This window comes from Rhizobium sp. CB3090, from assembly GCF_029714285.1.
Taxonomy (GTDB): Bacteria; Pseudomonadota; Alphaproteobacteria; order Rhizobiales; family Rhizobiaceae; genus Rhizobium.
Window position 1 is genome coordinate 1,642,698 of the sequence record NZ_CP121662.1, and the last position, 459,101, is coordinate 2,101,798.

Consider the following 459,101-nt stretch of genomic DNA (forward strand, 5'->3'; position numbering starts at 1 on the left):
AACCGATAACGACACCGGGCCCGCCATCGGCGGTATCGGCCGCAAGGCTTTCCACAGCTTTCCGGCAAGCGCGGATAAAGGCCGGTTTCAGCACCAGATCCTCCGGCGGATAGCCGGAGATGAACAACTCCGTCAGCAACACAAGCTGCGCGCCCTCGCGCGCCGCCTCGGCCCGCGCTTCCCGAGCCTTGGCAAGATTGCCGGAGACATCGCCCACCGTCGGGTTGAGCTGGGCGACAGCGATGCGGATGGTCTGGGTGATGGGGCTTTGTTCTGTCATGCCATATATCTAGCGAGCGCAATCCCGTCCCGCAACAGCCTTCGGCCCTCTTCCTGCGCCAAAGAATACGGCACCCGTATGGGAGGTATTTTGCCACCGAAAAATCGTAAGTAAGCCTTGCGGTTCACCCGCCGTTCATGACAGAGAGATGACAATTATATGAAGGTTTTGTAATAATTGGAGAGGCCTTTGGTCGCGCTGGTCCCCAGTTCTGTATTGGCAGGCAGATTTGCCATTCTACAAAAGCTTGGTGCCGCGAGCCGACTACAGACGGCTTTACGTCAGCTTCTCAGCCTTGTTCTAACCTTCTTGCTTGCGCTCTTCACCGTCGTCGCGGTCGAATGGGTCGCACGCGGCGAGTTGACAGATCTCCCCGGCTATTTCATTTCGCCGATCCATCCGGGCTTCACCACGGTCGGCATAGTCATGTTGCTGATGTTGGTGCTTGACGCCTTGTTCAGTCGCGCGCACCAATCGATCCTGTTGATTGTGCCGTTGGCCTTGGTCCCGGCCTTCATCTCCAATCAGAAGCAGCATTATCTTTCCGATCCGCTCTATCCTTCGGACTTCCTTTTTGCACATCAGATCCTGGAACTCATGCCGGTGATCGTGCGTGAGCGTCCGTGGACTGCGGTTGCGGTCGCTGTCGGCATTGTTGCCTCGGTCATCGCTGTCGCCCTTCTCTGGCGCTATACTTGGCGACACGCGGCAGCGCTTTCGCGCAATGCAAGGATCGCGCGGCTATCCATCTGCTTGCCGCTCATGATCGTCTTTGTCTCGCAGATGGATCCGACGCAAAATTCGCTCATCAGGGAAAAGCTGCGCATCATCCCCATCGTCTGGGATCAGAAGGAAAATTACGGTTACAACGGCTTCATCATCGCATTCTCGCTGAACCTGCCGATGGCCGATGTCAAAGCACCTGCGGGGTATGGGCAAAATGCGATCGACGCCATACCTGCCCGCAACTATGGCTATCTTTCCGGCCCACGCGAAAAACCCGACGTCATCATGCTGATGAGCGAGTCTTTCTGGGACCCGACCCGGCTTACCAATCTCACCTTCACGCCCGATCCCATGCCGAACATCCGCGCGGCGCAGTCGGGCTATGTCTTCTCTCCCGAATTCGGCGGCATGACTGCCAATGTCGAGTTCGAGGCGCTGACCGGCTTCTCCAATGCATTCCTGCCCTATGGCAGCATTCCCTATCAGCAATATGTTCGCCGGCCGATGCCTTCGCTTGCCACCTTCTTCCGCGGCGAAGGCTATGCGGCGCGCTCCATCCATCCGTTCAGCGGCTGGTTCTGGAACCGCAACGAAGTCTACAAGGCTTTCGGCTTCGAGGAATTCCGCACCGAAGAGACCATGCCGCCAATGGAGAAGCGCGGCCTTTTTGCCTCCGATGACTCACTGATGAAGGAGATCATGCGCGAGGGCGACGCCATGGAGCGGCCATTTTTCTTCTTCGCCGTGACGCTGCAGGGCCACGGTCCCTATGAACCGCATCGCTATGCGGAGAATACGGTTGATATCAAAGGCGATCTGAGTGACGCCGATCGCGACACGCTTGCGACTTATACGCAAGGCGTTCGGGAAGCCGACCAGAGCTTGAAAATGCTGATGGATTGGGCTTCGAAGCGCGACCGTGAGACGATCATCGCTCTCTGGGGCGATCATCTGCCACCGCTTGGCACGGTCTATCCGGATACCGGTTACATGCCCGAACAGGTGGCGACCCGAAAAGCGCCGCTCGATGTGATGAAGCGGGAGCACCAAACGCCGCTGGTCATCTGGTCGAGCAGAAAGGGCGTGCGCAAAGATGTCGGAACGATCAGCCCCTCGCAACTGCCCTACCACATCCTCAAGACCGCCGGCTACGAGCACCCTTTCTACACCGGCTTTCTCGGCCGCCTGCAGAAGAAATACACCATCATTGATCGCTACCAATTGGCGACGCGCGACAATCAGGCTTTTCCGGATTGGGCTCGCAAGGAGCAAAACCTCGATCCGCTGATGCGCGACTATCGCTATTTACAATATGACGCGATGTTCGGACGCGAATATGGACTCGACCGCTTCTTTCCCTCGCATGCCTGGCTGGTTAGCCAGGGCAGCTAAAACACGTCGCGCAATGGTGCGCAGCGGTTTTGCGATAACGACATGCGCAAAATCAAAGACCTAAGCGCAAGGAGCGAATCCTGGAGATCGCGATGCGCTTTAGGCAGCAACGCTTTTTGCATTGCATTTGCATCGGGCAGTCGAATACTTGCCTCCAAAGCGACCGGATCTTTGGAGTATTCCCATGTATAGTCTACCCAATTTCGTTCATCAGCATTTCGACAAGACAGCCGAGGAGCTGGGCGAGATCGAGAAACGCGTGTTGAAAAAGGCGCATGAGCGCAAGATCATTTCAACCGATATCAACGCCGCTTTCTCAGCCGAGGCATCCACCGGCGAACGCCTCGCGGACAGCATTGCCCGCATCGGCGGCTCCTGGTCTTTCATACTTGCCTTCCTGGCCTTCCTCGTCGTCTGGTGCGTCATTAACACCGTCGTGCTCATGACCCGCGCCTTCGACCCCTACCCATTCATCTTCCTCAACCTCGTCCTCTCCATGCTCGCCGCGATCCAGGCCCCGATCATCATGATGTCACAGAACCGCCAGGCCGAACGCGACCGCTTCGAGGCCGCCAAGGATTACGAAGTCAATCTCAAGGCGGAATTGGAAGTTCTCTCCCTGCATCAGAAGATCGACCTGCAGGTTCTGACGGAGCTGTCGGCGGTACGGGGGGAAATAGAGAAACTGAACAGGCTCATGGCACAGAAGAACGGGATTTGATGTGCCATACTCTCATGATCGGAAATTGACTCTTAGCGATCCTCGTCTATTTTTGTAATACAAACGGAGGTGAAATAGATGAAAAATCAAAAAGGGCTTTCCGATCCCATTACCTTGCGGGTTCCCGCTGACATTCTTGCAGAGATTGAGGAGATCGCCGAAGTTTGCGAGCGGACGCGCAGTTGGGTTTTTGTACGAGCGCTTAAATCTTACCTCGCCTCAGAAGGCAGAGAAGTATTGGATATCGCAAAGGCCCGTCGGGACATGGCAAATGGCGAAGCATACGATCTCGACGATGTCATCAGTGAAGTTGCGAAGGTCGTCAAAGGGGCCGCTGCTTAAAGAGGGTTCGCCTTTCGGCTGACGCCAGAGCATATATCAGGTCGGAAGCGCAATATCTGAAGGACAGAAGTCCGGCCGCAGCTCTTCGTTTTCTTGACGATTTGAATCGGCTCAAAACCAATCTGCTTCTTTTCCCGCAGATGGGCTTTCGGAGCGACGAATTACCAATCCCCGGCGTTCTGAGATTCACGATGGGAGATTATTTGGTCGACTACGAAGTCGCTGGTGATCTGATAGAAATCAGAGCTATTCGCCACGCTCACCAAAGACCTCCGGGTCTCGGGATCGATGATGATTTCGATTTCGAGGGATAAAGAATCTCATCGGACTAAAACTTGAGAGCCCACCCTCGTCAATCCGAAGGCCCTGCCGTCAGCAATCCCGGCCGCCCTTGCTTGTATTGCGGCAATCCATCGCTGATCTCGTAAAAATCGCCCTTGTCGGCGCAATAGATATGGTAGGCCAATTTCAGGTCGCTTGGCCTATCGAAGAGGCCGGCCATGATCGAGATTTCTCCGGCGTCGTCGGCCACCCAGAAAAGTGCCGAACCGCAGGTTCGGCAGAAGCCGCGACGGGCAAAGGAGCTGGCGCGGTACCAGGTGATCGCGTCTTCACCTTCGATCGTGATATTGTCGAGGGGAACATTGGTCGCGGCGTAATAGAGCCCCGTCTGCTTGCGGCATTGCGAGCAGTGACAGGCGACCACCTCCCGCAATGGGCCATGTGTCTTGAAACGTACGCTGCCGCAAAGGCAAGCGCCGGTGTGATCGTCATTCATGCTGATCCTCTCTCATTTCGCGACAACTTTTACGATGATGCCGTTCGCGTCAAATGCAAAGAAATGAAGCAGGCTTCAACGAGATTGATTGCACAAAAAAAACGGGCCGGTATGAGCCGGCCCGTCCATGGATGATAATGATAGCTTTCGATCAGCCGTGCGCACGCAGACGCTTCTCGTCGCGACCGCCCTTCATGCGTTCGGCGAGCAGGAAGGCCAACTCCAGCGCCTGGTCGGCATTCAAACGCGGATCGCAATGAGTGTGGTAGCGATCCTGCAGGTCATCGGCCGTCACGGCGCGGGCGCCGCCCGTGCATTCGGTCACGTCCTTGCCGGTCATCTCGATATGGATGCCGCCCGGATGCGTGCCCTCGGCACGGTGAATCTGGAAGAAGCTTTCGACTTCCGACAAAATCCGCTCGAAGGGCCGGGTCTTGTAGCTGTTGAGCGTGATCGTATTGCCGTGCATCGGATCGCAGGACCACACGACCTTGCGGCCTTCGCGCTCGACGGCGCGGATGAGACGCGGCAGATTTTCGGCGACCTTGTCGTGGCCGAAGCGGCAGATCAGCGTCAGGCGGCCGGCTTCGTTCTGCGGGTTCAAAATATCGATGAGGTTGAGCAGGTCGTCCGCCTGCAGCGAAGGACCGCACTTCAGGCCGATCGGGTTCTTGATGCCGCGGAAATATTCCACATGGGCGTGATCGGCCTGGCGCGTGCGGTCGCCGATCCAGAGCATGTGGCCAGACGTGGCGTACCAGTCGCCCGACGTGGAATCGACGCGAGTGAAGGCTTCTTCATAGCCGAGCAGCAACGCCTCGTGACTGGTGAAGAAATCGGTCTCGCGCAGGCTCGCATTGCTCTCGGCGGTGATGCCGATCGCTCTCATGAAATCCATGGTCTCGCCGATACGATCGGCAAGCTTGCGGTAGCGCTCGCCCTGCGGGCTGTCCTTGACGAAGCCGAGCATCCACTTCTGCACGTTTTCCAGGTTGGCGTAACCGCCCATGGCGAAGGCGCGCAGAAGATTGAGCGTTGCGGCAGACTGACGGTAAGCCATCATCTGACGGTCCGGATTGGGAATGCGCGCTTCTTCGGTGAACTCGATGCCGTTGATGATGTCGCCGCGATAGCTCGGCAGCGATATGCCATTCTGCGTTTCGATGTTCGAAGACCGGGGCTTGGCGAACTGACCGGCGATACGGCCGACCTTCACGACGGGCAGTTGCGCACCAAAGGTCAGCACGACGGCCATCTGCAGGAAGGCGCGGAAGAAATCGCGGATCGTGTCGGCGCCATGCTCAGCGAAGCTTTCGGCGCAATCGCCACCCTGCAGCAGAAAACCGTTGCCTTCTGCGACATTGGCAAGATGTGCCTTCAGACGACGAGCTTCACCGGCAAAAACGAGCGGAGGATAGCTTGCAAGCTGCGCTTCGGTAGCCGCCAGCGCTGCCTGATCCGGATATTCCGGCACCTGCTGGATCGGTTTTTGCCGCCAACTATTCGGTGTCCAATTCTGTGCCATCTCACTCACCTGTTTCCGCACCCGGTCTTCGCCAAGTGTCTCGCCGTCATAAATAACGCGCGCTTATAAACCTTTGCCGGCTGCTTGCAAAGGCGAACCATCTATTCAAGAGGTCTTTTATGCGCGGTTGGAAGTGCTGTTCTATTCTTTATACGCGCTCACCGTTGCGGATGCGATAGCTCGGCGTGTACATCGTCACCAGTTCTTCCGACGCGGTCGGATGAACGGCCATGGTACGATCGAAATCTTCCTTGGTGCAGCCAGCCTTCAGGGGAATGCCGAGCAACTGCGCCATCTCGCCGGCGTCATGGCCGAGAATATGCGCACCGATCACCCTGCGGTCGGCAGAATTGACAATCAGCTTCATGATCATCTTTTCGCTGCGGCCGGACAAGGTTGCCTTCATCGGCCTGAACTGGGCGCGATAAATTTCAAGTTCCGGATAACGCTTGGCGGCGTCCTCTTCGGTCAGGCCTACGGTGCCGATCTCCGGCTGCGAGAAGACGGCGGTCGGGATCAGTTCGTGATCCGGGCGGGTCGGATTGTTCTTATAGACGGTTTCGATGAAGCACATGGCCTCATGGATCGCGACCGGCGTCAACTGTACCCGATCGGTGACATCGCCAAGCGCATAGATGTTCGGCACCGATGTCCGCGAATATTCGTCGACGACGATGGCACCAAATTCGTTGATCGCCACGCCGGCAGCTTCCAGCCCGATATTCTTCGTATTCGGCGTGCGGCCAAGCGCCAGCATCACCGTGTCCACCTTCAACTGCTTGTCATTCTTCGTCAGAGCGCTCAGGCCATCTTCCGTCTTCGTCACTTGTTCGATGATGTCATGGCAGAGAATGCGGATGCCCTTGGCCTCCATCGCCTCATGCAGGCCCTTGCGAAGGTCATGGTCGAAGCGCGACAGGATCTCCGCGCCGCGATAGATCAATGTGGTCTCGACCCCGAGCCCGTGAAAGATGTTGGCGAATTCCACGGCAATATAGCCGCCGCCGGCAATGAGGATCGATTTCGGCAGTTCTTCCAGGTGGAAAGCCTCGTTGGAAGAGATGCAGAGCTCATGGCCGGGCAGCGCCGTATGCAGGTTCGGCGTACCGCCGGTGGCGACGACGATCGTTTCTGCAGTGACGGTTCTGCCTGTCTTCAGCAGGCGGATCGTGTGGGCGTCGACCAGCTCGGCACGCGTATCGAATATCTCGGCCTTGGCGTTGTCGAGCCCCTTGCGATAGAGCCCTTCCAAGCGGGCGATCTCTTTGTTCTTCGCTTCGATCAGCTTCTTCCAGTCGAACGTGCTTTCGCCGACCGTCCAACCGAACCCTGCCGCATCCTCAAAATGCTCGCTGTATTGCGAGGCGTAGACGAAGAGCTTCTTCGGAACGCAGCCGCGGATGACGCAGGTTCCGCCATAACGATATTCCTCGGCGATACCGACCTTCTTCCCGAGGGACGCGGCAACGCGCGCGCTGCGCACGCCACCCGAACCGCCGCCAACGACGAAGAGATCGAAATCGAAGGAAGACATTGAATACTCCTGCGGAAATGAAACGGCGCGACGTGCCGAGGAAAGATCGGCACTGATATAGGATTTCGAAGAGCAAAAAGAAAAGCCCGGAACGATATCCGGGCTTTGAAATTCGAAGGCCTAATCCACGATCCCGAAAAATGCGGACCGATTTTCGGATGGGATCATAGACAGGATCAAACTTACTTCTTCGCTGCCGGCTTCTGTGCCGGAGCCCCTGGTGCCGGCTGAGCGTTGTCGGTGGAGTCCGTCGGCGGGGGAGCGATCGGGGCCTTCACCACCTTCTGCAGAGCGTCGCTGCTCTGGTTGGCGAGATCGCGAGAGATGCCCTGCCCCCAGATATCGGCGGCCTTGTAGAGCGCGCGCGTTGCGATCGGGCCGTCTTTGAGAAGCTTCTTGCCGGCCGGCGAGTTGTAGAAATCGGCGATCGCCTTCAGTTCGTCGATGGTAAACGCCTTCGCGTAGGTCACAGCGGCTTCCCGCTCGAGATCGGCGCGGCGTGGCGCCAGAGCAAGTGCTGTTGCGTCGACGGACGAGTTGATGGCGTCACCGAAGTTCGGGTTCGCCTGGATCATCGTGCTCTTCAATTGCTCGGCGAGATTCGGCAGGATGTTGTCGAACTGGTTCGTGATGCCGAGCGCATTGATAGCGGCACGTGCAGCCTTGATCTGATCTTCCGTGACTTCCTGAGCGCTGGCGGAACCGAGCGCGATGCCTGAAAGAACGATGGTCGCAGCGGCAAAACGGCCAAGACCCGCTATTTTGATCATGAGTTCAGTGCTCCTATGTATTGTTCGCCTGCAACGTGCGTGCGCCGGCGGGACCGGCAATGATCGCAAGTGTCGCCATGTTGATGAAGAGCCCGTGTTCGACAACACCGGGAATCGAATGCAGCTCAATCGACAGCGCCTCTGCATCAGGAATGCGGCCAAAAGATGCGTCGATAATGAAATGCCCACCGTCGGTCATGAAGTTGCCGCCATCCGACTGTCGCAGGTTGAGCGCTCCGGAAAGGCCGAGGCGGGATGCCGCCTTCTCGATCAGGATACGCGTGGACACGAGGCCGAACGGATTGACCTCGATCGGCAGCGGAAACGCGCCAAGCGTCTCGACGACCTTGCTCTCGTCGGCAATGACGATCATCCGCGCCGACGAAGCTGCGACGATTTTTTCGCGCAGCAACGCGCCGCCACCGCCTTTGATCAGCCGCAAAGCGCCGTCCAGTTCGTCGGCACCATCGATGGTGAGGTCGAGTTCCGGAAGTTCATCGAGCGACTTCAGCGGCACGCCGAGTTCGACACAGAGCTTTGCCGTGCGCTCGGAGGTCGGAACGCCCTCGATCACGAGGCCAGCGGCAACCTTCTCGGCGAGCAATCGAACGAATTCTTCCGCCGTGCTTCCCGTGCCGATCCCGAGCCGCATGCCGCTTTCGACATGAGCCAGAGCCGCTCTTGCAGCCTCGATCTTCAATTGGCGGGCGTCCATGCGCCACCTGCTCCCGATTGTTACGTTGGAGTGCTGTTTACACGGCTCTCCCCGCAAACGAAAGCCAAAATAACGGCGCTGAATAGAAATCGGCGACCATAGTCGACAGGGCTTAAAGAGGCTTTGGTTGCAATTGCCAGCCCGATCTTTTAACTCGAAAAGACCTGCTTCTTCTTACCCAAAGGCCGATTCCTCGTGAAATCTCCCCTTGTCGTATTCGATCTCGACGGCACATTGGTCGACACCGCGCCCGATCTCATCGCGAGCCTCAACCATACGATCGCCAGCCTCGATCTTGCTCCCGTCGGCTACGAAAACCTGACGCATCTCGTCGGGCATGGCGCACAAGCGATGATCGAACGAGCCTGCCGCCTGCGCGGTCATCCGCTCGAATCCGGCGATCTACCGCCGCTGCTGCAACGCTTCATCGCTTTTTACACCGACACCATGCCCGGCGATAGCACGCCGTTTCCCGGCATCGTCAACGCCATGGATGCGCTGAAGGCCGCGGGCTTCCGTCTGGCGGTCTGCACCAACAAGCTGGAAAAACTGGCGGTGACGTTGATCGAACGGCTGAACCTGATGCATTATTTCGATGTCGTCACCGGCGGCGATACCTTCACCGTCCGCAAGCCGGATGCGCAGCATCTGATCGGCACCATCGAGCGCGCCGGCGGAATACTTTCCCGCACTGTCATGGTCGGCGACAGCGCCAACGACATTTTGGTCGCCCACAATGCCGGCGTACCCTCGATCGCCGTGCCCTTCGGCTATTCCGATGTTGGCGTCGAAACATTGGGGCCGAGCCGGGTTATCGCGCATTACGACGAATTGACGCCCGACTTCGTTCGCGGATTGCTGACTGCGTAGAGCTGCGGAAAGATTGCGAATCCAGGCGCTCGAATGACAAAAGGCGGCCCAACGGACCGCCTTTTGTCATTCTTGATCTCACGATAATCAAATCTGTGCAGTGCGCGCCTTGGTGGTCGCATCGAGCGCCTTCTGCGTTGCCGCATCGCGATCGTAGACATCGTTGAAATACTGCACGACGCCGTCCTTGTTCGGCCAGGCGGTGAAGTAAGCGATGTAGATCGGCAACTTCTGCGGCACGGGCACCGCCTTGTTCTGGCCGGTGGCGATCTGCTTGGCGACATCATCGACCGTCGTGTTCAGAACGGCAGCGGCCATCGCGCGCGGATCTGCGAGGCGGACGCAGCCGTGGCTGAGCGCGCGCATGTCCTTCTTGAAAAAGCTCTTTTGCGGCGTGTCATGCATGTAGATCGCATGCGAGTTCGGGAAAAGGATCTTCAGCTCGCCCAGTGCATTGTCGCTGCTCGGCGGCTGGCGGACGGAAACGCTCTTCGTTGAACCGTACCAGTCGACGCTGGAGGAAGCGACGGCATGGCCACCGACTTCGACCTGGTATCCCATGCGATCGAGATAGTTCGGATCGGCGCGCAGTTTCGGCAGCATTTCGTTGATAATGATCGACTGCGGAACGCCCCAGAACGGATTGAACTCAACGGTCTGGATCTGATCCTCGAAGAAGAAGGTCTGATGTTGCTTGCCGCCAACGACGACACGCATCGACAATTGTTCGTGATTATTGTTGTGGTAGTAGACCATGAAGGCCGGCTGATTGATGAAGACGTAGCGCGGACCGAGTTCACTCGGCAGCCAGCGCAACTGCTCCATGGCGATGACCAGCTTCTGGATCTTCGTGTCGTTGTTTTCGCCGACCATAGCGCGAACAGAAGATTGGCCGATGACGCCGTCGGGCGTCAGGCCTTTTTCCTTCTGGAAGTCTTCGACCAGCGAGACGAGCTCCGGCGTATAGTCCGGCGTGCCCTTGTAGGCAGCGAGAGTCACGGCGTTCTTGACCTTCAGCGCATCCGAGCCGCGATGCTGGATAGCCTTGACGATATTGGCCATTTCCGGCGAGCTGCCGCCGGGCTTCAGGGTGCCGTTCAACGAGATGGAAATGTGCGCGCTGTCGTTGCCGCTTTCGGCGCGAAGCTTGGCAAGCTCAGCCTTCAACTCCCCGAACTCCTGGTTCGAAGGGCTGCGGCTGTTGAGATAGGCGGCGACATCCGGGCTTGCTCGGAGCAGGCCAAGAACCGGCATCAGATTGACGTCCTTACGCTTGAAATCGTGATAGCCGGAAATCTTGTTCGGGTCGAGACGGCCGCGGATCGTATCCTGCACGAACATCAGCACCTTGCCGGAAAGTGCAAGCTCGAATTGCATCAACGCGCGGTCCCGCATTGTCGGATCGACGCTTGCCGGATCGAAGCTCGGCGCCTGGACGGCATAGTCGGCTGGATCGAGGCCAACGGCACCGGCATCGGCCAGAACGGCCATGGCAGCCTTCGCCTTGTCATTGATGCCATTGTCGGCAACCCAAACGAGCGGCTTGCTCTGGTCGGCGTAGTAAGCTTCGAGCGCCTTGGCCACATCATTCGTTGCCATGACGCGAGCTTCGGTCAGATAGCGACGCTGGGAAGCGCTGGTGTCGACCGCAACCGGCGTCGAAGACGCATCGGCAACCGCACCGGTCACCACCGGATCGGCAAAACGGTTGGATGCCACCAGGCGCATGGCCTCAGGCTTGTAGGTATAATATTTGGGCGCACTGACACTGGGCAGCGGCTCTTTTGCCTGCGCTGGCGCATCGACGCCAAGACCGGCCTGCGCCGGATTGGCGGTAACCGGGGCGGAGATTTGCGTGCTCTGCTGACGCCCCTGCCCTCCGCGAATGAAGTCCATGAGAGTCATGGCATTGGCGGATGACGCACCGGCGGCTGCGATGCAGCAGGAAAGAGCCAGAACGGATGCTGCGGCTTTGGTGACAAGTTTCATTCTCTAATCAGACCCCATATCATGCGGTAGCTCGAGACAGATGACGCTGTTTTCCAATCAACTCGGCCGCGATGTTCCAAACACCGTTTAACCATTAGAATGAAAACGGCCAGACCCCGTCTTTCGTTCAATGCCTCAACTTTGTGTGAAAAAGCGAAAGCATCCTTCGCGGTTTAGCTCACACAAAATTATGAAATTATTAGTTAATTTTTTATTGAATTTTTGCGCGGTTTTTGAGTGGCAATTCAGATGCCGCCAAGAATATCTAGCGAGCGTGTTAAAAAGAACACGGCCCTCCTTATCGTGTCAAAACATGATCGCAACACTCATAAAATAGCACTCCACTGTTTTCCTGGGCACTGTTCGGACCTATATGACAGCTATCCTTTTCAACAGAAAAGCAGGACCAGGGACAATGACCTCCACCCGCACCGAAACCGATACTTTTGGCCCGATCGAAGTGGCAAGCGACCGCTATTGGGGCGCGCAAGCACAACGGTCACTCGGCAATTTCAAGATCGGCTGGGAGAAGCAGCCGCTGTCGATCGTACGTGCCCTCGGCATCGTCAAGCAGGCCGCCGCACGCGCCAATGTGGAGCTTGGCCAGCTGGATCCTGCTCTCGGCAAAGTGATCGTGGAGGCGGCGCAGGAAGTCATCGACGGCAAGCTCAACGGACACTTCCCGCTGGCTGTCTGGCAGACCGGCTCTGGCACGCAGTCGAACATGAATGCCAATGAGGTGATCTCGAACCGCGCGATCGAAATGCTGGGCGGCGTCATGGGCTCCAAGAAGCCGGTGCATCCGAACGACCACGTGAACATGAGCCAGTCGTCGAACGACACCTATCCGACGGCCATGCATATCGCCTGCGCCGAGCAGATCGTCCACCATCTGCTGCCCAGCCTCAGACATTTGCATGCGGCGCTGGAAAAGAAAGTCGCCGATTTCGCCCATATCATCAAGATCGGCCGCACCCACACGCAGGATGCCACGCCGCTGACGCTTGGCCAGGAGTTTTCCGGCTATGCCGCGCAGGTTGCGTCTTCGATCAAGCGGATCGAGCTGACGCTGCCCGGTCTTTGCGAACTCGCGCAGGGCGGAACGGCCGTTGGAACCGGCCTCAACGCGCCGATCGGGTTTGCCGAGAAGGTGGCGGACGAGATCGCAGAGATCACCGGCCTGCCCTTCGTTACCGCGCCGAACAAATTCGAGGCGCTGGCCGCCCATGATTCGATGGTCTTCAGCCATGGGGCCATCAATGCCGCTGCTGCGGCTCTCTTCAAGATCGCCAATGATATCCGCCTGCTCGGCTCCGGTCCGCGTGCTGGGCTCGGGGAGCTGGCATTGCCGGAAAACGAGCCCGGCTCGTCGATCATGCCGGGCAAGGTCAATCCAACGCAGTGCGAAGCCCTGACGCAGGTCTGCATTCACATCTTCGGAAACAATGCTGCGCTGACCTTCGCCGACAGCCAGGGTCATTTCGAGCTGAATGTCTACAATCCGATGATGGCCTACAACTTCCTGCAGTCGGTCCAACTGCTCGGCGACGCCGCCGTTTCTTTCACCGACAATTGCGTGGTCGGCATCGAGGCACGTGAGGACAATATCAAGGCCGGCCTGGAGCGCTCACTGATGCTCGTGACGGCACTCGCCCCGAAGATCGGCTACGACAATGCCGCCAAGATCGCCAAGAAGGCCCATAAGAACGGTACGACGTTGAAGGAGGAAGCTTTGGCGAGCGGACTGGTTTCTGCGGAAGATTATGACGCGATCGTCCGGCCGGAGACGATGATCGGGCCGAGATGAGTTCCTCGCTCGGTGATCGTCAGGCACATCCGCCATCGACACGGTCTTGCTTTGAAACGTCGTCGCGGCATCCAGCCGATTGCATTTGAACCTTGCCGGATTTAGACCGTTCGCGAACGTCTCTTCCGCCACATCACGGCATTGAAAGGTCCCCGCATGGCTGATGATCTCTTTCCCCTCGGCGACGACGCCACTCCCTATCGTAAGATTTCCGGCGATTACGTTTCCGTCGACACCTTCAAGGGCCAGGAAATCCTGACCGTGGACCCGGAAGGCATTCGCCTGCTCGCCGAGACGGCTTTTGCGGATATCAACCACCTGCTGCGCCCCGGTCACCTGAAGCAGCTAGCCTCGATCCTGGAAGACCCCGAAGCTACCGATAACGACCGCTTCGTCGCCTATGATCTGCTGAAAAACGCCAATATCGCCGCCGGCGGCGTGCTGCCCATGTGCCAGGACACCGGCACCGCGATCATCATGGGCAAGAAAGGCCGTCGCGTCTGGACCGAAGGAGGCGACAGCGCGGCTCTGGCAAAGGGCGTGCTCGACGCCTACGAAAAGAAGAACCTGCGCTATTCGCAGCTCGCGCCCATCAAGATGTTCGAGGAAAAGAATACCAAGAACAACCTTCCGGCCCAGATCGACATCTATGAGGAAGGCACCGACGCCTACGAATTCCTTTTCGTCGCCAAGGGTGGTGGCTCGGCCAACAAAACCTTCCTCTATCAGGGCACGCCGTCGTTGCTTACGCACGACCGCATGCTGGATTTCCTCAAGGAAAAGATCCTGACGCTCGGCACGGCCGCCTGCCCTCCCTACCACCTGGCAATCGTCATCGGCGGCACGTCGGCCGAGATGAACCTCAAGACGGTCAAGCTCGCCTCCACGCGCTATCTCGACTGTCTTCCCACGGAAGGTTCCGAAAGCGGACATGCCTTCCGGGATATCGAAATGGAAAAGGAAATCCATAAGCTCACGCAGAGCCTCGGCGTCGGCGCGCAGTTCGGCGGCAAATATTTCTGCCATGACGTCCGCGTTATCCGCCTGCCCCGCCACGGTGCCTCGCTGCCGATAGGCCTCGGCGTCTCCTGTTCCGCCGATCGCCAGGCCAAGGGCAAGATCACCCGTGATGGCATCTTCATCGAACAGCTTGAAACCGATCCGTCGAAATACATGCCCGAAATCGACGAGGCCAAGCTTTCCGAATCGATGGTCCGCATCGATCTCAACCGGCCGATGACCGAAATCCTGGCGGAACTGTCGCGGCATCCGGTCAAGACCCGGCTGTCGCTGACCGGCACCATCATCGTCGCCCGCGACCTGGCGCACGCAAAGATCCGCGAACGCCTGGAAAAGGGTCAGGGCATGCCGGATTACCTCAAGAACCATCCGGTTTACTATGCCGGTCCTGCCAAGACGCCGGCCGGCTACGCCTCCGGTTCCTTCGGCCCGACGACGGCCGGACGTATGGACAGCTATGTCGACCAGTTCCAGTCCTTCGGCGGCTCCATGGTGATGCTCGCCAAGGGCAACCGCTCGCGCGCGGTGCGCGAGGCCTGCAAGGCGCATGGCGGTTTTTATCTCGGCTCGATCGGCGGTCCGGCTGCCCGCCTCGCTCAGGACTGCATCAGGAAAGTCGAGGTATTGGAATATCCCGAACTCGGCATGGAAGCAGTCTGGAAAATCGAAGTCGAAGACTTCCCGGCCTTCATCGTTATCGATGACAAAGGCAATGATTTCTTCCAGGAACTCAATCTCGGCTGAGTTTTGTCACTGGTCGGACAAAGGAGGGCGCCGTTTTGGCGCCTTTTTTGTAAGTATTTCTACTTTGTAATAAATTTAGTCCCTACTCGAATTTATATAAGATTTCATATTGATTGCCTTAATCTTTTTCAAAGAATCTTAGGCTAAGTAAAAACAGTGCTTTCATGAAATCATCTAATGGAGTTCGCCGATGAGTACGGTGGTTGCGCCTAAAGCGCAAGTTCCCGACGTGGCAGGACAGATTACCTACGCCATGCGATCCATGGGGGTCGCACCGATCCCGCGCAACTACGAACTTTTCTATGAAGCCTATATTGGTTCCAATCCCGCCTTGACCCGTGAGCTTGCCGCACTCGGCAGCAACGCCACCCAGGAAGAATTGGACGCACTCGGCGTCCAGCATTTCGCCCACCATGCCGGCCGGATCTTGGATGACGCCCATGCCCGCCTGATCACGGAGCTCGATGGCGTATTGCGCACGCTGCGGCAAGAGCAGACTTCGCTTGAAAGCTATAATCGACTGCTCGGCGAAACCTGCGAACGCATCACGTCCAAGAACAACAACAGCGTCGACCTGCTGCGCAGTGCCATCGACATACTGGCGGAAGCGACCGGCGACACCATGGCGCACGGTGAAAAAACTGTCGAGAATGTCGCCCAGCGCAGCCAGGAAATGAACGATGTGCGCAAGGAACTGGACGAATACAAGCGTATCGCCAACACTGATTCTCTGACGCGGCTCTCCAATCGCCGCGCCTTCGACGATCGCCTGGCCACTGTTTTCGACAACAAGATGGCGCGGCCCGTAACGGCGCTGGTGCTGGCCGATATCGACTATTTCAAGAAGATCAACGACACATATGGCCATCCGGTCGGCGACAAGATCCTCGCGACCGTCGCCTCGCTCATCCGCGCCAATGTCCGTCGCGACGCCTTCGTCGCCCGCACCGGCGGCGAGGAATTCGCGCTGATCCTGGAAGGCCATACGTCGGAAGAGGTCATGGCGGTCTGCGAGCGTATCCGCCGTGCACTTGAGGCAACGCCGTTCAAGAATTCGCGGACTGGAGTGAATTACGGGCCGATCACCCTCTCGCTCGGCGTCTGCATGGCCTCGGAAGCTACAGACCCCGGTGACCTCTACAGCAAGAGCGACATTGCGCTTTATGGCGCCAAGAATGCCGGCCGCAACTGCAGCTATATCTACCAGGAAGGCATGCAGAAAGACTTCAACAAAAGCTGGCTTATCTACAAGAATTAGAATCTGATCAGAATTAAAGCCGATCCGCCGGCGCCGCTTCTCGAAGTGGCGCCGGCGGATTTTCGTTACCACATGCTTTTGGCGGCTCTTGCCGGCCATTCGCGGTCATAGGTCTCCTGATCGAAATCCCCCTTTGCCGCCTTCAGCAACATGCCGGGCGTTGGCAGGCTCGCGGGATCGACAAATGTCTCCGTCTTCCAGAGTTCGGCACGCATCACGGCCCGCGCGCATTGGAAATAGACCTCGTCGATGGTGATCACTACCACGCTGCGCGGATGCTTGCCCTCCATCTCGAAGCTCGCGAGCAAGCTTTCCTCGATGGAGACCACCGCACGACCGTTGAGGCGCATCGTGGTGTTGGAGCCGGGAATCAGGAACATCAGCGCGATGCGGGGATCCCTGACAATGTTGGCGAGCGAATCGACACGATTGTTGCCGCGCCAGTCGGGAAGCAGAAGCGTCTTGTCGTCCTGCACGCGCACGACACCGCCCAAGTCACCGCGCGGTGAGCAATCCAATCCTTCCGGGCCAACCGTCGCCAGAGCCATGAAGGGCGATGCCTCGATCATCCGGCGATAAAGCGGCGTCAAAGCATTCGTCACCTTGGCGATCGATGCTTCGCTCGTGCCGCCATAAAGCTCATTCAATTCTTCAACGGAAGTGATGATCCGCATGTTGCCTCGCGTCTTTTTGATCCGGATACCGGCGGGTTAGACGCAAGGCGTGACGCTGCTATGACACGCGCCGGCCCGACGTCCGAAGAAAGGATATAACCGTTTCGTTGTCGGTTTCGAATGTATTTTCTTTTCCGGACTCTGGCGCCTCCGCCAGGAATTCGCCGATCGCCGCCAGCACGGGAGCTGCGCTGACGATACGGCGATGGCCGAAGCCGTTCGCCCAGAGAAGGCGAACATGATCGCCGGCGGTGGCATAGGCGCGGGCGTGATCGGCGCTGACTTCCTTGTCGTCTTCGGCGTGGATCACCAGTACCGGCCTGCCGAGATCGTGAACGCTGCGTCCGGCGTCATAGTCCCCGAGCGGTCTGCCAGTGACGTGACCGACTTCCGCCTCAAGTGCTGCCTGTGTCGCCGCATCAAGCTTCATCATCCCGCCGAAATCCGTGAACAGCCAGCCCATGGCGCTCGGTGCACCGATCAGCACCAGGCGGCCCGGCAGCACCTGGGCGACGCCCGGCAGAAAGCCGGCTGCGGCGAGTGCGATGGACGCGCCGCCGAAGGAATGGCCGATCGTGGCATCGAAGGCGCCAAACCGCTCCGCCGCCGCAGCGATCGCTGAGACGGCAAGGCGCACATTGAGGAAGCGCCCCGGCGAGCGGCCATGGCCAGGCAGATCGAGCGAGATCACTTCGGCACCGGTATTCGCCAGAAAGACGGCGAGTTCCGACATATACTCGCTGCTCGATCCCCAGCCGTGGACAACAAGAAAACGCTTGCGCCGGCCCTTGGCACCGCCATTTAAACGATAGGCCATCGCCCGTCCGCCTCGAAAGGAAAGCATGATCTGCTCGGCGGAATTCAGACGTGCCCTGCCCTGTGCGTGCGCGACCTCTGCCTTGGCGCCCTGCGGTCGGCGCGACGGCGTCAGACAGAAAAGCTTGAAGGCAGCCTTACCGGCAAGTCGCGGCGAGATCCTGCCAAGGCTGGTCAATCCCAGCCGGGTGACCTTGAGCGCAAATGATGGCATAGTGAGAATCCAATAATGTTCAATCATGAACAATAAAGTACAACGATGAACAAAAATCAATCCCTACCCTGGGACCATCCGCGTTTTCGGAGCTGGATCGCCGTTGCCCGTGCCTGCCAGCTCATGCAGCAGTCGCTCGGCCGGGCGCTCGCCCATCTCGATATCAAGCCGCCGCATCTCGACATTCTCGTCAATCTCTTCCGCTTCGAAGGCATTTCGCAGCAGGAATTGGCCCGCAAGCTGCTGGTTGGCCGCTCCAACATGAGCATGCTGCTGCCGCAAATGGAAAAACGCGGCCTGATCGAACGCCGTGGCGACAAACATGACAAGCGCGTGTTGCGGCTTTATCTGACGGGCGAAGGCCGGCGCGTGACAGAGGAAGCGATGGCCATCCAGACCGACCTCATCGACCGCACGCTCTCGGACGCACCGCTCGACGAATGCGAAATCATGACGGCGCACATGGAACGCATCGTCAGCCTCTTGCTACAGGACGAGCGCGAGCCGCTAGAAACAGTCGGCGGTCAGTGATTGCTTGGTCGGCGGCCCAGCGGCACTGCGCGGTTCAGCGAGGCGAACTCCCATATTGCCACGACGATAAGCACGGCGGCGGCAAGTATCCCAAGCTGGTAGACATCGATCTGGGGGATCGCGAGAACCAATAGCGCCAATCCCGCAAGGCCGACGAAGTGGGACAGCGGCGGCCGCCCGGTCGTCGCTCCTTTGAACCAGAGATTGCCGATGAGGAACACCGCCGGGCCGCTGAGGATCGCCGCTCCCGCATGCATGTCGGCGGGATCACGGGGATGGGAGAATAAGAATTCATGGCCGACAACGCTCAGAATGATGCCGGCCAGAATTGGGATATGCGCATAGGTAAAAGCCTGTCGCGCCAGGCTGCCGGGCGTCTCGTCCCGCTCGATGCGCTGGGTGGCGCGTTCATGGCCGAACCGGAAATAGATCCACCACATGGAGACCGTGCTGACGAAGACGGTGACGAATACCGCAACGATCAGCGGCGAAAGCGGCTCTTCTGCAAAGGTCTTACCCGCCTGCAGGATCGCCTCGCCGAGGCAGATGATAATGAAGAGCGCGCAGCGTTCGGCAAGATGCGCGCCGGAAACATCCCAATCCGCCGCGGTCGATCTACCAAGGCCAGGCACGGCGAAACCGAAGGCGGGCGCTGCATATTCGATCGCGAGGGCTGCGAACCACAGCGCCACCCGCGTCTCGCCCTCCGTCACGGCGCCGGAAATCCAGAAGATACCCGATAGTATCAGCCAGCAGGTGATGCGGACGAAATTGCGATGGTTCGCCGGGCTGACGTCCTTGAGGGCATAGACGGTAAACAGCGAACGGCCGACCTGCATGAACACATAGGCGCCTGCGAAGAAAATGGCCTTCTGAGCAAAGGCATCCGGAATGGATGCCGAGAGAACCAGCCCGGCGAACATCAGCACGAAAAGCATGATGCGCACCGGCATGCGGTCGGGATCGAGCCAGTTTGTCACCCAGGCGGTGAAGATCCATACCCACCAGACGGCAAAGATCAGCATGCCGGCTTCGAGAACGCCAAGGGGCGTGAAATGACCACCGAGCGCGTGCGAAAGCTGCGAGATCGAGAAGACGAAGACCAGGTCGAAAAACAGCTCGACGAAAGAGACCTTGTTTTCGCTTTTACTGCCTTTGGTCCGCAACCAGCTTCCCGGATCCCCACCTGACATGCCGGCCCCCTTGCTACTGATTGTGCTAGTGCGGCCTACCCGCCACATCGCGGCTCAAGCCCTTTTCCTTCAGTTCAGCCTCATAGGCAGCGAAAAGTTCGGAACCCTTCTCACCGAGTTCGCGAAGATAGGCCCAGGTAAAAATGCCGCTATCGTGCATGTCGTCAAAACCGATACGGACGGCGTAGTTGCCGGTCGGCGTCATGGACATGATGCCGACATTGCGTTTGCCCGGCACGGTGATCTTTTGCCCCGGCCCATGTCCCTGCACCTCGGCCGATGGCGACAGCACGCGCAACATCTCCGCCGAAAGATCGAAGCTCGCGCCGTCATTGAAGCTCACCACCAGATGATGGCGGTCCTTCGACACTCTCAATTCGGTTGGCCAGACGTCACTCATCGATTTTCCCATGCGTTTCAATGCGTCCCCGGAGAAGTAGGCCGCCAGCCGCTGACGCGCAAGTGCATTCGAAAATGCATTTCCCTTGACGCAACAATCGCCTATGCACACATTAACATGACAACGGAGGTTTTCGTGAACAGCATTGTCGGTACGATAGGCAACGGGTCGCCGTTGGTGGCGGATGCATCGCCGATGATCGACCCATTCGGGCGTGCGGTCACCTATCTGCGCGTCTCCGTGACCGACCGCTGCGATTTCCGCTGCACCTATTGCATGGCGGAACACATGACCTTCCTGCCGAAAAAGGATCTGCTGACGCTGGAAGAACTGAACCGACTCTGTTCCGCCTTCATTGCCAAGGGCGTCCGTAATATTCGGCTGACCGGCGGCGAGCCGCTGGTTCGCAAGAACATCATGTTTCTGGTGCGCGAACTCGGTAAACACGTTCGAAACGGCGAACTCGAAGAGCTCACGCTGACCACCAACGGTTCGCAGCTCTCCCGCTATGCCGAGGAACTCTATGATTGCGGCGTACGTCGCATCAACGTCTCTCTCGACACGCTCGACCCCGACAAATTCCACGCCATCACCCGCTGGGGCGATTTCGCCAAGGTGATGGAGGGTATCGATGCTGCACAGAAGGCCGGCCTGAAGATCAAGCTGAATGCCGTGGCGCTCAAGGATTTCAATGAGGCGGAGATACCCGAGCTGCTGCGCTTCGCCCATGGCCGCGGCATGGACCTGACCGTCATCGAGACAATGCCGATGGGCGAGATCGAGGAGGACCGAACGGATCGGTACTTGCCGCTTTCCAAATTGCGCGCCGATCTCGAACAACAATTCACGCTGACCGATATCCCCTACAAGACCGGCGGTCCGGCCCGTTATGTCGAAGTTGCCGAAACCGGTGGCCGCCTCGGCTTCATCACGCCGCTGACCCATAATTTCTGCGAGAGCTGCAATCGTGTCCGCCTGACTTGCACCGGTACACTTTATATGTGCCTCGGCCAGAACGATGCCGCCGACCTGCGCACGGCGCTGCGCGCCACCGAAGACGATACGCTTATCTACGCCGCCATCGACGAAGCGATTACCCGCAAGCCGAAGGGTCACGATTTCATTATCGACCGCACCCATAACAAGCCGGCTGTCGCCCGCCATATGAGCGTAACGGGCGGCTGATTTCCGTCGCTATAAAAATAAAACGCCGGATAAAAATACCCGGCGCTTCAGTTGTTTATCGCTATTGTCTCACATATGACTTCAGGCGGCGCGATGCCGGTTCATGCCGTTATCATAGCCTTCATACGTCCCTTCACCATCGCCCGTGCGGAAACGGTCGATCTTGTCGGAGAGCATGTCGACGCGTTGGCGCAGGCCATGTATCTCGGCGTTGTTTTCTTCCACCATCGCCGCATTTCTTTGCGTGATCAGCTCGACCTCGCCGACTGCCCGCGTCACTTCTTCGATGCCGGTCGACTGCTCGGCCGTTGCGGCGGAAATGTCGGCCACGAGCTTCTGGACACCGGTCACGTGCCCGATGATTTCGCTCAGCGCAGCCCCTGTCTGCTCGACCAGATAAACGCCGTTCTGCACCTGCGAAGAACTTGCCGAAATCAGGCCCTTGATTTCTTTCGCCGCATTTGCGCAACGCTGCGCCAGTTCACGCACCTCCTGGGCGACAACGGCAAAACCGCGACCGGCCTCTCCGGCGCGAGCCGCTTCGACACCGGCATTCAGTGCCAATAGATTGGTCTGGAAGGCGATCTCGTCGATGACGCCGATGATCGTCGCGATCTTCTCGGAAGAGCGGTTGATCTCACTCATGGCGCCGACGGCCTTGGCGACGACTTCGCCGGATTGGGTGGCGTAGGCCTGGGTCTCGTTGACCGAGACTGCCGTCTGCTTCGCCCGGTCGGCGGTGGAGCGCACGACCTCGCTCAGGCGCTGGAGTGCCCGCGAACTCTCCTCGAGAGCTGCTGCCTGCTGCTCGGTGCGGCGAGCGAGATCGTCGGCGGATGTGGCGAGATTGCCGGTACCACCCTTGATCTCCTCGGCCGTGTAACGGACATCCGTCAGAGTTTCACGCAGGGCTTCGACGGCATGATTGTAGGTGAAGGCCATTTCGACGAAGTCGGCGGAAAGGTCTTCGCGCATGCCCTCTTCAAGATTGCCATCCGCGAGCTTGGCGAGAACATCGGCCAGCGCGTTCAGCGCGTGCTTCTGTTCGGCCTCGATGCGGGCGCGATCCGCGGCGCGGCGTGCGTTCTCTTCGGCCGACAAGGCGCGCGCGCGCTCGGCTTCCCGCTCCAGCCGGACATTTTCCAGGGCAGCATCACGGAAGACGGTGACGGAACGCACCATATCACCAATCTCGTCGCCGCGATTGCGGCCGTCGATCGCCACTTCCAGATCGCCGCTTGCAAGCCGCGTCATGATTTCGGTCACCCGCTTCAGCGGTCCACGCAGCGTCTCGACCAGCATCAGACCGCCGACGATAGCAAGCAGCGTGCCGAGGATCATGGCGATGACGGAGACGTTGGCGGAGCGCTCGCTGTCTTCCTTGCCGATCTCCTGCGCCTGGGCAACGAAGCTGCGCAGCGACGTCATCGCGTCCGCCAGCAAGCCATTGGAATCGATCCGCGTCTTTTTCCAGTCGGACGCCGTCTGCAGCAGATCCGCCGAACCCTTGGTGACGCTGTCGATCAGAGGCTGAGCATGGGCAGAGAAATCGCGCATGGTCGCATTGGTCTTGCCGAGCGCTGAGATCTTTGCGCCGACATCCTGCAGATCCTTCAAATCAGCGATAACGGCGTCCCGCGAGGCGGCGTCCCGCACATTCTCCATCCGTGCGGCATGCAGCGTCAGGTGATCGATCATGACAAGTGCCTGATCGACGTGATCCAACAGCTCTTTCTGGCTATCGATGATCTTGTCGAGGCTGACGAAGCGGTCGGCAGCCGTGTCGCTGTTCTTGGCCGATTGCAAGGTCATGTCGCCTTCGATCTTCACGAAGCTCTGCAGGATCGGTCCCATGGCCTCGACCTTCTGGTCGGCGGTGTCGCTGCTCTTCAGGACAGCGTCGAGCTTGTTGGCAGCGTCGGCCGCGCTGTCGACCAACCCGGCGCCACGCTTGGAGACCAGCTCTTTCGACGTGGCGACCTGCTTGAGGATCGCATCGGTATAGGTACGGGCATCCGAGATTTCCTCATTGGAATCGGCCGCCATCTGCGCCTGGATGCGCAGCTTGCTCATCTTATCCGAAAGGCCCTTGAAGGCCGCGGCATCGTAAAGCAGTTCCTTGGCGAAGGTTTCCTTGTCGCCAAATTCCTTGCGGATGATGTCGATCTGCTTTCCGGCAGCCTTGCCGAGAGCTTCGATACCCAATACCGCCTTCTGGATTGCATCAACATCGCTGTCCTGTTTCTGCTTGATATTCCAGAGGGCGGTCGTCTGATTTCGCATCTCGTCGGCCAGGGCGCTGACGGCGGAGAGCTTGGCGCGTTGATCATTGCTGAGCAGGCCGCTCAGACGCTGCACACCTGCCGCCTGTGCATCGATCTTGTCCGTCAGCGCCTTGCGCGTCTCATCGGTCGGCGAGGTGGTGAACTCCTGCAGGGCGGCCTGCAAATTCTCGAAATCGCTGATGTTTTCGATCGTCGCCCGCGTTACGGTCATATGGCCGTTGAGGATGTTGGCCGTGTGATAGCCGACCAGGCCGATGCCGGCGATCAGCACCACCAACGGTATGACGAAGATAAGAACCTTGGTCACGATTCGGCGGCTTTGCAGAAGACGATCAATGAAGAACATGCCACGCCCCAATGAAATTGGTTGGTATGCGGCGAAGGTGGGACCGTCATTCCCTGCTGCGCTGCAATAGATGCTTCTGCCTCATGCAAAACTGAGCCGAGCGTCCGGAAATTAGATTGAATAAGGATTAATCGCGGACGTAAAAGATTGTACCATCTGCGAAAAATCAGCAATTCTGTCCCATTTTTGCAAATTCGGTCCGACCGTGGGCGCCGTCAGCTCACATTTTCATTGCAACGCACCACCGAATTTGATCGGCGGCTACACCGTGAACGATTCCCATTCGCGGCAAACCGCAGTAGAGCGAGCTGATATATCTAGGGAATCGCTTTTATGCCGCGGACGAAGAATACGCAGGGTGCGCTCTACATGGCCGCAGCAATGGCCGGCTTTTCCTGCAGTGATGCATTGTCCAAATCAGTCATCGTGGTGATGAATGCCGGCGAGATCATGTTTCTCCGGGGGCTTTTTACGAGTGTCTTCGTCTATCTGCTCGCCTGGCATATGGGCGCCTTGCGATCCTGGAAAGTCATTCTGCAGCCGATGATCGCCTTGCGGGTCGTCTGCGAAGCGATCGCGGCGGCGACCTACATCACCGCGCTCGGCATGATGCCGATCGCCAATGCCTCTGCCATCCTGCAGGCCTTGCCGCTCGCCGTCACCCTCGGCGCGGCCCTGTTCCTGAAAGAGCCGGTCGGCTGGCGGCGCTGGACGGCGATCACCGTCGGCTTTGTCGGCGTGCTCATCATCATTCGCCCCGGCCCCGATGGCTTCACGACGGCCGCCCTGCTCGTCGTCGCCAGCATGTTCGCCACCGCCGCTCGCGACCTGGCGACGCGTTGCGTCAGTAAGGATGTGCCGTCGCTGATGGTGACGGTCGTTACCGCGATCTCGATCTCCATCTTCGGCGCCCTGTCGATCGGCCCGCTCGGCGGCTGGCAGCCGATCAGCTTCACCCCATTCTCGCACATCCTGCTCGCATCGATCCTGGTACTCGTCGGCTATCAATCGGTGATCCAGGCGATGCGCACGGGCGAGATCTCCTTCGTCGCACCGTTCCGCTACCTAAGCCTCATCTGGTCCGCGTTGCTCGGCTTGCTGTTCTTCGGTGAGACGCCGGATGCCTGGACCATGATCGGCTCCGCCATTGTCATCGCCTCCGGTCTCTATACATTCTACCGGGAGAGCAAACGGCAAGCGGTCGAGCGTGTCGCCCAGGAATCCGAGCCCCGTGTGCCCGCCTAAGGTCGCCCAGCATGCCCGGCTTCATCACTAATCCCGCCGAGATCCCGCCCTATCTGCTTGCCGGCGGCCGTTCCAGCCGCATGGGCGCGAATAAGGCGCTTGCCCTCCTCGGCGGAGAAAATCTTCTGGCGCGTATAGCGGCTCGTATCGGGCAACAGCAAAGAATGCCGATTGCGCTGAATGCCGATGCTGATTGGCCGTATACGGCGGAGCTTCGGCTGGTTCCCGACACCCTCCCCGGTAAGCTCGGCCCGCTTGCCGGCGTACTTGCCGCCATGCGCGATGCGGCGAAAAAGCACCCGCACGCATCCCATATCGCTACGGTGCCGATCGACAGCCCCTTCTTTCCGAGCGATCTGATCGCGCGGCTGGCTCAAGCCATCGAAGGCCGAGACGAAATCGCCATAGCCGCATCGCTGGATCGCGATCATCCGGTGTTTGGCCTTTGGCCCGTCTCGATCGCCGATGACCTAGAGACCTGGATTGTTGGAGACGACAAGCGGCGGGTCAGGGATTTTCTTGCGCGCCATATCACGCAAACGGTCGACTTTGCCGTGATCCAAACACCGATCGGTCCCCTCGATCCCTTCTTCAACGTCAACACGCCCGAAGACCTGATCGCCGCAGAAACATGGCTCGCGGCATTGGAGCAGACGCTATGACAACGAAACGACCCAAAATCTTCGGCATCGCCGGCTGGAAGAATTCCGGCAAGACCGGCCTTGCGGTACGGCTTGTCACCGAGTTCACCCGCCGCGGCTATAAGATTTCGACTATCAAACATGCTCACCATGACTTCGATATCGACAAAGTGGGCGCCGACAGTTTTCGCCATCGCGAAGCCGGAGCGCATGAAGTCACCATCGTCTCCGGCACGCGCTATGCGATCATGCACGAACTGCGCGGCGAGCCGGAACCAAGCTTCGAGGAAATCCTGACGCGGCTCGCCCCTTGCGACCTCGTCCTGATCGAGGGCTACAAGCGCGAGCCGATCCCGAAAATCGAGGCCCGTCGCCTGGAGGCCGCCAACCGCGCGCCCTTAGCGCCGCAGGATCCGCATATCGTCGCCATTGCCGCCGACCATGCGGTGGAGGATGCCGGCATACTGACTGTCTTCAATCTGGACGATACCCAGGCGATTGCCGATTTCATCGCCGCGACGGTTGGCCTCGGCAAACCGGCACAATGAAAAGGCCGCCGGTTTCCCGACGGCCTCACGCGTTTGAGACAGGAAGAGCTTACTGGTTCGAAGCGACCGGGCGCACCAGCGCCGTAACACGGCGGATGGTGACGCGGCGGTTTTCCTGCTCGGGCCCCTGCGTATTCACCTTCAGATATTGCTCGCCGTAACCCTGGGTCACCAGGTTTTCCGGCGGAATGCCGTAGACGTCGGTGAGGACGTTGGCGACGGATTCGGCGCGCTGGTCTGAAAGAACGAGGTTGCTTTGCGCAGAACCGACGGCATCCGTATGCCCTTCGATCAGGAAGGTCTCGGTCGGGTCCTTCTTGACGATCTTGCTCATGGCGTCGGCAACGCCGCGCAACGAACTTGCCTGCGACATCGGGATTTCCGCGCTGCCCGTCGCGAAAGTGATCGTATCGAGGTCGATACGGCGCACCTTATCGCGGATGCGGGCGGAGTAACGCACTTCGTTCAGCGAATAGACCCGCTCGACCGGCTCGACCGGCGGTTCGCGCAGGAAGTCGTAATAGTCCGCCTCACGCTCTGTACCAGTGTCGATGATATACTGGTTCAGCGGAATGCGCAGGCGCATCGGCGGCAATTCGTCGCCGGGATCGCGGAAGTAATCGTCACGGTCCGGCTGATCCTCCAGCTCCGGCGAATAGAACAGCACGTATTCGCGACCACGCGCGTCGATACGCGAGCGCTGAATGACGTCGCCATAGCGATTGCGCACGGTGATGATGCGATCGCCATCCGGCCGGTCGATCGTTTCGCGGTAACGGTCGCGCGGAAGCTGTTCATAGATCGGGCGTTCGCCATCCCGAACGAAGCGCTCGCTGTCATCGTGACGGACAACGAAGTTGTTATCGATGTTCAAGATAACGCGATTGTCCTGATTGCCGTTCGGCTGGACAGCGATGCCTTCCGGCGCTGCGAAATCCGGCCTGCGGTCGAGCCGTCGGCCCTGTTCGCTGGTTATGGCTTCGATCTTCACAGGCTGTTGCTGCTGTCCGCCGAGCGCGCGTTGCGCTTCCGCATCGGAGGTTGGCGGCTTGCTATAGGCCGGCTGCACTGCGGCATTCTGCCCTTGCTGGGTCTGGACCTGACCTTGTGTCTGGACCTGACCCGCCTGGCCGCCGGTAGCTTGGCCGCCCTGACGAAGGCCTCGCCGTGCCGCGTCCTTATCGCTATCGAGCACTGCAGCACCGTTCTGCACCGGCAGAATAACGGTTTCGTTGCTGGCAGCGGGATTTTCGGCGATCTTCTTTCGGCGCTCGAGTTCCTGCGGCGAGACCGGCGCGGGAGCGGGAGCCGCTGTCTGGGCACCCTCCTGAACGGCACCATTCGCAGGCGCCTGTACGGCATTGCCCTGGGCGGGAGCCCCGGTTTCGACATTCGGCTGCAGTTGTTTGCCGGTCTGCGGGGCCGCCTGGTTCTGCGGCTGAGCCTGCAGTTGCTGGCTCTTCTGAGCCGGCTGCTGTTCGGGCGTCGTTGCCGGCTGTTGCCCGGTCTGCTGCTCATTCAGCGGCAGCTTGCGGCTCGGTTTCTGACCCTGCTGCGTGCCGGGCTCGACCTGAGTACCAGGCTGAACCTGAGTCTTCGGCTGCGCCTGCTCAGTGGAAGGCGCCTGTTTCGGTGCCGGCGTTGCCTGCTGCTCGGTGGAAGGAGCTTGTTTCGTGGTGGGCGCTGCCTGCTGTTCGGCCGGCTGCTGTGCCGGTTCAGCCGTTTGACCCTGCTTCTTCTGATGCTTCTTTAGTCCTGGCTGACCTTGAGTCTCCGGCTGAGCCTGTTCGCTCTGAGATTGCTGTGCAGCGGGCGCCTGTTTCTGGGCGGGGGCGGCCTGTTGTTCTGCAGGCTGCTGCGCCGGTTCAGCCGCTTGCCCCTGCGACTTCTGATGCTTCTTCAGTTCGGGCTGGGCCTGGGGTTGGCTTTCGGGGGCAGCCTGCTGCTGAACGGCCTTCGTCTGCGGCGTTGCCTCCGGCTGCGCCGCTGGCTGTTGCTCCGCATTCTGCTTGTGCTTCTTTTGCTCCGGCTGAGCCTGCTGGGTTTCCGGTGTCGCCTGGGGCTGGAGTGCCTTGGGCTGCTGTGTTTCCTGTTGCTGTTTACCCGGTTTCGGCTGTTCAGGCTGTCCTTCCGGTTGGGCTTCCTTCATCTTGCGCTGCGGCTCGGCTCCCCCCTGCTGCGCTGGTGCAGCCTCGTGCTTCTTGCCCTGCGGCTCGCCCTGCTCTGCACCGCCTGGCTTCTTGCGCTTTTTCAGCTCCTCTTCGGATTGCCCGTCCGGAGCTGGCTGCTCCTGAGCAACTTCGAAAGTCGCATTGTCGTTCATGGCGGCCGATCTGGCGGCATCATTGCTCAACGGTGCGATAGCCTGTTCGCGCAGCGCTGTGGCGGCGGCGGGCTCAAATGCCAGTGTTAAGGACAGCAGCGGAAATGCTGCACTGGCAAATAGTCTGGATCGCTTTCCCATAGTTGGGATCTCCTTTTATTATCGTTATCCGCCAAGGTGCGGATCTCAGCCCGTGGAGCTGATGCCCGATGATCCCGGCCGATTTTCGGTGTCTCATAGGGCTGAATCGCGGCAAGCGGTGATATGTTCCGAACAATTAGGCACGCAAAATTAACCCCGCCTGAACGCGCCGGAAGGCTGCCGTTCAGCTTTGTCGGGTCACGCAAGCGCTTTGGAGATAGTGTGCGTGACACACACCGGCTTTGTAATTCCAGTTGCAATTTGCGAAAAAAAAGTACGAATATCCGCGGCAGGCGGGCCACGCACCCGCTCCATTCTGGCCGGCCGCCAATGAAGAAAAATAGCCGCCGGTCGCCAACAGAGAGGATCAAAATGCGCATCTCCACTCGTCTTTTCGCCGCGGCATCGCTTGCCGCGATGTCGCTTTTCGCCGGGGCAGCGCTCGCCGACGGCGATTCGATCGTCATCGGCACCGACGCCACCTACCCGCCATTCGAATCCCTCGACGCCGCCGGCAAATTCGTCGGCTTCGACATCGATATCGCCAATGCGCTTTGCGATCAGATGAAGGTCAAATGCACCTTCGTAAACCAGGATTTCGACGGCATCATTCCGGCCCTGCAGGCCAAGAAGTTCGACGCCATCGTATCGTCCATGTCGATCACGCCGGAGCGTGAAAAGACCATCGACTTCACCAACAAATACTACAATACGCCGCCGGCTATCGCCGTGCCGAAGGATTCGACCGTAACGGAAGCAACCGATGAGGCTCTGAAGGGCAAGACCATCGGCGCACAGTCCTCGACCACGCACGCAAACTACGCCACCGTGCATCTGAAGGACGCCGAGCTGAAGCTTTATCCGTCGCCGGACGAATATAAGCTCGACCTCGCCAATGGCCGTATCGATGCCGTCATCGACGACGTCGTGGTTCTCTCCGAATGGGTCAAGTCCGATGCCGGTAATTGCTGCAAGATGCTCGGCACGCTGAAGATCGATCCGCAAATCAACGGCGTCGGCGCCGGCATCGGTCTTCGCAAGGGCGACACCGCGCTGAAGGACAAGTTCAACGCTGCGATCGCTGCAATCCGTGCCAACGGCACCTACAAGAAGATCCAGGACAAGTATTTCGACTTCGACGTCTACGGCGAGTGATCGCCGTCGATTCCTTGGGAAAAGACGACGGCGGAAGCTTGCTCTTCCGCCGTTTTTGTTTGACAACTAATAGAATAATTAAGAGAAACGCGGCAAAAGCTGCGAGGGGAAATACGGTATGAGCGGATTGTTTTCCGCGTTTGGCTCCTTGTGGGCCTGGATGAATAACGCCTTCGATCCACTGTGCGGCCCCGCGGGGCTCTTCACCCTGTTTGGCCAGAACACCGTCATTGCCTGCGGAGATACCGGCTGGGGCGATGAGATTGCCGCCGGCCTCAAAATCACGATATCAGTGGCCGTCCTGACATTGCCGTTCGGCTTGATCATCGGCTTCCTTGTGGCACTAGCACAACAATCCGAAGAAAGGCCGCTGCGGCTCGCAGCCGGCATTTTTACCACCATCTTTCGCGGCCTGCCGGAACTCCTGACGCTCTTCATCATCTATTACGGCATCCAGATTCTGCTGCAAACGGCCCTCGCTTACGTGGGCTACACCGGACAGGTCGAGATCAATGCCTTCGTCGCCGGCATGGTCGCCCTCTCGATCGTCTTTTCCGCCTATTGCTCCGAAGTTTTGCTGTCGGCCTTCAGAGCGATTCCCAAGGGACAGTATGAGGCGGGCGATGCTCTCGGCTTTCACCGCGCCCGCACCATGCGTTTGATCATCCTGCCGCAATTGATCCGCATCTCGCTTCCCAATCTCGGGAACCTCTGGATGAACCTGCTGAAGGACACGTCCTACGTTTCCGTCATCGGACTTGCTGACATCATCCGCCAGACAGGCCTTGCCGTACGCGCGACAAAGGAACCGTTCTTCTTCTATTTGGTTGCCTGCGGCCTCTATTTGGTGCTCGCCATCATCTCCTCGGCTGGGTTGCTTTACCTTGATCGCTGGGCCAAACGCGCGGAGTTTCGCCGATGAGCTATGCTGAAGTCCTGATCCCGGCGCAGCCGGCACCACCGGAGACGATGAAGCGCTTCTCCAAGGCTCGCATGGTCGGTTTTTTCTTCCTGGTCCTCTGGGCGATGCTCGGCATTGCGCTCATCGCGATGATGATCACCAATTGGGATAACGAGAAATTCTTCCGATTCGGCCCCAGTTATTTGTATGGTCTCTGGATCACGGTGAAGCTGGTCGGGCTTTCTTTCATTCTCGGCGCAATACTCTCGATTCCGCTCGCTTTCGCCAGAATGTCGGAGAACAGAATTCTGAGCGGACTAACATATTGCTATGTCTATCTCTTCCGCGGCACGCCGCTGCTGGCGCAGATTTTCCTGGTCTATTACGGCTTTCCGCAGGCGCGCGGCTTCATTAACAGTATTGGTCTCTGGTGGTTCTTCCGCGATCCATTCAATTGCGGCCTGTTTGCCATGACGCTGAACACGGCGGCCTATCAGACCGAGATTGTCCGCGCCGCCATTCAGAGCGTCCACCGCGGTCAAAGCGAGGCCGCGGCGTCACTCGGCCTTCATAAACTCGTCACCTTTTACAAAGTCATCCTGCCGCAAGCGTTGATCGTGGCTTTGCGCCCTTATGGCAACGAGATCATCCTCTTGATCAAGAGCTCGGCGACCGTGTCAATCATCACGGTCTTGGACCTGATGGGCGCAACGCGCTATGCCTTCTCCCAAACCTACGACTACCAAACCTATCTTTGGGCGGCCATTTTCTATCTTTCCATCGTCGAGATCATGCGCAACGGCTGGGCACGCATGGAAGCCTATCTGACGCGTCATCTGAGACGCTGATCTTTACCCGCACAGCGTCTCCTTTCGTCATGGTCCACAGGTTGGCAGCACTCACCTGATAAGGCTGCTATCATATTGATTTTCGTGAAGAAATTTCTTTTTTGCAACACTTTTGTAAAGCTTGGGTTTACCATGAGGTGTTTCCATTTTCCTGTGACCTCAGAGTCACGAAGAACAGTGGGAACAGAAAGAGAGACCTCATGCACAACGATATGCAAAAGCAGTTGCAAGGCTATGGGCTGACCACGGCGCAGATCATCTATCGCCTGCCCGATCATCCGCAATTTCTGCAGACCTATATCTGGCAGGACTATGATCTCGCTCCGAATTTCCCGGAAATGCGTGGCTTCTTGAAGTTTTGGCAGGAGAAGCTGGATGGGCCGTTACATTCGGTACGCTATGTCCACCGCCGGCTGATCTCGGCGACCGAGTGGCGGGCGGTGAAGGGAGAGTTCATCCTGCACTAATCAGGCTTTGCCAAGCGATCAGACATGCGCTTCGCCATGGGCAAAATCACCGTCATCCGGCCCGCGACGTAATGCGCCATATAGAATGACGGCGTAGAACACGGCTACGATTACGATCACCGGCCAGCCAGGGATCGGTCCGAGTGCGGCGTTGTCGGCAATATAGCTCCATGAATGCACAAACTCTTGCGGGGTGCCCTCCGTTTGCAGCCTCGGCGTCGAGATCTTCAAGATCCACGCCAACAGCAGGATTGCATACATCCAGCAATAATTCCGCCGCAGGCGCCGCTGCATCGCTTCGAAATAGCTGAGCAGAAACCGCGGTGCGCGCAGGCTTTTGGCTATCGACAGCGCCCAATCGGGATTAAGATCGGCTTCAGGTGCCAGGATCTGCGCAAAATAGCTGCGTTCCAGTTGCCGTATCCGTGCACGATAGACATCAAAGAAGCGATAGCGCCGCGCCTCGATCATCAACAGCAATGTGATCAGCATCATGCCGAACAGCAATACGCCGTGATGCGACGTCGGTGATGAAAGCGATACGGAAAGCAGCGCCGCAACGACGGTAATCGCCCAGTTCGAGGTCCGGTCGATGCGGTCGCGCCAACTGGTCATTCGCCCAAGCTCACCGCGGTAATAATGCGTCAACGTATTGGTGATCTCCCCCGTCGTCGCCGGCATGGGCGGCGGCTTCCGATCGGCGGCGCTGCCCAGGAGATGGGACGTGGTGAGCTCGGTGGCCATGGTTTTTTCCTCCTTTTTTCTTCTTTCGCGCAACGGCCTTATGGCCTGCCCCTGTTGCGAACGAATATTTTGCTCCTTCAACGCGGCCATTGCAAAAGCCTTTCAAGCACCTTAATGCCTCCCTAACGAATGAAGGACTGATCGCTCATGGCAAAGAAAAAAATCGACGAAGACGCGCTGGCGGAAGCCTACAACCGCGCCCTTGCGCTCGAAAAAGCCGGCGATATCGACGCCGCGGTCAAGGCCTATGAGGATGTGCTGGCGATCGATCCCGAGGACCACGGCGGCGCAGCCGTGCGCATCGCCTCGATGGGCCGCGGCGAAACGCCGGTGAAGGCGCCGGATGCCTATGTCGAAACCCTGTTCGATCAGCATGCCGAAGTCTTCGAGGACGTGCTTGTCGAGCAGCTTGGCTATCACGTTCCCGTTCTCGTACGGCAACGGCTGCAGGCACTCGGCCTCGGGGCCTTCAAGCGCATGCTTGATCTCGGCTGCGGCACCGGCCTGACGGGCGGCACGCTGCGCGACATTGTCGAGGACATCACCGGCATCGACATTTCCGAAAACATGGTCGAAGTCGCCCATGAGAAGGATATCTATGAGACGCTGTTCGTTGCCGAGGTCGAGGATTTCCTCGACGACAATGACGAGGAGCCGTTCGACCTGATCACCGCCACCGATGTGCTACCCTATCTCGGTGCGCTGGAGCCGCTGTTCTTCGGCGCCGCCGAAAACATGACGCCAGGCGGTCTTTTCATCTTCTCCTCGGAAACCCTGCCAGAGAGCACCATGGCGGGCCGCCCCTACATGGTCGGTCCACATCAGCGCTTTGCCCACGCGGAAAGCTACGTGCGCGAACGGCTGACCGCGACCGGCTTCGAACTGGTCGAAATCACCGACATCAATGTCCGTATGGAAGAGGGCCACCCGACGCCGGGCCATCTGGTGATTGCCCGTCTCGTCGCGGCGTGATCTGATTTCTCTGGCAGCCGACCTGAATAGTTATCCAATGGGATAACTATTGATTGCATTCGATCCGCCGATCTGTTACTTAGCCATTTAGATAAGTTTCAGCATAAGCCCGATGCAGGAAAGGTCATTGCATGTCCCTCATCCTTTATCAGCATCCCCTCGCCTCCTTCTGCCATAAGGTTCTTATGGCGCTTTATGAGAACGGCACGCCCTTCGAAAGCCGGATCATCGATCTTGGCAACGAGGAGTCGCGTGCATCGCTGCTGCGCCTGTGGCCGATCTGCAAATTCCCTGTGCTGCGCGACGAGGCGCTCGACAGCACCATTCCCGAAACCAGTATCATCATCGAATATCTCGACCGGCACTACCCCGGCCCGACGCCATTATTGCCGCTCGATCCGACGGATGCGCTCTGCGTCCGCCTCTGGGATCGCTTCTTCGATCTCTACGTCCAGGAGCCGATGCAGGCGATCGTCGCCGATATTCGTCGTCCGGAAGACGAGCGGGATCCCAAAGCCGTCGCGCAGGCGCAGGCACTGTTGCGCACCGCCTACGGCATGATCGAGCAGCAACTGGCTGGAAAGCTCTGGATTGCCGGCGACACTCTGACCATGGCGGATTGCGCCGCAGCGCCGGCATTGTTCTATGCCGAAACGCTCGTACCCTTCGACGAACAGCACACGGGGCTGCAGCAATATTATCAGCGCCTGCTCGATCGTCCGTCCTTCGCGCGGGTACTCGATGAGGCAATGCCCTACTTCCATCTCTACCCCTATAGCCAAAAGCTGCCCGCTCGATTCCGCCCGGAACAATCGCATGCTTGACGATCCTCTCGCGCTCGACCGAATGTTCCAGGCCCTGTCGGATCAAAGCCGGCGCGGCATGATCGACCGCCTCGGCCGCGGTCCCGCCTCGGTGATGGAATTGGCCCAGCCGTTTTCCATGGCACTGCCGACCGTGATGAAGCATCTGCACGTATTGGAGACGAGCGGTCTGGTGCATTCGGAAAAGATCGGCCGCGTGCGCACCTACCAGCTACGGAAGGAAGCGCTGGATTCGGTTGAGCGCTGGATCGCCGAGCGCAAAGCGGGGTGGAACAGTGCCTTTGACCGGCTCGACCAATTTCTGGCCGACAATTCCGAGGAGACTGCGGTGAAATGATCGAGAGATCGACGGAACACACAACACTGACCATAGAGCGCCACTTCAAGGCGCCGCTGTCACGCGTCTTTGGCGCCTGGGCAGTTGCTGAAAACAAACGCCAGTGGTTCGCCTGCCATGGGGATTGGACACCATTGGAATTCCAGCTCGACTTTCGTCCCGGCGGCGGCGAGAGCAACCGCGTCGCCTCGACGGACGGCGTGATACATGCCTACCAGGGCCGCTACATCGATATCGTGCCGAACGAACGCATCATCTACGCCTTCGACATGATGCTCGACGACAAGCGAATCTCGGTGTCCTTAGCCACAGTTACCTTCGCTCCGGAGCCCGGCGGCACGATAATGCTCTTCACCGAACAGGTGGTTTTTCTCGACGGCTATGGCGACAATGGCTCTCGATTGATGGGTACGGAAATCGGTTTCGACAACCTGCGCCTCTATGTCGAAGGTGATGAACGTAGGCCGAATTAACCCGATCACACGTCAGACCCTCCGGGTTTCCCGCGTGCTGACTGACAAATCGGCCTTCCGTCACCTTCGCCTTTCCGCTAAGCCTTCAGGCAAAATTCTTGGAAGGAGTCTTCGCGAATGGCAAAGGTCGCTTTTATCGGCATGGGCGTTATGGGTTATCCCATGGCAGGGCATCTGAAGGTCAAGGGCGGTCATGACGTCACCGTCTATAACCGCACCGTCGCCAAGGCGGAGGCCTGGGCCAAACAATTCGGCGGCAAGTTTGCCCCCACTCCTGCCGCTGCCGCCGAAGGCGCCGATTTCGTCTTCACCTGCGTCGGCAATGATAACGACCTGCGCGCCGTAACGATTGGCCAGGATGGCGTGCTCTCCGGCATGAAGGCGGGCGCGATCCTGATCGACAACACGACGGCAAGCGCCGAAGTCGCCCGCGAGCTTCATGCCGCAGCCAAGGAAAAAGGCGTGGACTTCATCGACGCTCCCGTCTCCGGCGGCCAGGCCGGCGCGGAAAACGGCGTGCTGACCGTCATGTGCGGTGGCGATGAGGCCGTGTTCGAAAAAGCAAAGCCGGTGATCGACGCCTATGCCCGCATGGTGGGCCTGATGGGTGCCGTTGGAGCAGGCCAGCTCACCAAAATGATCAACCAGATCTGCATCGCCGGCATCGTTCAGGGCCTGGCCGAGGGCATCCATTTCGGCAAGCAGGCGGGCCTCGACATCGAAAAGGTGGTGGATGTCATCTCCAAGGGCGCGGCCGGTTCCTGGCAGATGGAAAACCGCCACAAGACCATGAATGTCGGCAAATACGACTTCGGCTTTGCCGTCGACTGGATGCGCAAGGACCTCGACATCGTGCTGTCGGAAGCCCGCCGCAACAAGGCAAAGCTGCCGCTGACCGCCTTGGTCGATCAGTTCTACGGCGACGTCCAGGCCATGGGTGGCAACCGCTGGGACACGTCATCGCTGTTGGCGCGCTTGGACCGGAAATAATCCGGCCTAGTCATTTAGTCCCGGGCGCAACAAGGGACGCCGCCGGTTTACCGGACCCAGGCGGCGCCTGCGTTCTGCAAACGATGAGCGAAGGCAGTTTTACAAGAGGGTAACCTTCGCTACGCTAGGCGTCATTTGCTGCCGCTGACAAGAACGGCCGGTGAAGAGAGTTGCGGAGGCCTGGTGTTTCAAATTTCGGATAATTATTCCGCCTTTCCCCAACGCGATATCGTCCGACGCGACGGAGCCGGAATGACGGCGTGTATCATCCAAAGCACGCGCCTGCTCTGCAAACGCCTTGCGTCGCACGCTCCGGGCGTGGTGCTCGTTCAAAAGGGCCAGAAGATCATTCTTGATCGGGTCGCCGACATGACGGCTTGCGCCGGCGATCTCGTGCTGATCCCTGAAGGCGCCACCTCGGACATCATCAACGAGCCCGATGGCCTTGACGGCTATCAGGCACTCGCCCTGCAGTTCGCGCCAAACCTGATTGCCGATTTTGCCCTCGCCGATGCCAGGCCGGTGCAGGAGGTCAAGGTTCTGACCGGCATGCCGCCGGCTTTTGAAGAAGCTTACGGCAAGGCGGTCGAGGCGATCCGAAGCGGCCCTCTCCTGCCGGACAGTATCGCCGCTTCCCGTGTCAACGAAATCCTGTTGTGGCTCGGCGCGCTCGGCCACCGGTTTGCGCCGATCGCGAACCCCGGTCCGATCGAACGCCTGCGCCGGATCATCAATTCCGATCCGGCCTATTCCTGGCGCGCTCCAGAACTGGCGAAGACGATCGGCATGAGCGAGGCCAGTCTGCGGCGCAAGCTGGCAGCGGCGGGAGCGAGCTTTTCCGAGCTTCTGGCTGATATCCGGATGACGACGGCTCTCACCCTGCTGCAAACGACCGACAAGTCTGTAACGCAAATCGCGCTGGATGTCGGCTATGACTCGGCCTCCCGCTTCACCGCGCGCTTTCGGGCGCGTTTCGATTTCGCGCCAAGCGAAATTCGCGGCCATCAGCGTGAAGTTGATCGAAACGGCGCAAAGACTGATCGAAACAGCGCAGCACTTGTGCCCGCGGAATGACAATCTCCCGCCGTCGACGCTGCAGACCGCGTCGCACTAACGGAGATCGTCATGAAATATTCTATCGCCGCGGCCCTGGCTGCCACATTGCTGGCATCGGGCCAAGCCTCTGCCTTTGAACTCGCCAGCCCCGACATGAAGGACAGCGGCACGCTCAAGATCGAACAAGTGGCCAATGTATTCGGCTGCAAGGGCGGAAACATATCTCCCGCGCTAAGCTGGAAAGATGCACCAGAGGGAACCAAGAGCTTCGTGGTAACGGTCTATGATCCGGATGCGCCCACAGGCTCCGGCTGGTGGCATTGGACCGTGTTCGATATCCCCGCATCCGTCAAGTCGCTGCCATCAGGCGCAGGATCGACCGGGGGAACCGGTCTGCCCTCCGGAGCCATCCAGGGAAGAACCGATTTCGGCACCTCGGGCTTCGGCGGCGCCTGCCCGCCTCCCGGCCCGGCGCATCGCTACAGACTGACCGTAACCGCGTTGAAAGTCGACAAGCTCGGCCTCGACAGCAACGCCAGCGGGGCACTCGTGGGCTACATGACGCAGGCAAACGCCCTCGCCTCCGCTTCCATCACCGCCACTTACGGTCAATGATGGCACGCTGACAAAGAGGCAACGCCCTTGCCGTGAAGTTCACGCAACGGGCGTTGCCTAACGATATCGCTTGACGCTCAATCGTCGCTCGATTTTGCGTTCTCCAGGAGCATGTAATCCAGCGGCAGTTCCGTCGAATATTTGATCTGTTCCATGGCGAAGGCGGAGGAAACATCTCGGATTTCGATCTTGGCGATCATGCGCTTGTAGAAAGCGTCATAGGCGGCGATATCCGGCACCACGACGCGCAGCAGATAGTCGACATCGCCGCTCATGCGATAGAATTCCACCACTTCCGGGAAGTCGGCGATCACCTCGGAAAAACGCTTCAGCCATTCGATCGAGTGACTGTTGGTACGGATTGAGACGAAAACAGTGACCTTGGTGTTGACCTTTTCGGGGTCGAGCAGAGCGACCCGACGGCGTATGACGCCATCCTCTTCCATCTTCTGGATACGGCGCCAGCATGGTGTCGTCGACAGTCCGACCTTCTTGGCGAGATCGGCCACGGCCAGAGTGGAATCCTCCTGCAGCAGGCGCAGGATTTTGCGGTCAAGACGGTCCATTTCGAGTGCCCTTTCGAATTATATTCTCTCTATAGCGCATTTTTGCCGGAGGAAAAGAAACTTGTTTCACGAAACAAGGATTTTCACACGTTCCCGCAAAATGGGCAGCAGCTCAGTCTCGAACCAGGGATTGCGCTTAAGCCAGCCGCTGTTGCGCCAACTCGGATGCGGCAATGGCAAAACGGCCGGCGACCGATTGGTAAGGAGATAACGCCGCCATTCCGAAACGGTTTCCGTCATTGATGCCATTCTCGCCGCGCCGAGATGCCACGCCTGGGCATATTGGCCGACGGCGAGAACGAGCTCGATTTGCGGCATCGCGTCGATGGCTTTTTGTTGCCAGAGCGGCGCGCATTCCTTGCGCGGTGGCAAATCGCTGCCCGCAGCATCGTAGCCGGGAAAGCAAAACCCCATAGGCACGATGGCAAAATGATCCGGATTGTAGAAACTATCGCGGTCGACGCCCAACCATTGTCGCAGCCGGTCGCCGGAGGCATCGTTGAACGGCAGGCCGCTTTCATGCACGCGCAGCCCCGGCGCCTGCCCGGCGATCAAGATGCGCGCAGTCGCAGATAACACGGCAACCGGCCTCGGTTCATGCGGCAATCGATCCGCCTCGCCACGCAGCGGCGCGTCCCGGCAGACGCGGCAGGCGGCGATAGCCTCGTTCAGTGCTTGCAACCCTTGCGTCCAGGCCATTAGCGATCCCATCCGATGAACTGTCGCAAAAAGTCGCCTAATCCGGCCAATGGATCGCCATCGCGCGCCATCATCTCCTCGCGCCGATAGTCGCGCGGCCGCTCGAAATCGCCGGCCCAAAGCCCCGCCTTCGCCTGCCGCGCCTCCGCTTCCTCGGCAGCGTAGCCGCCGTAAGAAACCGCCATGCCGCTGCGCACCATCGCGCCGTTGATGTCGACGCCGCCGACTTTGCAGGTCACCAGCAGCCGGCCGTAACGATCATGTTCCCTTCCCCGACATTCTGCTGCACCCGTCTCCATAAATTTATCAAGCGCCTTGCGAGCCTCTTCGCCGCAGGACCAGTTCACATCAGCGCGACGACATTGCTGCCGATATTCCGGCGCGTCGATGCCGAGCAGGCGCAAACGGCTACCATCGCGGGAAAGCGTATCGCCGTCCACGACATAAAAGCTCCCGGTCTGAATGAGTTCCGGACGATTGTTCATCTTTAACGCTAGCAAACCGAGTACTGCCAGCAACGCGAATGTGGTCACGCCGTCACGAAAAAGGCGGCCGGACCGCGTCACGCTTTTGCCTCCTTAAAGAACAAACCCTTGGCAAAGATGGCAAACAAATCATTTCTGAGCAGCATCTTCTTAAGATTTGGCGGCTAGTCTGTAGCCCTCGGCAGGCCAAATTTCAACGTATCTATGAGCACCGGCGTCAGCACATCGACAGATAAGATCATTGTCGACCGATCACGCAGTCACCGCAACAGGGCTGTGTCGAAGGCCGTGCGGCAGACGCGCGAGCGCCTGCAATCCGGACACAGCAGCAGCTTCGACCGCGAAGTCATGATGATGCATGTCGACTCCCTCCTGCAGGGTGCCTCGGTCATGCCGATCTTCGTCGTCCTCGTCGCAGCGCTCGGCGTCTATCTCGCGGGCGACGGGCAGATCTTCATCTGGGCCATTCCGACTCTATCCGCGCATGCGATCAACATGCTGCTCGGCCGCCGCGCAAAAAAACGCGAAATGACCGCCGAAAGCGCCAGGAAATGGCGCCAATTGCTGCTGCTCGGTCAACTCCTCATCGGCTTTTGCTGGGCATATTTCGCCATGCAAAGCTGTTCGACCTGCGGCGGCGACGGCTTCGCGCTCTATAAAGGCGCAGCGTTGTTGGTTGGAATCAGTGTCACAGCGATGGCAAATTTCATGCTGCCGCGCGCAGTACCTTTCTCCTTCGCACCGGCAATCGTCGTCCTTGCCGTCAGAGCGGCACTGACGCGCAATCCAGTCGATGCGGCCCTCACCGCCGCTGTCGCAGTCGCGGTCATCTTCTTCACCTTCATCACCAACCGGATGTTCCAATCGAACCTGAAGATTCTTTCTTTCCAGTCGGAAAAGGATGATCTGATCGCCGAGCTGGAAGTCGCGAAATCCATGTCGGATGAAGCGCGCCGGCGTGCAGAAGAGGCGAACCTCGCCAAATCGCGCTTCCTGGCCTCGATGTCGCATGAACTCAGAACGCCGCTCAACGCCATTCTTGGTTTTTCCGAGGTCATGTCGGCGGAGGTCATGGGACCGCTGAACAATGCCACCTATCGCGAATACACCACCGACATCCACCGCTCCGGACAGCATCTCCTCAACCTGATCAATGAAATCCTCGATCTATCCCGCATCGAGGCCGGCAAGTATGAGCTGAACGAGGAAGCAATCTCGCTGCTGGATGTGGCGGAGGATTGCATCGGTATGGTGCAGTTACGCGCGCGTGGCAAAAACATCTCCATCGCACCACAGTTCGAGCCGCAGCTCCCTTCCGTCTGGGCCGACGAGAAATCCATACGGCAGGTGATCCTCAATCTCCTCTCGAATGCGGTAAAATTCACGCCGCAAGGCGGAGAGATCACCGTCAAGGTCGGCTGGACTGCCGGCGGTGGTCAATATGTGGCGATCAAGGACAATGGTCCGGGCATCCCCGAAGAAGAGATACCGGTGGTTCTTTCCGCCTTCGGCCAGGGTTCGATCGCCATCAAAAGCGCCGAGCAGGGTACCGGCCTCGGCCTGCCGATCGTTCAGGCGATCCTCGCTAAGCATGACGGTCAGTTCATACTGAAGTCCAAGCTGCGCGAGGGCACGGAAGTCATCGCCATCCTGCCCGCCAAACGCGTGCTGCAAAGTCTGCCGGCTGTCGAAGATGCACCTCTAGTCGAGCGTCGCAAGAAGAGTTTTGCCTGAAGCTTAGGCCATAAACTGTCAGAGGAAAAACAGATGGCTGGCGATCGTATAAAGAAGATAGAGACCGGAAGCGACCAGCATGCAGAGGACAGCGAAGGAGCCGAGATCCTTGGCGTGCTTGCCGACATTGGAAATCTCGGGTGAAATCCGATCAATGACTTCTTCCACCGCCGTATTCATCGCCTCCACGGCAAAAACGCCGAGAAACAGCACAACGGCAATCATGATTTCCGCAAGCGTTGCCCCGACCAGTACGAGCAGGATCAATCCAGCGGCTGCGAACAACAGCTCCTGCCGGAAAGCCGATTCCTGCAGCAGGCGCTGAAAGCCGCCCCAGGAATAACCGGCGGCGGCAAAGAAATGCCGGATCCCCGTTTCCTTGGTTACTGCTGATTTCGAAAACTCGGCCATCCCTGCCCCGCCTGCAATGTCCTAACCGCAATTGCGGCCTTGCGAATACCGTCTCGCCATTCCCAAGGCAAGCCGACAACCGAGTCGGCCGAAGAAATCATTACAGTTTTACGACATAGTTCGAAAGTCGGTCGGAATTTTGGAGGCGGAACGCTTAATCACCGCGTTCCGCCGTTTCGTTCGTCAATGCTTATTGGAGACGCCGGCGCTCTCGAACGTCGCCATGCCGGAGTGGCAGGCGGCAGCCGCCTTGACGATGCCGGCGGCAAGCGCTGCACCCGTGCCTTCGCCGAGCCGCATGCCTAGCGCCAGCAGCGGCGTCTTGCCAAGCTTGTCGATGGCTTTGATGTGCCCCGGCTCAGCCGAAACGTGGCCGATCAGGCAATGGTCGAGAGCCGACGGATTGGCGGCCTTGAGGATTGAAGCGGCAGCCGTTGCGACATAGCCGTCGATGATGACCGGGATACGCTCCATACGGGCGGCGAGGATGGCGCCGGCCATGGCCGCGATCTCACGCCCGCCGAGACGGCGCAGCACTTCCAACGGATCGGAAAGATGGTCGCGATGCAGCGCCACAGCCTTTTCAACGGCTTCGATCTTGCGCTTCAGCACCTCGCCTTCCGAACCTGTACCAGGTCCAACCCACTCTGCCGCCGTGCCGCCATAAAGCGCATAGTGAATGGCAGCCGCGATCGTGGTGTTGCCGATGCCCATTTCGCCGACGCAGAGCAGATCCGTGCCGCCGGCAATCGCTTCCATACCGAAGGCCATGGTCGCGGCACAATCGCGCTCGCTGAGAGCCGGCTCTTCAGTGATATCGGCGGTGGGGAAATCCAATGCCAGATCGAAAACCTTCAGCCCGAGATCGTAGGCCACACAGATCTGGTTGATCGCTGCACCGCCAGCGGCGAAATTCTCCACCATCTGCTGCGTTACAGACGGCGGATACGGCGTGATGCCCTGCTTGGTGACGCCGTGATTGCCGGCAAAGATCGCGACAAGCGGCCGGCTGACGGCCGGCGACCGGCCGGTCCAGGCGGCGAGCCAGAAGGCAATCTCTTCCAGACGGCCGAGAGCGCCCGGCGGCTTGGTGAGCTGTGCGTCACGCTCGCGCGCGGCGACGAGCGCTCGGGAATCCGGGCCCGGAAGGTCGCGCAGCAGCGTGCGGAAATCGTCGAATGGCAGGCCGGTAACGCTCATGAATGCCGTTCCTTGTCTTTTGGTCTCAAATCAGGTTCTTTGCGTGCGACTCTATTAGTCTTCGGCACCGACGCGAACAACTCCAAAAACGTCCGATGCTGTCGCAGGAATAGCGGGGAGAGGATGAATATTCGGGAATACACACGCGATACCGCGCGCGCCGTCGCTTTCTTGAGCCGCATTCCCGTGCCGCCGTCTTTCTTTGAGAGCTATGACGGTAGCCTTATCCGCGTTTCTCGTAGCTTTCCCCTCGCCGGCCTGCTGATCGCCCTGCCCGCAGCGATCGTCTTCGGCATCCTGCTTGCCTTCCATGCCGATCCGCTGATGGCAGCGCTGCTGGCACTCGCAATCCAGACGATGACGACAGGCGCCCTGCATGAGGATGGCCTGAGCGACACGGCTGACGGTCTTGGCGGCGGCAAGGATCGCGACAAGGCGCTCGCCATCATGAAGGACAGTCGGATCGGCTCTTACGGCGCCGTAGCGCTGATCCTTTCTTTCGGACTGCGCGCCGCAGCGCTCGCCGCCATTGCTCGCGGCCTTCCGCCATTTGCCGCGGCGCTCGCTTTGCCGGCCTCCGCCGCGCTCAGCCGCGGCGCCATGGTCTGGCATTGGTATGTTCTGCCCGCCGCCAAGCCGGACGGAATTGCCGCCTCGGCCGGCAAGCCGGATTACGGCGCAATGCAGGTGGCGCTCATCACCGCGCTGGTGCTCTCGGCTTTTCTGCTCTGGCCGAGCCTCAGGCTTCCCGCTTTTATCTTGTGCCTTTTGGTCACCGCAGCCGCGGCATTTCTACTCACCCGGCGCGTGCGCCAAAGACTTTCCGGTCACACCGGCGATACCATCGGTGCGACGCAGCAGATTTGCGAGATCGCCGCTTTCTGTACTCTTGCCATGTGCGTTTGAAGCATCGATATATGCCCTTATGCTAACACCCTGCATTCTCGTCTGCTCCATCGATATGAATACCGGCTATTGCTTCGGCTGCGGACGCACGCGCGAGGAAATCAGCGCATGGATGAACTATAGCGACGATCAGCGCCGCGAAATCATGCAAGTCCTGCCGGAACGTCTCGCCACGGTTGAACGCAAGCCGCGCCGGGAAACACGTCGCCAGCGACTGGCGCGGGAGCGCGGCACCGTATGAGCCGCCTGAACATAGCCCTCGCCATCATTGGCATCGGACTCGCACTCCTCGTCTTCAACAATAGCAACGGCACGACCTTCGGCATCAATAACGACGACTTTGCGGGCGTCATCTATCTGGTGCCGCTTGTGCTGGTCATAGGCGCGGGCATTTGGGCCAGCCGCCATACGGCCAGCCAATCCCTGCGCAATCTGCTGATCTGGCTCGTCATCATCATGGCACTGGCGACCGCCTATATCTACCGCGGCGATGCCCAGCAGGTCGGCGACCGCCTGATGGCTGGCCTTGTGCCCGGACATGCTGTCGTCGTCACGACAAGCGAAGGCGGCCAGGAAGTCATCCTCCACAAGCTGCTGAACGGTCATTTCGAGGCGCAAGTAATGATCAACGGTCAGCCGATCGACATGCTCGTCGATACCGGCGCCAGCACCATCGCATTGTCGCAGAAGGACGCCGAGCGTGTCGGCATCATCCCGGAAAACCTCACCTATTCCATGACGGTCATCACGGCCAACGGCCGAGCCAGGGCTGCTCCGATCGAACTCGGCTCCGTCGCCATCGGTCCGATCCAGCGCCGCGATGTCCAGGCGACCGTCGCCGAAGACGGCAAGCTCGACCAGAGTCTGCTCGGCATGAGCTTCCTGGAAACGTTGGGCTCGATGCAAATGCAGACGGATGAGCTGCGGCTGCGGGATTGAAGGCTTTACAGCAGCAACGACAAATCGTCCCAAACGAAGATGATGTTGTCCGATCGCCAAATCGGGCCGGGATCGATATAGCGTCCTGCTATCCGTCCGCCCAGCGACTGGTAAAACGCGATTGCCGGTTCATTGCCGGCAACGACGCTGAGGGAGGCGCCGGGATAGTGGAGAGCGGCGAGATGCTGCGCCAGTTCCCGCATCAGGCGACGGCCGAGACCCTGGCGTTTCAAGGAAGGAACGACGTAGAGGGATCGTATTTCCCCGCGCCCTTCGAAAACGGCGTGTGATGGCGCACCGACCGAACCGATGCCAACCAGCCGATCGTCTTGCTCCGCAAGCAGCACCAATTGGTCACGACGGGGCTCGGCCAATGTCGCCGCCCATCTGGCTTGTCGGTGAGCCTCATCAAGCTTGCGAAAAGCTTCGGGAGATGCCAGCGTCCGATAGGTTTCGCGCCAGACGGCGACATGCAGACTGGCCATCGCTGCCGCATCTTCGGGAAGAGCCGATCGAATGGTGATGTCCATCCTCGATCATCCGCCTTTCAACACGACGCTCCGCAGCGCTCCCACAAGATAGAGCGACCCGGTGGCGAGAACCCAGCCCTTATTCCGCGCCGCCATAGCCGCAGCACGATCCAACGCCTTTCGCGCATCGGGCTCGGATTCGCAGGTCATTCCCATGGAGGTTGCCAGTGCCTCCAGCTCACTCGCCGGATGAAACCGGCCGGAGCCACCCGCTTCCGTAAACAGCACATGGACAGCGTAACGAGACAGCACGGTCAAGAACCCATTTGCATCCTTGTCGACCCCCAGCGCAACAATGGCGGTACACTCGCCCCTGAACTCGCTGTCGCGGCTGATATCCCGCATAACGGCCTCGAGATTGAACGGAACATGCGCGCCATCCATCACTATCGGCACTGTTTGCGGAGCCGCGTTCGGTCTCGCGGGCAGTTCGAAGGCGAACCGTTCCATTCGTCCCGGCAGATGCGCGCTATCCCTAACCGCCTGATCAAGCAGCCATGCACCGATTGGAATGCCGGGCTGGGCACTGTCGCGCACGCGTTCGCCACGCTGCCCGAGGTAGTCGAGGACCAGACCAGCCAATGCGGCATTCCGGTCCGCTATCGCTGCGTCATCAGGAAAGTCGGTGCGCAATACCGGGCAACCGAGCTCGTCTGCGCGTTGCTGCAAAATCTGACCCGCAGCGTCAGAGACGGGAAGTGTCGTGGCAAGCGCCGCGCCGGGCTTCAGAATACCCACCTTCTCGCCGGCGATCGCCTCGCGCGTGCTACCAAGGATCTCCGTATGCTCGAGCTCGATATTGGTGACGACGGCAACCTCGCCAAAGACGACATTGGTGGAATCCAGCCGGCCGCCAAGCCCGACCTCCACGACCACCCAATCCAGACCGGCGTCTTGGAATGCAAGAAAGGCGGCCGCCGTGATAACGTCGAACCAGGTGGCATCTTCGCCGGCCGTCGCCTCCCGCTTTGCGGACTCGTAACTGTCCAGCGTCCGTTCCAATGCGCTCGCCAGCGCATCGTCTTCGACTGCTTGGCCCAACACGCTGATCCGCTCATTCACGCGGTCGACATGCGGCGAGCCGTAGCGACCAACCTTCCATCCGGCATGCAGCAATGCGGCCTCGATGAGCGCGGAAACGGAACCTTTGCCTTTGGTACCACCGACATGGATGGCACGAAAGCTTTTATGAGGATTGCCGAGCCTCTGCATCAGATCGAGAATCGGGTTCAGGCCGACACGCATCTCTCCGCGCGGCTTGCGCTCCCAATTTGTCAGCAAATCGAGGCGCGAGAGGACATCGGACAGAGAACGAGGCTGAGGATTTGTGGACATGGAACACCTGCAGCAAGGCTCGGATTGGTCGGCCAGACGCGCGGCTCGATCGCCATTTCATCCGCGCTTCCCCACGGGCTTGCTATCTTGCTTCGCAAGTTATGTGGACATCGAATGTATGAACCGCAGAGATGGCGATTGCAACCCGCGTGTTTGCGGGAAAGCGCCTATCAATCAGCTCCTTAACCGATATCCCGTCTTGAAGATCCACCCAAGGGTCGCCAGGCAGATCAACAGGAAAATGGTGATCATCGCGAGGCTCAGCGCCGGGTTGACGTCGGCAATGCCAAAGAAGCTCCAACGGAAACCGCTGACGAGATAGAGGACCGGATTGAGGTGACTGACGGCCTGCCAAAAGGGCGGCAGCATGTTGATGGAATAGAAGCTGCCACCAAGGAAGGTCAGCGGCGGCACGACCAGCATGGGAATGAGGTTGAGCTGCTCGAAATTCCCCGCCCAAATGCCGATCATGAAGCCGAACAGGCTGAAGGTCACCGCCGTCAGCACGAAGAACAGGACCATCATGAAGGGATGTTCGATGGTGATGTGCACGAAAAAATTCGCCGTCAGCAGGATGATCAGCCCGATCAGCATGCCCTTGGTCGCGGCGGCGCCGACATAGCCGAGAACGATTTCCGTCATGGCGACGGGTGCGGAAAGAACCTCATAGATCGTGCCGGTGAACTTCGGGAAATAGATGCCGAAGGAACCGTTGCTGATACACTGGCCGAGCAGCGTCAGCATGATGAGCCCCGGCGTGATGAAAGCGCCGTAGGAGACGCCTTCCACCAATTGGATGCGCGAACCGATCGCAGCGCCGAAGACGATGAAATAGAGTGAGGTGGAAATGACCGGCGAGACGACGCTCTGCAACAGCGTGCGGCGCGTGCGCGCCATCTCGAAGGCATAAATGGATTTGATCGCCTCGAAGTTCATTTGTCTTCTCCCACCAGCGATACGAAGATGTCTTCGAGCGAGCTCTGCCGCGTCGATAGGTCCTTGAAATGAATTCCCGCCGCCGCCAGACGCGACAGCAGGGCCGCGATGCTCGACTGCTCGTGTTCGGCATCGTAGTCGTAGATCAGCGTCGTGCCATTCGGCCCCAGCGACAAGCCATTGCCGTCGAGGTGATGCGGAACGGCCTCCAGCGGCGCCAGCAGATCGAGGATGAGCTGTTTGCGGCCGAGTTTGGCCATCAAGGCCTTCTTCTCTTCCACCAACAGCAGCTTGCCGTCATTGATGACACCGACACGGTCAGCAATCTCCTCGGCCTCCTCGATGTAATGCGTCGTCAGGATGATGGTGACGCCGGAAGCCCGCAGCCGCTCGACGACATGCCACATGTCCTTACGCAACGTCACGTCGACGCCCGCCGTAGGCTCGTCCAGGAAGAGGATCTCCGGCTCGTGCGACAACGCCTTGGCGATCAGGACACGCCGCTTCATGCCTCCGGAGAGCTGGCGCAGCATATTGTCCCTCTTGTCCCAGAGCGACAGGTCGCGCAGCACCTGCTCGATATGCTCGGGATTCGGTTTCTTGCCGTGCAGGCCGCGTGAAAAGCTGACTGTGTTCCAAACGGTCTCGAACTGATCGGTCGTCAGCTCCTGCGGCACAAGGCCGATCATAGTGCGCGTGGCGCGAAATTCCTTGACGACGTCGTGACCGCCGACGGTCACCGTGCCGCCGCTGGGATTGGTGATTCCGCAGACGATGGAGATCATCGTCGTCTTGCCGGCGCCATTCGGCCCGAGCAGTGCCAGTATCTCGCCCTTCTCGACGTCAAGATCAATGCCTTTCAGCGCCTGAAATCCGTTGGAATAGGTTTTGGTGAGATTACGGATAGAAATGATCGGGGCCATGATGGAGGCGAAGTCCGGCTTTTCTGGTTAGTTTTGCGGCGTTTGCCCGCTATATAGCCGGGTCTGAGGCTTTTATCACCCAGCCGAAATGAAACACTGTGTTCGCCTAAAGGAAAGAACCAGACCACAGGCTGTCATTAAACCGTGACCTTTCTCGGGCATATCTTCCCCAGGTGAGCAGCGACTGTCGCACTCCGCCCAACGCCTCTTGGCGACAGCGTCGCGCCGATGATATTTGCAGATTGATTGCCTTAGCATTCATATTGCATGCGCCATTGCGACATAGAATTCTTTTTCTGGGGCCAGCAAAGATCCCCTGTCGTTGCTGTGCGCCACTCCAGCCGGCCTCGGGCCGGCTTTTCTTTTGCCGGCAATCGAGATCCAACCACCGGGCGTCCCCCCAATTACCAGTTGCCGTTGACGCCGCAGCCTGCCGGCGGCAGGGTCTTGTTTTCGAAACGCGCCTTCAACATCTCGCAGCCCCTTTCACGGATCGGGCCTGGCATCATTGTGTTAAGGCCGATGCCGACCTCATCGAACGGATCGTCGGCATAGGCAACATAGGCATACCAGCGCCCGCCGATGACGAGAACGATCGCAATGAGTGCGGCGACCAAAGCCTTCCCCAGGCCTCTCTTCCTTCTCGGCGCTTCTTCCATAAAACAGCTCTCCCACTTTGACTGGCACAGTTATAGGGAAGTACAAGAATGCACGTAAATGCAACTTCTTGCCCACAGGATTCCGCAGCGAACCATTGCGATTTCTCGCAACGCTCCTCAAGCGCTTTTTGGTTTTTTCTGAGAGCGAACCGGGCGAGCGGCACGCGTCGCTGTATTCAATGCCACAGCGGCGCGAATAAGCGCCTTCAACGCCTCTTCATCGATCTCATCGCTCTCATGGAAATCGATGGCACGCCTGGTATTGCCTTCCATACTGGAGTTGAAGAGGCTCGAGGGATCCTCCAATGAGGCGCCTTTGGCGAAGGTCATCTTCACGACATTCTTGTAGGTCTCGCCGGTGCAGATGATACCGTCATGAGACCATACCGGAACCCCTCTCCACTTCCACTCCTCGATTACTTCCGGGTCTGCCTGGTGGATTAGGGTTCGGACCCGAGCGAGCGTCTCGCCCCGCCAGTCGCTCAGCTCCTTGATTCTGCCATCTATCAAAACAGAGGGAGAGTCCTCTGCCGTTTCTTCCTTCGGGTCACTCTTCGCCATACTTGTCGTCGCTTTCTTCATGGGTATCGTCCCGCTATCATTTGAGTTTCCAGCATACGCGTGCCGCACTGGCATTACATTCGTTCGCCGGGCAATTGGCTGGCTTGCCTTATCCAGGCGGCAAGCTGAGCTTCGTCGAGCAGATCGCCCTCATGGATGTTGAGATAGCGCGTGTCCTTGCTCTTGGAATCGCCCGGAGGGATGGGCGTGAGCGACATGCCACGGAAGAAGGCCACCTTGACGTATTTCGTGAAGCAATGGATGCCCAGGAACCAACCTTGACCTTCCATCCCATAAAGCGGCGAGTTCCATTTGACCGCCTTCTGCACATCCGGAACCGTGCGCTCGATGAGCGCGTCGAGGCGGCGACCGATGTCGCTCTTCCAGCCCGGCATGGCCGCGATATAGGCCTGCACAGGAGCATCCCCCTCGCCCTTGGCGATCTGCGGATTGCCGCCGGCAAGGAGGGTGGCACCTGCATTGCTCGGCTTAGCCGCCTTCCTTGCGACCTTCGTCGACGTGGTAGATGTCTTGTCAGCCAATGCGTTCACTCCACCGATAAACGAACAACTATCAAGATTACTTGATTTTGTTCGGACACCGCAATTCGCATCACAGGCTGCAGTAACGCTGCCCGCCCCTGCGATCCCTAAGGTCGAAGTGGAAATGGTTCCAGTGTTCAGGATTACTGCCCGGGCCGAGTACCGTGTCGAAATATTTGCAGCTATCGCTGCGCACCGCCTTCAGCAGCCGGCCCTCGCGGAAGGAGAACAGCCCCTTCTTGCGGACATCGATGACATGGCCGTTTTTCAGGATGAAGGTGCCGACATCGATGGCATTGCCATGGGCATGTTCCGACATCGGATTGTAGCGTTGCCGGCTATTGTTCATCCGGCGGCAAGAATAACCGCCAAGCGGTACGATCGTGCCGATGCCCGTCCAATAGCGTGTGCGGGCCGCCGGTGCCAATTCGTTCTTCACCCATTTTGCAAAGGCAAGCGTCACCTGACAGTTCAGTGTCACCGCCGGCTTGACGGCGATGTTGCCCGAAAGTCCGCTCAGGGAAACCGGATAAGGAACCTGGCAGGCCGGACCATCGGAAATCGGCGGCTTGTCGTTATAGACGACTCCCATGCGTTGCAACTCTTGCCGGCAGGCGATTTCCGAAGCAGGCATGGCGCCGCCGGGCGACGATTGCGGTGCCTCCTCCTGCTGTTCGATCCGTGGCATTGGATTGCCGACGCGCGGCAACATGGCGACCTGCATGTTCGATTGCTGGCGGCGGATCGGCGACTGATTGAGTTCAGCCTGTGCGGTCGGGCGTTGAATGATGGAGCGGTTGGCCTGCACCGGCGCGTCGGAGCCGATCCCGTCGACGACGGGCTGATCGGTTTCGCCCTCCGCAATATTCTGCCCTTCCTCCTGGGCCAGCCCCACGACCGGTCCGGACTGCGCTTCCTCGCTCGGTCCCACGCCGAGTTCCGCATCCATATTGACGCCCTGAGAGGGCACATCCGACTGCTGCGCCAGCCCCTCCTCGGCATCGGTGGTCGTCACGGCCTCCTTGGCGCCGCCCATCGGCAAACGGCCCTGTTTGGCAGCGGCAGACGCGGGCATCTGCGCAGCATTCTGACGCCTGCCGGAGAGATCATATGTGTTAGCGTAGTTGGCCGAGGCGGAATTAACGGGAGTTCGGTCACCTTGGTAGGTGAACTCTCTCTGCGGCATGCTGCGATGTGGCTTGATCGAGCCGACGCGGGCGCTGCTGTCGATGTTCGACGGTGGGACGAGGCTATCGGCCGTGCAGGCGACCAGCGCCGACGACATGAGCAGCGGCAGGACAGCCCGCCGCAGAAAGGACAAATACGCCATACTCCAGATCCGCTCCTGCTGCCCCAGCCACGGTCGGCAACTATTACGAATTTTAAATAAAAACGGTGAATGAATGCTTACCGCCCCACGAAAGCGGGCCTCGGGGATGGCCTGAAAAAGAGTGAGGCATTCGAAAGAGCTGTTGTCGAGCGCAGACGAAGCCTTTCCCATGAAGGCTCGATTGCGTAGGCTGAGCGCTGGAATCAAAGCCTTTGTCGATTGGAGCGAATGAATGAACGACAGCGTCAAACCGAGAGGCGAATTGACCTTGCGTACGCTGGCTATGCCGGCCGACGCCAATCCTGCCGGCGACATCTTCGGCGGCTGGGTCATGGCGCAGATGGACTTGGCGAGCGGAATTCGCGCGGCCGAGCGGGCGCGCGGTCGCGTCGTCACCGCCGCCGTCAAGGAAATGGCTTTCGAACTGCCGGTGAAGATCGGCGATACGCTGAGCGTCTTTACCTATATCGAACGAGTCGGTCGTACCTCGATCACGCTCATCGTCGAAGCTTGGGCTCACCGTTCGCGCTACGCCAAGTTAGAGAAGGTCACGGCCGGCACATTCATCATGGTAGCGCTCGACGAGAATGGCGCGCCGAAGCCGGTTCCCGCGGAGAGCTGATGGATGGAGGCTGCACGGGCGCCCGAGGTCTACGTCTATATCAGGACGGTCATGAGCATGGTCATCGGCCTCGCTCTTGCCCAGCTCCTGACACGCCTCGCCGGTTTCGTGCAATCGCCCGGCAAGCACCGCGTTTATCTGGTTCACCTCGGCTGGGTGCTATCGATGTTCCTGTTCATCATCCATTTCTGGTGGTGGGAATATCGGCTGCAGTCGGTCGCAGAAATCAATTTCGGCGTCTATCTTTTCCTCATCTGCTTCTGCTGCCTCTTCTATTTTCTCTGCGTGCTGCTGAACCCTCCTTCGATCGAGGATTATGGTGGTTTCGAAGAATATTTCATCTCGCGCCGCCGCTGGTTTTTCGGCCTGCTCGCCGTCACCTACGCCGTTGATCTCATCGACACGCTGCTGAAGGGCGAGACCTATTTCCGGTCGCTTGGCTGGGAGTATCCGATCCGCAATGTCGTTTATATCGTCCTCTGCATCATCGCCGCCATCACCGCAAATCGCCGTTTCCAGGCGGCGTTCGTGTCGATCGGGCTGATCTACCAGATTAGCTGGATCTTTCGGCTGTATGATGTGCTTCAAGGATAGAGAGGCAACGACCGCGGTCGCCTGGTTCCGCGCGGCCAAGGCCATGGGCCGCGATAATGAGCCCGATGACGATGAGGAGCGGAAGACCATCCGGATTTGGGATGACCGGATGAACGAAGTCGCCGCCAACCTTGCGCCGACGATCCGCTATGCTTAGGTCTTGCCGAACGGGAATCATGAATGGGAGATCACCGGATGCGGCTGAGACAGATAGGCTTCGGACTGACGCTGGCACTCTCGATCGCCTTCCAGGCCCATGCCGACGATGGGCAAACCGCCTACGACAAAGGCGACTATGCCAGCGCGCTTGCCCATTGGCAGCCGTTGGCAGACAAAGGCGATGCCGCGTCGCAGGATGGCCTCGGCAGTCTCTATGCGCTCGGAAAGGGCGTTCCGCAGGATTATGCCCAGGCTATCGCCTGGTTTGCCAAAGCCGCCGAGCAAGGCCTGCCCAAGGCGCAATTCCATCTCGGCTACGCTTATCTGCGCGGCGACGGCGTCACGAGAGATCGCAACGCGGCAATAGGCTGGTTCCGGAAAGCCGCTGCCCAAGGTTATACGCCGGCACAGAGCATCCTCGATCAGATGAATTGAGCCGGAGCGCTCGGGTTTAGAGCATGTCTCCCAAGCTCCAGTGATTGCCCCAGCGGGCGTCGATTTCGTCCTCGACATTCTGATAGCGGATGTCGGTCGAGAGGCGGAGACGGCGCTTCGGGTCGCGATTGGTCGTGGACGCATGGATCATATAGGGGCTGTGCAGCACGATATCGCCGGCCTCGTAATCGGCGGCGAGCCAGCGCGTATTGAAGCGCTCCGCCATATCGGGCAAATCTTTGGAAACCCAGCCGCCTTCGGTCATGTTCTTGTTGAACGCGCTGATGCGTTCCTCCGGCGAGAGTGACGCGCTCTTGGCCGCGAACTCCTTTTCCATGTCGGCGCCGATCCGGTGCGATCCCTCGAGATAGACGAGGCCGCCCATATCGACCGGAATGTCGCCGATCGGAATCCAGGCCGTGACGATGCGGCTCGTGCCGCCGCGCAGATAGACGAGATCGTAGTGTGCGGGGGTGACGACGCCGGTGTTCGGCCGGGTGAAACGCATGATCTTGCGCTTGTGCAGATAGGAGATGCCCTGCAGGAATTCGTCCATGAAGGAAGCCAGCCGCGGCTGCGTGCAGAAGCCCTCATAGGCCACCGAGCGCACCAGCGCCATCAGCCGCCTGTCGGCCAGCGCCTTGTCGGTCTCCCCGTCAGCGGCAAGGCCGATCATGGGATCCGAGCCGGGTTGCAGAAGTACGGTGTCCATCAGATGCCTGAACACCCAGGCGCGGAAATCGAGCACATCCTGCCGCTTCAGAAATCCCTTGAGCCAGAGATAGCCATGCTCCTGATATTGCTCGCGTAGCATCGCAATGTCGGTCGCGGCATCGGTCGGTTCGAGATAGCCGAAACGGTCCGGCGCCATAGACAGAATCTTGCCGTTCGCCTCCAGCGGCGCCAGCCCCCGCGCCGTTTCATCCAGTACCGAACGCAACGAACCCGACATATCATCCTCCCGAAACATGCCATTCGCCGGCAGTTTCCTAAGGCCGAACCGCTACGCGAATCATAGGATGAATGGCGACCGCTGCCTAGCGGCTTATGCCCGTTTCATCCCCGGAAAATGAGCGCCGCTCGTTCACAAAAATACAGGGATTGCTACATCAGCCGGAGACATGGAAGACTGCGCACATCGTCTCCTACACCATCCGCAAGGAATCGACCGCCGTGATCAAGACATCCGCAGCACTGCCCTCCTCGCTCCTTCCGTCGCTTCGCATGGGATTGTTGGCCGTCGCCTTCGTTCTGCCGCTCTCTCCTCTGCCTATGGCATCCGCGCAAGCCCAGAGCGGGCCTGGCTCCTGCTGGTCGCTGCTGCAAAGCAAGTTCGGTCCGCAGATCGAGAAGTCGGTGAACGAGGCGGACCCTTGTAAAAAATTGCCCGGTCTCGACCACAAGGAGAAGTTCGAGGTCAAATCGCTCGATCTCTGCGACGCTGCCGGCGGTGTGCAGATCAACGCACGCGCCGATCTCGCCTGTAAATCGCACGGCATCGTCCAGGCAACCGTCAAGGGGCAATTGGAAGCCTCGGTGACAGTCGATGTTGGAGCCTGCAAAATTACCGATTCGCATGTCGGCGTCAGCGGGCCGATCGGCGACCTGATATCCTCCGTCGGCGGAATACAGGAGCTTGCCCGCGGCTTTGCACAGGCGAAGATTTCCGAGATCTGCGGCAAATAGAGCACTTCCAGGAACGTGCGGTTTTCCGTCCGGAATGCGTAAAAACAAAGACATAGAACGGGAAAGCGATTTCGTGAAACGCTGAACTGCTCTGGGCTGGAGGCCGACGGCGATGAGCCGCCGGCCGTGCTCCGGCGAAGGCGCGGCGATCAGATCGGTATCGCGCTCTGGGGTTCCTCTGCCCTCTTATCGCCGAAGCGGATACCCTTCTTTTCGAAACCAAAACCGGAGAACAGCGCCACGATGACCGCGACGATGATCAACACGATCAGCAGCGCAAAGGCGTAGTCTCCGTTCCAACGCGCCGCCAGGCCCGCCTGGATCGTTGCATTGCCGGATGCGAGCAGGTTGCCGAGCTGATAGGCGAAGCCGGGGAATGTACCGCGCACTTCGTCTGGCGACAACTCGTTGAGATGCACCGGCACGATGCCCCAGGCGCCCTGCACGAAGAACTGCATCAGGAAGGCGCCGACGGCGAGCAGCACCGGCCCAGGCGCGTAGACCCATAGCGGGGCGACCGGGATTGCCAGCGCCGCAGCGATGACGATCGCCCGCCGCCGGCCGATGCGCTGCGACAAGGCCCCGAAAAACAAGCCGCCAATGATCGCGCCGATATTATAGACGATGGCAATGGCGCCGACCGTGTAGCTGCTATATTGCCGCTGCACTTCGAGGAAGGTCGGATAGAGATCCTGCGTGCCGTGGCTGAAGAAATTGAACGCGGTCATCAGCACCACCGCCCACAGGAACAGCGGAATGTTCCCGCGCAGCACGCTGACGAACGACTGTTGCGGCCTCCCCTGGCGCTCCAGGAAAGCCGGCGATTCCTCGACGTTGCGACGGATATAGAGCACCAGCAGCGCCGGCAGAGCGCCGACCATGAACATGCCCCGCCAGCCGATGATCGGGAACAGCAGGAAGAACACGATCGACGCCAGCAGATAGCCGGAGGGATAGCCGGCCTGCAGAATGCCGGAGATGATGCCGCGCGACTCCTCGGGCACAGTTTCCATTGTCAGCGACGCGCCGACGCCCCATTCGCCGCCCATGGCGATGCCGAAGAGCGCTCGCAATATCAGAAACATCGTGAGACCGGTCGAAAAGCCGGTGAGGAACTCGAAAATCGAGTAAAGCAGCACATCCACCATCAGCGTTGCCCGCCTGCCGTAGCGGTCGGCGGCGAGCCCGAAGACCAGCGCCCCGAGCGGCCGCATGGCAAGCGTCAGGAAGATCGCCACGGAGACCGTCGGAACGTCGGTATGGAACTCTTCGGCGATATGTTTGAGAACGAAGACCAATATGAAGAAATCGAAAGCATCCAGCGTCCAGCCGAGATAGGCGGCGATGACGGTGTTGCGTTGTTGTGGGGACAAAGAGCGTAAACTATCCAATGCTGACATCATGGTCCTCCGACCGGATGGCGGCGGCGAAGCGGGCAATTCCGGATGCCGTCGAAGCAGGGGGGGACCCGGCACTTCGCCGGGCAGGTTTGACGCTGCGGCGGGCCTTTCCTCCAGCGCTCGCGCATCGAGCCGGCGGATGTCTGGGGCAGCGTCCCGCCAACGCCTCGGCCATCTTTCGGTTCCATCACATTTTGCGTGATGACGAGGAGCGGAAAATCAACCATCCGTTTCCCTTTTGTACTCTTTCCCTCTTCACATCGACCGTGACTCCCTCCATATTCCGCCCATGGCAAAATCACCGAAAAACTCCCCCGCCCCGACCGGTTTCGAAGAGGCGCCGCAGGCCTCGTTTGAAGGTGCGCCGCTCAGCGGCAGCGTCGCCGATTGGGTGAAGCAGCTCGAAGCGGAGGCTGAGGCCACCAGCGTCGAAAGTCAGCGCGAGATCGCCTCCAAGGCGGGCAAGCATCGGAAGAAGGTGGAGATCGCGGCGTCGAAATCGGCGCGCGGCACGTCGATGGGCGGTTCGACCGACCCGAAAACACGGGCTGCCGCCGGGCTCAATCCGGTGGCTGGCATGGACACGACACTGGAGGACGCCGTCAATGCCGGGACGGCCGTCACCGCCACGGTCGAGGCGCTGTCGGCGCTGATCGAAAGCGGCAATCCGCTGCACAAGAACGGCAAGATCTGGACGCCGCACCGCCCTGCCCGCCCGGAGAAATCGGAAGGCGGCATCAGCATCCGTATGGCCTCGGAATATCAGCCGGCCGGCGACCAGCCGACGGCGATCCGCGACCTGGTGGAGGGCCTGGAAAACGGCGACCGCAGCCAGGTGCTGCTCGGCGTCACCGGCTCCGGCAAGACCTTCACCATGGCCAAGGTGATCGAGGCGACGCAACGACCGGCCGTCATCCTGGCGCCGAACAAGACACTGGCAGCGCAGCTCTATTCCGAGTTCAAGAACTTCTTTCCGGACAACGCCGTCGAGTATTTCGTCTCCTACTACGACTACTACCAGCCGGAAGCCTATGTGCCGCGCTCGGACACCTATATCGAGAAGGAATCCTCGATTAACGAGCAGATCGACCGCATGCGCCACTCGGCGACGCGTTCGCTGCTGGAACGCGACGATTGTATCATTGTCGCCTCCGTCTCCTGCATCTACGGTATCGGCTCGGTCGAGACCTATACGGCCATGACCTTCCAGATGAATGTCGGCGACCGCCTGGACCAGCGCCAGCTTCTGGCCGACCTCGTGGCGCAGCAATACAAGCGCCGGGACATGGATTTCATCCGTGGCTCCTTCCGCGTCCGAGGCGATACGATCGAAATCTTCCCGGCCCACTTGGAGGATGCCGCCTGGCGCATCTCCATGTTCGGCGACGAGATCGATGCCATCACCGAATTCGATCCCTTGACCGGGCAGAAGACCGGCGACCTGAAATCGGTGAAGATCTACGCCAATTCGCACTATGTCACGCCGCGCCCGACGCTGAACGGCGCCATCAAGGCGATCAAGGAGGAGCTGAGGCTCCGCCTCGCCGAGTTGGAAAAGGCCGGCCGCCTGCTGGAAGCGCAGCGCCTGGAGCAGCGCACGCGCTACGACGTAGAGATGCTGGAAGCCACCGGCTCCTGCCAGGGCATCGAGAACTATTCGCGCTATCTCACCGGCCGCAATCCCGGCGAACCGCCGCCGACGCTGTTCGAATATATCCCCGACAACGCCATCATCTTCATCGACGAAAGCCACGTCACCGTGCCGCAGATCGGCGGCATGTATCGCGGCGACTTCCGGCGCAAGGCGACGCTGGCTGAATACGGCTTCCGCCTCCCCTCCTGCATGGACAACCGGCCGCTGCGCTTCGAGGAATGGGACGCCATGCGCCCGGACACGATCGCGGTATCGGCGACGCCGGGCGGCTGGGAGATGGAACAATCCGGCGGCGTCTTTGCCGAACAGGTCATCCGCCCGACCGGCCTCATCGACCCACCGGTCGAAGTCCGCTCCGCCCGCACCCAGGTCGATGACGTGCTCGGCGAAATCCGCGAGACCGCCGCCAAGGGCTACCGCACCCTCTGCACCGTGCTGACCAAGCGCATGGCCGAGGACCTGACCGAATATCTGCATGAACAGGGCGTGCGCGTCCGCTACATGCACTCCGACATCGACACGCTGGAGCGCATCGAGATCATCCGCGATCTTCGCTTGGGTGCTTTCGACGTGCTCGTCGGCATCAACCTCTTGCGCGAAGGTCTCGACATTCCCGAATGCGGCTTCGTCGCCATCCTCGATGCCGACAAGGAAGGTTTTCTGCGCTCGGAAACGTCGCTGATCCAGACGATCGGCCGCGCGGCGCGTAACGTCGACGGCAAGGTCATCCTCTATGCCGATACCGTCACCGGCTCGATGCAGCGGGCGATGGACGAGACCAGCCGCCGCCGCGAAAAGCAGATGATCTATAACGAGGAAAACGGCATCACGCCGGAATCCGTGAAGGCGAAGATTTCTGACATCCTCGACAGCGTCTACGAGAAAGACCACGTCCGCGCCGACATCACCGGCGTCTCCGGCAAGGGCTTTGCCGACGGCGGCCACCTCGTCGGCAACAACCTGCAGGCCCATCTCAACGCGCTGGAAAAACAAATGCGCGACGCCGCCGCCGACCTCGATTTCGAAAAGGCCGCACGACTGCGCGACGAAATCAAGCGCCTCAAAGCCGCCGAACTCGCCGTCATGGACGATCCGATGGCCCGCGAGGAGGCGAAGAACATCGAAGGTTCAAGCAACCGAAAAAAGGCCGCCCCACCCACGGTCGACTCCCTCCCCCTGTGGGGAGGGTTGGGGAGGGGAAAAGCGACATCCACGGACCCAGCTACTTCGCCAAGCCCAACCTCGACGAAATGGGCCCGGGCAGCGACGCCGGCACGCCCCTCTTCCGCAAGAATACCGGCTCGGACGCCTTGTCCGGCACAGCCGGGCAAGATAGCGAGTCCGAGCAAGCAAGAACTCAAGGCTATTTCCGAAGGAATAGCCTTGACGAAATGACCGTCGGCAGGACGGAGAAGCCGATACTCGGCAAGGTGCCGGACAAGCCGATCATCCGCGCAAAGCCGGGTGTCGGGTCCTACGAGGATGCCGTGGACGAGAAGCAACGCAAGGGCCGGACGAAGGGAAAAACGGGACGGCCCGGTAGGTAGGCGGTTTCAGTTTTCTCGTGGCAACTTGCGGCTCACTGCTGTCACCCCGGACTACCCGCAGCACTTGGCTGCATTCGCCGATCTGCAGCAAGCCGCCACTTGCGCTTCTTCAGCCAACCACCGGTCACGTGGCTTGCAACTCGCCGCGCGTGGGACGAGTTCGACATATACCGCAGCATCGCTGATGACAGGAGCCGATGCGCAATAGAGCTGCATCGGCTGGACACCATCGCTTACCTCAAAGGTCAGCTTCGCCGAGCCATCAAGCTGAACATGCTCGGAAACCTTGCGGATGATGGCAGCGAACTTGCCTGCAGGCATATGGGTGCGGCCACTTTCCTCGATATCCCAGAGCTGTACGAAAATCTCGGCCCATGCTTCCGGATTGGCCCCGCAGTCCAGTGCTGAAAACTGCCCGGCCTTGACTTCGGTGACATGATAGCCCGGCTTCACCGCCCGCCCCTCATAGCGGAACACAAGGGGCAGATCGCGCGAAGCTGCCAAGGTCTCAAGCAAAAGACCGAGGTTAATATCCGACGAAAGGGCCTTGTCGATCGCGTTCATTTCAGGTACCCATCTTTTCAATATTTCAAGGATTATTGAATTATGGATGAACGTCAAGCCCTCGCTTCATTCGGTGCACTCTCTCAGGAGACCCGACTGCAGATCGTTCGTATGCTTGTTGTTGCCGGTCCCGATGGCATGTCGGCAGGAACAATTGCGGAAAGACTCGACGTATCGCCCTCGAACATCTCGTTTCATCTCAAGGAACTGGATCGGGCCGGCCTCGTCAGCCAACAGCGCGAAGCCCGCTCCATCATCTACACCGCCAATTACGATGCGCTCGGTGGCCTCGTGCGCTTCCTGATGGAAGATTGCTGCGGGGGCCGTCCCGAAATTTGCGCACCAACGGCCAAGGTTGCCGCCTGCTGCGCGCCTGCTGAGGAAAAAATTCAATGAACGTTCTGATTTGGCCGGTGGTCTGAAGCTATGACTTCTTTTCCGCTCTCCCGCCGCCTTGCCTCTGAGGCTCTCGGCACAGCGCTTTTGGTTGCGACCGTCGTCGGTTCGGGCATCATGGCGGACAGGCTGACGGCCGATACGGCCCTGGCATTGCTCGCCAACACGCTTGCGACGGGTGCGATCCTTGTCGTACTGATCACCGTGCTGGGGCCGGTTTCCGGCGCTCACTTCAACCCGGTCGTATCGCTGGTTTTCGCCCTCCGTCGCGGGCTGACCGCGATGTCGGCTCTGGCCTATGTCGTCGTGCAAATTCTTGGTGGCATTGTCGGAACCATCCTTGCGCATGCCATGTTCGAACTGCCCTTGCTTCAGGCCTCGACCACCATCCGTACCGGCGGCGCGCAATGGCTCGCGGAAGTAACGGCCACCTTCGGCCTCGTCTTCGTGATCCTCGCCGGCTTGCGTTTTCGGTCCGAAGCAGTGCCATGGCTGGTCGGTCTCTATATCACTGCAGCCTACTGGTTCACGGCTTCCACCTCATTCGCCAATCCGGCCGTCGCCATCGCCCGCTCGCTGACGAACACCTTTGCGGGCATCCGCCCTGTCGATCTGCCGGGCTTCATCGTTGCGGAAGTCCTGGGCGCATTGCTGGCGTTGATGCTCGTTGGCTGGCTGTTGATGGAAGCCCGCAATCCTCAAACTCTTACGGAAACGGAACCCGCCCCATGACCATGGACGTCACGATCTATCACAATCCGCAATGCGGCACGTCGCGCAATACGCTGGCGATGATCCGGAATGCGTGCATCGAACCGACTGTCATCGAATATCTGAAAAATCCGCCGACCCGCGAACAGCTCGTGAAGATGATTGCGGATGCAGGTTTGAGCGTCCGCGAGGCAATTCGCGAGAAGGGCACGCCCTACGCCGAACTCGGCCTCGACAATCCGGACCTGACCGACGATCAGTTGCTCGACGCCATGTTGAAGGACCCCATCCTGATCAACCGCCCATTCGTCATCACCCCGATCGGCACCCGCCTTGCCCGCCCTTCCGAGCTCGTTCTGGATATCCTGCCCGACACCCACAAAGGCCCCTTCACCAAGGAAGACGGCGAGCAGGTTCTCGATGACCAAGGCAAACGCATTGTGTGAATGCGTGCCGCTTCCTGCCGTGCTTGTCATCGAGGCCGGCACGCCCCTCTTTCCGCAAGAACACGCTGGACGAAATGACCGTCGGCAGGACGGAGAAGCCGGTGCCGGAACAAGCTGATTATTCGGGTAAAGCCGCGCGTCTGGTCCTATGAGGATGTGGTGGCGGGAGCCTGGGAGATTGGCGGTTTCGGCTGGGAAGCGCCTCAAGGCGGCGAGAAGAAAATCCAGCTAAGCTTTGAGAAACAGCACAATCACGTCTGCCAGACTGTCCCACATCGACATGAGATGTTCCGGCGACGGAGCAAAGTTCGATGAGTGAACGTATTTGTTTAGCGTGTCGGCTGAGATCAGCTTGTCGCCCTGCTTGAACTTGCGAATCACATCCATCTGTTTACCGTCGAGCTTGCTAGCTGCCTGGAGATGGAGACCCGCTTTTTCCAGTCGAGTCGCGAGCTTGTCGTTGTCGTGGACTGAGACGCCAGCTATGCTGATATAGTTCTCCAAGGCCAGTTCAATGAGAACACGCAACAGCACCGAAACAGCGTTAGAATGCTTTCTCAGATCAAGATGGAACTGAAGCTCCTCCCAAATCTGATGATGCCGTTGAAGACGGCCGGGCCAGTTGAAAGCGAAATCTTTATGGGGAATGAGCGTCGTACGGACTGTTGGGGTGACCTTTGCGGTCGGCTTGGGCTTAACGGTCTTTGATGTGACCTTCGTGTCGTCACTCTTCGCGAGTATATGGCTCGAGCCTGGAAGGACGCCCTCGCTTTCGAGCTCGTTGAGGTACCGCTCTTTCCCATCGACGTCCCAGATATGGCCCAGCACGACTTTGCGGCTTGCAAGATCGTTCGCGATCCGGGCTAGCGCATTAAGGGACATCGTTTCGTCATGTGTGAACGCGAACCTGCCGCCCTTCATGCTGATGCCAACCCGCGTCCTGAACGGTTCTGCCGAAAGCAAGCGGTTGAGTGTGGACCGTGGAATCTTTCTGCGAGACGGCAAAAGGTGGGCATTGGCCAGGCGTTTCTCGATCTCATCGGCAACACTAGGTCCGCTACCCTTGCCCGTACGGGCGACAAAGGTCGCCTTCATTCGGTCGTCCCATGTGCTCTGGCCGATGCCGTTCTGGGTACCGGTGTGCCTGCGGTAAAGAATCTCGTCAACTCGATCCCGATCGGTTTCAACCTGGCAATGGAAACTCTCGGGGAATGGACCCTTCCAGCGCGCCCGCTGCTCACGAAATAAAGCCTGAAGTTCAACCGTTGGCGCACGGCGAGGATCGTCGAGCAACTTCAGACAAGTGACCCTTCGGTTGCCGTCGAACACTATGTACTTGCCCCCCATCTAGCGAGACGAGCGGAAACTCGTATATCTCACCGCGATCGACGATATCCTTTGCAAGGTTACGCATATGCTGCTCGCGCTCTTTGAAGAGCCAAGCGATAGCTGCAGTTTCGTTTTCGAGTTCTCCATGCCTATCGTTGGCACGATTGACCTCAAGCGAACTAAGCGGAAGGTTTCTAATTGCCATTCTGTCCCCCGACACAATACTACTAGTATAGGTTGATTTTGCAATAGTAATATCTCGCCTCATTCTCGCTTCGCCCCAATATTCTCCTTACCTTTTGTCGCAAATGCCGTCATATGCCCGCTTGGGTATTTGTATGCCGATGACTGGACCGATTTGGCTATGCCAGCTGCAAATGAAATCAAAGGCCTCAAGCCCGCCGAACTCGCCGTCATGGATGCCCCGAAGCAGACCCGTACCCCATTCTCTGCTATAATCTCAAACAGCCAAAACACCTCCCAAGCCACGGCCAAACCTGATCAATAGCCGAAACACAGGTGCCACATGACGGACGTTCAGGAACGGCTCCTTGAAAGCAAGATCGCCGAGATCGAGCAGGCCCGGTCTTGGAGCCCGAGGGTCATCTCCAAATTCGAAACGCTGATCCGCAGCGGTGATGACTTGTCTCTCTTCCGCGTCAATCCCCTCGCCTTCGCTCGCGACCGCGCCATTGCGGAGGCGGAGAGCATCGATCTGTTTCTCCATGCGACCCGCAGCGGATTGTTCGAGATGAGCTGGGACGTGGTGTGTCCCCAATCCGGCATGGTGCTCGACAGTTTCGGCGCCTTGCGAACGTTGAAGACACACTATGTCTGTGGCCTCTGCGATGTCAGCGGCGAAACCAATCTCGACGATTTCATCGAGGTCACCTTCACGGTGTCGCCAAACCTCCGCCGCCTGTCGTTTCATGATCCCGCCTCGCTTTCCGTCGAGGATTTTCACTGGAAGGCGCGATTCCTGAGCGACGCGCGGATACCCGGCCAACCGATCCGCTTTCTCGACGTCCTGCAGGGGCTGGTTCGCGGCCTCTCTTTCCTGCCGCCAGGCTCGATCACGACCTTAACGGCGGAACTCGGTCCCGGCGCCCTGGCAGGCATCAATGTCCAGACCCAGGCGAGTTTCGCGTTGCCTGTCGCGGGCGAGCCCGCGACAGTGCCGACGCACCTGCGGATCGCATATGACGGGCAGCGCTTTTCCGCTTCGCTGCCGGCAGTGCCGCCCGGCCCTGTCATCATCGACGTGCAGAATTCCGGCGCCGCACGCGGCTCGCTGCTGCTGATCAATTGGCCACCGGAAATCCTGGCCCAGACGATCAAGCCGGCTCTCGACTTCGATCCCTACATGTCGGGCGGCATGCTGCTTGCCCGGCAGACCTTCCGGCGCCTGTTCCGCTCGGAAAACGTCGACGAGAAGGAAGGTCTCGGTATCCGTCAGGTGACCCTGCTGTTCACAGACCTCAAGGGGTCGACCGCCATGTATGAGCGGCTTGGCGATCTCAATGCCTATGCGCTGGTTCGCGAGCATTTCGCCTTGCTCGGCGCGACGGTGCAGGAGCATTCGGGCGCGATCGTCAAGACGATCGGCGACGCTGTGATGGCTGCTTTCTCCCGACCGGCGGATGCCGTCTCGGCCGCGCTGCACATTCTGGGGGTCATCGAACGCTACAATGCTCAGCATGGCGACCCCAGCCTTATCCTGAAGATCGGAGCCCATTGCGGCCCCTCGATCGCCGTGAGCCTGAACGAAAACCTCGATTATTTCGGCCAGACGGTCAATGTGGCCGCACGCGTGCAGTCATTGGCAGGCGCAGGAGAAATTTGCATTTCCGAAGCCCTGTTTTCGGCGCCGGGCGTCAGCCAACTCCTTGCCGGCCAAAGGCTGGTTGCTTTCGAGGCTCCTCTCCGGGGCGTCGAGGGAACTGCGTGTGTATATCGCGTGATGCCCAATTAGACACCGAGGGGCGCCATCGATCCAGTATAGTGCCTGCCTTGCTGCGGTTCAAAGCCGCAGACTATCATCCAACCACACCCGAAAACCGCCGCGGAAGGCGTTGTCGTTATTGCCGCGCCGGCATTTCGGCGGCAGTTCCTTGAGCCGGTCGACATTGCCACCGCCGATGACGATGTAGTCCGGCAGCAGGGCCTTGTCCAAACGATCGGCGACATCGAAGACCGATTTTCGCCATTTGCCCTTGCCCCGACGCTCGAGGCCGCGTTCGCCGACATAGTCTTCGAACGTCGCCTTGCGGTAGGGCAAATGCGCCAATTCCAGGGGCATGCAAACGCTCTCTGCAATCATGGCTGAGCCGAGGCCGGTACCCAGGCCGAGGAAGAGCATACGGCCGGCCTCATAGCTGCCGATCGCCTGCATCAGCGCGTCGTTGACCATCCGCACAGGCTTGCCGAGGACTGAGTCAAAATCGAAATTCTTCCATCCCGTCCCGAGATTGAACGGGTCCGCGGCCGGGCGATGCGCGACTACCGGTCCGGGGTATCCCATGGTGACGAGGTCATAATGCCAGTCGGCCGTCAGATCGCGCAGCGCCGCCACCATCTTGGCCGCCGTCATTTGGTGCCCTGACGCGACCGCCCGTCGCTCGCTGCCACTGCTGAGCTCCACCTTCACATGCGATCCGCCGATATCGACGGCAAGCACAACGGGGCTGGCCGGCGCCGCCCGCGCCTTCGGCTTGCCATGATCGCGTGTTTGCTCTGCTACGGGTGCTTCCGTCATGTCATCCATGTCTAGCGCTCCTCTTTGGGTCCGGCCCTTCGTCGCTCCCCCGCCCTATCGGGCGCAAGTTCGGCACCGGCTGTCAAGCCCAGGCGTATTGCAGATCGCGTGATTTCAATCCAGGATGGCTCGCCGCAGAGGCGCGCATAGGAGCGGAGGATCGACACTTGGCCTTTCCGACACAGCCACCCGGTTCCGTAGTCCCGCCCGGTGCTCCCGGCATCGAGCCCCGCTGGACCTCGAGCGACAAGAGCGCCGTCGGCACTGCCGTCAGCACGGCAAGCAACGTCTGGTTCACGGCGAGCCATGGCATCCTCAACGAGATTTACGCGCCGCGCCTCGATATGGCCTGCGTCCGTGATTTCGGTTTCATGGTGACGGCCGACGGCTATTTCTCCGAGGAGAAGCGCGACGCCGATCATCGCGTGGAGGCGATCGAGGACGGCGTCCCGGCTTTTCGCCTCGTCAATACCGCCCGCGACGGCCGCTATCGCATCACCAAAACCATCCTTTCGGACCCGGAGCGTGAGGTGGTGCTGCAGGACCTCCATTTCGAGGCGCTCATCGGCAAACTCTCCGACTACCGGCTGCATGCCCTCGTGGCGCCGCATCTGGTCAATGGCGGCTCCGATAACACGGGCTGGTACGCCGATTTCAAAGGCAGGCCGATGCTTTTTGCCGAGGGTTCCGGTCGGGTGCTCGCGGTCGCCGCCTCGGTGCCTTGGCTTGCGCGTTCGGTAGGCTATGTCGGTTTCTCCGACGGCTGGCAAACACTGTCGCGCGGCGAGAGCCTGAAGGAGGAGTACCGCTGCGCCACTACCGGCAACGTCGCGCTGTCGGGAACGCTCGACATCGGGGCGAACGAGGGGCGCGCGCTGATCGCCATCGGCTTCGGTACGCAGCCGGAGGAGGCTGCCTTCCGTGCCGTCCTCAGTTTGGAACAGGGCGTCGAGCCGGCGCTGAAGCATTATCGCAGCGGCTGGCGGGAGTGGCAGGCCGGCCTGCTGGCCTTGGACGAGCCCCATGATCCCAACCAGCTCAACCGATACCGCGTCAGTACCGGCGTGCTCGCCACCCATCGCGACGATGCCTCCGGCGCCATCATCGCCAGCCTTTCCATCCCGTGGGGTTTCAGCAAGAGCGACGACGATCTCGGCGGCTATCACCTGGTCTGGACACGCGATCTGGTGGAAACCGCCGGCGCGCTGCTTGCCGCCGGCGCCAGGGCCGACGCGCGTTCCGTGCTCGACTATCTCGCGGCGATCCAGGAGGCGGATGGCCATTGGGTGCAGAATGCCTGGCTCGACGGCCGACCCTACTGGTACGGCATTCAGATGGACGAGACAGCCTTTCCGATCCTGCTATACGACATGTTGCTGCGCGCCGGCGCGATCGACGCCTCCGAGAGCGGCCGCTACCTGCCGATGATCGAGGCCGCTGCGGCTTATATCGTCAAAAACGGTCCCGCCACCCAGCAGGATCGCTGGGAGGAGGATGCCGGCTACTCGCCCTTCACGCTTGCCGTCGAGATCGCCGGATTGCTCGCGGCCGCCGATGCGGTGGAAGCGGCAGGCCGATTGCCGGCGGCGCAATATTTGCGCGAGGTGGCCGACGGCTGGAACGAGCGCATAGAGGAATGGACCTACGCCACCGATACGGACTTGTCGCACAGTCTCGGCATTGAGGGCTATTACGTGCGCATCGCATCGGCCACGGACGGCAGTTCGTCACTGCGGCGTGACTTCATTCCCATCCGCAATCGCGACGACGGGGAAGAAGTCGTGGAGGCGGACCTCCTTCTCAGCCCGGATGCTCTGGCGCTGGTACGCTTCGGCCTCCGCGCCGCCGACGATCCGCGCATTATCGGCACCGTCAAGGCAATCGATTCGGAGTTGCGGCGCGAGCTCCCCGCCGGGCCCTATTGGTACCGCTACAATGACGACGGCTACGGCGAGCGCACCGGCGGCGCGCCCTTCGCCGGCAGCGGTGTCGGGAGGCTCTGGCCGCTGCTGACGGGAGAGCGCGCCCACTATGAACTCTCCGCCGGACGGCCGGATGAGGCGCGGCGCCTGCTGGCAGCGCTGGAAGCCTCGGCAAGCGAAGGCGGGCTCCTGCCCGAGCAGATCTGGGACAGCGACGACGTGCCGGAACGCGAGCTTTTTCTCGGTCGCCCCTCCGGCAGCGCCATGCCGCTCGTCTGGGCGCATGCGGAACACATCAAGCTGCTGCGCTCGATCCGCGACGGCGTGATCTTCGATATGCCGCCTCAGACCTTTGCCCGCTATGTCGGCGCAAAGCCGGCGCCCGCGCCCTTCGCCTGGCGCCTGACCAACAAGCGCAGCCAAATGGCAGCAGGCCGCGCCCTGCGCATCGAATTGCCCGAGCCTGCCCTGGTGCATTGGTCCACCGACGGCTGGGCAAACTTCACCGATACGCAGGCTCGCGACACCGGCTTCGGCACCTATGTCTGCGACCTGCCGACGAAGACGCTCGGCCCGGGCACGATCGTCTTCACGATCTTCTGGACGAATACGCAGCGATGGGAGGGCACGGATTTCAAAATCGAAGTGGTTTGATCCGCTATTATCCGAATGACTCATCGCAAATAAATTGTCGTCGAAGCGACGCCGTTGATCGGTATCCGGGTAATTCTCGCCGCATCGTAGTACCAAAGTGAAACAAGGGCGGCCGTCGCCGGCGCATGCGTCACCTCTCCAACCCCTTGAAATCTCCTTCCTATCCGGCCTCATTCCCGCTTCGCCCCAATATTGCCCCTTGCCTTTTGTCGCAAATCCTGTCACCCATATGCGCGCTCGGGCATTTGCATGCCGGTGACTGGACTGATTTGGCAATGCCGACTACGCGAGGCAGCCTACAGAGGTTTATCCTCTGCGTAGACGTTCTTTCCCCGTACGTGAACTTCTCGACTGGCTTTCGCATGGCGGAGGCAAAGCCGTCCGGGAAAAAATTCCTGGACAGAATATTCAGACTGAAGGGAAAAGGACTATCCCAATGGCCACCAAGGGCATCGTAAAATTCTTCAACCAGGACAAGGGTTTTGGTTTCATCACCCCGGACGGCGGCGCTAAGGACGTATTCGTCCATATTTCCGCTCTCCAGGCTTCCGGCATCCAGTCGCTCCGCGAAGGCCAGCAGGTCACCTTCGACACCGAGCCGGATCGCATGGGCAAGGGCCCGAAGGCTGTCAACATCAAGGCTTCCTAAGTCTGAGTTGATTACCGGATAAGATTTCGAACGGCGTGGTGCAAACCGCGCCGTTTTGCGTTTCCCCTTCTCCCCAGCGGGGAGAAGGTGCCCGAAGGGCGGATGAGGGGGCCGCAGAGCGTCAGCGATGCGGGCCGTGAGCGCAAGCGAAGGGCAATTTCCCGGTAACGCCCCCTCGCTCCGCGCTTACGCGCGACCCATACCGGGGTTTAGCCACGGGTCTCACCCCGGTCCTTCGGATCCCCGATGGGGCGAGGGTAATTGGTTAAGCGCTCACCCGCTCGCCCTCGCCGGCAAAATCCACCGCCGCAAATGCCGCCGCGATCACCTCCGGCCCCGCCCCCGGCTTGTTGGCATCGGTGGAGAGTATTTGGCGGTAACGGCGAGAGCCCGGCAGGCCGGTGAAGAGGCCGACCATGTGGCGGGCGACATGCTGCAGGCGTCCGCCCTGGGCGATGTGGCGCTCCGTATAGACCATCATTCGGTCGCGCAGGTCGTTCCAATCCGGCTCAGCGGACGGTTCGCCATAGAAGCGCTGATCGACATCGGCGAGGATGGCGGCGTTCTGATAGGCAGCGCGGCCGAGCATGACGCCGTCGACATGGGCAAGGTGCGCTTCGGCTTGATCCAGCGTCTGGATGCCGCCGTTGATGCCGATGAAGACATCGGGCCAACGCTCTTTCATCCGGTAGACGATCTCGTAATCCAGCGGCGGGATTTCGCGGTTTTCCTTTGGCGACAGGCCCTTCAGCCAAGCCTTGCGGGCGTGGATCCAGATCGCGTCGGCACCGGCATCGAGCACGCGGGTGATCAGCTCAGGCAGCGCCTCTTCCGGCTCCTGCTCATCGACGCCGATTCGGCATTTCACCGTAACCGGCGCCTTGGAAACCCTCTTCATCACGCCAATGCAATCCGCCACCGTCTCCGGCGTCAGCATCAGGCATGCGCCGAACGTGCCCGACTGCACGCGATCCGACGGGCAGCCGACGTTGAGGTTGATCTCGTCATAATCATAGGCCTCGGCAATCCGCACCGCCTCCGCAAGCTTGGCGGGATCGGAGCCGCCCACCTGCAGCGCCACAGGATGCTCACTGGCGTCATGACCCAGCAGCCGATCGCGCGGCCCATGGATAATCGCATCCGCAACCACCATTTCGGTATAGAGCAACGCATGCCGGCTGATCTGCCGATGTAGGTACCGACAATGCCTATCCGTCCAGTCGATCATGGGAGCGACGGCGAAAACGGGCTTCCGCGTATAGAGGCTATCCGCCTGCATTCCGGGCTTTTCTGCCGATTCGGTCATGTCTTGTTTACTCGCATAATTTTCTTTGCCCATTCCAAGCGTCTATTACTGCGTCGAAGCGATCCTAGAAGGCGCGCAGCAACAAGATGGGCACGATTTCGAGAGGCGATATACAGCACAGATAGGAATAAAGCGAGACGGCGTCAAAGCGCAAAGCCCCGTGCCGAGATGACCAGCAACGCCACTCTCGGCATCAAGGCCTTACCGCCGCAGGTTCGGCCTTCTGCTTAAGGAGGGTGACGAGCAGCAGGCCAACGACGATGATCGCTGCGCCCTCAAGATGATAGGACCGCAACTGCTCGCCGAGAAGCAAGTAAGCGAGCACGGCGGTAAAGATGGTCTGGAGATAGAGCATCAGGCCGGCCCGGGCCGCACCCAGCGCCTCGACGCTCCGATTGAAAAGGTAGTAGGTCATGGCCCCGCCTGGGATCGCCACATAGGCAAGTGCAATCAACCCATTGCCGTTGAGCGTCGAGCGCTCGTCGGACCCAAGCTCCCAGAGGTAGAAAGGCAGTGCCGTGAGCACCGCGGCGCCCAAAAGCAGTACGAGGAGCGGAAGGCGCTCTATATCGAATTTCGCGCGGCGGAGCAGGACAGTGTAGAGACTGAAGCAGAAAGAGCCGGCGACGATCCACAGTTCTCCCGGATTGATATCGAGACGCATCAATGCCGCCGGGCTGCCTTTGATGACGATGACCACGATTCCAAGAAAGGCGATGATTGATCCCGTCACCTGCCAGGTTCCCATCGGCTCGCCAAGAAGGAGGCGGGCTAGAACCATGGTGAGAATGGGGATCAGGGCCATGATGATGCCGGCCGTCGTGGCATCCGCATGTTGCAGGCCAGTGAAGAGCAGGCCCTGGCAGATCGCAAGCCCAATGCCGCCGATGCAGAGGAGCGCCAGCGGACGGGCCTTCGCGAGCGCAAACATCGCGCCAAAATGCCGGCGCACGATCGGCAACAGGATGGCCCAGGCGATTAGCACGCGCCAGAAGCAAAGCGCCCAAGGGGGCATTTCGTGAGAGACCCATTTCGCGGCGATATAGACGCCGGATGACAACAGCCAACAGAGGACCGCCACAGAATAGGCGGCGGCCAGCGAATTGCCCGTCCCCTGTTCTGTCCTGACGCGACCGGTATGGACCCCCAAGACATGTATCGCCATAGTTTAGTTATGCCATAGTTCGTGCAATCTGCACAGATGAGCACGTCTATGAGCTACGGCAAATATTTTGCCTCCCACCTCTCACGGCTGGAAACCCACCTGTCCGGAACTTTACACCGAAAGGTTCCAGAAGGTTGGTTTTCCCCTCCACTCTATTGGTGCTAGGTTGCGGTGGAGTCGGAGGGCATGGATCTTCTGGCAGCAGACGAATTATGTGAAGAGATTGTCATGACCGAACAGCTTGCCACCGTCATCCCCCTGCCCGCGCCCGTTCTATTGCCGATTGAAGGCGAAACCGCATTTTTCCCCGTGCGCCGCGTTTATTGCGTCGGCCGCAATTATGCCGACCACGCGATCGAGATGGGCCACGACCCCAACCGCGAACCGCCCTTCTTCTTCCAGAAAAACCCCGACAATCTCTTGCCGAATGGCGATTTCCCCTATCCGCCGCTGTCCTCGGATGTGCATCATGAGGTGGAACTGGTGGTTGCGCTGAAAAGCGGCGGTGCCGATATCCCGGCCGAAAGGGCGCTGGATTGTATCTACGGCTATGCCGTTGGCATCGATTTCACCCGCCGCGACCGGCAGGGCGAAGCCAAGAAGCTTGGCCGCCCCTGGGAAGTCGGCAAGGCCTTCGAACATTCTGCCCCCGTTTCCGCTCTCGCACCCGCAACAAAAGTCGGTCATCCTGACATGGGTGGCATCTGGCTGATGCGCAATGGCGAGTCGGCGCAAAGGGGCGACCTGTCGCAGATGATCTGGAAAGTACCGGAAATCATCACCGAACTCTCCAAGCTGTTCACGCTGGCGCCCGGCGATGTCATCATGACCGGCACGCCGGCCGGCGTCGGGCCGGTGGCGCGCGGCGACAAGATAAGCTGCGCCGTCGATGGCGTCGCATCGCTGGTGCTGAACGTCGTTTGATCGAGGAGAAATAAGATGCCGCTCTATGCCCTTTCCGGCCTGGTCCCGAAGACGCCTGGCCCCGGCCGCTATTGGATCGCGCCCGACGCAAATGTGATAGGCAAGGTTGAGATCGGTGAAGATGTCGGCATCTGGTTCGGCGCAGTCCTGCGCGGCGACAACGAGCTTATTGTCATCGGCAAAGGCACCAATATCCAGGAAGGGACGATGGTGCATACCGATCCCAGCTTCCCGACCACGATCGGCGAAGGCTGCACCATCGGCCACCATGCCATTATCCATGGCTGCACAATCGGCGACAATTCACTGATCGGCATGGGCGCAACCGTGTTGAACGGTGCCAAGATCGGCAACAATTGCCTTGTGGGCGCCAATGCACTGGTGACCGAAGGCAAGGAATTTCCAGACGGCTCCTTGATTGTCGGCGCCCCCGCCAAGGCGATCCGCATGCTGGACGAGGCTGCCATCGAAGGCCTGCGCCGTTCGGCCCGCAACTATGTCGCCAATTGGCAGCGTTTTGCCCGCGACCTCAAAAGACTGGATTAGGGTTCCAAAAGGCGCGGAGCTTCAGGATAGCGCCTCGCAGACATTCAGGCCGCGCAACTCGCGCAATGGCCGCGAATCTCGATGGTCGATTTCTCGGCCTTGAACTTGTGCGACTTCAGCCAATCCATCAGCCGGTGATCCACCTGATGATCGTGGAATTCGATCACCTGGCCGCAGCTTTCGCAGATGGCGAAGGCGACGAGGCCGTGGCTATGGCAATTCTCGTCCGGATGGGCGCAGGCGACGAAGGAGTTGATGCTCTCAAGGCGATGGACGACGCCATATTCCAGCAGCTTGTCCAGCGCCCGGTAGACCTGCAGCGGCGCGCGGAAACCATGGTCGCGCAGCTTGTCGAGGATGGTATAGGCACTGAGCGGCGCCTCCGCCTTGGTCAGGACATCGAAAACGAGCGATTGGTTCTTGGTGAGTGTCGGAGTGGTCATGATCCCTGTCCTCCCTGCTGCGCCGCCGGCGCGCCAACCCTGCGGGCAAGGGGCAGCAGGCTGATAATAAACAGAACGAGTGCCGCCACGACAATCGACGGACCGGAGGGCGTGTCGTAACGCAGCGAACCGAATAGTCCGCCGACCACGGCGACGGCGCCGATCAGCGAAGCAAAAACAGCCATCATCTCCGGCGTCGCGGCAAAACGGCGGGCGGTGGCGGCGGGGATGATCAGCAGCGCGGTGATCAGCAGGATGCCGACGATCTTCATGGCGATGGCGATAACGACTGCCATCAGCAGCATGAAGAACAGCTTCGCCCTCTCCGGCTCCAGACCCTCGGCCTCGGCCAGTTCCGGATTGACGGTGGAGGCGAGCAGCGGCCGCCAAAGCCAGGCGATCGCCGCCAATACGAGAATGCCGCCGCCCCAAATCAGGGCGATATCCGAGCGGTTGACGGCGAGGATATCGCCAAACAGGAAAGCGATAAGATCGATCCTTATCCAGCTCATGAAAGCGACGATGACGAGGCCAATCGCCAGCGTTGCATGCGACAGAATGCCGAGCAACGCATCCGCAGACAGGGCCTGCCGGCGCTGAAGGAACAGAAGCAGGATCGACACGGCCGCCGCCACCGCGAAGACAGAGAGTGTCAGATTGAGCTGGAAGAGCAGCGACAGCGCCACACCGAGCAGTGCCGAATGCGAGATCGTATCGCCGAAGTAGGCCATGCGCCGCCAGATGATGAAGCAGCCGAGCGGCCCGGTCGTCAGCGCCAGCCCGACGCCCGCAACGACGGCCCGCAGGAAGAAATCGTCAAACATGGCGTTCTCCTGCGGCGTGGTGGTCATGATCATGATCGTGGTGGGCATGCTCGTGCCCGTGATCGTGACCATGGTCGTGATGGCCGTCGTCGGCGCGGCAATCATCGGTGATCGAGCCGTCGGCATGCTGCACGCGGCCGTCAGGCAGATGCGTATGGTCGTGATGATGGCTGTAGATCGCCAGCGACTGGGCCGCTCGCGAGCCGAACAGCTTCACATATTCCGGGCTCTGGGTAACCGCCTGCGGTGTACCGCGGCAGCAGACATGACCATTGAGGCAGACAACCGTGTCTGTCGCAGCCATGACGACATGCAGATCATGCGAGATCAGCAGAATACCGCAGCCCTGAGAATTGCGGATCGACTTGATGAGGTCGTAAAGCGCGATTTCGCCGCTGAAATCGACGCCCTGCACCGGTTCGTCCAGCACCAGCAGGTCCGGCTTGCGAGCAACGGCGCGCGCCAGCAAGGCTCGCTGGAATTCGCCGCCGGAAAGATGCTGCACCTCCGATTGGGCGAGATGGGCGATACCCACTGCCTCCAAAGCCGCCTTCAACTCCGCTTCCGGCAAGGGCCCAGTCAGTGTCATCAAGCGGTGCACGCTCAGCGGCAGGGTCCAGTCGATGGCAAGCTTCTGCGGGACATAACCGACCTTGAGCCCGGCAATGCGCTCGACGCTGCCTTCATCCGGTTTCAACACGCCGATCGCGGTCTTGGCGCTGGTGGATTTGCCGGAACCGTTCGGGCCGATCAGAGTAACGATTTCGCCGCGGCTCACCGAAAAATCGACGCCACGCACCAGCCAGCGGCCGCCGCGGCGGACGCCGACGTCATGGAGCGACACCAGAGGCCGGCTCTTATTGTCCGCGGAAGAAAGCATGAAATTTCCACTTGCGCTGTTGCGTCCTGCTATCGCACACGTTATAGCATAACGCAATTGATGTAATAACATAACAGAACCCATTCAAGGGCAGTATCGCATGACCCTGGCAAAGACCATCCTCCCCCTCACCGCTTCCTTATTCTTCTCCTCGCTCTTCGCCGTTCCCGCACTTGCCGGCGATCCGCCGGAAGTAGTCGTATCGATCAAACCGGTTCATTCGCTCGTCGCCGCGATCATGCAGGGCGTCGGCACGCCTGACTTGATCGTCGAGGGCGCGGCCTCACCGCACACCTATGCGCTGAAGCCTTCGAATGCGCGGGCGCTGGAAAGTGCCAAAGTGGTTTTCTGGGTCGGTCCGGGCATGGAGGCTTTCCTGGAAAAGCCGCTTTCGGCCCTGGGCTCGAACGCCCTTGTGGTCGAACTCGATGAGACGCCGGGCATCACCAAACTGAAATTCCGCCAGGGCGGCGCTTTCGAAGCGGATGACGACGGCGACGAACCGGCGGCAGACGCGGGCGATTCTCATGATCATGGTGATGATCATGGAGCGTTCGACACACATCTCTGGCTCGATCCGCACAATGCCAAGGCAATGACGGCTGAGATCACCACCACATTGGTCGCAGCCGATCCCGCCAATGCACTGACCTATGAGGCGAACCAGAAGGCGCTGGACGACAAATTGGATGCGCTCGATACGGAAATCGCCTCGACCATCGCGCCGGTAAAGAATAAGCCTTTCATCGTCTTCCACGATGCCTATCAATATTTCGAGCGCCGCTATGGCGTGCATGTCGCAGGCTCGATCACGGTAAGCCCGGAAAGCATGCCCGGCGCGCAGCGGGTGGCCGAAATCCACGGCAAGGTCGCCGATCTCGGCGCAACTTGCGTCTTCGCCGAGCCGCAATTCGAGCCGAAGCTGGTCAACGTCGTCATCGAGGGCACATCCGCTAAATCAGGCGTGCTCGACCCGGAAGCGGCGACGCTTCCGCAAGGGCCGAATCTCTATTTCGATTTAATGCGCGGCATCGCCAATTCGCTGAAGACCTGCCTCTCCTGAAGCGGGCAAGAGGTTCGCAAGAGAGCAAACCGTTTGCTCGCCTTAACGACTTTAGGCGACAGAGGGAGAAAGACAATAGCATAGCGCCCGCACGTTGCGGGCGCTATCGAACGATTGTCGTTCAAAAGCTGGACGATCAGGCTACCAGCATATTCGCCGAAACGGCACCGACTTCATGCACGACCACCAGCGCCCCGATCACTTCGCCTCTCGGCTTGGTGGCGCGCAGCGGCGTCATCCGGCAATGCAAGGTCGTGTTGACATCCATCGGACGATAGGCCGGATAGTGGCAATCGACCGTCTCGCCGGCAAAACAGGCATCCAGCTTGGCCTTGAAGCAGCCTTCAAACAATTCAGAACCGATGAATTCGGAAAGATGCCGACCGACCAGCTCGATTGGCTTCGATTTCAGGTATTCGGAATTGGCTGCGTTGCTATAGAGATAGCGGTAGTCGCGCGTAATGACCGCGACACGGTCCGGCAGGCTGTCGAGGATGACGTCGTTCAGAACATTGTCCTCGTCGAAACCGGCGCCCTCACCTTCGTGCTCGTTCTTTCCTGTGGAAAATGCCATCAGCACTTCTGCCGCAGCCTCGCTGGCGCCGCCGAAGTAGCGATCGATCAACGACGACAGCGACGCTGAGTTGCGCATCACCCGTGAGCGGTCATCCGATTCCTCGCGGATGAGATTGCTCATAAATTGCAATTGCATATACATTTCGAGAAGGCTGGTGGCTTTGTAGGCCAGGATCGCTGTAACGAGCGGCTCCAATTCCCGGTCGAGTGAACCGACAAGTTCATCGTCACCCAGCTTGATTGCCCTTTGAATCTGGGTGCATTTCATGGAGAAGGCATGAAAGAGTGCCAGCAAATTGCCCTCCTGCCCTTACCCATAGTTCAGCCTCGGGCCTCATTCCCGACGCTACTATGAACAAGGATATTCAGCCTAGCGTCCGCTATCTCGCCAAGCTTTCTTGCAAATGCAATAACATGACTTACCCTCACATTCAATCCTGGCGAATTGAAGTTCCCGGAAAAGGCGAATTTTCGAAAGGCAGGACTTACTGAGGATCAAATTTGAAGCATTGTCGCGCTTAGAATGGCTCATTTCGCTACAAATGCTTTATTTAAAGCAATTTCTTAGAAAAGAGTCTTCTTGATATTCCAACGGTCGTGATACCACAGCCATTGTTCGGGATGCTCCCTCACCCAGCTCTCTACCTTGTCGTTCAGAAGTTGCGCCGTGGCGGGCAGATCGAGATTGCCGCGCTCATCACGGGGCATCTCCAGCCTCGGTTCGATTTCCAGCCGATAGCGATTATCGGGCAAACGAATGCAGCGAGCCGGATAGACCTCGCAATTGAACTGACGAACCAGTTTCGGCAGCAAGGGATTGGTCTTGACGTCACGACCGAAGAACTTCGTCCTCAGTCCCTTGCGAAACTTCTGATCGACCAGCACACCAACCCCGCTGCCGGCTTCCAATTGCCTGGCCAAGGTGAAAGACGATCCAGCATGCGAGGGTACGAGATTGCCCATGCGCTTGGCGCGAAAGTCGAAAACCTTGTCCGCCACATAGGGATTGTTCGGCGGACGAAAGAGCACGGTGACCTTCAGCCCGAAGGCGGCACCTGCAACCGGCAACAGTTCGAAATTTCCCGTATGTCCGGTAAAGACGATGAAGGGCCGCGGATTGTCCCTGAGGTCCAGAAAGATCGGAATGCCGGATACCTCGATGCGGCCCGGCTCCTTGCTGGATGGATCGAAATCGAAGAGCCGGTCGAGAAAGACATACTCTGCTGCTAGCCGCCCCATATTGCCCCAGCTTGCAAGCGCGATCTCGGCGATCTCCACCTCGCTCTTCTCGGGAAAAGCGTTGCGCAGATTGGTCAGCATTAGCCTGTGCCGGCGCATGCGCGGCCCGATTTTCCGGGTCAGCCAGTCGGCGAAGTTAATGCCGCCATCGGCGGGAAACATCTTCAGGAAATTCAGGAAGCCGAAGATGATCTGCGCGATCAGCCATTGGCGGAAATGCCGGACGGCAAGCACGATCCGGGTGATGACGAGCTTCACGCCGGTCAATCCATCTTGAGGATGATCTTGCCGAAGATCTGGCGCGATTCCATCCGCTCCAGCGCCCGGTCGATATCGCTGAAGCTCACTTCGGTGTCGATCACCGGATGCACCAGCCCACGTGCCATCTTCTGCATGGCATTCGCCATGTTCTCCATCCGGCAGCCGAAGGAGCCGAGCAGCTTGAGCTGCTGCTGGAACAGCATCATCAGGTTCATGTCAGTGGAGACGCCCGAGGTCGAGCCGCAGGTGACGAGCCGCCCGCCACGCTTCATGCACAGCATCGAGCCGGCCCAAGTATCCTTGCCGACATGTTCGAAGACGACGTCGACGCCCTTCTTCTTGGTCAGCTTGCGCACCACGCCTTCGAAGCGATCGGTGCGGTAATTGATGACGTGATCGGCGCCAAGCGCCTTGGCCTTCTCGATCTTGTCGTCAGAACCGACCGTGGTGATGACGGTGCAGCCGATCTTTTTGGCAAGCTGGATTGCCGCCGTGCCGATGCCGGAGCCGCCGGCATGGACGAGGATCGTCTCACCAGGCTCCAGCTTGGCGTTGTCGAACAGCATATGCTCGACCGTGCCGAAGGTGACAGGTGCCAGGGCAGCGCCGATCGCGTCGACTCCGGGAGGGGCCGGAACCAGCAGGCGCGCCGGCAGATTGACCTTCTCCTGTGCGAAGCCATCGAGATGGAAACCATGCACGCCACCGACATGTTCGCAGAGATTGTCGCGGCCTTCGCTGCAGGGGCGGCAGAGGCCGCAGGTGCGCGCACCGTAGATCGACACGAGCTGGCCCGGCAGCACGTTGGCGACACCCGGTCCGATTGCTTCGACGACACCGGCCGCTTCCGCGCCGATCACGAGCGGCATCTTGCGCTTGGCGAATGCCATACCGCGCCAACCCCAGACATCGATATGATTGAGGGCCACCGCTTTGACACGCAGGGTCACCTCACCCGCGCCCGGGGCCTCTGGCTCCGGCAGATCGGTGATCTCAAGTTTGCGGTCGTCGATCAGTTGCAAAGCGCGCATCGCAAAATCCCCCGCCTCTTGGGCGACTTAAGGCATGATCCCGAAAAGTGTTAAGCGGTTTTCGGACAAGATCATGCCACATCAAATAGTTCTGGAGTGAGACGACGCTTCGAAGATGAGCCGTCTCGCTCCAGTGTCTTTTTGTTCGAAGGTCCGATTAAGCCGGTTCAAGCGCCATGACAAGGCTGGCGTTCTGTCCACCGAACCCGAAGGAGTTCGAAAGAATGGCGCCCACCTGCTTTTCGCGCTTCTTGTTCGGCACGACGTCGAGAATGATCGACGGATCGGGATTGTTGTAGTTGATGGTCGGCGGCAGCGTGCCTGTCAGCATGGTCTGCAGCGAGAACACTGCTTCGACTGCGCCGGCGGCAGTCAGCGTATGGCCGATCATCGACTTGTTCGACGATACCGGAATGGTCGGAAGCCGCTCGCCGAAAACGGCGGACATGGATCCGTATTCCATCTTGTCATTTTCCGGCGTCGACGTGCCGTGCGCGTTGATATAGCCGATGTCGGTCTCGGCCATTCCCGCGTCGGCAAGCGCAGCGCGGATCGTCGCAATCGCCGGGCCGCCATCCGGCGACGAGCGGGTGCGGTGGAAGGAATCCGCCTTATCCCCAGCGCCCTTCATGATGCCGAGGATCTTTGCACCACGCGCAACTGCTGCCTCCAGCGATTCCAACACCAGCGTCGCGGCGCCTTCCGCGATGACGAAGCCGTCGCGATCCTTGCTGAACGGTTTGGATGCCTTGGTCGGCGGGTCGTTCTGAGTCGACAGCGCCGACAGCAGCGAAAAGCGGATCAGCGCCTCGGCACTGAGCGACCCGTCGGTCGCGACCGTGAGCGCCCGCGTCGTGCGGCCCTGGCGGATCGCCTCGATGCCGAGCTGGATTGCTGTGACGCCCGATGCACAGGCCGTAGACAGGGTTACGGGCAGGCCGCGCGTGCCGAAACGGTCGGCAAGACGCTCTGAAATGGCGCCGAAGAGAGCCGCTTCGTGGAAAGCCGGATCCGGGCGCTCACGCATTGCTGCGAGGAAGCGCTCATAGGCATCGGCCGGATGATCTGCTGGCGGCGAGCGGTCTGCCAGCTCGAAGCGTGCGCTCCATTCCGGCTCGATCGGCGGTGCGGCGAGGAAAAGCGGCCCGTTGAAATCACCGGAAATGCCGGCTTGGGCGAGCGCCTCGATCGTAGTCTCACGAGCGAAGGCATAAGAGCGCTCGACGGCGTTCGGTGCCGGGATGTCGATGAAATCCACCGTACCGGCAATGCGCGTCGAAAGGCCGTCGGTCGGGAAACGGGTGATCCCGTGGATGCCGGACGTGCCGGAAGAAAGCGCGTTCCAATTGTCCTGCAGCCCTTGGCCGAGCGACGTGATGATGCCCATGCCGGTAACGGCGACGATCGGGCGACCCAGATGATCCTTGTAGGCGGATGCGGTCATGATCCTAACTCCTCACGCTTCGGCGGACAGTACGGCAACGCCTTCGCCGCGCACATGCCCGACGGTCGTCACGACCGCCTTCTGCGCGCCGACATTCATCGGCTTTTCATGCGCGGCGTCGAACGGCGGTACCTTGGCCTTGTTGGCGATGGCCAGAGCGGCAAAGGCGAGTCCAAGCGGAAACTGGCCCTCGAGCCCGTGGCCGGAGACACCGGCATAGCCGCGAATGGCCGATGCCGGCAACTGCGTTTCCAGGACGGCTTCCTCCCGCGTCGCGAGATCGGGAATTGCCGTCGTTCCGCAGAAGATGACGGTGCTCTCACTCGGAGCGTCCTTGGCAGGCGCTAACAGGCGCTCCAACCGGGCCTCGAGCTTGCCGCTGTCGCGGCTGCCGCGATCGCCTTCGATGGCGTCGATGGATGCGTAGATGCGCGCGCCGCGGCCTTCTGCATGAGCGCGCGATTCAAGCACGAGGAAAGCGCTGAGCGAACCCATGATCATGCCGCCGCCGTTTTCCGGCTTGCGGGACCAAAGCGGATGCCAATCGCCGATCGCATGCGCGTTCACCGATTCGATCAGCAGCATCATGTCCTGGCGTTCGGCCGAAAAGGCGCCGCCGACCAATGCATGGCTCGATTCGCCCGACTTGATACGATGGAAAGCGGTTTCGACGGCGGAGATGCCTGCAGCTTCCTCGCCCATGAAAGTCCGCGACGAACCCGTGACCTTGTGGACGATGGAGATATTGCCGGCAAGCAGATTGGAAAGCTGTGCCAGGAACAGCGTCGGACGGAGCTCGGTCGTCAGCTTCTCGTTCAGAAGCAATTCGCGGTCGTTGCGCTTCAGACCTTCGTTCACGATCAGCGTATCGACATTGATATCGCGCTCGCCACCGCCCGCCGCAACGATCATATCCATACTGCCGCAAGCCTCGATATCGTCCTTGAAGCCCGCATCGTCAAGCGCCAGGCCGGCGGTGAAGACGCCGATGCGCTGCCAGTTTTCCATCTGGCGCTGATCGCCGCGCTTCGGGATCTGCTGCGACCAGTCGATCTCCGGCAGCGGATGTACGGGATAGGGCTTGAATTTCTCGGTTTCGACGACGGTCGGCGGTGCCTTGTCCGATGTCAGCAGGGCGACATGCGCATCCTTGCCGACACCCTGACAGGTGACGATGCCGATACCCGTGATCACCACATCATTCTGAGCCTTGCTCATTCATCAGTCCTCTTCGAATGCGGCGCCATGCAAACCGGAAACGTCAGCTATTGGCGGCGATAGCGTCGAGAAGCCCGACCTCGCCTGCCCGCTTGCGCACGATATCGGCGAGCGGCACCTCATTAAACGGCATGGTGCGCAGCTTCAACTGCGCATCGCAGATCTTCTTGCCGGCTATGGTGATCCGTGCCTTTGTCACCGCAAAGCCCGAGCCGTCATGCTCCAATTCCGCCTCGATGTCGAGTTCGGCTTCCGGTTCGACGAAGGTGCGCATCTTGGCGCCATCGACCGACATCAGAAACGGCATATAGGCGAATTTCGTTGCCGCAAGCACCAGCATGCCCGACGCCTGTGCCATGGTCTCGATCAGAAGGACACCGGGAACGAGTGGCATGCCCGGAAAGTGACCTTCGAAAACAGGGCTCTTCGCCGGGACGACCGAATGCGCCTTCAAAAGGCCTTTGGTGAGATCGACCGACTCGACCCGGTCAATCATCTGGAAATATTCCAGTAGCATCGATGCCTCCGATCCGACCCAGTGACGCAGTATGGCCCGGGCGGGATACGACAACTAAGAATAAAACCGCCCGGCCGCCATATTCAGGGGCGGCTGGGCGTCAAAAAAGCAAGAACGTTGCTCAGCCTTTGGCGGCGCGCAATTCGTCGATCTTGGCGCAGAGATTCTTGAGGACGAAATATTCCTCGGTCGAAACCTTGCCTTCGTTGACCTCTTGCGTCCACTGTTCCAGCGGAATCTTGATGCCGAATTCCTTGTCGATGGCGAAAACGATGTCCAGGAAGTCGAGGCTGTCGATGCCGAGGTCGTCGATCGTGTGGCTCTCCGGGGTGATCGTTTCACGGTCGATTTCGCTAGTCTCAGCGATGATGTCGGCAACTTTGTCGAATGTAGCAGTCACGCCCATACCTCTTGAAATGACAATTCAACCCTCCTCATAGGGAAATCCATTCCAAAAGCCAATGGTTTCCACCTGAGACCCCAGTAATTTGACGAAGCACTGTTGCCTAAACAGCAAAATACTTCCGGTGCACAATTGCCGGAATAGAGGCCGACATGCGAGCAAGATACGGCAGTATTGCGGCGGCGGTCACTCGCTGATGATGATGCGGGTGTTTCTCAATCCCGCCTGCGACGCCATCGAGAAGAAGGTAGCCGCATTTCGTGGTTCCAGACGTACGCAGCCATGCGAGGCGGGTCGGCCGAGATGCTTCAGCTCATAGGTACCGTGCACCGCATAGCCGCCGTCGAAGAAGACTGCATAGGGCATCGGCGCATTGTCGTATTTCTTCGAGCGATGATCGCGCGACAGCCACTTCGCCGTATAGGAGCCGGTCGGGGTGACATAACCTCTGCGCGCCGTCGATACTTTCCAGCGATACTTGAAAACGCCGTCTTCGGAAACGGTCATAGTCTGCGATCGAAGATCAACATTGGCGAGAACAGTTCCAGCCTGTGCTGTCGTGACATGAAACTGCAGGCATAAACATGCGGCAGCGGCTGCCGTTATCCGTTTCATCTTTCGCCCCTCCATCGTTTGCTTCTTTTTGAAACAATTCCGATAAAGGGAAGAACTATCAGCTCTCTGATTATACTAGATTAATACAGATAGTGAGCAATTCGTTAACGCGGATCGACCGTTCACAACAGCAACAGGAAGACCGCGAAGGCGACGAGCGTGAGCATCGTGCATGCCGAATAGAAAATCGAGATACCGCTGTCGACATCGTTGACGGTGGCGATATCGCGGCCGGAACCGTTGATCATCGGTTCGCGCACGACCTCGCCGCCATAGATGCGCGGCCCGGCAAGCTGGATATCCAAAGCGCCGGCCATCGCCGCCTCCGGCCGGCCGGAATTCGGTGAGCGGTGCAGTCCGCCATCGCGAACCGCAACGCGGATCGTATTGCCGAGCGCCGAAATCCCCTTTTGGGCGAGCGCACCGGCGGCGATCAGCAGGATCGACAGCCGCGCCGCCGGCCAGTTGGCGACGTCGTCCAGCCGGGCGGCTGCCCAGCCGAAATCGATATAGGTCTCGGATTTATGGCCGATCATCGAATCGGCGGTGTTCAGCATCTTGTAGACGAACAGGCCCGGCAGGCCGAAAACGGCATACCAGAGCGCCGGCGCCACGACACCATCGGAAAAATTCTCGGCAAGGCTCTCGATCGCGGCGCGGCAAACCCCGGGCTCGTCCAGAGTTTCAGGATCGCGCCCGACGATGCGCGATACGGCGCGGCGTCCGCCATCCAGTCCTTCGCTCCGCAACGCCTTCGATACCTCGCCGACATGTTCGGCCAGGCTCTTCTGCGCCAGGAAGATCGCCACTAAGCCCGCTTCGACCAGGATGCCGAGCCAGCCGAAGAAGGCAAGCAGACCATGTACGGCCGATCCTGCAATGACTGCGCCGAAAAGCAGCGCGAGGATCGACATCACGCCATTGCGGCGGCGCGCCAGACCCGGCAGATCCCTGACGTTGAAATGGCGGTCGAAAAAGGAAATCGCCTTGCCGAACAGCACGACGGGATGCGGCAGGCGCTGCCACAGCCAATCCGGATCGCCCACGAAGCGATCCAAAAGCAATGCCAGAACGAGGATAAGCAAGTGTTCGTCGATGATCATATCGAATAAGCCTCAAGTGCCCCGGCAAGCCTGCGATCGGCGACCTCGTCTGAAGCAAGGCCAAAGCGCAGCCAATTGGGCGCATAGTCGAACTTGCGGACGAGAATATGATGGCGGCAGAGATGCGCATATATGTCGCTGGCGCGATCATCGGCGACCAGCGCGAACAGCCCCGTTCCGCCTGCAACCTGAAGCTTGGCTCGGCTAAGGACTGCATCAAGCGCCGATCTGCGATCGAGAATGCGGTTGCGAATGGTGGTCGTGTCACCGGCCATCAAGGAGGCAGCCAATGAAAGTGCCGGTCCGGAAACGGCCCACGGACCGAGCCAATCCTCGAAACGTTCCAGGATGGAGGCCCGAGCGATGACGAAACCGAGGCGCAACCCGGCTAAGCCGAAGAATTTGCCGAAGGAACGAAAAATGATGAGGTTCGGCATGGAGGATGCATAAGGCGCCAGGCTGCTTTCCGGCTCCATATCCCCGAACGCTTCGTCAATCACCAGCAGTCCGCCGCGCTGTTGCAGCTCGTCATGCAATTCTCTCAGCCGGTCGACGGACAGCGTGCGGCCATCCGGATTGTTGGGATTGACGGCGATCACCAGCCTCTGTTCGCAAGTGAGATCACCGATTCCCGCAATCTGGACAGCGGGCGTACCAGCAAGCGCAAAGGCGCGGACGTATTCCCCGTAGGTCGGCGACAGGATCGCCGCGCTGTCTGCCGTTCCAAGCCGTGGCAGTAGCTGGATCACCGATTGCGTACCGGGGACAGGCAGCGGCAGGATGTCGCCGCTGCGATAATAGGCCCTCGCCGACTCTCTCGCCCGTTCCATCAGATCCTGGTCCGGCAACCGATGCCAGGCAGAAACGGGAACCTCCGGCAAGGCGATGGGATTGGGATTGATCCCTGTCGACAGGTCCAGCCAGTCCTCCGGGCGTCCGCCATAAAGCCGAGCCGCCGCCGCGATGCCGCCGCCGTGTACGATCCTGTTCGTCATGCGGCCTCACGGGCAAGATCGATCAGATGCATATAGGAACCGGCGACATTGCCGCGCTGCAGGCCGGCCATGCCGAGATCGGTCCCAAGCGCGTCCTTGACCGCAAACAGCCGATCCGCCGCGCCTTCGGAGACGATGGTCGAATAATGAAATTCGTGCGCGGTCATCGGCCGATCGAAGAATGAGCCGGCAAGCGGCACGACGCGCCGGTAACCGAGATGCCGCTGGCGCTTCTCATAGCTCGTGACGACAGGCAGCAGCCCGAGCATTTCATGCCGCATGCCGGTGGCATCCACCAATCCTTCGCCGAGCACCATGTAGCCACCACACTCGCCATAAATTCGCACACCCCGCGCGGCGGCTGCCTTCAGTGCCTCTTGAAAATGGAAGGCCGCCGCAAGCCTGCCCGCATGCAATTCCGGATAACCACCCGGCAGATAAATCGCATCGGCATCATCAGCCGGAGCTTCATCGGCAAGCGGCGAGAAAAACGAAATCTGCGCGCCACGGCGGCGCCAGCCGAGCAGCATATGCTCGTAGCAGAAGGCGAAGGCGATATCGCGCGCTACGGCGATGCGCTGTCCAAACGGCATCAGCCGCGCGATGTTGGCGACCGACGGCCGGACGATATTCAGATGTGCGGCGCGCAGCAGCAGTCCGAAATCGCATGCTTTGGACACCGTCTCCGCCGCATGTTCTATAAACGCCTCCAACCCCGCATGTTCTCCGGCCTGTACCAGCCCAAGATGCCGCTCCGGCAGCGTCAGCCCCTTGTCGCCGCGAATGACGGCGGCCACGGGAACGCGAACGGCCTCCAAGGCCTGGCGCAACATCGCCTCGTGCCGGTCGCTGCCGACACGGTTGAGGACGACGCCGGCAATGCGGACATCGGCGCGGAAATTGGCAAAGCCGCTGACGAGCGCGGCAATCGACTGCGACATCCGCGAGGCATCGACCACTAGCACGACGGAAAGCCCAAGGAAGGCGGCGAGATCGGCCGGCGTGCCCGAACCATCCGCGGCACCATCGAACAATCCCATCATAGCTTCGATGATCAGCATCCGCCCGCCGGCACGATGCAAAGCCGAATTGGCGGAGATCAATTCGGGGCGCATAGCCCAGGGATCGAAATTAAGGCAGGGCGAACCGCTGGCGGCAGCAAGGAAGGCGGGATCGATATAGTCAGGGCCGGCTTTGCCCGGAGCCACCGCGATCCCCCTTTTCCGCAACGCGCGCAAGAGGCCGAGCGTGACCGTGGTCTTGCCCGAACCGGAAGACGGCGCGGCGATCAGCAAGCCGCTCATGCCGGCACCTTATGACCCGCACTTGCTCGCACCTCCGTCTCCGGCAGAAGCTTGCGGCCGGATAGAGCGCCAAGCCAGTCGAGCGAAGAGCGCAGCTTGACCACATTGCCGACCACGACAATCGCCGGCGGTTCCATGCCGGATGCGGCGACATCGGCTTCGGCCTGCCCAAGCGTCGTCTCCAGCACCTGCTGCGCCGGCGTGGCAGCATTGCAGACGAAGGCAACCGGCTCATCGGCCGAACGACCGGCAGCGATGAGATTGGCGCTGATCTGCGCGATATGCTTCATCGCCATATACATGACGATGACCGGCGAGCCCTTGCCGATCGCTGCCCAATTGATCGCATCCGGCACGACGCCGGAGGAATCATGGCCGGTGAGGAAGGTGACGGCATGATTGACGTCGCGATGGGTGACAGGAATGCCTGCATAAGCGAGGCCACCGATACCGGCGGTAATACCCGGTACGATACGGAACGGAATCCCGTGTTCGACCAGCGTCAGCGCTTCTTCGCCGCCACGCCCGAACACGAAGGGATCGCCGCCCTTCAGCCGCAACACACGTTTGCCCGCACGTGCCAACTCGACAAGACGCAGGGAAATATCCCGCTGCTTGGCGGACGGCTTGCCGCCGCGCTTGCCTGCGTATTCCAATACCGCGCTGGGATGGGCGAGTTTCAGGCAGTCCTCGTTGACGAGCGCATCGTGCACGATGATATCGGCCTCGGCCAATCCCTTCGCCGCCAGCAAGGTCAAAAGCCCAGGATCGCCCGGCCCAGCGCCGACAAGCCAGACGGAGCCCGGCTCAAGCGCCGGCAGATTGGAAAATGCGGTATCGTTCATCCCACCTGTCCTATGCCCGGATGACCAAAATTGCAATCTTGAGAATGGGATAAGGCCACCACGGCTCGAGTCTCATTTCCCTCTGGAAATGATAGGACAAATCAGGCCTCGGCAGCAGCAACGCTGCGCTATTCATTTTCCCCAGTGCGACGAAGACGCCGGAAGGAAGAGCCAACGCCTTGCTCTGACTCAAGTTGTCAGGCTACCAGTGCAACAATTTGATAATATTGCAAAATAAAGAAGCCCGCGAACAAAAAGCTTTCGGAGAGGGCAGCAGCACCGCCGCCCTCTCCGAATCCATGTCAGTGGTTCGCCTTGCCGAGAATCACATCGCGGATCAGGTCGATAACCGCTTGCGAGCGGATGCCGGTGCAGACGATTTGGCTCGGCAGATTATCCCATTCGTTCGGCGGAAAATGTCGGCCGTTCGGCTTTACGATCGTCTGGCCGTCGGCAATACCGCCACAGACGACACGTACCGAACCCTCGATGGTATCGAACAGCTCCGGCGCGACGACATAGACGCAGGCGCAGCTATCGTGCACCATCATGCCGTCATCCACCGCATGGCTGTAGAAATCGATGTAGGACTGCGACAGGTCGGACAGCAACTGCACGGACGGACCTCCAGCCTTTGCCATGTCCGCAAGATAGCTGCGGCTCATCGTCGTGACCGCGGTCACGTCGAGACCGACGACGACGACTTTCCAGGCCGCAGTCATGACGGCATCGGCGGCTTCCGGATCGCCGTGGATATTGGCTTCCGCCACCGGCGAGACGTTGCCCGGAACATAGAAATTGCCACCCATGATGACGACGTCTTTCACCAGCCTGGCGATCTCCGGATCTTGCTTCAGGGCTAGTGCCAGATTGGTCATGCGGCCGACAGCAACGAGCGTCACCTCACCCGGATTGGCGCGGACGGTATCGATGATGAACTGATGGGCCGGACGCGGATCGGTCGGCAGATCGATCATTGCCGGCACTTCGATATCGCCGAGGCCGTTGTGGCCATGCACGAAAGTAGGCCAATCCCGCTCCTTTCGCGACGGATCGAACGTGACGCTGGCGCCGCGGGCAACCGGGCAGGTAATATCCCACTCGCGCTTCAGAAACAGCGCATTGCGCGTCGTCGTGTCGACGGAAGCATTGCCGAAAACGGTGGTGATGCCGAGAAGATCGATATCCGGATGACGGTGCAGGAAGAGAAGCGCCATGGCGTCGTCGACGCCAGGGTCCGTGTCGTAAATGACCTTGTGCATGATTTTTCCTTACGAATATTCTTATGAAGCTCGATATCGCCCAAAATGGCGCCGTACCATCGGAAATCTCGCTTGGGCTGCACGGATACACGAGATCGACGGCCTGCGAAATGCCGCACCGATGCCACACCAATCATTTTCGAGGTGTGCGCTATGGCATCGGCGTTCAGTCGATTTTCGCAATTGCTGCGGTGGCAAAGCCGGATTTGACTTTCGGAAGAACAAGCTCGGCAACGGGTCCGGCCGCCGCCAGCGCAGCCGCCTCGGCGACCCCGTGACAGCCGACGCGAGCAAAGACGAGCTCGGATGGATTCTTTAGGCGAGGTGTCTCCCGCTCCAACGTTGCGGCGTCGAAAAAGCGCAGCGGCAATTGGAGATGAGCAGCGGTTTCGACGATCGCCGGCTCGTTGCTCCGCGTATCGATCGAGGCGATCGCAAGGACCTGAGCGACCGCTATTCCGCTCTCCCGCAAGGCATGTTCGACAAGCAGGCGCAGATCGTTCCAGTCCGTACCGCGCTCGCAGCCGAGGCCGAGAATGTAGCGGGGGGCAATAGGTTTAGGCTGTGTCGTCATGTGGGCCTCAGCGACGGCAATTATAGTCTGGCAAATCCGATCTCGCGGCAAAACGCACTCACCTGACCATCTACAGAGCCATCCCCCTGCCCGTCAATTTCGCCCGGTGTGTCCCATTATCAATTGCACTGGCGCAATTGCAGTGCCAGAAGACATACGAAACCAAACGCCTTCGAGTTCCCCACCTTGCAAGACATCACCCTTCATCTGCTGCTTCTGCTCTTCGCCGCCGCCTTCTTTGCCGGTTTTGTCGATTCCATTGCCGGTGGCGGCGGACTGATTACCGTGCCTGCCATGCTGCTTGCCGGCATTCCGCCTTTGCAGACGCTCGGCACTAACAAGCTGCAATCGATCTGCGGTGCCGCCTCTGCGACCATCGCCTATGCCCGCCAGGGCCACGTGCAGCTTCGCACGCAATTGCCGATGGCGCTGACGGCAGTTATCGGCGGCATGCTGGGTGCAGCGCTGGCGACGATCATGCCAGGCGATGTCCTGCGTATCATACTGCCGTTCCTGTTGATCGCCATCGCGCTCTATTTCGCTTTCAAGCCCAATCTCAACGATATCGAAAAACACGGCCGCATGAGTGCCGCGCTTTTCGGTTTCACCTTCGTGCCGCTCATCGGCTTTTACGATGGCGCCTTCGGCCCCGGAACGGGCTCGTTCTTCATGCTCGCTTTCGTCACACTCGTCGGCTTCGGCATGCTGAAGGCGACAGCTCATACGAAGCTGTTGAATTTCGGTTCCAACCTCGGCAGCTTGATCGTCTTCATCTTCTCCGGCGCCATTCTCTGGAAGGTGGGGCTCACCATGGGGCTTGGGCAGTTCCTCGGCGCCCAAGTCGGTTCAAGGCTTGCCATGCGTATCGGCGCAAAACTGATCAAGCCGCTGCTGGTGATCGTCTGCATCGCCTTCGCCATCAAGCTGCTGGCCGATCCGACCAATCCCGTTCGCGTCTGGCTGGGGCTCTGAAACAGGCGGCTTTGATTACCTGCCACCTAATTGATAGTGCTGAAGGCGGCAGTCACACGGAATAACTGAAGCCTTTCAGCCAACCGTCTCAGCCGCCAATCCAACATGAACTCCCCGACATTCATCGCCACGCCATTCACCATCGTCTCGATCCGGTGGAGCCCTGGACAACCTTTCGCGTTGGCGGTCCGAAGATTTACATCGCCTCCGCCGACCGAAGCGCACCGCTGCTCTGATCAGAATTCGACGCCAGGCTGTCCCTTGATGCCGGAGCGGAACGGATGCTTGATCAGCTCCATCTCGGTGACGAGATCGGCGATCTCGATCAATTCTTCCTTCGCGTTGCGGCCAGTCAATACGACATGCGTCATGTGCGGCTTCTCGGTTTTCAGGAAGTCGAGGACGTCGTTGATATCGAGATAGTCGTAGCGCAGCGCGATGTTGATTTCGTCGAGAAGCACCATGGAATTGCGCTCGTCGCGGATCAACTCCTTGGCCTTCTCCCAGGCAGCGCTGGCGGCTGCCACGTCACGGGCACGATCCTGTGTCTCCCAGGTGAAACCCTCGCCCATGGTGTGGAACTGGCAGATATCGGAGAAATGCTTTTCGATGAGATCCCGCTCGCCGGTCCACATCGCGCCCTTGATGAACTGCACCACCGCACACGGCTTACCATGGGCGATGTGACGGAAAATCATCCCAAAGGCGGCCGACGACTTGCCCTTGCCTTTACCGGTATGGACGATGATCAGTCCCTTCTCATCCGTTTTCTTCGCCATGATCTTGTCACGCGCGACCTTCTTCTTGGCCATTTTCTCGGCATGGCGGGCGTCATCGTTCTTCGGTGCTTCAGTGCCCGTTTCGGCTATCTCTTCGCTCATTTGGGTCCTCCCTGGAATTATCGATTTCTGTGCCAGCGATCCGCCACGCCAAAGGTAGAGCGCGACGAGCGGTGTCCTCCCGGTTCGCATGGCATGGCGAATATCCGAGGAATGATGAATGATCTCGCCCGTCCAGCTCGGCAGGAAGGCTTGACTATCCTTGCTCCACAGCGAACCGTCAGTCAGCGGAATATAGATTTCCTCGGCGGTATGATGATGATCCGGATAGTGTACATCCGGTCCGAGCAGCAGAAAGCCACCGGCCATATCGTCGCTGATAAAGTGGCCGCGCGTGCCAAAAAGCTCGACCCAGCCATATCTCTGCAGAAAATCGGCGCCGAAATCGGCGATGCCATAGGTCTGTGCCCAGTGCAAAACGCTTGCCGCACGCGTAAGGCTGGAAAACAGTTCGGCTTCCGCGGCGTCGGCTGGTCGGTGGACCACACCCAGATAATCTGCGACCGGCAGGCTATGAGCCGCCAAGGGCCGCTCGTCCATCCGCCAATCGAAGTCTTCGACGAAACGCTTCAATATCGGATCGCTCCGCGAAGCGACGTAACGATGGAAAGCCTGAAGAAGATCGTCGACCATACTCAAGCAACGATCTCCTTACCGTCGGTCAAAGTCTCCAGATCGAACCGTGCCGAATTGCTGCGTGGCGTCCAGAGACGACGATCGATCGCTTCGAGCAAACGTTCCTTCATCTCCTGCAAAGCGGCCGGATTCTTCTCCGCCATGAAATCGCGCACAGCGAGATCGACGACAAAAGCCTGATAGACCGCCTCGAAATGATGATTGCGCACGGCGCCCGTGGTCGCTGCGAAAGCGAAGAGGTAGTCGACCGTGGCTGAAATCTCGAAGGCGCCTTTGTAGCCATGGCGCATGACGCCCTCGATCCACTTCGGATTGACGACACGGCCGCGCACGACACGGCCGATCTCCTCTTCCAGCGAGCGGATCACCGGCTTTTCCGGCCGGGAATGGTCGTTGTGATAGATCGCCGGACGCGCGCCCGCAAGCTGCTCAGCCGCAGCAGCCATGCCGCCTTCAAATTGGTAATAATCGTCGCTGTCCAGCAGGTCGTGCTCTCGATTGTCCTGATTCTGCACGACCGCCTGAATCGAACGCAGCCGCTCCTCGAACACGCCGCGTTCGGCTTTCCCGTCCTCGCCTGCGCCATAGGCGTAGCTGCCCCAGACGAGATAGGCCTCCGCCAGATCCGCGCGCCTCTCCCAACCTTTCTCATCGATCAGCGCCTGCAATCCGGCTCCATAGGCACCGGGCTTCGAGCCGAAGACGCGGTAGCCGGCTCGCCGGCTGGCCGATGCCTCGTCCAGTCCCGCTGCCGCCAATCGCTTGATCTCGCCTCGCATGCGTGCCGCGATGGGATTGTCTGCGGCGTCCTCATCCAACGCCCCGACCGCACGGACCGCTTTGTCGAACAGCGCGATCTGCTCGGGAAAGGCATCGCGGAAGAAACCGGAAATGCGCAGCGTCACATCGACACGCGGCCGCCCGAGCTTTGCGGGCGCGACGATCTCGTAGCCGGTAACCCGCCGCGAGGTCATGTCCCAGACCGGCTTGACGCCGATCAGGGCTAACGCCTGGGCAATATCGTCACCGCCAGTACGCATATTCGACGTGCCCCAGGCCGTCAGCCCGAACGAAACCGGCCACTCGCCATGATCCTGCACATAGCGGCGGATCAGCAGTTCCGCCGATTTCTTGCCCAGCTCATAGGCAGCCGGCGTCGGGACGGCGCGGCTGTCGACAGAGTAGAAATTCCGACCCGTCGGCAAAACATCCGGCCTGCCGCGCGTCGGCGCACCCGATGGTCCGGGCGGCACGAACCGCCCATCGAGGCCCTTCATGAGAGCAGCGATTTCGGCGTCACCACAAGCAAGTATCGAAGGCTTGAGGCGAGATTCGATTTCAGCGAGGACGGCGAGGGTTTGCGGCCAGTCTTCGGGACAGGCGATTTCGCCGGCGACGAGTTTCGCGGCCAAGAGTTCGATGCGCTCGACCGTATCGCCCTGCGTACGCCACGGGGCGTCGGAAATGTCGGCGAGAATATTGGGACGTGAGCCAGTCCATGCTGCGGCCATATCGCAATCCAAAGGATCGAATGGCATATACGGGAGAGCGACAGAGGGGGGTACCGGCTCCTCCGCTTTTTCTGATCCGAACGCATCCCGCGCGATCGCCCGCTGCAGGCTCTGATCGCCGCCCTCGCCCAAGCTCCGCGGCACACGCGCCAGCGCCACCGTCAAATCCGTCAGCAGCCTTCCAGATGGGGAGACTCCGAAAACATGCAGCCCGTCGCGAATCTGCATTTCCTTGAGATCGCATAGATAGGCGTCGAGTTTCTTGAGCGCCTCATCCTCGCCTTCGCCCTTGGCAATCCCGGCATCCTGATCGAGGCCGATATCGGTGACCAGATCGAGAATCTGCTTGCGCAGCAGCCGAATGCGGCGGGGATCGCCCCCGGAGGCTTCGTAATATTCGTCCACCAACGCTTCCAGATCCTTGAGCGGGCCATAGCTTTCGGCACGGGTCAAAGGCGGGGTCAGATGGTCGATGATCACGGCGCTCGCACGGCGCTTGGCCTGCGTGCCCTCGCCGGGGTCGTTGACGATGAAGGGATAAAGATGCGGCAACGGCCCGAGGACTGCTTCCGGATAGCAGCTCTCCGATAGCGCCAGCGCCTTGCCCGGCAGCCATTCGAGATTGCCGTGCTTACCCATGTGAATGACGGCATGTGCACCGAAAGATCGGCGCAGGAACGCGTAGAAAGCGAGATAGCCATGCGGCGGCACGAGATCCGGCGAATGATAGCTTTCCTTCGGATCGATGTTGTAGCCGCGGGCGGGCTGGATGCCCACCAAGACGTTGCCAAAACATGCGAAGGGCAGCGCAAAGGCGCGCTCGCGAACATAAGGGTCGCTTTCCGGATCGCCCCAACGGGCAGCGATCTCTTCCTGGATCCGCATGGGAAGAGATGATAGGAAATCCTTGTATTCCCTTAGGGAAAGGGTCTCGCGCACGATCCTGCCATCATTACCGGAATTGGTCGGCCCGTCCATCAGGTGCCGCATAAGCCCATCGCCATCGGCAGGCAGATCGGCAACCGGATAACCCGCTGCCCGCATCGCTCTCAACACTTCCATCGTGCCCGCCGGCGTGTCCAGTCCGACGCCGTTGCCGAGCCGTCCGTCGCGGTTCGGATAGTTGGCCATGACGAGAGCCACGCGCCGATCCTGCGACGGCGTTTTGCGCAAGTGCGCCCAATTGGCCGCCAATCGGGCGGTGTAGCGCATGCGGTCCACTGCCGGCTCGCTGCCAACGATATTGGCCTCGACGCGATCATCATAACGCGCCGCCGCCTTAAAGGAGACGGCGCGGGCAAGCACGCGCCCATCCACCTCCGGCAGCGCGACATTCATGCCGAGATCGCGCGCGGAAAGGCCCTGTGAGGAGGCTTCCCAAGCCTCCCGGGAGGATGCGGAGAAGATCGCCTGCAGCACCACGGCATCACTCGCCTCCAACACGGTCGGCTGGCGATCTGCGCCCGGTGCCGAAACGGCAAAACCGGTCGTGTTGATGACGACATCCGGCTTCAGCTCGGCGAAAACGCTTTCGAGAATGCCGACGGAGACCGGATACTTGAGACTATAGGCAAATACCGGCAGCGGTCGCATGCCCTCAGCGATGAGCGCCTGTATCATGGCTTCGACCGGCTTGGTTTCGCCGCTCTGCACGAGCGCGCGGTAGAAGGAAATGGCGATGGTCGGGGGGTCGATTCCCGCTGCCTGCTCCGAACCCGGTATCGCCCCCTCAGCCGGCGCTGTCGCGCCACCCTCTCCCTGCTGGGGCGAGGGTTTGGATGCCGCGTCCTCGATTTTCCCCTTCTCCCCTCGGGGAGAAGGTGCCCGCCCTTCGACAAGCTCAGGGGCGGATGAGGGGGTGCCTCCACAGTGCGCGGAAAGCGTCTTCCACTCTTCGACCCCAATCACACCCCTGCCCGGCCACCAGATTCCCGCCTTCATTAGCGGAGCAGCCGGCGCCGGCTTTTCGGCGCCGGACAGCATGGCGCCGGCGTAGCCGAGAAAATCACGGGAATTGGCGTCGCCGCCTTCGATCAGATAGGACCACAGCGCATTCAGATCCTCGAGCGCAACGTTGGAAAACGGCGTCAGCCCCGGATCGGGCTTCGAATCCCCCGGCAGCACCGCGATGAGCGCGCCGCTGCGGACCGCACAGGCATGCAGCGCTTCGAGCGCATAGTGAAAATAGCTGGCACCGCCAAGCGCCCGCACGATGATCAGCTTCGCATGCCGCGCCGTCCGTTCGACATAGGTGTCGACGGACATGGGATGCTTGAGGCTCATCAGGCTTGCGAGCCGCAGGGAATGGGCGGCTTCCCCCTGCCCATAGGCAGCGGCTATCGCCGCAAGTTCGGTATCGGCCGCCGACAGAAACAGGATATCGCCCGGCGACTGACCGAGATCGATCGCCTCCTCGCCGTCGCTGATGGTACCTTTTTGAGCTAGGAGGAGATGCATGGCTTCGCCTTAGGCCAACGTTTCTATCGCCTTGCGCACAACCCCTTCATCCATCTCATGCAGCCCAATCACCACAAGCCGGGTCTGACGCTCTTCGCCTGGCGTCCACGCGCGGTCGAAATAATGGTCGATGCGGCTGCCGACGGCCTGGATCTGCAGGCGCATCGGCTTGCCTGGCACATCGACGAAACCCTTGAGACGCAGGACATCATGTTCCGCAATCACGCCCTTCAGCTTCTCGATAAACAGAGCGGGATCAGCGATCGGGCCGAGATCGACGACGAAGCTGTCGAATTCGTCGTGATCATGCGGGGCGCCGTCCTCGTGCTCCAGCTCATGATGCGATTTGCGGTTAGCGATATCGCCTTCGGTGCCGATGCCGAGGCCAAGGAGGATGGCGGTCGGGACCTCACCGTTTTTCGCTTCGATGATCGTCGGCTTGCGGGCGGTGCGGGAGGCGACTTCGGTACGGACGCGGCCAAGGCCTGCGACGTCGATCAGGTCGGTCTTGTTGAGAACGATGAGATCGGCGCAGGTCAATTGATCCTCGAACAGCTCCTCGATCGGGCTTTCGTGATCGAGCGTTTCGTCCTCGACACGGCGGGCTTCGACGGCATCATGGTCATCGGCAAAACGACCGGCGGCGACAGCGGCGCTGTCAACCACGGTGATGACGCCGTCGACGGTGACCTGGGTGCGGATATCCGGCCAGTTGAAGGCAGCGACCAGCGGCTGCGGCAGAGCAAGACCCGAGGTCTCGATAACGATATGGTCGGGACGCGCTTCACGCTCCAAAAGCTTGGTCATGGTGGGAATGAAATCGTCCGCGACGGTGCAGCAGATGCAGCCATTGGTCAGCTCGATAATGTCGTCCTCGGTGCAGTTCTCCGCGCCGCAACCCTTCAGCACGTCGCCGTCGACGCCCAGATCGCCGAACTCGTTGATGATCAAAGCGATCTTCTTACCGCCGGCGTTCTGCAAGAGGTTGCGGATCATCGTCGTCTTGCCGGCGCCAAGGAAGCCGGTGATGACGGTGGCGGGAATTTTTTCCTGGTTCATTCGGATCAACCCTTCATTTTCAGCGGCAATCCCGCCGCGATAAAATAGACTTCGGCGCTCGTCGCCGCGATCATCTGGTGCAATCGGCCAGCATGATCGCGAAACTCGCGCGCCATACGGTTCTCGGGCACGATGCCAAGCCCGACCTCATTAGAAACGAGGAAAAGGCGCGACCTGGCGCCCGGTAGAAATTCGGTGAGAGCGGAAAATTCCGCCGGAATGTTGCGCTCGGCCATCATCAGATTGGTGACCCAGAGCGTCAGGCAATCAACGAGAACAGCGCGGTCTTCGCCGTCGATCGCCGCCAGCCGGGCCGTCAGATCGAGCGGCTCCTCATGCGTCGTCCAGAGGAGATCGCCCCGATCAGCGCGATGCTGTGCGATGCGATCACGCATTTCATCGTCCCAAGCCTGGCCCGTCGCGACATAATGGCGAGCAAGGCTAGTGTCCGAGACCAGCGATTCGGCGAATCGGGATTTGCCGGAGCGTGCGCCGCCGAGAACGAAAACGGCGTGGGACGATGGGGATGTCATGAACTATCCCCGTTCCGAAAACAGGCGCCTGCACGCCAAGAACTTATTTCGCGCCATGACAACCTCCGTGCTGGCAGCCGAGACTTCCGTCTCTGGGGTGGGCCTTGCGCCCGGCACGTATGGCAGGTCTCCTGGCTCGCGGATGAGGCGCAATAAGCGGGGGCGGACCGAAACCGGTCGCCCTCGATCCTGCACCAGCGGATCTTTCTCGCCTTCCCGGCATACATCATGAAAAGACGGACGATTCGTAGATTTAGAGGCGTCCAGCCCTGGTTGATCATGACGCCACGCCAGTGGCTTTTCCGGCTCTAAGCTGCTCTCGCCCGCCCGCACCATGCGGACCGTCAGCGAAATACGCCCGGAACCGAATGAAAGACCCTGACCGCTCTACAGTCGCGGGGTCGGCTGTGATGAGAGCGCCCGAATTGGGTCCGCCCCTTCACATTCCCTTTTCATCCCATGCGGCAGATCGCCGCTCAGGAACCATTCGTTATGCCGCAATGATTAGGCTTTCGGCCTCGGCAAGTCAATCAAGGCGGATCGGTACGACATTGGCTGTCCCAATGGCGAAATATCGCATAAAAATCGCAGCCTGCGCTGCTTTTTTTGCCGTATTTCTTTGATGTTAGGAGTTTATAGAAGCCAAGCATATAGCTTTGAGCGCAAAACTGTCGTCTGTTCCCGATGTTGCAGAAATTCCAACCGCGCCGCCTCGGCGTCATCTCGGCTCTATTCGATCTCGGTCGCTTCAGGGCATTGCTGCGTCGTGGCGAACTGGGACTTGTTTTCGCCGGCGCGCTGGCGGGAATAGCCTCCGGTTGCGCCGTGACGGCGATGAGCTTCATCTCACGCAAACTTCACAGCGTTATCTATGGCATAACCGACTATGAGCGCCTCAGTTCTGCGGCGGTGGCGATACCCGATAAGTCGGTGCTGCTGATCGCGCCCATAGCCGGCGGCATCATCCTTGGCATCCTGCTCTATGTATTGTCACGCACGCGCAAGAAGCCGATGGTCGACCCGATCGAAGCCAATGCGCTGCACGGCGGCCGCATGTCGCTCACCGACAGTATCCTCGTCGCGGTGCAGAACCTCATCTCGAACGGATTCGGCGCTTCGGTCGGGCTTGAGGCGGGCTACACGCAGCTTGCCGCCGGCATCGCGTCGAAATTCGGTTACAAGATGCAGATGCGCCGTGCGGACCTGCGCATGCTCGTCGGCTGCGGCGCTGCCGGGGCCATCGCCGCCGCATTCAACGCGCCGCTGACCGGTGCCTTCTACGCCTTCGAGCTTATCATCGGCAGCTATTCCATCCTCACGCTGACACCTGTCGTCGTCTCAGCGCTGATATCGACGATGATCGCAAGACTGCTCGCCGGCGACGACTTCGCCATCGACATCGATCATTTCGGCGCGATCGTCCCTGCCGACTATCTTCCGGCCATCCTGCTCGGTGCCTTCTGTGCCGGTATAGGCATCCTGATCATGCAAGGCGTCGCATGGGTTGAAGAATTTGCACGCAAGAGCTCCATCGCGCCTCCATTCCGCCCCGCGCTCGGCGGCGTCGTTGTCGGCCTGTTGGCGCTGATCTCGCCGCAGATTCTGTCCGCCGGCCACGGCGCACTGCATCTCAACCTGTCGACGAATGTGACCCTTGGCGCACTGACCGGGCTTTTCGTCCTGAAATCATTGGCCTCTGCCGTGTCGATCGGTTCAGGCTTCAGGGGCGGCTTGTTCTTCGCCTCTCTGTTCATGGGCGGGCTGCTTGGCAAGATTTTCGCTTACTGCGGTCCCTATTTCGATCACGCAACGCTGACGCCGGCCGTCTACGCCGTGGTCGGCATGAGTTCGCTTGCCGTCGCCATCATCGGCGGCCCCTTGACCATGACCTTCCTGGCGCTGGAGATCACCGGCGACTTTCCGATCACCGCCCTGGTACTCGCTGCAGTCATCACCTCGTCCCTGGTCGTGCGCACCACCTTCGGCTACTCCTTTGCCACATGGCGCTTCCATCTGCGCGGCGAAAGCATTCGCAGCGCCCATGACGTCGGCTGGATCCGCAACCTGACGGTTAACCGTATGATGCGTCCGGACGTGCACACGGCACCCGTCGACATGAGCATTGAGGAGTTTCGCCACCGTTTTCCGATCGGCTCGGCGCAGCGCGTCATTCTTATCGACAAGGACGAGAAATATGCCGGCATGGTGCTGATGCCCGACATCTATGCGAGCCCGGTCGAGAAGGACGATGAAGAACACGGCCTTGCGGACTTCATCCGCCATCGCAACGACTTCCTGCAGCCGCAGATGAATGCCAAGCAGGCCGCAGCCCTGTTTGACCAGACCGAAAGCGAAGCGCTGGTGGTAGTCAACGACCTGATCGAGCGCAAGGTCATCGGCCTGCTCACCGAAAGCTATACGCTGCGCCGCTACAGCGAAGAACTCGACCGCCGCCGCCGCGAGGTCTCGGGCGAGCTTTAAGTCCACCTGTAAACTCGCGCAGCTCTCCGAACGAGATGTTGGTTACACCGACGCCGTGCGGAATCCTGCCGCGAGAGCTTTGCAGCCATATCATACTATCTTGCTGCCGTGGTGCCCTTGAAAACTCCTCGCCTGTTGGTATGATTTTACATGGAATCCACTCTTGTTGCTCAAGTCCTTGCCTGGACTACACTCGGCTTGATACTGCTCGGCACAGTCGTTCCTGTTGGCTTGAAGCAACACATCGTTGCAGCAGCGAATATCAAGAGCGTTTTTCTTTTTGCATTCATGGGCCTGTTGTTTGTGGTGGCCTATCCTACCGACCGTCGAGTCATTGCATTGCTATGCATTCTGATGGCCACGGCAAGCGAATCACTGTTGTTGATCTTACCTGATCGACAGATTCGAATTGAAAGAATGGTAATAAAAATACTCGGCGTGTCTCTCGGCGTGCTTATTGGTGGAATACTAATGGTAATTGCGAATTAGACGTCCATAATGCTTTCAAATCGAAGTACTCGACCACACGCTACATCCCGTCCAACTTAAAGCCCCTCCTCCGGTAAATTCATAAGTGTTGGGAAGTATATCTGTAGCAATAGCCTGGCGCACTTTTTGCCGCCCCGGTAGCCGGCCGCGGGGTTTCTAATCGTGAAAACATCGGTTAGATGTATGCTCTGTGGGCGCTTTGATAGATCCGATGGTGATTTCAGTAGTAGTGCTTGGCGTCGCACTGGCGGGTGATATTTCCTTTGATCGTCCTCAGCCGACATTTATTGCGGAGCGGATTTCCGATTGCAGCCATATAGTCGAGCGGGTTCTGTCGAAGACAAAAGGCCGCCTCCTGTCAATGAGACCGCATGAAGACCGTTGCACCGTAACAGTGCTTGTTCCACGCGATGGCGCACGCCCCGAAAAGATCGTGGTCCGGGAGCAGTACTCCGACGACGTGGGTGAGGATAACGAGTAGCCCGGCATCAGGTTTTCTCGGGTCAGTATCGCCGGAAAACTCGCGCGTCAGGTTTTTATACCAACGCTCAATGATTAGAACTCATCGGCCCATTTTCTGTGGCCGATTGACATGACGCGCCAAGGCTGGCGTTGGAGCTTGTGCCAAGCATCGCAGCAGTGATCGACGATGTCCTCGTAAGATTTGAAGACGCGGTTGGAGAGCCAGTTTTCGCGCATGAACTGCCAGAGGTTTTCAACCGGGTTGAGTTCGGGCGACTTTGGCGGCAGCGGCAAGATGGTGACGTTTTCGGGCACGGTGAGATTGTTGGACATGTGCCAGCCCGCCTGATCCATGATGAGGATAGCGTGGGCGTCTTCGGCGACATGGCGGGAGATTTCCATCAGATGCTGGTTCATGGCATAGGTGTCGCACCACGGCATGACGAGTGCGGCGGCCTTGCCGAGCTTCGGGCAAATCGCACCGAAGATATAGGCCGATCTCGTGCGCTGGTCGTGCGGCGCTGAGGGCCGTGTTCCGCGCTTGGCCCAGCGACGGGTGATCTTGTTCTTCTGGCCGATGCGGGCTTCGTCCTGGAACCAGATTTCTATTCGTTTTCCTTTAGCGGCTCCGGCAGCGATTTCCGCCACTGCGGCGGGGAAGTTTTTTTAAATTCCTCGATCGCTTGCGGGTCTTGTGCATGGTGCTTGGGACGTGCGGTGAGTTTGCGATAGCCCATGGCATTCAACTCGCGCCCCAGCGTCTGGCGGCTCACCAAGACACGATGCTCCTGCCAAAGCCATTGCACCAGATCAACGAGCCTCCAGCGCACGACGCCATCGAGATAGGGAACAGGACCTTTCTCGACCGCCTCGGCAAGCGCCTTGCGCTGCTTGTCATCGAGCAAGGGCTCCCGCCCCGTCGCCTTGCCTGTCTTCAGACCATCAGGACCGTGCAGATTGAAACGCTCAACCCAATCGCGGATGATCTGCAAACCCACCCCGCCAATCGACGCCGCCTGGCTCCGCGAACCGCCCTCGTAAATGACCGACAAGGCAAGCAACCGGCGGGACCAATCTGCATCCCGGCTCTGCCTCGCCAGCCGACGCAATTCATCAGCCGTATAGTCCTCGCGGATCTTCAGTGCTGTTCCCATGGCGAAATCTCCTTCCGCCATGTTGAATCATGATTTGACCAAAAACGGAATCCGTTGAGTCAACATCATTGAGCCTCGGTATTACATCCCAGATGCCAGGCGGCCCATTCCTCAAAAATTGATCTGCGACGCAACTGCTTATTTCAAGGCGGTCGGCTCCGGTCTAAGATATCATTTTGAGGGATTGAAAGAGACGGCGCAGAAATGGGTACTGTCGTGCAATTCAGACTTAAGAAGACAGATGGTCGTCCCGATTGCGCACGGCTCGAAGAGGAGTTGACGTTTTCCTTGCCTCGAACATCGACACCGTTCAGTGCAAGACCTCTTCCCATCGTCGATGATCAGTCCATGGCGCGAAAAGTTGACCATGACGCGAAATTCCCTTCTGCCGGAATTGCCATCATAGCCTGCGCCATTATCGCATCAGTATTCATCGCATTTCATTTGGCTGGACAGAGCCATTATTCGGCGCGCGCCAATCTGTTGCCACCTGTATTTGCCGTGAATTGATCAAAGCTCAAATCTACTGCACCAGGCTATCGAGCCACGCAGGGTCGAGGACAGCTTCCAGCTCTGTCGCGACCTCGTCCAGAGCGGCCTCGACGCCGGCGCGGTAGTCCGTCCGCTCGCCGGTCAGGCCGAAGCTTGCCAGCAGCTTTGCCCGATAAGCATCGCTGGTGAAAAGCCCGTGCAGATAGGTGCCCATGATCAAGCCATCGCTGGAGAGCGCGCCATCGGGCCGGCCGTCGATCATGGTCGAGGGCCGGTCGCAATCGACGCCGCGCGTCACGCCGAGATGGATCTCATAGCCCGAGAGCGGCGCGTCGTATTCTCTGGAAAAAGCTACGCTGTTGCGCAGGGTCTTTTCCGGCGCCATCTCGGTCTCGACATCCAGCAGGCCGAGCCCCGGCGTCGCCGTTACCGATCCCTCTATGCCGAGCGGATCGTGCACCATGCGGCCGAGCATCTGGTAGCCGCCGCAAATGCCGATGACGCGGCCGCCACGGCGGACATGATCAGCTATATCCCGATCCCAGCCCTGCGCCCGCAGGTCCATGAGATCGCCGATGGTCGACTTCGAGCCTGGCAGGACCACGAGCCCCGCATCCGCGGGCAACCGCTCACCGGAGCGAACGAAGACCAGATCGACATCCGGCTCGGCGCGCAGCGGATCCAGATCGTCGAAATTGGCGATGCGCGACAGGACCGGCACGGCGACCTTCAATGCGCCGTCAGAGCCTCGCGCAAGCCGTTCCAACACGACCGAATCCTCCGCCGGCAACCGGCCTGCTGCCTTCAGCCAGGGCACGACGCCGTAACAGGGCCAGCCGGTAAAGCCTCCGATGGCATCCACACCTTCGCCGAACAGCGAGATATCGCCGCGAAACTTGTTGATCAGATAGCCGCGGATCATCCGCCGGTCTTCCTCGGGCAGGATATGATGGGTGCCCACCAGCGACGCGATCACGCCACCCCGGTCGATATCGCCGACCAGCACGACGGGGACATTGGCGCGGGTGGCAAAACCCATATTGGCGATATCGCCCTGCCTGAGGTTGATCTCGGCCGGCGAACCGGCACCCTCGACGATCACCAGATCGGTTCCGGCGCGCATAGTCGCAAAGCTTTCCAGGACAGCGCCGAGCAGTTGCGGTTTGAGCGCTTGATAATCCCGGCCCTTCGCCTGTCCCCAGACCTTGCCCTGGACGATGATCTGGCTGCCGGTTTCCGATTGCGGCTTCAACAGCACCGGATTCATATGCACCGACGACGGCACGCGCGCGGCCAACGATTGCAGCCACTGCGCCCGGCCGATCTCGCCGCCGTCTTCGGCCACCGCAGCGTTGTTCGACATGTTCTGAGGCTTGAACGGACGCACCCGGACGCCCCTGTTGGCAAACAGCCGGCAGAGTCCGGCGACCAATACCGTTTTTCCGACATCGGAGCCGGTCCCCTGCAGCATGATTGCCTTCGTCATCCCTCATTGCTCCGATATGGCACTACGCCTGAAAACCTTGGATTTTGCCTTGAATCCGCCGCGAAGATTAACAGCGAAACGCCGGGTATCTGAGGCAAAAACGCACCACTCCCAAAAATGCTCTATTTGCGACAACGCATGACGACTTCATCCATTGTTCCCGATGCCGAAGAGGATTATCTCCATCGCCAATTCGAACAACGAAAGCCGGTCGATCCGGCACGAGGAAACCCCGATGCTCTTCATCTTCAAAAACAAGAATTCCATTCAGATCGCCTGGAACTCCAAGCTGCCGTCGCGCCGCCCCGACAATCGCCTGCAGCAGCTCGATACCCGCTTCGGCCTGATTGGCCTCATCCGCACCTATAGCGCCGGCTGATTGGCCGTCAAGGCAGCCAGCCCGCCACACATCAAGCCGCCATGCGACCGCATAGGCGGCTTTGTTGTTTCCGCCATTCAAATGCGTGCAAATGATCGCATTCGTCCGCTTACGAGCGACATCTTATATCGATTCCAGCAAATTCCGTTAGCTGAAGCCCAAAACGCGAAAACCGCGCGATCTCGGGGATCGACGCGGTTTGCCAAAAACGCCGGCTCGCTTGCATCTCACACTGCAAGGCTCGCTTCCTCCGGTACGCACTACCTGATCCGGAGAGGCAGGAATGTCCCCCGCCGCGTTCTGATTGATAGCCGGACATCGTTACTGGAGGGTTATTAAGGGCTTAAATAAGAGTGAATCCGGAAATTTTTCGAATTTTTTTCGGCTTGTCTCAAGGAGCCTGAAAAGGCGCGAATGGAATAAAAAAGGTCTTTGCCGGACGCGGATTTCAGCGATCATCAATCTTCACCAGCTTACAGCGCGTGATCCTGCATCTTCCATGCCCATTTTACAGCCATGCATAGCAGAAAATAGGCTAAAGCAAGCGCTTATATAAGCTTTTCGACAAGGTGTGGTAAGTCCATAGAACCGGCTGCAGGTTGATTTCTTCCTTCAAACCCTTAGGCTGCATCCTGTCGATGCAAAAAGCGCGGCTGCGAGAGGTTCCGTAGCCGCATAAAGAGAAAACGCACGGCAGCAAAACAGGGGACCGGGCAGACGTCGTCAGCGGCGGGTGAACGGTGTGGTGCGACCACGCTGACGGGGATCGGCAAGGCATCCTATCTGCTGGTGTCGATTCCGGTAACTTAACAAGAACTGGGAGACATTATCCAATGAAGAAGCTCATCGCTTCCGCCATCTTCGCATTTGGTGCCTATGCCTTGGCTGGCTCGGCACAGGCTGCGGAATGCGGCGACGTATCGATCGCCGAAATGAACTGGGCATCCGCCGGCGTCGCCGCACAGGTCGATAAGATCATCCTGCAGAACGGCTATGGCTGCAACGTGACGCTGGTCACCGGCGATACGCAGCCAACATTCGCTTCCATGGACGAAAAGGGCGAGCCCGACGTCGCGCCCGAACTCTGGGTCAATGCCGTGCGCACCGCGCTCGACAAGGCCGTTTCCGAGGGCCGCCTGATCGAGGCAGCCCCCCTGCTCAGCGACGGCGGCGTCGAAGGCTGGTGGATTCCGAAATTTCTCGCCGACGCTCACCCGGATATCAAGACCGTTCAGGACGCGCTGAAGCATCCAGAGCTTTTCCCCGCTCCGGAGGATTCTTCGAAGGGCGCGGTCTACAATTGCCCATCGGGCTGGAACTGCCAGATTTCCACGGCCAACCTCTATAAGGCGCTCGGCGCCGAGAAGCTCGGCTTCACGCTGGTGGACACGGGTTCGGCTGCCGGGCTCGACGGCTCGATTGCCAATGCCTTCGAAAAGAAGATTGGCTGGCTCGGCTACTATTGGGCTCCGACCGCCATCCTCGGCAAATACGACATGGTTCGCCTGAGCTTCAACGTGCCGCATGACAAGAAGGAATGGGACGCGTGCACCTCGCAGCAGGATTGCGCCAATCCGAAAGTCAATTCCTATCCGATTTCTGACGTCTATACCGTCGTAACCAAGTCTTTCGCCTCCAAGGCGAGCGTTGCCATGGACTACGTCAAGACGCGCAAATGGGACAACGGCACGGTCGGCAAGGTTCTGGCCTGGATGACCGAAAATCAGGGTACGAACGAAGACGGCGCAAAATACTTCCTGAAGACCTACCCCGACATGTGGACCAAGTGGGTTTCTCCGGACGTAGCCGCCAAGGTCAAGGCCTCACTTTGATATGAGGCGACGGAACTGACGGCGGGCAAGCCGCCAGTTCCGCATTCGCAGCCGCTGTCTTGACGCCCATACCGACGAAGCACCGCGGCCTTAGGTCGCAACAAGCGAAGAATGGCGCCTGCAAATGGTTTAAAACAAAGCAGCCTGACGAACCGGTCGCAGTGCTGCCTACCAGCCACGCGTGAGGGCCACACGCATAGTCTGGCAAAAACCGGACAAAAAGGGGAAATTCATGGCTATTCAATGCAGTTTTTTGCCGGATGTTCTGTGTAATTTTCCGGCGATCGACGACAGCCTCATTCGCGCCGCGCGCAAGAACATCGATGATGGCTTCAGGGGAATAGTGCGTGCCTACGGCAATGTCATCGACGCCGTGGTTCAGCCGCTGCAATGGTTTCTGAACTATCTGGAATGGCTTTTCACCAATACGCCCTGGTTCATCATACTCCTCGTCATGATGGCCGTCGTCTATGCCGCCAGCCGCAATCTCAAGATCGTAGCCGGTACCGCCATTTCCATGATCCTGATTGGTGTCTGCGGCCTGTGGGGCGATACGATGGTGACGCTCGCCATGGTGACCGTCTGCACCCTCATCGCCATCGTCATCGGCCTCCCGATCGGCATACTGATGGCGCGTTCCGACCGGCTGCAATCGATCATCAATCCCATTCTCGACGTGATGCAGACGATGCCGAGCTTCGTCTATCTCATTCCCGTCGTCGTGATTTTCGGCATCGGCAAAGTCCCTGGCCTTATCGCCGTTGTGATTTATGCCATTCCGCCGATGATCCGGCTCACCAATCTCGGCATCCGCCTCGTTGACAAGGAAGTGCTGGAGGCGGCCGACGCCTTCGGCTCGTCGCATAGCCAGAAGCTGTTCAATGTGCAGATCCCGCTGGCGCTGCCCACCATCATGGCCGGCATCAATCAGACCATCATGATGTCGCTCGCCATGGTCGTCGTCGCCTCGATGGTCGGCGTCGGTGGGCTCGGCAAGAACACGCTGCAGGCGATCAACAACCAGTTCTTTACTGTCGGTTTCCTCAACGGCTTCGCCCTGGTCGCGATCGCCATTATTTTCGACCGCACGAGCCAGGCCTATGGCAGACGGCTCCAGAAGCACTCGGAGGTCATCCATGGCTAGTCACGCGATCCAGATCAAAAATCTCTACAAGATCTTCGGCCAGCGCGGGCGCGACTATGTTGATGCCGTGAAAAACGGCATCGGCAAGGCCGAGCTCAACGAGACGCATGGCCATGTCCTCGGCCTGCAGGATATCAACATCGACATGCCGGCCGGCGCCATCACTGTGGTCATGGGTCTATCGGGTTCAGGCAAGTCGACACTGATCCGCCACATCAACAGGCTCATCGAGCCGACCGCCGGCGAAGTGCTGTATGACGGGGTCGATATCTGCAATATGGGCGAAAACGCGCTGCGCGAGTTTCGTCGCCACAAGACGGCGATGGTGTTCCAGAAATTCGCTCTGCTGCCACACCGTACGGTGATGGAAAACACCGTCTACGGCCTGGACATCCAGGGCGTGGCCCGGACCGAAAGCCAGAAGAAAGGCCGATACTGGATCGAGCGTGTCGGCCTGAAGGGGTTCGAGAACCACTATCCGAACCAGCTTTCCGGCGGCATGCAGCAGCGCGTCGGCCTTGCGCGCGCGCTCACCAACGATGCCGATATTCTGCTGATGGACGAGGCCTATTCGGCGCTCGACCCGTTGATCCGGGTCGACATGCAGACCGTGCTTCTCGATCTGCAAAAGGAGTTGAAGAAAACCGTCGTCTTCATCACCCACGATCTCGACGAAGCACTGCGTCTCGGCGATAAAATTGCCATCCTGCGCGACGGCAAGGTCGTGCAGCAGGGCAGCGGCCAGGAAATCGTGTTGAAACCCGCCGACGACTACATCACCGCCTTCGTCAAGGAAGTGAACCGCGGCCGCGTCATTCAGGCTCAGACGATCATGAAGCCGATTGCCGGCGAGCCGCACGGAATGCGCATATCCGGCGACATGACGCTGGAAATCGCGGCAAAACAGATGACCGACGGCGGACAGACCGCTGCCGTCATCACCGATGCCGCCGGCCGGCCGATCGGCGCGATCGACCTGCAAGGTATCATTGCCGCAATGGTGACGCCGACGACGCATGAAACGGCGGAGATGGCGGCCGCCTAAAACACACCCCACCGCAATACAGAAAGCGCCCTGCCCGCCACCCCCTAACTGAAATGTGGAATGCTTTCTGTAACAAATATCTGTCGCGAAACCCCAACTTTTGCGAGTGAGTTTCGCGACAATCCATCCTCATAAATAGGCGACACCGGCCTACAGTGGCTTTCGGAAGAACACGACGCGCTGTGTCTCCTCAAATCCTAAAGCCGTATGGAGCGCATGGCTGGTTGAATTCTCAAGCAGCGCGTCTGAGCCAAACTCAACACACCCAAGCGACTTCCCCCAATCGGCAACGGCATTGCAAAGCGATCGAACGATACCCTTTCGCCTGTCAACGGGCCGGACATAAATCCCTTCGAGGAATAGAACGGGCGAGCTGCTGCATCCATTTACATAATCATGTCGCAAACTGGCTTCAGCAAAACCGACAGCTTCGTTCGCAGCATTTCGAGCGATGAACGCGATGGCTTCTCCACTTTCTGAAAGAAACGCGCGGCCCAACTCAGCGCGATGATCTTCAAGAGAGTGATGTGGCCATAGCGCAACGCGAAGCTGCGCCCATGGTTCAACATCTTTTATAGTCCCAATCTCAATAATCAATTCCATATTGCAGTTCCCTTCTTGTCGCAAAAACACCAAGCGACAGGTGAGTGCGCAGAATGTTTCACGAAGATTCGGCGCCAGTATCTGGTTGAATTCCACATTTCGGTTAGGGGTTGACCCACCCTACCCTGGGCGCTTTTTTTCTTTTATCGAGCAACCTCTGCCTTTATGCGGGATTGTACTCATATAAAGAAATGTTTATATCTGCATTTCAATCCGGTTTATCTGACATTTGAGGAGACGCCATGACCGTCACAGCCAATCCCTTGACCGATCTTCTTGCCGAAAAGGGCGTGCTGCTCGCTGATGGCGCGACCGGTACCAATCTTTTCGCCATGGGCCTGGAGGCCGGCGAAGCGCCGGAACTCTGGATCGAACAGCATCCCGATCGCATCATCAAGCTGCATCAGGATTTCGTCGATGCCGGCGCCGACATCATTCTCACCAACACCTTCGGCGGCACCCGCCACCGGCTGAAGCTGCACCACGCGCAGGACCGCGTTCACAGCTTGAACAAGCAAGCTGCCGAGATTGCCCGCGCCGTCGCCGACAAGGCTGGCCGCAAAGTGATTGTCGCCGGCTCCGTCGGCCCGACCGGCGAATTGCTGATGCCGCTTGGCGCGCTGACCTATGAGGACGCTGTTGCCGCTTTCGCCGAGCAGATCGAAGGCCTGAAAGCCGGCGGCGTCGATGTCGCCTGGATCGAGACCATGTCGTCGCCGGAAGAAATCCGCGCTGCCGCGGAAGCCGCCGTCAAGGTTGGCCTGCCCTACACCTATACCGGTTCCTTCGATACCGCCGGCAAGACGATGATGGGCCTGCATCCGAGAGACATTCACGGTGTTGCCAAGGATGTCGGCGAAGGTCCGCTTGCCGTTGGCGCCAATTGCGGCGTCGGCGCATCGGATATCCTCTCGAGCCTGCTCGACATGACTGATGCCGATCCGGCTTCGATCGTGATCGTCAAGGGCAACTGTGGCATTCCGGAATATCGCGGTGCCGAGATTCATTATTCCGGCACGCCGCCGCTGATGGCCGACTACGCCCGCCTTGCCCGCGACGCCGGCGCCAAGATCATCGGCGGCTGCTGCGGCACCTCCTGCGGCCACCTCGCCGCCATGCGCGAAGCGCTCGACACTTACACGCCTGGCCCGCGCCCGACGCTGGAAACGATCATCGATCGGATCGGCCCGCTGCGCAACAAGACTGCCAATGAAGGCGGGGCCGCTCCGGTGCGCGAGCGCCGTCGCCGAGGATAAAAGCAATCGGGCGGGATGTCCTTTGAATGGTCATCCCGCCCACATCTCGAATGACGGCATCGTCCGAAGACGATGCGCATCCCGATCTTCCGACCTCAGCAAAGCTTATTTCTCACCACCAATGGCTTGTCCCTCGGTGAAATGCGGCACGACGCGGCTCTCGAACGCCTTCAGGGCCGCACCGATTGCCTGGTGCATGTCGAGATATCGGTAGGTACCGAGCCGTCCTCCGAAATGGACGTTGACTTCCGCTTCCGCGCGCGCCCGATACCGCAGGAAGACATCCTTGTCCTGCCGGGTGTCGATCGGATAATAGGGCTCGTCCTTCCGCTGCGCTGAGCGCGAATATTCCCTTACGATGACGGTCTTTTCGCTCTGATAGCTTCTTTCGGGATTGAAGTGGCGGAACTCCAGGATGCGCGTATAGGGGACCGCCTCGTCGGCATAGTTCATGACGGCCATGCCCTGGAAATCGCCGGTATTGATGGTCTCCTTTTCGAAATCGATCGTGCGCCAGCCCAATTCCCCTTCCGAATAGTCGAAATACCGATCGATCGGACCCGTATAGATAATCGGCAGGCCCGGCGGCAGCGAGGATTTCAGCGAAAAGAAATCGACGCCGAGGGCGATATTGATCTTGGGGTGCTTCAGCATCCGCTCGAAGATCGCCGTATATCCGTCGACCGGCAAACCCTCATATTTGTCATTAAAATATCGGTTATCGAACGTGTAGCGGACGGGGAGCCGGGTGATGATATGCTCGGGCAGATCGCGGGGGTCTGTCTGCCACTGCTTTGCGGTATAGCCGCGGATGAACGCCTCGTATAAGGGCCGGCCGATCAGGGAAATCGCCTTTTCTTCCAGGTTGGCTGGATTGCGCCCGGCCATCTCGGCAGCCTGGTCCGCGATCAGCGTCCGCGCTTCCGCCGGAGAAAGACGCCGGTTGAAAAACTGCGAGATAGTGCCGAGATTGATCGGCATCGAATAGACCTGATCCCGATAGGTCGAATAGACCCGGTGCTTGTAGTCGGTAAATCCCGTGAACCTGTTCAGATAGGTCCAGACCGTTTCGTTCGGCGTGTGGAAAAGATGCGCGCCATAACGGTGGACCTCAATTCCGGTCTCCCCGTCGAATTCGCTATAGGCATTGCCGCCGATATGACTGCGGCGATCGATCAGCAGGACATTCTTTTGCAGTTCGTTTGCAACCCGCTCGGCAATCGTCGCGCCATAAAAACCTGCGCCGACGATCAGCAGGTCAACGTTGGAAAAATCGATCATGAAACTTTCAGGTCCTCGGGATTGGGAGAGTGATCAGCTTGCTGGCCTGGCAGTGCCTACGACATGGGGCCATGCAAGCAGGCCCATCAGTTCACGCCTGGAATTCTCGTGTAGGTAAACCCATAGCTGTTCCAAAGCGCCGCTTGCTCGGCAATTGCGGAGCGCACGTCATAGCTCGCGCCGATAGGCCTCGTGTGAACAATGCCGACTCCGTCGATGACGCCCATGCGCGCAGCAGGCCGGCCGAGGAATGAAGGCCACAAATGGTCCAGGCCATAGCCCGAAACCGCATCCTTGATGCTGCCGATGCAGATGCGGAGCGCGCGTCGCGAAAAGAGCGGGCACATGATCTCGACGAAGGGTTCGAAACGAACCTCTCCGCCTTGGCGCTGCGCGGTTATCGGATGATTGATGTGGCAGCCAGGCTCCTGGCGAAGCGATGGCTGAGCCAGATCGAGCCCGTATTTGCGCGACAGATGGAACATCTTGTTCAAATCCGGTCCGCTGCACAACAGATCGTCGTCGGGCAACCAGATGCGATCGTAGTTCCAAAGCGGACTATCGTCATAAAACAGATCGAAGATCGGCTTGAACTTCCGCTGGTTCGGAGCATGGGTCAGATATTCCGGCGACACCGAGGTCTCGGGAATTTCGTTTCCGTACCAGCTTACGCAGAGATCCCAGGTGCGTGTATTGTCGTCGAGCCCTTCGAACCAGCGCGGGTGTAACGATGAACCGTTGGCGCGAACGACAACGAGATTTGCCCGACGTTCGCCCGCTGGCGGCTGTTTGATGAATCTCGCCCGACGTTCCATGTAAGGTGGCGTCGGCGCGACCGGATGCGGCGGATGATCGACAAGGTTCAGAATGTAGATGGCCTCGACGCCGGCAAGGACGGCATGACCGGCAAGCGCCACAACCGCTGAATTCACGACGCGAGCCGCGGTGAATACGATCGTTGGCATTCCTTGACTATCGAGGATACAAAGTTTTCCGTTGGCCACGTACCAATGGTCGAGTGATCCGTGAGGGGCATTCCCGACTAGTCCCTCGGGGGCAAGCACAAGGAACGGCAACAACTGCCGCCCGTCCAGATCGCTCAATTGCCAGGATGTGCCGGAAAGCATCTCTGCCTGCAAATGCGGAGCATCGGACCACTGTGCGGCAATTGCCACACGCTCCGCCTGCGTAAGAGTTTGCAGGTTACTCGCTGCGAATGATGTCATGAATTGCCCCTATTACTCGGCCTGTCTGATTTTGTCCGGCTGCGCTGGCGGGACGACATTCAATTGACGCGACGTACCTCGTAGGCTTCACCGTTCAGATTGTTGATCTGCATAACCTGGCCATCCTGAGCCGGCCGCAGCAAATCGATCATCTTCGAGTTGGTCCAGTTCATGGCGGCGGATCCGTCCGCCATCGGGAACCAGGTGGCGACGACGCGCCCGCCGAGACGGACAGTGAAATCGTTCAAAAATGTCACTTGCTGACCCGTATTGGTCGCCCAGGTACCCACTATGCGACCGAGGTTCGGAAAACGGTCCAGGGCCGGTTTCAGGTTTGTGATGACGCAAGCCATACGATCGGGACGAGAGGGCCGTGTTACCACAGCGGCAAGCTCATAGGCCGGATCGATGCTTTTAAACAGACCGAGCCATTGTCCGGGGTGGAGAACTGCGCAATGGCTGTGTCCGTCATCGTAGCAGGCAATGACGTGATAGTTGATTCGCGCACTGTCGTGCATTTTGCGCAGGAGTTGCGGCAGCACGCGAGGTTCGAAATGTTCAAGAACGTCGGCCGAGCAGCAGATGTCGCCCTGTGGGAGGTTGTCGACGAGAACATTGATCGTCCGGAACATGACGTTGGCCGGAAGTTCTCCCATCTGCGGCGAGCGCGCCCAATCGAGCCCGATGACGGTCTCTACACGGCGCGCGATCTCGTGCAGAAACCGGCCATTGCCGCAACCAACCTCTACGACCACTCTCGGAGAAGCCATGCTGATGATATCGGAGTGATCCACCAGCCAATTGTTTTCCTGATATCCTCTGTCGGTGTCATGCAGGCGCTGATAGTCATTCGCGGTGATGTTCCGGCTAGCGAGGTTCGGATCCAAACCCGATGCGTAACCACTTTGCAGCAATTCGGCATCAATAGCCGCCGCGGCCTGCGGATTCTGACGCATTTTCACGGCAAGCTCCGCATAGCGTATGAACGCCTCGCGCGAGGTATTTCCGCGGACCATTTCGCCGATGCTTGCCACAAGAGCAGCCTGATGCAGGATCATCGCAGCCTGGGTTGCAGTTTCCAGCATGACGTCGGCGTTCGCGGCCTGTCCGGCCGGGCGGACAACTTCATTCTTTTCAGCGGCCAGACGGTCGGCAAGCTCGACTGCCTGGCGAGCGATTCTCTGCACGTTGGCAAGTTCCGCCTGAGACTGGTTGAACATGCGCCGCATGTCCTCGACCTGGCCGTATGCGCGGAAGAGCTCTCTGCGGTCGTCGCGGGGCATGATTCCCGTCGGGAGGGAAATCTTCGAAATCGCATGATCCACGCACCGCTCGATGGTTGACATATCGTAGATCGAGAAGCAGCAGCGATCGAGATAATATGCGAGAAACCTTGCCGCGCGACCGTCATCAACCGGCAAGGCGGCTGAGAATGCCTGGTTGAGTTCGTCGAGGGATGAGATCGCGGTCGTTGCCAACTCATATTCGCTCGCCGCGAAGGAAAAAACTGGCTTTCCATAGAGGAGCGCTTCCATTCCAACGCCCGAATTGGCGACGATAACGCAATTGCAGCCTTCAAGATGGCGATGAATCGAGGCGTTGGAGATGATAACGTTTTTGAACTTCCGACGCAGATCATCGAGCGTTTGCCCAACGACATTGCTGTCGCAAAGAGGGTGACGCTTCACGACCAGCAAAATACCCGTCTGATCCGCCAGTTCGGCCGCGCGGTAAAGAACCTCAAGCGTATTCAGCCGGCAGAATTCCGAGACCGGGTCGTCGACCTTCTGCAACGGAAAATAGACGTAAGGGCGGGAGACGTCGAAACCTTCCGAGGACTGGTTGTATTTGGACAAATTGCGTTTGCGGAGTTCGTCGCGCAATGCCCCGATACGCTGACGCGCAACGTTAGTGTCCATGCTATCGATCGCGGCGGCATGGTTCTGCGGAAAGCGCGCAAGCGAACTCCAGCCTGAGAAACCATTGGCATCGAAGGAATACCATCCGGCAATAGGGGTCTCCTTGATGCGCCACACATTCGGTTCGTCGCCCACTGAATGGTACGAAATCACAATGCCGCCTGGGCGGGCGTTGCGTGGCATATGATGGACGCCAAACATGACAGGCGACATGTTCACCGACACCGGACGCTGTGCAAGAACGGAACACAGACGCACAAACATCCAGCGATGGCGGTCCCCGTCCTGATCGATTGGAAACCATGTCACCGGAACTTCGAGATCAACGGCGATACGAGCCTGATCTGCAGCAACCGATCCTTCCGTCGCTCCAAAAGGCATCAGTTGTTCGCCGGACACAGCGAGATTCCAGCCCGAGTTGATTTGCATAAAAAGTCCTTCCTTGACCCCACCCTATTGCGCACAGGATTCCAGCCATGGCTTGCGTCAAGCTGTCTGAGATATGTTTTGATCGTTTGTTCTGATTGGATCGAAGCCGCTCCGCACGGTCAAAGAGGATCAAAGGCGGACAAGGACAGCCTCGCGAAAGCAATCTCTCCTATCGAACGGCAAAGCTTGCGCTCCGAATCGCGCCGATGCCCTGGAGAAGTCGATGTCCTCTATTGAATCCCCCGTCCTTTCGATCTGCGTTCCGACCTACAATCGTCAGTTCATGCTTGAGCGCAACGTAAGCTTCCACCTGGATTCTTTTCGCCGGCTAAACATTCCCTTCGAGATCGTGATCGTCGATGACTGCTCGACGGACAACACCGCGGCCTATGTCCAATCCATCTCGCATCACCCGGAAATCAGCGCCTACCGCCGCGCAAGCAATTCCGGTTTTCTCAGCAATTATGCCTTCGCCATGCAGCGTGCCCGCGGTCAATACGCGGTCTTCCTCGGAGATGACGACTTGCTCATTCCGGAAAAGGTCGTCGAGTATATCCGCTTGATGGCGGACGACCAGAGGATCGGCATGGTGCAGGCGCCGTGGATGCTCGTTGATGGAAGGCCCGGCGGCGGAGACATGCAGCCCTTTTATCACCTGTCCTATCCGACGCGTCATGCGAAGGGCGATTTCCATTCGATGCTGGAATTCATTCTGGAGCGGCACGTCTTTCCCGAGTTCATGATCATCCGACGTGATGTTCTGGCCAAGTCGATCTCCAGCCCGACGCCCTTCATCTTCTGGGCGTTTCTCTATACGACCCGTGCGCTCGACAAGGCCGACATCCTCTTCATGCCGGAGCCCTTCGCACGCGTAACGGCTGTTTCCGACGACCCGCGCCTGCAGCAGGGCAACAAGGAATGCATGTTCCAATGGGACACCTACAGAGGCGGCCTGGAATATCTTGCCTCGCAAGCCCTTCGCGACGGCCGGCTTCCTGCCGATTACCGGACATCCCTGGTGCACCGCATCACGCAATTCATGTTGCAACGCCAGGCGGTCGCCATGCGCCTGCACGTCAACGCGCAGAATTGGGTCGAGGCCTACATCATGTATCATCGCATGGCGGCCTATCACCCTTCGCCGCTGCCGCCGGAATCCTACGACCAGATTCGCAAGCTCGCCGGCATCGCGACCGCCGCAACGGAAGCGATCGCATTCAACGGCGAACCCGTCATTCTCGAGCCGATCGTCGACGACACGACGATCAATCTTCTGCCGCCATCGATCCGGGAACGTCTGAGCCGGGAAGCTCCCGAACTCGATAGGTCCGACAAGCCACGGGCTTTCCTTCGCTTCACGCAGAACTTTCCGCCCAATCCTGGTCCGAAGGACGGTTTGTTTGATATTCTCACCTATATCGAACAGTTCGTCTAAGACTCCTCAGCCCGGCAGCAGTTCCGTCACCGCGATGATCGGGCCGAGCGGGAATAGCTCATCCCGCCTCTGCCATTCCGGTATATCGAGGCTGGAGATGCTGCCGTCGAGGAAGAGTGCATTAGCACAGCGCAGATCGTCACGGAACAGAGTCGCAAAATCGTGGAAGCGGACGGCGCCGTCCGACACGGCAAAGATGACCTTGCCGTCTGCGGAGACGCCGACGCCATTGCGAATCTTGAAACTGGTGCTGTCGGCAAGGAACGACGGATGCAGCTTGCCGTCGATCACCAGCATCGGGCCGGATTGCGTCGCGTAGATCGGCTTGATGCCGGAGGCCACGAAGGCCTTGCTCTCCATGATGCCGGCACGGCCCTGCTCAATATAGAAGACGCCATTCGGCAGCAGATGAAAATTGCCCCAGCCCTTGTTGGTGTTGATCGCTCTCTGCTGTTTGCCTTCTTCGATGTAGAGGCCGACCGGCGACTGATCATCCCTGTACATGCCGCCGTTCATCGCAAATCGGATTTGGATGCGGTCCTGGCGGAGATCGTTTTCCAGCGCCCGGAACGAACCGTAGGGCTTGCCGCTACGGTCGTTCTCATAAAGCCGGATACCGTCTTTGGCGGGATCGAAGGTGCAGACCGTATAGCTGTCGCCGAGATGCTGAACCTTGCGGCAGGCCTCATCAGCAAACGCCGTGGTGGCGCAGATGAGGATGGCAAGCATGGTCAGCAACCGAATCAAACGCTTGGGCTCCGCAGCGAATTTCGCAAGCTTTAAGGGCGCAACGAAAATGCGGCAAAAGAAGGAAATTCCTCTCCTTCTCAGGATCGAAGTGCCGCCATGTGAAAAGCAAGCTGCGCCGGCGAGTAGCGATAAGCCGATCCCACTGGACAGGCATTGCGCGCCAGACAGCCACCGATCATGCAGCCGGTTTTCCCTGCATCCGTCTGAAGATGCGACCGACAGGCGGCAACATCAAAACCGACCGATGTGATAGCGTCGACGGGACAGGCGGTCAGGCAGGGCTTTTCGGCGCAATGATCGCAGGGATGCGCAGCGATCCTACCTGGACCATCCTCTTCGATCGTGCCGGCAAACCCGAGTGCCCCGCGATAGCCGTGCCATAAGCCATAATCCGGATGGATCAGGATGCCGAGCGGCGATGCCTTCAAACCTTCCGCCTGCATTGCCCATCGCTGGAACGGCTGCCACGGCGGATCAGAGGGGAAATAGGCTGTCGCTTCGAATGCCGAGGCAAGAGGCTTTATAATCGCCTTCGACCACTCATCTAACGGATCGGTATGGCCGGAATTTTCGGACGCTTGTCGCCACCGGGAAAACGGCTCCCAGATGGAGCCGCCGATATTGCCGAGCAGGATCACGCTCCGCGCCGGCATCCCGTCGGCCAGTAGCGGTCCCTCGCCTTCATCGAAGGAAATGATCCCGCGAATAAAAACTCCGTGCGGCGCAAGCGCCGCACGGAGTTCGCTGACAATCACGGAGCCGCCGCTCATCGCGGCCCCTTATATTGATAGTGCGGCCGCCAGACCTCTTTCTGAATTAGATCGGCGACGCGTACTGCGCCGCCTTGCTCCCTGGCGGCTTCGGGCTCTCTTCAGGTGAAAGCGTCCGGCATCGAATCCTTGCGCTTCTGGATGTAGGCCAGCAGCGCTTCATCGATCGCGGGATCGAGCGGCGGTGCTTCGTAATGGTCGAGCCAGGAGCGGCAAAGCGCATTGGCGCGTTCCTCAATGCGCTTCTGACCTTCGATTTCCCACTGCTCGAAGGAATTGTTGTCGGCCAGCGCCGAGCGGTAGAAGGCGGTCTGGAAGTTGGCCTGCGTATGGCCGCAGCCGAGATAGTGACTGCCGGGACCAACTTCGCGGATAGCGTCCAGCGCCTGGCCGTTTTCTGAGAGATCGACGCCCTCGGCCATCTTCTGCATCATGCCGAGCTGATCCTGATCAATCATGAACTTCTCGTAGGAGCTGACGAGACCGCCTTCGAGCCAGCCAGCGGCATGCAGCACGAAATTCGTGCCGGCAAGCAGCGTCATGTTCAGCGTGCTGGCCGATTCGTGCGCCGCCTGCGCATCCGGCACCTTGGAGGCGCAGAGCGAACCGCCGGTACGGAACGGTAGGCCGAGACGACGGGCGAGCTGAGCTGAGCCGTAGGATACCAACGACGGTTCCGGCGTGCCGAAGGTCGGTGCGCCCGACTGCATGGAGATGGAGGCGGCGAAGGTGCCGTAAAGCACCGGCGATCCCTTGCGAATCAACTGCGTGAAGGAAGCGCCAGCCAGAACTTCGGCCAGGATCTGCGTCAGCGTGCCGGCAACCGTCACCGGGCTCATCGCGCCGGAGAGAATGAAGGGCGAGACGACGGAGGCCTGGTTGTGCCGTGCGTAGACCTTCAATGCACCGAGCATGGTCTCGTCGAACACCATCGGCGAATTGGCATTGATCAGGTTCAGCGTAACGCAATTGTTTTCGACGAACTGGTCACCGAAAACGATCTTCGCCATGGCAATCGTATCTTCGGCGCGTTCCGGCGCGGTCACCGAACCCATGAACGGTTTGTCCGAATACTTGATATGGCTGTAGACCATATCGAGATGGCGCTTGTTGACGGGGATGTCCACCGGCTCGCAGACCGTGCCACCGGACGAGTGGATCGACGGCGCCATATAGGCGAGCTTCACGAAATTGCGGAAGTCCTCGATCGTCGCGTAACGGCGATTGCCTTCGAGATCGCGAACGAAGGGCGGGCCATAGACCGGCGCGAAGATCGTTGCCTTGCCGCCGACCTGAGCGTTGCGGGCGCTGTTGCGTGCATGCCAGGTGAATTCCTTTGGCGCTGTCTTCAGGAGTTCGCGGCAGAGCCCTTTCGGGAAATGCACCCGCTGACCCTTAACATCGGCGCCGGCTTCCTTCCAGAGTTCCAGTGCTTCCGCATCGTCGCGAAACTCGATGCCGATTTCTTCGAGTACGGTATCGGCATTGCGCTCGATGAGCTGCAGGCCTTCCTCGTCCAGCACTTCGTAGACGCCGATCTTGCGCTGAATATACGGAAGCGACGGACCTGGTCCGCCACCGCTACGTGATGCGCGTCGCGCCGCCGCCCCCCTGCCCTCGCCGCGCGAACGCCGTCCGCCACCATCACCTGCGGCCGGTTGCTCAATCATATCGTCCATGATGCTTCCTCACTCTTGCGCATGAATGCGTCTGTACACTTGCCCCATGCTACTCGATTCCGTCGCACGGACATTCCTTTATGCGCCAGTGACTAGCATAGGACAGACATGGCCGGGGCGAAATTGCTTCATATCCATCCATTCCATCCGTCGCGATTTATCTGCGCTACGTCGCTTTCGAAAAGGGTTTTGTTAGGCTTCCGGTCTATCGGTAGTAACAGCATTGTTTTATAGAAGCCCCTGATGCATCGCACGAAAACGGGATGGAGCGCATGTCTGACGAAGAAATCATTCTCTCGGAACTTTCAGATGAGGAACTTGTGCAGCAAATGCACGACGACCTCTATGACGGACTGAAGGAGGAAATCGAGGAAGCGACCAATATCCTCCTCGAACGCGGCTGGGCACCTTACGACGTCCTGACCCAGGCGCTTGTCGAAGGCATGCGCATCGTCGGCATCGACTTCCGCGACGGCATTCTCTTCGTTCCCGAAGTTCTGCTTTCCGCCAACGCGATGAAGGCCGGCATGTCGATCCTGCGTCCGCTGCTGGCGCAGACCGGTGCGCCGAAGCTCGGCAAGATGGTGATCGGCACCGTCAAGGGCGACATTCACGACATCGGCAAGAACCTCGTCGGCATGATGATGGAAGGCGCCGGCTTCGATGTCATCGACCTCGGCATCAACAACCCGGTCGAAAACTATCTCGACGCCATCGAGCGCGAACAGCCCGATATTCTCGGCATGTCGGCGCTGCTGACGACGACTATGCCCTACATGAAGGTCGTCATCGACACGCTCAAGGAAAAGGGCATGCGGGATGACTATGTCGTCCTCGTCGGCGGCGCGCCGTTGAACGAAGAGTTCGGCAAAGCTGTCGGTGCCGATGCCTACTGCCGTGACGCGGCCGTGGCCGTCGAAACCGCCAAGGACTTCATGAAGCGCAAGCACAACAGCCACGCTGCCAGCGCCTGATCGCGACGAATGCCAAGACGGCGGCATCCATAGGGTTGCCGCCGTCCGATCGGCACCCCAAATCAGTTGGTAGCCGCTTTCTTGACCTTGTGGCCGGCATCCTCGGTCGCGTTGACGGCATTGGCGGTATCCCTGCCGATGCCGCGAATCGTGTTGGCGCATGAAGCGAGTACCATGAGGACTGCGCAGGCGGTGGCGATTTTGGTAAGTGTCGGTGCGGTCATGATCGGAAGCCCTCTCGGAAATGGATATTGATCGACAAAAGGCGGAGACAACAACTCCGCGAGACAAACGCACAAGCGTGCAAAAGGTTTATGTGATCGCGTGCGGCGCAATCGCGCGCGAAATACTCGCGATCGTCAGAATTAATAACCTCGATCACATCGACCTGCACTGTCTTCCCGCGATCTACCATTCCTATCCACAGAAGATTGCCCCTGCCCTCAGGGAGGCGATTGCGGATGCCCGCTCACGCGGATTCGAGAAGATTTTCATCGGCTACGCCGATTGCGGCACCGGCGGCGATATCGACAAGATCTGCGAGCAAGAAGGCATCGAGCGTCTTTCCGGCCCGCACTGCTATTCCTTCTTCAGCGGCAACGAAGCCTTTGCCGCTCGCGACGATGACATCACCTCGTTTTTCCTAACCGATTTCCTGGCCCGCCAGTTCGAATCCTTCGTCATCGTGCCGCTCGGCCTCGACCGGCATCCGGAGTTGAAGGAAATGTATTTCGGCAATTATCGCAAGGTCGTCTATCTCTCACAGGAAGAGGATCCGGCGCTGCAGGAAAAGGCAAAAGCAGCAGCAGCCTATCTCGGCCTGGACTACGAATACCGCTTCACCGGCTATGGCGATCTTGCCCGTGAGTTGCCGGCCGTCTGATTACGACATTGTCCGTTGCCGCCCCACTTGCGGCGGCCGCTGGACATCGCCATGCTGAAAGCCCCGAATCTCAGCGAAAAACAAGACGATGTCACTCAGAGGTGACGAGAGGTGTCGGTTGTGTGAAGACAGTTTCGACGCCGCGTCGTTTTTTGGCATGGGCCGCGTCGCCGCAAGCGCAGTCTCCGGATCGGCGGACGTGCATTCTTGTTCAAAGAGGAGAATTTGCATGGCAGATCGCATTGTCGTCTACTGGCGGGACATTCCTGCCCAGATCATCATTAAGAAAGGACGGCAATCGGCCAAGCGTGAATTGTCGCTGCGCTTCACGGAAGCGATCGACATGTGCGCCATGCGCACCGGCGCCGCCGAAACCGACGACTATCTGGCCGAATGGCGCAAGGCCGATCCCGTGCCGGTCTCCGATGATCTGGAAGCAGAGGCCGACAAGGCCGCAAGCGAACTCGAAGCAGCCTATGATCGCGAGCGCCTCGTGGCATTGGTAAAAGCCGGAGGACGTGACAATGGCTGATGCAGTCCAAAAGCCGGGCAACGCCGCAGCGGGTGCAAAGGCGGCCAGCGGCGCCTATACGCCATCAGGTGTTTCGCCGAACCGCCGTGCACGGCGCAAATACACTGTCCGTCTCTGGGCCGTGCGTCATTCGCGTTTCCTCGAGTGGTTTTATCATCGCTTTGCCGACGCCTTCCTCCTGCTGCATCCGCTCTGGAACTCCATCGGTTATGCCCGCGTCGAACGGCCGATCACCTTCGTCGAGCGCAATGTGAAGGGCTTTCTCTTCGATTGCCGCATGTGCGGCCAGTGCGCCTTGTCGTCGACCGGCATGTCCTGTCCGATGAACTGTCCGAAGCAGTTGCGCAACGGCCCCTGCGGCGGCGTGCGCGCCAACGGCAATTGCGAAGTCGAGCCCGACATGCCCTGCGTCTGGGTTCAGGCCTGGAAGGGCTCGCGCAATATGAACGGTGGCGATGCGATCTTGAACGTGCAGAAGCCGGTAAACCAGTCGCTGCGGGAAACCTCCTCCTGGCTGCGCGTGACGGCGGAAGCTGCGGCAGCGCGCGAAGCGAAGAAGAAGGAAGCCTGATCGAATGGCGCATATTGATGAAAATCCGCTTGGCGCGCATTTGCCGCTCGATCCCCTGCCGGGCCACTCGTCGCTTGGGCGGCTGGAGCGCGTGCTGCGCCGCGGCGAGTTCGCCGTCACGGCCGAGCTGAACCCGCCCGACAGCGCCAATGCCGAAGATGTCTACGAGCGCGCCTCCATTTTCGACGGCTGGGTGGACGGCATCAACGCCGTCGATGCCTCCGGCGCCAATTGCCATATGTCCTCGGTCGGCATCTGTGCGCTGCTGACGCGCATGGGCTATGCGCCGATTATGCAGATCGCCTGCCGCGACAAGAACCGCATCGCTATCCAGGGCGATGTGCTGGGCGCGGCCGCCATGGGCGTCTGCAACATCATGTGCCTGACCGGTGACGGCGTGCAGGCCGGCGACCAGCCGGGCGCCAAGCCGGTTTTCGACCTCGACTGCATGTCGCTGCTCGAAACCGTGCGGATGATGCGCGACAATGCAAAGTTCCTCTCCGGCCGCAAACTGACCTCGCCGCCGAAGGTTTTTCTGGGCGCCGCCATCAACCCTTTTGCGCCGCCTTACGACTTCAGGCCGCATCGCCTGGCAAAGAAAATCGAAGCCGGCGCGCAATTTGTCCAAAGCCAATATTGCTACGACGTGCCGATGTTTCGCGAATACATGAAGAAGGTCAGGGATCTCGGCCTGGATGAGAAATGCTTCATCATGGTCGGTGTCGGACCGTTGGCTTCTGCCAAAACCGCGCGCTGGATGCGCTCGAACGTTCCGGGCGTGCATATTCCGGACGCAGTGATCAAGCGCATCGAAGGCGCTCAGGATCAGAAGAAGGAAGGCAAGCAGCTCTGCATCGACATCATCAACGAGGTGAAGGAGATCGAGGGCGTTTCCGGCATCCATGTCATGGCCTACCGCCAGGAAGAATATGTCGCCGAGATGGTGCACGATTCGGGCGTCTTGAAAGGTCGCCAGCCGTGGAAGCATGAATCGAGCCGCACCGATGCGCTCGTCGCCGAGCGACTGGAGCATATTCGCGGCGGCATGGAGGAAAACCAACAGCAAATGGCCGAAGCCGCCGCCCATCATCCGCCGCACCTGGCGCATTGAACCAGAATGTTTTTAACAGGCCCGCAGAGGAGCCGGCCTGGCTTGTAACCGAAATCATCGCACGATAGACCACCTTTATCGGGCCAACTGACCAGAGGATCAGACATGACGCGCACCATCGTTGCTTCAGCCACTCGCGAAATCATCATCGGTTTCGACCAACCCTTTTGCGTGATCGGCGAACGCATCAACCCGACGGGGCGCAAAAAGCTGGCCGCCGAGATGATCGAGGGCAATTTCGAGACGGTCATCAAGGACGCGCTGGAACAGGTAGCCGCTGGCGCCACCATGCTCGACGTCAACGCCGGCGTCACCTCGGTCAACCCGAACGAGACCGAGCCGGGCCTGCTGGTGAAGACGCTGGAAATCGTTCAGGGTCTCGTCGATGTGCCGCTCTCGATCGACAGCTCGGTAACGGCCGCCATCGAGGCTGGCTTGAAGGTCGCCAAGGGCCGGCCGCTGGTCAATTCCGTGACCGGCGAAGAAGAGAAGCTTGAAGCCATCCTGCCGCTGGTGAAGAAATACGACGTACCCGTGGTCGCCATCTCCAATGACGAGACCGGCATTTCCATGGACCCCGACGTGCGTTTCGCCGTCGCCAAGAAGATCGTCGAACGCGCCATGGACCACGGCATCAAGCCGCATGATATCGTCGTCGATCCGCTCGTCATGCCGATCGGCGCGCTGGGCGATGCCGGCCGTCAGGTTTTTGCACTGCTGCACCGCCTGCGCAACGAGCTGAAGGTCAACACCACCTGCGGCCTCTCCAACATTTCCTTCGGCCTGCCGCACCGCCATGGCATCAATGCCGGCTTCATCCCCATGGTGATCGGCGCCGGCATGACCTCGGCGATCATGAACCCCTGCCGCCCGCAGGAAATGGAAGCCGTTCGCGCCGCCAACGTGCTGAACGGCACCGACGCGAATTGCACCAATTGGATCATGACCTATCGCGATTACAAGCCAGCCGAAGGCGGCGCTTTAGCTGCTGCCTCCACGGCAGCGCCGGCAGCAGGCGGCGGTCGACGTGGGGGACGCGCGGCGCGTGCGGGCGCGGGCGCTTCGAGAGAATAACGATGTATCCGAGCAGCCGCCTTTCCAACCATCTTGCGACGTTGTGGCTTCAAGCGCCCATCGTCATTGCGATGCGTACGCAGCAGATGTGGATGGCGGCGATAACCGGCGGTACCTTGAACATCGCGGAATTCAACCGGATGATCTCGGAAAAAATGATGGCTGCGGCGGAAAGCGCCGTCGCAGTCAACATAGCCATTATCAAACAGAACGTCATGGCGATGACGGCGATGGCAACGGGCAGCAGCTCCTCATCGCGTCGCGCAGCCGATGCGATCGCTCAAGCCGCCGTCAAGCCTTACAGCAAGCGCGTCCGATCGAACGTGCGCCGCCTCACCAGACAGAAAGGCTGATCCGTGGCCCAAGCCAGCGACAGCACGAATCCCCTCGTCCTTTTCATGCCCTCCGGCAAGCGTGGCCGTTTTGCGGTCGGCACACCGGTGCTGGAGGCAGCACGGCAGCTTGGCGTCTATGTCGAGAGCGTCTGCGGCGGCCGCGCGACATGCGGGCGCTGCCAAGTGTCGGTGCAGGAAGGCAATTTCGCCAAGCACAAGATCGTCTCCGCCAACGACCACCTCTCGCCGATCGGCCCCAAGGAAAAGCGTTACGCCGAAGTCCGCGACTTACCCGACGGGCGTCGCCTCTCCTGTTCGGCCTTGATCCAGGGCGATCTGGTCATCGACGTGCCGCAGGATACGGTGATCAATGCGCAGGTGGTCCGCAAGGCCGCCGACGAGCGCGTCATCGCCCGCGATACGGCCGTGCACATGTGCTACGTCGAGGTCGAAGAGCCGGATATGCACAAGCCATCGGGCGATCTCGACCGGCTGAAAGCCGCATTGGCCGCCGACTGGAAATACGACAACCTCGAAATCGATTTTCATATCATCCCGCAGGTACAATCGATCCTGCGCAAGGGCGAGTGGAAGGTTACGGCCGCGATTCATAGGGATAGTGAGGGCGACCGTCCGCGCTTGATCGCACTTTATCCCGGCCTGAAGAACGAGGCCTATGGCATTGCCTGCGATATCGGCTCGACGACAATCGCCATGCATCTCTCTTCGCTGCTGTCGGGTCGCACGGTGGCGTCCGCAGGCGCTTCCAATCCGCAGATCCGCTTCGGCGAAGACCTGATGAGCCGCGTCTCCTATGTGATGATGAATCCGGATGGCCGCGGCGCCATGACGAATGCCGTGCGCGAGGCGCTGAACGGGCTGATCGACAAGGTCTGCGCCGAGGGCGGCGCATCTCGCGAGGATATTCTGGACGCCGTCTTCGTCGGCAACCCGATCATGCACCACCTCTTCCTCGGCATCGATCCGACCGAACTCGGCGGTGCCCCCTTCGCACTTGCCGTCTCCGGCGCCGTGCATCTGACAGCGGCCGAAATCGGCCTGCCGATGAATGCCGGCACGCGCATCTATATGCTGCCTTGCATTGCGGGCCATGTCGGCGCCGATGCTGCCGCCGCGACGCTGGCCGAAGGGCCGCACAGGCAGGACGAAATGATGCTGCTGGTCGATATCGGCACCAATGCCGAGATCGTGCTCGGCAACAGCAATCGTGTTGTCGCAGCCTCCTCGCCGACCGGTCCAGCCTTCGAAGGCGCCGAGATTTCCAGCGGCCAACGCGCCGCTCCCGGTGCCATCGAGCGTGTGCGCATCGATCCCGTCACACTGGAGCCGCGCTATCGCGTGATCGGCGTTGAGCCGTGGTCGGATGAGCCTGGCTTCGAAGAAGCCGCAGCCAAGGTCGGCGTTACCGGCATCTGCGGCTCGGCCATCATCGAAGTGGTCGCCGAGATGTTCCTGACCGGCATCATCTCTGAAGACGGCGTCGTCGACGGCAACATGACGGCGCGCTCGCCGCGCATCCTGCAGAACGGCCGTACCTTCTCCTATCTGCTGCGCCACGGCGAACCCCGTATCACGGTGACGCAGAATGATATCCGCGCCATTCAGCTCGCCAAGGCCGCGCTTTATGCCGGCGTCAAGCTGCTGATGGACAAGCAGGGCATCACCCATGTCGACCGCATCGGCCTTGCAGGTGCCTTCGGTTCCTTCATCGATCCGAAATATGCCATGGTGCTGGGTCTGATACCGGATTGTACCCTCGACAAGGTCAAGGCGGTCGGTAATGCCGCCGGCACCGGCGCACGCATGGCGCTCCTCAATCGCGGCCACCGCCGCGAAATCGAGGAAACCGTCAGCAAAATCGAGAAAATAGAGACGGCGCTTGAATCAAAGTTTCAGGAGCATTTCGTCTACGCCATGGCCCTGCCGAACAAGGTCGATGCCTTCCCCGAACTGTCGAAGGTCGTGACATTGCCGGAGCGCAAGCAGCTTGCCGACGATACCGCTGGCGAAGGCGGCGGACGCAGACGTCGCCGCAGCCGCGAGTAATACGCGACTGACGGCGGCTCATGCGGCCATTTTCCGCCCAATCTCTATGAATGCCTGACGGATGCTGTCGGCGACCGCCTTCATTGGACCGGTCATCTGCGAGGCGGTCAGCAAGCGAATGTCGAAGGGTGTGAGTTCCGGCAGCCCCTCATTCGGCCCAAGGATTTCCATATCCTCCGTGACGTAAGAGCGCGGAAACGGCGCAACCGCCAGGTCCGAGACGACGGCGGCGCGCTGTGCCATCGTATGAGCGCTGAGATAAGAAACGCGGTAAGGCCGCTTTTGCCGATCGAGCTGCGCCAAAGCCTCCGATCGCCAGATACAGCCATCTTCCCAAATCGAGATCGGCAACGGATCACGGCGATAGGCCGTACCGCACTTTGCGCCGGCCCAGACCAAGCGTTCGGTATAGATAACCTCGCCCTCGGTCGGGAAAGGCCGCGTTGCGCAGTTGATCAACGCCAGATCCAGTCGCTGCTCTACGATACGCCTCTTCAACTGAAGACTCATGTCGACGGTAACGTCGACCATGATGCCGGGATAACTTTCCGAAAAACTCCTCAGAATGCTCGGCAGCAGGCGCTCGCCGATATCGTCGGGGGCGCCGAGCCGCACGACGCCGCTGAGCTCAGGCATGATGAAGCGTGACACGGCCTCGTTGGAGAGCGCCAGGATGTTGCGAGCATAGGAGAGCAGCATTTCACCATGCTGCGTCAGGCTGACGGAGCGCGCATCGCGCAGGAATAACGTCACGCCAAGTTGCTCTTCCAGCTTCTTGATCTGCATCGAGACAGCAGACGGCGTGCGATAGACCGCATCGGCAGCAGTCGAGAAATTGCCGGTTTCGGCAATGGCGACGAAAGTGCGCAGAACTTCATTGTCGAGCAACGGTATGGGCCGGCGAAGCGGTACGGTCATAACGGCGTCCTTCAATTTTTCTGATTTTAAACACCATATCATTTCATTTGTCTGAATGTCAACGAAGCACCATATTAGACCTAACGAAATTGATGAGACAGCCGAAAGGAGCTACGAACCATGGCTGACACAGCACTTCACGAAGCATCTCGCCTGTTCAATCTCATGCGCGCCCGCGAGATTCGGCGCACCGCACAGCACACACTCGATGAAATCGCCGCGCGTTTCCCGGCGCATCTGATTGACGACGTCAATGCCCGCGGCCTGCCGCCGGATCGTGTGATTTGAAGAACTCGGCTTAAAGAGAATCAACTAACTAATTAATTTAAAAGGGCTTAGATGCCTCTATAGCGAATCTTTAAAGGGCTTATCCCGTTCGTACAGGTGTCAAGTACATCTAGCGTTCACGCATAACATGTCTCTCCTGCTCGGCTATACAAGCAGCACGAGCGAAAGCCTGTTTTCAACGCGTAGGGCGGAGGATCGTTCGCCGTCTCGGGATTCGCCGATGACAGCGCGTGTGCCGTACCTAGCGAAGAAGCGGTGGCGGAACGGCTTCAGATGCCCGAGGTGCGGCAGGGAACCGCGCCTAGCGGCTGTGGGCGCTTCGGTGGGTCTGGGAGTGCCAAGACGTTAGGGTGAACGGCAATGCGAGACGAGTGACATCTCCGCCATATCCCGCCGGAACCGAGAACTTGGTAAGCCTTAAGCCGGATCGATGATGCCAACCACTCTGCCCACGATTTCATCGACCGTATCTGCATCAAGCGTGTCAACAAAACGTGCGGTTTTTTGCTGAACACGGGACACGATGTCGAAGCTCCTGACGTGGTTGCAGAGCGCAACTCCGTTGGTTTCATGCCCCGTGATATTCACGGCCATCCCGATTCCGGGCGCTCGCCGCGCGCCGCTCGACGAGCGGTACGCCTTGCAGATCGTCGCGTCCACCATCACGACGCCGTCGGCCGCGGCCGCCGGGCGCAGCGCATCGAAGACGCGCCGCCTCACGCCCTTGAGTGCCCAGCGGCGATAGCGGCGGCGGATCGCGTCGGTGTCGGCGCGGGATAGGCCTTAGCTTTAATTCAAAAAAACAGCCTTGTTCGTAGTGAAATGCGAAGGAAATCAATGGCGACCGTTCATTCGATGCAGGGGATTAACGCTGCCCCAAAGTATCGCTCAACGTCCGACCGGCGCCACACTCGACACCCATTGGAGTAAGTCATTACGGGCTCAACTCCCGCACTGAGCATTGGGATAAGAATGCTTCGCGTCAGTCTTCCCCCAGTGCAACTCGGCACGCGCACGCCTAACAGGCTGCTCAATTCGAACTCCGACCGAAACTTCATAATCGACTCTGCAGTAAAAGGCGGCGTGACAAGGCCGGCCGTCGTCGCATTTTGGAACCCAAACGTGTTAAGTCCAGTGCTCGTATAGAATTCACGCTTGGAGAGTGGAAGCTTGTGCCAGGAGTCTGTCTCTTCATTTTGTTCGGCCAAGAGGAGAGAGAGCCCGTCCAGGTCCTGGATATAGAGCCTCTCCAATGCGGAGAAGCTGACGCTTCTCGTCCACCAGTACCGGACACGCCCGGAAAGCAGCCAATTGAAAATGCGCCCCCATGGATCGTCAGTTCGATTGAAGAGTGCGGAAACCACTCGTCGCAACTGTATTGCGTCGATTGGCAAATGCGTTTTCGATGAATTTGAGGCTAGTCGGTGAACAAAATCCCTAGCTGCGATGGCGAACGTCGATTTCGTTGACTCTTCGGAGTCGGGGAGAGGGAGCAATCCGCCGCTGGCCATCGCCATAAGGCTCGGCACCGAAACCCCAATGTGCTTTGTAAATTGACGGACGTCCGCCCGTGACCGAAGCACGACAGCCTCCGCAAGTAGCTTTGGGTTACAATCGGCAACCCTTCGAGCTATCCACTTTCTGAAAGGTGGATACTCCACATCAAATGCAGTTAATTTCGAAACCTGGAACGAAATCTCGCTCAGGCCGGATCGAATTTTCGCGGTGCGAACCAACTGCTTCATGCTGCTCCGAATCCTGGCATCTAATCGGGTATTGAAAAACAAGGACTTTGCTGAAGGGAAAGTCGCTTTTTCAGTTTGATAAAGAAGCTTCTCTTCGAATGCTGCGGGCCACCCACGTACGATTTCCGCGGCGACCGCAAGATCGCAAGCCGAAATCTGCAAGCGAGGACCGGTTGGCTTTTTGTCTGAGATTATTTTTGATAGCGCGACCATGAGGCCGAACACTTCGCCGTCGCGTAAATTGTCGAAGTCAGCATGAAGCTCTGATCTAAAACCAGCACGTTTGTTCCGCGAGCCTGGATCCACAAAACTGGTAGCAAAATCAAGGTTTTCCCAGTAGCATTCTTCAACAAGATCCTGGGGATGCTCTCTCAGGTCGACAGCTAGGAGTTTCCCCTCTGGAGTGATTCTGCTGCACTGGTCACAACACCAGATATCTCCCATGAATTTATATCCCAATTGCCGCCGGCAAATCGGACAGTCCTGCAAAAGAATTTCCTTAGTTTCCGGATCGAACCCGATCGGCCAAACACGCCATATGCTCCTCAGATACGGAGCTTCCCTCAAAGCCAGAGGAGATACGCGTCGGATCGGCGAAAAAAACTTCTTGTCCAGCCACACGTCGAAGAACGGCCGTAAATATTTGGCGGGTGGCGAGTATGTGTGCAGAAGAGGTCTCAATTCGTCAGGTCCTTTTGCATTGCCGAGCAATACTGAAAGTGCTTCTGCCGTGATACCGTATCTGTCTATTCCGGGCGTCGACCTCTTAGTTATCCCTTTGGACAGCGCCAAGAGTTTACACGACATCGCGGGATGAAAGCCGTTTTCACATGCCGCCCTGATAAGTAGGTCTTCCAGGCATTCCCCCGGATACGGATTGACCGGGACACAATAGGAACTCCCCTTTGTCCGGTGGCGGCGAAGGTAGTAGTCCGGCTCGAATTCCGAAGATGGATCGACACTATGCATGCGCGAACTCCTCCGCCTCGTCACGCAAATATTCCTTCATGGAAGGAATATGGACAGGACCTTCGATGAAAGGATTGTAAGAGCAGAGACCGATTCGAAGAGGCAGCTTTTGAACGGCTCCGGCCAGATGTTCAACTGTGAGAACGCTCTCACTCTTCAAAACCATAAGTTCTAGCGCGTCGCGAACGATAATCGCCACTAGGCCGAGGCGTCCCTTTGAAGCGATGTTAAGACAAAGCGGTGTGTCGCCCTGGACCAGCAGCGTCGGTCTCTCCGGCAAGATGCCATGCTCTACGATCTTCAAGACAAGCCTGCCGCAGAATTCGTTGAATATCTCCATATCCCTTTTTATGGACGGATGAAGCGGTCCGAACTTGATCGGCTCTTCGGATCGAGTAAGAACCTGATGCTCGAAGATCACCCTTTCCGCATGCTGGGTTCCGACGAAGACGATGGGCCATCTCTTCACCCAGTTCTTCAAAGTGTTTTGCAGTTCCGAAGCGTCGTCCCGCCGGTTGATCGGTCCGGAAGACCCCTGTCGTTTGATATGCTGCGTCTCGTCCAAGAATATGATTTGATATCCTTTCTGCGCTAGAATCTTTGTAACCGCCCGATTGTGGCCGCCTGTCGGAGATCGGCTTACTTGTTTATGACCCGTCTATAACGACGTCGTTAGCGACGTGCTTTAGGCGAGACCTGCGATGCGCGTGGAAATTCTCGGCGATGAACGTCGCCGACGTTGGAGTGATGAGAGCAAGCTGGAGGTCGTGCTGTCGGTAGGCGTCGACGGCGCGTCGGTGACAGAGGTGGCGCGCCGGTATTCGGTCACGCGGCAGCAGGTTTACACCTGGCGGCGTGAATTGCGGAAGAAGGGCCTGCTGTCGCCGCCGTCGACGACGGTGTTTCTGCCGCTGGACATGCCGCCGGCAGGGGACAGCAAAGAGGCTCGGGCTTTTGATGGCATGCAGGTTTTGCCTGCAATGATGGAATTGCAACTGCGCTGCGGACGAAGCCTTCGCTTCAGTGGCGATGTTGATGTGGTTGCACTGAAGCGCCTGATCCGGGCAATCGAGGCGGCATGATCGGGCCTGGGACAGGTGTTCGGGTTTATATCGCCTGCGGTGTCACGGACATGCGCAAGGGGATAGAGGGGCTGGCTGCTCTTGCCCAGGATGTGCTGCGCCAGAAGCCGACGGGAGGTGCGGTCTTCGCGTTTCGGGGCAAGCGGGGCGACCGTTTGAAGCTATTGTATTTTGACGGCCAGGGGTTCTGCCTTTATTACAAAATCTTGCAGAAAGGGCGGTTTCCATGGCCCTTGGCAGCAGATGGAGCAGCCCGGTTGACGTCTGCTCAACTGGCAATGCTGTGGGAAGGGATTGATTGGCGACGGCCCGACTGGGGCGTTCCTCCGGCCCGTGTCGGTTGACTTTATCTCACTGAATTTGCGTGTTTTTATGGATATTGACCCTGACCTGTGGTAGTCAGGTTCATGTCAAACGCGAGCCAAAATCTTCCCGATGATCCGGCCTTCCTGAAGGCGATGATCGCCTCGCTTGAGGCGAAGAACGCGAAGATGTCTGCGACCTTGCAGGCGCATGATCAGTTGATCCAGTCCCTGCGGCTGCGCATCGCCAGGCTGAAGAAACATGGCTTCGGCAAGTCGTCGGAAAAGATCGAGCGGGAAATCCAGCAGTTGGAACTGGCGCTCGAGGACCTGATGATTGCCGCTTCGGAAGGCAGCAGCGAGCCACTCGCCGAGGACGAAGAAACGGAGCCTGCCGCGCCTGAGGAAAGCATGCCTGAAAAGACCATGCGCCGCCGTCCGCGCGTGTCGGACAAGGCCGCTCGCGAGCGCAGGGAACTTGATCCCGGAACGTGCTGCCCCGCTTGTGGTGGCGAACTGCGGCTTGTCGGCGAAGACGTCAGCAAAATCCTCGACATGATCGCCGCACAGATGAAGGTCATCGAGATCGCCCGGCTGAAGAAGTCCTGCCGCTGCTGCGAGAAGATGGTGCAGTTGCCCGCGCCCAGCCGTCCGATATCGGGCAGCATGGCGGGCGCTGGTCTTCTGGCCTATATCCTGGTCTCGAAGTTCGACGACCACTTGCCGCTCTATCGCCTGAACGAAATCTTCGCCCGCATGGGCGTTGATATCCCCGACAGCACGTTGGTCGATTGGTGTGGCCGCGCCATGCAGGTGCTCCTGCCGCTGATCGAGTTGATCGAAGCCGCGATCATGAGCAGCGACCTTCTCCACGCCGACGACACGCCGATCCGGGTTCTGGATCGTTCTCTACGCGACAAGGGGCTGGGGAAAGGGGTGAAGAAGGGCAGGCTCTGGACCTATGTCCGGGACCAGCGCCCATGGGCGGGCATAGCTCCGCCCGGTGCGGTCTATTATTTTGCTCCCGACTGGAAGGAAGAGCACGTTCACCGTCACCTCAAGGAGGCGAGCGGCATCCTTCAGGCCGATGGCTACAAAGGCTATGCGAAGTTATATGAGGCCGGAACGGACGGGAAACGCCGCTTCCGGGAGGCTTCATGTTGGGCGCATTGGCGGCGCGACTTCCACGATATCTGGACCTCGAACAAATCCGAGATTGCCCGCGAGGCTCTCGACCGTATCGGCGCGCTTTACGACATCGAGCGCGGCATTGCAGGCAAGTCTGCCGATATCCGTCTTGCCGCGCGCCAGAAGCACAGCAAGGCAAAGGTCGAAGCATTCCGCGTCTGGGCCGAAGCGCAACTGACCCGTATCCCCGGCAAGAGCGATCTGGCGGGCGCTTTCCGGTACGGCTTGAGCAGGTGGTCTTCATTCTGCCTGTTCCTGGAAGATGGCCGTGTCGCAATCGATAACAACGCCGCCGAGCGGGCGTTGCGTCCTATCGGCGTTGGAAGACGAAACTGGCTCTTCGCGGGTGCCGACACTGGAGCAGAAACCCTGGCGCGGGCCATGACGATTATCGAAACCGCCAAGATGAATGGCCTTGATCCGCAGGCCTATCTGGCTGATGTGCTCGACCGCATTCAGGATCACAAGATCAATCGCCTCGCGGAGCTGCTTCCATGGAACTGGAAGCCGACAGCGGCAATCATCTGCGCCGAGGCCGCTTGATGGCAACGGTCAGCTTCGTCTTCACCATCGACTATGTCGCCGAAATCCTCGATGAGGACGTCGACCTCCTCAGGGAGATCATCAGCAATGATGACAACCTGACCTATGGGAATATCATCAGCGTCGTGACCGGAGATGACGAGAGCACACCCGCTCTGACAGACGATGGCATCGACGAACTTAGGCAGATGCTGACTGAGGCGCGTCGGTCAGCCGAAAAATGGCAGGAGTTCCTCGATTGCTTTGTCCTCGACGAAGAGATCGCCGCACGCGTCAAGCCATATTCCCCGCGGTAGCAATCGGGCCGTTACGAATCTTTTCCACACGAAAGCGTTTGCTCATGGTGGTTCCGCCAAACGGGTCCGGATCACCGAGCGCTTTCAGGAAGTCTGACATCAATCCGGTAGTTGTAGTCGAACCGCTCAACTCGACGTGCAGCGCCAGGGTCTGCAACTCCCTCAAGACCTTCCGGGGAGCGTTGTCCTTCAACAAACCCTGCCTGATACACTCCTCGACGATGATCGTCTCAATGTACCACAGGACAGTGGTGCTTTTCCCGGAACCCGAGCCCGCGAACAGGCTCGTCGCCGTCTGCTGGGCGTCCGGGGCTTCGACTTTCCGCCTTCTCAGCTTTTCGAACATGGCGACGGCGGCCTCCTGGTGCGGATGCTTGATGCGCATCGTGCTGAATTCCCTGAAGATGTCGTATTCCGAAATCACAAGCGGGGGGTGGACCGGCATGGCTTCTCCTTTGGTCGGGAGTCGGAACTCAGTCGAGATCGTCTGCAAGCGCATCGAGGAAGCTTGAAGCGTCATCGATGATAGGAAGTGCGTGAGGCCTGGCGTTGGCGGGTCTCTCGACACGTACGGAAGCGCTGGCCGCTTTCCTGAGCTCGTCTATTAGCTTGTTTTTCTGGCGCGTTTCCTGCGCCTTCCGGGCGCCGCGCTGTTGATCCTTGTGGGAGACCAGGGGGGACTTGCGGACAATTGCCGGCATCTCCTGGGGGATGTCGTATGGAGCATCGCCGTTGATGGTCGGATCGACGGTTCCCATTTCGATGTCGTCGCCCTCGGCCAAGGTATAGACGACGAGCTCCCCTTCCGCGGCCACCTTCTTGTTCGCCTTTCTAGCCTGAAGGATCGCACGTTCCGCTCGGGCCAGGTCCCGCGCCCTGTCGCGGAGCCTTAGAAATTCGCATTTTGCGAGGATCAACTCCTCCTCGCTCACGAAGTGCCTGTCGAGCCTGCGGTCCGCCTCCCTGATGAGTCTGGCTTCATTGTAGCTTAGGCCCTCGGCGAACCTCGGCTTGCTGTTGGGCAGCCGCACAAATCTGTTCCTTACATGATCTACGATATAGATGTGTGAGCAGTCATGCGGATAGATGATCGCCTCGACAGCCACCTTTCCGCCCTTCCTCCGGCTGGACCGCATTTCCGCGGGCAGCGTCGCGCGAAGAAAATCTTCAGTCACATCCTTATGGTGGAACACGTGGGTGTCATAGGCGACTCCCGCCCCATTGAACCACAGCCGCTTGCGGATTCCGCAAAGGATGTCGAAAAGGTCTAACCGCTTCGGCACGGAGCGCCCCACCATTGCGTCGTTCACCTTTTCGGACCACAACCTGGCCGGAATACCCTCCAGCGTCCGATTCCTACCGAGATGGTGGACGTTGACGATCCAATGCCACATTACCCCAGTAGCGAAATCGAGGGCCCACTGCGCCTTCTCCTCGGGCTTCAGCCTTCGTGCCGCCAGAGCTTGGGGCTTGTATGGTATGCCGCCCGGAGCGTTGTGCCAGAGGGAATGGTTGTAAGTGTTGAATCCCCTCTCCACGATGGCCTTCGCCTTCGGGGTTCCTTTGGGCGCCAGCTCCATGTCAATGCCTGAGTCCGCGAGCAGCGTCCGTGAGGAGAATCCGATATTCTCGACGCCATTGTCGAAGGTCATCTCCTTTGGCATGCCACTGCCATCGGTCGCCCCCTTCTTCTTGCCGAAGCGCTCTATCAGGAAGAGCTTCGGTCGTAGCATCTGCTTGATCGCCAGTTGGACCGTCAATGCCGATGGCTTTTCGAAGGTCAGGATCGCGGCAAGTATCATGCGAGAGTAGACGTCGAAGATCGAGACGAGCCACGGCCGCCTGCGGTCTTCTATATTGCCGTCCTCGTCGTAGATGTTGATCCAGGTGTCGACGAGGGTCTGATCGATCTGGACGCGCTGGAGCGGGAAGTCCGCCGACGCGCCCTTGGCCCTTCCGCCGTATTCCTGCAGGGCTCGACGGGGTTCCCGTTTGGCGAGTCGCTCCTCGGTCTCCTGTCCCCGGATATGGTCTTCGACGGCCGTGCGTCTCGGATATTTCAGCGATGATTCGCCGCGCTGCTGTCGAGCCCGGTCCTCCAATATCGCGTCGCCAAGGAACTTGTCCACGACATCCTTGAGCGTCGGAGGTTTCGGAATCCCCTCGCTGTAGAACTCATCGACGGCGTTCTTGAGCCTCCGCAGGACCCATGGATCGGTCCACTTGCGCTTGCTGTGTGCTCCCCTTTGGCTGATATAATCCGCCAGGCAGCGGTTATGAGGGACGCCCTTCTCCAATGCGCGACGGAGGGCCGAATAGGACGGCTTGTGAAAGTGGCCCGCCGCCTCCGCGGCGGGGTAGGTTCGGTCAATGAACGCCGTGTAGCCAGCATTGGATCTGGACACTTCGTCGGGCGCGGCGTCGAAGCGCTTCACGTAGAATAGGAGCATGGCCGCTTCCGCGACCTTCACCTGAGCAGCGTGGATTTTCTTGCGGGTCTCAAGCGGCGTTTTCGGCAGCGAAGGATCCATTAGCGCGTGGATGTCGATGCGATCCACCCAGTTCGACGAGAGCTGCCGGACCGCAGCCCTGTCTTTGATCATTTTCGAGAGCTTGCCCTCGTCGAACGGCACGGGTCTTCCCGTAGTCCCGTCGACAAATATCATCTGCCCGCCGGCGACCTGCTTCACGAAGGTGTACTCCCTCGTGACGCCCTCGAACGGGATACGGTAGCAATCACCTCTCGCGAGCTTTAGTGTCATGGCCGTGGTCAGGAGTTCGTGAGAATCTTCAGGGAGTTATTCTGCGGAAGCATGACCATTGTCTCGGACGACACCACATCGGTCAGGTCCATCGCCAGGATCCGCCTGACGTGAAGCGCCCTGAGCTTGGCCCATCCAACAGGTCCGTCCCCCAATGCTGCAACGATCTCCGCGGCGGGTTTGCCCCCGTGCCGAAGTGCCAGCTCGACTGCCCAGACGTCCGTCTGGTTTACGTCGGTGTGTCGCCATGAGACAACGCTAGCCGCGATGCCAAGATCGCCCTCGAACAGATCTTCCGCCCTCTGGATGACAGCGAACTCGAAGCCCAGTCTTCGGTACACCTCCTTGGCCAGTTCCAGCTTGCGAATGTATTTCGGGTCCCACTGACGGGTATCTCGCTCATCCTTGATCTCGACGATGACTATCTTGAGTAGGTCATCCGGCTCGTCCTGCGAAGGGGCAAGGGCCGCGGTCGAGAACGGAATGCCGTTTCGGAGATCGTCCAGGAACGAAGGATGGACCTTGAGCAGAAGATCTGGAAAATACCGAAGTGGAGATTTCTGCTCCCGGACGTTGATCTCCAGCCGGTGAGGCTGAGCAAGCAATTTCACCACTCTGCTGGACGCCTCGGCCAACACCATTGCGGCCTTTTCCCCATGTCGCGACTCCCAGGGCATCTGTGCAAAATCCGCCTTCACCGAGATGAAGAAGCCCGTATATTTCGTCTGACGGCCGTTCACGATCCGTCGGACTGGCCCTCCGTCGACCGACGTCAGTATCCGCGCGACGGGCTTGGCCTCTCCCAAACGCCGATCCGATCGCAGTTTGACGCCAGTCGAAGACAGCAGCCTTGCGACCGCCTTCCTGTCGGCTCGGCGAATGCGCTTTGCTTCGGGTTCCACGAGCATCTTACGATCCTTTTCCATGTTGATGCCCTTGCACGCGGGCGCACGTGTTCGAACACGCAATACTCGGACCGCCGCAGTCTGACGGATTCAATTTGACCCAAGCGGAGGGCGCAAGCAGACGCTCCCGGCGGGGCACGCCGGGGAACTATGCCCTCGAAATCGAGGTGCTTGTTTTCAAGCGAGCGACATCCACCAGCAACTTGATCCGGCCGGCTGACTAAAGCTCCAAATTACTGTAGTGTTACTGCCAAGGTGATTTTCTCAACGCGACTCACCTTCCTTTAGATAATAAAAGTGAACCCCATAAGAGTCCAATGGCATTCCGATATGCAACAAAATCGTTCGCTTTTGACTGATATAATTGCGCTGACTAAACCAGGAAGAGCCGGCGCGCGGGAGGACGAGACTGCATTGGTTTCTGCGTCCCGCGAGAATGTTCGGGAAGCGATCCAGATCGTCAGGTCCGAAATCGATGACCTCACCTCGATCCTCGTCAGCGTGCAGACACTTCTGGGGCAACGAAAAGAGCGCGAAGAACAGCTCATTAGAGCCCAAGCGCTTCTTGACGAGACGGACGATGGCCAGACCCGCATCCCGGACAACTTCGCCTCGAGACGACGAGAAAGGCGTTCCAGTCTGGCCTGGGCGGTTCGACGCGAAGCGTATCTTGCTCTAAAGAGGATCGGCAGACCGCTCAGTCGAAGGGAAATCCATCAAGAGCTGGTACTGGCCGGCGTGGAATTCAAAACCGAACCAGGTGAGCCGACGCTCCAAGCGATCACAAAAATCATGTGGAAGGCTTCCGAATTCGTATCGACCGATGACGGGTACTGGCTCGCGGACGAGACCGCAACGCCACGCAGACAGGACGCATAAGCTGTCTTTCTTTGATCGTTTCGGGCCTGAGCAATCTTCTGTCTCGCTTCCATGGCATTGGCGGCGGACCGCGACTCCTACGCTTGCACGAGCACATTCCAAGGCTCAATTTCAGACATTCCTTTAAACGAAAGGATTCAATCCCTGTTTTTCGGAAATAGATTCTCCCTGTGGCGAAGGATTCGTCTCTTTTGTTTGGGAAGGACTCGTCATCATTTTTGGTAAAAGGCTCCATTGTCCAGCAAGGATTCGCGACCGATCGCGAAAAAGACATAGGAGAGCCTCGCCCGCGAAAGCCCATATGATAACGCTGTGTTCCGGCGTGCAAATTTGGCCTTGGCTATCAAACACCGACGCCCTATGCGGCTCAGGTCACCCCGATCGACTAACGGTCCGCGCAATGGCAGCGCTGCGCATCTTGCCCATCGCTTCAAGTTAACCTCCGGCCTCCAGCCGCGAAGGGGCGAGCATCTACGTTCACGGAAAGACCATCTGGCCGTCGCCGCGGCTCATACCTTTGTAAGGACCAATCCGTAGAACAGGCCCTTGCCGGAGGCACTAAGCTCCTGATTGCTCTGGATCGAGCCGCCGAACGCCGCCAGCAGCGCCTTGAGCACCAGTCCCTTCGCTTCCGCCGACGCGCCCATCTTCATCTGTATCGAATACGTCACGTCGGCGCGAATGGCCTGTTGAGTCTGGTACGCCAGTGACCTCGACGAGAAATCCGCCAGGATCGCCTGGCAGTCGGGGCCGAGCGTGCTTCGAATATGGTGGAGATCATCGAGGGCCAGTTGTTCGACGGTCACATCCGTCAGCTCCAGCGTGACCGAGTCGACGTAGTTCAGGCTAGCCCCGAGGCCCATCTTCGTCAGCGTTCCCGGATCGAGTGACAGGGAGGTGCTCAGCGAGCGCGAGGCGGTCTGCGTCGCGGCGGGGTCCACGATCGGTGGAGGCGCGTGTGTGAAGTCGGGGCGGCACAGATAGGTGAGCTTCAGGGGCGGAGAAAACCCCGTTCCCTTAGCGGACGTCACTAGCGAGCCCGGACCGAACGCCGTGGACGGGAGTGCAACCGCGTCGTAGCCCAAGGCCGTGAGGGTCGAGTTAAGATCTGCCGTCTCTTTGGCCTGCTGCTGCCCGATGGTGTTGCAGGACGTCGCCATCAGGCAGAGCAACAGAAGCATAGCGTGACGTTTCATCGGTGAATGTCCCTGGTCATTTAAGGTCGACGGCGAGATATTTCGGTTCAGCTGTTTCGGGGACGGGTGTGCATTGTCCTTCAGCCAAATTCAGTTTTCGATTGATCGCGCGGACACTCAGTTTCCCGGCTGGATGCTGTCGTAGGCCGCGCCGAGACGCTGCATCATCTGATGTCGGCGTTCGTGGCCGTAGCTTACGAGCTCACGGGCGATACGTTTTCGTGGGTCTGCTTGGGCGCCAGCCGTCTTGACTGCGGCATCCGCCGCGCCTTTCGAGGTGCTCCAGATTCGCGCGACGACAAACGCCTCGTCGGTCGGGTCCACGTTTTTCTCGAAGGCAAGGCGTTCGAGCGTCGGGTGCCACACTTTCCGCAGCCAGTAATCCACAATCCACTGCTGGACCTCTCTGTCTCGAAGTCCCGCGCGGGCCCAAGTGCGAAGGACCTGCCACCGTTCTGGATCGAGTTCGTTGGTCGGGTTGTGGTCATGGCAGTACTTCTGGCCACCCCACATAACGGCATCGTGCCGGAAGGGCTCCCCATTCAAATCGGCCATGATCACGGCAGAATGTCCTGAGCATGGTCCGCCTCTGGCTCTAACTGAGTCGTATCGGAAGCCCTGTCGAAACTGCTTCAGGTCATTTGCGGAGGCGGGAATGCGCTGCGCTATCTCGTCGAAAAGGTCTTGTGCCATGCCCGTGTCGAGGTGCGGCAGTCCGAGTCCGCCAAGCGCGTAGCTCATCACATGCTTGCCGACAGTGATGTCTTTCGGCCCCGCCCAGTCCCGCCCAGCAGGATCCTTCGGTGCCGGGCCGTCCCATGCGACACCCCACTCGGCGACAGATACCGCTAATGTCAGCTCGCCTAAGGCATCAGTCGCGTCGGCGATGGCCGCATCCGCCTTGTTGCACTCGGGCGGGCGGTCCGACACGGCGCACTTGGCGGCCATGTCGTGAGCGGTGCGGCGCGCCAACTTGTATGCCTGTATCACCTCGACAATTGTTGCGCCGGGTAGACGCTCATTCTTTCCGTTGTCGTCGGCATTGTCAGACCAGCCCTGCTCGAGCACTGTCTCGAAAACTTGATTCTTCAAAGGCGAGTCCGCGAGCGCTGGTACCGACGACGGAGAAACGAGGACAAACGAAAGAAGACATCGCGACGCAACCCTGGCGTTCCGCAGTGGACCGCACCAGATGGACGACCCAGTTTCGCGAGACAAATGCATGGATTCCCTCCCGGTCCGCTTTCGAGATGTGTGGCATGTGCGAATTTGGGCGCGACGGGCGGAGGACGCCAAGCGACGCAGCATATACAACAACGGCGTCCAATCCACGTCGACCGCGGCTTGCAGATCGCCATTTCTCGCTTCTACCACGAACGCAATTCGCTCGAGCTGCTTGTTAGGATCCTCGCAGCGGCACCCAGTCGTCTGACTTTGCCTCTCAAGCGGCCAAAGTAGCAAGTAGAATAGCAAGCAATAGCAACCGTCCCATGCGTGTCCCCTTCGAGGACATGTTGGATAACTATACTTTCTGTATGCTTTACACGAAAGAGTTACACGTTTGCATGCATCTGTAAATAGGCATTATTCTGCACGTTGCGATATCAATACTTTGAATTCGTTAAAGCGTTCGTACCCACACCTTATCCACCGGTGTACCAATCGGGCGTCGAATACCATATCGATAGTGAGGCTTACATATCCGCTGCCCGTGAACTGTAGCCGGGCGAGAGCAGTTGCCGTAGAGCAGTCAAGTGTCTCCACCGACGTAGCGGGATCCTTGCCGTCGACATGGGCGAGTCAAACATCTTCGTCATTAAGGAATAGGCTGTGGTAAGGAGCTGAGATTGGCGGAGACACTTTGAGGTTCCTGATCTTTTTTGGGGGGTGACACAAAGCATGCGTCGATGTTCGGCTGAACGTTGCCCTCAGGTTTTCGACGGGCCTTCAAATCCTCAACGTCCAGGAATAAACGCTGCTCGACGGCGAATGTAGCACATCGACGAGCGACGCGATTCGACAACTCATCGAGCCATCTTAGCTTAGCTCCAACACCGGGCCCCAGGTGACCTGAAACGAACCCAATGACAAAGTAAGGGGTCGGAATTGATTGGGCTTTGGAAGCTACTTGCAGGCCTTCTCCCCGGCCGGAGCGCTCTTGCAGACTGTGATTTTCGCCCCTGAGAGGTTCTCGACCAATTCCTTGCCCTTGCTATATGGAATTTTATTGGCAGCCGAAAGGGCCAGGTCGAATTCCTTAGCGGAGATTGCCGCATCTTCTGCAGGCATCGTAAGAGACTGCCCGGCGAGAGCCACACCTAGCCCGAGCTGATAGCGATATGTCTTCCGGGAGAGCTGGTGTGAGAGAAGCGTAACGATTCGGCCGCGCGTACTCTCCTGTTCCGAGAGCAGCGCTTGTCGGAGGTCTAGTCTCGACTGGTGGCGTGTAGGCGCATCTTCGGACAAGAGGAGGTCGGTTAGATTTCTGTAACGGTCTAACGCGTCTGGATCCACCGTAACCGAAGTTTCCGGCTGGTCGGTCGGTTTAAGAGTCAAATCAGAATACTGCTGATAGGCGTCAATCTTGGCCTTGAATTGCGTCGTCGCCTCCCGGACGCTCTGCGCGCCGGGATCGTTATCCTTGCCTGCAATGGCCAGAATCGCGTCAGCTTGTTTGACTTGGCTGTTAGCGTCATTTCCGAGAGGGGTGACGTGCCGTGCAAAAACGGAGGACCATTGAGAAGGATCGCCAGGCAAGTTTCTCACGCTGGTCGTCGTCATGTCGGCACTCAATTCGCTGAGCTGACGGCTATTAAGCGACGTCTTGTAATTCAGGAGGACATCGGCATAGGTGGCCTTGTCCTTTTGCAAGCCTACTGCCGTGACATCAAACGTAGATGCCTCAACTTGTTTCCAAGCTTCGACAAACCGATCATCTTCGACCAGCGACTGTAAGGCCGTGTCGTCGCGAAAGAAAACCATGCTCCCTTCTTGATAGTAGATATCATCGGGAAGATATCTGAACACTGGGAAGGCAACTTTGTCAGGGCCTAGCTTTCTCGAGATTCGTGGCGGTGTCTGACTCTCAAGGTAGGGACCGATTTCCCCGAAAGTCGTCCAGCGTGAGAAGTCGGTAAATTCGGTATTTCGACCGAGCAGGATGTCCGACAGCAGATCTGTCATCACGGAGGACGTCGGAGCGACGTCGGTGCCTGTTCCTGCGGCGAGGAAAATACGCGCGGGCTTGCCCGAATGCACCAAGGCGAAGAATGGCAAATCAATACCTTCCTTGTCGCTCGGCTTGTAGATCCAGTTGCCCTGCGCGTCCATCGGGAATACATCGGTCTGTTCTTTTGCCTTCGCGGAGAAGGGTTCAGAAAACTGAGCGTCGGATGGGTTCCCTTCGAATCCGAAGAACGAACCGGAAAAGCACGAGTCAAAAATGAAAAGTACGTGCCGGGGATCCGGCATCTCGGCCCAACTGGCAAACATCGAAAGCGGAATCGCACGCTGTGCCACCTCCGTTTCCTCGGCATTCTGCGGATCCTTTGCGTCAACGGGAACGAAATATCCAACTTTGTATCTGATCATCTGTCGTGTGTAGCCATGCCCACTGAGGTACACGATCAGCCTTGAGTTGTGAATTGTCCCGTACTTTCGCATGAACTGATCGATGACGCTGATCAGATCAGCCGATTTCAAATCAAAGTGGACCTCCACCTTGAAATGCTGATGTTCAAGTCCCTTAGTCAGCTTCTTAATTTCTGGCGGGATCAAGGTTAAGCTGTCCCATCCCTCTGTATAGTTGACTTCTCCGACAACGAGAGCGTGGCTTTCGGAGTAATAGATTTCAGGCTGACCATTGTTATCAGCAATCGTCATAGCCGTAGCGGCGTCTTCAATCGCAGTTTCGTAATATGGCTTCGGCAGCGCATCTTGCGCCAGCACCGTTCCGGAGGCGCCAAGGCTTAACGCAAAGAGGAGACCGATCACCCCACGCATCATTTTGTCGGTCTCCGGATTGCGACAAGCCGTTTGGGGCCGGCGTAGAGCCTGAACTGCTGACGCGAGAGCTGATCATGTTGGTTGCCGCCAACGCACCAGGCTACCGTCTTTTCATCATCTGCCCAGCCGTCGAAGAATGCGACATGTCCATGGGCGGTATCCCCCACATCCCTAAACACGATAATATCTCCCGTCTTTTCAGGCACAGTGTCTGCCGCAGCCGGATGTTTCTGATCTCCCAGTGCAACGGGGAATTTATCGAAGTCTCGATATGAGGCCGACGCCGCACTGCCCGAGCTCGGATAATTGCAGCGGCGCAAGACCCATCCCATGAAGGCCGCGCACCAAGGCGTGACATCTCCCTCGGGTTTTGTGCTAGTCGCGGCAAAGAACGCCACGATTAGCGGGTTGGCCGGAGACATATTATTCTCGCTCGGCCATTCCCATACCCCGCCATATGTGGGATCTTTCATCATTATCTTGGCAAGCTCGACAGGAGCCTTATCCTTCGGGAGCCCGATGAGGTATTTTGCCGCGTCGATTACACGCTGATCGCTTGGCGCGAGTATTCTAGATCCTTTTCCGGGCTCGCTTTCAACGGAGATCCATTCCGCATTGCCAGCGATCCACTCTCTCATTACGCCGATGAGTTCATCCTGCTCCTGCGCGAGCGCTCGGCCCGGCAGAAATGCCGCCGTCGCGAGGATCGATGCGGTCCCTAAGTTGAACTGTCTTCTTAGCACATCCCCCTCCATTTGCTAATTTAGATAATAATGCATTACCTTCGATTGTGTAGTAAATCGAAAAACGCGCAATCTGCTCGCGTGATTTATCAAAAAATTTGAGAGAAGCCGAGGAATGCAACTTCTTTCGCGACAAAGTAAAATTGGACCGACGGCTTGCGATTACCCATCTTTGGAGGACCCACCAACGCGGCAGATTTAAGTTACTTAGAGATCGTCGCTCGGCGTTACTTTGTGTGCTGCGCATGATTTTTTAGGTTTCTTACAACCATTCCTAGGCAAACTTCTGCATTTGTCTAGGCAGTTTCCCGCGCTTCGCAATGAAATCCTACCATCGATAGATCCGGTGTCGATTGGCCCTCGCCTGCCAACGGTCCGCACCTCTATCCCTGCCGTTGCTCTCCGATGCGATTTTGCATTCGTCGCCCCGGCAGCATGACACTTCGGAGCCATCGCGCCTCCCCAGATCGACAATGTCGTCATCGATGGCCGAGATCCATCCATCCCGAGCACGAACTCAGCCACACCTTGTAGTAGTACGATCTTTGCGGAAGATGAAGTTCCGTAACCACATCTTCAATTTCAGCAAAAAGATGGACGCCCGCGTGAGCCCGCCGAAGAGGGCCGGAAGCAAAGCGGAGCCGCCGCAGGAGATCAACGCGACGACAAGATCGTCTTCGCGCAGCACATGGGCCATGTCCTGGATTCGCTGGACGGCTCTCAGACCCGCATCGTCGGGAACCGGATGAGACACCTCGATGATCTGGATCCACTTGTCTCTGCCGCATGTCCATATCGCATGACCACAAGCCCCGTAACCGGGTTTAGTCTTATGTCTAACGAGTTTCGACAGGTTGATTTGATGATCGGTGCCGTTTGTTGGGATTTTGGAGGTGCGCCTTGAGGTCTCAACGATCGAAACTTCGTCTTCCGTATCCCAGTCATAAGACTGCGAACAGGTTCGAAATCCGCGTGCGATGAACGCTGCATTGCTGTCTTGCGATCCTTTTATTGGCGCGCGTAATCCAGAATTGCATAATTATTTACCTAATTTGGCTGCCTTTTTTTCCGCCAAACTTCCGCTACCATGACGCGAGCTGAGGGTCATGAGCTGAGGAGTAGACGAGTATTCTCCGGCAGCGCGGGAAGGCAAAACAAACCACTATTTCAGGAGGACGAGATGAATAGGCGTGAGATTTTGCGAGGTTTGGCATGCATTTCCTTCTTGTCATCAAATATTAAATATGCCTTGTCTGAAGACCAAACGCTAGCTTCTTCGATTGATAGCAGGCTGGACGCCCTATCGAATAATCCAAGACTTATAGACTTGTTGCGCCAAGTCGGGCCTTCAGAGGGAGTTACATTCCTACGAGGTATATTGACTCATGGTATTGCAGGGCGGCACAGATCAGATAGGCCGATTTCTGAGCGAGCTAAAAAATTAATCGTCACATTCGAAGTATCCAACGAGAAACACTACACTGCCTCCTTACAGAAGCTAACCTGGCCTTACGGTAGCTCCGGCCCGACGCTGGGAATTGGATACGACATCGGTTACGTTAACAAAAAGATATTCGACGAGGACTGGACGGACTATATCGACAAAAATCGGATTGATGTCATTTCGGCCGGTTGTGGCCTTACCGCTGCCAATGGTAGGGACTTTGTCAAGAAGAATCAGCAAGTGTCGATATCTTGGGATGAAGCGAACAAGCAATTCCGCGATCAGATGTCGCCGTTTCTTGTTGGAGAGACTTTAGCTGCCCTCCCCAAAAACGCCGAGCAGCTATCGCCAGACAGTTTAGGCGCCCTGTGTTCGCTCGTCTACAACCGCGGCGCCAGTTTTCAAGTCGCGGATGATCGGCACACCGAAATGCGGAACATCCGCCGGCTAATTGCTCAAGGTCGGTTTAAAGACGTTCCAAACGAAATAACCAATATGAAACGCATATGGCGGGGCGTCCCCAACATGGAAGGACTTCTGATCCGTCGTGACCTGGAAGCTAAGCTTTTCCGGGCTGGCTTATGATCAACAGGATGTCTGTGGGAGGACTCACACCATGCGCTTGCTTCAAATTGCGTTATTGTTGTTGGCGTATCTATGCACATTCTCATCCGCGTATGCTGAGCGAAGAGCGGTAGTAATCGGGATCAAAGACTACCAAAACAATGGTATACCGCATCTAGTAAACAGCTTAACCGATGCTGATCTGATTTCCCAAAAACTATCGTCCGTAGGTTTTAACGTCAGCGTTCTAAAAAACGAAGATGCAACGGCTCCAAAGTTCGCCACCTTTTGGCAGGGTTTTAAAGAAAATACAAATCCTGGCGACGAAGTCGTCATTTATTTTTCTGGACATGGTTTCTCCAAGGACGGCTCGAACTTCATTGCGCTGCAGGACATGCCATCGCCCACAAGTGATATGCCATTTTCAAAGTTGAGAACGAAGCTGATTAACATCACCGATTTGTCCAGAGAATTAGAAGAACTTGATGTACAAATCGGAGTGATAATACTTGAAGCATGTCGCGAGAATATCTTTGATCCTTCGACCCACGCCCCCATAGGTTCTGGAGGGCTCGTTGTCAAAACGGAAAATAGAGGTACGGTGATTTGGTATGCCGCATCAAACGGAGAGGTAGCAAAAGATTCTGACGCGACGGATTCCGTTTCGAAGGGATCAACATTCACAAGAGTGATTGTCGATAATTTCGATCAATACAAAACTACCGACATCGAGCGCTTCGGAAAAGAGATGCGCAAACCCGTGTATGATGCCGCGCAACCCATTGCCCAACATTCTGAAATGGCGTCTAACATATTTTTTGACTGGTGCTTCACCAGTTGCGGTACAACTACGCAAGCTTTGTCTGTTAAAGTGTTTAACGCCGATAGACCTAGCTTAGCGAGCTATAGCGCCGTTTCCGAGGAAAAACTCACGAATTTCATCGCATCCCAAGATTTGGTCAGTAATAATACCATTCACGTCGTGCCGATCGACCCAAAATTTGCAAACGTGCGGTTGTACCCCAAATACTCCGGCAATAATCAACTTCAGGCAGCGACGGGGATTATTGCTAAGCTTCAGGAGTCTGGAATTTATGCGGCGACACCGGATCAAGATGATATTGGCCTGTGCAAAAAGTACTCGGTCCCAACCGTCATCTATCACGCGGATCAGGAGAAAGATGCAGCGCAGGCATCCGCGGATCTAGTAACCGCTGCAATCTCCGCGGTTGAAAACCAGTCCCACATCACAGCCGCTACCGAGCAGCATCCAGAATCGACCGGCAAATTTACACCTTTTAGATTTGCCTTATGCATGTCGGGCCTTCGCTGAACTAATGAACAGTGCCATTGGCTCGGGGACGATGGCGACCGAACGAACGGCGGGCGTGTAAAGCCATCCGATCCGCTACGAAACGAGCCGCTGTGACCACCATGGCCATGGGATGCGGCACAGATAGGATTCGTACGAGCATTTCCGCCCTTAGCAGATGGTGCTGGGAGGCTGGTCGTAACATTGGTCAATCACCATGACAGAAGAAGGCGGCGGAGCCGGCGATGATCCTAACCAATAGATTCCGGTCAAGAAAGACATTTCGTTGCTCGCAACTTGTTTCCGCGATGAGAAGGCAGCCGTGGCACGCCGCGCCATGGAGCGCTCTGTCCTCTGATGCCTTGGTTGGGTCGTGATCAGCACAGATGGGATCACCAGAACATAGCCCGAGACGGCTGAGAGCAGACGCAATGACGTTCGGTAAGCGGCGGGTGACCTCAACCAGGCCACCGAGCGTTCCCTGATTGCCGGCGCTTGCGGTGTAGATGAGGATACCGCATTCCTTCGGCTGGCCTGGTACACCAGGAATGAGATAAAGGCGCTCCTTCAACGAGCTTGCGGGATAGCCGCAGTCGATCGCCACCTCATTGATCAGAGCATGAGAAAGGCTGTGCGTATCCATACGAGGTGAGCCGCCTTTTAAATTCTAGCGAAGCGTTTCAAACCTGTCCTTATTCCCAGGCATAAGGACAGTTGCGCACATGGAGATTTTTGAAGGGGACAGCGGCTCTCGGGTGTCCCGTCTTGAGGTCATCCATACCGGTCGGCGGCGTCGGTTTACGGAAGACGAGAAGCTGAGGATTGTGGCAGAAAGCTTCGCAGGGAGAGGCCGGGCGTCGGCCATAGCCCGTCAGTACGGCATTAGCCGATCTCTTTTGAACCGTTGGCGCAAATCTGTTCGACAGGGTTTGCATGGCAAGAAACAAAGCGATGGTTTTGTGCCCGCCTACCTCGTGGGGGAAACTTTTGCGGCGGTGACGTGTGGCCCTGGACCGGTTGCGGTGGAACCGGCGTTATCGGCCGCTGACGAGCGCATGGAAGTTGTGAGTTCAAACGGTCGTCGGGTGATTGTGGGTAGCGGTGTCGATATTGAAGCGCTGCTTCGGATCGTGCGCGGACTGGAGACGTTGCGATGATCCCGCTTCCTTCGGGCCAAGGTGTGCGGGTATGGATTGCGACGGGCCATACGGACATGCGGTGTGGGTTCGCATCGCTGGCATTGCGGGTGCAGGAAATTTTGAAGCTGAACCCTCTGGACGGCAATCTTTTTGTGTTTCGCGGTCGCAGCGGATCGCTGTTAAAAGTGATCTGGAGTGACGGCCAAGGGAGCTGCCTTTTTACAAAAAGATTAGACCGTGGCCGGTTCGTCTGGCCTTCTGCCGAAGGCGGAGCGATCGCGATATCACCCGCGCAGCTCAGTTATCTTCTGTCCGGGATCGACTGGAGGCATCCTCAAGAAACCTGGCGGCCGACGAAGGTCGGCTAGCATTATTCAATTGAAAATACAGGGGAAATCTGATCGAATGGCTTGATGATCTCAAAGCCTGTCGATCTTCCTGCGGATGTTGTTGGCGCTTATCTGGCGCTGCGTGGCGAGCATGAAGCCTTGCAGGTTAAACACGCTATCGCCGTCGCGGAAGCCGCCAATGCGCAGGCGATGCTCTCTGACAACGAGGCGCTGATCGTTGCTCTGGAATTGAAGATCGAGAAGCTCAGGCGCGAGTTGCGGGGCCAGCGCTCTGAGCGCACGGCGCGCCTGCTCGACCAGTTGGAACTGCAACTCGAGGAACTCGTGGCGGCGGCGACGGAGGATGAGGTCGCGGCACAAGCAGCAAGCGCCAGAACCTCGAGCGTACGTTCGTTCACGCGCAAACGGCCGGTGCGCAAACCATGGCCGGACGATATCGAGCGCGAACGTATCGTCATCGAGCCGCCGACGACTTGCGCCTGCTGTGGTGGTTCGCGCCTGTCGAAGCTGGGCGAGGACGTCACCGAGACGCTGGAGGAGATCCCACGCCGGTTCAAAGTGATCGAGACGGTGCGGGAAAAATTTACCTGCCGTGACTGTGAGGCGATCAGTCAGCCGCCGGCACCCTTCCATGCCACGCCGCGCGGCTTTATCGGACCGAACCTGCTGGCGACGATCCTCTTCGACAAGTTCGGCATGCACAGCCCGCTCAACCGGCAGAGTGCCCGGTTCAAATGCGAGGGCATCGATCTTTCGACCTCGACGCTGGCCGACCAGGTCGGGTACGCAACAGCCGCTCTCATGCCTGTCTTCGATCTGATCGAGGCGCATGTCTTCGCGGCCGAGCGTCTTCACGGTGATGACACCACCATTCCCATTCAGGCCAAGGACAAATGCGTGACCGGGCGCATATGGACTTACGTCCGGGCCGATCAGCCGTTCGGGGGAACGGATGCGCCGGCGGCGATCTATTATGCGTCGAGTGACCGGCGCGGCGAACATCCGCAGAAACACCTGGCCGGATACGGCGGCATTCTGCAGAGCGATTGCTACAATGGCTTCGAGCCGATCGCTGTTGCCGCAACGAAAGAGGTCCCGATCACATTCGCCTTTTGCCACGCGCATGCGCGGCGGAAGTTCTTTGAGCTGGCCGATATCCAGAAAAATGCTCGGGATCACAAGCGGAGGGGCAAGCCGATCTCGCCGATCGCATTGGAAGCCGTCAAGCGCTATGACGAGTTGTTCGAAATCGAGCGCCAGATCAACGGATTGAGCGCCGAAGAACGACTGGCTGTGCGGCAGGAGAAGAGCAAGCCACTGTTCGATGACATGCACGAGTGGTTGACGAAGGAGCGCGCCACGCTCAGCAGATCGTCCGAGGTCATCGAGCCGATCGATTACATGCTCAAGCGCTGGGAGGGCTTTGCTCTCTTCCTCGAAGATGGAAGGGTCTGTCTTACGAACAATGCAGCGGAAAGAGCGTTGCGCGGTGTGGCGTTAGGAAGGAAAAACTGGACCTTCGCCGGTTCTCAGCGCGGGGCCGATCGTGCCGCTGTCATGCTGACCGTCATCACCACCTGCCGCCTCAACGACGTCGACCCAAAGGCGTGGCTTGCAGACGTGCTGGCTCGCATCGCCGACCATCCTGTCACGCGCCTGTACGAACTGCTGCCCTGGGAGTGGAAACGTGCATCGGCGGCAACCGTCATGCTGGCGGCCTGACGATGGTGGCTTCTGTCGTCCGCCTGAAGGTCACCCTCGATCATGTCGAGCCGATAGTGATGCGGCGCGTTGTCGTGCCATTCAGCATCAGGCTCAGTCGGCTGCACGAGGTGTTGCAGGCGGCGATCGGCTGGACCAACAGCCACCTTTACGAATTCCGCATGCGTGACGTCGGCTTTGGTTTGCCTGACGAGGAATGGGGCGATGGTCCGATCGATGCCCGCAGGGTCTCGCTGCTGTCGGCAGTCCAGGACACCGGCGCGAAATCGTTCAAATACCTTTACGACTTTGGCGACGGCTGGGAACACAGCATCAAGATCGAGCGCACCTTTCCTGCAGTCGGCACGGAAGGACCGATGCTCCTCGAAGCAACGGGGCACTGCCCGCCCGAAGACGTTGGTGGTCCATGGGGTTATCAGGAGTTCTGCGAGGCGCTTGCAGACCCGGCGCACGAGCGACATGCCGAAACCCTCGAATGGTGGGGCAGCAGCGATTATGATTCCGCCGCCGCCAACTTCTCGCAGCTCAACAAAGCCGTCGATGACCTGGCTGCAAAATGGGCCCGAAAAGCGCGCCGTAAGACCTGAGCGCCGGGGCTGTGGCCGAAGGCCGAAAGTGGATTTTAGCGTGTAAACAACCGGCGGAACAGTTCTTCCGAGCGCCGTAGACCTTCGTCCGTCAGGACCAGCGACTTCGACTTGTTCACCGGATCACAGATCAGTCCCTTCTCATGCAACCGGTCCGTCGTCGCCCAGTCAAATCCCTTCCAGGCGCAACGCTCGTTGTGGAGCGTCAGCCATAACAGTGCCAGGACCGCGTCATCGATTTTGTCCTCGTCGATCTCCATTCTGCTATCCTACCACGCGCGAGCCCCCCAAGTCCCGCGGCCCACCTCGGATGGATACGGCTGTGCGCCATCGTGTACTCGATGTGCTCTCCTTCCCACGCCATCTTGTCCGAAGCGCCACGGTCGCGACGCGATTTCTTCCAGGCTCTGAGACCTCCATCCAAGATGGATCTGCGATCTCGTACCGCCGATCGCGATGCCCATGTCATCAGCGCAACAGGATCGAAGCGTATGAAGAAACCTTCACCGTACTGCTCGATCGCCGGCAACCATTCCGGAACCTCGCCTAGCGGCGCGCCGTTCACAGCGAGACCAACATCCTCCACCCCATCGTCAGCCAATGGGGCCGGTTCGAAGCGCGTGAAACCATAGAGGCAGGACACCTCCCGAAGCCGGTGGACCGCCACGAGGTCCTTGATCCCGGCAAGCATAGGTTCACGTTTCGGATCCCAGAGGTTTCGATTGAGCGTTTCTGCGTGGAGTCTGGCGTCGGGGCGGTTTTCGCCGATTAGCGCGCGCCCACTCGCTAGCAACTGGAACTCGGCGATCCGAGGATTCATCTGGTCAGTCTGATCCGCATTCTTTCCGGCCGCCCTACGAGCTTCTATTCGAGCGAAAACGTCGGGATCTGCGAATGGTCCCAGGTTCGCTGCGACGACAGGGTTGAACCTTTTCGCCATGGCTACCTCAATGGCGGACGAGCAGGTGCTTACGTTCGACCACACTGCGTCGAGCGCCTTGTCGAGCGCGTCGTTCGCTTCCGGCAGCGAGATCACGCGTACAATCTGAGGGAAGTATGTATTGGTTGCGCTGCGGGTGAGGAGCCGCAGGGAGTTGTCGCAGCCGTCAGGATCGTCCGGGCCGATCCAAGGTCGCTTAGCCGTAGTAGAGTTTCTCCGCGTTCCCGCGGCGGTCGTCGGCGATCCGTCGCCAGGTGTCGAGCAACCCCTCCACGATCATCTTCAGCGCGGCGTGCCCTCCGACAACTGCGTCCGGAGGTGCGCGGGAGAGGATCACGTCGACGATCTCCTGCGCCCTCACATGGTCGGGCATCTCCACAGCGTTGCGCTCGTCAGTCAGCTCCGAATGCAGATGCCGAACACAGGCCACGACGACGGCGGCAAGTGCTCGGTCGATCGCTCGTGCCGCCCAAGGCGTTACGCTGGTCGGTTCGACGACGCGGTAGAAGGCTGCATGGAATTGGCGGAAGTGCTCGAAGTGTAGGCGATCGCGCGGCTTTTGTGCGTTGAGGAGTGTCACCACCAGTCCTGGCTTGTCTGGCAATCGCCCGACGCGGCTCGATGCCTGAATACCGCCCAATGCAGCCGTCGAAGGTTCGTATCCGACGATGAAAAAACTGTCGCTCTGAACGCATTTGATCTTAAGCCAATCGCCGCGCCGATCGGAATGATGGGGAACGTCCAGCTTTTTGGCGATGATGCCCTCGAGGCCATGTTCGCACGCCGCCGCAAACAGCTCGTCGCCATCGCCCTCGATCGCTTCGGAAAACCGGATGGCACCGAAAGCCTCTGTCGGAACGATGCTCTCGAGTATTTGCCGACGCTCGGAAAGAGCCATTCTCCGAAGATCGTGCCCGTCAAGATACAGGATATCGAAGGCGAAGAAGACCGCTTCGTCGGCACTTCGCTTGCCGCCGCGACCACCCAGTGCCTGTTGCAGAGCACCGAAGTCGGAGCGCCCTTGATCGTCCAACACCACGGCCTCGCCGTCGAGGATCATCGTGCCGCCGAGCCAGGCTGCCGCTTTCGCGATCGACGGAAAGCGATGGGTCCAATCGTGGCCACCACGCGTGATGATGCGGACGCGTGCTGGCTCGACGTGGATCGCCAGACGATAGCCGTCCCATTTCACTTCGTATGCCCATTGCGGCCCCTTTGGCGGCTTGGAAGCCGACAGCGCGAGGCACGGCTCGATGCGCTGCGGCATTGGATCGAACGGAAGTCTTGGCTGGCCTGGATCACGCGGCTTGCGCGGGCGGGTGCGGAGCGGCGGCTCTGCCCCTTGCAGCAGTGGAAGAGATGACTTACGAGGAACCTTTGTCACGACAGCAGTGCAGCAGACAAAGCGTGAAGAGTCGAGTCTATTGACGTCGCCATGTCATCCAGCGACATTTCAGCGATGAGCGATATTCCATCACCCCCGATTTCTGATGATCATCCCGACCGGCACGTCTGGTGCCAGTTCGCGTTATCGTCGGCATTTAGCCAAGTGGCTGCCGCTGCCGCGGCGGCCGGATGGAAAGAGCGAGAGATCGCAGCCGCTCTTGTCGACCTGGCCGACAATCACATGCTTGGGTTGATCGCTGCTGGCGAATTCGAAAATCTGCTCAGCGCGATCAAAAAGCGTTCTTGACTCTCCGTCAAACGAGAACATAATGAGAACAAATTGACGGCGGATTGATCTGCCGTTCAGCCTGCCAATCTATTTTTGTGATGAAACTCCCTGGCGACAGCGGAGAAGGAAGATGTTTGCTCAATGAATACCGCAGTCGCCCAAACCGAAGAACGAGAAATTGATCCTGTCGAGGCCGCCCTTGCCCTTTGCGGCGGTGACGCCCGTGCAACAATCGTCACGCTGCTGGAGGAGCTGCACTTCGTCCGCAAGCAATTGGCACTCACCCAGGCTGGAATGTCGGTTGGCTTTACGCGGGGCTGGAAGCCGTCCTTTGAAATCGAAGGAGAGTAGTCATGTTTGACGTTAAATATAATCCTGAGTGGCATCCGACGCCAAAGGAAGGCGTCTTAACGGTCAGCCAGGCAGACATCGATGCCATCGATGCTCTGATCAAATACGTCAGCGACGACGCATTTGATCATGTCCATGGAAGCCGGCTTGAATTCCGCGAAAAGTCCGAGGCGTTTTTGGGTAATATTCAGCGTGTCGGCGCTATTGTCGCCGGCCTGACGCCTGACTCGGTCATCAGCCAAGACGATGTCATCGCCATCTACGTCATGACGACATTCATCGGCTTCAACGTCTTCGATGTTTTCGGAGATCCGCCTGGTCATCGCGGCAAGTCGTTAAAGCTTCAGGATCTGGAGCGTCAGGTAGATGCGATGCTTGCGAAGCTCATGAACCCCGTGCCACCGGATTTCGAAGGTTTTTTCTGGATGGATCCTTTGCCGCTCACCGACGATGAAGCGCACCCAAAGCTCCTCGATGAGATCGGCAATCGTGACCTGGGGATGCTGCAGGTTGAATTGTCTTATCAAAGCGAAGAGTTTCGCCTTGGCTCTCTCCAACTTGCCTTCGACGACGAGGCCGGCAAGGTGTGCGGGCTATTCTGGTTCAATTGCAAAGATGACGACATTATAGCCGGCCCCACATGGATAGAGGCCAAGGCTGATATAAACGACGTCATCCAGACATTCGCCAATGGAATACCGGTCGATAGATTTACTGCTTTAATGTGCGGGGAAGACGGACCGGCGCATGAGGCCGCCTGATTGTGCCGGAGACTCGCAGACCTTCCTATATGTCGCCCACCAAGCTTGCACAACTGCCGAAACTGTCGAGCTTCGCGGGCAGTCAATATGTCAAGATCACCTGCACGTGGTGCAGAATAACCCACCTATACGAGCCAGAGGATCTGATTAAACTCTTCGGAGACGTGCCACTACTCGACATTGAACGGCAGTTTCGCTGCGAAGGATGCGGCCGAAAAGATTATCTGGATGCCAGGCTGCACAGTCCTTTGGGCGCGGATGCGATCGGATTGACGATCCGCCAACTCGTGGAGATCAGGATGGTTCGCCGGCCGGTCTGGAAAGATGTGAAGCGGTAACAGGAAACGGCAATGGCTTCCCGAAGGGACAATCCGCTTGCACGATGGAAGATCAATTCGGAACTGCCTCACCATATCATCCTTTGGTGGAGCAATTATCGAAGCGGCGAATCCCGCTTCACCTTATCCGAGAGGTATACGTGATACGGTCTGCCTCGGAAATCGACGCCGCCTCAAAAAGCTATCGGGCAAATATCGACTGGGACGAGTACGTCGTTTTTTGCTTCGGAAGCCTCCAAGCTGCAGATGAATTCCGGTCGCGCTGGCATGGCCATGAAATCGAGATCGACGAGGTATCGAAACGCGGTGAGTGGACACCAAGGGAGAAGGACGTGTGTAATCTGTACAATGTCACGACGAACCAGGAAGCCATCCGACAGATTTCTCGGGCGATGATCGACAGCATTGGCAACCTGGAGCCGGAGCTCGACCTTTACCCTAACCATATGGCACCGATCGTACGCAACACGCCCGCGGGGCGCGAGCTGGTCAAAGTACAATGGGGAATGCCAGGCTTCCCGCATATTCAGCGTGCTGCCGTGAAGAAGCGAGCGGAACGTCTGACCAAGCAGGGGAAGACGTTCGACCTCAAGCAACTGCTGAAGGAAGAGCCCGATCGCGGTCTGACCAACATCAGAAATATCGACCTGGCTCATTGGAAGCAGTGGTTCGGCATCGAGAACCGCTGCGTCGTTCCATTTACGCGGTTTGCCGAACCGGACCATGAAAGCAAAGTCGACGGTGGTCGCGTACCGAATGCCTGGTTCGGCTTTGCCGATGGCCGTCCGCTGGCCTTCTTTGCAGGGGTCTGGGTGCCGCAGTGGACGCGCGTAAGGACGATCAAGAACGGACTGGAAACCGCTGACCTTTTTGGCTTTCTGACGACCGACGCCAACTCCGTTGTCGGCGCCACGCACGAAAATGCAATGCCCGCGATCTTGCGGACTCAGGAAGAAATCGACCTATGGCTGACGGCGCCGTGGGAGCAAGCGAAAGCGTTGCAGCGTCCCCTACCCGATGAAGATTTGATCCGACTGCCAGCACGAGAGAGAGAGTCGTTGCATGAGCGACTGGCAACGGAAAGAAGAACGCGTGCCAAGTGATATGGCGGGGCAGCTTGAGTATGCGGCCGATCGGATCGGCGACACATCTCGCGCCGACCTACAAGTGATGATGCGACGTGCGGCGCTTGTTATTAGGAACGCCGGTTCGATTGCGCTCGATGCGCAAGTCGAAGATGCAATCGACAGCATTGCCGACGAGCTCGGCAAGACCCGAAACGACATGATCCGACACATTATCAAAGAGTGGCTGGAGACGAATGCCTATTTGCCGGTGCGGGAACTGGACGAGGATGGCGACGTGGATGGAAATGCCTGACGATTGGGCTTTGAGAAAATCGGGCTATTCGGTCGTAACTGCCACCGCAATAAATGACCGTTATGGCATCCACAGACGCCCTTCATGATTGCAGAATTAGGTAGCTACTGCCACCATTTTCGGGGCGCAAAATTTTGTCATTGCTAAATCAAAGGCGAAGTTTGGAAAAGCCTAATGAGGCTTCTCCAAGCTCATTCAAAGAGCTCGGCATGCGTCCCAGTCGCGACAAATACGATCAGGTTCTTCTTTTCCTCAAGGGTATATATGAGAAGAAAATCCCCTCCTATATGGCACTCCCGGTGATCGTCCACTTGCCGTTGAGTTCGTGATCTTTGTATTCCGGCGGAAGCGGGGCATCATTTGCCATCAAAAGAAGCATGGCGGTTTTCAACGCTCCCATGTCGTATCGTCCGGACCGTGACAACCGCTCCCAGTCTTTCAGAAGCTGCTTTGAGTAGCTGAATATCCGTGGAAGCGAAGCCCGCTTTGTTGAAGCGGGCTTCGCCCGTTTGTCATTACTTGGCAACCTTACGGCCCTCAAGTGAATCGAACAACTCGTCGGCGGTATCAAATACCTTGCCATGGCCAGCCTTGATGGCTCTCGCCTCTTCCATCGCGGCAATCGTTCTCGCGTTGGGACGGGTCAATTCCACCGGGAGAGCCTTATCACGGGCAATCCGCGTCATTACCATACGGATAATATCCGAGGGTGTGAGGCCCAGGCTATCGAGTACCAAGGTGGCGCTCTCTTTGACCGAAGGATCGATGCGGGCGCGCACATATGCGTTTGCAGCCATTTGACGACTCCTTCTTAAAATCTTACCCGCGTTTATGTAGCCCAATTGAGCATCATTTTCAAGTCCGCGGCGGCACCGAATGTCACGACGAAGAACTCGGTAGATCGACACCCTTATATCAACGCGCTGTTACCGCTCAATGTAGAGGGACGGAAAGAGGCTCATTTCTCGACCTTAACAACGCGACGACAAGGCAAAGCTCGCGACTGGTGGCAGTTGCTACATAACTGCGCATGATTGCCATAACAGTCATTTCTTGCATTCTGGGAAATTATTATCCGAAGGACAAAAGCATACGTGGCGTTTCGTATGCCCGCGCGAACCGAAGACATGCAATCCGGAAACGATCTCGTCCCAGGCTTAACCATCGTCGATCGATCCTTGACAGCAAACAGATCGCGTTGGGCGCCGCACGCGATGACGCGGAGCATTTCCGGCATTTTCGTCTCGTAGCGTTGATCGACCGCACTTATCTCATCATTGAAAATCTGAGATTGCAGACAATTTGAACGAATCGATTGCCGGTCCCGCAACGGGTGTCCCGATATGACACGTGCTATTTTCACATGCGGAACAATGCAGATGCCCGATTTGAGGAACGAAGCCCTTAGTAAGGCGAAGAAGGCGATCCGAAACCTTCAGAAGCAAATTTCCGACCGCCATTTTAAGATGGCGGACGAAGTCGCCAGCTTAACCGATCATCTCACCCACAAGGAAATCATCCACTTCCTCCACGCTGGATGCGAAATGGACACTGCAGAAGCTGGCACCTATCTGAACGTCTCGAAGACCCTTAAGGAATCGGAAGGCCTACTGCGCAACGCACGCGCGCAGTTCTCCGCCCTCAAGGCGCTCGCGACCACCGACGACCAGACCCGCAAGGAAGCCCTTTCGCGGATGCGAGCCGGCGCCACGCTGGGATCAAAGGACATCTCCGCCATTCGTGCCCGGTTCAGGGAGAACAAGCTGTCGAACGCCGAGCGGTCGACAAGGGCGGCATTCAAGAAGTCGGCCAACGCTGCCCGTCGTCGTGCGACAGAGGCCGTCGGCGACGTTGACAAGAAGGTTGCTGAACTACTGACTCTCCTCGAGCGATATCAACCGAAGCGGATGAACGACGCCCAGCGTTCCGCGAGTCATGCCGAGATTCGGTGCAAGGCGAGCGCTATCCTGCCAATCTTTACGGCCGCATATGGCAAGCACGACCAGCCACTGTCCGATATTCTTAAACTGCCGCGTTCGGGCGACGCGCGCTATCTAGGTCTTGCATACACTGCAATTTGCGCCCTAGCGGATGGCCGCTTCGATGGCGAGTACAGATTCGCGCTGGACAACAGCAGCCTCGGTATGCAGTGGGAGACGCATTTCCAAGAATGCATCCAACCGGTAACGTCAACCGTCGCGCCGCTGACCAATGACATTCTTCCAGAAGCCAAAGCGCCTCTGACGAAGCTTCCGAAGCAAAAGCTGACCGTCGTCGAACTCTGCGCCGGTGCCGGCGGCATGTCTCTGGGTCTGGAGAATGCCGGCTTCCATCCCCTCGCCCTTTTCGAGTTCGACAAGCACGCAGCCGCAACGCTGCGGCTTAATCGGCCTCTATGGAACGTGGTCGAAGGAGACATCCGCAGGGTGGATTTCACGACGTATCGATCGGCGGGCATCGATCTTGTGGTAGGTGGTCTGCCCTGCCAGCCGTACTCCGTCGATGGAAAGGGTCTCGGCAAGGACGATCCGAGAGACTTGCTTCTTGAAGGTGCGCGCGCGGTCCGCGAAATCCAGCCGCGGGCATTCGTCTTCGAAAACGTGGCGGGTCTCCTGAACGCGAGACATGCCGATCATCTCGGAAACTTCCTGAAGCAGTTGAAGTACTCTGGCTATGCGGTTCAGGTCATTCGCATGGAAGCAGAAGAATATGGCGTCCCGCAGGAACGGACCCGCATGCTGTTCGTCGGTATGCGCCGAAACTCGATGGCTGCGTTCCGCGCGCCGCCAACGTTCCCCGAGTGGCGTTCCAACCTGGGCGACATTCTGGAAGACTTGATGGCTGCGAACGGTTGGACCGGCGCCAGGGCCTGGGCGGAAGCGCGCCGTAACCAACTGGTGGTTCACAATGGCGTCGAGAAGCGGGGGGCTCTGGCTTCGACGATCGTCGGGCGCAAGGGCGGCTCGCGCGAGAAGGAGGCAGCGCGCTGGGCGGCGAAGGGCATCGACATTGCCACCGTCGCGGATGCCGCTCCCACACAGGAGCAGGCTGACAAGGCGGCGACCGGCTTCCTTCCCCAGCTCACTCTTCGCATGCGCGCGAGGCTGCAAGGTTTCCCGGACTGGTGGGATTTCGTCGGCGGCAGGGATTCGAGCGCCCGTCAGGTTGGCAATGCGGTGCCGCCGGTTATTGGGCAGGCGATCGGGCTTGCGGTTCGGGCCGCTCTGACCGATAAGCGCTTCGACTATGAATCCCTTCTGATGCGGTGGGTACGGCCGGACGAACGCGTTCTCGTCCGTGAGGCTCCGCCTCTCCAGCCAAGTGACATAGGCGACGATAGTACCGTGATGAAAGATTCGGCACATCGAGAGTCCGCCTGGAAAACAAATGCATAGCTTTACTTATGATGAAATTCTAAGAGGTAAGCGCGCTTTTCAGTGCACGTGGTAAATCGCTTTAAAGGGCGTCGGGTTATGCTGGCTGGCTTTTGAAGTTAAAGGGCAGCAGGTCGTCGATATCGGTGTCGTTTGGACGCTGCGGCAGTTCGGTGAGAACATGCCGCAACCACGCGAAGGGTTCGACGCCACAGGCCCGGCAGGTCAGCATCAAGCTGTAGATGACGGCACTGGCTTTGGCCCCCTGGACTGTATCGCTAAAGAGCCAACTCTTTCTTCCAGTGGCAAAAATTCTGATGTCTCGCTCGAGTAAATTGTTGTCGATCGGCATCCTGCCGTCGTCGGTATAGCGGGTCAAATAGTCCCATTGGTTGAGCGTATAGGAGACGGCATCGCCAAGCTTGGTGTCGGGCACGACCTTTGGCGCGATTTTGTCGAGCCATTCCTTGAGGGCGGAAAGGACCGGGATGCTGTGTTTCTGGCGAAAGCGGCGCATGTAATCGGTCTGTGTTTCGCTTTCATCGGGCTTTTCGTCCCGCACCTGCCTTTCAATCCGGTAGAGCTGGTCGAAGAACTTATACCGAGGCTCAATGATGTTGACTCAACGGATTCCGTTTTTGGTCAAATCATGATTCAACATGGCGGAAGGAGATTTCGCCATGGGAACAGCACTGAAGATCCGCGAGGACTATACGGCTGATGAATTGCGTCGGCTGGCGAGGCAGAGCCGGGATGCAGATTGGTCCCGCCGGTTGCTTGCCTTGTCGGTCATTTACGAGGGCGGTTCGCGGAGCCAGGCGGCGTCGATTGGCGGGGTGGGTTTGCAGATCATCCGCGATTGGGTTGAGCGTTTCAATCTGCACGGTCCTGATGGTCTGAAGACAGGCAAGGCGACGGGGCGGGAGCCCTTGCTCGATGACAAGCAGCGCAAGGCGCTTGCCGAGGCGGTCGAGAAAGGTCCTGTTCCCTATCTCGATGGCGTCGTGCGCTGGAGGCTCGTTGATCTGGTGCAATGGCTTTGGCAGGAGCATCGTGTCTTGGTGAGCCGCCAGACGCTGGGGCGCGAGTTGAATGCCATGGGCTATCGCAAACTCACCGCACGTCCCAAGCACCATGCACAAGACCCGCAAGCGATCGAGGAATTTAAAAAAACTTCCCCGCCGCAGTGGCGGAAATCGCTGCCGGAGCCGCTAAAGGAAAACGAATAGAAATCTGGTTCCAGGACGAAGCCCGCATCGGCCAGAAGAACAAGATCACCCGTCGCTGGGCCAAGCGCGGAACACGGCCCTCAGCGCCGCACGACCAGCGCACGAGATCGGCCTATATCTTCGGTGCGATTTGCCCGAAGCTCGGCAAGGCCGCCGCACTCGTCATGCCGTGGTGCGACACCTATGCCATGAACCAGCATCTGATGGAAATCTCCCGCCATGTCGCCGAAGACGCCCACGCTATCCTCATCATGGATCAGGCGGGCTGGCACATGTCCAACAATCTCACCGTGCCCGAAAACGTCACCATCTTGCCGCTGCCGCCAAAGTCGCCCGAACTCAACCCGGTTGAAAACCTCTGGCAGTTCATGCGCGAAAACTGGCTCTCCAACCGCGTCTTCAAATCTTACGAGGACATCGTCGATCACTGCTGCGATGCTTGGCACAAGCTCCAACGCCAGCCTTGGCGCGTCATGTCAATCGGCCACAGAAAATGGGCCGATGAGTTCTAATCATTGAGCGTTGGTATTAATGGCCTGCGCCGTTGGCCCACCGGGTTTCTTGCGCGCCTTGAGGGCATCGACAAACTTCCGCCTGGCATGGGCCATGCACCCGACATGCGTGGCCCCTTTCAACGTGCGCCAGGCCTGATAGCCGTCACTCATCAAGATGCCGCGATAATCGCCAAGGAAGGCCTGCGGGTGTTCCTGTCCGCGACCAGGCTGATAATCGAACAACACGATCGGCTGTTTACTGTCTTCACCACTGCGATACGCCCACATGTATGAGGTGCTGGTGGGATCCTTGCCCTCTTCCTTCAGCACCTGGACTGTGGTCTCGTCACCATGGATGATCGTCTGCGATTGGAGCCGCAGTTTCAGCGCGTCGTAGATGCGAGCGAGGTGTTTCTCGCTCGAACCGATCACCCAGTGGCCGAGAGCACCACGGCTGACAGGGACGCCTGCACGCTCAAAGGCCTGCCTCAAGCGATAGAGCGGCGTGCCGTCGACATATTTATGGACGAGCGCGAAGGCCAGCGTCGAGGCCGTGGCGATGCTGCCGGGCAAGGGCTGCTTCGGCATCGGCGCGATGACAACAGGCGTGCTTATCCCGGTCCGGTCGCAGTTGCGGCATGCATATTTTGCCCGGACATTCTGCAGAACCGTGGCCTTCACCTCGATGTGAAGCTGCTCGGTCACCAACTCGCCCATACGATGCATCTGGTGGCTGCAGCACGGACAGACCTTCTCGTCATCGGCAAGGTCATATTCGACGCGCTGGCGCGGCAGGTTTGCCGGCAGAGGCCTACGGCCGCGCTTCTTCCCTTCCGGTTTTTCGACAGATGGCAATCCCGTGTCCGGCAAATCGGTGAGATCGATATCGTCGCCTTCGGCTTCATCCTCAAGGGCAACCTGTTCAGCTTCATTGAAGACGCGATCAACGTGCTTCTCACTGCGCGGCGCAAACCGATGCAACTGCGCCAGCGCCAGTTCTTCCTCAAGCTTGAAGACGCGCTGCGCAAGGATATCCTTCTCGGCCTTCAGCGCGGCAATTTCGGCAGCATTCGCCGCCAAAAGCGCCATCAATTCTTCAACATCAGGGGTGCCGGTTCGAGTCATCGCATTCTTGAATCTGAACCGGCACCCTCCGTCAACAGGCCTGCGACAAACGCTCTGCGTTTGCGCCGAATTCACCCGACAAATTCATATTGCCGCACCGGATGGCGCACCATCGCGTCAATATCAATGCCGTCGAGAAGCCAATGCAATTGCTCGGCATCAAGCGACACCACAGCCTCCTGTCGCCGAGGCCAGCGGAACTTGTCTTCGGTCAGCGCTTTCAAAATTAGCACAAAGCCCGATCGATCAAAAAAGAGCAATTTCATCCGGGTGCGGCGACGATTGCAGAAGGCAAACACCGCCCGCTCGAACGGATTGAGGCCCATAGACTGCTCGACCAAAATCGCGAGGCCGTTGATCCCGGCCCTAAAGTCGATCGGTTCCAGATAGACACGCACATTGTCAGCCAGCCGGAACATCACAACGCCCCCAGCGCTTCGATCATCGCCGACAGAACCTCAGCATCCGCGTCTTCAAGCTCAAGCCGCACGCCGTTCGGCAGCGTCGCCTTCAAACGCACCCGTAGCGATGTCGGTCGAGCCGACGGGGCCGGCAGCCGCGCAGTCGGCGCTGCCTCAACCACCGGAACGAAGGCCGACGGCGCGCAAGGCATAGCCGTCAACGCGTTCTCCGCCTGCTGGCGCTGACGCAGCCTGATCCAGTTGTGCAACTGATTGGCGTTGATCCCGTGTGCGAGCGCCAGGCCGGCAACCGATACCCCCGGCTCAAGGGCCGCATCAATCAAGCGATCCTTTTCAACAGGATCAAAACGCCGCTTCCCGTTGTGAAGAACTTTGATGACCCGAAGCTGCCCTGAAATTCCCGTGCCATCCAATGTCATGTCCACAGTCTCCGTTGTGGACACAGAATCCCTCAATGCTCCGTCAATGAACAGGTGCAGGGATTTGCGCGCTTACTGAGCTTCCAGCCGGCAATGCTTTCGCCGCAGAGGTTGCAGGTTACGACGGATGTGCGGTTGATACTGTCGAGGATGGACCGGCCGTATATCATGTCGAATTCCAGACGAAGGATGTCGATGAAACGCCCTGGCGTATGCTGGAGTACTATGGATCCTCTTCCGACGGTTCTCCCTCGATTTCAGAATGAAGCGGGAGATTGTTCAGATCCTGGTGTATGTATCCAGCGTTGCTGGCGTCCAAAGCCTGCCCATCAAAACTACGATCTAATCTCCAGCAAGTTTGTGCACCGCCTTGATTAGTTCAGGCTCCAAACCAACCGCAAACGTGTAGCAGCGCGTACGGTTAAACTTTCGGCATGAACTGGTACCCGACGTTGTGATGCCAATGGCTTCCAATCCTTCGGGCCCCTCACGAAGCAACGGGCTGCCCGACGATCCCTTGTCCGCGGAACAATCAGTACGAAGACCACTTGCAATCACACCGTCCGTATTTTCGACCGATCGGACATAACAATCGCCCAGAACACGCTCGTTCCAGTCATCGGGCAAGAAGTCGCCTTGGCGAATGGAAGCCGTCGTAATCTTGTCTCCCACTGAGACTGGCCTCGAAGGCAAGTAATACGGTTCGAATTCGGTGACAGGTTCAGATAGCCGCATCACCACCCAATCGAATGGATCGTCCCAGGATTCGCGGCTCTCGTCAGGATGAATGAAAGATTGGACATCGACTTTGTGCCAAGTCGATCCTTTGCCGTCGCTCACTTCGAAAGCACATCGCGTTATCGTCATCGCCCCGGCGTATTTGATCATGCTATTCTTGGGGTAGAGTGCATGGCGCGCGGTGACGACAATGTTCGCCTTGTAGAGAACGAAGGCGCTGGCCTCGTTGAAGGGGCACATAATCCGACCGCTCGCACCAAACTTCTTCCGAGCTTCGTCCGAGGACAATCCATGTAACGCTGCGTATTGGTCGATGGCATGCCGATTGTCGGCGCCAATCGTTCCAGCCTTTGCTTCAGAAGCGCAAAGAAGCAATGCAATCAGAACTGTGGTCAGAAACTGCTGCGACCATGCAGCTAACATCACAAATAACGTCATCGACAAACGTTGCATCTTACTCTCTATCTTTCCTGCATGGCCTCCGACGCCACTTCCGCCAGTGGCGAGAACAGATACTCGAGGATTCGCCTCCTCCCCGTCTTGATCTCGACCGTGGCGGCCATACCGGGTGATAGCGGCTGAAGCGCTCCATCGACATTGATCATTTCTGTGTCGGGCCTGACGGTCACAGGGAAAACCAGATTCTGGACCCGCTCGACATTGCCGATCGGAATGAGGCTCTGGAGCTGCTTCGCGGGCTCGCCCTCCATCTGCTGTGCGTCGGGCTCCGGAACAGCATCGGTCGCAACCGAGGTGACATGGCCGTGGACCACGCCATAGCGGGTGAACGGAAAGGCTTCGACCTTGATCACCGCCTCCTGTCCGGCCGAGACGAAGCCGATGTCGCTGTTCGGCAGGAAGGCTTCGATCTCGAGGGCGGTGTCACCCGGCACGATGCGCATCAATTCGGAACCGGGATTGACCACCTGGCCGATGGTGGTGATGGCCGAGGCGGCAACAACGCCATCGATCGGACTTACGATCGTCATCGACTGGCGGCGCTTGCGCGCCTTGATCAACTGCTTTTCCAACTCGTCAGCCTGCTTTGCAGCATCGCCGAGCTTCTCGGCATTGTCGGCAACGAAAGCATGCAAGGCCTTTTCGCCTTCGCTCGTCGCAACGGCCAACGCTGCTTTTGCTTCTGCAAGTTGCCCAACTTCTTCGGCGAGATCGGTTTCCTCCTTCTGCTGCGTCTCGAGCGCGTCGATCACACCAGATTTCGAGCCGGCCGCCTGATCGACCAGCGTCGATCGCATCGCAACCCGCTCGGCAAGCGTCGCGATCAATCTCTTGTGGGCATCGATCTTGGCGCTCAGCCGCTCGATCGTCGCCTGCTGCTGGTGGCGTTGGGCGGCGAGGTTGTCGAGGTTGGCATCGAGCTGGGCCAGATCGGCCGCGAAGATCGTCTGTTCCCGCGCACGAATATTGTCGGGCGTATCGGCAGGAAAGGACAACGGGGTTGCAGGCACCGTGCGGTCGCCAGTCCAAATGTCACCCGCGAGCCAGTTTCCCACCAGTACCAAGGCGGTGTCGCGTCGGGCAATCTCTGCGCGCAAGGCATGCAGATTGACGCTCAAGGCTTCTTCGTCGGATTTGAGTTCGGTCTCGTCGAGCTCGACGACGACGTCACCGGCCTTCACCTTCGAACCGTTTACCACCGGGATCGACCTGACTTTACCAATCTCGATGGACTGGACGACCTTGACGCGACCCGTCGGCTGGAGCTTGCCCTGTGCCGTCGAGACGATATCGAACGTGCCGAGATAGCTCCACAACAAAGTGCTGCCGACGACGACGGCGATGAACCAGATGAAGGCCGTGCGGATCGGGGACGCCGGCGTCTCGAGGATTTCCAGTGCAGCCGGCAGGAACTCGTTTTCGATCCTGGTGCGGCGTCCTGGCCTTCTCGGGCGTTTCGGCGGCTTGATGACCTGGTTCATGCCTGGTTGAGCCCTGTCTGCAATTGCCAGAGATGAGCGTAAAGACCATTCGGGCGCCCCAGGAGGCTGTCGTGACTGCCTTCCTCGACGATGCGGCCATCTTTCATGCCGATAATGCGGTCGCAATGGCGGACGGTCGCCAGGCGGTGGGCAATGATGATGACCGTCCTGCCTTTGACGATTTCGCGCATGTTGGCGAGGATGATCCGTTCGCTCTCATAGTCGAGCGCGCTCGTCGCTTCGTCGAGGATGAGGATCGGCGGGTTGGTCGCAAGCGCTCTGGCGATCGCCAGCCGCTGCCGCTGGCCGCCGGAGAGATTGGCGCCGCGCTCCTCGATCAAGGTGTCGTAGCCCTTCGGCAGCTTGGCGATGAACTCGTCGGCTCCAGAAAGCCGTGCCATTTGCATGGCGGCTGCCCGTGACATTGAAGGATTCACCAGACAGATGTTGTCGTGAATCGATCGGTTGAACAGCATGTTTTCCTGCAGGACGACGCCAATGTTCGAGCGCAGCCAGGCCGGATCGACCTGGGCAATATCCTGACCATCGACAAAGACCTGACCACGGTTCGGGATATAGAAGCGCTGGACAAGCTTGGTGAGCGTCGACTTGCCGGATCCGGATGGGCCGACGATCCCAATCACTTCACCGGGCCGCACCGAGAAGGTGATGTCCCTGAGCACGTCCTGGCCGTCGGCGGAATAGCGGAAATTCACGCCCTTGAAGGCGATCGCCCCTCTTGGCTTCGGCAGGCTGATCGAGACGGCTGGCCGCGGTTCCGGCGGCGCGTTGAGGATGTCGGCAAGCCGCGCCACCGATACCTGCACCTGTTGGAAATCCTGCCATAGCTGCGAAAGACGCAGGATCGGTTGCGACACCTGTCCGGCGATCATGTTGAACGCCACCAGTCCCCCGACCGTCAGCTCGCCATTGATGACCGCCTGGGCGCCGAACAGCAACAATGCCGCCGAGGTGATCTTGTTGACGTATTGGATGGCGTTCTGGCCCTTGGCGGCCAGCATGGTCGTCGCGAACGACGACTGAACATAGCCGGCGAGACGCTCTTCCCATTGCGCCGAGACCACCGGTTCGACGGCGGAGGCCTTCAAGGTCTGGACACCGACGACCGTCTCGACAAGAAGCTGCTGGCTGTAGGCGCCGCGCTCGAACTTCTCATCGATCTTTTCCTTCAGGAACGGCCGCACCAAGAAGCCAATTGCCAGATAGAAGGGGATTGAGGCGATCACGATCCAGGCTAGTTTGGCGGAATAGGAAAACAACACGAAGATGAAGACGATCGTGAAGATCAGGTCGAGACCGGAGAACAGCCCCTGCCCCGTCAGGAAGTTTCGGATCGTTTCCAGCTCACGAACACGCGCGATCGTCTGGCCGGTCGCCCGCGTCTCGAAATAGGAGAGCGGCAAGTTCAACAGGTGCCGGAACAGCCGACGCCCGAGTTCGACGTCGATGCGGTTCGTCGTGTGCGATAGCGCATAGGTTCGAAGATATTGCAGCGCCACATCGAAAAGCCCGACCGCCGCAAGCCCGACGACCAGCACGATCAGCGTCGAATAGCTGCGATGGGCAAGGACCTTGTCGACCACCACCTGGAAGAACAGCGGCGTCACCAGCGCGAAGATCTGCACGATCAACGAGGCCAGCAGGACATGGCCGAAGGCATGGCGATAGCGCCAGATCGACGGCAGAAACCAGCGGAACCCGAAATTCCCACGCGAGGATCCTGGCCCCGCCAGTCGGCGCTGCAGAAGGATGAAGTGCCCGGCCGTCTCTGCCAACACTTCGTGCGCTCCGAGATTGCGGATCGAGAAGTCGACGGGATCGATTATCCGGTAGGTGCCATCGGGCGTCACGCCACCAAATACGCCGAAGCGACCATCGGTCAAACAGACGATGGCGGGTGTCGGGAGCGTCCCGAGGCGGGTATCCGTGTGGATCTCGACATGCTTCGCTTTCAGGCCGACCAGTTTTGCCGCCCGCAGGAGATCGTTGCGCCCTGAAGCACTCGACAGAGCCAAGTCCCGTGCAAGGGCATTGGGATTGGAGGCGATACGATAGTAGCCGGCGATCGCAGCAATCGCCGCAAGGCCGCTGTCAGGGCCTTCTTTTTCCGCGGGGTTTGCCGACGCCTGCTCCGGCTCGGCAAGAGTTGGTTGCTCCACGGTCGTCATCCGCAGATTCCGTAGGCCGGATCGTGGCGCCCGCTCTTATCGGCTACCGGCATCCGGAACCTCTATGTGCGCTGGATCGTAATCGAATTTCTCCAGGGCAGTTGCAAATGGAAACATCCATCGGTTGTCTGGGAAACGCCTCTGGATTTTCTGGAGGCGGCCATCGTTTGCTGATATCCAGATGTCGGCAGCCGCCTCGTATGGAAAGCTGCGCCAGGTAGCAGTGTAGTGGAGCTCAGCCTGATCACCGGCATGGTCCGGCTTGACGAGTTTGCAAGCGTTCCAGAGCGGTCCACGCTGGCCCATGCTTCCAGGAACCCCGCGTCTAAATCTCCGCCACTTGGTCGAAAACGCGTACTTCTCGTATATCTCCGCACCGATCGCACGGCTCTCGAAATGAGGCTTCAAACTTCCGTCGGGTTTGGCATTATAGGTATTGACCGCGAGCTGCGGGCTGTCCCAGGTCTTTCTCACCGCCTCGTCTACTGCCCTACAAGACAGATCCTCTGCAAAGACATCGGCCTTGGGCTGGCCGTGAGAGCCCAGATGCTTCCCTCCATTAGGTCCATGTAAAGTGGCCTCTGTGACGTTTGGGAAGAGCAGCAGCGCCGCAAACAGCATTGCTATTCGGAGTTTCAAAAATTTGTCTCCATGTGCCGAGGCTCCGGTAGATACGGCAATCGACGTCCGCCTTGCCGATCAAGTTGATCGCAATCAAATGGCGGAATGCCGAACCCCGATTTGGCTCGGCATTCCGCTTGCTGTTGATCAAGCAGCATTCTGCTGCAGGATCGCCGCCTGGTAGGCGAGCGTTGCATCGCCGACCAGATAGCGCGACGTGCCATCGCTGGTCTGGTAGGAACTCGTGCCGGTGATCGCGGACCCGTCGGCGAACGACTGGCTGCCATCGGTCGTCGGCAGAAGATTGATGAGCTTGATGCCAGCGTTCGACATCGTCAGCAATTCGCCATCATCAGCCACACCGTTCTGGTTGGCGTCCCGCCAGACACGGAACTCGCTCCAACGGTCATCGTTGGCATCGAGCACGTTGTCGTGGTTGCTATCGAAGACCAAACGAAGGCCGTCGAGGTCGGAGACAGAGCCGCCGTTCGCGGCAACCTGATCGTCGGTGGCCCACATCGAGAAGGAGAGTTCTCTCGCCTGGTCGATGACACCGTCCGGGCCAGCCTGACCGTCTTCACCAAGGTCAATCGCCAGGAAGCCGTCCTGAGGTCCGACCCATGCGGTTCCATCACGTGCTCCGTCGGCATTCCAGTCGAAGGTGACGGACGAGCCGGTGGCAAGCGCGTTGGTATCGAGCGGCCGAAGATCGATGTGGCCGTCGCCGTTGAGGTCGAGAAGCACCGGCCGGTTGCCGCCGGAGCTTGGCTGCGGCCATTGGTCGACCATCTTCCACCCAGTGCTGCCGCCACCGCCACCACCGCTCACATAGGCATAACGCTGCCACCCGGTCAGCTTGTGAGAGGCATCGTATTGGTAGTTCGTGTAGCTACCGTCATCATTATACGTCGTAGCAGTGCGCTCCACGTTATTGATGAAATTTTGAACCAAACGCGTCCAGGGTTGATTGCCGTACACGTCGTAGTTTGTCGCGGTGAGCGAGCCTGGTGTGTCGCTGTAGACATTGTCAGTAATCAACTGACCATTCGGCACATAGACATCCGCGATATAGGACCAGCCTTGTGAGTTGGCCACGTCATAGGCGTATAGCACCTTGCTTCCGTCGTCATTGTTGACGTTCTGGTTCGTCATCTGCCCGGCAGCGTTAAACGCCTGATTGATCGTCGACCAGCCCTGAGTGTTGGCTACATCCCAATAGTTCACGGCTCGCGTACCATTGTCCCAATAGATCGTTTGGTTCAGGGTCTGACCACTTGGAGCATCGAGAGTATTGTCAACCCGACTCCACGTCTGCGAATTGGTCACGTCGAAGTCGATGGTGTTTGTGCGCTGCCCCGCCGCATTGAAATAATCGATATGCTGCTGAGCACCAGTTGGCGTATAGAAAAAGATAGTCGTCTTGGTTCCATCGTCATTGGTTTGGGCCTGCGAAACCATCCGCCCCTGCCCGTCAATATCCTGCACGATATTGTTCCAAGGCTGAGTGTTGGCTGGATCAAAGAGGGTTACTTTAGTGTGGTCGTAAGAATCCCAATGCACGGTTTCGCTTGTTCTTCTGCCCGCGCTGTCTACAGCGTTGTCAATCCTAGCCCAGTCACTTGAGTTCGTAACGTCGAAATCGGTGAATCCGGTGCGAACACCGGCACTATTGAAGTAGTCAACGTGCTGCTGCGCTCCGGTCGGCGTGTAGAAAGTGATCTCCGTCCGGGTACCATCATCGTTGAACTGCTTTTCGAGCGTCTTCTTGCCTGATGCGTCGAAGGATTGCTCGACGCGGGTCCAAGGATTGGCATTCAATGGATCGTAGAGGATGGCGGATGTCGGAATGCCCGCCTTGTTGGCGTTGATGACGCTGAGTACCTGTCCGCCGGCAGCATTGTAATTTGTTGTTACTGAGCTCCCATCAGCGGCGATCGCAAGTTGCGACGTCTTGCGCCCCTGACCATCACTGGTGACACGCAACGTCAGGCTGCCTAGAGCTGAGACTGTATCGACGATGGTCTGAGTGACAACGCTGCTGGCGTTCAGATCAACTTTCGTCAGCGTGATCGACCCGTCATTGTGGGTCACCGAGGTTTCCGTGTGATCGATGACGCCATCATTGTTGGAATCCTTGCTGAGGACCGTGATCAGGCCGTCGGTGCTGGTTGTGATCGTGCCCTTGGCGACAACGGCGCCGCTGGCATTGGTCTCGGTCACAGTTGCAACTGTCGAGCCATCCACCTGAAGCTGCGATTGCATGACGACCTCATAGGTGCCGTTGCCGTCATAGTCGTATTTGACAGTTTTCGTGTGGCCATCCGCGGAACCGTCGGTTTCCATCTTGGCTGCGATTGCTTGCTTCCAATAGACCTTGCCAGCCAGAAGATAGTTGGTCTTCTGCGCTGTCGCGTTGTTTGTCATGATCGAAACGGTCGCGCCTGTCGTGTCGGCTGTCAGTGTTTCCACCTGATCGACGGTACCGTCGCCATCGACATCCTTCGAGGTCGTCCGCACCGTACCGTCGGATGATTGCTGGATCGTGGTCTTCGTCGCCAACTTGCCGGTTGTCAGATCCGTGTCGGAGATGACCGTAGTCTTGCTGCCGTCGGCATTGTTCGTGTCGACTGCTATTCTCTGGCGATCGTTCGTGCCGTTGCCGTCGAGATCCCAATTGATGGTGGTCTGAAGGCCATTCGCCGTTGTCGTGCTGACCGAACTATCTGCTTTGACTCCAGCCTCCTTGTAGTCGGTGACCGTCAACGTCACAACGCCCGTATCCGCAGTTACCGATTGCTGATGCTGATCGATGGCGCCATCGCCATTGGCATCGCGGTCAATCGTTACCGTGTGTTTGTCGGCGCTGGTTAGCGTGGTCGTCTTGTCGATCAGTTTGCCGGACGCGTCGGTCGTCGCGACCGTCTCGCGGGTTGCACCGTCGGCAAGGATCTCGATCGTGTCGCTGACCGTCTGTGTCGCCAGTCCGGTGCGCTGCGCATTGGTCGATACGATCTCGCCATCAGCGTTCGTCGTCGTGACGAACTTGGAGATTAGCGAGCCGTCGGCCTTGCTGCTGGACACGGTACGTGTCCGGGTGCCATCGGCGTTGATCAGGGTCACATCGGTTGCGGTCTGGCCATAGGTACCGGAGCCCGTCAGATCCGATTGGGTCGTGACCGACAGGCCGTTGGCACTGGTCGTGGTCAGATAGCGGCTCGTCAACGTCGTACCGGTGAAGTAGCTGACCGTCTCCGTGCGTGATCCGTCGCCATTGAGGACGGTCACATCGGTGCGGCTCGTGGTGAAGGTTCCGGAACCGGTCTGATCCCATTTCGTGGTGACAGTCAGCCCGTCGGCAGACATATCGGTCTGGATGACCGCGCTCAGCACCAACGTGCCGCTGCTGTTGACCGTGTAGGTTTTTTCCGTGGTGGTCTTGCTGCCGTTCGTATTCAGCGTCGTCACATCGGTCACGGTCTTGTTGGCAACGCCATTGCCGTCCGTGTCGTAGCTGACCGTCTGGTTGAGACCATCGGCACTGGTCGTGATCGTCTTGGTATGCGACACGGCTCCCGTGGACGTCAGGTCGGACAGGGTCTGCGTGACGCTGCCATCGGCATTCTTCGTGGTCACGGACTTCTGGTCAACGACGCCATTGCCATCGATGTCATAAGTCACCGTGACTGTCTTCCCGTCGGCGCTTGTCGTGGTCGTCGTCTTGTTCGCAACAAGCCCGGTATTGGCGACCACCTCAGTCGTGGAACCGTCGGCGTTGAGCGTTGTGATGTCCGTTGTCGTCCGGACCGGGGAGAGAACGACCGACGGATTGTTGAGCGCCCAAGCCTGGGCGCCGGCCGCCATATGCGCTTGCCCTTCTGCTGAATCCGCGATTTGCTGGGCGACGGAAGCGCGTGAGGTTCCGGCGTTCAACGTGCCCACCCAGCCATTCAGGCCAGCCGCTTCGGGCACCCTCCCCAAGGCATTTTGATAAAGCAGCGTGACAAACTGCGTATTGTCGAGTGTGCCATATTTTTGCGCGAATTCGGCAGAGTTGATCATGACAGCAGCAAGCTGAACCGCCGTTGTGCCCGAATTAAACGCCACCGCAAAGTCGGATATGCCACCGACATCGGGGTCCCGACCCAGAGTGGCGTGATAAAGACGATACATCTCGTTACGCGCTGTCATTCCGACCACATCGTTCGCAACAACAGTTGTCTTGCTCAGCCCATTGGCGGAGGTGGTGACAGTTGTCAGTTCGACCGGCACCGTATTCGTCGAGCGACTGAAGGCCTCCGTGCGCGAACCATCGGCATTCAGCGTCGTGACGTCGCCGAGGACCCGCTCGAAGGTACCATCACCATCCAGGTCGGATTTGGTCGTGATCGAGAGGCCATTGGCGGAGGTCGTCGTGACCGCCCTGCTGGCGAGCGTCGTCGTGCCCGTCTTATAGGTCTCCACCGTCTTGGTGGTCAGGCCCGTAGCGTCGATGACGGACGTCGTCTTCACATCGATCTTGCCGTCGCCATCGAGGTCGACCTGGCTTGTAACCGTTTTGCCATCCGAGGTCGCGGTGTTGGTCGTTTTCGACAGGAGCGTGCCGCTCACGGTGGTAATAGCATCGACCAGGGAGGTCGAACCGTCGGCATTCAAGGTCTTCGTGGAAGTCTCAGTGCGGTCGACCGTGCCATTGCCATCGTAATTATAGTCGGTCTTTGTCACCAGGCCATTGGCGCTTATCGTCACCTTCGTCTGGTCGATCAACGAGGTGCCTGCATAATCCGAAGTCGTCGTCGACTTCGAGCCATCGCTGTTGAGCACAGTCGCAGCAACGCTTCTGGTGTCGATGACGCTGTCGCCATTGACATCCTTCTGGATAGTGATCGTCAGGCCGTTCCCGGAGGTAGTCGTCGTCACCTTGTCGAGGAGTGCCCCGGTGTTGCTCTTCTCAGACACTGTTTCGGTGCGGCTGCCATCGGCGTTAATGACCGTCTGATCAACTGTCGTTAGATCAATTGTGCCGTCACCGTTCGCATCCGTGACAGTGGTGATGGTCAGACCATCCGCGCTGACCGTTAGCGTGCTCTTGCCGTGAAGCGCACCATCGGCACTCGTAATGCTGGTTGTCGTCGTCTGGCTGCCATCGGTCGCGATAATGTGAGTCGAGGCGCTGTCGACATGACCGTCACCATCGACATCCTTGGAGACCGTGGTTGTCTTGCGGTCGGCGCTGACAGTCGTCACCGTCTGGCTCAGTAGTGTGCCATTGCCGCTCTTCGCCGCAACCGTTTCCGTGCGGGCGCCGGCATTCAAAACGATCACATCGGAAACCGTCTGGTCGAACGTGCCGTCGCCGTTGATATCTGACTGCATGGTTTGCGTCAGGCTGTCGGCCGACGTCGTCGTCACCGTTTTGCCGATGACGGTGCCGTTGCCGCTCTTCTTCGTCACGGTCTCCACCCGTGCACCGCCAGTGCCGGCAGCGATAACGTCGGTCGTCACGGCGTCGTAGGCACCGTCACCATTGGCATCAGTGCTGATGGTCTTCGAAAGACCGTCGGCACTTGTCGTCGTGAGCATCTTGCCGACAAGAGATCCGTTCGGATTGAGGGAACTGTCGGTTTCGGTGATCGTTCCATCGCTCGCAACCGTAATAACGCTCGTGCTATCTGCAGCTCCATCGCCATTGGCGTCGACCGAAATGTTCTTGCTCTTACCATCCACACTGGTCGTCGTGATGTTGCTCGATAGCAATACACCGCTGGCGCTTTTATCCTGGACGGTTTCCGTGCGCGAGCCATCGGAGGCAACAGTCGTCACGTCAGAATGAACGAGATCGGCAATGCCGTCTCCCGTAATATCAGTCGATACCGTGGAGGAAAGGCCATTTGCCGCCGCTACGGTCGTAGCCTTACTTCTGGCCGAATTGTCGCCATTCGTAATCGTCACCACTGTGGTCACGTCGCCATTCGAGGCGATTGTGGTCTGGGTCAGGTCGCGCTCATCAACCGTACCGTTGCCGTCGATATCACTGGTCACAGTCTTGGTATGCCGGTCGGCGCTGGTGACCGTCGTGACGCTCGACAACAACGTTCCGTTGGCACTGCTGTCCGTCACAGTCCGGGTGCGAGAGGCATCGCTGCCGACGACAGTAACATCGGATACGACATCGTCATAGGTACCGTCGCCGTTGACGTCAGTCTTCGTCGTCTCCGTCAGACCATCCGCGCTCGACTGCACCTGAACCTGACCCAATGTCGCTCCGGACGCGCTGAGCGTCTTGGTCGTGGTCGTACTCGAGCCATCAGCATTGGTGACAAACGTCTGGCTCTGGTCTGCCTTACCGTCGCCATCCTGATCGAGGGTCGTCGTTACCGACGTGTGATCGGCGCTGGTGACGGTCGTCGTGCTGTCGACGACAGAGCCGTCCGCGTTGAAGTCCGTTACGACCCGCGTGCGAACGCCGGAAGCAACCGTAGTGACATCGGTCTGCGAACGGTCATAGGTTCCATTGCCGTCATCATCGAACTTGGTCGACACGCTGTTGCCGTCGGCGCTGGTGGTCACCAGATCCTGGAAGGCTAAGCTGCCATCGGCGTTATAGGCCTGGATGGTGTTCGTCTTTGACTGGTCAGCATTGGTGACAACAGTCGACTTGACGATGTAGCCGTTGGAATCGCTGGCAAGAACGGCATCGCCCACCGTCCCGGTCGAACCGTCGGATTTGGTAAAGGTTGTTGTGCCAGTGATTGCCGAACCGTCGCTAAACGTCTGGCCGCTGCCCTTTGGCGTAAGGTCGATCGAGGTAATTCCGAGCGATGACAACGACACAAGCTGGCCGTTGACCATGACCTTGAACTTCGACCATTGCGTATCGCCGGCATCGAGCTTGCCATTGCCGTTTGTGTCGAACACGTCTTTGATCGCCTCGAGATCGCCGATTGCCGTCGGATCCCATTGGGTAAACTCGAATTCCTTCGAGCTGCTGATCTTGCCATCGCCGTCGGCGTCGAACACGAGTACGCCCGTGCCATTGCCCGCCCACGCCGTGCGATGCTGGTAGCCATCGCCATTCACATTCACAAACTGCGACGAGTTGGACAACGTGTCGAGGCTCAGGCCATTGCCCGATAGGTCGAGGAGAACAGGGTTACCTTCATCGCCGCCAGGTCCAGGGCCATGTTCTGAGGGAGAATCATCACCGCCGTACCCGGAATATCCACCAGTAGCCCTGCCACCCGGACCAGGTCCATGTTCGGAAGGAGAGTCATCGCCACCGTAACCGGAATACCCGCCAGTAGCTCTACCACCCGGACCGGGTCCATGTTCAGAGGGAGAATCCTGTCCCCAATCATCGCGGGAATAGCCTCTCCCGCTGCTGGCACCACCGCCTGGACCGGGTCCGTGCTCGGATGGCGAATCCTGTCCCCAATCATCGCGGGCATAGCTTCCGAGGTCGCCAAGAAGCCCCCCGAAAAACGGTTCAAAGCTCATCGAGGGCGGCGTTGGTGCCACCGGAACATTTGGAACGTTGGGCATGAAGCCAAAATTCCACGAAGTATTTTCAACAGGGGTAACCGGCGTCGGTACCACAGGATCAACGGGCGTATAAGTTGGAGCCGTGTATGCAAGCGAGGCGATCTCGTCTGGCGTCAGAGGGTGAAGCGCTAAGTCGAGGTTGAAGTTTTGGCCATACTGCACTGGGTTTACACCGGCAGGAGCGATGCTCGCCAAATTGGCTATGCTCGCGGCAAGGTCTTCCTTTGGAGTGTCAAGCCCCGTTTTTAATGCTGAGTAATCCGGGGTTTTCTGCCAGCCCGGCAGATCCATAGGTGTCGGCTTCACATAAACATGTGACGCGTTGTCGTACTGCCAACCGTACTCAAGGGTGTCGTAGTTTAGCGGGGCAGGTTGCTGGGCTGGAAGCCCGAGGGAGACACCAGCATTCACGCCAACGGGCCCGGCGACTTTGCCCGCAATACCCGCCGTGGCATAGTCACCTGGATTCTTACCAAACTTGTGGCCAAATCCTATGAAGCCTGAAGCACCTGCAATTGCACCAACAACAAATCCCAATCCTAAGTCGAATTGAAAACCTGTCGCGGTTGACGTAACCCTTGCCGTAAGAAGGCCCGCTGTGACCTGAACTCTCGCGTCCATCGAGGTTCCGTTCGTGTCGCGAAGAGAGTAGCTGCCACCAAACAGACCGACCCCAAAGTTCCCTTGATAGGAAACACCGACAGAACCTGACAAATTTCCGTTGCTCATCAATTCACCCCCATTAGAATTTCGTAACTAGATGTGCCGCGCCAACCAAAAAAGTAGAAATACCTTGAAATATATAGAAATTTAACTTCTGCTGCGCCACAACAAAGGAAAATCATAATGGAATTCTATAATATACTATATTATTGTTCTTTTGTTGTAATATTCCTAATACCAGTAACTATAAAGGTACGAAAAAATATAATAACGATCGAATTCGTTCCAGTAATTGCGCGAATTGTTAATTCAAGATCAGAGATTGTTTCTGAAGTTCAAAGCATATTTATCGACGTCGAATATGAATACAACGGGGAGTTATATTCAGCAGTTGACAAAAATACGCACTCAAGTCGCCAAGAAAACTACAGCGTCGGAATAAACGTCCAGATTATGGTAAATCCAAATGCTCCCTGGGAGTGTGAGGTGGTTGAATCTGGACACTTCATCATCGATTCCGTTGCCGAAATCATCACGAGCCTTCTATCCCGAAGTGCTCGTAGACGTAGAAATTTATGAATTAACTAGATGCCGCTGGAGAAAGAGCATCACGAACACAGCGCTGCAAATGGGAACGGGCGCCGCTTATTTCATCCGCTTCTAGTCCGCCCATAACCCCCAACTCATGCCCTCATCGTCTGCCCAAGTACTAACAATCAGCAATCGCGTACAAAAATTGTAGGGATTCGCTCAATGCCAATCCTCAACCATGCCGAGAGTATTATTTATGATCCACCTCCATGACAAGTAGGTGCGGCATATCGCCACAGAACCGGAATGTCGCATCGAATGAGGTCCATGATCAACCTTCAAAAGTCAGCTTAGAATCTGCTTTCGCCAAATCAGAGCGGCATACTCGTCAGGTGTGGCAGTGACCCAGGCTATTGCGCCGGATTTAAAAAAAAGGTTGAATACGTTTACCCAAGCGCAACTATAGGGGAAGTTACTTGCGTTACATGGCCGCCTTTTCAGTGACGTTTTTGATTTGCAGCACAGCCATGGGCGCTTCGGCGTCAAGGGCTGCACCTTTAGAATTTCCCCAGTTTGATAGCGGGGCGTTCTGTCAAGATTTAACATCGAAGATGTTGGATGCGGCAGAGCGAGATACCGAAACCAAAAAGTGCCTTTCCTTTGAGAAAATGGCGAGGGAGCGCCTCGGCAGAAAATGGACCCTCGTTTCCCCCGCAGGCCTTGCAGAGTGCATGAAATCGCGTGAGACCATAAAAGGGCGCAGTTATGCAAGTTTGGAGATTTGCATTTCGACGGATATAGGCATGCAGTGCTTGAGAGGCGATATTAAGTGCGACCTGAAGAATTAAGTTTAAGACGCGGCCGCCTCTAACCCTGGGGGAATTAGGGGACTCTACTGAATAGGCCCAGGACTGGCGGCGTGAGTTCAGAGCGCTCAGTCGGCTGGGTCGCATGGACAAGGGGCGACCGCAACTACCGCGTTCTCCACGGCGGTTATTTCGGCAGTCGTGCTGACCACGTCAGAAGCGCCGCGCGCGAGGCGATGCCGATGTCCGCTACTATGCGAACGGTTTCCGAGTGGCGCGGTAGAACTTTGGCCAGACCGTCACTGCGTCGCTCATTGCATGAGGGCTGCGCGCAGTCCGCTGCAAAATTCAGATGTCGGTCAAACTTCGATCCGATAGACCGCCGCATTATCCTGCTATTCACGCAGGCTTTTGTAAGACGGAGCCGGAGCTTTGCATCATCCGTTCCGGCACATCATCAAGGAACGACTGGAGACGAATGCCAATCTGCCGGTATGGGAACTGGACGAGGATGGCGACGTGGACGGAAATGCCTAACGATTGGACGTTGGGAAAATCGTCCGCTCTCGACTGCGATTGTTGATGTTGGACAATGCTCTGCATTGCCCAAGCAACCGGTTTCGCGAGGCATAGCTGCCAGGCCACGCGACGCGGCTAAAATGCAAGCGCTCACCGGCTGCTGCCACGGGAGCTGCGCGCAGACTTCGCGTTGAAGATCTGGAGCACCTGTTTCCGTTCCAGAGCAATCTGCTTGTCGACAACGAGAAGCCTCGCGAACTTCCTAATTTCTTCATCGACCATCAGCACCACGTCTCTGGCTGCTTGGTACTCTTTTCGCAGGATCAGACTCACGTCGCCGGCGATCTCGGGAGATGGTCTAAAGGATTCGTTGACCGCTTGCGATGGCGCATCGAATCGCAGCGAGCTGCCAAGTCCATATGACACTGCCATCGCAGTCGCGATTTTCGTTGCCTGTTCCAGGTCACTGCCTATGACACCGCCAGCTCCGATCGATCGCTCTCCAAACACCACTTCTTCCGCGGCCATGCCTGCCAGAAGCGTCCGAATCTTCGCCGTCAGAAAGTGCTCTCCCGGAAGAATTCGTTCATCGGTGCTGTAGTGGGTTCTCCCCAGATCGTCGACCTGGCCCATTACGGCCGTCGTTTCGAGCTCGATCGTCGCCGACTCGATGAATCCAGTATGGACAGCGACCATCGCGTGACCAACCTCGTGGACTGCTATGCGATAAGCGACGTCTTCCGGAATGGGAATTCTCTCCGGAAGCTCTGCGGCCAAGTCTTCCAGCGCGACCTCGGACTGGCGCATCCTTGCACGGCTCCGTGCCCGCTTGGCCAGGGATTCAAGGTCCGCTGCCGTGGCACGTTTGAAATGATCCGTCACCGTCCGCATGTCTTCAGGTCGAATCCTTCCGCCAAGGTGAAAAGAGGCGATCTCCGCTCTCTCCTGCGCGGTCGGAGGATCGAGAACAATATGTGTCTCAAACCGACCGGATCGTCTGAGTGCTGGATCTATTCGATCGGGATAGTTTGTTGCGCCCAGGAGGATCACGCCCTCCAATCGGCCAACGCCATCGGTCAACTCGAGGAGAGCGTTTACAACGGTTGTTTCGTAATACCGGTGCGCGTTACCGATGCGCCTGCGATCGCCGATCGAATCCAACTCGTCGATCAGAAGGACCGCGCCTTTGGCCGCCTTCGCCTCCGCGAAGGAGGCCTCCATCGCTTTCAGCGTGTCGCCCAAATAACCCTGTTTTGATCGCTGCCAGTCTCCCACTGATGTCGCCACAAGCTTGAAACCAAGCGTTCTTGCCAAGGCCTGGGCGAAATAGGTCTTGCCCACCCCCGGCGGACCGGAAAGGAGTGCAGCGGATTCGACGTGAGACCACGGAACGACGTGCGCCCTCCAATCCTTTACGCCGTGACGGATCCTGGCGACCCAGTCGCGCGCGCCGGCAAAGCCCGGAAGTTCGTCCAGCGTCGGTCCCAGAATGGATTCGGCCGCCTCGGATCTTCGGAGGACGCCGGCTATCCTCATGAGATCAGCTTCATCCAGAGACCGACGACCAACCGCCATTTCGATGACCTCCATGGACTGTGTCGCAACCTCAGCCGCCAGAGCCTCCGAAATCGGTCTCAGTCCGCCTAACCGGCGCGCCGCCATGATTTGGCGAGCGCTCGGTTTATGGAGTTCGACAACACGATCGGCCACGATCTCGACCAAGGGGTCGACACTGGAGGGATCCGAAGCGAGATAGATCATCTGACCAATGGGGCGCAAAGCCCTTCGATTGAGGGTCTTTGTCAACTCTGATTTTTTCATGTTGTCGAGGAGATGCACCCTCTTTTGCAGATCCTCGTACACGAAACGTTTATGCCGCCCCCGAAGCAGGACTTCTGCCGCGTGTTCGTAACTGCTCGTCTTCGCGCCCTTTGGCAAAATGCACACGACGGTGTTGTGTTGGTCCGTATGGATCTCGGGCGTGTGCCGGAGTGCTGAGCGAAAGCCAGCGTATGCGAGGAATACGATAGGGGATCGGGCAAGGTCAGCAAATGCCCTTTTTTCCAATCGCGTCCGCATTACCAGTTCCCCAGGTCGACAGTTCCGCCAAGCCGATACCAACGGCTTAGCGTGCGGGCATACAGCGTTCGTTCGCCGAAGACGCTGAAAAGTGCCGACGTCACAATGCGGCGGTTGTCGGGAATCAGCGGATGGCCTTCGACAAGCCCTTCAAGGCATGCAACTGGCCGCTGGCCGACGGTGACCTCGTGAAGGACTGGAAGGTCTCGCAAGGATTCAGGGTCGAACTCCCCACGCCTAATGGCTGATAAGTCGGCAACGACTGCGCTGAGGTTATCGAGTGCGGAATCAGGGATTCGATGTCGCATTTTGATGCTTCTCCATCTGAGCCGATTCGGGTGGATGGACGCAGAAAGGATTCACCTCACCGGCGAAGTTTCTCTAAAGCGATCCTTACTTTCTGACTTCCGATACATACTTGCTGATTCGCGATCTTATTGTCAACACTTTCGATTCCTGAAATCGATAACGCATGAGAACTCTGCGGCGGATGCTCCACGCGGCACGGGAGGCGGTCGGCCGGAGCCAGAAACAGGTCGCCGATGAAACCGGTATTTCCACACGCACCATCAACAAGGTGGAGCGTGGTGTCGATCCTGTGCGGTTCAACAACATTGTGGCGCTGCGCAATTATTACGAAACGCTGGGAGTAAGAGCCCTCGAGGCGGACGCACCGAAGTCTTGGGCGCTGGTGTTCGACGATTCAATCGCGCCCGCCCCCGATCCATTGCGCGCTAGAGAACGAGCCTTCGACGCGGCGCCAGGGCCTTTGCTGTGCGCCGCGCGCGTAATGCTAGATCTCAGCCAATCCGACATGGGCAAACAGATCGGATCCTCGCACACGACGATACGACGGCTCGAGCGCGCTGACGGGACGACTGCGCCCGAGCTAGCCTACAAGCTCCAGGCTTACCTTGAGATGCGGGGCTTCCAGTTCGTGAAGCCACACAAGGGAGTTGGCTGGATCCTGCACGTCCCAGCTTTCAGTTAAGACCTCTTGTCGTGAGCTTCTATCAACGACTCCAGCGTTCGTCCTGCTTATGGTCGAAGTCGCGAACAGTTCGCTGGAGAGACCGTCACCGCTGTCGTGCCACTAACTTTCTGTTTCTCCTGCTCGGGCGGAACGATATCGATTCCAAAGCCGCAATTGATGTCTGCGAAAATCACGAAGCTTAGGTTTTACAGTTCTAAATCGTTGATCCTGACAAGCGTGCAGCTAAACGACTGATAAGTTTATGGTCGATCTATTTCGCTTTCGTCGAATCTATTTCGCTTCACCCGAATCTGGGGCGCTTTAGACCAGGGTTTGGGGCGCTTTAAAGCGAGTTCGTCATGATTTCCGCCCTGGAGCGGAAGCCTCCAAGCGTGCGATCGTTCAAGAATGCTAATGGCAACTATAAGATCTATTCGTTTGATTGATGGACGAACCCGCCCCATATTAGCCCATAAAGGTCGCGACCTTTCGGGCATCTGAGAACCGAAGGAACCTTGAAATGACGACGATTACCTATAGACAGTCCGGCAGGATGCGGAGCCCGCTTCCGTCGACCGGTACTTTTGTGCAGCTGATCACGCGGATTGCCGATCGCTGGCAGCGGTGGCGCTCCGAGCGCGAACTCGAGTCCCTTTCCGACGACATGCGCAAGGACCTCGGCTGGCCGGCCATCGACGAAGCCAAGAATTCCAGGGCCTGGCGATGATCGTAATATACTATGAATTCTGAAGGCGACGCTCAACCACACCGGGCGTCGCCTTTCGAACATTTATGCACCTGAGCGCGTATTTGGTTTTATTTTGACTATTGCTGACACATATATTTGGTTGCTTCACGACATTGCTTACCCGCTTCGCCTGCTTTCTTTGTCGCGGTAATTTTAGTGGGTTTGCACAAATATCTCTTTGCGGCCGCTATTTTCCATGCCAATGTCGCTATTGGACCATCGAGCCGACGCATTTGACGCAAGGAATACAGGATGGTCCTGGAGGATGGATTTTCCTGATATGAGCAAGACACCGATTAAGACGCGTTCCCTGGTTTTCTTCCTCGTTCCCCATTTTACCATGCTGCCGTTTTCCGCTGCGATTGAGACGCTGCGGATTGCGAACCGCATGCTGGGTTATCCCGCCTATACGTGGCGACTTGCCTCGACTGACGGCCAGAAGGTTTACTCCTCCAGCGGCATCGGCCTCGAAGTCAATACGTCGCTTGCCGACGAACGCCGTAATCTCGGCGGCGAGAACCGGCCGAACATGGTGCTCGTCTGTTCAGGCATCTACGTCGAGGAGTTCCAGAACAAGTCGGTCAATGCCTGGCTGCGCGAGACCTATAATCGTGGCGTCGCCGTCGGCAGCCTCTGCACAGGCGCGCATGTGCTGGCGCAGGCAGGCCTTCTGAACGGCAAGCGCTGCGCCATTCACTGGGAAAATCTCCCTGGCTTTGCCGAAAACTTCCCCCAGGCTGAAGTCTATGCCGATCTCTACGAAGTAGACAGCAATCTTTATACCTGCGCCGGCGGCACCGCTTCGCTCGATATGATGCTCAACCTGATTGGCCAGGATTTCGGCGAAAACCTTGTCAACCGCGTTTGCGAGCAGCAGCTCACCGACCGCGTCCGCAGCCCGCATGACCGCCAGCGCCTGCCGCTGCGCGCGCGCCTCGGCGTTCAGAACGCCAAGGTGCTGTCGATCATCGAATTGATGGAAAGCAATCTCGCCGAGCCGCTGTCGCTGCTGGAGATCGCCGACGATGCCGGCCTCTCGCGCCGTCAGATCGAGCGCCTCTTCCGCCAGGAAATGGGCCGCTCGCCTGCGCGCTACTATCTCGAGATCCGCCTCGACCGCGCGCGTCACCTGCTGGTGCAGTCCTCGATGCCGGTCGTGGAGGTGGCGGTTGCCTGCGGATTCGTTTCCGCATCGCACTTCTCCAAGTGTTATCGCGAACTGTACAACCGCTCGCCACAGCAGGAGCGCGCCGAGCGCAAGCTCACCATGTCGAGCAACCGCAGCGGCGTCGTCGTCTGAGGCTGACCGATGGAGGCGGCTATTCCGCCGCTTCCTCCGTCATCTTGGCATCGGAATAGACCTGATTGCGGCCCTTGTGCTTGGCCATGTAAAGAAACTGGTCGGCGGCATTGAGATAGTTTTCGAATGCCTCGCGGCCGGCAATTTCGGCAACACCGATCGACACCGTCACCGAGAGCTCCTCGTCGTCCGCATTCACCTTCAAATTAGAGAGATTGACGCGCACCTCGTCGCAAAGCGTCGTTGCTGCGCGTGAATCCATCTCGGTGAACAGAATCGCGAACTCCTCGCCGCCAAGACGGGAGAGCAGGTTCTCACTGCCTTCGAACAGCAAATGAAGCCGGCCGGCAACGGCCTTCAACACCTGATCGCCGATTTCATGGCCATAGGTGTCGTTCAGATGTTTGAAATGATCGATGTCGAGGATCGCGACCGAGATCGGCCGCTGATGACGCAGGCACTCGCTGACGATCCTCGGGCCGTGATCGTAGAAATAACGTCTATTATAGAGCCCTGTCAGATAGTCGCTCGCGGCGGCGGCGCGTAGTTGCTTGAGCTGCATCAGGGTTTCGACATTGTGCGCAATGCGGCATTGCAGCTCTTCGGCGACGAATGGACGATAGATGAAATCGCTTGCACCCGCCTTGAGGAACATCGCCGACAGCAGACGGTCGTTCGAAGAGGAGATGCCGATGACCCGCATCCGATCCGAGCCATAGCGATGGCGAATACGCCGGGTCAGCTCATAGCCATCCATGTCCGGCATATGATGATCGGTCACCACCACTTCGATATCACCATAATCGTCAAGTGCTGCCAATGCTTCGACGCCGGTGCCCGCTTCGGCCACCTTGAACTGCTGCGCCTCCAGGAGCTCCACCAGCGCGCGTCGCGCCGATGAGAGATCATCCACCACTAGGACCCGCGTGCCGCGGTTGGAGATGGCGCGCCGTACGGTGGAAACGAGATTGTCGAGGGCGAATTCATTGTCCTTCAGAACATAATCGACAGTGCTGCGCTCCATGATGCGGTTGCGCGTGTCCATGTCGAAGGACGCGGTGAAAACGACGGTGGGAATACGCTGAGCGATGGTAACATCCAATGCCTCGCCATGCGGTGCATCCGGCAGATTGAGGTCGACCACGGCCATGGTGAAGCCGTGTCCATCCACCGCCAGCGCTTCATTCAGCGTTTTCAGTGAGGCGCAATGGGTAACATTGAGCCCGAGTTCGGTTTGGAACCGATGCGAAAGGACGGAAGAGAACATACGCGAATCTTCAACCAGAAGTATATTCTGGTTGCCACGGCGAAGGCTACGGCCATCGCTGAGGAAATCCACGCGGAACACCATTTGCCTTTACGTCCTCCCAGACTACCCGGCATGCGCTGATCACAGTTACCTATACCGAGCGAAACAACGTCGCCCTTCAACTCCATCGTGAACAGGATTCGTGAAGAAAGTGGAACCAGAGATTGCAGAAATCTTGCACAAAAGATGAATTATCCTCATATTTTGTTTTTCTGAAACTCGATCCTTTCTTCTTCCGGCATGTCATGCACTCAATCTTTCCTGCCGCATCGACTGAATCTGCAGCAACGTGTCGAGGTTCTGGTTCACACGGCAATAGAATTCTTCGTCGATGAACGGCCGCAGGATGAAATCATTGCCGCCGGCCTTGAGAAAGCGCGCCGACAAGAGCCGGTTGGTAGAGGATGAGACGCCAATGATGCGCAGCTCATGCGAGCCGATGCTGGCCCGGATGCGGCGCGTCAGTTCGAAGCCGTCGATATCGGGCATGTTGTAGTCGGTGACCATCAGGCCGATGTCGCGATTGGCCTTCAGGATCTCCAATGCCTTTGCGCCGTTCTCGGCGACGCTGACGCGGAAATTATAGCGCTTCAGTCGGCTGGACAGCAGCGCGCGCGCCGTGGCGCTGTCGTCGACGATCAGCACATGATGACGATGATTGGTAAGAAAGCGGCAAATCGACTCGGCCAGCAGATCGACAGCGAAGATATTGTCCTTGAGAATATAGTCGACAACATCCTTCGCGATCAGTGCGTCGCGCATGCCTTCCTGGAACGTGCCGGTGAAGACGATCGTCGGGATGCTGAGATCGACAAGATATTCCAGCGCCTCGCCCTTTTCCGCCCCCGGCAGATTGATATTGGAGATCGCCAACCGGATCGGCTCCGCCGACTTATCATAGGCAAACTGCAATTCTTCGAAGTTCCTGCAGATTTCGATATCGATGTCGAAGAGTTCCTTCAGCTTCTTGCTGATCATCGACGTAAAGACATTGGAATCCTCGGCGAGAAGAATACGCGCTCCAGCAAGCGAGCCGCCGGAATACTGCATTCCCGAAATACCCAAAAATGGCATGATTAAACCTGCTAATAGAAATCGTCCCCTTCCGAATTTCTACAGCAAAGCACTTGAATATTTATTAAGCGACTGGTTTCCCATAAATGAAGAGGCGACCATCGGGCCACCTTCTCATTTATTGTACCGCGAACATTCAGATGTCAGGCGCGCAACACCGCGTTATCCGGATCAAATAGCCTCTCGCCGACACGATACAGATCGGTGGTCAACCCTGCTCGTCCACTTACTGGCCATGTCCTTGTCGCAATTACATCACTGGGCGGATGCCTTGCCGCGACGACGAACGCTGCTCCTGACCTCAAGCGGCTGCGGCAGCTCCTCTTCGGCCGGTGAAGCGGTGTCTTTCACGACATCTTCACCCACGACTTCCGGCCCATCGGCGGAGTCGGCGAGATTGGTGGTCGCCAACAGATCGGTCTGTCTGCCTCGCTTGCTATCGCGGACGATGTGCAGCTCCTGATGCGGATAGGGAATCGCAATCCCTTCCTCGCGAAACCGCTTCAGGATATTGATACGCAGATTGTTGCGGATCTCCATGCCGTCGGAGAGATCGGAGAGGTAGAAACGCATCTCGAAATCGAGCGAGGACGGACCGATGCGCAGGAATTCCACATGCGGCTCCGGATTTCTGAGCACCTTCGGGATGCCACGCACCAGCTCCAGCAGAATATCCATGACTCTCTGCGGATCGGCATCGAAACTGACCGATACCGGAATTTCCGAGCGCGCCAAGCGATTGCGGTGCGTCCAGTTGCCGACCGAGCCGTTGATCAGCTCCGAATTCGGCACGATGATCGACTGCTTGCGGAAGGTTTCGATCTCGGTCGCGCGCACCGAGATGCGCTTGACGATGCCTTCCGACGTACCCGAGACGATCCAGTCGCCGACCTTGAAGGGCCGTTCGACCAGCAGAATCAAGCCCGAGACGAAGTTCGACACGATATTCTGCAAGCCGAAACCGATACCGACCGAAAGCGCGCTGGCGACCAGCGCCAGGCTCGACAGGTCAATGCCGGCCGCCGAAATGGCGATGATCGACGCCACCGCCACGCCGAGATAGCCGATGCCGGTCTTCACCGAGTTGCGGACACCCAAGTCCACCTGCCCTCGCGCCATGACATTGCTGTCCAGCCAGCGCTGGAACCAGCGCGTCACCAGATAACCGCCGGCAAAGAGCAGGACGCCTGCGAAGATGCCGACCAGCGAAATCGACATGTTTCCGATGTGGATTTCGGTGAACAGCCTATAGGCGATCAGCTCCAGATCCTGGATATGGAACCCCCAGGACAGCAGAATCAGCGGAATGCCGGTCAGAAGCGCGACGGCATAGGTTGCAAGGCCGGCCCCTAGACCGGCCTGATCGAGCGCGACATCGCCGAGCGCGAAGCGGCTTTCGAGGAAACGCCCGACGATCGTCTCGCCAAACACGCCCTGCCTCGACACCGACTTGCCGAGCTGGAAGCCGAGATACATCGTCGCCAGAACGGCACTGGTCACGATCAACTGCGTTGCGATGAAGCGCGCCAGACCGACATAGCCGATAACGGCCGTGAAGATCAGCAATGTACCGAGCACCCGAAGGATGATCGCCATGCCATGCGGCCAGCGACGGCCGGGAGCATCGGGATTGCCGTTCTTTGAAAGGATCGGCGACCCGAAGGAGGCAGCAATCAGGATGAGGCCAATCAGCAGGGCCGCGAAGAAGCTCTTCGCCACGGTGACGACGACAGGCGATCCCATGGATTCGCTGATGCGGTCGAAAACGTAATCGAGACCATTGACGACGGCCATGGCCTGCATGCACCAGCTTAGCGAACGGGCGCCTTTGTTGGACAGCTTGACGAGCCGCCAATGCGGCCTGAAGGGCGCAAAAACCGCATTTGCCAGGCGGCCGACGAAATAGACCAGTCCGATGAAGCCGAACAGAGCCGCCAGGACCGGCGCGATATCCGGCCGCAGCACGTTGAAATTCGACAGAAAGAAAAAGGACGTTACGAGGAACGCGACCAGCGACAGCGTGCGGATCAGCGTCGACCAGAACGCGACCGAGAGGCGGCTGATATATGGCGGATTTTCAATGTTTTCGTCCCGCACATAGTACCTGCGGAACAGTCGATAACCGCCGGACAGGAAAATCAACGCCGCGCCCAGCGACAGGAAAAGGGCAGTCAGCAGCGAACCGAGTTTGGCCTTGACGACGAAGCCGATCCAGCTCGCTACGGCATTACCGAACTCTACGCCCTCGTTGACGAAGGCAGTTCCCGCATCTTCGAATGTGGTGGCGGAAACGCCCGTACGCTTGAACAGCGTCTCGGCAAACAGCTTTCGGCGCACTTCGACAAGCTGCATCACAAGCCGGTTGCTTGCCGCAACGAGGTTATCGGCGTCGACGGTCACGGCGCTGATTTGCGAACGCTCGGCGTTCAGACGGTCGCGCTCTTGGGTAACGATCGCAGCTTCCGGCGGCTGCCCATCCTTGGGCGGCGCACCAAGCTGCGTCAGACGCGTGTCGATCTCGGCAGTGCGAGGCTTCAACCGCGTCGAAATCGCCGCTGCGGAGCGACTGAGCTCATCCGCCCGACCGGAAAGGGCGAGCAACGCACTGTCATCCGCCCCCTCTTCTTTGGACTCCTCTTCGATCGAGGCAAAGTCCTTCTTCGCCTTGGCGAGATCGGCAACCGCAGTCTCCAACAAACCGTTAGCGAGCTGCGCCGACTGGGGCGCTTGAGCTGCGGGCTGTTCCGGTTTCTCTGCAGGCTGCGCCTGTTGCTGATTCTGCGCAAAAGCGTGCCCGCCCGTCAAAAAGCCGGCAACTGTGGCTGCGCTCAGTATCAAAAGCAGCACGGGCAAAAAACGGAGGCGGAGTGTCAGCAGGCGCAAGCAAAGCTCCTCGTCGCAGATTAAATCGCCGGCGGCTGAGCAAACGGATTCGCCGCACGAAACAATGGAAGAACGCGGTCTTCCCATACTGTGATTGCGAATTTCATATTCCCTACGCGTACGCCTTGTAAGGCAAAGAAAGGCGACACAAAGGCATTTACACCTTTATTCCCTCAGAATCCTGCGTCCGGCTGGGCAAGATAGGCTTTCTCAGCCTCCGTCGACACCCGACCAAGGAAGACATTGCGATGCGGGAAGCGACCGTAGGCGGCAATGACGGCGCGATGGCGAAGCGCATAGTCGATCTGCTCTTCGAGACCGAGCGAGCGGAAAAGCGCAACGGCTCGGTCCTGTTCGGCGAGATCCTCGGCATGCTCGAACGGCATGTAGAAGAATATTCGCCGTTCCGCCGGCATCCCTTGATCCGCGCCGACCTCCAAAGCCTCTTTCGCCTCCCGCAATGCCAAACCATCCGTCGCAAAAGCCAGCGGCGTTCCGCGATAGATGTTGCGGGCAAACTGATCGAGGACGATGATCGCTGCAAGGCGGTTTTCGGACGTTGTCCGCCAGAGATCGGGCACACCGGCTGCCAATGCCAGATGCGTGTCGCGAAACCGACGGCGCATTTCTTCGTCGAGAATAACGGTCGAGCGGAACCAATCCTCGCTCGTGCATTCCTCGAACCAGAAGCTCAACACCTCTTCTGGTGTGCAAACAATCAGATCAGCGGCCATTCCCTTCCTCCCGGCATGCCCGTCAGGAAATAGGTTTACGAGCGGCGGCCGGCAATGGGGAACGCCCGTTGGTCAGCTTTTTCGCAGGATCAGAATGAAGGCGATGCCGCCGGCCAAACCCGTGACGATACCGATCGGCATGTCCTCCGGCGCCATGATAAGCCGCGCGGCCATATCGGCCCAGACCAATGTCAGTGCCCCGAAGGCGGCGCTGAGCGGCACGATGCGGACATTGTCGCCCCCGGCAAGCAGCCGGACGAAATGCGGCACCATCAGTCCGATAAAGCCGATCGCTCCCGAAAAGGCAACCATGACGCCCGTCAGCAGCGCTGTAACGACGAAAAGCAGGAAGCGGAATTGCGATACGGCGATGCCGAGCGTCGCTGCTGTCTCATCGCCCATGGCTAGCGCGTTCAGCTCCCGTGATTTCAGCATCAGCGCGCAAAGGCAGACGAGAAGCACGCCGGCCGGATAGATCAGATGCTGCCATTGCGCCAGCCCCAGGCCACCGAGCATCCAGAAGACAACGGTATTGGCCGCCCTGGGGTCGCCGAGAAAAATCAGGAGATTGCCGAGCGCGGTAAAGACAAAGGCGACGGCGACACCCGACAGCACCAGCCGGTCGGCCGAATGCGAGCGCGTCAGCCGGGTCACCAGCGCCACGGCGGCAATCGCAAGCAGTGCGCCGGCGAAAGAAAACAACGGCACTGTCAACAGCCCGAAAATAAGTCCCGTGTGCAGGAGCGCCAGAATAGCGCCGAAAGCGGCACCTGAGGAAACGCCGAGAAGATGTGGATCCGCCAGCGGATTTCGCGTCAGGGCCTGCAGCACCGCTCCAGTGACCGCAAGCCCCGCCCCTACCAGTAACGCCAGGATGACGCGCGGAAAACGGACATCCCAAACGATGCTTTCCTGTCCACCCGACCAAGTGATGGGAAACAAGCCGGCATGCAGCTTGTTGCCGACGATCGACCAGACGGTCGCAAACGGGATCGGCGCCGCGCCAAATGACACGCCCGCCGTGATCGACATGACGAGGAAAGCAGTAAGGAGAAGGATCAGGATGGGAAGACCGGGGCGCATACGAAAATCCAGGAAGCGATCCGTCCAGTGATGGACCGGACGGATCGGCATTGTCGTTCGTTACATCGCTTCAGGATGGAACGCCTTTGCCAGCGTGGCGATGGCTTCGATATTGCGCGGTCCCGGCGTGGCCTCCACATAGGGCAGCACGACGAAACGGTCGTTCTTCACGGCGTCGATGTTCTTGAAGGCCGGATTGTTCTTCAGGAATGCGATCTTCTGGGCCGCGGTGACCTGGCCATAGTCGACGATGACGATGACTTCGGGGTTCTTCTCAATCACCGGCTCCCAGGAAACTTCCGTCCAGCTCTTTTCGACATCGTCCATGACATTGGTGCCGCCGGCCGCTTCGATCATTGCCGTCGGGATGCCGTAACGGCCCGATGTGAAGGGCTTTTCCTCGCCGGAATCATAGACGAAGACGCGGGTCGGCTTGTCGACATGACCGATTTTCGACTGGATATCGCTAAGCTGTTTGCGATAGCCGGCAACCAAGGCCTCGGCCCTATCTTCGACACGGAAAATCTTGCCGAGATTCAGCAGGTCCACGAACATGTCGTCCATGGTCGGCTTGTTTTTCTGCATGACGAAAATGCAGGATTCGGTAAGCTCATAGACCTTGATGCCAAAGGGCGCCAAGGTCTCTGGCGTCACTTCGCCGCCCACTTTCATGCCGTAGTTCCAGCCGGCGAAATAAAAGTCGGCATTGGCGCCGAGCAACACCTCCTTGGTCGGATATTTCGGCGAAAGTTCCGGCATTTCCTGGACGCCGTCCCTGAGCTTCTCGTCCAGCGTCTTCCAGCCGGAAACGCCGGTATAGCCGACCATCCGATCCCTTAGCTTCAGCGCCAGCATCATTTCGGTGAGATTGACGTCATTGGAAACGGCGCGCACCGGCGCCTCATCGAAGGTGACATCGCGATTGCAGCTATGCACCGTGACGGGTTCGGCCAAGGTGCCGCCGGCGAAGAGCATGCCGAGCAGCAAGGCAGTAGCGGGCAAGGACATACGGAAAAACATGAAGGGCTCCAAACTATCGAAGAGAAAAACTAAAACGATGGGATGTGTCGCCCGCGACCTGACGGCTTGCCTCGACACGGAATGCGGATGAGATGCGCTCGGCGGTCAGAACTTCGGTGGGCAAGCCGTGACCGCTCAGACGGCCGGAATCGAGCACCGCAACATGCGTCGCGAAATCGGCGGCGAGATTGATGTCGTGCAAGGTGGTGATGATCGTCACACCGAGGCCTTTCAACAGCGCCAGTATTTCGAGCTGATGGCGGATATCGAGATGATTGGTCGGCTCATCGAGGATGATCAGCTCCGGCTCCTGTGCCAGCGCGCGGGCAATCAATACCCGCTGTTTCTCGCCGCCTGAAAGCGATGCGAATTGCCGGAGCGCCAGATGCTTGAGATCCAGACGGAGAAGTGCCGCCGCAGTTGCCGCATGATCCTCATCGCTCCACCGCGCCATGCCTTTGCGATGGGGAATGCGGCCCATCATCACCACGTCACGGACGCTGAAGGGAAAATCGCCCGGCGTCTCCTGCAGGACGACGGCGATACGCCGCGCCGCCTCACGCGGGCCGATCGACCAGAGATCGGTACCGTCGAGACGCACCAGACCCTGTTGCGGACGGATACCACGATAGAGGCAGCGGAGCAGGGTCGACTTACCGGCCCCGTTCGGACCGATAATCGCCAGCCGATCCCCGGCTTTGACAGACAGGCTGATGTCTCGGATGATCGGCTTACCCTTATGCGGCCCCCAGGTGACGCCATCAGCTTCCAGTCGCAAGCATTTGTCCAACATGCCCCCGCTCCTATTGTAAAAGCGTTGCGTGGCGTTCGGACGAAACGATGGCCGCCGGGATACGCGCCAATGTCTTGCCGCCCAACATTTTTGGGCGCTCACCTTCCCGCGTCAGGCCATCGGGCCGATCGCGGTAAAGCTCGGCGAAGGAGACCAGCGCTCCGATGTCGGCCTCATCAGCGATATCGCCAAAGAGGTACGTCGCCTTTGCCGACGCCTGAAACGCGACGGTGCACGGCCGATCGCAGCCAGCCATGCAGACGCTGCCCTCCAGACTGAAATCGTCGGAAAGCGCTGCACCGGCCTGGATAATGGCTGCTTGCAGATGCTTCAGCAGATCGAGACCGGGGCGGCATGGCGTGCCGAAGTGGCGGCAACTCGTGCATACGGTGATCCGATGCGTCTGCTCTTTTGCTTTGTCCATGAAAAGCCTCCCGGAGATCTTACCGGAGGCAAAGTCAAGATAGGGCTTGCGGACACGAATGCGCCCTCGCCCAACCACTGAATTTCCATCGGAACACCCCGTCCGTTGCGGTTGACGTTATCGATGGCAGGTCTCCTGGCTCACGGGTCACAGCCCGTTCGCACCTTCCCGGCATGAAGCCAGTGGCATATCGCGAACGCGCTCTCCGCTTACAGTTGCGGGGGCAGCCACGGTTTTGGCCCCTGATGGGTAATCCGCACCGTGTTCCCTTTTCAGCCGCCCTCCGGATGTTTCCGGCGGCAGCACCATCGACATCGTTCATCTCACAGAAAATCGAAACGAGCAATGGCGATGTCATCGATGCCTGCATTTGTCCCTAAGTCCGATTGGCGTGTTGGGTAAGTCAAGTTGATATGTTATTACATTACATATTTCAATCAAAATCTCAGGCATGGTGATAGGTCGGAAGCTCGTATTCATCACAGCGATGGAGAACGGGGGCGTAATCTCGCCCCCGGAGGTAAACGAGACAAAACCTGATCACACGGCCTTACACTGCGGATAGAACCGCGCAGCCACCCCATCCGCAGCCGCATAGGCCTGCGTGACGATCTCGGGCACGAGATCGATATCCGGCAAGCTTCCGAGCCCGAGCGGACCGATGGCGAAAAGCCCCTCTGTCGTTTGTCCATCCACGGAAAGCGCGCCCGTCGCCTCCACAGCCAGGCCAAAACCGAGTTCGTCCGGTGTGGCGAGGCCCGCGTCGATCAGGCTCCGCATCAATGGCGTGTCGAGATCGGGCTCCTGACAGCGGCAATCGATCACTTCGTCGGCATAGATCTGCTCCACGCCTTGGTGACCAGCCGGCTTCAGCACCAATCCGGTCGGCGTACGCCCGAGGAATTGTCCATGGCGCGACAGCGTACTGCCCTCCGCCAGCTCCTGTTTGAGCCGGACATACAGTGCCTCCGGCAGACGATTACGGTGGCTGTCGTAAAGAGCGCGCAGATGGCGATTGAATTGCTGCTTCTGTCCCGCCGGCAGTGAACGCCAGAGCGAGCGTGCATGTTTGCGCAGGCCGTTCATGACGGATTGCCAGCTCTGCCCGCTCGCCTCAGCATTCTCGCAAGCCCGCCGGATAAAGCGCACGATCTCGCTGAGACTGGTGGGCATGGCTTCCGCGGGAAAGACCGGATCGGCATTGCTGCGCGTATGGCTCTGCGGCAGAAAGCCGTGCCTCGAAACGATGGTGATCTGACCGTCATAGCCGTTGTCACGCATTTGCAGCAGTCGGTCGACGACACGCAGACCGCTGCCGAGCAATACCGTATGCGGGCGCGACACCAGGCGGCGGGCGCGGACCGTCGTCGGCGTCGCCACGGGTTCACCGCTCTGCGGCTCATGATCGGCAATGCCGTAGCCGGTGGCCAGGATCACTATGTCGAACGGTGGATTGGCGGCGGCGCTCTCCACCACAAAGCGGTCGCCATGACTGCGGCAAAGGCCGGTTACCGTCTCTGCGCTGACTTGCACCGTGATGTCCCGCCGCAAGGACAATGCATCGGAAAAGCGCTGGTAGACATAATCGCTGAAAATGCTCTTGGGGACGAAGATCTGCAGAAACCCAGGAATTGCAGCCGGCACGGCACTACGGAAGGTCGCATTGCTACAGAGCCAATCGTTGAAATCGTTGGGATCGCCGGCGGAAACCGAGAGATCGCGCACACGGCTGTTCAGGATTTCGCTGCTGTGGCCGGACGCCAGAGCCTGACCGCCGCTGACGCTGGAATTAGGATCGAAAAGCTGCAGATGAAACGGCGTGCGCACCGTCTTCATCAAGGCAATCGCCATCATCATGCCTGAAAAGCCGCGGCCGACGACGGCGATGCGCGGCATTGCATAGGCCTGTGCCGAGGCATTTGCCCTGGCGGAAAAAAGTCCCTGAACCGTCATATCAACTCCCGGGGCAAAGAGGTGGTCGATCATGCTTTTCTAAGGGCATACTGATATTTGGCTGTGAACCGCACACAGCTCGCGGCCACCGAACGACTGGCTGCTAGAGCGCCGAACGTCCGTAAACGCAGAAGGGCTGCTCTGGTTCTTTGAACCCATTGCATCTTCTTCGTTTCGGTGATCCACCTGAAAACCGGATGCTCTGGGCGGGCTTCCATCCAAACTGGGAACCCATTTCACTTCGTCAACCTGCACATCTCGAGCCCATCGGCAGTCCGAGGAGCAATTGTTGCTATTGTCTATTTATTTAGTCGTATATGAAAGCGCGAAAATGCGCCGGTAGCAAGCGCTTTCTTGCGATCGCCGTTTTTGACGGGGGATCGTGATACGACATGGTCTCGCCGGCAGGCCGATCTGAGACCGATCTACGAGGTTCGTAGCAAGCAGGTATCCGAGACTACGTGTGACGAGCCAGGCATCTCCCCTCCAACTCGCACTCGTAAACTTGGGGGTTGCCGGACGATGGCCGCAGGCCCAGTTGCGCGACCCATGGCGATCGGCAGGGCCATTTAAATCCGGGAGGGCCAGGGTCGCGACCATGGCGCTCTCTTGGATGCCAGCGACGGCTGCAATGAACCGGCCGCTTACAATTTCTCCATTCGATGCCTATTATGACCGGTAGCGAAAGCTGGATAAGTAAAGAAAATTTATTGTATAGTAGATCTATAGAATTAAGATAACACCGCTTTCGCACCGCTAAGTCACTGAAATAGCAACCCTGATGGGGTGATGAATGGGAACTGTTTCACAGTTGCACGAGCGCGTCAGACCGCCCGCACACCGCATTCAAAGCGAGGAGGAAGCGCTGGAGATCGCGCGATCACTGGCCGCCCGGTTCTCTCAGGAGGCCAGCGACCGCGACATCAACCGCATATTGCCCCACCAGGAGTTGGAGGCCCTTTCGCAATCCGGCCTGCTCGGCATTACCACTCCATCCGAACATGACGGCCTCGATATCTCCAACTCGGTTCTCGCCGAAATTGTCGCCATCCTAGCCGAAGCCGATCCTTCGATCGCGCAGATTCCGCAAAACCATTTCTACATTCTGGAAGCGCTGCGCATTGACGGCAGCGAGGAGCAGAAAAACTTCTTCTTCTCCAGGGCGCTGGCCGGTGACCGCTTCGGCAACGCATTCTCCGAACTCGGCACTGCAACCGCCGGTCAATACAATACGCGCTTGACGTCGGACGGACTGGGCTTTCGTGTCAACGGCCGCAAATTCTATTCCACCGGCGTGCTTTTCGCCGACTGGATCGCTATCTTTGCGCTGAACGCGCAGGACAACCTCACCATGTCACTCGTTCCGCGTGGCACCGAGGGCATTCAGATTATCGATGACTGGGACGGTTTCGGTCAGCGGACATCCGGCAGCGGCACGACGATCCTGCACAATGTCTACGTCAACGCCGACGCTGTCGTCTCGCATCACAAAGGCTTCGAGCGGGCGACGACCATCGGCTCGGTCGGCCAAATCATCCATGCCGGCATCGACCTCGGCATTGCCCGAGCCGCCTTCGCCGAAACCATAGAGTTCGTGAAAACGCATACCCGCCCCTGGATGGACAGCGGCGTCGAGCGCGCCGCGGATGATCCGTTGACCATCACCAGGATCGGCCAGATCGCCATCCGTATCGAGGCCGCCGCCGCGATGCTGGAACGTGCCGGCAAGAAGATCGATATCGCCCAGATCAATCCCACCGAAGACGATGTGATCGAGGCCACGCTTGCCGTGGCCGCCGCAAAAACCCTGACGACGGAAATCGCCATCGAAGCCTCGAACACGCTGTTCGAGCTCGCAGGAACCTCCTCCACGCGCATCGGCCTCAATCTCGACCGCCACTGGCGCAACGCTCGCACCCACACGCTACACGACCCGGTGCGCTGGAAATATCATATCGTCGGGAATTATCATCTCAACGGCGTGACGCCGCCGAAGAACTGGACGCTGTAAAGAGCGGCAAAATCGAGGGCCTATCTCGCCCGCAAGGGGCGAGATAGGGATCAGCCGATATTCGAAGCGCGATAGTCTTCCTGCTCTTCGATTTCGATCCCCGGCCCGCCGCCGGCGACGAATTGTTCGAGCGTCATATTGTCGAGAATGGCTGCGATCGCGTCGCGGACTTCCGTCATCGAACGGCGCACATGACAGCGCTCCGGATCGGCGCAATCGTCGCAGGCTTCATAGGCCGTGCGGCTGGCGCAGCGGATCGGCGCGAGCGGACCGTCGAGTGTGCGGATGACATGGCCGATACGGATGTCGGAGGCCGGACGCGACAGCGAATAACCGCCGCCTGGTCCCTTCTTTGAGCGCAGCACGCCGGCATTGCGCAGTTCCAACAGAATGGTGTCGAGGAATTTCTTTGGGATATTATTGCGGGATGCGATGTCGTTGATAAACGCAGTCTCGCCCGGCCCCAGGCGTGCCAGGTCCACCAGAGCCTTCAACCCGTATTTTCCTTTTTTCGTGAGCATCGCTATCCGCTTTACTGCAAAGTCGATTGTTGAAAGTCCAGCACCGTTTGATCGCCACTCAATCGGCCTGACGTGTTCCCTCATTGACCACGGAAGTAACGCCGTCGCCTCTTAAGAACAAGACAATAACTCACAAATTGTATAGTTTATATGAGTAAATTTAGGCAAACGTATCGCTCAAGCAACGATTCTGCGCTTTTTATGCCTTTACGTAGCGCTGTTATCAAGTTTTGACGCGTTATGCTTACGCTTGGTGTAATCCGCAACCGCCGATCCCACCTGCCCTGCGACGAAAACGGCGTGCTCGATCACTTCGGGCAAGCCCATAAGTTCGCCGAAGGTGCCTCGCGCCAGAGGTCCTGAAATGAACAGCGACGGTGCCACTTTGCCACCCGCGCCAAGCGCCTGCGATGCCGTGTTGCAGGCAAGGCCGAGACCTGTGGCATCGATAGCGAGGTAGCCCGCATCTGCAAGCCCGCCGATCCAGCCTTGCGACGCCAGAATGCCGCGATGGCCCGGTCCGGTCGTCACAACGACCGCATCGAATTGCCGATCGAGGCTCTTGGCCGAGCGGCTGAGCCGAAGCGTACACTCGATCACCTCGCCCTTCGCCTCTACGGATGCGACGGAGGCAGCGAGCACCTCCAGCCTGCCGGCGCGAATCGCCTCTTCACTGACGGCCTCCACCTGCGGCGCGACACGGAAGCGATGCACATCCCAGAAAGGCCGCAAATGCCGCACCACGCGACGCCGCTCCTTGACCGGCATTGCCCGCCACAGATGCTGTCCCTGAGCGCGCACCTGATCGATTACCGCATGCCAACTCCGCCCCTCACCTTCCGCCTCGCGAATGGCGGCGCGTACCCGCCTCAGAAGATCAAGCGCCGTCCGTGACGGGTGGCTGACGAAATCGCCGAACAGCTCCTGCTTTACCGGCGCATGCCCGCGCGACCGCAGGCCGCGTCGCGAGATCGCGGTGATCGGTCCCTTATGACCGCGCAGCTCGAGGGAGGCGATAACGTCAGCAGAAGTCAGACCGTTGCCGACCACCAGCACGCGGTCACCGGCGCGAATAGCGTCGAGCGCATCCGGCCGCGTCGGGTCCGCGACGAAGCGCGGATGGCCGACAAGCGCGCTTTGTAAGGACCGCGGCGGCAGGGGCGACGGGTGGCTTGTGGCAATGACGAGAATATCCGCCGACAAGCGCCGTCCCGCCTCGCCCGTGATCACCCAGCGACCGTCCATGCACCGGACATCCGTAGCCCTCTCAGCTATATGGGTGATGGCGCCGCTATCGACAAAAGGTTGCACCATGGCACCGATATAACGACCAAAAAGCCCGCGCCGCGGAAACAGACCGCCGTTCGCCGCGACAGCCGTCTCGTCTCCCTCCAGCGCATTGCCTTCCTGAAGCCAACGCTGGAAATGCTCGATATCATCGGGGAGCAGGCTCATCTTCGCCGCCGGCACATTGATGCGGTGCGCCGGATCCCGGGTATCATAGGCAAGCCCTGCCCCGAGCCGCGTGCGCGGTTCGAAAATGAAGAGCTGACCGGGCTGCAATGCTTGAGATCGCAACAAGTGAAAGGCAACCGCAGTCCCCGAAACGCCGCCGCCGATGATTGCCATGACAGGCCGATCACGCGATTCGTGAGACCAAGCGGCCATCGCCAAATCCTTCCAGATCGATCGATCACGCGGAACACTTCCCGCCGAGACAGGAATATACTCTATAAAATTTATTGACAATACGATGCCGCCGCAAGCTTGTTGATTTCAAGCCTGCCAGCCAGGTTCAATCAAGCCGATATCACCTGCACAAACAAGCACTTGGTTGTGCAATGCACAGCGGCTTTATTGCACCGCAAGGTGTGAAAACCTTGGCTTACACGGAACAAAGGCACATACTGCCAATTGTTCTAATATATGTTCTCTGGGAGGAGAAACATCATGGAACTGCTCCACCTGCTGACCCCCTTCGACTATATGCTGGTTCTGGTTCTCGCAGCCATTTTCGTATTCAGCGTTATGGAAGGCGGCGGGCATAAAAGACATTAATTGAGCCGCAAACCAATAGCAGAATTTCTTTCAAAGCCAGCAATGGCGGAGTGGTTTGGTGTGTGTCCCCACCGCTCATGCTCCAGCCAAATTCATGACTAGATCCCGCCTCGAAAGCGCCTAGAGATCGTGCCGGAAGCGCGGTCGAAGGAACAGTTCGGTTTTTCTGCAGTTACCTTTTTTGAAAAAGGAGAACGCAATGCCAGATGAATTGAATGCAGGTTTCACGGGAAAGCCGGTGGAGCAGCCCGATGGTATAAAGAGAGCAATGAAGTCGGCAACTTCCGTGGCCAAGCGGGAAGCGCAAGCCGTCGCTGTAGGAGCTCAGGAGCACCAAGCAACGTCTGCAATGATCCTCGGAATTGGCGCGATCATTTTTGGAATAGGCTACCTGATGGGAAGAAGCGCCGCGGAAAACGAGCGTTCGCGCTACTGGTGACCATCACTCAAATCAGCGAATGCCGGACCACCACGCTGCTTGGTGTCATGGCATATGCCGACGGCGCTATTGCATGGCGATCCGCCGCACATTGGTGCGGCGTTGTGACGATGGCGTTTCCCGAACCAGCAGCGGACAAAACGAGACCCCAGTACATCCCAGCGCATGGGAACTTCCCTGAACGCCAGCGGTTAGATTGAAAGATCTATGGGTTTGGCCATGGCCGTGCACGAAAACCATCTCGCGCTCATTCTTTATGCCGGTGCCGTCATCGCGATGGGATGCATATTGGTCATCGCAACGCTCATCGCGCCGGCTCCCGATGATTCAAACCGCCTCCCAGCATCGCCTTATGCGCTAAATCATGTGCAATGAAGTTGCGGTGATGGCCTTGGCCATGGACAGAGCATGCATGTTGCCGCAACAGCCTTTATTTTCAAGACTTTGCGGCAATTCAAGAACTGGCAACAGAAGAAATTTTGGTGGGTGATGTAGGGCTCGAACCTACGACCCGCTGATTAAGAGTCAGCTGCTCTACCAACTGAGCTAATCACCCGTAACCGCTCGCTCGCGGTGTGACCGGGCGTATAAATAGGATCGGTTTGATTGTCCAGTGGCCAGATGAATTTTCTTTGGTTAATCGTCAAAAAAATTTCGAAGAGCCCCGAAAACCTTACAAAATCAAAGCTCAAGAATTCCCGTCGCGACGCGGATGGCCTGACCGCCGATGCGGGCGTTGGCGATTTCGCCGCCGTCGATGTCGATATGGAGATGGATGAAGGAGGGGCGGCCCATCTCGACTCCCTGTTCGACGATGACGGGATGGTGGCCATCCGGAAGCCGGTCGAATTGGTTGATGGCGCCGGAAAGCGCGGCCACTGCCGAGCCGGTTGCCGGATCCTCGACAATGCCCATCCCGACCGGGAACATGCGGGCATGGAACTTGGCCGTGTGATTGAGGGCGCCACGACAGTAGATGAAAGCCGAGGCGAGCGCGCCATCGACGAAGGGTACAGTCTTTTCCCAGAGCTGCGGATCGAATTCCAGCTGTTCGGCCGCCCCGACATCGTGCACCGGCACCAGCAGGAACGGCACGCCGGCGCTCCAGATCGACGGCACGTGATTCTCGAAACCGATCTCGGTGACCTTCAAGCTAAGCGCATTGGCGATATCGGCCTTGTCGAGCGGCAACATGATTTGCTGTGACTTCCGCGGCAAGTCGAACTCGGCAAAACTCGCGCTCCTCTGCCGCAATCTGACAGCGCAACGAACCGGCCCCACCCGCTCGTCCAGAACCGAAACGAGATCGACGTCGCCGCCATGGCGGGCATGTGCCCGCTCTGCAAGTGCGATCGCCGTGCCGACGGTCGGATGGCCGGCGAAAGGCAGCTCGCGACCGGGCGTGAAGATGCGCAGGCTTGCCGTGTGCGCCGGGTTCTGCGGCGGCAGAACGAAAACCGTCTCGGACAGATTCATTTCCTTGGCGATTGCCTGCATCGCCTCGTCATCAAGTCCCTCGGCATCGAAGATGACTGCCAGCGGATTGCCCGCGAGCTTGCTGTCGGTGAATACATCATAGACACTGAAGCTGCGGGCCACCCCTGCCTCCATTGCGTGACACTAGACTAGACTGTAAAACCTTGCTCAACCATACATAACGGCAACACACTTCAGCGCAAGCTAAAGCTATTCCTGACGATCGAAGAACCATGCGAGAATAGCCGGCATCGCCGCGCTGTAATGATGCGCCGCAGGATCGGACGAGCGAATGGCAACCGCGTCGTCGATCTCCTTTTCGTGGTCCACCAGCATATGCGCCCGGATACGCTCCAGCATCTCTTCGGCTGTCCAGGGAAACCGGAAGACGCGGAACAGGGTCACGGAAAGGTTCGTATGCGTGGCGTGGTAGCCCGGATCGGCGACGGCATCACCAAGGTCGAGGCCGGTTTCTTCCATCACTTCGCGCCGCATATTGCCTTCGATATCGCAGCGCCCGTCGACGATATCGTTTTCATCCATCGAACCTGCGGCACAATAGACCTGGCCGGGATTGGCGGTATGCTCAGCCATGCGGATGGCGATGATCGCGCCGTCGGAGGAGACGGCGACCGGAAAGGCAAAGACATGAAAGCCGCCATTGCGTTCCGTTTGCTTGCGCCACCACAGGAACGTGGAGAACGGCGTGAGATATGCCTCGCCCTCCACAGCCTGCTCGCTGACCGACAAGCGATGCTGGAAGATCATCCGCCCATCGTAAAGTGCCGGGTTGGCGACGATCTCCTTCTCCCAATTTTCCTGCGCCGCCTTGGCGTTGCTGAGATGAAAGGGGTGATCGCCGGCAATAACTGCGAGATCGATGCGCGCGACCGGGAATACGGTCTTTTCCGGTGGCCAGGCGGCCATATCGTTTCGCGGTTTGAAAGCGTGGGTCATAGTAAATCCAATGTCATGACTATAGGGCAATGATCGGAGGCTTTCGGCCTGTCCCAACCAGTGCGTGGATAATGTTCTATCTCTTGTCCGAGCGGAAATACGGTACGAAAAGGCTGACCGGAGCAATCGACGTCAGGCAAACACGCCGCATTGGCGCGTGCCAAGGCCGGGGACAGCGAGATATAGTCGAGCTCAACCGGCTTTCTGGCGGTTGCCAATCATGGCGTTGATGAGGTTGCGATCGAAGCCGTGTGGAACGGCTGATGTCATTGACCTCTGCACCAAGCCGCCCCTTCTCCCCTTCACCGGCCGCCTCAAAGGCAGCGAGATCGAAAATCGGGAAGTTTTGATCGGACATGGCGCGACTCCCATTCGTGACATCGGGCAACTCAAGCACAGGTAAAAGCTGCGAACAACCGTATTGTCTTATACTCAGGATACCGATCACAGCCGCCATGCCGACCGAACAGCGACCGCGTAGAGATCGCCCGGTTTCACCGCCTCGCGGCTATAGGCCCGGAGCATCTGACCATCCGGCAACGACAGCCGCAATGCATAGCGCTCGCCTTCGTAAAGGACGGATTCCACCCTGCAGCAGATGCCCTCGGCATCGGCGACGACGTCCTCGGGCCGAACGAGAATATCGGCGCGCAGGCCCTTATCTTCCTGCTCCCTCCAAATCGCCTTCAGCGCCGGCCAATCGATAAGCCGCGGCTTACCATCCGGAATGGCGAGCGACAGGATCGCGCCCTGCCCCACCAATCCGCCGACCAGCCGGCCCTCCGGTCGTGCATAGATTTCCGCCGGCGCCGCGACCTGCAGCAGCCGTCCCTCTGACATGACGGCGACATCCGTCGCCAGCGCCATCGCCTCGCTCTGATCATGGGTGACATAGACCATGGTGGCGCCCGAGCGCTGATGGAATTCGCGGAAGGTCTCCTCCATCTCCCTCTTGAGATGACGATCGAGATTGGCAAGCGGCTCATCCAGCAACACGACATCGGGAGATGTCACCAGGCAGCGCGCCAGCGCCACACGCTGACGCTGGCCGCCGGAAAGATCCGCCGGCCGCCGTTCGGCGTAATCTTCCAGCCGCACGGTCGACAAAGCCTCGCGCACTTTCTGACGGTAGCGCTCGCCGGAAATGCCGCGCACTTTCAGCGGGTAACCGACATTGTCAGCAACGTTCATATGCGGCCAGAGGGCGTAGGATTGGAACACCATTGCCATATTGCGCCGCTCCGACGGCAACATGTGCGCGGCGTCGGCAAGCAGGCGTTCGCCCAGATAAATCGAACCGTCCGTCGGTTGCTCGAAGCCGGCGATCATCCTCAGCACCGTCGTTTTGCCGCAGCCGGACGGCCCGAGCAGCGCCAGAAAACCACCCTCCCGGACCTCCAGCGAAAGCGCCTTGACCGCAGGGCGGCCGCCCGTGCCGAAATCCTTGCTGACGTGATTGAGGATCAGCTTCGCCACGGCACCACCCCCTTCGGCAGGCGCTTGGCCAAGATTTCCAGAAGCAGCATCATCGTGACCACCATGGCGATGACGATGACTGACATGGCGGAGGCGAGATCGGCGCTGCCGCCATCATCGAGATTGTAGATGACGACGCCGAGCGTCTGCGTGCCCGCCGACCAGAGCAAGGCGGAAACGGTGAGCTCGTTACAGGCGATGAGAAAGACCAGGATCACCGAAGCGCCCGCTGCCGGCGCGATCAGCGGCACGATGATATCGGCAAGGCGGCGGAAGAAGCCCGCGCCCGAGAGACGTGCAGCCTCCTCCAACGCCGGATCGAGTTGCAAAAAGGCGCTCATCACCGGTTTGAGACTGACGGCGAAATAAGCCGAGAAATAGGCGAGCAGTATGATCCAGATCGTGCCGTAAAGCGTGACGTTGAGAACCGGCAATGGTGCCGCGAAAACCAGGATTAAGCAGACAGCGACGATGATTCCCGGCAGCGAATAGGGAATCTCGATCAGCCCACCGACGATCCGGCTCAGCATATCCTTGCGCCGTGTCAGGGAGTAAGCGGTCAGCACAGTCACCGCAAGGAGACCAAGCGCCGTCATCCCGGCGAGAAACAATGAATTGGAGAAGGCGACGCGCGTCACCGCCTGCCGAAACAGGATTTCGGTGAAGGCATGCAACGATGCCGTCTTTAAGGTCAGCGGCACACCGTAGGCCGGCACCAACGCGCCGGCGACCAGCGCGAAGAACGGCGCGATCAGCATGATAAACAGGATCGCCCAAAGCAGCGGTATGGCGGCAAGACGCCAACGGCCGAGCGTGAAGGCAGCGGAAGCGCCGGAAAGCCCGATGACCCGATAATCCCGCCTCTTCAGCGCCTTGCCCTGCACTACAAGGCCAGCAATCGAAATCACCGCGATCATGGCCGAAAGCATGGCGATGTCCCCGAAGGTGCGTGGGCCGAATGTGGAGAATTTGGTGAAGATCAGCGTCGACAAGGTGAAGATCGAAGCTGGAATGCCGAGGATGGCCGGGATGCCGAAATTGCCGATCGAAGAGACGAAAGCGATGGCGGCACCGGCAATGACACCGGGCAGTGACAGCGGCAGGATAATGTCGCGGAACACACGAAATCCGGAAGCACCCGACAGCCTGGCCGCCTCGACGCCGTCACGCGGCAGTGCCATCAGGCCGGCCCGGAGCGCGAGATACACCAGCGGCGCATGCTGCACGCCATAAAGCAGCGCAATGCCGCCGATGGAGTAAAGCGGCTGCGGCGAGCCGAGCGGCGGCGCCATGTGTAGCGCTTTCAACAAGGGGCTGGATGGACCGGACATCTGCACCCAGGCGAGCGCAGTCACCTGCGGCGGAATCATCATCGGCAGGACGAAAAGAAAGCCGATCGGTCCCCTGCCCGGAATGTCGGTCAATGTCAGCAGGAAGGCAAAGAGACAACCAAGCAGCACGGAAATGACCGTACCAAGCACGGCGGTCTCGATCGTGTACCAGGTCGAACGCCAAAGGGCGGGATCCGTGATCAGTTCATAGGCCCCGCCGCGCCCCAGCGCCTCGATGCCAACCACCGCCAGCCGCGCCAGTGGCAGCACGCTCAAGAGCATCACGATGACAACGACAAAAGGAAACAGCCAGGTCGGCTGGCTGTTTCCCCTACGCACATATCCGTACATCGACCGTCCAGATTGGATCACTTCGATCCGTAGTAGGAAGAGAAGGTCTTCAGATCCTGGTCGGTATTCTTCAGAGCTTCGGCGGCATTCAACGGCAAAACTTTGATGCTGTCACGCGCCGGGAAACCAGCAGGCAGCGGCATGCCATTACGGGCGGGGATGTAGCCGAGCTTCAGGAAGCCTTGCTGGCCTTTTTCCGACAGCGCGTAATCGACGAACTTCTTGGCGGCGTCGACATGCTTGGCGCTGGCGAGGATGCCGACCGGCTCTGTCACGGCCGAAACACCTTCGGTCGGGAAAACGAATTCCAGCGGTGCACCCTTGGCCTTTTCGCGGATCGGCATGTAGTCGACGACCATGCCGTAGGCCTTTTCGCCGGAAGCAACGGCCTTGAGCACCGCGCCATTGCCGCCGGAAGCGATTGCGCCGTTCGCGGCAAGGTTCTTGTAGTAATCCCAGCCGAGGCTGCCGACGCCGGTAAGCGTCTGCGCATGAATGAGAGCCGCACCCGAAGCGAGCGGGCTCGGCATGGCAACGAGGCCCTTGGCCTCCGGCTTGGCCAGATCCTGCCAGCTCGTCGGCTTCATCGAGGCGGCCGTGTTGTAGACGATGCCGGTCGTGATCAGCTTGGTGGAATAATAGTAGCCGTCGGCATCGTACAACGACGGGTCGTAATTTGCGGCTTCGGGCGACTTATAGGCGAGCAGCTTGCCGGCTTCCTTCAGTCGCTCCAGCGTCACCGTATCGGCGATCAGGAGCACGTCGGCGACCGGAGCGCCAGCCTGGATTTCCGCCTGCAGCTTGGCAATGATCTGCGGGGTACCGTCCCGAACCCAATCGACCTTGATGCCGGGATTGGCAGCCATGAAGCCATCGACGGTTGCCTGCGCATCCTCGTTCGGTTGGCTGGTGTAGAGCACGAGGTCGGCGGCCGCAGCCGAGCCGGAGAAAAGGGCGACGGCCAGCAGGCCGGCGAGAGCGGAAACAAACGTCTTCATGAAGCGTCCTCGGCTGAGTGATGAGAAGGGTTCCTTAGCGAGGCCGGTTAACATGATTGTGACAATCCGCAATCGCGAGCCGAACCGTTCATACTATCATTCGACCTTGACCATAAGCGCCGTGCACTATCTGCTAGCGCGCGAGTTTCAGCTTTGATTTTTGGAGGATAATCTATGGAATACCGCCTGCTTGGCCGCTCCGGCCTTAAAGTTTCGACCATTACCATGGGGACGATGACCTTCGGCGGCGTCGGCTGGGCGAAGACCGTCGGTGATCTGGGCGTCGGAGAGGCAAAGCGACTTGTCGACATGTGCCTCGATGCCGGTGTCAACCTGATCGACACAGCCGATGTCTACTCGCAAGGGGTATCCGAAGAAATCCTCGGGGAGATCATCGGCGGTCCGCGCAAGAACGGCGTGTTGATCGCCACCAAGGCCCGCTTCCCGATGGGTCCCGACGTCAACGATGCCGGCTCCTCGCGCCAGCACCTGATCCAGGCCTGCGAAGCCAGCCTGAAGCGCATGAAAACCGAAGTCATCGATCTCTATCAGTTGCACGAATGGGACGGTCAGACGCCGCTTGAAGAAACGATGGAGGCGCTCGATACGCTCATCCGTCAAGGCAAGGTGCGTTATATCGGCTGCTCGAATTTTTCCGGCTGGCACATCATGAAAGCGCTCGGCGTCAGCGAGCGCGACAAGCGCGAACGCTTCGTCAGCCAGCAAATTCACTATACGCTTGAAGCACGCGACGCCGAATACGAGCTGCTGCCGGTCGGCATCGATCAAGGGCTCGGCGTCCTCGTCTGGAGCCCGATCGCCGGCGGCCTCCTCTCCGGCAAGCATCGCCGCAACCAGGCGACGCCGGAAGGCACCCGCCAGTTCGCCGGCTGGACCGAACCGCCGATCCGCGACGAAAACCGCCTGTGGAACATCGTCGATACGCTGGTGGAGATTGCCGACGGCCGTGGCGTCTCGGCCGCGCAGGTGGCGCTGGCCTGGCTGATCGGCCGCAAGGGTGTAACGTCCGTCATCATCGGCGGCCGCACGGACGCGCAATTCAAGGACAATCTCGCCAGCGCCGAACTGAAGCTGACGCAAGAAGAGCGCAAGCGCCTCGACGACGTCAGCCTGCCGCCGCTGCTCTATCCCTACTGGCACCAGCGCAATACCGCGAGCGACCGGCTCAGCGAAGCCGACCTATCGCTGATTGCGCCGCATTTGGCGAAGTGAGGAAAACAAAACACCTTCTCTCCCGCGGAGAGAAGGTGGGCTGGAGCGATTGAGTGAAACGAAATCGCGAGAGGCCGGATGAGGGGGCACCTCGCACTGCGAGGTGAGTCTTGAGCGGCAAGCGAAAGACACCCCTTACGGTGCAACGCCCCCTCAACCTGCGCTAAAGCGCATCCTGCTCCCCGCTGGGGAGAAGGTAAAAGCTAAGCCGCCATCGCCCCGATTTCGTCGGCAATCAGCTTGCCGAGCCGAGAGATGCCCTCATCGATCATCTGATCATTGGCGCAGGAGAAACTGACGCGGAAGGTGTTCGGACCAGAGCCGTCGGCGAAGAAGGCCTGGCCAGGCACGAAGGCGACCTTTGCCGTCTCCAGCGATTTTGCCAGCAGCTTGGCCCCATCCATGCCCTTCGGCAGGGTGATCCAGACGAACATGCCGCCCTCGGGCTTCGTCCAGCTCGTCCCCTCAGGCATATATTTCGCAAGCGCCGCCAGCATGCAGTCGCGGCGGTGGCTGTAGGTCTTACGGACCTTGGCGACCTGCGCATCGAAACCGCGCTCGGCTACCTGATGGATGGCGATCTGGTTGATGGTCGAAGAATGCAGATCAGCCGCCTGCTTCATCAGCACCAATTTGCGAATAACTGGGGCGTTGGCAACGACGAAACCAACACGAAGACCCGGCGCCAAGGTCTTGGAAAAGCTGCCGCAATAGATCGTCCGCGTATCGTTGATATTACCCTTGCGGGCAATTTCCAGCGCCAGGATCGGCGGAATCGCCTCACCGTCATAACGCAGCGACTGATAGGCGGCGTCTTCGATGATGGCGATATCCAGCTCGTCGGCGAGATCGATCAGCTTTTCGCGGGAGGCGAGATCGACGGTTTCGCCGGTCGGATTGGCGAAATCGGCGGAGAGATAGGCAAACTTCACCTTGCCGCCCGCCTGCTCGGCGGCAGCGCGGTAGGAGGCCGGCGTACGGTTGCCGTTCGGGGTGAGCTGATCGTAGGTCGGCTCATAGGCATTGAAGGCCTGCAGCGCACCGAGATAGGTCGGGGCGGTGACCAGTGCCGTGTCCTTCGGCGACAGGAACAGCTTGCCGAGATAATCGAGACCCTGCTGCGAACCGGATACGATGAAGACGTTTTCGAGCTCGCAGGGAACGCCAAGCGCCACCATCTGGCTGACCAGCCATTCGCGCAGCGGCTTGTAGCCTTCGCTGACCGAATATTGCAGGGCCGCGTTGACGGCCGGGCCGGAAAAGATGTCCGCATAAGCCTGCTTGAATTCCTGATCCGGAAACAGCGCCGGATCGGGAATGCCGCCGGCGAACGAAATGATGTCCGGACGCTCCAGCAGTTTCAGCAGTTCGCGGATTTCGGAGGCGCGCATACGGCTCGAACGCGTCGCAAAGATATTTTCCCAATTCAACACGGGGTTTCCTCGTAATTTTTGGTCTTTGCACCACAAGACCACGCAACAATCGATAAGTCAATAATGCTGACCTATTTTGTGCACCCTCAAGAAGATTTATAGTCGAAAGGGTTGAGAACAGTGACGGGAAAGCTCGAGAAATCGACGACATCCCGTGAAACGATAGTGAGATTATGAACCGACGCGGTCGCCGCTATCATTGCATCGGCAATCAGCGTCGGCGATTTGCGATGCATGAATTGCGCCCATCGGATCATGCATTCCGCATCTAAGGAAATGACTCGAATTCCAAGCTTTAGACTATCGAGCCAACGCGTAAGTTCACTCGCTTTCTGGGGATCGGTTTCCCTAGTCAGTTCGATGCCGCGCTGGATCTCACCGATAGTAATGGCTGAAATTGCAAGATCGCCATCCCCAACGGTGCCTATCCAAGCAAGTACCGCACCATGGGGTTTCACCCGGCGTAGTTCGGAGACCACGTTCGTATCTAGCAAGTACAAATATCAACCCTCGCTCAGATTGATATCTCGCCATACCCATTCCTTGCGAGAGGGAATATCGAGTTCGAATCTTGGTTCAGGCGCAAGGAGGACTTCTTTGGCTGATGGCTTAGCGCGCCTGTTCAATGCCTCCCATTCAGAAATGGAAATAAGCACTGCTTTGGGTTCGCCTCTTTTTGAAACGAGCTGCGGTCCCTCCTCCAAGGAGGCATCGAGCATCTCGCTGAATTTCGCTTTCGCGTCTTGAACAGGCCATTGCCGCATAATACGCTCCTTCTGACTAGTTTTAAGACTAGTTACTTTTATGACCGATTCAAGCTCTAATTTCGCGTACAATCCTGCTATTCTGACAATTGGAGCCTTGATGCGAGCGCAAAGGGCAGCAGTATTCGAGATAGAAATCACTGCAATTAGTATGCCCCCAACCGAGCTGAAATCCTTGTGACAAACGACGACCCTACCTTTTCCTTCTACGACGAGAACGCCGCCATCTATGCGGTGCGCGACCGCAGTCTGCCGCAGCGCCGGCTCGATGCCTTTCTGAATGCCCTCCCCGCCGGCGCGTCGATTCTCGAACTTGGCTGCGGCGGTGGTCAGGACGCAGCCTACATGATCACGCAGGGCTTCAACGTCACACCCATGGACGGTTCGGCGGAAATGGCCAAGCAGGCCGAAAACTTGATCGGAAGGCCGGTGATCGTTCGAAGGTTCGAAGAATTAGAGGACGATCAAGCCTATGACGGCATTTGGGCCGAAGCATCCCTGCTGCATGTGCGACGATCGGATCTTCCAGGGATATTCAACCGCATCCACAAAGCCCTGAAAAACGGCGGCATCTTTCACGCCAGCTTCAAAGCGGGAAAAACCGAGGGCTATGACAGCTTCGGCCGATACTACAACTATCTCTCAGCCGACTGGCTTGACGATCTGCTGATGTCGACCGGATGGGAAGATATTTCGCTCAATGAAACCGATGGCAGCGGCTACGATGGCAAACTGACGAAATGGCTGCGAATGAGGGCCAGCAAAGGTATTCCATCCGCCATCTAAGCCGTAAACACGTCTTAAATCGATCAGGGCCGGGGAAGTCTCCCTCCCCGGCCCTTCTCATTGGGTATAGACCCGACGAAGCTTAGTTGACGCTCTTGTCGACCAGCTTGTTCTTGCCGATCCAGGGCATCATGCCGCGCAGCTTGGCGCCGACTTCTTCGATCTGGTGGCTGTCGTTGTTGCGGCGGATACCCTTGAAGCGGGCAGCGCCCGAACGGTATTCCTGCATCCACTCGGAGGTGAACTTGCCGGTCTGGATGTCCTTCAGGACGCGCTTCATCTCAGCCTTGGTCTCTTCGGTGATGATGCGCGGGCCGGTGACGTATTCGCCCCACTCGGCCGTGTTCGAGATCGAGTAGTTCATGTTGGCGATGCCGCCTTCATAGATCAGGTCGACGATCAGCTTCACTTCATGCAGGCACTCGAAATAGGCCATTTCCGGAGCGTAGCCAGCCTCGACCAGCGTTTCGAAGCCGGCGCGGATGAGCTCGACGAGACCGCCGCAGAGAACGACCTGTTCGCCGAAGAGGTCGGTTTCGCACTCTTCGCGGAAGTTGGTTTCGATGATGCCCGAACGGCCGCCGCCGACGCCGCAGGCGTAGGAGAGAGCGAGTTCAAGGGCGTTGCCGGAAGCGTTCTGATGAACGGCAACGAGGCAGGGAACGCCGCCGCCCTTCTGGTATTCGCCGCGAACCGTGTGGCCCGGGCCCTTCGGAGCGATCATGACGACGTCGACCGAAGCCTTCGGCTCGATGAGGCCGAAGTGAACGTTGAGGCCGTGTGCGAAAGCGATCGCGGCGCCGTCGCGGATGTTCGGAGCGATTTCAGAGTTGTAGATGTCGGCCTGCAGTTCGTCCGGGGTCGCCATCATCATCAGGTCGGCCCAGGCAGCAGCTTCGGCAACGGTCATGACCTTGAAGCCGTCGGCTTCAGCCTTCTTGGCAGTTGCCGAGCCGGCCTTGAGCGCAATCGCAAGGTTCTGCGCACCGCTATCCTTCAGGTTCAGCGCATGGGCGCGGCCCTGAGAGCCGTAGCCGATGACGGCGACCTTCTTCGACTTGATGAGGTTGAGATCGGCATCACGATCGTAATAGACGCGCATTGTTTGTCCTTCCCTTTGCTTGTCTGGGTGCAGATTTTAAATTGTCAGACGGTTGCTGCCGCTTCCGCCAAAACTTTTTCCGTGCCGTAAAGCCGGAGAAAGGCGCTGACCGCCTTCTCCGCCTGACGGCTGGTATCCTTCAAACCAGGCTCGCCGAGCAACATGCGCACATGCAGGTCGGAAACAATGAGCCCATAGAACGTATGATATGCCTCGTCGGCATCGGTAAAGCGCAATAGCCCTGCCCGCTTCCCGGCGTCGATCAGCCCGCTGGCGCGCCGGTCGATCTGACGGCGGCCGCGCTCCAGCAAAAGCTTGCCGAGCTTGGAGCCGTCGCGGTTGGATTGACCGATCGCCAGACGGTTCAATGCGAGCGACACGTCGCCGGCCAAAACCTCCAGCAGATCGCGGGCGAAAATGACGAGATGGTCATGCAGGCTCGCTACGGTCAGTCGCTCGCCGTTGCGCTCGAAGGTGCGCACCTTGCTCGCCTGATAGGCAATCATCGCCGACAGCAGACCGTCGCGGTCGCCGAACCATTTATAGAGACTTTCCTTGGAGCAATTGGCAGCGCGCGCAACGCCCGAGGTCGTCAGCGCCTTTTCCCCGCCATCGACGAGCAAACGCAGCGCCTGTTCCAGAACGGCGTTCTGGCGCGGCGAAAACTCGCTCGTCTGTCCTGCTTCGCTGAGCACGATGGCCACTCCCAAATGCGTACCGTACGGTACGGTTCGTGGCCGTTATGACTGAGGGCGAGGCAAGCGTCAAGCGCAAATCGTTGCTGCATCGCGTCAATTGCGAAGGAGATTATTCCGCCGGGACCGGGCTGCGCATGCCCTCGACATCCCTCAACGGTGGCAGGCCATAAAGGCGGCTATATTCGCGGCTGAACTGCGACGGGCTCTGATAGCCGACGCGATGGCCGGCGGAGCCGACATCCAACTGCTCCACGATCATCAATCGCCGCGCCTCGTGTAGACGAAGCTGCTTCTGGTATTGCATCGGCGTCATGGCAGTCACGGCTTTGAAATGGTGATGCAGCGAGGAAACGCTCATGCCGACGCGTTCCGCCAGCTCCTCGATGCGCAGCGGCTGGGCGAAATTGCCGCGTATCCAGGCAACCGCACGCGCCACTCGGTTGCTCTGGCTTTCGGCCATGGCGACCTGCAGCAATCGAGGGCCGTTCGGACCGGTCAGCAAACGATAAAGAATCTCCTGCTCGATCAACGGCGCCATGGCCGGAATATCCTCAGGTCGGTCGAGCAGTCTAAGCAGCCGCAGCGAGGCATCGAGCAGTTCCGGTGATGCCGCATTGACCGCCAGCCCGCGCATAGGTTCCGCCGTCATTGCTTGGCGCGGAATATTGACACGCGATAACAGCTCCTTCAGCCGCTCGCTGTCGAGCACCATGGAGAAGCAAAGATAGGGAGTGTCATTGCGGACATTGGTGACCTGCGTCGATACCGGCAGGTCGAGGGCGGTCAGAATATACTCGCCGACACCATAGTGGTAGGTATCGGCCCCCACCGTCAAGCTCTTCCGCCCCTGAACCACAACGGCATAGGAGGGTCGATAGGCCCCGTGTTGCCAAACGGTGACCGCCGACTGCCGGTATAGATTGAGACCGTCTATCGGCGTGCGGTGTTCTCCGTCCCCTGTGGCGAAACGGGCAACGATGGAGGCGAGTTCCTGATTGGGATTGAAAGCCAGTGTCATGCGCAACCGATTGTTTTTGAGAGCGTGTAGAGGCTTATCTAGGTGAACCCCTCTCGCTGAAAAAGAGCCGCCGTCAATTTAGATTCGCAGGATCGTACATAAAGCTTGCAGGATCGCTCTAACGCTGCGGCCCGGTCTCGATGCATAGTCCAGCGTCTCAATTCCATTCCCAACCCACCTCAAGGAACCTCCCATGCCTATCGCAAAGGGTTATGCAGCAACCGACGCTTCCAAGCCGCTCACTCCGTTCACCTTCGAACGCCGTGATCCGAACGAGGACGACGTCGTCATCGCGATCAAATTCTCTGGCATCTGCCATTCCGACATTCATCAGGCCCGCAACGAATGGGGCAATGCCAAATATCCGATGGTTCCGGGTCATGAGATCGCCGGCATCGTCAGCGCGGTCGGCTCGAAAGTGACCAAATTCAAGGTTGGCGATCGCGTTGGCGTCGGCTGCTTCGTCAATTCGTGCACGACTTGCGCCACCCGCGATCTCGACCTAGAACATTACATGCCCGGCGTGGTCCAGACCTACAACGACGTCGAAGCCGACGGCGAAACGCCGACCTATGGCGGCTATTCGGATTCGATCGTCGTCAAGGAAGGCTATGTCCTTTCCATCCCCGACAATCTTCCGCTTGACGCTGCAGCTCCACTGCTCTGCGCCGGCATCACGCTTTACTCGCCGCTGCACCACTGGAAGGCCGGCCCCGGCAAGAAAGTTGCGATCGTCGGCATGGGCGGCCTCGGCCATATGGGCGTCAAGATCGCCCACGCCATGGGTGCAGACGTCACCGTTCTCAGCCAGACGCTGTCGAAAAAGGAAGACGGTCTGCGTCTCGGCGCCGATCACTACTACGCGACGAGCGACGCCGAAACATTCAAGACGCTTGCCGGCATGTTCGACCTCCTCATCATGACGGTTGGTATCGCCGTCGACTGGAACGCCTATCTCAGCCTGCTGAAGGTCGATGGCAGCATGGTCGTCGTCGGTGCGCCCGAGCATCCGGTTCCGGTCCATGCCTTCTCGCTGATTCCCGGCCGCCGCAGCCTGTCCGGTTCGATGATCGGCTCGATCAAGGAAACCCAGGAAATGCTCGATTTCTGCGGCAAGCACAACATTGCATCGGAGATCGAGGTAATCAATATCGATCAGGTCAATGAAGCCTATGAGCGTGTGCTGAAGAGCGACGTCCGCTATCGCTTCGTCATCGATATTGCCTCGTTGGCGTAAACCCGCGAAGGGCGGCGTCCTCCCGGATGCCGCCCTTTTTCAGTCGTCGCGCATGGTTTCCCTCTGCGTGATCAGTCGTGCGCTATGCTGGCGGCTGAAATAGATCCATAGCCAGCTCCAAGCGACGGCAATACGCCAGCGCGTCCCGATCAGGAAGTAGATGTGGGCGAGGCCCCAGACCCACCAGGCGATCCAGCCCCTGAGCTTGATCCAGCCGAAATCGATAATTGCTGCACTTTTGCCGATGGTGGCAAGACTTCCCTGGTGACGATAGCGAAACGGCCCCGGCGCCGGCTGGCCCGATAGCCTTGCCCGTATGACTTTGGCGACGTAAGCCCCCTGCTGCTTTGCAGCCGGCGCGATGCCCGGCACGGGGCTGCCATCGTCGCGCGCCACCGCCGCGGTGTCGCCGATAACGAAGATATCCGCCTCGCCGGGTGCTCTCAATTCCTTGTCGACCATGACGCGGCCGGCGCGATCGGCCGGGACGCCGAGCCATTCAGCCGCGGGCGAAGCCTGCACGCCAGCGGCCCAGACGATCGTCCGGCTCGGCACGAAGGTCTCGCCGATCGTTACGCCCTCCGCTGTGCAGGATGTGACGGGTTTTCCAGTACGAACTTCGACGCCCAAGTTTTCCAGCGCCTTGTGGGCGTAGGAGGACAAGCCTTCGTCAAAACTTGGGAGAACACGCGGCCCGGCTTCGACAAGAATGATCCTGGCCTTGGTCGTGTCTATGTTGCGGAACTCCTTCGGCAGCGTCGTTCTGGCCAGCTCGGCGATAATGCCGGCAAGCTCGACGCCGGTCGGCCCGGCGCCGACGATGGTGAAAGTCAGCAGAGCATCACGGATGGCGGGATCGTTTTCCATTTCGGCCCGTTCGAAGGCCAGCAGAACGCGGCGGCGGATCGTCGTCGCATCCTCCAGCGTCTTCAATCCTGGCGCCACCGGTTCCCATTCGTCATGTCCGAAATAGGCATGCGTGGCGCCCGTTGCCAGCACGAGCGTGTCATATGCGATCGTAGCGCCGCCCTTCAGCGTCACCACATGCGCGTTACTGTCAACGCCGACGACCTCCGCCAGCAGCGTCGTCACCTCCGGCCGATCGCGAAAAAGACTGCGGATCGGCCAGGCGATCTCGGCAGTGGAAAGCAAAGTGGTAGCGACTTGATAGAGCAGCGGCTGAAACAGGTGATGATTGCGCCGGTCGATCAGCGTGACGCGGACCGGAGTTCCCTTGAGATCGTTGACGAGCTGCAAGCCGCCAAACCCACCCCCAACGACGACAACGTGATGATCCTGCACGACGACACCCCGCATCTGTTTCTCTTCGCAAACGTAGGGTTGAGAACCATAGCCGGCAACCATCTTTTGTGCATGGCACCTGTGCGGGGGCGCAAGCAAATGACCGGAATTTGATGGCAGATGTTACCAGCGGCAGCTTTCGGTCCGAAGCGGACGCGAGAGATGCCGGGCGCTTATCGTTCAAGCCAGCCTGAGTGTGGCCATGTCGCCGCTGCTGAGTGCCGTTAGGTTTGCTTCGATTTTATCTATAGGCCAGTCCCACCAGGCAAGACGAAGAAGCTCGCTGATAACTTCGCTGGAATAGCGCATTCGGATGATAGATGCCGGATTTCCTCCGACAACTGCGTAGGGTGGTACGTCGCGAGCAACGACCGAGGCGGCAGCGACAATTGCACCCGCACCTATGTGGACACCCGGCATAATTGCCGCGTTTTGGCCAATCCATACATCGTGGTCCACAATCGTGTCCTTCACGGGCAGGTCTTTGTAGCCAAAGGTCTCTGGTTTGAAGATGCGAAACGGATAGGTGGTGAAGCCAGTCATCGGATGGTTAGCCGAACTGGTAATGAAATAGCTTCCTCTGGCAATCTGGACAAACTTGCCGATCACCAGCCGTTCGCGAACGCTATGACCAAGATAAGGGGCCAGAATCCCGGCTGTGTCTTCGGGCCTTCCAGAATGTGTGTAATAGCTGAAATCGCCGATCTCCATGCGCGGATGGTCTATGACGTTCTTCAGATACACCGTGTCCCTATATACAGTCCCATCGGGCAGGGTAATTGGATTAACGGCATTTGCGTCGAGAAGCGCCATCGAGAACCTGTTCAAACATACTGACAGCCAGCCATGCCGAAGTGGCGTCCTGTTGAAATCTTGCGGCTGACTTTATTGCGATTAGGCTATTGCCTCTGAACCGTGAAATCCATCGTGGACCGTGTATCGCTCTAATGAATAATTTTGATACCGAAATTCTTGATGCAGAGACATCCATCCGCCTACGATGTCCGCAAATGGCGCCAAGTTGCCGTCAATGATACTTCGCAAAACCTAGGGGCACTCGCTACATCGTTCCGCAAACGACATCGCTTCACTCGGCATAGCTGACCGGGATCGTCACGCCGCTTTTCAACACTTCCATCGAGATTGATGCCGAAACGTCGAAGAGTTCCACCCGGCGCACGATCTTCTTGTAGATGACATCGTAATGCTCGACACGCGGCAGCACGATTTTCAGGATGTAGTCGTGATTGCCGGTCAGCCGGTGCGCCTCGACGATCTCGGGAATATCGCTGATCGCCTTGCGAAAAGTTTCGATCCACTCGTCGGCATGATGCGCTGTCTTGATCAGCGCATAGAGCGTAGTCGGCACACCCATCTTCTCGCGGTCGAGCACGACAATGCGTCTGGCGATATGGCCGCTTTCCTCCAGCCGCTGGATGCGCCGGGAACAGGCCGACACAGACAGCGCCACGCGGTCGGCAAGATCGGTCACCGAAATGCCGGCATCGGCCTGCAAAAGATCGAGAATCTTTCGGTCGCGTTCGTCAAGCATGTGCAGCCATCTCCGCAATGACGCTGTGTTTTTGTGCATAATACGGTATCGACGCAAAATTTTTCGTAAAAAACCGCAGATACGACAAAAATTGCAAACACGAGGCGCGTAAAATGCCTCAATATTCTGCTATTCATAATCGAGAACGGAGAGCAGCAGTATGCGCACAATCGGCCTGATCGGCGGCATGAGTTTCGAGAGTTCCGCGGTTTATTATCGTCTTATCAATGAGATGGTGCGCGACAGACGGGGCGGCCTCGCCTCGGCTGAGGTGCTGATGTACTCTGTCAATTTCGAAGACATCGTCGCCTTGCAGAAGGCCGGACGTTGGGAGGATGCCGCTGCCCGTCTTGGTGATGCCGCGCAGCGTCTGCAGACCGCCGGCGCCGAATGCGTGTTGATCTGCACCAACACCATGCACCTGATCGCACCGGAAGTTGCCGCGCGCGTCTCCATTCCGCTGATCCACATCATCGACGAAACGGCGGCTGCGTTGAAGGATGCCGGTCGCGTCAAGCCGCTGCTGCTGGCCACCCGCTACACGATGGAGCATGGCTTCTACACCGATCGCATGGCCCGCAACGGTGTCTCCGTCATGGTACCGGACGCTGAAGACCGTACGATTACCCACGACATCATCTTCAACGAACTCTGCGCCGGCATCGTCAAGGACGAGTCGCGCCGGAAGCTGATGGCAATCATCGAACGCGCCAAGGCCAAGGGCGCCGACAGCGTCATCCTCGGCTGCACCGAGATCTGCCTGATCCTTGATCCGAATGCACTTGTTTTGCCGGGCTTCGACACCACGACGATCCACGCGGAGAAGGCTGTCGATTTCGCTCTCGAAGGTGAAAAGGCAGGCGCTAGCAAGGCCGCATAATCAAGTCGAATTTACTTGACTGAGTCCAATAAATGATGGACATCGTCTCCTATATTGTGAGGAGACGATCTCCATGCTTGTTACGACGGAACTTGCGACCATCGATGCAGTCCGCGACTTCAATCGCTTCTATACCAATTTCCTCGGCGTTCTGAATAAAGCCTATCTCGACAGCCCATACGCTTTGACCGATGTCCGTGTGCTGTTCGAAATCGGCTCGCGCGGCGGCGTCGCCGCTTCGACATTGACGCGTGACCTGCATCTCGATCCCGCCTATCTCAGCCGCATTCTGAAGCGCTTTCGCGAAGACGGATTGATCGAAACCAAGCCCGATCCGGATGATCTACGCAGCCAGATTATCACGGTCACCGATAAGGGACAGCAGCAATTCCATGAATTCGTGCGCCGCTCGCGCGCCGAAATCGCCGGGCATTTCGACGCGCTAGCGATCGGTGAGCCCGAACGCGTCGTCGATGCGATGCGAACGATCCAGAACGTCCTCAACCCCAGCGCCAATGCCATGCCGCCCGCCATCATCCGCGCTCATCGCCCCGGCGATATCGGTTGGATCGTCCAGAGCCAGGCGCGCTTCTATTGCGAGGAATTCGGTTGGGATCTGCGTTTCGAAGGCTTGGTCGCCGAGGTAGCAGGGAAATTCCTCTCCAACTTCAATCCGCAGAAGGACCGATGCTGGATTGTCGAGCGGGGCGGACTGAATGTAGGTTCCGTCATGGTCGCCGATAGCGACGACGGCATCGCAAAGCTCCGGCTGCTTTATGTCGACAAAACAGCGAGAGGCCTCGGCCTCGGCAAACTGCTGGTCGGCGAATGCATCCGTTTTGCCCGCAGCGCCGGCTACCGTCAGCTTTCTCTCTGGACCAACGATATCCTCGATGCCGCACGCGGCATCTATATCCAATCTGGATTCCGGCTCGTCTCGGAAGAAAAACACCGCATGTTCGGTCCGGAATTGAACGGCCAGACGTGGGTGCTGGATCTCTAAAGCAGATAATCCCGCATCACAATTATGTTGCGCCGCAAAATTTCGCTTGATTTGGAAACGACCATTTCCTAAATAGTCTGCATGACGACAGACGCACTGGATATTTCCCCGAAACTTCGGGGCCGCCCGCGGGAATTCGATATGGATGCAGCGCTCGATCAGGCGCTGCGGGTCTTTTCCGAGCGCGGCTATTACGCCGCTTCGATCAGCGAACTCACCGAGGCCATGGGGCTGACCGCGGGCAGTGTCTACAAGGCGTTCAAGGATAAGCGCGGCATCTTCCTTGCCGCCTTCGATCGCTACCGGAATGTGCGCTGCAGGCTCAGGGACGAGCGCCTCGCTGCTGCACCCAACGCCTACGAAAAGCTGCGCACATTCCTGATCATCTTTGCGGAATCGTCCAGCGGAGCGGTTGGCCGCCAGGGTTGCCTTGTTGTCGGCAGCGCCACCGAGCTCGCTTTGTTTGACGCAGAAGTCGCCAACCGCGTAGCCTTCGCCTTCGATGTCGACGAGCAGTTGCTCGTCGATCTGATCCGCCTCGGACAGAAGGACGGCTCGGTATCGGACCGGCTCGATGTGGAAGACACGGCTCGCATGCTGCTCAGCCTGACGAAAGGCATGCGCGTGATCGGCAAAACCGGCCGCACCCGAGAACAGATGATCGCCGTCGCCGAAACTGCCCTGACACTACTGAACTGACTTTTTCACACGAATTTTCGGGGGACACGTTCCCCTGCCCGCATCAAGGATCAAGATATGTCTGCAACCGCCGCAGCGAGACGCGAGAGCGCTCCGCTTCCCGAAAAGACCATTTCACCCCTGCTGACATTCATGTTTGCCGCCGCCTGCGGGCTGGTGGCCGCCAATCTCTATTACGGCCAGCCGCTGGCCGGCCCGATCAGCCAGGCGCTCGGCTTCACGCCGGCAGCGACCGGTCTGATCGTGACGCTGACGCAGATCGGTTATGGTCTCGGCCTGCTGCTGATCGTGCCGCTCGGTGACCTCCTGGAAAACCGCAGACTGGTGCTGACGCTGATCGGCCTTTCGGCCGTGGCGCTCGTCGGCGCCGCATTCGCCTGGTCACCGTCGCTCTTCCTGCTTGCGTCGCTTTGCATCGGCCTCGCCTCAGTCGCGGTACAGGTGCTGGTGCCTTTCGCCGCCCACATGGCGCCGGATGCCAGCCGCGGCGCGGTTGTCGGCAATGTCATGAGCGGCCTGCTTTGCGGCATCATGCTGGCCCGGCCAGCGGCGAGCTTCCTATCGGAACTCTCCTCCTGGCACGCAGTCTATATCCTCTCAGCCTGTGTCATGATCGCGCTTGCCATCATCCTTCGCATCGCTCTGCCGACCCGCGTTCCACACACCAGGCTGCACTATGGCCAACTGCTCTCTTCAATGGGCCATCTCGCGCTGCATACGCCGGTGCTGCAGCGCCGAGCGCTCTATCAGGCCTGCATGTTCGGTGCCTTCAGCCTGTTTTGGACAACGACGCCGCTGCTGCTGGCAAGTCCTGCCTTCGGCCTCACGCAGAACGGCATTGCCCTCTTCGCGCTGGCTGGTGCTGCGGGCGCGGTCGCTTCGCCGATTGCCGGTCGTGTCGCCGATCGCGGCTGGACGAAGCTTGCCACGACCTTCGCCCTCGTGCTCGCCATCGTCGCCTTCCTCATCGGTCACGCTTCCGGCAGCGGTTCGCTGCTGGCGCTCGTAACGTTGACGCTCTCCGGCATTCTGCTCGATTTCGGCGTGCAGACCAATCTCGTGCTCGGCCAGCGCGCCATCTTTGCGCTGAGCGCCGAACATCGCAGCCGCCTGAACGGTCTCTACATGGCGACATTCTTTGCGGGCGGCGCGTTCGGCTCTGCGATCGGCGGCTGGGCCTATGCCACCGGCGGCTGGAATCTCGCCTCGTGGATCGGCGTCTGCTTCCCGGTGGTGGCGCTGCTCATCTTCCTGACCGAACGACAGAAATGATCAGGACGGCTGCGGAACGACGACACTCTGCAGCCAGTCGCATTCGCTGAGGCCGGCCGAGGCAAAGGGATCGATCAAGGTGCCGGAGACAATCGACGCCAAGATCTGCGGCCCCGGCGGCACCTTGGCAATGGTGGCAACCAGTCGATCCCGGATCCATGCCAGTGCTACCGAATCCGACTGGTAGAAGGGCGTAAACGCCAGCGACAGCAACTGAAACAGCCGCACATGCATCCGCCGCGCTTTTGCATAGGCGGCAAGCGCAGCGCCAATATCCTCGCTGCCCGCCAGCGCATGTGCAAGGGCCGCCACATCCAGCAGCGCCATATTGGCGCCCTGCCCGAGTTGCGGGCTGGTCGAATGTGCGGAGTCGCCGACGAAGACTGTGCGGCCGCTATAGGGCATGGCCGCGGTTCGATGAGCATAGCGTGCCAGCGTCAATTGCTCCCAATCAACAATCTGATCGAGCAGTGGCTGGCATTCCGGCCAATAGCCGCGAACCGCCGACTTCCAGCGATCGAGCCCCAGCCTTCGCACCTCATCGGCATGTGCTATTTTCAAGCTCCAGAAAAATGCCGCCTGCTTCGGCAGCTCCGGCTTCCGCCGTCCGATCGGCAACACGCCGATCATCACTTTCGCCCGGTCGTAGCGTTGCGTCAGCGCCCTCTCGTCCACCAGTCCATCGGGACAATCCAGCGTCGCCCAGAAAGCGCCATAGGCGAGATTACGCGTCCGTGGTGCGACCGGCAAAGCAGCGATCAATTCAGATCGCGCGCCGCTCGCGTCGATGACAAGATCATACGGCCCCAGCCGCTCGCCGCCCTCAATTATAAGATAGGTGTGACCGCCCTCTTCCAGGGTCCCGGTCACTCGCCGTCCGGTGAAGACAAGGTGTCTCCGTGCGGAGACCTCATCGTAAAGCGTATCGAACAGCGCGGCGCGATGAACCGCCAGCCCATAGCGCCCGCCCGCCAGAGTATCATAGCGCACGTCAAGAACCATGCGGCCACGCTTCGTCTCGGTGCCGAACAGCCGGTCGATGCGATTGCCGGCAGCGTGGATGGCAGGACCGAGGCCGAGCGATTCCAGCACCGTCAGGCCGGTGGGCTGCAGCATCAGCGCGGATCCGACTGGCGCCGGATTATCGAACCGCTCGATAATCTCCGTCGTATGGCCAGCGCGCGAGAGAAACAAAGCAGCAGCAAGGCCCGCAGGTCCCGCGCCAATGATCGCAATTTTCAGGGATTTCACCGGCCGCGCTCAGTCCTGCGGTTGATCGAAACGGACGCGTGCAGCGCGTACGGCATCATGATTGGCCTCGGCCCAATTCAAGAGCTGCGCCAAAGGCACATAGAGCGAGCGGCCGAGATCGGTCATGCGGTATTCGACGCTCGGCGGCTTGGTCGGAAACACCTCGCGGTCGACATAGCCGTCGCGCTGGAGGTCCCGCAGCGTCTGGGTCAACATGCGCTGGGAAATGTCGGGCACTATACGCCGCAACTCGCCAAAACGATATGGCCGCTGTGCCAGGGCTTCCAGCAGCAACACCGACCACTTGCCGCCGATCTGCGAGATCAGATCCCGCACCGGGCAATTGGTGGCATCGAATTTGCTAAGATCAAAGACGCGCAACGGAGCCTCCGTGCTGCGCAGATTAACGACGGTGTTGGCGCCCATGTGGGTCGGTTCCCTTTTGGTAACGTAGAGCGGAAAAACTGCCTTCTTTACAGACCGAAGTCAATTCCTATTCTAGCGCTAGTCTCTTTTTGAGAGCGCTAAAACCGCCGCAAATCCGCAGCGGTAGAACAAGGGAAAAACATGAGCAGCAGCACTCTTCTCGTCACCGGCGCCGCGGGTCAGCTTGGCCAGCGCGTCATCCATCACCTGCTGGAGACATACAAGGTCGCCCCTGGCCGCATCATTGCCGCGACCCGCAGCCCTGAGAAGCTTGCCGACCTCGCCGCGAAGGGCGTCGTCACCCGCAAGGCTGATTTTGATGACGCCGCTACCCTGTCCGCCGCCTTCGCCGGTGTCGATCGCCTGCTGATCATCAGCACCGACGCGCTCGGCGTCCCCGGCCTGCGCCTCAAGCAGCACACGGCTGCCGTGGATGCCGCGAAGAAGGCTGGCGTGAAGCATATTCTCTACACCTCCATGCCTGCCCCGGAAGGTTCGCTCGTCAGCTTCGCGCCAGACCACCTCGGCACCGAAAACGCCATCAAGGCAAGCGGTATCAGCTACACGATCCTGCAGGATGCCTGGTATTTCGACAATTATCTGATGGGTCTGCCGCACAGCCTAGAAGCCGGCAAGTGGTACACCGCGACCGCCGGCGGCCGAGTCAGCAACATCAGCCGCGAAGACTGCGCGCTGGCCATTGCCGCCGCTTTGGCTTCCGACACGACGGAAAACGCCACTTACACGCTGACGGGCTCGACCGCCGTCACCGTAGAGGACGTCGCGAGCGTCGTCAGCAAGATCACCGGCCATCCGCTGGACGTCGTGCATGTCAATGACGAACAGCTCGCCGGCGGCCTGACCGGCGCCGGCCTGCCGAAATTCGTCGTCGACATGCTGGTCTCCTTCGATGCCAACATCCGCGCCGGCAATTTCAATATCCTCACGAATGACTTCAACAAGCTGACCGGCAAGGAGCCGCAGACGCTGCGCAGCTTCGTCGAGGAACACAAGGCCGCGTTGGCAGGCTGAGTTTATGGGATGGTCAGGCGAGATTATCGTTGCCGCACCCTCGTGCCTCGCCTCAAACACAGCTCGTCCGGGCCAATTGTTTGCTCCATCGCCCCTTCTCCCCGCAATGCGGGGAGAAGGCTAGGATGAGGGGCCTGGCACTACAGCGCGCCAACCGCGTCCTCGCCTGACCAGCCCAAAACCTGCCCGTTAAACCGCCTGACCGCAAGCCCGGCAAAACCGCCGCACCGTCTCGGCCATGCCGTATTCCAGCGCATCGGCGGTCAGTCCATGACCGATCGACGCTTCGGCAAGCTTCGGAATGCGCTTGAGGAGCGCCGGCAGGTTGGCGACCGTTAGATCATGACCGGCATTGACGGCAAGTCCGTTGGCAAATGCCGCATCCGCAGTCTTGCCGAGGCCCTCGAGAATGACGGCAGCCCGCTCCGGTGCGTCATAGCAGCCGCCATAGGGACCGGTGTAAAGCTCGATGCGGTCGGCACCAACGTCCTTGGCGATCTTCACAGCCTCGCCATCGCCGTCGCCGTCGGCAAACAATGAAACACGGCAGCCGATCTTCTTATATTTGGCGACAACCTCGGCCAGCAGATCGCGATTTTTACGGAAATCCCAGCCATGGTCGGATGTCGCCTGCGAGGGATCGTCAGGCACCAGCGTCACCTGCTCCGGCTCCACGGATGCGCAGAGATCAAAGAACTCGTCGGTCGGATAGCCTTCGATATTGAACTCCGCCTCTGGAAATTCATCATCGATCAATGCCCGGATATCGGGCAGATCCGAGAAGCGGATATGCCGCTGATCGGGCCGCGGATGCACCGTCAAGCCGCTGGCACCGGCGGCAAGAGCGATCCGCCCCAACCCGGTGACGCTCGGCCAGGGAAGATCGCGCCGGTTACGCAACATGGCGATAGCGTTGAGGTTCACGGAGAGCTTGGCGGGCATGATCGAAATCCATGATTTATAAAGAGGATAATACATCCGTTTTATGCGATTGCACGCTGTAAGACCAACGAGATTCGAACATCGACTCATGCAAAAGATTGATGGTCTTCCCCACTTTTGCCGTCCCGTCCGTCCGACGATACCCCATTCGGGCAACTTATAATTTCGGCGAAACCCGATAGCGTCATTGTATCGGACGCCTAATTTGATTCGTCCGGGAATGAGGGGGCTCAAAGCTCGCCCACGGTAAATTTGTCCTTATGAAACCTAAGAATTTTCATCGGCGACATCTGCGTTTGTTGGTCGCGTTTTTGTAAAATCGAGTTGGGCGTAACTGCGACCTCCTCCGTCGACAAAAAAATAGGGCACTCGATCGTGGCGTGGGGCGCCGCGACAAAAAGGGGATGGAAATATGGAGGGACTCATGTCCGACGGTTCCAAACGTCCGTTTGCTGCCGCCAATCTCATTTCGCAAGCACGTGCTAAGTACCGGTTCCTGCCTGAGACAGCACTTCCTTCTGACCTGCCGGAGGGAGCGGTTGCCATTGCCGATATGGCCAATGCTTTCGGGGTGACGCACAGGACGCTGCACTTCTATGAGGAAAAGCGGCTGATCTCAGCCGATCGCCATGGGCTGATGCGCATCTACGGCACAGACGATGTGCTGCGCATGGCCGTCATTACCGCCTGCCGCGAAATCGGCATGTCGATCGCCGTCATTCAGGAAATCATGGAAAAGCTTGACGATGCGGAAACGCCGGACGATGCCGAGGCGATCTTCCGCACGGCCCTCAACCATCGCAAGCGCGAACTCATCCTTGAGATGTCCGAATTGAACCGGCAGATGCAGAAAGTCGCCGATCTCCTTGAGTATGACAGCACCGCAGAGCTCACTCGTTCTCATGGCGAAGACATCTGATCTCTTTCCGGCGCAGCATTGACCGTCTTTATATGACGCCGCCATCGGCGTCACGACCTGAATAGCTAAGCTTTACCGGACGATCGTCAGCGTCTCGGCGGCGCGCGTGATCGCCGTATAGAGCCAGCGCTCGCGCGTATCGCGAAACGCCCAGCTTTCATCGAACAACACCACATTGTTCCATTGCGAACCCTGCGCTTTATGCACGGTCAGCGCATAGCCGTAATCGAATTCATCATAGCGCTTGCGGGTCGACCAGGGGATTTCGCCCTCGACATCCTCGAAGGCCTGCTTCAGCAGCTTGATCTTCGCCGCACCCCGATCCATGTCGTCATCTTCCGGCCGGACAAGCAGATTGATGCCGGGCTTCGTCGTTTCCCTGGACGATGTCATCACCTGCCAGAGCGAACCGTTGAGCAGGCCTTTGGCGGGATCGTTGCGCAGACAGACCAGCTTGTCGCCGGACTGCGGATATTCGGCTGTAAAACCCTTGAGCTCGCGCAGTCGCTGATTGTAGCGCCGGCGCGTACGGTTGGTGCCGACCAACACCTGATCCGCCTCGAGCACCAGCGGCTGCGTCACCTCGTTCTTCGAAATCACCTTCGCCGTGCCGTAGTCGCCGTGCATGATCTCCTTGCCCTCACGTACATGCATGGCGAGCTGGATGATCGGATTGTCGCGGGCCTGACGGTGAATGTCCGTCAGCAGATAGTCCGGCTCGTCATTGGTGAAGAAACCACCGCCCGAGACCGGCGGCAACTGTCCGGGATCGCCGAGGACGAGAATCGGCGTGCCGAAACTCATCAGGTCCTTGCCGAGTGCTTCGTCCACCATCGAACATTCGTCGACGATGATCAGCGCCGCCTTGGCGACTGGACTCTGCCGGTTGATGGTGAACATCGGAGCGATCGACGTCTTGCCGGTTTCCTCGTCTTCAACGGCCTCCTCGCCGCGCGGGCGATAGATCAGCGAATGGATGGTCTTGGCATTGCTGGCGCCACGCGAGCGCAGCACCTGCGCCGCCTTGCCGGTGAAGGCGGCAAACAGCACCTCACCGTCTACATCCTCGGCAAAATGCCGCGCAAGCGTCGTCTTGCCCGTCCCGGCATAGCCGAACAGGCGAAACAGCGGCGAGCGCCGTTCCTTCAGCCATTTGGCAACGGCCTTGAGCGCTTCGTCTTGTTGTGGTGCGAATTGCATGCGCCGACTTGGCAGGATTCGGCCAGCAGAAGCAAGCAGTAAAAAAACGCGGAATTTTCGGAATAAAATTGGGGCAATTCGTGTCTCATGTCCGGCAACGCAAAACGTGGGGCCTAGACCATTAGGTTTACCATTCCGAGGAGAAACATCATGAAAGCCGCGAAATTCTTGCCGATCCTGGTCATGGCGTCGGTCGTAGCAACGTCGGCCTTTGCCGCCGCCCCAATAAAAACCGCCGAAAGCGCCAAGGGCAAGGTTCTCACAGGCGAAAACGGCATGACGCTCTACACCTTCAAGAATGACAAGAAGGGTGTCTCCAATTGCAATGACGATTGCGCCAAGGCATGGCCGCCGCTGATGGCCGATAGCAAAGCCAAGGGGGAAGGCGCATACTCGATCATCACCCGCAAGGACGGGAAAAAGCAATGGGCGAAGGACGGCATGCCGCTTTATTACTACGTCAAGGATACCAAGGCTGGTGATGTTGCCGGCGATGGCTTCAAGGGTGTGTGGGATGTCGCACGGCCCTGATCGGACCGGCGGGGACGCGGGGGAAGCCTCCCTCGCGCCCGACAGCTTCGAGGCGCAGGTGCTGGCGCTCCTGCCCTCGTTGAGGCGCTATTCGCGCAGCCTCACCCGCTCCGACGCCGATGGCGAGGATCTTCTTCAGGATTGCGTGGAAAAGGTGCTGGCGCGGCGCAGCCAGTGGCGCGGACTGAACCTGCGCGGCTGGGTGCTCACCATCATGACCAATCTCTACCGCAACGGCCTGCGCCAGCAAGGTCGCCGCAGCTTCGTCGATCTCGATGACAGCGCGGATCTGCCGACCACTGAGACCCCCAGCGATCCGTTGGAGCGCTCGCGATTGGAAGCGGCACTGAACAGCCTCGGGGAGGATTATCGCGCCGTGCTGATGCTGGTCGTGGTCGAAGGCTACAGCTATCGGGATGTCGCCACCACACTGGATATTCCGATCGGCACCGTGATGTCGCGCCTGTCGCGGGCGCGCCGGAAAATGACCAATCTGATGAGCGCCGAGAATGTCATTACGCTTCGGAGACCGAAATGAACGAACGTAACCCGACCGTGACCGAAGCGGATCTCCACGCCTTTGCAGACGGACTGCTGCCGCCGGATGACCACGTCCGGCTGGAAGCCTGGCTTACCGAAAATCCTGAACAAGCGGATCTGATCTTCACCTGGCAGGCGCAAAACGCCGACATCAAGGCATTGTTTGCGCCATACGCAATCTCGAAGGAAGGTGACCGTAAGATGGTCTCGCCGCCCCTCGCGACGCATGTGCCTGCCGCAACGTCACCACGGCTTCGCTGGCTGCCGATGGCCGCGGCCTCCTTGGCGATCTTCCTGGTTGGCGCTGCCGCCGGCCATTTCGGCCCGCCGCTTCTGACGCAGCCGGACCTTCGCGTGACGGCTATCGAAGCCCTGCCGCGGCAGGCGCAATCGGCCTTCGTGGTCTACGCAAGCGATGTCCGCCACCCGGTCGAGGTCGGCGCGGATCAGGAAGCGCATCTCGCCACCTGGCTCGGCAAGCGCATGAATGTCGCCGCTCTCAAGGTGCCGAGCCTGCAGACGCTCGGCTTCCAGCTCGTCGGCGGCCGGTTGCTGCCCGTCAATGGCACCCCCGGCGCACTCTTCATGTATGAGAACGCCGCCGGCCAACGCCTGACCGTTCTCATCGGCAGCAACAAGGAAAACACCACGACCAGTTTCCGCTTTACCAGCGTCGGCGCAGTCGAGACCTTCTATTGGATCGACGGCAAGCTCGGCTATGCCGTCACCGGCGAAATTTCGCGCGACATGCTGAGGCAGGTGGCGGACGAATGCTACAAGCAGTTTTCGTCCTAACCCCTCAGCGTTCCGGATCGTTCTCCAGCAGGATCGGCTTGCCGTGCGGCGTCGCTTCCGCCGCGCGCTGCCAGCTCCTTTGCAGGTCGAGGATCGCACCGGCATCGGCGATGCCGCGGCTGATCAGCAGGTTGGATAATGCCGCCACCCAGCAGTCGAAATAATCGCTGCCGTCTTCGGCGCGGCCTGGCTTGTGCAATTCGGCAGAAAGCTGCTCCGCCCATTCGCCCCAACTGAACAAGCCCTTTTCGTGCAGATGCACGGTCATCGCGAAAGCCTCCGCCGCCCAAGGTTCGGGGAAGACCGGCTCGCCATCTTCGGATTTCGGCAGTTGCGGCGATTGCGCTAGGACCGACGAAGTCTCAGACGCGCTCAAGATAGCTCTCCCAGGCATCGATGGAGACGGTAAGCATTGGATCGGCGCCCTCGCCCCAGATTTCCGGGCCATCGAAGACAACCGTGTAGATCCACTGCGGATTCTCGCCCTTGCCATGAGCGTTGTCGTCGGGAAAAACGAACGAGCCCTGCACGGCTTCCACCACCCCCGCCTTGGCTCGGGCATAGCGCGGCAAACGCGTATGTCCCATCGGATTGATATTCTTCGTCCGCACGCGATCGCCGACCACAAACAGCGGTGCCGCATCGACCGGCCGATCACAGGGGCCGCCCTTGGCGAGAGCACCGGCAACCATATCGGCCTTCAGAACGCGTTTCGGAACCGCTCCCTGTCCCGACGAATGGCCGGCTCGCAGCTCCTCGTGCGTTACGAAACCATGCCGTTCCAGCAGCGTCTCGAGCCCGCGCATCCAGATCTCATAATAGCTGGCGGCAAGATATTCGGCCGGAGGGATATTTTCGCGCGCATGCCGGCTTTCATCGATGCTCCAGGCGCCGAAGGCACCGCAGGAGAGTGTGATGCCGAGCGCCCGCTTTTCCCATTCCGCATGGAAGACCGGCTCGTTCGGTTCCGGCGCCACCGGCCCGAAGCCCATCTGCCCGCCGAGATCGTGCGGCCCGCTCATAGCGTCACCTCCGGAGCCTTGGCGATCGCGGTGCCGATCATGGCGTCACGGCTGACGAGATCGGCAAGCGCCGCCTCATTCATACCCTGGGTGCCATCAGGACGTTCCGGAATGACGAGATGGCGAAGCTCCGCCGTCGAATCCCAGACGCGAATCGTCTTGCCCTCAGGCAGCGTCAGACCGAATTCGGCCAATACGCCGCGTGGATCGATGACCGCACGAGAGCGATAGGCTGGCGCCTTGTACCAGACCGGCGGCAGGCCGAGCACCGACCACGGATAGCAGGAGCAGAGCGTGCAAACGATGAGATTATGTGTTTCCGTCGTATTGAACACCGCGCGCATATGCTCGCCCTGGCGCCCCGTGAAACCGAGGCTGGCAATCGCCGCCGTCGCGTCGCGCTTCAACCATTCGGCAAACTCCGGATCGCTCCAGGCCTTCGCCACCACCTGCGCCCCATTGCGCGGCCCGACCTTGGTCTCATAGGTCTCGACGATGACATCGATCGCCGCCGGATCGATCAGCCCCTTTTCCGTCAGCAGCGTCTCCAGCGCCCTCACGCGCGCCTGCATGTCAGAATAGTGGTTGTCATGATCATGGTGATGATGGTCGTCATGATCGTGCATGATGTATCTCCCCGCCGAATAAGCCGCAAATCTAAGCCTTAGCCATCGAGCCGCCAAGCGCCTTCTTCATCGGTTGTAACCGCGATCAGATGCCGCAACCCCCTGCCATTGTCAGTGCTTTTAGCTAGTCTGCCCAGCATGAAGATTTTGATTCTTGGCGCAACTGGTTTCATCGGCTCTGTGATCGCGGCGCGATTGCGCAGGGATGGGCATATGGTCACCGGCCTTGCCCGCAATCCTGACCGCGCGCGCGTCAAACATCCGTCGATCGGCTGGATCAAAGCTGATCTGGCCGAAATGACCGATCCATCGGACTGGCATGCTGTGCTAAGTAGCCACCAAATCGTCATCAACTGCGCCGGTGCCCTTCAAGACGGGCTTTCCGACGATCTCGCCGCCACGCAGGAAAAAGCAATGCTGGCGCTCTATGCCGCAGCCGCGCGGTCGGCGATCGAACTCGTCGTGCAGATTTCCGCGCGCACGGAAGGCGCGGGCCAAGGCCAGCCGTTCCTGGCGACAAAGCGCAGTGCTGACAAGGCGCTGGCGGCAAGCGGTCTCAACCATATCATCCTGCGACCGGCGCTCGTCCTCGGCCGCAATGCCCATGGCGGCACGGCATTGCTACGTGCGCTTGCTGCCATGCCTTATCTCCTGCCTCTCATCCATGCACAAAGCCCTGTCGAAACGGTCTCGGTCGATGATGTTGCCGCAGTCGTTTCGGCAGCGGTTGCCGGCGACTTCCAATCCGGCACCGATATCGATCTTGCCGCCAGCGAGATGCTGACACTCCGCGAACTGGTCATACTTCACCGAAGCTGGCTCGGCTTACCACCGGCGCGGGTCGTGCCGATACCGACCGGCTTGGCAAGGCCGATGACCTGGGCGGCTGACATCGCCGGCACGCTCGGATGGCGCTCGCCACTCCGATCAACTGCGATGGCGGTGATGTCCGAGGGCGTTCTCAGCCGAAGGGACGGGCAACACCTCCCAAGTCAACGCCTGGCGACGGCCGTCGAAACACTGGATGCCAGTCCTTCCGGCATCCAGGATTTGTGGTTTGCCCGCCTCTATTTGTTAAAGCCGGTGATGGTCTTTGGCCTCGCGCTCTTCTGGATGCTGTCGGGCATCATCCCTTTACTGGCACCGACAGGCGCAAGCCGGCACTTCCTGCCCTTTATGCCGGAGGGAGTGGCGATGGCTTTGACCCTGATTACCTGCTTTCTCGATATAGCCCTTGGCGCCTTTGTTCTTGTGCGGCCTTTCGCACGTTCGGCATTGTTCGGAATGCTTGCCGTCACGCTCGGCTATCTTGCCGGCGGCACCCTGCTCGAACCATCGCTTTGGCTCGATCCCGTCGGGCCATTCGTCAAAGTACTGCCGTCGATCCTGCTGACATTTGCCACCCTTGCGATATTGGAGGAGCGCTGATGCTGGGAGAGGAACTTCTTCGCCTCGTGCATGTCATCGGCGCTACGGTGCTGTTCGGCACCGGCGCAGGCATCGCCTTCTTCATGGTCATGGCGCATCGCACGGGCGATCCCAAGGTGATTGCACATGTTGCCGGCACAGTCGTCATCGCTGATACCATCTTTACGGCAACCGCCGTCATCCTTCAGCCGGTGACCGGCTATCTGCTCGCACAATCGATCGGCTGGTCGCTCGAAGAAGGATGGATCGCTCTGTCCTTGCTGCTGTATGTGTTGACCGGCATTTTCTGGCTGCCGGTCGTCTGGATACAACTCCGCCTGCGCGATCTCGCCCGAGCGGCATCCGAGACCGAAGCGCCGTTGCCGGAAGCCTACCACCATCTCTATCGTATCTGGTTTGCTTGCGGCTTCCCCGCCTTTTTCTTTGTCATCGGCATCCTCTGGCTGATGCTCAACAAGCCATCCATACCGCTATTTTAACATCGGCCAGAGGCTGAGCACCAACAGGACCGCCATGGTAATGTTGAACCGCTTGAGGCGAACGGGGTCGGAAAGCCAGTTGCGCAGGGCCGAGCCGAAGCCGGCCCAGGTCGAAACGCTGGGAATGTTGACCGCCGCGAAGGCAAGGCCGACAAGCAGCACGCTGATCAGGTAGAGCTGGGGATTGGTGTAGGTCGCCATGGCAGTGACCGCCATGACCCAGGCCTTGGGATTGACCCATTGAAAGGCGGCAGCACTCAGGAAGCTCATCGGCTCGACACCGCTTTCCTTCTCGCTGAGGCTGCGCGACGTCGCAATCTTCCATGCGATCCAGACGAGATAGGCTCCGCCGGCGAATTTCAGGCCCGTATAGAGCACCGGAACGGTGTGCAGCAATGCCCCGAGCCCAAGCCCGACGCCCAGCAACAGCGACAGAAAACCGACGCCGATGCCGAGCATATGCGGAATCGTGCGGCGGAAACCGAAATTCACGCCCGATGCGAACAGCATCATATTGTTCGGCCCGGGCGTAATCGATGTCGTGAATGCAAACAACAGAAGAGCCAGAAATGAATCCAGTGCCATAAAGCCTCCCAGACGCCGCTCTTTAGTCAGCCGAAGCGTCAATTCGCGCGATGCGCATCTCTCACAGCTGCGCCTATGCCGAGCAACCTAATTTGCCTCGGAATCGAATGCCATGGAGGGATTGTCACTGTGACATGAATGGCCTCGATTGAAATCCCGATGAATGCCCTTATCCTTCGCCTCTGAAGCAGCGAGGACATGCCATGCACGACCCTATTCCTACCGTCACTCTCCCCTCCGGAATTGCGGTTCCCGCACTCGGCCAAGGGACGTGGAACATGGGCGAAACAGCCGCCCAGGCTAGGGAAGAGATCGCCAGCTTGGGAGCCGGGCTCGATCTCGGCATGACACTAATCGATACCGCCGAAATGTATGGCGAAGGCGGCGCGGAAGAAATCGTCGGCAAGGCGATCGAGGGGCGGCGCGATGAGGTGTTCGTCGTCAGCAAGGTCTATCCTCACAACGCAAGCAGCAAGGGGACTATCCAAGCTTGCGACCGCAGCTTGAAACGAATGAAAATCGACCGCATTGACCTTTATCTGCTGCATTGGCGCGGCGAGTATCCGTTGTCCGAAACGGTGGCCGCGTTCGAAGCCCTGAAAGCCGCAGGCAAGATCGGCGCCTGGGGCGTTTCGAATTTCGATGTCGACGATATGGAGGAACTGCTCGCAGTTCCCGACGGCGGCAATGTCGCCACCAATCAGGTGCTCTACAATCTCGGCCGACGCGGCGTCGAATACGATCTGCTGCCGTGGTGCCAGGAGCGCAACATCCCGATCATGGCCTATTCACCGATCGAACAGGGCCGGCTCGCGCATCATCCGGACCTGATCCACATCGCCAAGACCTATCAGGCAACGCCGGCCCAGGTTGCGCTTGCCTTTCTGCTGGAGCGCGACGGCGTGATCGCCATTCCCAAAACCTCCAATCCGCAACGCGTTGCAGAAAACCGCGATGCCGTCTCGCTCGACATCACCGAGGAGGATTGGGCAACCCTTGACGCCGTCTTCCCGCCGCCGGCGCGAAAGAAGCCGTTGGAGATGCTTTAACTGCCGACGTCTGCCTGCTGCTGCCCAACGATCAGCTCTATCGCCTGGAAAACATCGATCAATCGCCAGTCCGCCGGATCGCGATAGGTCGGATAAAGCGAAAAGGCGGCAGCGGCGATTTGATCGACAGTCCGCCGCCTGGTTCGTCTATCGGCGAGAATGGCCTTCGTGTAGACCCCGAATTGATCTTCCGTCACTCCCCACCCGGCATAAAACGGCGCCGCATAGCAACGGACCGGGATGCCGCGCAGCAGCGCATCGAAACCGAACTGGCTTGAAACGGTCCAGACCTCATCCACGACCTCAAGAATCGATGCGACCGATACGGCATCATCGAGAAATATTGCACCGCCTTTGCCCGCGGTTTCCGTGGTCAGATATCCCTTACGGTGGCCGGCCATGACATCCGGATGCGTCCGGATCAGACATTGGGCACCGCTTGCCAAAGCGTCTGCAAGCATCCGCTCGAACGAGGCGTGTGAACCGAGCGCCTTGCCGACCGAGATATCGCCGACAACCTGATCGACCAGCAGGATGCGACGCTTCGTTGTCCGCTCGATCGCGGGTTCCCTGTGCGGCAGATGATTGTATTTCGAGAGTCTGTTGCGGACGATCTGCTCGCGGATCGCCCTGCCCAGCTCTCCGGCATCTTCCGCACCGCCGATCAGGCGTTCAAGGCGCGAGGGCCGGCTTGCGTCGACGGGCAGACCGAGATCGTCGACGACGATCGAAAAAGGGATTGCACCGGCTTTGCCGAGGCCGACCGAACGTAAAAAACCGTCTTCAAGATTCCAGCATGGCAATCCACGCAACCGCGAGATCGCCGCCGCCGTCTTTGCGGGTGTGCGACCGCCCCAGGAAAGCACGCCGCCGATGCCGGGTGACAGTGTGGTCGCGATCTTCTGCAAACCGAAATATTGGCCTAGCCACGGAAAAGCATTGCGAACGTAGAATGTAGCGCCAAGACGCATCCCTGCCGGAGGATGCCAGCTCTTCTCGCCAATATCAGGCAAACTCTCCGCGGTAGAAAACGCCACCGACATGACCTCATTGATGACGCGACTTATCCGCCCCGAGCGCCGCGCAAGCTACGCGACGCCCGAAAGCCGTTCAACGACTGAGTTTCTCACATTCCTTGTGGGCCGCGGTTCATCGCGGCAATGCCCGTGCGGCAGACTTCGATCAGGCCGAGCGGCTTGATGATGGCGATGAACTGATCGATCTTCGATGACTTGCCGGTGATCTCGAGAATGAAATGCTCGACGGTAGCATCCACAACCTTGGCATGGAAGGCATCGGCCAGCCGCAGGGTTTCGGCGCGGGTCTCGCCGCTTCCTACAACCTTCAGCAGCGCCACTTCGCGCTCGATCGGCCGTTCCTGGCCGAGATCGCGGGCGCGCACCGTCAGGTCGACGACGCGATGAACCGGCACAATGCGCTCAAGCTGCGCCTTGATCTGCTCCAGCACCTGTGGCGTGCCGCGCGTGACAACGGTGATGCGCGACAGATGGGCCTGATGCTCGGTCTCGGAAACGGTGAGGCTTTCGATATTATAGCCCCGGCCGGAGAAGAGGCCGATGACGCGGGCGAGAACGCCGGGCTCGTTGTCGACTAGCACCGAAAGCGTGTGGCTCTCGGCCGCCGCGGTCTCCGGCGAGATGAAATAGGCGGAGCCCGTGGGTTGAAGGTGTGCGGTCATTGTCCTTGTTCCGTTTCCTCGGTTCTTATGGTCAGGATGCCAGCTCGATGCTGACATGATCGATGTGTTGTTGCGCGAGCTTGACGAGATCGCGATCGAACGTGACGAAGGTTTCACCTGCGTCGAGACTGGAGACATGAAAAGCATCCGCGAAATCGAGGCCAGCTTCAAAAGCATCCAGAGCTGAAACCACTCTCTCCTTTTCACGGAATACGATCGTATCCAATGCAAGCAGTGATCGAAACAATCCGGCGATTTGCCGCGAGGTCATTCCAATACTCTTGCGAAGCACCCACTCCGTCTCCAGCAGAACGGTCGAGAGAATGACGACATTGGAGGTTCGCAAAATCTCTGCCGCGACCTGCCACTGCTTGCTGTCATCTCTGGCAAGGACACGGACAAGAATGTTGGTATCAATCGTTCTTGTCTTCATCCCACTGCCGATTCACTTTGTCCCACCTATGCTTTGCTTCCGATAAAATAGTCTCATCGATCATCTCATCAGTAATCGGCGGTCCGCTATACCGGGGGATAACCGACAAGAACTCATCTATCGTCAGCTTTTTCCCAGCGGGCTTTGGTTCCTGCTTCACCGGCTCCAGCGTGATGACGTTGTCATGCTCGATAACTTCAAATTCGGTGCCAGCCTCATAACCGTGGGCATCGCGAACCGACTTGGGCAGTGTGAATGTAACCCTGCCGTTGTCGGACATCTTTGCTCTCGTCATACTCCTGGCTCCTCAAGAAACGGAACACGGCAAGTCTACCGTGTCCCGGCGTTCCGATCAAACGAGCTGCCGGCCCTTGGCGTCGATGGCGTTGGCGACGGCTTCGTCGGTGGCTTCATCCGGCAGCAGCATCTCGTTATGCGCCTTGCCCGAGGGGATCATCGGGAAGCAGTTGGCGAGATTGGCAACGCGGCAATCGAAAATGACCGGCTTCTTGACATCGATCATTTCCTGAATCGCGGCATCGAGATCGCCAGGCTTTTCACAGCGCAGCCCGACGGCGCCGTAGGCTTCCGCCAGCTTCACGAAATCGGGCATCGCCTCGGTATAGGAGTGCGACAGACGGTTGCCGTGCAGCAACTGCTGCCATTGGCGCACCATGCCCATATACTGGTTGTTCAGGATGAAGATCTTGATCGGCGCTTCGTGCTGGATCGCGGCCGACATTTCCTGAATGCACATCTGGATCGAGGCATCGCCGGCAATGTCGATGACCAGGCTTTCCGGATGGGCGATCTGCACGCCGAGAGCGGCCGGCAGGCCGTAACCCATGGTGCCGAGGCCGCCCGAGGTCATCCAGCGGTTCGGCTGCTCGAAGCCGTAGAACTGCGCCGCCCACATCTGATGCTGACCGACTTCGGTGGTGATGTAGGTGTCGCGGTCCTTGGTCAGCTCGTAGAGACGCTGGATTGCATATTGCGGCATGATGACATCGTCATGCGGCTTGTAGGCGAAGGAATTGCGGGCACGCCAATGCGTGATATTCGTCCACCAATCGCCGAGCCGATCCGGTGCCGGCTTGTGCGGCAACGCCCGCCATAGGCGGACCATATCTTCCAGAACATTGCCGACATCGCCGAGAATGCCGATATCGACATGAACGTTCTTGTTGATCGAGGACGGATCGATGTCGATGTGGATTTTCTTCGAATTCGGCGAAAAGGCATTCAGGCGGCCGGTAATGCGGTCGTCGAAGCGAGCGCCGATGCAGACCATGACATCGCAATCATGCATCGCCATGTTGGCTTCGTAAGAACCGTGCATGCCGAGCATTCCGAGCCAGTTTTTGCCGGATGCCGGATAGGCGCCGAGGCCCATCAGCGTCGAGGTGATCGGGAAGCCCGTCAGTTCGACCAGCTCTCGCAACAGTTTCGAGGCTTCCGGACCGGAGTTTACGACGCCGCCACCGGAATAGATGATCGGTCGCCGCGCGTTTGCCATCAGCTCCACAGCCTGCGTGATCCTGGCGAGATCGCCCTGAACCTTCGGCTGATAGCTCTTCTGGACATCATGGGCTTCCGGCGGCGTGTAGGTGCCAGTGGCGAACTGAACATCCTTCGGAATGTCGACGACGACAGGACCCGGCCGGCCGGACTGGGCGATGCGGAAAGCCTCGTGAATGACCGCGGCGAGCTGGTTGACGTCCTTGACCAGCCAGTTGTGCTTGGTGCAAGGCCGCGTAATGCCGACCGTATCGCATTCCTGGAACGCGTCCGAGCCAATCAGCGTCGTCGGAACCTGGCCGCTCAGGCAGACCAGCGGGATGGAATCCATCAGCGCATCCTGCAGCGGCGTGACGGCATTCGTCGCGCCCGGACCAGAGGTGACCAGCATGACGCCGACCTTGCCGGTCGAGCGGGCATAGCCTTCCGCCGCATGGCCTGCGCCCTGTTCATGGCGCACGAGAATATGCTGGATATCGTCCTGTTGGAAAATTTCGTCGTAGATCGGAAGAACCGCGCCGCCCGGATAACCGAATACGTGCTTGACGCCATTGTCCCTGAGCGCCTGCAGCACGATCTCCGCGCCTGTCATCTGATTGCTGCTCGCCTGATTATCTGTGCCGGTCATACGTTTGTTCCGCTATCTGCTGAGGTTTGGAAAATGAAAACTCGATTTCGGGCATAAAAAAAGGCTCCTTCGGGAGCCTGCTGTCTAGCGCATGGGTGGCTGTCGCCGGATGGTTACACCATCCTGCCCATGCGCTGTCCCACCACGATAAGAACCGTCAAGTTTTTCATGGGCGGAAGTGATAGACAGAAAATTTCTAGGCGTCAACGCATTCCGCAATAAAAAATCGCGGCCTTTCCCGATCCTCTTAAAATGTTTGGGGACTCGAAAGGGTTTTGTTAAGCCACCCTCCCTATGCTCCAGAGCTTAACGCTGGGAGTAACCGTTTGCTCAATAATGATTTGCAGACGTCCGGCAAGGCTGGGGACCTTGATCGTCGCGACAATCTGAAGCCGGGAAATCGCTTCCTCGGCCGCGTTGTCGCATGCAGTGGATCCAGGGCAACCATTGCAGCAATCGCCGAGGACGGCGGCACCGATCTGACCGAGCTTTGGTCCGTCGGCAAACTGATCTCGATCAGCGTAGGCGCCAATCGCGTTGCCGCCCTCGTCTACTCCATGAACACCGGCAATACAGGCTGGGGCGAAGGACAGGACAATCTTTTCCGCATCGAAGTGGAATTGCTGGGCGAAGTCCGTGTCGGCGCAAACGGCCGCGAGGAATTTTCCAGCGGCATCTCCTCCTATCCCTACCTCGGCGCCATCGCCCATCGCATCCGCGCTGCCGATCTTATGCGCATTTTCGATGCCGGCAAGGATAGCAGTTGCGTCATCGGCAAGCTGACGCAGGACGAGAGCATCGACGCCGCCATCCATATTCCTTCGATGCTCGCCAAGCATTTCGCCGTGGTCGGCTCAACCGGCGTCGGCAAATCGACCGCCGTCTCATTGCTGCTGCACAAGGCGATCGTCTCCGATCCCAAACTGCGCGTGCTGATCCTTGACCCGCACAATGAGTTCGCCGCCGCCTTTCCCAAGCATTCCGTCGTCGTCGATACCGATACGCTCGACCTGCCCTTCTGGCTGATGCGGCTCGATGAATTCGCCGAAGTCGTCTTCCGCGGCCGCACGCCAATCCCCGACGAACTGGACATGCTGCGTGACATTATTCCGGAGGCGAAACGGGCCTTTCGCGGCAGCGACTCGCCGCTGATGCGCCGTCAGACGGAAAAGAGCTCGGTGACGGCTGATACGCCGGTTCCCTACCGCATGGCCGATCTGCTGGCGCTGATCGATGAGCGCATCGGCCGGCTCGAAGGCAGGCAGGAAAAACCGCATCTGCGCTCCCTAAAAATGCGCGTCATCTCCGCCATCAACGATCCGCGCTATCATTTCATGTTCTCCAACAATACGATCAGCGACACGATCATGGAGACGATCGCGCAGATCTTTCGTATTCCCGGCGATGACAAGCCGATCTGCACCTTCCAGCTCGCCGGGATTCCTTCCGAGGTCGTCAACTCCGTTGCCTCCGTCCTCTGCCGTATGGCCTTCGAACTCGCACTTTGGAGCGAGGGCGCGATCCATATGCTTGTCGTCTGCGAGGAAGCGCACCGCTATATCCCCGCCGACCCGACGCTCGGCTTCTTCCCGACCCGACAGGCGATTGCCCGGATCGCCAAGGAGGGCCGCAAATATGGTGTGTCGCTAGGCATTATCACCCAGCGTCCGGGTGAACTCGATCAGACGATCCTCTCGCAATGCTCGACGTTGTTCGCCATGCGCCTCGCAAACGACCGCGACCAAGAGATCATACGTTCGGCAATCCCCAATTCCTCGATTTCGACGACGAGCTTCCTGTCTTCGATCGGCAACGGCGAAGCCATCGCCTTCGGCGAAGCGATCGCAGTCCCCATGCGCATGCGCTTTTCCCGGGTCGAAGAACACCTGCTGCCGAAGGCCAGCGGCAGCATCGCAAGAACGACCGAGGAATCACCCGATACGGTCGATTTGCGCACCATTATCAGCCGTATGCGCTCGATCTCCGGCCCCGATATCTCCGCCTTCCAGCATAGCTATAGGGCCTCGAGCGATCCGGTTAGAGATATCGACGAAGATATAGGCGATGACGATGTCGATCAGACTGTCCCGGCGCCCGAGCCGCAACCGATGCGAATTGCCGCGCCGCCGATAGAGCCCTATCGACCCGACATGCTGCCACGCACGACGGCCGCCTCTGCATTTGGCGCAGCTCCCCAGACCTCGATCGACAGCCGGCTTGCCGAACTGCGCCGCGAATTTCGAGGCAGCGACAATGCAAGCGGTCAGTCCCTAGCGGCGAACGAGCTCTCGCCGTCTGCGCGGCGCGAAGGTGGCCTGTCCTTGCGCGACAGTATCCTGAAGAAGCCGCTGAGCAGCCTCTATAATAAGGACTGACGCAGACTAAGGACTGATGCGCTCCCAGCTTGCGTCCATCTGATTGCGAAACCAGGTCATCTGCCGCTTTGCATATTGCCGCGTTGCGGCAGCGCCGGTCTCGAGAACCTCCTCACGCGTCATCTCGCCTCGCAGCATCGCAGCGATTTGCGATACGCCGATCGCCTTCATGACGGGCATCTCTTCCGGCAGTTTCAACTTTAGCAAGGCCCGCACTTCATCTTCAGCGCCCATGGCGAGCATCTTCTCGAAACGGCCGTTGATGCGCTGATGCAATACGGCGCGATCCGGCAGCACGACGATCTTTCGCGCACGGTCGGCATTGACAATCACAGGACCGGTCTTGCCCTGAAACGTGGCGATGGATTGTCCCGTCGCCTCGATCACTTCCAGCGCCCGGACAATACGCTGACCATCCTGAGGATTGAGGCTTTCCGCCACGGCCGGATCGCAAATGACGAGCACCCGATGCAGCGCCTCTGGTCCCTCCATCAACAGCCGCTCACGCAGGCGGCTGCGAATATCGGCGGGAATATCGGGCATGTCGGAAAGCCCGCCGGTCAAAGCCTTGAAGTAGAGCCCGGTGCCACCGACAAAAACGGGCATCCGTTTCTCACCGCACAAGTGCGCCACCAACGCAGCAGCCTCACGCATCCAGGTGCCGGTGGAATAGGCCTGCCCCGCCGGTATATGGCCATAGAGATGGTGCGGAATGCCCTGCATATCCTCTTCGGATGGACGGGCCGTCAGCACGCGCAACGTGTCATAGACCTGCATGCTGTCGGCATTGACGACCACACCGTCATGCTCACGGGCCAATTCCACCGCAAGCGCGGACTTGCCGCTGGCGGTCGGCCCGGTTATCAGGATCGCGTCGATATCGCTCATAAGGTTTCTGCTCATGGCCTTCGTTGCCACGCTTATTGCCAATCCGTCAAACCCCGTTCTCGTTCCGGCACTCGCCGAGCAAGCGGCAGACGCCGTCCAGGCATCGGGACTCTATTGGCTGGCCGACGGTATCGCCTGCGATATTGCACTGTGCGACGGCGCCGATCTGCGGGCGGCAGAAGCCAATATTCTTGCCGTCATCGCCGGTGCGCCGATCGATCTGGTCATCCAGGAAGCCGAGACGCGCCGGAAGAAACTGCTGATCGCCGATATGGATTCCACGATGATCGGCCAGGAATGCATCGACGAACTGGCGGCCGAGGTCGGACTGAAGGAGAAGGTCGCTGACATCACCGCTCGCGCCATGAACGGCGAGATCGCCTTCGAACCGGCGCTGCGAGAGCGCGTGGCGCTGCTGAAGGGCCTGCCGATCTCCGTCGTCGATGACGTCATTGCCAAACGCATCACCCTCACCCCCGGCGGAGCGGAACTGATCGCCACCATGAAAGCCAAGGGCTACTACGCCGCCCTCGTCTCCGGTGGCTTCACCCTCTTCACGAGCCGCATCGCGGCAGCCTTGGATTTCGACGAGAACCACGCCAACATCCTGCTGGAAGACAATGGCGTGCTGACCGGCCTTGTCGCCGAACCCATTCTCGGCATGCAAGCCAAGGTCGACGCGCTTAAAACCATTGCCGAAAAACTTGGTATCTCCACCGATGAGGCGATTGCCGTCGGCGACGGCGCCAACGATCTCGGCATGCTGCAACTCGCCGGCTCCGGCGTCGCCCTGCACGCCAAACCAACGGTCGCTGCCCAAGCCAAGATGCGGATCGACCACGGCGACCTGACCGCCCTGCTCTATATCCAGGGTTACCGGAAAACCGATTTCGTCAAGGCGTAGCAAAAACGCTGACGATTGGAGGCGATCTATGATCATTGCCGAAACCGAGCGCCTTATCATCCGCAACTGGCGCGATGAAGACCGCGATCTCGCCTTCGAGATCAATTCCGATGAGACGGTCATGGAGTTCTTTCCTTTTCGGCGCAATCGGGCGGAAGCGGATGCATTTTTAGAGCGGGCCCAATCCATGATCGCCGAGACGGGGTTTGGCTTCTACGCCCTGGAGCTCAAGGCCAGTGGCGACGCGATTGGCTTTTGCGGGCTGGCACAGACGAACCATTTGGAACCGTTCGTGCCTGTGGGTACCGTCGAGATCGGCTGGCGGCTGGCAGCGCGGTATTGGGGCAAGGGGCTGGTCAGCGAAGCGGCGAGGGCATTGCTTGCCTATGGCTTCGACACGCTTGCTCTCGATCAGATCGTTTCCTTCGCGGTTCACAACAATATCCGCTCGACATCGGTAATGGAGCGGATCGGCATGCATCGAGTCGAAGGCGGTGATTTCGATCACCCCGGCGTTCCTGATACCTTCCCTCATCTGCAGCGTCACGTGCTTTATCGCCTGACCGCAGCCGAGTGGCGCGCCCGGCAATGACGATCATCGAGACGCCACGGCTCATCCTGCGCCCATGCCGGGAGAGCGATCGCGATCTCTTTTATGAACTGAGCTCCGATCCCGACGTCCTCGAATTCTTTCCCTTCCGCCGCAGCCGGGAAGACGCCGATGCCGTCTTTGACATCATTGGCGCACTGATATCGGAAGCCGACTTCGATCTCCTCGTACTGACATTGAAACAGAACGGCGAGCCGATCGGCTTCTCCGGACTTTCGAAGCCGAAGCTTGAACCAATCTTGCCTGAAAATGCCGTCGAAATCGGCTGGCGACTTTCGGCTCGGCACTGGCATCAGGGCTATGCCAGTGAGGCCGGAACCGCTTTGCTGCGTCACGGTTTCGAGACGCTGGAACTCGGCGAAATCATATCCATCGCCGTGCACAACAATCACCGCGCCTTGGCAGTCATGCAACGGATCGGCATGCGTCGCGATCCGGCCGGCGATTTCGATCACCCGGATATTCCCGATACCCATCCGCAGCTAAGGCGTCATGTGCTCTATCGCCTGAGCGCAGCAGAATGGCGCCGCCAAAGATTGAAGCAGCCTATTCCAGCGCTACCGCAATGAAGCGCAGATCGCCATTCGGAGAAGCGATCATCATCTGCGCGTTGCGGCGGCCTTCCCGCTTGAGCGATGCAACTTTTTCCGAGGCAGCGGTCGGCGTCTGCACGAATTCCTGAGCCACTTCGACGACGACTTCGCCGGGCTTCAGCCCCTTGTCGGCGGCGGCCGAACCCGGTGCGACCTCCGTAATCACCACGCCGTCGACACTGTCGGCAATGCCGAAACTCTTGCGGTTTTCGGCATTCAGCGTCGCGAGTTTCATGCCAAGCACGTCCTGGGAGGCTTGCGGCTGTGGCGCCTGCTGCTGATCATTGTCCTGGTCCTGCCCGTCCGTTCCGTCATCGCCTTCATCTCCCTCGTCGGGATTGATGACGCCGTCGCGGCCGCCATTGCCGTTATCGTTGGGCGCGAGCTGGGGTGCCCTATCGCCGCCCCCCTTGTCGCTGCCGCCCTTATCACCCTGATTGTTGCTATCGCCGCTGCTTACTGCGGCTGCCTGGTCGCTGTCCTCGAGCCGGCCGAGCGTGACCTTGACAGTCTGCTGCTTGCCATCGCGCAAGATGACGACATCGACCTCCTTGCCGACGGGGCTTTCGGCGACAACGCGCGGCAGATCGCGCATCTCGTCGACGTTCTTGCCATCGAATTTCAGAATGACGTCGCCGGCCTTGATCGAGCCGTTGTCAACCGGCCCGCCCTTGATCACGCCTGCGACGAGCGCGCCTTTGGCGCTGTCGAGGCCGAGGCTGTTGGCAACATCGTCGGTTACCGGCTGAATGCGCACGCCGAGCCAGCCGCGACGGGTCTCGCCGAAATCCATGAGCTGCTTGACGACACCCTCGGCCAATTCGGACGGCACGGCGAAGCCGATGCCGATGGAGCCGCCGCTCGGCGAAATAATCGCCGTGTTGATGCCGATCACCTCGCCCTTCATGTTGAAGAGCGGCCCGCCGGAATTGCCCTTGTTGATCGCCGCATCCGTCTGGATGAAATTGTCATAAGGACCGGCGTTGATATTGCGGCCACGGGCAGAGACGATGCCAACAGTCACCGAGCCCCCGAGACCGAAGGGATTGCCGATCGCCATGACCCAGTCGCCGATGCGCATCTTACTGGAATCGCCGAATTTCACCGCTATCAGCGGGCGCTTCGGTTCCACCTTGAGCACGGAAAGATCGGTCTTCGTGTCCGTGCCGATCAACCGAGCCTTCAGCTTCGTACCGTTCGGGAAGATCGCCTCGATATCGTCCGCGCCTTCGATGACGTGGTTGTTGGTGACGATATAGCCGGATGGATCGATGACAAAACCGGAACCGAGCGAGCTGACCTTGCGATTGCTGTTCTCGTTGTTCCGGTTCTTGAAGAAGTCGTTGAAGAACTCCTGGAACGGCGAATTGTCCGGCACTTTGGGGGTCGCCGGGCCATCGCCCTCATCCTTGACCTTTTGGGAGGTGGAAATATTGACCACGGCGTCCAGCAGACCGGATGCCAGATCAGCAACCGAGGCCGGACCGGCATTCATTGCCGGATTGCCCGTGACCGGCGGCATCGTGCTGTTGGGCGCAACGGTCGGGTTCTCAGTCGTCGTTGCGGTCGAGCCGCCCATTGGAGCCTGGGCCGGGTTGGTCGCCGTGGCCGGTGTCTGGCTATTGGAGGTCGCGGGCGGCTGGGTGCCTGACGCCGTATTGCCGGCGGGTGCGCCGGCAGAGCCGGTGGCTTGAGCCTGGCCCGTTTCGCCGGTGGTTGCCGGCGCTGTCGTCCCGGAATTGGCTGGGGCTTGTGCCTCGGTCTTCCCCTCGCCGCCTGACGCAGCAGTCGAGCCGCTCGGCGCAGGTGCGCCAGCCGAACCTGAGACAGGCGCGTCCGTGGTGGTTGCCGAATTGGCTGGAGCCTGCGCGCCAGCAGCGGCGCCGCTATTCGGCGTCGTCGTATCGGTCGAAGGCGTCTGCGTCGTCTGCGCATAGACCCGATCGACCCCTGCCAGGGTGGGACCGGCAAGAAGCGCCACACTGGCCAGGAGCGCGAACGAACGTCTGAAAGGCAGGCGATTGGTCGAGGCCATCAGGCATCCTCATCGAGAAAGGGAAGTCTTGTATAAGCATCAACATAAGGCGGAATGATGAAGCGGGAAATCACCTTTTTGCGATATCCCCGCACGTCCATCCGGCCCTGCGATTCATGGTAAGATTGATGCCCTCAGACACAAAGACAAGGGGCCGCCGACAGGCAGCCCCTTGGATTTCAGCAGGTCGTCGCACACTATTTCGCGGGCGGTGTCGTCGACGGCGCAGCCAGCGCCGGCGCACCTGCCGCAGGAGCAGAACCAACGGAGCTGTCGAAATACTTGAAGAATTCCGACTGGTTCGGCGGCAGGACCAGCGTCTTGCCGCCTGAAGCGAGCGCCGTGCGATAGGCGGCCAACGAGCGATAGAATTCGTAGAAGCTCGGATCGCGCGCGGAGGCGTCGGCAAAGATGCCGTTGCGCTCGGCTTCGCCCTGACCGCGCAGGACCTCCGAGTCCTTCTGTGCATCCGCCACGATCTCGACGACCTGACGATCGGCAACGGCGCGGCGGCGCTGACCTTCTGTGTTACCTCGGGCGCGGATCAGCTCGGCTTCCGCCAGACGCTCGGCCTTCATACGGTCATAGGTCTGCTGCGACACTTCCTGGGTTAGGTCGGTGCGGCGGATACGAACATCCTCGATATTCAGGCCGAGGGTCTCGGCATCGCGGTGCAGATCGTCACGCACTTCCGTCATCATCGAAGCGCGCTCGTTGGATAGCGCAGCTTCGAAACCACGCAGACCGTAGACTCGACGCAGCGACGCATCGAGGCGGGTCCTGAGGCGCGATTCTGCCGCATCGCGATCACCTGACACCGTCTCCCGGAATTTCCGCGCGTCGGTGATCCGGTAGACGACAAAAGCATCGACCTCATAGAACTTGCCGCCCGAGACCTGGACACGGATATTGTCGAGATCGAAGCGCAGCTCTTGATCCTGGATATATTGCACCCGATCGGCATCCATGAAGGCAAAGGGCAGCTTGAAGTAGAGACCCGGCTCCGTCTTCACGGCACGGATCTGGCCGAAGCGCAGAACGATTGCCTGTTCGCGGGCATTGACCACGAAAATGGAGGAATAAACGATCAGCAGCAGCACCGCTATCGCGATGAGAATGGTTGGCAAACGGCTGGACGTCATTATTTGGCCTCCGGCTGAGGTGCGGCCGCGGGCTTGGCCGGCGGGGTCGTCGTGGACTGCTTGCCGAGGTCGTTCAGCGGCAGGTAGGGCACGACGCCCTGCTTGTCGTCGATGATAATGCTGTTCGAATTGCCGATAACCGACTCCATGGTTTCGAGGAACAGCCGCTTGCGGGTCACTTCCGGCGCCTTCACGTATTCGTCATAGATGGAGATGAAGCGCTGCGCCTCGCCCTGGGCTTCCTTGACGACACGGCTCTTGTAGGCAGCCGCCTCTTCGCGGATCTGGGCCGCGCGGCCGCGAGCCTGACCGAGCCGCTGGTTGGCGTATTGATTGGCCTCCTGCACCTGCTGATCTTCGTTCTGCTCGGCGCGCTGCACTTCATCGAACGCATCGGCCACTTCACGCGGCGGCGACGCATCTTCGATCGGCACGGCATTGATGGAAATGCCCGAACCGTAACGATCCATCGTGTCCTGAATGATGTTTCTCACCTCGATCGCAATTTCCTGACGATTGTCGCGATAGATATCCTGGGCTGGACGGCGGCCCACCACCTCGCGCATGGCGCTTTCGGCAACCTGCTGCAGCGTCTCGTCGGGAGTTTCGAGATTGAAGAGATAAGATTGCGGATTGGTGATGGTGTAGAGCACCGAGAACTGCACGTTGACGATGTTCTGATCGCCCGTCAGCATCAGGCCGGCATTCGAACCCGAGCTCGAACGGCCGCCGATATTGCGCTGCTGTTCGGTCACCTTGACGATCTCGACACGATCCATCGGCCAGAAATGGAAATGCAGGCCAGGCATGGACACTTCGGCGCGCGGCCGGCCGAAACGCAATTCGACGCCGCGCTCGTCCGGCTGAACCGTATAGACGCACTGGATGAGCCAGAAAATGACGATGATCGCCGCAACGATGACGAAGGCGCCGCCATTGAAGCCGCCGGGCACAAGCCCCTTCAACCGGTCCTGACCACGGCGAATGATGTCTTCAAGATCGGGCGGCCCACCGCTGCCGCTTCCCCGCGGCCGGTTCGGTCCCTGCCCCCAAGGCCCCTGATTATTTCCGCCGCCGCCACCGCCGCCCCACGGGCCGCCGCCGCCATTCTGATTGCTCCAGGGCATCAAAACCTCTTTGTCTATGGACTCCCAGTATCGCGCAGACTTTGAAATTCGCAGGCAGCGGCGATTGTCTCCCGTTATAGGTATCGGCGCATCTGCTTTCAACGCAACTTCAGGAAGTTCGTCGGATTTATTGGAAAATAGTTGATTTTTGCGGACAGCTTTTATGCTTTGCGCCTGAAATAACTGACAAAGCGCGTCGGATATGTGTCCTTTTCGCCAGCCGGTACGGCAAGCTCGCTTTCGACCTGCCAGAGAGCCGGATCGACGGTGGGAAAGGATGTGTCGCCCTCCACATCGGCCTCAACATGGGTGATCAACAAGCGGTCCGACAGGTTGATCGCCTGCCGGTAGATCTCACCGCCACCAATGACACAGATCTCATCGACGCCACTCTCCGCAGCAAGACGGCGCGCGACATCGATGGCTTCGCTGAGCGAATGCACCGTCTTTACAGCCTCAGCGGAAAAGGCGGGATCGCGACTGATGACGACATTTGGCCGGCCCGGCAATGGCTTGCCGATCGACTGGAACGTCTTGCGCCCCATGATGACCGGTTTGCCGAGCGTCATCGCCTTGAACCGCTTGAGATCGGACGACAGCCGCCACGGCATATCCCCGTCGCGGCCGATGATACCGTTACGCGAGACGGCAACGATGATAACGACATCTTCCGCAGGAAAAGAATCTGCGCGTTCGCGGCGGATCATCGTACTACGTCCTTCCACCTGGAATACAAAACTCCGAGCTTTGGTAACTCCTCCCAGGCATCGTCCGCATCGGCCGAGCCCGAAGGAATGACGAAATCGCATAAAAAGGCCAAAAAGAACGGACCGCATCTCCGAAAATAGCGCGAACCTTCGTCTCATCCAAGGTTCCAGCTAAAATACGATCCGATAAACTCTCAAGAAACGCGTAGATCTTTGTGATCGCGGGCACAGCCGCCTGAAATTCATCGCTCCGCGGATCGCTATCAATGTTGCGAACTTTCGCTCTTGCGGCGCTCATCTCCGGTGCTTCCCAAAGCTGAAGATAATCGTTCAATGTCGCCTGCGAAAAAATACCATCGTGGCCCGCACCCGATGTTGGCCGCAATTTTTCCTCGGCCTCAGCCGAACGCATGGCGGCGCGTATCTTGTTACTGGCGGCACCCACCGCGGCAACCAGGAGGCCGTCACTTCGATTGCTGTTATAAGTCAGGGGCGTAACGCCAAGCAAATCGGTGGGCAGACGAAAATTTTCGGCATGTCGAGGCAGAATGAAGAAACATCTGCTAAGGCCAAGTTTTCCAATGAAAAGCCCTAGCTCAAAAATAACATTGTCACGGACGGCTGAAAATTTTTGCCCTCGCATCTCCAGGAGGTCGTCTGCCGTGAAGACGAAAATCGCGAAATCATATTCGCTCAAAGATGACATCAACCGCGACAAGGTGAGACTGCTTGGCGCAAAGATACCTTGGTTCCAGACGGTAACCTCCGCCTCATAATCAAGATTTTCTTGAAGGGCATATGCGACTGGGAGCCCTTCGGTAGACGAACCTATAAATATCCTCGGCTGAGCCGCGATGGGCGTCATTTCGCCACCGGCGCCTTGATATGCGCATCCGCCTCATAGCCTTCCAACGTGAAATCCTCGAACTTGAAATCGAAGATGTTCTTCACCCCCGGATTAAGGCGCATGGTCGGCAGTTTTTTCGGACTGCGGGTCAGTTGCAGCCTGGCCTGCTCGAAATGGTCGGAATAAATGTGCGTGTCACCCAGCGTATGCACGAAGTCGCCGGGCTTCAGCCCCGTCACCTGCGCCACCATCAACGTCAGCAGCGCGTAGGAGGCGATGTTGAAGGGCACGCCGAGGAAAGTATCGCCCGAGCGCTGGTAGAGCTGGCAGGAAAGCCTGCCGTCGGCGACGTAGAACTGGAAGAGGCAATGGCACGGCGGCAGCGCCATCTCGTCCACCTCAGCCGGATTCCAGGCCGAAACGATATGGCGGCGGGAATTCGGATTGGTCTTCAGCCCTTCGATCAGATTGGCGATCTGGTCGATATGGCCGCCGTCCGGAGCCGGCCAGGAACGCCATTGATGGCCGTAAACCGGGCCGAGGTCGCCGTTTTCATCGGCCCACTCATCCCAGATCGAAACGCCGTTTTCCTTAAGATAGCGAATATTCGTCTCGCCCTTCAGGAACCACAGCAGTTCATGGATGATCGAGCGCAGATGCAGCTTCTTGGTGGTGAGCACCGGAAAACCCTCGGAAAGGTCAAAGCGCATCTGGTAGCCGAACACCGAGCGCGTGCCTTTGCCGGTGCGGTCGCCACGGTCGATGCCGGTGTCCATCACATGCTTCAAGAGATCGAGATATTGCTTCATCGCACCCGCCGCCGATTCCATTCCGCTCCAATTTAATGGCAAGTTGGCACGAAACCAACTGCGGGCAAGCATAATCCCTGGAATTCTCGCATTCGGCGGTCGTGTATCGCGGCAAACCTGTGGTTCCGCGAAGCATTTATGACAAATCCCCTTCCATTCGCCAAAGGAAAACACTATATCAGCCATGCCGGTCTTCGGGCCGGCTATGGCGATAAATGAGCGGTGTAATAAACCTATTGGACCCGGGGGCGGTACCCGGCGCCTCCACCAAAAACCGGCCAAGCCAGCATGGCTTCAGACCGGCTTTTGATGGGGGCGAAACAGGATCGACAAGGGTGTAAAGATCGACTTTTCGCTCGGCATTGTACCACCGTTATCGGGCTAAAATTGTAGTTGCAAACGACAACTATGCGGAAGCTCGTCTCGCTGCTTAATCGCAGTGTGGCACTTCAAATAAAGCCCTAAGGGGTCGCACTCTTAGGCGGGGTTCGAAGGCACCTGGCAACAGAAGCCTTCACCTTCTCCCTCTCTTCGATATTATGTATGATCAGGCTGATGACTCGCGCACGGGGGTTTCCCGTCAGCGCTGGGCGTGGCATAAGCCTTAAAAAAACATGGCCAACGAAAGACAGGAAAGTATGGGGCAGGATCATATCCGCTATGATATTTTGGCACAGGACGCCCTGCGTGGGGTCATCCGTAAGGTGTTGACCGAGGTCGGCACCACCGGCCGTCTGCCCGGTGACCATCATTTCTTCATCACCTTTCTGACCGGTGCGGCCGGCGTGCGCATTTCGCAGCACCTGAAGTCGAAATATCCTGAACAGATGACCATCGTCATCCAGCATCAGTTCTGGGATCTGAAGGTGACAGAAAGCCAGTTCGAGATCGGCCTTTCCTTCTCCGATGTCCCGGAAAAGCTGGTCATCCCGTTCAATGCGATCCGCGGCTTTTACGATCCGTCCGTGAATTTCGAGCTGGAATTCGACGTGCCACTCACAGATGACGAGGAAGTGACCTCCGGCGAGATTACCGCCTATCCGGTATCGGCCGAGGGCAGCGAGGAGCCTGCGGCCGCCAAGGACGGCGAGGAGAAGAAGCCGGGATCGGTCGTCTCCCTCGACGCATTCCGCAAGAAGCAATAGCATCCGGGGAAGCAGGCGCTTCCCCTTTTCACATCGACAGTTGGGGGACATCGATGAGTGCCGAAATCGTCAATCTGCGCCAGTTCCGCAAGAAACAGACACGCTTGGAAAAAGAAAAGCAGGCGGAGCAGAATCGCGTTACCTTCGGCCGCACCAAGGCGGAGAAGAACCTGACCAAGGCGCTCAACGACAAAGCGACAAAAGCGCATGAGGCCGGCCACATCAAGCCGCCTAAAACAGACGACTGAAGCGCCAAACCGAAAGTCGAAATCCTTCCGAAATCATTCGCTTACGCTAGCATTTTGAATCATTTTTAGAATTACCTCTTCCGTTTCCGACCTTTTTGATCGACCCGCCGATGATCCGCAAACATTCCGCCACGCTGCATGGCCATCGCACGAGCTTTTCCCTTGAAGATGCCTTCTGGGCCGAACTGAAGACGATCGCCAATGCGCGCGGCACTTCGCTTGCGGCGCTGATCTCCGAAATCGACGACGGGCGCGACCCGGAGAGCAACCTTTCTTCGGCGCTTCGGCTCTATGTTCTGAAATGGCTGAAGGACCGCACCTGAGCGCCGTGCGTTAAAGAAGGCACTTCAACCACTTCATCTCTGCTCAACAGCGCCCCCCCGCGCTCCCAGCGACGAAAGCGGGCGGTTTTCGTTTGGTCGATTGGAGGGATGTTATCGGGCGATGCCGGGAAGGCTGTTAAAGTTCAGTGGCGCACCTGTCTGCGGCACCTGTCCATTAAGCGCAGGCAATTGCTGGGCCTCCGCCTTCGCTCGGGCTTCCGCATTGGCCTTTGCCTTGGCTGCATCTTCCGCCTGCTTTTCCGCGTCGGCTTGGCGCGCCAGTTCCCTCAAGCGCTGCTCCTCGGCGCGACGCTGCTGCTCGATGGCCGCATCGCGCTGACGCTGGGCTTCGCGTGCGGCGGCAGTGTATTTGTAGAGCGACACCTCACGTCGAAGCCGCTGCTTTTCCAACACGCTTGCCTGAAGCCGCTCGACGCGCTGGCGCTCGCGTTCGAAGGCGCGCAGCGACAGGAAGCTTGTGACATCGGTCACATCCATCGTCCGTCCCGGCGTCGCCAACGGACCGGCAAAATCGAGGCGCAGTGCCGGTTCGGCGCCGGTGAGCGCCTCGTTGCCGGCTTTGAAATCGATGCCGAGCGAGCCACGGATGCGCTCGTCCGCCAAGCTGATCTCGGCATTGCCCGAAAGCTTCGCCAAATCATTACCTGTGCTGATATTGGCGGCACGAATGACGCCGCTCGAAATATTGAACGGTATGCTCATGGCCGGCAGCGCCGCCTCGCCGTTGTTGAGCAATGTCTGCACGATCGGCAGCACTTTGTCGGCCGTGATCTCACCCTGGATCTGGTCGGTGGCCGACAACAGCGGCGGCAAGACCGAGAGATTGAGGCCGCGGACATGCGTATCGCCAAGCTTGATCTCGCCCGAGCCGCTGGCGTTGGCGGCTAGTTCCCCCAGGCTCTTGCCGCTGGCTTCCATGCTCAGTCCCAAGCCGAAGCGGCCACTGGCGAGCGGCGCGCCATCACGTTGCCAGGCGACAGCGGCAAGATCGCCGTTGGCAAGGTTGAGTTTCGTCTGCATCAGCCCGGTACCGTCGGAATTCGCAAACATCAGATTGCCGCTAAGCGTGCCGCCGTTCCAGGCGCCGGCAATATCGTTCAGCCGCAGTTCTTCGCCCCTATAGGCGGCGTTCGTGCTGAAATTCGAGATCGGGCCGAAGATACCCGGCCACAACTGCTTGGCCGAAAGCTTGACGTTGAGATCAAGTCCGCTGAACATCGGCAGCCCAAGCTTGGCCTTGGCGAGGTTGCCTGTCGCGGCATCCGTAATCGGCCCGTAGATCGCTTCGCCCAACCAGCCGAGATCCGCCTTGTCGAGCGCCAGCTCGCCGGTCGCCTTGGTATTCTGGGCCTTGCGGTCGAAGGTGAGCGTGCCCGAAACATTGTTGTCGGCAAGCTGGCCCTTCATATCGGAGAATACCATCTTGCCGGCATCGAGTGCAGCATTTGCCTGAAATTTGACCGGCAAGCCCGTACCCATCTGCGGTATGCCGATGCCGTTCATAACGAAATAGGGATCAATATCGGCACTCTCGAGCGATAGCGCGATCTTGCCGTTGAGAAAGGTCGCAGGACGCACGTCGACCTTGCCAGTGGCGGTGAACGAGGTCTTGTCGGTGGCAAAGGTCAGTGCCGCATCCGCCGGATCAGTGCCGTTTGCCATCACCTTCAGCGTCAGGCGGCCATTGGCATCGGCTTCGACAGGCAGCGGATCGAGACCCGCCTGGCCGAACAGGATCGACGTCACCGAATTCTCAAGCGTCGCCTCCAGCGTCGTCGTCCCTTTTCCGGTCAGTGCCAAAAGGTCGGACATGCGGTAATCGAGATTGACGCGGCTGCCGTTCGAAACACCGGCAAGCGTTACCGCCAGCCCATCGCCCTGATCGCCTCCAAGTGTCAGCGCGCCGCGAAGGGCCGTATTTCCATACCAGGCGGCGTTTCGTACCAGCCGGTCCATCGCCGGGTGATGCGGCAGATGCTGGCTCAGCATATCGAAGAAGGGCCCGGGATCGGCCGCCTTGAAGGTGATTTCGCCCGACCCCTTATAGTCCAGCAGCGAACCGTTGGCACGGCCGGTTGCGGTAATCTCGGCACCGGCGACATCGCGCACCGCAAGCTTGTCGAGCGTCAGCGCACCATCGGCGATCGAAAACGATGTCTCGACGTTATCGGCCTGCACGCCGAAAGCGGTGAATTGATCCGCTTTCAGGTGCGCCGTAATCCGGTGATCAAGCAAGGTCTCGCCGGCATCCTGGCCGGTGAATAGACCCGTCAACGCCCTCAGCGCATCGAGATCGAGCGCATCGCCGCTGAGATCGACGGCAAGCCTCGGCGCCTTGTTGTCGGCCGGCGCCTGCCTGTCGAGCTGGCCCTTGAGGGTTGCCGAGCCGATGGCGATTTCAAGATTTTCGAAGCGCTGCTCATCATGGCGCAGGCTGACATCGGCAGAAAAGCCGGCCTGCCGCAACTGCCGGATCGCAGGATCGACCGAACCCACCAGCCAGGATGCCAGGCCCGATGGCTGATTGGAGGCGACCACCAGATTGCCGATGAAATTCGGATCGCCCTGCAGCATCAAATTGCCCCTGGCTTCGACCTGGGTACGGCCCGGCAGCGTGCCGATCGCATGGTCGATCTTCCAGCCGGTTCCGGCAGGCTCCAGGTCGAGCTGTACGTCGCGCACGGTCGTATCGCCGGCAACGATCGCCGGCAGGCGGAACGTCGCCTTGCCGGGCACTTGCGGTATCGGGATTTCGGCGGCGATGGCAATGAGGCTGTTCAGTCGCTGGCGTGCGGAAATCGAAGGATTGCGGTTGGTCTTGCCGTTGGTGCCCTGCGTGTTGCCGAGGCGGTTGACATCGATCTGTTGGCCGTCGGCCGTCAGCAGGAATTCCGGCTTGGTGCCGGTATCCAGCGTCGCCTCCCCCGTCACGACATAGGGATCGTCCGCTGCACCCACTTCGAGGCGATATTCCGGAATCCGGATGCGCTCGTTGGTAAGCTCGAAACGACCCTTGACGCGAGGCTGAACCTGTTCGTCGGCGGGCTTATGGGTCTGCTTGTCTTCGATCCCCGCCGTGAACATGCCGATATAGTCCGGCTTGCTTTTGACCAGCTTCAACTCGCCGTCGAGATCGACATTGAGGGGATGGCGGTCCGGCAGCAATCGAGTGTGGACGCGCAATACGCCGTTGTCGTCAGGCTGGCTGCTGGCAATGCTGAAATTGCCGTGCTCGCCGTCGAGCGCCGCATCCCCGTCGATTCGCCAGGGGCCTGCCAGCGACCGGGCGGACATTTCCGCGTTGAGGTCGGTGATGTGTCGCGTGCGGCCGGATTGCTCGTCGATGAACTGGATATCGCCACCGTCGACATGCACGCCTTCGAGCACCACCGACTTGGCGGGGATTTCCGGCTGACTGCCGCGCATCCAGTCGAGCGTCCCATCCTTCAATAGCCGCAGACGTACCTTGGGCTCGGAAACACGCATATCGAAAATCAGAGCTTCGCCGGACAGGAACGGCGCCAATTCGGCATCCATCGAGAATTGGGCGATCTGCACCAACGGCGTTCCGTCGGCTTCCTGGCCGACACGGACATCATGCAACGTCACGGAAGGAAAAGGCAGAAGGCGAGCGTCGACGGTGCCATGAACGGTCACCTTCTTGCCGATGATCCGACTCGCCTGATCCTCGAAATTCTTGCGAAAATCGGTCCAGTCTATGAAGAGCGGAGCAAGCAGCGCCGCGAACAGCACTACTACGAGCACTCCCCCCAGAAAAACCAGGACCCTACCTAACAATGCACACCGTCTCCATTCTGCATTCCAATTACGATATCCAGGCGCCGCAGTGCCGAGCGGACATGCAAAAGACGCTCCAGATCTTCAGCCTAACCCTGCTTCCTTATCCGGATCATGCTGCAAATCTAGGGCATCTTCACCGCTTTCCATGACGCCATATGAAAACGGGATGATCTAGCCTAACGTCATTCACGCCGGGGGCAAGCCAAGATCTTGGCAATATTCCATTTTTCAATACGCGTGGAATATCTTGCCGGGGTTGAAAATCGCGTCGGGATCGAGCGCCTGTTTGACCTGACGCATCAGATCGACGGTGCCGCCGAGTTCCTGTTCGAGAAACGACATCTTGCCCTGACCGATACCATGTTCGCCGGTGCACGTACCATCCATTGCCAGTGCACGCGCATTCAGCCGTGCAACGAAGGCCTCCACGGCGGCGATACCTTCCGGCGTCTTGTCATCGAACAACACCAGGACATGGAAATTGCCATCGCCGGCGTGCCCGACGATCGGCGCCAACAATCCATGCTCCTCGATATCGGCCTGGGTCGCTGCAACGCATTCGGCAAGTTTCGAGATCGGCACGCAGACATCCGTCGACAACGCAGCCAGTTCCGGCGCCAAAGCCCGCGACGCCCAGTAAGCGTCGTGCCGCGCCTTCCAGAGCTTGTTGCGCTCTTCGAGATTGCTGGTCCAGACGAATTCCCCACCGCCGCATTCGCCGGCGATCTCGGCAAATTGGGCTGATTGCAGCGCGACAGTCTCGTCCGTACCGTGAAACTCCAGGAACAAGGTCGGCTGTTCGTCGTAAGTCAAACCGGAATAGCGATTGCAGGCTTGCATCTGAACGGCGTCCAGGAGTTCGATGCGAGCGACCGGAAGGCCCATCTGGATGGTCATGATGACCGCATCGCAAGCTGCTTTCACGCTCGGAAAAGCGCAGGCGCCGCCGGCGATCTTCTGCGGAATGCCCTGCAGGCGCAACGTCACCGACGTCAGGACGCCAAGCGTTCCCTCGGCACCGACGAAGAGCCGGGTCAGATCATAGCCGGCAGAAGATTTCCTGGCGCGTCGGGCGGTGCGGATCTCCTCGCCATTGGCAGTCACCGCGGTTACGGAGAGTACATTGTCCTTCATCGTCCCGTAGCGCACAGCGTTGGTGCCCGAAGCGCGCGTCGAGGCCATGCCGCCGATCGAAGCATTGGCGCCGGGATCGATCGGGAAGAACAGGCCGGTATCGCGCAGATAATTGTTGAGCTGCTCGCGAGTGACGCCAGGCTCGACCGTGCAGTCGAGATCTTCGGCATTCACTTCAAGCACACGGTTCATCCGGCTGAAATCGATCGAAATCCCGCCTTGCGGCGCGTTCACCTGCCCTTCCAGCGAAGACCCCGTGCCGAAGGCGATGACCGGCACCTTATGCTCGGCGCAGGCCCTGACGACCGCCTGCACGTCCTGGCTTGTCTCAGCGAAAACCACCCCATCGGGTAGCTGGGCCGGAATATAGGTGGTCGTGTGGGCATGCTGAGCCCGAAAGCTCTCGCCGGTCTGAAAACGCTCGCCGAAGGTTTGTTTCAGGATACCGAGAACTGCAGCGATGCCCGCCTCGTTTCGCGTTCCCGCCTTTGCATCAGCCAGCACCATCTTTCCGATCTCCCATCGCAAATACAAAAAGGAATATTAACCCTTTTTCGCGGTTCTATGAGGCATCAGCGACGCTGTCCAGTCAGGAAAACAGCTTGGGTTTCCGTGCGGCGGCCGTATCGGCGACTTCAAATCGCTCCGCTTCAATTGCTCCCGGCAAGTGGCCGCATCTGCAGGTCGAAACTCGACTTCACCACATTGTTGGAAACGATCGCGAGCGTGCTTTTCCCCTGCGTACAAAGGTCGCTTGCAAGCCGATATTCGTAGCCGTTGTTGAGAAAAGAAAATTGTCCGGCCATCACGCCGGCCTTGCAGAAATCGGCACCTCCCGCCGGCGCTGCAGCCAAAGGCATATAGTGGCCGCCGATCTGGATGGCGTTCGACGTCTTCTTGTCGACGCCGATATAGTTCAGATCGCAGGAGGTCGTGATCCCGGCGACACTGGTCGCTCCGTCAACATTGCAGGTGCTGTAGATATAGACGTAGTTTTTGTCCGATTCGAACGCGACGCCATTGTTGAATTTGACTTCGGTCGCCTTGCCATTGAGCTGCGACGGAGTGCCGTCCTGCGATATGCTGAGATTGCCGCCATTGTATTTGAACGCATAGCCGAAAACATGGCTCGGCGAGCCGTCAGCCTCATGGCCGTTGACCTCGTTGCCGCTATAGACATCCGCCTTGTCGTGCTTGTCGTTGAGCACCACCAGCTTCACATCCCTGCAATCATAATCACCGCCGCAGCGGTCGACGATGAAGGCTTCGTGCCCTTCGACCTGCAGGGAAAAGGCGGGACTGCCTGCAAGGAAAACTGCGGACGATATTGCAACGGCGAGCACATGGCACGGCCTTAAACCAGCACGAAAATTCACCAGTGCGATATCGGCCTCGCAACGTATGCCCGCCATCATACTCGTTAAAGCCATCGCGCCCATCTCCCTTGCCTTCATGGGTTGTATGAGCAACAGAATTAGCCTGTACAGTCAAGAACATCCAAGGGAAACAAAACACCGCCGAACACTCTCATCGATAGGCGTTGGCAGCCTAGGTAAGTGTAAGATCTGCAATTTTTTTAGGCAGAATTCAATTTTCGCGGCACAAAACTTTCGCAAAAAGCACGCCCACGATGGGAAACCATACTCTCCCGCGACTGGCATGGGTCTTGCGTTTTGCCCCGCAGTTTTGACATAGCCACGATTGGAAGGACATTCGATGAAGCGCAGACAATTGCTTATGGCACTCGGTATGGCGATGCTGACAATGGGGTCGCTTTCGAGCCCGCGTGCAGCCCGGGCAGACGCCTTGAGCGATATTACGTCGAGGGGCACGCTCCGAGTCGCCGTTCCCCAGGACTTTCCTCCTTTCGGCAGTGTCGGGGCGGACATGGCGCCCATGGGCTATGATATCGACATGGCAAACCTGATCGGCGAAAAGCTCGGCGTCAAAACCGAACTTGTGCCGGTCACCAGCGCCAATCGTATCCCCTACCTTCAGACGAACAAGGTCGACCTCGTGATTTCGAGCCTCGGCAAGAATGCCGAGCGCCAGGCCGTCATCGACTTCACCGACGCCTACGCCCCCTTCTTCAACGGTATCTTCGGTCCCGCCGACGTGACGGCTGCCAAGCCTGAAGACCTTTCCGGCAAGACGATCGGCGTGACCCGTGGCGCCATCGAGGATCTGGCGCTGACGAAGGTCGCGCCGCAGGATGCGACGATCAAGCGCTACGAGGACAACAACGGAACGATCTCCGCCTTCCTCTCGGGCCAAGTGGATCTCATCGCTACCGGAAACGTTGTCGCCGCGGCTATTCTCGCCAAGAACCCGCCAAAGAAGCCAGAGATGAAATTCCTCATCACCAACTCGCCCTGCTTCGTCGGCCTGAACAAAAACGAGCCCGCACTGCAGAAAAAGATCAATGACATCATCGCCGCTGCCAAGGCCGATGGAACATTGGCCAAGATATCGCAGAAATGGCTGGGCGCCGACCTGCCCGCCGGCTTCTGATCAACGAAATACCGGCCTTGCCATCTCCCGACGGCAAGGCCGGGCCGAGCGAGGCACTCTCTCATGCGCTATCACTTCGATTTCGGCTGGCTCGCCGAATACTATCCCGTTCTGATAAAGGGAATTCTCATCACCATAGAGCTGACTTTCGTCGGCGCGGTCGTCGGCATCGCTGTTGGCATCACCTGTGCCTGGGCGCGTGCGCTGGGTCCGCGCTGGCTCAAGCCGTTCGTCGCGGCCTATGTCGAGTTGATTCGCAATACGCCGTTCCTGATCCAGCTTTTTTTCATCTTCTTCGGACTGCCCGCCGCCGGCATCCATATGAACGAGATCGCCGCCGCCAACCTCGCCATGATCATCAATCTCGGTGCCTATAGTTGCGAGATCATTCGCGCCGGCATTCAGGCAACGCCACGCGGCCAGTTCGAGGCGGGAGCCAGCCTCGCCATGACGCCGTTCGAGACCTTCCGCCATGTCATCCTCGTCCCCTCGCTCCAGCGCATCTGGCCGGCGCTGTCGTCACAGGTCGTCATCGTCATGCTCGGCTCCTCGGTCGTCTCGCAGATTGCTGCCGAAGACCTTACGTTCGCGGCAAATTTCATCCAGTCGCGCTCCTTCCGCGCCTTCGAAGCCTATTTCGTTTCCACGGCAATTTATCTGGTTCTGGCGATCATCCTTCGGCAGTTGCTTGCCGCGGCCGGTAGCCTGATCTTCCCGCGCAAGGTTCGCCAATGATCCAGTTCACAACTTGGGACGTTCTGCGCGGCCTGCTTCTCGCCACACGCTGGACCATTCTGCTTTCGCTCGTTTCTTTCATCGGCGGCGGCGCCGTCGGTGCGATCCTGCTATTCCTGCGCATCGGCAAAAGCCGAGCCGCGCGTATCGCCGTCAAGTATTTCGTCGAACTCTTTCAAGGCACGCCGCTGCTGATGCAGCTCTTTTTGGCCTTCTTCGGCCTCGGCCTCTTCGGCATCGATGTACCGGCATGGCTGGCGGCCGGCGTTGCTCTGATCCTCTGGTCGGCAGCCTTTCTCACCGAGATCTGGCGTGGCTGCGTCGAGGCCGTGGCGAAAGGCCAGTGGGAAGCCTCCGCCAGCCTCGGCATGGGCTACCTCCAGCAGATGCGCCACGTCATCCTGCCGCAGGCGCTTCGCATTGCCGTGCCGCCGACGGTCGGTTTCTCCGTGCAGGTCGTCAAGGGAACAGCCCTGACCTCGATCATCGGCTTCGTCGAACTTTCGAAAGCCGGCACAGTCATCACCAACGCGACGTTCCAACCGTTTACCGTCTACGGCTTCGTCGCCCTCATCTATTTCGCCCTATGCTGGCCGCTATCGAAGAGCAGCCAAATCCTGGAAAGGAAACTCAATGTCGCTCATCGAGGTCACTGAAGTCCGCAAGAGCTTTGGTGCGAACGAGGTCCTGAAAGGCATCAACCTCGATGTCGAGCCCGGCGAGGTGATCGCCATCATCGGCAAAAGCGGCTCGGGTAAATCGACGCTGCTGCGCTGCCTCAATGGGCTGGAAACGATCGACGACGGCGCAATCTCGGTGGCCGGCGCACAGCTCCTGCCCGATGATGTGCACCTGAAGGCACTGCGGCTGAAGGTCGGCATGATCTTCCAACAGTTCAATCTCTTTCCGCATCTGAGCGCCGGCCGCAACGTCATGCTGTCGCAAATGGTCGTCAAGAAGGCCACCAAGAACGACGCCGAGGCGATGGCGCGGCGCATGCTCGATCGCGTCGGGCTCGGACACAAGTTCGACGCCTATCCCGACGAACTCTCGGGCGGTCAGCAGCAACGAGTCGCCATTGCCAGGGCGCTCGCCATGCAGCCGATCGCGCTGCTTTGTGACGAGATCACCTCAGCGCTCGATCCCGAACTGGTGGCCGAAGTTCTCGCGGTCGTCCGCGAACTTGCCGGTGAAGGGATGACGCTGTTGATGGTGACACACGAAATGAAGTTCGCCCGCGACGTCTGCTCGCGCGTCGTCTTCATGCACCAGGGCCGCGTCCATGAAATCGGCCCGCCGGCCGATGTTTTCGCCAATCCGCAAACGCCTGAGCTCAAGCAATTCCTCGGCATGCATTGAGACCCGCGAAAGGCCCCGGTCAATCTCGCATCGGCGCGCGTGCGGTTCCCAGCATTCCAATCCAAGCGCCGGGCGCCATGCCGAACGCCTTCTTGAAATGCCGCGTCAAATGGCTCTGGTCCGCAAATCCGGTGGCGGCTGCGACTTCGGCGATCGGCTCGCCATCGGCGATCATCGCCTTAGCCCGCTGCAGCCGCCGCATCAGCAGGAAGCGATGCGGGCTGGTGGCAAAGGCGGCGCGGAAATGACGGGAAAGCGCAAAGCGGTCGAGGCCGGTGATGCGCTCCAGCTCCTCGGAACGGACACCGCGCATGGCATGTGCTTCCAGATAATCGCGCGCCGTCTTCACTTGGCTCCAGGCAAGGTTTCCCAACGGCTTTTGCGGCAGGCGCGCATGTGAGGCGAGGCCTGCAGCTACCCGTGAGACAAAATCGTTGACGAAGAGTTCATCCAGTTCGCGGTCGAGTTCGCCAAGCGCTGCCAGCAGTAGGCCGGCGAGACGGTCGTCCTCGACCACGGGATCATCGACAAAAGGCAGGCCGACGCGCGCCGCTTCCAAACACTGCATCAGCATCGACGGTTCGAGATAGAGCATGCGGTAGAGCAATCCGTCGTCGGTCGCGGCACCGCCATCATGGAGCTCGTCCGGATGCAGGACGATCACCCGGCCCGGCAGGCTGTAGCGCCGCTGGCCGCGATAGCTGAAGGCCTGCACGCCGCGGATGGTGACCCCGAGCGCATAGGTATCGTGCCGGTGCGGCTCGAACGCATCACCATGAAATTGCGCCTGAATGCGCTCGATACCGGGATAAGCGGGTGCGGATACGATGCGGTTTGCTTCCGGCATCGTGCACGAACGTTCAAGACCTTCGAAGATATGGCCGGCAACATCCTCGCGCAAAGGCTCATTCCCAGACGGCATAAGAGAGATCACCAATGTTCAATACCAAAATCGCGATCGTTCTGCGAAGCAATCTTGCATCCTGGCAAAAACTAAACGTGACCGCCTTCCTGTCGAGCGGTATTGTCGGTCAGTTTCCTGATGTCATCGGCGAACCCTATCGAGACCGCGCCGGCAATCTCTACAATGCGCTGTCGATCCAACCGATGATTGTGCTGTCCGCCGACGAAGAAACGATGAGCACCATTCATTGCCGATCGCTGGAGCGAAACGTCACCTCCTCGATCTTCATCGAGGAAATGTTTTCGACCGGCCATGATGTCGCCAATCGCGCCGTTTTCTCCGAATTTGCGCCCGAGGATGCCAAGGTGGTCGGCATCGCATTGCGCGCGGACAAGAAGATCGTCGACAAGATCACCAAGGGCGCGACGATGCATTCGTGAATGGCTGCAATCAAAACAAAACGGCCGGGTCGCAAAACCCGGCCGTCCTTGTTGGAATAACCAATGTCAGATCAGCCGTTCTGGGTGATCGGCGCGATCTGGATTTCGACGCGGCGGTTCTGCGCACGGCCAGCCTCGCTGGCGTTCGTGGCAACCGGCTGGCTCGGGCCGAAGCCGACGGCGGACATGCGGCGCTGGTCGATGCCCTGGCTGCCGAGATAGCTCGCAACCGAATCGGCGCGGCGTTCGGACAGATCCTGGTTATGCTGCAGGCTGCCGGTCGAATCCGTATGGCCGTTGACGTCGATCAGCGTGCGGTTGAACTTGCGAAGCACGATCGCGACCGAATTCAGCGTCGGGTAGAATTCCGGCTTGATCGCATCCTGGTCGATGTCGAAGGTGATGGCGGAAGGCATATTTAGGATGATGCGATCGCCGACGCGCGTGACCGAGACGCCGGTGCCCTGCAACTGCGCACGCAGCTCGGATTCCTGCTGGTCCATGTAATTGCCGATGCCGGCACCCGCGAGCGCGCCCACGCCCGCACCGATCAGCGCCGCATTGCGGCGCGATGCCGGCGAGTGGCCGATGAGAAGGCCGGCAACTGCGCCGACGCCGGCGCCAATCGCAGCCCCGCCCGCCGTGTTGGATACTTTCTGCTCGCCCGTATAGGGGTCGGTTGTCGTACATGCATTGAGAAAGGCTGCCGAGACGGCAAGGATGGCAAATTTCTTGATCATAGAATCGTCGCTCTCCGGTTCGATGGTCCGCAGGAGATATGAAGCATTGCGGCAATATGATGAAGCGGAATCTTCGCCTACCCACTGCCGACGTGCCCGGTCCTTGTTCTGGAGTGTTTTCTCCCAAACTTTCGGCTTGCAGGAAACAGAATCCGCCTTGCCGATCTCTGCATATTTCGCTTTGAATTCAAAGCGTTATGCGATCAGAGATTTTGGAAAAGCTGCCTCACCGTATCGTAGCTGGCATTGGCAATCGACAGCGACTGCAGCCCCAATTGCTGCTGCGTCTGCAGCGCCAATACCCTGCTTGATTGCTTCTCCATGTCGGCATCGACCAGCTTGCCGACGCCGCTGGTGAGCGAATCACTGAGATTGCTTGCGAATTGGTTTTGCAAGCTGACACGCGATTCCAATGAACCGAAGGCCGATCCTATGGTGTTCAATTGATGCAGCATGGCGGTGACGGTGTTGATCATATCGGTCAAGGCGCCCTGTGTGGTGTTGGCGTCGAGCGAGATTTCCACCTGCCCGCTCGTGTCGCCGTTTTGGCTGCTGATCAGCACATAGTTTTGCGCCGCTCCCGCTTCCGTCGCAAAAGCGGTGGAAGTCAGCACGCCATAGCCGCCGGTGCCGCTTGACTGATCGTCGATCAGATATCGTGCATCCGTCGATACGATCGGGCCGCTCGTCGAGCTGACGCCCTCATAGTTCAGCATGCCGATCGAAACCCTGCCGTCGGTATGGCGGATGAGGGAGCCCGGGATTTCGTGCGGCTCGGTCGGATCTTCACCGTCCTGGAGCATGACCCAGTTGACGCCGTTGAAGCTCGTCGACTGGCCGACGCTGCGAAGCTGGTCCTTGAGCTCGCTGATTTCGTCGTTGAGTTTGGTCTTGTCGACGCTGCCCTCATAGGCGGTCACCAATTTCGACCTGATCTGCGTTACGATGTCGATGGCACTGGTAATGCCGGTGGAGGCGGTACTGACCGTGGCAGCAGCAAGCCCCAGCGCATCCTGCACTGCCGAGACGGCGCCGATATCGGTGCGCGTCAATGTCGAGATCGTCCAGTAGGTGGCGTTGTCCTTCGCGGTCTGCACACGAAGGCCGGACGACATCTGACGCTGTGCGACATTCAGATTCGCCTGCGTGTTTCGAAGGACTTCAAGGGCTGTATTGACGGGGGAACTGACCCTTATGAAGGTCGAAAAAATACTCACGGCACATGAACTCCGGACACAACGATACGCAACAAATACAAGGAGACATTGGAACCATGCCGCGGGCACTCATGCGCGCGGGCCGACTGAAGTCGGCGAAGGTTGAGCCCGGCAAAAAACAGCGCCTGAACTCGAGCGGTTACAGGCACCTATGATTAGCAATCATGCTTAAAAAAGCGATAATCGAAACTGCCGATTTACCATAAATCGCCCCTCGCCCGAAAATTGGGCATCGCGTTCAGGTTGCGACTATTCTGCTGTTCTGAACGTAGCCGCCGCTTTCATGTGTTCGCGCTTGGGGATGCCAAACGGTTATTGAAAGGCTCGATTATCAGGAAATGTGCACTTTTTGTTCTATTTATCGGCTGTTTCTTTTGCCTTTCAGGGCAGAATCATTACATTGAGCCGCATGACTATCGGACATGACGACATTCCCTTCTTTGACGAGGAGCCGGAGCACGTGGCCCCGCGTCGGCCCAGCCCTGCCCCCAGCGCCGGCGGCGGCATTGCGGCCCGCGCCATGGCCGCACGCGACAGCGGCCGTCGGCCCGACTATCTCGCCGGGCTCAACGCGGAACAGGCGGAAGCGGTCGAGACGCTGGATGGGCCGGTTCTCGTGCTCGCTGGCGCCGGCACCGGCAAGACGCGAGTGCTGACGACCCGCATCGCTCATATTCTCTCCACCAATCGCGCTTTTCCCTCGCAGATCCTCGCCGTCACCTTCACCAACAAGGCCGCGCGCGAGATGAAGGAGCGCATTGCGCTGCTCGTCGGCGGCGCGGTCGAGGGCATGCCCTGGCTCGGCACTTTCCATTCAATCGGCGTCAAGCTGCTGCGCCGTCACTCCGAACTGGTCGGCCTCTCCTCGAGCTTCACCATTCTCGACACCGACGATGTCGTGCGCCTGCTCAAGCAATTGATCCAGGCCGAGGGCCTGGACGACAAGCGTTGGCCCGCCAAACAATTCGCGGGGATGATCGACACCTGGAAGAACAAGGGTCTCGGCCCGGCCGATATTCCGGAAGGCGATGCACGCGCCTTTGCCAACGGCAAGGGCCGCGAGCTCTATGCTGCCTACCAAAACCGCCTGAAGACGTTGAACGCCTGCGACTTCGGCGATCTTTTGCTGCATCCGATCAATATGTTCCGGCAGAATCCTGATATATTGAAGGATTATCACAAACGTTTCCGCTACATCCTGGTCGACGAATATCAGGACACCAACACCGCGCAATACATGTGGCTTCGCCTTCTGGCACAGCGTCAGAAGGGCGAACCGCAGAATGTTTGCTGCGTCGGCGACGACGACCAGTCGATCTACGGCTGGCGCGGAGCGGAAGTGGATAACATCCTGCGCTTCGAAAAAGATTTTCCCGGCGCCAAGGTCATCAAGCTCGAGCGCAACTACCGCTCGACCGAACACATTCTCGGCGCCGCCGCGCATCTGATCGCCCATAACGAGGGACGGCTCGGCAAGACGCTGTTCACCGATCGCTCCGATCCCGATGACATCAAGGTGCAGGTGCATGCTTCTTGGGATTCCGAGGAGGAAGCACGCGCGATCGGTGAAGAGATCGAGCAGCTTCAGCGCAACAAGCACAATCTCAATGACATGGCCATCCTCGTGCGCGCCTCCTTCCAGATGCGCGAATTCGAAGATCGCTTCGTCACGCTCGGCCTGAACTATCGCGTCATCGGCGGCCCGCGCTTCTATGAGCGCCTCGAAATCCGCGATGCCATGGCCTATTTCCGCCTCATCTGCCAGCCGGCCGACGATCTTGCCTTCGAGCGCATCATCAATACGCCGAAGCGCGGCCTCGGCGACACGACCGTGCGCGCATTGCATGATTATGCTCGCGTCCGCGACATTCCGATGCTGGCGGCGGCGGCCGATATCATCGAGACGGACGAGATGAAGCCGAAAGCGCGCAAGGCACTTTTCGACGTCGTGCAATCCTTCCGCCGCTGGCAGGGACTGCTTGAAAACACGCCGCATACCGAGCTTGCCGAGCAGATTCTCGAAGAGTCCGGCTATACCGACATGTGGAAGAACGACAAATCGGCAGAAGCGCCCGGACGGCTGGAAAACCTGAAGGAACTCATCCGCTCGATGGAAAGCTTTGAATCCATGCGCGGCTTCCTCGAACACGTCGCCCTCGTCATGGACGCCGAGCAGAACGAGGATCTGGACGCCGTCTCGATCATGACGCTGCACTCCGCCAAGGGCTTGGAATTCGACACCGTCTTCCTGCCCGGCTGGGAGGAAGGCCTGTTCCCGCACCAGCGCTCGCTTGATGAAAGTGGCCGCGCCGGTCTGGAGGAAGAACGCCGCCTCGCCTATGTCGGCCTCACCCGCGCCAAGCGTCGCTGCCACATCTGGTTCGTCTCCAACCGCCGCATCCACGGCCTCTGGCAATCGACCATCCCGTCGCGCTTCCTCGACGAGCTGCCGGAAACCCATGTCGAAGTTGCCGAGGTGGAGCAGTCCTATGGCGGGTACGGCCGCGGAGGCTACGGCCAGTCTCGCTTCGACAAGGCCGATCCCTTCGCCAACTCCTATTCCACCCCCGGCTGGAAACGGGCCCAGGCCAACAAGACCGACGCCACTCGCGACAACTGGGGCTCCCGCTCCGGCCACGCCGTCGAACGCATCGGCTACGGCGAAAGCGGCCCCAAAACCCGCACCATCGACGGCGAACTCGTCGCCAAATCCACCTCCTCCGAACCCTCCCGCTTCTCGGTCGGCGACCGCGTCTTCCACATCAAGTTCGGCAACGGCAATGTCTCGGAGATCGAGGGCAACAAGCTGACGATCGATTTCGATCGGGCCGGGCAAAAGCGGGTGTTAGATGGGTTTGTGGAGCGGGTTTAGGCTCCTTTAGACGTGGTAGGCGGGCTTTTGAATGAGTCTCATCCGAATTGTTTCACTTGTTTCAACGCTTGATCGATATTTGTTATCGCAAGCTCCAGAGCTGATTTTGCCTCTTCAAGTGCTCTGACCGCATGATGCGCAGCTCTACCGGAGGAATATGGGCCTGGTGGAGGTAGAGTATCCGTAGAAGCAACAGGCACCCACCCGAATTTACTGCCGCCAATTACTTCTGCTATGCGCCCTTGATTCACCCCGAACCAAGCGGCAATGTCATGATGACGATCTCCTCTTGCATCCATGCCTTTGACCAAGGACGCATCAGCTTCTGAAAGCCGTCTTCCGCTAGGTCTTGCCCTGCTGCTCATTGGCATCTCCATCATAAATTGCAGACAGTATAGCAAAACTCGCGTTGATGCCAAGAACTACCCTACAATGGCAACCTCGTGGAAATCGAACGCAGCAAACTGGTAATCGAATTCAAACGCGGGGTGTTTAATGAATTTGTGGGGAGGGTGTTGATCAGTCGGAAATTCTTTGGTTTGGGACCAGAGGGCGGCAGCAACCAAATGATGACTTGATCCTCGGCGCAACGCTTGGCATCGTTGCAGTGCAACAACGACGGAAGGACAGGCCATGAAAGCGCTGCTGCTGATCGACATCCAGAATGGTTTCTGCCCCGGTGGCAATCTGCCGGTGCCTGACGGGGATCAGGTGGTGCCCGTTGCCAACAGGCTGATCGACAGCGGCAAATACGATATGGTCCTTGCCTCGCAGGATTGGCATCCCGCCGGCCACGGCAGCTTCGCCTCTGCCCATCCTGGCAAGAAGCCCTTCGAAATGGGCATGCTTTCCGGCAAGCCCCAGATGATGTGGCCGGATCACTGCGTCCAGAACACTCAGGACGCCATGCTTCACCCTGACCTGAATGTCGACGGGATCGACTTCATCCAGCAGAAGGGCCAGAACCCGGCTGTCGACAGCTATTCCGCCTTCCGCGACAATGATCAAGCAGCGCTTACCGGCCTTGCCGCGCATCTCAGGGCCGAGGGCGTTACCCAGCTCGACATCTGCGGACTGGCCACGGATTACTGTGTGAAATTCTCGGCGCTGGACGCCATTGAGATGCTGCCGGGCGTGACCGTTCGCTTCATCGAGGATGCGAGCCGCGGCATCGATCCTGCCGGTGTGAAGGCAGCGATCAACGAAATGCGCACCCGCGGCGTCGCCATTGTCGACAGCAAAGAAGCGCTTGCCTAAAATTCCTTCTATCGAGCTAAACCTTCCCTAAAGAAAATAGCGCAAGCTGTTCCCGGTATTGCAGATATTGGGACATTTCGCGTGCAGTCGATCACCATCAACGGCCGTTTCCTCAGTCAGCCTTTGTCGGGCGTGCAACGTTTCGCCCGCGAGCTGACGCTGGCGCTCGACCGCAAGATCGCTGCCGGCGCCGTGCCCGCAGCGCTGAAGGGCATCAACTGGCGGCTGGCCGTGCCGCGCGATACGCCCGTCGATATCGGACTTTCGGCCATATCGGTCGATGCCTTCAGCTCCGGTCCCGGCCATGTCTGGGAGCAGACGGCGCTGCTCGCCCGCTCCCGCGGCGGCCGGCTGATCGGCTTCGGCGGTAGCGGTCCGCTGCTGCATCGCCGCCAGGCCGTGGTCATCCATGACGTAACGATCTTCCGCCATCCTCAATCCTTCAAGCGCAGCTATCGCCTGCTGCACGGTGCGCTCGGCTCGGTGCTGACCCGCACCGCGAAGATCGGCACCGTATCGGAATTCTCGCGCAAGGAATTGGCCTCCGTCTTCCATGTTCCTACCGACGGCATCGATGTCGTCTACAATGCCGTCGATCACTTCGCCGCCATCGAGCCGGATGAGACAATCATCAAGCGTCTGGGCCTGAAAACGAACGGCTTCTTCCTGCTGGTCGGCACGATGAAGCCGAACAAGAACCTCGATTTCGCCATCCGCGCCTTCGAAGCGCTCGGCGATCCCGATCAGAAGCTGGTGGTCGTCGGCGGCACCGCGCCGACCGTGTTCAAATCGGATGGCCCCGAATCGAACGATCAGATGCTATTCCCTGGACGATTAAGCGATGCGGAAGTCGCCGCCCTCGAGCGCCACGCCACAGCTTTTGTCTTCCCGAGCCTTTACGAGGGTTTCGGCATTCCGCCGCTGGAGGCGATGACGCAGGGCTGCCCGGTGCTCGCCGCCGATATCCCGGCGGTACGCGAAGCCTCCGGCACCGCCGCGCTCTATTTCGATCCGACGCGGCAAGATGAATTGGTCGCAGCCATGCGCCGGATTGCCGGCGACGAAGCATTGCGTGGGGACCTGCGGCAAAGGGGCCGCGAGAATGTCGCCCGCTTCTCCTGGGACCGCAGCGCCGACCGCGTGCTAAGCATGCTGGAAGATCTCTAGTTAGGATACAGCCTGCCGGCGAAACATCTTGACGAAATAGCTGTAGAGACCAAGCAGGCAGAAGGCCGCGCCGCCCGCCATTCCGGCACCGACTGAAATCCACAGCGAATAGTCGAATCCGGCCGTTGCCAGTACCGGCACCGCAAGCCCGGCAGCGGATAGCACGACCGGCTGCCAGACAAAATCGAAGGGCAGCGCCATCAGCACTTTCACGCCGATCACCATCGCAATCAGAGCCCCGACCATGGCTCCGGCCATCAGCGCACCATCGCTGAAGGAAACGAGATAGCCACCCGCCAAAGCTCCAGCGTTGAGCAGCGCGCAATCTATAACGGCCAGCAGGAAGATCGCCAGCAGCCGATGCCGCAGATGCGCCGGCGTCGGCAGCATGTTCAGCGTCAACGCCCGGCAGACCGACAGGCAGGTGACGAACGGTGCCGCGCTCAGAAAACCATCGCGCAGTCCCTGTGCAATGACGAAATGACCGACCGGCTGCAGCAGCGCAAAAATCCCCGCCGCGGTCATCAAGGTAAAACCCGTGAGCAGCGAATAATAGCCGCCGAGCTGTCGCCGGAACCCCGCTGTCGCACCTTCGCGGTCGTAGGTTGCGACCACATCGGGATACTGGATAGCCTGCAGTGCCGAGACGATGAGCACGAAAGGTCGTTGCAGCAGGTCGAGAGCCAGCAGCGCGCCCGCTGCCCCTCCCGGCCCCAATGCCGCCGTCAGGATCGATTTCAACCCAAGCGGCGCCAGCAGCCCAATGACCGACGCGCCGGCCGCGACGCTGCCATAGACAAAATGCTTGCGCACCAAAGGCAGTTGGAGCCCGGCCGCCTCCCTGAGACTGTTGCGGGTCAAGAACATTGCTAACCCACTATAGGCAACGTAACCGGCAAGCACGCCGGCCACCGCATAGGAAAAATTCGGCATGATCGCCGCGCCCGCCAGCGTGCCGACCGCCAGAATGGTGGCCCGCGACCCCTGCAGCCGCGAGAAGGCACGAAACTCCTGGCGGAAGCGCAGCATGGTCAGATGCAGGTCGCTGCCACCCTGGAAAATCGCCACCAGACCGCCGAGCACCGCGGTCTCCTTCGGCACGGCGAAGAAGGTTGATGCTAGCGCAGCCAGGATGCAGATCACGGAGCAGGCGGCAAATTCGACGGTTAAAGTCGTACGCTCCGCTGCCTCGCTGCCTGGCGCCTGGCCTGGATAGAAGCGGCTGCAGGCAAAACGCACCCATTCGAAACAGAAGATCGCCGCGAACTGGCTGATGGAAATGAACAGCGAATAGGCAGCATAATCCGCCGGCGACAGCAAATGCGCGACCGCGATCAGCAGCCCGAAGGCCACCGCCGCCTGATAAAAATATGCCGCCAGTGCTACGATCTTTGCCATGGCGGCAGCTAACAGCAAAAAGCTGAGAAAAGCGCTAAGCTAAATGCGCAACATATAATGAACTGGGACGGCAGGTGCCGTCCTTGAATTGCCTTTTTGCACTGCACACGTTAGAAGGACCCGCGAAATCAATGGGGAACGGAGGGGCGTTGGGCGGCGCCGGTCCGTGGAGGAGCGTCAGTATGGAAACCATCAGCACGATAGCCGCATTGCGCGAACGTCTTTCCGTCTATCGCAAGGCCGGGAAACGCATCGGCCTGGTGCCGACCATGGGCTATCTGCATGCCGGCCACATGGAATTGGTTACACGCGCTCGGGCCGAAAACGACATCGTCGTCGTATCGATCTTCGTCAATCCGCTGCAATTCGGCGCCGATGAGGATCTTGCAAAATATCCGCGCGATCTCGAGCGCGACGGCGCCATGCTGCGTGATGCCAAGGTCGATTTCCTCTTCGCTCCAACTGTGGCTGACATGTATCCGCAGCCAATGGAAACGCTTGTCGATGTGCCGAAGCTCGGAATGGAGCTGGAGGGCGCGGTGCGCCCCGGCCATTTCTCCGGCGTTGCTACGGTCGTCACCAAGCTTTTCAACATCGTGCAGCCCGACAGCGCCTATTTCGGCGAGAAAGACTATCAGCAGGTGGCGATCATCCGCCGCATGGTGGACGATCTGGCTCAGCCGGTCCGCGTCGTGCCGGTGCCGACGGTGCGCGGTGCCGATGGCCTGGCACTGTCTTCGCGGAACGTCTATCTCTCCAAGGAAGAGCGCGCCGCCGCCGTCATCGTGCCGAAAGCGCTGGCCGAGGCTGAACGCCTCTACGCAGAAGGCGCCGACGATCCAGCCGCTTTCGAGGCGGTACTGCGCGCCTTCATCGCCAACGAGCCGCTGGCGACGCCCGAAGTCGCCGCTGTTCGCCATGCCGACACCCTGGAGCCGCTGACGAGACTGCAGGGACAGCCTATCCTCGTCGCCCTCTTCGTCCGCATCGGCAGCACCCGCCTGCTCGACAACCGCGTTATTGGCCTGAAGCAGGCCGCCAGCGACAAGGCCGCCTGAGATGAGCACGATCGGACAGACCAAGCGCACCACAACCGCCCAGATCGAGGCGATGAAGGGCACGCGCCCCATCGTCAGCCTGACGGCCTACACGACACCGATCGCCCGCCTGCTCGATCCGCATTGCGACCTGCTTCTGGTCGGCGACTCGCTCGGCATGGTCCTCTATGGCATGGAATCGACGGTCGGCGTGACGCTGGACATGATGATCGCCCACGGTCAGGCGGTGATGCGCGGCGCCCAGAGCGCCTGCGTCATCGTCGATCTGCCTTTCGGCTCCTATCAGGAATCGAAGGAACAAGCTTTCCGCAATGCCGCCCGCGTGCTGAAGGAAACGGGCTGCAACGGCGTCAAGCTGGAGGGTGGTGAGGAGATGGCCGAGACCGTTGCCTTTCTTGCTAACCGTGGCGTGCCGGTCTTCGGCCATATCGGCCTCATGCCGCAACTGATCAACACCACAGGCGGCTATCGCTCGCTCGGTCGCTCCGACAAAGAAGCCGACAAGATCCGGCAGGATGCAAAAGCAATCGCCGAAGCCGGCGCCTTCGCCATCGTCGTCGAAGGTACGGTGGAGCCGCTTGCGCGCGAGATCACCCAATCGATTGCCGTCCCCACCATCGGTATCGGTGCGTCATCGGCCTGCGATGGCCAGATTCTCGTTTCCGACGATATGCTCGGCCTCTTCAACGATTTCAAACCCCGCTTCGTAAAGCATTTTGCCGAGCTGGCACCGACCATTTCCAAGGCAGCGGAAGCCTATGCGGAGGAAGTGAAGGCAAGGACGTTTCCAGGCCCGGAACATACGTTCCAAGTGAAAAAGTAGCGGGACACGCTACCTGTCGTCCATTGTTCCCAGCTCTTCCGGTGGAACGCCTGCGGGCGACAATCGAAACGAGGCCGGTTCGATGATTGGTATGGAACGTGGAAACCTCCTTGGTACTGGCAAAGAGGCGGAAGTCTACGAGAGCGGCGAGCTGGTTCTAAAGCTATACAAGGCACCCTCATCCAAGGCTTCAGCATTTCGAGAAGCGGCAATCCTCGCAATCCTTGGAGATCTGGGCGTCAACGCCCCAAGGGTGCAGGAAGTCGGCGAAATTGAAGGCCGCTGGGGCTTGACCATGACACGAGCCGAAGGCGGGACATTTGGCGAAGCAATCGCCCTGCAGCCGCTGAAAACACCAGCCTATCTGGATGCTCTGGCCGCTATGCATAGAAAAATTCACGAGCACAGCGGTGTCAGACTTCCAAGCCTCAAATCACGCTTGTCTCATAATATTGAGCGAGCGGGGCAATTGCGGGAGATCCAGCGGCAGCATCTCTTGTCCGGGCTTCGTCGTCTGCCGGAGGGAGGCAGGCTTTGCCATGGCGATTTTCATCCCTGGAATGTGCTTGGATTTCTTGAGCGCGCAGTCACCGTCGATTGGCTTGACGCCTGCAGCGGAGACCCCTTTGCCGATGTCTGCCGAAGCTACGTTCTCATGCATCACTATGACCGCGGCCTAGCCGCAGCCTATGTCGATGCCTATGCGGGTATAAACGGCAGGAGCCGTGCGGCCGTTCTTGCCTGGCTTCCCTATGTTGCAGCAGCTCGTTTGGCGGAGGACGTTCCCGACGAGGTCGAGGGTTTGATGGGGATAGTCGAGGGCAGCACACTGAGTTAAGTCACCGCTTCCCCGACGGTGAATGGCTTACCTCTTCCTTCTCCAGCAGATAGATCGCCTCGCCAAAATCCTCCATCTTGGCCATCAGCGCCGCATGGGCGTCGCGAAGGCCCTGATTGTAGAAATGCGGCCCGATTTCGGTCGTGAAGAAATCGAGCAGGAATTCCGCAGGCAGCGCGCCGATCGTCTGGTCGAGTTCGTCGGAGAAATATTGCTGAAGGCGGGCGACGATCGCGGCTTTTTCCTCTTTCGGAAAGGCAATCTTTTTCATCTATGGTACCCCGGTGTTTTACGAGAAAATCCAATCGGCTAGATCAACAAAATCAATTGTCCTATCAAGGAAATTGAATTGCCGACACTCTGCCTACAGCTTACAGGTCCAAAAGTTTTCCATAAAGGACAGAGCGGGCCATGAGTCGCGCGGATTTCTTTGAAGGCTTGAAGGGCGGCATCCCCATCGGCCTCGCGGCAGCGCCCTTCGGCGCATTGTTCGGGGCCCTGGCAAGCGACCAGGGCATGTCGCTCGGCGAACTCACCCTGATGAGCGGCACGGTTTATGCGGGCGCCAGCCAGATGGTAGGCATCGATCTATTTGGCCATCACGTCGAGGCTTGGCTGATCGTTCTGTCGATCCTGGCAGTCAATTTCCGCCATGTGCTCTATTCAGCCGCGATCGCCCGTTACATCAGGCGCTTCTCGCCCATCGAAAAATTCCTCACTTTCTTCCTGCTGGTCGATCCGCAATTTGCCGAAACGCTCAAACGCGCCGAGAGCGGCACGCCGGTCACCTTTGCCTGGTACTTCGGCGTCGCAACGATGATCTATGTTCCCTGGGTGGTGATCAGCCTCATCGGCGGCCTGCTTGGCAGTCTGGTCGGCGATCCCAAGACGATCGGCCTCGATATTTTGCTACCGATCTATTTCCTCGGCATCGTCATCGGTTTCCGCAAACGCGACAATTTCCTGCCCGTGGTCATCGCCAGCACCGCCGCCTCCGCCATCGCCTATCGCTATGTCGGGTCCCCCTGGCACGTCAGCATCGGCGCCTTTGCCGGCGTTGCCCTCGCCTCCTTGATGCCGCCGGTCAGATCGAACCGCAAGCCCGACCTCGTCACCGAAAATCACGAGATCTGACCATGACCGATTTTGATCCGCATATGGTCCTGTTGATCCTCGCCGCCGCCGTGGTCACCTTCCTCACGCGCATCGGCGGCTACATCCTCATTACCAGGATGACCCGCATTCCTCCGCGCGTCGAGGCTGCGCTGAACGCGGTGCCGGCTGCCGTCCTCACCACACTCGTCGCACCCGCCTTTTTCATTGGCGGTTGGGATACGAAGGTGGCAATGGCCGTCGCGTTACTGGTGGGCTTGCGCTTCTCGCCGACGTTAATGCTGATTGCCGGCTGGATGGTCGTGATGGTCTGGAGACATTTCCCCGGCCTTTAGTTACCTTCTCTCCGACGGAGAGAAGGTAAGACCCTCAATGACTCAATTCCAGGGTCGCATTTTCCAGCCAGGTGCGGACATCGTCGTCCTGGATCAGCGGCATCAGCGCTTCACGGGTTTTGACGTGATAGTCGTTCAGCCAGTGCAACTCCTCATGCGCCAGCAGTTCTGGAAGAACGAGGCTGCGGTCGATCGGGCAGAAGGTCAGCGTCTCAAAGCCGAGCATCGGCATGTCGCCGCCTTCGATCTCCTCGGGATCGCGAATATAGATCAGGTTCTCGATGCGGATGCCGAAATGGCCGGGGCGGTAATAGCCCGGCTCGTTTGAGAGGATCATGCCGGGCAGCAACTCCTGCGTCGATAGCCGTGAGATGCGCTGCGGCCCCTCGTGCACGGAAAGATAGGAGCCGACACCGTGGCCGGTGCCGTGGGCGAAATCCACACCGGCTTTCCAGAGCGCGATGCGTGCCAGCGGATCGAGATCGCAGCCGCGCGAGCCCTTGGGGAAACGCGCCGTGCTGATGGCGATCATGCCTTTCAACACCAGCGTGAACAGGCGCTTATGCTCCTCGGAAACAGCACCGATGCCCACCGTGCGGGTAATGTCGGTGGTGCCGTTGATATATTGAGCACCGGAATCGATCAGAAATAGTTCGCCGGCCTGGATCAGCCGATCGCTCGCCGTGGTGACGCGATAGTGCATGATGGCCGCATGTTCACCCGCACCGGCGATGGTGTCGAAGGAGATGTCCTTCAGCGGGTTCTGCATGCTCTGACCGACGCGCGCGCGGCATGCCTCCAGCCGTTCGGCAGCGGCAATTTCCGTGATCGTGCCCGGCTTGCTGGTGTCCAGCCAATAAAGGAATTCGACCATAGCGGCGCCGTCCTGCAGATGGGCAGCGGCCGAGCCGTTGATTTCGGCGGCATTCTTGCGCGCCCGCGGCAGCCGGGCCGGATCGGTTCCTTCCACCACCTCCCCACCCTCACGACGGATGAGGTCGGTCAGCGCGTAGGAAGCAAGATCGGGATCGACGAGAATGCGCCCGCCATTTGCAGAGGCGGCAGCCAGTTGCTTGGCGAGATCGGAAGGCGGCAATTGTCTGCAGATCTGCGCCAGATAAGCTTCCGCCTCGACCTTGGTCTTCCGCTTGTCAAGGAAGACCTCCGCTTCGCCTTCGGCATGGATAATCGCGCGAGCCAGAGGATGCGGCGTATGTGGCACGTCGTTGCCGCGAATATTGAAGATCCAGGCGACTGAAGATGGATCGGTGATCAGTGCAGCTTTGAGCTTTTTGGCCTTCAGATCGGTCGCAATGGCTGCCAGCTTGTCCTTGGCGAGAACACCTGCCTGCGCAATATCCTGGATAACAACGGCGCCCAGCGGCTCGGCCGGCCGGTCGCTCCAGAGCTTGTCGAGCGGGTTATGCGGCAGGAAGACAAGCTTGCCTCCAATTTCCGCCAGTGCCTTTTCCAACCGCCGGACTTCAGCGCCGGTGTGCAGCCACGGATCGATGCCGAGCCTGAATCCTTTGGGCGCATGGCGCGGCAGCCAGACATGCGGCGGCTCGTCGACAAGATCGCCGCCGGTAAAGACCGATCCGTCCACCTGCTCGGCAAGCTGCGTCACATAGCGGCCGTCGACGAAAACCACGGCCTGCGACTGTGTCACAAGCGCAACACCGGCAGAGCCAGTGAATCCGGTCAGCCAGGCCAGACGCTCCGAACACTTGGGCACATACTCGCCTTGATACTCATCGGCACGGGGTACGAGGAAGCCGTCAATGCCCAGATCGCTGAAGGCGGCCCGCAGACCGGTGACGCGGTCCCGGCAGAATTGCGGAGTGGAAGTGACGTCGAAAGACTGGAACATGACTTAATCCGAATATGACCCAAGAATCCGCGAAACTGAGCGGCGACAGCATGTTAGAGCATGAGCCCGAGAAGTGTGAAACGATTTTCGGGCCAGATTGCACACTATTGATCCGACCACCAGCTCTGGCCGACGAACGCCCAGCAAGAGAATCGGGCATTAACGAATTCGCCCATTTCGTGAGCAGCCCGAATGAATTGTGACATCATCACGACACGCAATATGCATCAACTGCATAGCTCCCATGAAGCATGCCCCCTGCCACGCAAAAAGGCGAGTCGCTATATGAGCCGCATCAAACGGGGTTCACGAAGAACCCACTCGAAAAGGACTATGAAAATGCCAATCTCTCGCTCCGTATATGTTAGCCCGGCGCTGGCAGGCGAGCGTCGTACTGTACGTCACTCCGTCGGCGCGCTTCGTCAGCTCGAAGTCGAAACGTCGAAGGCAATCGGCGCAAACCGCGGCGGCCGCCACTAACAATTACAAGACTACGCGTTCGCATTTGATCGCGGTCCGGAACTCCTCCTCCCTCCCCGGATCGAGACCTGAACGGTAGAGCCTGCTTGAGCACTCCTCCACATGCTCGCGGGCAGGATCGGTCAAATACCGATCTGCAAGGCGGTGCCTCGGCACCGCCTTTTGTATTTTAAGTCCTGGCAAACGCGACTGCTGGAAATGGACCGGCTCAAGGCCGGTCGAGATGGATCGTGACCCAGCCATTACGCCAGATCGTGCGCACATGGCGCATCTTCGCGCCATTGTAGGCGCCCAACACCTTCCAGCGTTGCTCGGCGAGGATGCCGGAAAGAATCACCGAACCGCCGGGGGCGAGATGGGCGACCAGTTGCGGCGCCATCCTTATCAGCGGCCGGGCAAGAATATTGGCGATGATCAGATCGAAAGGTCCGTGGCGGGAAAACGCCGTGGAGTGAAAGCCCGGCGCCGTTTCCAGCGTGATACCCGTGGCAATGCCGTTGCGGCGGACATTCTCACGGGCAACACGAACCGCAATCGGATCGATATCGGTGGCGAGAACCGGAATATTGCGCAGCTTGCGCACGCCAATCGCCAGCACCCCGCTGCCGGTGCCGAGATCGAGCGCATTGCGCACCCGCCGGCTGGCGAGCACTTTTTCGATCGTCTCCAGGCAACCCGCCGTCGTGCCATGGTGGCCCGTGCCGAAGGCTTGGCCGGCATCGATCTCGATGGCGATATCGCTGGACTTCACTTTGTCGCGGTCATGCGAGCCATGCACCAGGAAGCGCCCTGCCCGAACCGGCTTGAGCCCCTCCAGCGATTTGGCGATCCAATCGACATCGGGGATGACTTCCCTTTCGATGACGAGCTCCGGAAACGCCGACTTCAGCACGCTCGCAAAACGGGCTTGTACGTCATCTTCGTCGTCTGCATAGAGATAGATCGAAGCTTCCCAGATATCCTTCTTTTCATCGATCTCGGTGGTGGCGATCGGCAATTCTTCGTCTTCGAACACCGGCGTCATCAGATCGAGAATCTGTGCAGCCTTTTTCTCGGTCGTCGTTACGTACAGGCGGATTTCACTCAAGTCTTCGCTCTCTCTTACTCTTATTCGGCCCAGTCGATCCACGGCGGCTTCGGCGTGTCATAGCCGGCGACACTGTGAAGCAGCAAATGCCGCGCCGGTCCAAAACGCAAAAGCAACGGCGCGAACAGATTGCGCACGACAATCGCCAGCGGATTTTTCATGGTGACCAAGCGGGTCAGACCATAGGTCTGCTTCAGCACCTGTTTCACGGCTGGAATTCTGAGCGCCGAATACTCCTGTTCGCGGCCTTCCGCAATGAGCCAGGCGAGCCAGCAGGCATCCTCTATGCCGAGATTCATGCCGCGCGCGCCGGCCGGGGAATGGATATGGGCCGCATCGCCCGCCAGGAACACGTTCCCCCTGGCCATCGGCTCGACATGGCGGAAACTGATACGGAACTGCGACACCCAGGTCTTTTCGGCAATCACATCGGGATGAACGATGCGGCTCTCGAAATCCTCCAACGTCGAGATGTAGCGCAGCACATCGGCAGACACGGGCAAACGCCCGACCATGCCCGGATCGCAAAGCGTGATCTCGGCGAAATGCGTATCCACCGGTCTCGCATACCGAAAATCGGCGAGATAAAAATAGACCTCCAGCGCTTCGCCGGGAAAGCCGGCGCCAAGCGCTTTGCGAACGGCCGAATGGGCGCCGTCGGCACCAATCAGAATATCGGGGTGAACCGTCTCCGCAGACCCGTCCAGGCGTCGCAGCATCACCTCAGGCTTCTGAAGATCGGCGATCGTTTCCTCCACGACCGCGGTCTGCCACTCCGGCGTGATGCCATGAGCCGCAAGCGCCTCGATCAGCAACCGCTCGGTCACGCCTTGCGCCAGGCCGTGAATCGCGCCGAAGCGTCCGGGCATCCGCCGCGTGTCGACATCGGCCAGCACCTTGGTTCCGGAGCGGATGCGAAAATGGACGATCGGCTGAGCCGCTGCAAGGATGTGCCCGGTAACACCGGAAGGCGAAAGCAGCGTCAATGTGCGGGCATTGATGCCGAGAGCCCGGCTCTCTTCCAAAGGCGCCGGCCCTTGGCCGTCATCGACGATGCGCGGAACGAAACCACGGCGGGCAAGCTCCAGGGCCGCAGTCAGGCCGACCGGACCTGCGCCCGCGATCAAGACGGATCTGGATTTCCTCCCTCTCCCGGCTCCGTCCGCCATCGGCGCTTCCTAACCCTTCTTGATCAGGTTTTGCAGCTTCTTGACCGCTATATCCGGGTCTTCCTGATAGGCGATCGTACCGGCGAAGCGGCCGGCGGAATCGAGCAGGAAAACAGAGGCGGTATGATCCATGGTGTAATCGCCGTTCGGATCCTTCTCATCGAGCGGCACCTTCTTGGCGTAAACCCTGAAGCCCTTGACCATGTCCATGACCTTGTCGGGATCACCCGAAATGCCGGTGATGCGGGTCGAGACGTTGGAGACATATTGATTCATGATCGCGGGCGTATCGCGTGCCGGATCGACGGTTACGAAATAGGCGTTGAGCTTCGTTCCGTCGGGATCGACCTTCTGCATCCAGCCGTTGAGCTCGAACAAGGTCGTCGGGCAGACATCGGGACAATGGGTATAGCCGAAGAAAAGCGCCGTCGGCTTTCCGCGAAACGCCTGATCGCTGATCGGCTGGCCATTCTGCGCAACCAACGTGAACGGTACTCCGTATGGCCCATCACTCGCGGCTTCCGGTGACTTGGTGACGCCGAAGCTCAACCAACCCAGCACCGCGGCCATGATCACCACAGCTACCCAGATAACAATCCGCACGCTCTTCATCGCTGCTTTTCCTCACCGCGCCGGCCGCGGCTCGATATGCGGGCCGCTCAGGCGATTGTTTCAACGGTTTAACGGGTTGAAGTGGAGGACGCAATTCAAGAAGATGTTTTTGGGAGCCGGTGAGTAAGGTGAATGCCCCGGTCCGGGCGCAAAGATGCGGAATCCATCTTCGCGTTAAAGCAATTCTAACCACTCCGCGCCAACATTGAAACATAGAGGCGAAGTCCGACTCGCCGGCCGCCTGATAGGTGGCAAACCGACCTTCTTGCAGAAGGGCATGACGCCCGCCGGAGCCGCGAGGCGCTTCAAGCGCCAAAGCCACCGGATGCTGCCGCAGCCCCCAGCCGCTCCAGCCGATCCATTTTCAATCGCTACCGCCGCCTGCCGCCGGCGCCAAACGGGAAGTCCTTGACCATGACGAATGCCATCAAACAATCGGGCGCCTATCTGGAGATCGTCTCCTTCCACCTCGGCGATCAGGAATTCTGTATTGACATCATGGCAATCCGCGAAATTCGTGGCTGGGCGCCGGTGACCCCGATGCCGCACACGCCGCCCTATGTGCTTGGCCTCATTAATTTGCGCGGCGCGGTGATCCCGGTCATCGACATGGCTTGCCGCCTCGGCATGAAGATGACCGAACCGTCCGAACGCTCCGCCATCATCGTCACCGATATCGCCGGCAAGCTCGTCGGCCTGCTGGTCGAACAGGTCTCCGATATGATGAGCATCAAGAGCGAAGATCTGCAGCCTCCGCCGGAAATCATTCCGGAAGCGCAGCGTGCCTTCTGCCGCGGCATCGTCGCGCTGGAAAAGACCATGGTCTGCTTCCTGAACCTCGATACTGTGATTGCGGACGAGCTGGCGCAGGCTGCTTGATTTCCAGACAATACCGCAAACGAAAATCGCCCTGGAGCAAGCGCTTCAGGGCGATTGTGTTTATGTGACCGTCGTCGGCAGGGGTGTTGCCGGTGCGCCGGTCGCGCAGGCCGTGAACAAATGGAAGTGGCACTTCCACGTTCGTCCGTAAAACTGCACCAAAATGGCGCAATTCGAAAGCGACCGAGAGGTATTCAGCAACCAAAGAGCAGGACTTTTTTTGGTACAAACCCCTTGACGGTTGTTATTGCGGTATCCCGGTAATCTTATTTGGGCTTGCCGTTCTTCCAGGTAACGTTCTGACCGAACAGTGGGATGGTTGAAATCGCCATTTTTGCCGAACCATTGGTCAATTCGCGCGAATGAACGAGATAGATCAGCGTGTCGTTCTTCTTGTCGTAGATTCGGTTAACCACGAGCTTCTTCCAGATCAGCGACAAGCCGGCGCGAAACACCTCCTCGCCGCTCTCCGAGAGGCTGATATTGCCGATCTCGATCGGCCCTGTCTGGCGGCAGGCAATGGAGTTGTTGGAAGGGTCCTCGAACCAATTGCCCTTTCTTAGCCGGTCGATGACACTGCGGTCGAAATAGGTGACGTGGCAGGTAACGCCGGACACTTCCGGGTCCGGCACGGCATCGATCAGGATGTCATTGCCGGTCCAATCCACCCCGACCTTGCCGACAATCTCAGCCGAAGCGGAAACAGGCGCCAGCGCCAGGAACGACGCGGCAAGAACGGCATGCAATTTCAGTGACGTCATCGAGCATCCTCCAACATCGCCGCCGATCGAGCCGCGGCCTCGCTAAGGTAAGGTCGCGGTCGGACGATGCAAGGGAAGCGGGGGCACGCTAAGCGCCCCGTTGTCTTTCATCTGATTTCCTTCAGCACGATCTCGCCAGTTTCCAGGAGCGATTTGAGGTTGGAGAGGATTTTCGGCCAGCCGCCGGATACTGCTCCGATGAACTTCGCGTCTTCCAGCTCCATGGTGTGGGTGACGGTGAGCTTCACTACATCCTCCACCGGCTCGATATCCATAACGCAACGCGACCAGCCTTCCGCCTTCAACTCAGGCATGAATTCATTGCGCCATTTGAAGGCCATTCGCCTCGGCGGATCGAATTCCGCGATCTCGCCGGTATCCGTGATACGCCCGTCCGGGTAGACCATCTTCCATGGCGAACCGACCTTCCAATCGGTCTCGTGCTGAATGTTGAACCAGTATTTCTTGATGAACTCCGGCGTCGTCAGTGCCGACCAGAGCTTGTCGGGTGTGGTGCGGATGAAGGTCACATAAACAAAGCTGCTACCGGTCATGATATTTCTCCTCTTGTAAGGCGATTTCTGTCCACAGTGATCTAACGGCCGCTACTGGCCGCCATCGCCCTCCAACGCTTTCTTGAGGGCAGAAAGAGCGCTCAATTGGCGGCGCTCGAACTTGTTGATCCAACGTTCGGCGATATGGTTGATCGGAACGGGATTGATGAAATGCAGCTTCTCCCGGCCCTGCCGCTTAGCGGATACCAGGTTCGCCTCTTCCAGGATGGCAAGATGTTTCGTCACGGCCTGGCGCGTCATCTCCAGCCCCTGGCAGAGTTCGCCGAGCGTCTGGCCGTTCTGCTCGTATAGCCGGTCCAGCAACTGCCGCCGGCTTGCATCCGCCAAAGCTCGAAAAACCGCATCGTCGTTCATGCCAAACACGGAACCATTTAGTTGCCTATTAATGATCTTATAGGCAACTATTTGGTTGCATGTCAAGAGACATGAGAGGATATCGCGGCAGAAACCCAAACCAGATGAAACGTCGCGCGTCAGATCGCGATGGCGTACTGCTCCTGCTCCATGCGCAGATGATCGAGCATCCGCGCAATTCCCTCCTCCAGGCTGATGCGCGGTGCCAGTCCGTAAGAACGCTGCAAAGCCGTGTCGCCGCAGCGATAGAAGACCCCTTCAGGGCGATCGCTGAGGCCATTCACGACAGGATTCCAGCCGATCTGACGAGCGATGATTTCCGCCAGCTCCATAAAGGAGGTGGCCCGGCCGGTCGAAAGGTTGAGGCTGGCGCCATCCGGCAATAGTTCCTTGGTTTGCCAGATGAAATCGATGCAATCATCAATATGGATGAAGTCCCGGCATTGCCGACCCGAACCCCAGACGAAAACTTCAGGAGCGCCTCTTTCGTCAAGCAGGCGGCGGCAAATGGCCGGGAACGGATAGGCAACATCCTGATCCTCGCCATAACCGCTGAACGGCCGATAAGCGACCGCCCGATGGCCGTAACGCTCGACATAGAGCTTCATCAGATATTCGCCGGTCAGTTTCGCCCAACCATAGCTGAGATCGGGCACACCGATGGCGGCCTCGAAAGAAATCATGTCTTCCGAAAGCAGCCGATGGTTCGCGACCGTCTGCAGCGAGACAGGATAGGCCGCACTGGAGCTGAAGAATACGACACAACCGGGCTTGGCGCGTGCCGCCCATTTCCACAATTCCGTATCTACCGCCAGATCCTCGGCAACGTCGAGCGTGCGCGCCTCCAGCGTCACGCGGCCACCGACCAGCGCGGCAAGATGGAAAACATAGTCGAAATGTTCCAGCGCGCGGGTAAAAAAGGTGCGGCAGTCCTCCTCGAAAAACGCAAAACGCGATCCGGGAAAGTGCTGCCAGAGAGCGGGATGCCGTGCCCCCGTCCCTTCCACCAGTTGATCGACGCAGACGACGTCCAATCCCTCGGCCAAAAGCCGCCTGATCAGATGCCTCCCGACAAACCCACAGCCCCCCGTTACCAATGCCCGCGCCATGTGATTATCCCCCTTTTTATTGAGCGAAGAAGCCACTCCTGCCTGTATAGATATCGACCATGCGCCGACCCCATTCCGCTTTGCTGGGTGCAATCCGCTGGCCAAGCGCTAACGCGCCTTCACAAAGTCTCTGCATCAATCTGTCGTCATCAGTGCTCGCCAGCCGTTCCGCCAACGAACTGGCATCACCGCTTTTAAAGACCAGCCCAGCGCCGTTCCGCTCTACTTCGGCGGCAATCAGCGCATTGCTGCTAACGATGACGGGAATGCCGGACATCAGCGCCTCGGCGGCCACAAGGCCGTAAGGTTCGGGCATGCGGGATGGCATGACGAAGACGCGCGCTTCCCCCGCCAGCGCCGTCACTTCCTCGTCGGCCAGCCAGCCAGGCACCCAGCAATGCGGCAACGCCCGCTGCATCTCATCGAGCAGCGGTCCGCGGCCGATCAGCGTCGCCGTTCGCCCGGTCTTATTCAATGCGTCTGCGAGCGTGCGGACGCCCTTTTCCCAGCACATGCGTCCCAAGAAAACGGTGCGGTGATTGCGCCAGGCCTCCACGGGCGTTGGCGTCAGCGGCTCGGTCGGTGTGCGCAAGGTCAGAAAATGCTGCAGCGGGCCGGAGTGCAGATAGGCCTCCATGCTCTCATGCGCCAGCACGATGCCGACGCGGCTCCAGAACTCCTCGCCAACGCCGCGTTGGGTGAGAGTGCGGCGAAAGCGCCAGAGTTTATGGAGATAGTTTCGCTTGTCGCAATTGGTCGTCAGACATGCTGCCGACAGCGGGCGGACATCGCAGACCGTTCCGCTCTGGAAATTGATCAACCCTCCGTTCGGACAAGTCAGGAAGAAATCATGCGCTGTGATGATGACCTTGGCCTTGTGTTTGGCGAGTGCGTAGAAGATCGATGGCGAGAGAATCTGCGACCAGCCGTGCACATGCACGACGGTCTCCTCATCCGTTTCCTTAAGCAGGCCATCCAGCGCCTCATAGGCGCGCTTATTATAGTTCTTCTCGAAGACATCGGTGAAGGTAGGACCGTCGCGAAGGGGACGTTCGCCCAACGCGACCGTACGAGTGCCCGCAAAGCGCGGTTTCAGTCCCTCGCCGTCGTCGCCGACCAAGATGGCGCAATTCAGTCCCGCCTGCCTGCTCGCGTCGATGCATTGCAGCGCCACTTTGGTCGCACCGCCGCGAATGATCGAGACATCGTTGACAAGTATTAGACGCATGGAACCTCGACACTCACCAACTGTATTTTGCGTTGGGCCGGAGAAAAGGGATTCGCCTTTTACATCATGCTCCTGCGCGATATTGAGCGGCCTGTTCCGGTCAGAATTCAATTCATCCTTTCGCATTAAGGCGAGTGGTCGCACGGCATGCGCGAGTAGGTTTGCAGTCGGATTGCTGCCGCCGGGAGAGTTGACTTCTCGAAAAAAATTCGAAAAGCTCCGCGCATGATCGCAAACCCTACCACCGTGATGCATATTCTCACGACCTCACCCCTAGCAGGGCGAGTGGGAGCAGCATTGCTTTAAGCTGACTGCGATCCCCTTCAACCCTGCCGAGGCGAGCAGGGTGTGAAGGCTCTGTTCTCCTCCTGAACCTTAAGGAGAGCAGCGTGAATTCCGAATCACAATATCAAGACGAACGATCCCAAAAACAATGCGGCGTCGAAATCCGCGCCGCGCGGATGTCAGACGCCGAAGCGATAGCCCTGATTGCCAATCTGCCCGGCTATCGCGCCGGCACGCTGCGCCTACCCTTTCAAAGCGTCGAAGAAACCCGGCAGTGGATGGAGAAGCCCGCACTCGGCTCGATCAATCTGGTCGCCGTGCTCGATGGGCAAATCGTCGGCAATGCCGGAATGCGGCGCCATGCCGGCCGGCAGATTCACACCGGCCACCTCGGCATGGGCGTTCATGACGATTTTACCGGCCGGGGCATTGGCTCGGCGTTGCTCGCCGCCGTCGTCGACACCGCCGACAATTGGCTGGCGATCAAACGCCTGGAACTGACCGTTTATGTCGACAACGAACCGGCCATCCGGCTTTACGAGAAATTCGGTTTTGAGACCGAAGGACGGCTCCGCGCCTTCGCATTTCGCAACGGCGAATATGTGGATGCATTCGCGATGGCGCGCGTGAGGATGTAAAATACCGACGGCGGCGGTCCTTCGGTCCGCCGCCGTCGATTACCCGCCGATCAACGCCAGCCACTCATCCTCGGTCATGACCTGCACATCGAATTCCCGCGCCTTGTCCAGCTTCGAGCCCGCGCCGGGTCCGGCGACGACAATGTCGGTCTTTTTCGAAACCGAGCCGGAAACCTTGGCGCCGAGGCTTTCGGCCTTGGCCTTGGCTTCGTCGCGAGTGAACTTCTCGAGAGAGCCGGTGAAAACCACGGTCTTTCCGACAACCGGACTGCCCGATGTGGTCGGCCGTTCCGCCTCTTGCGGCCGCACCTCTTGGAGCAGCTTCGAGATCACGCCGATGTTGCGCGGTTCCTTGTAAAATTCGACGATGGCGCGAGCCACCACCTCGCCGATGCCCTCGATATTGTTGAGATCGTTCCATGCGTCTCCCGAAAGCGGCGTCGCCTCATTCATCGCCGCCTCGAAGGCTTCGTACGTACCGTAGGAGCGCGCCAGGAGCTTCGCCGTCGTCTCGCCGACGTGGCGGATGCCGAGCGCAAAGATGAAGCGGTGCAGAGCGATATCGCGGCGCTCGTCGATCGCGGCATAGAGCTTGGAAACGCTGACCTTACCGAAGCCCTCGATATTCTCCAGCTTGGTAAGAGAAGACTGCTGGCGCTTCTCCAAAGTGAAAATATCAGGCGCGGTGCGCACCTGCAGCGCCGGATCTTCATTCTCGAAAAAGAAATCGATCTGCTTCGAGCCCAGGCCTTCGATGTCGAAGGCATTGCGCGACACGAAATGCTTGAGATGCTCCGTGGCCTGCGCCCGGCAGATGAAGCCCCCGGTGCAGCGTGTCACCGCATCGACCTTGCCGGTCTTCTCATTGATGTCGCGCACCGCATGGCTGCCGCAGACTGGGCATACCTTGGGAAATTCGTAAGGAACGCTCGACGCTTCCCGCTTCTCCAGCACGACATCGACGATCTGCGGGATGACATCGCCGGCGCGCTGCACGATCACCATGTCGCCGACCCGGATGTCGCGGCCCTCACGGATCGGCTCGCCCTTGTTGCCGATGCCCTTGATATAATCGGCATTGTGCAGCGTCGCATTGGTCACCACGACGCCGCCGACTGTGATCGGCTCCAGCCGCGCAACCGGTGTCAGTGCGCCCGTACGCCCCACCTGTATATCGATGCCCATTAATCGGGTGAAGGCCTGCTCAGCCGGGAATTTATGCGCTGTCGCCCAGCGCGGCGAACGCGACCGGAAACCAAGGCGAGCCTGCAGTTCCAGGCTGTCGACCTTATAGACGACACCGTCGATATCATAATCGAGGTCCGGACGCTGAAGGCCGATCTCGTCATAATGCGCGAGAATGTCGGCGACCGAATTCAGCCGCTCCATCAGCGGATTGACCGGAAAACCCCATTTCCCGAACGTCTGCACCATGCCGAACTGCGTATCGGCCGGCATGTCTGATATCTCTCCCCAGGCATAGGCGAAGAATCTCAGTTTGCGGCTCGCCGTGATTTTCGGATCGAGCTGGCGCAGCGAGCCGGCCGCCGTGTTGCGCGGATTGACATAGGTCTGCTTCCCCTCCGCTTCCATCTGCGCGTTCAGCGCCAGGAAATCGCTCTTGGCCATATAAACCTCGCCGCGCACTTCCACGATAGCAGGCGCACCGGCGGGCAAGGTCTGCGGAATTTCCTTGATCGTGCGGATATTGGCTGTGACGTTTTCCCCGGTCGTGCCATCCCCGCGCGTCGCCGCATTCACCATCCGCCCGTTTTCATAGCGGATCGACATGGAAAGCCCGTCGATCTTCGGCTCGGCTGTAAAGGCGATCGATTGATCGGGCAGCCGGCCAAGGAAGCGATAAACACCGGCGACGAAATCCTGCACGTCTTCCTGCGAAAAAGTGTTGTCCAGCGAGAGCATCGGCCTTGCATGCACGACAGGCGCGAAGGTTTCCGATGGCGCAGCCCCCACCCGCCGCGATGGGCTGTCGGCGCGAATCAACGCTGGGAAACGTGCCTCGATGGCATCGTTGCGCCGCTTCAGGGCGTCATAGTCCGCATCTGAAATCTGAGGCGCGTCCTGCCCATGGTAGAGCGCGTCATTGCGCGCAATCTCGGCGGCCAGATAGGCAAGCGCCGCGGCCGCCTCTTCTTCGGTCAAATCTTCGACAGGCTTCTGTTCGCTGCTCATGGATTCGCACTCCCCGATTTCGGAGATGTTTTAGAGCACTTAGAGGAAAAGTGCGAAGCGGTTTTTCCGTCCGGGATACGCAAATAAAAAGAGAGAAATTCCGGAATTCAGTGGCAGAGGAACGACCGTGACGATGGCATTTACGGCGACTTCGCGCCAATTGCAGTTATCATATCGATTGGTCTAAGGTTCCGCACGAATGGAATTACTGGATGGACTAGTCTATGGCTGAGGAAAGCATCGATGGTTTGAGTCCACGGCAATTACATGCCAAAGCCTGGGCTGGCGAATACGAACTGATCGATCGGCAGCTCTCCCCGCTCGGTTTAAGAGCCATGAAAGAGTTGCATTTAGCGCCTGCCAGTACCGTCGTCGATGTTGGCTGCGGGACAGGGCAGACGATCTTACAGTTGGCGGACTGGGTCGGTGACGAAGGATGGATCTACGGCGTTGATATTTCGGAAGAGCTTCTGACTGTCGCCAATCAATGCACGAGCCATCTCAAGTGTGTCCAGCTTATCAACACTGATGCCCAAGCTTTAGAGCTTCCCTCCTATAGTGCTGATGCGATTTTCTCTCGTTTCGGCGTGATGTCATTTAATGATCCAATCGTTGCCTTCTCGAATTTTCATCGCTTATTGAAACCCAATGGGAGGATTGCATTCTGCTGTTGGCGCGCTTTCTGCGATAACGAATTAGATAGGTTCCCATTACTTGCAGCGGGATTTCGATCGCCATTGGATGAAACGCCGTTCAGTTTTTCTGATGCTGAGTACGTCCGCAACGTCCTTGCTTCTGCCGGATTCAAGGATATCGAGATCGCAGCCTACGACGAAGCGGTAACAAGCGGTGACGTGGATGCAATGACGCGCGTCCTCCTCAGCGTTGGTCCGCTGGGAAAGATCGCCCGCGAAAACCCCACTGTAAAGTCGGCAGCCGAGCCCAAGTTACGAGAAGGACTCGTTAGCCTTGGCGATGGGACGAGCGTAGCGCTGGTCGCCTCGGTATGTATAGTTTCAGCGGTGGCCTAATCGGCCGAGGATCTCCAGCCGACTACCAATGGGCCAAAATAGCCATCGCAGGCATCTGTGCGACGATCAGCCATTGCCCGCTAACAGCCGCTTGGCTGCCGCCCTCGCCTCCTCGGTGACCGAAGCGCCGGCGAGCATGCGGGCGATTTCTTCGGTGCGGTCCTTGTGGGCCATGGTGGCAACGCGGGTGGAGATCTTCTCGGAACCGTCCGAGACCGGGCCCTTCGAGATCAGCAGATGCGTTGCCGCGCGCGCCGCGACCTGGGGCGCATGGGTGACGGAGAGCACCTGCACGCGCTCGGAAAGGCGCTTCAGCCGCTGACCGATGGCATCGGCCACTGCGCCGCCGACACCGGTGTCGATTTCGTCAAAGACCAAGGTCGGTGCCGAACCGCGATCGGCAAGCGCCACTTTCAGCGCCAGCAGAAAACGCGAAAGCTCGCCGCCGGAGGCGACCTTCATGATCGGTCCCGGCCGCGTCCCGGGATTGGTCTGCACATGGAATTCGATAACATCGATACCTTCGGCCGTAGCCTCGTCGGCATTGGTGGTGATCTCCACCATGAAACGCGCCCGCTCCAGTTTGAGCGCCGGCAGCTCTGCCATGACGGCAGCGGCAAGCGACTCGCCGGCGTGATGGCGCTTGCCGGAAAGGCTGCGCGCCGCAGCATCGTAATCCGCCTTGGCTACGGCCAGCTCGGCATCCAGCCGTGTCAGTCTCTCCTCGCCGGCATCCAGATCGGCGAGCTCGGCGATCATCTTCTCGGCCAGCGCCGGCAGGCCGGTCACGGGCACGGAATATTTGCGCGAGGCAGCGCGCAGCGCAAACAGTCGCTCCTCGACGCGCTCCAACTCCCGCGGATCATATTCGGTCTTGCGGAGCGCCGCCTCCACTTCCATCTGGGCATTGGACAGTTGGTCCAGCGCTGCGTCGAGCAGCGCTACGGTGTCTTCCAACAAACCCGGGGCCTCATGGCTCTTGCGCTCTAACCGCCGCACCAGCGAGGCGATGTGCGGCACAGGTGAGGCATTGCCGTTTAGGAACTCGGACGCTTCGGAGATGTCGCCGGCAATACGCTCCGCTTTCATCATTCGGGAACGGCGGTCGGCCAGCTCGTCCTCTTCACCATCCTGCGGCGACAGCTTCTCCAGCTCCTCGACCGAAGCTCGGAGATAATCGGCTTCGCGCGCAGCCTTCTCCACCTGCTCCCGCTGCTTCTTCAGCGTCCGCTCGGTATCGCGCCAGACCTTGTAGAGCCGCCCGACAGCCTGGGTTTCCTCGGCAATGCCCGCGAAGGCGTCGAGCAGCATGCGGTGCGCATCGGTATCGACCAGGGCGCGGTCATCATGCTGTCCATGAATTTCGACAAGAAGCTGCCCCGCCTGGCGCATCAACTGAACGCTGAGCGGTTGATCGTTGACGAAAGCCTTGGTGCGGCCGTCAGCGGACTGGATGCGGCGGAAAATCAGGTCCCCGTCGTCGTCGATGCCATTTTCGCGTAGAAGCTTGCGGACGGCATGCTGCATACCGACGTCGAAGACCGCCGTCACCTGACCGCGATCCTCTCCATGACGCACGAGATCGCCGTCGCCGCGCCCGCCAAGGGCCAGCGAGAGACTGTCAAGCAGAATGGATTTGCCCGCGCCCGTCTCGCCGGTTAGCACCGAAAGCCCGGTCTCGAAGGCAAGATCCAGCCGCTCGATCAGAACGATATCGCGGATCGAAAGCTGGACCAGCATGTGCGCTCAATCTCACGTCCCAAGAAGAAGTTTCTTGCCCGCTCTCGAAATCCAGGAGCCTTCGTTTTCACGCGGCTCGACACCACTGGTCTTCAGAAGCTTATAGGAATCTGCGTACCAGCGGCTGTCCGGATAGTTATGGCCGAGAACGGCGGCTGCCGTCTGCGCTTCTTCAACAATGCCCATGGCGTAATAGGCTTCGACCAAGCGTGCCAACGCCTCTTCGATCTGGTTGGTCGTCGGATATTTCTCGACGACGATACGGAAGCGAGCGATGGCAGCAAGGTAATCCTTGCGCTCGAGATAGTAGCGGCCGACCTGCATTTCCTTGCCGGCGAGCTGGTCGCGGGCAAAACGAATCTTGGCCTGCGCATCGCTGACATATTGCGAGTTCGGATAGGTGCTAACGAGCTTGGTCATCGCCTCGATCGTCTGCTGCGCGGCGCGCTGATCCTGCGTCACATCGACGATCTGCTTGGCATAGGACGAACCGACGAGATACTGAACGTAATCAGCATCTTCAGAGCCTGGATACTGCTTGAGGTAACTGTTGCCCGTCTGGACGGCCTCGTCATATTGGCCGGTGCGATATTTGACGAAGGTGCTCATCACCAGCGCCTTGCGCGCCCATTCGGAGAAGGGCTGCTGCTGGTTGATGGCATCGAACTTCTTGCCGGCTTCCGTCATATTGCCGGCCTTGATATTGGCCAGGCCCTGATTGTAGAGGGTTTCCGGCGGATCCGTCTCGACAGCGAGCTTGGTGATGTCGATATCCTTGTCCGTATTACAACCCGTTACCACCGCACCGGTACCGGCCAGGAGAAGCGATACGAGCAAAGCCCGTGTTGTAATCTTCATGCTTTCAGACCCTGCAAAACCCATCGGATGACTGTCCCACTAGCCGTCGTTGCGGAAACGGCGTTCTCTCGCTGGCGTTTCTAGCCGCAAAAGCACCATGAGGGCAACGCAATGATGATGCATTAACGCATTTTTGTGGCAAAGACTGCACGATGACAGGCTTTAACCGCTGTATTGACAAGAGATTTCGCTTTCTGCCTGCCCAACTCTATGCTTTGACCGGCTTTGAAAGCGCCTCTGGCGAATCTCCCCTCAAAAAAAGAGCCGCCCCCTTTCGGGAGCGGCGACTTTGCCACCTGGGTTCCTGGAGGTCACGCAGACCAGGGGGCGAATTCGGGAGCATTCACGGAAACGAATTCGCGGCTATGCGCTCGCTGACGCGGTGCGGAAGTCTCCACGACATCGTAAGCCGAGGGATCGCTGAGCAATGCCTTCAGCGCATTGGCATTCATGCGATGGCCGCCGCGATAGGAGCGGTAGCAGCCGATGAACTGCGCGCCGGCCAGCGCCAGATCGCCAACGGCATCCAGTGCCTTGTGACGGACGAATTCGTCCTTGGCATAACGCAGGCCTTCGACGTTGATCACCGTGTTGTCGTCGGAGATGACAACGGAATTTTCCAGAGAAGAGCCGAGTGCATGACCCGAAGCCCATAGACGCTCGACATCACGCATGAAGCCGAAGGTGCGCGCGCGCGACAGTTCGGCCTTGAAGGTCTTGGCGGTCAGATCGCCTTCCCACCTCTGCCGGCCGATCAGCGGGCATTCGAAGTCGATCTCGACTTCGAAGCGCGTGCCGTCATAAGGGCGGAACTCGCACCAGGAACCGCCGGCCTCGATTCGTACCGGTTTGGTGACGCGAATATAGCGGCGCTTGACGCCGAGCGAAACGATACCGACCTGCTCGATTGCTTCGACGAACGGATAGGCGCTGCCGTCCATGATCGGCATTTCCGCACCGGAGGCTTCGACAATGACATTGTCCAGGCCGATCGCGTAAATCGCCGCCATGACATGCTCAACCGTCGCGAGGGAACGCGCCGGCGAAAAGCCGAGAACAGTGCAAAGATCGGTGTTGCCGACCTGCGAAGAAACGGCGCGAAGCTCCGTCACGTCGCCATTGTCATGCATACGCTGGAAGAGGACACCGGTATCGGCCTCGGCTGGATAAAGCGTAATCGACACATTGGCGCCGGAATGAACGCCGATACCTGAAAGTGTCACAGGGCTTGCAATGGTGGTCTGAAAACCCAGCAATCCGATTGCCATATTAAATTCTGCCTTCGTCTATCTGTTCCAGACCGGGCGGTCATCTTTGGATCCTGCCCTCATTGCTGGTTCAGTCTGTTACCTACTCTGCGAAATCCACATGCAATGATTGCCGGATGCGATTCCGCTGACTCGCTTGCTACCTAAATACGCGCGCGGGCACCGCATTCCAAATCACTGTTTCTTTCGCTTTGTTACGAAACCAGACGATTGAATTTGCTAGGTAATTTTAGAATTAAAGAGAGGCCGAAAATAAAGAAATCCGGGGCCTGCAAGCCCCGGATTCGGTAAACATGGTTAGCATCCTATTAAAAGGATGCCCTATACCGGATCAGTTCGATTGCCGGCGCAGGAAAGCCGGGATTTCGAGCTGGTCGTCTTCCTGGCTTGCCATGCGCGCCTGCGGAACCTGACGGCCCTGATCGTCGAGCTGGCCACGACGCGGTGCGTAGAGGCTTGCTTCCGGCGACAGCGGGCGGCGCTGCTGCGAAGCAGCGTTCGGAGCCGAAGCCGTCATATCGTTGAAAGCAGCATCCTCTTCGCGGCGACCGAGCGAATTGGTAATTCGCTTCAGCAGCCCCATCGGACCGCGCTCTTCGGAAGCCTGAGCGGCAACCGGCTGAGCACGATGTTCCATCTCGGCCTTAACGACCGGAGGGAAATCCTCGACTTTCGGCATGCGGACCTGCTCCGGAGCCTGACGAATGATCGGCTCCTGGCGCACCGGCTGCTGCATCTGCATGGGGGCCGGCTGCTGCATCACAGGCTGTTGATGCATGACCGCGGCCGGCTGCTGCTGAAGCGGAGCCTGGCGTACCGGCTGTGCCTCGGGTGCTGCGAAGATGCGGCTCTGGGGACGGAAGCTCTCCTCCTGAGCGACCGGCTGCTGCTGCATGACCGGCTGCTGCTGGCGGACAGGCTGGATTTCCAATTCACGCTCCATTTCGGCTTCCGCCATACGGATGGTCTGCGCGATCGGATCGACAACGGCCTTTGGTGCCTGCGCGACATGGGCAGGCTGAGCTGCGGCCGCTGCCGGAGCAACGGCCGCGGAGGGACGGACAGCCGGCTTTGCGACCGGACGGAATTCCATGGTCTTGTCGGCAGCTTCGTTCATCGCGCGATCGATGCCGGTCGCGACGACGGAAACGCGGATGATGCCTTCCAGCGATTCGTCGAAGGTGGCGCCGAGGATGATGTTGGCATCCGGATCGACTTCTTCGCGGATGCGGGTCGCAGCTTCGTCGACTTCGAACAGGGTGAGGTCACGGCCGCCGGTGATCGAGATCAGCAGGCCCTGCGCGCCCTTCATCGAGGTTTCGTCGAGCAGCGGGTTGGCGATGGCGGCTTCAGCAGCCTGCATCGCGCGGCCCTGGCCGGAAGCCTCGCCCGTGCCCATCATGGCGCGGCCCATTTCGCGCATGACCGAACGGACGTCGGCGAAGTCGAGGTTGATGAGACCTTCCTTCACCATCAGGTCGGTGATGCAGGCAACGCCCGAATAGAGAACCTGGTCGGCCATCGAGAACGCGTCCGCGAAGGTCGTCTTGTCGTTGGCGATACGGAACAGGTTCTGGTTCGGAATGACGATCAGCGTGTCGACCGACTTCTGCAGTTCCTGGATGCCCATTTCGGCAAGCCGCATGCGGCGGCCACCTTCGAAATGGAACGGCTTGGTGACGACGCCGACGGTCAGGATGCCCTTGTTGCGGGCGGCCTGTGCGACGACCGGCGCAGCACCCGTGCCCGTGCCGCCGCCCATGCCGGCAGTGACGAAGCACATGTGGGTACCGTTCAGGTGATCGATGATCTCGTCGATGCATTCTTCAGCAGCCGCGCGGCCGACTTCCGGCTGCGAACCTGCGCCGAGGCCTTCAGTGACATTGACGCCGAGCTGGATGATCCGCTCCGCCTTCGTCATCGTCAGCGCCTGTGCGTCCGTATTGGCGACGACGAAATCGACGCCCTGCAAGCCTGCCGTGATCATGTTGTTGACGGCATTGCCGCCACCACCACCGACACCGAACACGGTGATCCGCGGCTTCAGCTCGGTGATATCTGGCTTATGCAGCTTGATAGTCATGGTACCCGTTCCTTCTCTTTATGGCCGCATCGCCACGCCGGCCAATTCACTATATTTCACTTGCCTGACCCCTGCCCGGAAAGCGCTTGCCGCGATCCGGGATCAGGCACTCAAAAACTCTCCTTCAGCCATTGGCCAACGCGGCCGATACGGCTGTTGTTACCCCCAAGCGACGAGAGCAGACCGCTGCCCGCCGCATGTGTCTCCATGTCCGCAACCTGCGGATAGATCATCAGCCCCACCGCCGTCGAAAAGGCGGGCCCCTTGGCCGCTGTCGGCAAGCCGGATACGCCCATCGGGCGGCCGATGCGGACATTGCGGGCAAGAATGCGCCGCGCCACATCCGGCAGGCCGGTCAACTGGCTGGCTCCGCCCGTGAGCACGACACGCTTACCGACGATCGGGCTGAAACCGGAGCGCTGAATGCGATCCCGGATAAGCTCCAGCGTCTCTTCGATGCGTGCCTTGACGATGCGCGACACCAGCGCCTTCGGCACCTGCGTCGGCTGATCGCGCTCATCCTCGCCGATCGGCGGGATGGAAATCAGTTCGCGCTCTTCCGAGGAATTCGCGAGCGCCGAGGCATGAACCACCTTCAGCCGCTCGGCATCCTCGATGCGGGTCGAAAGACCGCGTGCAAGGTCGGTGGTGACATGATGGCCGCCGAGGCTGACGGCGTCGGTATGCACCAGCTTGCCTTCGGCAAAGACCGAGATCGTCGTCGTGCCGCCACCCATGTCGATTGCGGCGCAACCGAGTTCGACTTCGTCGTCGACGAGAGCGGCGAGACCGCTGGCATAGGGCGTTGCCACCATGCCCTCGACCGAAAGATGCGCCCGGTTGATGCAGAGTTCGAGATTGCGAAGGGCCGCGCGTTCCGCCGTGACCACATGCATATCGACACCCAGTGCATCGCCGAACATCGCCAGGGGATCGCGGATGCCGCGTTCGCCGTCGAGCGAGTAGCCGGTTGCCAGCGAATGCAGCACCGCACGCTCCTGACGGAGCGACTGCTGGCAGGCGGCGGCAAGCACCTTCTTCAGATCGTTTGCTTCGACCTCTTGGCCGCCCAGATCGATGGTGGCAGTGTAGATATCGCTGCCGAGACGACCAGCGGAAACATTGACGATCAGGCTGTCGACGGTCAGGCCGGCCATGCGCTCGGCGGCGTCGACGGAGAGACGGACGACATTTTCCAGAGCATCGAGATCGGCGATCACACCGGTCTTGATACCGCGCGAACGCTGATGGCCGATGCCGATGATCTCGATATTGTGCGTGCGGTTCGGCAGAACCTGGCTTTCCTCGCGCGGCGTCAGCCGGCCGATCATGCAGACGACCTTCGTCGAGCCGATGTCTAGGACGGATACGATGTGCGACCGCTTTGACGACAGCGGCTTCAGGCGTGGCAGACCGAAATGGGACGAACCGAATAAGCTCATGTATCCTGCCCTGCCTTCTTCAAAGCCTTTGTTCTTGCATCCAACGCCGCCTGGCGGCGAAGCGCTGCGTCCGGGGTCAATTCAATGGCGGTACGATCGTCAAGGCGAAGGTCGACGGCAGCGATATCGCGCTGCAGAAGGTTCTCATCCTTATCGAGCTTGGTGAGACGAGCGAGCGCGCCGTCGATATTGTCTTCCGGCAATTTGATGATCACGCCATTGTCGAGATAGAGATCCCAACGGCGGCCGGCGACGCGCACGAATGCCTTCACATGGCTGCGAACATCAGGCCACTTGGCAAATTCTTCATCGATGGAAGCCGCAGCCGTTTCGGCATCACGACCAACGAAGAGCGGCAGCTTGGCGAACTTGTTGTCGCGAAGCGGCGCGATCACGCTGCCGTCCTTCTGGATCAGCGAGAGTTCGGAGCCGTGCTGCCAGATGGCATAAGCCTTGCGCTCCGTGAGCTTCACTTCGATCGTCTTCGGATAGACCTTGCGGACTTCTACGTTCTGCACCCAGGGCAGACTTGCGATCTTCTGGCGAGCGGCATCAGCATCGAGCGCCACCAGCGAAGTGGTGCCGTCGAGACCGAGAAGCTGCAGGATTTCGATTTCCGAAGTCTGATCGTTACCGGAAACCTTCACGTCTTCGATAGCGAAGCCGGCAGCCGATGTCGTCGCCTGGGCGACATCCTGCGTGTGGCCGCCGATCGACATGCCGTAAAGGCCGGTCGCAGCGAAAAGAGCGAGAGCGGAAACCGTACCCGTATGGGCCGGAATATTGACACGCCCGGAGCCGAGACTCACGAGAAAACGCACGGCGCGGCGCAGCGGACGCGGCAGTACGAACGCATCTTCGACATCGTCGATCGCGAGCGGAACACGGTGGCGGGACCGCCTCATATTTTTGACCGTCAGCGCAAACAAGACGCGTCCTCCACCATCCACCGGAGAAATTCGCCAAAAGAGTAGCCGGCGTGAGCGGCCATTTCGGGCACCAGCGAGGTAGGCGTCATGCCTGGTTGGGTGTTGATTTCCAACCAGATAAGCTCACCCTCTTCGGAAAAGCGATCGTCATAACGGAAGTCAGATCGACTGACGCCACGGCAGCCGATAGCTTGATGCGCCCTTAACGCCAATGTTTGTATCTTTTGGTAAAGATTCGGTGAAATTCTGGCAGGGATGACGTGTTTTGATCCACCCTCCGCATATTTGGAATCGTAGTCGTAGAAGCTGTGCCCCTGCGGCACGATCTCGGTAACGCCGAGCGCCGTATCGCCCATGACGCCGCATGTCAGCTCCCGACCGTAGACGTAACGCTCGACCATCACCTCGTCGCCGTAGCGCCACTCGGAAGAGGTAATGATCTGCGGCGGATGCGCTTGATCTTCCTTGACGATCACCACACCAAAGCTCGAACCCTCACGCACTGGCTTCACCACATAAGGCGGCCGCATCGGATGCTCGCCGGCAATGGCGAAACGGTTCATCACTCGCGAATCGGCGACAGGAATGCCGGCCCCATCAGCCACCTTCTTGGCGCGCGATTTGTCCATGGCGAGCGCCGAGGCCAGCACGCCGGAATGCGTGTAAGGGATCTGCAGATATTCAAGGATGCCCTGAATGGTGCCGTCTTCGCCGAACGGGCCATGCAGAGCATTGAAAACGACATCAGGCTTCAGATCGGCAAGGCGCGCAGACACATCGCGCCCCACATCGACACGCGTAACCTGAAAGCCTTCGACCTCAAGAGCATCAGCGCATGCCTTCCCCGAAGACAGGCTAACCGGCCTCTCCGAGGAAAATCCGCCCAAAAGGACAGCCACATGCCTGCCACCCATCAATACCCCCAATTCACCATCTGCAATCGACATTTGCTCGATACGCTGAGCAGCGATTCTCGCCACTCCTTGTAGGCTTCATTAGAACAACATTAAGGTTAATGAAGCGTTTACTTTCGTTAACTTCCGACCGCTGTCATGGCGATCAATTTTCACGAATCAAATCGACTTGAAGAATTCTGCCATTAGAATCATGGAGTTGCTACATTTGAATATCCACCTTTAGAAAATTTTAAACAAATAAGCCCGCGCCGGGGTCTCCGCCGCGGGCATTCGTAAGGCTTATAGGGTCTCGGAATCAGTCGTGATCGCTGAGCAGTATCCAGGTGATACCGCCGAGCGCGCCACCGATGATCGGGGCCACCCAGAACAGCCAGAGCTGCTGCAGCGCCCAGCCACCAACGAACAAAGCCTGGCCGGTGGAACGGGCCGGATTAACCGAAGTATCGGTGATCGGGATCGAGATGAGGTGGATCAGCGTCAGCGCAAGACCAATAGCGATCGGCGCGAATCCGACCGGCACCTTGCTGCTGGTCGAACCGAGAATCACGATCAGGAAGAATAGCGTCAGCACGATTTCGGCAACCAGCGCCGATGCAAGCGAGTAGCCGCCCGGAGAATGCTCGCCATAACCATTGGCCGCAAAATCGCCGAGCTGGAAATCAGCCTTGCCGCTTGCGATCAGGTAAAGAACGACCGCAGCGACGATAGCGCCGACGACCTGGGCGATGATGTAAGGAATGAGATGCGAGCCGGGGAAGCGGCCGGCAACCATGAGACCGACCGAAACCGCCGGATTGAAATGGCCGCCCGACACACCGCCAACCGCAAAGGCCATGGTGAGCACGGTCAACCCAAACGCGAAAGCAACGCCTAGAAAACCGATGCCGAGGCTTGGAAAAGCTGCCGCAAAGATTGCACTTCCGCAGCCGCCGAACACCAGCCAAAACGTTCCAAAAAATTCCGCAATCATTTTTTCTGCATAGAATTTATCTCCACCGCTCTCAACCAGAGCGAAAGTAAGACATTTACGAGAAAAAGATTCCGGTCAAGACATTCCCGGACAAACGCCCGTCAGGGTGGCAAACGCGCGATCGCTCCGCTCCCGAAGCAGTTATTGCAACAAAGGATCAGCATGCAGGTGTCAGTTTCTTGCTTCTTAAACGTTTGCGCTGAACAAAAATTGCGCTAAGGACACGCGCTGCCGTTAAGGCAACGTTAAACCATCCAAATTGGTAGGACCATGACTGACGCGATATCTCCCTTATCGCCGACACCCTCGTCATCGAACAGCGTCGTTGCGAATTCCCCGGCACGCGTTCTGATCGCGAGCCTTATCGGTACGACGATCGAATTTTTCGACTTTTACGTTTATGCAACGGGGGCGGTCATCGTCTTCCCGAAGCTATTCTTTCCGGCTGCTGATCCGACTGCTGCGACTTTGCAATCCTTCGCAACGTTTTCGATCGCGTTCTTTGCCCGTCCGATCGGTGCGATGATCTTCGGCCATTTCGGTGACAGGGTTGGCCGCAAGGCGACACTCGTTGCAGCGCTCATGACGATGGGCCTTTCGACCGTCGTTATCGGCCTTTTGCCTGGATATGATTCGATCGGCGTTTTCGCTCCGCTGCTGCTGGCACTTTGCCGTCTGGGCCAGGGCCTCGGCCTCGGCGGCGAATGGGGTGGCGCGGTGTTGCTTGCCACCGAAAACGCGCCGGAGGGCAAGCGCACTTGGTACGCCATGTTTCCGCAACTTGGTGCACCCATCGGCTTCATTCTGTCGGCTGGTCTCTTCCTGATCTTGCGTGAAAGCATGTCGGATGCGGATTTCCTGAGTTATGGATGGCGCATTCCTTTCCTCATCAGTCTGGCGCTGGTGGCGATCGGCCTCTATGTTCGCCTGAAAATCACCGAAACGCCGGAATTCCGCCGCGCAGTCGAAAAGGAGGAGCGCGTTTCGGTTCCGATTGCGGTCATTTTCCGCTCGCATCTCCGCAGCCTCATCCTCGGCACGATCATCGCTGTCGCGACCTTCGTGCTGTTCTATTTGATGACGGCATTCACGCTGAGTTGGGGCACAAGGCCGCTCACCGCTACTCCGGCAGGCCTCGGCTATTCACAACAGCAGTTCCTGATCGTCCAGCTTGTCGGCGTCGTCTTCTTCGGCCTGATGATTCCGCTTTCCGGCCTGTTGTCGGATCGTTATTCACGCCGGCTGGTTCTGATCCTGACGACGATCGGCATCCTGATCTTCGGTTTGTTCTATTCCACGCTGCTGACCGCCGGCCTTGCCGGCGCATTCGCTTGCTCGATCATAGGCCTGGCCTTGATGGGCTTCACCTACGGGCCGATCGGCGCCGCACTTGCCGCTCCGTTCCCAACGGCGGTACGCTATACCGGCGCGTCGATGACCTTCAATCTCGGCGGTATCATTGGCGCCTCCCTGGCCCCCTTCATCGCCACCTGGCTGGCGACGAACTACAGCCTCGCCTATGTCGGTTACTATCTCACGATTGCAGCCATTCTCTCGCTGATCGGCATTCTGCTCTCGGGTAACGAAGAAATCTGAGAACTTTGCCATAACGAATTGAAAAGGCCGGGTAAAAACCCGGCCTTTTTGTTGAATCATTTTATGAAGTTTGAGCCGATTGCAGCGCAAACCTACTCCGCAGTGACGCCTTGGAAGGGGCGAACTTCTCGGCCGGGCATGAAGCAGCCCAGACGCTTGATTTCCCATTCCAGCTTGATGCCGGACTTTTCGAAAACCTCGCGACGGACCTGCTCGCCGAGATATTCGAGATCGTAGCCAGTCGCCTGCCCCATATTGATCATGAAATTGCAATGCAGCGATGACATCTGCGCGCCGCCGATGACGAGGCCGCGGCAGCCGGCTTCATCGATGAGCTTCCAGGCGGAATGCCCTTCCGGGTTCTTGAAGGTCGAACCACCGGTCTTTTCGCGAATGGGCTGCACCGTCTCGCGATGCGCCCGCACGGCATCCATTTCGGCCCGGATCTGAGCCTTATCCTCGGGATATCCCTCGAAAAGAACATGCGTGAAGATCAGATCGTCCGATGCTGTCGAATGGCGATAGGTGTAGCCCATCTCGGCATTGGTCAGCACATGCTTCTTGCCCTTGCGGTCGACCGCATGCACCTCGACGACCCGATCGCGCGTTTCGGAGCCATTGGCGCCGGCATTCATGCGCGCCGCGCCACCGATGCCGCCGGGAATGCCGTAATAGAAATGAAAGCCGCCGATACCATTGTCCATGGCCATGGCGGCAACATGCTTATCCGGGCAAATGGCGCCAGCCATGATGCGATTCTCACCGGCAAGCTCGACCGAGCCGAAGCCCTTGGCCGAAAGGCGCAGGACGACGCCAGGAATGCCGCCGTCGCGCACCAGGATGTTCGAACCGACACCCACCACCGTCAACGGCACTTCGGCCGGCAGGACCTTCAGGAAAGCGATCAGATCGTCGGTGTCATGCGGCTGGAACATCAACTCCGCCAGCCCGCCGGCGCGAAACCATGTGACGCGATCCATCGGCGCGTCCGGCGTCAACCGGCCGCGAATATCCTTTACGCTGTCGCCGAGCGACGCCAGAAGCTTTTCCCCATTTACCTGTTTCATGCGGACTTACCCGAAAGGCCTTCCAATTCCTTTGGCAATGAAGCTGCCCAATACGTGATGCTCCCAGCCCCCAAGAGAACCACAAAATCACCCGGTCGTGCAATCTCCGCGACCATGCGGGCAAGATCCTCCTGCGACTGCAGATAGCGCGCGTCGCGATGGCCACCTGCTTTGATGCGCGACACCAGAGCCTGCGAATCCGCGCCCTCGATCGGGTCCTCGCCGGCTGCATAGACCGGCGCCAGGAAAATGCTGTCGGCATCGTTGAAGCAGGCGGCGAACTCCTCGAACAGGCTCGACAGCCGCGTGTACCGATGCGGCTGGTGAACGGCGATGATGCGGCCCTGGCAGGCTTCGCGCGCCGCCCTAAGCACGGCCTTGATCTCCACCGGATGGTGGCCGTAATCGTCGAAGACCTTCACCCCGTTCCATTCGCCCGTGAGCGTGAAGCGACGCTTGACGCCGCCGAAGGAGGCGAGCCCCCTGGCGATCGCCTCATTGGAGATGCCGAGCCGGTTGGCGACGGCGATTGCCGCAGTCGCATTGGAAATATTGTGCCGGCCGGGCATCGGCATGACGAGATCCTTGATCTCGAAGACCTTCCCCGTTCGGCGCCTGCGAATTTGGATATCGAACAGCGAGCGCGTCCCGTCGATGCGCACATTCATGAAGCGCACATCCGCCTGTGGATTTTCGCCATAGGTGATGACCTTGCGGTCCTCGATGCGGCCGACCAGCGACTGCACTTCCGGATGATCGAGGCACATGACGCCGAAACCGTAGAACGGCACATTCTCGACGAACTGCCGGAAGGCGGCACGCACAGCGTCAAAATTGCCGTAGTGATCCAGATGCTCGGGATCGATATTGGTAACGACGGCGACGTCGGCAGGCAGCTTCAGGAAGGTGCCATCAGATTCATCGGCCTCCACTACCATCCACTCGCCCTCGCCCATACGGGCATTCGTACCGTAGGCGTTGATGATGCCGCCGTTGATGACGGTCGGGTCAAGTCCGCCGGCTTCGAGCAGGGTCGCGACAAGCGAGGTGGTTGTCGTCTTGCCATGCGTACCGCCGATGGCAATCGCATTGCGGAAGCGCATCAGCTCGGCCAGCATCTCGGCGCGGCGCACGACGGGCAGCAGCTTTTCGCGCGCGGCGACGAGTTCCGGATTGCTCTTCTTGATGGCGGTGGAAACCACCACGACTTCCGCGTCGCCGAGATTCTCTGCCTTGTGACCGATATGCACCGCGATGCCCTTTTCGCGCAGCCGCTGCACGTTGGCGCTTTCCGACTGGTCCGACCCCTGCACGCGATGGCCGAGATTATGCAGCACTTCGGCAATGCCGCTCATCCCGATACCGCCGATACCGATAAAATGTACGAGGCCGATAGCCTTCGGCAGCTTCATACGCCCGCCCCCTTGAATTCCTGAATTGAACGTCTTGCGGCAATAGCCTCAACCATATCGGCGAGCAAGCTCGCTGCATCCGGTTTGCCGGCCTGTTTGGCCGCAGCCGCCATCTTCGCCAGTTTCTCCGGCATCGTCATCGCACCGCGCAGGATCGTCGAGAGCTTCTCCGGCGTCAGCTCCGCTTGTGCAATGACCTTGACGCCGCCCGTTGCCGCAAGGGCCGCGGCATTGGCTGCCTGATCATGATCAAGCGCGTATGGATAAGGCACCAGAATTGCCGGGCGACCGATGACGGCGAGTTCCGATACGGTCGACGCACCGGAGCGGCAGAGGACGAGATGGGCAGCACCGATACGCTCGGCCATGTCGGTGAAGAACGGCGCGACATCAGCGCCCATCTCCAGCTTCCTGGCGCAGCTATTGACCGTCTCCATATCCTCTGGGCGCACCTGTTGCGTAATCCGCAGGCGCTTGCGCAGCGGCTCCTCCAGCAGACTGATCGCTGTCGGCACAGCCTTGGAGAAGTATTGAGCACCCTGGCTGCCGCCGAAGACGACAAGATTGAAAGGATCATCCGGGCCGGACGGCACATAGGGCCGCTTGGCCGCTTCGGTCACGGCCGGACGCACGGGATTGCCGGTCGTCACCGTCTTCTCCGGAAACGCACCGCTCTTCTCCAGGAAACCACCGGCAATCGCCTGAACGCGCGCGGCAAGCGCCTTGTTCGCGCGTCCCATCACGGCGTTCTGCTCATGAATCATCGCCGGCACGCCCATGCGGGTGGCGGCAAGCAGCGGCGGTATGGTCGGATAGCCGCCGAAGCCGACGACGCAGAGCGGCTTGATATTGCGGATCAGCTTGCGCGCAGCGCGCATGCCGGTCCACAGCGTCCAAAGCGACTTTGCGACCTTGATGGGGCTCTTCGAACCGATCGTTGCCGAAGGCACGACATGAATCTCATCCGCCGGAAACTTGCCGGCATAGCGTTCAGCGCGGCTGTCGGTGACGAGGTGCACGGAATAACCGCGCTCCTTCAGCTTGTGGGCCAATGCCTCGGCCGGAAATACGTGGCCGCCGGTTCCGCCGGCAGCAAGCAGGATAATACCTTTACTCATGATCTTCGCTCCCGCGAATACCCTCTGCGCGAGGGCATCTCCCTAATATAGGAAGCCGCCATGCCCGCGTCACTGAAGCGCTTCAAACCTCCTTCATAGACTCCCATCTTCGCGAAAGCGAACGAAGAATAGGTGTAATCGGGGAGATGGGGATAAAGCGCAGATGGGTCCAACGCGATCACTCCGCCGGCAATCCATGCGTCACGCGAAAGAGGCTGCGGTCCTGCGCCCTCTTTTCCGGCCGATGGCGCGTCAGGGCCAGAATGAAGCCCGCCGTCACGCAAATGGCGGTCATCGAGGAGCCGCCGTAGGAGATCAGCGGCAGGGTCATGCCCTTGGCCGGCAGCAATTGCAGATTCACGCCGACATTGATGATCGACTGAATACCGATCTGCAGCACCAGGCCCGCAACGGCAAAGCGGTTGAAATCATTCTTTTCCTTATAGGCATGCGACAGGCCGCGCAGCACCAGGAAGGCGAAGATGCAGACGAGCACCATGCAGAAGACCACACCGAATTCCTCGGCCGCCACAGAGAAGATGAAGTCGGTATGGGCATCCGGAATGATGCGCTTGACGATGCCTTCACCTGGACCAACGCCGAACCAATTGCCGTGGATGATCGCTTCCTTGGCGGTATCGACCTGAAACGTATCGCCCTCACCGGTCAGGAACTTGTCGACGCGAAGCGCCACGTGGGGAAAGACGTAATAGGCCGTCACGAAGCCGCCGACGCCGAGGCCGCCGAGCACACCGATCCACAGCCAGGGCATGCCGGCCATGAAGAACATGCCGCCCCAGACAGCGGTGGTAAGGATCGTCTGCCCAAGGTCGGGCTGCGCGACAAGGAGCGCTGCGACGATGCCGAAAAGGATGATGGCGAAGAGATTGCCCGGAATTTCCGGCTGGCGCGCATGCTCGGCAAACAGCCACGCGCAGACGACGACGAAGGCCGGCTTCATGAATTCCGACGGCTGGATGGAGAGCGCCGCGATGTTGACCCAGCGTCGCGATCCCTTGACCTCGACGCCGAAGAACAGCGCGAACAGCATCATCGCCAGCGAAACGATCAGCAGGATGACTGCCGTGCGCCGCACCTGCCGCGGCGTCATGAAGGAAATGCCGATCATCGCCGCAATCGCCGGAATAAGGAAAAGGGCGTGGCGCTTGACGAAGTGGAAAGGCTCCAGACCGATGCGTTCCGCCACGGCTGGCGAAGCCGCAAAGGAAAGCATGAAACCAATGCCGATCAACAGGATAAAAAGAGAGAGGAATACACGGTCGATGGTCCAGAACCATTCGGCCAAGGCCCCACGCTCAACGCGGCTTACCATATCAATCGCCTCCTGTTGCTGAACCGACCAGCATGGTGACACCCTCGATCGCAGCCACGTGGCTGACGAAGGCATCACCCCTGACCTCGAAATTCTTGTATTGATCGAAGCTTGCGCAAGCCGGTGACAACATCACCGCCGCCGCCTCATGTTCGTCCTTATCGGCATCGGCTGCGGCATGCGCCACCGCGCGCTCCAAAGTGCCCGATATTTCGTAGGGCACCTGCTCGCCGAGCGTCGCCGCGAAGGCTGGCGCCGCTTCGCCGATCAGATAAGCTTTGGCGATGCGCGGAAAAAGCGGCGCCAGCGTCGTGATACCGCCCTCTTTCGGCAGGCCGCCGGCGATCCAATAGATGTGATCGTAACTCGAAAGCGCCGGTGCGGCGGCATCCGCATTGGTCGCCTTGGAATCATTGACGAAAACGACCCGTCCGCGCCGGCCGACGGGCTGCATGCGATGCTTGAGGCCCGGAAAGGATTTGAGCCCCGCACGGATATCGTCAGCGGAAACACCGACGGCCAGACATGCAGCAATCGCGGCCGCGGCGTTCTGTGCGTTGTGGCCGCCGCGCAGCGTCTGGATACCGTCGAGATCGGCAATCTCCGCGGTCGCACCGGTCGATGCCTGAATGATGCGGCTGCCTTCGGCATAAAGCCCGTCAGCCAGCACGTGCCGGCGCGAGATGCGGTTGACCCTGCCGCCTGCCCGTTCGACGCGATCGGCAATCAGCGAAGAATAGCTGTCGTCGACGCCGATGACAGCAACACCGCTGCCGGCCACCAGCCGTTCCTTGATATCGGCATAATGCTGCATCGTACCGTGCCGATCGAGATGATCGGGTGTCAAATTGAGCAGAATGCCGGCGGAAGGATTGAGGGTCGGCGCAAGATCGATCTGATAGGAGGAGCATTCGACGACGTAGTAGCGCTCCGCCTTGGGCGGCTCCAGCGTCAGGATGGCCGTTCCGATATTGCCGCCGAGTTGCGTATCGCGTCCGCTCGATTGCAGGATATGGGCAATCAATGCCGTCGTCGACGATTTCCCATTGGTGCCGGTAATGGCGATGAAAGGGCAATCCGGCGCATGCGCCCGCCGCTCGCGGACGAAGAGCTCGACGTCGCCGATGACTTCGACACCGGCTGCGTGGGCGAGGTCGACGGTCCAGTGCGGCCTCGGATGCGTCAGCGGCACGCCGGGCGACAGCACGAAGGCCGAGAGCCCGTTCCAATCGATCGTTCTGAGATCGGCGACCGGGATATCTTCGGCCGCAGCCTTCGCCACGCTGTCGGGATTGTCGTCCCAAGCGGTCACCTCGGCACCACCGGCGACAAGCGCCCGCGCGGTGGCAAAGCCTGAGCCGCCGAGGCCGAACAATGCGACCTTTTTCCCTTTGAGCGTGGTGACAGGGATCATCGCCGCCTCACCGAAGCTTGAGGGTCGAGAGGCCGATCATCGCCAGGATGACCGCGACGATCCAGAAGCGGACCACCACTTGGCTCTCCGTCCAACCCTTCTTCTCGAAGTGATGATGGATTGGCGCCATCAGGAAGACGCGGCGGCCCGTCATCTTGAAGAAACCGACCTGGATGATGACCGAAAGCGCCTCCAGCACGAAGAGGCCGCCGATGATCGCCATGACGATCTCATGCTTGGTGGCGACCGCCACCGAACCGATCATGCCGCCGAGCGCCAGAGAACCGGTGTCGCCCATGAAAATGGCCGCCGGCGGCGCGTTGAACCATAAGAAGCCGAGGCCGGCGCCGATGACAGCGCCGAGGACCACAGCCAGCTCGCCCGTGCCGGGCACGAAATTGATCGCGAGATAATCGGCGAAGACAAAGTTGCCGGCCAGATAAGAAATGACGCCGAAGGAGGCGGCCGCGATCATCACGGGCACGATCGCAAGTCCATCAAGGCCATCGGTCAGATTTACGGCATTCCCCGCGGAAACGATGACGAAAGCGCCGAAGAGGACGAAAAACATGCCGAGATTGAGCATGAAATTCTTGAAAAACGGGAATGCGATCGATGAACCGAAGGTCGAACCGGCGGTGCCGGAGGACAGCGCCGTGGTCATCATGAAATAGACGGCGATGGCGGCGATGACGAATTCGATGCCGAGACGCGCGCGACCGGAAAAGCCTTTGTCGCTCTGCTTCGTGACCTTGAGATAGTCGTCATAGAAGCCGATGGCGCCGAAGCCCAATGTCACCAGCAGCGTTGCAACTACATAGACGTTGGCAAGATCGGCCCACAGCATTGACGACACGACGATGCCGGCCAAAATCATCAGCCCGCCCATGGTCGGCGTACCGGCTTTCTTGAAATGGGTCTGCGGACCATCGGCGCGAATCGGCTGGCCTTTCCCTTGGCGCACACGCAGGGAGGATATGATTCGTGGCCCGAAGAGGAAGACGATCAATGCCGAAGTGAACAAAGCGCCGCCGGTGCGGAACGTGATGTATCTGAACAGATTGAGAAATCTGAAATGAGTACTGAAAAAATGAACATGGTCCGACAGTTCGGCAAGCCAAATCAGCATAAGAGCCCTTTCTAAAGCCCCTGATGGGAGTTGGGCTCCGTGTCGGAAAATGCTGGAAACTTGTCAAGCAAAGCTGCCACTATATTCCCGAATCCTATCCCCAACGACGATTTCACCATCAAAACGTCGCCAGGGGCGACCGAGTTGAGCACGAATTCCGAGAGCTCCTCCGTATTCTCACGGTATTCGACATGAACACTTTCCGGGAGCGCATCCCTCAACGCTGCCATCTCCGGACCCGCCAGCCAGACATGCTCGATGCCGGCCGCGAGCAGCGGACCGGCAAGATTGGCATGCACTCTCTGGGCATAATCCCCCATTTCCAACATGTCGCCGAGAATGGCGACCCGCCTGCCCGCTCTGGCGCCGACATTGGCATCCGGCGAAGACGTCGCAAGCAGCGCAATGGCCGCGCGCATGGATGCGGGATTGGCATTGTAACTTTCATCGATCAGCGTGAAATAGCCGTTGACGATCGCGCGTTTATGGCGCTGTCCCCTGCCCTTTTCCGCCTGCAGCGTCGCCAGCGCATCGACCGCTTTGTCGAGATCAGCTTCGACGAGCATCACCGCACCGAGAACGGCCAGCGCGTTTTCCGCGATATGCCGGCCGGGCGCACCGATCGCCACTTCCATCGTCTCGCCGCCGATCGTCAGCCACAGCGTCGAATTCTCTTCCGACGCGTTGAATTCCGCGAGCCGCACATCTGCCTTCGCATGCTGGCCGAAACTGTGCACGTGTTCGACACCGGCGGCCAGAGCAGCGCGTTCCAGGAAATCGAACTGATCGTTGTCGCGGTTGAGAATGACATGACCACCTGGCACGACGCCGTCGAAAATCTCTGCCTTGGCGGCAGCAATTTCCGTGATGTTCTTGAAATTGCCGAGATGAGCCGGCGCAATCGTGGTGATGATCGCCACATGCGGCTGCACCATCCTGGTCAGCGGCCGGATCTCCTCCGGATGGTTCATGCCGATCTCGAAAACGCCGAAATCCGTATCCTGAGGCATTCGCGCCAAACTCAGCGGCACGCCCCAATGATTGTTGAAGGAGGCGACCGAAGCATGCACCTTACCGGACGGCGAAAGCGTCCGGCGCAGCATCTCTTTTGTGGTGGTTTTGCCGACAGAGCCGGTGACGGCGATGATGCGCGCCTGCGTACGCTCGCGGGCGGCAGCGCCCAGCCTCGCAAGCCCGGCCAATACGTCGTCGACGACGATCTTCGGCACAGTCAGCCGGCCCATTGCCGGCAGCCGCGCCTCGCTGATCACGATCAACGCCGCACCGTTTGCCATCGCCAGGTTGGCATAGTCATGGCCATCGACACGATCGCCCTTGATGGCGAAGAAGGCTTCGCCCGGCTTGATAGAACGGCTGTCGATGGAAATCCCAGTAACGCCCTCAGGCATCGCCCCGAAGGAGCGGCCGGCGATGGCGGCGATCATGTCTTCAGTTGTCCATAGCCAGCTCAAGACTTTATCTCCTCCAGTGCTTTGCGCAGTTCGGCATGGTCGGAGAATGGCAGCGTCACGCTACCGATCGTCTGACCTTCCTCATGCCCCTTGCCCGCGACAATCAGCGTATCGCCGGATTTCAGCATCCCGACCGCCTCGCGGATCGCCTTGGCGCGATCGCCGATCTCGATGGCGCAGGGTGCTGCGGCCATGATCTCGGCGCGGATTGCTGCCGGCTCTTCGGAGCGCGGGTTATCGTCGGTGACGACAACCACGTCGGCCAGCCGGCAGGCGATTTCGCCCATGATCGGCCGCTTGCCGCGGTCGCGGTCGCCGCCGCAACCGAAGACGACGATGACGCGGCCAGTCGTGAACGGCCGCACCGAATTCAACACATTTTCCAGAGCATCCGGCTTATGCGCATAGTCGACATAGGCAAGCGCGCCGTCGTGGGTATGACCGACAAGCTCCAGTCGCCCGGAAGCGCCGGCGAGCTTCTCCAGCGCCGCCATGGCAACCGGCGCGGCAACGCCGGTGGAAATGGCAAGACCGGCGGCAACAAGCGCATTGGCGACCTGGAAATCGCCGGCAAGCGGAATATGGATTTCGAAAATATCGTCACCCACATGCACTTCCGCGATCTGCTTGTGACGGAAATGCTCGACACGCTTCAACGCCAGGAAATCGCCCTTGCGGCCGACAGTGCGTATGTCCTGGCCGGCGTCGCGCGCAGCCGCGATCGCTCGTTCCGACCATGCATCGTCGGCAAAGATCACCGCCGGCGAGCCTTTCGGCAACAAATCTTTAAACAGCCGCATCTTGGCGGCCATGTAGTCCTCGACTGTCGGATGATAGTCCATGTGATCGCGGCCGAGATTGGTAAAGGCGGCAGCGGCAAGCCTGACGCCGTCGAGGCGGAATTGGTCGAGGCCATGGCTGGAAGCCTCCATCGCCGCACGGGTGACACCCTCATCCGCAAGCTCGGCAAGCAATTGGTGCAGCGATACCGGATCTGGCGTCGTCAGCGAGCCGTAGTCGTTGCGCGTCGGCGACATGACGCCGGTCGTTCCGATCATCGCTGCCGGATGGCCCGCATGCGCCCAGATTTGACGGGTGAAGGAAGCGACCGAGGTTTTGCCCGCGGTGCCGGTAACGGCGACCATTGTCTCAGGTTGCCTGCCGTAAAAGCGGGAAGCAGCGACCGCGAGAAAACGGCGCGGCTCGGCAACGGTCAACACCGGCGCGCCGGCAGCGACAGCTCCTTGGCCGGAGACAACGACAGACGCACCACGCGAAATGGCATCGGCAATGAAATTTGCGCCGTCGGCCTTCGTGCCGGCGACAGCTATGAAAGCCATGCCGGGTGTCACCTTACGGCTATCGGCGGAAAGGCCAGTTATCTTAAGATCGCCAAGTGTCCCGCCGATTTTTTCATTGAGTTCCGGAAACGCGTTTCCGGCGATATCCCGCAAGTTCATCGAATATACTTTTCGCCTTCTTGATCAGTCCGCCCCTCGCGAATCGACTTGTGTATTCTTTCACGCTTAATAAGACACCAGCAAGGCCGAGTTGCCGTTTCCGAAGCTGGGCTGGATTCCGAGGATGGGCGCGGCCCTGGCGATGATATCGCGAGCGATCGGCGCGGCCGTAAAGGCCGAGATCGTGCCGCCATGTTCACCGGTCTTCGGCTCGTCGCAGAAAGTCATGATGACATATTGCGGATTGTCGATCGGGAACGCGGCCAGGAAGGTGTTGAAATTCAGCGTGTGCGAATAGTGGCCGTTGACGACCTTATCGGCAGTGCCGGTTTTGCTGCCAACGTCATAGCCGGGTACGCGGGCGGCGCGGCCGGAACCCTTGGAGCCGTTGAAATCGAGCAGGAAGCGGATGTCGTCGCTGGTGCTCTTCTTGACGACGGTTTTGGCGATCGCATCGGCCTGTTCGCGGGTGCGGGGCAGGAAAGTCGGCTCGATCAACTTGCCGCCGTTGACGAGAGCCGCGCCGGCGACCGCCGTCTGCAGCGGCGTGGTGGAAACACCGTGACCGAAGGAGATGGTGATCGAGTTGATCTTTTTCCACACACGCGGTTGCGTCGGCATTTTCACTTCCGGCAGTTCGGTCTGCATCTTGGTGAGCAGCCCCATCCGGGTCAGGAATTCCTTATGGGGTTCAATACCGACGAGGTCGGCGATCTTCGCGGTACCGATATTGGAGGAATACTGGAAGATTTCCGGAACGGTCAGAACACGATGCTGGCCATGGAAGTCGTGGATCGTAAAGCCGCCGATACGGATCGGATTGGTGGCATCGAAGGCATCGCGCAGCGTCACCTTGCCGGAATCGAGCGCCATCGCCATGGTAAAGGTCTTGAAAGTCGAGCCCATTTCGAACGTGCCGTTCGTCATGCGGTTGAGCCAGCCTTCGGAAGCGCCTTCGTTCGGATAGTTCGGATCGAAGTCGGGTGCCGACGCCATGGCCAGCACTTCGCCGGTGCGAACGTCGAGCACGGCGGCGCCTGCCCCCTTTGCCTGGAAATTGTTGACCGCGTTGACGACCGCGTCATGGACGATGTCCTGTACGCGCAGATCGATCGACAGCTTCACCGGCTGCAGCGGTTGGTCATTGGTCATGCCGGCAGCAGCGAGATCGGCGAGCCCCTGGTCGTCGATGTATTTCTCCATCCCGGTGACGCCGCGGTTATCGATATTGACGTAGCCGAGAATATGGGCGGCGGTCGACCCGCCCGGATAGAAACGGCGCTTTTCCGGGCGAAAACCGATGCCGGGAATGCCGAGTGCCAGGATTTGGCTCTGCTGTTTCGGCGTCAACTGACGGCGAAGCCAGGCGAAATGCGAGGTTTTGACGGCAAGCTTCTTATAGGTGCCCTTGGTATCGAGATCGGGCAGAACGGTGCGCAATTGCTCGACCGCTTCATCGGGATCGATGATCTTGTTCGGCTCGGCGAACAGCGACACCGTGCGAATATCGGTTGCAAGCAGGGCGCCGTTGCGGTCGACGATATCGGGGCGCGACGCCATCAGCCGGTCCGGCGGCAGGATGCTCGACGTCGTATCCGGCGGCGTCATGGCAAATTGGGCAAGACGGCCACCGATGATGCAGTAGACGACGGTAAAGCTCGCGACCAACAAAACGACACGGCTCTTGGCCTGATTGGCCTTGCGTTTACGGGCGCCTTCGAAGGTCGAGTTGCCGAAACCGTCACTCGGGCGGTTATTGCCGTCGGTGGAGAAATGCGCCTTGCTTTTCAAGACCATGATGCGCGAAAGAAAAGACATCACTCGTCCACCGATCCCGTTGCAATATTGTCGACTTCTTGTTTTTTGTGCTTCACCAGTGACGGCGCCTTCGCGACCGGACGCGGCGCAGGAGCGGCGGCGACATCGGCAATCGCCTTTCTGATTTGCGCATCCGTCGTGTCGCCGTTCTTCGATGCTGCGGCAGCCTTCACCTTACTGCTAGCCGTTTTGGCGCCGCCATCCTTGGCATCGGCGACCACTTCCGGCGGAACCTGCGAGCGGAGCATCGGCAATTCGCTCGGCTGCACGATCGCAGTCGAGAGCGTCGGCTGCAATTTGAGCTCGTCATTGTAGTTGTTGACCAATCGTTCCAGGCGGTTTGGCTGCACAACCAGCGCCCAGTCCGCCTTCAGAAGCTCGATCGTGTCCTTTTCCAGCTTGATCTCCGATTCGAGGCGATGAACCTCCTCGAGCTTCAGCTCGGCATGATGCTTGATCGTGTAGGTGACGGTGGCCATCGCTGTCATGACGCCGATCAGAACGATGTCAAAAGTCTTCAGCATATCAAGCTCCGAGCTTTCCGAGACTGGCGAGATTGGGCAGATCGAAGATCGAGAGATCGGCAGCCTCAGCCGGCGCCGCCGTGCGAAGACCCGCACGCAGCTTGGCCGAACGCGCCCGCGGATTGACCTCCGCCTCCGCGTCGCTCGCGGAAACCATCGCCTTGCCGATGGGATCGAAAGTCGCGAGACGCTCATGCACCATGGGCATATGGCGGGAACCGGTGGCACGGCCGGAGCGATCGGCAAAGAATTTCTTGACGATGCGGTCTTCCAGCGAATGAAAGGTAACGACGACCAGGCGTCCGCCCGGCTTCAGCGCCCGCTCGGCAGCAAACAGCGCCTGCGCCAACTCGCCGAGTTCGTCATTGACGAAAATGCGCAGCGCCTGGAAGACACGGGTCGCCGGATGGATCTTATCCTTGGCCTTCCGCGGCGTCACGATCTCGATCAGTCCGGCGAGATCGCGAGTCGTGACGAACGGTGTTTCTGCGCGGCGCTTTTCGATCGCATGCGCTATGCGTGGCGCCTGCTTCTCTTCACCGAGGAAGGCGAAAATTCGAATGAGATCGGCGAGCTTGGCGCGGTTGACGACGTCGGCCGCCGATACGCCGCTTGCCGACATGCGCATGTCGAGCGGGCCGTTCTTGTTGAACGAGAAGCCACGCTCGGCCTCATCGAGCTGCATGGACGAAACACCGATATCGAGCACGACACCATCGAGCCCACCCTGCGGCGCGTAATCGGCAAGCTGTGAAAACTGCGAATGGACGAGAGAAAGACGGCCCGCATGAGCGGCAACCATTGCCTGCCCTGCCGCGACCGCCGTCGGATCACGGTCGAGCGCAATCACATCTGCGCCGGCCGCGAGAATAGCCGAGGTATAACCGCCCGCGCCGAACGTGCCGTCCAGGATGAGCTTGCCGGGAGCCGGCGCCAACGCCTCAAGCACTTCCGCAAGAAGAACCGGAATGTGACGAACCGGTCCGCCACCAGCATCAGTCGAGCCTCCGCCAGGATTCGCCGCCATTCCGTTTCCCCGTTCTACTCCGAGCGCCGGCCCGCCAGCTTGCGCTCCTCTCGTGCCTGCGCCTGCAAGGCCCGAAAAGCCTCCGGCTGCCACAATTGAAAATGATCCGCCCGACCGACAAAAGTCACCTCGTTGGCGATACCGGTGAAGCCGCGGATAAAATCCGTGACCATCAACCGCCCTTCCGCATCGAGCTTCATAAAGACCCCGCCCCCGTGAATCAGGAGCGACATCTGGTTCGCCGCCGGCGAAAAAGGATCGTCCGCCGCAATCTGCCGCTCGAAACGATCGAGCAGATCGAGACCGCCCACACTGATCGCCGGAAACACAAAATCCTGGAAACAATACAACTCCTGGATATTGCGCTCCACCAGCACGGAACGAAATGCCGCCGGCACGGATACCCGGCCCTTGGCATCGATCCTGTTGGTCGCATTCGACAGGAAGCGGTTCATGACGCGAAACACCCGTTTCCCATGACATACGGGCGATCAGTCGCCCGCAGACATAGCCAAAATCGGACACAGCTTCGCAAGCCGAAAGAGAGAATACCCTTCCGCCACCCCCAAGAAAGGAGGAATCATGGCTTTGCGATGAACGGGCGCTGATTTGCCCTTGTGCAGTGTGCTTTTGGGATACCATGGGACCATTTGGGCGTCAATGGGATGAAGCCACACAGACGTGGCCACAGCCTGAATATTCATATCCCGTTAAGTTTAACGAAAGGTTAGGATCACCCTGAACCGGGGAGGTAAACCGGATTGTTTTCACGACGAAAACAGCTCGTCCGGCTTGGTCGAGAAACTGAAAACAAAGGCTTTTGGCAGCCCGACAAATTGTTTCCACAAGGGCAGCGACGAGCACCGAGATCAGCGAAGGATAATTTGCCAGTTGGCCTGTAAGCCGGGTTCTGTATGGCTCCGGCCGAGGCCGGAACGTGGCAGCCATTCATCTGGGACGACGCTTGCGCGTCGCCTCGTGCAACCCACCCGGATGACCGGCCCGGAAACGGGCTGGACCGCTTTCGCGATCCGCGTCATCCCTATTCGGTTTTGCTCCCGGTGGGGTTTACCGTGCCGTCGCTGTTGCCAGAGACGCGGTGGGCTCTTACCCCACCCTTTCACCCTTACCCGATCCGAAGACCCGGCGGTTTGCTTTCTGTGGCACTTTCCCTGAGGTTACCCCCGCCGGACGTTATCCGGCACCGTGTTTCCGTGGAGCCCGGACTTTCCTCACCTCACCGCCTTTCGGCATTGGTGAGGCGCGGCTGCCCGGCCAACTGGCAGGGCTCCATTAGCCGAGAGCGCCGGCAATTGCCATCGAAATATGCGGCTTTATCCCCGTTCGGACCTAAGCATGGAAATGTGCAGAGAAATCCGTGCGGTAGCCGTCGTCCTTGATTCGACCCTCGAGCAGCAGTTCTGCGCCGAGCCTGCCGATCTCGTCCGAACTCTTCGCCGCCGTGCCGCAGCCGCCGGTCAGCACCGCTACGCGCGGCGATGACGTGTAACCGATCATGGGATACCTGGTCGGCGAATAGGAAACGGCACAGGAATTGGTGAACGTCGACGGCCCCGTGACGCTCGGAACCAGCTCGTGGATAATCCGCGTCAGGTGATCGCGTGCCTTGTCGCGGCCGGCGGTTCTAAACCACCGACGCAGATCCGGCTCGTTTTCAAATTCGAGATCGTCCGGGTCGCCGCCGATCTTGATGTAGTATTTGCCGTCCGGATATCGGATCGGGGGCAGCAGGTAGATGCTGTCGGTATGATCAGGCCTGGAGGATATCAGCGACGGCATTACCGAAAGCGCCTCGGCCTCCGCCTCGCTCACCTCAAAGAAAGCCACCGTACGACCATAAACCTTCATCTCAACCGACTGCGGCAACAGACTCTCGGCAATGGAAAAACCGCCGGCGGCGAGCAGGATTTTCTCCGCCCGGAACGTCTCGCCTTCCGCCGTCGTGACGAGCGCCAGACCACCCTCGTCGCGGATCGAGACAACGGTCTGCTTGATGATGCGAGCCCCGGCTTTCTCCGCCAGCAACGACTGCGCCTTCACCAGCCGCCGCGGGCTGATGTGTCCGGCGCCGTGCGGCTCGTAGACACCCTCGCTGTCGTTGGCGAAGGAGAAGAAAGGGAATTTCGCCTTCAATCCGGCATCGTCCAGAAGCTCCGTCCGGACACCGAGCCGAGCTGCCGCGTCGACGACATTGCCGACATAGGCGTCCGTGCCGCCCCGTTTCGGACCGACCACGAGGCAACCGACAGGAGCATAAAACTGAATGCCGCTGTCGCGCTCGATCTCGGCATAGCGGGCGATCGAACGGTTGGCGAGCCGCGCCCAGTCGGCGTCAGGATCGATTGTGCGGGTGATCCGGCCTTCGTCATAATGACTGCCGAAAACACTCTGATGGTTCGCGCGATCCTCCGGCTCGTCCGGGCCGATGACGGCTATGCCGTCCACCTGCTTGGCCAAATGGCGGGCGGCAGCCGCCCCCATCATTCCCCGACCGACGACAATGAACCGGAAATCCGCTGCCATGTTATGTCCCTCGCAAATGATTGCAGACTCGATAACATGGAAAGCAGTTTCGCCCTACCCCGCAATCATCTCGGAAGCGGCGATTAATCAAGCAGGGCCAGCACTTTACCGCAATATTGCTTCGAGACCGGATTCATGCGCGTCGCCGCGTGGCCGGCATTGTATTTGAGGATGGTGTTGCAGGTCGGTCCGCCGCCAAGTTGCTGCGCCATGGCGAGATATTTCATGCCGAACTTGATGTTCGTCTCGGGATCGTAAAGCCCCTTGGCACTGCCCGAATAACCCATCAGCTTCGCGGTCGTGGGCTTGATCTGCATCAGGCCGATCTCGCCGGCACTTCCGCGCCGTTTTGGATTGAAATTGCTTTCGATCTGAACGACCGCGGTCGCCAATTCGACCGGCACGCCGTTCTGCTTGGCGTATTTGGCAATCAACGCCGAATAGGGATTTTGTGTCGTGGAGGAATTTTGCACATCCCGCAATTCGGCAGGAACACCCGGCATCGGATAGCCGGTCGTACGTGTGACGATCTGTAGAGGAAGGGTCTGGGTTTTCTCGCCGCGCGGGTCGGCAAAGGCGCAATCATATCCTGTCAGCAACACGCTCGCGCATGCTGCCGCCGCAACAATCAGATTTTTCATGTAGTCTTTTGTCTCCAGGCGCAGGATCGCGGACAGCACTCAGCCATCAGTCCGGCGGGAGGCAAAAAGAGCCGCCGGAGTGCACGGTCCCCGTTAGTCTTTACGGCCGCGCGACACACAAACTAACTTGCGCGACCGCCGTTCAGCGGGCGTCGTTAGACCAGCGCAATGCGGAGATAATAGGGAAATGATGTGGCGCTGCAGTACGTTACGCATTTTGCGCGTTACGGTTTTTTTAGCATTACGAAATAGAAGCCGCCTACCTTAGGAAAAGCGGGGTAGTGCGGACAGCAGGCGATGCAGCGTGTCGATGGTCGAAAAATCGGCGATCCCGTCCACCCGCTCCTGGCGGAAATGACGCTGGAAAGCCTCGACGTCACCCTCCAGCTTCGTGGAGAATTCGCCTGTGATTTCCGTATTGTAACCATAGAGCGAGAGCATGGATTGCAAAGCCTCGATCGGCTGGCCGACATCGCCCTTCTGAAAGAACCGACCGCCGGTGATCGGCGTCGGCTCAACCCAGTGGCCGACCCCTGCTGCGGCCAGTCGCGCCCACGGGAACTTTTCGCCCGGATCGACCTTGCGAACAGGCGCGACATCGGAGTGTGCAAGCACACGCTCAGGTGAAATTGCCCAGCGATGGCCGCAATCGCGACACAGTTCGATGACCGCTTCGATCTGGGCATCCGGAAAATCCGGCAGTCCGCCGGGATGGCCGGCATTGGCGATTTCGATGCCGATCGACAGCGAATTGATGTCAGCCTCGTTGTGCCAGACACTCTTGCCGGCATGCCAGGCGCGACGCTCCTCCGGCACGAGTTGGATCACGCGCCCGTCCTCGAAGACGAAGTAGTGGCTCGACACCTGGCTCTCGTCGCGACAGAGCCAGTCAAGAGCGCCGTCGGCCGTACCCATGCCCGTATAATGCAGCAGGATCATATCCGGCTTGCGCCTGTCCCGCCGCTCGCCATGGTTCGGCGACGGCTGCACGCTGGCGCCCGAAAAATCTGCAGCGAAGGAACTCATGCGGCGCGGCGTTCTTTCTCGATTTCCGCGTAGGCCGCGTTGAGCGCCGCCATGCGCTCATTGGCAATCAGATGGAATTCTTCCGGCACGCCGCGCGAGATGAGGCGGTCGGGGTGATTCTCGTAGACCAGGCCATGATAGCGGCGACGGATGGTCGTGAAATCGTCCTGGGGCGATACGCCGAGCACCTTATAAGGATCGCGGCCGGCGCTGACATGGCGCGCCATGATCTGCTCGAACCGTTGCTCGCTCATATGGAAGATCTGCGCAATGTGCTGCAGGAAGGCCATTTCCTTCTCGTGGATCAGGCCATCTGCCTTGGCGATATGGAAGAGACCATCAAGCACGTCTTCCAGCACCGGGCAATTCTTCGCACAGGTGACGCAGAGCGACGACAGCTTCTCCGCATAGGCCTCGTAGCCGGCAACGTCCTGACGCGCCAGATTATAAAGACGTGCAACATTCTTCGCCTGATCCGGCGGAAATTCGAAGATCTCGCGGAAGGCGTTGACCTCGTTTTCCGTCACCACACCATCGGCTTTCGCCATCTTGGCGGAAAGCGCGATGATCGCGACGGAAAAGGCGACTTTGCGGCGGGTCTCCGGATCACCTTCGAACAGCGTCCTGATGGCTTCGACCACAGCCGACAGGGCATTGCCAGCAGTGCCACCAACAGCATTCAGCAATTTTTCCCAAAACGACATGATGGTCTCAACTACCCCTTCTGAATAGAAACACGTTGATCAAATAATGGTTGCGATTGCAAGGAGTTCATTGGTCGCACAGCCGAAAACACTTTTCACAATTCGGCAATGATGGCGTGTTTGAAACCGATATTTGCGATACCGCACGAATGAGGCAACTCACCGCTTCGATGAAAAAGCAAGCGCGCGTTTCTTAAATTCTTTACTTTACAGCCATGCCCGGCTGTCGCATCCATTCCGACGGCAATCACCGAAATGAAGCAGCCCGGCTGCAAGGAGGATCCCCATGGCCAAACAGAAAGTTGCAATGCTCACCGCCGGCGGATTGGCGCCCTGTCTCTCTTCTGCTGTCGGCGGCCTGATCCAGCGCTACAGCGACGTGGCGCCCGATCTCGACATTATTGCCTATCGTTCCGGCTATCAGGGCGTTCTGTTGGCCGATCGCATCGAGGTGACGCCTGACATGCGCGAGCGTGCGCACTTATTGCACCGCTACGGCGGCTCACCGATCGGCAACAGCCGCGTCAAGCTCACCAACGCCGCCGATTGCGTCAAGCGCGGCCTCGTCAAGGAAGGCGAAAATCCACTGCGCGTCGCCGCCGAGCGCCTCGCCTCCGACGGCGTCACCATTCTCCATACGATCGGTGGCGACGACACCAACACGACAGCAGCCGATCTTGCCGCCTATCTCGGCGCCAACGGCTACAACCTGACCGTGGTCGGCCTGCCGAAGACGGTCGACAACGACGTCGTGCCGATCCGCCAATCTCTCGGCGCCTGGACGGCAGCCGAAGTCGGCGCGCATTTCTTCGACAATGTCAGCAACGAACAGACCGCCGCCCCGCGCACCCTCGTCATCCATGAAGTCATGGGCAGAAGCTGCGGCTGGCTGACGGCTGCGACAGCCCGCGCCTATATCCAGAAGACCAGCGCCAATGAATATGTCGACGGCTTCATGATGAATGCCGCCATGAAGAGCATCGACGGCCTCTACCTGCCGGAAATGGCGTTCGACATTGAATCTGAAGCCGACCGCCTGAAGGCGATCATGGACAAGACCGGCCAAGTGACGCTGTTCGTTTCTGAAGGTGCCGCCCTGGAGGCTATCGTCGCCGAGCGCGAAGCTGCCGGCGAAACCATCAAGCGCGACGCCTTCGGTCATGTGAAGATCGATACCGTCAACGTCGGCAACTGGTTCCAGAAGCAATTCGCGACCCTCCTCGGCGCGGAGCGCTCCCTGGTGCAGAAGTCGGGTTACTTTGCGCGCTCGGCGCCCGCCAACGGCGAAGACCAGCGCCTGATCCAGGGTATGGTCGATCTCGCAGTCGAAAGTGCATTGAATAAGGTCTCCGGCGTCACCGGCCACGACGAAGGCCAGGGCGGCAAGCTGCGCACTATCGAATTCCCGCGCATCAAGGGCGGCAAGCCCTTCGATATGTCGTTGCCGTGGTTCGCCGAAGTCATGGATCATATCGGGCAAAAATACACGCAATCCTAATTGACGGATTGCAAATCCAATGTCTTTGCTGGCGGCGAATAGGAATAGAGGAGGATTCCATGCCCATCGAAACCTGGCTCGCTTTCGCCGCCGCATCCTGCATCATGCTGGCAATCCCCGGCCCGACCATCCTCCTAGTGATCTCATATGCACTTGGCCACGGTCGTAAGACGGCACTGGCAACGGTAACCGGCGTAACGCTTGGCGACTTCACGGCGATGACTGCCTCGCTCGCTGGTCTTGGTGCTCTTCTCGCCGCCTCCGCGACTCTGTTCACGATTCTCAAGCTGATCGGCGCGGCCTACCTCATGTTTCTCGGAATCAAGCTCTGGCGGGCTCCGATCGTGACCGGTCCAATGGGCGATAATGACAATCTTCCGGAGGAAAAACCGCTCAAGATCCTGCTGCACGCTTACGTTGTGACCGCTTTGAACCCGAAGAGCATCGTCTTCTTCATCGCCTTCGTGCCGCAATTTCTCGATCTGTCGAAATCCTTCCTCCAGCAAACCGTTATTTTGGAGGCTACCTTCCTCACCCTGGCCGCGCTGAACTCGCTAGTTTACGTTTTCATCGCCGACATGGCGCGCGGTTTCATCCGCAAGGCAAGCGTGCAACGCGTCGTCAACCGGACGGGCGGAACCCTGTTGATAGCCGCCGGCGCAGTGACCGCCGGCTATCGCCGGATGGCCGCTTGATGCTGTCCAGGGTTGCGGGGCGATCACGGATAGGTTAATGGGGGATTCATAAATTTATCAACCCTGTGAGTGATTTGCGTCGCAGGGCGGTTTGGTTTTTTCGAAAGTGACAGAATGGTAGCGATCGGATTTCCCAGCCTAAAGCGCAGCGTTGCCTTTTCGGCAATGATGTGCGGCGTCCTCGCCGGGTGTGCAAGCACTCAGCAACAGACGTCCCAGGCAGAACTCCCGTCGGCACAAACCAACGTGCCGCATCCGAATACAAACCCGGCTACGGTCGGTGCTGCGTCGCCCACAGGCGGCGTAGCGGTGGCTTCCACCACACCGGCAACAGGCCAGCAGACTCAGCCTCAGCAGCAGGCAGCATTGATGAAGTCGGACCGGATCGGCGCCGGTTCGGTCGACCAGAATCAGATTCAGGCAGCCCAGAACCGCATGGGTGGTCCGGCGGCAACTGCGCCGAATGCGGCCAATCAGGGTACCGTCGCCATAGCGGCTGTCACAGGCACGCCTGCAGCGAACGCACCTGTAGCGAACGGCACGCCGGCAACAAACACATCCGCCGCCGCGGCTTATGCAGCCTCCGACGAACCCGTGGTTCCCGCTGTCGTCGCCATCCCAATCCCGAATCCGGCGCGTCCGGGCGATACGGCGCTTCTGCCGGTGTCAGATTCCGTGGCCCAGAGCCAGGCGATGATTCCGATGACATCGGACGTTGCAGCCATTCAGTCCGTCGTTCCGACCCCTCGCCCCGGCGAAGATGCACCGATCATGGCACCGGCCGAAGTCGCGTATGCCGCGCCCATGCAGATTGCCGGCATGGGTTATGCGGACACGCGCATGCATTATGATTTCAACTTCGATGCCAGCGGCCCGACGGTCGTTTCGGCGGTGCTGACCCCTCAGAGTTACGATTCCGATGTGCCGCCAGCAGAGAAGAGCTACGTTTCGAAGCTCATCGAAAAATATGCCAAGCTTTACGAAATTCCGGAATCCTTGATCCATCGTGTCGTTCACCGCGAGAGCCGCTACAATCCGAAGGCCTATAATCGGGCCGGTTATTTCGGCCTGATGCAGATTAGATACAACACCGCGAAATCGATGGGTTATGAAGGCCCGCCTGCAGGCCTGCTCGACGCCGAAACCAACATCAAATATGCCGCCAAATATCTGCGCGGCGCCTGGATGGTGGCTGACAACAAGGCCGAGAACAAAGAGGCCAATGCCGTTCAGCTCTATGCGCGTGGCTACTATTATGATGCCAAGCGCAAGGGCCTGTCGGACGTCTCCCAGGGCAACTACTGATTCTAACAGATCATTATTCCGCCAGCACCGGTTGGGCTATGTCCTGACCGGCGCTGGTTATGTCCAGAATCCTCTTCAGCAGAATTTGCGGCTTGTAGTCCAGCCAGCCCGGCGTCAGCCCCATGCGCACCAGCACGAGATTGGCTGATGGCACGATAGCGACGCTCTGGCCATCATGTCCGAGCATCCAGAATGTATCCGCAGGCAGGCCGAACTGCGCATTCGAGCCGCCAGGGCCGGCAAGCCAGGCTTGAACCTGCGTATAGAGGCCTTCCGATGCCGTTGTCGGGGTGCGCATCGCGCCGACAAAGCCTTCCGGCAACAGGCGCTGGCCCTTCCAGACACCATCCTGCAGCAGGAACTGGCCGAAGCGCGCCCAGTCGCGCGCCGTCGCATAAAGATAGGAGCTGCCGACAAAGGTGCCGCGCTCATCGGCTTCCAACACGGCGCTGGACATGCCGAGCGGCGCAAACAGCGCTTCACGCGGATAGGAGATTGCAGCACTCTCGTTCGGAAGCTTGTTCATCCAAAGCCTTGAGAGCAGCGTCGCAGTGCCGCTGGAATAGGTGAAGCGTTCGCCAGCCGCCGACTCTTGAGGCGCGTTAGCGGCAATCCTCGTCGAATCGGGATCGAGATAGAGCATGCGGGTCACATCCGAGACGGCACCATAGCCCTCGTTGAAGGCCAGACCGCTCTCCATCCCGAGGAGATCGCTGAGCTTGATGTTTTTGCGCGCATCGCCACTCCATTGCGGCAAAAGGTTCTGATCATCGAAGGACATGCGGCCCGCTAGCATCAGGCGGCCGATGATGGCGGCATTGACCGTTTTGGTCATCGACCAGCCGATCAAAGGCGTGTTCTTGTCAAACCCGTCGCCATAGGCCTCCGCGACGATATGGCCGTTCTTGACCACGACGATCGCGCGCATGGCGGGGCCGGCAAAATCCTGATTGGCAAGGAGCTGCGAGAGCGCGCGTCCGGCTTCATCCTGCCCTAGCGCGACCCTATCGCCATCCGGCCAAAGAGAATCGCTCTTGGCCGTCCTGACTTTATTGAGGAATACCGCGCTGCGCGCCGCCGACAGATCACCGTCCGGCACAGTCGTGCAACCGAGTGCGCCCCGGTAGAGCGCATAGTTTGGTGCAAACATGCCCAGGAAGCGGGCGGTGACCACGCCTTCCTCTCGGTTGACCGAAACCTGGACGAGCTTCAGCGCCGGATTGCCGGGCGCCTGCACATCATCCGCCATTATCCGCTCGGGATCGCGCTTGGCGATAAAGGTATTCGAGCAGACGATCTTGGCAGCGTAGCCGTCGCCTACTCGGAGCAATTCCGGTGGCCATATCCAAAGCCAGACGGCGTTGCTCGCGACAATGATCAGCAACAAAAGAATAAGAGCCCCGATCACTCTCGATATCAAACGCATGTCGCACACCCTCCGAGGTTTGCGGAGACAATCAGGAAATGCAGCAATATGAAAGACCTATCATCACTACAGTCTCGCAAATATCAGCGTCACGACCCCATGGCCGGGTCTGCCAACAGCCCACGTCATCAGACTGTAGCATTGCCGCGTTACACGCGCTGAACCTGACAAATCGGTGACAAGACTCAGATGACGGAATTTGCCCCGGATGCCGGTCTCCACAAGAATCGGAAACTCAAGGACGCTCTGCTGCAACACAAGGCCCTGTCGAAGGCCGGCTTTTCCGAGCGTCTGTTCGGCATGTTGTTTTCCGGCCTCGTCTATCCGCAGATCTGGGAAGATCCGGATATCGACATGGAAGCAATGGAGCTTCAGCCGCACCACCGCCTCGTTACTATCGGCTCCGGCGGCTGCAACATGCTCGCCTATCTTTCGCAGAACCCGGCTTCCATCGATGTCGTCGACCTCAATCGTCACCACATCGCGCTGAACAAGCTCAAGCTTGCCGCCTTCCGGCTGCTGCCCGGCCATGCCGATCTGGTGCGCTTCTTCGGAACGCCTGATGTCAGCGCCAATAGCCAGGCATACGACCAGTTAATCGCGCCGCGCCTGGATCCGGCAACTGCCGCCTACTGGGATGGCCGCGACATGTATGGCCGTCGCCGCGTCACCGTGTTCAATCGCAACATCTACAAGACCGGCCTGCTCGGCCGCTTCATCGGAGCTGCCCATGTGCTGGCTCGCCTGCACGGCGTCCGCCTCGCCAAGATGACGGAAGCGCGCACAGTCCGCGAACAGCGGCAGTTTTTTGACGACGAGATTGCGCCGATCTTCGACAAGCCGATGGTACGCTGGCTGCTTGGCCGCAAGAGCTCGCTTTTCGGCCTTGGCATTCCGCCGCAGCAATATGACGAACTTGCAAGCCTCGCCGGTGATGATTCCATATCGGGCGTCCTGAAGCATCGCCTGGAAAAGCTGGCGTGCCATTTCCCGATGCGCGAAAATTATTTCGCCTGGCAGGCCTTTGCCCGGCGCTATGCTGGACCGCATCAAGGTCCGCTGCCAACCTATCTTCGGCCGGAGCACTACGCCGCCATTCGCGCCAATGCCGACCGCGTGGACGTGCATCACGCCAACTTCACCGAACTGCTGGCCTCCAAGCCCGCCGCTTCGCGTGACCGCTATATCCTGCTCGATGCGCAGGATTGGATGACCGACGAGCAGCTCAACGATCTCTGGGCGGAAATTACCCGCACGGCCCGCGAAGGCGCCCGCGTCATTTTCCGCACCGCTGCCGAAAAGAGCATCATCGAAGGCCGCCTCTCTCCGGCAATTCGCGACCAGTGGGTCTACTTCGAGGAGCGCTCGCACGAGCTCAACGTCCGTGACCGCTCGGCGATCTACGGCGGCTTCCACATCTACGGGAAAAAAGCGTGAGCCAGGCGGATACGGGTCTCCAGACAAGCTCGAAGAACCATGCCGGACTGATGGACGGCATGTATCGCTACCAGCGGCACATCTATGACCTGACCCGCAAATATTACCTCTTTGGCCGCGACCGCACCATTGCGCACCTCAACGTGCCTATCGGCGGCTCGCTGCTGGAAGTGGGCTGCGGCACCGGCCGCAATATGCTGCTGGCCCATCGCCGCTTTCCATCGGCCAGGCTCTACGGCCTGGACATCTCCCAGGAGATGCTGATCTCGGCACGCAACAATTTTCGCAGCCTGAAACAGGTGCCGGACTTTCGCGTCTCTGACGCCACCGCCTTCTCGGCTGCCGATTTCGGTGCCGACGGCTTCGACCGTGTAATGATTTCCTACGCGCTGTCGATGATCCCTGACTGGAAGGCCGCGATCGATGCCTCACTGGATGCAGTTATTCCCGGCGGCGAACTGCATGTCGTCGATTTCGGCCAGCAAGAGCGCCTGCCCGGTTGGTTCCGCACCATGCTGAAGGGCTGGCTGAAAAAGTTCCACGTCACGCCGCGAGCCGACCTCCGGACTGTATTGGAAGAGCGAGCCCAGGCGCGTGGCGCGAAGCTGGTATTCGAAGAAATCGGGCGCGGTTACGCCTGGAGAGCCGTCGTCATCAAGCCGAGTGCCTAGCTCAAAAGGCGTAATTAGGTATGAAATCCACTTACACGGCACTCCAAGTATAAGAATTTACTTGAAGATAACGCATTTTTTACGTTGATATGGTTAAAAAGTGGCAAGGCCGGCTGACAACAGCTTGGTCCTTTGCCTCTTTTGGATTTTCGGGGACCACACATCACGGAAGCCAAGCCTTGGGGCAGCAAGATTACTCGCGCCATAACGGGATATCCATGCGCAGGCTTCTGTCATGCTTACTGCCGCTCGCCCTTCTCCTGAATAGCTGCACCATGGGTTATGACAGCTTTCAAACCGCGTCGATACCGAAGACGCGTTTCAAGGATACGAAGCCGCAGGACTTCGGCCGCGATCATCCGGAGCGCCACCCCGTCCATGGCATCGACGTCTCGAAATGGCAGGGCGACATCGACTGGCAGTCGGTGAAGGGCTCAGGCATCGCCTTCGTCTTCATCAAAGCGACCGAAGGCAAGGATAGAGTTGATGACCGTTTCAACGAATATTGGCGGGAAGCCAATACGGCCGGTATTCCCTACGCACCCTATCACTTCTACTATTTCTGCTCGACAGCCGACGACCAGGCCGACTGGTTCATTCGCAATGTGCCGAAGAGTGCTATGATGCTGCCGCCGGTGCTCGACGTCGAATGGAACGCCGAATCCAAGACCTGCCGCACACGCCCCGATCCGCAGACCGTGCGCACCGAGATCAAGCGCTTCATGGACCGCCTGGAAGCTTATTATGGCAAGCGCCCGATCATCTATACGTCGGTCGACTTCCACCGCGACAATCTCGCAGGCTACTTCAAGGATTATCACTTCTGGGTCCGCTCGGTCGCCAAGCATCCGACGGTGACCTATGCCGACCGACCCTGGGCATTTTGGCAATACACCTCGACGGGTCTGATCCCGGGCATCAAGGGCCCGACGGACATTAATGTTTTTGCCGGTTCCGAACAGAATTGGCACAACTGGGTGGCGGCAGTAGAGAAGGAAGGAAATTCTTGAGACTGCCTGAACTTCTCTCTTGCTTCTGTCACAATCTTCTGTGAAAGCGACCCTATTCTATCAGAAAAGAGGATCGCCTATGGACCCCTATACCATTCGACGCAGCGCATTCGCGTTGATCTTCGCTTCAGCCATGGCGAGTGTGGCAATGGCGCAGAACGCGACTCCAGCCGCGGCGCCGAATGCAGGTGGAACCAGCGCCACGCAGGCGCCTTGCGGCGGGGACCTCTCGTCCTTTCTAGCCGGCGTCAAAGCTGAGGCTATTGCCGCCGGTGCCGATGCTGCGGCCGCGGACAAGACGCTCGCCGGGGCGCAGATCGACCCCAAGGTCCTCTCCATGGACCGCGGCCAGGGCGTTTTCCGCCAGACCTTCCTCGAGTTCTCGCAGCGCACCGTCAGCCAGGCCCGCCTCGACATCGGCCGCCAGAAGATCAAGCAATATGCCGATGTCTTCGCCAAGGCCGAACAGGACTACGGCGTGCCACCCGGCGTCATCACCGCCTATTGGGCAATGGAGACCGATTTCGGCGCCGTCCAGGGCAATTTCAACACCCGCAACGCGCTTGTCACTCTCTCGCACGACTGCCGGCGCCCCGAGTTTTTCCGCCCGCGCCTGATCTCATACATCGAGATGGTGCAGCACGGTGACGCCGACCCGGAAACTACGACAGGTGCTTGGGCTGGCGAAATCGGCCAGACGCAGATGCTGCCGCCCTCGATCATTGCTTTCGGTGTCGATGGCGATGGCGACGGCCACGTCAATTTGAAGACAAGCGCACCCGATGTCATTCTCACGACGGCGCGATACATCCAAAGTCTGGGCTTCCAGCGAGGCCAGCCCTGGCTGCAGGAGGTCACGGTGCCGGATAATCTTCCTTGGGAAAAATCCGGCCTTGGCGGTCCGCTAACGGCCGCCGACTGGTTCCAGCTCGGCGTCAAGCCGCGCGACGGCAACACAAGCTTCGGTTCGCTGCCGGCTGCGCTCATTCTGCCGCAGGGTCGTAAAGGCCCGGCATTCCTGACCTATCCGAACTACAATGCCTATCTCCAATGGAATCAGTCGTTTATCTACACGACGTCTGCAGCCTATTTCGCCACCCGCTTCGCCGGCGCTCCGACCTATAACAAGGGCACGCCGGAAGCTGGCTTGAGCGATGTCGATATGAAGGCGCTTCAGACCAAGCTCACGGCACGCGGCTACGATGTCGGCAAGATCGATGGCATTCTCGGCTCGGGCACGCGCGTCGCCGTCCAAAAGGAACAGTTTCGCCTCGGCCTTCCTGCCGATGGTTGGGCGACACAATCACTGCTGAACGCGCTTTGAGCGCTACTGCCCTGGTATAGAAAGGCGGCTTTGGCCGCCTTCAGACTGCTGACAAACCCGTCGATATTTTCGGCGGGTTTTATTTTATGACCATGGGTTGTTTTAAGTTGGGCTGTGCGGCGAGGGGAAGTTGGCGGCCTCTGGCCCTCACGCCAGGCTCGGTTTGGGTGCTTTGGTGAGCGCCATGGCGATCTTCTTGATGTTCTGCGCTGCTGCCGCCAGCAGGCACTGGCAGGCGACGCGGGTGAGACTTCGGAAGCGGGCATAGCGGTGCCCGTGCAGTTGCTTGGCATCGGCAAAGGAGCGTTCGACCGTCTCCTTGCGGCGCTTGTAGATAGCCCTTCCCCAGGGGGTGAGACGGTGGGCATCGGTGCGTTCACGAGCATCTTGCCAGACATGGCGGGTGATGGAGCGGACCGCTTTGGCGTTGGATGTGCAGGAGGCCAGCAGCGGACAGGTTTGGCAGATGGCCGGATCGGATGTGTAGTGCTTGTAGCCGTTGCGGTCGGTGGTGGCATAGGTCAAGAGCTGACCCTCGGGGCAGCGATAACCATCGGCTTGCATGTCATGGACGAACTTCGACTTGCGCATCATGCCGGCCTTGGGCGGCGTCGGATTGCGATAGCCGGTGACGCCGAGGATCTGCCGGTCTTCCAGCCCCTTGGCGATACCGGCCGTGGCATAGCCGGCATCCAGTCCGACGGCACCGACGTCGAAGCCGAAGCGGCGGCGCTGCCGGTCCAGCCGATCGAGATAGACGATCGAGTCATGCACGTTGGCCGGTGTGACATGGGTGTCGGTGATGATGGCAAGCTTGCCGTCCACCGTGCGGTGGTCGAGATAGAAGAAGCCCTTGGGCTTGCCGTCGCGCACCATATAGCCCGCCTCCGGATCGGTGCGGCTGACCTTGGTCTCCTTGACCTGCGGCTCGCGCTCCTTCTCCTTCAACGGCTTCTGGCCGTGCACGACACGCTCGGCCTCAATGGCCCGGTCGAGATCGGCCCAATAGTCGGCACGCGACTTTTCGATCATGGCAAGATCGTATTTGCCCTTGTTGGCATTGGCCTTCAGATGCGTCGAGTCGGTATAAAGCACCGTGCCGTCGACCAGCTTGTGGGCGATCGCCTGTTCGACGATATGATCGAAGATATCCTGGGCTACGCAGGGATCGTTGAAGCGCCGGCGGCGGTTCTGCGACAAGGTCGAGGCGTCGAACACTCCGTCCGTCAGCCTCAGCCGCAGGAACCAGCGATAGGCGACGTTGACCTCGATCTCGCGCACCAACTGACGCTCCGAGCGGATGCCGAACAGATAGCCGATAAACAGCGCCTTGAACATCAAGGTCGGATCGAGCGCCGGCCGGCCGTTGTCGGCGCAGTAAAGTCCGGCAACACGATCATGGATGAAGGAAAAATCGATCACCTGATCGATCTTGCGAAGCAGGTGATCCTTCGGCACAAGGCTATCGAGCGTCACCATCTCGATCGCCGTCTGTTCGGCAGCGGGTTTCTTCAACATATCCCAATGAATCACAAAACCCCCAGCATCGCCAGGGGTTTGTCAGCAGTCTGAAGGCGGCTTTGGCCGCCTTTTTTCGTTTTCGGAACCCGGCAACTATCCGGTGATATCCCGGCATGCGATCAAGGCTCAGCAAGAAACGGGTGGAAAACGCCTCTCCTTTCGCCAAGATAACCCCCAAAATGGCGAGGCGCATCCGATGAATACCACCAATCGCATGAATGCACTCACCTGGAGCCTGCTGCTGGCGCTGGGCTTGATCTGGGGCGGCTCTTTCTTCTTTGCGCGCATCGCTGTTCATTATGTGCCACCATTTACGCTGGTCTTCCTCCGCCTGTCGCTGGCGGCAGTAGCGCTGCATATCTACATCGCCGGTCGCTTCCGGATCTATGATTTGCTGAGAGCGCATTGGCGGCAGTTCCTGTTGCTGGGTCTGATCAACAACGCCGTGCCTCACACATTGATCTTCATCGGCCAAACCCAGATGGGTGCCGGGCTTGCCTCCATTCTGAACGCAACGACGCCGATCTGGACGGTCTTGATCGGCAACCACTTCACCACCGACGAACGGCTGACATCCGCCAAACTCGCCGGCTGCCTGACGGGACTCCTGGGCACGATCGTGCTGCTCGGTCCAAGCGTGACTGATAGAGCCGAGGTCCCTCTCTGGGCGCTGCTGCTGCCGATCCTTGCAGCAGTCTCCTACGGCTTCGCCGCGATCTACGCCAAACGGTTCAAAGGCGTAGCGCCGCCTATTATTGCAGCAGGCCAATTGACCTGCTCCGCGGCCCTCATACTGCCGGTGGCCCTTTTGCTTGATCAACCCTGGACGCTAGCCACGCCGCCGGTCACTGCCCTCGCCGCCATTCTCGGCATGGCACTGTTGTCGACCGCCTTTGCCTATATCCTCTATTTCCGCGTCATGGCACTCGCCGGCGCCACCAACGCCTCGCTGGTCACCCTGCTCGTGCCGCCAAGCGCCATCCTGCTCGGCTTTCTCTTCCTTGGTGAGCGACTGGGATTTACGGAAATCGCCGGCATGCTGCTGATCGGCGCGGGCCTACTCATTCTCGACGGGCGGCTTTACGCACGCATGCGACCGAACGCGGGAACGAGTGGCCCATAACGACCTGCTTCTTGGTTCGGCAAAGGACATCCGCCTTAACTTATTCACAGCTAAATTAACGATGCATTAAATTTCGTGAACGTCGCATGGTTACAGTTTAACGAATTAAAACAAATCGTTACCGCGAGACAACGATTCAAAACCTCCGCATCCTACCGCGTCGCAGCAACGAATTTGCTTTCCAAGCGACACATTTCTGACATAGGTTCTAACGGTTGACTAAGGAGGAGGAAGACATGGGATTGACGCGATCCATCAACGTCCTAGTGGTCAGTGCAGCATTCCTTTTCGTTGTGACGATGCTTTTCATCTGACGAAATAGCGAACAGTGCAGAAACCGAACTCCTGAAAGCTAACAAAACGCCTATTCCATTTAAAAAGCGCATGCCGGAATCGACATGCGCTTTTTCATGCTCACATCTCGCATCCCGTCAAGCAGCGGCCCCCTCGCGCGCATCTGTCTTGCGCGGAATATTCAACCGATCGAGAACGGCGCTGACGAGCGGCGAGCGGTTCATCGTATAAAGATGAAACTCATGGATGCCGCGACGAACCAGATCTTCGATCTGCTCCGCGGCGACATCTGCAGCCACATCGGCACGTTTATCGGCATCTTCGTCGAGGCCTTCGAAACGTTCGTCCAGCCAGGAAGGGATATGGGTGCCGCAGGCACCGGCAAACCGCTTCAATTGCGTCAGGTTCTGGATCGGCATGATACCCGGCACGACGGGAATCTTCACGCCGGCAGCGCGCACGCGGTCATGATAACGCTCAAAGGCGTCATTATCGAAGAAGAACTGGGTGAGTGCCCTATTGGCGCCATTATCCGCCTTGCGCTTCAGCATATCGATATCGGCTGCGGTATCGCGGCTCTCCGGATGTTTCTCCGGATAGGCGGATACGGAAATATCGAAATCGCCGCGCTCCCGCAGAGCCAATACCAGTTCGGCCGCATTGGCATAGCCGCCGGGATGCGGCTGGTAAGCGGAGCCGACACCGCCCGGCGGATCACCGCGCAGCGCAACGAAACGGCGGACGCCGGTGGCGAGCAAATCGTCGATAACCCGATGCGTATCCTCACGCGTTGCACCCACGCACGTCAAATGCGAAGCGGTCGTGAACGGCGTTTCATGAATCATCCGGCGCACGGCAGACAATGTCGGCGTTTTGGTCGAACCGCCGGCGCCATAGGTGACCGAGACGAAATCCGGTTCCCACTCGGTCAGGTCAGCCACCGTGTTCCACAACTGCGTCTCGGCTTCCTCCGATTTCGGCGGGAAGAATTCGAAGGAAATACGAATGCCACGCTGGCCGTTTTCAGTCTTTGAAGACATATCAAGCTCTCCCGGCAAGAATGGGGGACGATTGACGACCCTGTCCGGCGGCGATCAGCAGCCGCGGGTCGCGCGCCAGCCAGATCGTGACCGTCAGCGCCTGACCGCCTTCCTTCCCCGAATGAAGGTCCAGCACCTGCTCGACATCAAGCCCCGCCAATTTCAACCATTCCGATATGGTCTGATGCGAGAAACCGAGTCTCAGATGCGCATGTTCGTCGCGTAGATATTCCAGCCCGTGCGGGGCAAGATCGACGATCACCAGCCGGCCGCCAGGCCTGAGCATTCGCGCCGCCTCGTTGATGGCAATCTCCGGCTGGTCAAGAAAATGCAGTACCTGATGAATGGTGATCAGGTCGAAATCTTGGGCCTCGAGCGGCAGGTTGAAAATGTCGCCATGCCGCACGGAAGCGGCGGTGATATTCGATCGGTCGAGATTGGCGCGGGCGACCGCCAACATGTCACGGCTGGCGTCGATGCCGACCGCGCGGCGATAATGCCCCGCCAGCAATTGCAGCATCCGGCCCGTACCGGTGCCGAGATCCAGGAAGGAGTCGATCTGCTGCGGACCGATCAGCTCCATCAAGGCCTTGTCGACATCCTCATCCGCCACATGCAGGCGGCGTAGCTCATCCCACTCCGCAGCATTGCGGCTGAAATAGGCCTGCGCCCGTTCCGCACGGATACGCTTGACAGCAGAAAGCCGCTCGCCATCACGCAGCAACACCGGATCGTTTTCAGCCGCGTGGCGGAGAAGCGTGCGCACGAGCACGACCGCCTTGCCCTCCTGCTTCAGGCGGAAATAGGCCCAGGCACCCTCCTGATAGCGATCAATCAGGCCGGCCTCGCCGAGCAGCTTCAGATGGCGCGAAATACGCGGCTGCGATTGGCCGAGAATTTCGGTAAGATCGGTGACGGTGAGATCGCCGGCAGCAAGAAGCGCCAGCAGACGCAGCCGCGTCGGCTCACCTGCCGCTTTCAGCACATCTACCAGATCATCCAAACCAAATTTCACCAGATCCGTCATCAGTCACCCAATCAAGATATAAAGATATCTTTATGTGATTTGAGTACGATCCGCAAGACCCAATTGCGGGTTAGGAGAATTCAACGTCGGAAATCTGTTAGTTTTTGTCGGATGAGGAATATGCGCTTCTTGCCCTTCGGCAAAGAAAAACCCCGGACTTGCCGGGGTTCTCCATAACGGAAAGACAGCAAACTTATCGGGTCAGACGCTTGTGTGCCTGGCTGCCCGGATTGAGAGCATCGGGGCCGAGGCGGCGGATTTTGTCCTGCTCGTAATCTTCGAAATTGCCTTCGAACCATTCAACATGGCCTTCGCCTTCAAAGGCCAGGATATGCGTGGCCAGGCGGTCGAGGAACATGCGATCATGGCTAATGATGATGGCGCAGCCGGCGAAGTTTTCGAGCGCGCTTTCCAGCGCCCCCAGCGTTTCCGTATCGAGATCGTTGGTCGGTTCGTCGAGCAGAAGCACGTTGCCGCCAGCCTTCAGCATCTTGGCCAGGTGAACGCGGTTGCGCTGACCGCCGGAGAGATTGCCGACTTTCTGCTGCTGATCGCCGCCCTTGAAGTTGAAGGCGCCGCAATAGGCACGCGAGTTCATGTCGAACTTGCCGAGCTTGATGATTTCGGCGCCGCCGGAGATTTCCTCCCATACGGTCTTATTGCCGTCGAGTGCATCGCGGCTCTGGTCGACATAGCTGAGATGCACCGTCTCGCCGATGCGGATCGAGCCGGAATCCGGCTTTTCCTGCCCGGTGATCATCTTGAACAGGGTCGTCTTGCCGGCGCCGTTCGGGCCGATGATGCCGACGATGCCGCCCGGCGGCAGCTTGATCGACAGATCGTTGACCAGCGTGCGGCCTTCGAAGCCCTTGGTGATGCCCTCCATCTCGATCACCACCTGGCCGAGACGCTCGCTGACCGGAATGATGATCTGCGCATCACCGGGACGCTGATTTTCGGCAGCATCGACCAACTGTTCGTAAGCGTTGATACGCGCCTTGGACTTGGCTTGACGAGCCTTGGGGCTGGAGGCGATCCATTCCTGTTCGCGGCTGATTGCCTTCTGGCGGCCAGCTTCTTCGCGGGATTCCTGCAGCATGCGCTTGGCCTTGGCCTGCAGGTAAGCGGAATAGTTGCCTTCGTAGGGAATGCCGCGGCCGCGGTCGAGTTCGAGAATCCAGCCGGTAACATTGTCGAGGAAGTAGCGGTCGTGGGTGATCATCATCACGGCACCCGGATAGTCGCGCAGGTGCTTTTCCAGCCAGGCGATGGTCTCGGCGTCGAGATGGTTGGTCGGTTCGTCGAGCAGCAGCAGGTCCGGCTGCGAGAGAAGCAGGCGGCAAAGCGCGATACGGCGGCGCTCACCGCCGGAAAGGCTGGTGACTTCGGCATCGCGCGGCGGGCAGCACAATGCTTCCATCGCCATCTCGACCTGACTTTCCAGATCCCAGAGATTCTGGCTGTCGATGATGTCCTGGAGCTTGGCGCCCTCTTCCGCAGTCTCGTCGGAATAGTTCATCATCAATTCGTTGTAGCGATTGAGGATTTCGGTTTTCTTGGCAACGCCTTCCATGACGTTTTCGAACACCGTCTTGTTGGGATCGAGCTGAGGCTCCTGCGGCAGGTAGCCGATGGTGGCGCCTTCGGCCAGCCAGGCTTCGCCGGTATATTCCTTGTCGAGGCCGGCCATGATGCGCAGCACGGTCGACTTACCGGCACCGTTCGGGCCGAGAATGCCGATTTTGGCGTCGGGATAAAAGGAGAGATGAATATTTTCCAGAATCTTCTTGGCGCCATAGGCCTTATTCAGACCGGCCATATGATAGATGAACTGACGTGCCATAGCTTGGGTTACTCCACAGGCGGATAACATTGCGAATTGTGCCGCTATGTAGGCGAAACCCCGCCCCCGGGCAACGGCGAAACCTTGTCCGAGGGCATTTATCCGCGCCGAGCCGCTGCTGGATGTCAGAAACCCGCCGCGTCCACGACGCCCTGATCACAGCCGAACGATGTTTTGCCGGCACTCTGGATCAGTTGCTCAAGTCGGGGCTCGCCTTCTGGCGACGGCTGGATGGCATCTTCAGACAGGCCGATCGTCAGTTCCGAGATCACGCGTACCTTGCCGACCTGGCGGCAGCTCATTTTCACGCGATCGCTGGCGCCTGCGCCAAAGCTTTTATTAAACGCAGCCTTGATGGCTTCGGCATCGAGCGTCTTGCCGATATTCTGCGCGAAAAGATCGCGCACGGCAGAAGTGTTGAGTTCGTTGATCAAGCCCACTGCAGTCCCGAAATAATCATCGGCGCTGAGCTTGGTGCAACTGCCATGCTTGATCCACTCATGCCGTTCCAGACCGGATTGCGTGCCGGGCATGACTTTATCCAGCGAAGCCTTAGTTTCCGCCGACAGTTGAACAGCCGGCAGATCTTTCCAATCGCTGCTGCGATCGGACTGCTTCAGATCATCGGAAACATCGCAATATTCCTGCCGCATCGGCCAAAGACCATGCAGCGAAAAGTTCTTGGCGTCGAAATTATTCGATGATTGATTTCGGCATTCTGCCTTCTTTTGGTTCGTCGCGCAGAACGCGGGTTCCCAACTTGCCGCCAGAATAAAGCGCGTTCGCCCGTGGCTATTCTCCTCAGCCACGGCGCTCGTCACCATCACCATCGCAGCCCAGACCGCAACTGCAAACCCTTGAAGCCAAGGCCTCATTTCATACCTCCAAAACAGAACAATATGAGAACAAATAAGCAGTTTGATCGGCAGCACGCAACCCTAAATCGCAACGACCGCGAAAATTTATTTCTGTGAGCTTCACTAACCGCGCATTGCAATCGCGGCAGCGATGACCTTTCGTCCCGATGGGGAGGAAACGTGCATCATGTTTGCCGAAACGAAGCGTCTGAATAGTCCGACAGGTGCGACACTCGCCTATCATCATGCGCCGGCAGAGGGCGATGTCCGTGGCGTGCTTCTCATCAGCCACGGCCTTGCCGAACATTCCCGTCGCTACGAACGCTTTGCCGGAGCGATGGCGGCGCACGGATTTCACGTCTACGCCCATGATCATCGCGGCCATGGCGAGACGACGGCTGCCGACGCCCCACTCGGCCGCTTCGCAAGGCGCAACGGCGTCGATGCGGTCATTGCCGATGTGATGGCGATCCGCGAGCTTGCCGCGACTGCCCATCCCGGTCTGCCAGTCATCCTCTTCGGTCACTCCATGGGTGGTTTGATCAGCCTCAACGTGGCGGTGACTCATCCCGATAAGTTCGACGCCGTCACGGTTTGGAATTCGAATTTCAATCCAGGCCTTGCCGGGCGCGCTGCGCAAGTCATCCTGAAGGCGGAACGCATGCTGAAGGGCTCCGATGTCCCGAGCGGGCTGCTGCCAAAGCTGACCTTCGACGCCTGGGGCCAATCCATTGCCAATCGCCGCACCGAATTCGACTGGCTGTCGCGTATTCCGGAAGAGGTGGATAAGTACATTGCCGACCCGCTCTGCGGCTTCGACGCGTCGGTCTCGCTGTGGCTAGATGTTTTCGAGCTGACTTTCCGCGCACAGCAAAGGGATCACCTCGATCGGCTTCGGCGCGACATGCCGATTCATCTCGTCGGCGGCGAGCGTGACCCCGCGACGAACAATGGAAAAGCGGTCTCCTGGCTGGCAAACCATTTGAAAAAGGCCGGATTTTCGCATATCACCATGACCATCCATCAGGACATGCGGCACGAGACTCTGAACGAGATCGGCGCGGCCGGAGCCATCTCGGATTTTGCGAGCTGGTGTAAACAGGTGACTGCAAAAGTCTGATTCCCATAGGAATATTCGAATGAGGGCCACCGGCAGTTCCCCGCCCCGTTTGCATCAATCGGAGCTGACAGATATCTGATAAAAAGGGGTCGGGATATCCATCATCATCGCCTCCGGCCTTTATATTCTCTGGCGCGAGCGCCGCTTTGCTTCCAAGCCCGTATCCGATACATCTGAGAGTACGTTTACGCCGTAGCCGCCCGTCTGGACCGACATGACCGATCATAGGACTAAGAAACCGCCGCTTTCCGGCATTCGCGTCATCGAACTGGCCCGCGTTCTTGCCGGTCCCTGGGCTGGGCAGATGCTGGCCGATCTCGGCGCCGATGTCATAAAGGTCGAGAATCCCGATGGAGGCGACGACACGCGCCAGTGGGGTCCGCCCTTCGTCGAGGGAAAGGATGGGGAAAACCTGTCCGCCGCCTACTACCACTCCGCCAATCGCGGCAAGCGTTCCGTTGTCGCTGATCTCAAGACGGAAAAAGGTCAAGCCCTCGTTCGACGGCTGGTCATGACCGCCGATGTGCTGATCGAGAATTTCAAGCTTGGCGGCCTTGTCAAATATGGCCTCGACTACGAGAGCCTGAGGAAGATCAATCCCAAATTGGTCTATTGTTCGATCACCGGCTTCGGCCAGACCGGCCCTTATGCCGGTCTCGCAGGCTATGATTATATCGTCCAGGGCATGTCCGGCTTCATGTCGATCACCGGCGAGCCGGATGGCCCGCCGATGAAAGCAGGGGTCGCAATCGCCGATATCTTCACCGGCATCTATGCCGTTTCCGCGATTGAAGCGGCCCTGATCCATGCGCTGAAGACCGGCGAAGGCCAGCTTGTCGATATGGCATTGCTTGACGTGCAATCCGCCGTGCTCGCCAATCAGAACATGAACTACCTAATTTCCGGCAAGGCTCCCACGCGCCTCGGAAACGCTCATCCCAATATCTCGCCCTATGAGATCGTGCCAACAGCCGACGGCTACCTGATCCTTGCCGTCGGCAATGACGGACAGTTCCGCCGTCTCTGCGCAATCCTCGGCATCGAGGCACATGCGGACGATGAACGCTATGCCACCAACAAAGCCCGCGTCGCCCATCGTGATGACGTCCGCGCTTTCATCTCGACAAAAACCCTGTCCTGGAAGAAAGCGGATCTGCTCAGAGCCTGCGAGGACAATGCGGTGCCGGCCGGCGCGATCAATACGATCGAAGACATGTTCGCCGACCCCCAAATCCAAGCTCGCGGCCTGCGGACCGATCTCGAGGATGCCGCCGGCACCCTCATCCCGAGCGTACGGACGCCGATTGTCCTGTCGGAAACGCCGTTGACTTATACGCGGCCTAGCCCGCGTCTTGGTGAGCATCAGGAGGAGGTTCTCGCTGAATTGGCGGAACTGGAGGAAGGAAAGGCAAAACCATGAAGCGCACAGGCGGCCAGCTCATCGTCGAAGCCCTGAAGGCAAATGGCGTCCGGCGCATCTCGTGCGTTCCCGGCGAAAGCTTTCTTGCCGTGCTGGATGCGCTTCATGACAGCGACATTGCCGTGCTCGTCTGTCGCCAGGAGGGCGGCGCGGCCATGATGGCGGACGCCTGGGGTCGGCTGACGGGTGAGCCCGGCATCTGCATGGTAACCCGCGGTCCGGGTGCAACCAATGCCTCGGCCGGCCTGCATATTGCCCGGCAGGATTCTATCCCGATGATCCTCTTCATCGGCCAGGTGCAGCGCGACGCCCGCGAGCGCGAAGCCTTCCAAGAGGTGGAATTCCGCCGCGCCTTTACCGAATTTTCCAAATGGGTCGGCGAGATCGACGATGCCGCCCGCATTCCGGAATTCGTCACACGCGCCTTCGCCATTGCGACCTCAGGCCGGCCCGGCCCCGTCGTCCTGACCCTGCCTGAGGATATGCTGCGCGACGAGGTCGAGGCGCCGCTTGCCAAGCGCTACATGCCGGTGGCAGCCCATCCAGGCCGCAGTCAGCTCGACGATCTCTATCTACGCCTGATCGCGGCCGAACGGCCTATGGTCATTCTCGGCGGCACGCGCTGGAATGATGACGCGGTCGCGAACATCAGACACGTCGCCGAGCGCTTCAAGCTGCCGGTCGGCTGCTCCTTTCGCCGGCAAATGCTGTTCGATCATCTGCATCCGAGTTACGCAGGCGATGTCGGCATCGGCATCAATCCGGCGCTGGCAAAGGAGGTCAAAGAGGCCGATCTGCTGATCCTGCTCGGCGGTCGCCTTTCGGAAATGCCGTCGTCCGGCTACACGTTGGTCGACATCCCTTACCCGCAACAACAGCTCGTCCATATCCATCCCGACCCGTCCGAACTCGGTCGCGTCTATCGCCCGGATCTGGCGATATGCGCCAGCCCGGCAGATTTCGTCGCGGCGCTCGCCGATCTCGAAGCGCCGGCAGAACCGCGTTGGGCGGAGCGGACGGCGCGCATGCATGCCGCCTATCTCGCCTGGTCGACGACGCCGGAGAAGAGCCCCGGCGCTGTGCATATGGGCCGTATCATGGACTGGATCGAGGCCAACACGGCTGATGATACGATCTTCACCAATGGCGCCGGCAACTATGCCACCTGGCTGCACCGCTTTCATCGCTTCCGTCGCTTCAACACGCAGGCGGCGCCGGCTTCGGGCTCGATGGGCTACGGCCTGCCGGCGGCGGTTGCTGCCAAGCAGCTCTTTCCCGAGCGGGAGGTGATCTGCTTTGCCGGCGACGGTTGTTTCATGATGCACGGACAGGAATTCGCGACCGCCGTCCAGTACGGCCTGCCGCTGATTGCTTTGGTCATCAACAACGGCATGTACGGCACCATCCGCATGCATCAGGAGCGGGAATATCCCGGTCGCGTAAGCGCCACATCGCTTGATAATCCAGACTTCGCAGCGCTAGCCCGTGCCTATGGCGGTCATGGCGAGACAGTAAAGGCGACGGAAGAATTCGGCCCTGCCTTTGAACGCGCGCGCGCCAGCGGCAAGCCGTCGATCATCGAGATCGTGCTCGATCCCGAGGCCATTACACCGTCACGGACGTTGACGGAAATTTCACAAACAAAAAGCCGGTGAGAGCGCCCTCACCGGCTTTTGGAAAATACATCAAATCGGAGATTAGTCGATTGCGGCGGTGACGATGAACTCGACCTTGTATTTCGGGGCAGCGAGCTTGGCCTCGCTGGTGGCGCGGGCCGGCGTATTGGCCGGATCGACCCAGGCTTCCCAGGCGGCGTTCATTTCGGCGAAATAGGCGATGTCGGAGAGATAGATGATCGTCTGCAGGATCTTCGATTTGTTGGAGCCGGCTGCAGCGAGAAGACGATCGACTTCGGCCAGTGCCGACTTGCACTGATCCGTGACGCTTTCGCCTTCACCAACCTGGCCGGCGAGGTAGACGGTGTTGCCGTGAATGACGGCGCCGCTCATGCGGGCCCCGACGTCGATACGCTTGATGCTCATGCTTCTCTCCTGATGTTGTGCGGGTGACGGGTAACAAACCGGGCGCTGCCCATCGGCAACGCCCTCAATCTCTCGCGGGTCTGGTCGTAGTGGCTCAGCCGCGAATATGGTGTGTCTTCTGATAGATCGCGGTGGAGCGTGCGCCGGAGCGGCAATAGCCGAGCATCGGCCGCGGGAATTCGTCGAGCGCATCGACCATGCCCTGCACGGCCTCTTCGGTCACACCCATCGGCCCGACGGGCACGTGCGCGATTTCGAGACCAAGCTCCTTGGCGCGGGCTTCGATGACGGAAAACGGCGTCTGATCCGGGCTCTCATTATCAGGGCGATGGCAGACGATGGAGTTGAAACCCATGGCCTTGATCTGATCGAGATCCTCCAGCGTGATCTGGCCGGAAACCGAGTATTCGTCATCGATCGGGCGGATATCCATGGTTCATTTCCTCTCTGAAACCGAGGGCCATGGTCTACGCCGCCATGGGCCGAGCGTCAACCGATTCAAGCCTTTCAGACGAAGGCAAAGTTGAGTGCGAAACTCCTGGCTTCCCCAGGCTGGAGAATATTGAATTCACCCGCCTCCTCCAGTTCGGCGCGTGAGACCCAGCGATGCGAAACGGGCTCGATACCGAGGACATGTGCCGGCGCACGCTGGTTGCGCCAGACCTGCAGGAAGGGCAGCGTATCCGTGCCGAACCGAACCCGCAGCGATTTGCCGCCGATGGCAGCAATCGGCCCGAGGCACAGTTCGGACCAGTCCTCGCCTTTGGCCGTTGCCGGCACACAAAAAAGACCGCCCAGCTCCTCGCCGAAGGTCCAGGGGAAACCGCCGTTCTCCAGCATCTGGCCGGAGAGCCGTACGCCATCATCGAACCATTTGCCGCCGACATTCATGTGATACATCAGAAAGACCGGCATCGCCTCGATGCTGGTGTTGACGATACGGTCGTTAAGCGAAACCTCGCCCGTCGCGCCGTCGATACGCCAATGACGCTCCAGCCGGGCCGTGCGGCGTTCGGCGGTGACAATGTCGATATCGGCGCGGCACTCCGCATTGCCGTTCTCGAACCGGGTCCACAGGATCTTTGCGGGATGTGAGGAGATGGAGCCGTGTAGTGGATAGCGCTTGCCCTCGAAAGCGCCTGACATCGGTTCCGGATGGCGGATATGATCCGGACCGCAGGTAAAGAGAAAGCCCTCCAGCGAATGATCGATGCGCGGATCACCGTCATCCGGAATGGCGCGTCCCGGCGCGAGATTGTTGCCGTCGACGATGCAGGCGCCGATGTCCAGCACGGAGCTCTCATCCAGCGTCAGTTTCGGTCCCTTGGCTGCGGCAAAGTCCATCATTTCCTGCAATCCTCCTCTACCGGCCTTTGATCGCCCGCCCCTGAAAAATCGTTTCGAAATGAGACAGGACGAGAATTAACGGTGGTTTGTCTTACCGAACGTTAACTTGACGCCTTGATCACATAAATTTTTATCTTTTATTCAGCATGATACATTCAAATTCCACACTAGCGTCAAAATTGCCATGTGTGTGTCGGCTCAGCCATCACCCGAGGATTCGACAGACGTGAACCGGTTCCTGAAATTCAGCCTTGCTCTGGCTCTGACAGCCGCGACATCTGCTCTTGCGCTGACCAATGCGCAGGCACAATTTTATCGTGGCGGGAACGATGTCGTTCTGGTGACCCCTGACGGACGAATCCTTGATCAGTATCCGGAGCAAGGCGTCGTGACCGTCGCCCGTGATGGGCGCGGCCATCGCGTGTTGATCGACCGCTATGGCAACGTCCTCGCTACAGAGATGCGTGCCAGCACCTATTACCCCCGCGCGCCCCGCCGTGACGTTTATAATAATGACGGCTATGGTGACGGCAACCGATATGGCGACACGCAGCTTTCCAACAATGGTGGCTATCGCGACTACCGCCAATATCGCAGCGACGATTTCGGGAGTAATGATGGTTATGTCGACAGCGGCTACGGCCAGCAGGATCGCGGCGTCGTCACCAGCGGCATTCCGCGCGGCGGCGAAATCCAGAACGAGCCGCTCGACAACCAGCCGCTTCCGGACGTGAACGGCCAATCTCAGAATCGAAACGGTAACGACTACGCATCGATCGATCCGCAGGAGCAGGCACCCGCCATCGAACGCAAGCCGCCCGCCGAGCCCGTCATCACGCTGAAGGGCAAGTCGAAGATGGAGATCACGGCGCTTGAAGTCTTCCTCGCTCGCCAGGGCATATCGCCGGGCGCGATCGATGGCCGCATGGGCGCCAATGTCACGAAGGCGATCTACGCCTATCAACAGATGACCGGTCAGACATTGAACCCGAACGACACGGATTCGATCCTTGAACAACTGCGCCTGTCGGGTGGCATGCCGATCGTCAACTACACGATCACGCCCGCCGATGCCGCCGGCCCCTATGTCGCGTCGATCCCTGAAGATTATGCCGAGAAGGCACAGATGCCTTCGCTCGGCTACACCTCGACCACGGAAATGCTGGCCGAACGCTTCCATATGGACGAAGGCTACCTGAAGGAGCTCAATCCCGGCGTCGACTTCACGGTCCCTGGCAGCACGATCAAAGTGGTCAACACCGGCCCGGGCAAGACCGGCACTGTCGCCAAGATCCTGGCCGACAAGGGCCGTAAGCAGGTTTTCGCCTATGACGCCAGCGGCGCCCTGATTGCCGCTTACCCTGCCAGCATCGGTTCGACCGATACGCCGTCGCCCTCCGGCACCGTCACCGTCGAGCGCGTCGCCTTCAATCCGGGCTATACATACAATCCGAAGATCAACTTCAAGCAGGGCGCTAACGATAAAATCCTCGACATTCCTCCCGGCCCCAACGGCCCGGTCGGCGTCGTCTGGATGGCGCTGTCAAAACCGACCTATGGCATTCACGGCACCCCAGATCCTTCGAAGATCGGCAAGTCGCAGAGCCATGGCTGCGTGCGCCTGACTAATTGGGATGCGACCGAACTTGCCAAGATGGTCAAGCCGGGTGTGGTGGTCGAATTCGTCGATTGATCGTATTTGAGAAATGATAAGGCCGTCGGATAGCTTATCCGGCGGCCTTTCTATTGTGAGAATAACTTATGCGGCGCTGCGGATCGCCTCATGGCCGGCGCTTCGGTCCGAAGCTGTTAGCCGGGTCGGCACGAGCCGCATCATCTCCTCGGCAAAGGCCCGGGCGTTTTCCTGAGCCTTGTCCAGATTGCTGACCCGGCTCGGATCCATTGTATAGAGCGTCCCGCCACAATCGAAGATGTCGCGGAAGGCAGAGCGTTCGATGATCGGCGTTTCGAGCACCGTAACGCTCCGTTCGGAGAGCAGCGCTTTGACCACCTGCAGCGCTCTGGTCGTCACCATCGAATTGACGCGGGTCAGCACGACCGAATGATTGATGCGGATGCCAGCCCGCTGTTCCAGATATTGCAGCAGTTCCAGCACCTGCGCTCCGCCCCGCGCATCCATCGCGCAGCCCTGGATTGGTATGAGCACATGATCGGAGAGACCGAGCGCCGTTGCCAACAGCGGCGTGCGAGCGCCCGGCAGGTCCAGGATGAAATAGTCTGTCGCACTGTTTTCGGAAAGATGCACAGGCAAGGACGCGCTGGTCACGAAATCGATGACCGAGATGTTGGGAACACGGTTGCCGGAAATCTCGTACCAGTGCGAAATCCAATGCTGCGGGTCGGCGTCGAGAATGGTGACTCGGTAGCCGCGTCGCGCCAGTTCGGTAGACAACAGCAAAACCGCAGTCGTCTTCCCCGCCCCACCCTTCGTATTTGCAAATGTGATAACTGGCATAGTCGGTCTCCGGCAAGATGGCGGTGAGCACGAACATCGCTCTTTTCAGCACCATCTGACTCATCGGTGCGGTTAAGACATTGTTTCGAAATATGGTTAACAAAGCCCTAATCGCAACTTTGACGACAGCGTTCTTGCATCGGCAAAACCTGAACCGACGCACCATCAGACGCCGTCCATCGGGTGAAGATTTCAATCATCCATGTGAGTACAAAAAATCGCGCCGCAATCATCTCGCGGCACGATCAAAAGTTCGAGGCAATATGCTTAGAAGCAGTCGCGGAACAGCGCCTTGGTGTTTTCCAGCGTCATCGCCACAGGATTGCCGCCGGCACTCGGATCTTCGATCGCCATAGCCGAGAGCTCATCGATGCGATCGGACGCGATGCCCATGGCTGAAAGGCTTTCCGGAACGCCGAGTTCAGTGCGCAACTTCAACACATAGTCGTAGAAGCCGTCGAAACCGCCGGAGATGCCGAGATAGGCGGCAGCGCGGGCGATCTTGTCTTCGATGGCCTTGCGGTTGAAGCGCAGGACGCCCGGCATGACGACAGCATTGGTCATGCCGTGATGCGTGTTGTAGACGGCGCCGATCGGATGCGACAGCGCGTGAATGGCGCCAAGCCCCTTCTGGAAGGCGACGGCGCCCATAGCAGCGGCGCTCATCATGTTGGCGCGCGCTTCGAGGTCGGTACCTTCCCTATAGGCGCGTGGCAGGAATTCCTTGACGAGCCGCATGCCTTCGAGCGCGATGCCGGCCGACATCGGGTGATAGAAGGGCGAGGAATAGGCTTCCAGGCAATGGGCGAAAGCATCCATGCCGGTGCCGGCAGTGATGATCTTCGGCATGCCGACCGTCAGCTCCGGATCGGCGATGACGACGCCCGGCAGGAACTTCGGATGGAAGATGATCTTCTTCACATGCGTTTCAGAATTGGTAATGACGCTGGCACGGCCAACTTCGGAGCCGGTGCCGGCGGTCGTTGGCACGGCGACGATCGGAGCAATGCCCTCGACATTGGCGCGGGTCCACCAATCGCCGATATCCTCGAAATCCCAGACAGGTCGCGTTTGGCCGGCCATAAAGGCAACACACTTGCCGAGATCGAGGCCCGAGCCGCCGCCGAAGGCAACGACACCGTCATGTCCACCATCCTTGAAGGCTTTGACTCCAGCTTCAAGGTTTTTCTCGTTCGGGTTCGGATCGACATCGGCGAAGAGAGCCCGCCCCAGACCTGCATCCTCCAGAATGTCCAGAGCCGTCTTGGTGATTGCCATCGAAGCAAGCCCTCGGTCGGTGACCAGGAGCGGCTTCTTCATGCCCAGGCTTTTGCAGGCGTCCGCCAGTTCCTTGATGCGGCCGCGGCCAAGCTTGAAGGCGTTCGGGTAGCTCCAATTGGCTGAGATATTGCTCATGCTGTTACCTTCTTCAAATGGTAGGATTTCGGGCGCGTCAGGTTATGAAAACCGATCACGGAGAGCGAGCCGCCACGGCCGGTTTCCTTGACACCGGTCCAGCACAATGCCGGATCGAGATAGTCGGCACGGTTCATGAAGACCGTGCCGGTTTCGATGTCGCGGCCGAGACGCGAGGCACGCTCGACATCCTTGGTCCAGAGCGAAGCCGTCAGGCCGTAGGGGCTGTCATTCATCAATTCCAGCGCTTCGGCATCGCTCTTCACCTTCATGATGCCGACGGCCGGACCGAAGGTCTCTTCCCGCATGAAGGCCATGGAATGATCGACATCGACGAGGATCTGCGGCGCGAGATAAGCGCCACCGTCATCGGCCGGGAAAAGCTTGGGGTCGACCAGCGCTTTGGCGCCTTTGGCGACGGCATCGGCGATCTGCTCGCGCACCACCTTGGCAAAACGCTTGTTCGCCATCGGGCCCAGCGTGGTTTCCGGATCGAGCGGATTGCCGAGCTTGTAGTTCGACACCCACGCAACCGACTTTTCGACGAAGGCATCGTAGAGCGATTCATGCACGTAGATGCGCTCGATGCCGCAGCAGCATTGGCCGGAATTGTAAGTGGCGCCGTCCATCAAGGTGTCGACGGCAGCGTCCAGGTCGGCATCCTCCATGACATAGCCCGGATCCTTGCCGCCAAGTTCGAGACCAAGGCTGGTGAAGGTGCCTGCGGCAGCACGCTCGATCGATCGTCCGCCTTGGACCGAGCCGGTGAAGTTGACGAAGTTGAAGCTGCCGGCGGCGATCAGAGCCGACGTCGTCTCATGGTCGAGATAGACGTTCTGGAAGACATCGGCCGGAACACCGGCCTCGACGAAAGCCTGAACCAGTCGCTCACCAACCAGAAGCGTCTGGCTGGCATGCTTCAGAATAACGGTATTGCCGGCCATCAGCGCCGGGGCGACCGTGTTGATTGCCGTCATATAAGGATAGTTCCAGGGCGCGATGACGAAGACGACGCCATGCGGCTCGCGCTCGATACGACGCGAGAAATTCGCGCTGTCTTCCACCACCATCGGCGACAGCGCATCCGCTGCGATCGAGGCCACATAATTTGAGCGCTCGTTGAAGCCGCGATATTCGCCGCCATATTTGATCGGTCGGCCCATCTGCCACGCGAGTTCCGGCACGACGACATCGGCCATTTCATTGAGGCGCGCAACCCCCTTCAGCACCAGTTGAACGCGGACTTCCAGCGGGCGACGCGCCCACTCCTTCTGCGCATTGCGGGCGCGGGTCACCACTTCCTTGGCCGCCTCCAGCGATAGCGCCGGACGCTCAGCATAAACCTCCCCATTTACCGGGGATACGCATGTGATCATGGTCATTCTTTTTTGCTCCAGTAGGCCTAGCAGGCAAGGGTCTTAACGTGACCAGCGGCTCCATAGGCGAGAATAGCGCGGTCTCGGGTGATGATCGTAAGATCGTGTTCACGTGCGGTAGCGATGATAATGCGATCCATTGGATTGCTGTGCAACGGCTCAGGAAGGTAGGACGCAGCAATCATGACGGCTGGCGTAGCCGTTTGCACATGTATTCCGCTGGCCTTCACAAAATCCTCGAACCATGCCAGCGCATGCTTCGTGCTGTGTATTCTACCCCGCGATATCAACATCCCGATCTCCCACGCGGTCAATGCGGAAACGCAAAGCCGATCACTGCCGGGAGCGATTTCGTTCACGGCATCGACCACTATCTGCGATATCGGCTTCCCGTTTGCCAGCCAAATAGCGGCGCAGGTATCGAGTAGAAAACTCTCATTCATTGTAGAGTTTATCACTCCACTCGACATCTATTGGCGCCGTGAGGTCAAGATCCGCCGCTATCGTCATTGTTCCTTTCATGCACCCGAAGATCGGATGAGCTTTCTCATCGCTAGCCGCGGGTCTGCCCGCCTCCATGTCCGGCGATGACATATGCCCATATGTGAAATCCGGCTGTTTCATTTCCTTAAATCCCTGCTGTGAAATAGTCCGATGGGCAGCGATATCCACGATACTGACACCCAGGAACTGGGCGATTAAATCTTGTTCCTCAGCGCTCATCTTGCGTTCGCCCGCAAGCATCCGGGAAGCCGCACTCTTATCGATATTCAGAAACCGGCCTAGCCCGCTTATGGTTTCGCCTCTGCTCGTCAGCTTCTGATAAAACCAATCCCTATCGATCGAACTCTTCCGCGCCATAAAGCTATCCCTTCATGTTGGACTCAAAAAATCCCATGAAGTTGTGATTATGTCAACGAATTATCTCAACGTTGAGAATTACGCTCTTTCGAATCCTCTCGCTACCTCCCAGTCGGTAATGCGGCGATCATACTCCTCCTGCTCCCATTCGGCAGCGCGGGTGTAATGATCGATGACATCGTCGCCGAAGGCGGCGCGCAGCATCTCTGAGCCGTTCAGCGCCACCGCAGCGTCTCGCAGCGTGCGCGGAATCTCGCGAACCTCGCGAGCGCCATAGGCGTCTCCGACGAAAGGCGCTTCCAGTTCAAGCTTGTTCTCGATGCCGTCGATGCCGGCGGCGATCAGCGCCGCGAAGGCGAGATAGGGATTAAGGTCAGAGCCGCCGACGCGGCATTCGATGCGGATACCCTTCGTTTCAGCGCCGCAGAGACGATAGCCCGCCGTGCGGTTGTCGGTGCTCCAGATCGCCTTGGTCGGCGCGAAGGTGCCAGCCACGAAACGCTTGTAGGAATTGATGTAGGGCGCGAGGAAATAGGTGATCTCGCTGGCATGCGTCAGAAGGCCGGCGACATAGTGCTTCATCAGCGGCGTCATGCCGTGCTCTTGTTCCTTGTCAAAGAACAGCGGCGTCTTACCGTCGGCGCTCCAAAGCGACTGGTGGATATGTGATGAGCTGCCGGCGGAATTGTAGTTCCATTTGGCCAGGAAGGTGATGGCCTTGCCCTTCGACCAGGCGATCTCTTTGCAGCCGTTTTTGATGATCGCATGGCGGTCCGCCATGGTTAGCGCATCGGCATAACGGACGTTGATTTCCTCCTGCCCCGCCGAGGCCTCGCCTTTGGAATTCTCCACCGGAATGTCGGCGCCCTGCAGGCCCTTGCGGATCGCCCGCATCACATCCTCTTCCTTGGTGGTCTGAAAGATGTGGTAGTCTTCATTGTAGCCGCTGGCGAGATGCAGGTTGCGATAGCCGGACTCGCGGGCACTGTCGTAGCTCTGATCGAACAGGAAGAATTCCAGTTCGGAAGCCATGAAGGCCTTCATGCCCATCGCTTCAAGCCGCCTGATCTGCTTCTTGAGGATGGCGCGCGGCGAATGCGCCACCTCTTCATGGGTGTGATGGTCGAGCACATCGCAAAGCACCAGAGCCGTGCCCTCGAGCCAGGGAATACGGCGAAGCGTGGCGAGATCGGGCTTCATCGTATAGTCGCCATAGCCCTTCTCCCAGCTCGTCGACTTGTAGCCCGAGACGGTCTCCATCTCGAGGTCGGTCGCTTGGAGGTAGTTGCAGCTATGCGTTTCTTTCCAGGCGCTCTCTATGAAGAATTCCGCCTGGAAACGCTTGCCCATCAATCGGCCCTGCATGTCCACCTGGCATGCCAGAACCGTATCAATGCGCCCTTCGGCCACATCTCGTCTGAGGTCGTCGAACGTATAGCTAGTGCTCATGATTTGGTCCGCCTGAACAAAGAATTGAAACATCGGCCTAACGAACAATGCCGCACGGCGGATAGCCGCGCTTCGCAGCCTTGTCGTTGCCGGTGAAGGGGCCGCAGGTCTGCGACCCCATAGGTTGGAGAGATTTGCTGATGCCTACTTCTCGCCGACAGCCGCTTCTGCCGCTGCGATTTCGGCCTTGCGCTTAGCGATGGCATCGCCGATCGGTGGCCCCTTGAAGCGGCGCTGCTCGAAGCCGAACCAGACGATCGCGGTCAGAACAAGGAAGCCGACGGTGATGATGCCTGCCCAATCATTCGGCGGCTGAATACCGAGAACGAAAATCACGATCATCGAGATGATGCTCAGCACCGCAAAAAGCTTGAACATACCCTCGCCGAGGTTCCACGGACCCATCTTATCCCACTTCGACGTGCCCCAAGCGAAGAGACCGAGTGTGATCGGGATCGCGAAGGAGAAGAAGAGGAAGATGACGGTGCACGATACGACGATGGTGTAAACAGGTGTATCGCCGATCGATACCAGCGACGATCCCCAGACGAACAGCACCGAGAGGATCGAACCGGTCCAGATCGCGGAAACCGGCGTGCGGTGTTTCGGGCTGACTCTGGAGAGAGCCTTCGATGCCGGCAGACCGCCGTCACGTGAGAACGCAAAGATCATGCGCGAGACTGAGGTGACCGTTGCAAGGCCGCACAGCCATTGGCTGATGAAGATCAGGAAATACAGGATATCTTTGACGACGGGGTTCACTTGAGCATCCATCGCCCAGAAGAACACGTTCCAGCCTTGCTTTGCGGCGTCGTCCATATTCGGGAGCATCAGAACGAACGCACATAGCATGATATAGCCGAACAGTGCCGACCAAAGCACGGAGGCTACCATACCGCGCGGAACGGAGTGCGCGGCCTTGACCGTTTCTTCCGAGGTATGCGCCGAGGCGTCATAACCTGTGATCGTGTAGATCGGCAGCAGAAGACCAAGCGCAAAGACCCAGAAGGTGGAAACCTGCGGCCAGACCGGCGCACCGGTTGCCGACCCGTCGGCAGCAATCGTCGCCACGCCCGAATAATTCGTGAAGGTGAACAGCCGCGCGAAATCATAGGACGGTGCGGCGATCAGGCATACGACAGCCAGTGCGATCGAGGTTGCGAAGATCAGATAACCCGAGAAGTCGGTCAGCTTCGCCGTCAGCCCGATACCCATATGGTTCACCAGCGCCTGAAGGCCGGTGATGACCACAAGGAAAACGATACGGATCAATGTCGTATCGGCCATGCCGAAGTAGCCGCCGAAAGCGCCGATGAAGAAATAATAGGTACCGACATTGATCGCGCCGAGAACGGTAACAAGGCCGAGCAAGTTGAACCATGCCGTCAGCCAACCCGTGAAGCGGTTACCGAGGATCGATCCCCAATGATAGAGCCCGCCCGCGGTCGGATAGGCCGAGCTGATCTGCGCCATTGCCACGGCAAAGACCAGGGAGATGAAGCATCCGACCGGCCAGCCGATGCCGATTGCGGCACCGCCTGCGCCCGAAGTTGCCTGAGCGAGCGAATTGATGCCGCCAGAAAGAATACAAATGATGGAAAACGATACGGCAAAATTCGAGAACGAGCTCATGCGCCGTTCCAACTCCTGAGCATAGCCCATGGAGTGCAGAATATGCACGTCCTGCTTCTTGTCCAACTCTGTGTAATTAGACATGTCATTCCCCCTAAAACCCGATCGCCCACGGAATTGCGGGCCACCATTGTGCCACTTGCGCCGCTGGCTTTTGCCATACGGCCCGATTGCAGTTGAACTGCTCCCCGGGGTCTTTTCTTTTTATGCTTAGGCTTCCAGACCGCTCTGAATAAGCCCTGTCAGATAGTCGGCCACGACCCTTTGGCCGACGTCATCTGCGATGAGGTCATTGCGGACCTCGATCATAACGTTATGCAAACCGTTGGCGAGCCCATGCAGTTTGAGCGTATGGGTCACGCCGTCTTCTGGTCCGTAAGGCTGGTTGCGTTCTGTACGATAGAGCGGCGCCTCGGCCGCCGCATCAAGCATGCGATCAGCCAGCCAGCGGTCCTCATCATGCAGAATGCCGAGCTCCACTGCCCGCTGCTTGCCATTGTACACAGGCGTGAAACTGTGAACCGTGACGATCACGGTTTCTTGCTCCCTCGCCGCCCGCTCGTTCAGAAGAGCCCGAATGCGGTCATGGAACGGTACATAAAGAGCATCGGTGCGGGCCTGCCGGTCAGCGGCTTGCAGGTGCTGGTTGCCGGGAATCGTATAGATTTCGCTGATTTCCGGCATGGCACCCGCGCTTTCCGGCGGGCGATTGCAATCGTAGACCAACCGCGAAAAGCGTTGGTGAACCAGCGTCGCGTCGAGGTTGCCAGACATCTTCCTGGCGACAGCCAATGCACCTGGGTCCCAGGCGATATGGCTCGAAAGCGCTTCGATCGAAAGGCCTAGATCGCCGAAATAGGCAGGCAACGTGCGCGAAGCATGTTCGCAGATGATCAAGACTGGGCTTTTTCCATCCGGCCGTTCGACCGCGACGCAATCGCCATCAGCTTTTGTCAGAATGCCCTGCCCGGCAAGCATCAAAGGCGCCCCATCCCTCTTAATAAAATCTTTATAAGAAAAGAATTCTTCAGGTTTCGGCGACTGTCAACCGGAAACTGAAAATATTTCTTCATTTGTGACATTGACTCGAAATGTGACAGCGTAGTTATATTCATTTCAGGAGCTTGGCATCAGACCGGCCCGGGGAGCAAAAATCGAGTGAGCAATGCGTCGAAAACAGTTTCGGACGTAATCAATGCCCAATTTGACGCGCTGACGCGCGCCGAAAAGCAGCTCGCCAAGAGCCTGCTCGACAACTACCCCGTTTCGGGGCTGGGCAGCATTACGACGGTTGCCGAAAATGCGCGAGTATCCACGCCGACCGTGGCGCGCATGGTGCAGAAGCTCGGTTTCAAGGGCTATCCGGACTTTCAGTCGCGCCTCCATCAGGAGGTCGAGGCAACCATCTCAAATCCGCTTACGAAGCATGACCGCTGGGCATCCAATGCTCCCGGTACACATATTCTCAATCGCTTTGCAGACGCCATCATGGGCAATCTCCGCCAGACGCTGGCGGACATCGATGCGGTAACCTTCGACAACGTCGCTGCGCTGCTGTCGGAGCACAAGCGCGGGCTTTATTTCGTCGGTGGACGCATCACCGGCGCGCTTGCCGAATATTTCTTCACTCACATGCAGGTCATCCGCCCGAACACGACCTTGCTGTCCTCCAATTCCAGTTCCTGGCCGCAATATGTTTTGAACATGAATCCCGGCGACCTGCTCGTGATCTTCGATATCAGACGCTATGAGCAGGAAATGGTCAGCCTCGCCGCCGCCGCTCGCCGCCGCGGGGCCGAAATCATCGTCTTCACTGATCAATGGGCGACCCCTGCCGTTAAATATGCAAAGCACACCTTCCGCGTGCAAATCGAGGCGCCGTCGGCGTGGGATTCCTCCGTCGTTACCCTCTTCATAATCGAGGCCCTGATCGAAGCCGTGCAAAGCTCGACCTGGGACGAGACGAGTGAACGCCTGAAAACGCTCGAAGGCCTGTTCGAACAAACAAGGCTGTTCCGCAAGCTAGGTTAGGAGGGAAGGAGAGTAAAAAACAACCTGAGGATCAGTCGGCAAGATGGAGCCTGTCATCATCGGCGAATAAACGCAAATTTCCGATGTTTTCAGGAGACGCAACCCGCGGGAACCCGTCACACAACCTTCATGCAACGTCATTAACAGCAACGCCAGACACTGAAAACCCAAAAGGAGGAATACCAGTGATCTCGAAAATTCATCGTCTTCTGACGCTCTCCACTGCAATGCTCGTAGCTTCGACTGCCATTGCTGCTGCTGAACCGAGCGCAGACCTCATCGCTGCCGCCAAGAAGGAAGGCACGCTGACCACCATCGCCCTGCCCCATAACTGGTGCGGTTACGGCGACCTGATCGCTGCTTTCAAGGCGAAATACGGCATCGATGTCAACGAACTGAACCCGGACGCCGGGTCGGGCGATGAAGTCGAAGCTATCCGCGCCAACAAGGGCAACACCGGACCGCAGGCTCCCGACGTAATCGACGTTGGTCTCTCCTTCGGGCCGACCGCCAAGAAGGACGGCCTGCTGCAGCCTTACAAGGTCTCCACCTGGGACTCGATCCCGGACAGCGCCAAGGATGCTGACGGCTACTGGTATGGCGACTATTACGGCGTTCTCTCCTTCGTCGTGAACAAGGACGTCGTCAAGAACCCGCCGAAGGACTGGGCTGATCTGCAGAAGCCGGAATACGCGAACACCGTTTCGCTCGCTGGCGACCCGCGCACTTCGAACCAGGCTGTTCAGGCCGTTTACGCGGCTGGTCTCGCCGCTGGCGAGAAGGATGCAACCAAGGTTGGCGACGCGGGCCTGAAGTACTTTGCCCAGCTCAACAAGGCCGGCAACTTCGTTCCGATCATCGGCAAGTCCGCTTCGCTCGCTCAGGGCTCTACCCCAATCGTCGTCGCCTGGGACTATAACGGCCTCGCATGGCGCGACAGCCTGAACGGCAACCCGCCGGTTGACGTTACGGTTCCGGCTTCGGGCGTTATCGCCGGCGTTTACGTTCAGGCGATCTCGGCTTTCGCTCCGCACCCGAACGCCGCCAAGCTCTGGATGGAATTCCTTTATTCCGACGAAGGCCAGATCGGCTGGCTGAAGGGTTATTGCCATCCGATCCGCTTCAACGACCTGGCGAAGAACAAGAAGGTTCCGCAGGAACTTCTCGACAAGCTGCCGCCGGCTGCCGCCTATGAAAAGGCCGTCTTCCCGACGCTCGAAGAGCAGGATGCCGGCAAGGGCGTCATCACCAAGCAGTGGGACAGTGTCGTCGGTTCGAACGTTCAGTAATCTGACTTGACATGGCCTCCCCGCTTCGGCGGGGAGGTTTTCCGTTTTCCGACGCCGCAAATTGGGTTCCTCATGAGCACCGTCACAACATCAACGATCAGCACCGCACCCATGATCAGCAAGCGTGCCGTCATCGATTGGCTGGGCATTGCCCCCTTCGCGATCTTCACCCTGTTGTTCCTGATTATCCCGACGCTCTATCTCGTCATGGGTGCGTTTCTGACGCCGGATGGAAGCTTCACGCTCAAGAACCTTGGCGATCTGTTCACGCCGACCATCCTGAGCGCCTATTGGATCAGTATCCGAATTTCGGTCGCGTCGGCGCTCGGCGGCGCGATCATCGGTTTCTATCTTGCCTGGGCGCTCGTCCTCGGAGGACTCCCCTCCTGGATCCGACATGCCTTCCTGACCTTTTCCGGCGTCGCTTCCAATTTTGCGGGTGTGCCGCTGGCCTTCTCATTTATCGCAACGCTTGGCCGCCAAGGCCTTGTCACCATATTGCTCGCCCATTTCGGTTTGAATCTTTACGCGGCCGGCTTTAACCTTCTGAGCTTTTTCGGTCTCACCATCACCTACATGTATTTCCAGATACCGCTTATGGTGCTGATCATCACGCCGGCATTGGACGGCATGAAGAAGGAATGGCGCGAAGCTGCCTCTATTCTCGGTGCCACCAACAAGCAGTATTGGCTGATGGTCGCCCTGCCGATCCTCTGGCCGAGCCTGCTTGGCACGACGCTGCTGCTGTTCGCCAACTCCTTCGGCGCCATCGCAACCGCGATCGCGCTCACCGGCAGCTCGCTGAATATCGTTCCGATCGTCCTCTACGCGCAGATCCGCGGCGACGTGCTGCACAATGCCAATCTCGGCTATGCCCTTGCGCTCGGAATGATCGTCATCACAGGTATTTCAAACGTCATCTACATCATGATGCGCATACGCGCCGAACGGTGGCAAAAATGAAGCTGCAAAAATTCTTTGCCTGGATCGCTGTCGCCATCGGCGTCATCTATTTCTTTGTGCCGCTCATCGGCACGTTGGAATTTTCGCTGCGCATGCGGCGCGACGTTTATAGCTTCGACGCCTACAGGTCGGTCTTTTCAGACTTGGGATTCCTGACCGCCTTCGGTTTCTCGATGCTGATGGCGCTACTGACCATCATCTTCGGCATGCTGCTCGTTGTGCCGACCGCCTATTGGGTGCGCCTGCGTCTGCCGCAGATCCGACCCTTCGTCGAATTTGTCACGCTGATGCCGCTCGTCATCCCGGCCATCGTTATCGTCTTCGGCTATCTCCGCCTCTATAACTCGTCATCGATCCTGCCGCTGACGGGCTACAATCAGACGACGAACCTCCTCCTCGTCTGCTCCTACATTGTGTTGTCGCTGCCTTATATGTACCGTTCGGTGGATACGGCTATGCGCACCATCGATGTCGGCACATTGACGGAGGCGGCGGAAAGCCTGGGTGCAAAGTGGACGACGATCATGTTCAGATGCATCTTCCCGAATGTAATGAGCGGCGTGCTTTCCGGCGCCTTCATCACGCTCGCGATCGTCATGGGTGAATTCACCATGGCGTCGCTGCTCAACCGTCCGGCTTTCGGGCCTTATATGCAGCTCATCGGCGCCAACCGAGCTTACGAGCCGTCGGCGCTGGCGATCATCGCGCTCGCTGTAACCTGGCTCAGCATGGGCCTGCTCCAGGCCGTTTCCCGCTTCTCCAAATCTGCTCCGATTAAGGCGTAAGGCTTCACACCATGGCTTTTCTCGAACTCACACACATCAAAAAATCCTTCGGCGAGGTGCAGGTCGTTCACGACTTCACCATGCATATCGAGAAGGGAGAGTTCATCTCCTTCCTCGGACCGTCGGGTTGCGGCAAGACGACCGTTCTGCGCATGATCGCCGGCTTCGAAACGCCGACCGCTGGCACGCTGACGATCAACGGCAAAGACCAGCGTCCGCTGAAGCCGAACCAGCGCAACATCGGCATGGTATTCCAGGCCTATGCCCTGTTTCCGAACATGACCGTGCATGACAATGTCGCCTTCGGCCTCAAGGTCGCCGGTATGGCCAAGCCCGAAATCGACAAACGGGTCAAGGAAATGCTCGGCCTGATCAAGCTCGACCATCTCGCCGGCCGTTATCCCTTCCAGATGTCGGGCGGCCAGCAACAGCGCGTAGCGCTTGCTCGCGCCATCGCTGTGAAGCCGCAGCTTCTGTTGCTCGACGAACCGCTTTCGGCGCTGGATGCCAAGATCCGCGTCTCGCTACGCGAAGAAATCCGCGCCATCCAGCAACAGCTCGGCATCACCACCGTTTTCGTGACGCACGACCAGGAAGAAGCTTTGTCGATCTCCGACCGCATCGTCGTCATGAACGCTGGCCGCGCCGATCAGATCGGCACGCCCTTCGAAATCTACAACAGGCCCGCCACCCGCTTCGTCGCCTCCTTTGTCGGCACCTTGAACCTCATCGAAGGCAAGGTCGTCGACCCGGACAGCAACCGCATCATGATTGGCGATCAGGGTGTAACCCTGAAGCAATCGGTCACCGCCTACAAGCCCGGCGACACCGTATCGCTGGCGCTGCGTCCGGAAGCCGGCTCGCTGGCAGAATCGGCCAAGGGCGACACTGCCTTGACCGGCGAAGTCTCCTCGGCTCACTTCCTGGGTTCGGTCATCCGCACGCGCATGAATGTCGGTGGCAACACCATCTCCTTCGACATGTTCAACAGCCCGGGCATGATGCCTCCCAGCGTCGGGGAAAGGGTCACGCTGCGTTTCGCCTCCTCCGATCTGCTGGTCATTCAGGACTGATCGACGGAACAATTGGACAGATTTTTCGCAAGCGCCGGGTAAATCGCCCGGCGTTTTTCTTTGATTTCTGTTGCACCGCATCTATAGTCCAGCCGTTCTCAGGGCGGGGTGCAATTCCCCACCGGCGGTATGGAGACTGGTCTCCGAGCCCGCGAGCGCCTTTCGGTTCTGCCGGAAGGGTCAGCAGATCCGGTGAGAGGCCGGAGCCGACGGTATAGTCCGGATGGAAGAGAGCAAGCCAGGTCGAAGGCTCCTTCGCATAGGGGGCTTCTGCGACCTTGCGTGTTCGCCCAAGGGATATTGAGTTAAACCCTTGAAAGGCAAAATTAATGACCATTTCCATTTCGACACAACCGGGCCGCATAGCGTTGATCCGAGCCCGCTGGCATGCCGACATCGTCGATCAGTGCGTCGATTCCTTCGTTGCCGAATGGCAGAAGACCGAGGGCGCCTCCCCCATCGACATTTTCGATGTACCGGGTGCCTTGGAAATCCCGCTGCATGCCCAGACGCTCGCGCGCAACGGCCGCTATAGCGCGATCATCGCGACCGCTTTCGTCGTCGACGGCGGCATCTACCGCCACGACTTCGTTGCCGATACCGTTCTCGACGCGATGATGCGCGTGCAACTGGATACGGGCGTGCCGATTCTTTCGACCGTGCTGACTCCGCACCATTTTCAGGAGACGGAAGCGCATATTCATTTCTTCAAGCAGCATTTCGTCATCAAGGGTCAGGAAGTGGCAAATGCCTGCCGACAGATATTGAGCGAACGCGCCAAGCTGCTGCCATCGGTGACTGTCTGAGCTAAGATGACGGAGGCGGTAAAGGCCCGCCTCCATTTCTCCGGCAAGGAGCATCGCATGACCGTCCTTAGAATTGTGCCCAATCTGCATGCTGCCGATCCCGCCAGCGCTCAAGTCTTCTATGGCGACCTACTCGGCTTAGATATCGTCATGGACCACGGCTGGATCAAGACCTTCGCCTCGAACGCACAGACCGTCCCGCAGATCAGCATAGCCAGCGAAGGCGGATCAGGCACGATCGTGCCTGATCTTTCGATCGAGGTCGACGATGTCGATCAAGTCTATCAGCGCGCCCAATCAATGCAGTTCGATATCGTCTACGATCTGAATGATGAACCCTGGGGCGTCCGGCGTTTCTATGTCCGCGACCCGTTCGGCAAGATCGTGAATATTCTGTCGCACCGATAGGCCATTCATCCCAAATCGATCTTGAAGGTCACCCGCTCCGCCGACCATAGAGTCTCGGCATAGGCGATGGGCACGCCATCGCTATCGACATCCACCTTGAGGATCACCAATACCGGTGCGGATTTTGGCTGCCGCAACAACCGCGCCTCCTCGGCACTCGGCATGCGTGCCTCGATCTCCGTCGACAGACGCACATAGTCGTGGACGCCGTAGCTCACGAGCGCCGCGCTGATAGTCTCGTATTGCAGCCTCGCTCTATCGAAATCAGGAAAGCGGTCGGCCGGATAATAGCTGTCGCCGAGTTCGACGGGAACGCCGTCTGCCGTCATCACGCCGCGGCGATGGATGACCGGCGCGCCGGACGCTAGCTTCAGCCGCGCCGCGACCCGTTCCGACGCTGCAACGATCTCATGGATCAGTAATTCACCGCCCGGCTCGAATCCCTGCTCGATCAAATTCTTGGAGAACCGCGTCTTCTTCGACAGCGTATAGTCGAGAGCCCCTTTATGGACAAAGGTTCCCCGCCCTTGCTCGGCACGCACGAGGCCCCGCTGCTCCAGATGACCGAGCGCCTGGCGGACGGTGAAGCGGCTGACGCCGAAGCGTTCCATAAGCTCGGGCTCGGTCGGCAATTTGGCGCCGGGAGCAAAGGTCCCGGCGGCGATATCAGCCGCCAGGATTTCGCCGATCTGATGCCAGAGAGCGCTGCCGCTCTTGCGATCGATCGTCTCCATGTCACAGGCGCTTTTCGAGCCGGAACAACAGCTTGTATTCGGCGGGATAAGCCAGAGCATCGAGAATGCTCGGATAATATTTGCGATCCTTCGCGCCGCTGACGAAGCCGTCATAGCCGAAGCGCTTGACGGAGACATTGAATCCTGCGGCAATGAAGGCGTCGATATAGTCCTGCGGGGACCGATCCTGTACCGGCGCATTGCTGTTGCCGCCGATCAGCTCGCGCCATTTCGGCCAGAGAGGCATCTCGTTGTGGCAGCCGGTGACCGCATAGTAGATGCTGCCATTGCGCATGACTTTGAACATCTGCTCCGCGTGCCGTTCCAATTCCGGCAGCAGATAGACGACCTCATAGCTGAACGCGACATCGAAACTATCGATGAAAGGCGAAAGATCAGTAGTCACATGAAATTCCAGCGGCATGTTGCCCTTGGCCGCGACAGCCGCCGCAACCGATTCCGAGGCGATGTCGATGCCGACGCCGCGGCGGAACGGTCGCATCGCGTGAAGCAGCCGCAGGAAGCCGCCGCGATTGCAGCCAAAATCCAGCACGGTCTTCGACGAAAAATCCCGCTCGGGCACAGTCTCGATGAAATGCCGCCAAAGCGGACTATGCGACTCCGCCACCGCGATGTCGCCGTTCGGTTCGGTATGCCACGTTGCGTAGGTGGCTGCGTTTGTCATGATGCGCTCGCTGTTGGAGTGAACTGAGCGAGCAATAACGCAGCCCTGTGACAAGCATGTGAATTCATCCGGACGACTGGACCACTTTCAGCAATTGCTGGACAAATAAAAAGAGAGCCCTGCCGAAGCAGAGCCCTCTTCAATTCGCCGAATGCCAAGGCCTACGCGCGGATTGCCTGATCATTCTCATCGAAGCGATGCATATGCTCCGTATCCGGTGTGGCATAGACCGTTTCGTCCGGCTCATATTGGTGTTCGCCGAACAAGCGCACGGTCAGAAGGCCGGTTTGATCGGATTCGAGATAGATGATCGTGTCCGCGCCAAGGTGTTCGACATGGATGACCTTGGCCGCCCAAGTGCCCTGCTCGCGCGACAAGGTGATATGCTCGGGCCGAATGCCGACGGTTTTCGCCCCGCTCTGCTCGAGCTTTTCCGCCGGGATGAAATTCATCTGCGGCGAACCGATGAAGCCGGCGACGAAGACATTCGCAGGGCGGTTGTAAAGCTCCATCGGCGAACCGATCTGCTCGATCGCACCGGCATTCATCACGACGATCTTGTCGGCCAGCGTCATGGCCTCGACCTGATCATGGGTGACATAAATCATCGTGGCCTTAAGGCTGCGATGCAGTCGGGCGATTTCAAGCCGAGTCTGGACGCGCAAAGCCGCATCAAGGTTCGACAGCGGCTCGTCGAACAGGAAGAGCTCCGGTTCTCGCACGATGGCGCGTCCGATGGCGACGCGCTGACGCTGGCCGCCGGACAGCTCCGCCGGGCGGCGGGCGAGATAGGGCGCGAGGGAAAGCATATTTGACGCCTTCTCCACACGTTTGTCGATCTCATCCTTGGCAGTGCCAGCCTGCTTCAGGCCAAGGCCCATATTGTCTTTCACCGTCAGATGCGGATAGAGCGCATAGGACTGGAACACCATGGAAATGCCGCGCTTGGCGGGCGGCGTCACCGTCACGTCCGTGCCGTTGATCAGGACTGCGCCCGAGGTCACATCCTCCAGGCCGGCGATACTGCGCAGAAGGGTCGACTTGCCGCAGCCGGAAGGGCCGACGAAAATGACGAACTCGCCCTCCTTCACCTCGAGGTCGATGCCCTTCAGCACATCATGCGTACCATAGGCCTTGCGAATGGATTTCAGTTGAAGCGATCCCACAGTCTCTTATCCCTTACAAATAAACGGGCTTGCCGGTACGCACGCTCTCGTCTGCGGCAAGGCAGATGCGAAGCGATTGAACGGCGTCGGTCATATGGCGGCTGAGGTCGATATCCTCATGGATGGCCTTCAGCATGAAGGCCTGTTCCCGATCGCACAGCTCTTGGTGACCCGGCTCGCCATCCATGTGCAGATCCTGATCCGGACGGATGAACTTGCCGTTGGGGCCGGTTTCGGCGGTATGCAGCCGGATGACGGCCGTCTTGGTGTGCGTATCGATGTCGTCGGACTTGGCGTTGGGGTCCATGATGATCGATACGGCACCATTCGGTGACATCACATCCTTCACGAAGAAGGCGGTTTCGGAAATCATCGGCCCCCAGCCGGCCTCGTACCAGCCAACGGAACCGTCTTCATAGATCACCTGAAGATGGCCGTAATTGTACATATCCGGCGCGATCTCGTTCGACAGGCGTAGGCCCATTCCGCGCACTTCGACGGGCTTGGCGTCGGTGATCTGGCACATGACGTCGACATAATGCACGCCGCAATCGACGATCGGCGGCGTCGTGCGCATCAGCGCCTTATGCGTTTCCCAGGTCGGTCCGCTCGACTGCTGATTCAGGTTCATGCGGAAGACATAAGGACCGCCGAGCTTGCGCGCTTCGGCAATCAGCCGCATCCAGGACGGATGGTGGCGCAGGATATAGCCGATCACCAGCTTGCGGCCGGCTTTCTTGGCCGCGGCCACAACCCGCTCCGCATCCTCGACGGTCGTCGCCAGCGGCTTTTCGACGAAGACGTCGCAGCCCGCCTCGAAAGCCATGACGGCATAGTCCGCGTGGCTGTCGGAATAGGTGTTGATCGAGCAGAGATCGGGCTTCAACTCCTTCAACGCCGCCTCGAAATCCGGATGGATCGTGTAACTCTGCAGCTCGTCGGCCAGCTTCGGCTTCGAGCGATTGACGAGGCCAACGATCTCGAAACCGGGATTGTTGTGATAGGCAAGTGCATGGCTGCGGCCCATATTGCCAAGGCCGGCAACCAAAACGCGGATCGGCTTATGAGATGAGCTCACTTGACTGCTCCGGAGGTAATGCCGCGAATGAGTTGGCGGGAGAAGATGACGTAAAGGATGAGGATCGGCAGGATGGCGAGCGTCAGCGCCGCCAGGACTGCGTTCCAGTTGGTAACGAATTGGCCGATGAATATCTGCGAGCCCAGCGTCACCGTCTTGGTCGCCTCGCTCGGAGCCAGGATCAGCGGGAACCACAGGTCGTTCCAGATCGGGATCATGGTGAAGACGGCGACCGTCGCCATGGCCGGACGAATGAGCGGCACCACGAGACGGAAGAAAATCGCATATTCGCTGAGCCCGTCAATGCGACCCGCATTCTTCAGGTCATCGGAAACAGTCCGCATGAATTCAGACAGGATGAAGATGGCAAGCGGCAGGCCTTGCGCGGTGTAGACGAGGATCAACGAAGTCAGCGTATTGACCAGGCCGGCAGCGACCATGCCCTGCAGGATCGCGACCGTACCGAGGCGGATCGGGATCATGATGCCGATCGCGAGATAAAGCCCCATGATCGTATTGCCCCGGAAGCGATATTCCGACAACGCGAAGGCAGCCATGGCGCCGAACAGCAGGGTCAATACGATCGAGACGATCGTCACGATGAAGCTGTTCTCGAAGTAGGTCAGGAAATCCCCCTGCCTAAGAACGGTCTGATAACCGATGAGGCTGAAGCTGGAGGGCGTAGGCACACTCAAGGGCGCACGGAAGATCGAGGCGCGGTCCTTGAAGGAATTGATGATGGTCAAGAAGACCGGGAAAACGGCAAGCAGCGTGTAGGCGATCAACGCCAGATGGACGAGGCCGGAGCGGACAAGGGAAGTGCGTGCCTTGGACATGGGCTCCTCTCCTCAGAACTGGTAACGGCGGATGCGCCGTTGAATGATGAAAAGATAGAACGAAACACCGGCGAGGATGATAAGGAACATCACCGTCGCGATCGTCGCACCCATCGAGCGGTCGCCGAGCTGTAGCTGGAAGCCGAAGAAGACGCGGTAGAGCAGCGTGCCAAGAATATCGGTGGAGCCATCCGGTCCCGCCAGCGCGCCCTGCACGGTATAGACAAGGTCGAAAGCGTTGAAATTGCCGACGAAGGTCAGGATCGAGATAATGCCGATCGCTGGCAGCACCAGCGGCAGCTTGATCTTCCAAAACTGGCTCCAACCGGTAATGCCATCGCACTCGGCCGCCTCGATGACCTCTTCAGGGATGTTCAGCAGCGCGGCATAGATCAGCATCATCGGGATGCCAACATATTGCCAGACCGAGATTAGCGCGACCGTGACCAGCGCCGTGCCCGGCTTCCCGAGCCAAGGGGCGAAGAACGACTTGAGGCCGACAAGGCCCATCAAATCGGGCGCCACACCCCAGAGCGGCGACAATATAAGCTTCCAGATGAAACCGACGATGACGAAGGAAAGTAGCGTCGGCAGAAACATGGCTGTGCGATAAAAGGCGACGAAACGCAGCTTCGGCAGCGACAGCAGCGCCGCGAGCGCAACACCGATCGGATTCTGCACGCACATGTGAATGATGAAGAAGATCAAATTGTTGCGCAGCGCATTCCAGAAATCATGCGACCATCGATCATCTCCGAACAATACTTTGAAATTGTTGAGACCTACAAAGGTCGTCTGGTTATCGACGACATTATACAGCGACAGCCGCAACGTTTCGATCAGAGGCAGGATCATCACCGCCGTATAGACAATGAAGGCCGGAAGAAGAAAAACGAAGATGTGCCAGCGTCTTTGGCGCTTGATCGGAACCGCGTCAAAAGCGGTTTCTATTGTAGCTTCGCTCATGGCTTTCTGCCTGGTTTTATTGGCTGCATGCCGGGGCGGCAGCGCAAATGTTCAAATCCGCCCGCTGCTCCGGCTCTCCAGCCAAACATGGAGAAACAATATCGGGCGCGGCACGATGTATTGTCCCGATCGTTGCCGGTCCGGCGGCTCGTCGGTACAGGAAATAACGTAGGGTGCAGCCCTCTCGCCCCGAAACTCGGGAAAGGGGAAAGCGATGCCGTCTGCCCTTCTCTCCATTTGCTTGCAGCATGGAGAGAACAAAAGTGAGGAGTCGTGAGGCCCCTCACCCGTATTGCGTCACAGCAGGATTACTTGGCCGGCTTGTACCACTTGTCGAGACCGTCCTGCAGCTTCTTGGCAGCGGCCTCCGGCGTATCCGTGCCGTTGATCACGTTGGCGGATTCCGTCCAGGTTTCATTTTCGAGGTTCGGCGTGCCGCGCGACAGAATCTGGTAAGTCGAACGAACCGTCGACTTATGATTGTCGCGCCAGGAAACGAATTCCTGAGCGAGCGGATCGGTCATCTTCACCGGATGCGAATTCAGGCTGAAGAAGCCCGGCAACGCATTGGCATAGATGTTGGCGAACTCGTCGGAAGCAACCCAGCTCAGGAACTTCTTGGCTTCGTCCGGATGCTTGCTCTTGGCGTTCAGGCCAACACCGATATCCGGATGGTCGGAAATGTAAGCCGTGTCGCCAGCCTTTGCGACCGGCGGCGGGAATGCGCCCATCTTGAACTGAGCCTGGGTGTTAAAGAGAGCGATTTCCCACGAACCAGCCGGATAGATGGCAGCCTTGCCGAGCGTGAAGAGGTTCTGGCTGTCAGAATAGCTCTGGGCTTCAAAGCCGTCGCCGAGGTAAGGCTTCCACTTTGCCAATTCCTTGAAAGGATCGACCCAGGGAGCATCCGTCAGCTTTTCCTTGCCGGAGATCAGAGCCAGGCGGCCGTCCTCGCCCTTCCAGTAGTTCGGGCCGATGTTCTGGTAGCCCATGGTTGCGGCTTCCCAGAGATCCTTCGTGCCCATTGCCATTGGAATGTAGGTGCCGTCAGCCTTGAGCTTGTCCAGCACAGCGAAGAATTCGTCGCGGGTCGCCGGAACCTTGAGGCCGAGCTTGTCGAAGGCATCCTTGTTGTAGATGAAGCCGTGGATGACCGAAGCCATCGGCACGCAGAAGGTCGACTTGCCGTTGTCCGTGGTCCATGCAGCCTTGGCGACCGCCGAGAAGTTGTCCATGCCCTGCAGCGTTGTCAGGTCGGTCAACTGCTTCTTGTTGAAGAGGTCCAGCGAAGCGTCAAACGGTCGGCAGGTGATGATGTCGCCAGCGGAACCAGCTTCAAGCTTAGCGTTCAGCGATGCGTTGTACTCGGTCGGAGCCGTCGGCGAGAAGACGATCTTGATACCTGGGTTCTTGGCTTCGAAAGCCGGGATGATCTTTTCCTGCCAAATCTGCAGGTCATCGTTGCGCCAGCTTTCAACCGTCAGCGTCACATCCGCCGCATGCGCGAAGCCGACTGAAGTCAGCAGGCTCGATGCGAGGAGTAAGCCTTTCAGAACATTGTTTTTCATTTCCCTCTCCTGTTTAAGCGCCTGGATAAGGCACTGTTCTCCATCTGAAAATCCGCTGGCATATCCGAGGAAACAGCCAACGCTCCACAAGGACCGCCAACATTGCCGGCCCCAGATGCACAAGGGCGCGCAGGGCACTGTGCCTGGTCGGCCCGAACAATCGTGATCTGCCGGACGACCGGACAGAGACACCAGAAACTCGATACACGGGAAATTCATGACGACGTCGTCGAATGGACCTTTTGATCCACGCGGCTCCTGACAACGGCAAAGGCCAGCCACCTTCTGCTGGGCCTTCCGGCTATTGTTATCCTACCGGTTCTGCCGATGTCCGTTCGAACTGTTCCCTTGGTAAGAATTAAGGCCAAAAAAATACCAATTGTCCAGCCGAATTTAACTTTTCGAGGCAAGAAAAACAGACAAAAAAATTTTATCAATATTTTTCAATAACATACAAGAACGAAAAAAGCGAGGCCTTGCCTATTGGTAAATGGTATTTTTTTGGTATTGTAGGAAAAAATGGGGAACGGGTGGTATCCGGAGGGTGCGATGGCGGAGTTTGCGATCGGTATCGACGGCGGCGGAACAAGCTGCCGCGCTGCTGTGACGGACAGAATGGGCAATGTTCTCGGCACCGGCAAGGCAGGCGCCGCCAACATCCTTTCTGATCTCGAAAACTCTTTGATCAACATCGTCGCATCGGCCCGTCAGGCCCTCAGCGATGCCGGGCTCGATCCCGAGCTGGCTAGCGAACTGCCCGCCGTCGTCGGCACGGCCGGCGCCAATGTTGGCGACTACGGCAAGCGCATCGAAAAAGCCCTGCCCTTTGCGAGCGGTCAGGTGGTCACCGATGCCATGATCGCGCTTCAGGGCGCACTCGGCGATGCCGATGGGATCATCGGCGCATTCGGCACCGGTTCCGTCTACAATGCCCGCCGGCACGGCAAAGTCTGGGGTATTGGCGGCTGGGGCTTTATCGTCGGCGATCAGGCCAGCGGCGCACGCCTTGGCCGCGATTTGCTGGAAAGATCGCTTCTCGCGCACGACAAAGTATGCCTGCCCTCACCACTCACCGAACAGGTCATGGCGGAATTTGGCGGCGATCCCGAACGCGTTGTCGAATTCGCGCATTCCGCCAGACCGAAGGATTTCGCGCATTATGCACCGACGGTATTCGAATATGCCGAAAGAGATGACGTGATCGCCGTCGGTATCCTCAAGACAGCGGTGAACGCAATCACCGAAAGTCTGGATGCCCTGCTCTGGCCCGAATGCCCATCGATCTGCCTGCTCGGCGGACTTGCGAAGGCATATCAACCCTGGCTCGATGCGCGGCATAAAGCACTTCTCACCGAACCGAAAGGCGACGTGTTGAGCGGCGCGGTCGAATTGGCAGCCAAGCTCCTGCAAAATGACATGGGGAGCACGCCATGACCGAGGATCTGAGCCGCATCTTCTCGCCAGAACGCCTGCTCGCCGGCGGCACTGGCCCGCTCTATGTCAAATTGCGCCGCACACTGGAAGATGCCGTCAAGGCCGGAACGCTGAAACATGGCGATGCCCTGCCGCCGGAACGTGACATCGCAGAATATGCCGCCGTCAGCCGCGTGACGGTACGCAAGGCGATTGACGATCTCGTCGCCGAGGGCGTCCTCGTCCGTCGCCACGGCTCCGGCACTTTCGTCGCCAAACCGGTTTCCAAGGTTGAGCAGCGCTTGTCGCAACTAACCTCCTTCACCGAGGACATGGCGCGGCGCGGCATGACAGCGCGCTCCGAATGGCTGCACAAGGGCGTGCACACCCCCTCGCCCGATGAAATGATGATCCTCGGCCTTGCTGCCGGCACCAAGGTCTCCCGCCTCAGCCGTCTGCGCATTGCCGATGACCAGCCGCTCGCCATCGAACACGCTAGCGTCTCCGGCGAGTTCCTGCCCGATCCATCGACCGTGACCTCCTCGCTTTATGCCGAGCTTGAAAAGCGCCTGGTCCGCCCGGTCCGCGCCGTGCAGCGCATCTCCGCGACCAACATGAAAGAGGCCGACGCCGGCCTGCTGGGGGTTCCCGTCGGCGCCGCGGGCCTGTCGATCGAGCGCATCTCCTACCTCGGCTCCGGCCGCGCCGTGGAATTTACCCGTTCGCTTTATCGAGGGGATGCCTATGACTTTGTTGCGGAGCTGACGATCGGGTCGACGTAGCGCCAACATCACCACAGTCGAGCAATCCAGCCAGGGCGGTCGGCAAGCCCATCGAACTTCCGCCGTCAAATCAGATCATGCCGCGTCATCCACCGCAGCATCGCGCTTTTCCGGCATATAATTGAGTACTGGTCCAAGCCAACGCTCCACCTCCGCAACCGGCATGCCCTTGCGGGCTGCGTAGTCTTCCACCTGATCCCGCTCAATTTTGGCGACGCCAAAGTAATAGGAGTCGGGATGGCCGATGTAGAGGCCGGAAACGGAAGAGCCCGGCCACATGGCGTAGCTCTCGGTGAGCTTCACGCCCGTCGCCGCCTCTGCGTCGAGCAAACGGAAAAGAGTCTTCTTCTCTGTGTGGTCGGGTTGAGCGGGATAGCCCGGCGCTGGGCGGATACCGGCATAGGCCTCCGCCAGCAACTCGTCACCACTGAGGCTTTCATCCTCTGCATAGCCCCAGAACTCGCGCCGTACCCGCTCGTGCATCCGTTCGGCAAAAGCCTCGGCAAAACGATCGGTGAGCGCCTTCACCAGGATTGAGGAATAATCGTCATTGGCACGCTCAAAACGCTCGGCAATGGCAATTTCCTCGATACCAGCCGTGACAACGAAACCGCCGACATAATCGGCGATGCCACTCGAAACCGGTGCGACGAAATCCGAGAGCGCCACATTCGGGCGGCCATCCCGCTTCGACAATTGCTGACGCAGGGTATAAAAGGTCGCGAGTTCATCGGTACGGCCCTCGTCGATGAACAATCTGATATCATCGCCGACCGTGCCCGCCGGCCAGAAGCCGATAACGGCACGCGGGCGGAACCAGTTTTCTGCGATGATCTTTTCCAGCATGGCTTGCGCATCGGCAAAAAGCTGCCGCGCCGCCTCGCCCTGTTTCTCGTCTTCAAGGATTGCCGGAAAACGGCCCTTTAACTCCCAGGTCTGAAAGAACGGCGTCCAATCGATATATTTGGCCAACTCCGCCAGATCGTAATTTTCGAACACCTTTGTGCCAAAGAACTGCGGCGTCACCGGCTTATAGCTCGCCCAATCGACTTTTTCGGCATTCTCACGGGCCCTTTCAATGGGCAGGCGCACTTTCTCCGCCTCGCTGCGGGCATGCGCCGCGGCGACCTTGGCATATTCGGCGCGAACGGTATCGACATAGCTCTGCTTGGCGTCCGGCGACAACAGCGCCGAGACGACGCCTACGGCACGGCTGGCGTCGGTGACATAGACCGTTTGCCCCTTCTCATAGCGTGGATGAATCTTCACGGCCGTGTGCACGCGGCTGGTGGTAGCGCCGCCAATCAGCAACGGAATATCGAACCCTTGCCGCTCCATTTCCGAGGCGACATGCACCATCTCGTCCAGGGATGGAGTGATGAGGCCGGAGAGGCCGATAATATCGACTTTCTCGGCGATTGCCGTTTCCAGGATCTTCGTCGCCGGCGCCATGACGCCGAGATCGATGATCTCGTAGTTGTTGCAGGCGAGCACGACGCCGACGATGTTCTTGCCGATGTCGTGCACATCGCCCTTGACGGTCGCCATCAGCACCTTACCCGCCGCCTGACGCTCACCGCCGCCACCATTGGCAAGCTTTTCCGCCTCCATATAAGGCAGAAGCACGGCAACAGCCTGCTTCATGACACGGGCCGACTTCACGACCTGGGGCAGGAACATCTTGCCCGAGCCGAAGAGATCGCCGACGACATTCATACCGGCCATCAGCGGACCTTCGATGACATGCAGCGGCCGCTCGGCCTTTTGCCGCGCCTCTTCGGTGTCGGCCCCGATATAGTCTGTGATGCCGTTGACCAGTGCGTGCTCCAGCCGCTTCTCGACCGGCCATTCGCGCCAGGCGAGATCCTGAACTTTGGCTTCCCGGTTGCCGGCACCACGAAAACGCTCGGCCATTTCCAGCAGCCGCTCTGTGCCGTCAGGCCGGCGGTTGAGCACCACATCTTCGCAGGCTTCCCGCAGCTCGGGATCGATATTGTCGTAAACTGCGAGCTGGCCGGCATTGACGATGCCCATGTCCATGCCCGCCTGAATAGCGTGGTAAAGGAATACGGCATGCATCGCCTCGCGCACCGGCTCGTTACCGCGGAAGGAAAAGGAGAGGTTCGACACGCCGCCCGAGATATGCACCAGCGGCATTGCCTGACGGATCGTCCGCGTCGCGTCGATGAAATCGACACCATAATTATTGTGCTCTTCGATGCCGGTCGCGACCGCAAAGATGTTCGGATCGAAGATAATGTCTTCCGGCGGCAGTCCTGCCTCTTCCGTCAGAAGCTTGTAAGCGCGCGCACAGATATCGACCTTGCGCTGATAGCTATCGGCCTGCCCTTGCTCGTCGAATGCCATGACAACGACGGCTGCACCGTAGTTGCGCAGCAGCCGGGCTTGCCTGAGGAAATTCTCCTCGCCCTCTTTCAGCGAGATTGAGTTGACGATCGGCTTGCCTTGCACGCATTTCAGACCTGCTTCGATGATCGAGAACTTCGAGCTGTCGATCATGACAGGCATGCGTGCGATATCCGGCTCGGCGGCGATCAGGTTGAGGAACTCGACCATCGCCTTTTCGGAATCGATCAGGCCCTCATCCATGTTGATATCGATCACCTGCGCGCCGTTTTCGACTTGCTCGCGAGCAACAGCTAGCGCTGCCGCGTAGTCGGCATTGGTGATCAATTTGCGGAATTTTGCCGAACCGGTAACATTGGTGCGCTCGCCAACATTGACGAATGGAATGTCTTTGGTCAGCTCAAAGGGCTCCAGCCCGGAGAGCGCCATGAACGGCCGATGCGCCGCAAGCTGGCGCGGCGGATATTTAGAAACCGCTTGAGCGATCGCGGCGATATGTTCCGGTGTCGAGCCACAGCAGCCGCCAACGATGTTGACGAGACCTTCGCGCGCAAAATCCTCGACCTGAACCGCCATCATCTCAGGCGTTTCGTCATATTGGCCGAACTCGTTCGGCAGGCCCGCATTGGGATAGGCGCAGACGAAGGTATCGGCAACGGCCGAAAGCTCTTGCAAATGCGGCCGCATGGCGTTGGCGCCAAGCGCGCAATTGAGGCCGATGGTAAAAGGGCCGGCGTGCCGCACCGAATTCCAAAAGGCCGATGGCGTCTGGCCGGAAAGCGTCCGGCCGGAGAGATCGGTGATCGTCCCCGAGATCATCACCGGCAGGCGGACGCCTTTTGCCTCGAACCGCTCCTCGCAGGCAAAAATCGCCGCCTTGGCATTCAGCGTATCGAAGATTGTTTCGATCAGGATGATATCGGCACCGCCATCGATCAGGCCGTCGATCTGCTCGCCATAGGCCAGGCGCAGATCGTCGAAGCTTACGGCGCGATAGCCGGGATTGTTGACATCAGGGGAAATCGAAGCGGTGCGGTTGGTCGGGCCGATGGCGCCAGCGACAAAACGGCGCTTGCCATCCTCGTATTCGGCACGGATCGCCGCCCGGCGGGCAACTGCTGCACCCTCCTTGTTGAGGTCGTAGACCGCGCCTTCCATCTGATAATCGGCCTGCGCAATGCGGGTCGAAGAGAAGGTGTTGGTCTCCAGAATATCCGCGCCCGCTTTGGCGTAGCGGTAATGAATTTCCTCGATCGCGTCAGGCTGAGTGAGAATGAGAAGGTCGTTATTGCCCTTCTGATGACAGGCGCAACCGATGAAGCGATCGCCACGGAAATGATCCTCTTCGAAGCCGAGCCCCTGGATCTGCGTGCCCATGGCACCGTCAAGCACAAGGATTCGCTCGCTCGCTGCCTGCTTCAAGGCTGCGAATACTTCATTGCCGTCACGTTTCGCTGATTCCGAGCCAAAAAGATTGTCAAACATAAGCGAACTCCGCTGGCCTGATTGCGACTTCGCATTCAGATCACATAAAGATATCTTTATGTCAACATATCTATACCCTAGAGAGGCACGACGCAAGGATAGAGCTGTTCAGCTTGGCGCGTCTCCGAAAAATATCGATGCGATCGGCCTCTATCCTCTGCAGGCATGGACAACGCAGGGCAGCCGACACAGTTTCATTCCTTAAAGCCATGACAGCGCTTTCAGGCGGCGCTATACGCTTATGACAAAAGAATCTTGGGAGGCGAGCATGAGCATACAGCGTGAAACGGCGGCACTCGGTAATTGGAGCTCGCGGGCTTACCATCGCCGTTGGTTGCTTGATCAGGCAAGCGGGCTTTTCGATTTCTTCCAGTATCGCGCCATCAATCCCAAGGGGGGATTCTACGATATGGATGATGCCGGCAGGCCGCTCGATGCGGTCAATCCTGTCCGCGGCATTCATTCGACCGCACGCATGGTCCATTGCTTCTCGATCGGTTCGCTCCTCGGCCGTCCCGGCTCCGAGGATATCGTCGATCACGGCATGAACTATCTCTGGAAGCATCACCGCGACACCACCCATGGCGGTTATGTCTGGTCGCTCAACAATGACGGCCCCGTCGATGCCAGCAAGCAAGGCTATGGTCACGCCTTCGTGCTGCTTGCCGCCTCCTCGGCCAAGACCATAGGTCATCCGCTCGCCGATGGCATGCTCGCCGATGTTACCGAGATTCTGAACACGAAATTCTGGGAGGAAAAGCACGGCGCTATTGCCGAGGAATTCAACCAGGATTGGTCGCCGATCGATGGCGGCAGCTATCGCGGCCAGAATTCCAATATGCACCTGACCGAAGCGCTTATGGCCGCCTTCGAAGCGACCGGCGACACAGCGTACCTCGACAAAGCCGAGAGCATCGCCGATCTGGTCATACGCCGCTCAGCGGGTTCCGTCGGTTGGCGCGTCGCCGAACATTTTACCGCCGACTGGGCGCTCGATAAGGATTATCGCGGCAATGAAATGTTCCGCCCCTCGGGTACAACGCCCGGCCATTGGTTGGAATGGGCGCGCCTCGTCCTGCAACTCTGGTCCCTCAGCGGCAGGCAGCACGACTGGATGCCGGACGCAGCCAAAGGTCTGTTCTCCCAGTCGATGTCACTAGGCTGGGATAATGATAAGGGCGGTTTCTTCTATACACTCGATTGGGCTGACGTGCCGGCCAAACGCAACAAACTCTGGTGGCCGGCCTGCGAAGCCGCCGGTGCCGCCCACTATCTCAACGAACACATGCCGAGCGATTTCCACGAAGAGAGCTATCGTAAGATCTGGGGCACCATCGGCCGCTGTTTTATTGACCACAGGAACGGCGGCTGGCATGAGGAACTGACGGAAGACTTGGTTCCCGTCCATACGATTTTCCCGGGCAAGGGCGATATTTATCATGCTTTGCAGGCCTGCCTCATCCCCCTCTTTCCGGCAACGGGCAGCCTGACCAAGGTCATCGCCGAAGCTGGCGGGAAGATCTGAGATCGAGGGCGGTGTCCGCTAAACGTGACACCGCAATCACCTTTACGACAGGCTGAGATTGTGCAGTTCGTGGCCAAGGGTGAGCGCCAAAGCCTCGACGACAAGATTATGGTCTTCACGCTGCGGAAGTCCCGACACGGTGACAGCGCCGATGCAGCCCGTGCCATGGACGAAGATCGGAAAGCTGCCGCCGGATGCGGCATAGTCGGCGCTGGAAAGCCCGTTGTCCTCGATCCTCTTGCCCTGCTGTTCCAACCGCAGGGTACTCGCATAACTGCTGCGGAAATAGCGCAGCACCATATTGCGCTTGCGGCGGATCCAGTTGGAATTATCCGGAGTCGATCCGGGCAGCGCGATGTAGAAGACCGGCATGGAATGCAGCGTGATGTCGATCGCGACACCCAAATTGCGCTCGTTGGCGAGGTCGTGCAGCAACTTGCCGAGCACCCAGGCCGTCGAAAGATCGAAAGCATCGAAGCGCAGCGTCTCCTCCTGCAGCGCGATGCGGCTGAGGTCGTGTTCGATCGTCATGAAATCCTTCCTCCAAAATTGGCCGGCTTATCAAACGCGAACGAGATGATTTGTCTACCTATCTCTTCGGCATATCGAAATGGAGCTGCCGCTTTGTCCAAGCTGCCGGTGATCACTTACCTTATGTCGCCTCCTCTTGCCCACGGAAGACGAACAGGTCATTGATAGTGCTCCGAGATCATCGCGCCAAAGGAGCCTGTCGTCATGAACGCAAAATATGCACTGCCCGCCATCCTGGCCTGCACTTGCACCTGCGCCATGACCCCAGCTATGGCCGAGGACCCAGCTCAATTAGCTCTGCACGATGGTTTCGACGGCACCGATTTCGCCCCCTCGGGTCATCTTTACTATCGTGACAATTCAGAACAGAAAGCCGGTCGGATCGAATTTCAATCGGAAGTAAAGCGCACCGGCACCGGCGCGCTGAAGCTTAGTGTCAAGCCGCTCTGCGAAACGGGCAAGGCGAACTGCAGTGAACGGGCAGAGATCTGGGAGCGCACCAAATATCGCGTCCCTTATAATCAAGGCGTCTGGTATGGCTTCGCGGTCAAATTCGCCGACCCCATTCCTTCCGGTGATCATCGCTATCTCATTGCGCAGTGGAAGCGCGAGATCGGGCCGAAGGCGAAAGGGGATTTCAGCCCTTTCCTGGCGCTACGGCTGAACAACGGCAAGCTCTTCGCCACCGTCGAAACCAACTATGTCGCCCCGCCAACGACAGAGGTCAGCGACGCGATCAAGAAATGTGAGGACAGTCAGACGCCGGTCTGGTTCCGCTCGGACACCAATCAGATGCGAGCCCTTGTCGCAACCGACAGCAGTTGGGGTAAGGAGGATGGCAAGGAATTCACCGGCTGCACTGACGCCATCACCATCACCGACCACGGCAACAAATTGCCGACGCCGGATTCCGGCTGGATTGACTTTGCCATCTACAGCAAGCCTGGCCCCGACGGTACAGGCCATATCGAGATATTCGCCAACGAAAAATGGATTGTCACCGTAAAGGGACATATCGGCCATGCCGACAAGGGTTTAGGCAAAAATCAGTATTTCAAGTTTGGGCCCTACCGCGCCGCCGACACGACGGAGTGGACGCTCTATTACGACGATTTTCGCCGCTCACCCCGCTGTGCTGATGTCCTGTCGGATGCGAATCTGTGCCCAATGAAATGACCGATTTCCGCGGTTTCATCGTCGATGAAATCGGTGCGAAAAATCGGTTGCCACCAGTTCGGATTTTCGTAGGATCTGGGTGAACCTTTTTGCCTCTCATTGGTTATCTGCCTCAGCAGAGGAGACCACTGAAATGCTCACCACTCATCGCGATTGCAAACCTCATGTGGAGAAAAATGCCATTCCTTCGCTGGGCGAAATCGAAGGGCGCGTCGCAGTCCTCGAAGTCGTAGCCCAATCTGCGCTGACGCATGTCTTCTTTGAAGGTCATGTCGATGTCGACGCGACCTTGCTTTCTGAGATTCGCAGGGCCATGCATCGCAAATGCCGCGAATTGAAACTCGACGGCGAAGATACAGCCTCCGCACTGTCTTATGCAGAGGAATTGATCGAAGCAGCGGTCGAAGCATCGCACCCGGTTCATCAATGATGCCTTCGCGGCCGAGACTGATCCTGTTAATCATGGTGGCGCTCGCCCTTGCGTTGGGTGTCCTCCTCTTCGCTGTGCCGCATAACGGCAGGGATCAGATTGAAAATCCGGCGCCACATGCACCGGATCAGACGCCGCAATAGCCTCCTTCGAGCAAGCACCTGTGCCGATACGAAACTGTATCTGTATCATATCAGGCAGGCGTTAACGCCGGCGAGAGAAGCCGATTGCAAACTTTTGGAATCGAAGCAGTCTTACTCCGCCCCTGCTCAAGTTCGAGCTTCCAACCACGGTGTAGCGAATGTCTATGATGGTCAACTCGCCCCTATATCCCGATGATGTCGATATCCTCGCCGGCGCCCTTTACGCCTGGTGTGCCGAACATCGCATCAAACTGCACAGCCAGGAAGGCTTGTCCGCGGCCAATGTCGCGATAGGCCTCTATGATGCTGGCTATCAAACCCAGGATCAACTGCTCGGTGCCCTGCACGATTACGAATTTCATTGAAATTGTAGTGGCCAGTTCAGCCCGCCGTTACCGCCTCATCGGTGGAAGCCAACCTCGCCGTGGATAAGTTGGAAGCGTGGGATTTCGGCTCGCGTAAAGCATGATTGCAGCCAACCAGAGCAGTTCCAGGAAAAGTGCGCAGCGGTTTTCCGTCCGGAATGCGTAAAAACAAAGGGATAGTGCGGGAAAGCGATTCCGTGAAACGCTTTCCCGCACTAGCCTCCGTGGCAATCATGGTCACGCCGCAGTGGCGGCTTTCCGCAACACGCCCACGATGCAATCCCGCTCCTCCAATATCCCCGACCATTCGTCCTTATAAAACGAAGAGTCGTAGATCAGCGTGAATGGACCTTTATAGCCGGCGGCATTGGAGAGTTCGACGCAACGAATGTAGTCCTCGGTATCGAGGCCGGTTTCCGAATAATGCGCTTTGGCATGGCAAAGTTCGGCGCGCCCCATGATCCCAGCGAGATCGCGGTATTTGCCGGCGCCGTTCCAATTGCCGAAATCCCCGTTGAGACCCAGCTTGCCATCGAGAGCATCAAGTACACGATTAACCTCGACCGGCCCTGGCAACAGTGAGAACCAGTTTTCGATGACAAGACGAATGTCGGTACTGGCAATTCGTTCGGCCAGCCAACGAAGATGGTCTTCCGCCCGGCTCAGTGCTTCGTCGGTCGGCTGCGCCTTACCGGCTATCACGCGCATATTTTGGGCGCCGAGCGCCATAGCGATTTCGATCCAGCTCGCCATCCACTCAGCGTCGCGCTCGGCCGTTTCGGGATCACTGAGATCGCCGTCTTCAACCAACAGCGTCTGCACCTTGACGCCTGCTCTATCGAAGGCATTTCGCAAGTCGGCAATGTAGTCGGGCGAGCGGCTCGGCAGGTGAAACGAGCAGATTTCCATGCGGAAGATGCCACGTTCGGCAAACTGTTTCGGCAGATCAATCAACTCTACCGAGCCTTCACCATAGGTCGGCTGGCGCGCCGGCGTGTCCGTGCCGCCGGGTTTGTAGGGATAGGTGCCGCCGAGTGCACGATGCAACGACCACGTGGAAACCGCAAAACGATCTGCCAAATCGGTCGTGAAAGCCATTGATATCTCCTCCTATTTATCCGCGACGGACATCCCGATCTGCGAAAGCCCGAGCTCTCGGCCGCAAATCAGAAATAGAGCGACATGACGATGTCCTGATCGAAATCGCCGAAACCCTTGCCGAAAATATTGAGACCGCCGGGATTGCCGGCCGTCTCGTCGATGCCGATGCGAAAGCGGATCGAATGATGATCATGCAGCCCGAGCGATGTGATCGTTTGCATCGAGACCATGGTACCATCGATCCAAGTGCCCTGGTCGTCGATGCTCCAAGTCTTCAGCTTGCCGTATTGCGAGCCGCTGAGCTTCCACCAGCTCGGCGAATAAAGCCCGCGCCGGTCGCCGAAGTCGCCGGGCGATGTCCAATGGCCGGCCTTTATGCCATTGACCCAGATCGAGATATCGGATGGCCAATTGGAATTGGTGGCCGGAGTCTCGGAACTGAGTTCGGCGGAGAATTCCACCTTTCGGATACGACGATCACTAACTTTGGCGTTGTTCGGAAACTTGTATTCGACATAACCGCGCGTGAACCAGAGCAGTGCTGCCTGCATGCGCTGCGGATCGAGGAATACGCCCGGCACATCGAGCATGCCGATGACATTGTGGACCGAGCACAGGCCGCAGGGCGGTCCAACTTCGAACTCCGTGAACAGGCCGATCGGCATGCTGACGGCGACAACGTCCTCGCGCAGGCTTGTAGAGCGATTTTCGAAGCGAATGAGGATTTCGCCGTAAACGCTGGAACAAATCTTCTGGTTGCCTTTGCTCGCTTTCATCGTGTGGGTTTCGATCAGCCCAGCCTTCTCCAGCGACTTGATGTTGATGGCGGCAGTCGATTGCGGCAGTTTCATATGCGCCGCAATGTCATTGACATTCAAAGGGCCTTTGAGACGGAGCAGATTGAGAATTTCGATACGCGTTGCCGACCCCAGGGCCTCGACGATCTCCGTATCCTTCATCGGATCGACTGTTAGAAGCTTGGTCTCCATATCGAACTGTCATATCTCCGCGTCACAGCAATCTTTGGCTCATATCACGCTCTTCGGTTGCTTTCCTTACTTTTTCAGGGTACCGGCCCGCGGTTCGGGAGAGATACCGCGGGCCGGTCGGGAAAACGCAGCCGCTCACCCCTTGATGCCCGAAGACAGCATCAAAGCCTGCGTCACCCGTTTCTGGAACAGGAGATAGGCGACGGCAACAGGCATAGCGGCAAGGATCGCCACGGCCATGTCCCGGGCATATTTGATGCCGAAGGCATCGTCGACCTGGGTGATGCCGACCGTAACCGTCATGGTATTTTCCGAATTCGATACCAGGAAGGGCCAAAGGAAGGCGTTCCACGCCATGATGTAGGTGATGATCGCCAGCGCCGTCGTGATTCCCCAATTCAGCGGCAGGTAAAGCCGGAAGAGAATCTGGAATTCGCCACAACCATCGAGCTTTGCCGCCTCGCGCAGCTCCTTGGGCACGGAATCGAAGAACTGTTTGTAGACGATGACGACAACCGGGACGATGAGTTGAGGCAGGACGATACCGCTTAGCGTATTGATCAGCCCCAGCTTCTGCATCAGCACGAATTGCGAGATGATCAGCGCCTGCGACGGCACCATGAAGCTTGCCAGAATGATGAAGTAGAGTACCCGCCGCCCGGCGAACACAATCTGCGAGAGCGCATAGGCGCACATCATGCTGATCAAAATGACGATTACCGTGACGCTGATCGATGTCACCAACGAATTCATGTACCAGGTCGGCAGATTGGTCTGGAACAGCGCGAAATAGTAGGAGGAGAAATCAAAAACGCGCGGAATGAAAGTCGTGCTGGCAATGACGTCCTGCTCCGGCTTCATCGAGGTTATGATCGCCCAGTAAATTGGAAAGGCCCAGAGACCGGCGATGAAAAGTGTCAAGATCAATAGCAGCGAATTGCCGATCGCGCGTCCTGGCATCAGCTCGCCCTCCTCACTCTTAAAAGCTGGTATTGCAACACCGACACGATGACGATGATCAGGAACAATATGACTGCGATCGCGGAAGCAGCGCCCCCATGGCTGAGGCGGAAGCCCTCACGATAGACGAGCAACAGCAGCACATAGGTGGAATTGAACGGCCCTCCCTCGGTGAGCAGATAGATCTGATCGAAGATTTTCAGTTGCAGGATGAGCTGCAACGTCAGCACAAGGGTCGTTACCGGCCAGATCAGAGGCCAAGTTATGCGGCGAAATGCTTGGGAACGAGATGCCCCGTCAAGGGCGGCCGCTTCATAATAGTCCTTGGGAATATTCTTGAGCGCGGCGATGAAAAGCAGCAGGTTGAAGCCATTCGTCCACCAGATGGTGACAAAAGCAACCATCGGCATCGCCCAGATGGGATCGCGGAAAACGCTGACCGGATGACCGGTGAAAAGTTGGATCACGTTTTGCGCGATGCCGAATTGCTGGTCCAGCACCCATTTCCAGATTGTCGTGACAACGGAGACCGGCAGAATATATGGAATGAAGAACAGCACAAGCACCAGGCTTTGCAAGCGGCCTTCCAACCGGACGACCATCAGCGCCAGTGCAAGCCCGATTAACGTATTGGGCACGGCGCTCAAAAGAACGAAATAGCCGGTGTTCCACATCGAAGTGTAAAACAGCTTCTGGCTGAAGAGTTTGACGTAATTGTCGAAGCCCAGCCACTGGCCGTCGCCGATCAGCGGAGCATTCGTGAAGCTCAGCGCAAACATCTTATAAACGGGATAGGCAAATACGATCAGGTAGACGATTACGAAAGGCGCCACCATCAGCACGGCGGTCAAGCCCTTCTTTCGTCCTTCGCTCGCGAACATGGCGTCTCCTCTTGCCGGCCGGACGCCGACCGGAATATCTCCGGTCGGCCTTACGCTCCGGGCCTCTATTGCTGGCTTTGCAGCTCTTCACGCATCTGATCGATAGCATCCTTCGGATCAAGCTGGCCGTTGATTGCCGGAATGATGAAGTTCTGGGCAGCCTCGTAGACCGGACCCGCGACACCGGCGAGCGGCGAGATCGGATCATAGACAGCGGTATCGGCGAGCTTCGAATAGACCGCATTCGGCTGCATATTCTTGAAGTCGGCGCTTTCGGTCACGGGCTTGTAAGCCGGGATGTGGCCGGCACTTGCCCACGAGATGCTGTTCTCGTTCATCCAGCGAATGACCTCGAGCACGGTCTTGACCTTTTCCTCGGAGATCGGCTTCACAGTGCTATTCGGTATCGCGAAGGAGTGGGAGTCGACCCAAGTCGCCTGCTTTCCCATCAGGTTCGGAATTTCGATCGCGCCCCAATGAAAGCCGAGCTGACCTTTCTTTTCCAGGTCGACCATCGTCGGCACTTCCCAGACACCGTTGATATGCATCGCCGCCTTGCCGGAGGTGAAGAGCGCAATCGACGCCTCATAGGAAATGAGCTGCGGGGAATAGCCGGTCTTGACCCAATTCGTTATCGTATCCAGCGCCTTCAAGCTGGCATCGCCCGGCATAATGTCCTTGCCGTCCATGAACTTCGCACCCTGCTGTGCGACGAGCGTGTAGAAGATGCGCCAGATGGAAGCGCCCTGATCGCTGTTGATCGATAACGGATATTGGACTTTGCCGAGCGCTTTGATCTTGCCCAGCAATGCATTGAAATTGTCGAGCCCATCCAATCCCTTCGGCAAACCGTCATCGCCTAGTAGGCCGGCCTGCTTCAGGATATCCTTGTTGTAGTAGAGAATGATCGAATGGACATCGAAGGGAATGCCGTAAGTCTTGCCGTCTGTGGTCGCTGAGTTCCAGGCGGCATCGACATAATTCTCCTTCTTGATTCCCGCTGCCGCAAGCTCATCGGCCGTAAACGGGCGAAGAATGCCGGTCGGCACCGCCAGCGGATAACGCGAGATATGGTAAGTCATGATATCGGGCTGCTGGCCTACAGCGGCGGCCGTCTGTACCTTGGTGTAAAAGGGCACGCCCCATTCCAGGGTCGTCGCATTGATCTTGATGTCAGGATGCGTATCATTGAATTTTTGGATCAACGCCTTCATACGCACGCCATCGCCACCACTCAGGAAATCCCACCAGGTAATTTCCGTCTGCGCGAAAGCCGTCGTTGCCGGCAGCAGGGTCAAAGCGGCCGCTATGGCCAATTTCAAAAGTCGTCTCATGTCTGTCTCCTCCACAGGGGCACGATTGCCATTGAACCCGACTCGCTCCACCGAGCCGGAAAATCCATCGGAAACGTTCGGCATCCTCTTGCCGGCCGTATTCCGCACTTCTAACTACCTGCTCACTCAACATTTTTTGATATGTATCAAAAAACACAATATCAACGAATGCGCTTACCGTTTTCGCTAAATACCAATAGCGTCTCAGGCGTCATCGTCAGTTCCACCGGCTCGCCTGGTCTTGGGCGGTGATCGCTGCGGCATTCAATCGTCAGTTCAGTGCCGGTGCGGGTCAGTGCATGCAGGTATGCGATACCGCCGAGTTCCTCGATGAACTCCGCCTTCACCTGCAGCGCGACTGACCGAACCTGGCCGTCCAGCACCAATTGCTCAGGCCGGACCCCAATGAAAACCTTGGCTCCGGTCTGCGGCAAAGCGCCCTTTAGAGGCAGGACGATCGGGATTTCGGGCTGATCATCAAGCGCGATGACCAGACGACCGTCAGCGTTGCCGACGACCTTGCCAGAGAGGAAATTCATCGCCGGCGAACCGATAAAACCGGCAACAAACATGTTGTCGGGATTGCGATAGAGATCGAGCGGCGCCCCAACCTGCTGCACCACGCCGGACTTCAGCACAACGATCTTGTCGGCGAGCGTCATCGCTTCGACTTGGTCGTGGGTGACATAGACCATGGTTGCACCGATCTGGCGATGCAGCCGGGCTATCTCCATCCGCATCTTCACGCGCAGTTCCGCATCAAGGTTCGACAGCGGCTCGTCGAATAGAAAAACCCGAGGTTGGCGGACAATGGCACGACCGATGGCAACGCGCTGCCGCTGGCCGCCGGAAAGCTGGCTGGGTTTGCTCTTCAGATAATCGGTGAGACGCAGGATCTCAGCAGCCGACTGCACCTTCTCGGCAATCTCAGCCTTAGGCCGGCCCGCCACCGACAGGCTGAACGCCATATTGTCGAAGACGGTCAGATGCGGATAAAGCGCATAGGATTGGAAGACCATGGCGACGCCGCGGGTGGAAGCTTCCTTATGCGTGACATCCCGCCCCTCGATCTCGATCCGCCCGCCTGATGTTTCCTCCAATCCGGCAATCATGCGCAACAAGGTCGATTTTCCACAGCCGGACGGACCGACGAAAACGGCAAACTCGCCCTGCTCTATTTTGATATCAACACCGTGAACGACCTTCAGCGCGCCGAAGGACTTGCTGACATCGGTCAACTGGATTCCTAAATTCTGGACTTTCGCATTCTGAAAATCGGCAGTCTGAATTCCTACCATGAGCCTGATCCTCCCGTGATCAACTCTACCTCTGGGCAGCGGTCTCTTCCGCCACTGCCCAGGGGACCAGCCTGTTAGGCCAATGCGACTGACAACAGGATGAAATGGTAAGATTTCGGCGGCAGCTTGCCTGCAAGAGCGCCCTCATCCGTGAGAACGAGACCGGAGCCGTCCTTCGGTACAACAGTGTGTTGTGCGTCGACCGTATTTCGGGCCCTGAGATCTTCGCCGACCATAACTGTGTGCTTCTCAACTTTAACGTTCTTGAAGCCTTGAAGCGCAACGGAAAGATCGAGCGACTGATCAACGCTGCGATTGACGGCAAAAATCGCAATGCTCTTGCTACCCTCATGCAGCACCGCCGATATGTCGAGGTAAGGCACATCCTGAGCGACCTCGCAATCATAGGTCGGACCGGATGTCGAGACGTTCAACGCCGTGCCACGTCCATACTTGGACGCAAGCTGCAACGGATAGTAGATAGTTTGACGCCAAGCCGAGCCATCGGCGCGCGTCAGAATTGGCGCGATGACATTCACAAGCTGAGCCATGCAGGCGATCTTGACGCGGTCGGAGCGGCGGATGAACACGTTAAGGAGCGAGGCGACGAATAATGCGTCCTCTAGATTATAGACCTCTTCAAGCAGCGCCGGCGCTTCCGGCCAGTTCCAACTGGCGATGCGCTCGCCATCCTCCTTGCGATCGTGATACCAGACATTCCATTCGTCGAAACAGATCTTCACATCACGCTTCGAGCGCTTCTTTGCCTTGATATAGTCGATGATACCGCCGACGGTGACGATGTAACGGTCGAGATCCATCGCCTTGGCGAAGTAGTTGAGCGTATCCTGTTCCTCATTGCCGAAATATTTATGCAACGAAATATAATCCACGCTCTCATAGGCCTGATCTAGAACGGTCGCCTCCCATTCAGGATAGCTCTTCATCTTGTCATTGGACGAACCGCAAGCCACCGTTTCGAGGGTCTTATCGAAATATTTGAATGCCTTGCTGACCTCGTTGGCTAGATGGCCATATTCAGCAGCACTTTTATGGCCGACCTGCCAGGGGCCATCCAACTCGTTGCCGAGGCACCAGATGCGGACGTTGTGCGGGTCCTTGTAGCCATGCTTGGCGCGTAGATCGCTCCAATAAGTGCCGCTCGGATGATTGCAATATTCGAGGAAATTGCGGGCGTCATCGAGGCCGCGCGAACCGAGGTTCATGGCAAGCATCATCTCGGTCTTGGCAAGCTTCGCCCAATCGGCGAATTCGTTGACGCCGACCTGATTGGTCTCCCGCGTCCGCCATGCAAGGTCGAGGCGCACTGGCCGCTCATCACGCGGACCGATACCGTCCTCCCAGCGATAGGCCGAAACGAAATTGCCGCCGGGATAGCGGACGATCGGCATATCGAGATCGCGGACATACTCCAGAACATCCTGGCGAAACCCGTTCTTGTCGGCCGTTTCGTGCCCCGGTTCATAAATTCCGGTATAAACCGCCCGACCCATATGCTCCAAGAACGAGCCGAAGACCCGCTTATCGACGTTGGAAACGGTAAAATCCTTGTTGATGATGGCTTCAGCTTTCATCGTGTTCCCTCGCTCATTGCTGTTGGTTGCGGGCGAGGTTATGATGAAAGATTTTTTTATTCAAGTTTTTTGTTTTATATCGTGATTTTTGATTTATAAATCAGCTCCTCGCCAGCCGTGTCATAAGCGCGATTGCGTCCTTCGCCAAAAGAGCGGTCAGCTCAGCCGACGGGAGCGGTTGCGCCAGTTTGGCAGCCTGGCCGGACCAGAGATTGGTGAAATCGCCGGAACCGGCCGCTTCGGCCTTGGCGCGCAAAGGCGCTAAGGCACCGCCGGCCGTGGGAAATGCCGGCGCAAAACGAGAGAGCGGCCCCACTTCGCGCATAATGCGATTCATCACGCCCCTCGCAGCCCGGCCGGTGAAAACATTGGTCAAAGCGGTATTGTCATCGCCGGCGTGTTCCAGAGCGGCACGATGAACCAAAGGAATTTTCGCCTCAGGTGTAAACAGATAGCTCGTGCCGATCTGCGCTGCGGAAGCGCCAAGTGCGAAAGCGGCCGCAATTCCACGCCCGTCTGCAATTCCACCAGCGGCAATAACGGGGACTGTGACAGCATCGGCAACCTGCGGCACCAGCGCCATCGTCCCGACCTGCGTCGCCATATCCTGCGTCAGGAAATTGCCGCGATGGCCGCCGGCCTCGAAGCCCATGGCGATGACAGCATGGACACCACGCTCAACAAGCCACCGCGCCTCTGCCACCGTGGTCGCCGAGGAGATGATCTTCGCTCCGGTTGCTCGCACCCTTTGGACCAAGTCCGCATCAGGCAGCCCAAAATGAAAGCTGACAACCTCGGGCCGATAAGTCTCTACAATTTCACAGAAGGAAATATCGAACGGCGCGCGGCCGCCAGCCGGCACCGGTGCGGCAGGATCAAGCCCCGCCTCGACATAATAGGGGGCAAGACGCGCCCGCCATGCCATGTGTCGAGCGGGATCGTCTTCAGGCATGGTGTGCGCAAAAAAATTCACATTGATCGGTTTTTTCGTCGCCGCTCGTATCATATCCAGAGCCGTTCGGAGTTGCTCGGCATTGTACTGCGCACTCGGCAGGGATCCGAGCCCACCAGCCTCGCTCACCGCAATCACCATCTCTGGTGTCGTCGCGCCTGCCATAGGCGCCTGGATGATGGGAATGTTGATGTCGAATAGATCAAGGATCCGGGTATCTGGCCATTGGCTCATCACAAGCACCTTTCATCTTCGGTGTCCGCCAGCCATCATTACCACCCAACGCGGGCGGCGATAATGATTAGTGCAGATGAACTCATTGCATTAGTCGGTGGACCCAAGATCTCATTCTGCAGACTGGATCAACCTGCCTCAGCAAACACTGCCGGGAAAGACTACAAAAAACGCAAACAAAAAAGGCCCTCTCTTGTTAGGGAGAGGGAGATAAGGAAATAGCCGGTACACAGCAAAATCGTCTCATTCACCAGAGAGAATGAAATGCGATGATCCGGTATATGATGGTGGTGGTCAGGGCACAGCCCTTCCACCTCTTATCCATCGGGAAATCGAATCGAAAATCAGGTCGGCGATCCACATGGCACAGACGCCGACCACGAAGGCCGTCGCATTCATGGCAGCGGCGTCCTTTTGCGGCAGCGGCCAATTGAAAGCGCGCAAATAGTAAAGCGCAGGCTCTGTCAGATAAGCTGCCGCCAACGCCCCGCAAATAGGCGACGCAATAATTTCTCTGGTGGTATATCGACGACGGGATAAGCCGCGCAAAATGCCGCCGGAGAGACCGGCGATGACGACTCCGGCCTTGATGCCCAACGCATCGAGAAATTCGTTCACCGTCATGATTTATCTCTGCAAACTCTTGATCAGAATCTATCACCTCTCGCCAAGCAATATGGTCACGAGGGCGCTATCATTTAACGATAGGCGGCTGAGGCTTCACCAAACCGGAGAGTCCATCGCGGGTTATATTAATCACGATCTTGAGCACGCCGAGGGCCGCAACGACATAGGCCGTGTAGCTCGGGCCGATAAAGGATCGCGAACATTCCAGTGTGCCATCGCCCAACTGTGTGCAACCGGTCGCCAGGAGAATGGCGACCAACAGCGCCGACAGAATGATAAGTATGTTCAAAACATTATGCAGAGCATTGGTATTCAACATGATATTTCCTTTATCAAGTTGTGAAATTTACTGTGCCTGTTGGGCGGCATTGAGAGCGGAACTGATTGTCGCGTAGGCCTGCGCCACCTGTGCCACAACATCCGCGGCTGTTTCGCGCTCCGGATTGACGCAAAGGTTCTGGACGCCGACATAAACTGCGGCTTCTTTGTCAATTGCCGATTGTTTGACCGTACCAACAACGGCAATTGACAAGAAGGCGGCGTGTGCAGTTTCCAACGCTTGACAAGTCTTCGGGAGATTTTGCCGAATTGCGTTATCGATTAATGCCGTTTGACAGCCGGACAAAGCAAATCCGACCGCCGCCGCTAAGAGCGGAGTACGCATATGATAATCCTTTGCTAGAAAGAAATGGTCGTATTGAACCGCCGCAGTCTTGCGACGCCAACTACTGCGCCGCTTCGATTGCCGCGGTGAAGGACTTGGCAAAGTCCGCTATGTCTGCGGCTCGATCCGTGCTGTTGATGATCCTACGGGCACCTGTCCAGTCGGTAATCTTGGCGCCGAAGTAGTCGGCCAGTTTCTTGCCCGTAAACCGGCCATTGATCATGCCGTCGAACAAGATCTCGATGGCCTTGGCAGGATCGAGAGCCTTGTCGGGCTGCTCAGAAATACCGAACTTCACGTAATTGTCGTAACCGGTAATCTGTACCAGACCTCGCCCACGATAGCGCCATCCATCGCCACTTGCCTCATCGCCATTGCCCATGCGGCTCGCATATGCACGATTGGCGATACGTTGTGGCTGTCGGGCATAGATCGCCGCTTGCGTTGCCGTAAAATATTTCGGAAATGTCGCCTTAAGACCAGCGGCCGAGTAGTTGAGATTTTCCACGATGGCGCACATCGTATTATCTGTTTCATGATAGGTCGTCGCCAGCATGTAGGAGAGCCAGCGCACATCAAATGAGCCAGCCTCCCAGGCATCGAGGATGGCCTCCATGCCGTTCACTTGATTTTGCGACAGCCGTCCGCGGAACAGCGATGAGCGCAGCACCGCGAAGAATTTCGCACGATCCATGAATGATCCTTTGGCTAATGTTAAATTCGGCAGCAAAGCCTTGAAGATCGCAACGATCGTCTCGAATGCGGGCAATTCAGTCGGCAGGTTCTATTCCTGACCCAACTCCGGTTTCCGGTTTTGCCTCCAGTTGCGGCCCGCGCCTGTGCGGGCTGTTCAACGAGACTATCGACGCAAAATGTTCCACCTTACCTTGCAGAAACTCATTCTACTTCTTAAGGGAATTCACGAGGGCAGGCATCGAATCCCGTTACGCCGCAGTCGGCCAAGCGAAGGCGTCGACGTCAGCTGCGGTCTTGATCGTGCCCGCAGTGATGGCCTTAACAACCGCATCCTCAGCCGCAAAACTAGCCTGCACATGAGCGCCGACTGCATTGGCGACAGCCGTCACTTGCTCGGCCGTCAGATTGACGAAGCCATTCGCAGTCTTGAAATTTACGGTGACGGAGGGGTTGGCCTGCACATAAGCATAAGCACCGATGATGAGTGCCTGGCTCTGCCGATCGGTGGAAACCGTCATGCCGTCAAACACGATGCCGCCAGTCTCTACGGCATAACGTTTGGTCGCCGCATAAGCCTGCAAATCGACCGGTACTGGCTCGGGTGACCAGGCGGCAACGATAGATACCAAGCTCGGCGGCGCTTCTGGCCAATCGCCAGCGGCGTCGACCAACGTAATTTCTTGCTTGCTGAGCTGGTCGATGATCGCATCCTTATCAGACGCCGGCAGCTCGCTTGCAATCTTGGCAGCCAGCGCCAGCCAATAGTCTTTGACATTGTAGATTTGCTGTCTGCCGAGCCAGAAAGCGGCCGACGCCATCCAGCGATCAGCCTTGTTCTCTGCACGCGCCGACAACAGCGCCTCGATCATCGGTTCGTACATACTGTCTAGGCGATACATAGCGGTCTTTCCTTTCTGTCAGGTTTGGGCATAAGCGCGTACGTCCCGCCAATCGATGACGGCGGCGGCGCGAATTTCTGGAGCCGTGGCAGCTGCGGCAAGCGCGGCTTTTGCCGATCGGCGAAGGCTTTCGATCATCATCGCGGCGTTCGTCCAATGCTGATCTCGAGCGAGAATCTCGATCGCCTTTTCGAAGCGGCTAACGCCATCTTCAGCGGCTTCGGCAGTAATGTGGGGCGTTTCGCCGTCTGGTACGTTGACACCCTGTTGCCGGTCGGCGACGATCGACAGGGCTTCCTGACCCTTGAGCCGATAGACCGTATCTTGACCAGGCGCGAGGGTGATGAATAACCCTCGTGCGTCCGCGGCTTGCGCTTCGATATCTTTGGCTATCCGTTTCCTGAGCTGTTCAAGGTCGGCGCGACGATCAAACCGCATGAATTGTCACCTCGAAATCTCGATAGGCGGCCGGCGCCTGGAAAGAAAATTCGTGATCGCCGGGCACGTCGGTGACAAATTCGAAGATGTTGTCCTCGATGGCGACGATCGCGCCGTCGTGAATGACCGAAGTCCCGACCGGCAGGGCAAAGCGCACCGTGTCCACGCCGTCAGCGCTAACGGTGTACTCGGTGGCATCGAGGGCCGTGCCCTTGGCAGTGATGATACCGTCCAGGACATAGCAATGCGCGTCGATATCGCGACGGTATCGGTCGGCCGGCACTTCCACAGCCTTAAAACCCTCGCCATAGATGCCGGCATAGTGCGGCAGCAGGCTCAAGGCGCAATCGCCGCTTTGGCGGATCGCGCCGTCAGGGCCATAGACGATGTAGTGGATCGTTCTGTCTTCTAACGCGGTCACGGAGCTACCTCTTCAGAGCTGTTGCGGTGATGTTGCTTTCGTTCCAGCCGATGGTGTTGCCGGGGCAATAGATCTGCAGGATGTAGGTGTGGTTGCCAGCGCCGGGGGCATCGTACAGGCCCGAGACGGCCACAAGGCCAGCCGTATAGGTGGTCTGTGTCGTGCTGCCGTTGCTGCCACCGGTGCCGGTGACGACGGTCTGAACCACGCCGAGATAGTAGGTCTGGCTGAAGATCGCCGTTCCGTCACGGAAGATGTTGACGCCGATCGGCTGGGAGTTCTGGCTACCGCCATTCTGGTTGTATTGACCAAGCGTCATGGCATCGATCACGACGCGGCCATCGCCGGCGACATTGACGACACAGCTCACTAGATTGACCGTGGCGTTAGCGCTGATGTTCTGCGTGCCGGCGACCCGTCCCACGCCCACCCCGGTAACAGCGCCGCCCGAGATGTTTGATGTGCCGACCTGCAAGGTGCCGATGACGGCCGAGCTGATGTTGACCGCACCAAGGTTGGCGGTGAGCGCGTCCAGGCTGTTGACCGAAATCTTGTTTGCGGTCACCGAACCATCAACGATCATTTCCGCGTTGGTGGCTCTGCGCAGAACCGGCTTAGACCAATAGCAGGACGAACCCGTTCCGTTGGTCCTGGCAACCTGTAGGTCTACCTGCAATTTAACCCAACCCGTGGGGACGGTGAACTTACCTTGGAGGCGGGTCCATGCATTCTTGACGGTTGTCGAGGCCACTGTTTGCCACGATTGCGTTCCGCTGGGCGAGGTTAGTTGCGCAAACAGGTTCGCAGTGTTGGTATCCGTATTGTACACCCACACGTCAAAGAAATAGCTCTCACCCGCCGTTACAGCGATCGGGTTTGACATGGCGCAGTCACGGCCAAGTGACTGAAGCACCCACCCGGCAGCATCGCCCGCGCTGCTCTCGAAATAGAAAGCCTGTTTGCCCTGTACGGTCCAGCCGTCGAGTGAGCCTGCCCCCCATCCGTTATCGGCGATGTTGGAGAAGTCAGTCAGGACAAGTTGCTTGGCCGTAATCGCATCCGCAGCGATATTGGAAGCGCCGATCGTATCGGCGGCAATCTTGGCGCCCGTAATCGTAGCGGCTGCGATGGCCGCAGCCGTGACCGAACCCGCCGCGAGTTGTGCAGCGGTGACCGACCCTGCCGCCAACTGCGTTGCGGTGATCGTGGCGGCGGCGATCTTAGCCGCCGTGATCGCGCCAGCGACGATGCCGCCGCTGGTGATCATAACAGTGCCGCCATCGCTCCAGGGCGTGAACTCCGATGCATTCGCCGGGCAGCGGCACAGCATCGGCTTGTTGATGAACATATAGCTATCGGCTTGCCCGGCATCCGTTTCGTATTTGCGGAAATGGATAGCTGCGGCAACGGCGTTAGCAGGGGCCTGCCCGACGCACCGGAGACGTGTCCAGAGGTCAGGATTGGTCGAACTGCCGGCGACACCGTTGTTCTGATTGGCAGTCGTATAACCGATCGCCGAACCGTCAGCCGCGATCCACTGTATGCGCAGTTCCGTCAAGCAGCGATGGGCAGAAACGTAGGCCGAGACTTCGAACCAGTCACCGGGAGCGCAGGGCATGCCGTAGCTTAGATTGCCGGCCAGGCCAGGGGCATCCGGCCGCAACCATCGAACGTCGCAGTAATAATTATTTCCGGTCGGAGCACCGTGGTACAGGAACAGTGTTGGGCTATTGGGTCCAGCCCAGCCTCCGGGCTGCCACTGCCTGATAGCGAAGACTTGTCCCGGTATGGTGCCGCTATTGAAGCCCACGGCCCAGCAATCCGTGCCCATAGTGAAGCCTGCGTTCTGGAGCAGGTTCTTGCCGGAGCCGACCGCCAGCGCATTGGTGGTGACGGCATTGGCAGCGATCTTGTCTGCAGTCACCGCACTGGCCGCGAGCTGCGAGGCCGACACCGCACCCGCCGCGATCGAGCCTGTGGTGACAGCATTCGCCGCGATCTTGTTGGCCGTAACAGCGCCGTCTTCGATCATGACCGCACCGGTGGCTTTGCGCAGCGCGGGTTTGGCTATGTCGTATGATCCGCCGTTGCTGGCCGTGCCGGGGCGTGCGGTAAGCTGAAGATTGAATCTTGCCGGGATGCCACTGCTCGCCACGGCGGCAGGAATGTTCACCAGCGCCTGCACCTTCGTCCAAACTGTAGGGACGTCAGCCGCGTTCGCAAAATACACCTGCGGCCATACTGTGTTGGCACTCAAACGATCTGAGACCGACAAGTAGCAGCCAAATGGTGCTGTGGGCGCACCGTTCTTCCTGATATAGAACTCGACATAGTAGCTGTCCCCCGCCGAGCAAGGCATTGAGCCAGTTATCACAAGCTCGGGGTCGAAGATCGCGTAGTCAATCGCGCCGTTCGCGTCAGGAATGCGGATATAGTTCGGAGCAGGGTCTCCCGATGCTCCCACAATCCGGCTGGGTGCTATTCCACCGCCCAACACCCATCCATCCGTACCGGCCGCTCCCTGATCGAAGAACGGATTGGTGATCATATTGGCGAAATCACCAATGGCGATGGATTTGGTGGTGACCGCATTTGCGGCAATGCTAGCAGCGGCCACTGAATTAGCCGCAAGTTTAGTGGCTGTAATTGCACCATCGACAATGAGATTTGCCGACGCCTTTCGCAGGAAGCTGAAACCCCCGAACGAGATATTACCGTCCGTGTTGTCCCGCTGAACGTAGATGCGAAGGATCGCCCCGAAGGCATTTGCAGGTGGGATCATCGTAACGGTGTAGGTCTGCATACCTGAAGCCGTCGTCCCGCCCGATGTGTCGAAAATGGTGGTATAGACATCAGGATTGAGCACCTGACCCGTGGCGTCCGTCCAATGCACGCGCGCCCAAGCACCCATCTTGGTGCCCGAAGTACGGAATGCCTGACCCGAGACAAGATATTCCTGCCCAGGCACGATCGGAAGCGCATCCGACTGGACGATCAACTGGTAACCGGCCCCGGCGACATAGGTGTAATCCAGCGAACCCTTGCTGTTAAATGCCTGTGCCGCCACTGGATTGACGACCGCATTGGCCGGTCTGGAGAACCAAGAATCGGAACTCTGCAATTGGTTGTCGGGAATGAGGTTTTCCCAATCCTGTATGACCAGATTTCGTGCCGTCACCGCGTTCGCAGCGATGTTATTCGCGACGACCGCGTTGGCCTGCAGTTTCGGGGTAGAAATGGCGTTGTCGGCGATCTTCGTAGTCGTAATCGCGCTGTCTGCCAATTTGCTGGCGTCAACCGCTAACGGCCCAAGCTTGGCATTGGTGATAGCGGCGTCCGCGATCTTGGTGGCGCTGATCGTACCGTCTGCAATTTTGGCGGCGGTCACCGCAAGGTCTGCCAACTGCGCGCTTTGAAGCTGCCCGCTAACGTCGGTTGCAGCCACGGCGGCGGTCCATGCGCTGTTATGGTAGCGATATAGCTTGCCATCCGTCGTCAGATAGACTTGCCGCCCTTCCACATTGCCGGTGGCGGGCAGCGTGCTTACGATTTCGACAGGCTTGATGGACGATGCGAACTTTGTGGCATCAACCGCCTGACCGGCGATCTTGGAGGCGGTAATGGCCGCATCGGCAAGTTTCGAGGATATGACAGAGCTATCGGCAAGGATCTGATTGGTCACTGCCGCGACCTGCAACTTCGCCGTCGATACCGCTGCGTCGGCAAGCTTCAGATTGGTAACTGCCTCGTCCATGATTTTTTCGGCAGTCACGGCCGCATCGGCGATCTTCGAAGCGATGATTGCGCCGTCGAGAACGTCACCCGATTGGATCAGGACGTTCGGCGTCTTGACCGCAAGCCAGGCTGACCAATCCGTGGCGCGGTTGGATTTGGGGATGTAGCGGCCCCTCGCCTCGTAGTCGGTGTTCGACAACATCCATTGCCCCGAGATCACCCAGGAGAATGGCGAGGCATACCGGGTACTGTCGCTGTCGAAGACGATATCTCCGGTTTCCTTTAGGCGGACTTGCACCCACACACGCTCGACGTCGTCCATATCCGCCGCACAGCTGATTTTGATCGCCGGCCGGCGATCGATGCCACCGGCGTCTTTCACGGTTGCCGGCTCGACGGTCCAGCCGACCATTGGCTGGGACGGCGGCGTAATCGGGCCGAGCCAGCCGGTAGCAGTGGGCAATTGCAGACCGCTGTGCCAGTCGTAGTCGGCGGGATCGACTTCCTTCAGTGTGACGACGATCAGGAAATTCGGCTGTGGTTCGACCTTGACGACAAGGAATTTCTTTTCGTCGTAACCGTTGCGCGCCGAAGTCCACGAAACGACATCGTTCGGCTCCAGCGGATAGGCGTCCGGCGGCAGGGATATCTGATGCACGCGGAAGCGCCGGTAGTCCTGGATCATGGCCAGGCCAACACGCTGCACCTGATTGGCAAACGGAACGGCCGGTAACTGGATCTGCGCCGGCAGGCGGCGATTGCCGTCCTGAGCTTCGAGATCGGCATTGTAACGGCCGGGCGCATCCTTCGTCGCCCACTTCTCGGAGGGCTCCGGATAGGTCGCCTCGATGGCGTTGTAAGTGTCGGAAAGTGACGGGAAAGGCTGGAAATCCTGTTCCTCCGTCACGATGATATCGTCATCGGAGAAGGAATAGACAGCGCCGCCGGGCGTGCTGATCAGCACCTTGAAGATGCCGCCGACTTCGGCCATGCGGCCGTTGCAGCCCTTCAAGAGTTCGGAGATCACATCGAGCGGCTGTTGATCACACTGCACTTCGTAGCCGGCGCGGAACGCCGGTTCGCTGCTACCGTTGTCGAGCGTGACAGAGGCATCGCAAGCGTTTGCCGCCGCCATCCAGTTTGCGGCGGGAAGGCAGAAGGCAGCGATATTCTGGCCGCCATAGACCCATTCCGACCCGCGGTAAACGCCGCGCGCCAGATTGTAGATCATTACCGCCGGGTTGCTCGTCGGCTCCCAGCTCGCGGGACTGTCCCAGCGATGGGTGCCATTGCCGCCGACGGATGAATCCTTGCGGATATCGTAGAGCGGCACTGGATGCGGCTGGTAAAGGCCTGCGGGAATGCCGGAGAACAGATCGGTATTATAGCGCGCCGTCAAAATGACGACCTGACAGCCAAGGCCGACCATCGTCGGCTTCCAGGGCCGATCAGGATTGGCGCCGAATTTCGCGGTCAGGAAGGCGTCGGCGCTGGACTGGGTTCCGTCAAGAAATTTGATCCAGAGATAGTCTTTGCCTTTCACGCGATATTGCAGCACCGGGAAACCGCGCCCATCGGGATGCGGCTCTTCCCAGAGCACGCCGACCTGCTGGTCGTCGATCCAGACGCTGGTGAGACCGCGCTCGCCGGCATAGTTGGGCAGGTTGCCGACTTCGATGACATCGGTGAAATAAGCGTTCGGCGTCTTGCCGTCCTCACCCCAGGAGCCCGCATATTTGCGCCGGCCGGCAGTGGCGTAGCTGCCGATGATGAAGGACATGGGGTGGTCGTCGCCCATGCTGATTTCCAGCTTGGCGCCGGCCTGCTGCGGCTGGTCTTTCTTGGCCAGGGCCTTTTCGACGAGCGACAAGCCGATATTGATGGCAACCGTAAGCACCAGCTTGCCGATGACGCCGACCGAACCGATGAATTGGGAAATCGCGGCGATCGCGGCAGTAATCGGATCGGCATGCGCCGCATCCGCCATCAGCCAGAAGCCGAGGACGTTCAGGATCAAAATCAAAATTCTCATGGACCGGGCGACCTCGAAAGACGCATGGGAAAAAGCGCGCCGCCGGTTGGTCGGCAGCGGCATATCACTGATAGGTGACAAAGAAAAAAGCGGCGGTGTTGTTGGCTCAGCCGACCCTGAAGGCTCGCTTCGCGTCGAGCAGATCGACCGTGCCGAGGCCGGTTTCGCGCAGCACGAAAATGCGCTCGCCATTGACGACGCCGAGGGCGTAGCCGAAGGGGCCTTCGTGCGGGATCGCGGCGATGTCGCCGATATGGGCCTGGCTCGGATAGATCTCCGGCAACATGCTGGCGACGAGATCGGCGAGATTGTCGAAGCCCGCTGCTTTCATGGTCTTCAGCGCGCCGGCGGCAGTCGAATATTCGCCGCGAAACTGGGCCGCGCAATCGACGCCGGTGATCGCGAGCACCAGATTTCCGGCAAGACCCGGGCCGCAATCATGGCTGCCCCAGGCAAAGGGCGTGCGCTTCAGCCGATCGATCTCGGCGACAAAGCGGGCACGCCAGTTCTTGACCCTCACAAGATCATCAATCATTTCTGCCCCCAAGGTATCTGCCAATTGGCGACGGTGCTGGAATAGAGGCCGAACTCATCGCCGCTGCGGCGCTTCTGGCCCTCATAGGAGGATTTGGCCGGGTTGGTCCGTTCGAGCATGGCGATGGCGGCGGAGATGGCGGATATCTCGATGTCCCCATCCTGCCCCACCGCCGGCGTCTTGATCGGAGCGCCATCGGCAATGCCAAGAAAGGCGATTTCCGGCACTGCGCTCGGAAGGCGCGTGCCGGTATCGAACGACACGTCGTGGATTTCGATCGGCGCCAGCCGCAGATCGTAGCCGCGCACGAGCTGTTGCACGGCGGGCGCGATCTGGCCGATGGTGATGGTCACGGTCTGGATCGTCAAATCCGCCGTGCGCGGGATCGGGCTTACCTTCAGATTGAGGCCGCCATAATAGGTCCGCGCCTCCGGCAGACCGGTGACGCCCGAGGTGACCGTGATGTTGATGTCGTCGTCGCCGGTCCAGAGGCCGATCGAGGCAGGCGCACCGCTGGCGAGATCCTTGCCGGTAATCCATACGAAACGACGGGGCACGAGCCCCTTGTCGCGCGCGCCGGTCAGCGCCGCGAAGAAGGCGGAGGTGATGTTCTTCATCGTCTATTTCTTCTGAATGACCTTAAAGGTGGCGCCCGAAGTGATCGGGCCGCTCGCGGTGCCGGGATTGTGGCTGCCCGGCATGACCAGGCATTTGCAGGCCGGCAGCAGAAGCGTCACGCCGAGACCGGCGGCAAAACCCGCCGGCAGATGCGGGAAGACGCCGAAGACGGGCGTAGTCCCCTGCCCGTCGGCGCTTCCCGTTTCCGAGACTTCGAGAAAGGCATAGCGGCCGCCATAGCCGACCTGCATTTTGTCGCCGACGGTCAGCCGATATCCCGCCGGCAGGCCCTTGAGGCTGAGCGAAGCATTGTCGCCCCCGAGCGCCGCAATGCTGACGCTCGCGGCCCCGAGCTTCGTCCCGTCCGGATCGGCCTGCGGATATTTCGACAGCGGATCATAAAGAAAAAGCGCCTCCTGGGCGCCGTGTAGCTTGCGAATGCGGGCGGCGATCTGTTTCGCCTCCGCATTGTACATGTCGGCCAGCGTCACCGTGCCGATCCAGAGCGGCGGCGCCAGTTCCGCCTGCCAGACCCGGCCATCGCCGGAGCCGGAAAGCTCGTCATTGCGCTGAATATCCCAGACGATACCGGAGATTTTCAGAAGATCGGCAAAGGCCGGCAGGCTGTAGGGATAGGAAACGGCCATCAGCGCCTCCGGGGATTGCGGTTGATCTGCGCGACGCGATCGGGAAGCTGCTGATTGAAATCATTCAGCCCCTGCCGCGTCGAACTCTGCGCTTCCGATTGCGCGACATTCTTCACATAGGCCTTCAGGTTGCCGTCCTCATCGACGGAAACGCCGACCGTGACATGCACGCCGGAAGCGGAGCCGGAGGCATCGTTCTGATTGTCGGCCCTGAGGCGACGGACGGGAATGGAAGCATCCGGCTGCGCCCGCAGCAACTGCGGCTCGCCCTCGCCGACCACACCGCCATCGGCATAGCCGCGCCGGCCAAGCCGCATGGCCTCGACGACGCCGACGCCGCCCGCCCGGGCGATATCCTTCTGGCTCCAGACGACCTCGCCGGCATGAACGATGCCGGCCGGCTCATGCTTGCCGCCGGGGCCGGTATAGCCGCCATCGGCCCAAAGGCCGGGAATACCACTCGCGACGGCTGCCGCCGCCTGCGGCGATCGCGCCAGAATGCCGAGATCCAGCCCGCCGCCTCCGAAGAGTCCGCTAAAGATACCACCGCCACCGAACAGTCCGCCGCCCGCGGCGGCACTGTTGACCTGGAACAGGCTGTTGAGCACATCGTTCAGCAACCGGTCGGAAATCTTGGTGAGCACGGAAATCGCGGCCTTCCCCATAGACTTCCAGAGCCCCTCTCCATTGCGCAAGCCGCTGACCAGCGTCGTGGCGAAATCGCCGGCAAGCTCGCGGGCATATTTCAGCTGTTCATTGTAGCGAATGATATTGGCCGAGGCCGAGTTCATATCGACCGGCAGGCCATATTGCTTCTGTGTCGAGGCGACCGTTTGATCGATGGTCGAGCGGCCCATCTGTTCCTGCTGGAACTGGATATCGCCCGAAAGTTTCTGCAGCGCCTGCGCGTCGGCAACGCGCCGATAGGCATCGGCCTGATCGTTGGCCGCCTTGGTCAATTGCGGCATCTGCGCCAGCTGCGCTGCACCGCTTTTCTGAAGATCATCCTGGCTTTGCTTCAGCGTGACAACCTTCGACTTCACATTGTCCGTCGCGGCAGCGGACTGAGCGGAAGCCTGTGTGCCAAGTTTCGTCTGTTCGGTGTAAGTTTGACAGGACTTCGTGAGGCCATCCACTGCGTCTTTCTGATCCCGTATAACCTTATTCGAACCAGCGTCCACGAGAGACTTTGCCTTGCTGTCGCCAACTGGCACAACAGCTGCTGCAGTAGACCAATTCTGAAGGTCGCTCTGCGTTCTCGCCGCTTTATTTTCAATAGCAATCTGCGGGGTGGTCACTACTTTGCCCGCCGCTTGCGCAGTCTCAGGCAAGCCAGAAAGACGCCTCTTATACGCGTCTTGAGCTTGCTCTTGGTATCTTTTTATTAAACTGACAGAATTTATTAGAGGTCTGCTGGCTTCGTCTAACGACGCCGCTAGCCGACCAAGTTCATCGTCACCGTTTTCAGCGTATGCTTTCTTGGAGAGCTCTACGATCTTTTGAATATCGTCAACCGTCAATCTACGGGTATTGGCCCTGTCCTGGAAATCTTCGTAGGCGACCCCGAAATCATGTAATTTCGACTCAGGATATACGGAAGCCCTATTAAGCTTCCATGCCATGCTCTCATTATCAGAACTGACATTATGTACGGTGTCGGCAATCGCCGCCCAGTTCGTAGTCAACACGCCAGTTACTTTGGTAACAAGATCACTAATGTCCTTCGCCTGTTTGATTTGGTCCGCGTATTCCTTTGCAGCTGGGATTTCATCACCGAAACGGTCTGCTAGATATCGGGCATCCGCATCTTGAGCATCCAGGCTTTCTCCTGCCCTTTCTCTGATTGCCGAAGGACGGATATAATTCGCTCCATTTCCTACTGCCGCTGCCGCCTCACCCCCGAGACCCTTAATTCGCCCTCCTCCTTGTATAAGCAGAAAAGCGGCCACGCCGAGACCAACATCCTTCCAATCAATCGGCGGCGGTTCGCTGAACTTAAAACCCGGCTGAGCAATGGCATTCACAGCCCAACTTTGCGTTAATGTGCTAGGGCCTTGGTTGTTGGATGTCGTGCCACCATTTTGTGTTTTATCGTCAACTGATTGAACAGATGGCGTACTTGCGCCGGTGTCAGCATTTACTGCGACTAAAAAGCTTTTTGCTTTACCCGCGTTACCTGCGACGGCGCCATAGCTGTCCACGAGATTCAACGCTTGCGCATTTGCTTTTCCGATAGCACCACTTGCGAGACTCGCGCGCGCACTTACGACATCAAATGCTCGGGAAGTCGCGCCAGCCGCCTTTTGTGTCCGGGTCGCTGCCGAGCTAAAATCATCCAAGCTCGCGGTAGCAGCATCGACGCCAGCGGTAGAAATCTGAATTCCCAATTTTGTAATATCTTGCACCGATACTCCTTTCGAGAACCTGATGTGAGATGCTGCGTTTCTGTCAAAGGAAACGACGCAGCGATTGCTTTCGTTGCTTAATCAGTTGCTATCCAAGAGAGCCAAGTGGACGTTTCCAATCGATTGGGTGCCCAGCTCCACTTGTGCGCGCAATATCTTTCCCCTAAGACTGTTTCAACAACCTTTGGGGGCAACATGCGTCGATTAATTTTCGCGACTTTCATGTGCACGATTAGCAGCATTGCTGTCGCTGGCGACGACCAAAAACTCGAAGAACTAACGACCGCGTTTATTAATGCCAGTTACGCCAGCCTGAGTGCCGCCTATTTCTGCCGGGATGGCATCGGCGTTGATTCATATCTAAAGGTGCGCAAGGCAGTTGAAGCGGGATTGGTCAATATAACCGGAAACGCCGACGTTGCGCGCAAGATTATGGATGAATGGGAAAAAAAGATGGCGCGCGATCCACTTTACAAGAATCCCAAGGTCACAGTTGATAAGTGCAGTGATTTACTGATGGAGCGATATCACAAACTGGATGCGGCTTTCGACGCTATTGCAAATAGACAAAATACACACTGACACTTTGATGAACGCCTGAAAGTACAATAGTTATGCGGTTCTCAAGCTCGCAGAACTTGCAACATCTGTCACTGGCATACCTTTTCAAAACATGCGAAATACAACCCTGCGCTTTGAATGGGGGATTTCGTGATTAGATTGTGGAGATTGGTCAGCGTAGCTTTTTTGCTGCCAGCCATTGGCGGCTGCAATTTTTCTGAATCGAAACTGGTGACCGTGTGCGAAGAAGTTTTGAAATTGAGACTTTTGGCGCCGTCGGGATACAAGCGGATCGAAATCAAAGAATCCGAAGAACCTCTCAGCCGCGCTGACTACAAACGCTATCTGGCCAGGGACGAATATGGGCCGCTCATCCAGGGAGCCATGATGAAGGATTTTGACCGAGGCCGTGTAAAACCTCGCATGTTTGAGGTTCTTATAACTTACGATGCTCCTAACGCCTATGGCACACCAATTCGCGGCACCACCATATGTCAGTATCCAACTGACAATGAAAACACCTCCAGAGCGGACCGTCTCTACGTAATGGTTGACGGCAAAACGAACGCGGAGTGGTTAGAGACGCAGCGCTAAGAAAAGCGGGCGACTATGAGGTTTCAGCTACTTCTGACTGCATTCTCCCTGTGCCCCCTATACGGGATGAGTTCGCGACACATTCAGACGGCCGTTCAGCTGAAGTAACGGCATCCGCATTGGCACTCCTTAAAATTTCTGAGAGACACTTATGGACGTTTGGCTAAAGGCTTTGATCGCAACTGCATGCATAGTGGTAATCGCGAGCGCCGCGATTGTCGGCGGTGTTGTTGGCTGGCAATACTACCAGGCATGGCAGGAGGAGAAGGCTGCCAAGCTTGCCGAACGAAAATTCAAATGCACTGATGCATTGAGAGAAGAAGTCCGTGCGAAAGCAGGAGAAAAGACGTACGGTTCACTAGCTCTCATGGTTGCTGAAGCAGATAGTTGCCGAGCGGAGTTTCCTGATATTCGAGCCTCGTTCTGCTTTCGTCTCTGGAAAGACGTAAAGCTATTCAATGCGGGGGCAACTACCGACTTTTTCGACAAAATGACCTCTGCGGCGGTCAAAGAGGTTGACGCGTGCAACCAAGAATTTGGCTACGCTGAGCCAGAAAAGAAGCCTCTTCCTCAAAACACGAGTGAGTGGAAAGCGGCCACACCATCAAAACCTGCGGCGGCGTTAACAATGGTGGCAACCTGTGAAGCCGCACTGAAATTCCGCCTTGGTTCATCAGCTACCTACACGCAAGTTGATCATTCCAAAGCCCAATTTCCAATGGGTCGCAGTTCGTTCGCAAGCTACCTTGAAAAGACCGACGACAGCCCTTCGATGCGGGAAGAGAAGCTGAAGCAATTCGATCAAGGCGTTCTGAGACCGGTAGAGTTTTATGTCTACTTGAGCACAAACGCCATCGTCCAAAGCCGATATCAGCGGATTGAAGCGGCCTGCAGCTACGTCGGCATACAAGGTACTGACGCCGGCGCTGCCGTAGACAATGTGAGACTTACCTACTGAAATTCTATGGCAAACCCCTCTAGCCCGCCTCCCGCGCCCTGATCGCCTCCGTCTCCTCCTCCACCGCCTGGCAATAGCGCCCATCCATCGCCTTTAGCACGACGATGTCCTCGCGGCGCAGTAGGTTGCCGGTCAGCTGCAGCCAGGCGAGCATTTCTTGGTGGGAGAGCGGCGCCGGGCCGGAAAAGCCGGGGGCCTGCGCCGAACGCAGGTCCCAGAACCAGTCCCAGAGCGCATGGCCGGCCTCCGGCACCTCGGCCTCCGGGCTGACAAGCTCGAAGGCCTCGTTGCGTTCCCGCCGGGTCTCGCCGTTTGCATCGCGCACGCAATCATAGCGTGCGACGATCCTTACGGCTTCTGAAAGCCCTTCGGCAAGCTCTTCATAAAATTTGCGCGGTCCTCCGAGGCGCCGGCCACCTGATCGTAGATCCAGCCGGCTTCCTCGACGACTTCGCGGGCCTTCTCGAAGGAGAGCACCGGCTGCTCGCCCTTCCACTGCTGCTCGCCCCAGCTCCAGGAGGCGATGGCGGCGGCCGCCTTATCGAGATATTCGGCCTCGACCTTGCTGGTGGTCAGCTTCTTCTTGCGGCTGGCGAGGAAGCGGTCGCTATGCTGGCGAACGATCTTCTTCACCTCGTTGCTCTCGGCCGAGCGGATCATGAAGGAGATGCCGAGCGGCTCCTCGGTGGCCGGATGCAGGAGCTGCAGCTCGAAGAGATCTTCGGAATTGACGAGACTGGAGATATCCAAGGGAACACCTTATCGGTTGGAACATGTGGGAGTGGCCGCGCGCCGCAGGAGAGCGACGCGCAAGATCGGTAAGATGGTGCTTACGGCGTGGTGACGGGGTCGACGCGGATCGGCAGCTGGTTGAGGCCGATCTTGAACTTCTCCAGATCGAAATCGTCGGAGCCGCCGCCGGGATAGAGCGGGCCGGAAACGACGCCGCGCGAATAGAACACCGTGTTGGTCTTGCCCTGCGGCGCGTCGTTGCGCTCGACCTTGATCGCCATGTTGTTGACGTTAAGCGGATCGCCGAAAACGCGCAGGATGTCCTGACCCGGATCGTCGGCGATGGAGGCAACTTCGAGCTCCGGATCGCCGGCGTTGGAAACGCCCTTTTGCTTCTGCTGCACCGGTTCATCCAGCGTATCGTAGTGGTTGATGGTGGAGTCCGAGCCGAAATCGCCGACCTTGCCGACCTTGCCGACCTGCACCCAGGTCAGCGCGGCATAGGCGCTGGCCGTCAGGTCGGTATTCTGGGGCGTCTCGCATACGTAGACTTTCGAGCCCTTCTTCGTGCTTTTGTTCGCCATGGATCATGTCTCCGGTTCAAAGGCGGTGTAGGGAATGGTGACCGGTATCTGCACCCGGTCATCCTCTTGGATCGGGCCTGTGGCCCACGGCTCGCCACTGATCGTGATCTTCACGCCAGAGGCGAACAGCGTCTTGTTGTTGAAATGGTCGATGACCTGGCCGGCGGCATCGAGTGGCTTGATCAGCCCGCCGCCGGCCTTCCAATAGACGGAAACCTGCAGAAGCCCGAGCTTCTGCTGCGGATCGTCGCCCAGCGTTACCTGCCGGGGACGGTTGGGCAGGTAGCTGACGGCCAGATAGTTATCCGGCTTTTCTTGCCCCGCCGGCGGGAAGGCAATGCCCGGCTGCGCCACCGGCAATGGCGGCTGGAATTGGAGTGCGGCCAGATGGTCCAGCAGCGCAGCCAGAATGAGAGCGTCCGTTGCCGTCGCCATGCGTCACCTTGTCTAGATTGTTGAGATTTCGGGGGATCAGTCCGCCGTGTCGCGCGCGGCGCGCTCGACGATGTCAGGCCACTGGCGCGCCGCAAGCCGCACCATGCCCTGCCCCGCCTGCCCATCCTTGCCATACTCGACTGCGGCGGCGTGCGGCGCGGTGAAACCCATATGGATCATGCCGCCCAACGGCACGCCTAGACCGGCCAGATTGACCGGCTGGCCTTCATTAGATTTCTCCGTATCCCCGCTTTGTCGCGGCGAGGCGGAGACCCGGAAGGAATTGACAAGTTCGCCGGAGGCTACCGGCGTTGCCTCGACGATCGCCTCAGCCAGCCGCTGTACGGAGAGGTTCACCACCTCTTCCATGCGGCGCTTGGTCCGCTCGGCCCAGGCGGCAATATCGGTGGAAAAATTAGAGGAAGCCATGTCGATTGCCCCTTGATAGGGTTATGCACCATCGGCGGCGTCGCCCGGTGAAGAGCCACGCCGCTCGAAATTCAAAAGGGTAAGATGGCCGTAACGGGCGCGAACGGCAGGTTTGGTCGTTCGAGATTCGCCCTTCGCCCCGCCACTCCTCTCAATTCCCGGCAACGGTGAAACCCGATTGAGCAGCAGGATGACACGCGCCAACAGCCAAAGCGTCAGGATCGTCTTGAAACGCACCAGCACCTTCATCGCCGCACCTGCAGCTGCCAAAAGACAACCGTCCCGCCCGGCGACAGCGGCTGGATATCGATGATCGCATGCTCGATGCCGCCGATCAGCACCTTGTCGGCCAATGTCGGCGTGATCGACAGTCCCTCGATCGAGAGATAGACCATGCGATCCCCGCGCTGGATCAGCGTATCGGCGATATACGACTGACTCTGATCGAGATCGACAAGCGAGCAGGCAAAGTCCTCGCTCGTCTGCACCGGATCATAGTCCGGCCCCGTATTCGTGATGCGACGCAGACTGCCCTTCTGGCCGAACTTGGCGATCAGCCGCGCGGCAGTCGCGCGGGTTTTGGCATAGTCGAAAGCGGCCATCACACCACCAGGATGCCCGGCAGAACCGGACGCAAGAAGGGATAGAGCAAACCGTCAAGAATGGTCATGACTGGCCTTGCCGAGGAAATGATGTCGGCGGGCGAACCGGCCGCAACATATTCCGTCTCCAGCGGCCCGACCTTTTCGCGTTTGACGGTCTGCGCTGCAGTGACCACTGGGTTCAGGCTGCCGGGTTCGGCAAGCTCGACAGCGGCCGCCTCATAGGCAGCGTAAGTAATCGGCAATGGCACGATATCTTCGGGAATGGCCTCGCCATTGGCCGTCATGGCCGCCTTGCGCGGCCACGACAGAGCCTGGTCATAACCACCGGCGCGAAAGCCGGGAAAACGCGGCTCGTACAAGCCGTCTACGACCTGAGAGCCGCGTACCAGGGCTGCCGTGCGCTCATCTTCTCCGGCGGCCCCCCAGGCTGCGCTGCCCCGATCGACAAAATAGGTATTGGCAGCATCGAGCGTGCCATAGAAAGCTGCGGACATGAAAACTCCGGCGGTAAATGAGGGCGGCGGAGCCCTCTCCCCGCCAAACGGAGAGAGGGACAATCAAAGTCACGCCGCAGCCGTGATCTCGTCGCCATAGGCCATGGCGGCCGGCAGGCGAACTTCGGTGCCGCCGGTGCGGGCGATGATGCCGGTTTCGAAGCTCATGATGGATTTCTGGCGCGGCTGCAGCACGCGCCGCGGCATCGGCAGATGGAAGCGCAGCACTTCCGGATCGCGACGGTAGACGACCATGCGGCCGCCGCCATCCTGGGATGCCGTCGCAAGCTCGCGCAGCGGCTGGATGTCCAACGGCTGGCCGGTTTCGGCGGTATAGACATTCCCCTGCCGCAGGAAATCCAGCACGGTGATGTAGCCGTCGCCATCGGCAAGCCGCTTGGTGGCAATCAGCCGGAACGCCTCCGGCGGCAGGCGCAGGCTGTCCACCCATTCGACTTCGCCGGTGCGTTCGCGCACGCCGCCGATGAGATCGTTGACATCGCGCAGGATCTGATCGGCGGTCTTGGCAGACCACAAGGTCGAGGAGCCCGTACCGTCAGCAGCGACATCGACGCGCGAGACATTGGGATCGTTGACGAAACCGGTCCAGCCCTTCTCCGTGGAGCCGATCATGGCGACGGAGTTGAGCAGGCGCTCGATTTTATCAGCGGCGAAGATGGCGTTGGAGGCGTTGAGATCGAGATTGTAGAGTGCTGCCTGATTGACCTCCTCCAGATTCCATTCCCAGCCGGAGCCGACCATTGCGAAATCATGGCTGGCGCTGTCACGCGTCGACTGATTGAAGGGCATATCCGTGCCCGCGCCGGAAAGGAACTTCGCCTCGCCCGCGCTATCGACGGTGAAGAAGGTCGTACCCGCGGCCCATTCATTGCCCTCGGTGACGACAGGCACATGCAGGCCATAATTGAGCGTGGGATAGCGCCGCTGATAGATGCGGGTCTCGATATTGCGGCCCTGCGCTATGACGAAGGAATAGGCTGCCTGCGCGTCGGCGAAATGCTGTCGAACGAATTGGTTCATGGATTAGGCGCTCCTGTGCTTGAGCGAGATTTCGACGATATCGCCGTTGCCGCCGCTCGTGTCGAAGAAACAATCGGGAATGGGGCCGACGATGCCGGTACCAGCCGCGTTGACATAGGCATTGGTGGTCGGGTTGTAATAGACGGCGTCGCCGTCAGCGACTGCGCCGCCCGCCCGCACATACATCTGGCCGGAGGTCAGAAAGGCGCCGGTGATGAACTGCGCATAGCCGTCCACCTGCGTAGCACCGGGCAGCACGGTCGGCGTCAGCACTGCGATGCCGAGAAACTTGCCGCCGGCGGCATAGGGCGCAACGCCGTGATCGGCGAGACCGCGCTGGGCCGGCTGGCCGAACTTGATGCCGGCGGCGTTTTCCACCGTGCGGCTGATCTTGTTGGATTTTTCCTCCGAAGCGATCTGCCCGTGCAGGCCCTTCTGAGGAGCGTTTCCATAGGTGGTCTGATAAGTCGCCATTGAAGCGTCTCCTTTTCGTTGACCTGGTTAGACGGGATTGGCCGGCAGGTGGGCGGATTGCAGGTCACGCACCATGGCGGCATAGGCGGTGAACGCGGCGGACATCGATGCCTGCTCGGTGGTGATACCGTCCTTGACCGCGGCGGCGAAAAGATCCGTGGTCTCGCGAATGGCCTCTGCCAGCATGTCGAAACGCGCGTCGATATAGGCGTCCGACCTGCCCTCGACAGCACTCTCGCCGACCTTAGCGAGAACGACCGCCTTGCGGATCGCCGTATCGGTAAGACCTGCTGTTTTCACATTGCCAACGATCGCCTTGGCAAGCCCGATGAGATCGGCGCGAGCCTCGGCTCGCCGTTCGATTTCGGCATCGGACAAGAGCCCGGCCTTGACGACATCCAGCTCGGCATCGCGAACGGCGATGGCCTTCTGGTATGCGATGTCGGCGTCCCCGAGCCGTTGCTGCAACGTCGCAATAAGCTCAGCAGCCTGATCGTTGACCTCGATCCTGACGCCATCGACGGTAATTGTCTTTGTGGACATCATTCCTTCCTTGTTCAGATGATGATCGGAATTAGGGCGTGGGGCTGCGAGAGGAGCGCAGCCCCACGGTGCTGCCACATCGCCGATGCGGACTTTCGATCCCGCACGGCCACGGCGCACAATGGCGATATGATTGATGCGAATATTCTTCTGGACCGCGTCATAGGCCTCACCGGCGGGCGTCACGCCTGCAGTGAAATCGAGATCGCAGACATAGCCGGCCGACAGTTCCTGCTTGCCGCTCTCGATGTCCTGAATAGCCGCCTCGTCGCTGACCATCAGCGGCACCCGAATGAAGATGCCCTCACCGGCGATCTCATCGCCGGTCTGGCCGACGGAATATGTCTTCCAGTTTGCCGACGTGACCATTTCCGGCGGATGCTCATTTGTCACCGGTCGGTGAGCGGCACTCTTCAGCGTGTCTTCGGAGAAGACTTCCGCACCGGGGCGATAAACCCGCACGGTGCGCATTTCCGGCCTGCCGACCTCCGCACCGAGATAGTTCTGAATACCCGTGCGGGCGATCCGAGCGTCGGCCACAAGATAGCCGTCGCCAGTCCGCCGCGTCCCCGCGACGGTGACAATGTCTGTAAAATTCATGAGTGGGTGTCCCTTGGTCGGAATCGACTTTGGCGGATGATGCCGCCGTCTATGACGAGGCGGTATTTGCTGCAGATGCCGGAGGTTGTTCTTCGCTCGGAGGAGTGGCTTCCTCGGACATGCCCTCTTGCCGAGCCCCGGTAAAAGCCTCGATCGCCGCCTCCAGTCCGGGCAACGCCCCATCCTCGACAAAGGTGTTCACCAGTGCCTCCGACAAGGCTTGTCGCGGGATGATTTCTTGACCGGAAGACGAGCCGACTAAGGCCCGCGCAGCATCGGCCTTGGTCTTGAAGATGTCGGCCTTCTCCTTCTCGCTCATCTGCTCCAAAGGCGCCCATGTGGCGTAGATCTCGGGATCGCGGGCGCCGGTGGCGGAGCGAATGAGGCATTCGTCCAGCCGGGACATGGCGGGCGTGAAGTCGAGTTCCTGAATTGCTTGGATGCGGTCGTGATAATTCTTCATGTCGCCATCGCCGGTAGCGTTGAGGCCGGCGGGGGATTGGCCAAGCAGGCGCGTGACCGGAATATCGGCGGCACCGGAGACGATCTGCATGAAAGCCATGAGGATATCCGTCAGTCCTGCCAGCGGCGCGCTCTTGCTATCGTACTCTTCCTCACTGTCGAGGATCAGCGTGCCGTTGACGCCCTTGATGGTGTTGGCCAGCGTGTAGCGGCGCAGCACGGCATCCTCGTAGGCCTGATTACCGATATTGGCCGAAAATTGGGGTACCTTGATAATGTCGATCTTCGCCTCGAAAATGAGACTGGCGATATTGGCTGCCGTGCTGTCGGCATTCTTGATGGCATCGAAGGCTGCTGTGAGCACGCTCTCACCCCAGCCGGCCTGCCCAAGCGCTCCGCCAAAATCCTCGTCCGGCGCCATCGCGCCGTTGAAGATCACCAGTCGCGACGGATGGATGGCAACCTGCGCTCCGTTGACGCCCGTCAGCGTGTAAAACTTCGGCCTGCCATACCATTCCGACGTCGGGTCGCGCTCGATCTCGCCCGCGGCAAGTTGCCGGCGCGTCAGTACGGTCAGATGCTTCAGCCCGCCTTTGCCGACGCGTTCGGCATCGAGCGGTCGCGAGGGATCGGCGTCACCCGTGCCGATGAACAAAGCCGCACCGCCGAAGAGCCGCCCTTTCTTAGCGGCTTCCAGCACTTTGCCGCGCAGGTTCAGCCGGCGCTCCTCGGCCTCGATTGCCCCGATCTGATCGCTCCCGGCCTGCCAGTTGCGCCATTTGCGACAACTGTCCAGCGCCGGGATATCGACGATCTTGCGCGGCAGCCAAGAGCCGCGATAGGCGGCAATGATTTGTTCGTCGGTCAGGATCGGCTGGGCATAGAAGACCGATGCCGCCTTGTCGCGCTCCGTCCCCATGCGAGACGCAAGGCTCATCAGCCCATCGCGAACCATCGAGAGTACGTGTCCCATGGATTATCCTTTGGCATCTATGTGAAGGAGAGACCCTGTTCGCAGGGTCCTAGAAATTCTCAAAGCTGAAGGAGGAACCCAATGCCAGCTCGTTCAGCGCATCGGCAAAGGCATCCACCTGATCGTCGAATTGCGCATTCGGAAAGGCGCAGACCTCATCGAGAAACACCTCGTTCCAATCGCCGCGCAATAATTTGACATTTCCAGCCTCCGCCTGCGCGGAAGCCGGCTTGGCGCGCGTCGCCTTGTCACCGGTAATGGACAAGGCTTTTACTGGAAAACCGGCAAGCAGCTTGATCTTCGTCTCTGCATCGGCTTTGCCGGCGGCACCGGGGTCCTGCGGCATGCGGATCATCACCGTCGGCCCGTCCTGCGTCGCCATGTTCTTCAGATTGCGCTCGACCTCCGCCGGCGACCAGCGACCGCGGGTGATGGTCTCCACATAGAAGATGCCGTTGGCCTGCGCCATGCGCAGACCGACAGTCCAATCCGGCTGGCGACCGGGACGCTCCTTCGAGGCCGCAAAGTCCCAGGCACGGCAGCGCTTCGCGCCTGCCGGCACGGCATCGACGATTTCGAAATCGCCACGCTGGAACAAGCCGCCCGAGCGTGGCGATGGCCGCTGCTGAAATTGGCCGGCGACAGCGTAGGAGCCGAGCGGCACCTTGTCCCGCTCCACCACCGCACGCGGAAAGCGTTCGGGAAAGAGCAACTCGCCCTCTTCCCTTCGCGGGTCTTCAAAACCGATCGACGTTCGGCATCGGCGCTCCGGCTCGAATTCCATCGGCAGCATCAGATGCTCATAGCCGAGCCCAAGCGCCAGGATCGTGCCGGAGACATCCGCCTCGTGCAATCGCTGCATAATCACGACAATCGCCGAGCGCTGCGGATCGTTGAGCCGCGTCGGTACAGATTCGCGGAAGGTGCGAATGGTCGACAGACGCTCTGCTTCCGATTCGGCGCCATCGACCGAATGCGGATCGTCGATGATCACTCGATCGCCACGCCCACCTGTCAGTCTCGAAAATGGCACGCCCTGGCGAAAGCCGGTGCGCGTATTGGCAAAGGCCATTTCCCCGGTCCGCGTCAGCTTCACCCGGTCGCCCCAGAGCGTCTGATACCACTCCGAAGCGACGAGGTCGCGCATGCGCCTATTGTCGCGTTTGGCATAGTGTTCCGAATAGGACGAGCCGAGATAGCGCATCTCCGCCATGCTCTTCGGCCCCCATTCCCAGGCCGGCCAGAAGACTCCGCAGAGCAGCGACTTCATCGTGCCAGGCGGCACGTTGATCAGCAATCGCGTGATCTCGCCTGACGTCACCGCCTCGAGATGTCGGCAGATGGCATCGATATGCCAACCATAGACATAGCCGACCGAAGGCTCGACAACGTGCCAGGCCTCCCGGACAAAACCGACAAGCGACTGACAACGCTCCCGAATGCCCTCGGCATCCTCGGCAATCTGCCGGGCGAGTTCCGCCCGCTCCGCCTCAGCTTTCCGTCTCGTCTTCTCCTCGCGTATCGCGGCCATCATCGCCGCCGGATCCGGCAAGCGGACCGAAGAGGGTTTCGAGTGTCGCAAGCTGCTCATCCGTAGCGTTGGTTAAATCGATCGTGAAACTCTGGCCGCTTTTGGCGCCGCTACTCTGGCGTTCGCTCGGTTTCTGGTGAACATAGGATGCGGCGATCTTCGCCATTTCATCCCGCCGCTTCTGATCCGCCTCGTCATCGCGCATGACTTTGAGCATATAGTCGAGCGGCGTATCGCCGCCGGACGCGGTTTTTCGCCGGCGCGTACGCGGCTTGCGCGGCACGACAGGCTTGTCGGCAGTGGACATGCTTTGGAATTCCGATGGAACGTTGAAAGGAAACAAGCGGCCGATAGTCGAGCCGCTTGCGGTCAACAGTGCGTCGCTGCAACTGTTCTCATCATGCCAAAACCAATACCCCAATTCGGCGCAGTTGGCGACACCCTTGATCGATAAGGCGGCTGCAAGGATTGCGAAATCTTTGATGATATCACAGATAATTACTTGAAATTACACTCGAATATCACACTTTATTGTCCGACGATCAGAGCAAAGTTGCTTCCTTTTCCCTCTCAAAGGGCTTCAGCGCCAGACAAAACGAAATGACCAACAAACAGCCCGATCAAAATCATGCGAAGATCGCCGCGGCTCGGGATTTCATCTCTGCCAATCTCCCCATCGCGCTTGTCCCTTCAATTCCAGAGATTCGCCTGTATAAGGCCGGACCGCAAAGCGGCTTGTGGCGGCTTGCCGAGCAGGATCAGGAATTTGGCTCACCCTACTGGGCGCATCATTGGGGTGGAGGATTGGTGCTGGCGCGATATCTTCTCGATCGGCCTGACGCCGCTGCCGGCCGCCGCGTACTCGATCTCGGCGCAGGCTCCGGCATTGTCGGCATAGCAGCGGCAAAGGCGGGTGCGGCGGAGGTGATTGCTGCCGACGTGGATCCCTATGCTATCGCAGCAATAGGGCTGAATGCTGCCGTCAATGGGGTGACAATTTTGCCTGTTCTCACCGACCTGACGAAAGGCGAGCCTCCCGCTACGGACATCGTCTGCGTCGGCGATCTCTTTTATGAAACCGCGCTTGCCAAGCGTGTTACGGCATTTCTTGACCTTTGCCTGGCAAGAGGTATCGAGATCCTGATCGGAGACCCTTGGCGTGCCCACCTTCCGCAATCGCGGCTGCGGCTGCTGGCGGAATATGTTGTGCCGGATTTTGGCGCCGCCACCAGCTCGAGGCCGAGTGCGGTCTTTGCGTTTGAACGCAAAACGCCCCGGCAAAGCCGAGGCGATGAAGATCAATCCTGACGACGAAGTCCTGGGTTTGAACCAGGGCCGATAGTGAACCTAAGCTTTCATCTTTGCACGCCGCCGGTTCTCTCGCTCCAGCCGTTTTGCCAACGCCGCCAGCTCGGGGCTCGCCGCATCGAACACCGGCTTTGAATCTTCCGGCAGCCAATGCGTCTCGTGCTTTACGGGCGGAGTTTTCACTCGCTCAAAACCCCCTGCCGAATTCGGCATCATCGGCGATATGCGCGACCAATCGGGCTCCTGCAACGAGGGCGAAATCGTGAGCAGTGCATTGGCAACGTTTTGAAATTCGCTCTGAATGCGCCGTTCCGCCGTTCGTCTCACCCGGCCGGTCCTCCCGCAGAAATCACGGAAAGAACCGACAATGTGAGGCGCGGCAAGACAGACTGACCACCGGGAAAGCAGGATGCGGCGCTCCTGGTCTCTGACATGGATCAGCAACCAATCCTGCAGCACTTCTTCCGCGCGGCTGATAGCCGCTGCATTCGGACGATAACGGATGCGGGTATCTGCATGATCGGTCGGTCCGGGGAGAACATCCGGCCAAAGCGTGCGCACCCGATCCGGGCGCACGCCGCGCACATCGAGATGAATCATCGTGTCGGCAGCTTCGACGAAGCGGGCACGAACGATGACGCTTAGATCGGCGATCTCGGCCGCGCGTTCGGAAAGATCGTCAAACTGCAAGGCGCTGTGGTGCATCAAGTCGCTTCTCCAATTCCCGATAGATCAAAATCCGAAGCGTGGCACGCACCGGCCATGGGCGCCGTGCCACTGCGTCGGCGCGCAAAGCGCCAAGCGCGATATCGTCGAAGGCGGCCAGCAGATCACCGGGCCGATGCAGCGCCCAATCCTGGCGCTGGACCAGGATATCGGAAACGGCTCCGATCGTGTCCGACCATAGTTCATCGCGGTTGTTGCCGGTCTGGCGAATGCAGCGCAATACGAAGACCAGATGTCCATCGCCGTGCTGCCCTCGAATTTCCTGCATCGTGCCGCGGGCGTGGCTTTGCGCCGGCGCACGGCGGCGATGAACAGGCACGAGCTTGATGCCGAGGCCGTCAAGAAGAGTGTCAAGCCTGCCTTTGCTCATGAGCATGTCGCCTCCCCTCCAGAAGAAAAAATGAATGCAATCAATGGCGACCGCTTAATCACGCGACCTTTCCGTTCACTGCACCGGCGTCGGCAAATGGATGCCTCGGCTTGAACAGGGCTTCCGCCTTTGACATCACCTCCACTCGCGCCCCGTCGCGCAGCATCGGCGTATTGAGATAGGCAACCATCGCTTCGCCGGCCGCCGCCTTGGCCGCATCCTGGGTCGGGAAGACGATAGGCTCGCCGCGATGATTCCGAAGGACTTCGTTCGTGGCGCGGTGGACCTTGCGGATCCAGCCGAGATGACCTCCGGCGACAGCTTCGGTACCGATTTGAAATTCATTCATGGAAACCTCCTCTGGCCAGTTCGGACCAGGTCTTCGAATTAAGTTTTTGAAATTGGTTCAACGCCTGGCAGCAAGCCGCTTGCGCCGTGTCAGCGAGCGCGAAATCTCGAGCGCAACCAAGGTCCTCGAAGCCTGCTTCGATTAGGCTCTGACTGAAATTCGTCCTTGATCATCCGGAAGTGAACCAGATCCCCCTCCGGAGCGCCGCTGGCGTCATCCTCCGAACCGGCAAGCCTCGAAGACGAAATGATCGGCTCGAGAGCAGCAAGAACACAGAGGAAGAAAAGCGCAGCGCCGAGACAGGCAAGAAGACCTTGAATCATCTCGCTCATATCGTTTTCTCCGCACCGGGCTCGCTCCCGATCGAACCAGGATCAGATATTTCCGTTGGCTCGACATGCTCATCGCAAGTCTCACAATGCCGCTCGATCACCTCCCCGATCGACAATGTCCGGCCGCAGCCGGGGCAGCCCCAGAAGAAGTCGAAATAACGTGAGCTCAAACCCACCCTTGTGCCCTTCCTAGTCGAGATCATACGATCACTCCCCAAAATCATTCTTCGCCGGACGATCTTCGCCCCAGCACTTCAGCCTGCAGCGAATTTCACTGCCGACATCTTGATAGACACAAAATATGTTGTTATTAATGTCGATGTCAACATGATTTATGTTAATTATTTTGCGAGTGTTGGATCATGCAGAAATCCATGGGCGAACGACTGAAGGCGGCGCGCGAAGCCGCAAATTATCCCTCGGCGACAAAGGCGGCGGAGGCGCTTGGCATCGGCTTATCCACCTACCGAGCGCACGAAAACGGCCAGAACGAATTCGGCCCCGAGATTGCCGACCGCTATGCCAAGAAGTTCGGCACCACAGCCGGCTATCTCCTGACCGGTGAAGGGCCAAGGAAAGTGGAGCGGCCGGGGCCGCGTATGGTGGTCACCTCCTTCGATCCCGATGAACAATACAATGAAGGGTTTGCCGAAGGTGGCGAGGACTTCAGCTACAGTCGGGAACATTGGCAACCGAAGATCGAAGGCGCGACGCCGGAGGTGGACGTCAAACTCGGCGCCGGCAGCGGCATTGTCGGCGAAGTCATCAACCTGCCTGTTGGAGCAGGCAATGTCGCCGGCCATAAGATCGTCGCGGAATGGCTGATTCCTTCGGGCTATTTGCGCAACGAGGCAAAGGCATCGCCGAACCACACCATCATCATGGAAGTGATCGGTGATTCCATGCAGCCCACCTACATGCCCGGCGACCGCGTCGTCGTCGATCTCTCACAGAACCAGATGGCGACCGATACGGTCTATGCCATCAGCGACGGCTATTCAGAGCCACAGATCAAGCGCCTTCAGCGTGTTCCCTTCACCCAGCCCAGTCAGGTGAAGATCATTTCCGACAATCCCGCGCTTGAAACCTTCACAGTGGAGTTGGCGCGGCTGACGATCATCGGGCGCATCTGCGGGCATATCGCAAGAAAATAAAACCGCCCCCTCTTCCTTGCCCTATCAGCCATTCAGTTCAAGCCTGGACTGGACACAAAGGCTATGCTTGGCTGAATTCATTAAACATGCATCGTGTTTAAATGCAATCGTAACACACAAATCATGTTGACACACATCATGCCATATGACAGCTTGCCTTTTGCGAGCCGATCGGCCGAGACGGAATGAGCCCACGCAAGTCCAGAGATCTTGCGTGAAGTCAGCGAAACCGGATCGGCAGCCGGATGAAGATAAATACTGCAGCCGCTGGGTGCAGAAAGGGAAGATGCCGTTCATGCCTGCGAGATCCGATGTCATGACTACCGCCTGGATGCTCTATCGCCGCGACACGCGGTTGCGCCGGCCTTCGACCGCGGCCGCCCGGCGTAGATGGTTCGCCCGCGCCCTCTCGACGGCTTGGACATGGGAACGCCAACAAGCAACCGATGCGACCAAAACCGAAGCCCAGAGTCGCGCCGAGCGAATTGCAAATTTGAGACTGGAACTGCTGCGCATCGACGCCCGGCCATTTGGAATGTCGATTGCCAGGGATCGGGCGATGCTGACGGAAGAGATTCTTCACCTGTCGGCCACATCACTTGCGTCCATTGCGCAAATGGCCGCTTGATGTCCGCTGACGTTTTCTCCTGTGAATATTCATTCGATGAACTCACCATTAACCTCTGCGATCGTTGGGAGACGGGCCTCCTCCTCTACGGCCGCGCCGAATTGACATCGGCGGGAGATGGCTATGACGGCGAGTTTTACGTCTCGGCGATCCGATTGGATGGTGGCGCGCGATTGCCGCGACCGCATCCCCTCGGCAACGCGGGCGGTTTCGAGGCCGAGCTGTTCCGCCGCATCGCAGCGGTGATCGAAAACGACAGGACACCCGCCGGTCGCCACGCCGCCGAGCTGTTTGCCGATCAACTGGAACAGTCTAAGGAGACCGATTGCGATATAGTTCGCGAAATCGAACAGGAAAGGAGATTGGAGCCGATGGCTTGATATCCCTGCCGATTCCCCCTTGAAGCAAAATGCGGATTAACAACCTGAACTTCCGTTAGTGCGAGGCGGAGAAGCCGTTATCCTCACGACCGGCGCTGCAGCCGATCCGGCCTACACATCCTTCCATTTCGAAAATGTCGCCGCCTGCCCCCGCCGATTTCCCTCTCGGTCGATGAGCTGCCAGACAATGCCGTCTTCCATCCAGAAGCGCCGTCCCGACTTTGTGATCCGCAATCCGCGATAACCCGAGATAAAGCCGTCCCGCGTCACCGCATCTAACAATTGCTGACGTTCGGCCCGATTGGGCAGCTCTGCTGAAAGACGGGACGGTAAAGTGACGAATTCGTCCCAAGCGTATTCGAAACAAGCCTGGGCAGCTTTATTGGCATAGATGAAGCGCGGATCGGCGTCGGTATTATGCGCTACGACCACGAAAGGAGCGTCATTGTAAAGCCAACTCGGCCCCAGCCCCTCGCCGATAAGAGGCGTCCCAACGATATGCGCATAACTTCCAGTGAGCAGATCGAAGAACTCAGGGTCGACCCACAAATCGGAAGCATTGTGTTCAGGACTAATGGCCATGGAATCTTTCCTGTTGAGCACATCCGGCCTTTCTTTAGGCCGGATGTGCCGGAAACCAAACAGGAAATCTCGCTATGAATTGGTCAGGCGTATAAGTTCAAAAGACGGTGAGCCCAAGAGGCAAACCATACCAGCGAAAATCAGTGATTTAGACGTAAGCGAGACCGGAAAACCGTCCGCAGATAATCTCGATCGCCGCTTGCCTATTGATAGTCGTCGTCTCGCGACGAGGACCGCCGCCCTTCAAGCCTGTCCAGAATTTGGTTTAGCTCGTCCGCACATGCCTTCATTGGTTCGTCCTCGGCACATTTGATGTCTATCTTGACATCACCGTTCTCGATGCGAAAACGAGCGGCCTTGGACATCATCGGACGATGACCCATGAAGCCCCGATGCCAATCACCCTTCATCATTGCGTCGTCATCGGGCCGGTGCTGCCCCATTGCCGGTGGTTGCGGCGAGTTTGCTGGTGGTGCGGTTTCGGTCTGAGCTGGCGGCTGGGCCGGCGGCTGCGCCGGCTGTGTCGGCGTCGCAGTATCCGGAGCTTGCTGAGCGAAAGCGGCGCCAGCCGAAAGCGATAGCGTCAGGGCAGCGATAGACAGGATCGTTTTCATTCCTTGGTCCTCCTCTAGACTCTGTGAAGAACACGCGAACTGGAGGATGGTTGCTAGGATGTGCGAAAATTTGAGCTCACGTAGTTTGTGGCGATATCAACGAGTGATGAAGGATGCGGAGCTCGGCCGACAACGCCGTTTCGCTTCCCTTATTCCCGCCCCCTCCATCTCACTTTGAACGCTGGGCCGAGATCCTCGATCAACGACCTTACCTTCAACCCGAACTTTTCGGACTGGATAGTGGGATGGCCGATCGGGTTGACCGATCCGATGCAGCCGGTAACGGGGTGGTCAGTCTGGCTGCGGCGTATGCGTGGCGAACTCTCAAAGATGCCCACTTTGAAAGGTCTTCAAACGGGCTTTGAAGCGCCCTAAAAGACCCATCAGTGATCGGAAGGTCTTTCGAGTAATGGGCTGGCCCTCAAAGCTGCTGAGCCAGCTCGCGTAGTTGCTTTCGTCGGGCAACAGTTGCTGTTCCCGCAGACTCGACCAATCAGCAGCCGGCAATTTCGGAAGCGCCCTTGTTAGCGGGCCACTATGCTTTTTTCGGAACGCCTTGCCATATTCGGCTAAGTCGGCAGCGACGATCTGGGAGAAAAAAATACAGTCATTTGTGTGTGAGTCGATCGCCTCGACAGAGTCGGGATATCGCGAGTCGGTGCCTCGATCCGAGACTGGAGATCCCAAATACAAACTTACAAGCTCCTTGGCGGGCAGATTTCGAGCTTTGATATCGAGTATCAATTCCTCACGAAACGCGATGGCGCTATTTAGACTATCAACTGCATTCATCAAGGCGATGAAGGCGATTGGTCCGCGGCCCCGCATTGCAATTTTCTCGAAGACTAGCTTTTCTAGAAGTTCGATGGGCGCTCTTGGCCGAGGAATTGTCCGAAAATCAAACGTCAACTCTAAGGGACGACGCAGGGGACCTCGCAAATTCTTATTTTTCTCGTCAATCAACCGCCGCTGCTCTCGCGCATCTTCGACGGACTTGGAGAGCGGGCGGACGTGCTGCGCTTTTAGACTGGCATAGGTGTTACATATCGAGAAGCACAGACCCAAAGCTGCGCTTATATTGTTCAGTTCAGCCACGACCGACTGTCTTCGCTGCCCCCTGCTGATTATCGCTTGAGCGCCCCATGCACCAAAAAAGGCGCCAAAGGCGCCGGTGCTTAGATTGTTGAAAGCGGGAGACTGGATAGAATCGGCTATCCAATTCATTGCTTCGTGTAGTTCCATGCAATCACCTCTCGGACACCCTAAACCAGAGCTCGACTCAGTCGGAGATACCTACACGCAATAATCACGAGAGATCGGACCGATAGGCAAGGATGAAAATGGAAACTGGCAACTACGGGAGCTTGCAAAATGGCGCCACCGGCCATGGCCTTTGAAAACTCAAATTTTGCAAAAGCCGCTGACAAAATGGCAAAAAAGCGATCGGCTACAGCCAGCCTACAACGCCACAGTACAGAAAATGGCTTTTCCGATTTCTCGTGTCAAAATTCCGGAAAGTCGCGTCCGGCTACACTGATATAGTTTAGGGGCTCAGAAGAGCACCATCGGCGGCTGCAGCCAGCAAGGATAAATTGGTGGGCCCGGAGGGACTCGAACCCCCAACCAAGCGGTTATGAGCCGCCGGCTCTAACCATTGAGCTACAGGCCCGGCACGATGAAAAATGATCGTGCTGCAGCCCCGGAGCAATGGTTCCCCGGGAGCCGACTTGGCTCTAGCCCAATTCGTCTTTCCCCACAAGGGACTGCCGCAATACCTTCACAATCAATCCGCAAAAGCGAACCTCAAGGAAACACCAACCAAGGAATGAGCCATGCCCATGACGAAAACCAGAGATTTTGTTTTTGCCGCTTTTCTCGGCACGACTCTCCTCGTGCCCGCTACCCATAGTTTCGCAGAGGAAGCGAAACCGCGCGAGGCAACCATCACGGTCACCGGCGAGGGACATTCCGCAATCGCGCCGGATATGGCCGTTGTAACGCTCTCGGTCGTCAAACAGGCAAAAGCCGCGCAGGATGCGCTCGATCAGAACAACAAGGCGATGGGGGCGGTGCTGGCGACGCTGAAGGACAGAGGCATTGCCGAGCGCGATCTTCAAACATCGGGCTTCGCGATCCAGCCGCAATATGTCTATCAGAACGACAAGAACGGCCAGTCCCTACCGCCGACGCTGACCGGCTATCAGGTGACCAACGGGCTGACGGTGCGCGTGCGGGATCTCTCCAAGCTCGGCGCCCTCCTCGATCAGGCCGTCAATCTCGGCATCAACCAGGGCGGCGATATTCAGTTTACCAACGACAAGCCGGACGCTGCGCTGGAAGAGGCCCGCAAGAACGCCGTGGCCGATGCCGCAGCGAAAGCAAAAACTTTGACCGATGCAGCGGGCGTCAAGCTCGGCCACGTCCTTTCGATCAGCGAGGGCGCCATCGTCATGCCGCCGCAGCCACTTATGCGTCAATCGATGGCGATGGCTGCTGAGAAGGCGGTGCCGGTGGCGAGCGGCGAAAACACCTATAACGCCTCGGTCAGCATCACCTACGCAATCCAGCAATAGCCAAAAACAAAACCGCCCTTCGCTCAGGTCCGACAGGACCGAGCAAAGGGCGGTTTCGCGGCCCCCGCCGATAAAGCGAAAGCGTCAAGCGGCGACCGCCGGGCGCAACTAAAGCATGTCGCGCAAAAGTGTGAGGCGGTTTTGCGATAACGACATGCGCAAAATCAACAGCCTAAAGCGCAACGAGCGAATCTGAAAGATCGCGACACGCTTTAGGCGTTTGCAGATGATATCAGCGGCCTATCAACGGGCAGCCGCGAACATTGGCGAACATCATCGTGTCCGGACCACGGCGGCCGAAACCATCGACGATGACGCGGCGCGGCGTCACGTCAACCACGCGAGCGCGGTGCAGGCCGTAGCTGCGGGCAACATCCATGGCTTCGCGCGGGTCACAGCCACGGCGCTCGTAGCGCGGCGGTGGGATATCGTAATCCGGCGGTGGCGGCCGGTGCCGGCCCGGGCCAATGTAAATGTCTACGCCTTGGGCGGAAGCATATCCCGTAGTCCCCGACAGCGCGGTAACGGTGATCGCGGCAGCGATCCCCAACTTTGCCAGCAATTGTTTCATTTATCCTCCATAGAGCAAATGGCTTTCCCTCATGTGCTTGCCGCCTCTCCTGAGGGAATATCTTGGGAGTAACGACACGATACTGAACAAGTTCAGAATCAACCGTTCATGCGCTATTCAGGTACAATGAAAGCAAAAGCGAGGCCAGTGGCAGGGTCGCCGCACAAGAGAATATAAATGCCGCCCTCATTTATGAGGACGGCTCTCCTGATCTTGGAAACACCACCGCGGCAGCGCGATCGTAGTCATAAACGGCGACGCCATCCGCCCGCGGCTGTCTGACATCAGCGGCGAATGAGCGGACAACCCGGCACATTGGCGAAAACGATGCGGTCCGGGCCGTGGCGGCCAAAGCCTTCAACAACGACGCGGCGCGGCGTGATATTCTGGATTTGAGCGCGGCGCAGGCCCATGGCGCGAGCCTTCTGAACGGCTGCTATCGGTGAGCAGATGCGGCCGCGATGCGGGTCGTAACGCACCTGATGAATATGGCCCGGAAGATCGTTGGCCGAGGCGGCGGAAACGGTGGCGGAAACGGCGCCGAGTGTGATGAGGGCCGCAATGCCTGCCTTGGCGAAAATGCCGATCATGGGTGTTTCTCCTTCAAGTCCTTGCTGCGGATCGGTGCAATCCCGATGCCTCGGGATTGAAGCCACACTAGGCGAGCCAAGCTGAACCGAATGCGAACTACCCATTCAGATTGTATTCAGCACAATCAAAGACCGGCTTACGGGAACTTCCGCCGCGTCAGACGGAAAGATGCAGCACGATTTCGCGCCGGTGCGGTCGGTCGCGATGCTCGAAAAGATAGATGCCTTGCCATGTACCAAGTGCCAGACCGCCGCGAGTCACGGGGATACCGATCGACACCTGCGTCAACGCCGCCTTGATATGTGCCGGCATATCGTCCGGCCCCTCCGTCGTATGCACGATCCAGCGCATCGAAGGGTCGGAAGAAGGTGGCACGAGCCGGCGGAAGAAGGCATTGAGATCCGTCTGCACGTCGGGATCGGCATTCTCCTGGATCAGCAGTGAACAGGAAGTATGACGGACGAAGACGGTCAACAGCCCGTCACTCGATGCTGAGCCTCCCGAACTAGCTGCACGGACGAATTCCGCTGCGTGGTCTGTGAACTCGTAAAGTCCCTGGCCATGGGTGGACAGAGTGATGACGGTCTGCGGCATGGCATCTCCGATAGTGATCGCGGCGATGCGCTTGAGGTCGGGCGCAGCGGCCGGAAAGTCAAGCCCGGCCGCCAGACCCAAAGGAGATTAGAGCTGTAGAAAGATATCGAAGCCGCCGTAGATCATGCGCTTGCCATCGAAGGGCATATTCGCCATCTCGTCCTTAAGCCGCGGATCGGCCATGACCTTTTCCATCACAGCGTCGCGATGCTGGCGAGACTCATAGGTGATCCAGGAAAAGATCACGACCTCGTCTTCCTTGGCCAAAACGGAACGGGGAAAGGATGTCAGCTCGCCATAGGGCACGTCGTCCCCGACAGACTCCACGTAGCTCAGCGCTCCGTATTCCTTCCAGACATCGCCGGACTTGCGTGCCAATGTCTTGTAGATCTCGATCTTGTCTTTCGGAACGGCGATAACAAACCCATCCACATAAGGCATGGCAATCTCCTCTGTTTTGTTTCCACCCCCCAAAGACGATTAACTATAGCGCGATCCGACACGTGATGCACTTTTCCATTCCAATTGCTGGATATTACTTGCCTTATGGATCCGTTGCGTCTGCTCTCCTTGCGGATAAGCTTGGCATTGCAGTTTCGTCAAAACGAGAGGAAGGTCATGACGATCGAATTCAGGATCGATCCCTATCCTGACAACAACGCACTGAACGCCTTGTGGGCGACGGCGTGGAACGAAGTCGCCGTGCGCGACTTCTCATCGATTCTGTCGAGAAGCCTCGCCCATATCGGCGCCTTCGACGGAGCGCACCTGATAGGCTTCGTCAACGTGGCCTCGGATGGTGGCATACACGCCTTTGTCCTCGACACCTGCGTCGCCCCGGAATTCCGTCGGCAGGGAATAGCGACCAGGCTCGTCGAAATAGCAACGAATGTTGCGCGTGAACGCGGCGCAGAATGGCTGCATGTCGATTTCGAACCGCATCTCACCGGCTTCTATCAGAGCCTGGGCTTTGCAGCGACGGAGGCCGGCTTGATCAGGTTGCGCGGTTGACGGCGACCGTCTCTCAAGCGATTGCGTTGACCTGCGATATCAACCACGCACGAAACAATGCCGCTGAAGGGTTTTGCAGAGCATTCGGTGGGTAAAGCAGATTGTAGCTGACAGCTGACGGCTGAACCTCCACGAAACAGCGCACCAACTGCCCCTCCGCAATGTCCTTCGCCACAAGAGAACTACGAACGAGCGCAAAGCCAAGGCTGTCTCGGCATGCTGCAAGCATATCGGCAAAGGATTCAAATAAAGGTCCGTTCTCGACCGCCTGGCCAATATTGAACTCGGCCATTTCGTCCCCAACGTCATGATCAAGCACTTGTTCGTACCAGCGCTGCCAATCGAGCACAGTATGCCGCATGCCGGTGTAACGCAGCAGGGGCGCGGCCTTTATGGCGTAGCGCTTCGGCAGCCGCTTGGACAATGTTGGCGAGCTGACGACAAACTCCTCGTCCATCAGCAATTCTTCCATGACGAGACCGACTTCGGCTCGCCCGAGCCAGATCGCGAGATCAACACCGTTAGGCCCGAAATCGGGCCGCTGATAGCCAACGATCATCTTCAGTTCGATGTCGGGATAGCGCTGACAGAAATCTTCCAATTGCGAAGCTAACCACTGACTGGAAAATTCCGGCGTTACCGACAGCGTCAGCGCGCGAACCGACACACTAGCCCGCGCCTGATACAGCGCTGTCTCCAATTGAGAGATCGTATCGACGATTGTCGGATGAAGACGCGCACCCAGCGGCGTCAATCTTGCGCCTGACCGTCCCCTATCGAAAAGTTTGCCGCCGATCCAGCCTTCAAGCTGCGAAAGCTGGTGGCTGACCGCGGTCTACGTCAACCCCATCCGCTCGGCCGCACGGCCAAAACCGCCGGTTTCGACGATGGCGCAAAATGTCTGCAACACGGCCAACGGCGGAAGCGGTCTCTTTCCCATGAAAATCCTTCATGCATGATCGATGGAGGCTTCATTATACATGGGAAATACTCGGGTGCATTCCTCTACGTCATAAGATCATGGAGCTTATGACGGATGAGAAACATTCATGCATTCACTCTGATGCGCCGTACCCAAGGGTGGACCAGCCGGCTGCTCCGGGCATTTGCCTGTGTCCGAAAGCAGCGTGCCGAAAGGAAGGCTGGACGCGAAAGTATCTCCTCAGTCAATGCCCACCTTCGACGAGACATCGGGCTGGATAAGATTCCTGACGATCGATGAGCGAAGCCGCCTCATCCCTTGAGAGTCTTCACCTTGGTCAAATCGGGAAAAATCCGCATCCAGAGCAGCACGACCGCGATTGTGCCGATGCCGCCGACGATGCCGGTGAGAACCGGGCCAAGCGCGCTGGCGAGCATGCCGGATTCGAATTCGCCGAGCTGGTTGGACGTGCCGATGAACAGGGAATTCACGGCATTGACGCGGCCGCGCATATTGTCCGGCGTCAGGAGCTGCACCAACGAACTGCGCACGACGACGCTGACCGTATCCGACGCGCCGACGACAAGCAGCGCAGCGACGGAGAGGATGATGTTGGTCGACAGCGCGAAAATGACGGTCGCGATCCCGAAAACGAAAACCGCAAGCAGCATTTTCTTGCCGACATCCGTCTGCAGGGGCCGGCGCGCCAGCCAGATCGACATGACCAAAGCACCGATTGCAGGTGCGGCGCGCAGAAGCCCGAGCCCCCATGGTCCGGCATGCAAGATATCGCGCGCGAACATCGGCAGCAGCGCCGTGGCGCCGCCGAGCAGCACGGCGAAGAGATCGAGCGAAATCGTGCCCATCATCACCGGCCTGCTCCGGATGAACGAGACGCCGGCGAAGACTGAACTTAGTGTTACGGGCTCCCGCGACGACGACTGCTGTCGTTCGACGCGAATCGAAATGACATTGAGGCTCGCGATGACATACAGCACCGCCGACATCGCGAAAGGCGCGATCGGGCTGACGCCATAGAGCAGGCCGCCGAGCGACGGGCCAATGATGAAGGCGGTCTGCATCATCGACGTGGAGGTAGCGATCGCCATCTGCAACATCGACGGCGGCACGATATTCGGCAACAGAGCAGCCATGGTCGGGCGCTCAAAGGCGGTGGCGGCGCCCATGACGGCGACCGCAGCGAGGATGCCGGCCGGGCCGATCCAGTGCTGCCAGACGGCGACGGCAAGCACCAGCGCCGTCAAGGCTTCGATCAATTGGCAGACAAGGCCGATGCGCCGGCGGTCGAACCGATCGGCAACATGGCCGACGATGAAGGTCAGGATGACCATCGGCAAAAATTGGCAGAAGCCGACCAGGCCGAGAAAGAAGGCGCTATGCGTCTGATCGTAGATCATCCAGCCCATAGCGACGGTGACCGACTGGAAACCGATCGAGGAAAAGACGCGAGAGGCAGCGAAGGAACGATATCCGGGATGGCCGAGCACGCTGGCCCGGTCTTGGCTCTGCAGGGTGTCCATATGTCTTTCTTCGGCTCCGGACGTCACGCCCGGAGCAAGATTTATGAGCAATATGAAATGTCTATCGAGTTCCTGCTCTGCCCGAATGCCGCGCTTGTCAACCGCATTTTTGTTTCTGATCGGCAATTTGCCGGCAAGCACTAGCACTACTTTGGCAGATTAACCGGCCATTTACGATGATGGGCCATCTTGGGCACTTTCACAGGGGTGCGCGAGATGGCGGAACTGGATGTTGCACTGGCGGATTGGCTGAAGCCGTTTGTTGAGAAGCTCGGTCACAAGAAGCGGCGGCAGATGTGCCCGGTCTATATTTCGGGCCTTATCGGACCTGGTGATCGCAAGAGTATCGAGCCGATGGCGGAACGGCTTGCGCTTGATCGCTACGACCGCCTGCATCATTTCATCTCGGATGGGATTTGGGATGCCGGTCCTCTTGAGGCGGAACTGGCGGTGCGGGCCGACAGGATTGTCGGGGCTTCAGATGCTTTTCTGGTGATCGATGACACGGCTATTCCGAAGAAGGGCGACCATTCCGTTGGGGTCGCCCCGCAGTATGCGTCGATGCTCGGCAAGCGCGCCAATTGCCAGACGCTAGTGTCGTTGACGCTGGCCCGCGACGAGGTTCCTGTTCCCGTTGGCCTGCGGCTGTTCCTGCCCGAGAGCTGGACTAGTGATCAGGATCGGATGGCGAAGGCCGGCATTCCCGAGGAGATGCGCCGATCCCGCACCAAACCGGAGATCGCGCTCGACGAGATCGATCGGCTGATGGCTGCAGGCGTGCGGTTTGGTACTGTCCTTGCCGACGCCGGCTATGGTCTGTCGGCTGCGTTTCGCCAGGGGCTCAGTGCACGCAATCTCACCTGGGCCGTCGGCATTCCCAAGCATCAGAAGGTTTATCCTCATGATGTCGCATTGATCTTTCCTGTCGCCGGCCATGGAAGACCGCGCAAGCATTCGATCCCCGATACGCTGTCGACCGCAGCCGAAGCGATCCTGGAAGGAGCGACCTGGAAGAAGGTCAGTTGGCGTCATGGCACCAAAGCTCGACTGACCGCACGCTTCGCGGCCCTACGCATTCGGATTGCTGATGGCAACCCGCAACGCATCCTCGACAAGGGACAGCAGCACATGCCGGGCGAAGAAGCGTGGCTCGTTGGTGAATGGCGTTCAAACGACGAGCGCAAATATTATCTCTCCAATCTGCCGGCCGAGGCGACCTTGAAAGCTCTCGCGGCCGCCATCAAAGCAAGATGGGTCTGCGAGCAGGCCCATCAGCAGATGAAGGAAGAACTCGGCCTCGATCACTTTGAAGGCCGATCGTGGCAGGGCCTACACCGACACGCGTTGATGACGATGATTGCCTATGCCTTTCTTCAACATCAACGCCTCAACAAGGCAAAGCGGGAAAAAAAGGAAGAGGCACGGTCCGCCTAAGCCGACACTGCCGGCCATCCGGCGCGCTGTGATAGCGCTCTCAAACCACCATCCACCACAACGATGTCCTCACTGCCGTATCAGGTTCCAAATGACCCCAAATTCAATTCTGCCAAAGTAGTGCTAAGATCTACAGATCAAATCGCGGTGAAGAGCAACTGAGCACCTTGGTCTTGGCCTGAGCGGACCAAACGGTGGCAAGTTCAGCGGCCAGGGCCGCGATCAATTTCGGCACATCACCGCTGGCCGCCTCGTGCATGGCTTCGGCGACGACCAGCACGGATCGCGTATCCTCACGAACGGCGGAGAGACCGCTTTGACGGTTGGTCCAGCGCCGCGCATGCGCCCGGCCGGCACCATCGGCAAAGATCACCTCGCGCGGCTCCGGATGCTCCGTTTCGCCGGCGAAGGTCAGATAGGTCTCTTTGCCGGTCGCGTGCCTGACTTCGAGCTCGCCGGAAATTTTCGCAAGATCGAAGACGGCGACAGGAATGGCGAAAGCGATCGAGATGGCGTTGCAGAGATCGACGAGCGGATGCAGTTGCGGCAGCGATTTTTCCTGGCGGAAGCGCCTGAGCAAAGCTTCGGAGGCGCAGCGATATTGCGTCGGCTTCAGCCCCATTTTCGAGAAGGTGCGCCGCCAGGCTTGGATCTCGGGCATTTCACCTTCCGAACTGCTCTCCAGCCGTTCTTCGGCTATCGCATGAAACGTCGCAAGACGATCAGTAACGGCAACATCCGCGGTGATCCCGTCCACCAAGAGGACGCCGGGGACCAGTTCGGGGAATTCGCTCCACATTTCATTCGAATGGCGAAAATACATGGCTTTTCCTTCTGCACAATCCTGATTTGGAGCCGAAGAAAACCTCGAAGCCGGCGGCCGGTCTTGAACGAAATTGCAGATGCTTTCAGCGCTTGGTGTCGGCATAGACGCGCGGCGACACACCGAAATTGCGCACGAAGATCCGTGTCATGTGGCTTTGATCGGCAAAGCCACTGGCAAACGCCGCTTCAGCCAGCGACATACCCCCGGCAATCAGCCGCCGCGCTCGAAGGATGCGACGCTGAAGCAGGTAGGCGTGCGGTGTCAGCCCAGTTGCCTTGGCAAAACCGCGCAGGAGCTGGAAACGGCTGAGCCCGCTTGCCTCCGCGAGATCGGCCAGCGTTATCGATGCTGCCGGATCGTCATCGATGAGGTCGCGGGCGCGTATGATCGCGGCGGGAGCATTGGTACCCTCATCCGCTTGCCGCTGCTCGCGCATCGCGTCCGCAACAAGTGATAACAACAGTCCATCTCGCTGCAGCGCTGCGTCCAGGCCGTCATGGCTGGTCACCGTCGAAAACAGTGCCTTGAATCGCGCCGCGGTTTGTCCGTTTCGAATGACAGGTGAAGGAAGCTCCTTCGCGCCGAAGGCACCTTCACCGACGTCGTCCAGAAGATCTGCCATCAGCCGCGGATCGAAATAGAGCATTGACCAGGCCCGGCTCTCGCCAACCGGCATGCCGTCATGCACCTCATTCGGATTGAGGGTGATGACATCGCCGGCTTCAGCCCGCACCACGCCGCGCCCGCTCAGCGATACCTGCGCGCCGCGCTCGATGACACCGATGCCGAACTGATCATGCGTATGCTTGGGAAAGCTGTGTCCCGTCTCCGCCGCCACGGCTTCGATGCCGGCAATGGACGAGCGAAACATCCTGAACTGGCCAGGCTTCATGCGTGTCGCTCTTGCAGTTTGCTGAAATCCGTCATCCCGACACTGGGCCGGGCAGCGATATGCGCCCACCAGGATTCCAGATTCGGATGATGCCCGATCATCTCTCGTCCCTCAGGCGTCATAAGAAAATAGTCGAACATCGGCGCCACATAGAGATCGGCAAGCGTCAGCTCCGGGCCGCAAAACCAGGGAGCGTCGCCGATCAGATCGGAAAGGGCGGCAAGGCTGATTGCGGCCTTGGACAGGCTGGCGGCAATCCGCTCTTCGTCGGCGGCAATACCCGTTGCCGGCTTCGAGACCCGTTCGACATAAATGCCCCACACCAGATGAGGATAGAGATATCCGTCGGCAATGCTGACGATCTGGTTCATCCGCGCCCACCGCCGAGGCGCAACAGGCTGCAGGCGCGGCCCGTCGAATGCCTCATCGACATAGCGTGTAATTGCAGCCGTCTCATAGAGCCGAAAATCATCGTGCTCGAAGGCCGGAATCCGGCCGAATGGATGCCGCTCCAGATAGGACGCCGACGGCCCGCCCTCAGCAAAAATGTCGATCGGCACCCTCTTGTGCTCGACGCCTTTCTCAAGCAGCGCCAGTCGCGCAATTCGCACATAAACACTATAGTCTGCGCCAAAGAGGCAAGGCTTTTCCATGTCTCAACGCCACCATTCCATTCATCAGCCGACATCTTTTCGAAGTCGGCCGCCGCGGTCAATGGTGACACGATGGGCCAAATCTTCCATCTACCCGGTCAGCCGCCGCTGACCGGGTTTCGACAGTGGCAAGATCGCCCCCAACACTATCCTAAGGACGCGATGATTTCGCGATAAGCCGCCTCGGGAAAAGCCTTCAGCGTACGCGAGCGCACGTTGCCGCCCATCCCAAGCGTCAAGGCGAAGCGCGCCATCACCGCGTCATCGGGCGCCTCGCAGACGGCGACCATGTCGTAATCGCCCATGGTCAGGAAAAACTGCTTGAACGAACCGCCCATCTCCTGCAACTGCTTCTTGGCGGCGTCCAGTCGTCGCGGCGATTCCTTCACGCCACGCACACCCTGTTCGGTCCAATTGAGCAGAACGATATAAGTGGTCATCTCACACCTCCTCCGCTGCGTCGCGCGTCCCTTGAGACGAGCAGGCAGATGACGCAGTAACGGTTTGGTTCACACGTAAGCCGCTCGGAAAACCATCTTGGTTTTCGGAATTACGCGCCGCCTCCCCGGTGTTTCGGGCCCCGTCCAGTCAATGCAGGTCGCGCCAAATAACCATAGGCTTATCACCTGATGGCGGCAATAAACCTAATCCCCATTCATTCGGGTGACGAGATAGTGGGATCGCAGGCGAGGCACATCATCTATCTGATGTCTCGGCCGCGAAGGCGCCTTGGGTGTTGGCGGCAACAACGGCCGCCGGCAAGGGTGTGCCGCGTTTGCGCTCGCGCGCCAGCGTCAGCAGGCCAGAGAAGATGATGAGGACGATGCCGAGCGCCATCGCAAGGTCGATGCTGTCATTGAACAGCAGATAGCCGAAGCCGATCGCCCAAATCATTTGGCTGTATTGCGGCGGCGCGACGAGATTGGCCGGCGCCAACTGCGCTGCTCTCATCAGCAGAACGGTACCGGCGGCGCCGAGAAGACCGTAGCTCGCGAGGAATATCCATTGCCATGCCGCTGGCCACGTCATCTCCTGCAGCATCAGCAATCCACTCACGATGAGCGTGCCGAACAACACCGCACCATAAAGCGAGATGCGCTTCTCCTTCGAGCCGAGCGCGCGATTGATGACGATCGAGACGGCCCCGCTCAAGCCGCCGATCGCCGCGCAGAGATGGCCGATCGAAAGCTCGCGAAAGCCTGGCCGCAGCACGACAAGTACGCCGACGAAGCCGAGGACGACCGCCGTCCAACGCTGCCAGCGCACATCTTCCTTGAGGAAGACCACGGAAAGAATAGTGACGAAGGAAGGCAGCAGGAACAGGAGCGCGAAAGCCTCTGCCATTGTCAGCTTGGTGAAAGCTGCGATCGAACATATGGTGCCGATCGCGCCACAAACGAAGCGCAGCATCCACAACGGCCGGTTCGTCGTCTTGACGATATCCAGCCAATCATCTCCTCGCCTCTTCAGGAACGGAATGGCCACGAAGCCAAACAGCGAGCCGATGAAGGCCACCTGATAGGACGGCAGCGTCCCATGCAATAGCTTGATCGACGCGTCACTGAACGCGTAAACGGCATAGGATGCGAATGCCACAAGGACGCCACGCAGCGTTGAATGGCCAGCGGCCATGGAATTGGAATCGGCGGTGATGGATGTCATTGGAGTTGTGCGATGCAAAGGGAGGATATTGAATCAGATAGAGACAGTGAATTGTATGATGAAATGAGCCGAATTTCGATCGGGCATGGGAATAAACTATTGTTTCAAATGCGTTAGATATGCGCCTCGTTGGATTAGTTCGTTGGAAGATTGAGACTCTTCCATTGATCCTGCGGAATTGAGCCGCCAAGGCGATACGCAAAGGAAGTCACCTTCATAGCCGCAGCATCGACGCCGCATTTTACACCCACATAGTAATAGCCATCCGAAGTTCGATATACAGCCTTGTCTGTCTCTATGTTCCGGTTTGCATTTCGGCTGCCGGAAACACTCGGTAGGCCGAAACGAAGCACATGTAGGCCGGCAGCATTAAGTTGAGCGGCACCCTCGGCGTTGCAAAGCTGGCTCATCCGCATCTGTACGGGAAGCTCCCTCCATTGCGCCATGAAGCCTTTTGGTAATCGAGCAAGCTCCTTCGCTGAATAAAATTGCTTAGCTTGAATAAATGGTGCTGCAGGAGCACTCACCCCTCTGAATCCCGCAACTGCTGTCTTTTGGCCTTCTTCCACGGGCCTAGAAGGGCGCATGGTAGAGGTCTGCTGCTGCTGAGGTGTTGGCTCAACAACCAATCCCGTCCCGCCCGGTTCGCTCGCGTTCACGGGAACATCCTTCTGGGCAGCTTGAGGCTGCTGGGAAGCCGTGATGCCCGGTATAGCGACCTTTGGAGTGTCACCGTCGGGAATAGCCTTGGTTTCTGCTTGAGCTCCCGCAGCCTTCTGATCAGGCGGCGGTTTATCCGGTTGATTGATTTTAGTTTCTGATGGTGAGTCTGTCGCAAGCAGTTCCGGTCGCGACATCGACGCCGTATTGTCTGACGGGTCGGAGTTCGACGAAGCTGCGCTTGACTGATTGGGCTTATCTTCAGATTCAGCTTTTGCCGTTGAGGTTAAATTTTGTGTTTGAGAATCCGAATCGGTTTCAGGGGATATCGAATCCGCCCGCTGCAAGGTTGTGTCATTTTCCGCTGCTTGTTCGGCGGCAGATGACACGTTGTTATCCGCGGTCGCCGATGTTGTGGCCTCCTCCAAGGAGCGGCTATCTTTTACTTTAGGAGACAGAGTAGCGTTTTTCACGGTGGGCGCATCTGCTTCCTTCGATGATGAGGAAGCCTCCTTGCTCGGCTCTTCTTCTTTGGAATTAGCTGGTGGCGAAGTCGGATCGTCGGTTGCCGGATTGGCTTTAAGACTCGAGGATTGCGGGTCCGCAGGTTTTTCCGTAACAGAAGCCTGTTTCTCCGATTTTGGGCCATCTTTGTCATTCGCCTCGTCAGCGGATGGCTTTGCATTGTCGGCCTTTGCGCCGCCCTTTATCTGCACATCTGTATCTGACTTCGCTTGCTCGGCTGGCTGCTTGGCTTCGGCCATTTGCTGTTGCGGCTTCTCATCAGGTTTAGGCGTCGGCAAACGGCCGGATCGCTCCTCTGGCTTCGCAGCGTTTTGTGCCTGCTCCTTGGGTTGCGGCACCATCTCGACATTGATGCTGTCTTCCGGCTGCGGTATCGGCACGGCCACCACCGGCAGCAGGAAAAGCGCAGCGAACAACAGGATATGCAGCAGGATGGAAGGGATCAGTCCCCATCGACGCTCATCCTGCTTCCGCTGTTCGGCGACGCGCTCCATCGGTCAGCGGCCGCAAGGCTGACGACGCAGGGCAGACGGAGAAGCGCTCGACAATTTCATCCAAACCCTTACCGAACAAATGACATCCCACGATGCCTGGATTCCCGACATATGGTGTTAAACATCAAGGCTAGAAAGAGGCAGCCCGGAAATTGCAGACCGTCAATCTGACCACAGCTCCGCAATGCCCGGAAAACAAACCTGCATGATTCCAGGCAAAATCGCAGGAAGACCCTCGCCAACACGCTAACATACAACGCGGCCCTTTTAGAAGAACGCGTCGGAAAACCGGTCGTGCCGGCATCTTCAAAACTAAAAACCCGGCTCGCTTCCACGAACCGGGTTCTGATTTCATAACAGCGCAACGGCTTAGCTATCGAGGAACGAACGCAGCTTTCTGGAGCGGCTCGGATGCTTCAGCTTGCGCAGCGCCTTGGCTTCGATCTGACGGATACGTTCGCGGGTAACCGAGAACTGCTGGCCGACTTCTTCGAGCGTATGGTCGGTGTTCATGCCGATGCCGAAGCGCATGCGCAGCACGCGCTCTTCGCGGGGCGTCAGCGAGGCCAGAACGCGGGTGGTCGTCTCGCGCAGGTTGGCCTGGATGGCGGCATCGATCGGCAGCAGCGCGTTCTTGTCCTCGATGAAATCGCCGAGATGCGAATCTTCTTCGTCACCCACCGGGGTTTCGAGCGAGATCGGCTCCTTGGCGATCTTCAGCACCTTGCGCACTTTTTCGAGCGGCATGGCGAGCTTTTCGGCCAGTTCTTCCGGCGTCGGCTCGCGGCCGATTTCGTGCAGCATCTGGCGCGAGGTACGAACGATCTTGTTGATCGTTTCGATCATGTGCACCGGAATGCGGATTGTACGAGCCTGGTCGGCGATCGAACGGGTGATCGCCTGACGAATCCACCAGGTCGCGTAGGTCGAGAACTTGTAGCCGCGGCGATATTCGAACTTATCGACCGCCTTCATCAGACCGATGTTGCCTTCCTGGATGAGATCGAGGAACTGCAGGCCGCGGTTGGTGTATTTCTTGGCGATGGAGATGACGAGGCGCAGGTTCGCTTCGACCATTTCCTTCTTGGCGATGCGCGCTTCGCGCTCGCCCTTCTGAACCATGTGAACGATGCGGCGGAACTCCGAGATCGAGATGCCCGTTTCGGTCGCAAGGTTCTGAATTTCCTGACGGATGTCGCGGATCGTGGTGTTTTCGCTCTTGGCGAATTCCTTCCAGCCGCGAGCTGCCAGGTTTCCGATCGACTTCATCCAGTTCGGATCGAGCTCGGCGCCCTGATACTGCTCCAGGAAGCTATCGCGCTTGACGCCATAGGATTCGGCAAGACGCAGCAGGCGGCCCTCGTTCTGCACGAGGCGCTTGTTGATGTCGTAGAGCTGCTCGACGAGAGCGTCGATGCGGTTCTGGTTCAGCGACAGCGACTTGACCGACTTGACCAGCTCGTCCTTCAGCTCCTTGTAGCGGCGCTCCTGCGCCGACGACAGCGTGCCCGAAGCCGACAGGCGCTGCTCGACCTGCTGGTCCTGCAGCTTGCGCAGCTTCTTGTAGGTTTCCGCGATCGTATCGAGCGTCAGCATGACCTGCGGACGAAGCTCGGCTTCCATCGCGGCGAGCGAGAGGCTGGATTCGTCCTCGTCCTCTTCCTCCTCCTCGATCGGCATGCCTTCGCCGCCGACGTCGGTGATGTCGTCATCGCCGGAGCGCGCGCGCCGGGTCTTTTCCTTCTCCTCGGCAGCCTTGCGGTCGGCCTCGATCTTTTCCGGGCTCTGGAATTGCGGCGCAGCCTTGGCCTCGGGACCGGAATAGGTCGTTTCGAGATCGATGATTTCACGCAGCAGCGTCGTGCCTTCGTTGAGTTCGTCGCGCCAGATGATCAGCGCCTGGAACGTCAACGGGCTTTCACAGAGACCGCCGATCATGGTTTCGCGGCCGGCCTCGATGCGCTTTGCAATCGCAATTTCGCCTTCGCGCGACAGCAGTTCGACGGAACCCATCTCGCGCAGATACATGCGCACCGGATCGTCGGTACGGTCGGTCGGCTCTTTCTTCTTGGTGGTTGCAAGCGCCGAACCGCCGGAAGGCGCAAGCTCGCCGCCTTCGCTATCCTCGTCGCTGCTGGATTCGTCGTCGTCGCCACCACCGGCTGCCGCGCCCGCCTCTTCGACATCTTCGTCTTCAATGACGTTGATGCCCATGTCGGAAAGCATAGCCATCGTGTCTTCGATCTGCTCCGACGTCACTTCTTCGGACGGCAGAACGGCGTTAAGCTCGTCCATCGTCACATAGCCGCGTTTCTTCGCGGCCTTGATCATCTTCTTGACCGCGTCGTCGGAAAGATCGAGAAGCGGGCCATCCGAGGCGCCGTCGCGTTCGACTTCAGCTTCTTCGTTCTCTTTGACCTTGGTTGCCATCTCTATATCGTCGCTTTCCCTGACGCTTAAAACTTACTCGCGGTGAATGACCGCTCTGGCCCGGCACGTCTCGCGCCAGACTCGAATCACCAACAAACACCTAACGGAATGACCTTTAATGCCTGATTAACCACGATCACCGGCTCCGGGCTGCAAAGCTGGATTGCGTTTGGAATTCCGGCCATGGTATGTGTGATCCGCCTGACCCAGTTCACCGTTTTTCCGAAGGACAAACGGTGATTCCTACAATTTTTGCTCTCGTCAAGCTTTTCCAGCAAAAAAGCCTGTTAAAATCGTGAAAAAGCCTTATCCACAGGCCCAACACGCCCACAAACAATTGCATCCCGTATTTAGGAAGTCCCCGCGCGATGACAAGGGCAGGTCCATGAAACCGTCAGCATTTCCGCAGTTGGCGGTAATGCTGACGTGATCGGGCCACTAATTTGCTCAAATCCAGTCCATCACCACCTTGCCGGAATTACCGGAACGCATAGCTTCGAAGCCGTCGCGGAAATCATCGATTTTGATGCGGTGAGTAATGACGGGCGAGACGTCGAGGCCGCCTTGAACGAATGCGATCATCTTATACCAGGTCTCGAACATCTCGCGTCCGTAGATGCCCTTCAGATTAAGCATCTTGAAAATCACCTTGTTCCAGTCGATCTCGAAGCCGGCCGGCGCGATGCCGAGAATGGCGATCTTGCCGCCATTGTTCATCTTGTCGATCATGTCGCGGAAGGCGGGCGCCGCACCCGACATTTCCAGACCGACATCAAAACCTTCGGTCATGCCGATGGACTTCATCACATCGGCAAGATTTTCTTTTGAGGCATCGACGACATGCTCGATGCCGAGCTTGCGGGCGAGCGCCAGCCGGTTGGGATTGATATCTGTGATGACCACCTTGCGCGCGCCGGAACGCTTGGCGACCATGGCGCCCATGATACCAATCGGCCCCGCGCCCGTGACCAGCACGTCCTCGCCCACGAGATCGAAGGAAAGCGCGGTATGCACTGCATTACCGAAGGGATCGAAGATCGCCGCGACTTCATCCGGAATATCGTCGGGGATCTGCACGACATTGGATTCCGGAATGCAGACGAATTCGCCGAAAGAACCGGGACGATTGACCCCAACGCCCTGCGTATTGCGGCAGAGATGCCCCCTGCCCGCCCGGCAGTTACGGCACTTGCCGCAGACGATATGTCCCTCGCCGGAGACACGCTCACCGACATGATATTTCGTGACCGCCGAGCCGATCTCGGCAATTTCGCCGCAGAATTCATGGCCGACGACCATTGGCACCGGAATCGTCTTCTGCGCCCATTGGTCCCAATTCCAAATATGAACATCCGTCCCGCAGATCGCCGATTTCCGGACCCGGATCAGCACATCGTTCGGCCCGACCTCCGGAACCGGAACATGCTCCATCCACAGCCCGACTTCCGGCTTCGATTTGACCAGGGCCTTCATCATGTTCGACATGAGCTGTCGTCTCCAACCGATTCAAATGATTCCGAGTTCACGTCCCGCCTCGGCGAAAGCGGCAATCGCGCGCTCGACATCGGCTTTTGAATGCGCCGCCGACATCTGCGTGCGGATGCGTGCCTGGCCCTTCGGCACGACCGGGAAGGAGAAGCCGATGACGTAGACGCCTTTTTTCAGCATCAGCGCCGCCATCTCCTGCGCCAGCTTCGCATCGCCGAGCATGACAGGAATGATCGGGTGATCGGCGCCCGCCAAAGTGAAGCCGAGCTTGATCATTTCGCTGCGGAAAAACTCCGCGTTACCACGAAGCCGATCGCGCAGATCGGTGCCGTTTTCGATCAGGTCGAAGACTTTCAACGAGGCGGCGGCGATGACCGGAGCCAAGGTGTTGGAGAAGAGATAGGGGCGCGAGCGCTGCCGCAGCCAATCGACGATCTCAGCCTTGGCCGATGTATAGCCTCCTGATGCACCGCCGAGCGCCTTGCCAAGCGTCCCGGTGATAATATGGATCCTGCCCTCGACGCCGCAATATTCCGGTGAACCGCGGCCATGATCGCCGACGAAGCCGACGGCATGGCTGTCATCGACCATGACCATAGCGCCATATTTTTCGGCGAGATCACAAACGCCCCGAAGATTGGCGATGATGCCATCCATGGAGAAAACGCCGTCGGTGGCGATCAGCTTGAACCGGCTGCCCTCGGCCTTCTTCAACTCCTCCTCCAGAGCCGCCATGTCATTGTTGGCATAGCGAAAGCGTTTCGCCTTGGAGAGGCGCACGCCGTCGATGATCGAGGCGTGGTTCAGCGCGTCGGAAATGATGGCGTCCTCCTCCGACAACAGCGTCTCGAACAATCCGCCATTGGCATCGAAGCAGGAGGAATAAAGGATGGTATCCTCCATGCCCAAAAAGGCCGATATCCGCGCCTCGAGCTGCTTATGCTCCTCCTGCGTCCCGCAGATGAAGCGCACCGAGGCCATGCCGTAGCCATAACGATCGAGCGCCTTCTTCGCAGCCTCGGCCAGTTCTTCGTTGTCGGCGAGCCCGAGATAGTTGTTGGCGCAGAAGTTCAGCACCTGCGCGCCGCCAGCCACGGCAATTTCGCCCGCCTGCTTGGACGTGATCACCCGCTCGGACTTATAAAGGCCTGCATCCTTCAGACCGGCGATTTCGGATTGAAGATGCGAGATGAAGGCAGATGTCATGATGAACGCGCTTTCTCGAAAAGAGATGGAACCATCTTACGACGACATCATCGAATTAGCACATCTCGCATTGGTGACATACAGATATGCAAGGGGAGAGATATCGATGGCACTTTATATTCGTGATGCGGAAGTGAACTCTTTAGCCAACGAAATTCGAAAATTGACAAAAGCGCCCACGAAAACGGAGGCGGTTCGCCAAGCGCTGAAACACGAGCTTGCACGCGTACGGCAGGAGCTTCCTCTGCACGACCGACTTACGCGTGCCAAAGCAATGGCCGATGCACTAGGCCCCAATGACCCTAGTTTCGATATGAAGGCGTTTGCTGATGAAATGTGGGACGATGCCTGATGCTTTTCTCGGAGCTTCGTGGACACGCCCCGAAAAGCAGGAAGAGCAGTCCAACAAAGATAGTGGCCGCGTCGGGTAAGATGCGATAGAAGTTGAATACGCCTGCGCCAAGACCCTGAATGTGGGCTTGCTCTACAAGGGCAATGATTTCGCTCTCAACGATATCGGTTAACGGAAAACGCGCCCGCCGCTCATCCTTCTTCAAACGCTCGGATCACCTTCAAGAACGCATCTCCATAGCGCTCTAACTTCGACTGTCCCACACCCGAAATTCCCAATAGAGTATCGCGGCTCGTCGGCCGCTCCGTGGCAAAGGCAATCAGCGTCGTATCCGGGAAAACGACGTAGGGCGGCACGCTGAGCGCCTTGGCGATCCTGGCGCGCTCGCTTCTCAACGCCTCGAACAGCGGCTGGACCTCGCTCGACAGGCTTGACTGTCGCTTCTCGATCCGCGCCGCCTTTTTGGTGCGACGGCCTGCTTCGGGCCTATCCTTGCGGAAGAAAACCTGGCGCTCGCGTTTGAACACCGCCCGCGCCTCCGGCTCCAGCTTCATCGCGCCGAAAGCAGCATGATCGATGCTGACAAAGCCGCTTGCCAGCAATTGACGGAAGACGGACTGCCAGGTGCGGGCGGGAATATCTTTGCCGGCTCCGAAAACCGGCATGTTCACATGACCGAAACGCTCGGTCTTCTCATTGACCGTCCCCATCAGCACGTCGATGACATGGCCGGTGCCGAAACGCTCGCCCGTACGGTAGACCGCGGCAAGCGCCTTGATCGCCGCTTCCGTGCCGTCCCAGGTCTCGACCGGTTTCAAACAGGTGTCGCAATTGCCGCAGCCACTGCCATGCCCCTCGCCAAAATGCGCAAGGATCGCCTGGCGCCGGCAGCCGGTCGTCTCACAGATTGCGAGCAATGCGTTGAGCTTGGCGCGTTCCACACGCTTGATCTCTTCAGCCGCATTGCCCTCGTCGATCATCCGCCGCCGCTGGATAACGTCGGCCATGCCATAGGCCATCCAGACTTCGGACGGTAAGCCGTCACGCCCCGCGCGTCCCGTCTCCTGATAATAGGCTTCGACGGAACCGGGCAGATCGAGATGGGCGACATAGCGCACGTTCGGCTTGTCTATGCCCATTCCGAAGGCCACCGTCGCCACAAGGCAAAGATCCTCTTCCTTCAAGAAGGCATCCTGATTGGCATCGCGGACCGACCGATCCATGCCGGCATGATAGGCAAGCGCGCGAATGCCCTGCCCGTTCAACCACGCCGCCGTATCCTCGACCTTCGCCCGCGACAGGCAGTAGACGATACCGCTATCGCCGCGATGACCTTCGAGGAAACGCAGCAATTGCTGGCGCGGCTGATCGCGCTCGACGATCTCATAGGTGATGTTCGGCCGGTCGAAGCTGGTGGTAAAAACCTTGGCGTTATCGAGCGCCAGCCTCTCGATGATATCGTCGCGCGTGTGCGGATCGGCCGTCGCCGTCAAGGCGATGCGCGGCACGTCGGGAAAGAGCTCCGCAAGCCGGCCGAGATCACGGTATTCCGGCCGGAAATCATGTCCCCATTGCGAGACGCAATGCGCCTCGTCGATGGCGAACAAGGCGATCTTCGCCCTGGCGATCATCTGGCCGAAGCCATCGGTCAAGATGCGTTCGGGCGTGACATAGAGCAGATCGAGCGTGCCGCTGGAGATGGCGCGATAGACCTCACTTGCTTCTTCGCGCGACAAAGACGAATTCAACGCCGCCGCGCGGATGCCAAGCTGCTTCATCGCTTCGACCTGGTCGCGCATCAGGGCGATCAATGGCGAAACGACGATGCCGACGCCGTCGCGGCACAAGGCCGGAATCTGGAAGCAAAGGGATTTGCCGGCGCCGGTCGGAAACAGCACGACCGCATCGCCGCCGGAAACCACATGGTCGACCACTTGCTGCTGCTTGCCGCGAAAAGCGGAATAGCCATAGACCCGCTTGAGGATGTCGAGGGGTGCGGCTCCCGAATTGTCTCTCCCGAACAGCGCATCATCGGCGGAAAACCGCGGCTCCTGTCGATCTGGCTGTGACATCTATCCCTATTTCCCCGCGGCCCCTTTGATGCGGCCGGAAAGCACACCAAAGCCATCGATGATCGCCTCCTGGTTTTCCAGGCGTAAAGCTTCAAGCTGCACTTCCTGCAAAGCGCGCATCAACTGTTCGATAAGGTCGCCGTCGCCCTCCTCCGTTGCCTCCGCGATCGCGCTTTGCAGCTCTATCTTATGCCAACGCAGCGCTTTCGAGCGCTTGTGGAGCGCAAGCGCTTGGCGATAGCCCTCGCGTGCATCTTCGGTGGCGGCTTCCTCGGTCGCCGTCCAGAGGCGGGCGTTGCGCACCTGCTGGTCGAGGCTCTTCAGCAATGCGGCGAAACCCTGCTCCTCCAGGGCCTCGAGCAGCCGCTCGCGATTGAGCTGCGGACCGGCCATGGCTGCTGCCGTACCAAGCATGGCGGACCACAGACGCTGCAATTCGCGGCTTTCGTAATCGATCGCGGCGATCTCATCATATTCGTCCTGCAGCAGCGCCGGATGATTGACGATGGTCAACGCCAAAACGCTCTCGCGCAGTCCCGGTATATCTTGATGACCCTTGATCATCCCCGACCGCATCAAGCGATCGGTCGCCTTGGTGTTGGTGCCCGGTTGCCGATCTCGGCCCGGCCCGCCGCGGCCACCGAAATTGCGGCCGTTGCCGTCGCGGGAAAAACCGCGCCCCTGCTGATTGCCGCCGCCACGCTGAAACTGTGGCTGGAACAGCCCGTTCAGCCGATCGCGCATGTCCTGCTGATAATGCCGGCGGACATTCTCGTCCGATATGACCGAAACCATCTGCTTCAGCCGCGCCTCAAGCTCGGCGCGCGCCTCGGGAGTGTCGAAGGTGCCGATGCCCGCTTCGCGGCTCCAGATCATTTCCGCCAACGGCTTTGCCTGCGCCATCACCTTGTCGAAGGGCGCGCGACCGTCGTGGCGAACGAGATCGTCCGGATCCTTGCCGTCGGGCAGCAGCGCGAAGCGCACGGTGCGGCCCGGCTTGATATGCGGTAGCGCCAGATCGGCGGCGCGATTGGCAGCGCGAATGCCGGCGCCGTCGCCGTCGAAGCAGAGCACCGGCTGGGGTGTCATCTTCCACAGCAGTTCGAGCTGGTTTTCCGTCAGCGCCGTGCCGAGCGGCGCGACCGCGTTCTCGACGCCAGCCTGATGCAGCGCGATGACGTCCATATAGCCTTCGACGGCGATGATCGTCCCGGCGCCGTCATTCCCCTGGGCGGCACGGCGCGCACGCGTGAAATTATAGAGCACATTGCCCTTGTGAAAGAGTTCGGTCTCATTGGAATTGAGATATTTGGCCGGCGCATCCGGCGACATGGCACGGCCGCCGAAGGCGATCACCTTTTCACGCGAAGACAGGATCGGGAACATGATGCGGTCGCGGAAACGGTCGTAGGAGACTGGCACATTCTCGTGCACGACCAGGCCACAAGCTTCCATCTGCTCTTTCAACACGCCCTTGCCGGCTAAGAACTCCTTGAGCGCATTGCGGCTGTCCGGCGAGTAGCCGAGGCGGAAAGTCTCGATAGTGCGGCCGGTCAGACCCCGGTCGCGCAGATAGGCACGCGCCCTCGCCCCGTTTGCCGCCTGGAGCTGATCTTGAAAGAACTGCGTCGCCATTTCCATGACGTCGAGCAGGGATGTGCGTTCCTTTTGCCGCTTGGCCTCCATAGGATCGGCGACCGGCATGGGAACGCCCGCCATATCGGCAATCTGCTGCACCGCTTCGGGAAAGCTGAGCCCCTCGATCTCGGTCAGAAAACGGAAATGATCGCCTGTAACGCCGCAACCGAAACAGTGATAACGGCCCTTGCGGTCCTCGCAGTGGAAGCTCGGCGACTTTTCGCCATGGAACGGGCAGCAGGCCCAGTAATCGCCGCGCGGCACATTGGTCTTGCGCCGATCCCAGGTCACGCGTCGACCGATCACGTCCGAAATGGGAACGCGGTCGCGAATCTCATCGAGAAACGTATTGGAAAATCGCATGACTACCTCTGGCTTGCCCCCATATAATCAGGAACGCGGCGCATTACCACGAGAACCAGCCACCACGCCCGCTATTCACAGCCCTCTTCGCTGTATGGCCGAATTCAACCTTTCCGATCACAACTCCGTGAAAACTTCGGCGTCGTTCATGTTCGCGCACCCATTTGAAAGTCGGTTTTGGCATGATCTCAAGCAGGGTCCAGCCAAAAGCTTTGCAGCTTATATCTGCATCGCAGCAACCCGGCAGCACAGCCTGACCGTGCAAATAATCTCGCAAAAGCAAAGAGTTACTAAGAGGCAGATTGAATAATTAAGGGCATAAAGCGACAAAGGCAGCAATCATTGTCGGGATTCGAAGGCGCCCGGTCTCGCCTGCTGGTGGCGCTTTTGCGGCATAGTTCGTAAGCCAAACATTATTTTTTTGTAATTTGATTGTTGGTGTGCGGCGCAATAGCGTTCTTCTCACGGGACGAGACAAGCCGGCGAACAAATGGTTCGCGACGCGACATGCCTAGACGTCCCGACGAACGGGAAGCCAGAGGTACAGGTTTCCAGTTTAGGAGAATCCGAATGCGCGTTCTGCTCGTACCCTTCGCTGCCGCTGCCCTCTTCGCCACAGCTACCTATAGCTCGGCTACGACAACGCAGAGTGTAGCGCCGGCGGTGACGACGAGCGTGCTTTATGCTGGGGCCGACTATCAGGTGCCCATTGATATGAAAGTTCCGGCCCTCAAAGCCGGCATAAAGGTTCAGATGCTCTGGTCGCAGACACAAGACACGCCGCGGCAAATCAGGATCATCAGGTAAAGTTCACCCCATACTCAGGTGAGGCACCATCCCTACCCCCGGCGCCGCCTCACCTGGGTGCCTTTGCAATAGACGTTTGATTTTTGGGCCCCACCCTGCGTCATCAAACGGCTGCAAAGCGCAAGAAGGCAGGAGCTCCCCCCAGCTCCTGCCTTCTCTATTTCATCAGTTCATCAAACTTCCTGCCACGGCAATATATTAGTAACTTTGATTTTATCCGGCACCATCCAAATTCAATTGACAATTGACATTGCAAAACTGATGAATTCCCCGGCTCATCGGAAATCTCCATATGTCATTCGCTGCAGAAGAACTTGCCTCTGATCTTGGCTTCTTCACAATTGTTCTCGGCTGCTCGCGTGAGATGGTCGCCGCATACGTCGGCAATCCGCGCATGAGCTTGGTTTTTGCTTCCCAGCAACGTTGGCTGATGGCCCAAGCCGGCCTCGGACTGTATTATGGCGGTATCGACGGAGAGCAGCCGGGCTTTTATGCCCGCCGCTTTGCCGCTTACATTCTCAAACATGAGATCGCCAGCCACAATACGGCGCTGAGCTTTATGCAGGAAATGCTGGCCTATCGCTATATGCGCTATCTTCCCGATTCACCGGACAAGCGTCTGCGGCCAATCGAGCCGACCGAAGCGGCGGCGGAACAACTCTCGAAATGGCTTTATATCCATCTACTGGCGCTTGACAGCCTGGATGGTGGCCAGCGGATTGCAACTTTTGTCGAACGACCGGAACTCGTTGCCGCGCTGCAGCCGGCAATCGCATCCAGAATCATAGTCAGCGATCGGGTCCGTCATCCCGGCGAGACCTTCGATCTCTTCACCTGGGCAAATTCCGGCGGCGTCATAATGGATTATCTGATGTCCCGCATCGGGGCGATGGATCCGGCGGCAGCGAGAATGGACATCGGCCCAATTTCGTTCAGCGAGATCCGCGACCGATTCCTGATCTCCAGAACGCATGTGAAGCGGCTGATGGGCAAGGCATCGGCTATGGGAAGCGTGGGCTGGGTCGGCAGTCCGGGCAAGAGCAACTTCTGGCTCTTACGCGGCTTCATTCAGGAGTATTGGGATTACCAGGCCGAAAAATTCGCCATAATCGGCAATGTCTGGGAAGAAATCGTCGGCGCGCAGCCAGAGCCCGCGCCGACAGTGCAACAAAGGCTTACTTCAGCAGCTCTTTGAGGATTCCCGAAGCCTTGGCGAAGTCCATCTGCCCGGCATAGCGCTCGCGCAGGGCGGCGACGCACTTACCCATGTCCTTTAGACCCTGGGCGCCGAGCTCGGCCACGACGGCGACACAGATCTCGCGCACCTTCTCGTCGGAAAGCTGCTCAGGCATGAAGCCCTGGATGACGGCGATTTCCTCGCGTTCCTTGTCGGCCAGCTCCGGACGTCCGCCATCGATATAGATCTTCACCGACTCTTCGCGCTGCTTGATCATCTTGGCGAGCAACTGCAGAATCTCATCGTCGCTCGCCTGTTCCTTGCCGAGACCGCGATTGGAGATGTCCTTGTCCTTGATCGCGGCGAGGATGAGGCGCACGGTCGAAAGCCTCGCCGCGTCCTTGGCTTTCATGGCATCCTTCTGGGCGGTGGAAAGCGTTTCGCGGATCATGTCTTAAACTCCTTAAGCAGGCCGGCGACGATCGCCTGGCCTCTCTTTTCACGTTGCCAGTCTCATAGACCATCAGCAGCAATCAATGCAATTACATCAGGTCGTCTCGAAAGCCGGCGAATTCCTTGGCGGGAAACGAACGGGGCGCATTGACCGACACGCCTTGTTTGGCTATGTCCAGCACCTGCACATTAGATCGATATGAAGGTCTCAAGCCGCGACACACGTCGCCGGCTGCAATCTGCACAAACATGGCGGAAGCCCACGGTCTTTTCAAGGCCGCGCACGACGCCGGAAACGGGATGACAATGACCGCGACAGCCCCATGGACAACTGAAAAGCCGAGTGCCCTGCTCGTCCTCGCCGACGGCACCGTAATCGAAGGCAAAGGTATCGGCGCGACCGGCAAGGTCCAGGCCGAAGTCTGCTTCAACACGGCGCTGACCGGTTACGAGGAGATCCTGACCGATCCTTCCTATCTCGGCCAGATCGTTACCTTCACCTTCCCCCATATCGGCAATGTCGGCACTAATGACGAAGACATCGAAGATCTGACGCCTGCCGCCCGGCACGGCGCCGTCGGCGTCATCTTCAAGGCCGATATCACCGATCCCTCGAACTACCGCGCTGCAAAGCATCTCGACCAGTGGCTGAAGGCTCGCGGCATCATCGGCATGTGCGGCATCGACACCCGCGCGCTGACCGCCTGGATCCGCGAGAACGGCATGCCTAACGGCGTTATCGCCCATGATCCGAACGGCGTCTTCGATATCGAGCAGTTGAAGGCGGATGCGAAGTCCTGGAGCGGCCTGGAAGGCCTCGACCTCGCCAAGGTCGCCACGTCAGGACAATCGTCGCAATGGTCGCAGACGCCCTGGATCTGGAACGAAGGCTACGGCGAACTTAACGCCGACGATGCCAAATATCACGTCGTCTGCCTCGATTACGGCGTCAAGCGCAATATCCTGCGCCTCTTCTCCGGCCTCGATTGCAAGGTTACCGTATTGCCGGCAACCGCATCTACCGATGATGTGCTGGCGTTGAAGCCGGACGGCATTTTCCTGTCCAATGGCCCCGGCGACCCGGCGGCAACCGGCGAATATGCCGTTCCTGTCATCAAGGACCTGCTGAAAACCGAAATCCCGTTGTTCGGCATCTGCCTCGGCCACCAGATGCTCGGCCTGGCGCTCGGCGCCAAGACGGCGAAGATGCATCAGGGCCATCACGGCGCCAACCACCCGGTCAAGGATCACACCACCGGCAAGGTTGAGATCGTCTCGATGAACCATGGCTTCGCAGTCGACTCGAACTCGCTTCCGCAGGGCGTTGAGGAGACTCACGTTTCGCTCTTCGACGGCAGCAATTGCGGCCTACGCGTTTCCGGCAAGCCAGTCTTTTCCGTGCAGCATCACCCGGAAGCGTCTCCGGGCCCGCAGGATAGCCATTACCTCTTCCGCCGCTTCGTCAGTCTCGTGCGCGAGAAGAAGGGCGAAGCAGCTTTGGCCGAGCGCGCCTGAGTGCATCAGCCGCATAACCGCATAAGAAAGCCTCGGATTGGCAATCAATCCGAGGCTTTCTTTTTTGCGTCAAGTTGGGAGGTATAGAGCACTTCCAGGAAAAGTGCGCAGCGGTTTTCCGTCCGGATGCGCAAACACAAAGGGAAAGAGCGGGAAAGCGATTCCGTGAAACGCTGAACCGCTCCATATCTTCACATCGGCTTACGCCTGCAGGCGACGCTGCTTCACGACTTCCAGCTCGCTCGTCATGATCTCCTGCAGGAACTCGAAATCGGACTGTCCGAAGTCGACGAGCCCGAATCTCAATCTGTAGCCCCAGTTCTTGTCCTGGGTGAAATCCAGCCAACCCAGCAAGGGACGAAGCGGCTGTTCGGGCGCATCGAGCCAATCGACATCGCGCCGATAGGCTTTTCCACAATCCATCTGCGCCCGATAAACCTCGCCCTCACGGACATAGCCGATGGCCGTGAAGCTCTGGAAGCCATCCCGGCCTCCCATCGTCAGCGATGGCGAATAATAGACGATGCCGTCACCCGGCTTGATGCGCTTCAGCGGACCCGGCTTGCCGTGGCAAACCTGCATGAAGCCATGTTCCCGCCCGAGGCGAACGTGTTCGGCTGAAGCCACCGCCAGCCAATAGGATTTCGCGGCAGGCTTGGGTCCTTCGCGAGATACATTGGCATGCGGCAAGAGGCGTACCGTTGCACCCTCACTGATCGTTTCTTCCCGCGGGAACAGCGCGGCATCATTACGATTGCTTGCCTTGAAAATCATGATCGTCTCCCGTCGTTGGTATGAGACCAATATAGACGACCATGCTGTCAATTTTTGTCAGCAGTCTTGCAGATCAGACGTCAAACTGGCCGGCGTCAGCCGGCCAGTTTCTCCGAACGCACCAGGAAGTAGAACCGCGTGCAAAGCATCGTCGCAGCCGAGGCCAAACCCAGAAGAAAGCCGAACCAGATGCCTATCCCACCGAAGCCGAGCGGAAAGGCAAGGAGCCATGCCAGGAAGAAACCGATCGGCCAATAGGCGATCAATGCCATGATCATCGGCACGCGTGCGTCCTTCAGACCGCGCAGCAGTCCGCTGGCGATTGCCTGCAGTCCATCGACGAGCTGGAACAAGCCCGCTACGACGATCAGCGGCGCTGCATAGGCGAGCACCTGCGGCGCCTCGGCCGACTTGACGTCAAGAAACCAGCTTCCCAGCCACGATGGCACGGTCGCGAACAGGATGCTGCCGCAGAGCGCAATGCAGCTCGAAACGATGATCGCCACGATTGCCGCGCGCTTCAGGCCGAGATGATCACCCTGCCCGTGCGCGACACCCACCCGCACGGTCGCCGCCTGGCTGAGGCCGAGCGGGATCATGAAGGCGATCGACGCCCATTGCAGCGCGATACCATGCGCTGCAAGCTCGATCGTGCCGATCTGCCCCATGAGCAACGATGCTGCGGTGAAGAGGCTGACTTCGGCCAGCACCGTGACGCTGATCGGAAAGCCGAGACGGACGACATCCCACAGGGCATGCCAGTCCGGGCGCCAAAAGCGGACGAAAATCTCATAACGGCGCGTTTCTTCATGGCTCTGAACATAGCCGAGAATGAACAGGAATCCCGCCGTCTGCACCGCAACGGAGACGATAGCCGCACCGTGTAGCCCGAGGGCCGGCATGCCGAAATGGCCGAGCACCAGGCAATAGGCGAGCACGGCATTCATTACCAGCATGGCAATGGTGACCTTGAGTATGATGCCGGCGTGGCCGATGGCGCTGACCAGGGCGCGAATGACGTTGTAAAGCAGCCCCGGCAGCACGGCGAAGTGGCCGATCGCAATATAACCGCTCGCGAGCTTCGCAACATCCGGCTTTTGCCCGGCCGCAAGAAGGATCTGCTCCGAATAAAGAAAGGCCGGCTGCGCCACCAGCCAATAGACCGTGACGACCCATAGACCCATGCGCAACGCACGGCGCACCGAAGCCACATCGCCCTTGCCATAAGCCTGAGCCACCAGCGGCACGACGGCGATGGAGAAGCCCGAGCCGAAAATCAGAATCGTGAAGAGAAATTGCGCAGAGAGCACCATCGCCGCCAGTTGCTCGGCTCCGAGACGGCCGACGATCATCACATCCGTAGTGTTGATGCCAAGCTGCGCCAGTTGCGCACCGATCAGCGGTATGCCGAGCGCCAGGGTGGCGCGGACATGCGCAGACCACGAATTATTATTGTCGTGCGCGAAGGAGCGCGCAGCTACCGGCGTATCCATCTTGAAAACTCGATTTAAGAAAGCGCGGACCCACCTACCCAGGGGTGCGCAAGCCAATCGGCTTAGCGCAACTTGGCCCAAAAAGCCAGCCGTCAAAACTCCGGCGCTGAAGAATTCATCATATCATCAAAATATCTGATGAATATTTAGGCCACTTCCTGAACGGCCGGTTCCATCACGGCTTTCGGTTCATTCTTGTGTACCTTGGCGACGAAAAGGATCACCGCAGCCGCAATCAGCAACGCCGACATGATGAACGGGGCGCCGGCGAAAACGAGAGGCGCCGACGGTGCGGTAAAATAGCGAAACAGGTAGGGAAACAGCACAGGCCCGATGATGGCGGTAATGCTGGTCAAGCTGCCGAGAGCGCCTTGCAGCTCGCCCTGTGCCGATGGCGGCACTTTGCTGGCTGCGATGGAGCGCAGCGGCGCGTCCGCGACGTTCTCGATCACGGTGACGATGATCACGGCATAGACCATCCAGCCCTGCCAAGCGAAAGCATATCCCAGCAAGCCGACGCCGGAAAAGACGAGCCCGAACACCACGGTCTTCCATTCGCCGAACACCGGCACGATGCGAGGCAAAGCAAACCCCATCACCAGCGCCATGCCGATGCCGTAGGTGCCCAGCGACAGGCCGATTTCCAACGAGGTCCATCCATAACGATAGGAACTGACGAAGGACCAGACCGCCGGAAAGACGCCATGCGCCAGCCAGTTGAAGAACATGACGACGAAGACCCAACCGAGGCCCTGATAGCGGCGCACTTGCCGCAATGCGCCGAGCGGGCTGGCGCGCCAAAATTCGAACCGGCGGCGGTTCCTCGCTTCCAGCGTTTCCGGCAGGAGGAAATAGGCGCCGATAAAGTTCAGGAGCGACAGCGCTGCTGCACCATAAAAGGGCGCGCGCGGGCCGAATTCGCCCAGGAAGCCGCCGATCACAGGCCCGAGCACGAAGCCGACGCCAAAGGCCATGCCGATCAGCCCGAAATTTTTAGCCCGGTTCTCGTCATTGCTGATGTCGGCGATATAGGCGGAGCATGTCGAGAAACTCGCCCCACTGACACCGGCCAGGATGCGGCCGGCGAACAATATCCAGTAGCTTCCGGCAATGGCGCAGATGAAATTGTCGATCGCGAAGGTCAGCACGGATGCGAGCAGGATCGGACGGCGGCCGAAACGGTCGCTCAAATTGCCAATCAACGGCGAGAACAGGAATTGCATCGCGGCATAGGCAAGCAACAGCCAGCCGCCATCCGTGGCCGCCTCGCTGACCGAAGCGCCCGTCAGTTCTTCGAGATATTTCGGCATGACCGGCATGATGATGGCAATGCCGATAACGTCGAGGAAGAGAATGACAAAGACGAGGAAAAGACCGCGACGTACAAATTTCTGATCGATCATGGAGTTTGCCTATTGGTGGCCCCATCTCCATGAAGAGACAGAACGTGAACGAAAAATCAAAGCGTCCCCATACCTAAAGATTTTGCCGGAAACAATCCGTGAACGCTTCAATCTTCTTGAATTGCCGAGCGATTTTTTTGATCTTCGGCGTAAAGATGACAGCCTATCCTTCGTGCTTGCGCCGCTGTTCCAATTTCAGAAAATCGACGAAGGCTCGAAGCGGCGCCGGCATATGGCGGCGGCTGGCATAATAGAGAAAAGGACCCGGAAAGGCAGTATCCCAGTCTTCGAGAATCGGCACCAGATCACCGCTTGCAATTTGCGGCGCGACGAATTCGCTGAAGGTCCGGATGATGCCGAGGCCCTCCACGGCGGCACTGCGTTCGATATCCACGGAATTGGCGGCGAGAACCATGGGCGGCGAGATGACGATCGTCTCGCCTTCCCTTTCGAACTCCCAGGGAAAGGCCGAACTGCCGAGGAAACGGTGCCGGATGCAGCGATGATCGAGAATGTCGCGCGGGTGACGAGGCGTACCATTCGCCGCAAGATAGGCCGGCGACGCGGCGGTGACGTAGCATTGCTGCCGTGGTCCGATCGGCACGGCGATCATATCCTTTTCCAGCCGCTCGTCGTAACGGATGCCGGCATCATAGCCGCCCGCCAGCACGTCGATAAAACTGTCTTCGGCGACGATTTCGACCGAGATGCCCGGATAGGCCTTTAGAAAGCGGTTGATGATTCCCGGCATGATGACGATAGCGGCCACCGTCGGTACATTGAGCCGCAGGGTCCCCCCAGGACTATCGCGGAATGTGTTGATCTCATCGAGCGCGGTGGCGATCTCGCCCATCGCCGGTGCCAGCCGCTCGATCAGCCGCGCGCCGGCCTCGGTCGGCGTGACGCTGCGGGTGGTACGGTTGAGCAGACGCACACCGAGCCTTTCCTCAAGCCGCCGCAGTGCCTCGCTTAATGATGATGCGGAGACATGGCGCTTACGCGCCGCCTCACGAAAACTGCGCTCGCGGGCAACGGCGGCAAAGGCATCGAGATCGGCAAGCGGCAAATCACTCATTATGCGAAATTCCAAACAACCTGTTTCGACTTAGGCGGATTATCGCACAACAATCGATGGAGTAAACCAATATCGAAGACGCCTCTTGGAGAGCGCCGCTGATGAAGGAGAACTGAAATGCAGATGCGTCAATTGGGTAAGACCGGCCCCGAAGTGTCCGCCATCGGCCTCGGCTGCATGGGCATGTCCGGCATGTACGGACCGTCCGACCGCGCCGAAAGCATTGCCACCATTCACGCCGCCCTCGACGCCGGCATCAACCTGCTCGATACCGGCGATTTCTATGGCATGGGCCACAATGAAATGCTGATCGGCGAAGCGATCAAAGGGCTGAAGCGCGACGATTTCCTGATCAGCGTCAAGTTCGGCGCGCTTCGCGATCCCGCCGGCGCCTGGTCGGGCTATGATGCGCGTCCAGCCGCGATCCGTAACTTCCTCGCCTATACGCTGCAGCGCCTCGGCGTCGACCATATCGACATCTATCGCCCTGCCCGCCTCGATCCGAACGTGCCGATCGAGGAGCAGGTCGGAGCCATGGCCGATCTGATCAAGCAAGGTTATGTCAGGCATATCGGCCTCTCCGAAGTCGGCGCCGAGACCATCCGCCGTGCGGCTGCCGTGCATCCGATCGCAGATCTGCAGATTGAATATTCGCTGATCTCGCGCGGCATCGAGGACCAGATCCTGCCCACCTGCCGCGAACTCGGGATCGGAATCACCGCCTATGGCGTTCTCTCCCGCGGCCTGATCAGTGGCCACTGGCAGAAGGACGCGGTGCAGAAAGGTGACTTCCGCGCCGCAAGCCCGCGCTTCCAGGCAGGCAATGTCGAGAAAAACCTGGAATTGGTGGAAGCACTGCGCCAGATCGCCGATGCCAAGGGCGTCAGCGTCGCCCAGATCGCCATTGCCTGGGTCGATGCCCAAGGTGAGGACATCATCCCCCTCATCGGCGCCCGCCGCCGCGATCGCCTGACCGAAGCCCTCGGCTCGCTATCGGTCGAATTGTCCGCCGCGGATTTCGCAGCGATCGAACGCGCGGTCCCGAAGGACGCCGCCGCCGGCAGCCGTTACCCGAAAGCGCAATTGGCGCATATGGACAGCGAAAAATAGGCAACGATCACCTTCTCCCCCCTGCAGGGAGAAGGTATTTCCTTCTAAACCGGATTGTTCAGCGTATCGCAATCACTGAGCTTTCCGGATTGGAAGCCCTGCTTGAACCATTTCACACGCTGAGCCGAAGTGCCGTGGTTGAAGCTATCCGGAACGACATAGCCCTGGCTGCGCTTCTGCAGCGTATCGTCGCCGATCTGCTGTGCGGCATTCAGCGCCTCTTCGAGGTCGCCTTCCTGCAAAATCCCTTTCTGCTGGGTGAATTTACCCCAGACGCCAGCGAAGCAATCGGCTTGCAGCTCGATGCGTACCGACATCTTGTTGGCGTCCGCCTCGCTCATGGTTTGGCGAGCCTGGTTGAACTTTGGCAGAATACCAAGGAGATCCTGAACATGATGGCCGACCTCGTGCGCGATCACATAGGCCTGCGCGAAATCGCCGGATGCGCCGAATTGATCCTTCATCTGCTGGAAGAACGCCATGTCGAGATAGACCTTCTGGTCACTCGGGCAATAGAAAGGCCCGGTCGCAGCCGAAGCCGTGCCGCAGGCTGACGGGAAACGGCCCGAGAACAGCACCAGCTTCGGATCGGTGTAGGTCTTGCCCATCGACTTGAAGATGCCGGTCCATGTGTCTTCCGTATCGGCAAGCACCGTTGCGACGAACTGCTTCATCTCGTCGTTGGCCGGGGCATTGCCGCCGCGGGAATCGCTCTGCTGGTAACCTGGCCCACCGTCCAAGGCGCCGCTCTGCTGCAGGAGTCCGATGACATCGACGCCCATGGCCTTCAGCACCAGGAAAATCACCACCAGAATGATGATGGTGCTGACGCTCAAACCGCCGCCGCGCCGCATGCCGCCGCCGGGAAAGCCCATGCCGCCACCGCCGAAGGGACCGCCTCCCGAGCCGCCGTCCATCGGCGATGAACCGCGCTCATCCTCGATATTGTCGGATTGCCGACGCCCTTTCCAATCCATGATTGTACCTCCCAGCGATGCACCGATTCAATGTTCCCTGATCCCCTTATATATCCGCGAAGGTGCGCAGCACCAGTTGCTCGTGAGGATAGAATCTGAACTTGCACGGGAATATCGGGAAGCAGCTCCGGCGTCCGTTTCCGGATTCCTGTCGATTCCGTGATTTATGGGGTTCCGTTTGCAAATACATTTGCCTATAAGCCGCTTCTAGCCTGAAAAGACTTGCCCATGCGCCCCGGCCGGTGATCTCCCACCCTGGCCGGTTTTTCGCGCAACCAAAAACGGATGAGAGCCCATGCCGAAGCGCCAAGATATTAAATCGATCCTTATCATCGGTGCAGGACCGATTGTCATTGGCCAGGCTTGCGAGTTCGATTATTCCGGTACGCAAGCCTGCAAGGCACTCCGGGAGGAAGGCTACCGCGTCATCCTCGTCAACTCCAATCCGGCAACGATCATGACCGATCCGGGCTTGGCGGACGCGACCTATGTCGAGCCGATCACGCCGGAAGTGGTCGCCAAGATCATCGCCAAGGAGCGCCCGGATGCGCTGCTGCCGACCATGGGCGGCCAGACCGCCCTGAACACGGCGCTCTCGCTGAAGCGCATGGGCGTGCTCGACCGCTACAATGTCGAGATGATCGGCGCAAAGCCCGCCGCGATCGACATGGCCGAAGACCGCGCCCTCTTCCGCGAAGCCATGGCCCGCATCGGCCTCGAAACCCCGCGTTCGATGCTGGCGAACGCCACCGATATCAAGGACGCCGACCGCAAGACGCATGAGGCCGAGCGCACCAAGCTGAAGGCACAGCTTTCCGGCGGTGAACTCGACAAAGCGCTGGACGAGCTGGAAAACCAGTGGAACCTCGGCGAAAGCGATCGCAAGCAGCGCTATATGAACCACGCCATGGCGGTCGCTGCCCAGGCGCTCGATCATGTCGGCCTGCCCGCCATCATCCGCCCCTCCTTCACGCTCGGCGGCACCGGCGGCGGCATCGCCTATAACCGTTCGGAATTCTTTGAGATCGTCAGCGGTGGTCTCGACGCTTCCCCGACCACGGAAGTCCTCATCGAGGAATCGGTGCTCGGCTGGAAGGAATTCGAGATGGAAGTGGTCCGCGACAAGGCGGACAATTGCATCATCATCTGCTCGATCGAAAACATTGACCCGATGGGCGTTCATACCGGCGATTCGATCACCGTCGCCCCGGCGCTAACGCTGACCGACAAAGAATACCAGATCATGCGTAACGCCTCGATCGCGGTTCTGCGCGAGATCGGCGTCGAGACCGGCGGCTCGAACGTGCAGTTCGCCGTCAATCCGCAAGACGGTCGCCTCGTCGTCATCGAAATGAACCCCCGCGTGTCACGCTCCTCCGCCCTGGCCTCGAAGGCCACCGGCTTCCCGATCGCTAAGGTCGCGGCCAAGTTGGCAATCGGCTATACGCTGGACGAACTGGAAAACGACATTACCGGCGGCGCGACGCCGGCATCGTTCGAGCCCTCGATCGATTACGTCGTCACGAAAATTCCGCGCTTCGCCTTCGAGAAATTCCCGGGCGCCTCGCCGGTGCTGACCACCGCCATGAAGTCGGTCGGCGAAGTCATGGCGATCGGCCGCACCTTCGCGGAATCGCTGCAAAAGGCGCTTCGCGGCCTCGAAACCGGTCTTACCGGCCTCGATGAAATCGAAATTCCCGGCACCGAAGAGGGCGAAGGCAGCCAGAACGCCATCCGCGCCGCCATCGGCACACCCACTCCCGACCGTCTGCGTATGGTCGCCCAGGCATTGCGCCTCGGCATGAGCCCGGAAGAAGTGCACGAAGGCTGCAAGATCGACCCGTGGTTCATCGCCCAGTTCAAGGCGATCGTCGACATGGAAGCCCGCATCCGCGAGCATGGCTTGCCGGAAGATGCATCCAACCTGCGCATGCTGAAAGCCATGGGCTTCTCGGACGCACGCCTTGCGACGCTGACCGGCAAGCGCCCGAAGGAAGTTGCGGAACTGCGCAACGGCTTGAACGTCCGCCCAGTCTTCAAGCGCATCGATACCTGCGCCGCCGAGTTCGCCTCGCCGACCGCCTATATGTATTCGACCTATGAGACACCCTTCGTCGGCGCCGCCCGCACGGAAGCGCAGGTTTCCGACCGCAAGAAAGTCGTCATCCTCGGCGGCGGTCCGAACCGCATCGGCCAGGGCATCGAATTCGACTATTGCTGCTGCCACGCTGCCTTCGCGTTGAAGGATGCCGGCTATGAAGCGATCATGATCAACTGCAACCCGGAAACCGTCTCGACCGACTACGACACCTCAGACCGTCTCTATTTCGAGCCGCTGACTGCCGAAGACGTGATCGAGATCCTGAGGGCGGAGCAGGAGAACGGCGAAGTTGTCGGCGTGATCGTGCAGTTCGGCGGTCAGACCCCGTTGAAGCTCGCGGAAGCGCTGGAAAAGAACGGCATCCCGATCCTCGGCACCGCGCCTGACGCGATCGACCTCGCCGAAGACCGTGACCGCTTCCAGAAGCTGCTCATGAAGCTCGACCTCAATCAGCCGAACAATGGCATCGCCTATTCGGTGGAACAGGCCCGCCTCGTCGCCGCCGAGATCGGCTTCCCGCTGGTGGTGCGCCCGTCCTACGTCCTCGGCGGCCGTGCCATGCAGATCATTCATTCGGAAGGCATGTTGCAGACCTATCTTCTCGACACCGTGCCAGAACTGGTGCCCGAAGACATCAAGGCCCGCTATCCGAACGACAAGACCGGCCAGATCAACACCCTGCTCGGCAAAAATCCGCTGCTATTCGACAGCTATCTCACCAACGCCATCGAAGTCGACGTCGACTGCCTGTCCGACGGCACCGAGGTCTACGTTGCCGGCATCATGGAGCACATCGAAGAGGCCGGCATCCACTCGGGCGACTCGGCCTGCTCCCTGCCGCCGCGCACGCTGTCGCCCGCGATGATCGATGAGCTGGAGCGCCAGGCGAAGGCCATGGCCAAGGCGCTGAACGTCGGCGGCTTGATGAATGTACAGTTCGCCATCAAGGACGACACGGTCTACGTGCTCGAAGTCAACCCGCGCGCCTCGCGCACCGTGC

Annotated in this window: 433 protein-coding genes, 2 tRNA genes, 2 other RNA genes, 10 pseudogenes and 3 riboswitches (2 of these 450 cut by a window edge); of the genes and pseudogenes, 170 read left to right on the plus strand and 277 right to left on the minus strand. The window is 58.9% G+C overall.

The genetic code is table 11. The annotated features are described in order from the left end of the window. Positions 1–280, minus strand: partial view of an NAD+ synthase gene (locus QA646_RS07960; protein ID WP_283058511.1) — the start only. Its footprint begins 1,400 nt before the window's first position; 280 of the gene's 1,680 nt are visible here — the first part of the coding sequence; the start codon lies at positions 278–280; its stop codon lies beyond the left edge, outside the window. 189 nt (positions 281–469) lie between these two features. Between QA646_RS07960 and QA646_RS07965 the strand changes: the two genes are divergently transcribed. From QA646_RS07965 to QA646_RS07980, 4 genes and pseudogenes are all read left to right on the plus strand, one after another. Further along, the gene (locus QA646_RS07965; RefSeq protein WP_283058513.1) at positions 470–2,398 is read left to right on the plus strand and encodes an LTA synthase family protein; all 1,929 of its coding nucleotides are present in this window, start codon (positions 470–472) and stop codon (positions 2,396–2,398) included. Between the two features lie 184 nt (positions 2,399–2,582). After that, a complete protein-coding gene (locus tag QA646_RS07970) occupies positions 2,583–3,119 on the plus strand; it encodes a DUF1003 domain-containing protein (protein WP_283058515.1) in 537 nt (178 codons plus the stop codon). A gap of 78 nt (positions 3,120–3,197) precedes the next feature. Continuing rightward, the gene (locus QA646_RS07975) at positions 3,198–3,461 is read left to right on the plus strand and encodes a ribbon-helix-helix protein, CopG family (RefSeq protein WP_283058516.1); all 264 of its coding nucleotides are present in this window, start codon (positions 3,198–3,200) and stop codon (positions 3,459–3,461) included. A 17-nt stretch (positions 3,462–3,478) separates the two neighbouring features. Next, positions 3,479–3,775: pseudogene (locus QA646_RS07980) on the plus strand (type II toxin-antitoxin system RelE/ParE family toxin); the annotation flags it as partial. Between the two features lie 38 nt (positions 3,776–3,813). Here QA646_RS07980 and QA646_RS07985 read toward each other — a convergent pair. From QA646_RS07985 to rpiA, 5 genes are all read right to left on the minus strand, one after another. Beyond that, positions 3,814–4,239, minus strand: a complete 426-nt coding sequence (locus QA646_RS07985) for a GFA family protein (RefSeq protein ID WP_283058517.1) — start codon at positions 4,237–4,239, stop codon at positions 3,814–3,816. A gap of 151 nt (positions 4,240–4,390) precedes the next feature. Next, entirely contained in the window at positions 4,391–5,764 is a 1,374-nt protein-coding gene (locus QA646_RS07990; RefSeq protein WP_283058518.1) for a 3-deoxy-7-phosphoheptulonate synthase class II, read from the minus strand. A 148-nt stretch (positions 5,765–5,912) separates the two neighbouring features. After that, positions 5,913–7,298 carry a glutathione-disulfide reductase gene (gene gor / locus QA646_RS07995; protein WP_283058519.1) on the minus strand — a complete coding sequence of 462 codons (1,386 nt, stop codon included), beginning with the start codon at positions 7,296–7,298 and terminating at the stop codon, positions 5,913–5,915. Between the two features lie 182 nt (positions 7,299–7,480). Beyond that, a complete protein-coding gene (locus tag QA646_RS08000) occupies positions 7,481–8,068 on the minus strand; it encodes a DUF2059 domain-containing protein (protein WP_283058520.1) in 588 nt (195 codons plus the stop codon). A 13-nt stretch (positions 8,069–8,081) separates the two neighbouring features. Next, a complete protein-coding gene (gene rpiA / locus QA646_RS08005; protein WP_283058521.1) occupies positions 8,082–8,783 on the minus strand; it encodes a ribose-5-phosphate isomerase RpiA in 702 nt (233 codons plus the stop codon). Positions 8,784–8,978: 195 nt separating this feature from the next. Between rpiA and QA646_RS08010 the strand changes: the two genes are divergently transcribed. Then, the gene (locus QA646_RS08010) at positions 8,979–9,653 is read left to right on the plus strand and encodes an HAD family hydrolase (RefSeq protein WP_283058522.1); all 675 of its coding nucleotides are present in this window, start codon (positions 8,979–8,981) and stop codon (positions 9,651–9,653) included. 87 nt (positions 9,654–9,740) lie between these two features. On the opposite strand, the gene QA646_RS08015 is transcribed toward QA646_RS08010, so the two are convergent. Continuing rightward, complete coding sequence (locus tag QA646_RS08015; protein WP_283058524.1) at positions 9,741–11,642, minus strand: L,D-transpeptidase family protein; 1,902 nt, start codon at positions 11,640–11,642, stop codon at positions 9,741–9,743. 415 nt (positions 11,643–12,057) lie between these two features. On the opposite strand from QA646_RS08015, the gene fumC reads away from it, so the two are divergent. The 3 genes from fumC (at position 12,058) to QA646_RS08030 (ending at position 16,471) form a co-directional block, all read left to right on the plus strand. Continuing rightward, positions 12,058–13,449, plus strand: a complete 1,392-nt coding sequence (gene fumC / locus QA646_RS08020) for a class II fumarate hydratase (RefSeq protein ID WP_283058525.1) — start codon at positions 12,058–12,060, stop codon at positions 13,447–13,449. 156 nt (positions 13,450–13,605) lie between these two features. After that, the gene (locus QA646_RS08025; RefSeq protein ID WP_283058526.1) at positions 13,606–15,213 is read left to right on the plus strand and encodes a fumarate hydratase; all 1,608 of its coding nucleotides are present in this window, start codon (positions 13,606–13,608) and stop codon (positions 15,211–15,213) included. Between the two features lie 190 nt (positions 15,214–15,403). After that, a complete protein-coding gene (locus tag QA646_RS08030; RefSeq protein WP_283058527.1) occupies positions 15,404–16,471 on the plus strand; it encodes a GGDEF domain-containing protein in 1,068 nt (355 codons plus the stop codon). Between the two features lie 65 nt (positions 16,472–16,536). Here the strand turns inward: QA646_RS08030 and QA646_RS08035 are convergent, their stop codons facing one another. Together QA646_RS08035 and QA646_RS08040 are read right to left on the minus strand one after the other, a co-directional pair. Further along, positions 16,537–17,145, minus strand: a complete 609-nt coding sequence (locus QA646_RS08035; RefSeq protein ID WP_283058529.1) for a pyridoxamine 5'-phosphate oxidase family protein — start codon at positions 17,143–17,145, stop codon at positions 16,537–16,539. Positions 17,146–17,203: 58 nt separating this feature from the next. Next, positions 17,204–18,175: an alpha/beta fold hydrolase gene (locus QA646_RS08040; RefSeq protein WP_283058531.1), complete on the minus strand. Its 972-nt coding sequence runs from the start codon at positions 18,173–18,175 to the stop codon at positions 17,204–17,206. Positions 18,176–18,220: 45 nt separating this feature from the next. Here QA646_RS08040 and QA646_RS08045 point away from each other — a divergent pair, with 45 nt between their 5' ends. Beyond that, a complete protein-coding gene (locus tag QA646_RS08045; protein ID WP_283058532.1) occupies positions 18,221–18,706 on the plus strand; it encodes a MarR family winged helix-turn-helix transcriptional regulator in 486 nt (161 codons plus the stop codon). Here QA646_RS08045 and QA646_RS08050 read toward each other — a convergent pair. Next, entirely contained in the window at positions 18,700–19,899 is a 1,200-nt protein-coding gene (locus tag QA646_RS08050) for a low temperature requirement protein A (RefSeq protein WP_283058533.1), read from the minus strand. The two genes, QA646_RS08045 and QA646_RS08050, sit on opposite strands and share 7 nt — an antisense overlap. A gap of 25 nt (positions 19,900–19,924) precedes the next feature. Then, positions 19,925–20,299: a DUF971 domain-containing protein gene (locus QA646_RS08055; RefSeq protein ID WP_283058535.1), complete on the minus strand. Its 375-nt coding sequence runs from the start codon at positions 20,297–20,299 to the stop codon at positions 19,925–19,927. 135 nt (positions 20,300–20,434) lie between these two features. Here QA646_RS08055 and moaA point away from each other — a divergent pair, with 135 nt between their 5' ends. Further along, the gene (gene moaA / locus QA646_RS08060) at positions 20,435–21,484 is read left to right on the plus strand and encodes a GTP 3',8-cyclase MoaA (RefSeq protein WP_283058537.1); all 1,050 of its coding nucleotides are present in this window, start codon (positions 20,435–20,437) and stop codon (positions 21,482–21,484) included. An 81-nt stretch (positions 21,485–21,565) separates the two neighbouring features. On the opposite strand, the gene QA646_RS08065 is transcribed toward moaA, so the two are convergent. Then, complete coding sequence (locus tag QA646_RS08065; protein WP_283058538.1) at positions 21,566–24,115, minus strand: methyl-accepting chemotaxis protein; 2,550 nt, start codon at positions 24,113–24,115, stop codon at positions 21,566–21,568. A gap of 333 nt (positions 24,116–24,448) precedes the next feature. Here QA646_RS08065 and QA646_RS08070 point away from each other — a divergent pair, with 333 nt between their 5' ends. The 3 genes from QA646_RS08070 to mobB are packed head-to-tail and all read left to right on the plus strand — an operon-like array spanning position 24,449 to position 26,549. Continuing rightward, complete coding sequence (locus QA646_RS08070) at positions 24,449–25,360, plus strand: DMT family transporter (protein ID WP_283058539.1); 912 nt, start codon at positions 24,449–24,451, stop codon at positions 25,358–25,360. 11 nt (positions 25,361–25,371) lie between these two features. After that, on the plus strand, positions 25,372–26,022 hold the full coding sequence (gene mobA / locus QA646_RS08075) for a molybdenum cofactor guanylyltransferase MobA (RefSeq protein ID WP_283058540.1): 651 nt from the start codon (positions 25,372–25,374) through the stop codon (positions 26,020–26,022). Then, on the plus strand, positions 26,019–26,549 hold the full coding sequence (gene mobB / locus QA646_RS08080) for a molybdopterin-guanine dinucleotide biosynthesis protein B (protein WP_283058541.1): 531 nt from the start codon (positions 26,019–26,021) through the stop codon (positions 26,547–26,549). Before mobA ends, mobB begins: the two co-directional genes overlap by 4 nt. 49 nt (positions 26,550–26,598) lie before the next feature. Here mobB and QA646_RS08085 read toward each other — a convergent pair whose 3' ends face one another. Next, complete coding sequence (locus QA646_RS08085; protein WP_283058543.1) at positions 26,599–29,013, minus strand: OmpA family protein; 2,415 nt, start codon at positions 29,011–29,013, stop codon at positions 26,599–26,601. A gap of 372 nt (positions 29,014–29,385) precedes the next feature. Here QA646_RS08085 and QA646_RS08090 point away from each other — a divergent pair, with 372 nt between their 5' ends. From QA646_RS08090 to QA646_RS08105, 4 genes are all read left to right on the plus strand, one after another. Further along, a complete protein-coding gene (locus tag QA646_RS08090; protein ID WP_283058544.1) occupies positions 29,386–30,168 on the plus strand; it encodes a lysine/arginine/ornithine ABC transporter substrate-binding protein in 783 nt (260 codons plus the stop codon). Positions 30,169–30,286: 118 nt separating this feature from the next. Further along, positions 30,287–31,090 carry an ABC transporter permease gene (locus QA646_RS08095; RefSeq protein WP_283058545.1) on the plus strand — a complete coding sequence of 268 codons (804 nt, stop codon included), beginning with the start codon at positions 30,287–30,289 and terminating at the stop codon, positions 31,088–31,090. After that, complete coding sequence (locus QA646_RS08100) at positions 31,087–31,917, plus strand: ABC transporter permease (protein WP_283058546.1); 831 nt, start codon at positions 31,087–31,089, stop codon at positions 31,915–31,917. The genes QA646_RS08095 and QA646_RS08100 overlap by 4 nt, the downstream gene beginning before the upstream one ends. A gap of 200 nt (positions 31,918–32,117) precedes the next feature. Continuing rightward, positions 32,118–32,384 (plus strand): usg protein, encoded by a 267-nt coding sequence (locus tag QA646_RS08105; protein WP_028752973.1) that lies wholly within the window; start codon positions 32,118–32,120, stop codon positions 32,382–32,384. 18 nt (positions 32,385–32,402) lie between these two features. On the opposite strand, the gene QA646_RS08110 is transcribed toward QA646_RS08105, so the two are convergent. After that, complete coding sequence (locus QA646_RS08110) at positions 32,403–33,065, minus strand: DUF2270 domain-containing protein (RefSeq protein WP_245276569.1); 663 nt, start codon at positions 33,063–33,065, stop codon at positions 32,403–32,405. Positions 33,066–33,275: 210 nt separating this feature from the next. On the opposite strand from QA646_RS08110, the gene QA646_RS08115 reads away from it, so the two are divergent. The 7 genes from QA646_RS08115 (at position 33,276) to QA646_RS08145 (ending at position 38,395) form a co-directional block, all read left to right on the plus strand. Next, positions 33,276–34,100, plus strand: coding sequence for a methyltransferase domain-containing protein (locus QA646_RS08115; protein WP_283058547.1), 825 nt, complete (start codon positions 33,276–33,278; stop codon positions 34,098–34,100). Positions 34,101–34,231: 131 nt separating this feature from the next. Then, the gene (locus tag QA646_RS08120; RefSeq protein WP_283058549.1) at positions 34,232–34,924 is read left to right on the plus strand and encodes a glutathione S-transferase family protein; all 693 of its coding nucleotides are present in this window, start codon (positions 34,232–34,234) and stop codon (positions 34,922–34,924) included. Continuing rightward, positions 34,917–35,261 (plus strand): metalloregulator ArsR/SmtB family transcription factor, encoded by a 345-nt coding sequence (locus QA646_RS08125; RefSeq protein WP_283058550.1) that lies wholly within the window; start codon positions 34,917–34,919, stop codon positions 35,259–35,261. The genes QA646_RS08120 and QA646_RS08125 overlap by 8 nt, the downstream gene beginning before the upstream one ends. Beyond that, positions 35,258–35,734: an SRPBCC family protein gene (locus QA646_RS08130; protein ID WP_283058552.1), complete on the plus strand. Its 477-nt coding sequence runs from the start codon at positions 35,258–35,260 to the stop codon at positions 35,732–35,734. The genes QA646_RS08125 and QA646_RS08130 overlap by 4 nt, the downstream gene beginning before the upstream one ends. A gap of 117 nt (positions 35,735–35,851) precedes the next feature. Continuing rightward, a complete protein-coding gene (locus QA646_RS08135) occupies positions 35,852–36,724 on the plus strand; it encodes an NAD(P)-dependent oxidoreductase (RefSeq protein WP_283058553.1) in 873 nt (290 codons plus the stop codon). A 252-nt stretch (positions 36,725–36,976) separates the two neighbouring features. Next, positions 36,977–37,798, plus strand: a complete 822-nt coding sequence (locus QA646_RS08140) for an AraC family transcriptional regulator (protein WP_283058554.1) — start codon at positions 36,977–36,979, stop codon at positions 37,796–37,798. A 51-nt stretch (positions 37,799–37,849) separates the two neighbouring features. After that, a complete protein-coding gene (locus QA646_RS08145) occupies positions 37,850–38,395 on the plus strand; it encodes a YbhB/YbcL family Raf kinase inhibitor-like protein (protein ID WP_283058555.1) in 546 nt (181 codons plus the stop codon). Between the two features lie 77 nt (positions 38,396–38,472). Here QA646_RS08145 and QA646_RS08150 read toward each other — a convergent pair whose 3' ends face one another. The 3 genes from QA646_RS08150 to QA646_RS08160 form a co-directional block, all read right to left on the minus strand. Next, positions 38,473–38,961: an Lrp/AsnC family transcriptional regulator gene (locus QA646_RS08150; RefSeq protein ID WP_107108286.1), complete on the minus strand. Its 489-nt coding sequence runs from the start codon at positions 38,959–38,961 to the stop codon at positions 38,473–38,475. A 66-nt stretch (positions 38,962–39,027) separates the two neighbouring features. Beyond that, positions 39,028–39,660 carry a uracil-DNA glycosylase family protein gene (locus tag QA646_RS08155; protein WP_283058556.1) on the minus strand — a complete coding sequence of 211 codons (633 nt, stop codon included), beginning with the start codon at positions 39,658–39,660 and terminating at the stop codon, positions 39,028–39,030. Continuing rightward, positions 39,660–40,226 carry a thermonuclease family protein gene (locus QA646_RS08160; protein WP_283058557.1) on the minus strand — a complete coding sequence of 189 codons (567 nt, stop codon included), beginning with the start codon at positions 40,224–40,226 and terminating at the stop codon, positions 39,660–39,662. The genes QA646_RS08155 and QA646_RS08160 overlap by 1 nt, the downstream gene beginning before the upstream one ends. Positions 40,227–40,349: 123 nt before the next feature. Here QA646_RS08160 and QA646_RS08165 point away from each other — a divergent pair, with 123 nt between their 5' ends. Then, positions 40,350–41,879 carry a HAMP domain-containing sensor histidine kinase gene (locus QA646_RS08165; RefSeq protein WP_283058558.1) on the plus strand — a complete coding sequence of 510 codons (1,530 nt, stop codon included), beginning with the start codon at positions 40,350–40,352 and terminating at the stop codon, positions 41,877–41,879. A gap of 18 nt (positions 41,880–41,897) precedes the next feature. On the opposite strand, the gene QA646_RS08170 is transcribed toward QA646_RS08165, so the two are convergent. Further along, complete coding sequence (locus QA646_RS08170; RefSeq protein WP_283058559.1) at positions 41,898–42,290, minus strand: diacylglycerol kinase; 393 nt, start codon at positions 42,288–42,290, stop codon at positions 41,898–41,900. Between the two features lie 183 nt (positions 42,291–42,473). Next, a complete protein-coding gene (gene cobT / locus QA646_RS08175) occupies positions 42,474–43,490 on the minus strand; it encodes a nicotinate-nucleotide--dimethylbenzimidazole phosphoribosyltransferase (protein ID WP_283058560.1) in 1,017 nt (338 codons plus the stop codon). 123 nt (positions 43,491–43,613) lie between these two features. Here cobT and QA646_RS08180 point away from each other — a divergent pair, with 123 nt between their 5' ends. From QA646_RS08180 to QA646_RS08190, 3 genes are read left to right on the plus strand one after another with little or no spacing between them, the layout of a single operon-like run. Beyond that, entirely contained in the window at positions 43,614–44,396 is a 783-nt protein-coding gene (locus QA646_RS08180; RefSeq protein ID WP_283058561.1) for an adenosylcobinamide-GDP ribazoletransferase, read from the plus strand. Positions 44,397–44,415: 19 nt separating this feature from the next. Further along, positions 44,416–44,637, plus strand: coding sequence for a DUF1289 domain-containing protein (locus tag QA646_RS08185; RefSeq protein ID WP_283058562.1), 222 nt, complete (start codon positions 44,416–44,418; stop codon positions 44,635–44,637). Further along, the gene (locus QA646_RS08190) at positions 44,634–45,335 is read left to right on the plus strand and encodes a TIGR02281 family clan AA aspartic protease (protein WP_283058563.1); all 702 of its coding nucleotides are present in this window, start codon (positions 44,634–44,636) and stop codon (positions 45,333–45,335) included. Before QA646_RS08185 ends, QA646_RS08190 begins: the two co-directional genes overlap by 4 nt. A gap of 5 nt (positions 45,336–45,340) precedes the next feature. Here the strand turns inward: QA646_RS08190 and QA646_RS08195 are convergent, their stop codons facing one another. The 8 genes from QA646_RS08195 to QA646_RS08230 form a co-directional block, all read right to left on the minus strand. Next, on the minus strand, positions 45,341–45,865 hold the full coding sequence (locus QA646_RS08195; RefSeq protein WP_283058564.1) for a GNAT family N-acetyltransferase: 525 nt from the start codon (positions 45,863–45,865) through the stop codon (positions 45,341–45,343). Positions 45,866–45,871: 6 nt separating this feature from the next. Further along, positions 45,872–47,200 (minus strand): Mur ligase family protein, encoded by a 1,329-nt coding sequence (locus QA646_RS08200; protein WP_283058565.1) that lies wholly within the window; start codon positions 47,198–47,200, stop codon positions 45,872–45,874. 174 nt (positions 47,201–47,374) lie between these two features. Beyond that, positions 47,375–48,136 carry an ABC transporter permease gene (locus QA646_RS08205; RefSeq protein ID WP_283058567.1) on the minus strand — a complete coding sequence of 254 codons (762 nt, stop codon included), beginning with the start codon at positions 48,134–48,136 and terminating at the stop codon, positions 47,375–47,377. Beyond that, complete coding sequence (locus QA646_RS08210; protein WP_283058568.1) at positions 48,133–49,059, minus strand: ABC transporter ATP-binding protein; 927 nt, start codon at positions 49,057–49,059, stop codon at positions 48,133–48,135. The genes QA646_RS08205 and QA646_RS08210 overlap by 4 nt, the downstream gene beginning before the upstream one ends. A 404-nt stretch (positions 49,060–49,463) precedes the next feature. Next, positions 49,464–49,718 carry a hypothetical protein gene (locus QA646_RS08215; RefSeq protein ID WP_283058569.1) on the minus strand — a complete coding sequence of 85 codons (255 nt, stop codon included), beginning with the start codon at positions 49,716–49,718 and terminating at the stop codon, positions 49,464–49,466. A gap of 117 nt (positions 49,719–49,835) precedes the next feature. Continuing rightward, on the minus strand, positions 49,836–50,300 hold the full coding sequence (locus QA646_RS08220; RefSeq protein WP_283058570.1) for a DUF1801 domain-containing protein: 465 nt from the start codon (positions 50,298–50,300) through the stop codon (positions 49,836–49,838). 53 nt (positions 50,301–50,353) lie between these two features. Further along, entirely contained in the window at positions 50,354–50,821 is a 468-nt protein-coding gene (locus QA646_RS08225) for a DUF1801 domain-containing protein (RefSeq protein WP_283058571.1), read from the minus strand. 70 nt (positions 50,822–50,891) lie between these two features. Continuing rightward, positions 50,892–52,151, minus strand: a complete 1,260-nt coding sequence (locus tag QA646_RS08230) for an extensin family protein (RefSeq protein ID WP_283058572.1) — start codon at positions 52,149–52,151, stop codon at positions 50,892–50,894. A gap of 232 nt (positions 52,152–52,383) precedes the next feature. Here QA646_RS08230 and QA646_RS08235 point away from each other — a divergent pair, with 232 nt between their 5' ends. From QA646_RS08235 to QA646_RS08250, 4 genes are read left to right on the plus strand one after another with little or no spacing between them, the layout of a single operon-like run. Beyond that, the gene (locus tag QA646_RS08235) at positions 52,384–52,773 is read left to right on the plus strand and encodes an acyl-CoA thioesterase (RefSeq protein ID WP_283058573.1); all 390 of its coding nucleotides are present in this window, start codon (positions 52,384–52,386) and stop codon (positions 52,771–52,773) included. 3 nt (positions 52,774–52,776) lie between these two features. Then, entirely contained in the window at positions 52,777–53,367 is a 591-nt protein-coding gene (locus tag QA646_RS08240; RefSeq protein WP_283058574.1) for a hypothetical protein, read from the plus strand. Continuing rightward, positions 53,348–53,524 (plus strand): hypothetical protein, encoded by a 177-nt coding sequence (locus QA646_RS08245; RefSeq protein WP_283058575.1) that lies wholly within the window; start codon positions 53,348–53,350, stop codon positions 53,522–53,524. Before QA646_RS08240 ends, QA646_RS08245 begins: the two co-directional genes overlap by 20 nt. Positions 53,525–53,562: 38 nt before the next feature. Further along, a complete protein-coding gene (locus tag QA646_RS08250) occupies positions 53,563–53,961 on the plus strand; it encodes a tetratricopeptide repeat protein (RefSeq protein ID WP_283058577.1) in 399 nt (132 codons plus the stop codon). A 16-nt stretch (positions 53,962–53,977) separates the two neighbouring features. On the opposite strand, the gene QA646_RS08255 is transcribed toward QA646_RS08250, so the two are convergent. Beyond that, positions 53,978–54,913 (minus strand): phytanoyl-CoA dioxygenase family protein, encoded by a 936-nt coding sequence (locus tag QA646_RS08255; RefSeq protein ID WP_283058579.1) that lies wholly within the window; start codon positions 54,911–54,913, stop codon positions 53,978–53,980. 149 nt (positions 54,914–55,062) lie between these two features. Between QA646_RS08255 and QA646_RS08260 the strand changes: the two genes are divergently transcribed. Next, positions 55,063–55,647 (plus strand): hypothetical protein, encoded by a 585-nt coding sequence (locus QA646_RS08260; protein ID WP_283058580.1) that lies wholly within the window; start codon positions 55,063–55,065, stop codon positions 55,645–55,647. A gap of 149 nt (positions 55,648–55,796) precedes the next feature. Here QA646_RS08260 and QA646_RS08265 read toward each other — a convergent pair whose 3' ends face one another. Continuing rightward, complete coding sequence (locus QA646_RS08265) at positions 55,797–57,047, minus strand: MFS transporter (protein ID WP_283058581.1); 1,251 nt, start codon at positions 57,045–57,047, stop codon at positions 55,797–55,799. Positions 57,048–57,336: 289 nt separating this feature from the next. Between QA646_RS08265 and uvrB the strand changes: the two are divergent. After that, positions 57,337–60,248 (plus strand): annotated as a pseudogene (gene uvrB, locus QA646_RS08270) (excinuclease ABC subunit UvrB). A gap of 51 nt (positions 60,249–60,299) precedes the next feature. Here the strand turns inward: uvrB and QA646_RS08275 are convergent. Then, positions 60,300–60,812: a DUF6428 family protein gene (locus QA646_RS08275; RefSeq protein ID WP_283058583.1), complete on the minus strand. Its 513-nt coding sequence runs from the start codon at positions 60,810–60,812 to the stop codon at positions 60,300–60,302. A gap of 42 nt (positions 60,813–60,854) precedes the next feature. Here QA646_RS08275 and QA646_RS08280 point away from each other — a divergent pair, with 42 nt between their 5' ends. Genes QA646_RS08280 through arsC form a run of 3 tightly spaced genes read left to right on the plus strand, consistent with a single transcriptional unit; the run spans position 60,855 to position 62,365 of the window. Then, positions 60,855–61,208, plus strand: a complete 354-nt coding sequence (locus QA646_RS08280; protein ID WP_283058584.1) for a metalloregulator ArsR/SmtB family transcription factor — start codon at positions 60,855–60,857, stop codon at positions 61,206–61,208. A 30-nt stretch (positions 61,209–61,238) separates the two neighbouring features. Continuing rightward, entirely contained in the window at positions 61,239–61,940 is a 702-nt protein-coding gene (locus tag QA646_RS08285) for an MIP/aquaporin family protein (protein WP_283058585.1), read from the plus strand. Then, entirely contained in the window at positions 61,937–62,365 is a 429-nt protein-coding gene (gene arsC / locus QA646_RS08290; RefSeq protein WP_283058586.1) for an arsenate reductase (glutaredoxin), read from the plus strand. The genes QA646_RS08285 and arsC overlap by 4 nt, the downstream gene beginning before the upstream one ends. A gap of 228 nt (positions 62,366–62,593) precedes the next feature. On the opposite strand, the gene QA646_RS08295 is transcribed toward arsC, so the two are convergent. Next, positions 62,594–63,694 carry a hypothetical protein gene (locus tag QA646_RS08295; protein WP_283058587.1) on the minus strand — a complete coding sequence of 367 codons (1,101 nt, stop codon included), beginning with the start codon at positions 63,692–63,694 and terminating at the stop codon, positions 62,594–62,596. Positions 63,695–64,220: 526 nt separating this feature from the next. On the opposite strand from QA646_RS08295, the gene QA646_RS08300 reads away from it, so the two are divergent. Further along, the gene (locus QA646_RS08300) at positions 64,221–65,666 is read left to right on the plus strand and encodes an adenylate/guanylate cyclase domain-containing protein (RefSeq protein ID WP_283058589.1); all 1,446 of its coding nucleotides are present in this window, start codon (positions 64,221–64,223) and stop codon (positions 65,664–65,666) included. A gap of 48 nt (positions 65,667–65,714) precedes the next feature. Here QA646_RS08300 and QA646_RS08305 read toward each other — a convergent pair whose 3' ends face one another. After that, positions 65,715–66,449, minus strand: coding sequence for an ROK family protein (locus tag QA646_RS08305; protein ID WP_283059008.1), 735 nt, complete (start codon positions 66,447–66,449; stop codon positions 65,715–65,717). Between the two features lie 167 nt (positions 66,450–66,616). Between QA646_RS08305 and QA646_RS08310 the strand changes: the two genes are divergently transcribed. Together QA646_RS08310 and QA646_RS08315 are read left to right on the plus strand one after the other, a co-directional pair. Next, positions 66,617–69,025: a glucan 1,4-alpha-glucosidase gene (locus QA646_RS08310; protein ID WP_283058591.1), complete on the plus strand. Its 2,409-nt coding sequence runs from the start codon at positions 66,617–66,619 to the stop codon at positions 69,023–69,025. Positions 69,026–69,461: 436 nt separating this feature from the next. Continuing rightward, positions 69,462–69,674 carry a cold-shock protein gene (locus tag QA646_RS08315; RefSeq protein ID WP_028752932.1) on the plus strand — a complete coding sequence of 71 codons (213 nt, stop codon included), beginning with the start codon at positions 69,462–69,464 and terminating at the stop codon, positions 69,672–69,674. A 265-nt stretch (positions 69,675–69,939) separates the two neighbouring features. Here QA646_RS08315 and dusA read toward each other — a convergent pair whose 3' ends face one another. Both dusA and QA646_RS08325 read right to left on the minus strand, forming a co-directional pair. Beyond that, positions 69,940–70,953, minus strand: coding sequence for a tRNA dihydrouridine(20/20a) synthase DusA (gene dusA, locus QA646_RS08320; protein ID WP_283059009.1), 1,014 nt, complete (start codon positions 70,951–70,953; stop codon positions 69,940–69,942). 220 nt (positions 70,954–71,173) lie between these two features. Further along, positions 71,174–72,145 carry a DMT family transporter gene (locus QA646_RS08325; RefSeq protein WP_283058593.1) on the minus strand — a complete coding sequence of 324 codons (972 nt, stop codon included), beginning with the start codon at positions 72,143–72,145 and terminating at the stop codon, positions 71,174–71,176. A 228-nt stretch (positions 72,146–72,373) separates the two neighbouring features. On the opposite strand from QA646_RS08325, the gene QA646_RS08330 reads away from it, so the two are divergent. Beyond that, entirely contained in the window at positions 72,374–73,069 is a 696-nt protein-coding gene (locus tag QA646_RS08330; protein WP_283058594.1) for a fumarylacetoacetate hydrolase family protein, read from the plus strand. Positions 73,070–73,084: 15 nt separating this feature from the next. Then, positions 73,085–73,615 (plus strand): gamma carbonic anhydrase family protein, encoded by a 531-nt coding sequence (locus QA646_RS08335; RefSeq protein WP_283058596.1) that lies wholly within the window; start codon positions 73,085–73,087, stop codon positions 73,613–73,615. Positions 73,616–73,659: 44 nt separating this feature from the next. Here QA646_RS08335 and QA646_RS08340 read toward each other — a convergent pair whose 3' ends face one another. The 3 genes from QA646_RS08340 to QA646_RS08350 are packed head-to-tail and all read right to left on the minus strand — an operon-like array spanning position 73,660 to position 75,762. Beyond that, positions 73,660–74,058 carry a Fur family transcriptional regulator gene (locus QA646_RS08340; protein ID WP_283058597.1) on the minus strand — a complete coding sequence of 133 codons (399 nt, stop codon included), beginning with the start codon at positions 74,056–74,058 and terminating at the stop codon, positions 73,660–73,662. Then, complete coding sequence (znuB, locus tag QA646_RS08345) at positions 74,055–74,882, minus strand: zinc ABC transporter permease subunit ZnuB (protein WP_283058599.1); 828 nt, start codon at positions 74,880–74,882, stop codon at positions 74,055–74,057. The genes QA646_RS08340 and znuB overlap by 4 nt, the downstream gene beginning before the upstream one ends. Continuing rightward, complete coding sequence (locus QA646_RS08350) at positions 74,875–75,762, minus strand: metal ABC transporter ATP-binding protein (protein WP_283058600.1); 888 nt, start codon at positions 75,760–75,762, stop codon at positions 74,875–74,877. Before QA646_RS08350 ends, znuB begins: the two co-directional genes overlap by 8 nt. Before the next feature lie 100 nt (positions 75,763–75,862). Here QA646_RS08350 and QA646_RS08355 point away from each other — a divergent pair, with 100 nt between their 5' ends. Continuing rightward, complete coding sequence (locus QA646_RS08355) at positions 75,863–76,825, plus strand: zinc ABC transporter substrate-binding protein (protein WP_283058602.1); 963 nt, start codon at positions 75,863–75,865, stop codon at positions 76,823–76,825. Positions 76,826–76,961: 136 nt separating this feature from the next. On the opposite strand, the gene QA646_RS08360 is transcribed toward QA646_RS08355, so the two are convergent. The 14 genes from QA646_RS08360 to QA646_RS08425 form a co-directional block, all read right to left on the minus strand. Beyond that, positions 76,962–77,696: a PAS domain-containing protein gene (locus QA646_RS08360; RefSeq protein WP_283058603.1), complete on the minus strand. Its 735-nt coding sequence runs from the start codon at positions 77,694–77,696 to the stop codon at positions 76,962–76,964. A gap of 269 nt (positions 77,697–77,965) precedes the next feature. Further along, positions 77,966–78,898 carry a lipid A biosynthesis lauroyl acyltransferase gene (locus QA646_RS08365; RefSeq protein WP_283058604.1) on the minus strand — a complete coding sequence of 311 codons (933 nt, stop codon included), beginning with the start codon at positions 78,896–78,898 and terminating at the stop codon, positions 77,966–77,968. 5 nt (positions 78,899–78,903) lie between these two features. Next, positions 78,904–79,932 carry a zinc-binding dehydrogenase gene (locus QA646_RS08370; protein WP_283058605.1) on the minus strand — a complete coding sequence of 343 codons (1,029 nt, stop codon included), beginning with the start codon at positions 79,930–79,932 and terminating at the stop codon, positions 78,904–78,906. Between the two features lie 157 nt (positions 79,933–80,089). After that, positions 80,090–81,376 carry a beta-ketoacyl-ACP synthase gene (locus tag QA646_RS08375; RefSeq protein WP_283058606.1) on the minus strand — a complete coding sequence of 429 codons (1,287 nt, stop codon included), beginning with the start codon at positions 81,374–81,376 and terminating at the stop codon, positions 80,090–80,092. A 12-nt stretch (positions 81,377–81,388) separates the two neighbouring features. Then, positions 81,389–82,594 (minus strand): beta-ketoacyl-ACP synthase, encoded by a 1,206-nt coding sequence (locus QA646_RS08380; RefSeq protein WP_283058607.1) that lies wholly within the window; start codon positions 82,592–82,594, stop codon positions 81,389–81,391. A gap of 43 nt (positions 82,595–82,637) precedes the next feature. Continuing rightward, the gene (locus QA646_RS08385) at positions 82,638–83,111 is read right to left on the minus strand and encodes a 3-hydroxyacyl-ACP dehydratase FabZ family protein (RefSeq protein ID WP_283058608.1); all 474 of its coding nucleotides are present in this window, start codon (positions 83,109–83,111) and stop codon (positions 82,638–82,640) included. 121 nt (positions 83,112–83,232) lie between these two features. Next, positions 83,233–83,517, minus strand: a complete 285-nt coding sequence (locus tag QA646_RS08390) for an acyl carrier protein (RefSeq protein ID WP_003495848.1) — start codon at positions 83,515–83,517, stop codon at positions 83,233–83,235. A 183-nt stretch (positions 83,518–83,700) separates the two neighbouring features. Further along, a complete protein-coding gene (locus QA646_RS08395) occupies positions 83,701–84,129 on the minus strand; it encodes a L,D-transpeptidase (protein ID WP_283058609.1) in 429 nt (142 codons plus the stop codon). Between the two features lie 122 nt (positions 84,130–84,251). Further along, the gene (cbiB, locus tag QA646_RS08400) at positions 84,252–85,232 is read right to left on the minus strand and encodes an adenosylcobinamide-phosphate synthase CbiB (protein ID WP_283058610.1); all 981 of its coding nucleotides are present in this window, start codon (positions 85,230–85,232) and stop codon (positions 84,252–84,254) included. Continuing rightward, the gene (gene cobD, locus QA646_RS08405; RefSeq protein WP_283058611.1) at positions 85,229–86,227 is read right to left on the minus strand and encodes a threonine-phosphate decarboxylase CobD; all 999 of its coding nucleotides are present in this window, start codon (positions 86,225–86,227) and stop codon (positions 85,229–85,231) included. Before cobD ends, cbiB begins: the two co-directional genes overlap by 4 nt. Then, a complete protein-coding gene (locus tag QA646_RS08410; RefSeq protein ID WP_283058612.1) occupies positions 86,224–87,531 on the minus strand; it encodes a cobyrinate a,c-diamide synthase in 1,308 nt (435 codons plus the stop codon). Before QA646_RS08410 ends, cobD begins: the two co-directional genes overlap by 4 nt. Beyond that, a complete protein-coding gene (gene cobA / locus QA646_RS08415; protein ID WP_283058614.1) occupies positions 87,528–88,376 on the minus strand; it encodes a uroporphyrinogen-III C-methyltransferase in 849 nt (282 codons plus the stop codon). Before cobA ends, QA646_RS08410 begins: the two co-directional genes overlap by 4 nt. A 302-nt stretch (positions 88,377–88,678) precedes the next feature. Then, positions 88,679–89,638, minus strand: coding sequence for a nucleoside hydrolase (locus QA646_RS08420; RefSeq protein WP_283058616.1), 960 nt, complete (start codon positions 89,636–89,638; stop codon positions 88,679–88,681). Positions 89,639–89,804: 166 nt separating this feature from the next. Further along, positions 89,805–90,212 carry a cobalamin biosynthesis protein gene (locus QA646_RS08425; protein WP_283058618.1) on the minus strand — a complete coding sequence of 136 codons (408 nt, stop codon included), beginning with the start codon at positions 90,210–90,212 and terminating at the stop codon, positions 89,805–89,807. Positions 90,213–90,398: 186 nt separating this feature from the next. On the opposite strand from QA646_RS08425, the gene QA646_RS08430 reads away from it, so the two are divergent. Beyond that, positions 90,399–91,184, plus strand: a complete 786-nt coding sequence (locus tag QA646_RS08430; protein WP_283058620.1) for a TSUP family transporter — start codon at positions 90,399–90,401, stop codon at positions 91,182–91,184. A 236-nt stretch (positions 91,185–91,420) separates the two neighbouring features. Here the strand turns inward: QA646_RS08430 and cobO are convergent, their stop codons facing one another. From cobO to cobU, 5 genes and pseudogenes are all read right to left on the minus strand, one after another. After that, complete coding sequence (gene cobO, locus QA646_RS08435) at positions 91,421–92,065, minus strand: cob(I)yrinic acid a,c-diamide adenosyltransferase (protein WP_283059010.1); 645 nt, start codon at positions 92,063–92,065, stop codon at positions 91,421–91,423. A gap of 120 nt (positions 92,066–92,185) precedes the next feature. Next, positions 92,186–92,656 (minus strand): annotated as a pseudogene (locus QA646_RS08440) (dimethylsulfonioproprionate lyase family protein); the annotation flags it as partial. 2 nt (positions 92,657–92,658) lie between these two features. Then, entirely contained in the window at positions 92,659–96,627 is a 3,969-nt protein-coding gene (gene cobN / locus QA646_RS08445) for a cobaltochelatase subunit CobN (protein ID WP_283058622.1), read from the minus strand. A gap of 9 nt (positions 96,628–96,636) precedes the next feature. Continuing rightward, positions 96,637–97,686: a cobalamin biosynthesis protein CobW gene (gene cobW / locus QA646_RS08450; protein WP_283058623.1), complete on the minus strand. Its 1,050-nt coding sequence runs from the start codon at positions 97,684–97,686 to the stop codon at positions 96,637–96,639. Between the two features lie 5 nt (positions 97,687–97,691). Continuing rightward, positions 97,692–98,219: a bifunctional adenosylcobinamide kinase/adenosylcobinamide-phosphate guanylyltransferase gene (gene cobU, locus QA646_RS08455; protein ID WP_283058624.1), complete on the minus strand. Its 528-nt coding sequence runs from the start codon at positions 98,217–98,219 to the stop codon at positions 97,692–97,694. 103 nt (positions 98,220–98,322) lie between these two features. Beyond that, positions 98,323–98,722, minus strand: a riboswitch (cobalamin riboswitch). Between the two features lie 181 nt (positions 98,723–98,903). Between cobU and QA646_RS08460 the strand changes: the two genes are divergently transcribed. Both QA646_RS08460 and QA646_RS08465 read left to right on the plus strand, forming a co-directional pair. Beyond that, positions 98,904–100,700 carry a chloride channel protein gene (locus tag QA646_RS08460; protein WP_283058625.1) on the plus strand — a complete coding sequence of 599 codons (1,797 nt, stop codon included), beginning with the start codon at positions 98,904–98,906 and terminating at the stop codon, positions 100,698–100,700. A gap of 150 nt (positions 100,701–100,850) precedes the next feature. Continuing rightward, positions 100,851–101,189 (plus strand): hypothetical protein, encoded by a 339-nt coding sequence (locus QA646_RS08465; protein ID WP_283058626.1) that lies wholly within the window; start codon positions 100,851–100,853, stop codon positions 101,187–101,189. Positions 101,190–101,744: 555 nt separating this feature from the next. Here the strand turns inward: QA646_RS08465 and QA646_RS08470 are convergent. Further along, positions 101,745–102,805, minus strand: a protein-coding gene (locus QA646_RS08470; protein WP_283055739.1) for an IS630 family transposase whose coding sequence is annotated in 2 segments (ribosomal slippage) — positions 101,745–102,313 and positions 102,313–102,805 — 1,062 coding nt in all. Because the reading frame shifts where the segments join, the coding sequence is not laid out codon by codon here. 204 nt (positions 102,806–103,009) lie between these two features. Between QA646_RS08470 and QA646_RS08475 the strand changes: the two genes are divergently transcribed. Then, positions 103,010–103,315 (plus strand): hypothetical protein, encoded by a 306-nt coding sequence (locus QA646_RS08475; RefSeq protein ID WP_283058627.1) that lies wholly within the window; start codon positions 103,010–103,012, stop codon positions 103,313–103,315. 13 nt (positions 103,316–103,328) lie between these two features. Here QA646_RS08475 and QA646_RS08480 read toward each other — a convergent pair whose 3' ends face one another. Further along, the gene (locus QA646_RS08480; protein WP_283058628.1) at positions 103,329–104,783 is read right to left on the minus strand and encodes a cobyric acid synthase; all 1,455 of its coding nucleotides are present in this window, start codon (positions 104,781–104,783) and stop codon (positions 103,329–103,331) included. 163 nt (positions 104,784–104,946) lie between these two features. On the opposite strand from QA646_RS08480, the gene QA646_RS08485 reads away from it, so the two are divergent. The 4 genes from QA646_RS08485 to QA646_RS08500 all read left to right on the plus strand — a co-directional run bounded on the left by QA646_RS08485 (position 104,947) and on the right by QA646_RS08500 (position 109,183). Next, the gene (locus QA646_RS08485) at positions 104,947–105,162 is read left to right on the plus strand and encodes a hypothetical protein (protein WP_283058629.1); all 216 of its coding nucleotides are present in this window, start codon (positions 104,947–104,949) and stop codon (positions 105,160–105,162) included. Positions 105,163–105,995: 833 nt separating this feature from the next. Beyond that, positions 105,996–106,994: an ABC transporter substrate-binding protein gene (locus QA646_RS08490; RefSeq protein WP_283058630.1), complete on the plus strand. Its 999-nt coding sequence runs from the start codon at positions 105,996–105,998 to the stop codon at positions 106,992–106,994. A gap of 232 nt (positions 106,995–107,226) precedes the next feature. Continuing rightward, positions 107,227–108,138: a proline/glycine betaine ABC transporter permease gene (locus tag QA646_RS08495; RefSeq protein ID WP_283058631.1), complete on the plus strand. Its 912-nt coding sequence runs from the start codon at positions 107,227–107,229 to the stop codon at positions 108,136–108,138. Then, positions 108,131–109,183, plus strand: a complete 1,053-nt coding sequence (locus QA646_RS08500; RefSeq protein ID WP_283058632.1) for a glycine betaine/L-proline ABC transporter ATP-binding protein — start codon at positions 108,131–108,133, stop codon at positions 109,181–109,183. Before QA646_RS08495 ends, QA646_RS08500 begins: the two co-directional genes overlap by 8 nt. Before the next feature lie 150 nt (positions 109,184–109,333). Here the strand turns inward: QA646_RS08500 and aac(6') are convergent, their stop codons facing one another. Continuing rightward, complete coding sequence (gene aac(6'), locus QA646_RS08505) at positions 109,334–109,786, minus strand: aminoglycoside 6'-N-acetyltransferase (RefSeq protein WP_283058633.1); 453 nt, start codon at positions 109,784–109,786, stop codon at positions 109,334–109,336. A 242-nt stretch (positions 109,787–110,028) separates the two neighbouring features. On the opposite strand from aac(6'), the gene bmt reads away from it, so the two are divergent. Further along, positions 110,029–111,042 (plus strand): betaine--homocysteine S-methyltransferase, encoded by a 1,014-nt coding sequence (gene bmt, locus QA646_RS08510; RefSeq protein ID WP_283058634.1) that lies wholly within the window; start codon positions 110,029–110,031, stop codon positions 111,040–111,042. 105 nt (positions 111,043–111,147) lie between these two features. Here bmt and glf read toward each other — a convergent pair whose 3' ends face one another. The 3 genes from glf to QA646_RS08525 form a co-directional block, all read right to left on the minus strand. Continuing rightward, positions 111,148–112,323, minus strand: a complete 1,176-nt coding sequence (gene glf, locus QA646_RS08515; protein ID WP_283058635.1) for a UDP-galactopyranose mutase — start codon at positions 112,321–112,323, stop codon at positions 111,148–111,150. Between the two features lie 86 nt (positions 112,324–112,409). Beyond that, positions 112,410–113,549: a DUF707 domain-containing protein gene (locus QA646_RS08520; protein ID WP_283058636.1), complete on the minus strand. Its 1,140-nt coding sequence runs from the start codon at positions 113,547–113,549 to the stop codon at positions 112,410–112,412. Positions 113,550–113,608: 59 nt separating this feature from the next. Then, a complete protein-coding gene (locus QA646_RS08525) occupies positions 113,609–115,897 on the minus strand; it encodes a hypothetical protein (RefSeq protein WP_283058637.1) in 2,289 nt (762 codons plus the stop codon). Positions 115,898–116,120: 223 nt separating this feature from the next. On the opposite strand from QA646_RS08525, the gene QA646_RS08530 reads away from it, so the two are divergent. After that, the gene (locus tag QA646_RS08530; protein WP_283058638.1) at positions 116,121–117,332 is read left to right on the plus strand and encodes a glycosyltransferase family 2 protein; all 1,212 of its coding nucleotides are present in this window, start codon (positions 116,121–116,123) and stop codon (positions 117,330–117,332) included. A 6-nt stretch (positions 117,333–117,338) separates the two neighbouring features. Here QA646_RS08530 and QA646_RS08535 read toward each other — a convergent pair whose 3' ends face one another. From QA646_RS08535 to QA646_RS08545, 3 genes are all read right to left on the minus strand, one after another. Then, on the minus strand, positions 117,339–118,061 hold the full coding sequence (locus QA646_RS08535; RefSeq protein ID WP_283058811.1) for a phosphodiester glycosidase family protein: 723 nt from the start codon (positions 118,059–118,061) through the stop codon (positions 117,339–117,341). A 98-nt stretch (positions 118,062–118,159) separates the two neighbouring features. Then, entirely contained in the window at positions 118,160–118,852 is a 693-nt protein-coding gene (locus QA646_RS08540) for a 4Fe-4S dicluster domain-containing protein (protein WP_283058639.1), read from the minus strand. Positions 118,853–118,953: 101 nt separating this feature from the next. After that, positions 118,954–120,531 carry a trimethylamine methyltransferase family protein gene (locus QA646_RS08545; RefSeq protein ID WP_283058640.1) on the minus strand — a complete coding sequence of 526 codons (1,578 nt, stop codon included), beginning with the start codon at positions 120,529–120,531 and terminating at the stop codon, positions 118,954–118,956. 272 nt (positions 120,532–120,803) lie between these two features. On the opposite strand from QA646_RS08545, the gene QA646_RS08550 reads away from it, so the two are divergent. Next, on the plus strand, positions 120,804–121,505 hold the full coding sequence (locus tag QA646_RS08550) for a B12-binding domain-containing protein (protein ID WP_283058641.1): 702 nt from the start codon (positions 120,804–120,806) through the stop codon (positions 121,503–121,505). A gap of 62 nt (positions 121,506–121,567) precedes the next feature. Here the strand turns inward: QA646_RS08550 and QA646_RS08555 are convergent, their stop codons facing one another. Beyond that, on the minus strand, positions 121,568–121,729 hold the full coding sequence (locus QA646_RS08555) for an entericidin (protein ID WP_283058642.1): 162 nt from the start codon (positions 121,727–121,729) through the stop codon (positions 121,568–121,570). Between the two features lie 20 nt (positions 121,730–121,749). Here QA646_RS08555 and QA646_RS08560 point away from each other — a divergent pair, with 20 nt between their 5' ends. From QA646_RS08560 to QA646_RS08590, 7 genes are all read left to right on the plus strand, one after another. Continuing rightward, on the plus strand, positions 121,750–122,388 hold the full coding sequence (locus tag QA646_RS08560; protein ID WP_283058643.1) for a DUF1638 domain-containing protein: 639 nt from the start codon (positions 121,750–121,752) through the stop codon (positions 122,386–122,388). A gap of 229 nt (positions 122,389–122,617) precedes the next feature. Beyond that, positions 122,618–122,920: a virulence factor gene (locus QA646_RS08565; RefSeq protein WP_107108355.1), complete on the plus strand. Its 303-nt coding sequence runs from the start codon at positions 122,618–122,620 to the stop codon at positions 122,918–122,920. Beyond that, positions 122,913–123,491, plus strand: coding sequence for a methylenetetrahydrofolate reductase C-terminal domain-containing protein (locus tag QA646_RS08570; RefSeq protein WP_283058644.1), 579 nt, complete (start codon positions 122,913–122,915; stop codon positions 123,489–123,491). Before QA646_RS08565 ends, QA646_RS08570 begins: the two co-directional genes overlap by 8 nt. A gap of 4 nt (positions 123,492–123,495) precedes the next feature. Further along, positions 123,496–124,602, plus strand: a complete 1,107-nt coding sequence (locus QA646_RS08575) for a methylenetetrahydrofolate reductase (RefSeq protein WP_283058645.1) — start codon at positions 123,496–123,498, stop codon at positions 124,600–124,602. A gap of 105 nt (positions 124,603–124,707) precedes the next feature. Beyond that, a complete protein-coding gene (locus tag QA646_RS08580; RefSeq protein ID WP_283058646.1) occupies positions 124,708–125,676 on the plus strand; it encodes a methyltetrahydrofolate cobalamin methyltransferase in 969 nt (322 codons plus the stop codon). A gap of 2 nt (positions 125,677–125,678) precedes the next feature. Further along, complete coding sequence (locus QA646_RS08585) at positions 125,679–126,029, plus strand: hypothetical protein (RefSeq protein ID WP_283058648.1); 351 nt, start codon at positions 125,679–125,681, stop codon at positions 126,027–126,029. A 45-nt stretch (positions 126,030–126,074) separates the two neighbouring features. After that, positions 126,075–128,078: an ASKHA domain-containing protein gene (locus tag QA646_RS08590; RefSeq protein ID WP_283058812.1), complete on the plus strand. Its 2,004-nt coding sequence runs from the start codon at positions 126,075–126,077 to the stop codon at positions 128,076–128,078. A gap of 18 nt (positions 128,079–128,096) precedes the next feature. Here the strand turns inward: QA646_RS08590 and QA646_RS08595 are convergent, their stop codons facing one another. Beyond that, entirely contained in the window at positions 128,097–129,038 is a 942-nt protein-coding gene (locus QA646_RS08595) for a LysR family transcriptional regulator (RefSeq protein ID WP_283058649.1), read from the minus strand. Between the two features lie 78 nt (positions 129,039–129,116). On the opposite strand from QA646_RS08595, the gene QA646_RS08600 reads away from it, so the two are divergent. Next, positions 129,117–129,284, plus strand: coding sequence for a hypothetical protein (locus QA646_RS08600; protein WP_283058650.1), 168 nt, complete (start codon positions 129,117–129,119; stop codon positions 129,282–129,284). A gap of 417 nt (positions 129,285–129,701) precedes the next feature. On the opposite strand, the gene QA646_RS08605 is transcribed toward QA646_RS08600, so the two are convergent. From QA646_RS08605 to QA646_RS08615, 3 genes are all read right to left on the minus strand, one after another. Further along, complete coding sequence (locus QA646_RS08605; RefSeq protein WP_283058651.1) at positions 129,702–130,004, minus strand: hypothetical protein; 303 nt, start codon at positions 130,002–130,004, stop codon at positions 129,702–129,704. Positions 130,005–130,132: 128 nt separating this feature from the next. After that, the gene (locus tag QA646_RS08610) at positions 130,133–131,998 is read right to left on the minus strand and encodes a hypothetical protein (protein ID WP_283058652.1); all 1,866 of its coding nucleotides are present in this window, start codon (positions 131,996–131,998) and stop codon (positions 130,133–130,135) included. Next, on the minus strand, positions 131,991–132,467 hold the full coding sequence (locus QA646_RS08615) for a hypothetical protein (protein WP_283058653.1): 477 nt from the start codon (positions 132,465–132,467) through the stop codon (positions 131,991–131,993). The genes QA646_RS08610 and QA646_RS08615 overlap by 8 nt, the downstream gene beginning before the upstream one ends. A gap of 232 nt (positions 132,468–132,699) precedes the next feature. Between QA646_RS08615 and QA646_RS08620 the strand changes: the two genes are divergently transcribed. From QA646_RS08620 to QA646_RS08635, 4 genes are all read left to right on the plus strand, one after another. Beyond that, positions 132,700–133,080 carry a transposase gene (locus tag QA646_RS08620; protein WP_145677531.1) on the plus strand — a complete coding sequence of 127 codons (381 nt, stop codon included), beginning with the start codon at positions 132,700–132,702 and terminating at the stop codon, positions 133,078–133,080. Beyond that, the gene (tnpB, locus tag QA646_RS08625; protein ID WP_104826328.1) at positions 133,077–133,424 is read left to right on the plus strand and encodes an IS66 family insertion sequence element accessory protein TnpB; all 348 of its coding nucleotides are present in this window, start codon (positions 133,077–133,079) and stop codon (positions 133,422–133,424) included. The genes QA646_RS08620 and tnpB (QA646_RS08625) overlap by 4 nt, the downstream gene beginning before the upstream one ends. Positions 133,425–133,487: 63 nt before the next feature. Then, complete coding sequence (locus QA646_RS08630; RefSeq protein ID WP_104826329.1) at positions 133,488–135,113, plus strand: IS66 family transposase; 1,626 nt, start codon at positions 133,488–133,490, stop codon at positions 135,111–135,113. Next, positions 135,113–135,409, plus strand: coding sequence for a hypothetical protein (locus QA646_RS08635; protein WP_104827840.1), 297 nt, complete (start codon positions 135,113–135,115; stop codon positions 135,407–135,409). The genes QA646_RS08630 and QA646_RS08635 overlap by 1 nt, the downstream gene beginning before the upstream one ends. Here the strand turns inward: QA646_RS08635 and QA646_RS08640 are convergent. From QA646_RS08640 to QA646_RS08650, 3 genes are read right to left on the minus strand one after another with little or no spacing between them, the layout of a single operon-like run. After that, positions 135,387–135,854, minus strand: a complete 468-nt coding sequence (locus QA646_RS08640) for a hypothetical protein (protein WP_283058654.1) — start codon at positions 135,852–135,854, stop codon at positions 135,387–135,389. The genes QA646_RS08635 and QA646_RS08640 overlap by 23 nt on opposite strands. 28 nt (positions 135,855–135,882) lie before the next feature. Then, entirely contained in the window at positions 135,883–138,171 is a 2,289-nt protein-coding gene (locus QA646_RS08645; protein ID WP_283058655.1) for a transposase family protein, read from the minus strand. An 8-nt stretch (positions 138,172–138,179) separates the two neighbouring features. Further along, complete coding sequence (locus tag QA646_RS08650) at positions 138,180–138,977, minus strand: hypothetical protein (RefSeq protein WP_283058656.1); 798 nt, start codon at positions 138,975–138,977, stop codon at positions 138,180–138,182. A gap of 429 nt (positions 138,978–139,406) precedes the next feature. Between QA646_RS08650 and QA646_RS08655 the strand changes: the two genes are divergently transcribed. Next, entirely contained in the window at positions 139,407–139,955 is a 549-nt protein-coding gene (locus QA646_RS08655) for a hypothetical protein (RefSeq protein ID WP_283058657.1), read from the plus strand. 509 nt (positions 139,956–140,464) lie between these two features. Here QA646_RS08655 and QA646_RS08660 read toward each other — a convergent pair. The 5 genes from QA646_RS08660 to QA646_RS08680 form a co-directional block, all read right to left on the minus strand. Next, complete coding sequence (locus QA646_RS08660) at positions 140,465–141,151, minus strand: hypothetical protein (protein WP_283058658.1); 687 nt, start codon at positions 141,149–141,151, stop codon at positions 140,465–140,467. A 117-nt stretch (positions 141,152–141,268) separates the two neighbouring features. Further along, positions 141,269–142,243, minus strand: a complete 975-nt coding sequence (locus QA646_RS08665) for a hypothetical protein (protein ID WP_283058659.1) — start codon at positions 142,241–142,243, stop codon at positions 141,269–141,271. Positions 142,244–143,275: 1,032 nt separating this feature from the next. After that, entirely contained in the window at positions 143,276–145,156 is a 1,881-nt protein-coding gene (locus QA646_RS08670) for a caspase family protein (protein WP_283058660.1), read from the minus strand. Beyond that, on the minus strand, positions 145,153–145,899 hold the full coding sequence (locus QA646_RS08675; RefSeq protein ID WP_283058661.1) for a CHAP domain-containing protein: 747 nt from the start codon (positions 145,897–145,899) through the stop codon (positions 145,153–145,155). The genes QA646_RS08670 and QA646_RS08675 overlap by 4 nt, the downstream gene beginning before the upstream one ends. A 517-nt stretch (positions 145,900–146,416) precedes the next feature. Further along, complete coding sequence (locus tag QA646_RS08680; RefSeq protein WP_283058662.1) at positions 146,417–146,653, minus strand: DUF4147 domain-containing protein; 237 nt, start codon at positions 146,651–146,653, stop codon at positions 146,417–146,419. A gap of 426 nt (positions 146,654–147,079) precedes the next feature. Between QA646_RS08680 and QA646_RS08685 the strand changes: the two genes are divergently transcribed. Together QA646_RS08685 and QA646_RS08690 are read left to right on the plus strand one after the other, a co-directional pair. Continuing rightward, complete coding sequence (locus QA646_RS08685; RefSeq protein WP_283058663.1) at positions 147,080–147,928, plus strand: hypothetical protein; 849 nt, start codon at positions 147,080–147,082, stop codon at positions 147,926–147,928. 31 nt (positions 147,929–147,959) lie between these two features. Next, a complete protein-coding gene (locus QA646_RS08690) occupies positions 147,960–149,240 on the plus strand; it encodes a caspase family protein (protein WP_283058664.1) in 1,281 nt (426 codons plus the stop codon). Positions 149,241–149,427: 187 nt separating this feature from the next. Here the strand turns inward: QA646_RS08690 and QA646_RS08695 are convergent, their stop codons facing one another. Then, positions 149,428–149,862: a DUF1998 domain-containing protein gene (locus QA646_RS08695; RefSeq protein WP_283058665.1), complete on the minus strand. Its 435-nt coding sequence runs from the start codon at positions 149,860–149,862 to the stop codon at positions 149,428–149,430. Positions 149,863–149,941: 79 nt separating this feature from the next. On the opposite strand from QA646_RS08695, the gene QA646_RS08700 reads away from it, so the two are divergent. The 4 genes from QA646_RS08700 to QA646_RS08715 are packed head-to-tail and all read left to right on the plus strand — an operon-like array spanning position 149,942 to position 153,017. Continuing rightward, positions 149,942–150,376, plus strand: a complete 435-nt coding sequence (locus QA646_RS08700) for a transposase (RefSeq protein WP_283058666.1) — start codon at positions 149,942–149,944, stop codon at positions 150,374–150,376. After that, on the plus strand, positions 150,373–150,726 hold the full coding sequence (gene tnpB, locus QA646_RS08705) for an IS66 family insertion sequence element accessory protein TnpB (RefSeq protein WP_283058667.1): 354 nt from the start codon (positions 150,373–150,375) through the stop codon (positions 150,724–150,726). Before QA646_RS08700 ends, tnpB (QA646_RS08705) begins: the two co-directional genes overlap by 4 nt. 45 nt (positions 150,727–150,771) lie before the next feature. Further along, positions 150,772–152,430 (plus strand): IS66 family transposase, encoded by a 1,659-nt coding sequence (locus tag QA646_RS08710; protein ID WP_283058668.1) that lies wholly within the window; start codon positions 150,772–150,774, stop codon positions 152,428–152,430. Positions 152,431–152,432: 2 nt separating this feature from the next. Continuing rightward, positions 152,433–153,017: a plasmid pRiA4b ORF-3 family protein gene (locus tag QA646_RS08715; RefSeq protein WP_283058669.1), complete on the plus strand. Its 585-nt coding sequence runs from the start codon at positions 152,433–152,435 to the stop codon at positions 153,015–153,017. A 35-nt stretch (positions 153,018–153,052) separates the two neighbouring features. Here QA646_RS08715 and QA646_RS08720 read toward each other — a convergent pair whose 3' ends face one another. After that, a complete protein-coding gene (locus QA646_RS08720) occupies positions 153,053–153,277 on the minus strand; it encodes a DUF6429 family protein (protein WP_105375144.1) in 225 nt (74 codons plus the stop codon). A gap of 876 nt (positions 153,278–154,153) precedes the next feature. Next, positions 154,154–155,341, minus strand: a complete 1,188-nt coding sequence (gene ligD / locus QA646_RS08725) for a non-homologous end-joining DNA ligase (protein WP_283058671.1) — start codon at positions 155,339–155,341, stop codon at positions 154,154–154,156. Between the two features lie 51 nt (positions 155,342–155,392). Here ligD and QA646_RS08730 point away from each other — a divergent pair, with 51 nt between their 5' ends. The 6 genes from QA646_RS08730 to QA646_RS08755 all read left to right on the plus strand — a co-directional run bounded on the left by QA646_RS08730 (position 155,393) and on the right by QA646_RS08755 (position 158,462). Beyond that, positions 155,393–155,650, plus strand: coding sequence for a hypothetical protein (locus QA646_RS08730; RefSeq protein ID WP_283058672.1), 258 nt, complete (start codon positions 155,393–155,395; stop codon positions 155,648–155,650). A gap of 123 nt (positions 155,651–155,773) precedes the next feature. Continuing rightward, a complete protein-coding gene (locus tag QA646_RS08735; RefSeq protein WP_283058673.1) occupies positions 155,774–155,983 on the plus strand; it encodes a hypothetical protein in 210 nt (69 codons plus the stop codon). A 2-nt stretch (positions 155,984–155,985) separates the two neighbouring features. After that, positions 155,986–156,744 carry a hypothetical protein gene (locus tag QA646_RS08740; RefSeq protein WP_283058674.1) on the plus strand — a complete coding sequence of 253 codons (759 nt, stop codon included), beginning with the start codon at positions 155,986–155,988 and terminating at the stop codon, positions 156,742–156,744. Positions 156,745–156,773: 29 nt separating this feature from the next. Beyond that, positions 156,774–157,082, plus strand: a complete 309-nt coding sequence (locus QA646_RS08745; protein WP_283058675.1) for a hypothetical protein — start codon at positions 156,774–156,776, stop codon at positions 157,080–157,082. A 140-nt stretch (positions 157,083–157,222) separates the two neighbouring features. Then, complete coding sequence (locus QA646_RS08750; RefSeq protein ID WP_283058676.1) at positions 157,223–158,185, plus strand: SOS response-associated peptidase family protein; 963 nt, start codon at positions 157,223–157,225, stop codon at positions 158,183–158,185. Continuing rightward, positions 158,145–158,462, plus strand: a complete 318-nt coding sequence (locus tag QA646_RS08755; RefSeq protein WP_283058678.1) for a ribbon-helix-helix protein, CopG family — start codon at positions 158,145–158,147, stop codon at positions 158,460–158,462. Before QA646_RS08750 ends, QA646_RS08755 begins: the two co-directional genes overlap by 41 nt. Before the next feature lie 191 nt (positions 158,463–158,653). Here the strand turns inward: QA646_RS08755 and QA646_RS08760 are convergent, their stop codons facing one another. Genes QA646_RS08760 through QA646_RS08770 form a run of 3 tightly spaced genes read right to left on the minus strand, consistent with a single transcriptional unit; the run spans position 158,654 to position 159,259 of the window. After that, positions 158,654–158,773, minus strand: a complete 120-nt coding sequence (locus tag QA646_RS08760) for a type II toxin-antitoxin system mRNA interferase toxin, RelE/StbE family (protein WP_283058679.1) — start codon at positions 158,771–158,773, stop codon at positions 158,654–158,656. After that, on the minus strand, positions 158,746–159,045 hold the full coding sequence (locus QA646_RS08765; protein WP_283058680.1) for a type II toxin-antitoxin system mRNA interferase toxin, RelE/StbE family: 300 nt from the start codon (positions 159,043–159,045) through the stop codon (positions 158,746–158,748). The genes QA646_RS08760 and QA646_RS08765 overlap by 28 nt, the downstream gene beginning before the upstream one ends. Beyond that, positions 158,978–159,259: a type II toxin-antitoxin system RelB/DinJ family antitoxin gene (locus tag QA646_RS08770; protein ID WP_283058681.1), complete on the minus strand. Its 282-nt coding sequence runs from the start codon at positions 159,257–159,259 to the stop codon at positions 158,978–158,980. The genes QA646_RS08765 and QA646_RS08770 overlap by 68 nt, the downstream gene beginning before the upstream one ends. 747 nt (positions 159,260–160,006) lie before the next feature. Here QA646_RS08770 and dcm point away from each other — a divergent pair. After that, on the plus strand, positions 160,007–161,857 hold the full coding sequence (dcm, locus tag QA646_RS08775; RefSeq protein WP_283058682.1) for a DNA (cytosine-5-)-methyltransferase: 1,851 nt from the start codon (positions 160,007–160,009) through the stop codon (positions 161,855–161,857). Between the two features lie 76 nt (positions 161,858–161,933). Here the strand turns inward: dcm and QA646_RS08780 are convergent. Continuing rightward, positions 161,934–162,434: pseudogene (locus tag QA646_RS08780) on the minus strand (transposase); the annotation flags it as partial. 82 nt (positions 162,435–162,516) lie between these two features. Here QA646_RS08780 and QA646_RS08785 point away from each other — a divergent pair. After that, a protein-coding gene (locus tag QA646_RS08785) for an IS630 family transposase (protein ID WP_283055739.1) occupies positions 162,517–163,577 on the plus strand; the annotation gives its coding sequence in 2 pieces (ribosomal slippage) (positions 162,517–163,009 and positions 163,009–163,577; 1,062 coding nt in all). 18 nt (positions 163,578–163,595) lie between these two features. On the opposite strand, the pseudogene QA646_RS08790 reads toward QA646_RS08785, so the two are convergent. The 9 genes and pseudogenes from QA646_RS08790 to QA646_RS08830 all read right to left on the minus strand — a co-directional run. After that, positions 163,596–164,684, minus strand: a pseudogene (locus QA646_RS08790) (IS66 family transposase); the annotation flags it as partial. 71 nt (positions 164,685–164,755) lie between these two features. After that, positions 164,756–165,103, minus strand: coding sequence for an IS66 family insertion sequence element accessory protein TnpB (gene tnpB, locus QA646_RS08795; protein ID WP_283058683.1), 348 nt, complete (start codon positions 165,101–165,103; stop codon positions 164,756–164,758). Continuing rightward, positions 165,103–165,525: a transposase gene (locus tag QA646_RS08800; RefSeq protein ID WP_283058684.1), complete on the minus strand. Its 423-nt coding sequence runs from the start codon at positions 165,523–165,525 to the stop codon at positions 165,103–165,105. Before QA646_RS08800 ends, tnpB (QA646_RS08795) begins: the two co-directional genes overlap by 1 nt. A gap of 342 nt (positions 165,526–165,867) precedes the next feature. Beyond that, entirely contained in the window at positions 165,868–166,716 is an 849-nt protein-coding gene (locus QA646_RS08805) for a serine protease (protein WP_283058685.1), read from the minus strand. Between the two features lie 8 nt (positions 166,717–166,724). Beyond that, positions 166,725–168,203: an HlyD family type I secretion periplasmic adaptor subunit gene (locus tag QA646_RS08810; protein WP_283058687.1), complete on the minus strand. Its 1,479-nt coding sequence runs from the start codon at positions 168,201–168,203 to the stop codon at positions 166,725–166,727. Then, positions 168,200–170,392, minus strand: a complete 2,193-nt coding sequence (locus QA646_RS08815; RefSeq protein ID WP_283058689.1) for a type I secretion system permease/ATPase — start codon at positions 170,390–170,392, stop codon at positions 168,200–168,202. The genes QA646_RS08810 and QA646_RS08815 overlap by 4 nt, the downstream gene beginning before the upstream one ends. Before the next feature lie 36 nt (positions 170,393–170,428). Then, positions 170,429–171,031, minus strand: a complete 603-nt coding sequence (locus QA646_RS08820) for a hypothetical protein (protein ID WP_283058690.1) — start codon at positions 171,029–171,031, stop codon at positions 170,429–170,431. 129 nt (positions 171,032–171,160) lie between these two features. Beyond that, positions 171,161–178,117: a DUF4214 domain-containing protein gene (locus tag QA646_RS08825; protein WP_283058691.1), complete on the minus strand. Its 6,957-nt coding sequence runs from the start codon at positions 178,115–178,117 to the stop codon at positions 171,161–171,163. A gap of 11 nt (positions 178,118–178,128) precedes the next feature. Next, positions 178,129–178,476 carry a hypothetical protein gene (locus QA646_RS08830; RefSeq protein WP_283058692.1) on the minus strand — a complete coding sequence of 116 codons (348 nt, stop codon included), beginning with the start codon at positions 178,474–178,476 and terminating at the stop codon, positions 178,129–178,131. Positions 178,477–180,222: 1,746 nt separating this feature from the next. On the opposite strand from QA646_RS08830, the gene QA646_RS08835 reads away from it, so the two are divergent. After that, a complete protein-coding gene (locus tag QA646_RS08835) occupies positions 180,223–180,594 on the plus strand; it encodes a hypothetical protein (RefSeq protein ID WP_283058694.1) in 372 nt (123 codons plus the stop codon). 627 nt (positions 180,595–181,221) lie between these two features. On the opposite strand, the gene QA646_RS08840 is transcribed toward QA646_RS08835, so the two are convergent. Next, complete coding sequence (locus QA646_RS08840; protein WP_283058696.1) at positions 181,222–183,150, minus strand: AAA family ATPase; 1,929 nt, start codon at positions 183,148–183,150, stop codon at positions 181,222–181,224. A 472-nt stretch (positions 183,151–183,622) separates the two neighbouring features. Between QA646_RS08840 and QA646_RS08845 the strand changes: the two genes are divergently transcribed. The 3 genes from QA646_RS08845 to QA646_RS08855 all read left to right on the plus strand — a co-directional run bounded on the left by QA646_RS08845 (position 183,623) and on the right by QA646_RS08855 (position 186,171). Then, entirely contained in the window at positions 183,623–184,141 is a 519-nt protein-coding gene (locus QA646_RS08845) for a helix-turn-helix transcriptional regulator (RefSeq protein WP_283058697.1), read from the plus strand. A 502-nt stretch (positions 184,142–184,643) separates the two neighbouring features. Continuing rightward, complete coding sequence (locus QA646_RS08850) at positions 184,644–184,850, plus strand: hypothetical protein (RefSeq protein WP_283058698.1); 207 nt, start codon at positions 184,644–184,646, stop codon at positions 184,848–184,850. Between the two features lie 301 nt (positions 184,851–185,151). Further along, positions 185,152–186,171, plus strand: coding sequence for a GlxA family transcriptional regulator (locus tag QA646_RS08855; RefSeq protein WP_349254261.1), 1,020 nt, complete (start codon positions 185,152–185,154; stop codon positions 186,169–186,171). A 19-nt stretch (positions 186,172–186,190) separates the two neighbouring features. Here QA646_RS08855 and QA646_RS08860 read toward each other — a convergent pair whose 3' ends face one another. The 9 genes from QA646_RS08860 to QA646_RS08900 all read right to left on the minus strand — a co-directional run bounded on the left by QA646_RS08860 (position 186,191) and on the right by QA646_RS08900 (position 197,444). Then, entirely contained in the window at positions 186,191–187,522 is a 1,332-nt protein-coding gene (locus QA646_RS08860; RefSeq protein WP_283058700.1) for a diguanylate cyclase, read from the minus strand. A 201-nt stretch (positions 187,523–187,723) separates the two neighbouring features. After that, positions 187,724–188,554 carry a response regulator gene (locus QA646_RS08865; RefSeq protein WP_283058701.1) on the minus strand — a complete coding sequence of 277 codons (831 nt, stop codon included), beginning with the start codon at positions 188,552–188,554 and terminating at the stop codon, positions 187,724–187,726. 255 nt (positions 188,555–188,809) lie between these two features. Next, the gene (locus tag QA646_RS08870; RefSeq protein ID WP_283058702.1) at positions 188,810–191,437 is read right to left on the minus strand and encodes a mechanosensitive ion channel family protein; all 2,628 of its coding nucleotides are present in this window, start codon (positions 191,435–191,437) and stop codon (positions 188,810–188,812) included. 173 nt (positions 191,438–191,610) lie between these two features. Then, on the minus strand, positions 191,611–192,171 hold the full coding sequence (locus QA646_RS08875) for a DUF924 family protein (protein ID WP_283058703.1): 561 nt from the start codon (positions 192,169–192,171) through the stop codon (positions 191,611–191,613). 72 nt (positions 192,172–192,243) lie between these two features. Continuing rightward, positions 192,244–193,254 carry an iron ABC transporter permease gene (locus QA646_RS08880; protein WP_283058813.1) on the minus strand — a complete coding sequence of 337 codons (1,011 nt, stop codon included), beginning with the start codon at positions 193,252–193,254 and terminating at the stop codon, positions 192,244–192,246. A gap of 60 nt (positions 193,255–193,314) precedes the next feature. Continuing rightward, positions 193,315–194,229, minus strand: a complete 915-nt coding sequence (locus QA646_RS08885; RefSeq protein ID WP_283058814.1) for an ABC transporter substrate-binding protein — start codon at positions 194,227–194,229, stop codon at positions 193,315–193,317. Between the two features lie 58 nt (positions 194,230–194,287). Then, positions 194,288–195,067, minus strand: a complete 780-nt coding sequence (locus QA646_RS08890) for an ABC transporter ATP-binding protein (RefSeq protein WP_283058704.1) — start codon at positions 195,065–195,067, stop codon at positions 194,288–194,290. 10 nt (positions 195,068–195,077) lie between these two features. Next, positions 195,078–195,491 (minus strand): DUF1636 domain-containing protein, encoded by a 414-nt coding sequence (locus QA646_RS08895; RefSeq protein ID WP_283058705.1) that lies wholly within the window; start codon positions 195,489–195,491, stop codon positions 195,078–195,080. 107 nt (positions 195,492–195,598) lie between these two features. Then, positions 195,599–195,816: riboswitch (cobalamin riboswitch) on the minus strand. A gap of 215 nt (positions 195,817–196,031) precedes the next feature. Beyond that, positions 196,032–197,444, minus strand: a complete 1,413-nt coding sequence (locus QA646_RS08900; RefSeq protein WP_283058706.1) for an FAD/NAD(P)-binding protein — start codon at positions 197,442–197,444, stop codon at positions 196,032–196,034. 793 nt (positions 197,445–198,237) lie between these two features. On the opposite strand from QA646_RS08900, the gene QA646_RS08905 reads away from it, so the two are divergent. Further along, positions 198,238–199,455: an SfnB family sulfur acquisition oxidoreductase gene (locus QA646_RS08905; protein WP_283058707.1), complete on the plus strand. Its 1,218-nt coding sequence runs from the start codon at positions 198,238–198,240 to the stop codon at positions 199,453–199,455. Positions 199,456–199,505: 50 nt separating this feature from the next. Here QA646_RS08905 and QA646_RS08910 read toward each other — a convergent pair whose 3' ends face one another. After that, positions 199,506–199,976, minus strand: coding sequence for an Rrf2 family transcriptional regulator (locus QA646_RS08910; protein ID WP_104823420.1), 471 nt, complete (start codon positions 199,974–199,976; stop codon positions 199,506–199,508). Positions 199,977–200,183: 207 nt separating this feature from the next. Next, positions 200,184–201,644, minus strand: a complete 1,461-nt coding sequence (locus tag QA646_RS08915; RefSeq protein WP_283058708.1) for an FAD/NAD(P)-binding protein — start codon at positions 201,642–201,644, stop codon at positions 200,184–200,186. 589 nt (positions 201,645–202,233) lie between these two features. Here QA646_RS08915 and QA646_RS08920 point away from each other — a divergent pair. Then, positions 202,234–202,473 (plus strand): hypothetical protein, encoded by a 240-nt coding sequence (locus tag QA646_RS08920; RefSeq protein ID WP_283058709.1) that lies wholly within the window; start codon positions 202,234–202,236, stop codon positions 202,471–202,473. A gap of 480 nt (positions 202,474–202,953) precedes the next feature. On the opposite strand, the gene QA646_RS08925 is transcribed toward QA646_RS08920, so the two are convergent. The 7 genes and pseudogenes from QA646_RS08925 to QA646_RS08955 form a co-directional block, all read right to left on the minus strand. Continuing rightward, positions 202,954–203,029, minus strand: a tRNA-Lys gene (locus tag QA646_RS08925). 125 nt (positions 203,030–203,154) lie between these two features. Then, complete coding sequence (locus QA646_RS08930) at positions 203,155–204,072, minus strand: PhzF family phenazine biosynthesis protein (protein WP_283058710.1); 918 nt, start codon at positions 204,070–204,072, stop codon at positions 203,155–203,157. An 87-nt stretch (positions 204,073–204,159) separates the two neighbouring features. Further along, positions 204,160–204,906, minus strand: a complete 747-nt coding sequence (locus tag QA646_RS08935; RefSeq protein ID WP_283058711.1) for an NUDIX hydrolase — start codon at positions 204,904–204,906, stop codon at positions 204,160–204,162. Continuing rightward, positions 204,903–205,100: pseudogene (locus QA646_RS08940) on the minus strand (endonuclease); the annotation flags it as partial. The gene QA646_RS08935 and the pseudogene QA646_RS08940, both read right to left, overlap by 4 nt. Before the next feature lie 250 nt (positions 205,101–205,350). After that, a complete protein-coding gene (locus QA646_RS08945) occupies positions 205,351–206,382 on the minus strand; it encodes an ABC transporter ATP-binding protein (protein ID WP_283058712.1) in 1,032 nt (343 codons plus the stop codon). After that, positions 206,370–208,064 (minus strand): iron ABC transporter permease, encoded by a 1,695-nt coding sequence (locus QA646_RS08950; RefSeq protein WP_283058713.1) that lies wholly within the window; start codon positions 208,062–208,064, stop codon positions 206,370–206,372. Before QA646_RS08950 ends, QA646_RS08945 begins: the two co-directional genes overlap by 13 nt. Positions 208,065–208,081: 17 nt before the next feature. After that, complete coding sequence (locus tag QA646_RS08955) at positions 208,082–209,062, minus strand: ABC transporter substrate-binding protein (RefSeq protein WP_283058714.1); 981 nt, start codon at positions 209,060–209,062, stop codon at positions 208,082–208,084. A 174-nt stretch (positions 209,063–209,236) separates the two neighbouring features. Here QA646_RS08955 and QA646_RS08960 point away from each other — a divergent pair, with 174 nt between their 5' ends. Continuing rightward, positions 209,237–210,295, plus strand: a complete 1,059-nt coding sequence (locus QA646_RS08960) for an aldo/keto reductase (RefSeq protein WP_283058715.1) — start codon at positions 209,237–209,239, stop codon at positions 210,293–210,295. A gap of 203 nt (positions 210,296–210,498) precedes the next feature. Here QA646_RS08960 and QA646_RS08965 read toward each other — a convergent pair whose 3' ends face one another. The 3 genes from QA646_RS08965 to QA646_RS08975 all read right to left on the minus strand — a co-directional run bounded on the left by QA646_RS08965 (position 210,499) and on the right by QA646_RS08975 (position 212,492). Then, complete coding sequence (locus QA646_RS08965; RefSeq protein ID WP_283058716.1) at positions 210,499–211,728, minus strand: PLP-dependent aminotransferase family protein; 1,230 nt, start codon at positions 211,726–211,728, stop codon at positions 210,499–210,501. Between the two features lie 86 nt (positions 211,729–211,814). Then, a complete protein-coding gene (locus tag QA646_RS08970; protein WP_283058717.1) occupies positions 211,815–212,207 on the minus strand; it encodes a type II toxin-antitoxin system VapC family toxin in 393 nt (130 codons plus the stop codon). Positions 212,208–212,231: 24 nt separating this feature from the next. Next, on the minus strand, positions 212,232–212,492 hold the full coding sequence (locus QA646_RS08975) for a type II toxin-antitoxin system Phd/YefM family antitoxin (RefSeq protein WP_283058718.1): 261 nt from the start codon (positions 212,490–212,492) through the stop codon (positions 212,232–212,234). A 177-nt stretch (positions 212,493–212,669) separates the two neighbouring features. Between QA646_RS08975 and QA646_RS08980 the strand changes: the two genes are divergently transcribed. After that, positions 212,670–213,278: a class I SAM-dependent methyltransferase gene (locus tag QA646_RS08980; protein WP_283058719.1), complete on the plus strand. Its 609-nt coding sequence runs from the start codon at positions 212,670–212,672 to the stop codon at positions 213,276–213,278. Positions 213,279–213,360: 82 nt separating this feature from the next. Here the strand turns inward: QA646_RS08980 and ilvC are convergent, their stop codons facing one another. The 3 genes from ilvC to QA646_RS08995 all read right to left on the minus strand — a co-directional run bounded on the left by ilvC (position 213,361) and on the right by QA646_RS08995 (position 216,096). Then, complete coding sequence (gene ilvC, locus QA646_RS08985) at positions 213,361–214,380, minus strand: ketol-acid reductoisomerase (RefSeq protein WP_283058720.1); 1,020 nt, start codon at positions 214,378–214,380, stop codon at positions 213,361–213,363. 44 nt (positions 214,381–214,424) lie between these two features. After that, positions 214,425–215,075: a TetR/AcrR family transcriptional regulator C-terminal domain-containing protein gene (locus QA646_RS08990; RefSeq protein WP_283058721.1), complete on the minus strand. Its 651-nt coding sequence runs from the start codon at positions 215,073–215,075 to the stop codon at positions 214,425–214,427. A gap of 112 nt (positions 215,076–215,187) precedes the next feature. Next, on the minus strand, positions 215,188–216,096 hold the full coding sequence (locus QA646_RS08995) for an AraC family transcriptional regulator (protein ID WP_283058722.1): 909 nt from the start codon (positions 216,094–216,096) through the stop codon (positions 215,188–215,190). Between the two features lie 193 nt (positions 216,097–216,289). On the opposite strand from QA646_RS08995, the gene QA646_RS09000 reads away from it, so the two are divergent. Beyond that, the gene (locus QA646_RS09000) at positions 216,290–217,333 is read left to right on the plus strand and encodes an NAD(P)-dependent alcohol dehydrogenase (RefSeq protein WP_283058723.1); all 1,044 of its coding nucleotides are present in this window, start codon (positions 216,290–216,292) and stop codon (positions 217,331–217,333) included. Between the two features lie 39 nt (positions 217,334–217,372). Here QA646_RS09000 and QA646_RS09005 read toward each other — a convergent pair whose 3' ends face one another. The 3 genes from QA646_RS09005 to QA646_RS09015 form a co-directional block, all read right to left on the minus strand. Beyond that, positions 217,373–218,635 carry an NAD(P)/FAD-dependent oxidoreductase gene (locus tag QA646_RS09005; protein WP_283058815.1) on the minus strand — a complete coding sequence of 421 codons (1,263 nt, stop codon included), beginning with the start codon at positions 218,633–218,635 and terminating at the stop codon, positions 217,373–217,375. Positions 218,636–218,815: 180 nt separating this feature from the next. Next, positions 218,816–219,448: a CatB-related O-acetyltransferase gene (locus QA646_RS09010; RefSeq protein ID WP_283058724.1), complete on the minus strand. Its 633-nt coding sequence runs from the start codon at positions 219,446–219,448 to the stop codon at positions 218,816–218,818. A 274-nt stretch (positions 219,449–219,722) separates the two neighbouring features. Further along, positions 219,723–220,187 carry an Lrp/AsnC family transcriptional regulator gene (locus tag QA646_RS09015; protein WP_283058725.1) on the minus strand — a complete coding sequence of 155 codons (465 nt, stop codon included), beginning with the start codon at positions 220,185–220,187 and terminating at the stop codon, positions 219,723–219,725. Between the two features lie 160 nt (positions 220,188–220,347). On the opposite strand from QA646_RS09015, the gene QA646_RS09020 reads away from it, so the two are divergent. The 4 genes from QA646_RS09020 (at position 220,348) to QA646_RS09035 (ending at position 224,041) form a co-directional block, all read left to right on the plus strand. Then, positions 220,348–221,067, plus strand: coding sequence for an aspartate/glutamate racemase family protein (locus QA646_RS09020; RefSeq protein WP_283058726.1), 720 nt, complete (start codon positions 220,348–220,350; stop codon positions 221,065–221,067). 73 nt (positions 221,068–221,140) lie between these two features. Further along, positions 221,141–222,070, plus strand: coding sequence for a MarR family winged helix-turn-helix transcriptional regulator (locus tag QA646_RS09025; protein WP_283058727.1), 930 nt, complete (start codon positions 221,141–221,143; stop codon positions 222,068–222,070). Between the two features lie 81 nt (positions 222,071–222,151). After that, positions 222,152–222,769: a TetR/AcrR family transcriptional regulator gene (locus QA646_RS09030; RefSeq protein ID WP_283058728.1), complete on the plus strand. Its 618-nt coding sequence runs from the start codon at positions 222,152–222,154 to the stop codon at positions 222,767–222,769. A 57-nt stretch (positions 222,770–222,826) separates the two neighbouring features. Next, a complete protein-coding gene (locus QA646_RS09035; RefSeq protein WP_283058729.1) occupies positions 222,827–224,041 on the plus strand; it encodes an MFS transporter in 1,215 nt (404 codons plus the stop codon). Here the strand turns inward: QA646_RS09035 and QA646_RS09040 are convergent, their stop codons facing one another. Continuing rightward, positions 224,042–225,292 carry an NAD(P)/FAD-dependent oxidoreductase gene (locus QA646_RS09040; protein ID WP_283058730.1) on the minus strand — a complete coding sequence of 417 codons (1,251 nt, stop codon included), beginning with the start codon at positions 225,290–225,292 and terminating at the stop codon, positions 224,042–224,044. 9 nt (positions 225,293–225,301) lie between these two features. Further along, positions 225,302–225,718: a helix-turn-helix domain-containing protein gene (locus tag QA646_RS09045; protein WP_283058732.1), complete on the minus strand. Its 417-nt coding sequence runs from the start codon at positions 225,716–225,718 to the stop codon at positions 225,302–225,304. Positions 225,719–225,859: 141 nt separating this feature from the next. Here QA646_RS09045 and QA646_RS09050 point away from each other — a divergent pair, with 141 nt between their 5' ends. Then, the gene (locus QA646_RS09050; protein ID WP_283058733.1) at positions 225,860–226,750 is read left to right on the plus strand and encodes an SDR family oxidoreductase; all 891 of its coding nucleotides are present in this window, start codon (positions 225,860–225,862) and stop codon (positions 226,748–226,750) included. Positions 226,751–226,939: 189 nt separating this feature from the next. Here the strand turns inward: QA646_RS09050 and QA646_RS09055 are convergent, their stop codons facing one another. Further along, positions 226,940–227,692, minus strand: coding sequence for a pyridoxine 5'-phosphate synthase (locus QA646_RS09055; RefSeq protein WP_283058735.1), 753 nt, complete (start codon positions 227,690–227,692; stop codon positions 226,940–226,942). Between the two features lie 424 nt (positions 227,693–228,116). Here QA646_RS09055 and QA646_RS09060 point away from each other — a divergent pair. Continuing rightward, positions 228,117–228,581, plus strand: a pseudogene (locus QA646_RS09060) (MerR family transcriptional regulator); the annotation flags it as partial. Positions 228,582–228,683: 102 nt separating this feature from the next. Here the strand turns inward: QA646_RS09060 and QA646_RS09065 are convergent. Continuing rightward, complete coding sequence (locus tag QA646_RS09065; protein WP_283058736.1) at positions 228,684–229,811, minus strand: ATP-dependent RecD-like DNA helicase; 1,128 nt, start codon at positions 229,809–229,811, stop codon at positions 228,684–228,686. A 150-nt stretch (positions 229,812–229,961) separates the two neighbouring features. Here QA646_RS09065 and QA646_RS09070 point away from each other — a divergent pair, with 150 nt between their 5' ends. From QA646_RS09070 to QA646_RS09080, 3 genes are read left to right on the plus strand one after another with little or no spacing between them, the layout of a single operon-like run. Then, positions 229,962–230,342, plus strand: a complete 381-nt coding sequence (locus QA646_RS09070) for a hypothetical protein (RefSeq protein ID WP_283058737.1) — start codon at positions 229,962–229,964, stop codon at positions 230,340–230,342. Next, complete coding sequence (locus QA646_RS09075; RefSeq protein ID WP_283058738.1) at positions 230,326–230,880, plus strand: RNA polymerase sigma factor; 555 nt, start codon at positions 230,326–230,328, stop codon at positions 230,878–230,880. The genes QA646_RS09070 and QA646_RS09075 overlap by 17 nt, the downstream gene beginning before the upstream one ends. Next, positions 230,877–231,677 (plus strand): anti-sigma factor, encoded by an 801-nt coding sequence (locus tag QA646_RS09080; protein WP_283058739.1) that lies wholly within the window; start codon positions 230,877–230,879, stop codon positions 231,675–231,677. Before QA646_RS09075 ends, QA646_RS09080 begins: the two co-directional genes overlap by 4 nt. Before the next feature lie 4 nt (positions 231,678–231,681). On the opposite strand, the gene QA646_RS09085 is transcribed toward QA646_RS09080, so the two are convergent. From QA646_RS09085 to nthA, 3 genes are read right to left on the minus strand one after another with little or no spacing between them, the layout of a single operon-like run. Continuing rightward, positions 231,682–232,053, minus strand: coding sequence for a nitrile hydratase accessory protein (locus tag QA646_RS09085; RefSeq protein WP_283058740.1), 372 nt, complete (start codon positions 232,051–232,053; stop codon positions 231,682–231,684). Further along, positions 232,040–232,699, minus strand: coding sequence for a nitrile hydratase subunit beta (nthB, locus tag QA646_RS09090; RefSeq protein ID WP_283058741.1), 660 nt, complete (start codon positions 232,697–232,699; stop codon positions 232,040–232,042). Before nthB ends, QA646_RS09085 begins: the two co-directional genes overlap by 14 nt. After that, positions 232,696–233,325, minus strand: coding sequence for a nitrile hydratase subunit alpha (gene nthA, locus QA646_RS09095; protein ID WP_283058742.1), 630 nt, complete (start codon positions 233,323–233,325; stop codon positions 232,696–232,698). The genes nthB and nthA overlap by 4 nt, the downstream gene beginning before the upstream one ends. A gap of 138 nt (positions 233,326–233,463) precedes the next feature. Here nthA and QA646_RS09100 point away from each other — a divergent pair, with 138 nt between their 5' ends. Together QA646_RS09100 and QA646_RS09105 are read left to right on the plus strand one after the other, a co-directional pair. Next, positions 233,464–234,753, plus strand: coding sequence for an SDR family oxidoreductase (locus tag QA646_RS09100; protein ID WP_283058743.1), 1,290 nt, complete (start codon positions 233,464–233,466; stop codon positions 234,751–234,753). Between the two features lie 2 nt (positions 234,754–234,755). Continuing rightward, a complete protein-coding gene (locus QA646_RS09105; RefSeq protein WP_283058816.1) occupies positions 234,756–235,232 on the plus strand; it encodes a DUF2269 domain-containing protein in 477 nt (158 codons plus the stop codon). Here QA646_RS09105 and QA646_RS09110 read toward each other — a convergent pair. Beyond that, positions 235,224–235,817 (minus strand): LysE family translocator, encoded by a 594-nt coding sequence (locus tag QA646_RS09110; RefSeq protein WP_283058744.1) that lies wholly within the window; start codon positions 235,815–235,817, stop codon positions 235,224–235,226. The genes QA646_RS09105 and QA646_RS09110 overlap by 9 nt on opposite strands. A 203-nt stretch (positions 235,818–236,020) precedes the next feature. Here QA646_RS09110 and QA646_RS09115 point away from each other — a divergent pair, with 203 nt between their 5' ends. Then, positions 236,021–236,866, plus strand: coding sequence for an aldo/keto reductase (locus QA646_RS09115; RefSeq protein ID WP_283058745.1), 846 nt, complete (start codon positions 236,021–236,023; stop codon positions 236,864–236,866). Here the strand turns inward: QA646_RS09115 and QA646_RS09120 are convergent. The 5 genes from QA646_RS09120 to QA646_RS09140 all read right to left on the minus strand — a co-directional run bounded on the left by QA646_RS09120 (position 236,863) and on the right by QA646_RS09140 (position 241,144). Continuing rightward, positions 236,863–237,837, minus strand: a complete 975-nt coding sequence (locus tag QA646_RS09120; RefSeq protein ID WP_283058817.1) for a capsular biosynthesis protein — start codon at positions 237,835–237,837, stop codon at positions 236,863–236,865. The genes QA646_RS09115 and QA646_RS09120 overlap by 4 nt on opposite strands. A gap of 155 nt (positions 237,838–237,992) precedes the next feature. Next, complete coding sequence (ilvN, locus tag QA646_RS09125; protein ID WP_283058746.1) at positions 237,993–238,565, minus strand: acetolactate synthase small subunit; 573 nt, start codon at positions 238,563–238,565, stop codon at positions 237,993–237,995. A 31-nt stretch (positions 238,566–238,596) separates the two neighbouring features. Beyond that, a complete protein-coding gene (locus QA646_RS09130) occupies positions 238,597–238,998 on the minus strand; it encodes a type II toxin-antitoxin system VapC family toxin (protein WP_283058747.1) in 402 nt (133 codons plus the stop codon). Further along, positions 238,979–239,278, minus strand: a complete 300-nt coding sequence (locus QA646_RS09135) for an AbrB/MazE/SpoVT family DNA-binding domain-containing protein (RefSeq protein ID WP_283058748.1) — start codon at positions 239,276–239,278, stop codon at positions 238,979–238,981. The genes QA646_RS09130 and QA646_RS09135 overlap by 20 nt, the downstream gene beginning before the upstream one ends. Positions 239,279–239,350: 72 nt before the next feature. Further along, the gene (locus QA646_RS09140; RefSeq protein ID WP_283058749.1) at positions 239,351–241,144 is read right to left on the minus strand and encodes an acetolactate synthase 3 large subunit; all 1,794 of its coding nucleotides are present in this window, start codon (positions 241,142–241,144) and stop codon (positions 239,351–239,353) included. A gap of 326 nt (positions 241,145–241,470) precedes the next feature. On the opposite strand from QA646_RS09140, the gene QA646_RS09145 reads away from it, so the two are divergent. After that, complete coding sequence (locus QA646_RS09145; RefSeq protein ID WP_283058750.1) at positions 241,471–243,519, plus strand: DUF87 domain-containing protein; 2,049 nt, start codon at positions 241,471–241,473, stop codon at positions 243,517–243,519. Positions 243,520–243,525: 6 nt separating this feature from the next. Here the strand turns inward: QA646_RS09145 and miaA are convergent, their stop codons facing one another. Further along, positions 243,526–244,422: a tRNA (adenosine(37)-N6)-dimethylallyltransferase MiaA gene (miaA, locus tag QA646_RS09150; protein WP_283058751.1), complete on the minus strand. Its 897-nt coding sequence runs from the start codon at positions 244,420–244,422 to the stop codon at positions 243,526–243,528. On the opposite strand from miaA, the gene serB reads away from it, so the two are divergent. The 3 genes from serB to QA646_RS09165 are packed head-to-tail and all read left to right on the plus strand — an operon-like array spanning position 244,421 to position 246,490. Then, positions 244,421–245,311 (plus strand): phosphoserine phosphatase SerB, encoded by an 891-nt coding sequence (serB, locus tag QA646_RS09155; RefSeq protein ID WP_283058752.1) that lies wholly within the window; start codon positions 244,421–244,423, stop codon positions 245,309–245,311. The two genes, miaA and serB, sit on opposite strands and share 2 nt — an antisense overlap. 28 nt (positions 245,312–245,339) lie before the next feature. Further along, positions 245,340–245,903, plus strand: a complete 564-nt coding sequence (locus QA646_RS09160) for a GNAT family N-acetyltransferase (protein ID WP_283058753.1) — start codon at positions 245,340–245,342, stop codon at positions 245,901–245,903. Further along, positions 245,900–246,490, plus strand: a complete 591-nt coding sequence (locus tag QA646_RS09165) for a GNAT family N-acetyltransferase (RefSeq protein WP_283058754.1) — start codon at positions 245,900–245,902, stop codon at positions 246,488–246,490. Before QA646_RS09160 ends, QA646_RS09165 begins: the two co-directional genes overlap by 4 nt. Here the strand turns inward: QA646_RS09165 and QA646_RS09170 are convergent. From QA646_RS09170 to QA646_RS09195, 6 genes are all read right to left on the minus strand, one after another. Beyond that, positions 246,468–248,549 (minus strand): Do family serine endopeptidase, encoded by a 2,082-nt coding sequence (locus QA646_RS09170; RefSeq protein WP_283058755.1) that lies wholly within the window; start codon positions 248,547–248,549, stop codon positions 246,468–246,470. The genes QA646_RS09165 and QA646_RS09170 overlap by 23 nt on opposite strands. A 197-nt stretch (positions 248,550–248,746) precedes the next feature. Continuing rightward, complete coding sequence (locus tag QA646_RS09175; RefSeq protein ID WP_283058756.1) at positions 248,747–249,691, minus strand: protease modulator HflC; 945 nt, start codon at positions 249,689–249,691, stop codon at positions 248,747–248,749. Further along, on the minus strand, positions 249,691–250,818 hold the full coding sequence (gene hflK / locus QA646_RS09180; RefSeq protein ID WP_283058757.1) for an FtsH protease activity modulator HflK: 1,128 nt from the start codon (positions 250,816–250,818) through the stop codon (positions 249,691–249,693). Before hflK ends, QA646_RS09175 begins: the two co-directional genes overlap by 1 nt. A 161-nt stretch (positions 250,819–250,979) precedes the next feature. After that, on the minus strand, positions 250,980–251,525 hold the full coding sequence (locus QA646_RS09185; RefSeq protein WP_283058758.1) for a dihydrofolate reductase: 546 nt from the start codon (positions 251,523–251,525) through the stop codon (positions 250,980–250,982). Positions 251,526–251,529: 4 nt separating this feature from the next. Continuing rightward, positions 251,530–252,390: a nucleotide-binding protein gene (locus QA646_RS09190; protein WP_283058759.1), complete on the minus strand. Its 861-nt coding sequence runs from the start codon at positions 252,388–252,390 to the stop codon at positions 251,530–251,532. After that, positions 252,387–253,181 (minus strand): thymidylate synthase, encoded by a 795-nt coding sequence (locus QA646_RS09195; RefSeq protein ID WP_283058818.1) that lies wholly within the window; start codon positions 253,179–253,181, stop codon positions 252,387–252,389. The genes QA646_RS09190 and QA646_RS09195 overlap by 4 nt, the downstream gene beginning before the upstream one ends. A gap of 147 nt (positions 253,182–253,328) precedes the next feature. Here QA646_RS09195 and ssrA point away from each other — a divergent pair. The 4 genes from ssrA to QA646_RS09215 all read left to right on the plus strand — a co-directional run bounded on the left by ssrA (position 253,329) and on the right by QA646_RS09215 (position 254,897). Continuing rightward, positions 253,329–253,700: a transfer-messenger RNA gene (gene ssrA, locus QA646_RS09200) on the plus strand. Positions 253,701–253,819: 119 nt separating this feature from the next. After that, on the plus strand, positions 253,820–254,326 hold the full coding sequence (locus QA646_RS09205; protein WP_283058760.1) for an SspB family protein: 507 nt from the start codon (positions 253,820–253,822) through the stop codon (positions 254,324–254,326). Positions 254,327–254,379: 53 nt separating this feature from the next. After that, the gene (locus tag QA646_RS09210) at positions 254,380–254,574 is read left to right on the plus strand and encodes a DUF4169 family protein (RefSeq protein WP_283058762.1); all 195 of its coding nucleotides are present in this window, start codon (positions 254,380–254,382) and stop codon (positions 254,572–254,574) included. Between the two features lie 110 nt (positions 254,575–254,684). After that, complete coding sequence (locus tag QA646_RS09215) at positions 254,685–254,897, plus strand: ribbon-helix-helix domain-containing protein (RefSeq protein WP_283058763.1); 213 nt, start codon at positions 254,685–254,687, stop codon at positions 254,895–254,897. Between the two features lie 111 nt (positions 254,898–255,008). Here the strand turns inward: QA646_RS09215 and QA646_RS09220 are convergent, their stop codons facing one another. From QA646_RS09220 to QA646_RS09230, 3 genes are all read right to left on the minus strand, one after another. Continuing rightward, positions 255,009–258,716 carry an AsmA family protein gene (locus tag QA646_RS09220; protein ID WP_283058764.1) on the minus strand — a complete coding sequence of 1,236 codons (3,708 nt, stop codon included), beginning with the start codon at positions 258,714–258,716 and terminating at the stop codon, positions 255,009–255,011. Between the two features lie 231 nt (positions 258,717–258,947). After that, positions 258,948–260,360, minus strand: a complete 1,413-nt coding sequence (locus tag QA646_RS09225) for an FAD-linked oxidase C-terminal domain-containing protein (RefSeq protein WP_283058765.1) — start codon at positions 260,358–260,360, stop codon at positions 258,948–258,950. A 143-nt stretch (positions 260,361–260,503) separates the two neighbouring features. After that, positions 260,504–261,283: a hypothetical protein gene (locus QA646_RS09230; RefSeq protein ID WP_283058766.1), complete on the minus strand. Its 780-nt coding sequence runs from the start codon at positions 261,281–261,283 to the stop codon at positions 260,504–260,506. Positions 261,284–261,590: 307 nt separating this feature from the next. Here QA646_RS09230 and QA646_RS09235 point away from each other — a divergent pair, with 307 nt between their 5' ends. From QA646_RS09235 to QA646_RS09250, 4 genes are all read left to right on the plus strand, one after another. Then, on the plus strand, positions 261,591–262,364 hold the full coding sequence (locus tag QA646_RS09235) for a transporter substrate-binding domain-containing protein (RefSeq protein WP_283058820.1): 774 nt from the start codon (positions 261,591–261,593) through the stop codon (positions 262,362–262,364). 63 nt (positions 262,365–262,427) lie between these two features. Then, positions 262,428–263,099, plus strand: coding sequence for an amino acid ABC transporter permease (locus QA646_RS09240; protein ID WP_283058767.1), 672 nt, complete (start codon positions 262,428–262,430; stop codon positions 263,097–263,099). Then, entirely contained in the window at positions 263,096–263,755 is a 660-nt protein-coding gene (locus tag QA646_RS09245; protein ID WP_283058768.1) for an amino acid ABC transporter permease, read from the plus strand. The genes QA646_RS09240 and QA646_RS09245 overlap by 4 nt, the downstream gene beginning before the upstream one ends. Further along, complete coding sequence (locus QA646_RS09250; protein ID WP_283058769.1) at positions 263,733–264,458, plus strand: amino acid ABC transporter ATP-binding protein; 726 nt, start codon at positions 263,733–263,735, stop codon at positions 264,456–264,458. The genes QA646_RS09245 and QA646_RS09250 overlap by 23 nt, the downstream gene beginning before the upstream one ends. 19 nt (positions 264,459–264,477) lie before the next feature. Here QA646_RS09250 and QA646_RS09255 read toward each other — a convergent pair whose 3' ends face one another. After that, positions 264,478–265,359, minus strand: coding sequence for an AraC family transcriptional regulator (locus QA646_RS09255; RefSeq protein ID WP_283058821.1), 882 nt, complete (start codon positions 265,357–265,359; stop codon positions 264,478–264,480). Between the two features lie 35 nt (positions 265,360–265,394). Here QA646_RS09255 and QA646_RS09260 point away from each other — a divergent pair, with 35 nt between their 5' ends. After that, positions 265,395–265,802: a DUF2000 family protein gene (locus tag QA646_RS09260; protein ID WP_283058770.1), complete on the plus strand. Its 408-nt coding sequence runs from the start codon at positions 265,395–265,397 to the stop codon at positions 265,800–265,802. 71 nt (positions 265,803–265,873) lie between these two features. Here the strand turns inward: QA646_RS09260 and QA646_RS09265 are convergent, their stop codons facing one another. Next, complete coding sequence (locus QA646_RS09265; RefSeq protein ID WP_283058771.1) at positions 265,874–266,542, minus strand: OmpA family protein; 669 nt, start codon at positions 266,540–266,542, stop codon at positions 265,874–265,876. A gap of 203 nt (positions 266,543–266,745) precedes the next feature. Beyond that, the gene (locus tag QA646_RS09270) at positions 266,746–267,759 is read right to left on the minus strand and encodes a flagellin (RefSeq protein WP_283058772.1); all 1,014 of its coding nucleotides are present in this window, start codon (positions 267,757–267,759) and stop codon (positions 266,746–266,748) included. A gap of 409 nt (positions 267,760–268,168) precedes the next feature. Between QA646_RS09270 and QA646_RS09275 the strand changes: the two genes are divergently transcribed. Then, positions 268,169–270,631, plus strand: a complete 2,463-nt coding sequence (locus QA646_RS09275; protein WP_283058822.1) for a UvrD-helicase domain-containing protein — start codon at positions 268,169–268,171, stop codon at positions 270,629–270,631. 38 nt (positions 270,632–270,669) lie between these two features. Here QA646_RS09275 and QA646_RS09280 read toward each other — a convergent pair whose 3' ends face one another. Continuing rightward, a complete protein-coding gene (locus tag QA646_RS09280) occupies positions 270,670–270,996 on the minus strand; it encodes a hypothetical protein (protein WP_283058773.1) in 327 nt (108 codons plus the stop codon). A gap of 268 nt (positions 270,997–271,264) precedes the next feature. On the opposite strand from QA646_RS09280, the gene pncA reads away from it, so the two are divergent. After that, positions 271,265–271,888: a bifunctional nicotinamidase/pyrazinamidase gene (gene pncA, locus QA646_RS09285; protein WP_283058774.1), complete on the plus strand. Its 624-nt coding sequence runs from the start codon at positions 271,265–271,267 to the stop codon at positions 271,886–271,888. Positions 271,889–271,969: 81 nt separating this feature from the next. After that, positions 271,970–273,055, plus strand: a complete 1,086-nt coding sequence (locus QA646_RS09290) for a glycosyltransferase family 1 protein (protein ID WP_283058775.1) — start codon at positions 271,970–271,972, stop codon at positions 273,053–273,055. Here QA646_RS09290 and QA646_RS09295 read toward each other — a convergent pair whose 3' ends face one another. Further along, positions 273,056–274,453, minus strand: coding sequence for a hypothetical protein (locus QA646_RS09295; RefSeq protein WP_283058776.1), 1,398 nt, complete (start codon positions 274,451–274,453; stop codon positions 273,056–273,058). A 182-nt stretch (positions 274,454–274,635) separates the two neighbouring features. Between QA646_RS09295 and panC the strand changes: the two genes are divergently transcribed. From panC to QA646_RS09310, 3 genes are all read left to right on the plus strand, one after another. After that, positions 274,636–275,511, plus strand: a complete 876-nt coding sequence (gene panC / locus QA646_RS09300) for a pantoate--beta-alanine ligase (RefSeq protein WP_283058777.1) — start codon at positions 274,636–274,638, stop codon at positions 275,509–275,511. 1 nt (position 275,512) lies between these two features. Beyond that, positions 275,513–276,334: a 3-methyl-2-oxobutanoate hydroxymethyltransferase gene (panB, locus tag QA646_RS09305; RefSeq protein WP_283058778.1), complete on the plus strand. Its 822-nt coding sequence runs from the start codon at positions 275,513–275,515 to the stop codon at positions 276,332–276,334. Between the two features lie 82 nt (positions 276,335–276,416). Continuing rightward, positions 276,417–277,172, plus strand: a complete 756-nt coding sequence (locus QA646_RS09310; protein ID WP_283058779.1) for an aminoglycoside phosphotransferase family protein — start codon at positions 276,417–276,419, stop codon at positions 277,170–277,172. Position 277,173: 1 nt separating this feature from the next. On the opposite strand, the gene QA646_RS09315 is transcribed toward QA646_RS09310, so the two are convergent. Next, entirely contained in the window at positions 277,174–277,443 is a 270-nt protein-coding gene (locus QA646_RS09315) for a DUF2164 domain-containing protein (protein WP_283058780.1), read from the minus strand. Between the two features lie 140 nt (positions 277,444–277,583). On the opposite strand from QA646_RS09315, the gene QA646_RS09320 reads away from it, so the two are divergent. After that, positions 277,584–278,306: an AzlC family ABC transporter permease gene (locus QA646_RS09320; RefSeq protein WP_283058781.1), complete on the plus strand. Its 723-nt coding sequence runs from the start codon at positions 277,584–277,586 to the stop codon at positions 278,304–278,306. Between the two features lie 2 nt (positions 278,307–278,308). Continuing rightward, positions 278,309–278,620 (plus strand): AzlD family protein, encoded by a 312-nt coding sequence (locus tag QA646_RS09325; RefSeq protein WP_283058782.1) that lies wholly within the window; start codon positions 278,309–278,311, stop codon positions 278,618–278,620. A gap of 34 nt (positions 278,621–278,654) precedes the next feature. Here the strand turns inward: QA646_RS09325 and QA646_RS09330 are convergent, their stop codons facing one another. From QA646_RS09330 to QA646_RS09345, 4 genes are all read right to left on the minus strand, one after another. Beyond that, entirely contained in the window at positions 278,655–280,490 is a 1,836-nt protein-coding gene (locus QA646_RS09330) for an aminopeptidase P family protein (RefSeq protein ID WP_283058783.1), read from the minus strand. A gap of 688 nt (positions 280,491–281,178) precedes the next feature. Continuing rightward, on the minus strand, positions 281,179–282,057 hold the full coding sequence (locus QA646_RS09335; protein ID WP_283058784.1) for a 50S ribosomal protein L11 methyltransferase: 879 nt from the start codon (positions 282,055–282,057) through the stop codon (positions 281,179–281,181). 20 nt (positions 282,058–282,077) lie between these two features. Further along, a complete protein-coding gene (locus QA646_RS09340; RefSeq protein WP_283058786.1) occupies positions 282,078–283,226 on the minus strand; it encodes an NAD(P)/FAD-dependent oxidoreductase in 1,149 nt (382 codons plus the stop codon). A 9-nt stretch (positions 283,227–283,235) separates the two neighbouring features. After that, complete coding sequence (locus tag QA646_RS09345; RefSeq protein WP_283058787.1) at positions 283,236–283,838, minus strand: SCO family protein; 603 nt, start codon at positions 283,836–283,838, stop codon at positions 283,236–283,238. A gap of 414 nt (positions 283,839–284,252) precedes the next feature. Between QA646_RS09345 and QA646_RS09350 the strand changes: the two genes are divergently transcribed. Next, on the plus strand, positions 284,253–284,717 hold the full coding sequence (locus QA646_RS09350) for a chemotaxis protein CheW (protein ID WP_028752375.1): 465 nt from the start codon (positions 284,253–284,255) through the stop codon (positions 284,715–284,717). A 266-nt stretch (positions 284,718–284,983) separates the two neighbouring features. On the opposite strand, the gene QA646_RS09355 is transcribed toward QA646_RS09350, so the two are convergent. The 5 genes from QA646_RS09355 to QA646_RS09375 form a co-directional block, all read right to left on the minus strand. Further along, a complete protein-coding gene (locus QA646_RS09355) occupies positions 284,984–285,478 on the minus strand; it encodes a CreA family protein (RefSeq protein ID WP_283058788.1) in 495 nt (164 codons plus the stop codon). A gap of 107 nt (positions 285,479–285,585) precedes the next feature. Next, positions 285,586–286,032 carry an SRPBCC family protein gene (locus QA646_RS09360; RefSeq protein ID WP_283058789.1) on the minus strand — a complete coding sequence of 149 codons (447 nt, stop codon included), beginning with the start codon at positions 286,030–286,032 and terminating at the stop codon, positions 285,586–285,588. Between the two features lie 51 nt (positions 286,033–286,083). Then, entirely contained in the window at positions 286,084–286,407 is a 324-nt protein-coding gene (locus QA646_RS09365; RefSeq protein ID WP_283058790.1) for a metalloregulator ArsR/SmtB family transcription factor, read from the minus strand. A 119-nt stretch (positions 286,408–286,526) separates the two neighbouring features. Beyond that, positions 286,527–287,516: an NAD(P)-dependent oxidoreductase gene (locus QA646_RS09370; protein WP_283058791.1), complete on the minus strand. Its 990-nt coding sequence runs from the start codon at positions 287,514–287,516 to the stop codon at positions 286,527–286,529. A 16-nt stretch (positions 287,517–287,532) separates the two neighbouring features. Next, positions 287,533–288,744, minus strand: coding sequence for a glycosyltransferase family 4 protein (locus QA646_RS09375; protein WP_283058792.1), 1,212 nt, complete (start codon positions 288,742–288,744; stop codon positions 287,533–287,535). A 389-nt stretch (positions 288,745–289,133) separates the two neighbouring features. On the opposite strand from QA646_RS09375, the gene QA646_RS09380 reads away from it, so the two are divergent. Next, the gene (locus tag QA646_RS09380; protein ID WP_283058793.1) at positions 289,134–289,667 is read left to right on the plus strand and encodes a GNAT family N-acetyltransferase; all 534 of its coding nucleotides are present in this window, start codon (positions 289,134–289,136) and stop codon (positions 289,665–289,667) included. Positions 289,668–289,706: 39 nt separating this feature from the next. Here the strand turns inward: QA646_RS09380 and ligA are convergent, their stop codons facing one another. Next, positions 289,707–291,860 carry an NAD-dependent DNA ligase LigA gene (gene ligA, locus QA646_RS09385; protein WP_283058794.1) on the minus strand — a complete coding sequence of 718 codons (2,154 nt, stop codon included), beginning with the start codon at positions 291,858–291,860 and terminating at the stop codon, positions 289,707–289,709. Between the two features lie 224 nt (positions 291,861–292,084). On the opposite strand from ligA, the gene QA646_RS09390 reads away from it, so the two are divergent. Further along, positions 292,085–292,891, plus strand: coding sequence for a methyltransferase domain-containing protein (locus QA646_RS09390; RefSeq protein ID WP_283058795.1), 807 nt, complete (start codon positions 292,085–292,087; stop codon positions 292,889–292,891). 66 nt (positions 292,892–292,957) lie between these two features. Here the strand turns inward: QA646_RS09390 and recN are convergent, their stop codons facing one another. The 8 genes from recN to aqpZ all read right to left on the minus strand — a co-directional run bounded on the left by recN (position 292,958) and on the right by aqpZ (position 303,098). Then, entirely contained in the window at positions 292,958–294,631 is a 1,674-nt protein-coding gene (gene recN, locus QA646_RS09395; protein ID WP_283058796.1) for a DNA repair protein RecN, read from the minus strand. A gap of 12 nt (positions 294,632–294,643) precedes the next feature. Then, on the minus strand, positions 294,644–295,513 hold the full coding sequence (locus QA646_RS09400; RefSeq protein ID WP_283058797.1) for an outer membrane protein assembly factor BamD: 870 nt from the start codon (positions 295,511–295,513) through the stop codon (positions 294,644–294,646). Between the two features lie 287 nt (positions 295,514–295,800). Further along, positions 295,801–296,757: a UDP-3-O-acyl-N-acetylglucosamine deacetylase gene (gene lpxC, locus QA646_RS09405; protein WP_283058798.1), complete on the minus strand. Its 957-nt coding sequence runs from the start codon at positions 296,755–296,757 to the stop codon at positions 295,801–295,803. Between the two features lie 331 nt (positions 296,758–297,088). Continuing rightward, entirely contained in the window at positions 297,089–298,840 is a 1,752-nt protein-coding gene (ftsZ, locus tag QA646_RS09410) for a cell division protein FtsZ (protein ID WP_283058799.1), read from the minus strand. Positions 298,841–298,950: 110 nt separating this feature from the next. Then, positions 298,951–300,282 carry a cell division protein FtsA gene (gene ftsA / locus QA646_RS09415; RefSeq protein WP_283058800.1) on the minus strand — a complete coding sequence of 444 codons (1,332 nt, stop codon included), beginning with the start codon at positions 300,280–300,282 and terminating at the stop codon, positions 298,951–298,953. Next, positions 300,279–301,187: a cell division protein FtsQ/DivIB gene (locus QA646_RS09420; RefSeq protein ID WP_283058823.1), complete on the minus strand. Its 909-nt coding sequence runs from the start codon at positions 301,185–301,187 to the stop codon at positions 300,279–300,281. The genes ftsA and QA646_RS09420 overlap by 4 nt, the downstream gene beginning before the upstream one ends. An 11-nt stretch (positions 301,188–301,198) precedes the next feature. Continuing rightward, positions 301,199–302,125: a D-alanine--D-alanine ligase gene (locus QA646_RS09425; protein ID WP_283058824.1), complete on the minus strand. Its 927-nt coding sequence runs from the start codon at positions 302,123–302,125 to the stop codon at positions 301,199–301,201. A gap of 298 nt (positions 302,126–302,423) precedes the next feature. Further along, positions 302,424–303,098, minus strand: coding sequence for an aquaporin Z (gene aqpZ / locus QA646_RS09430; protein ID WP_283058802.1), 675 nt, complete (start codon positions 303,096–303,098; stop codon positions 302,424–302,426). Between the two features lie 270 nt (positions 303,099–303,368). Here aqpZ and QA646_RS09435 point away from each other — a divergent pair, with 270 nt between their 5' ends. Further along, the gene (locus QA646_RS09435) at positions 303,369–304,694 is read left to right on the plus strand and encodes an MFS transporter (RefSeq protein ID WP_283058803.1); all 1,326 of its coding nucleotides are present in this window, start codon (positions 303,369–303,371) and stop codon (positions 304,692–304,694) included. A 92-nt stretch (positions 304,695–304,786) separates the two neighbouring features. Here the strand turns inward: QA646_RS09435 and murB are convergent, their stop codons facing one another. The 17 genes from murB to QA646_RS09520 all read right to left on the minus strand — a co-directional run bounded on the left by murB (position 304,787) and on the right by QA646_RS09520 (position 323,383). Further along, positions 304,787–305,761 (minus strand): UDP-N-acetylmuramate dehydrogenase, encoded by a 975-nt coding sequence (gene murB, locus QA646_RS09440; RefSeq protein WP_283058804.1) that lies wholly within the window; start codon positions 305,759–305,761, stop codon positions 304,787–304,789. Next, positions 305,758–307,173 carry a UDP-N-acetylmuramate--L-alanine ligase gene (gene murC, locus QA646_RS09445; protein ID WP_283058805.1) on the minus strand — a complete coding sequence of 472 codons (1,416 nt, stop codon included), beginning with the start codon at positions 307,171–307,173 and terminating at the stop codon, positions 305,758–305,760. Before murC ends, murB begins: the two co-directional genes overlap by 4 nt. Further along, on the minus strand, positions 307,170–308,291 hold the full coding sequence (murG, locus tag QA646_RS09450; RefSeq protein WP_283058806.1) for an undecaprenyldiphospho-muramoylpentapeptide beta-N-acetylglucosaminyltransferase: 1,122 nt from the start codon (positions 308,289–308,291) through the stop codon (positions 307,170–307,172). Before murG ends, murC begins: the two co-directional genes overlap by 4 nt. A gap of 178 nt (positions 308,292–308,469) precedes the next feature. Next, positions 308,470–309,624: a putative lipid II flippase FtsW gene (ftsW, locus tag QA646_RS09455; RefSeq protein ID WP_283058807.1), complete on the minus strand. Its 1,155-nt coding sequence runs from the start codon at positions 309,622–309,624 to the stop codon at positions 308,470–308,472. Between the two features lies 1 nt (position 309,625). Then, on the minus strand, positions 309,626–311,038 hold the full coding sequence (gene murD / locus QA646_RS09460; RefSeq protein WP_283058808.1) for a UDP-N-acetylmuramoyl-L-alanine--D-glutamate ligase: 1,413 nt from the start codon (positions 311,036–311,038) through the stop codon (positions 309,626–309,628). Between the two features lie 7 nt (positions 311,039–311,045). Continuing rightward, positions 311,046–312,167, minus strand: a complete 1,122-nt coding sequence (mraY, locus tag QA646_RS09465) for a phospho-N-acetylmuramoyl-pentapeptide-transferase (protein WP_283058809.1) — start codon at positions 312,165–312,167, stop codon at positions 311,046–311,048. Between the two features lie 11 nt (positions 312,168–312,178). After that, entirely contained in the window at positions 312,179–313,639 is a 1,461-nt protein-coding gene (locus QA646_RS09470) for a UDP-N-acetylmuramoylalanyl-D-glutamyl-2,6-diaminopimelate--D-alanyl-D-alanine ligase (protein WP_283058810.1), read from the minus strand. After that, positions 313,636–315,099 carry a UDP-N-acetylmuramoyl-L-alanyl-D-glutamate--2,6-diaminopimelate ligase gene (locus QA646_RS09475; RefSeq protein WP_283055220.1) on the minus strand — a complete coding sequence of 488 codons (1,464 nt, stop codon included), beginning with the start codon at positions 315,097–315,099 and terminating at the stop codon, positions 313,636–313,638. Before QA646_RS09475 ends, QA646_RS09470 begins: the two co-directional genes overlap by 4 nt. 66 nt (positions 315,100–315,165) lie before the next feature. Next, positions 315,166–316,917 (minus strand): penicillin-binding protein 2, encoded by a 1,752-nt coding sequence (locus QA646_RS09480; protein WP_283055221.1) that lies wholly within the window; start codon positions 316,915–316,917, stop codon positions 315,166–315,168. Continuing rightward, on the minus strand, positions 316,917–317,441 hold the full coding sequence (locus QA646_RS09485) for a hypothetical protein (protein WP_283055222.1): 525 nt from the start codon (positions 317,439–317,441) through the stop codon (positions 316,917–316,919). The genes QA646_RS09480 and QA646_RS09485 overlap by 1 nt, the downstream gene beginning before the upstream one ends. 1 nt (position 317,442) lies before the next feature. Then, positions 317,443–318,468, minus strand: coding sequence for a 16S rRNA (cytosine(1402)-N(4))-methyltransferase RsmH (gene rsmH / locus QA646_RS09490; RefSeq protein ID WP_283055223.1), 1,026 nt, complete (start codon positions 318,466–318,468; stop codon positions 317,443–317,445). Between the two features lie 14 nt (positions 318,469–318,482). Continuing rightward, positions 318,483–318,923, minus strand: coding sequence for a division/cell wall cluster transcriptional repressor MraZ (gene mraZ / locus QA646_RS09495; RefSeq protein WP_283055224.1), 441 nt, complete (start codon positions 318,921–318,923; stop codon positions 318,483–318,485). A gap of 428 nt (positions 318,924–319,351) precedes the next feature. After that, positions 319,352–319,751, minus strand: an RNA gene (gene rnpB, locus QA646_RS09500) — RNase P RNA component class A. A gap of 67 nt (positions 319,752–319,818) precedes the next feature. Further along, positions 319,819–321,012 carry an FAD-dependent oxidoreductase gene (locus QA646_RS09505; protein WP_283055225.1) on the minus strand — a complete coding sequence of 398 codons (1,194 nt, stop codon included), beginning with the start codon at positions 321,010–321,012 and terminating at the stop codon, positions 319,819–319,821. A gap of 83 nt (positions 321,013–321,095) precedes the next feature. After that, complete coding sequence (locus tag QA646_RS09510; RefSeq protein ID WP_283055226.1) at positions 321,096–321,653, minus strand: transglycosylase SLT domain-containing protein; 558 nt, start codon at positions 321,651–321,653, stop codon at positions 321,096–321,098. Between the two features lie 264 nt (positions 321,654–321,917). After that, positions 321,918–322,679, minus strand: a complete 762-nt coding sequence (locus QA646_RS09515) for an N-acetylmuramoyl-L-alanine amidase (protein WP_283055227.1) — start codon at positions 322,677–322,679, stop codon at positions 321,918–321,920. Next, on the minus strand, positions 322,676–323,383 hold the full coding sequence (locus QA646_RS09520) for a DnaJ family molecular chaperone (protein ID WP_283055228.1): 708 nt from the start codon (positions 323,381–323,383) through the stop codon (positions 322,676–322,678). Before QA646_RS09520 ends, QA646_RS09515 begins: the two co-directional genes overlap by 4 nt. 286 nt (positions 323,384–323,669) lie before the next feature. On the opposite strand from QA646_RS09520, the gene QA646_RS09525 reads away from it, so the two are divergent. From QA646_RS09525 to QA646_RS09535, 3 genes are all read left to right on the plus strand, one after another. Further along, positions 323,670–324,881: a pyrophosphate--fructose-6-phosphate 1-phosphotransferase gene (locus QA646_RS09525; protein WP_283055229.1), complete on the plus strand. Its 1,212-nt coding sequence runs from the start codon at positions 323,670–323,672 to the stop codon at positions 324,879–324,881. A 59-nt stretch (positions 324,882–324,940) separates the two neighbouring features. After that, positions 324,941–325,576, plus strand: coding sequence for a LysE family translocator (locus QA646_RS09530; RefSeq protein ID WP_283055230.1), 636 nt, complete (start codon positions 324,941–324,943; stop codon positions 325,574–325,576). 114 nt (positions 325,577–325,690) lie between these two features. After that, positions 325,691–326,881, plus strand: a complete 1,191-nt coding sequence (locus QA646_RS09535; RefSeq protein WP_283055231.1) for a transglycosylase SLT domain-containing protein — start codon at positions 325,691–325,693, stop codon at positions 326,879–326,881. A gap of 13 nt (positions 326,882–326,894) precedes the next feature. Here QA646_RS09535 and QA646_RS09540 read toward each other — a convergent pair whose 3' ends face one another. Then, a complete protein-coding gene (locus QA646_RS09540) occupies positions 326,895–328,307 on the minus strand; it encodes a serine hydrolase (RefSeq protein WP_283055232.1) in 1,413 nt (470 codons plus the stop codon). A 189-nt stretch (positions 328,308–328,496) separates the two neighbouring features. Between QA646_RS09540 and QA646_RS09545 the strand changes: the two genes are divergently transcribed. The 4 genes from QA646_RS09545 (at position 328,497) to QA646_RS09560 (ending at position 332,749) form a co-directional block, all read left to right on the plus strand. Next, the gene (locus QA646_RS09545) at positions 328,497–329,744 is read left to right on the plus strand and encodes a DUF3419 family protein (protein WP_283055233.1); all 1,248 of its coding nucleotides are present in this window, start codon (positions 328,497–328,499) and stop codon (positions 329,742–329,744) included. Between the two features lie 50 nt (positions 329,745–329,794). Beyond that, complete coding sequence (locus tag QA646_RS09550; RefSeq protein ID WP_283058825.1) at positions 329,795–330,415, plus strand: class I SAM-dependent methyltransferase; 621 nt, start codon at positions 329,795–329,797, stop codon at positions 330,413–330,415. Positions 330,416–330,633: 218 nt separating this feature from the next. Next, positions 330,634–331,425 (plus strand): GH25 family lysozyme, encoded by a 792-nt coding sequence (locus QA646_RS09555; protein ID WP_283055234.1) that lies wholly within the window; start codon positions 330,634–330,636, stop codon positions 331,423–331,425. Between the two features lie 79 nt (positions 331,426–331,504). After that, positions 331,505–332,749: a lytic murein transglycosylase gene (locus QA646_RS09560; protein WP_283055235.1), complete on the plus strand. Its 1,245-nt coding sequence runs from the start codon at positions 331,505–331,507 to the stop codon at positions 332,747–332,749. A 147-nt stretch (positions 332,750–332,896) separates the two neighbouring features. Here the strand turns inward: QA646_RS09560 and QA646_RS09565 are convergent, their stop codons facing one another. Next, a complete protein-coding gene (locus tag QA646_RS09565) occupies positions 332,897–334,267 on the minus strand; it encodes an IS1182 family transposase (RefSeq protein ID WP_283055236.1) in 1,371 nt (456 codons plus the stop codon). 199 nt (positions 334,268–334,466) lie between these two features. Here QA646_RS09565 and QA646_RS09570 point away from each other — a divergent pair, with 199 nt between their 5' ends. Beyond that, positions 334,467–335,393, plus strand: a complete 927-nt coding sequence (locus QA646_RS09570; RefSeq protein ID WP_283055237.1) for a DMT family transporter — start codon at positions 334,467–334,469, stop codon at positions 335,391–335,393. A gap of 431 nt (positions 335,394–335,824) precedes the next feature. Here QA646_RS09570 and metF read toward each other — a convergent pair whose 3' ends face one another. The 4 genes from metF to QA646_RS09590 all read right to left on the minus strand — a co-directional run bounded on the left by metF (position 335,825) and on the right by QA646_RS09590 (position 340,472). Further along, positions 335,825–336,727 (minus strand): methylenetetrahydrofolate reductase [NAD(P)H], encoded by a 903-nt coding sequence (metF, locus tag QA646_RS09575; protein WP_283055238.1) that lies wholly within the window; start codon positions 336,725–336,727, stop codon positions 335,825–335,827. Position 336,728: 1 nt separating this feature from the next. Beyond that, entirely contained in the window at positions 336,729–337,754 is a 1,026-nt protein-coding gene (locus QA646_RS09580) for a metalloregulator ArsR/SmtB family transcription factor (RefSeq protein WP_283055239.1), read from the minus strand. A gap of 193 nt (positions 337,755–337,947) precedes the next feature. Further along, positions 337,948–339,597, minus strand: coding sequence for an energy-dependent translational throttle protein EttA (ettA, locus tag QA646_RS09585; protein ID WP_283055240.1), 1,650 nt, complete (start codon positions 339,595–339,597; stop codon positions 337,948–337,950). A gap of 125 nt (positions 339,598–339,722) precedes the next feature. Next, the gene (locus tag QA646_RS09590; RefSeq protein ID WP_283058826.1) at positions 339,723–340,472 is read right to left on the minus strand and encodes a ribonuclease; all 750 of its coding nucleotides are present in this window, start codon (positions 340,470–340,472) and stop codon (positions 339,723–339,725) included. 169 nt (positions 340,473–340,641) lie between these two features. Between QA646_RS09590 and QA646_RS09595 the strand changes: the two genes are divergently transcribed. The 4 genes and pseudogenes from QA646_RS09595 (at position 340,642) to QA646_RS09610 (ending at position 344,649) form a co-directional block, all read left to right on the plus strand. Beyond that, positions 340,642–341,574, plus strand: coding sequence for an alpha/beta hydrolase (locus tag QA646_RS09595; protein WP_283055241.1), 933 nt, complete (start codon positions 340,642–340,644; stop codon positions 341,572–341,574). 82 nt (positions 341,575–341,656) lie between these two features. Beyond that, positions 341,657–341,770: pseudogene (locus QA646_RS09600) on the plus strand (EamA/RhaT family transporter); the annotation flags it as partial. 18 nt (positions 341,771–341,788) lie between these two features. After that, on the plus strand, positions 341,789–342,994 hold the full coding sequence (locus QA646_RS09605) for a CaiB/BaiF CoA-transferase family protein (RefSeq protein WP_283055242.1): 1,206 nt from the start codon (positions 341,789–341,791) through the stop codon (positions 342,992–342,994). Continuing rightward, positions 342,991–344,649, plus strand: a complete 1,659-nt coding sequence (locus tag QA646_RS09610) for a thiamine pyrophosphate-binding protein (protein ID WP_283055243.1) — start codon at positions 342,991–342,993, stop codon at positions 344,647–344,649. Before QA646_RS09605 ends, QA646_RS09610 begins: the two co-directional genes overlap by 4 nt. Positions 344,650–344,691: 42 nt before the next feature. Here QA646_RS09610 and QA646_RS09615 read toward each other — a convergent pair whose 3' ends face one another. The 3 genes from QA646_RS09615 to QA646_RS09625 form a co-directional block, all read right to left on the minus strand. After that, the gene (locus QA646_RS09615; RefSeq protein WP_107108498.1) at positions 344,692–345,036 is read right to left on the minus strand and encodes a RidA family protein; all 345 of its coding nucleotides are present in this window, start codon (positions 345,034–345,036) and stop codon (positions 344,692–344,694) included. Positions 345,037–345,130: 94 nt separating this feature from the next. Next, positions 345,131–345,469 carry a TIGR01244 family sulfur transferase gene (locus QA646_RS09620; protein ID WP_028752425.1) on the minus strand — a complete coding sequence of 113 codons (339 nt, stop codon included), beginning with the start codon at positions 345,467–345,469 and terminating at the stop codon, positions 345,131–345,133. A 74-nt stretch (positions 345,470–345,543) separates the two neighbouring features. Further along, the gene (locus QA646_RS09625) at positions 345,544–346,383 is read right to left on the minus strand and encodes a DUF4432 family protein (RefSeq protein ID WP_283055244.1); all 840 of its coding nucleotides are present in this window, start codon (positions 346,381–346,383) and stop codon (positions 345,544–345,546) included. A 226-nt stretch (positions 346,384–346,609) separates the two neighbouring features. Between QA646_RS09625 and QA646_RS09630 the strand changes: the two genes are divergently transcribed. Continuing rightward, positions 346,610–348,076 carry a L,D-transpeptidase gene (locus QA646_RS09630; RefSeq protein WP_283055245.1) on the plus strand — a complete coding sequence of 489 codons (1,467 nt, stop codon included), beginning with the start codon at positions 346,610–346,612 and terminating at the stop codon, positions 348,074–348,076. A 66-nt stretch (positions 348,077–348,142) separates the two neighbouring features. Here the strand turns inward: QA646_RS09630 and QA646_RS09635 are convergent, their stop codons facing one another. The 8 genes from QA646_RS09635 to QA646_RS09670 form a co-directional block, all read right to left on the minus strand. Next, positions 348,143–348,859 (minus strand): ParA family protein, encoded by a 717-nt coding sequence (locus tag QA646_RS09635; protein ID WP_283055246.1) that lies wholly within the window; start codon positions 348,857–348,859, stop codon positions 348,143–348,145. Between the two features lie 267 nt (positions 348,860–349,126). After that, on the minus strand, positions 349,127–350,275 hold the full coding sequence (locus tag QA646_RS09640; protein WP_283055247.1) for an iron-containing alcohol dehydrogenase: 1,149 nt from the start codon (positions 350,273–350,275) through the stop codon (positions 349,127–349,129). Beyond that, positions 350,272–351,657: an aldehyde dehydrogenase family protein gene (locus QA646_RS09645; RefSeq protein WP_283055248.1), complete on the minus strand. Its 1,386-nt coding sequence runs from the start codon at positions 351,655–351,657 to the stop codon at positions 350,272–350,274. Before QA646_RS09645 ends, QA646_RS09640 begins: the two co-directional genes overlap by 4 nt. A gap of 20 nt (positions 351,658–351,677) precedes the next feature. After that, a complete protein-coding gene (locus QA646_RS09650) occupies positions 351,678–352,094 on the minus strand; it encodes a type II toxin-antitoxin system VapC family toxin (protein ID WP_283055249.1) in 417 nt (138 codons plus the stop codon). Next, a complete protein-coding gene (locus tag QA646_RS09655) occupies positions 352,087–352,512 on the minus strand; it encodes a helix-turn-helix transcriptional regulator (protein ID WP_283055250.1) in 426 nt (141 codons plus the stop codon). Before QA646_RS09655 ends, QA646_RS09650 begins: the two co-directional genes overlap by 8 nt. Before the next feature lie 78 nt (positions 352,513–352,590). Then, entirely contained in the window at positions 352,591–353,961 is a 1,371-nt protein-coding gene (locus tag QA646_RS09660; RefSeq protein ID WP_283055251.1) for a glutamine synthetase family protein, read from the minus strand. 144 nt (positions 353,962–354,105) lie between these two features. Next, positions 354,106–355,677 carry an amino acid permease gene (locus QA646_RS09665; protein WP_283055252.1) on the minus strand — a complete coding sequence of 524 codons (1,572 nt, stop codon included), beginning with the start codon at positions 355,675–355,677 and terminating at the stop codon, positions 354,106–354,108. A gap of 126 nt (positions 355,678–355,803) precedes the next feature. Next, positions 355,804–356,574: an N-formylglutamate amidohydrolase gene (locus QA646_RS09670; RefSeq protein ID WP_283055253.1), complete on the minus strand. Its 771-nt coding sequence runs from the start codon at positions 356,572–356,574 to the stop codon at positions 355,804–355,806. Between the two features lie 177 nt (positions 356,575–356,751). Here QA646_RS09670 and QA646_RS09675 point away from each other — a divergent pair, with 177 nt between their 5' ends. From QA646_RS09675 to QA646_RS09705, 7 genes are all read left to right on the plus strand, one after another. Next, the gene (locus QA646_RS09675) at positions 356,752–357,624 is read left to right on the plus strand and encodes a MurR/RpiR family transcriptional regulator (protein ID WP_283055254.1); all 873 of its coding nucleotides are present in this window, start codon (positions 356,752–356,754) and stop codon (positions 357,622–357,624) included. Between the two features lie 185 nt (positions 357,625–357,809). Beyond that, positions 357,810–358,913 carry an ABC transporter substrate-binding protein gene (locus QA646_RS09680; protein WP_283055255.1) on the plus strand — a complete coding sequence of 368 codons (1,104 nt, stop codon included), beginning with the start codon at positions 357,810–357,812 and terminating at the stop codon, positions 358,911–358,913. Between the two features lie 72 nt (positions 358,914–358,985). Beyond that, a complete protein-coding gene (locus QA646_RS09685; protein WP_283055256.1) occupies positions 358,986–359,876 on the plus strand; it encodes an ABC transporter permease subunit in 891 nt (296 codons plus the stop codon). Then, positions 359,873–360,661 carry an ABC transporter permease gene (locus QA646_RS09690; protein WP_283055257.1) on the plus strand — a complete coding sequence of 263 codons (789 nt, stop codon included), beginning with the start codon at positions 359,873–359,875 and terminating at the stop codon, positions 360,659–360,661. Before QA646_RS09685 ends, QA646_RS09690 begins: the two co-directional genes overlap by 4 nt. Positions 360,662–360,672: 11 nt before the next feature. Then, positions 360,673–361,734: an ABC transporter ATP-binding protein gene (locus QA646_RS09695; RefSeq protein WP_283055258.1), complete on the plus strand. Its 1,062-nt coding sequence runs from the start codon at positions 360,673–360,675 to the stop codon at positions 361,732–361,734. A gap of 90 nt (positions 361,735–361,824) precedes the next feature. Further along, positions 361,825–361,973: riboswitch (FMN riboswitch) on the plus strand. Positions 361,974–362,063: 90 nt separating this feature from the next. Then, a complete protein-coding gene (locus tag QA646_RS09700; RefSeq protein WP_107108513.1) occupies positions 362,064–362,540 on the plus strand; it encodes a 6,7-dimethyl-8-ribityllumazine synthase in 477 nt (158 codons plus the stop codon). A gap of 57 nt (positions 362,541–362,597) precedes the next feature. After that, positions 362,598–362,948: a VOC family protein gene (locus QA646_RS09705; RefSeq protein WP_283055259.1), complete on the plus strand. Its 351-nt coding sequence runs from the start codon at positions 362,598–362,600 to the stop codon at positions 362,946–362,948. A gap of 5 nt (positions 362,949–362,953) precedes the next feature. On the opposite strand, the gene phnF is transcribed toward QA646_RS09705, so the two are convergent. From phnF to QA646_RS09740, 7 genes are all read right to left on the minus strand, one after another. Beyond that, positions 362,954–363,682, minus strand: coding sequence for a phosphonate metabolism transcriptional regulator PhnF (gene phnF / locus QA646_RS09710; protein WP_283055260.1), 729 nt, complete (start codon positions 363,680–363,682; stop codon positions 362,954–362,956). 1 nt (position 363,683) lies between these two features. Further along, on the minus strand, positions 363,684–364,367 hold the full coding sequence (locus QA646_RS09715) for a methyltransferase domain-containing protein (RefSeq protein WP_283055261.1): 684 nt from the start codon (positions 364,365–364,367) through the stop codon (positions 363,684–363,686). A 161-nt stretch (positions 364,368–364,528) separates the two neighbouring features. Continuing rightward, positions 364,529–365,533 (minus strand): ABC transporter ATP-binding protein, encoded by a 1,005-nt coding sequence (locus QA646_RS09720; RefSeq protein ID WP_283055262.1) that lies wholly within the window; start codon positions 365,531–365,533, stop codon positions 364,529–364,531. 13 nt (positions 365,534–365,546) lie between these two features. Next, the gene (locus tag QA646_RS09725) at positions 365,547–366,611 is read right to left on the minus strand and encodes a Gfo/Idh/MocA family oxidoreductase (protein WP_283055263.1); all 1,065 of its coding nucleotides are present in this window, start codon (positions 366,609–366,611) and stop codon (positions 365,547–365,549) included. Further along, complete coding sequence (locus QA646_RS09730; protein WP_283055264.1) at positions 366,608–367,447, minus strand: carbohydrate ABC transporter permease; 840 nt, start codon at positions 367,445–367,447, stop codon at positions 366,608–366,610. Before QA646_RS09730 ends, QA646_RS09725 begins: the two co-directional genes overlap by 4 nt. Positions 367,448–367,459: 12 nt before the next feature. After that, entirely contained in the window at positions 367,460–368,413 is a 954-nt protein-coding gene (locus QA646_RS09735; RefSeq protein ID WP_283055265.1) for a sugar ABC transporter permease, read from the minus strand. Positions 368,414–368,721: 308 nt separating this feature from the next. Next, entirely contained in the window at positions 368,722–369,981 is a 1,260-nt protein-coding gene (locus tag QA646_RS09740; protein ID WP_283055266.1) for an ABC transporter substrate-binding protein, read from the minus strand. Between the two features lie 549 nt (positions 369,982–370,530). On the opposite strand from QA646_RS09740, the gene QA646_RS09745 reads away from it, so the two are divergent. Both QA646_RS09745 and QA646_RS09750 read left to right on the plus strand, forming a co-directional pair. After that, entirely contained in the window at positions 370,531–371,415 is an 885-nt protein-coding gene (locus QA646_RS09745; protein WP_283055267.1) for an N-acetylglucosamine kinase, read from the plus strand. After that, positions 371,412–372,176, plus strand: coding sequence for a GntR family transcriptional regulator (locus QA646_RS09750; protein ID WP_283055268.1), 765 nt, complete (start codon positions 371,412–371,414; stop codon positions 372,174–372,176). The genes QA646_RS09745 and QA646_RS09750 overlap by 4 nt, the downstream gene beginning before the upstream one ends. Positions 372,177–372,251: 75 nt before the next feature. Here the strand turns inward: QA646_RS09750 and metH are convergent, their stop codons facing one another. Then, positions 372,252–376,028 (minus strand): methionine synthase, encoded by a 3,777-nt coding sequence (metH, locus tag QA646_RS09755; protein WP_283055269.1) that lies wholly within the window; start codon positions 376,026–376,028, stop codon positions 372,252–372,254. Between the two features lie 268 nt (positions 376,029–376,296). Between metH and QA646_RS09760 the strand changes: the two genes are divergently transcribed. Further along, positions 376,297–377,553 (plus strand): AGE family epimerase/isomerase, encoded by a 1,257-nt coding sequence (locus QA646_RS09760; RefSeq protein WP_283055270.1) that lies wholly within the window; start codon positions 376,297–376,299, stop codon positions 377,551–377,553. Positions 377,554–377,595: 42 nt separating this feature from the next. Here the strand turns inward: QA646_RS09760 and QA646_RS09765 are convergent, their stop codons facing one another. Next, the gene (locus QA646_RS09765) at positions 377,596–378,084 is read right to left on the minus strand and encodes a heme-degrading domain-containing protein (RefSeq protein WP_283055271.1); all 489 of its coding nucleotides are present in this window, start codon (positions 378,082–378,084) and stop codon (positions 377,596–377,598) included. Positions 378,085–378,288: 204 nt separating this feature from the next. Between QA646_RS09765 and QA646_RS09770 the strand changes: the two genes are divergently transcribed. The 3 genes from QA646_RS09770 to QA646_RS09780 all read left to right on the plus strand — a co-directional run bounded on the left by QA646_RS09770 (position 378,289) and on the right by QA646_RS09780 (position 380,198). Then, positions 378,289–379,260: a polysaccharide lyase gene (locus QA646_RS09770; RefSeq protein ID WP_283055272.1), complete on the plus strand. Its 972-nt coding sequence runs from the start codon at positions 378,289–378,291 to the stop codon at positions 379,258–379,260. Positions 379,261–379,339: 79 nt separating this feature from the next. Further along, on the plus strand, positions 379,340–379,690 hold the full coding sequence (locus QA646_RS09775; RefSeq protein WP_283055273.1) for a hypothetical protein: 351 nt from the start codon (positions 379,340–379,342) through the stop codon (positions 379,688–379,690). A 301-nt stretch (positions 379,691–379,991) separates the two neighbouring features. Beyond that, positions 379,992–380,198 (plus strand): hypothetical protein, encoded by a 207-nt coding sequence (locus QA646_RS09780; RefSeq protein WP_283055274.1) that lies wholly within the window; start codon positions 379,992–379,994, stop codon positions 380,196–380,198. 237 nt (positions 380,199–380,435) lie between these two features. Here the strand turns inward: QA646_RS09780 and QA646_RS09785 are convergent, their stop codons facing one another. The 20 genes from QA646_RS09785 to QA646_RS09880 all read right to left on the minus strand — a co-directional run bounded on the left by QA646_RS09785 (position 380,436) and on the right by QA646_RS09880 (position 403,259). Further along, a complete protein-coding gene (locus QA646_RS09785) occupies positions 380,436–381,296 on the minus strand; it encodes a TIM barrel protein (protein WP_283055275.1) in 861 nt (286 codons plus the stop codon). A 68-nt stretch (positions 381,297–381,364) separates the two neighbouring features. Continuing rightward, positions 381,365–382,288, minus strand: a complete 924-nt coding sequence (locus QA646_RS09790) for an ArsR family transcriptional regulator (protein ID WP_283055276.1) — start codon at positions 382,286–382,288, stop codon at positions 381,365–381,367. A gap of 135 nt (positions 382,289–382,423) precedes the next feature. Further along, positions 382,424–383,248 carry a carbohydrate ABC transporter permease gene (locus QA646_RS09795; protein WP_283055277.1) on the minus strand — a complete coding sequence of 275 codons (825 nt, stop codon included), beginning with the start codon at positions 383,246–383,248 and terminating at the stop codon, positions 382,424–382,426. Then, a complete protein-coding gene (locus tag QA646_RS09800; RefSeq protein ID WP_283055278.1) occupies positions 383,248–384,129 on the minus strand; it encodes a sugar ABC transporter permease in 882 nt (293 codons plus the stop codon). The genes QA646_RS09795 and QA646_RS09800 overlap by 1 nt, the downstream gene beginning before the upstream one ends. A 65-nt stretch (positions 384,130–384,194) precedes the next feature. After that, entirely contained in the window at positions 384,195–385,463 is a 1,269-nt protein-coding gene (locus QA646_RS09805) for an ABC transporter substrate-binding protein (protein ID WP_283055279.1), read from the minus strand. Positions 385,464–385,624: 161 nt separating this feature from the next. Beyond that, a complete protein-coding gene (gene ugpC / locus QA646_RS09810) occupies positions 385,625–386,761 on the minus strand; it encodes a sn-glycerol-3-phosphate ABC transporter ATP-binding protein UgpC (RefSeq protein ID WP_283055280.1) in 1,137 nt (378 codons plus the stop codon). Positions 386,762–386,835: 74 nt separating this feature from the next. Then, on the minus strand, positions 386,836–388,356 hold the full coding sequence (locus QA646_RS09815) for an alpha-N-arabinofuranosidase (protein ID WP_283055281.1): 1,521 nt from the start codon (positions 388,354–388,356) through the stop codon (positions 386,836–386,838). Positions 388,357–388,456: 100 nt separating this feature from the next. Further along, positions 388,457–389,542, minus strand: coding sequence for a nitronate monooxygenase (locus QA646_RS09820; RefSeq protein WP_283055282.1), 1,086 nt, complete (start codon positions 389,540–389,542; stop codon positions 388,457–388,459). A 294-nt stretch (positions 389,543–389,836) separates the two neighbouring features. Next, positions 389,837–390,166: a hypothetical protein gene (locus tag QA646_RS09825; RefSeq protein ID WP_283055283.1), complete on the minus strand. Its 330-nt coding sequence runs from the start codon at positions 390,164–390,166 to the stop codon at positions 389,837–389,839. A gap of 70 nt (positions 390,167–390,236) precedes the next feature. Next, entirely contained in the window at positions 390,237–390,488 is a 252-nt protein-coding gene (locus tag QA646_RS09830) for a hypothetical protein (protein WP_283055284.1), read from the minus strand. A gap of 27 nt (positions 390,489–390,515) precedes the next feature. Beyond that, positions 390,516–390,833, minus strand: a complete 318-nt coding sequence (locus QA646_RS09835) for a cell wall anchor protein (protein WP_283055285.1) — start codon at positions 390,831–390,833, stop codon at positions 390,516–390,518. Between the two features lie 61 nt (positions 390,834–390,894). Then, positions 390,895–391,527 carry a hypothetical protein gene (locus QA646_RS09840; RefSeq protein WP_283055286.1) on the minus strand — a complete coding sequence of 211 codons (633 nt, stop codon included), beginning with the start codon at positions 391,525–391,527 and terminating at the stop codon, positions 390,895–390,897. Positions 391,528–391,777: 250 nt separating this feature from the next. Then, positions 391,778–392,428 carry a DUF4376 domain-containing protein gene (locus QA646_RS09845; RefSeq protein ID WP_283055287.1) on the minus strand — a complete coding sequence of 217 codons (651 nt, stop codon included), beginning with the start codon at positions 392,426–392,428 and terminating at the stop codon, positions 391,778–391,780. A gap of 18 nt (positions 392,429–392,446) precedes the next feature. Next, the gene (locus QA646_RS09850; RefSeq protein WP_283055288.1) at positions 392,447–392,866 is read right to left on the minus strand and encodes a hypothetical protein; all 420 of its coding nucleotides are present in this window, start codon (positions 392,864–392,866) and stop codon (positions 392,447–392,449) included. Then, positions 392,856–393,287: a hypothetical protein gene (locus QA646_RS09855; RefSeq protein WP_283055289.1), complete on the minus strand. Its 432-nt coding sequence runs from the start codon at positions 393,285–393,287 to the stop codon at positions 392,856–392,858. The genes QA646_RS09850 and QA646_RS09855 overlap by 11 nt, the downstream gene beginning before the upstream one ends. Positions 393,288–393,291: 4 nt before the next feature. After that, positions 393,292–399,054: a phage tail protein gene (locus QA646_RS09860; protein ID WP_283055290.1), complete on the minus strand. Its 5,763-nt coding sequence runs from the start codon at positions 399,052–399,054 to the stop codon at positions 393,292–393,294. 106 nt (positions 399,055–399,160) lie between these two features. Further along, the gene (locus QA646_RS09865) at positions 399,161–399,589 is read right to left on the minus strand and encodes a hypothetical protein (protein ID WP_283055291.1); all 429 of its coding nucleotides are present in this window, start codon (positions 399,587–399,589) and stop codon (positions 399,161–399,163) included. Beyond that, entirely contained in the window at positions 399,586–400,206 is a 621-nt protein-coding gene (locus QA646_RS09870; protein WP_283055292.1) for a hypothetical protein, read from the minus strand. The genes QA646_RS09865 and QA646_RS09870 overlap by 4 nt, the downstream gene beginning before the upstream one ends. Before the next feature lie 3 nt (positions 400,207–400,209). Continuing rightward, positions 400,210–400,854, minus strand: a complete 645-nt coding sequence (locus tag QA646_RS09875; protein WP_283055293.1) for a hypothetical protein — start codon at positions 400,852–400,854, stop codon at positions 400,210–400,212. Next, on the minus strand, positions 400,854–403,259 hold the full coding sequence (locus QA646_RS09880; RefSeq protein ID WP_283055294.1) for a hypothetical protein: 2,406 nt from the start codon (positions 403,257–403,259) through the stop codon (positions 400,854–400,856). The genes QA646_RS09875 and QA646_RS09880 overlap by 1 nt, the downstream gene beginning before the upstream one ends. 105 nt (positions 403,260–403,364) lie before the next feature. Between QA646_RS09880 and QA646_RS09885 the strand changes: the two genes are divergently transcribed. The 3 genes from QA646_RS09885 to QA646_RS09895 all read left to right on the plus strand — a co-directional run bounded on the left by QA646_RS09885 (position 403,365) and on the right by QA646_RS09895 (position 405,372). Further along, the gene (locus QA646_RS09885; protein ID WP_283055295.1) at positions 403,365–403,841 is read left to right on the plus strand and encodes a hypothetical protein; all 477 of its coding nucleotides are present in this window, start codon (positions 403,365–403,367) and stop codon (positions 403,839–403,841) included. A gap of 147 nt (positions 403,842–403,988) precedes the next feature. Further along, a complete protein-coding gene (locus QA646_RS09890; RefSeq protein WP_283055296.1) occupies positions 403,989–404,414 on the plus strand; it encodes a hypothetical protein in 426 nt (141 codons plus the stop codon). A gap of 151 nt (positions 404,415–404,565) precedes the next feature. Next, positions 404,566–405,372: a hypothetical protein gene (locus QA646_RS09895; RefSeq protein WP_283055297.1), complete on the plus strand. Its 807-nt coding sequence runs from the start codon at positions 404,566–404,568 to the stop codon at positions 405,370–405,372. Between the two features lie 19 nt (positions 405,373–405,391). Here the strand turns inward: QA646_RS09895 and QA646_RS09900 are convergent, their stop codons facing one another. The 14 genes from QA646_RS09900 to QA646_RS09965 all read right to left on the minus strand — a co-directional run bounded on the left by QA646_RS09900 (position 405,392) and on the right by QA646_RS09965 (position 414,582). Continuing rightward, positions 405,392–405,697 carry a hypothetical protein gene (locus QA646_RS09900; RefSeq protein WP_283055298.1) on the minus strand — a complete coding sequence of 102 codons (306 nt, stop codon included), beginning with the start codon at positions 405,695–405,697 and terminating at the stop codon, positions 405,392–405,394. Positions 405,698–405,720: 23 nt separating this feature from the next. Then, on the minus strand, positions 405,721–406,122 hold the full coding sequence (locus QA646_RS09905; RefSeq protein WP_004116243.1) for a hypothetical protein: 402 nt from the start codon (positions 406,120–406,122) through the stop codon (positions 405,721–405,723). Between the two features lie 80 nt (positions 406,123–406,202). Beyond that, positions 406,203–406,688 carry a hypothetical protein gene (locus tag QA646_RS09910; protein WP_112720988.1) on the minus strand — a complete coding sequence of 162 codons (486 nt, stop codon included), beginning with the start codon at positions 406,686–406,688 and terminating at the stop codon, positions 406,203–406,205. A 3-nt stretch (positions 406,689–406,691) separates the two neighbouring features. Then, entirely contained in the window at positions 406,692–407,123 is a 432-nt protein-coding gene (locus QA646_RS09915; RefSeq protein ID WP_283055299.1) for a phage tail terminator-like protein, read from the minus strand. A gap of 36 nt (positions 407,124–407,159) precedes the next feature. Beyond that, positions 407,160–407,552, minus strand: coding sequence for an HK97 gp10 family phage protein (locus QA646_RS09920; protein WP_283055300.1), 393 nt, complete (start codon positions 407,550–407,552; stop codon positions 407,160–407,162). Between the two features lie 21 nt (positions 407,553–407,573). Next, positions 407,574–407,822: a hypothetical protein gene (locus tag QA646_RS09925; protein ID WP_283055301.1), complete on the minus strand. Its 249-nt coding sequence runs from the start codon at positions 407,820–407,822 to the stop codon at positions 407,574–407,576. Beyond that, positions 407,798–408,154, minus strand: coding sequence for a hypothetical protein (locus tag QA646_RS09930; RefSeq protein ID WP_283055302.1), 357 nt, complete (start codon positions 408,152–408,154; stop codon positions 407,798–407,800). The genes QA646_RS09925 and QA646_RS09930 overlap by 25 nt, the downstream gene beginning before the upstream one ends. Beyond that, a complete protein-coding gene (locus tag QA646_RS09935) occupies positions 408,154–408,651 on the minus strand; it encodes a DnaT-like ssDNA-binding protein (protein ID WP_283055303.1) in 498 nt (165 codons plus the stop codon). The genes QA646_RS09930 and QA646_RS09935 overlap by 1 nt, the downstream gene beginning before the upstream one ends. Before the next feature lie 69 nt (positions 408,652–408,720). Then, the gene (locus tag QA646_RS09940; protein ID WP_283055304.1) at positions 408,721–409,692 is read right to left on the minus strand and encodes a DUF2184 domain-containing protein; all 972 of its coding nucleotides are present in this window, start codon (positions 409,690–409,692) and stop codon (positions 408,721–408,723) included. A 3-nt stretch (positions 409,693–409,695) separates the two neighbouring features. Next, positions 409,696–410,166 (minus strand): hypothetical protein, encoded by a 471-nt coding sequence (locus tag QA646_RS09945; RefSeq protein ID WP_283055305.1) that lies wholly within the window; start codon positions 410,164–410,166, stop codon positions 409,696–409,698. A gap of 27 nt (positions 410,167–410,193) precedes the next feature. Continuing rightward, positions 410,194–411,309 (minus strand): DUF2213 domain-containing protein, encoded by a 1,116-nt coding sequence (locus tag QA646_RS09950; protein ID WP_283055306.1) that lies wholly within the window; start codon positions 411,307–411,309, stop codon positions 410,194–410,196. A gap of 49 nt (positions 411,310–411,358) precedes the next feature. Continuing rightward, positions 411,359–412,744 (minus strand): phage portal protein, encoded by a 1,386-nt coding sequence (locus tag QA646_RS09955; RefSeq protein ID WP_283055307.1) that lies wholly within the window; start codon positions 412,742–412,744, stop codon positions 411,359–411,361. A 49-nt stretch (positions 412,745–412,793) separates the two neighbouring features. After that, complete coding sequence (gene terL / locus QA646_RS09960; protein ID WP_283055308.1) at positions 412,794–414,278, minus strand: phage terminase large subunit; 1,485 nt, start codon at positions 414,276–414,278, stop codon at positions 412,794–412,796. After that, positions 414,235–414,582, minus strand: coding sequence for a hypothetical protein (locus tag QA646_RS09965; RefSeq protein WP_283055309.1), 348 nt, complete (start codon positions 414,580–414,582; stop codon positions 414,235–414,237). Before QA646_RS09965 ends, terL begins: the two co-directional genes overlap by 44 nt. A gap of 293 nt (positions 414,583–414,875) precedes the next feature. Between QA646_RS09965 and QA646_RS09970 the strand changes: the two genes are divergently transcribed. Next, entirely contained in the window at positions 414,876–415,583 is a 708-nt protein-coding gene (locus tag QA646_RS09970; RefSeq protein ID WP_283055310.1) for a 50S ribosomal protein L11 methyltransferase, read from the plus strand. Between the two features lie 39 nt (positions 415,584–415,622). On the opposite strand, the gene QA646_RS09975 is transcribed toward QA646_RS09970, so the two are convergent. Genes QA646_RS09975 through QA646_RS09985 form a run of 3 tightly spaced genes read right to left on the minus strand, consistent with a single transcriptional unit; the run spans position 415,623 to position 417,028 of the window. Then, a complete protein-coding gene (locus QA646_RS09975; protein WP_283055311.1) occupies positions 415,623–416,288 on the minus strand; it encodes a DUF6362 family protein in 666 nt (221 codons plus the stop codon). Then, complete coding sequence (locus QA646_RS09980) at positions 416,263–416,685, minus strand: hypothetical protein (protein WP_283055312.1); 423 nt, start codon at positions 416,683–416,685, stop codon at positions 416,263–416,265. Before QA646_RS09980 ends, QA646_RS09975 begins: the two co-directional genes overlap by 26 nt. A 52-nt stretch (positions 416,686–416,737) precedes the next feature. Further along, positions 416,738–417,028 carry a hypothetical protein gene (locus QA646_RS09985; protein ID WP_283055313.1) on the minus strand — a complete coding sequence of 97 codons (291 nt, stop codon included), beginning with the start codon at positions 417,026–417,028 and terminating at the stop codon, positions 416,738–416,740. Between the two features lie 694 nt (positions 417,029–417,722). Here QA646_RS09985 and QA646_RS09990 point away from each other — a divergent pair. The 3 genes from QA646_RS09990 (at position 417,723) to QA646_RS10000 (ending at position 419,522) form a co-directional block, all read left to right on the plus strand. Further along, entirely contained in the window at positions 417,723–418,514 is a 792-nt protein-coding gene (locus tag QA646_RS09990; protein WP_283055314.1) for a LexA family transcriptional regulator, read from the plus strand. 295 nt (positions 418,515–418,809) lie between these two features. After that, positions 418,810–419,142: a hypothetical protein gene (locus tag QA646_RS09995; protein ID WP_283055315.1), complete on the plus strand. Its 333-nt coding sequence runs from the start codon at positions 418,810–418,812 to the stop codon at positions 419,140–419,142. Next, a complete protein-coding gene (locus QA646_RS10000) occupies positions 419,142–419,522 on the plus strand; it encodes a hypothetical protein (RefSeq protein WP_283055316.1) in 381 nt (126 codons plus the stop codon). The genes QA646_RS09995 and QA646_RS10000 overlap by 1 nt, the downstream gene beginning before the upstream one ends. A gap of 111 nt (positions 419,523–419,633) precedes the next feature. Here the strand turns inward: QA646_RS10000 and QA646_RS10005 are convergent, their stop codons facing one another. The 4 genes from QA646_RS10005 to QA646_RS10020 form a co-directional block, all read right to left on the minus strand. Beyond that, positions 419,634–420,104, minus strand: coding sequence for an MEKHLA domain-containing protein (locus QA646_RS10005; protein WP_283058827.1), 471 nt, complete (start codon positions 420,102–420,104; stop codon positions 419,634–419,636). A 203-nt stretch (positions 420,105–420,307) separates the two neighbouring features. Then, entirely contained in the window at positions 420,308–420,718 is a 411-nt protein-coding gene (locus tag QA646_RS10010; protein ID WP_283055317.1) for a hypothetical protein, read from the minus strand. A gap of 324 nt (positions 420,719–421,042) precedes the next feature. Then, on the minus strand, positions 421,043–421,960 hold the full coding sequence (locus tag QA646_RS10015; protein ID WP_283055318.1) for a hypothetical protein: 918 nt from the start codon (positions 421,958–421,960) through the stop codon (positions 421,043–421,045). 351 nt (positions 421,961–422,311) lie between these two features. Continuing rightward, positions 422,312–422,387, minus strand: a tRNA-Ile gene (locus tag QA646_RS10020). A gap of 163 nt (positions 422,388–422,550) precedes the next feature. Between QA646_RS10020 and QA646_RS10025 the strand changes: the two genes are divergently transcribed. Further along, positions 422,551–423,291, plus strand: coding sequence for an SIMPL domain-containing protein (locus QA646_RS10025; RefSeq protein ID WP_283055319.1), 741 nt, complete (start codon positions 422,551–422,553; stop codon positions 423,289–423,291). A 232-nt stretch (positions 423,292–423,523) separates the two neighbouring features. Here QA646_RS10025 and QA646_RS10030 read toward each other — a convergent pair whose 3' ends face one another. The 4 genes from QA646_RS10030 to QA646_RS10045 all read right to left on the minus strand — a co-directional run bounded on the left by QA646_RS10030 (position 423,524) and on the right by QA646_RS10045 (position 425,488). Then, positions 423,524–423,862 carry a hypothetical protein gene (locus QA646_RS10030; RefSeq protein WP_283055320.1) on the minus strand — a complete coding sequence of 113 codons (339 nt, stop codon included), beginning with the start codon at positions 423,860–423,862 and terminating at the stop codon, positions 423,524–423,526. Between the two features lie 284 nt (positions 423,863–424,146). Further along, positions 424,147–424,452, minus strand: a complete 306-nt coding sequence (locus QA646_RS10035; protein WP_283055321.1) for a hypothetical protein — start codon at positions 424,450–424,452, stop codon at positions 424,147–424,149. A gap of 157 nt (positions 424,453–424,609) precedes the next feature. Beyond that, complete coding sequence (locus QA646_RS10040) at positions 424,610–425,047, minus strand: secondary thiamine-phosphate synthase enzyme YjbQ (RefSeq protein WP_283055322.1); 438 nt, start codon at positions 425,045–425,047, stop codon at positions 424,610–424,612. A gap of 87 nt (positions 425,048–425,134) precedes the next feature. After that, positions 425,135–425,488, minus strand: a complete 354-nt coding sequence (locus QA646_RS10045; protein WP_283055323.1) for a DUF1428 family protein — start codon at positions 425,486–425,488, stop codon at positions 425,135–425,137. A 177-nt stretch (positions 425,489–425,665) separates the two neighbouring features. On the opposite strand from QA646_RS10045, the gene QA646_RS10050 reads away from it, so the two are divergent. Next, entirely contained in the window at positions 425,666–426,058 is a 393-nt protein-coding gene (locus QA646_RS10050) for a GNAT family N-acetyltransferase (protein ID WP_283055324.1), read from the plus strand. Between the two features lie 13 nt (positions 426,059–426,071). Here the strand turns inward: QA646_RS10050 and QA646_RS10055 are convergent, their stop codons facing one another. From QA646_RS10055 to QA646_RS10065, 3 genes and pseudogenes are all read right to left on the minus strand, one after another. Continuing rightward, a complete protein-coding gene (locus tag QA646_RS10055; RefSeq protein ID WP_283055325.1) occupies positions 426,072–426,812 on the minus strand; it encodes a LysR substrate-binding domain-containing protein in 741 nt (246 codons plus the stop codon). A 45-nt stretch (positions 426,813–426,857) separates the two neighbouring features. Further along, positions 426,858–426,998: pseudogene (locus QA646_RS10060) on the minus strand (LysR family transcriptional regulator); the annotation flags it as partial. Positions 426,999–427,291: 293 nt separating this feature from the next. Further along, positions 427,292–428,521, minus strand: coding sequence for an MFS transporter (locus QA646_RS10065; protein ID WP_283055328.1), 1,230 nt, complete (start codon positions 428,519–428,521; stop codon positions 427,292–427,294). Here QA646_RS10065 and QA646_RS10070 point away from each other — a divergent pair, their 5' ends adjacent. Together QA646_RS10070 and QA646_RS10075 are read left to right on the plus strand one after the other, a co-directional pair. After that, complete coding sequence (locus tag QA646_RS10070) at positions 428,522–428,665, plus strand: hypothetical protein (RefSeq protein WP_283055329.1); 144 nt, start codon at positions 428,522–428,524, stop codon at positions 428,663–428,665. Between the two features lie 72 nt (positions 428,666–428,737). After that, a pseudogene (locus tag QA646_RS10075) lies at positions 428,738–430,117 on the plus strand (IS701 family transposase). On the opposite strand, the gene QA646_RS10080 reads toward QA646_RS10075, so the two are convergent. The 9 genes from QA646_RS10080 to QA646_RS10120 all read right to left on the minus strand — a co-directional run bounded on the left by QA646_RS10080 (position 430,086) and on the right by QA646_RS10120 (position 440,791). Next, entirely contained in the window at positions 430,086–430,778 is a 693-nt protein-coding gene (locus tag QA646_RS10080) for a phenylalanine--tRNA ligase beta subunit-related protein (protein ID WP_283055330.1), read from the minus strand. The pseudogene QA646_RS10075 and the gene QA646_RS10080 overlap by 32 nt on opposite strands. Before the next feature lie 85 nt (positions 430,779–430,863). Then, complete coding sequence (locus tag QA646_RS10085) at positions 430,864–431,673, minus strand: AraC family transcriptional regulator (protein ID WP_283055331.1); 810 nt, start codon at positions 431,671–431,673, stop codon at positions 430,864–430,866. Continuing rightward, on the minus strand, positions 431,670–432,326 hold the full coding sequence (locus QA646_RS10090; protein ID WP_283055332.1) for a glutathione S-transferase family protein: 657 nt from the start codon (positions 432,324–432,326) through the stop codon (positions 431,670–431,672). The genes QA646_RS10085 and QA646_RS10090 overlap by 4 nt, the downstream gene beginning before the upstream one ends. A gap of 146 nt (positions 432,327–432,472) precedes the next feature. After that, the gene (locus QA646_RS10095) at positions 432,473–432,766 is read right to left on the minus strand and encodes a GYD domain-containing protein (RefSeq protein ID WP_283055333.1); all 294 of its coding nucleotides are present in this window, start codon (positions 432,764–432,766) and stop codon (positions 432,473–432,475) included. A 256-nt stretch (positions 432,767–433,022) separates the two neighbouring features. Then, complete coding sequence (locus QA646_RS10100; RefSeq protein ID WP_283055334.1) at positions 433,023–433,988, minus strand: DMT family transporter; 966 nt, start codon at positions 433,986–433,988, stop codon at positions 433,023–433,025. Positions 433,989–434,122: 134 nt separating this feature from the next. Beyond that, entirely contained in the window at positions 434,123–435,667 is a 1,545-nt protein-coding gene (locus QA646_RS10105; RefSeq protein WP_283055335.1) for a DUF930 domain-containing protein, read from the minus strand. A 369-nt stretch (positions 435,668–436,036) separates the two neighbouring features. Further along, on the minus strand, positions 436,037–438,097 hold the full coding sequence (gene rpoD, locus QA646_RS10110) for an RNA polymerase sigma factor RpoD (RefSeq protein WP_283055336.1): 2,061 nt from the start codon (positions 438,095–438,097) through the stop codon (positions 436,037–436,039). Positions 438,098–438,544: 447 nt separating this feature from the next. Then, positions 438,545–439,582 (minus strand): L-threonine 3-dehydrogenase, encoded by a 1,038-nt coding sequence (gene tdh, locus QA646_RS10115; RefSeq protein ID WP_283055337.1) that lies wholly within the window; start codon positions 439,580–439,582, stop codon positions 438,545–438,547. Between the two features lie 21 nt (positions 439,583–439,603). Further along, entirely contained in the window at positions 439,604–440,791 is a 1,188-nt protein-coding gene (locus QA646_RS10120) for a glycine C-acetyltransferase (RefSeq protein WP_283055338.1), read from the minus strand. Between QA646_RS10120 and QA646_RS10125 the strand changes: the two genes are divergently transcribed. Beyond that, positions 440,775–441,143 (plus strand): type II toxin-antitoxin system VapB family antitoxin, encoded by a 369-nt coding sequence (locus tag QA646_RS10125; protein WP_349254249.1) that lies wholly within the window; start codon positions 440,775–440,777, stop codon positions 441,141–441,143. The genes QA646_RS10120 and QA646_RS10125 overlap by 17 nt on opposite strands. 191 nt (positions 441,144–441,334) lie before the next feature. Here QA646_RS10125 and recQ read toward each other — a convergent pair whose 3' ends face one another. Beyond that, positions 441,335–443,215, minus strand: coding sequence for a DNA helicase RecQ (gene recQ, locus QA646_RS10130; RefSeq protein ID WP_283055339.1), 1,881 nt, complete (start codon positions 443,213–443,215; stop codon positions 441,335–441,337). Positions 443,216–443,221: 6 nt separating this feature from the next. Beyond that, the gene (gene dnaG / locus QA646_RS10135; protein ID WP_283055340.1) at positions 443,222–445,216 is read right to left on the minus strand and encodes a DNA primase; all 1,995 of its coding nucleotides are present in this window, start codon (positions 445,214–445,216) and stop codon (positions 443,222–443,224) included. Positions 445,217–445,786: 570 nt separating this feature from the next. Here dnaG and QA646_RS10140 point away from each other — a divergent pair. Together QA646_RS10140 and QA646_RS10145 are read left to right on the plus strand one after the other, a co-directional pair. Further along, a complete protein-coding gene (locus QA646_RS10140; RefSeq protein ID WP_283055341.1) occupies positions 445,787–446,023 on the plus strand; it encodes a DUF1344 domain-containing protein in 237 nt (78 codons plus the stop codon). A 292-nt stretch (positions 446,024–446,315) separates the two neighbouring features. Next, entirely contained in the window at positions 446,316–447,218 is a 903-nt protein-coding gene (locus QA646_RS10145; protein WP_283055342.1) for a hypothetical protein, read from the plus strand. Here the strand turns inward: QA646_RS10145 and QA646_RS10150 are convergent. Continuing rightward, the gene (locus tag QA646_RS10150; RefSeq protein WP_283055344.1) at positions 447,199–447,651 is read right to left on the minus strand and encodes a GatB/YqeY domain-containing protein; all 453 of its coding nucleotides are present in this window, start codon (positions 447,649–447,651) and stop codon (positions 447,199–447,201) included. The two genes, QA646_RS10145 and QA646_RS10150, sit on opposite strands and share 20 nt — an antisense overlap. A gap of 308 nt (positions 447,652–447,959) precedes the next feature. Here QA646_RS10150 and carA point away from each other — a divergent pair, with 308 nt between their 5' ends. Further along, positions 447,960–449,168 (plus strand): glutamine-hydrolyzing carbamoyl-phosphate synthase small subunit, encoded by a 1,209-nt coding sequence (carA, locus tag QA646_RS10155; protein WP_283055345.1) that lies wholly within the window; start codon positions 447,960–447,962, stop codon positions 449,166–449,168. A gap of 201 nt (positions 449,169–449,369) precedes the next feature. On the opposite strand, the gene QA646_RS10160 is transcribed toward carA, so the two are convergent. The 4 genes from QA646_RS10160 to QA646_RS10175 all read right to left on the minus strand — a co-directional run bounded on the left by QA646_RS10160 (position 449,370) and on the right by QA646_RS10175 (position 453,913). Then, positions 449,370–449,942: an EVE domain-containing protein gene (locus QA646_RS10160; RefSeq protein WP_283055346.1), complete on the minus strand. Its 573-nt coding sequence runs from the start codon at positions 449,940–449,942 to the stop codon at positions 449,370–449,372. 95 nt (positions 449,943–450,037) lie between these two features. Then, positions 450,038–451,435: an MATE family efflux transporter gene (locus QA646_RS10165; protein WP_283055347.1), complete on the minus strand. Its 1,398-nt coding sequence runs from the start codon at positions 451,433–451,435 to the stop codon at positions 450,038–450,040. A gap of 146 nt (positions 451,436–451,581) precedes the next feature. Next, entirely contained in the window at positions 451,582–452,838 is a 1,257-nt protein-coding gene (locus tag QA646_RS10170; protein WP_283055348.1) for a TCR/Tet family MFS transporter, read from the minus strand. A 163-nt stretch (positions 452,839–453,001) separates the two neighbouring features. Further along, positions 453,002–453,913, minus strand: a complete 912-nt coding sequence (locus QA646_RS10175) for a LysR family transcriptional regulator (RefSeq protein ID WP_283055349.1) — start codon at positions 453,911–453,913, stop codon at positions 453,002–453,004. Between the two features lie 117 nt (positions 453,914–454,030). Between QA646_RS10175 and QA646_RS10180 the strand changes: the two genes are divergently transcribed. Next, entirely contained in the window at positions 454,031–455,023 is a 993-nt protein-coding gene (locus QA646_RS10180; protein WP_283055350.1) for an aldo/keto reductase, read from the plus strand. A 44-nt stretch (positions 455,024–455,067) separates the two neighbouring features. Here QA646_RS10180 and QA646_RS10185 read toward each other — a convergent pair whose 3' ends face one another. After that, entirely contained in the window at positions 455,068–456,000 is a 933-nt protein-coding gene (locus QA646_RS10185; RefSeq protein ID WP_283055351.1) for a neutral zinc metallopeptidase, read from the minus strand. A 295-nt stretch (positions 456,001–456,295) separates the two neighbouring features. On the opposite strand from QA646_RS10185, the gene carB reads away from it, so the two are divergent. Further along, positions 456,296–459,101 carry the 5' portion of a carbamoyl-phosphate synthase large subunit gene (gene carB, locus QA646_RS10190; protein WP_283055352.1) on the plus strand. 680 nt of this gene lie beyond the right edge of the window, so 2,806 of the gene's 3,486 nt are visible here — the first part of the coding sequence; its start codon is at positions 456,296–456,298; its stop codon lies beyond the right edge, outside the window.

Coding starts and splice junctions, on each gene's coding strand:
- QA646_RS07970 (WP_283058515.1), top strand. CDS start 2,583: ATGTATAGTCTACCCAATTTCGTTCATCAGCATTTCGACAAGACAGCC.
- QA646_RS07975 (WP_283058516.1), top strand. CDS start 3,198: ATGAAAAATCAAAAAGGGCTTTCCGATCCCATTACCTTGCGGGTTCCC.
- QA646_RS07985 (WP_283058517.1), bottom strand. CDS start 4,239: ATGAATGACGATCACACCGGCGCTTGCCTTTGCGGCAGCGTACGTTTC.
- QA646_RS07990 (WP_283058518.1), bottom strand. CDS start 5,764: ATGGCACAGAATTGGACACCGAATAGTTGGCGGCAAAAACCGATCCAG.
- gor (WP_283058519.1), bottom strand. CDS start 7,298: ATGTCTTCCTTCGATTTCGATCTCTTCGTCGTTGGCGGCGGTTCGGGT.
- QA646_RS08000 (WP_283058520.1), bottom strand. CDS start 8,068: ATGATCAAAATAGCGGGTCTTGGCCGTTTTGCCGCTGCGACCATCGTT.
- rpiA (WP_283058521.1), bottom strand. CDS start 8,783: ATGGACGCCCGCCAATTGAAGATCGAGGCTGCAAGAGCGGCTCTGGCT.
- QA646_RS08015 (WP_283058524.1), bottom strand. CDS start 11,642: ATGAAACTTGTCACCAAAGCCGCAGCATCCGTTCTGGCTCTTTCCTGC.
- fumC (WP_283058525.1), top strand. CDS start 12,058: ATGACCTCCACCCGCACCGAAACCGATACTTTTGGCCCGATCGAAGTG.
- QA646_RS08025 (WP_283058526.1), top strand. CDS start 13,606: ATGGCTGATGATCTCTTTCCCCTCGGCGACGACGCCACTCCCTATCGT.
- QA646_RS08030 (WP_283058527.1), top strand. CDS start 15,404: ATGAGTACGGTGGTTGCGCCTAAAGCGCAAGTTCCCGACGTGGCAGGA.
- QA646_RS08035 (WP_283058529.1), bottom strand. CDS start 17,145: ATGCGGATCATCACTTCCGTTGAAGAATTGAATGAGCTTTATGGCGGC.
- QA646_RS08040 (WP_283058531.1), bottom strand. CDS start 18,175: ATGCCATCATTTGCGCTCAAGGTCACCCGGCTGGGATTGACCAGCCTT.
- QA646_RS08045 (WP_283058532.1), top strand. CDS start 18,221: ATGAACAAAAATCAATCCCTACCCTGGGACCATCCGCGTTTTCGGAGC.
- QA646_RS08050 (WP_283058533.1), bottom strand. CDS start 19,899: ATGTCAGGTGGGGATCCGGGAAGCTGGTTGCGGACCAAAGGCAGTAAA.
- QA646_RS08055 (WP_283058535.1), bottom strand. CDS start 20,299: ATGAGTGACGTCTGGCCAACCGAATTGAGAGTGTCGAAGGACCGCCAT.
- QA646_RS08065 (WP_283058538.1), bottom strand. CDS start 24,115: ATGTTCTTCATTGATCGTCTTCTGCAAAGCCGCCGAATCGTGACCAAG.
- QA646_RS08070 (WP_283058539.1), top strand. CDS start 24,449: ATGCCGCGGACGAAGAATACGCAGGGTGCGCTCTACATGGCCGCAGCA.
- mobA (WP_283058540.1), top strand. CDS start 25,372: ATGCCCGGCTTCATCACTAATCCCGCCGAGATCCCGCCCTATCTGCTT.
- mobB (WP_283058541.1), top strand. CDS start 26,019: ATGACAACGAAACGACCCAAAATCTTCGGCATCGCCGGCTGGAAGAAT.
- QA646_RS08085 (WP_283058543.1), bottom strand. CDS start 29,013: ATGGGAAAGCGATCCAGACTATTTGCCAGTGCAGCATTTCCGCTGCTG.
- QA646_RS08090 (WP_283058544.1), top strand. CDS start 29,386: ATGCGCATCTCCACTCGTCTTTTCGCCGCGGCATCGCTTGCCGCGATG.
- QA646_RS08095 (WP_283058545.1), top strand. CDS start 30,287: ATGAGCGGATTGTTTTCCGCGTTTGGCTCCTTGTGGGCCTGGATGAAT.
- QA646_RS08100 (WP_283058546.1), top strand. CDS start 31,087: ATGAGCTATGCTGAAGTCCTGATCCCGGCGCAGCCGGCACCACCGGAG.
- QA646_RS08105 (WP_028752973.1), top strand. CDS start 32,118: ATGCACAACGATATGCAAAAGCAGTTGCAAGGCTATGGGCTGACCACG.
- QA646_RS08110 (WP_245276569.1), bottom strand. CDS start 33,065: ATGCCGGCGACGACGGGGGAGATCACCAATACGTTGACGCATTATTAC.
- QA646_RS08115 (WP_283058547.1), top strand. CDS start 33,276: ATGGCAAAGAAAAAAATCGACGAAGACGCGCTGGCGGAAGCCTACAAC.
- QA646_RS08120 (WP_283058549.1), top strand. CDS start 34,232: ATGTCCCTCATCCTTTATCAGCATCCCCTCGCCTCCTTCTGCCATAAG.
- QA646_RS08125 (WP_283058550.1), top strand. CDS start 34,917: ATGCTTGACGATCCTCTCGCGCTCGACCGAATGTTCCAGGCCCTGTCG.
- QA646_RS08130 (WP_283058552.1), top strand. CDS start 35,258: ATGATCGAGAGATCGACGGAACACACAACACTGACCATAGAGCGCCAC.
- QA646_RS08135 (WP_283058553.1), top strand. CDS start 35,852: ATGGCAAAGGTCGCTTTTATCGGCATGGGCGTTATGGGTTATCCCATG.
- QA646_RS08140 (WP_283058554.1), top strand. CDS start 36,977: ATGACGGCGTGTATCATCCAAAGCACGCGCCTGCTCTGCAAACGCCTT.
- QA646_RS08145 (WP_283058555.1), top strand. CDS start 37,850: ATGAAATATTCTATCGCCGCGGCCCTGGCTGCCACATTGCTGGCATCG.
- QA646_RS08150 (WP_107108286.1), bottom strand. CDS start 38,961: ATGGACCGTCTTGACCGCAAAATCCTGCGCCTGCTGCAGGAGGATTCC.
- QA646_RS08155 (WP_283058556.1), bottom strand. CDS start 39,660: ATGGCCTGGACGCAAGGGTTGCAAGCACTGAACGAGGCTATCGCCGCC.
- QA646_RS08165 (WP_283058558.1), top strand. CDS start 40,350: ATGAGCACCGGCGTCAGCACATCGACAGATAAGATCATTGTCGACCGA.
- QA646_RS08170 (WP_283058559.1), bottom strand. CDS start 42,290: ATGGCCGAGTTTTCGAAATCAGCAGTAACCAAGGAAACGGGGATCCGG.
- cobT (WP_283058560.1), bottom strand. CDS start 43,490: ATGAGCGTTACCGGCCTGCCATTCGACGATTTCCGCACGCTGCTGCGC.
- QA646_RS08180 (WP_283058561.1), top strand. CDS start 43,614: ATGAATATTCGGGAATACACACGCGATACCGCGCGCGCCGTCGCTTTC.
- QA646_RS08185 (WP_283058562.1), top strand. CDS start 44,416: ATGCTAACACCCTGCATTCTCGTCTGCTCCATCGATATGAATACCGGC.
- QA646_RS08190 (WP_283058563.1), top strand. CDS start 44,634: ATGAGCCGCCTGAACATAGCCCTCGCCATCATTGGCATCGGACTCGCA.
- QA646_RS08195 (WP_283058564.1), bottom strand. CDS start 45,865: ATGGACATCACCATTCGATCGGCTCTTCCCGAAGATGCGGCAGCGATG.
- QA646_RS08200 (WP_283058565.1), bottom strand. CDS start 47,200: ATGTCCACAAATCCTCAGCCTCGTTCTCTGTCCGATGTCCTCTCGCGC.
- QA646_RS08205 (WP_283058567.1), bottom strand. CDS start 48,136: ATGAACTTCGAGGCGATCAAATCCATTTATGCCTTCGAGATGGCGCGC.
- QA646_RS08210 (WP_283058568.1), bottom strand. CDS start 49,059: ATGGCCCCGATCATTTCTATCCGTAATCTCACCAAAACCTATTCCAAC.
- QA646_RS08215 (WP_283058569.1), bottom strand. CDS start 49,718: ATGGAAGAAGCGCCGAGAAGGAAGAGAGGCCTGGGGAAGGCTTTGGTC.
- QA646_RS08220 (WP_283058570.1), bottom strand. CDS start 50,300: ATGAAGAAAGCGACGACAAGTATGGCGAAGAGTGACCCGAAGGAAGAA.
- QA646_RS08230 (WP_283058572.1), bottom strand. CDS start 52,151: ATGGCGTATTTGTCCTTTCTGCGGCGGGCTGTCCTGCCGCTGCTCATG.
- QA646_RS08235 (WP_283058573.1), top strand. CDS start 52,384: ATGAACGACAGCGTCAAACCGAGAGGCGAATTGACCTTGCGTACGCTG.
- QA646_RS08240 (WP_283058574.1), top strand. CDS start 52,777: ATGGAGGCTGCACGGGCGCCCGAGGTCTACGTCTATATCAGGACGGTC.
- QA646_RS08245 (WP_283058575.1), top strand. CDS start 53,348: ATGATGTGCTTCAAGGATAGAGAGGCAACGACCGCGGTCGCCTGGTTC.
- QA646_RS08250 (WP_283058577.1), top strand. CDS start 53,563: ATGCGGCTGAGACAGATAGGCTTCGGACTGACGCTGGCACTCTCGATC.
- QA646_RS08255 (WP_283058579.1), bottom strand. CDS start 54,913: ATGTCGGGTTCGTTGCGTTCGGTACTGGATGAAACGGCGCGGGGGCTG.
- QA646_RS08265 (WP_283058581.1), bottom strand. CDS start 57,047: ATGTCAGCATTGGATAGTTTACGCTCTTTGTCCCCACAACAACGCAAC.
- QA646_RS08275 (WP_283058583.1), bottom strand. CDS start 60,812: ATGAACGCGATCGACAAGGCCCTTTCGTCGGATATTAACCTCGGTCTT.
- QA646_RS08280 (WP_283058584.1), top strand. CDS start 60,855: ATGGATGAACGTCAAGCCCTCGCTTCATTCGGTGCACTCTCTCAGGAG.
- QA646_RS08285 (WP_283058585.1), top strand. CDS start 61,239: ATGACTTCTTTTCCGCTCTCCCGCCGCCTTGCCTCTGAGGCTCTCGGC.
- arsC (WP_283058586.1), top strand. CDS start 61,937: ATGACCATGGACGTCACGATCTATCACAATCCGCAATGCGGCACGTCG.
- QA646_RS08300 (WP_283058589.1), top strand. CDS start 64,221: ATGACGGACGTTCAGGAACGGCTCCTTGAAAGCAAGATCGCCGAGATC.
- QA646_RS08305 (WP_283059008.1), bottom strand. CDS start 66,449: ATGACGGAAGCACCCGTAGCAGAGCAAACACGCGATCATGGCAAGCCG.
- QA646_RS08315 (WP_028752932.1), top strand. CDS start 69,462: ATGGCCACCAAGGGCATCGTAAAATTCTTCAACCAGGACAAGGGTTTT.
- dusA (WP_283059009.1), bottom strand. CDS start 70,953: ATGCAGGCGGATAGCCTCTATACGCGGAAGCCCGTTTTCGCCGTCGCT.
- QA646_RS08325 (WP_283058593.1), bottom strand. CDS start 72,145: ATGGCGATACATGTCTTGGGGGTCCATACCGGTCGCGTCAGGACAGAA.
- QA646_RS08330 (WP_283058594.1), top strand. CDS start 72,374: ATGACCGAACAGCTTGCCACCGTCATCCCCCTGCCCGCGCCCGTTCTA.
- QA646_RS08335 (WP_283058596.1), top strand. CDS start 73,085: ATGCCGCTCTATGCCCTTTCCGGCCTGGTCCCGAAGACGCCTGGCCCC.
- QA646_RS08340 (WP_283058597.1), bottom strand. CDS start 74,058: ATGACCACTCCGACACTCACCAAGAACCAATCGCTCGTTTTCGATGTC.
- znuB (WP_283058599.1), bottom strand. CDS start 74,882: ATGTTTGACGATTTCTTCCTGCGGGCCGTCGTTGCGGGCGTCGGGCTG.
- QA646_RS08350 (WP_283058600.1), bottom strand. CDS start 75,762: ATGCTTTCTTCCGCGGACAATAAGAGCCGGCCTCTGGTGTCGCTCCAT.
- QA646_RS08355 (WP_283058602.1), top strand. CDS start 75,863: ATGACCCTGGCAAAGACCATCCTCCCCCTCACCGCTTCCTTATTCTTC.
- QA646_RS08370 (WP_283058605.1), bottom strand. CDS start 79,932: ATGCGCGCTTTGCAACTGATCGACGACCGCAAACTTGAGATCACCGAT.
- QA646_RS08375 (WP_283058606.1), bottom strand. CDS start 81,376: ATGACCGCATCCGCCTACAAGGATCATCTGGGTCGCCCGATCGTCGCC.
- QA646_RS08380 (WP_283058607.1), bottom strand. CDS start 82,594: ATGAGCAAGGCTCAGAATGATGTGGTGATCACGGGTATCGGCATCGTC.
- QA646_RS08385 (WP_283058608.1), bottom strand. CDS start 83,111: ATGCTACTGGAATATTTCCAGATGATTGACCGGGTCGAGTCGGTCGAT.
- QA646_RS08390 (WP_003495848.1), bottom strand. CDS start 83,517: ATGGGCGTGACTGCTACATTCGACAAAGTTGCCGACATCATCGCTGAG.
- QA646_RS08395 (WP_283058609.1), bottom strand. CDS start 84,129: ATGAAACGGATAACGGCAGCCGCTGCCGCATGTTTATGCCTGCAGTTT.
- cbiB (WP_283058610.1), bottom strand. CDS start 85,232: ATGATCATCGACGAACACTTGCTTATCCTCGTTCTGGCATTGCTTTTG.
- cobD (WP_283058611.1), bottom strand. CDS start 86,227: ATGACGAACAGGATCGTACACGGCGGCGGCATCGCGGCGGCGGCTCGG.
- QA646_RS08410 (WP_283058612.1), bottom strand. CDS start 87,531: ATGAGCGGCTTGCTGATCGCCGCGCCGTCTTCCGGTTCGGGCAAGACC.
- cobA (WP_283058614.1), bottom strand. CDS start 88,376: ATGAACGATACCGCATTTTCCAATCTGCCGGCGCTTGAGCCGGGCTCC.
- QA646_RS08420 (WP_283058616.1), bottom strand. CDS start 89,638: ATGCACAAGGTCATTTACGACACGGACCCTGGCGTCGACGACGCCATG.
- QA646_RS08425 (WP_283058618.1), bottom strand. CDS start 90,212: ATGACGACACAGCCTAAACCTATTGCCCCCCGCTACATTCTCGGCCTC.
- cobO (WP_283059010.1), bottom strand. CDS start 92,065: ATGAGCGAAGAGATAGCCGAAACGGGCACTGAAGCACCGAAGAACGAT.
- cobN (WP_283058622.1), bottom strand. CDS start 96,627: ATGCATCTCCTCCTAGCTCAAAAAGGTACCATCAGCGACGGCGAGGAG.
- cobW (WP_283058623.1), bottom strand. CDS start 97,686: ATGAACCAGGAAAAAATTCCCGCCACCGTCATCACCGGCTTCCTTGGC.
- cobU (WP_283058624.1), bottom strand. CDS start 98,219: ATGACATCCCCATCGTCCCACGCCGTTTTCGTTCTCGGCGGCGCACGC.
- QA646_RS08460 (WP_283058625.1), top strand. CDS start 98,904: ATGTTGCAGAAATTCCAACCGCGCCGCCTCGGCGTCATCTCGGCTCTA.
- QA646_RS08465 (WP_283058626.1), top strand. CDS start 100,851: ATGGAATCCACTCTTGTTGCTCAAGTCCTTGCCTGGACTACACTCGGC.
- QA646_RS08475 (WP_283058627.1), top strand. CDS start 103,010: ATGGGTACTGTCGTGCAATTCAGACTTAAGAAGACAGATGGTCGTCCC.
- QA646_RS08480 (WP_283058628.1), bottom strand. CDS start 104,783: ATGACGAAGGCAATCATGCTGCAGGGGACCGGCTCCGATGTCGGAAAA.
- QA646_RS08485 (WP_283058629.1), top strand. CDS start 104,947: ATGCCGAAGAGGATTATCTCCATCGCCAATTCGAACAACGAAAGCCGG.
- QA646_RS08490 (WP_283058630.1), top strand. CDS start 105,996: ATGAAGAAGCTCATCGCTTCCGCCATCTTCGCATTTGGTGCCTATGCC.
- QA646_RS08495 (WP_283058631.1), top strand. CDS start 107,227: ATGGCTATTCAATGCAGTTTTTTGCCGGATGTTCTGTGTAATTTTCCG.
- QA646_RS08500 (WP_283058632.1), top strand. CDS start 108,131: ATGGCTAGTCACGCGATCCAGATCAAAAATCTCTACAAGATCTTCGGC.
- bmt (WP_283058634.1), top strand. CDS start 110,029: ATGACCGTCACAGCCAATCCCTTGACCGATCTTCTTGCCGAAAAGGGC.
- glf (WP_283058635.1), bottom strand. CDS start 112,323: ATGATCGATTTTTCCAACGTTGACCTGCTGATCGTCGGCGCAGGTTTT.
- QA646_RS08520 (WP_283058636.1), bottom strand. CDS start 113,549: ATGACATCATTCGCAGCGAGTAACCTGCAAACTCTTACGCAGGCGGAG.
- QA646_RS08525 (WP_283058637.1), bottom strand. CDS start 115,897: ATGCAAATCAACTCGGGCTGGAATCTCGCTGTGTCCGGCGAACAACTG.
- QA646_RS08530 (WP_283058638.1), top strand. CDS start 116,121: ATGTCCTCTATTGAATCCCCCGTCCTTTCGATCTGCGTTCCGACCTAC.
- QA646_RS08535 (WP_283058811.1), bottom strand. CDS start 118,061: ATGCTTGCCATCCTCATCTGCGCCACCACGGCGTTTGCTGATGAGGCC.
- QA646_RS08540 (WP_283058639.1), bottom strand. CDS start 118,852: ATGAGCGGCGGCTCCGTGATTGTCAGCGAACTCCGTGCGGCGCTTGCG.
- QA646_RS08545 (WP_283058640.1), bottom strand. CDS start 120,531: ATGGACGATATGATTGAGCAACCGGCCGCAGGTGATGGTGGCGGACGG.
- QA646_RS08550 (WP_283058641.1), top strand. CDS start 120,804: ATGTCTGACGAAGAAATCATTCTCTCGGAACTTTCAGATGAGGAACTT.
- QA646_RS08555 (WP_283058642.1), bottom strand. CDS start 121,729: ATGACCGCACCGACACTTACCAAAATCGCCACCGCCTGCGCAGTCCTC.
- QA646_RS08560 (WP_283058643.1), top strand. CDS start 121,750: ATGGATATTGATCGACAAAAGGCGGAGACAACAACTCCGCGAGACAAA.
- QA646_RS08565 (WP_107108355.1), top strand. CDS start 122,618: ATGGCAGATCGCATTGTCGTCTACTGGCGGGACATTCCTGCCCAGATC.
- QA646_RS08570 (WP_283058644.1), top strand. CDS start 122,913: ATGGCTGATGCAGTCCAAAAGCCGGGCAACGCCGCAGCGGGTGCAAAG.
- QA646_RS08575 (WP_283058645.1), top strand. CDS start 123,496: ATGGCGCATATTGATGAAAATCCGCTTGGCGCGCATTTGCCGCTCGAT.
- QA646_RS08580 (WP_283058646.1), top strand. CDS start 124,708: ATGACGCGCACCATCGTTGCTTCAGCCACTCGCGAAATCATCATCGGT.
- QA646_RS08585 (WP_283058648.1), top strand. CDS start 125,679: ATGTATCCGAGCAGCCGCCTTTCCAACCATCTTGCGACGTTGTGGCTT.
- QA646_RS08590 (WP_283058812.1), top strand. CDS start 126,075: ATGCCCTCCGGCAAGCGTGGCCGTTTTGCGGTCGGCACACCGGTGCTG.
- QA646_RS08595 (WP_283058649.1), bottom strand. CDS start 129,038: ATGATATGGTGTTTAAAATCAGAAAAATTGAAGGACGCCGTTATGACC.
- QA646_RS08600 (WP_283058650.1), top strand. CDS start 129,117: ATGGCTGACACAGCACTTCACGAAGCATCTCGCCTGTTCAATCTCATG.
- QA646_RS08610 (WP_283058652.1), bottom strand. CDS start 131,998: ATGCATAGTGTCGATCCATCTTCGGAATTCGAGCCGGACTACTACCTT.
- QA646_RS08620 (WP_145677531.1), top strand. CDS start 132,700: ATGCGCGTGGAAATTCTCGGCGATGAACGTCGCCGACGTTGGAGTGAT.
- tnpB (WP_104826328.1), top strand. CDS start 133,077: ATGATCGGGCCTGGGACAGGTGTTCGGGTTTATATCGCCTGCGGTGTC.
- QA646_RS08630 (WP_104826329.1), top strand. CDS start 133,488: ATGTCAAACGCGAGCCAAAATCTTCCCGATGATCCGGCCTTCCTGAAG.
- QA646_RS08635 (WP_104827840.1), top strand. CDS start 135,113: ATGGCAACGGTCAGCTTCGTCTTCACCATCGACTATGTCGCCGAAATC.
- QA646_RS08640 (WP_283058654.1), bottom strand. CDS start 135,854: ATGCCGGTCCACCCCCCGCTTGTGATTTCGGAATACGACATCTTCAGG.
- QA646_RS08645 (WP_283058655.1), bottom strand. CDS start 138,171: ATGACACTAAAGCTCGCGAGAGGTGATTGCTACCGTATCCCGTTCGAG.
- QA646_RS08655 (WP_283058657.1), top strand. CDS start 139,407: ATGCAACAAAATCGTTCGCTTTTGACTGATATAATTGCGCTGACTAAA.
- QA646_RS08660 (WP_283058658.1), bottom strand. CDS start 141,151: ATGAAACGTCACGCTATGCTTCTGTTGCTCTGCCTGATGGCGACGTCC.
- QA646_RS08670 (WP_283058660.1), bottom strand. CDS start 145,156: ATGATGCGTGGGGTGATCGGTCTCCTCTTTGCGTTAAGCCTTGGCGCC.
- QA646_RS08685 (WP_283058663.1), top strand. CDS start 147,080: ATGAATAGGCGTGAGATTTTGCGAGGTTTGGCATGCATTTCCTTCTTG.
- QA646_RS08690 (WP_283058664.1), top strand. CDS start 147,960: ATGCGCTTGCTTCAAATTGCGTTATTGTTGTTGGCGTATCTATGCACA.
- QA646_RS08695 (WP_283058665.1), bottom strand. CDS start 149,862: ATGGATACGCACAGCCTTTCTCATGCTCTGATCAATGAGGTGGCGATC.
- QA646_RS08700 (WP_283058666.1), top strand. CDS start 149,942: ATGGAGATTTTTGAAGGGGACAGCGGCTCTCGGGTGTCCCGTCTTGAG.
- tnpB (WP_283058667.1), top strand. CDS start 150,373: ATGATCCCGCTTCCTTCGGGCCAAGGTGTGCGGGTATGGATTGCGACG.
- QA646_RS08710 (WP_283058668.1), top strand. CDS start 150,772: ATGATCTCAAAGCCTGTCGATCTTCCTGCGGATGTTGTTGGCGCTTAT.
- QA646_RS08715 (WP_283058669.1), top strand. CDS start 152,433: ATGGTGGCTTCTGTCGTCCGCCTGAAGGTCACCCTCGATCATGTCGAG.
- QA646_RS08720 (WP_105375144.1), bottom strand. CDS start 153,277: ATGGAGATCGACGAGGACAAAATCGATGACGCGGTCCTGGCACTGTTA.
- QA646_RS08730 (WP_283058672.1), top strand. CDS start 155,393: ATGTCATCCAGCGACATTTCAGCGATGAGCGATATTCCATCACCCCCG.
- QA646_RS08735 (WP_283058673.1), top strand. CDS start 155,774: ATGAATACCGCAGTCGCCCAAACCGAAGAACGAGAAATTGATCCTGTC.
- QA646_RS08740 (WP_283058674.1), top strand. CDS start 155,986: ATGTTTGACGTTAAATATAATCCTGAGTGGCATCCGACGCCAAAGGAA.
- QA646_RS08745 (WP_283058675.1), top strand. CDS start 156,774: ATGTCGCCCACCAAGCTTGCACAACTGCCGAAACTGTCGAGCTTCGCG.
- QA646_RS08755 (WP_283058678.1), top strand. CDS start 158,145: ATGAGCGACTGGCAACGGAAAGAAGAACGCGTGCCAAGTGATATGGCG.
- QA646_RS08765 (WP_283058680.1), bottom strand. CDS start 159,045: ATGGCAAGGTATTTGATACCGCCGACGAGTTGTTCGATTCACTTGAGG.
- QA646_RS08770 (WP_283058681.1), bottom strand. CDS start 159,259: ATGGCTGCAAACGCATATGTGCGCGCCCGCATCGATCCTTCGGTCAAA.
- dcm (WP_283058682.1), top strand. CDS start 160,007: ATGGACACTGCAGAAGCTGGCACCTATCTGAACGTCTCGAAGACCCTT.
- tnpB (WP_283058683.1), bottom strand. CDS start 165,103: ATGTTCCGGCTGGCTGACAATGTGCGTGTCTATCTGGAACCGATCGAC.
- QA646_RS08800 (WP_283058684.1), bottom strand. CDS start 165,525: ATGACATTGGATGGCACGGGAATTTCAGGGCAGCTTCGGGTCATCAAA.
- QA646_RS08805 (WP_283058685.1), bottom strand. CDS start 166,716: ATGCAACGTTTGTCGATGACGTTATTTGTGATGTTAGCTGCATGGTCG.
- QA646_RS08810 (WP_283058687.1), bottom strand. CDS start 168,203: ATGAACCAGGTCATCAAGCCGCCGAAACGCCCGAGAAGGCCAGGACGC.
- QA646_RS08815 (WP_283058689.1), bottom strand. CDS start 170,392: ATGACGACCGTGGAGCAACCAACTCTTGCCGAGCCGGAGCAGGCGTCG.
- QA646_RS08840 (WP_283058696.1), bottom strand. CDS start 183,150: ATGCGGACGCGATTGGAAAAAAGGGCATTTGCTGACCTTGCCCGATCC.
- QA646_RS08845 (WP_283058697.1), top strand. CDS start 183,623: ATGAGAACTCTGCGGCGGATGCTCCACGCGGCACGGGAGGCGGTCGGC.
- QA646_RS08850 (WP_283058698.1), top strand. CDS start 184,644: ATGACGACGATTACCTATAGACAGTCCGGCAGGATGCGGAGCCCGCTT.
- QA646_RS08855 (WP_349254261.1), top strand. CDS start 185,152: ATGAGCAAGACACCGATTAAGACGCGTTCCCTGGTTTTCTTCCTCGTT.
- QA646_RS08860 (WP_283058700.1), bottom strand. CDS start 187,522: ATGGTGTTCCGCGTGGATTTCCTCAGCGATGGCCGTAGCCTTCGCCGT.
- QA646_RS08865 (WP_283058701.1), bottom strand. CDS start 188,554: ATGCCATTTTTGGGTATTTCGGGAATGCAGTATTCCGGCGGCTCGCTT.
- QA646_RS08875 (WP_283058703.1), bottom strand. CDS start 192,171: ATGGCCGCTGATCTGATTGTTTGCACACCAGAAGAGGTGTTGAGCTTC.
- QA646_RS08880 (WP_283058813.1), bottom strand. CDS start 193,254: ATGCGCCCCGGTCTTCCCATCCTGATCCTTCTCCTTACTGCTTTCCTC.
- QA646_RS08885 (WP_283058814.1), bottom strand. CDS start 194,229: ATGCTCTTCGCCGGCGGCACCTTGGCCGAACCCGTCACGGTGCATAGC.
- QA646_RS08890 (WP_283058704.1), bottom strand. CDS start 195,067: ATGTTGGACAAATGCTTGCGACTGGAAGCTGATGGCGTCACCTGGGGG.
- QA646_RS08895 (WP_283058705.1), bottom strand. CDS start 195,491: ATGGACAAAGCAAAAGAGCAGACGCATCGGATCACCGTATGCACGAGT.
- QA646_RS08900 (WP_283058706.1), bottom strand. CDS start 197,444: ATGACGGTTCAGGGACTTTTTTCCGCCAGGGCAAATGCCTCGGCACAG.
- QA646_RS08905 (WP_283058707.1), top strand. CDS start 198,238: ATGGGAACTGTTTCACAGTTGCACGAGCGCGTCAGACCGCCCGCACAC.
- QA646_RS08910 (WP_104823420.1), bottom strand. CDS start 199,976: ATGCTCACGAAAAAAGGAAAATACGGGTTGAAGGCTCTGGTGGACCTG.
- QA646_RS08915 (WP_283058708.1), bottom strand. CDS start 201,644: ATGGCCGCTTGGTCTCACGAATCGCGTGATCGGCCTGTCATGGCAATC.
- QA646_RS08920 (WP_283058709.1), top strand. CDS start 202,234: ATGCCAGATGAATTGAATGCAGGTTTCACGGGAAAGCCGGTGGAGCAG.
- QA646_RS08935 (WP_283058711.1), bottom strand. CDS start 204,906: ATGACCCACGCTTTCAAACCGCGAAACGATATGGCCGCCTGGCCACCG.
- QA646_RS08950 (WP_283058713.1), bottom strand. CDS start 208,064: ATGTACGGATATGTGCGTAGGGGAAACAGCCAGCCGACCTGGCTGTTT.
- QA646_RS08955 (WP_283058714.1), bottom strand. CDS start 209,062: ATGAAGACGTTTGTTTCCGCTCTCGCCGGCCTGCTGGCCGTCGCCCTT.
- QA646_RS08960 (WP_283058715.1), top strand. CDS start 209,237: ATGGAATACCGCCTGCTTGGCCGCTCCGGCCTTAAAGTTTCGACCATT.
- QA646_RS08975 (WP_283058718.1), bottom strand. CDS start 212,492: ATGCGGCAATGGCCTGTTCAAGACGCGAAAGCGAAATTCAGCGAGATG.
- ilvC (WP_283058720.1), bottom strand. CDS start 214,380: ATGCGCGTCTATTACGATCGTGATGCCGATCTCAACCTCATCAAGTCG.
- QA646_RS08995 (WP_283058722.1), bottom strand. CDS start 216,096: ATGACACTGGCTTTCAATCCCAATCAGGAACTCGCCTCCATCGTTGCC.
- QA646_RS09000 (WP_283058723.1), top strand. CDS start 216,290: ATGCCTATCGCAAAGGGTTATGCAGCAACCGACGCTTCCAAGCCGCTC.
- QA646_RS09010 (WP_283058724.1), bottom strand. CDS start 219,448: ATGGCGCTTCTCGACGCAAATGCCGTTAATCCAATTACCCTGCCCGAT.
- QA646_RS09015 (WP_283058725.1), bottom strand. CDS start 220,187: ATGCTTGACGAACGCGACCGAAAGATTCTCGATCTTTTGCAGGCCGAT.
- QA646_RS09020 (WP_283058726.1), top strand. CDS start 220,348: ATGCGCACAATCGGCCTGATCGGCGGCATGAGTTTCGAGAGTTCCGCG.
- QA646_RS09025 (WP_283058727.1), top strand. CDS start 221,141: ATGCTTGTTACGACGGAACTTGCGACCATCGATGCAGTCCGCGACTTC.
- QA646_RS09030 (WP_283058728.1), top strand. CDS start 222,152: ATGACGACAGACGCACTGGATATTTCCCCGAAACTTCGGGGCCGCCCG.
- QA646_RS09035 (WP_283058729.1), top strand. CDS start 222,827: ATGTCTGCAACCGCCGCAGCGAGACGCGAGAGCGCTCCGCTTCCCGAA.
- QA646_RS09045 (WP_283058732.1), bottom strand. CDS start 225,718: ATGGGCGCCAACACCGTCGTTAATCTGCGCAGCACGGAGGCTCCGTTG.
- QA646_RS09050 (WP_283058733.1), top strand. CDS start 225,860: ATGAGCAGCAGCACTCTTCTCGTCACCGGCGCCGCGGGTCAGCTTGGC.
- QA646_RS09055 (WP_283058735.1), bottom strand. CDS start 227,692: ATGCCCGCCAAGCTCTCCGTGAACCTCAACGCTATCGCCATGTTGCGT.
- QA646_RS09065 (WP_283058736.1), bottom strand. CDS start 229,811: ATGCAATTCGCACCACAACAAGACGAAGCGCTCAAGGCCGTTGCCAAA.
- QA646_RS09070 (WP_283058737.1), top strand. CDS start 229,962: ATGAAAGCCGCGAAATTCTTGCCGATCCTGGTCATGGCGTCGGTCGTA.
- QA646_RS09075 (WP_283058738.1), top strand. CDS start 230,326: ATGTCGCACGGCCCTGATCGGACCGGCGGGGACGCGGGGGAAGCCTCC.
- QA646_RS09080 (WP_283058739.1), top strand. CDS start 230,877: ATGAACGAACGTAACCCGACCGTGACCGAAGCGGATCTCCACGCCTTT.
- nthB (WP_283058741.1), bottom strand. CDS start 232,699: ATGAGCGGGCCGCACGATCTCGGCGGGCAGATGGGCTTCGGGCCGGTG.
- nthA (WP_283058742.1), bottom strand. CDS start 233,325: ATGCACGATCATGACGACCATCATCACCATGATCATGACAACCACTAT.
- QA646_RS09100 (WP_283058743.1), top strand. CDS start 233,464: ATGAAGATTTTGATTCTTGGCGCAACTGGTTTCATCGGCTCTGTGATC.
- QA646_RS09110 (WP_283058744.1), bottom strand. CDS start 235,817: ATGGCACTGGATTCATTTCTGGCTCTTCTGTTGTTTGCATTCACGACA.
- QA646_RS09115 (WP_283058745.1), top strand. CDS start 236,021: ATGCACGACCCTATTCCTACCGTCACTCTCCCCTCCGGAATTGCGGTT.
- QA646_RS09120 (WP_283058817.1), bottom strand. CDS start 237,837: ATGCGTCTTGGCGCTACATTCTACGTTCGCAATGCTTTTCCGTGGCTA.
- ilvN (WP_283058746.1), bottom strand. CDS start 238,565: ATGACCGCACACCTTCAACCCACGGGCTCCGCCTATTTCATCTCGCCG.
- QA646_RS09130 (WP_283058747.1), bottom strand. CDS start 238,998: ATGAAGACAAGAACGATTGATACCAACATTCTTGTCCGTGTCCTTGCC.
- QA646_RS09135 (WP_283058748.1), bottom strand. CDS start 239,278: ATGTCCGACAACGGCAGGGTTACATTCACACTGCCCAAGTCGGTTCGC.
- QA646_RS09140 (WP_283058749.1), bottom strand. CDS start 241,144: ATGACCGGCACAGATAATCAGGCGAGCAGCAATCAGATGACAGGCGCG.
- serB (WP_283058752.1), top strand. CDS start 244,421: ATGGCCTTCGTTGCCACGCTTATTGCCAATCCGTCAAACCCCGTTCTC.
- miaA (WP_283058751.1), bottom strand. CDS start 244,422: ATGAGCAGAAACCTTATGAGCGATATCGACGCGATCCTGATAACCGGG.
- QA646_RS09160 (WP_283058753.1), top strand. CDS start 245,340: ATGATCATTGCCGAAACCGAGCGCCTTATCATCCGCAACTGGCGCGAT.
- QA646_RS09165 (WP_283058754.1), top strand. CDS start 245,900: ATGACGATCATCGAGACGCCACGGCTCATCCTGCGCCCATGCCGGGAG.
- QA646_RS09170 (WP_283058755.1), bottom strand. CDS start 248,549: ATGGCCTCGACCAATCGCCTGCCTTTCAGACGTTCGTTCGCGCTCCTG.
- QA646_RS09175 (WP_283058756.1), bottom strand. CDS start 249,691: ATGACGTCCAGCCGTTTGCCAACCATTCTCATCGCGATAGCGGTGCTG.
- hflK (WP_283058757.1), bottom strand. CDS start 250,818: ATGCCCTGGAGCAATCAGAATGGCGGCGGCGGCCCGTGGGGCGGCGGT.
- QA646_RS09185 (WP_283058758.1), bottom strand. CDS start 251,525: ATGATCCGCCGCGAACGCGCAGATTCTTTTCCTGCGGAAGATGTCGTT.
- QA646_RS09190 (WP_283058759.1), bottom strand. CDS start 252,390: ATGACGCCCATCGCGGCTCAGCCGAGGATATTTATAGGTTCGTCTACC.
- QA646_RS09195 (WP_283058818.1), bottom strand. CDS start 253,181: ATGAAGCAATATCTCGATCTCTTGAAGCATGTGATGGACACCGGCATC.
- QA646_RS09205 (WP_283058760.1), top strand. CDS start 253,820: ATGGGGCAGGATCATATCCGCTATGATATTTTGGCACAGGACGCCCTG.
- QA646_RS09210 (WP_283058762.1), top strand. CDS start 254,380: ATGAGTGCCGAAATCGTCAATCTGCGCCAGTTCCGCAAGAAACAGACA.
- QA646_RS09215 (WP_283058763.1), top strand. CDS start 254,685: ATGATCCGCAAACATTCCGCCACGCTGCATGGCCATCGCACGAGCTTT.
- QA646_RS09225 (WP_283058765.1), bottom strand. CDS start 260,360: ATGGTGCTGGCTGATGCAAAGGCGGGAACGCGAAACGAGGCGGGCATC.
- QA646_RS09230 (WP_283058766.1), bottom strand. CDS start 261,283: ATGGCTTTAACGAGTATGATGGCGGGCATACGTTGCGAGGCCGATATC.
- QA646_RS09235 (WP_283058820.1), top strand. CDS start 261,591: ATGGCACTCGGTATGGCGATGCTGACAATGGGGTCGCTTTCGAGCCCG.
- QA646_RS09240 (WP_283058767.1), top strand. CDS start 262,428: ATGCGCTATCACTTCGATTTCGGCTGGCTCGCCGAATACTATCCCGTT.
- QA646_RS09245 (WP_283058768.1), top strand. CDS start 263,096: ATGATCCAGTTCACAACTTGGGACGTTCTGCGCGGCCTGCTTCTCGCC.
- QA646_RS09250 (WP_283058769.1), top strand. CDS start 263,733: ATGTCGCTCATCGAGGTCACTGAAGTCCGCAAGAGCTTTGGTGCGAAC.
- QA646_RS09260 (WP_283058770.1), top strand. CDS start 265,395: ATGTTCAATACCAAAATCGCGATCGTTCTGCGAAGCAATCTTGCATCC.
- QA646_RS09265 (WP_283058771.1), bottom strand. CDS start 266,542: ATGATCAAGAAATTTGCCATCCTTGCCGTCTCGGCAGCCTTTCTCAAT.
- QA646_RS09275 (WP_283058822.1), top strand. CDS start 268,169: ATGACTATCGGACATGACGACATTCCCTTCTTTGACGAGGAGCCGGAG.
- QA646_RS09280 (WP_283058773.1), bottom strand. CDS start 270,996: ATGAGCAGCAGGGCAAGACCTAGCGGAAGACGGCTTTCAGAAGCTGAT.
- pncA (WP_283058774.1), top strand. CDS start 271,265: ATGAAAGCGCTGCTGCTGATCGACATCCAGAATGGTTTCTGCCCCGGT.
- QA646_RS09295 (WP_283058776.1), bottom strand. CDS start 274,453: ATGGCAAAGATCGTAGCACTGGCGGCATATTTTTATCAGGCGGCGGTG.
- panC (WP_283058777.1), top strand. CDS start 274,636: ATGGAAACCATCAGCACGATAGCCGCATTGCGCGAACGTCTTTCCGTC.
- panB (WP_283058778.1), top strand. CDS start 275,513: ATGAGCACGATCGGACAGACCAAGCGCACCACAACCGCCCAGATCGAG.
- QA646_RS09310 (WP_283058779.1), top strand. CDS start 276,417: ATGATTGGTATGGAACGTGGAAACCTCCTTGGTACTGGCAAAGAGGCG.
- QA646_RS09315 (WP_283058780.1), bottom strand. CDS start 277,443: ATGAAAAAGATTGCCTTTCCGAAAGAGGAAAAAGCCGCGATCGTCGCC.
- QA646_RS09320 (WP_283058781.1), top strand. CDS start 277,584: ATGAGTCGCGCGGATTTCTTTGAAGGCTTGAAGGGCGGCATCCCCATC.
- QA646_RS09325 (WP_283058782.1), top strand. CDS start 278,309: ATGACCGATTTTGATCCGCATATGGTCCTGTTGATCCTCGCCGCCGCC.
- QA646_RS09330 (WP_283058783.1), bottom strand. CDS start 280,490: ATGTTCCAGTCTTTCGACGTCACTTCCACTCCGCAATTCTGCCGGGAC.
- QA646_RS09340 (WP_283058786.1), bottom strand. CDS start 283,226: ATGGCGGACGGAGCCGGGAGAGGGAGGAAATCCAGATCCGTCTTGATC.
- QA646_RS09345 (WP_283058787.1), bottom strand. CDS start 283,838: ATGAAGAGCGTGCGGATTGTTATCTGGGTAGCTGTGGTGATCATGGCC.
- QA646_RS09350 (WP_028752375.1), top strand. CDS start 284,253: ATGACGAATGCCATCAAACAATCGGGCGCCTATCTGGAGATCGTCTCC.
- QA646_RS09355 (WP_283058788.1), bottom strand. CDS start 285,478: ATGACGTCACTGAAATTGCATGCCGTTCTTGCCGCGTCGTTCCTGGCG.
- QA646_RS09360 (WP_283058789.1), bottom strand. CDS start 286,032: ATGACCGGTAGCAGCTTTGTTTATGTGACCTTCATCCGCACCACACCC.
- QA646_RS09365 (WP_283058790.1), bottom strand. CDS start 286,407: ATGAACGACGATGCGGTTTTTCGAGCTTTGGCGGATGCAAGCCGGCGG.
- QA646_RS09370 (WP_283058791.1), bottom strand. CDS start 287,516: ATGGCGCGGGCATTGGTAACGGGGGGCTGTGGGTTTGTCGGGAGGCAT.
- QA646_RS09375 (WP_283058792.1), bottom strand. CDS start 288,744: ATGCGTCTAATACTTGTCAACGATGTCTCGATCATTCGCGGCGGTGCG.
- ligA (WP_283058794.1), bottom strand. CDS start 291,860: ATGAGCAGCGAACAGAAGCCTGTCGAAGATTTGACCGAAGAAGAGGCG.
- QA646_RS09390 (WP_283058795.1), top strand. CDS start 292,085: ATGGCTGAGGAAAGCATCGATGGTTTGAGTCCACGGCAATTACATGCC.
- recN (WP_283058796.1), bottom strand. CDS start 294,631: ATGCTGGTCCAGCTTTCGATCCGCGATATCGTTCTGATCGAGCGGCTG.
- QA646_RS09400 (WP_283058797.1), bottom strand. CDS start 295,513: ATGGGTTTTGCAGGGTCTGAAAGCATGAAGATTACAACACGGGCTTTG.
- lpxC (WP_283058798.1), bottom strand. CDS start 296,757: ATGGCAATCGGATTGCTGGGTTTTCAGACCACCATTGCAAGCCCTGTG.
- ftsZ (WP_283058799.1), bottom strand. CDS start 298,840: ATGACTATCAAGCTGCATAAGCCAGATATCACCGAGCTGAAGCCGCGG.
- ftsA (WP_283058800.1), bottom strand. CDS start 300,282: ATGAGCTTATTCGGTTCGTCCCATTTCGGTCTGCCACGCCTGAAGCCG.
- QA646_RS09420 (WP_283058823.1), bottom strand. CDS start 301,187: ATGAGGCGGTCCCGCCACCGTGTTCCGCTCGCGATCGACGATGTCGAA.
- QA646_RS09425 (WP_283058824.1), bottom strand. CDS start 302,125: ATGGGTGGCAGGCATGTGGCTGTCCTTTTGGGCGGATTTTCCTCGGAG.
- aqpZ (WP_283058802.1), bottom strand. CDS start 303,098: ATGATTGCGGAATTTTTTGGAACGTTTTGGCTGGTGTTCGGCGGCTGC.
- QA646_RS09435 (WP_283058803.1), top strand. CDS start 303,369: ATGACTGACGCGATATCTCCCTTATCGCCGACACCCTCGTCATCGAAC.
- murB (WP_283058804.1), bottom strand. CDS start 305,761: ATGAAACAGGTAAATGGGGAAAAGCTTCTGGCGTCGCTCGGCGACAGC.
- murC (WP_283058805.1), bottom strand. CDS start 307,173: ATGAAGCTGCCGAAGGCTATCGGCCTCGTACATTTTATCGGTATCGGC.
- murG (WP_283058806.1), bottom strand. CDS start 308,291: ATGAGTAAAGGTATTATCCTGCTTGCTGCCGGCGGAACCGGCGGCCAC.
- ftsW (WP_283058807.1), bottom strand. CDS start 309,624: ATGGTAAGCCGCGTTGAGCGTGGGGCCTTGGCCGAATGGTTCTGGACC.
- murD (WP_283058808.1), bottom strand. CDS start 311,038: ATGATCCCTGTCACCACGCTCAAAGGGAAAAAGGTCGCATTGTTCGGC.
- mraY (WP_283058809.1), bottom strand. CDS start 312,167: ATGCTGATTTGGCTTGCCGAACTGTCGGACCATGTTCATTTTTTCAGT.
- QA646_RS09475 (WP_283055220.1), bottom strand. CDS start 315,099: ATGAACTTGCGGGATATCGCCGGAAACGCGTTTCCGGAACTCAATGAA.
- QA646_RS09480 (WP_283055221.1), bottom strand. CDS start 316,917: ATGTCTTTTCTTTCGCGCATCATGGTCTTGAAAAGCAAGGCGCATTTC.
- QA646_RS09485 (WP_283055222.1), bottom strand. CDS start 317,441: ATGCTGAAGACTTTTGACATCGTTCTGATCGGCGTCATGACAGCGATG.
- rsmH (WP_283055223.1), bottom strand. CDS start 318,468: ATGGCGGCGAATCCTGGCGGAGGCTCGACTGATGCTGGTGGCGGACCG.
- mraZ (WP_283055224.1), bottom strand. CDS start 318,923: ATGAACCGCTTCCTGTCGAATGCGACCAACAGGATCGATGCCAAGGGC.
- QA646_RS09505 (WP_283055225.1), bottom strand. CDS start 321,012: ATGGCAGCGGATTTCCGGTTCATTGTCGTCGGTCGGGGAATGATGGGG.
- QA646_RS09510 (WP_283055226.1), bottom strand. CDS start 321,653: ATGAAAAATCTGATTGTTGCGGCGGCAGCATGCGCGAGCGTGTTGCTG.
- QA646_RS09515 (WP_283055227.1), bottom strand. CDS start 322,679: ATGAGTTCCTTCGCTGCAGATTTTTCGGGCGCCAGCGTGCAGCCGTCG.
- QA646_RS09520 (WP_283055228.1), bottom strand. CDS start 323,383: ATGTCGTTTTGGGAAAAATTGCTGAATGCTGTTGGTGGCACTGCTGGC.
- QA646_RS09525 (WP_283055229.1), top strand. CDS start 323,670: ATGGCCAAACAGAAAGTTGCAATGCTCACCGCCGGCGGATTGGCGCCC.
- QA646_RS09530 (WP_283055230.1), top strand. CDS start 324,941: ATGCCCATCGAAACCTGGCTCGCTTTCGCCGCCGCATCCTGCATCATG.
- QA646_RS09535 (WP_283055231.1), top strand. CDS start 325,691: ATGGTAGCGATCGGATTTCCCAGCCTAAAGCGCAGCGTTGCCTTTTCG.
- QA646_RS09540 (WP_283055232.1), bottom strand. CDS start 328,307: ATGCGTTTGATATCGAGAGTGATCGGGGCTCTTATTCTTTTGTTGCTG.
- QA646_RS09545 (WP_283055233.1), top strand. CDS start 328,497: ATGACGGAATTTGCCCCGGATGCCGGTCTCCACAAGAATCGGAAACTC.
- QA646_RS09550 (WP_283058825.1), top strand. CDS start 329,795: ATGGACGGCATGTATCGCTACCAGCGGCACATCTATGACCTGACCCGC.
- QA646_RS09555 (WP_283055234.1), top strand. CDS start 330,634: ATGCGCAGGCTTCTGTCATGCTTACTGCCGCTCGCCCTTCTCCTGAAT.
- QA646_RS09560 (WP_283055235.1), top strand. CDS start 331,505: ATGGACCCCTATACCATTCGACGCAGCGCATTCGCGTTGATCTTCGCT.
- QA646_RS09565 (WP_283055236.1), bottom strand. CDS start 334,267: ATGTTGAAGAAACCCGCTGCCGAACAGACGGCGATCGAGATGGTGACG.
- QA646_RS09570 (WP_283055237.1), top strand. CDS start 334,467: ATGAATACCACCAATCGCATGAATGCACTCACCTGGAGCCTGCTGCTG.
- metF (WP_283055238.1), bottom strand. CDS start 336,727: ATGTCTTCAAAGACTGAAAACGGCCAGCGTGGCATTCGTATTTCCTTC.
- QA646_RS09580 (WP_283055239.1), bottom strand. CDS start 337,754: ATGACGGATCTGGTGAAATTTGGTTTGGATGATCTGGTAGATGTGCTG.
- ettA (WP_283055240.1), bottom strand. CDS start 339,597: ATGGCACGTCAGTTCATCTATCATATGGCCGGTCTGAATAAGGCCTAT.
- QA646_RS09590 (WP_283058826.1), bottom strand. CDS start 340,472: ATGAGGCCTTGGCTTCAAGGGTTTGCAGTTGCGGTCTGGGCTGCGATG.
- QA646_RS09595 (WP_283055241.1), top strand. CDS start 340,642: ATGTTTGCCGAAACGAAGCGTCTGAATAGTCCGACAGGTGCGACACTC.
- QA646_RS09605 (WP_283055242.1), top strand. CDS start 341,789: ATGACCGATCATAGGACTAAGAAACCGCCGCTTTCCGGCATTCGCGTC.
- QA646_RS09610 (WP_283055243.1), top strand. CDS start 342,991: ATGAAGCGCACAGGCGGCCAGCTCATCGTCGAAGCCCTGAAGGCAAAT.
- QA646_RS09615 (WP_107108498.1), bottom strand. CDS start 345,036: ATGAGCATCAAGCGTATCGACGTCGGGGCCCGCATGAGCGGCGCCGTC.
- QA646_RS09620 (WP_028752425.1), bottom strand. CDS start 345,469: ATGGATATCCGCCCGATCGATGACGAATACTCGGTTTCCGGCCAGATC.
- QA646_RS09625 (WP_283055244.1), bottom strand. CDS start 346,383: ATGATGGACTTTGCCGCAGCCAAGGGACCGAAACTGACGCTGGATGAG.
- QA646_RS09635 (WP_283055246.1), bottom strand. CDS start 348,859: ATGCCAGTTATCACATTTGCAAATACGAAGGGTGGGGCGGGGAAGACG.
- QA646_RS09640 (WP_283055247.1), bottom strand. CDS start 350,275: ATGAGCAATATCTCAGCCAATTGGAGCTACCCGAACGCCTTCAAGCTT.
- QA646_RS09645 (WP_283055248.1), bottom strand. CDS start 351,657: ATGACCATGATCACATGCGTATCCCCGGTAAATGGGGAGGTTTATGCT.
- QA646_RS09650 (WP_283055249.1), bottom strand. CDS start 352,094: ATGAATGAGAGTTTTCTACTCGATACCTGCGCCGCTATTTGGCTGGCA.
- QA646_RS09655 (WP_283055250.1), bottom strand. CDS start 352,512: ATGGCGCGGAAGAGTTCGATCGATAGGGATTGGTTTTATCAGAAGCTG.
- QA646_RS09660 (WP_283055251.1), bottom strand. CDS start 353,961: ATGAGCACTAGCTATACGTTCGACGACCTCAGACGAGATGTGGCCGAA.
- QA646_RS09665 (WP_283055252.1), bottom strand. CDS start 355,677: ATGTCTAATTACACAGAGTTGGACAAGAAGCAGGACGTGCATATTCTG.
- QA646_RS09685 (WP_283055256.1), top strand. CDS start 358,986: ATGAGCACCGTCACAACATCAACGATCAGCACCGCACCCATGATCAGC.
- QA646_RS09690 (WP_283055257.1), top strand. CDS start 359,873: ATGAAGCTGCAAAAATTCTTTGCCTGGATCGCTGTCGCCATCGGCGTC.
- QA646_RS09695 (WP_283055258.1), top strand. CDS start 360,673: ATGGCTTTTCTCGAACTCACACACATCAAAAAATCCTTCGGCGAGGTG.
- QA646_RS09700 (WP_107108513.1), top strand. CDS start 362,064: ATGACCATTTCCATTTCGACACAACCGGGCCGCATAGCGTTGATCCGA.
- QA646_RS09705 (WP_283055259.1), top strand. CDS start 362,598: ATGACCGTCCTTAGAATTGTGCCCAATCTGCATGCTGCCGATCCCGCC.
- phnF (WP_283055260.1), bottom strand. CDS start 363,682: ATGGAGACGATCGATCGCAAGAGCGGCAGCGCTCTCTGGCATCAGATC.
- QA646_RS09715 (WP_283055261.1), bottom strand. CDS start 364,367: ATGACAAACGCAGCCACCTACGCAACGTGGCATACCGAACCGAACGGC.
- QA646_RS09730 (WP_283055264.1), bottom strand. CDS start 367,447: ATGTCCAAGGCACGCACTTCCCTTGTCCGCTCCGGCCTCGTCCATCTG.
- QA646_RS09735 (WP_283055265.1), bottom strand. CDS start 368,413: ATGAGCGAAGCTACAATAGAAACCGCTTTTGACGCGGTTCCGATCAAG.
- QA646_RS09740 (WP_283055266.1), bottom strand. CDS start 369,981: ATGAAAAACAATGTTCTGAAAGGCTTACTCCTCGCATCGAGCCTGCTG.
- QA646_RS09745 (WP_283055267.1), top strand. CDS start 370,531: ATGGCGGAGTTTGCGATCGGTATCGACGGCGGCGGAACAAGCTGCCGC.
- QA646_RS09750 (WP_283055268.1), top strand. CDS start 371,412: ATGACCGAGGATCTGAGCCGCATCTTCTCGCCAGAACGCCTGCTCGCC.
- metH (WP_283055269.1), bottom strand. CDS start 376,028: ATGTTTGACAATCTTTTTGGCTCGGAATCAGCGAAACGTGACGGCAAT.
- QA646_RS09760 (WP_283055270.1), top strand. CDS start 376,297: ATGAGCATACAGCGTGAAACGGCGGCACTCGGTAATTGGAGCTCGCGG.
- QA646_RS09765 (WP_283055271.1), bottom strand. CDS start 378,084: ATGACGATCGAACACGACCTCAGCCGCATCGCGCTGCAGGAGGAGACG.
- QA646_RS09770 (WP_283055272.1), top strand. CDS start 378,289: ATGAACGCAAAATATGCACTGCCCGCCATCCTGGCCTGCACTTGCACC.
- QA646_RS09780 (WP_283055274.1), top strand. CDS start 379,992: ATGTCTATGATGGTCAACTCGCCCCTATATCCCGATGATGTCGATATC.
- QA646_RS09785 (WP_283055275.1), bottom strand. CDS start 381,296: ATGGCTTTCACGACCGATTTGGCAGATCGTTTTGCGGTTTCCACGTGG.
- QA646_RS09790 (WP_283055276.1), bottom strand. CDS start 382,288: ATGGAGACCAAGCTTCTAACAGTCGATCCGATGAAGGATACGGAGATC.
- QA646_RS09795 (WP_283055277.1), bottom strand. CDS start 383,248: ATGCCAGGACGCGCGATCGGCAATTCGCTGCTATTGATCTTGACACTT.
- QA646_RS09800 (WP_283055278.1), bottom strand. CDS start 384,129: ATGTTCGCGAGCGAAGGACGAAAGAAGGGCTTGACCGCCGTGCTGATG.
- QA646_RS09805 (WP_283055279.1), bottom strand. CDS start 385,463: ATGAGACGACTTTTGAAATTGGCCATAGCGGCCGCTTTGACCCTGCTG.
- ugpC (WP_283055280.1), bottom strand. CDS start 386,761: ATGGTAGGAATTCAGACTGCCGATTTTCAGAATGCGAAAGTCCAGAAT.
- QA646_RS09815 (WP_283055281.1), bottom strand. CDS start 388,356: ATGAAAGCTGAAGCCATCATCAACAAGGATTTTACCGTTTCCAACGTC.
- QA646_RS09820 (WP_283055282.1), bottom strand. CDS start 389,542: ATGAGCCAATGGCCAGATACCCGGATCCTTGATCTATTCGACATCAAC.
- QA646_RS09825 (WP_283055283.1), bottom strand. CDS start 390,166: ATGACGGTGAACGAATTTCTCGATGCGTTGGGCATCAAGGCCGGAGTC.
- QA646_RS09830 (WP_283055284.1), bottom strand. CDS start 390,488: ATGTTGAATACCAATGCTCTGCATAATGTTTTGAACATACTTATCATT.
- QA646_RS09835 (WP_283055285.1), bottom strand. CDS start 390,833: ATGCGTACTCCGCTCTTAGCGGCGGCGGTCGGATTTGCTTTGTCCGGC.
- QA646_RS09840 (WP_283055286.1), bottom strand. CDS start 391,527: ATGGATCGTGCGAAATTCTTCGCGGTGCTGCGCTCATCGCTGTTCCGC.
- QA646_RS09845 (WP_283055287.1), bottom strand. CDS start 392,428: ATGTATCGCCTAGACAGTATGTACGAACCGATGATCGAGGCGCTGTTG.
- QA646_RS09850 (WP_283055288.1), bottom strand. CDS start 392,866: ATGCGGTTTGATCGTCGCGCCGACCTTGAACAGCTCAGGAAACGGATA.
- QA646_RS09860 (WP_283055290.1), bottom strand. CDS start 399,054: ATGAGAATTTTGATTTTGATCCTGAACGTCCTCGGCTTCTGGCTGATG.
- QA646_RS09865 (WP_283055291.1), bottom strand. CDS start 399,589: ATGATTGATGATCTTGTGAGGGTCAAGAACTGGCGTGCCCGCTTTGTC.
- QA646_RS09870 (WP_283055292.1), bottom strand. CDS start 400,206: ATGAAGAACATCACCTCCGCCTTCTTCGCGGCGCTGACCGGCGCGCGC.
- QA646_RS09875 (WP_283055293.1), bottom strand. CDS start 400,854: ATGGCCGTTTCCTATCCCTACAGCCTGCCGGCCTTTGCCGATCTTCTG.
- QA646_RS09895 (WP_283055297.1), top strand. CDS start 404,566: ATGGACGTTTGGCTAAAGGCTTTGATCGCAACTGCATGCATAGTGGTA.
- QA646_RS09910 (WP_112720988.1), bottom strand. CDS start 406,688: ATGGCGAACAAAAGCACGAAGAAGGGCTCGAAAGTCTACGTATGCGAG.
- QA646_RS09915 (WP_283055299.1), bottom strand. CDS start 407,123: ATGGCGACGGCAACGGACGCTCTCATTCTGGCTGCGCTGCTGGACCAT.
- QA646_RS09920 (WP_283055300.1), bottom strand. CDS start 407,552: ATGGCTTCCTCTAATTTTTCCACCGATATTGCCGCCTGGGCCGAGCGG.
- QA646_RS09930 (WP_283055302.1), bottom strand. CDS start 408,154: ATGGCCGCTTTCGACTATGCCAAAACCCGCGCGACTGCCGCGCGGCTG.
- QA646_RS09935 (WP_283055303.1), bottom strand. CDS start 408,651: ATGTCCGCAGCTTTCTATGGCACGCTCGATGCTGCCAATACCTATTTT.
- QA646_RS09940 (WP_283055304.1), bottom strand. CDS start 409,692: ATGAACCAATTCGTTCGACAGCATTTCGCCGACGCGCAGGCAGCCTAT.
- QA646_RS09945 (WP_283055305.1), bottom strand. CDS start 410,166: ATGGCGACTTATCAGACCACCTATGGAAACGCTCCTCAGAAGGGCCTG.
- QA646_RS09950 (WP_283055306.1), bottom strand. CDS start 411,309: ATGAATTTTACAGACATTGTCACCGTCGCGGGGACGCGGCGGACTGGC.
- QA646_RS09955 (WP_283055307.1), bottom strand. CDS start 412,744: ATGGGACACGTACTCTCGATGGTTCGCGATGGGCTGATGAGCCTTGCG.
- terL (WP_283055308.1), bottom strand. CDS start 414,278: ATGATGGCCGCGATACGCGAGGAGAAGACGAGACGGAAAGCTGAGGCG.
- QA646_RS09965 (WP_283055309.1), bottom strand. CDS start 414,582: ATGTCCACTGCCGACAAGCCTGTCGTGCCGCGCAAGCCGCGTACGCGC.
- QA646_RS09970 (WP_283055310.1), top strand. CDS start 414,876: ATGACCAACAAACAGCCCGATCAAAATCATGCGAAGATCGCCGCGGCT.
- QA646_RS09975 (WP_283055311.1), bottom strand. CDS start 416,288: ATGCACCACAGCGCCTTGCAGTTTGACGATCTTTCCGAACGCGCGGCC.
- QA646_RS09980 (WP_283055312.1), bottom strand. CDS start 416,685: ATGCTCATGAGCAAAGGCAGGCTTGACACTCTTCTTGACGGCCTCGGC.
- QA646_RS09985 (WP_283055313.1), bottom strand. CDS start 417,028: ATGAATGAATTTCAAATCGGTACCGAAGCTGTCGCCGGAGGTCATCTC.
- QA646_RS09990 (WP_283055314.1), top strand. CDS start 417,723: ATGCAGAAATCCATGGGCGAACGACTGAAGGCGGCGCGCGAAGCCGCA.
- QA646_RS09995 (WP_283055315.1), top strand. CDS start 418,810: ATGCCTGCGAGATCCGATGTCATGACTACCGCCTGGATGCTCTATCGC.
- QA646_RS10000 (WP_283055316.1), top strand. CDS start 419,142: ATGTCCGCTGACGTTTTCTCCTGTGAATATTCATTCGATGAACTCACC.
- QA646_RS10005 (WP_283058827.1), bottom strand. CDS start 420,104: ATGGCCATTAGTCCTGAACACAATGCTTCCGATTTGTGGGTCGACCCT.
- QA646_RS10010 (WP_283055317.1), bottom strand. CDS start 420,718: ATGAAAACGATCCTGTCTATCGCTGCCCTGACGCTATCGCTTTCGGCT.
- QA646_RS10015 (WP_283055318.1), bottom strand. CDS start 421,960: ATGGAACTACACGAAGCAATGAATTGGATAGCCGATTCTATCCAGTCT.
- QA646_RS10025 (WP_283055319.1), top strand. CDS start 422,551: ATGCCCATGACGAAAACCAGAGATTTTGTTTTTGCCGCTTTTCTCGGC.
- QA646_RS10030 (WP_283055320.1), bottom strand. CDS start 423,862: ATGAAACAATTGCTGGCAAAGTTGGGGATCGCTGCCGCGATCACCGTT.
- QA646_RS10035 (WP_283055321.1), bottom strand. CDS start 424,452: ATGATCGGCATTTTCGCCAAGGCAGGCATTGCGGCCCTCATCACACTC.
- QA646_RS10040 (WP_283055322.1), bottom strand. CDS start 425,047: ATGCCGCAGACCGTCATCACTCTGTCCACCCATGGCCAGGGACTTTAC.
- QA646_RS10045 (WP_283055323.1), bottom strand. CDS start 425,488: ATGCCTTATGTGGATGGGTTTGTTATCGCCGTTCCGAAAGACAAGATC.
- QA646_RS10050 (WP_283055324.1), top strand. CDS start 425,666: ATGACGATCGAATTCAGGATCGATCCCTATCCTGACAACAACGCACTG.
- QA646_RS10065 (WP_283055328.1), bottom strand. CDS start 428,521: ATGGACACCCTGCAGAGCCAAGACCGGGCCAGCGTGCTCGGCCATCCC.
- QA646_RS10070 (WP_283055329.1), top strand. CDS start 428,522: ATGTCTTTCTTCGGCTCCGGACGTCACGCCCGGAGCAAGATTTATGAG.
- QA646_RS10080 (WP_283055330.1), bottom strand. CDS start 430,778: ATGTATTTTCGCCATTCGAATGAAATGTGGAGCGAATTCCCCGAACTG.
- QA646_RS10085 (WP_283055331.1), bottom strand. CDS start 431,673: ATGAAGCCTGGCCAGTTCAGGATGTTTCGCTCGTCCATTGCCGGCATC.
- QA646_RS10090 (WP_283055332.1), bottom strand. CDS start 432,326: ATGGAAAAGCCTTGCCTCTTTGGCGCAGACTATAGTGTTTATGTGCGA.
- QA646_RS10095 (WP_283055333.1), bottom strand. CDS start 432,766: ATGACCACTTATATCGTTCTGCTCAATTGGACCGAACAGGGTGTGCGT.
- QA646_RS10100 (WP_283055334.1), bottom strand. CDS start 433,988: ATGACATCCATCACCGCCGATTCCAATTCCATGGCCGCTGGCCATTCA.
- QA646_RS10105 (WP_283055335.1), bottom strand. CDS start 435,667: ATGGAGCGCGTCGCCGAACAGCGGAAGCAGGATGAGCGTCGATGGGGA.
- rpoD (WP_283055336.1), bottom strand. CDS start 438,097: ATGGCAACCAAGGTCAAAGAGAACGAAGAAGCTGAAGTCGAACGCGAC.
- tdh (WP_283055337.1), bottom strand. CDS start 439,582: ATGTCGAACATGATGAAGGCCCTGGTCAAATCGAAGCCGGAAGTCGGG.
- QA646_RS10125 (WP_349254249.1), top strand. CDS start 440,775: ATGAAGGCAGATGTCATGATGAACGCGCTTTCTCGAAAAGAGATGGAA.
- QA646_RS10120 (WP_283055338.1), bottom strand. CDS start 440,791: ATGACATCTGCCTTCATCTCGCATCTTCAATCCGAAATCGCCGGTCTG.
- recQ (WP_283055339.1), bottom strand. CDS start 443,215: ATGTCACAGCCAGATCGACAGGAGCCGCGGTTTTCCGCCGATGATGCG.
- dnaG (WP_283055340.1), bottom strand. CDS start 445,216: ATGCGATTTTCCAATACGTTTCTCGATGAGATTCGCGACCGCGTTCCC.
- QA646_RS10140 (WP_283055341.1), top strand. CDS start 445,787: ATGCGCGTTCTGCTCGTACCCTTCGCTGCCGCTGCCCTCTTCGCCACA.
- QA646_RS10145 (WP_283055342.1), top strand. CDS start 446,316: ATGTCATTCGCTGCAGAAGAACTTGCCTCTGATCTTGGCTTCTTCACA.
- QA646_RS10150 (WP_283055344.1), bottom strand. CDS start 447,651: ATGATCCGCGAAACGCTTTCCACCGCCCAGAAGGATGCCATGAAAGCC.
- carA (WP_283055345.1), top strand. CDS start 447,960: ATGACCGCGACAGCCCCATGGACAACTGAAAAGCCGAGTGCCCTGCTC.
- QA646_RS10160 (WP_283055346.1), bottom strand. CDS start 449,942: ATGATTTTCAAGGCAAGCAATCGTAATGATGCCGCGCTGTTCCCGCGG.
- QA646_RS10165 (WP_283055347.1), bottom strand. CDS start 451,435: ATGGATACGCCGGTAGCTGCGCGCTCCTTCGCGCACGACAATAATAAT.
- QA646_RS10170 (WP_283055348.1), bottom strand. CDS start 452,838: ATGATCGATCAGAAATTTGTACGTCGCGGTCTTTTCCTCGTCTTTGTC.
- QA646_RS10175 (WP_283055349.1), bottom strand. CDS start 453,913: ATGAGTGATTTGCCGCTTGCCGATCTCGATGCCTTTGCCGCCGTTGCC.
- QA646_RS10180 (WP_283055350.1), top strand. CDS start 454,031: ATGCAGATGCGTCAATTGGGTAAGACCGGCCCCGAAGTGTCCGCCATC.
- QA646_RS10185 (WP_283055351.1), bottom strand. CDS start 456,000: ATGGATTGGAAAGGGCGTCGGCAATCCGACAATATCGAGGATGAGCGC.